This is a genomic window from Baekduia sp. Peel2402 (genome assembly GCF_052567285.1).
On sequence record NZ_CP199582.1, the window covers coordinates 3,411,475 to 3,864,041 of the forward strand.

Sequence of the window (452,567 nt, forward strand, 5' to 3'; positions counted from 1 at the left end):
GAGTGGTACGACATCGGCCTGACCGGCTGGGAGGTCTTCGAGACCCTCGACCTCGTGCTCGCCGCGTTGGCCATCGGCGGCATGGTCGCCTCCGTCCGGCCCGACTTGCTTCCGCCCTGGTCCGGCTTCGCCCTTCCGGGCGCCGCGGTCTTCATCGTCGCCGTCCAGCTCATCGACGGTCCGCCCGCGGCCGGCGGCGCCAGCCCGTCCGGCGGTGCCTGGGTCGCTCTCGCCGGTGCGTTTCTGATGGGCGCGGGTTCCGCGCTGTCGCTCTCTGCGATCTCGGTCACCGTCCAGTTCCGCGAGCGCGATATCCGCCGCCGCATCCCGGCCGTCGACCGCCGCAACGAGGACCTGGACCTCGCCGCCGACGACGACGGGCGCACCGAGGCTGACGGCGACGATGCTCCGCCCGAGTCGCTCTTCGCCTCCGGCCTCCCCGGCGGCGAACCCCGTCGCACCGGTCGTTTCAGCCCGCGCTCCACCGACCCCGAGCCGGCCACCACCGCAGCTCGCACCGACCCCGCGACGGGCGACGCCGCGTCCGCGTCCAGCGCCTCGGCTCGCGGTGGCGCGTCTACGTCCAGCGGCGCGGCTCCCAGCGGCGCGGGCGACGCCGATTCGTCGCTCGGCGGTGCTTCCGCCCGCAGTGGCTCTCCCCGCGCTGGTGCCGACGCGCCGCCGGCGAGTGGCGGCGGTGCGGCGGATCTGGAGCGCACGCAGCCGTTGGCGGCTCTGCCTGACGACGCGGACGAGCCGGAGCGCCCGTGACGGCGGACGCGGACGCTTCTGCGCACAGCGCCCGGCGCGGCCGCTCGCCCTTCGAGCTGCTGCGGTTCAGCGCCACGCCGGTCCCGGGTGCGCTCGTGGTCGTGGAGATCGAGGGTCGCGTCGCGACCGCGTCCGGACGCTTCGCGCGTCGGCCGGTGCTCGTCGTCGAGCCGGCTGGGGACGGCCCGCGCCTCGAGCTCGCGCCGTCGCGCTCCACGCTGGACGGCGACCGCTGGCAGGCCGCCTACGCCATCCCGGCGGAGGCCTACGACGCGGCGGCGGCGCGCTTCGCTCTCGGCCTCCGTGGCACCCTGCTCGACCTGCCGGCGCCCGACGAGCCGTCCGCGCCCGACCGCCAGACGCTCCTCGCTCGCGAGGCCAACAGCCTTCGTCGTCAACTCGAAGCCGCCGAGGCTGCCACCGCCTCCGCCCGCGCCGAGGCGATCGCTGCCGCCGGCGAGCTCGGTGCCGCCGTCTCCGCCTCCCGTGACGAAGCCCTCGCCGAATCCGCCGAGCGCCTCTCCGAGCTCGAACGCGAAGTCGTCGAGGCGCAGCGTCTCGCTGCCTCCGACGCGGCCGAGCTCCGTGCCGCCCACGAGGCGGCGCTGGCGGCGAAGGACCGCGTGCTGGAGGAGACGACCGCCCGCCATGAGGCCGCGCTCGCCGAGGCGCTCACCGTGAAGGACCGCGCGCTGCAAGAGGCGGCCGCGCAGCACGACGCTGCGCTCGCCGAGGCCCGTGCGGCCGACGACCGAGCACTGAAAGACGCGACGGCGCGTCACCACGCCGAGCTCGCTGAAGCGCGCGCCGTGCGGGAGGCGGAGGTCGCCGAGCTGCACAGCGCTCACGAGGCCGCGCTGGCCGCCAAGGACCGGGCGCTGGAAGAGGAGGCCGCGGCCCACGACGCGGAGGTGGCGCAGCTGCGCGGCGCGAACGGCGAAGAGCCGCAGGATCAGGAGCAGCGGCGACGGGCGGCCGATGCGCAGGCGAGAGCGTTGGCCGCCGAAGAGGGGATCGGCGTTCTGCGGGCGGAGCTCGCCGAGGAGCGGGAGCGGTCGCAGGGACGGATTGGCGAGCTGGAGCTCGAGCTGGAGGCCGCGACCAACCGCTTGGAGGCGCTGCGGCGCGCGGCGGAAGGCGATGCCCCGGAGACCGCCGATGTGGCGCGGATCGTGGATCTCGAACAGCAGCTGGCTGCGGCCAACGCGCGGGCCGAGGCGTTGCGCCGCGCGGCCGAGGCGGACGCCCGAACGGAGCCGCGCTCGACGGGGCTCTGGGCCGGCACCCCATCGGCCGACGCGGAGGTCGGCGACGGGGAGGACGAGACGCGGGTGCTGCGCCGTGCGGGCGATCAGGATCCGGAGCGCACGCAGATACTGGCCGCTGTGTCGGACGAGGAGATCGACGAGACGCGGCCGTTGGACACGAGGGAGAAGCCGGTGCTGCCTCTGGCGCGCGGGGCGCTGCCGCGGCACGAGGAAACGCGAGGGCCGGGCGCGTACGTCGCGGTCGGCGCGTTGATCGTGTTCGTGGTGGTGTTGCTCGCGCTGCTGGTCTTCTTGTAGGTCAGCGCTCGGCGGCGGGGCAGGCGATGCGGAAGTCGCAGATCGAGCAGGCCCCGTAGGAGGGCGTGGGCTCAAAGCCCTGGCCGAGGATGCCGTCGGCGACCTCGCGGACGGTCTCCTCGATCCACTCGGCGTCGTTGGCGTCGTCGGGCAGCGGGACCTTCTGGTCGTCCAACACGTACAAGTACGACTGGACGCTGGACTCCAACCCCCAGGCCTGGCGGGCGGCGACGGCGTACAAGGCCAGCTGCACGTCGTCGCGGAGCTGCGCGGCGGCCTTTGGGCGGCCCGTCTTGTAGTCGATCAACTCGTAGCGACCGTCGGCCATCCGGTCGACGCGGTCCACGCGCCCGCGCAGCGTGTGCTCGCCGATCTTGAAGTTGAAGGACTTCTCGAACCACATCGGCTCGCTGTCGTCGGCCTGGAAGCGCTCGTGGTACTTGCGCAGCGCCGCCTCGGCCTTGCCGTGCAGCTGGCGCTCCTCGTCGGTCGGGCCGAAGCCGGACCGCCGCCAGCCCGCCTCCAACAACCCCAACATCTCGTCGACGCTGGTGCCGCCGCTCTGGTGGTAGCGCTCTAGCACCTGGTGGACGACGATCCCGAAGCGCTGGTTGATCGTCGGCTCCTGCGGGACCCGGAAGACGCGCGCGAACTTGTACTTCAACGGGCACGTCCGGTAGGTCTCGATGTCGGAGGCCGACAGCGCCAGCCCCTCGCCGCGACGCGGCAGGAAGGGCAGCAGCGATGGCTCGTGGCGCGCGGCGGTCGCCTTAGCCCTCACACGCGCGTCGCGCTCGCCGTCCAACAACACGTCGTCGAGGGTCGACGTCTGGAGGATCTCGCGCTGCTGCGCGGTGGCCGCGTGGAGGATCGCCGCGTTGATCCCCGGCAACGCATCGGCGACGTCCTGTCCGGCCGGGCGGGCGTGAAGCGCGGCTAGCTTCAGCAGCTCCAGGTAGCGCGTGACGCCGTGGGCGACGTCCAAGTCGGTGTCCAACCGCAGCTCGCCCAGGCGCGCCCCGATCTGCTGAACATCGCTCAGCAGCTCGTCGCGCAGCTGCCCGATTGCCGCGTGCAACGCCTCGTCGGGCCCGAAGAGCTGTTCATCAACATCTTCCCACTCCTCGCCGAGCGCCTCGCGCGCCTCTTCGGCAAACGGGGACGGATGCTGCGGTGCGCCGCGCTCGGAGGACCCCGCGAACGCCAGCACCAACCCCTCGCGGGCGCGGGTCATCGCGACGTGCAACACGCGCCGCATCTCCGCGACGTGCGACGTGCGCGTATCGGGTGGGGCGATCGACAGCTCCGCCGGGATCGGCTCGACCAGCACGCGCCGCGCACCGGGCATCCGCGAGGACTGCAAGCCGCATACGAAGACGTGGTCGAACTCCAGGCCCTTGGCCGCGTGCATCGGCAAGACCGCGACCGCGTCGCCCCGTGGCGGGGCCCCGTCGTCGTCGGCCTCCTCGCCGTCGCCGACCCCGCCGCCCGCTTCGGCCACTGCCGCCAGCCAGCGCGCGAACTCGCGCGGCGTGGCCTGCGGCGCGCGGCGCACGTAGGACGCAGCAAGTTCCCCAACATGGGCCAGCGACACAAGGCGCTCAACAACGTCGGCCTGCGCCGCGAACACCTGCGAGCGCCGCAATCCCAGCCGCTCGATCAATCGATGGACGAACAGGTCGGGCCGCGTCGTGTCCAAAGCACCCGCCGCCTGCCGGTGCAACTTCAAGAACGCCAGCACGCGCTCGCGCGCTTCCGGCGGCAGCTGCGGCGACTCGGTCGCCGCCACCAGCCCGCTCACCATGTCCAACTTGCGGCGCTTGGCAATTTGAATGCATCGCGCGAGGTCGACCGAGTGCAGCTCGATGGGCGGCCGAGCAAGAGCCCGCACAACGGCGCCTGCGTCGTTCGGGTTGACCAGCAACCGCATCCAGGCCAGGACGTCGCGCACCTCGGCCTGCCCGAAGAACGCCGCGGCGCCCGCCAGGCGGAACGGCAGCGCGCGCTCCTCAAGCGCCACCGCCAGCTCCTGGCCCTCTGACCGCACCGACCGCACCAAGATCCCGATCCGGCCCGGCGCCACGCCCTCGCGCACCAGCCGCTCGACCGCCGTCGCCACGCCCTGAGCCTGCGCGCGCTCGCCGGCGCAGCGCCAGAAGCGCACATCGCCGCCACCGCCCGAGCCGACGCGCTCCGGCGCCTCGGCCAGCCGCTCCGCGATCGGCGCGACGACCGCCTCGGCCGCCGTCACCACGCGGTCCGGACAGCGCCAGGAGCGCTCCAACCGCACCACCTCGACCGGCCGCCCGCCGATCCCGTCGGCCAGCAGCGCCTCCAGACGCGCCGCCGCGCCGCGCGGCTCCTCGACCGCCTGGTCGTCGTCGGCCGCGCACACGATCGATCCGTGCTCGGCGGAGATCAGGCCGACCACCCGCAGCTGCGCCGGGGTCAGGTCTTCAAGATCATCAACAAGCACGTGGCGCCAGCGCCCGGCGACCCGCGCCCGCACGTGCGGCCGCTGCTCCAGTAGCTCGCACACCCGCAGCACCAGCTCGCCGAAGTCCAGGAGCCCTTGCTCCAGCAGCAAGCGATCGTGCGCCTCGTACAGCCGCGCGAACTCCCGCTCGCGCTCGGCCCGGTCCGAGACGTCCTCGGCCGGCAGCGCCGCCGCCCACTCGGAGAACCGCCCGTTGCGCACGCCCGCGTCCTTCAGGCGGTCGATCCGCGCGATCAGCGCGCCGAGCACCGCCGCCGGGCGCCCACGCAGGTCGTGGTGGCGCAGCGTGAGCTCGTCGACGCGATCGAGCAGCAGCGCCAGGCGGTCGGCCGGCGTCGCGGTCACCGCGAACGGATCCACGCCGGCTTCCAAAGCCTCGTCGCGCAAGAGCCGCGCGCACATACCGTGGATCGGCATCACCGGCAGCTCCTCGAACGGCCGGTCGCCCAGGGCGTCCTCGACCCGCGTGCGCAGCGCCTCGGCCGCCGGCGCTCCGCGGGTCAGCAGCACGATCTCCTCGGGCGTGACGCCGGAGGCGACGAGCGCCGCGAACCGCGCCACCAGCGCCTGCGTCCGTCCGCTCCCGGCCCCGCCCAGCACGACCAGCGGCCCGCCGCGATGCGCGGCGACCGCGGCCTCCGGCGAGGACACCGGGCGTGTGATGGCGCCGGGGGAAGCGGGCACGACCCTAGGATATGGCCCTGATGACCGCGCACCCTGCTCTCGACCACGACTGGCTCGGCGCGTGCCGGGCGGCGGCCGAGGGGCTCCGGGCGGTGCTGCGCGAGCATCCGACCAGCACGGAGCGCGTGATCGAGACCGGTGAGACCGGCGAAGGCGGCGACAAGACGCTCGTCATCGACGCTGAAGCTGAGGAGCGCGTGTTCGACGCACTGCAGCACGTGCACGACAACGGCGCGCGCTTCACGGTCGTCTCCGAGGAGCGCGGGACCGTCGACTTCGGCTCGCCCGACCTGCTCGTCGTCGTCGACCCAATCGACGGTTCGCTGAACGCCAAGCGCGGGCTGCCGCACCACGCGCTGTCGGTCGCCGTCGCCACCGGCACGACCATGGCCGACGTCGTCTTCGGCTTCGTCTACGACCTCGGGCCCGGCGAGGAGTGGCGCGCGACGCTCGGCGGCGGCGCCTACCTCAACGACCGCCTGATCGACAACCCGCCGCCCGAGCGCCGCACGCCTGACGGTCGCCTGGAGCTGATCGCGGTCGAGTCCGCGGACCCGCGCTGGCTGGCGAAGGCCTCCGACGACCTCGTCGCCGCGACGCGCCGGATCCGCGCGATGGGGTCGATCGCGGTCTCGATGTGCCAGGTCGCGGCGACGCGTGTGGACGCGATGGCGTCGCTGGCCCGCACACGGGCGGTTGACGCGGCCGCTGCACAGCTGATCGTGCGTGAGTCCGGCGGGCACGTCGCCTTCTTGGGCGCGCCGGGCGGGCCGCTGGGCGCGCCGCTGGATCTGGAGCCGCACCACCCGGTGGTCGCCGCGCGGACAGCGGAGTCCTTGGCCGCGCTCGAGCAGCTCCCGGCGGTCTTCTAGCTCATGCAAGTCGACTGGGAGCTCGCAGCGCGGATCGCCCGCAGCGCGGCTAAGGACGATCCGGCCAGCACGGTGCCGGACGGCCTGGCGCAGATCGCCGACGCCGCCCGCGGGCAGATCGTCGCGGCGACCGGCCTGCAGCCGCGCGCCGAGCTGCCGCCGGCCGAGTGGGTCGGACGCGGCGCGTGGATCGACGCGAACCTCAAGACGATGCGCGCGACGCTCGGGCCGGTGCTCGAGGAGGCGACCGATGGCGTGCCGAAGGACGGGCCGCTCGGCGCGCTCCAGAACGCAGGCGGTTCGGTGGCCGCCGCCGAGCTGGGCGCGCTGCTCGGGTTCTTCTCCCGGCGCGTCCTGGGTCAGTACGAGCTGTCGCTGGTCGACCCCGAGGCGCCGCCGCGGCTCCTGCTGGTCGGGCCGAACCTCGATCGGGCCGCGGGCGAGCTGGGCGCCGATCGCGACGAGCTGGTCACCTGGGTGACGCTGCACGAGGTCACGCACGCGGTGCAGTTCGGCGCGGTCGACTGGCTGCAGCCGCGGCTGGGCGCCGCGCTGAAGGAGCTGCTCGGCGCGATGGACGTCAAGCTCGACCCGCGCAAGCTGCTCGACGTGCGGCTGGACGACCTCAAGGCGCTGGCCGACTCGGTCCGCGAGGGCGGGCTGGTCGGGGTGGTCATGGGCGCCGAGCGCAAGGCGGTCCTCGACCGCGTGCAGGGCACGATGGGCCTGGTCGAAGGCCACGCGGAGTGGGCGATGGACCGCGCGGGCGACGAGGTCCTCAAGGACGTCGACGCGCTGCGCGCCGCGATGGACCGTCGCCGCGAGGGCCGCGCGCCGCTGCTTCGGATCATCGACAAGCTGCTCGGCTTCGACCTCAAGCTCAAGCAGTACCAGCAGGGCCGCGTGTTCTGCGACGCCGTCGTGGCGGCGCGGGGCGACGCGGGCCTAACCGAGGTCTGGGCGGCCGAGGAGCTCGCGCCGACCTCCGGCGAGCTCGCGCTCCCGGCCGCGTACCTGGCGCGGACCACGCCCCGCGCGGCCTAACGGCGCCCGACGCGTCGTTCGCTACCGACCGTTTCGCATCTCGAACCGGCGTTCGCACTGTAACCCGTCGTACGGACGGGTTTACAAACATGTGTTCGCCGGATACGCTGGAGGCGAACAACGACTTAGAACTAACTTCCTTAGATACCGAGGAGCCCCGCATGCCGACGACCAACACCTCCGCCACGACCCGCAAGGCCAACGCCACCAAGCGTTCGACGACCGCCAAGAAGGCTGCTGCCACGCGCGCCGCCAACCAGGGCGCCGCCGCGCGCAAGACGACGGCCGCCTCCGCCAAGCGCACGGCCGCCGCCGAGGCCGAGGCCGCCAAGACGCGCGTCGACGTCGTCACCGAGTACGCCGAGCGCGCCGCGCACGTGCAGGTCGGCGCCGCCCTCGTCGCCCGTGACGCGATCACCGAGACCCTCTCCTCCGTCCGCGGCATCTCGCGCGACACGGTCGAGAAGGAGCTGCAGGTCCAGCGCAAGCGCCTCGAGGCCGAGCTCAAGCGCTTCGAGCGCCGTGGCTCGACCGAGGTCAAGCGCATCGAGCGCGACGCCAAGAAGGCCCGCACCCGCGTCGAGAAGGACGTCAAGTCCCTGCGCACCGACGCCACCAAGCAGCTGAAGCCGATCACCTCCCAGGCCGACCTCGTCACGGCGCGCGTCGAGAACCTGGTCCAGACCGGCCTCACGGGCGCCCAGAAGGCCGCCACGACGGTCCAGGAGCGCATCGCCTCCGTCGCCTAGGCGACCTGGCCTGGCCATATCTCCTCCCCTGGCGAAGGGTCATCCGGCAACGGGTGGCCCTTCGTCGTCTCAGGGCGAAGGTGCGCGTTTGACTTTGCGACAATGGAGCACATGGCCTCCCCCTCCCGCGACGAGATCCTCCAGTCGCTGACCGCCGTGATCGATCCCGAGCTGCGCGAGAACATCGTGGAGCTGGGGATGGTGCGCTCGGTCGAGATCGCCGCTGACGGCAGCGTCGCCGTCATCGTCTCGCTCACCACCGCCGGCTGCCCGATCCGCAACCACTTCCAGACCGCCGTCGCCAAGGCCATCAAGGGCCTGGGCGTCGCGCAGGTGTCCGTCGAGTTCGACGTCCTCTCCGAGCAGGAGAAGGGCGCGCTTCAGCAGAAGCTCGGCCGCGGCGGCACGCTGCCGACCGGCGCGCTCGCGCAGGTCTCCAACGTCGTCTGCGTCGGATCCGGCAAGGGCGGCGTCGGCAAGTCGACGCTGACCGCCAACCTCGCCGCGGCGCTCGCCGCTGACGGCAAGAAGGTTGGCATCCTCGACGCCGACGTCTGGGGCTACTCGATCCCGCGCATGTTCGGCCTTGGCGGCGACCGCCCGCCGGTGTCGCCGGAGCGCAAGATCATCCCGCTGGAGTCCCACGGCGTGAAGATCATGTCGATCGGCTTCTTCGTTGCCGAGGACTCGGCGGTCGTCTGGCGCGGCCCGATGCTCCACAAGGCCTTGACGCAGTTCCTGGAGGACGTCGACTGGGGCGAGCTGGACTTCCTGCTCGTCGACCTGCCGCCGGGCACCGGCGACGTCTCGATGACGTTGGCTCAGCTGCTGCCGGACGCGAAGTTCCTGCTCGTCACCACGCCGCAGCCGACCGCGCAGAAGGTCGCGCGCCGCGCCGCCGAGATGGCCCACAAGGTCTCGCTCGACATCGCGGGCGTGATCGAGAACATGTCCGGCTTCACGACGCCGGGCGGCGAGCGCTTCCAGATCTTCGGCGAGGGCGGCGGCCAGGAGCTGGCCGACGAGCTCGACGTCCCGCTGCTCGGCAAGGTCCCGCTGACGATGCCGCTGCGCGAGCAGGCCGACGCCGGCGCGCCGCTGGTCGGCACCGATCCCGACGATGCCGCCGCGCAGGCGATCCGCCAGGCCGCCCGCGGCCTGATCGCGCTGATGCCGGTCGAGCTGCCGATGATGGCGGCGGCTGTCGCGCCGGCGCCGAGCACGGCGTCGCCGCTGGAGGTCATCCCGCCGAAGCCCAGCGGGTTGTCGCTCCCGATGGCGGGCTAGCTAGCGCAGGTTCACCATCGCGCCGCCGCGATCAAGCGGCGGCGCGGGCGCTGTGGGGCGGGCCTACTTCTTGAAGTAGTCCGCGTTGATCTGCACGAACTTCGACCACTCGTCCGGGACCTGGTCTTCGGCGAAGCAGGCGTCGACCGGGCACGCCTCGACGCAGGCGTCGCAGTCGATGCACTCCTCCGGATCGATGTAGAGCTGATCGACCTTGTCGTAGTCGGGCTCGTCCGGGGTCGGGTGGATGCAGTCGACCGGGCACACCTCGACGCAGGAGTTGTCCTTGGTGTTGACGCAGGGCTCGGCGATCACATAGGCCATAAGGGGGATCCTCGTACTGGTTCAGACGGGGGTTGGACGCGGCATTCTGCCAAAGCCGGGCCGCGTGGTGGTTCACGCACTCCAACTGCGGGTTTCTGGGGGCCTTCTGCCCTGAAGTCATGCAATACGTGGCGGCCGGATCGATCGCTGGTGGATCCGGGCAAGCTGGACGGTGGCTGAGGGTGTCGTCCAGCAGGTTCCGTGCATGTCCACGCCACCCCTTACAGAACAAGTTTCCTCCGGCAGACGTGCGCGCCGGACCATCGCCCGCGTCCCGACCCGGGTCGTGTGGCTGGTCGCGGACCTGTCTGCGATCGCGGTCTGCGCGCTGGTGCTGCTCATCCGTTAGCTGCGCCCGTAGTCTGAGGGGCGCATGCTGCTGCTCACCGGCGCCACCGGCCTCGTCGGCTCCGCGGTGCTGCGCCGCCTCACGGCCGCGCGCGTCCCCGTCCGCTGCCTGGTCCGCGATCCACGGCGCCTGGGCGCCGAGCGCGTCCGCGTGCAGATCGCGCTCGGCGACCTCGCCGACCCGCCGTCGTTTCGCAATGCGCTGCGCGGGGTGACGACCGTCGTGCACCTCGCGGCGGCGATCCGCGACCAGCCGCGCGGCTCGATCGAGGAGCTCAACGGGATCGCAACATGGCGGATGGTGCAGGCCGCCGAGGCGGCAGGCGTCACGCGGTTCGTGTTCTTCAGCGCACTTGGCGCGAGCGCCCATGACCGCACGCGCTTCCTGCGCGCCAAGGCGCTGGCCGAGCAGGCCGTGACCGAGAGCGCGATCTCCGAGCCGGTCGTCGTCGCGCCGTCGATCGTCTACGCGCCCGGTGACGTCTTCATGACGCTGCTGAGCCGGATGGCGGCGTTGGCGCCCGTCGTCGCCGTCAGCGGCCGCGGACGGGCGCGCTACCAGCCGATCTGGGCCGACGACGTCGCCGACGCCGTGATCGCGCTCCTGGGGGCCGAGGGCGAGGCGCTCCAGCCCCGCTACGAGCTCGCCGGGCCCGAGGAGGTCGACTACACCGAGATCACGCGGCGCCTGCTGGTCGCCGCCGGCCATCCGCGCCGCCTTGTCCACGTCCCGACGCCGATCGTCTCCCGCGCGCTGCGCGCCACCGAGGCGATCCTGAAGTCCAAGGCGCCCGCGACCTGGGACGAGGCCGAGCTGATGGAGGTCTCGATGGTCACGCCCCGCGGAACGGCAGATGCGCAACTTCTGGGTGTGTCGCCGAGTTCGATGGCCGAAGTGCTCGACCTGCTACCGGTGTAGGGGAATGCCCTCGACGTTCGACATCACCAAGACGCGCGCTGCGGCGCTGCTGGCCGTCTGCGCGCTGGGCGCCGGGGGTGGGCTGCTGGCCGGCTGCGGCGGCGACTCCGAGAACACCTCCGACGACACGGTCCCGACCGAGGTCACGACGGCGGCCGACGGCAGCGCGGTGACCGTGCCGAGCGAGACCGACTCCGAGACGGTCACGGCCGGCGACGTCCAGACGCTGCCCGCGCCGACGACCACGGGCTCGGGATCGAGCGGCTCCTCGACCACGTCCTCCACGGTGACCGGTACCTCCAAGACGACCTCCACCGTCCCCGGCGGCTCACCGTCGACCGCGCCCGACGACCCGGGCGGCCAGGCCGCGCCGGAAGACAACGGACGCACGACGACGTCGGGCTCGGGTTCGGGCTCCTCCGGCGGCTCTAACGCCGACCAGGACCCCGACTGCAAGCCCGGCACCGGCCCAGGTCAGCCGCTCCCGCAGTGCGAGCCGGTCAGCGGCGAGGACGCGCAGGACAACGAGGGCTAGCGCCTCGCGGCGCTAGAGCGTCGGGCGCCGCTCCGACCAGGGGTGGGCCGCCTCGAGCTGCGCGGCGAGCGCCAGGAGCGCGCCCTCGCCCGCGGGCTGGCCGATCAGCTGGACGCCGAGCGGAAGGCCGTCCTCGCGCTGGTAGAGCGGCAGCGAGATCGCCGGCGCGCCGGAGATGTTCAGTGGCGGCGTGAACGGCGTGAAGGCCGCGGAGCGCGTGAAGGCGCCCATCGGGTCGTCGGCGTTGAGCGGATCGAGCGTGCCGAGCGTCACCGGCGCCTCGGCGAGCGCCGGCGTCAGCAGGACGTCGTACTGGGAGATCCAGGTCACCAGCTCGCGCCCGACGCCGTGCAGCTGAAGCTCAGCGGCGAGGGCGTCGATCGAGTTGATGGACTTGCACAGCTGGAAGAGCGCCCAGGACAGCGGCTCCATGTCGTCGGCCGTCGCCTCGCGGCCCGCGATCATCTCGGCGAGCTTGATCTGCGTGCAGACCGCGGGCCCGAAGGACGCGGTGAAGACCGCCGACAGCTCCGGTCGCGACCACGGCGGGTCAGCCTCGACGACCTCGTGCCCGAGCGACTCCAACAGCGCGCCGGCGTCCTGCATCGCCTGCACGCAGACGGGATCCACGGGCGCGTCCGGAACCGGCGAGAGCGCGCTCATCGCGATCCGGAGCTTGCCGGGCTCGCGGCCCGCGGCGGTCGCGAAGGACTCGGCCGGCGGCGGCGCCCACGTCATGTCGCCCAGCTCATAGCCGGCCAGGAGGTCCAGCAGCTCGGCCGTCTCGCGCACCGTGCGCGTCAGCACGCCGTCTTGCACGAGCAGCATGTGTCCGACCTCGGGCGCCAGCGAGATCCGCCCGCGCTGGGGCTTCAAGCCGACCAGGCCGTTGCACGCGGCCGGGATGCGCGTCGACCCGCCGCCGTCGTTGGCGTGGGCGATCGGGACCATCCCGGACGCGACCGCCGCGCCTGAACCGCCGCTCGACCCGCCCGGCGTGCGCGACTGGTCCCAGGGGTTCCTGGTCGGCCCGAAGCGCGCGGTCTCGGTCGTCGGCAGGATGCCCCACTCGGGCAGCGTCGTGGTCCCGACGATCACGAAGCCGGCGCGCTTGAGTCGCGCGACCACGTTGTGGTCGTAGGGCGCGACGAAATCCCCGACGAAGTTGGAGGCGAACGTCAGGCGCTTGCCGGCGACCGCGCGGTTGTTCTTGATGGCAATAGGAACGCCCGCGAACGGCCGCGGGTCGTCCGGCCCGATCCCGTCGGCCTCCGCGAGCGCCTCCTCGGCGAACACGTCGACGAACGCGTTGAGCGTCGGGTTCAGCTCGGCGATCCGATCCAGGGAGGCCTGGACCAGCTCGCGGGCGGACAGCTCGCCCGACCGGACGGACCCGGCGAGCTCGTGGACAGGACGGAACAGGAGATCGGCGCCGGCGGCGGTGGACATGCGCGGACCCTACTCCGACGCGTCCATCGCGCCCACCTGCGCGTAACCCCTTGATCACAAGTTATGTGGTTACATGAGCGAAGCTCACGCCGCCCGCTCATGCCCGACCGCGACCTCCCTGACGACCTCGTCCTCCCGCTGACCAGCGGCGAGCCGTGGTGGTATTGGAGCGGCGGTCGCCCCGCGGTCGACTTCGTCAACACCCACCGCGAGCGCTGGCGGCGTAACGTCGAGACGCTCGTCACCCCGCGCGACCTGGCCAACTGGCTCGTGGGCGCCGGCGTGATGGCGTCCGACGCCGACGCGCTCGTCACCGCCAAGGTCCTGGGCCAGGCGCGCGACCTGCGCGAGGCAATCGACGCGCTCGTCGTCGCCGCGATCGCCGGCGACCCCGCGCCGGCCGAAGCGATCACGCTGATCGACGACTGGCTGGTCTTCGCGGGGGCACGCCCGCAGCTGGTCGTCGGCCCCGGCGGCGTCCCGCACCTGACCGAGCGCGCCGCGGCCGACTCGCCGCGCCGCGCGCTGGGCATGGTCGCCCTGGATGCCGCGCAAATGCTCGGCACGCCCGAGCAGCGCGGCCGGATCCGGATCTGCGCGTCGGAGACCTGCTCGGGGCGGTTCTTCGACCGCTCGCCGGCCGGTGTGCGCCGCTGGTGCTCGATGCGCACGTGCGGCAACGAGGCCAAGGCCCGTAGGCACAGGGCGCGCCAACGCGAGGGCGCGACCGCAACAACTTCAACAACAACAGGAGCGACATGACCAACGTGATCGAAGGGGTCCAGTCCGGTCTGGAGGGCGTCGTCGCCTTCGCGACCGAGATCGCGGAGCCCGACAAGGAAGGCGGCGCGCTGCGCTACCGCGGCGTCGACATCGAGGACCTCGTCGGTGAAGTCCCCTACGAGAAGGTCTGGGGCCTGCTCGTCGACGGGTCCTTCGCCCCGGGCCTTGCGCCCGCCGAGCAGCACCCGCTGACCATCCGCAGCGGCGACCCGCGCGTCGACGTCCAGGCCGCGATCGCCGCGCTGGCGCCCGAGTGGGGTCTGCAACAGCTGATCGACATCACCGACGAGCAGGCGCGCAACGACCTGGCGCGCGCGTCGGTCATGGCGCTGAGCTTCGTCGCCCAGTCCGCCCGCGGCCTCGGCAAGCCGTGGGTGCCGCAGGCCACGATCGACGAGGGCGGCACGCTGGCCGAGCGCTTCTTGATCCGCTGGCGCGGCGAGGCGCACCCGGATCATGCGAAGGCGATCGACGCCTACTGGATCTCGGCGGCCGAGCACGGCATGAACGCCTCGACGTTCACCGCGCGCGTGGTCGCGTCGACCGGCGCCGACGTCGCCGCTTCGCTGTCGAGCGCGATCGGCGCGCTGAGCGGCCCGCTGCACGGCGGCGCGCCGTCGCGCGTGCTGAAGATGCTCGACGAGGTCGCGCAGCTCGGCGACGCCGACAAGTGGGTCAAGGACGCGCTGGACCGCGGCGAGCGCCTGATGGGCTTCGGCCACCGCGTCTACCGCGCCGAGGATCCGCGGGCGCGTGTCCTGCGACGGACCGCAAAGGAGATCGGGTCGGAGCGCTTCGAGGTCGCCGAGGCGCTGGAGCAGGCCGCGCTGGCCGAGCTGAAGGCACGTCGCCCGGACCGCGTCCTGGCGACGAACGTCGAGTTCTGGTCGGCCGTGGTGCTCGACACCGCGCGGGTCCCGCCGGAGCTGTTCACGTCGATGTTCACGTGCGCGCGGGTCGCCGGCTGGTCGGCGCACATCCTCGAGCAGAAGCGCGAAGCGCGCCTGATTCGGCCGACGGCGAAGTACGTCGGACCCGGGCCGCGGCCGGTTTCGGCCGTCTGAGACGAGCGGCAACGTGCCTGAACGTCCAGCGGGCGTTCAGGTGCTTAGCCATGGCTCTTTACCCGTTAAGTGGCGCCGGCGCCCTGGACGAATCCAGAACGCCGACACCTGCGGAAGAGTCGCCGTGCGACGCTGCTTTCACAACAGCCACGCGGCGAATGCGAAGGGTCGATGGTCCCAGCGCATGAAGCACACCGTAATCGAATACGGTGTCGTGTGCAAACCGGGACGTCTGTATCTGAAAAGCGTGCCGCAGCGCGTTCCGGTGCCGTAACGCCACCGATGCCCTCCGCTCCCCTAATGTCGCCGGTTCGTGGACCATCGTGCCGGGGAGCGTTTGGGGTCGCTGTTGGCGGAGATCCGCCATCCCATTCGGCTGCCCATCCTCCTGGCGCTCGCCGATGAGCACCTCAGCCCGTCGCAGCTCGCCGAACGTCTGGACGTTCCGCTCGACACCGTCGTCTACGCCGTTAGGGCGCTGCACCGCGCCGGCTTGATCGAGCTCGTGCGCGTCGAGCCCGCGGGTGTGGGGGAGAACACGGTGCGTCGCGTCTACCGCGCGCTGAGGGCTGACTGGCATCGCGTCGTTGAAGTGCTCAGCGAGTTCGTGCCGGATCCGAAACCTGGCTAGCGGCGCTCCGGCGTCGCTATTGACATCCCGGTCAGTATCCGAATACCCTCCGGTATCTCATGGAGGCCTCGACCGCACCCCTGCCGCGCGTCGCCAAGCGCGCGCCCCTGCCGCCCGGCCCGCGGATGCCGCGGGCCATGCAGACGATCGGCTGGCTGAGCCGGCCGTTCCAGTTCGTCGAGCGCGCCCGCGCGAACTACGGCGACACGTTCACGATGCACATCGCGCGCGACACGTTCGTCGTGCTCAGCGATCCCGCCGACGTCAAGCAGGTCTTCACCGGCGACCCGTCGGTCTTCCACGCCGGCGTCAGCAACATCATCTTGCTGCCGTTCCTGGGGCACAAGTCGGTGCTCCTGCTCGATGGCGCCGCGCACATGAGCCAGCGCAAACTGCTGCTGCCGCCGTTTCACGGCGAGAAGATGCGCCGCCACGTCGACCTCATGCGCGAGATCGCGGCCCAGGAGATCGCGCAGTGGCCGCGCGGCGTGCCGTTCCAGGCCCACCCGCACATGCAGAAGGTCACGCTGGAAGTGATCATGCGGATCGTTTTCGGCGTCGACGAGGGTGACCCGCGGCTGGCCGAGCTGCGCGGGCGCCTGCGGACGCTGCTGGAGTCGACGGTCTCCACCAAGCAGCTGCGCAAGCTGTTGGTTCTCGGCCCCGAGCGGGCCGACAAGCGGCGGATCTTCGGGCCGGTGCTCGACCCGGTCGACGAGACGATCGCGGCGATCATCGCCGACCGCCGCACGCACGACGACCTCGAGGATCGCGACGACGTCCTCTCGATGCTGCTGCTGGCGCGCCACGAGGACGGCTCGCCGATGGATGCCGTCGAGCTGCGCGACGAGCTGGTCACGCTGCTGGTCGCCGGCCACGAGACGACGGCGACCGCGCTGGCCTGGGCGCTGGAGCGGCTCGTGCGCCACCCGGCGATGTTGGAGCGGCTGACCGACGAGGTCCGCGCCGACGAGGGCGACGAGTACGTCGACGGCGTGATCCGCGAGACGCTGCGCCTGCGGCCGGTGATCCCGTTCGTCGGGCGCAAGCTGTCTGAGCCGCAGACGATCGGCGGCTGGGACCTCCCGGCGGGTGCGCGCGTCGCGCCGTCGATCCACCTCGTGCACCGCCGCGAGGACATCTACCCGGAGGCGGCCGCGTTCCGGCCCGAGCGCTGGCTCGGCACGCGTCCCAACCCCTACACCTTCCTGCCGTTCGGCGGTGGCGTGCGCCGCTGTCTGGGCGCGGCGTTCGCCGAGACCGAGATGCGCGCGGTGCTGGCCGAGGTCGTGCGCAACGTGCGGCTCGCGCCGGCGCGGCCGGAGAGCGAGAAGGTCGGCCGGAGGGTCATCACGCTCGTTCCGGGGCGCGGGGCTGAGATCATCGCCACGTGACCGAACGCCTGACGCGCAAGCAACGCCAGGAGCACACGCGGACCTGCCTGCTGGAAGCGGCGGCCCGCGTGTTCGCGCGGCGCGGGCTGGCGCAGGCGTCGGTGGACGAGGTCGCGGCCGACGCGGGCTTCACGAAGGGCGCGGTGTACGCGAACTTCGGCTCCAAGGAGGAGCTCTTCCTGGAGATGCTCGACCGCAAGTTCGCCCAGCGGCTGGACGACCTGGGAGCCGTGCTGAGCACCGACGCGCCGGCGGAGGAGCAGGCGCGCGCGGCGGGCCGCGACTTCCTGGCGGCCATCAGCGGCGACCCGGACTGGGGGCGGCTGTTCGTGGAGGCGGCGCTGCACGCGTCGCGCCACGAGGCGTTCCGCGAGAAGCTGCAGGCGTCCTACGCGCAGATGCGGGCGTCGATGGTCGAGCTGCTGCGCGCGCGGGTAGAGGCCGAGGGGATCGAGCCGCCGGTGCCGCTGGAGGAGCTGGCGATGATGTTCTTCGCGATGGCCAACGGGGTCGGGTTCGAGCGGCTGGTCGAGCACGAGAACGTGCCCGACGACCTCTTCGCGACCATGTTGGGGTTGTTCACCCGTGGCGTGTGGTCAGCGCAGCAGGACGGCGTCGCCGACGGCGATCCGGCCGGTCCCTGAGCTCAACCGCGCGTTGATCCCGAAGTACCCGTCGTGGTGGCGGGTGAGCCACTTGAGGATGTTGGGGTCCTTGGTCGTGGTGTCCGGGTCGCGGGTGGGGATGACGCAGCGGATGCACGGGTGCAGGAGGTCGAGCGTGACGTCGCCGACTTGAAGTTGACGGCCTTCCCACTCGTTCTCCACGTAGGCGGGCGCGTCGTCGAGCACGACGTGGATGTTGGTGCGGAACCGGCGGAGGTCGAGTGGGCCAAGGACCTGGCTCACCGCGTCGAGCGTCGCCTGGGTCGTGACCAGGACCGAGTCGTTGAGGTCCTGCATGAGGGCCTCGTCGCGGCGCAGGGTGATGGCGCGGCCGAGGTCGTCGCTCATCGCGGTCGCGAGCGCGGGATCGTCCCAGGAGTAGGTCGCGCCGTCTGGTGCGGTCACGATCGGCAGCGGCACGGCGTCCGGGTCTAGCGCGTCGCCGGGGAGGCCGTCGTAGCGCGCGTGCCAGCGGAGCATGCCGGGCGCCTGGCGGACCGTGAGCTGCCGCGGCGCGTCCTTGAAGGTGTCGTACAACGCGTGTGCGCGGTCACCCGCGATGCCGCGCGCGTCGAGCCGCAGCGCGTCGGCGTCCTCGCCCGCCAGCGACTTCACCGGCCAGCGGTGGAGGGACGCGACGGTTCCGCGGGGCACAGACGTATCGTAGGGCGCGCGTGAGCGGCCTCCTGATCACCGGCGCCTCGGGGTTCCTCGGGAGCGCGCTCATGGCCGCCGCCGGGCCAGGGGCGGTCGGTCTGACCTCAGCGACCGACGTGCGCGACCTCGCCGCGTTGAGCGTCGCCTTCGCCGACGCCGCGCCCGCCGTCGTCATCCACACCGCCTACCGCCAGCACGGGCCGGAGGCGGCGGCGATCAACGCTGACGGCGCGGGCAACGTGGCGCGCGCCGCGCAGGCGGTGGGGGCGCGGCTCGTGCACCTCTCCAGCGACGTCGTCTTCCCGGGCGACGGCGACCGCGCGCTGCGCGAGGACGATCCCGTTCGCCCCGTGACCGAGTACGGCGCGACGAAGGCGGCCGCCGAGCGTCTCGTGCTGGCCGCCGACCCCGGCGCGCTGCTCGTGCGCACCTCGCTGATCGTCGGCGGCCCGGGCCACGCGCCCTCGCCGCACGAGCGCCTCGCGTTGGCCGCGGCCCGCGGCGAGCAGGACGTGCAGTTCTTTACCGACGAGATCCGGTCGGCGATCCAGGTCGACGACCTCGCGCGCGCCCTGCTCGCGCTCGCGGAGACCGATGCGCGCGGGGTCGTGCATCTCGGCGGCCCTGACGCGGTCAGCCGCCTTCAGCTCGCCGAGCTGGTCGTCGTCGCCGCCGGCCTCGACCCTGCGGCGCTTCGCAGCCGTCCGGCGCCGCCGGACCGTCCCCGCCACTGCCCGCTGGACAGCCGCCGCGCGCTCGCGCTGCTGGCGCCGGATCGCCATCCGCGCGGCGTCCGCGCGGTCTTTGCGAGCTGACGACGTCCGCGCTCGGTCACCACAGCTGCTGAGCAGATCTCCGTGGCCGACCACCGGGCTGTGTGCTTCCGGGGGGAAGCCGAAAGAGGCCCGGGCCGCCGCGAGGCGCCCGGGCCTTCTTCATGTCCATCTGCGACCATGGTTGCCATGTCCGCCCAAGACGGCCCCGCCTCCATCGACGCCGACGCGCTGCTCGGCACCCGCGCCGTCGAGGCCGGGGTGTCCGCCCTCGCGGGTCGCAATCAGCACCACCTCGCCGCGATGGCGCCCGAGGAGCAGGTCGAGGCGGCCAACCACTGGCGCGAGCTCGCCGTCGAGGTCCTCTCCGCCGCCCGCGGCGCCCTCACCGGCGCCGAGCAGGTCCAGGGCGCCGGCCGCGCGGTCATCGTCCTGGAGGACTCCGGCGGCGAAGAGGTCAACGTCCACGTCACCTTCTCGCCCCAGCTCGAGGAGATGCAGGACGGCTCCATCGCCGGCACCCCGGCCCAGCTCGCCGCCATGTCGCTGCTCGAGTCCATCACCGGCGAGCCCGACGACCACGGCCACGGCCACTCGCACGACGACGAGCACGGCGGCCACGGCCACTCGCACGACTAGCGACGGTCGGCAGAGACCGGCCCGTCGAGCGTGATCTCCGTGATCCAGCCGACGTAGCTCGACATGCCGAAGCCCTCGTCGACGTCGAGCCGGTACTCGAAGCACACGAGGCCGTCCTGGTACACCGTCATGGACGTCTGGTCCCCGCCAACCCCGGCGTCCGCGCCGCTTGGTCCATGGACCGTCAGCGTGACCTCGTCCTGCGGTGTCAGGCTGCGAATCGGCCGCGCGGACTCGTCCAGCACAGAAAGCGCCCGCGCCCGCGTCTCGTCGATGACCTCCAGCCGGTCGGCGTCCGCCAGGTACAGGGATCGCGGGACCGACGCGTCGGCTCCTGCGAGGTAGTCCATGCAGATCCGTCCGTCGGCGTCCACGCTCAACCCGTCGTAGCGCCCTCCCGCGTCCTGTCCTGCGATCGTGAAGACGATCCAGTCGCCGGAGGTCAGGTCGTGCGGTACGACGCCACCTTCGGGGCTCACGGCAGCACGCCTTCGCCGATCGCCTTGCCGTATGACGTCCAGACCCCTGTCTGACTGGGCAGGACGCCATCGACGGGCTGGGGGACCGAGCCCCAGGAGTTGGAGACGAGGCGATCGGGCTTCACGACGACACGACGCGCGCAGGTGATGATGCGGGTCGGGGTGCGGTGGTAGTACCAAGCTCCTGACGCGACGTCCGCATAGTACGTGTCCAGGAAGCCCTGGTTCGTGGACACGCGATCGATCGCGTGGTGCTGGGAGGCGAGGGTCAGCCGGGTCAGGACCTCGTCCTTGGCCGTCCATCCGTGTCTGGCGACGACGTGCCGCCACCCGAAGCCTGAGCTGTTGGCGCGGACGGCCCCGACGCGCAGCACGGTCTCGTCGGCACGGGCTTCGGTCGAGCCGGGCAGGAGGAGGGCGCTCGACGTGTCGACCGGATAGGTGACGGGAGCGCCCAACAGACTCGGGTACGAATCGAAGGTCGTCGCATCGGAGACCGGGCCGGTGGCCGGCAGGGCGCTCGACAGGTCGCACACTCCCGAGTCCTCGGTGGTGATCTCGGCTTCCGTCTCGACCAGGGTGTCGACATCGGGGATCGGGTGGGTGCGGGGCGACATCAGCGTCTCGGGCATGACCGTGACGCCGAGGACGTCGTCGGGATCGCGGCCGGTCTTCTCGCCTTCGACCAGTGCTACCCGTCCGGCGCTCACGTCAGGGGCCAGCGCCGTCGCTTCGTCGGCGATCTCGATCCGGACCGGGGTGGCGAAGCCGAACCCCGTCATCTGGTCACGGCACTGGACCCAGGTCAGGCCGTCGCAGTTCGGCACGATGACCTTGCCGGTGATCGGGTCCTCGGCCCCTGGCACTCCGAGCTCGTAGTTGATCCACGCGGCGAGTGTGGGATTTCCGTTCAACGCGTCAGCGGCAGCGTCGGCCATCGTCGAGCGCGAGGGCGTCGGCGGCGGGTTCACCGACGTCGAGCCCGGCGGGGGCGAGTCGACGTGCTTGGGAGGATGGCGCGCGGTGGTCATCATCTCGTCGGTGCGCACGTAGGCCTGGATCGGCAGGTCCGCGACGCAGATGTTCCCGAGCCCGTCGCGGACGATCACGGACCGCGGGGCGGGTGGCCCAAAGTTGCAGTTGTCCGGGCTGCCGTGATGCATCCAGGACCAGTTCCCGCCGCCCGTCGAGTACACCATGTACCACTCGCCGGCGCCGACGAACGGGCCGCGCGTCCAATCGAAGATGTGCTGATCGTTGGTGTTGTACTGCCACCACGCGTCCGAGATCGCGAGGCCGTCGCTGTCGCCGCCGTCGACGGTGACGCTCATCGGCTTCGGTCCGAAGATGTAGAACACGGCCGCCGTCCCGACGATGAGCACGCCGCACGCGACCGGCGACTCGAAGCAGAGCGCGCCGGCGGTCGGAACCGCCCCGGACGCCACGAGGCCGTGCATCAGTCCTTGTGCGACACCGTCCGCGGCGGCACGGTCTCCGGTCGCGAGGAGCTCGTCCAAGGACTCGGCGTCCTCCGTCATCCGCTCGGCCGCGTGCGCATAGCCCTCGGCCGGCGGCGGCGCGCCGTCCGCTGCGGTGACGGACGCGTCCTGCGGCGCGAGGGTCGCGTACAGGTTGACGACCTCTGCGCCGCCGGTCGGCGTCGCGCGCGCCGGGCAGGCGCTGGCCGCGGCGGGGGAGAGGTCGAGCGTCTCGCCGCGCGCGCCGCCGGCTGTCGCGAAGGGCAGCAGAACGGCAAGCACGGAAAAATGGTGAGGCGTCGCACGCGCCTTACCATACACCGGTCTCACGGATTGCTCAGCTTCGCTCGCACCAAAATCTGGGCAGCCATGCTGGCGATAGGTGATCCAAGGGCGCGGCGCGCTAGTCCCAGAACTCCGGGTCCTTGATCAGCTCGCCGTCGCCCTCGTGGCTCGGGCCGAAGGCGAGGTACTCGAGGCCGTCGGGGCCGCCCTGCATGGCGCGGGCGACGCCGGGGGCGATGCGGATGGCGTCGTAGGGCTTGACCTCGAAGGTCTCGTCGTCGAGCTTGATGGCGCCGCTGCCGGAGACGATGAAGTAGACCTCCTCGGCGTTGTCGTGCTTGTGGGCGAAGCCCTGACGCTGGTTGGGCTTGACCCGCATCAGCGCGAAGCCGGTGCTCTCGGCGTCGAGGTCCTTGCCGCAGAAGCGCGCCTCCTGGCGCTCGCCGAAGCCGAACTTCGGGGCGGAGTCCTCGACGTCGCGCAGGTTCTTGATCGTGTGGCTCATGATCCGGACGCTACCCGGGACGCTTCATGTGGAACAGCTCGCGGACGACCGCGTACTCGTCGGTGTAGCCGCAGCGCGCGATCGGCTCCAACTTGGCGGTGTCGACCTGGCCGCGGAGGTCGATGTAGGACTCGTCGATCCATACGCCGACGACCTGGCCCACCACGACGTGGCGGTCGACCCCGGCGCCGTCGACGTCGACCAGCTCGAAGGACTGCGTCACCCGGCACTCCAGCGCCACCGGTGAGTCCGCCACCCGCGGCGGCGCGACCAGCCGCGACGCCGCCGTCTCGCACCCCGCGTGGGCGAACTCGCTCTCGCCGCGCGGCAACACCTCCGAGGTGGCGTTCATCGCCTCGCGCAGCTCGAACGTCGGCAGGTTCCACACGAACTCGCCGGTCTCTAGCGCGAAGGACGGCGAGTCCTTCATGCCGCTCGAGGAGAACATCAACATCGGCGGCCGGTCGCAGACCGCGTTGAAGAACGAGTACGGCGCGAGGTTCACGCTCCCGTCGCGGCCCATCGTCGATACCCACCCGATCGGCCGCGGCGCGATCAGCGCCTTGAACGGGTCGTGCGGCAGCAGCTCGGTGTCGCGCGCGTGGGGCTCGTAGAAGATCATCGCCCACGTTCTACCCGAGCGAAACGACGAAGGGCCCGGCGCAACGCGCCGGGCCCTCCAGTCAGGTCCTACAACAAGCTCGAAGGAGCTTGTGCTACATCATGCCGCCCATGCCGCCCATGTCGGGCATGCCGCCACCGGAGCCCGCGGGCTCCGGGATCTCGGCGACGATGGCCTCGGTCGTGAGGATGTTCTTCGCGATCGACGCGGCGTTCTGCAGCGCGGAGCGCGTGACCATGGCCGGGTCGATGACGCCCTCGGCGACGAGGTCGACGATCTCGCCCGTGGCCGCGTTCAGGCCGAAGCCCTTCTTGGCCTTGCGGACGTCGGCGACGACGACGGAGCCCTCGAGGCCCGCGTTCTCGGCGATCTGACGCAGCGGCTCCTCGAGCGAGCGCAGGATGATGCGAGCGCCGGTGCGCTCGTCCTCGTCCTCGATCGCGTCGGCGTTGACGCCGGCGGAAGCCTGCAGCAGCGCGACGCCGCCGCCGGGCACGATGCCCTCTTCGAGGGCGGCGCGCGTGGCCTGCAGCGCGTCCTCGACGCGGTGCTTCTTCTCCTTCATCTCCGTCTCGGTGGCCGCGCCGACCTTCACGACGGCGACGCCGCCGGAGAGCTTGGCGAGGCGCTCCTGGAGCTTCTCCCGATCGAAGTCCGAGTCGGTGTTCTCGACCTCGGCCTTGATCTGGTTGATGCGGCCCTTGATGGCCTCCAGGTCACCGGAGCCGTCGACGATCGTCGTGTTGTCCTTGGCGACGACGACGCGGCGGGCGCGACCGAGCTGGGACAGCTGGGTGTTCTCCAGCTTGAGGCCCATCTCCTCGGTGATGACCTCGCCGCCCGTCAGGATGGCGATGTCCTCAAGCATGCGCTTGCGGCGGTCGCCGAAGCCCGGGGCCTTGACGGCCACGCCCGTGAACGTGCCACGGAGCTTGTTGACGACCAGCGTCGCGAGGGCCTCGCCCTCGACGTCCTCGGCGATGATGAGGATCGGACGGCCGGACTGGATGACCTGCTCGAGGACCGGCAGCACGTCGCGGACGGAGCCGATCTTCTGGTTGGCGATGAGGATGTACGGATCCTCGAGGACCGCTTCCATCCGCTCCTGGTCGGTGACCATGTACGGGGAGACGTAGCCCTTGTCGAACTGCATGCCCTCGGTGAACTCGAGGTCCATGCCGAACGTCTGGCCCTCCTCGACGTTCACGACGCCGTCCTTGCCGACCTTCTCGATCGCGTCGGCGATGACGTCGCCGATCTCCTCGTCGCCGGCCGAAATGGTGGCGACGCGGGCGATCTGGTCCTTGCCCTGGACGGGCTTGGAGAGCTTCTGGATGTTCGTGACGATCTGGTTGACCGCGATCTCGATGCCCTTCTTCAGGCCGAGCGGGTTGGCACCAGCCGTGACGTTCTTCAGGCCGTTGCGGACGATCGCCTGAGCGAGCACCGTCGCGGTCGTCGTGCCGTCGCCGGCGACGTCGTTGGTCGCCGTGGCGACCTCGCGGACGAGCTGCGCGCCCTGGTTCTGGAAGACGTCCTCGACCTCGATCTCACGGGCGATGGTGACGCCGTCGTTCGTGATCGTGGGGGCGCCGAACTTCTTGTCGAGGACGACGTAGCGACCCTTCGGGCCGAGCGTGACCTTGACCGCGTTGGCGACGGCGTCGACGCCGGCCTCGAGGGCCTTGCGGGCCTCGGCGTTGTACTTCAGTTCCTTGTGAGCCATGTAGGTCTCCTAGTTCTCGATCTTGGCGAGCACGTCGGACTCGCGAAGGACCAGCAGGTCCTCGCCGTCGACCTTGATCTCGGTACCGCCGTACTTGCTGTAGAGGACCGTGTCGCCCTTGGCGACATCGAGGGGGATGCGCTTGTCCCCGTCCTCGTCAAAGCGGCCATCGCCAACGGCGAGGACCTCACCCTTCTGCGGCTTCTCCTTGGCCGTGTCGGGGAGGACGAGACCAGAAGCGGTCTTCTCCTCCTCCTCGATGGCGCGGACGATCAGCCGATCGCCGAGGGGCTTAAGATTCATATTGACCTCCGTTGAGGTGGCGGACTGCAACGATTTGCTGTGCTGAGACAGTGGTTGGCACTCGTACTGCCTGAGTGCCAACGTCTACGTCGATAGTAGCGAGTCGATGGAGCGGGTCAAGGCGAGATTGGCACTCTTCACATCTGAGTGCCAATTCGACCGACGTCCGTCCAGGGTGAACGCTGTCAGGCCGCAGTTCGGCGCCGAACGGCCGATGTTGGTGGTCATGGAGCAGAAAGGGCTGCGTAATGGCCACTTCCTGGCGCTCGCGGGAGCGCTGCTAGCCGTCGTCTCGCTGTTTCGGCCGTGGTACACGGTCGAGATCCCGCAGGAGGTCCGCGATCTCTTCAGCGCGCAGGGCATGGGCAGCGACCCGGGCCTGTTCGGCGAGATGGTCCGCGGCCTAGCGTCCCAGATGCCGTCCTCGATCTCGGCCTCCGGCTGGAAGGAGCTGGAAGGCGCGGACATCGCGATCGCCGTCGCGGGCGCGGGCGTCGTCGCGCTCGTCCTCGCCGCGGCAGGTGCGATCAACGGGCTGCGCGCGGATCCCGGCCCTGCCGGCGGCCTTGTCGGCGCGCTCGGCGGCGTGATCGTCGTGATCGCGCTCGCCCACCTCGTCAACAAGCCGGGCGCCCAGCAGGCCGCCGACTGGGTGCACGTCTCCGACGGGCTCTGGATCGCGCTGGCGGGCGGCGCGCTGACCGCGTTCGGCGGTCTCTGGGCGGCAAGCGAGGCCGGCGCGAGCACGAGCGCACGTGCTCGCCCGTCCGCGCCCTACCGCGACAGCGCCCCAAGCTCGTCGGCGTCGCTGAACGCCGACTTCCCGCCGCTGACGCCCGAGCTGCCGCCGGTCTTCGCCGAGTCCTCGGCGAGCGTCGCGCCGCCGGCCTAAGCCGCCGGCGCCAGGTCCCTAGACCGCGCGGTCGGCCTCGTCGTCGCCCGCGCGCACCGCGGCCACCCGCAGCACGGCCTGGGCCAGCGCGTCAGCGTTGGCCGCCTTGCTGACGTGCCCGTCGGCGCCCGCCGCCGCGGCCTCGCCCGCGAGGTCCTCGTCGGGCATCCCGGACACGAGCAGCACCGCCGCCTCCGGGAGCTCGGCGCGCACGAAGGCCAGCACCTGCTCGGAGTGCTCCGGCTGGGGCAGCAGCCGGTCGAGGATCACGACGTCCGGCCGTTCGGTGCCCAACGCGGCGATCGCGTCAGCGGCCGATCGCGCGGCGCCCGCGACCTCGATGTCCGGATGCGCCTCCAGCCATGCAGAGGCCAGCGTCCCGAAGCCGAGCGAATCGTCGGCGATGAACACACGCAGCACGCAAGCCCCCTTGCCGTGTCGCGATGCCAGACGCGCTTAGTTCTGCGCGCCTCCGATGCCCAAGCGAGCATCGGTGAACGAGGGTGGGTGGACGATGATCTGCGAGAAGCGCACGACCGTGACGATGTCCTCCATCGTCACCTTCTTGCCGTAGATCTGCTCGAGGAAGTGGATCATCTCCTCGTGGCGGCGGAACTCGGGGTTGTCGTGCTCGATGTCCCGCGGCGTCAGATCCCGGACGCGCTTGACCTCGACCTGGTCGATGACCGCGTCGAAGATCTTCTCGCGTGGCGAGTGCTGGTAACCGATGGTCACCATCACCGCCTGGTTCTTCTTGTACTTGTGCGACTTGTCGCCGAGCCGAATCGTGGCGGTCTTGCGGCCGCGCTTGAGCTGATCGGCAAAGATCGTGGAGTAGAAGTTCAGGACCTGCATCCGGCGTCGGAGACTACTCGTCGGAGCTGATCTGCGACAGGGCACGGGCCGCCATGTCGCGCTCACCGTCATAGGTCAGTCGCTGGCGGGCCTCGCTGAGCTCCATCCAGCGGGCCTGTTCGACCTCGTGATCATGGTCGGCGACGTCGCCGCTGGTGTAGGTGAAGAGGAAGAAGTCCACCTGCTTGGCGATCCGCTTGCCGTTGCGCATGTACCAGTAGCGGACGGCGCCCAGGTCGCCGACGTACTCGGCGTCCACGCCGGCCTCTTCGCGGACCTCGCGCGTGGCGGCCTGGACCGGCGTCTCGCCCGGGTCGACGTGGCCCTTGGGCAGCGCCAGGACCTTCTCGCCGCCGGCCGCGCGCCGTGTCGGCACGATGACCACGCACTCAGTCCCGCGGACGACCACGCCGCCGGCCGACCACTCGCTCGGGGTGCCCTTTCCGCCGGCCATCAGTAGACGTAGCGCTCCAGCGCGGAGGGCTCGTGGACGGTGACGCGACCGCGGCCCTGGGTGACGACGCCCGCGCGCTCCAACACGGCCAGGAAGCGCGACGCGGACTCGCGGGAGGATCCGGCGAGCTGCGCGATGTCGGCTTGGGTGATCGTGACGAGCACGTCGCGCTCGCCGGCGCCCTCGGTCTGCGCCTGGCGTACAAGCTGGCCCAGCACGCCCGCGACGCGCGACTGCACGGTCTGAAACGACTGGCGCGCCAGGCGCTCGTTGGCCTCGCGCAGCCGCCGACCGAGCCCGATCACGAGCTTGACGGCGATGTCTGAATGCTCGCGCAGCAGGCGGCGGAAGTCCTGGCCGAGGATCGCGATCGCCTCGACGTCGTCGAGCGTCTCGATCGTGGCCGAGCGGCGCTCGTCGTCGAACATGGCTAGCTCGCCGAAGATGTCGCCCGGCCCGAAGTGGGCGAGCGTGATCGTGCGGCCGTCGACGTTCTCGCGGACCGCGCGGGCGTGGCCGCGACCGACGATGTAGCACGTGTCGGAGGCGTCGCCCTCGCGGAAGATCACCGTGCCGCCGGAGAAGTGGCGAGGGACCGCGACGTCGGCCACCCGCGCGAGGTCCGGCGCAGCGAGCGCCTCGAACACCGGCACCTGGGCGAGGAGCTCGATGCTCTGGGCACTCGACGGCGGCACGGCCGTGAGTCTATGGAGTTGTGTGACGAGGCGCGCACATTGGGCGCGATCGGTCACACGCCGTCCAGCGCGCCCTCGCGGCGGCGGCGCCGCACGGCGTGGGAGCCGAGCAGCGCCAGCACGGCCAGGACGCCGAGCGGCGCCAGGACGGCGAGCGCGATCAGCGCCACGCCGCCCGCGACCTCCAGCACGCGGCCGGCGTCGTGCAGCGCGTCGCCGGGCGTCCAGGCGCTGTCGTCCTTGGGCGCGGCCGTCCCGATGCCTTCGATCGACACCGCGACCGTCGCGAGGTCCGCGCGCCGGCGCTGGGCGTCCAGCTCGCCCTGGCGCGCGGCGATCTCGGAGCGGTTGTCGCGCAGCCGCGCCTTCAGCGAGTTGATCTGGCGATCGGTCGTTGCACGGCCGAGCGCCTGGAGGAGCGCTCGGCGCTCGGCGCGGGCGTCAGAGAGTCGGTCAGCCGCTGACGCGGTCTGCGCGGTGATGTCGTTGGAGGACTGGTTCAGCGCGCCGACGTGCGCGAGCTTGGAGAGGTTGGCCAGCGTCGCGTCAAGCTTGGCGGACGGGATCCGCAGCGTGAACGACGCGCTGCCGCCGTCGTCGCGCGTGCGGATCGAGGACTCCTGCACGTAGCCGCCGTTGGCCTGTGTCTCGCGGATGACGCCGTCAGCGGTCTTCTGGACCTCGTCGGGCGCGGGCGTGAGCGTCAGCTCGGCGGCGCGCTCGACCTTGCGCGCGGAGGAGGACGACCCGGCCGACAGGGTCTGGCCGGCGGCGGGCGTCGAAGCGGTCTGGGACGGGGCCGACTCAGCCGCTTGGGGCTCCAGCGGGGGCGTCCCCTTGGTGACCGCTGCGGAGTCGTTGATGATCTCGCCGCCACCGCCGCTCATCGTCGACGCCAGGTCGTCCGAGCGCTCCGGGACCCCGATCGCGATCACGGCCACCGCCGCGCAGGCGGCGATGACGGCGGGCGCGACCACGAGCGGCTGGCGCAGCCGCGCGTGCCACGACGCCCGCTTCTCCCGCTCCGGCGTGGTGCGCTGCTTCGGGAAGCCCGCGTGGACCCGCGCGTCCAGCGACGCCAGGAACTGCGGATCCGGCTCGGGCCGCGCGGCGCGCACGTCGGCGACCAGCAGCGCGGTGTCGGGATCGGCGGTCGGCTCGCCGGCCAGCGCGGCCTCCAGCTCGCGCAGGCTGTGGTCGACCTCGGGATCGGGCTTGGCGTCACGACGGCGCATGGCAGGCCTTCCGGAGTCGGGTCACCGCGCGATGCACGCGCGTGCCGGCGTTGGCGGCTGAGATGCCCAGGACCTTGGCGATCTCGCCGTTGCTCAAGCCGGCGTGGAACTTCAGGGCGATCAGCTCGCGCTCGCGCGGATCCAGCTGCGCGAGGGCGGCGCGGACGGTGGCGCGGCGTACGGCCGCGTCGTCGTCCTCGTTGTCGGCGGCGGAGCCGGCCGCGTTCGGGTCCTCCGGGTCGGCGAGCAGCGCCGTCGTGCGCTTGCGCGAGCGCAGCTCGTCCAGCGCCGCGTTGCGTGCGATGCCGAACAGCCACGCCCGCTGCGAGCCGCGGCGCGCGTCGAAGGACGACTGGCGCCGGTAGGCCCGCTCGAAGGTCAGCGCGGTGACGTCTTCAGCCGACGTGCGGTCCCGCACCAGCGTCATGACGTAGGCGAACACGTCCGACGCCGTCTCGCGGTACAGCGCATCGAACCGTGCCGTCGTCGGTTCGGAGGTCGAGAGCTCCATGACAGATCCCACGCCGACACTACGGTCCTGCAGCCGATCCATCACACGTGGGTACGCTGCGCGCGTGCCGATGCTCCGCGTCGTCCTCGCCACGACCCTCGCGCTCGCCGCCGCCGCGCCCCTCGCGCAGGCCGCTAACGCCCCGACCGTCGACGACTCGCCCTTCCTGTGGGCGACCGTCAACATCTGCGACACGACCAAGCATCCCGACACGATCGGGATCCGCGCTTCGATGCCGGGGTCGGGGAATGCGAAGGAGCGCATGTACATGCGCTTCCAGGTCCAGTACTGGCGTGACTCGGTCAAGAAGTGGGCGCCGACCGACGCGACCGTCGACTCCGGCTACCAGGCCGTGGGCTCGGCCAAGTACAAGCGCCGCGAGTCGGGCTGGAACTTCTCGCTGACACCGCCGCCGGAGGGCCAGACCTACCGCTTGCGCGGGATCGTCAGCTACCAGTGGCGGATCGGCAAGAAGGTCGTGCGCAGCGCCAGCAAGCGCACGCACTCGGGCCACAAGAACACCCAAGGCGCGGACCCGAAGACGTTCAGCGCCGCCGAGTGCACGATCACGCGCTAAGGCGCGGGCTGCGCGCTCGCGCCTAGCTCGTGAGCGGGTCGAACAGGCGCGGGTCGTTCGTGATCACGCCGGTTACGCCCATCGCCTCGAACTTCCGGATCCGCGCGGCGTCGTCCACGGTCCAGACGTAGAGCTCGCCGCCCGCGGCCTCCACGGCGCGGACGAAGTGCGGCGTGACGAGGCTGAAGTGCGACATCACGGCGTCGACCTCGCCCGCCCGGATCGCCCGGGCGACCATCCGCGGGACCGTGCGCCGCAGCCGCGCGACCACCGCGATCGCCAGCGGCTTGGTGATCGGGTTGGCCAGGTAGTTGCGCTTGACCTTGGGGACCGACCAGCCGATTCGCACCGCGTCGCTGGCCTCGCGGAGGACCGGCAGCGAGACGGTCTCCATGGTCGAGATCAGCGTGCGGGACTCCATCCCGCGCTCGCGCAGCGCCTCGATCACGCGCTGCTCGTAGCCGTGGGTCTTGAGGTCGACGTCCAGCTCGATGCCCGCGAACGCCTCGCCGGCGAGGTGGTCGAGCCCCTCCTCCAGCGTCAGGACGCCGGGGCGCTTGGCGTCCTTGAGGTCGTGGGCGAGGACCAGCCGGCCGGTGCGCGTGACACCGTCCGCCTCGCGCTCGTCGAGGACGTCGAACTCCACCATGTCGCAGCCGTGGGCAAGCGCGGCGTCGAAGCTCGCGGCGGTGTTGCCGGGCGCGATGTGGTCGGCGCCCTTGTGGCCGATGCGACGGGAGCGGCGAGGTTCGATCAGGTCTGACATCCGGGACACCAGTATGTCGTCCGGTTGTCGTCGCCCTGCCCGCGGGCGAGGATCCGCGTCCCGCAGCGCGAGCACTTGCGGCCGTCGTACTTGTAGACCTTGCGGTCGCGGGTCTGGTTGCCGTCGCGGGCGCTGAGGCGCATCGGCGGCTGGAGCTCGCGGATGATCTTGATGGCCTCGTCGTCGGTGACGTCGCCGGTCTTGCGCCACGGATCGATCTGGGCCAGCCAGCAGCCTTCGGCCTTCCAGAGGTTGCCGATGCCGGCGACCGTGCGCTGGTCCAGCAGCGCGTCGCCGATGCCGCGCGTGGGGTCGTCGGCGCGCAGCCGCTTGAGGAACTCGCGCTCGTCGAAGTCGTCCTTGATCAGGTCGGGGCCTAGGAGCGCGAGGCGGCGGTCGAAGCGCACGCGCGTCTCGGTCAGCAGCTCCAGGACGGGGCCGTCGAACTGGACGACGCTCTTGTCGTCCTTGGTGAGGACCAGCCAGGCCCTTCTTGGGGAGCGCGCCCAGCGCGCGCCTTCGGGATGGACGCGCCAGGCGCCGGTCATGCGCAGGTGCGAGTGGATCGTCAGGTCGCCCTCGAAGCGCAGGAACAGGTGCTTGCCGTGCGCGGTGACGCCTTCTATGGCGCGCCCCTGAAGGCGCTCAGGCCAGCGGTCCTTGCCGAAGCGCGGGTGCGGCGTGGCGACGGCATCCGGGATCGCGCCCGCCAGCACGGGGCGGATGCGGTTGGCGGCGTAGTGGATGGTGTCGCCCTCGGGCATGGGTCCTCATCGAGGGTACGGTGAGGACGTGCAGTCCGATCTCGCCGCGATCGTGGGCTCCGGGCACGTCGAGCGCGACGTCGCGCTGGCCGATGCGTCGGGGCTGAGCGGGCGCGTGGGCTGTCTGGTCTTCCCTGCTTCCGCCGCGGAGGTGGCCGCGGTGGTCGCGTGGTGCTACGAGCGCGACGTGGCGATGATCCCGGTCGGCGGGCGCTCCGGGTACAGCGGCGGGATCGTGCCGCGGGAGGTCGACTCCGGCGCGGTCGCGATCGCGCTGGACCGCCTCGACGCGATCCGCTCGTTCGACCCGTTGTTGTGGCGGATGGAGGCCGAGGCGGGCGTGACGACCGCGACCGTCGCGCGCCGCGCCCGCGAGAACGGCCTGCTGTTCCCGCCCGACCCGGGCGCGGCCGAGCAGTCGCAGCTGGGCGGGAACCTCGCGACCAACGCGGGCGGTCCGCACGCCTTCAAGTACGGCGTGACCGGTCGCTGGGTGACGGGCGTCGAGGCGGTGCTCGCGCCGGGCGAGGTGGTGTCCTTCGGGGGCCCGGTGCGCAAGGACGTAGCGGGCCTGGACCTGCGGTCGTTGCTGATCGGCGCGGAGGGCACGCTCGGGATCATCACCGCGGCGTGGCTGCGGTTGGTGCCGGCGCCAGGCGAGGCGTTCCCGGTCGTCAATGCCTATGCCTCGGTACGCGAGGGCTGCGAGGCGATCGACGCGGTGCTGGGCAGCGGCGTCGTTCCGGCGGCGCTGGAGTACCTCGACGGGCGGTGTGTGGAGGCCGCGCCGCCGCCGTTCCTGCCGGACGCTCTCGGCTCGGCGTTGTTGGTGGTCTGCGAGGCGGAGTCGTCGGGCGACCGGGACGAGCTGCTAGAGGCGCTGGGCGACGGCGCCGTGGCGCCGCCCGCCAGCGAGGTCTGGCGCTGGCGCGACGGCGTCTCGATCGCGGTCCGCGCGGCGCGCGGCGAGAAGCTGTCGGAGGACATCGCGGTGCCGGTGGAGCGCTTGGCGGAGGCGATCGAGGCGACGATCGCGATCGGCGAGCGCCACGGGCTGGAGGGCTGCTCGTGGGGGCACGCGGGCGACGGCAACCTGCACTCGTCCTTTCTCCTGGATCCAGGCGATGAGGCGATGCGGGCGCGCGCGGACGCCGCGGCGCTCGAGTTGTTCGACATGGCTCGCGCGCTCGGCGGCACGGCCAGCGGCGAGCATGGCGTAGGACTTCTGAAGGCGGGCCAGCTCTCGCGGCAGTGGTCGCCGGCCGCGGTGGAGGCGGCGCGGGCGGTCAAGCGCGCGCTCGATCCGAAGGGCCTGTTCAACCCGGGGAAGAAGGAGCCGTAGGTCTTGGACGTCGTGGTGGTCGGCGGGGGAGTTGTAGGGGTTGCGTGTGCGCTGGCATTCGCGCGGCGCGAGGGCGTTGATGTGGAGTTGCGCGAAGGGCGCGACGCGTTGGGGCTGGCGGCGTCCGGGACCAACTCGGGGATTTTGCATACGGGCTTTGACTCCAAGCCGGGCGAGCTGGAGACCGAGCTGATCCTGCGCGCGGCTCACCTCCGGCCGCAGATCCTCTCCACCTTGGGCGTCCCCTTCGAGGCGCGCGGCGCCGTCCTCACGCCGCGCGCGTCTTCGGACCACGACACCATTGCCGCGCTCGCCGCCAACGCTCGTGGCAACGGCGTGGACATCTCGCTCTCCGCCGACGGCGCGCTCCACATCCCGGGCGAGGGGATGACCGACCCGGTGGCCTTCACGCTTGCGCTCGCTGGTGCCGCCGTCGAGCACGGCGCGCGCCTGGCGTTGGGCGCGCCGGTCGAGTCGGCACCCGACGCCGAGGCGGTGGTCAACGCCGCCGGCCTCGGCGCCGGGCGCGTCGCGCGGCTCTTCGGCGACGACTCGTTCGACGTCCATCCGCGCAAGGGTGAGTTCCTGGTCTTCGACGTCGCGCCGCCCGAGCGCATCCTGCTGCCGGTCCCGACCGCGCGGACCAAGGGCGTACTGGTCTTCCCGACGCTCGACGGCCGCACGGTTGCGGGCCCGACGGCGGTCGACCTCGACGACGAGGACTGGACGGTGCGACCGGAGGCGCGCGGCGAGATCCTCGACAAGGCGGTGGCGATGTACCCCGCCTTGGAGGGCGCCGAGCCGTCGTTCGCCTACGCCGGGCTGCGGCCCGCGGGCCGCGACGGCGCAAACTACGTGGTGCGCCGCAGCGAGACCGACGAGCGGTTGATCCACGCCGCGGCGATCCGCTCGACCGGCCTGACGGCGGCGGTGGCGATCGCGGAGCGCGTCGTGGCGCTCGCGGGCCTGGAGGATCGGCCGCAGGAGCCCCTGCGGCGCGGGGTGCCGTGGGTGCGCTCGGAGGTCCTGTGGTGGCGGCGCACCGCCGACAAACTGGCCGCGGCGTGAGCGCCGACGCCAACGCCGCCGCCGGGTCGCCGCTCGTCCTCGGGATCGACGACGGCACCACCGCGGTCAAGGTCGCGCTCTTCGACGCGCAGCTGCGCGAGATCGCCAGCGCGCGCCGTCCGGTCGCGACGTCCAACCCCGCGCCGGGGCGCGTCGAGCAGGATCCGGAGGAGGTGCTCGAAGCCGTCGTCGACGCGGTCGCCGAGGTCCTGCCCGCCGCGCGCGGCCGGGAGATCGTGGCGGCCGGGCTCGACCACCAGGGCGAGTCGGTGCTCGCCTGGGACGCCCAGACCGGCGCGCCGCGGTCGCCGATCGTCGTCTGGCAGGACAAGCGCGGCAGCGAGGCCTATGACAACGTCGCGCTGGAGCTGCTCGGGCGCACGGGCCTGCCCGCCGACCCCTACTTCTCGGCGCCGAAGTTGTCGTGGTTGACCAAGTCCATCGATATGACCGGTGCGCGCCTCGGCACCGTCGACGCCTTCCTCTCCGACCGCCTTGGCGCCGGCCACGCCACCGACGCCTCCACCGCCTCGCGCACCGCGTTGCAGTCGCTCTCCGCGCCCGGCGCCTGGGACCCCGAGCTGTGCGACGCCTTCGCCATCCCTATCGCCCTGCTTCCGCGCATTGCGCCGACCACCGGCGACCTCGGCACTCTGCGCCACCCACGCTGGGGCGACATCGCGATCCCGCTGCGCGCCCGCGTCTGCGACCAGCAGGCCGCCCTCGCCGGCTCCGGCTGCGTCCGCCCCGGTCTGATCAAGGCGACCTACGGCACCGGCGTCTTCGTCCTCGCCCACACCGGCACGACGGCCCGCACCGACACGCCGCTGATCCCGACCGTCGCCTGGCAGAGCGGCGGCCGGACCGAGTTCGCCCTGGACGGCGGCGTCTTCACGGCAGGCGCGTTGTTGGAGTGGTTGAGCGGGACGCTCGGCCTCGCCGCCGACCCCGTCGCTTTGACCACCCTCGCCGCCACGGTCGAGAACAGCGGTGGCGTCCGCGTCCTCCCAGCCCTCGCCGGCGCCGGCGCGCCCTACTGGCGCTCCGACGCGCAAGCGGTCATCGCTGGCCTCACCGCCGCAACCACCCCTGCCCACATCGCCCGCGCCGCACTGGACGCCATCGCCCACCGCGTCGCCGACGTCATCGAGTCCACCGGCGACCCCATCGACCTCCTCCGCATCGACGGCGGCCTCACCAACGACCCACTGCTCTGTCGCCTCCAGGCCGACCTCCTCGGCCACCCGATCGAACGCGGCTCCACCGACGCCACCGTCACCGGCGCCGCCGGCCTCGCCCTCGTCGGCGCCGGCCTCCTCCCCGACCCCACCGCCCTCGAACCACTCCTACCGGCCACCGAGCGCATCTTCCCAACCCGGTCGGCCACCGACCGCCACGCCGAACGCACGGCCTGGCGTGCCTTCGCCACCCGCGCGCTCGACGTTCTCGCCGAGTGACCCTTGCCCCGGAGGCACCATCTGCCCACCGGCTCTGGCACCCGCGCGGCAAGAGGAGTTCCATAGTCAGGGACGCTCAGCGAACTAGTTGGGTGGACGGGCTTTCCACGGTGGTGGCACCCGTGTTGCGGCGTCGGACTTTGCGAGCGGAGGAGAACACTATGAGCAGAATTTCGCGCCTTGTCGTGCTCGTCACGGCGTTGGCGTCCTTGATGGGTCTCGTGTCGGCGACCGCTGGTGCGGTGACGTGGCACAACACGGGCAACTCGGCCTTCACGGCGACGGGCGGCCCGGCCACACTCTCTGTTGGTAGCAACAACCTGGCCTGCTCGGCCTCGTCGGCCACGGGCACAGCGCCTCTCGGTTCGTTCGGCCTCACCGTCTACAGCGCGACCGGCACTATCACCTTCAGCCCCTGCACGGTGTCGGGTCAGAGCACGTACGTCGATTGCGGCTACAGAACCACTGGATTTTCGTTCGCGGCCCCCGTCACGTCAGGCAACGCTGATGTGAATTGCGTCGCGCGTCTGACGGCCTCCAACACGGCGCTGTGCAACATCACGGGCACGACGCCCGGCCAGTACACCAACCCCAGCGGAACGTCCAAGGGCAAGGCGACTGGGCTCACTAGCGGCACGGGCCTGACGGTCTCCCACTCCTCGGGCACGTCCTGCCTGCTGGGTACGGGCCCGGCTCACCTCTCCGAGCAGACGATCACGATCACGAGCGCCTCCGGTGGCACGGGCACGGGAGGCCCGGTCCTCGACCGCACTGCGTGAGCCTGGCGCAGTGCGTGAGTCGCTGAACATCAGAAGAGGCTTCAGTAAGAGTCCCATAAATCGGGGACCAGGAAAGGTCGGTGATGCTCAGCTCATGGCTGCTGAGACGGCGGCCCAGGAGGTGCCCGCGACGCGCTTTCAAGGCGGCGCCGTATGCGCGGCGCCGCGCCTCGCAAGCAGTAGGAGAACGCTATGAGCAGGATTTCGATTTCGCGTCTTGTCATGCTTGTCACGGCGTTGACGTCGTTGATGGGTGTCGTGTCGGCGACCGCTGGTGCGGTGACGTGGCACAACACGGGCAACACGGCCTTCACGGCGACGGGTGGCCCGGCCACGGTGTCCGTTGGTGCTAACAACCTGGTCTGTACGGCCTCGTCGGCGACGGGCACGGCGCCCGTTGGCTCGATCGTCAGCGTCACGTACAACGGGACCGGAACTATCACGTTCAGTCCCTGCACGCTGGCAGGTCAGGGTGCGTACGTCCACTGTGGCTTCACAACCACTGGAGCCTCGTTCTCCGGCGGCGTCACGTCGGGCGTGGCTGACGTCAACTGCGTCGCCTGGCTCGTCTTGGGCCCCACGGCGCTGTGCACTATCAAGGGCACGACGCCCGGCGCGTACGCCAACCCCAGCGGCGCGATCAAGGGCAAAGCCACTCTGAACACTAGCGCCGGCGGCCTGACGGTCACGCACTCCTCGGGCACGTCGTGCCTGCTGGGTACGGGCACGGCCCACCTCTCCGAGCAGACGATCACGATCACGAACGCCTCCGGTGGCGCGGGTACGGGTGGCCCGGTCATCAACCGCACTGCGTGAGCGTGGCGCAGCGCCGTAAGTCACCGATCGTCCGAAGAGGTCTCCGGTCTGACCCGGATCGCGTGCGCGGGCATTGCCGGTTGCCGGCGGACGGACGTGCCAAGCGGCTCTGGCGCCGGTGGCTCCGCAGGAGTCCCATAGATCGTGACCCGTGAAGGTCAGTGACGCTTAGCGTGGCGACCAGGCGTGCGGGCGACCGAGACGGCAGACCAGGTGGACGGTCGGCCAGGCAGGCTCTCGTGGGGATGGTCCTACGCACGGCGCGCTTCCCATGGGGCGTCGTATGCGACGTCACACCCTTTATGAGCAATAGGAGAACACCATGAGCAGGATTGCGCGCTTTGCCGTGCTCGTCACGGCGTTGGCGTCGTTGATGGGCGTCGTGTCGGCGACCGCTGGTGCGGTGACGTGGCACAACACGGGCAACACGGCCTTCACGGCCGCGGGTGGCGGGGGCACGCTGTCGGTCGGCAGCAACAACCTGCCCTGCACGGGTTCAGAGGCCACGGGCACGGCGACGGGCGGCTCGGTCATCGGCACGACGTACAGCATGCCCGGCACTATCACGTTCGCTCCCTGCTTGATGGCAGGCCAGCCCACCTACGTCCACTGCGGATTCACGCTGACTGGAGCCTCGTTCGCCTCCGGCGTGACGTCCGGCGTTGCCGACGTGAAATGCATCGCCTACCTCACGGCGAATAACTTGCAGCTGTGCAACATCACCGGCACGACGCCGGCTTCATACACGAATCCCAGCGGCGCCGCCAAGGGGAAGTTCACTCTGTCTACTAGCGGCACGGGCCTGACGGTCTCGCACTACTTCGGTACCTCCTGCTTGATGGGCACGGGCACGGGCCACCTGTCCGAGCAGACGATCACGATCCAGCACGCCACTGGCGGTACGGGCACGGGTGGCCCCGTACTCAACCGCACTGCGTGAGCCGGGCAAGCCGGCGTGGCGGGCCTAGTTCGATACAACATAACGGATGACAGATTCCGAAATCTGTCATCCGTTGTGTCAACCTGTGATGCATGCAGACACGAGCTCTCGGAACCACCGGCCCCACCGTCTCCGCGCTCGGCCTCGGCGCGATGGGCATGTCGGACCTCTACGGTCCCGCCGATCGCGCCGAGTCGATCGCGACGATCCACGCCGCGCTGGATGCCGGCGTTACGCTGATCGACACGGGCGACTTCTACGGGATGGGCCACAACGAGCTGCTGATCCGCGAGGCGCTGGAGTCCCGCGACCGTGATGCGGTCACTATCTCCGTCAAGTTCGGCGCGCTGCGCGATCCCGCTGGCCAGTGGATTGGCGGCTACGCGACCGATCCCGCGCACGTCAAGGCGGGGTTGGCCTACACCTTGCAGCGGCTCGGGACCGATCACGTCGACGTCTATCGCCCCGCGCGCGTCAACCCGGACATCCCGATCGAGGAGACCGTCGGCGCGATCGCCGAGATGGTGCAGGCCGGCTACGTCCGTCACATCGGGCTCTCCGAGGCCGGCGCCGACACGTTGCGCCGCGCCGCGGCCGTGCACCCGATCTCCGACCTGCAGATCGAGTACTCGTTGATCTCCCGCGGGATCGAGGACGACATCTTGCCGACCGCGCGGGAGCTGGGCATCGGCGTCACCGCCTACGGCGTGCTCTCGCGCGGGCTGCTCTCCGGCCACTGGAAGCCCGACCGCGAGCTGGCCGCCGGCGACTTCCGCGGCTTCAGCCCGCGCTTCCAGGGCGAGAACCTCCAGCACAACCTGTCGCTGGTCGACGCGCTCGCCGAGGTCGCCGCTGCCAAGGACGTCACGACCGCGCAGATCGCCATCGCCTGGGTCCTGGCCCGCGGCGAGGACGTCGTCCCGCTGATCGGCGCGCGCCGTCGTGAGCGCCTGGACGAGGCGCTCGGCGCGCTGGAGGTCACGCTCACCGACGACGACCAGCAGACGATCGAGGCCGCCATCCCGTCCGGAGCCGCCCAGGGCGACCGGTACGCTCCGGCGCAGATGGCGTCTCTCGACTCCGAGCGGTGAGCACCACCGACGGCCCGCTGACCGCCGAGCAGATCCTCGGCGCGGCGGAGGACGCGCTGCGCCGCTACGGGCCGGCCAAGGCCACGGTCGTGGACGTCGCTCGCGCGCTGAAGGTCAGCCACGGCTCGGTCTACCGGCACTTCGGCTCCAAGAAGGCGCTGCGCGACGCGGTCACCGCGCGGTGGCTGGCGCGCATCTCCGGCTCGCTGGAGATCGTCGCCGACACCGCCACGCCCGCGCCCGAGCGCCTCCACGCGTGGCTGCGCAAGCTGATCGACGCCAAGCGCGCCCGCGCCGCCGAGGACCCCGAGCTCTTCGAGACCTACATGATCCTCGTGACCGAGGCTGCCGAGGTCACCGCCGCGCACGTCGACGAGCTCGTCGCGCAGCTCACCCGCATCGTCGCCGACGGCGTCACCCGCGGCGAGCTCGTCTCCGAGGGCCCCGCCGCCACCGCCCGCGCGATCTTCGACGCGACCGGCCGCTTCCACAACCCCGCCCACCGCGCCGAGTGGTCCTCAGCCACCATCGACGCGGAGTTCGACGCCGTCTGGTCGCTGCTCCTGCGCGGGTTGACCAAGGGGTTGAAGAAGGCCGCCAAGGCCCGCGCTGCCGAGACCCCGGCGCCGGCGTCCTCGTCCCGCTAGTCCGGCCAGCCGAAGAACCAGGCCTCGCGCCCGGTCGTATCGTCGCCCGGCGCGTCTCGCCGCAACGCCGGCGCGAGGTCGGCGGCCTCGCCGAGGTCGCCCTCCGGCGAGAACGCGATCTGCTCGGCCGCCAGCAGTAGCGCCTGCCCGTCGTCGGTCGGCGGCGCCGCGATTGAGAACGCCACCTCGCTCGGCCCTGCCTTCGTGACGATCGCGCCGAAGCGCTCCTCCCACGACCGCGCGACCGCGGTCAGGTCCTCGTTCGGCGCGACCTCGGTCTGGACGGCCCCGAGCGCCGCGATCGTGTCCGCCGGCCGGTGGACGGGGACCAGCAGGATCGCCGCGCCGTTCTCCGCCTTCAGGTCGCCGGCATCAGCCAGCTGCGCGAAGGGATCCGGCAGGCGCTCGGGCCGCGGGCTGGCGGCGGCCAGCGCGCCGATCTCGCCGCCGCCGTAGGCCTGCAGGACCCGCGTGAGCGCCGACCGGACGTCCACGCGGTCGGCCGCGCTCGGCTTGGTGGTCTGATCGGTGTAGCCGTCAGGCGTGTCCTCCCAGTCCCACAGGACCGGCCACAGCCCGGTCTGCGGGAACGCCTTCGCCAGCCGTGCCGCGAGCGCGGCCGCGTTGGGCGTCGGGGCGTCGGTCGCCCAGTACGAGCCGCGCCGACTGCCCTGCGGCAGCGCGACGCCGCCGACCGTCGCGGCGCCGTCGCGCGGCAGCCGCCCGATCCGGACGGCGAAATAGGGCAGGTCCGTCCTGGCGCGAGCGACGGAGCCGGCGCGCTCGGCGGGCGCGGTCGGCCGGACGTCACCGGCCGGGAACGTCCTCGGCGCGGACTCCGCGACCCGCCGGGCCGGAGGCACCGTGTGGAACCCGTTCTCGCAGGCCTCGTCGGCGGTCTGTCGCGCGCGGTCGCGCGTCTCGGCCGGCATCCGCTCGGCGTCGGCGCGCAGCTGTGCGCACATCCGCGACTGCGCGGCCCCGTTGCCGTCGACGCCTCCGACGTTGGCCTGCACGCCCCACGCGAACAGGCCGAAGCTCGCCACGATTCCAGCGGCCTTCGCCGCGGTGCCCCCGTCAACCCTGATCCGCACGACGCACCATGATCCGGTACGCAGAAGCTGGCGCAATCGGCCATCTGTCTACAGCGGTGAAGGCGGCTAGGCGCTCAGCGTGAGCTTCCGCGGCCCCGCGCGTGAAGCTGGGCTTCCGCGGCTAGGCGCTCAGCGTGAGCTTCCGAGGCCCCGCGCGGAAGCCGACCTCGATCAGCAGCGTCTCGAGGTCGGAGCCGACGACCGCCTCGCCGTCGACGCGTTCGAGCGAGAGCTTCAACTTGCGGTCGGCGGTGACGAAGGCGGCGAGGGTCTCCAGGGCCGGGCGTAGGCGGGGGTCTTCTCGTTCCACCAGCACTTGGATGCCGCGGCCGCCGCGTTCGACGTAGACCACCGGCTCGGCGCCGGCCAGGACGACGTAGGCGCCGGCGGCGCGTGCGGGCTTGGCCTTCGAGTCGGTGTCGTCTCGGCGCTTCGGCCACGGCAGCGCCGCCCCGTAGGGCTGCGCCGGGTCGGTCGCCGCCAACACCACGGGCGGCGTCTCGTCGGCGTGGTCGGCCTGCGTACGCAGGCGCTCGACCGCTCCCGGCAGCGCGAACTGCGCGCCGCCCAGCCCCTCGACGAAGTAGCCGCGGCGGCAGACGCCGAGCGTCTCCAGCGTGCTCAGCGAGTCATACAACGACGAGAACCCGCCGGGCACACCCTCAGCCAGGACGTGCTCGCGGGTCACGATCCCGTAGCGCTCCAACAACAGCTCCGCGATCGTGCGGCGCCGCGCGCCTGGCTCGACCTCGTGCCGGAAGATCGACGTCGTCAGCGCCCAGCGCCCTTGGACCTGCTGCGCCGCCGCGCCCGCACCGCGCCGCGAGCCGAACCGCGTGCCCGCGCGCATCCCGCGCCCGCCGCCGCGCGCCGCGCCCAGCGCCGCCTTCTGCGCCCGCGCCAGCGTCAGCCGCGGCGCGCGCAGCGGCGCGAACGCGTCGTTGGTCACCTCGCCCGCCCACACGAGATCCCACAAGGCCTCCTGAATCTGCTCAGGCGCCAGATCCACTTCCGCCAGGAAGTCGGTGAAGAAGCACGGGCCGATCTCCAGCCGTGCGCGCAGCGCGTCGTGCTCGGGCAGCGACGGCCGTTCGACCCCGCCGCGGACCCACGGGCGCCCGAGCATCTCGGCGTCCTCGCGGAAGTACAGCGCCACGCGCCCGGAGTTCCGACCCAGCGCGCCCGCGCCAACCCATACAACTTCCCCCGCCGAGCAGAGCTGGTCCAGCCACGTCGGCGAGTACGCGCCCACGCGCCGCGGCAGCACGTCCCGCTCCCAGACGTCGGCGGGCAGCGCCAGCCCCTGCAAGGGCACCAACATCTCGCGCAGGCGGTCGATCCCCGCGCCCGCCGGCGGATGGCGGTCGACGCCCATCCACGACGGCTGGAACGCCGCCAGCGCGCGCTGGTCGGTCGCCTCGATCTCCTTGCGCAGCACCGCCAGCGACGCGCGCCGGATCCGCCGCAGGACGTCGGGGTCGCACCACTCGCGCTCGGTGCCGCCCGGGCGCAGCTCGCCGCGCACCAGATCGCCAGAAGACTCCAGCGCCGCCAATGCCGACGACACGTCCACGCCCCAGCGCTCGCGCAGATCCGCCGTCGTGAACGGCCCGTGCGTCCGCGCGTAGCGCGCGATCAGCTTCTCGATCGGCCGCTCGACGGTCTCCAGGAACACCGCGGGCAGCCCGCCCGGCGGGACCGCCCCGAACGCGTCGCGGTACAGCCCCGCGTCGTCGGCGGCGATGAAGCGCTCCTCGCCGCCGACGCGCAGCTTCACCGCGCGACGCTCGTCGATTAAGGACGACAACATGCCTTCGAAGTCCAGATCCGCGAGCACGCGCGCCCGGACTTCCGAAGCCGACAGGTCGCCCACCCGTCGCAGCACGTCCGCCAATCCATCGCGATCGGTCGCCTGCGTGCGCGTCGAGCGGTGCTGGAGATCGGCCTCCACGGCATCCAGCGCGTCGGCGTCGATCAGGTCGCGCAGCTCCTCCTGGCCGAGCAGCTCGCGCAGGAGGTCGCGGTCCAGCGACAGCGCCGCCGCGCGCCGCTCCGCGTTGGGCGTGTCGCCCTCGTACATGTAGGTCGCGACGTAGTCGAACAACAACGACGACGCGAACGGCGACGCGTTGCGCGTCTCGACCTCGACCACGCCCAGCTCGCGCGAGTGCAACCCACTCAACAGGTCGATCAGGCCCGGAACGTCCAGGACGTCCCGCAGGCACTCGCGGTACGTCTCCAAGATGATGGGGAAGTCGCTGTACTGCTTGGCGACCTCCAACAAGGACTGGGACTTCAGCCGCTGCTGCCACAGCGGCGTCCGCTTGCCCGGGTAGGCCCGCGGGATCAGCAATGCGCGCCCCGCGTTCTCGCGGAACCGCGCGCCGAACAACGCAGAAGCGCCGAGCTCGCCGACGACCATGTCCTCGACCTCGTCGGGATCCAAGAGCACCAAGTCGGCGCCCGGCGGCTCGTCCGCATCGGGCAGGTGCACGATGATCCCGTCGTCAGACCAGATCGCGTCGGACTCCAGGCCGGCCTCGTCGCGGATCCGCGCGCTCAGCGCCAGCGCCCACGCCGCGTGCACGCGTCCGCCGTACGGCGACAGCACGCACAGCCGCCAGTCGCCGATCTCGTCGCGGAAGCGCTCGACCACGATCGTCTGGTCGGACGGCACCACCCGCGTGGCCTCCTGCTGCTCGCGCAGGAACTCCAGCAGGTTCTTGGCGGCGCGCTCGTCGAGGTCGTAGTCGGCGACGAGCGTCTCGGCCTTCTGGTCGACCGCCCAGCGCGAGAACTCGCCGATCGCGCGCCCCAGCTCCTTCGGGCGCCCCACGCTGTCGCCCTTCCAGAACGGCACCGCGCCCGGCACGCCCGGCGCGGGCGTCACGACGACGCGGTCGCGCTGGATCTCCTCGATCCGCCACGACGACGCGCCGAGCAGGAACGTCTGCCCCGGCCGCGCCTCGTAGACCATCTCCTCATCCAACTCGCCGACGCGGCGGCCGTCCGGGAGCACCACCGCGTACAGCCCGCGGTCCGGGATCGTCCCCGCGTTGGTGATGGCCAACTGCCGTGCGCCCTTGCGCGGACGGATCGTGCCCGCGACGCGATCCCAGACGATGCGCGGCCGCAGCTCGCCGAACTCCTGCGACGGGTAGCGCCCGTCGAGCATGTCCAGGACGTTCTCCAGCAGCTCACGCGACAGCTCGGCGTACGTGTAGGTCTTGGTGACCAAGGCGTACAGGTCGTCGACCAGGATCGGCGCGCCGTCCTCGTCGGCCTCGGTGGCGGCGGCGATCGCGACGATCTGCTGGCACAGCACGTCGAGCGGATTGCGCGGGACGACCGTCGGCTCGATCTTGCCCTCGCGCATCATCTTCACGACGACCGCGCACTCCAGCAGGTCGGCGCGGAACTTCGGGAAGATCCGGCCCTTGGACACGTCGCCGACCGAGTGACCGGCGCGGCCGATCCGCTGCAGGCCGCGCGAGACCGACTTGGGCGACTCGACCTGCAACACCAGGTCGACCGCGCCCATGTCGATGCCTAACTCCAAGGACGAGGTCGCCACCAGGCACGGCAGCTGGCCCGCCTTCAGCTGCTCCTCGACGACCAGGCGCTCCTCGCGCGCCAGCGACCCGTGGTGGGCGCGCGCGATCTCGGCCTCGGCCAGCTCGTTCAACCGCAGCGCCAGCCGCTCGGCGCCGCGGCGGTTGTTCACGAAGATGATCGTGGAGCGGTGAGCCTGGACCAGCTCGAGCAACTGCGGGTACATGGCCGGCCAGATCGACTTGCGCGTCGCCTCGGAACCGCCCGGCGTCGGCTCCAGCGGGTCGAGCGGTGCGCTCTGCTCGGGCTCGACCGTCGACTCGACCGGCACCTGGATCTTGATGTCCATGGGCTTGCGCACGCCGGCGTCGACGATCGTGCACGACCGCTGCGGGCCGACCATGAAGCGGCCGACCTCCTCCAGCGGGTTCTGCGTGGCGCTCAACCCGATCCGCTGCGGGTCGCGCCCGTTGTGCTCCTCGGCCACCAACGCGGACAACCGCTCCAGCGTCAGCGCCAGGTGCGCGCCGCGCTTGGTCGACGCGACCGCGTGGATCTCGTCGACGATGATCGCCTCGACGTCGCGCAGCACGTCGCGCGCCTGCGAGGTGACCATCAGGTACAGCGACTCGGGCGTCGTGATCAGGACGTCCGGCGGGTTGCGGCGCATCGCCGCGCGGTCCTTCTGCGGCGTGTCGCCGGTGCGGATCCCGACGTCCAGGTCGGCGCCGATCCCGATCAGCGGCGCCTGGAGGTTGCGCTCGACGTCGTAGCTCAGCGCCTTCAGCGGCGAGATGTAGACGACGCGGATCCCGGTGCCGGCGTGGGTGGGTGGGTCCGGCTTCCTCGGGGTGCGCGCCAGGCGGTCCAGCGACCACAGGAACGCCGCCAGCGTCTTGCCCGACCCCGTCGGCGCGGTGATGAGCACGTGCTCGCCGGTCGCGATCGCCGGCCACGCCTGCTCCTGCACAGCCGTCGGCCCCGCGAACGCGCGGCCGAACCACTCCTGCGTCTGGGGGCTGAAGGCGTCGAGCGCGGCCACGATCCCTTCAGGGTACGAAGGTCGGCGCGGCCCGGATCGTCAGTCGATCACGAAGCCGAGCGTCACGCGGACCACGCGGCCGTCGCGCAGCGCAAACGCCGTCACGCGCTTGCCGGCGCGCTCGGTCCCGACCACGCAGACCCGCGCCGTGCAGCGCGCGCTGCGCACCTTGCGCGCGACCGCGGCGCGCGACGAGCCCACGCCGATCCCCGCCGCCGTCTTCTGGCGCCGATCGGTCGTCGTGACCGAGAAGACCGTGCCGTCGGCGGTCGCCGACAAGTACACCTTGGTCTTGCCGTAGTCCATGCGGCGCACTGTGCCCTGGATCTCGTCCTTGATCGTCTTGGACGACTTCGGCTTGCCGAGCACGCGACGCACGCCCGGCTCGCTCATCAGCAGGTGCACGCCGGCGAGCTCGACCTGCGGGACGATCACGACAGCCCCGCCACTTCGCGCGCGGTCGTGAAGACGTCGTCCATCATCGGCTCGGTCAGCACGCCGGTGAACGTGTTCTGCTGGGAGGGGTGGTAGGTCCCGAGCAGGGCCGGGGCGGGCGGGTCCGATTCCAGGTCGTCGTACCAGAGCGCGCCGTGGCCGAACTTCGGCTTGGGTCGCGGCGGCGCGTGGCCCAGGGCGGCGCGCAGGCGCAGCGCCGCGTCCCACGCGAACGAGCCGAGGCAGACGACCACGCGCACGTTGGCGATGTGGTCGAGCTCGGCGACCGTCCACGGCAGGCACGTGTCGCGCTCTTCCGGCGTCGGCTTGTTGGCGGGCGGCGCGCAGCGGACCGCGGCGGTGATCCAGGCGTCCTTCAACGCCAGGCCGTCGTCGCGTGAGACCGACGTCGGCTGGTTAGCAAAGCCGGTTCGGTGCAGTGAGGCGAACAGGAAGTCGCCGCTGCGATCGCCCGTAAACACGCGGCCGGTGCGGTTCGCGCCGTGCGCTGCCGGCGCCAGCCCGAGGATCAAAACTCGCGCGTCCGGATCTCCGAAGCCCGGGATCGGTCGGCCCCAGTAGATGTCGTCCTTGAACGACGCGCGCTTCTCGCGGGCGACCTGCTCCCGCCACTCCACCAACCGCGGACAGCGGCGGCAGGTCGTGACCTCTGCCTCCAGCACCGCGAGGTCGGAGAACGCGGACGCCATCGCGTTAGCGGCGCTGCTCCAGAATCCCGATCATCAGCCGGTCGATGACCGGCTCCAGCTCGCGGATGTCGCGCGGCTTCTTGGTGCGCAGCTGGCGCGAGGCGAGCTCGACGATCGCGCCGACGCACGCGAACGCGTCGTCGCGCGAGGCAAAGCGCGGCGCCTTGTAGGTGGGCGCGATGCGCTCGTTGTCGCGGTAGATCGCGTCGGCGAAGGCGTCGAGGATCGCGTCGCGCCGCTCGGTGGCACGCGGGCCCGCGCCGATGATCTCGACCAGCAGCGTCTGCGCCGCGTCCGGCCACTCGGCCAGCGTGCGCAGGAACGCGCGCGTCCCGTTGGCGAGGTGCTCGGGGTAGGTCTCGGTCGGCGTCTCGGACGCGAGCGCCATCTGGCGCATGACCTCGGTGGCGGCCTCGTCGAACAGCGCGAGGATCGCCTCCTCCTTGTTGGCGAAGTGCTCGTAGAACGTTGCCTTCGACATGCCGGCCTCGCGCGAGATCGCCTCGGCGGTGGCGTCGGCGAAGCCGCGCTGGGCGAAGACCGTGGCCGCGGCCTCGAACAGGCGGCGGCGCTGGACGGTCAGCCGGACCTCCAGTGGCGGCGCGTGACGGCCGCGAGGGACGACGGTGGGGGCGGTGGAGCGTGGGGACTGGGCCATTGCGTGAGCCCCATCCTAGATAGGGTTCTGGTCGATGGCCGCCGCTCCCCTCCGCCTCCTGCCCGTCCTGGTCACCGTCGCGCTGACGCTGTCGGCCTGCGGGCAGACCTCCAAGGACTCCTCGGGCGACTTCAAGGGCGACGAGAAGGCGGTCGCCCAGACCGTCGAGGACCTGCAGTCGGCGGCGTCAAAGGCCGACGGCGACAAGATCTGCGACGAGCTGCTGGCGGCGGACCTCGTCGCCAAGATCAAGACGGTGGCGCAGAAGACCGATCCGAAGGGCACGTGCGCCGACGGCCTCAAGGACGCGCTGCGCGACGCCGACAGCTTCGAGCTCCAGGTCAAGAAGGTCGCGATCAACGGCACGACGGCGATCGCGACCGTCGAGTCCGACGACACCGGCGACAAGAAGTCGACCGACAGCCTCACGCTGACCAAGGCCGGCGCCGGCTGGAAGATCAGCTCGCTCGGCAGCGTCTCTTAGCCGCCTGGCTCTGGCGGTGGCGCCTCGCCGCCGGTAGACCGCAGGCATGGTCACCTTCGTCACGCTCGGCCCGTCCGGAACCTGCCACCACCGCGCGGTCTCGAACTACGCGCGCTTCCAGGGCCTGGCCGACGACGAGGTCACGTTCGAGTTCATCACGGACTTCTTCGACGGCCTCGACGCGATCCGCGGCCGCGACGACGCCTTCCTCGTCCAGTGCTCGGCACACCCCGAGGTCCACAAGGTGACCGAGCGCAACTACGACGAGGTCTTCGTCGTCGACACCTTCATCTACCCCACCAAGGCGCTGGCGATCCTCTCGCGCGCCGACCTCGACGGCCCGGCACGCTCGCTGGGCATCGTCGAGGCGACCGAGGGCTACGTCGACCTCTCCGAGTGGGAGGTCAAGGTCCCGCAGATCTCCAAGCCCTACGCCGCCGAGGCGCTGCTGCGCGGCGAGTTCGACGCCGCGCTGACCCACCTCGAGTGGCTGGACCGCTACCCGGACCAGCTCAAGCTCGACCGCCTCATCGGCGAGGTCGACACGACCTGGGTCGTCTACGGCACGACCAAGCGCTTCGCCGGCGAGGTGATCGGGATCCCCTCGCCGGAGCTCTACCGCGAGGCGGCCTCGCGCCAGGTCAGCGGCCGCTTGTAGTGGCGCTCGTAGTACTCGCGGAAGTCCGCTGAGTCGACGATCGGATGCCACCAGGACGGGTTGTCGCGGTACCAAGAGAGCGTCCGCTCCAGGCCCTCTTCGAAGCCGACCTGGGCCGACCAGCCCAGCGCCTTGACCTTCTCGCTGCCCAGCGAGTAGCGCCGGTCGTGACCCTTGCGGTCCTCGATGAACTTGATCAAGGACTCGTCCTTGCCCGTGTGCTCCAGGATGCCGTTGACGACGTCCAAGTTGGTGGACTCGGTCGGACCGCCGACGTTGTAGACCTCACCCGGGGCGCCGTGGGCCAGGATGTGGGAGATCCCGCGGCCGAAGTCCTCGACGAAGAGCCAGTTGCGGACGTTGAGCCCGTCGCCATAGACGAGCAAGTTGTCGTCGTGCAGAGCGCTGAGCATCATCAACGGGATGAGCTTCTCGGGGTACTGGTAGGGCCCGTAGTTGTTGGACCCGCGCGCGATCACGGTCTCCAACCCGTAGGTGTGGAAGTAGGACTGCACCAGCAGGTCGCCGCCGGCCTTGGAGGCCGAGTAAGGCGACGAAGGGACGATCGGCGACTCCTCGGTGAACGAGCCCTCCTCGATCGACCCGTACACCTCGTCGGTCGAGATCTGGACGTAGCGCGGGACCTCGCGCTCGCGCGCGGCCTCCAGCAGCACCAGCGATCCGCGGACGTTGGTCTCCACGAACGCGTCAGGGCCGCTGATCGAGCGGTCGACGTGCGTCTCGGCGGCGAAGTTGACGATCGCGTCGACTCCGTCGCCGATCGCCTCACGGGCCTTGACCGGATCCTCGATCGCGCCGCGGACCAGCGTGACGGCGTCGCCGAGGTCCTCCAGGTTCTCACGGCGCCCGGCGTAGGTCAGCTTGTCGAGGACGACCACGTCGTCCCCGTTCTCCTGCACGCGCTGGCGCACGAAGTTCGAGCCGATGAACCCGGCCCCGCCGCAGACAAGCAGCTTCACGATCCGTCTCCGTTCCTGTCGTTCAAGTAGCCCGCGACGCCCTCTTCCCACGGCGGCAACCGCGGGGTCTCGTCGCGCTCGGAGGCCATGACGCTCCACGCCGGCCGCGGGGCCGGCCGGGCGAACTCGGCCGCGGTGGTCTCGTCGACGCGCGCCGTGACGCCGGCCAACTCATACAACTTCACGGTCAGGCCGTGCCACGAGACCTGTCCACCGCCGGCGGTGTGGAAGACGCCGACGGCGTCGAGCGCGGCGAGGTCCAGCAGCGCGGGCGAGAGGTGGCCGGTCCACGTCGGCGAGCCGATTTGGTCGGTGACCACGCGCACCGCATCGCGGCCTTCGGCCACCTTGAGCATGGTGTCGCAGAAGTTCTTGCCGCCGACCCCGAACAGCCACGCCGTGCGGGCGATCGCGTAGTTGGGGTTGTGGCCGGCGATCGCGACCTCGCCCGCCAGCTTCGTGCGGCCGTAGGCGCCGATCGGCCCGGTCGGGTCGGACTCGACGTACGGGCGGCCGGTGAGCGCACCGTCGAAGACGTAGTCGGTCGACACGGCGACGATCCGCGCGTTCAGCATCGCCGCGGCGGCCGCGATGTTGGCGGAGGCGTCGGCGTTGATCGTCAGCGCGGTCGCCTCGCGCTCCTCGGCGCCGTCGACGTCCGTGAACGCGGCGCAGTGGATGACCGCGTCGGGCGCGTGCTCCTCGACGAGGTCCTGGGCGGCCGCCGGGTCGGTGAGGTCGCCGTCGGGCAGGTCGACGCCGACGGCGTCCCAGCCGCGCGCCTGCGCGTCGGCCACGATCCGATGGCCCAGCATGCCGGCCGCGCCGGTCACGAGGATCCTCACAGGATCTCGATCTCCGAGTTGTCGCCCACCATGAACCGGAACGCGCGAGGCTGCCCGGAGGTGCGCTTGATGTGCACGTTGCGTCCCAGCAGCGAGGACTCCATGCGGCCGTCGAGGTCGCGCACGGACGACCCGGCGAGCAGGATCGAGTGCTCGACCTCCGCGCTCTGGACCGCGCAGCCCTCGCCGATCGCGGTGTAGGGGCCGATGTAGCAGTCGGTCAGTGTCGCGCCCGCGCCGATGATCGCCGGCCCGCGGACGGTCGCGCGCGTCAGCGTCGCGCCCTCCTCGATCACCACGCGGCCCTCGACCTGGGAGTCGATCAGCTCGCCGTCCACGCGCCGCTCGAAGCGGTCGAGGATCAGGCGGTTGGCCTCCAACATGTCGTCGAGGCGGCCGGTGTCCTTCCACCAGCCCTGGACGATGTGCGGCTCGACCCGCTTGTCGGTGTCGACCAGGTGCTGGATCGCGTCGGTGATCTCCAGCTCGCCGCGGGGTGACGGCTCGATCGCGCGTGCCGCGTCGTGGATCAACGGCGTGAACATGTACACGCCGACCAGCGCGAGGTTCGTCTTGGGCTCCGGCGGCTTCTCGGCCAGCGCGACGACGCGATCGCCGTCCAGCTCGGCGACGCCGAAGTGCTCGGGGTCGGGCACCGGCGTCAGCAGGATGAGCGCGTCGGGCTGGTTGGCCTGGAACGCGGCGACGAGGTCGTCGATCCCGCCTTGCAGCAGGTTGTCGCCCAAGTACATGACGAACGGCGAGTCGCCCAGGAACGGCTCGGCGGTCAACACGGCGTGCGCCAGTCCCGCGGGCTCGTCCTGCAAGATGTAGGTGATCTTGACGCCGAAGGCCGAGCCGTCGCCGACGACCTCCTTGATCTCCCCGCCGGTCTCCGGCGCGATGATGATGCCGATCTCCTCGATGCCGGCCTTTGCCATCGCGTCGATGCCGTAGAACAGCACCGGGCGGTTGGCGACCGGCACGAGCTGCTTGGCCGACGTGTGGGTGATGGGGCGCAGGCGCGTGCCCTTGCCCCCGGACAGGATGAGTCCCTTGAGCGGTGCCATGGTTAGTACACGCCTCCGAGCTTGCGGTGGTCCCAGGTCGCGCGCGACTGCTCGACGAACTCCAGCCCGACGCGCTTGGCGGCCTGCTGCTCGACCATCGCGCGGACGCCGGGGTCGAGGTCGGCGACGGGCGCGCCGCCGTAGCGGGCGAAGATCTCCAGGCCGAGGTCGGTGACCAGGGCCGTGTCGTGGTGGATCGCGACCTCGGTCTCGAACATCACGCCGCGCAGCTCGGGGTACTGGTCGCGCCCCGCCTCGACCTGCAACGTCGCGCGCGGGTCGCGCTCCAAGTTCTTGGTCTTCTGCGCCTTGGCGAACGTCCAGGCCCAGATCCGGCCGTCGCGGACGACGTACCAGAGCGGCATCAGGTGCGGCCATCCGCGTGGCCCGAAGGTGGCGCAGGTGACCACGCGTTCCTCGTCGAGGAACGCAAGGACCTCTGCGTCGGTCATCTTGATCTGATCGCGTCGACTCACCGGCGCAGGAGGCTAACGTGCTCCTGCCTGGGAGGCCTGGCCGACGGGCCAGGCGTTTCTGCGATTCTGGTCCTTCGGCGCCCCTCGGGGCGCTCAGCGAACGGCGGGCTGAAGGCGCGCCACGGCGGCGCGGACGGCTTCGCGGGCCTCGGCCGGAGCGAGGACGGCAGCGTCGCCGGCCTCGGCGAGGACTTCGCGGACGAGCCAGTCGGTGCCCTTGTAGGGCAGCTCGACGATGACGGAGCCGTCGGCCAGCTCCTGGGCGACGCGGCGCTGCTCGCGCGACCAGCGGGCGCGGTCGGGCGAGATCCAGACACGGGCCACGCGGGAGGCCTCGACCTCGCCGGTGCGGGGCCAGCCGTCGACGTCGGCGGCGGGGTCGACCTCTGGGCGTGGCGTGAAGGTCTCGTCGAGGACCTTGGCAGTCTTCACGCGATCCAGGCGGAAGTGGCGGACGGCGTCGCGAGCCGGGTCGAACGAAGCGACGTACCAGCCCTCGCGACCGTTCATCAAGGCATAGGGCTCGACCACACGCTCGGTGAACTGGTCCTCGTTGGCCTTGTAGTACTGGAGGCTCAACATGTGCGTCGAGGAGATCGCCTTCGAGACGACGCGGGCGATCTCGGAGTCGTCGCCGGAGGTGGATGCCACCTGTAGGCCTTGCTCCATGGGGTCGGCGCCCAGCGCGGCGACGATCTTGTCGCGTGCGCCGCTCAGCGCGCCCTCGGGCAGGTGGTCGCCGATCAGGTCGATCGCCGCGACCAAGGCCTTGGCCTCGACCGGCAGCAGCCGCGCGGGGCGGTCGAAGTTGTCGCTGTAGGGCTCGGGGTCGACCTCGATCATCCCGTCGTCGCGCACGTCGGCGTACAGGACGTAGGACCCGCCGCCGAAGTTGACGACGTTGAGCACGTTGATGTCCTCGCGCAGCTCCGCGTCTGAGACCTGCAGTCGCGAGCAGACGTCCACGAACGACAGCGGCTGCTTCTTGCGCCCGCCCTCGATCAGGATCGACGCCAGCGTCACCAGGCGCGCGAAGCGCTCCGGGCGGATCGCGGTCTCGCGCTTGGACGACGACGGCGCCTCCACGGCCTCCGGGTCGCCGATCGGCGCCGCGACCGGCGCGGCGAGCTCCAGCTCGTCGCCGGCGTGCAGCTCGTTCAGGCGCTCGACGCGCTCGGCGACCTCGCGCACGAGCTCCTCCGGCCCGAGGATCCGCGCGTGCTCGCCGAGCCGCAGCGCCCAGGCCGCGAGCTGCCGCACCGACGCGTACTCCGTGGTGAAGATGCGGTCCTCGGAGCCGTCCTCGGCGGGGCGCACGGCGCCGAAGCGCCCGAAGTGGCGCTCGACCTGCCAGGCGATCCGGCCGGCGATCTCGATCTCGGCCGTCCCGATCGGATCGCCGAACTGCCAGTCGGCGCGGACCGCGTAGGAGCGCGGGTCGAAGTCCGTCGGACGCTTGAAGTCGTGCTCGGCCTTGGTCGCGTAGGCGACCTTGGCCTGGATCCGCGACAGGCGGAAGACGCGGATCGCGTCGCGCTCGTGCGCACGGCCCAGCAGGTAGAACTGGCCGCCCTGGAAGAGCAGGTGGTACGGGTCGACCTTGCGGGCCTCGACCACGTCCCGCTCCATCGTGTAGTAGTCGAAGGTGATCGTCTTGTTGCGGAAGATCGCGGTCTCGATCTTCGCCAGGCGCTGCGAGAGGTCGTGGCCGCCGGCGCTTGCGGTGACGCCCAGCGCGATCGATCCCTGGTCGGGCGCGTTCAGCGGCGACGGCCGCCCCCAGGAGATCTGCTGGAGCGCCAGGCGCAGCGGCTCGGCGTAGGCGAACTCGCCGTCCAGCAGCGTCAGTGCGAACTGCAGCGACGCCAGCTCCTCGTCGGTGAACGCGATCGCCGGGAGGTGGAAGTTCTCCGGCCGCAGCGAGTAGTTCTCCTGCTCGGCGACGCCGTCGGCGGGCTTTTCGACCGTCAGCTGGATCCCGAGCGACTCCAGCTCGGCACGGTCGGCGTAGAAGCGACGGGCGAAGGCGTCCTCGTTCATCCCGGAGTAGCCCTCGACATCTCGCCGGATCTCGAGCGCCGTGACCGGGCGACGCTCGGCCATGAGGTACGAGATGAGCGAGAGCTGCCGGATGAGCTTCTCGGTGTCCTTCGCCATATGCAGACGACGATACGGCCCCGGCACCCGGCATGGGCCGTTCGTTGCAGAACTCGCCGCGCTCTTTCCGCATATTCGTCGTGGAGACCGACGAAGCATCCAGAGATGCGTTCACGGGTACGCGCCTCCCTGTACGGTTCGGAACCTCAATGACGAAGCTCGTGATCGTCGACGACCATGAAGCCCTGCGGGAGGGGCTGGTTGCCCTGCTTCAGCACGGCGGCCTCGAGGTCGTGGGCGCGGCGGGCAATGTCGCCGCCGGCGTCGACCTCGTCGAACACGCCGAGCCGGACGTCGCGATCGTCGACATCCAGCTCCCCGATGGTTCCGGGATCGACCTGACGCGCGAGCTGCTCGCGCGCCGGCCCGACCTCGGGGTGATCCTCTACACCGGCGACAGCGACGCCGAACTGCTCTACGACGGCCTCGACAGCGGCGCCCGTGGGTACGCGCTGAAGGCCGGCTCGATGGACGAGCTGATGGCCGCGATCGAGCGCGTCGCCGGCGGTGGGTCCTACGTGGATCCGCGCCTGGACCGCATCCTGCTGTCGCCGCGCGCCACCGCGCACGTGCCGCAGCTGTCGCCGCGCGAGCGGGAGATCATGCACCTGATGGCCGAGGGCATGACCGCCGAGGCGATCGGCGACAAGATCAGCGTCTCGGTCGAAACCGTCCGCACCCACGTGCGCAACGTCATCCGGAAGCTGCAGGCGCGCAACCGCGTGCACGCGATCGCCATCGCCTTGGAGCGCGGCGAGATCGCGCTCGACTCTTCGCGCGACGACCGATGAGCGGCGATGGGGGTCGCATCCCCTGGCCGCAGGACCCGGACGAGCGGCTGGCCAAGCTCGTCCACGACCTCCGTACGCCGCTGACGATCGTGCAGGGCTTCGCCGAGCTGTTGGACCGCGGCCACACGACCCTTGATGAGGCCCGGCGCTCCGAGTACCTCGGCCGCATTGCCCAGGCCGGCCGCGAGATGAAGGACATCCTCGACGACGAGCGAGAAGACCGCCTGTCGTCGCCGCTGGACTGAAGCGGCGCCCACGCGCCAGCTTGATCAAGGCCCGGAATGCGCCGCCGCGCGGGCGGGGAGCGCAAGGGCATGATCAAGAGCATCTCCGCAGTGTGGCTGCCCGTCGAGGACATGCCGCGCGCCCTGAAGTTCTACGGCGACACGCTCGGCCTGAAGGTGACCGAGCACGACGACGACTGGAGCGAGATCGAGCTCGACGGCCAGCTCATCGGGCTCAACGCCAAGCCGAGCGAATCCCCGAGCGGCGACGGCGGCGCGCTGATCGCCTTCCGTCCCGACGGCGAGCTGGAGGACGAGGTCACGCGCCTGAAGGACGCCGGCGTCGAGTTCACGGGTGACATCTCCGAGCACGCATGGGGCCGGATCGCGCCGTTCAAGGATCCCGACGGCAACGACCTGCAGCTGTACACGCCGCCGAAGGCGGCGTAGAAGGCCTCGGCCTAGGCCGCCTGCGACGGGCGGCGGTCCTCGGCGGTGATTGGCGCCGCCGAGGTGCCGGCCGAGCCAAAGTAGGCGCCGCCGCCGAGGGCGCGGTCAAAGCCGGACCAGACGGCGCCCGGGGGCAGCTCCTTCTCCAGCCGGTCGAAGGAGCCGAGGCGGCCGCCGAGGTTGTCCATCATGTGGACGAGCGTGGCCTCGCGCGTCGAGGGCAGGACCGGCGAGCCGTACTCCAGCGCGCCGTGGTGGCTCAAGATGATGTGGAGCAACGACTGCGCCAGCGCGGGCGGGAAGCCGTCGAGATCCTCGATGACGCGGCGCACGCGGTAGTAGCCGAGCGGGATCTCGCCCTGAAGGCGGCCGACGTCGGTCATGTCGATCGGCGGCTCGCAGGTGTAGGCCTCCAACTTGCCGATGTCGTGCAACAGCGCGCCGGTGACCGCGAGGTCGTGGTCGACCCCGGGAAAGACCTGGGCGGTTGAGTGCACAGCCTGCGCGACCGTGAGCGAGTGCTCCAACAACCCGTGCAGGTAGGCCTGGTGGACGCGCTTGGCGGCAGGGGCGACGCGGTACAGCGCCCACGTCTCCGAGCCTTCGCCGAGGAACATGTCCAGCAGCCGCGACAAGTGCGGGTCCTGCACGGTCGCGAGCAGGTCGCGGAAGTCGCGCTCCATGTCGTCGACGTCGTGCGGCGGCCCATCGTGCAGGTCGGTGGGCTCGAACGTCCCGTCCAGCGCCGGCTTCAGCGCCAGGATCGCGATCTGCGCGCCCCAGCGCTGATGGACCTCGTAGCGCCCGACGACGTGCACAGGCGACCCCGCGCGGCACAGCTCCATGGCCTGCGCGACGTCCTCCCAGACCATCGCCGGGACCCCGCCCGTCCGGTCGCCAAGCACCAACTTCAGGAACTCGGCACCGTCACGCCGACGTCGCCGATCGGCCTCGCGAACCAGCAGCACCTGGTCGAGGTCAAAGCCGTGTCGGAGGTCGCGGACGAGCACGGCGGCAAGGTGACACGCACGGCGGACGGACACTTGACGCCTCCGCAGTTTCGTTACAGGATCCGCACAAATTGTGGAACAATCGTGTCGTGTCTCGTCTCCAAGTCCTGCTCGCCGCCTTCTGCTTCGGCACCACCGGCACCGCTCAGGCGCTGGGCCTCGACGCCTCCTCGGTGACCGTCGGCGCGGTGCGCATCGCCGTCGGGGCATTGCTCCTGCTGGCGGCGGAGTGGGCGGTCAAACGACGCCGCGCGGGCCGCGGTGGGGAGGGCAGCGAGGTGCGCCGCTTGGCGTGGCCACTCCGTCCCCTCGCCGTCGGCGCGCTCGGCGTCGCGACCTACCAGTTGTGCTTCTTCGCGGCGGTCAAGGACACGGGCGTCGCGGTGGGCACGGTCGTCGCGCTCGGCTCGGCGCCTGCGCTCGCCGGGCTCGGTGGCTGGCTGCTGGATCGCCGCGTCCCCGATCGTGCCTGGGCGATCGCCACCGCCCTGGCCTGCGCCGGCGTCGCGACCCTCGCGCTCGGCGGAGGCGGCGCCAGCGACGTCTCCGTGGTGGGCGTCGCGCTCGCCGTCGGCGCAGGTGCCTCCTACGCCGCCTTCACGCTCGCCTCCAAGCGCCTGCTCGACCAAGGTCATCAGGTCGAACCCGTCATGGCGCGCCTCTTCGGCTTCGGCGCGCTCCTGCTCAGCCCGATCCTGGTCCTCGGAGACGTCACGTGGCTCACGAGCGCCGGCGGCGCGGCGATGGCCCTCTGGCTCGGCGCCGTTCCGACCGCCATCGCCTACATCCTGTTCGCTTCCGGTCTTCGTCACTTGCCCGCCAACGAGGTCGCGACGCTCACGCTCGCCGAGCCGGTCACGGCGGCGCTGCTCGGCGCGGTCGTCCTCGGCGAGCGCCCCGGCCCCACGGCGCTGGTCGGCATCGTCATGATCTTGGCCGGGCTCGCCGTCCTGGCCGCGCCCCGCCAGCGGCGTCCCCGCGCCGTCCCGACCTCCACCGCCGAAGCTCCCGTCGCCCCCGCATGACCGCGCCCACCTCCACGACCACCGCCGTCGACCGCGTCGCCTCGACGCTCCGCGAGCAGATCCTCGACGCCCAGCTCGCCGCGGGCGCGCGCCTCGTCGAGGCCGACCTGACCACCGCTCACGGCGCCGCCCGCCACACGATCCGCGCGGCCTTGCGGACGCTCGCCGACGAAGGCCTCGTGACGATCGAGCGCAACCGCGGCGCTCGCGTCGCCGGCCTGGATGCCGACGCGATCCTCGCGCTGTACGAGCTCAGAGCCGCCCTCGAAGTCGAGGCCGCCCATCTCGCGCTGGCCAAGCACGGCGACCGCTTGCCGCCGTCGGTCCACGAGGCCGCCGAGGTGCTCGCACGCGCGTGCAAGCGCGCCCGGCCCACCTGGCCCACCGTCAGCCGGGCCCACTCCGACCTCCACACCGCGATCGTCCGCGCCGCCCGCTCGCCGCGGATCGAGCAGGTCCACGACCGCCTCACCGCCCAGACCCGCCTCTTCCTGCTCTACGTGCGCCCGTACTACAGCTTCGAGCGCTTAGGGGACGAGCACACCGCGCTGATCGCCGACATCGAGCGTGACGGCCCCGACGTCCTGCGGGCCCATCTGCGCGCGGCGGCCGGAGCCGTCTTCGACGGTGCGGTTGCTCGCGAGCGGTCCGGGTAGTTCACTGCGCGACATGACCCCCGATCCCCGCCGCTGGTGGACGCTGGGCGCCGTCTGCGTCGCGACGTTCATGCTCCTGCTCGACGTCACGATCGTCAACGTCGCGCTCCCCGACATCCAGCTCGACCTCGGCTCGTCGTTCGAAGACCTGCAGTGGGTGGTCGACGCCTACGCCTTGACGCTCGCCGCGTTCCTGCTGACCGCCGGCTCGCTCGCCGACCGCCTCGGCCGTCGCCGCGTCTTCGTCGCCGGCCTCGCGCTCTTCAGCGTCGCCAGCCTGCTCTGCGGTCTCAGCACGAGCCCGACCGCGCTGAACCTCTCGCGCGCGCTGCAGGGCGTCGGCGGCGCCGCGATGTTCGCAACCTCGCTCGCGCTTCTGGCCGCCGCCTTCACCGGTCGCGAGCGCGGCACCGCGCTGGGCATCTGGGGCGCGACGACCGGCGCGTCGGTGGCGGTCGGCCCGCTCGTCGGCGGCGTGCTGGTCGAGCACGTCAGCTGGCAGTCGATCTTCTACGTGAACCTGCCGATCGGGATCGCGGCGATCGCGGTCACGCTGCGGATGGTCAAGGAGTCCAAGGACCCCAACCCGGCGCCGATCGACTGGGCCGGCCTGGTCACCTTCTCCGCCGCGCTCTTCCTGTTGGTCTTCGCGCTCGTGCGCGGCAACGGCGAGGGCTGGGGCAGCGCCACGATCGTCGGCCTGCTCGTGGCCGCCGTGGTCCTGCTCGTCGCGTTTGTCGCCATCGAGCAACGCCTCCAACATCCGATGCTCGACCTGACGCTCTTCCGCAAGCCCACGTTCGTGGGCGCGTCGATCGCCGCGTTCGCGCTGTCGGGGTCGATGTTCGCGATGTTCCTGTACTTGACGTTGTTCATGCAGAACATCCTCGAGTACGGCCCGTTGGAGGCCGGTCTGCGCTTCCTGCCGGTCACCGTCGTGTCGTTCTTCGCCGCGGCGGTCTCGGGCAACCTCACCGAGCGCATCCCGGTCCGGTACCTGTTGGGCGCCGGCCTAGGCTGCGTCGGCGTTGGGCTGCTGCTGATGTCGGGGTTGGACGCGAACTCCGACTGGACCGCGCTGCTGCCGGGCTTCCTACTCGGCGGCCTCGGCGTCGGCCTGACCAACCCGGCGATCGCGTCGACCGCGGTCGGCGTGGTCGAGCCGCGGCGGGCGGGGATGGCCAGCGGCGTGAACTCCACGTTCCGCCAGGTCGGGATCGCGACCGGGATCGCCGGGCTGGGCGCGATCTTCCAGGCGACGATCAGCCACCGGATCGTCGACGCGCTCCCTGCCACCGCCGCGTCCACCCAGCTGCCGCCTTCCGCGGTCCTCGCGCAGGGCAAGGCGAGCCTGGTGCCGCCGCAGTTCCACGACGCCTTCGTGACCGGCTGGACCGGGGCGCTGAACGAGATCCTCATCATCGCCGCGGTGCTGGCGCTCGTCGGCGCGGTGGCATCGCTGGTGCTCGTGCGCGCGCAGGACCTCGCGGCGCATCCGCAGGCGACGGGGGCCTAGCGCGGTGCGGGAGCCGCTGGTCGAGCACCGGCTGACGCTCGCCGGCGTCTCGACGCGGGCGCTGGAGCTGGAGGGCGACGGCCCGCCGCTCGTGCTGCTGCACGGCTTCGCGGACTCGGCCGACACCTGGCGCCGCTCGCTCGACCTGCTCGCGCGCCGCGGCCGCCGCGCGCTGGCCGTCGACCTGCCGGGCTACGGACGCGCCGACGCGCTGAAGCCCGACGAGTCGGTCCTGGACCAGTACCGCGCGTTCACCGCCGCGGCGGTCCAGCACGCGTCGAGCGAGGCCGGCGACGTTCCCGTGATCCTGACCGGCAACTCGCTCGGCGGCGCGGTCGCGCTGCGCGCCGGGGAGGACGCCGACTTGCCGCTGGCCGGGATCGTCCCGGTCGCGCCCGCGGGCCTGGACATGCCGCGCTGGTTTCGGATCATCGAGCGCGACCCGTTCGTCCGCGCGCTGCTTGCCGCGCCAGTCCCGCTGCCGGAGGCGCTGGTGCGCACGGTCGTCGGCGAGGCCTACCGCGCGCTGGCGTTCGCCGCGCCGCGCGCCGCCGCGGCCGAGGTCATCAACTCGTTCACCCAGCACTTGCGCGAGCGCGACGCGGTCGCCACCGTCCTGGCCAACGGCCGCCGCCTGCTGCCGGAGCTGACGCTGGAGGGCTTCGCGCTGGCGTCGATCAAGATCCCCGTGTTGCTGATCTGGGGCGATCGCGACCGCATGGTCACCCACGAGGGCTCGCGCCACATCATGGAGGCTTTGCCCGACACGACCTACGTGTTGCTCGACGGCGTCGGCCACTGCCCACAGGTCGAGGCACCCGAGCGCTTCGTCACGGCGCTGGAAGACTTCGCCATGCGTCACACTTCACAGCGGTCCTGATGGTGCCCCAACTTCTCCCCACCCCCGACGGCGTCATGCACGCCGCCGCCAACGCCTTCGACATGCTTGTCCGTGGCGGGGTTGCTGACCTGCGTCGCACGCCGGCGCGCGTCGTCGACGAGGCGCCGCAGGGGACCGTGTTCCAGTACTTGTCCGGTGAGGAGCGCACGCGTCACCTGCCGGTGTTGCTCGTGCCGCCGCTGGCGGCGCCGACGTCGTGCTTTGACTTACGCCGCGGCTGCTCGATGGCCGAGCACCTGCTCGGGCTCGGGCACCCAACCTACCTGGTGGAGTACGGGTCGATCGGGTTCAGCGACCGCGAGCTGGGTTTGGAGCACTGGGTCGCCGAGGTGCTGCCGCGCGCGATCGAGCAGGTCTCGCAGGATGCTGGCGGGCAGCCCGTGCAGGTCGTCGGCTGGTGCCTGGGCGGGATCATGTCGCTGCTGGCGCTGGCCGCGCGGCCGGACCTGCCGGTCAACTCGATCGCGGTCGTCGCCAGCCCGTTCGACTTCGCCGAGCTGAAGCTCTTCGCTCCGATCCGGCAGATGGCCAACGTGACCAACGGGCTCTTCGCGACGCTCGCCTACCGCGCGATGGGCGGCGCGCCGGCGCCGCTGGTCAAGCGCGCGTTTCAGCTGTCGTCCTTGGACAAGTACCTCACCAAGCCGCTGGCCGTCGGCATGAACCTGCACGACCGTGACTTCCTCGCCCAGATCGAGGCGGTCGACGCCTTCACCGGCAACATGACCGCCTACCCGGGGCGGACGATGGGCCAGCTCTACCACCAGTTCTTCCGCGTCAACGACCTGGCTGACGGCCGGCTGGAGCTAGGCGAGGACGACATCGACCTCGCCGACGTCAAGGTGCCGGTGCTCGCCGTGGCCGGCAAGGACGACGTGCTCGCGCCGCGCGCGGCGGTCCACCACGTCGGCTCGCTGCTGACCGGCGCGTCCGAGGTCCAGCTGAAGTCCGGGCCGGGTGGGCACCTCGGCGTGCTGACCGGCCGCGCCGCTGCGCGCACGACGTGGCACTGGATCGACGAGTTCTTCGCGCGCCATGAAGCGGAGGCGACGCCGAAGCCACGCCGCCGGCGGCGTCCCAAGGCTGCCTGACGGCGAAAGGGACCTTGCGGTTCGCGCGCGAACCCTCGCTACCCTCGACCGCCATGTCACGCGCTCGTGCCCTTCCCGTGCTCGTCGTCGTCGCGCTTGCGGCGGCGATTCCGGCGGTTGCCCCCGCCGCCAAGACCAAGGCCGACCCGACCAACGTCCCCGCCGGCGTGACCGCGGGCGGCGTCGACCTGTCGGGCCTGACCCTCGCCGACGCGCAGGCCAGGCTGGACGCGACGATCGGCACGAAGGTCAACGCGGACCTGATCCTCGGCGCGGCCGGCAAGCCGTGGACGCTGAAGGCCGCCGACGCGAAGCTGACGTTCGACTCGCTGACGACCGCCAAGCGCGCGATCCGCGCCAAGAAGGCCGGCGACGTCGGCCTCAAGCTCAGCCACTCCAAGCTGGCCGTGAAGGCGTGGGTCTCCGGCGTCGCCGCGAAGGTCGCTAAGGCGCCCAAGGACGCGCGCGTGAAGATCACGCTGACCCACATCTACCGGACCCGCTCGACGCACGGCCGCGCGCTGGACGAGGCGGCGGTCAACAAGGACGTCAACGCCGCGCTGGACGACGCCGTCAACGCGCCGCGCACGCTGCACACCAAGTTGAAGAAGACCACGGCCGCGGTCACGACCAACGACCTCAAGAAGAAGTACAACACGATCATCACGGTCGACAAGTCGCACTTCAAGCTGCGCCTCTTCAAGAGCCTGAAGTTCAAGAAGTCCTACGGCGTCGCCGTCGGCCAGCCCGCCTACCCGACGCCCTCCGGCCTGTTCGCCATCCAGAACAAGCAGGTCGACCCGACCTGGTCGGTCCCCAACTCGCCGTGGGCCGGCGAGCTCCAGGGTACGACCGTCGAGGGCGGCTCCGCGGCCAACCCGCTGAAGGCCCGCTGGATGGGCATCGTCAACGGCGTCGGCATCCACGGCACCGGTGAGGACTACTCGATCGGCTCCCGCGCGTCGCACGGCTGCATCCGCATGCACGTCGCCGACGTCAAGGACCTCTTCGACCGCGTCCCGGTCGGCACGCCGGTCCTGCTCAAGTAAACACGCCCGCCCGCCAACCCCCGGCGGCCTATGCCTTGCTCGGCTCCGCGCTGCCCGCGCGGTGCCGGGCGACGGCATCGCGCGCGGCGCGGAGCGCCCCGCGCGGCGACCAGGTCTCCAGCTCGGCGCCCAGCGCGACCAGTCCGACGATCAGGCCTGTGAGCATCGTGAGCGCGCCGACGCCGAAGGTGAACGTCGTGATCGCCGCGATGTCGACGGCGTGGCCGGTCACTTCGACGAAGCCGTAAGACAGCATCGCCAGGCGCAGGCCGGCTGAGGCGGGCGCGAGCGGGATGATGCGCCCGCCGCCCTGGGCGGCCATGACGAGGACCACGGTCGAGGCCGTCACCGGCAGGTGGAAGGCCTGCATGAACACGGCGAGCGAGCCGAGCCGGATCACACGGCCGAGCGCCTGCCAGCTCGCCACGCCGGTGACGAACAGGCGCGGCTGGCGGAGGATCACGACGCCCTGGCGCAGGCGCGACGCGAGGTCAGAGACCCGGCGGCGCAGCAGCTTGTACAAGAACCACCCAGCGATGGCGATCGTCAGGACGACGGCCGTCGCGATGAACGGGTGCTCGATCACCAGCGTGACATCGATGTGCGGCAGCTCGCCGGAGGACGTCGGCACCGGCAGGAAGCCGCGGCTCAGCGCCCACACCACCAGGCCGAAGCCGAAGAGCGTCTCGAACAGGGTCTCGGGGACGAACGTCGCCGCCAGCGTCGGGTAGCGCGCGCCCGGGATCCGGCGGTGCAGCAGCCAGAGCTTGACGATGTCGCCGCCGCGCGCCGGGATGATCCCGTTCAGCCCCGCGCCGGCGAGGTAGGCGGCCATCGTGTGGCGTGGGCGCAGCGCCTTGGCGTCCGGGTAGGCGGCGCGCAGGATCGTGTGCCACCCGCGCGGTCGGACCGCTTGGGCCAGGACGTACAAGACGCACCCGAGCGCCGCCAGCCACGGGTTCACGCTCGCCGCACGGTGGAGCAAGAGCTCCAGCGCGTGGTCGGCGGTGCGGATGACGTCGCTCAGCATGGTTCGGTCGGGGTCCTGTCCGTGTTAACGACACGGGACACGTCGAAGTAGAGCGCGTCGGTCCAGGTGTGGCGCGTCAGGATCCCTGCCGTGGCGGCACGTCGTCGGGCCAGTGGCCGTGCTGGGCGAAGTAGGCGCGCGCCTCGTCCTCTTGCACACGGCTGCGATCGCCGCTGACGCCCATCCGGTGAAGCCAGTTCAGCAGCGCCACGCTCAGCCCCGCGCCCCACAGCGCCGCGCAGCCTTCCAGCGAGGTCTCGTCCCCGCCGCGCACGACGACGAGCACGATCCCCGCGACGAGGATCGCGGCGGGCATCCAGAAGCGGATCAGCTTCATCACCATCAGGCGCTCTCCACGGTAGTGGTGCCCGTTCGGCGCCTGGAGGCCAACACGAGGCCCGCGAGGATCGCCGCCACGCCGACCAGCTGCAGCGACGACGGCGACTCGCTGAAGATGATCACGCCGAGGATGACGCTGCCGACGGGCTGGATCGTCAGCAGGATCGAGGTCAGCGCCGCGGGCAGACGCGGAAGCGAGGCCGAGATCAGCAGCCAGCCGACGACCTGCGAGGTCAGCGCCAGCGTCAGCAGCCAGCCGTGGGCCGGCCAGCTCGGGACGAGGTCGACGTCGCCCCACGCCAGGCCGATCGCCAGCGCGACGACCGCCGAGACCCACGTTGCGTCGAACAACGGGCCCGCGGGCCGGCGCAGGTCCTGGCCGCCCGCGCGCAACACCAATATGAACCCGGCGTAGCTGAGGCCCGTGATCACGCCGGCCACGACGCCCGCGGCGGGGTGGTCGCCATAGGCGCCGGACTCCAACGCTCCCGAGATCAGCACGATCCCGCCGAGCATCAGCGGCAACGTCGCCAGCACCCGTCCGCCCGGCCGCTCCTTCAGGACCGCCCACGCGATCAGCGGCACGAACGCGACCTGCAGGTTGCCCAGGACCGTCGCCAGCCCCGCGCCGACATCGTCGATCGCGTGGTGCCAGGCGACGAGGTCGATGGCGAAGAAGACGCCGGCGACCGCGGCCAGCTTGCGGTCCCGCGCCGGCCGCGGGCCATAGCGGCGGTCCTCCGCGCGGGCGAGCAGGTAGAGCACCGGCACGGCGTACGCGCAGCGGAAGACCGCGGCGGTCGACGGCGAGACCTCGGCCAGCCGGACGAGCACCGCGGAGAACGCGATCGTCAGCGCGCCGAGCAGCGCCGTGGCGCGCGGGTGGGACAGGAGCTGCTCGAAGAGGGTGGGGTCGGCGGGCGCGACCGCGGTCTCCGCCGTCGTCGCCGTGGTCGTCCGGGACAAGACGACGCACGGTACGCGGTCAGGGGCCGGCGGGGCGGTTCTGGTCGGAGCCGACGAGGACGGCCACGCGCGCCGAGCGGCCCGCGATGACCTTGACGCCCTCCGGCATCTGGCGCAGCGCGAACTCGCCCTGCACGTCGCCGAGGCGCAGGGCGGACGCGATCTGCGTCGCCAGCGGGATGTCGCGCTGGGCGCGCAGGAAGACCGTGGTCATCGTGTGGCCCTGCGAGGCGGCGTTGGTGACGTTGCCGATCTTGTAGCCCTGGTTCTGCAGCTGGTTCGCGACGCCGCGGGCGAGGCCTGGGGTGGTGGTGCCGTTGAGGATGGCGATTGGCGAGGTGCGCGGGTCGGACGGACCCGAGATCGCCGAAGTCGTCGTCGGCGCGGTCGCCGTCGCTTCGCCGGTCGGCGCGAGCGGCGTGCTCGCGCGGTCCTCCCCGCTGCCGCCCACGGCCGTCGCGATCCCCGCGCCTCCCGCTAGCAGCACGACGAGGGCGCCCGCCACCGCGGCGGCACGCTGCCGGCGCGCCCGTCGGATCAGCGCGGGTCGCTGCGGCGTGGCCGCGACGAGCTGGCGCTCGAGATCGTCGAAGAAGTCGGTCATCGGGTGGTCCTCCCGCTCGCGGCCAGACGGGCGCGCAGCGCGGACAGCCCGCGGGAGACGCGCTTGCGCGCGACGACCTCCGAGCTGCCGGTCGCGCCCGCGACCTCGGCGTAGTCGTGGTCCAGCAGGACGCGCAGCGCGATCGCCTCGCGTTGGTCGGCCGGCAGCGCGTCGAAGCCCTCGCGCAGCTCGACCCGCACGAGCTCGGCGGTCGCGGCCGCCTCGACGCGCTCCAGCCCGGCGTCGTCGAGGACGAGCCGCTCCAGGCCCATCCGCCTCCGCGCCCGGTCCTCGACCGCGCCGCGCCGCGCCTGGGTCGCGAGCCGGTGGCGCGCGATCCCGAACAGCCACGCGATCGGCTCGCCGCGCTGCGGATCGAACCGATCCAACGCCTCCAGCGCCGCGGCGAACGTCTCCGCGGTCAGATCCGCGGCATCCTGCGCATCCCGCGTCCGCGCCAGATGAAACGCCGCGATCCGCCGCGCGTGGCGCCGGTAAAACGCGCCGAACGCATCGCCGTCGCCGGACAGCGCGGCGGCGAGCAGCTCGGTGTCGTTGCGTCGTTCCATGACCCTTCTTCGCGCATCCTCGCGTTTGCGTGACCACGGCGTCATCTGGTACAACCAGTCCATGGCACTGGTTGGACCAGTTGGTGCGAGCGCGGCGACCCGCTCTGCGACCATCCACCGCGATCTTCGCGCGGCGATCCTTGACGGCACGTATGCGCCGGGCGCGGCGCTGCCGTCCGAGCGCCAGCTGTCCGAGGAGCTTGGTGCGTCGCGGCACGCGGTGCGCGAGGCGCTGAAGCGGTTGCAGCAGGCCGGGCTCGTCTCGATCTCCCAGGGCGGCGCGACGAAGGTCCGCGACTGGCGCCGGCACGGAGGGCTGGATCTGATGCTCGCGCTCGGCGCCGAGGGTGAGCTGCCGCCGGAGGCCGTGGCGGTCGACCTTGTGCGGTCTCTGTTCGAGATGCGCGCGTCGGTCGGTGCGGATGCCGCGCGGCTGGCTGCCCGCCGCGCTGATGCCGCCACGCGGGCTGACCTGGTGGCCCGCGCCGCCGCGCTCGCCGCCACCGATGATCCGGCTGCGCGCACGGCGATCTACGACGTGCTGTGGGACCGGATCATCGACGGGGCCGGAAACCTCGCTTACCGGTTAGCGCTCAACACGCTCGTCGCCGGCCAGCGCGTGCTGTCGTTCGACGCCGCGACGGTCGGCGCCGAGATCGCCGACGCGCCCGCGGTGGGCGCGCTCGCCCAGGCGGTCGCCGACGGCGAGGAGGATGCCGCCCACGCCGCCGCCCGCGCCCTGCTGATCCGCTCGATCCCCGAGGAGGCTTGAGCTGCCATGGCTGAAGTCCTGTACTACGCCTTCCCGTACTTCGTGTTGTTGCTCGTCGTCGAGTTCTTGTCGTTCAAGCACCTCGAGTCCGACGGGATGGTCGGCTACGACATCAAGGACTCGCGCACGTCGATCACGATGGGGATCGGCAACGTCATCATCAACGTGGGCTGGAAGTTCGCGGTGCTGGCGCTGTACGCGGCGCTCTACGAGCTGGCGCCGTGGCACCTGCCGACCGACGCCTGGTGGGTCTGGGTCGCGCTGTTCTTCGCCGACGACTTCTCCTACTACTGGTTTCACCGCGTCTCGCACGAGAACCGGACGTTCTGGGCCTCGCACGTCGTCCACCACTCTTCGCAGCACTACAACTTGAGCACGGCGCTGCGCCAGACCTGGGTGCCGATGACCTACGCGCCGTTCTGGCTGTGGATGCCGCTGGTCGGCTTCCCGCCGTGGATGATCCTGCTCGCCCAGGCGTGGTCGCTGATCTTCCAGTTCGGGATCCACACCGAGCGCATCGGGCGCCTGCCGCGACCGATCGAGGCCGTCGTCAACACGCCCTCGCACCACCGCGTGCACCACGGGTCCAACGAGCAGTACCTGGACAAGAACTACGGTGGCATCCTGATCATCTGGGACCGCCTGTTCGGGACCTACGAGCCCGAGCGCGAGCGCGTCCGCTACGGGCTGACGACCAACATCGAGACCTACAACCCGGTCCAGGTCGCCTTCCACGAGTACATCGCGCTGTGGCGCGACGTGCGCGCGGCGCCGACGTGGCGGGCGAAGTGGGGCCACGCGTGGCACGGGCCCGGCTGGGCGCCGTCGGTGGCCGAGGGGCTACCGTCGAGGGATGATCGAGCTCTACCAGGCCGAATGGTGCCCGTTCTCCCATCAGGTGCGCCAGCGCCTGACCGAGTTGATGGTGCCGTTCGTGGCCCATCAGGTGGAGCCAGCGCCGCACGAGCGGGACGACATGGAGAGAGCGACGGGTGAGCGGGTGATCCCGGTCGTCGTCCTGGAGGACGGCACGGTCTTGGGCGGCGACGCCGACGAGATCCTCGACCAGATCGACCGCCTCTACTCCGAGAACGACTTCACGGTCGCCCACCACGAGCGACGCGTCGAGGCGCGCCAGTTCGAGTAGCGGCGCCCGCGGCGCCTACGCGGCCTCTAGGACCAGGCCGCCCCAGTCCTCGGTCGCATCGAGCCGGGACAGGACGGCGGCGAGCTGGCCGACCGAGCGCGCGACCGCCAGGTCGGCCGGCGCGGGCGTGACGGTGGCGGCGAGCGACAGGCCGGCGGTGAGGTGGCCGAGCGCGCGGGTCGCCACGCCGGCCAGCGCCGGGCCATCGAGGCGCGCTTCGCCGCTGACGATCCCGTCGAGGATGACCGCGCCCAACCCGTAGGCCTTGATCGCGTCCTTGCGCGGCAGCAGCTTCAAGCGCTTGGCGACGACGTCCGCGAACCCGTCCTGGTCCTCGGAGCGGAACGCGACCAGGGCGTCGAGTGCCGCGGCGACGCGCGCCTTGTCGGCCGGCCGGGCGACGCCCGCGCCGAGCAGGCCGACGCCGCCGTCGTCGAGCAGGATGACGTGGCCGGGGCGCGGGTCGGTGAGGGTGAGCCCGGCGCGCGCGGCCGCGACGTGCGCGGCGATCAGCGTCCGCGCCACCGCGGCCGGGTCGCCCGGCGCCGCCTGCGCGAGCGTCGGGCCGTCCAGCCACTCGCTGACCAGGACGCCGCTCGCGCTCAGCTCGAGGTCCGGCGTGGGGATGACGAGCTCTGGCACGCCCCGCAGCGCCCGGCGCACCGCGCGCTGCGTCGACGCCTCGTGCTCGAGGTCCAGCTCGTCGAGCGCGGTCTCACGCACCTCGCGCAGGATCGCGCCGGCGTCCATCGCGCCGAACACCGCGCCCAGCGGACCCGCCAGGACGTCGAGCAAGGCAAGGTCATTGCGAACCGCGCTGGCCAGCCCCGGGCGTAGGACCTTGATCGCCACCGCGCTGCCGTCTTCGCGCACGCCTCGGTGCACCTGGGCGCCCGGCGTGATCGCGACCGGCTCGCGGTCAAGCTCGTCCAGGACCTTCGCCGGCGGCCGGCCCCACGCGCCCTTCAGCGCCTTCTCGACGTCCTTGAACGCGAGCGGCGTTGCCACCTCCGCCCGCATCTTCTCCAGCCGCCCCGGCCACGCCGCGAGCGCCGGCGGCACCGCGTCCTCGGGCACGAGATCCGCGGTTCGCCCCAACATGAAGCGCCCGCTGGAAGAGCGTCGCACCAAAGCGCCGCCCGCCTCTACGAGCGAACGGAGAGCGGGCGGCAGGGTCACACGTTCGGCGGCCATAAGGGCCGCGAACCCTATTGGTTGTCTACGCGACGACCAGCACGTTGACCGGTGCCTCGCGCGTCACGAGGTCCGTCAGCGACATGTGCTCGGCGGGGCGGCCGAGGACGATCACGCCCGCGCCGGTGTCGGTGGCGCGGTGGGCGATGAGGGTGGCGACGTCCTGGTGGCGGCCGGCGACCGAGAGGATCTCGCCGTCGGCGGCGACGCCCGCGCGGTGGAGCTGGTCCAGACGCGCGCGGAGGGTGGCGCGGGCGGTCTCGCCGGTCTCGCGGGCGATCGCGGCGTCGCCGACGACGTCGGTCTCCAGCACGTGCATCACGTGGACCGGTCGACCGCGCAGCAGCGCGACGCGTGCGGCCTCGGCGGTGACGCGCTCCGCGGCGGGCGAGGCGTCGACGGCCAACAGCAGCGGGGCGGGATCGTCGACGCGGCGGGCGATCGGTGGGGCAGGCATCTTGGCCCCGGCGTGAGCCGCCGCCTCATCGGCGTCCACGTGGGCCACCAGGCGGCGGCCGGCCAGCAGCGGGACGACCGCCACCGCGACGACCGCGGCAGCCACGTAGAACGGCAGCGCCTCGTTGCCGTTCTCCGACAGCTTGCCCGCCAGCCACGGCGCGATCGCGCCGCCGCCGAAGCGGACGAACGAGTACGCGGCGCTCGCGACTGGACGGTCGATGTCCGGCGCGACGCGCATCAGCGCCTCGGTCAGGACCGTGTTGACCAGGCCGATCAGCGCGCCGCCGATCAGGACCGCGGCGATCAGCAGCGGCTGCGAGCCGACGCCGATGCCCATCACCAACAACAAGGCGGCGAACACGAGCAGCGTGCCGGTCAGCAGCGGCACGGTCCCGGTCCGCGCGCGCAGCCGCGGCGCGATCACCACGCTGAAGAGCGCGAGCATCGCGCCCCAGCCGAAGAACACGTAACCGAGCTCGTGGACGCCGAGCGCCAACGGGAACGGCGCGAAGGCCAACAGCGTGAAGAACCCGAAGTTGTAGAACAGCGCGGTGAAGGCGATCGTCCGCAGGCCGCCGTGGCCCAGCGCGCGGATCGGCTCGCCGAGCGACGTCTTGCGCGCGGGCTTGGGCGAGTCCTTCAACAACACGACAATCGCGATGAAGCCGATCGCCATCAGCGCGGCGGTCCCGAAGAACGGTGCGCGCCACGAAAGCGCGCCGAGCTCACCGCCGAGCAGCGGGCCGGACGCCAGCCCGAGGCCGAGCGCGGCCTCGTAGAGGATGATCGCGCTCGCCACGCCGCCTGAAGCGGCGCCGACGATCGCGCTCAGCGCGGTCGCCGCGAACAGCGAGTTCCCCAGGCCCCAGCCACCGCGGAAGCCGATGAGCTGCGCGACCGTGTCCGAGGTGCCAGCTAGCGAGGCGAAGACGACGACGAGCGCGAGGCCGGTCAGCAGCGTGCGGCGTGCGCCGATGCGGCTGGAGACCCAGCCGGTGCTGAGCATGGCAATGGCCATAACGGCGAAGTAGGAGGTGAACAGCAGCTCGACCTGCGAGTGGCTGGCGTCGAGGTTCTCGGCGATCGACGGGAGGATCGGATCGACCAGCCCGATGCCCATGAACGCCACGACGCACGCGAAGGCGACGGCGTAGACCGAGCGGGGCTGGTGGAAGATCGAAGGGTCGGACTCCTTGTTGGTGTTCATGAGCGGTCAGGCCTCCGGGTGGGCGAGGGCGGACAGGGCGGGGAGCGCGGCTTGGAGGGCGGCGCGCTGGTCGTCGTCGAGCGCGGCGATGCGGGCATCGAGCGCGGCGGCGCGGGCGGCATGGCGCCCGGCGAGCTTTGCGCGGCCCTCGTCGGTGATGACGACGTTGGTGGCGCGGCGGTCGTCGGCGGCGCGTTCGCGCGTGACGAGGCCGCGGGTCTCCAAGCGCTGGACCGCGACGGTCATCGTCGGCTGCGCGACGTTCTGGGATGCGGCCAGCTCGGTGACCCGGCGCGGGCCGCCGATGAGGGTGTTCAGGACGGATGCGCCGGTGCGCGAGAGGTCGCCGTCGGTGCGGGCCAGCAGATCGGCCCAGAGGACGACGAACGCGGCCTCCAGCTCCTGAGCGAGCGAGGTCGTGGAGAGGGCCGCGGCGGGGTTCGGGGAGGGGGTGTTCGGCATTGCATAGTCCACTCTAGATAGGTGGACTATGCAACTATACGAACACCGTTAGGACTCTGACGCGAGCCGCGCGATCGCGTCGACGATTGGCGCGTCGCCGCTCACGACCTCGAACGTGTGGCCGCTGGTGCCGGGCGTGTCGAGGACTTCCGCGAGCACCGCGGCGACGTCGGCGCGCGGGATCTCGCCCTTGCCGCTCGACGTGTCCACCGCGCCCGTCGGCGCCGCGTCGGTCAGCCGCCCCGGTCGCACGATGGTGTAGGACAACCCCGATTGCGCGAGCTTGAGGTCGGCCTGCCCCTTCGCACGCAGGTAGGTGCCGAACCCGCCGTCGTCCTCGGCCTCCGGATCGGCGCCTGTCGACGAGACGATCACGTAGCGGTCGATCCCGTTGCGCCGCGCGACCTCCATCAGCTTGACCGCGCCCGCGTAGTCCAGCGTCCACTTGCGCTGCGCCCCGCTGCCCGGTCCAGCGCCCGCCGCGAACACGATCGCGTCCGCGCTGCCGATCGTCTCGGCCAACGCGTCCACGTCGGCCTCCTCCAGGTCGGCGAGGACCGCGGTCGCGCCCGCCTCCTCCAGGTCCGCGACATGGTCCGGGTTGCGGATCAGCCCCCGGACCGCGTGCCCTTCGTCTGCGAGCAGGCGCTCCAAGATCAGCGCGATCTGCCCGTGTCCACCGGCGATGACGACGTCCATGCGACGACGGTAGTGCGTCGGGCAGGCAGGAGTGGGACAACCACAGGGCGATGGCCGGCCCGCGCATGTTCGACCGCCGGGCCATGTGCGAACGGTCCATGCCGTCCTAGCGTTCGCGGTCCTGATGCTCGTCACCGAAGAGGTCGCGCTCGGACGCGACACGCTCCACAAGGTGATCGGGGTCGCCGCGCAGGGTCCAGAGCCCGAGCGCGTGCTGGCCGCGATCGTCGACCTCCTGACCGAGGCGACCGCCTGCCGTGCCTGCTTGATCTACCTCCGCGAGGGCGACGTGCTGCGGCTGCGCGCTGCGTCCCCGGCACACGCGCATCACGTCGGCCGGATCGCGATGGGGCTCGACGACGACCCGGGGATGCGACACGTCCCCGGGTTGGACGAGGACGGCGCCGGGTCGACGGTCACGGCGCCGCTGCCGGGCCGCGACGGCGCGGAGGCGATCGGCGTCGTCGTCCTGCGCGGCGAGGCGCCGCGCGAGCTCGGCCAAGAGGCCGGCGACCTGCTCGCGCACGTGGCGCGGCTCGTCGCGGGCGCCGTCGACAACGCGCTGCGGTACGAGGCCGCGCGCGATCAGGCCGCGCGGCTGTCGGCCCTGACCGAGCTGACCCAGGAGATCGCGACCGCCACGCGGCGCGAAGAGCTCTACCGCGTCGTCTGCGCGGGCGTGCGGCGGCTGCTGGGCGCCGACGCCTGCCGCCTGCACCTGGCCGACGCTGACGGCGGCCTCCTGGAGCCGGCGTACGCGAGCCCGCGCGACCCGTTCGCGGGCACGCGGCCGTCGCGGATCGTGCCCAGCGAGCGCGCGCTCGTCGCGGCGCTGACCGCCGGGGCCGTCGACGTCGGGATGCTCGTGGCCGAGCGCGCGGCGCCGTTCGACGACGAGGAGCAGCGGCTGCTGAGCGCGGTCGGCAAGCACCTGGCCGTCGTGCTGCAGAAGGCCGAGCTGATCGAGCGGCTGACCGAGGAGCACCTCGTCCGCGATCTCTTCGACGCGCTCGTGGAGGGCCGTCCGCAGGCGGCCGAGTCCCGCGCGCGCGCCGCGGGCCACGACCTCGACCGACCCCATGTGGTCGCCGTACTGGAGCCGCTCGGCGGCGACCCCGACCCGCGCTGGCCGGAGGTCGCCGCGCGCGCGGAGGCGCGGCTGCGGCGTGTCGTCCCGGGCACGCTCTGCGACCCGGGCGACGAGCGCCTGCGCGCGCTGCTGCCGGTCGGCGCGCCCGACGAGTTGGCGAGGATCGACGCCGAGCTGGATCGCCTGGCCCGCGAGGAGCGCCTCGCGGGCGGGCGGTCCGAGCCCCGTCGAGGGCTGGCCGGCGACGAGCGTGGCCTGTCGGAGGCGACGTCCGCCGCGCAGGTCGCGCGCGCGGTGGCGCCGGACGGCGGGTCGCGCGGCTACGGCGACCTCGGTGTCTACCGCTACCTCGCGCAGCTCCCGTCCGGCCACGCGCCCGACGAGCGCCATGCGCGGGCGATCGCGACGCTCGCGGCCTACGACGCCAAGCGCCGCACCGAGCTGCTGCGGACGCTGGAGCGCCACCTCGGCGACCGCGGCGCCCTGGCCGCGACGGCGCGCGCCCTGTACATCCACACCAACACGCTGCGTCAGCGCCTGGATCGGATCGAAGCGCTCACCGACCTGGTCCTGGCCGACGAGGACCTGCTCTCGCTGGAGCTGGCGCTCAAGCTCGCCCGCCTGCACGGGACGTCCTGACCGGCCGCGCTTGCCGACAGGCTCTCGTCGTGGTGTGATCGAAGGCGTGCCGTCCGCCGCTCCCACCGCGCGTCACCTGCTGCGCGCCCGCGACCACGCCGACCTCGCCTACGCCGATCCGGAGACCGACGTCGGCGCGATGGCGCGCCGCGCGCACGTGTCGACCGCGCACTTCTCGCGGTCGTTCAAGGAGGTCTTCGGCGAGACGCCGCACCAGTACCTGCAGACGCGACGGATCGAGCGGGCCCAAGAGCTGCTGCGGCTAACCGAGCTGACCGTCGGGGAGATCTGCGCGGCGGTGGGCTACACCTCGCTGGGCTCGTTCAGCGCGACGTTCAAGCGGACCGTCGGCACGTCGCCGACGGCGTTTCGCGAGCAGGCGCGCGAGGCCGAGCTACTGGCGCGGATTCCCGGCTGTTTCCGGCGCGAGTGGATGCGTCCGCGCGCGGTCCCGGACAGCAGGATTCGATAAGCGCGGCGGGGCGCGGCGGCGTACCGTCGTGCCCATGAACAAGCTCCATGTCGGAATCCTCTGCGCGATGGTCGGCGACCAGGACGAGGCGCTCGAGTGGTACACGAACAAGCTCGGCTTTGAGCTGCGCGGCGATGTCACCTACGGCGATTGGCGCTGGGTGACGGTCGGCGCGCCCGGCCAGGACGACTTCGAGATCTCACTGATCAACCCGGACGTCCGACCCGACCTGGCGCCGAAGATCCGCGAGATGATGGCCTTGGGCGGGCTGAACGGCATCATCGTCCAGACCGACGACTGCCGCGCGTCCTATGAGGAGTTGAAGGCGCGCGGCGTGGAGTTCACGTCCGAGCCCGAGGACGTGTTCTACGGCGTCGACTGCGGCTTCCGCGACCCGTTCGGCAACGGCTTCAGGCTGACGCAGGTGGCGCCGGTGACGGTCCCGCCGACCCCGGAGACGATGCCGAGCGCGTAAAGGCGTCGTGCTGGGCGCGCGCGTTGTTCCACAGGCGGGCGACGCGCGCCGCGTCGAGGTTGATGTTGAACGTCTCGGTCAACGCCTGGGCGAACGCCTCTTCGTCCAGCACGCGCTTGACGTCGACGTCCGGTCCTTTCTCGCTCAGCGTCCGTGCGCGCAGCGTGACGATCCGGTCGTCGAGCGGCTTCTGCACCACCAGCGTCTGGACGAAGGACGAGTCGGGCGTCGTCGCCAGCCGCACGTGGTGTGGCTCGTAGACGCTCGTCGCGACGACCTCATCCCCGAACCGAAAGCCTGGCGTCGATCCCCACATGTGCTGCTGGACCCACCACCCACCGTCCTGCGTCCGCTCGACCACCCACTCGAGCGATCCGCGCGAGGACGTCCCGGGCGCCAGCGCCAGCGGCTCCAGGAACCCCTCTCCCCATCCGGCGTCGCAGATGAAGGCCTCGCCCGCGGCGCGTACGACCAACGCCTGGTGGTTGGTTGGCGCGCCGCCGGCGAACGCCTCTCGCGCGTCGACTACGCCCTCGCGCCGCTCGACCTCAAAGCCCAACCCCTCCAACAACGCGGCCAACACCGTGTTGATCTCAAAGCAGTAGCCACCGCGGCCGGTGGCGAGCAGCCGCTCGACGAGCCGGTCGGCCTCCAGCGGCGTGTGCTCGCCGAGCTGCGCCGTCAGCCCGTCGTAGGAGACTCGCTCCAGGAACCGCCGGTGCACGACCGCCAGCCCCGCGGCGTCCGCCGCCGGCCGCTCGTCCAGCTCCAGGTGCCTCAATAGCGCGTCGATCATGCAGGGCCGGAGCTTGCCAGAAGCTCCGGCCCCGCGACCGTCTTATGCAGTCCGCGTCAGCCGCGGACCGCCGGTGCCGGACGTGACGCCGTAGATCTGCGGCGCGAACTCGATCACGTCGTTGTCGCCGAGGAGGCACGTCCCGGAGGACCCGTTGCTGATGATCAGGTTGGAAGTGCTCAGCGTCAGCACCCCGATCCCGCTCCCCGAGGGACTCACGTACGTCGACGGCCGCGCACCGGCGACGTGGCAGAGCTTTGAGTTGAAGCTGTAGAACCCGCAAGTCACGTCGGTCGACCCAGTTGTGGTGTTCCCGTGCTGGGCCGTGCCAGTGAACTTGTAGCTGCACTCGACGCTCATGCTGGTGCCCGCGATCGAGCATCCGTTGTAGGAGCCAGTCGCCGACATGGTGTAGAGAAGGCCGACAGTCGTCGCCGGCGCGGTGCCCGACAGCGTCGCCGACGTGCAGCTGAGCGAGGTGCCAGTCGACGAGAAGCTGGGCGCGCCCGCCGTGGCCGTGAACGCCGTGTCGCCGCTGTTGTGCCACGTTACCGCGCTGGCGGCGGTGGAGGCGACGGCGAACAGCGAGAGCAGCCCCACCGTCAGGACGGCGAGGCGCATCGAACTGCGCATGGGACTCTCCTGGTTTTCGAGAAAGGGTCAGGGAACGCATTGCATCTCACTGGTCGGTGATCTCAACCGCCAGAGCCAGGGGCGCAGGTCGTGCCGTTCCGGCAACGCGCACTCAGCGCCCTTCACCGAATGCTTGACGGCTCGCGCGCGCGGGAAGCACTGCTCGGACGATGCCCGGCGCCCGACGGACCCTGCTGCTCGGCGGCTACGTGTTCGCCGTCCTCGCCCCGATGGCGTTCCTGCTGGTCAGCCGGCCGGGCGAGGGGTTGACCGCGGCGATCGCGTTCGCCGCCGCGCTGGGGTTTGCGGCGCTGGTGGTGCTGGCGCTCCAGCTCGTGCTCCCGGCGCGGGCACGGATCTTCACCGAGCCCTTTGGGATCGACGTCCTCCTGCGGTTCCACAAGGAGATGGGGATCGCCGCGGCGGGGTTGATTGTGGTCCACGTCGTCGTGTTGATGGTCGACGACCCGAGCAAGTTGTCGCTCTTGAACCCGCTGAGCGCGCCGTGGCGCGCCGTTGCGGGGGTCGGCGCGCTGGTCGCCCTGCTCCTACTGCTCGCGTCGTCCACGATCCGGCAGCGGTTGGCGCTGAGCTACGAGGGCTGGCGGTTCGTGCACCTGACGCTCGGGCTGGCGGTCGTCGGCGCGTCGGTCGCGCACGTGCTCGGCGTCGGGCGCTACCTGTCGCTGGGCTCATTACGCGGCGTCGCGCTGCTGGTCGTCCTGGCCGCCGCGCTGGGCGCGTTCATCCTGCGCGTGGGGCGGCCGTTCGCGGCGGCCGGGCGGCCGTACGTGCTCGAGGACGTGCGGGCCGAAAACGGCGACGCGGTCACGCTCGCGTTGCGCGCCGACGGCCACGACGGCCTGCGCTTCGCGCCCGGCCAGTTCGCGTGGCTAAAGCTCGCGCATGCGCCCTACGCGCTCAGCGAGCACCCGTTCTCCCTCAGCTCCAGCGCTGAGGACCCAAGCCGCCCGCAGGTGACGGTAAAGGCGCTGGGCGACTTCACCGCGCACGCCCGCGAGCTGGCGCCCGGGACCCGCGTCCTGCTCGACGGCCCGCACGGCTCCTTCCGCCCGGCCCTGCCTGACGCCGGGTACCTCTGCGTCTGCGCGGGGATCGGGATCACGCCCGCGATGGCGCTCCTGCGCACGCTGGCCGACCGCGGCGACCGGCGGGCGATCACGCTGCTCGTCGGCAACCGCACGCCGCAGGACATCACCTTTCGCGAGGAGGTCGACGCGCTGCGCGAGCGCCTGGACCTCGACGTCGTCCACGTCCTCAGCCGCGCCGGCGACGATTGGCCCGGCGAGCGCGGGCGGATCGACGCGTCGCTCCTGGCCCGCCTGCTGCCCGACGATGCGGCGGCGCGCAACGTCCTGGTCTGCGGCGGTGCGGCGTTCGCCGACGACGTCTCGCGGGCGCTTGCCAGCCTCGGCGTCCCCGCGTCGCACCTCCATGTTGAGCGATTCGCCTGAGGGGTACTCCGGCAACAGGATGCGCAAGCGCAAAGGCATCGGCGGGCTCGCCATCGGCTTGGTGGCCCTGATCATCGCGGTCGCCCTCGGCGTCGCGCTCACCGTCGGCACCGGCGACGAGGACGCCTCCGACACCGCCACGGCCCCGACGACCACGCCGGCCGCCACGACCGACGACCGCCGCACAACCTCCATCGAGCAGGACGAGGTTCTCACGACCGCGCCGGAACCCGCGGCGACCACGCCGACCGTCGAGGACGACCACGGCGGTGGCGACGACTCGTCCGGCAAGGGCTCGGGCGACGACGACTCGTCAGGCTCGGGCTCCGGGTCTTCCGGCTCCGGCGAGGATCGCTCCGGCTCGAACTCCGGCCCGGGCTGACCTGCGCGCTACGCGGCCGTCGGCACCGCGGCCGGGACGCCGATCGCCACGAACACCGCGTCGCCGCGCACCTCGACGTGGTGCGCGCTGACGCCGGGGCCGTCATGGCCGATCGGCGCGCCGGTGTCCAGCGCGAAGCGGCGCTCGTGCAGCGGGCAGATCACCGAGCAGTCGGCGGCGATGCCATCGGCCAGCGGCCCGCCCGCATGCGGGCAGGCGTGGTCGATCGCGTACCAGCCGGTGGCCGTGCGGAAGACCGCGACGCGGTGGCCGTCGACGCGCACGGTCCGGCCCTCGCCGGGCGGGATGTCGTCGACGTGGCAGGCGTAGGTCAGCGGGGTCATCGCGCTCCTCCGGAGGGCGGGCCGACGAGCAGCGGCTCACCGGCGTCGTCGTCCTCGTCGTCGGGGTTCTTGAACTGGTTGGGGTGGTAGGGCTCGCGGCGCTCCAGCCACGGGTCGGTCGCGGCAGCCTTAGCCAGCCGGAAGCGCTCGCGCAGCGCGGCGCCGGTCTCGGGATCCATCACGGCCGCGCGGATCGCGTCCAGCCCGATCCGCGGCACGAAGTCATAGGTGCGCTCCTTGAAGTCCGCGTTCTCGCGGTAGTACTGGAGGAACGTCGTGGACACGCGCAGCGCCTCGGCGCGCGAGTCGACCGTGCACAGCACGTCGGCCTCGCGCACGTTGCCGCCTGCCGCGCCGCCGACCCGCACCTGCCACTGGTCGTCGCCAACCGCGACCAAGCCAATGTCCTTGATCGTCGCCTCGGCGCAGTTGCGCGCGCAGCCGCTCACGCCGCCCTTGACCTTGGCCGGCGTGTGCAGCCCTTCCCAAGCCTGCTCCATCTCGATCCCGGTGCCCATCGAGTCCGTCAGCCCGAAGCGGCAGAAGTCCGACCCCACGCAGGTCTTCACCGTGCGAACGGCCTTCGCATACGCGTGGCCTGACGGCATTCCCAGCTCGTCCCAGATCTTCGGGAGGTCTTGCTTGCGCACGCCGAGTAGGTCGATTCGCTGCCCGCCGGTGACCTTCACCAGCGGGATCTCGTACTTCTCGGCAACGTCGGCGATCCGCCGGAGCTCCGCGGGCGTCGTCACGCCGCCGCGCATCCGCGGCACCACGCTGAACGTCCCGTCTTTCTGGATGTTGCCGTGGACACGGTCGTTGATGAAGCGCGCGTCGCGCTCCTCGCGGTGGCGGTTGGCGTTGATCTCGCTCACCAGGTACGCCAGCCCCGGCTTGCACGCGCCGCACTCGCGCCCGGTTCCGCACGCCTGTGAGACCTCCGACACCGACTCGAGACCTTGCTCGCGGATGACCGCCGCCAGATCCTCTCGCGTCTGGCGCTGGCACGGGCAGAGGTAGGCGGGCTCGTCGGCGACCTCGCCGCCGCAGGCCAGCGCGACGATGTCCACCACCAACGGCTTGCACGACCCGCAGCCGGTCCCGGCGCGCGTCATCGCCATCACCTCGCGCGGCGTCGACGCGCCGTCCTGGGTGACCGACCGCATGATGTCGCCCTTGCAGACGCCGTTGCAGTTGCAGACCTGGACGTCGTCGGCCATCTCGGCCGGGCCGGCTTCGAGCGACGCGGCCAGCGTCGCCAGGGCATCATCGACCGGCTCGCGTTTGCGCACCAGCGAGGAGAGCGCCTCGGCGCCGCGCAGGTCGCCGAGGAGGATCGCGCCGCACGCGACGCCGTCGCGCAGCGCCAGCTTGCGGTAGATCCCCTCGGCGACGTCGGTCACGACGGCCTGCCCGTCGCCCTCGGCATCGCCGACCGTGAACAGGTCGACGCCCGCGACCTTCAACTTGGTCGAGGGGATCGAGCCCTCGTAGATGGCGCCGCTATCGCCGAGCAGCGCCGCAGCGGCGACGCGCGTCTGCTCCAGGATCGGCGCGACCAGCCCGTGGACGAGCCCGCGGTGCTCGGCGCACTCGCCGACCGCCCACACGTTCGCCAGCGACGTCCGCAGCGCGTCATCGACCACGATCCCGCGGTTGACCTCAGCGCCCGCGGCACGCCCCAGCGTCGTCTCGGGCGAGATCCCGATCGAGACCACCACCAGGTCGGCCTCCAGCTCGTCGCCGTCGGCGAAGCGCAGCCGGTCGGCCGCGATCTCCTGCGTCTGGCGGCGCAGCTCCACGTCCATCTCGAGCGCGTCCTGAAGCAACCCCGCGGATCCGGCGTCGAGCTGGCGCTCCATCAGCCGGTCCATGAGGTGGACGACCGTGACGTCGCAGCCCTGCGCCGCGATCCCGCGCGCGGCCTCCAGGCCGAGCAGGCCGCCGCCGATCACCGCGGCACGCTTCGCGGTCCCGGCGGCGGCCCGAATCGCCTCGCAGTCCTCCGGACCGCGAAAGGCATGGACATGGTCTTGGTCGATGCCCGGGATCGGCGGCATCAGCGCGTTGGAGCCGGTCGCCAGGACGAGCGACCCGTAGGCGATCTCCTCGCCGCCGGCCAGCACGATCGTGCGCGCGCCGGCGTCGACGTGGGCGACCCACGCGCCCAGCCGCACGTCGACATGGTGGTCTTCGAACCACTCCTCCGGACGCAGCCGCAGGCTCTCGGCCGACGCGCCCGACACCAGGATCTCCGACAGCCGCACGCGGTCGTAGGGGAGCTGCGGCTCGGCGCAGATCAGCGTCAGCGGCACCAGCGCGTCGCGCTCGCGCACCGCCTCGCAGACGCCCAGGCCCGCGATGCCCCCGCCGATGACCACGATCGAGTCGCTCATGCCGCCATGGTGGGTGACGGGGATTTCGGGTCCTGGTCGCTTCTGTTTCGGGCCGATGAACGGTGGCGCTCGAGGATCGCGCGGACCTCGCCGGCGCAGCCGCCGCACCCGGTCGACGCGCGGGTGGTCTTCGCGACGCCGGCCAGCGTCGTCAGCCCGCGCGCGGCGATCGCGGTGTCGATCTCGCCTGCGGTGACGGCGTTGCAGGAACAGACCGTGGTCTCCGGCGACGGCGGCGGCGGCTCGCCTTGCGCGAAGCCGCCGTCGACCAGCGTGGGATCTGTCGCGTCCGCAGACTTCAGCGCCGCGGTGCAGCGGCGCGCGTCGGCGACGTCGCCGATCAGGATCGCGCCGACGAGCCGGTCCCCGTCGAGCACGAGCTTGCGGTAGCGGCCCGAGCGCGTGTCGCGCAGCGTGACCTCGTCGTGGCCTTCGCCCGGGTCGGCGACGCCGCCCGCGTAGACGTCCATGCCGCCGACCTTCAGCACCGTCGCCGTCGTCTGGGGCAGGAACGCGGCCGGGTCGCCAGCGATCGTCGCGCCGGCCACGCGCGCCTGCTCGGCCAGCGGCGCCCACAACCCGTACACCATGCCTTGGTGCTCGGCGCACTCGCCGACGGCGAAGACGCCGGGCGCGGTCGCCCGCAGCGTGTCGTCCACGACGATGCCGCGCTCGACCGCCAGGCCGGCGTCACGCGCGAGCGCGGTCTCCGGGCGCACGCCGGCGGCGACGATCACGAGGTCGGCAGGGAGTGTCTCGCCGCCGTCGAGCATCACGCGGCCGGCCTCGATCCGCTCGGGCAGGACGCCGACGCGCTGGGCGATCCCGCGGGCGCGCAGCGCGGCACCGAGCATCCCCGCCGCCGCGTCGTCCAGCTGGCGCCCCATCAGCCGCGGGGCGGGCTCGACGACCGTGACCCGCGCGCCGCGCGCGTGCAGTCCGGCTGCGGCCTCCAGGCCGAGCAGCCCGCCGCCGAGGACGACCGCGTCACGACCGGCGACCGGCGTCCCGGTCAGCGACGCGACGTCGCCCCAGGTGCGAAAGACGCCGACGTGCGGCAGCTCGGCGCCCGGGATCGGCGGGACGAACGCGCGCGAGCCGGTGGCGACCACCAGCGCGTCGTAGGGATGCTCGCCGCCCGCGACGTCGCGCACGAGCTTGTTGGTGGTGTCGATCGCCGCCGCTGGCAGCCGCCGCGCAGGTCGATCCCGCGCTGGGCGTACCAGGCCAGCGGCTTGACCTCCAGGTCGCCCGGCCCGCACTCGCCTGCCAGCAGCTTGGACAACATGATGCGGTTGTAGACCGGGCCGGGCTCCTCGCCGAGCATCGTGATCCGCCAGCCGGTGGGATCGCGCTCGAGCAGCTCCTCGACCGTTGCCAGCGCGGCCATGCCGGTGCCGATGACGACCAGGCGTCGCGCGCCTGCGTCACCCCGCTCGCCCTGCCGCCGCGCCGCCGCCCGTCCGCGCGCCGGCTCCAGCGCCACCGCGATGGCCTTCAACTCAGGTTGCTTGGAGGTCGGGTCGACCGTCGCGTGAGCGACCGCGTTGAGCTGCCCGGCGCCCGGCGGGGCGTGCAGCGTGCCCCAGTGAAACGGCGCGAACGCGACGCCGCGCGGTAGGCCGGCATCGAACGACGCCGCCAGCACGACCTCGCCGCGTCGCGATCGCACGCGAACGTCCTCGCCTTCGCGCAGCCCGCACGCTGCCGCGTCCTCCGGGTGCACGCTCACGGTCGGCCGGCCTGCCGCCGCGCGCAAGGTGGAGGACTTGCCCGTGCGCGACATCGTGTGCCACTGGTCGGCGACACGCCCCGTGGTCAACATGAAGGGGAACTCGCCTTCAGGACCCGTCGTCGCGTCCGCGGGCGCGGTGTGCGGTGCCGGGCCGAACCGCGCGCGCCCGTCCGGCGTCGGCACGCGGCGGTCGGCGTACAGGCGGACGGTGCCGTCATGCGGCTCGCCCACGCTCGCCGGCGCCGGCCACTGCACCGACCCCTCGCGCCGCAGCCGTTCGTGCGACAGCCCGGACACGTCACACACGCGCCCCGCCGTGCACGCCGCCCACTCGTCGTAGACCGCGGCGGCATCTGGCCACGCGAACGCGTCGCCGAAACCCATCGCGCGCGCCAGCCCGGCGTAGATCTCCCAGTCGGGCCGTGCCTCGCCGGGCGCGTCGAGCAGCTTGCGCACGAGGCCGACGCGCCGCTCCGACGACGTCATCGACCCCTCCTTCTCGGGCCACGCCGCGGCGGGCAGGACGACATGCGCCAGCGCGCTGGTCTCGGTCGGGTGGTGGCAGTCCTGGACGACGACCAGCTCCGCGCGCTCGAACGCCTCACGCACGCGGCCGCCGTCGGGGAGCGACACCACCGGGTTGGTCGCCGCGACGAGCACGGCGCGGACACGGCCGTCGAGCAGCGCGTCGACGAGCTCGGTGGCGGTGTAGCCGGGCGCCGCGCTCAGCGTGCCGTCCGGCAGGCCCCAGTGCGCCTCCATCGCGGCGCGGTCCTCCGCGACGTCGACGCGGCGGTAGCCGGGTAGCAGGTGCGCAAGGCCACCAACTTCGCGACCGCCCATGGCATTGGGCTGCCCGGTCAGCGACAGCGGCCCGCAGCCCGGCCGCCCGAGGTTTCCGGTCGCCAGGCAGAGGTTGATCAGCGCGCGGTTCTTCAGCGTGCCGACCGCCGACTGGTTGGCGCCCATCGACCACAAGGTCATCGCCGCGCCCGCGGTCCCGAACAGCTCGGCGGCGCGCTCGATGTCCTCGCCGCGGACGCCGCATACCTCCGCCGCGCGCTCCACCGGCCACTCACGCGCCACCGCCATCGTCTCCTCGAAGCCGCTGGTGTGCCGCGCGACAAACGCCTCGTCGATCAGCCCGTCGCGCTCTAGCACGCAGAGCATGGCGTTCAACAACGGCAGGTCGGTCCCGGGTCGGACCGGCAGGTGCAGGTCGGAGGCCGCGGCGGTCGGCGTGGTGCGCGGGTCGACCACGATCACCCGCGCGCCCTCGGCCTGGCGGTCCCGGATTCGCGACCACACGATCGGATGGCAAGCCGCGGTGTTGGAGCCAAGCAACATGATGCAGTCGGCCTGGGCGAGGTCCGCGTAGGCCGGCGGCGGACCGTCCGATCCGAACGCGCCCGTGTAGCCCGCGACCGCGCTGGACATGCACAGCCGCGAGTTGGAGTCGACGTTGTTGGTGGCGATGAAGCCCTTGGCGAGCTTGTTGACCGCGTAGTAGTCCTCGGTCAGGAGCTGACCCGAGATGTAGAACGCGACCGCGTCGGGGCCGTCCTCGTCGATGATCGCGCGCAGCTTGGCCGCCACCCCGCCCAGCGCGTCGTCCCAGGACGCTGCGGCGAACGGCAGGTCGCGCGCCGCGCGCACGAGCGGCACCGTCGGCCGGTCCGCGGCGTGGACTGCGGAGCCGAGCTCCAGCGGCTTGCGGCACGTCCGGCCGCGGTTGACCGGATGGCGCGGGTCGCCCTTCACCGCTCGCACGCGGCCGCCGTCGACCTCGACCGCGAGGCCGCAGCCGGTCCCGCAGTACGGGCAGAGGGTGGGGGTCGCGGCGGTCGTCACGCCCATGGGATGGTCAGGGCTGCGCGTTTCCCGCCATGGACCGCTCTGTTTCGGCTCGATTACGGCCACTCGACCGTGGGGCGAACGAGTTCCGACCCGCCGGAGGATGTGCATGCGCCACATCGCTGACACCGTCAAGGACCTCGCATGGGTCCCCGAGACACATATGTCCTGCGCACGGCCGAGGAGCGCGGCGTCCGATTCGTCCGGCTGTGGTTCGTGGACGTGCTCGGGATCCTGAAATCGCTCGCGGTGCCCTCGTCGGAGTTGGAGGCCGCGCTCGAGGACGGGGTGGGGCTGGACGGGTCGTCGCTTGAGGGCGCGGCGCGCCGCCGCGAGCGCGACGTCATCGCCTACCCCGACCCGTCGACGTTCGCGCTGTTGCCGTGGCGCGACGGTGCGGTTGGTCGGATGTTCTGCACGGTGCGCGAGCCCGACGGGTCGTCGTTTGCGGCCGACTCGCGGGATGCGCTGGCGCGCGTGCTCGCCCAAGTCGCCGACCTCGGCTGGACCGTGCAGGTCGGCGCCGAGATCGAGTTCTTCCTGTTTGCCGACGGGCCGGACGGCGCGGCCGTGCCGCAGCCGCTGGATGACGGCGCCTACTTCGACCTCACGCCTCTGGACGAGGGGTCGGACTTCCGTCGCCGCACGATCGGGCACCTCGAGCAGCTCGGGATCCCGGTGAAGGCGTCGCATCACGAGGTGGCGCCGTCGCAGCACGAGATCCAGCTCACGCACACCGACGCGCTGTCGATGGCCGACGCGATCACGACGTTCCGCCTGACGGTGAAGGAGGTCGCGAGCGAGTTGGGGTTGTTTGCGACGTTCATGCCCAAGCCGCTGCAGGAGCACGCCGGCAGCGGCATGCACCTGCACCTGTCGCTCTTCGATGGCGACCGCAACGCCTTCCACGATCCGGATCCGTCGACGCCGCTGGCACCGATCGGCCGGCAGTTCCTGGCCGGGATCCTTGCGCACGCGGGCGAGCTGACGCTGCTGACCAACCAGTGGGTCAACTCCTACAAGCGCTTGATGAACGGCTTCGAGGCGCCACGGCGGGTGCAGTGGACGCGGACCGGCGGTGCGGGGCTGGTGCGGGTGCCCTCGTCGCGGCCGTCGCGGGAGACCGCGTCGCGGATCGAGCTGCGCTCGCCGGACCCGGGGGCGAACCCATACTTGTCGTTGGCGTTGATCCTGGCGGCTGGGCTGCGCGGGATCGAGCGTGGCTACCAGCTGCCGCCGGAGGCCGAAGGCGATGGAGATGGTGGTGAGGCGCCGCTGCTGCCGGCCGATCTGCGCGAAGCGACCGCGCTGTTCGAGGCCTCCGATCTGGCGCGTGAGACGCTCGGCGACCGTCTGGTCGACCTGGTGGTGGCTAACAAGCGTGCCGAGTGGGACGCCTACCAGGCCACCGTCTCGACCTGGGAGCTGGAGCGCTTCCTGCGGTTGTTGTAGGGGCTGACACGCGCGTGGCGGAAGCCTGGATCTACACGGACGAGTCGGTGGACGAGATCGCCTCGGACGTCGCGCGACTGCTGGCGGAGCTGGGCTTCGCGCCGCGCAAGGTCTCGGCCAACGGGTCGCTGCGACCCGAAGGCGACGGCGGCTCGCCGCCGCGGCCGCCCGACTTGGCGCTAGTGTTGAGCGACCCGGGGCTGTGTGCGCGGCTCGAAGGCGACGAGGACCTCGGCGACGTGCCGGTCGTCGTGGCGATCGATGGCGCGGAGCTCGACGCCGGGGCGGCCGCCGTTCATGAAGGCCATGAGTTGATCATCCTGCCGCTGCGTGCGGCCGAGCTGCGGGCGCGGATCGCGCGGGCGCGGCGGCGGGTCAACGGCGTGCCGGACGACAACGTCGTCCGGGTCGGGTCGCTCGAGGTCAACCTCGCGACCTACCAGGTGGCGGTGGGCGCGTCACCGGTCGACTTCACCTACATGGAGTACGAGTTGTTGAAGTTCTTGGTGACGCATCCGGGGCGCGTGTTCAGCCGCGAGGCGCTGCTAAGCCGTGTCTGGGGGTTTGACTACTACGGCGGCGCGCGGACGGTCGACGTCCACGTACGACGGGTTCGGGCCAAGTTGGGGGCTGAGCACGCCGGGCGGATCAAGACCGTGCGGTCGGTCGGGTACCGGTTCGAAGGGGAGGCGCGATGAGCGACATCTCGGCACCGACGCGGGGCCGCGCGGGGTACGCGGGGTTCCGGACGGTGATCAAGGCGGTGGCGACGGGCCCGCGCGGCTCGCGGGACCTGACGTTCGACGAGGCGCGCGAGGCGGGGCTGGCGCTGCTGAGCGGCGAGGTCTCACCGGCGCAGGCGGGCGCGTTCTTGATTGGGTTGCGCGTCAAGGGCGAGGCGGCGGAGGAGCTGGCAGGGATCACGCAGGCGCTGCGCGATCGCGCCAGCGCGTTGCGCCCGCCATCCGGGGCGGATCGTCCGCTCGTCTGCTCGTCCGGCGCCTTCGACGGGATCGCCGACGCGCCGCCGTTGTCCCTCGCCGCCGCGTTGTGTGCCGCAGGCGCGGGCGTCTCCGTCATCACCGCGTGCGGCGGCCGCTTGGGCCCGAAGCACGGGATCACGGTCGCCGACGTGCTGGCAGCGTTGGGCGGTCCGGCGCGCCCGACCACCGAGGACTCCGAGGCGATGCTCACCCGCGCGGGTATGACCGTCGTCCACGTCGGCGAGGCGATCGCCGGCTGGGACGACCTGGCCGCGATCCGCGATGAGGTCGGCCTGCGCGGTCCGATCCACTCCGCCGAGAAGCTGGTGGACTGGTTCGGCGCGCGGCGCTTCGTCGTCGGCCACACGCACGGGTCCTATGCCGGCCGCCTGCTCGGCGCGCTGGAGCGGCTCGGCGCGGATCGCGCGATCGCGTTGCGGGGGATCGAAGGCTCCGATGTCCTGCGCCCAGGTCGCCCGGTCGCCGTCCTATCGCACGCGGGCGGCCCGGTCGACCTGCCCGAGCGCCTGGGCCTGGTCCTGCGCGGCGACTGCGACCCGCGCGTCACCGCCGACCTGACCAGGGCGATCGTCACCGGCGAGATCGACGGCCCAGCGCGCGTCGCGGTCGTCCTCTCCGCCGCGGTGAAGGTGATCGCCGCCGGAACGACGAACGACCCGGCCGACGCCCTGCGCCGCTGCGAGGCGGCGCTGGACGACGGCCGGGCCGCCGCAGCACTCGACGCGCTGGTGGGCTAGATCTAGACGCCGCGAAGGGCGCTCGAGCGGCGCAGGTAGAAGATGTAGGTCATCGCGGCGAAGACGAGGTAGGCGCCGACGAAGACCCACAGAGCCGCGATCGACCAGTCCTGGTGGGCGGTCGCGATCTGCGCCTTCTCAGCCGGCGTCGTCGCGGCCTTGACGAGCGCTGACACGTCGAGCGACGCCTGCCGGAAGACGACCTGGATCAGGAAGCCGCCGAACGCGCCGACCGCGCCGGCGATCCCGATCACCGCCGCCGTCTGCCGCTTGAACGACAACACGGTCTCGCGGTCTCCACCGTGGCGCTGGCCGAGCGTCGCAAAGATCGCCGGGATCATTCGGTAGGTCGAGCCGTTGCCCGTCCCGGCCAGGAGGAAGATCACCATGTAGGAGGCGAAGAACAGGGTGAACGAGTGGGCGCTGACGCCGGCGATGGCCACCAGCGTGGCCAGCGCCATTCCGGCAAAGCACGCCAGCGTGACACGCGCGCCGCCGATGCGGTCAGACAGCAGGCCGCCCAGCGGTCGCGCGAGCGAGCCGACGAGCGCGCCGGCAAAGCCCAGCCCGGCCAAGTAGGTGGCGATGAACGGATGCGCGGCCAGGAACTCGGGAAACGTGTTCTTGATGACCAACGGCAGCGCGAACGAGTACCCGATGAACGATCCGAACGTGCCGATGTAGAGCAAGGACATGATCCACGTCTGCGGCTGGCGAACTGCGTTCTTGTAGGCCGTGGTGTCGGTCTTGGCCTGCGTGAGCGAGTCCATGCGCTTTAGCGCGCCGATCGCGGCGACGACGATGAACGGGACGAACAGCAGCCCCGCATATGCGAGATGGACCTCGTGCTGGGGCAGCTTCACGGCCGCGCCGGAGACGCCGATGATGATCACCAACGGCACCACGAGCTGCGTGACCGCGACGCCCAGGTTGCCGCCCGCGGCGTTGACCCCGAGCGCCAGCCCCTTCTTGCCGTCCGGATAGAAGAACGAGATGTTGGCCATCGAGGAGGAGAAGTTTCCGCCGCCGACCCCGGCCGTCGCCGCGCACAGCACCAGCACCAGCATCTGCGTGTCGTGTGCCTGATCGGCCAGCCAGCCCGACGGCACCACGATCGCCAGCAGCAGCGCCGGGACCAGCAGCAGCACCGCGCTCGTGAACGTCCAGTTCCGGCCGCCGAACCGCGGCAGCGCGAACGTGTACGGGATCCGCAGGGCCGAGCCGATCAGGTTCGGCGTCGCGGTCAGCCAGAACATCTCCGAGATCGACAACGTGATCCCGATGTTGGACAGGTTGATGACAACGATCGCCCAGATCGACCAGATGCAGAACCCCAGATGCTCGGCGAAGACCGACCACACCAAGTTCCGTTTGGCGACCTGCTTCCCGGTCGCCTCCCAGAACGCCTCGTCCTCGGGCTCCCACTCATCGATCCAATGCCCTCGGCGGCCCTTGGCACCACTCGCGGCAGGTGCCGCACCCATCTCGATCGTCGCGCTCATGGCCGGCCACGATGCTGGACGACCGTTTCCCTTCCGCGACCCCTTTGTTGCCGTCGCGTTTCAGCAACGCGACGGGCGGGCGTCATCGCCCGCCCGTCGTCGCTGCCGAAGTGTCCTCAGGCGCTCAGCGCGTGTGGATCGTCACCGTCGCGCCCGTGTTGGGCACGTACATCCCGTTGACCACGCCCGCGTAGACGCGGTACTTGCCGCCGGAGCGGATCTTGACCTTCTTGGAGTAGGTGGAGGTCTTGGAGCTGCTGTGTCGCGCCGCGGTCCCCGCGACCGTCACCCAGTGCTTCTTGGAGTTCAACTTCTGGATGGCGATGGGCGTGCCGTCGACCGCGGGCTGGATGGTGCCCTTGAAGGTCAGCGAGTGACCGCGGGTGACGGTGTGCGAGCCGAGCTTCGTCGAGACCCGCACGGCGACGGAGACGACGACGATCGGCGAGACCACCGACGGCTTGGATGGCAGCGCCACCCGGTACTGGGTGTTGAACGCGACGCCCTTGAGGCCGAAGTTGAACGTCCCGTCGGCAGCGGTCACGAGCTTGTTGCCGTCCTGCTTGAACCCCTGGGTGTAGGGGAACGGGTTGGACTGCAACACGACCTCCTTGCCGCCGTTGCCGGTGCCGGTGAGCTGGCCGGCGAGCGTCGTCGTCCCGCCCGGCAGGAGCGGGTTGGGCGTCGCGGCGAAGGTCACGCCCAGGGGCTGGACCTTGGTCTTGAACGTCTTGTCGGCGCCCTTGGTCAGCCCCTTGCTGTTGCGCGCGATCAACCGGAAGTGGTAGGTCGTCGCAGGTGCGAGGCCGCCGACGTCGGCGGTGATGGTCTTCTTGCCGTCCCCGGCGATCGTCTGCTCGGGCGTGACCGACCCGTAGGCGCTGGTCGTCCCATACTGGAACTGGAACGTTGTCGCCGCGGCGTTGGGGTCGACCGACCCCGTGAGGCGCGCGGTCTGCTGGGCGACGTTGGCGGCGCCGCCGGTCGCCACCCCCGGTGCGGTGGCGGCTTGTGCCGCCGCCGGCAGCAGCGCTGCGATGGCAAGCGCCATCGCTCCCGCTGCGCGGATGTTCTTAAGGTGCATTGTCCCTCCCGATGGGATCTTGATTGCGTCTGTGGGTGACAACACGCCGAGACCGCGGGTGTCGCGGTGCTCCCGGTACCCAGATTCGCTTAGTTACTCGCGCGTGCGCGTGATCCTGCATCCGCCAGCGTCGCGTGCAGCACCGGGCGGACGGTGGCCAGGAGCGTCGGCAGCCGCGCCGTACGCTCGTCGGCGACCGCATGCAGGACGAGCTCATGTACCGCGCCGAGTGCGGCGATCGCGTTGGCGCGCGGCAACGAGCCACCGTCCTCGCGGACGATCCGCTGCAGCAAGGCCACGTACTCGAGGTCGACCGCGAGATGGCGTCGCAGCGCCTCGGCGCCGGCGGCCTGGATCTCGACGTGGAACACGCGCGTCATCTCGGGGCGCGCCGCCAAGGCCTTCAGGTAGGTCGATATCACCGCTTCGACGCGGGTGACGGCGTCCTCGTCCGCCGCGGCGTCCGCCGCGCGCTGCGCCGCCGACAGCACCTGGCCGGCCGCTGCGTCGTAGGCCGCCAGGAGGCAGTCCTGCTTGTCGACGTAGTGGTCGTAGAACGTGCGCTTGGAGATCCGTGCGGCGCGGGCGATGTCGTCGATCGTGACCATCGCGTAGCCCTTCTCGGCTACAAGCGTCGCCATCGCGGTCTGCACGCGGTGGCGGACCTCGGTGGCGGGGATGGGCGCGGGCACTGTGAAGTGACGGTAGCAGTGGCCCGAACCCGTCGGTACTGTCCAGTACCAATGTCTGTCACGAATCGTCAGGTCCGTCTTGCTGCACGCCCGCAAGGGGAGATCAAGCCGACCGACTGGGAGCACGTCGACGAGCCGGTGGGCGCACCCGGCGACGGCGAGTTCGCGGGGGTCACGAAGTTCATCTCGCTGGATCCGGCGATGCGCGGCTGGCTCAACGACGCGCGCTCCTACATCCCGCCGGTCGGGATCGGGGAGGTCATGCGCGCCGGCTCGGTGATCGAGGTGACCGAGTCCAACCACCCGGACTACGCGGTCGGCGATCACGTGGTCGGCACCTTCGGCGTTCAGTCGCACGTGGTCACCGACGGGCGGGGCGCGCTCAAGGTCGATGCGAGCGCTGCTCCGCTGCCGACCTACCTGGGCGCACTCGGCATGCCGGGCATGACCGCGTACTTCGGGCTGTTGGACGTTGGTGCCCTGAAGGAGGGCGAGACGGTGCTGGTCAGCGGCGCGGCCGGCGCGGTCGGGTCGCTCGTGGGTCAGATCGCCAAGGTCAAGGGCGCGCGCGTGGTCGGCATTGCCGGCGGGCCAGAGAAGTGCGCGCTGCTGACGGACGAGCTCGGCTTCGACGCGGCCGTCGACTACCGCGCCGAGGACTTCAAGCAGCAGCTGCGCGCCGCGACGCCGGATCGCGTCGACGTGTACTTCGACAACGTCGGTGGCGAGATCCTCGATCTGGCGTTGACCAGGTTGAACATGAAGGCGCGTATCCCGATCTGCGGGGCGATCAGCCAGTACAACAACGAGACCGCCGTCCGCGGCCCGGCGAACTACCTGGCGCTGCTGGTGAGCCGCGCGCGCATGGAGGGCTTCGTGGTCTTCGACTACGCCAAGCGCTACCGCGAGGCGGCGGCGGAGATCGCGGGCTGGATCGCCGAGGGCAAGCTGGTCACCAAGGAGCACGTCGTGACCGGCGGAGTCGACGACTTCCCCGAGACGCTGCAGATGCTGTTCCGCGGCGACAACGTCGGCAAGTTGGTGTTGGAGGTCGCGTGATGGAACTCCGTGACAAGGTCGCGCTCGTGACCGGCGGCGCGTCCGGCCTGGGGCGCGCGACGGCGCTGGCGCTGGCGGCGGAAGGCGCTGAGGTCATCGTGGCTGACCTCGACGAGGACGGCGCGCGCGAGGTCGCCGAGCAGGTCGGCGGGCACTTCTGGGTCGGCGACGTGTCGACCTTCGAGTCCAACTCGCGGCTGATCGACTTCGTCGTAGATCAGGCCGACGGCCTGGACATCGCCTTCCTCAACGCGGGGATCGCCAGCGGCTTCGGCCTCGGCGAGGACTTCAACCTGAGCCGTTACCGCCAGGCGATGGGCGTCAACCTCGACGGCGTCGTCTTCGGCACCCACCACGCGTTGACGGCGCTGAAGGCCCGCGGCGGCGGGGCGATCGTCGCGACGGCCTCGCTCGCCGGCCTTACCGCCGTGCCCTTCGACCCGGTCTACGCCGCCAACAAGGCGGCGGTCGTCGGGCTGGCGCGCGCGATGGGTCCGGCGTTGGCCGACGAGAACATCACCTTCAACGCGATCTGCCCGGGCTTCGCGGAGTCCAAGATCGTCGACCCGATCCGCAACATCCTCGACGCGCAGGGCGTGCAGCTCATCCCGGCCGAAACGGTCGCAGCGACGGTGCTGCAGATCATCCGCGGCGGCGGGACGGGCGAGGCGTGGTTCGTTCAGCCGGGCCGCGAGGCGGCGCCCTTCAAGTTCCGCAACGTGCCGGGGCCGGGGACCGGCGAAGCGGCGCGGCCAAACGCGATCTGAGGCAGAACGGCAGAGAGACTCGCTCGCGCGGAAGTCCGGAGCGAGCCTCCCCTGCCGGTACAGCAACTAGGACCATCTCTAGACGAGACGGACTCTGAATCTACCCGCGAGGGGGCGAACCTACCAGTGTTCGCCCTGCCCGTTGGCCTATAACGACGACGGCTCTAGGTCGTAGGAGTCGACGTACTGCTCCGGGTAGCCGTACATGCCGTGCTCGACGATGTCGAGGCCGGCCTCTTCCTCCTCGGGCGTCACGCGCAGGCCGAACAGGGCCTTGATCGTCGCGAACGTCATGTAGGACAACGTGAAGACCACGACGAAGGCGATCGTGATGCCGAAGGCCTGGACGCCGAGCTGGGTAAAGGAGCCGGTGTAGAACAGACCCGGGTCGCCGACGACGTCGTCGCCGCCGACCAGGCGCGGTGACGAGAAGAGCCCGCAGGACAGCGTGCCCCAGACGCCGGCGACGCCGTGGGCGCTCAGCGCTCCCACCGGGTCGTCCAGGTGCCGGTCGATCAGCAGCACCGAGACCACGACGATGAGCCCGGCGACGAGGCCGATGATCGGCGCCGCCCAGAACTCGACGAACCCTGACGGCGCCGTGATCGCCACCAGCGCCGCGATCGCGCCGTTACCGATCATGCCGATGTCGAGCGACTTGGTCAGCGTCTGCGCCGCGATCGCCGCGCCGACGACCCCCGCCGCCGCCGCGAGGTTCGTCACCACGACCACCTCGGCAAAGCGGTTGCCGCCGGTGCCCAGCGTCGACCCCGGGTTGAACCCGAACCACCCCAACCACAGGATCAGCACGCCGATCCCGAACAGCGGCATCGAGTGCCCCGGGATCGCGCGCGGGCGACCGGCCGCGTCGTACTTGCCCTCGCGCGGGCCGAGCAACAGCAACGCGGCGAGTCCGCCCGTCGCACCCGTCAAGTGCACGACCGTCGAGCCGGCGAAGTCCTGCATCCCCGCGCCGACCTTGTCCAGCAGCCCGCCGCCGAAGATCCAGTGCGCGACGAGCGGATAGATCACGCCCGCGAACACCACGCCATAGATCGGGTAGGCGATGAACCGGATCCGCTCCAGCGTCGTGCCCCACACGATCGCCAGCGACACCGCGCAGAAGACGAGCTGGAAGAAGAAGAAGCCGGCGCCCGCGCCGTCGAGTCGCCCCGCGATCGGAGACCCGCTGGCCAACACCGAGCCGTGGTCCAGGAAGAACCCTGACGTCCCGATCAACGACGCGCCGCCGCCGAACGCCAGGGCGAACCCGCACGCCCACCACGCCAGCGACGCGATCGAGAAGTTCATCAGGATCTTCGCGACGACCGCACCCGCGTTCTTGCCGCGCGAGAAGCCCATCTCGACGCAGGCGAAGCCGGCCTGCATGAACATCACCAACACGCCGGTGACGATCACCCATGTCGTGTCGAGCTCCGATGCGATCTGCTGCAACGACCCGTTCACGGGCGCACCACCAAGTCCTTCGAGGAGAGATCGGACGCCGGCACCGGCCGGCCCAGCAAGAACCCCTGGCCGAACGGACACCCGTGCGCGCGCAGGAACACGAGCTGCTCCTCCGTCTCGATCCCTTCGACGATCGTGGTCATGTCCAGCGCCTCGGCCAGGGCCAGGATCGCGGCGACGATCGCCGCGCTGCCACGGTCGTCTGGCACCTTCTGCAGGAACGCGCGGTCGACCTTGAGCACCTGCACCGGCAGGTCGCGCAATCGCGCCAAGGAGGAGTGCCCCGCGCCGAAGTCGTCGATCGCGATCGTCAGCCCCGCCTCGTGCAGCTCGTCCAGCAGCGAGCGGTGCCGGTGGGCGTCGCTCATGACCGTCGTCTCGGTCAGCTCCGCGCAGAACTGCTCGGGACGCAACCCGTAGGAGTCGATCGTGGATGCGATCGAGGACACCAGGTCGGTCCGCCGCAGCTGGCGCGGCGACAGGTTGAAGGACAGCCGCGGCCGATAGTCGACGGCGGCCCACTCGCGCGCCTGGCGGCAGAGCTCGTCGATCACCCAGTCGCCGATCGCGTCGATCAGCCCGGTCTCTTCGGCGATCGGGATGAACGACCCCGGCGGGACGAGCCCTTCGACGGGGTCCTCCCAGCGCACCAAGGCCTCATAGCCCGTCAGGCCTTCGTCGCCGAGGGCGACGATCGGCTGGTAGTGCAGGCGCAGCTCGCCCTCGGTGATCGCCCGCCGCAAGCGCGCGGTGAGCGAGAGCCGGGCGCGCGCGTCGCCCTGCTGCTTCTGGTAGATCGCGATCGTCCCGCTGCCGGAGCGCTTGGCCTGGTACATCGCCGCGTCGGCGTAGCGCAGCAGCTTCTCGGCGTCGTCGGCGTGCTCGGGGCAGAGCGCGACGCCGATCGACGCGCCGATGTGGAACTCCGCGTCGGAGATCTCGAACGGGCGCTCCAGCGCGGCGGCGATCCGCTCGGCGGCCAGCTGCGCCGCCTCCGCCGCGGTGTCGGCGCCGGGGCAGTGCATCAACAGCAGGAACTCGTCGCCGCCCTGGCGGCACAGCACGTCGCCGCCGCGAACCAGCTCGCTCACGCGCCGCGCGGTCTCGCGTAGCACGTCGTCGCCGGCGGCGTGGCCGAGCGAGTCGTTGACGAGCTTGAAGTTGTCGAGGTCGAAGTAGAGGAGCGCGACCGCTTCGCCACTGCGACGAGCGCGCGCCAGATCGGTGCGCAGCTGCTCCTCGAGCTGGGTGCGGTTCGGCAGGCCGGTCAGCGCGTCGTGGTAGGCGAGGTAGGCGACCTGCGCCTCCGCGCGGCGGCGCTCGGTGACGTCCTCGCCGGACCGCAGGACGCCGACGATCTCACCTTCTTCATTACGGAGTGCTGAGTTGCGCCACGCGATCTTGCGGTCGTCGCCGCCGTTGGTGCGGACGAACGTCTCGAGCGAATCGCGGGGCGGTTCGACCCCACTTACGACACGTGCGAAAGCGCGTCGGGCGTCGAGCCGGTCGGCGGCCGGGACGACCGCGTCGAACCAGTCGCGCCCGAGCAGCTCCTGCTCCTCGAAGCCGAGCAGCTCACAGCCCTGACGGTTGATCAGCTCGACGTGGCCGCGCGCGTCGAGCACCACCACGAGGGTCGATGCGACCTCGAGGTAGCGCTGCGCGCGATCGCGCTCCTCCTGCAGCGTGCGTTGCGTGGCGATCGTCGGCGTGATGTCGGCGAACGTGAGGACGATGCCGGCGGTCTCGCTCGCCGCGCGGTTGAGCGGGCGCGCGTGAACGCGGAGGTACTGCTGCTGGCCTTGACGGTCGATCCGCGTCGAGGTGCCGGTGACGGTCTGGCCGGCTCGCTGGGCCAGCAGGGAGAGCGACTCGTCGGGCCCGAGCCCGCGGCCCTCGCTGTCCAAGACGATCTCGAGGTCGTCCTTGAAGGGGGCGACGCGGCCCTTCAGCTCCTCGGCGGTGAGCTCGAGGATCCGCAGGGCGCTGGGGTTCCAGGACACCGCGCGCCGCTCGGCGTCCGTGACGACGACCCCTTCCTCGAGGCCCTCGACGACTACTCGGGACAGCTGCTCCGCCGCACGTGCCGCCTGTCGGGCCCGTTGCTGGGGTCCGAGATCGACGACGAGGCCGCGGCTTTTCAGCTGCCCGGCCTGCCTGCCCTTGCGGCGCCGCTCCCCGAACGGAGCATTCAATCCCCTGCCTGAAGGCATATCCGTCCAGGTACATCGACGGACCTGTTCTGGGATTGAGGAGCTTGCAGTGATCCTGCAAGCAACCGTGCTCCAGCGGACACCGCCGCAAGGGCGGCAAGGCTATGGGCTCACGCCACGGGCTCAGGCTCCGGGGCGTTCTCCGGCGGGGCGATCAGGTCCTGGACCGGGACCTTCAGCGCGGCCGCCACCTGCATGACGGTCCGCAGGCGCGGCTCGCGCAGACCTCGTTCCAACCGGCTGACCTCCGTGGGGTGCAGGCCGGCGAAATGCGCGAGCATTTCCTGGGACCAACACCGCTCCTTGCGCAAACGGCGCAAGTTCGCGGCGAGCTGCATCTTCGCTTCCATTCGGATCTCCTGTCTTCCGCTTGGCCCCGAACCTATGGGTGTGTCAGAGCCTCCGGGACTAGTTTGCCCGATCTTGAGCGGTCAGATACGAAAACGTGTGCAAAGGTTTCAGCGCACCGGACGGTGGAGTGGCTCGGGATGTGACATCTGCCGTCGCGCGTGTCCCGCGGCAGAGCCCGGAAATCCGGCCAATGCCCGCGACTGCCCCGCCGCGACCCGCGCGGACCGCGACCGTTCGACATTTCCTTGCCATTTGGCCCATAGGTGTCTTGACGGCGTCCGGTTCGAAGCGTCTTTAGCGGTCTGGAGATGCGGGCGGTCCCGCGGAGAGCGCCGACCGGCGGTGAAAATCGATTCCAGCGTTGGTCGCGACGGCCAGCGCCGCAGCGGTGAGACACCCGAGCGCGCCGACCGCGAGCGCCGCTCGCGCGCCCGCGGCCTCCCCGACGGCGCCGACCAGTGGACCGCCCAACGGGGTCGATCCCATGAAGGCCACGATGTACAGCGCGACCACGCGCCCGCGCATGCGAGGCGCGGCGCGCAGCTGGACGGTGGCGTTGGTGGTTGAGGAGAAGACGACGCTGGCCGCGCCGGTCGCCGCGAGGAACAGCGCCGCGATCTCCGGCGTCGGGCTGATGGCGGCCAGCGCGAGGCTGGCGCCAAAGACCAGCGCCGCCACGGTGATGGTGCGGATGCGCGGCGCGACGCGGCCGGCGACCGTGAGCCCCGCGACGACCGAGCCGAGGCCCATCGCGGCGTAGAGGAGGCCGAAGCCGGTGGCGCCGAGGTCGAAGGTCTCGTGCGCGAGGAGCGGGATCGTGACCTGGAACTCGTAGGCGAAGGTGCCGACGAGGGCCATCATGAGGAGGGGGACGAGCAGGTCCTTGCGGTCCTTCACGTAGCTGAGCCCCTCTTGGACGGCGTGCGGCTGGCGTTTTGGTGGCATCGACGGCCGGTGGAGCTTGGCGGTGTCCATGGCCGCGAGCCCGAGCAGCGGTCCGAGGAACGACGCGCCGTTGATCAGGAAGCACGTCCCGACGCCGAGCGCGGCGATCAGGGCGCCGGCGGCAGCGGGGCCGACCATGCGCGCGGCGGCGGCGACGGTCGAGTTGATGGAGATCGCGCGCGGCAGCGCTTCGGGGGTGACGAGCTCGGAGACGAAGGCTTGCCGCGTTGGCACGTCGAGCGCTCGGGCAACGCCGAGTCCGAGCGCAAGCACCCACACCATCCACAACTCGACGACGCCCGCGACCGTTAGCGCTCCGAGCGCCAGCGCGAGCGCCGCCTGTAGCGCTTGGGTGCCCAGCAGCATCTTGCGCTTGTCGGTCGCGTCGGCGACCGCGCCGGCCCACGGGCCGAGGAGCAGGACCGGTAGCGCCTGCAGCGCGACCGTGATCCCTAGAGCTGAACCTGAGGGTGTGAGCTGGAGGACCAGCCACGCCTGAGCGACCGTCTGCAGCCAGGTGCCGGGGACCGATACGAGCTGGCCGGAGAAGTAGAGGCGGTAGTTACGGGTCCGCAGCGGCGAGGTCGTGGGGCGAGAGTGGTGGGGCACCTCTCTACGGTGTAGCGGGTTGTTGTGCAGCGCTGCTGCGGATCGGCGATGTCCTTGACGTCCTGGCACGTCCTGCGCATTTGGCTCTGGCGGGCGCACCGCCGAGGCGATGTCATGGCTCCCGGCTCGCAAAGCTGCGAGCGGTCGCACTCCCCTCTGTGGTGGACGGTTGGCAGAGCGACCTCGTGATGGTGGTCCTAGCGCACGACGCGTTTTGTCCTGGCGGCGCCCTTCCTAGATGGCGTTGCCTATCTCACGAGGTACAGGAGTAGAACTATGAGCAAGATCGCACGTATCGTCGTGCTCGTCACGGCGTTGACGTCGCTGTTTGCCGTGATGTCCTCGACCGCCGGCGCGGTGACGTGGACTAACACGGGCAGCACGGTCATCCATGCCACGGGCGTCGGGGGCCGGCTCTCGGTTGGTGCCAACAACCTGGACTGCACGGGTACGACTGCGTCGGCTACGGCAGCGGCGAGCTTCGTTGGCGCCGTCTACAGCGTGCCGGGCACTGTGACGTTTAGCCCGTGCACGTTGGCCGGACAGAACACGTACGTCCACTGCGGGTTCACGCTGACTGGGTCCGCGTTCGCGGAGCCGGGGTTCACGACGGGTGTGGCGGACGTGACTTGCGTCGCGCGCCTGACGGCCAACAACGCGGCGCTCTGCCACATCGAAGGCTCCACGGTCGGCCACTACATCAACCCCACGGCCGCCACGAGCACGCCCGGCAAGGTCACTCTGACTACTAGCACGAGCCTGACCACGACTAACGCGACGGGCAGCTCCTGCTTGCTGGGCACGGGCCCGAGCCACCTCTCCGAGCAGACGATCACGGTCACTACGGTGGCCGGCAGCCCCATCATCACTCGCCACCCGTAATCAACCGGGAGCACACAAGACGGTCACCGCGCCTCGCCCCCGGGCGAGGCGCGCCCGCCATTGACACCGCAGTACTCCTACTCCGCTTGGGATGGCGGAGGCCCGAGGCCGCGGCCCGTGCGAACGGGTCGCGGCCTCACGTGTAACTACAGCTGCGGCCGGTGGCGGCAGTCCCTGACGCCTGGCACATCCTGAGCACCTGGCTCTGGTGGCCGCCCCGGTGTAGCGCTGAAGATGGTCCCTGTCGCGGGTCGCCGGAGCTAACGCAGTCCGGTGGACACGCGAGCGGTCCTAGATCTCAGGAGGCGCCTTGGTGGGGGCCTCCGGTAGACGGCCCGTGGCCATGGCGGCAATGTCGCCGTGGACGCTCGCACGCCGTTGCGGCGCATCCGCGTCGCACCATCCCAAGTAGGAGTAGGAGAACACTATGAGCAGGATTGCGCGCTTTGCCGTGCTCGTCACGGCGCTGGCGTCGTTGATGGGCGTCGTGTCGGCGACCGCTGGTGCGGTGACGTGGCACAACACGGGCAACACGGCCTTCACGGCCACGGGTGGCCCGGGCACGTTGTCGGTCGGTGCCAACAACCTGGCCTGCACGGGTTCGTCGGCCACGGGCACGGCGGCGGGCGGCTCGGTCGTCGGCGCCACGTACAACGTCCCCGGCACTATTACGTTCAGCCCGTGCACGTTGGCGGGTCAGTCCACGTACGTCCACTGTGGGTTCACGCTGACTGGAGCCTCGTTCTCCGGCGGCGTCACGTCGGGCGTTGCCGATGTGAACTGCGTTGCGCGTCTCGTGGCGGGCAACACGGCGCTGTGCAACATCACGGGCACGACGCCCGGCTCGTACAGCAACCCGGTTAGCCCGGCCAAGGGCAAGGTCACTCTGTCTACTAGTGGCACGGGCCTGACGGTCACGCACTCCTCGGGCACGTCCTGCCTGCTGGGTACGGGCACGGGTCACCTGTCCGAGCAGACGATCACGATCACGAACGCCACGGGTGGCACGGGCACGCTTGGCCCGGTCCTCAACCGCACTGCGTAATCGCTCTCGTCTCACCGCAGTTCCGTTGCGTCCCGCCTCTGTGCGGGACGCAGCGCTTTAACTACTGGAAGGTTCCAAACCAAGGACTGGGCGGCGACTCGCCATTTAGGTCCTAGGCAGCCATGTTTGGAAACACGGGCTTGACTCTAGAAAACACCCATGACTATAGTCGTCGCGGTCCGGTGGGAGAACCGGCTTTTGGGTCGTCGAGTGGGAGGAGAGCCGGATGGCTCGCAAGAGTTGGGTGAACGCTGAGCGCGTTCTCTTCGGAGCGCTGTCGTTCTTGGCCTTCGTGGTTCTGGGCGTGTTCGCCTCGTCGGCTACCGCGGCTACGCCGGGGCAGTCCTACGGCTACACGAGCGACATCGGCACGCCCGACACCGGGAGTTGGGGCATCGGAGCCAACTTCAGCCCGGTTTCGATCAGCCTCGACGACGGCAACGTCTTCATCATCCGTCAGACGGAGTTCTCGATCGACGTCCTCAATCCGGCCGGGACGTCGATCTCTCGGCCCAGCTTGGGCGTCTCGCCGTCGGGTGTCGCCGCCAGCCCCGACGGCAGCACCGTGTTCGTGCTCGACGCGTTCGGCCCGACGATCGTGAAGCTGACGAGCGACGGAGCGCCGACGCCGACCTACACCCAGGACCCGCTCTGGACCCCGGGCGTCGCGCTCAACCAGATCGGCGGCCTGGTGGTCGATCCCGTCACCGGTGACCTGGTGGTCGGCGCTGCCGGTGGGATCCACCGGTTCGACGCCGCGTCAGGTGCTGAGCTGTCGTCGTTCGATGGTTCGACCTCCGACGGGGGCGCGTTCACCCCCACCGGCATCGCCATCGCGCCCAACCAGGACATCTACGCCGTCGCCGCCCCGGGACGTGTGGAGCACATGGGCGCCAACGGCAGCTGGAAGGGTTCGTTGCAGGTCCCGATCCCCGAGAGCCTCGCCCGGCCGATCGGCATCGCGGTGAACCCGCAGAACGGCGAGGTCGCCGTGGAGCTCCGGGAGCGGGCTGACACCATCATCAGGCTCTACACCGCGGCGAACGCCCTCAAGGACTCCATCGTGATCCCGAGCGCGGTGGCTGCGGACAGCTCCGGGCTGGCCTACTCGCCGGATGGCAGCAAGCTCTACGTCGGCTTGACGAACGGCAGCGCCCACATCTTCACGTTCGGGACGCGCCCCGGCGTTGACGCACCGGTCGTTTCGCAGATCGCCGCTACCGGGGCGCACCTGTCCGGCGTCGTCGCGACCGACGGCCAGCCGAGCACGGCGTGGATCGAGTACTGCCTGGCTTCCGATCCGTGCGAGCGCTACCAGACCTCCGACGGTTCGAGCCCTTGGCATCGGCTGCCGCCTCACACGAACCTGTCGGATCCCACACAGGACAGCATCGTCGAGGACCTCACGGGATTGGACCCCAACACCCGCTACCTCGTCCGGACGTACGCGATCAACGACACCAGCAAGGTCGAAGCCCTCTCGGCCGCGGAGCCGTTCCGCACCGCCCTCGATCCGCCGGTCGTGACGACCGGCGGGGCGAGCCCCGATGACGCGTCTGCGGAGCTGACCGGCACGATCGGCACGTTCGGCGATCAGACCACCTACCACTTCGAGTACGGCCTCACGACGAACTACGGCAGTCGCGTTCCGGCTAACCGGGAGGCGGTCGCCGGCAACTCGCGGACGCCGCGCACGTTCTCCCAGACCGCCAAGGGCCTGCAGCCGGGGACGGAGTACCACTACCGGTTGGCCGCCACGAACGCGGCCGGCACGACGTACGGCGCGGACAGGACGTTCACCACGCTCGGCGTCGACCAGGTGGCGCCTCACCGCGCGTACGAGCAGGCCACCTCCCCGAACAAGAACGGGCTGGCGCTGTTCAACAACTGGGGCTTCCAGGCCAAGTCGGACGGCTCCGGGATCGTGTACAGCGCGGCTGCGCCGGCGGCTGACGCCTCCAGTGCATCGCAGGCTTCGCGATACGTCACGAGCCGGGATCCGGGCAGCAACTGGACCGGGCAGAAGGCGCTCGATCCGCCACTCGCTCCAACGCGGGCCATCATGTTCGCGGTCACCCAGGCGGTGTCCGGCGACCTCAAGCACACGTTCGTGGTCAGCCAGAAGGCGCTCACGCCCGATGCCGTCGAGTCCGCCGGCAACTACTACATCAACGACGTTGACACCGGCCAGTACCACCTCATCGGCACCACGACCCAGCCGGGCGCGTTCGCGCAGCTGGCCGGCCCATTGAGTGGGAACTCGTTCATCGCCGGCGCTGACGACTTCAGTTGGGTCGTCCTCATCTCCCGGTACCCGTTGATTGCCGGCGCACCGCAGGTGGCCATGTACAAGTGGACCAAGACGGGCGGGCTCTCGCTGATCTCGCGACTGCCGAACGGCAACATCCCCACCGGGGACACCTGGGTCCAGTCGAGCGATCGGGTCGCCAACCGGCTCGTGTCCGACGACGGTAAGACGTGGGCGTTCTCCCTCACGAGCGGGGAAGAGGGCGTCTACCTGCGGCGCTCGAACGGCGATGTGATCGCGGTCTCGAGGTCTCAGGTCGGCGGCTCGCCGACCGGCTCGCCGCAGCCTGGCATCGGCTACGACGTCAGCAGCGATGGCAACTACGTCATCTTCCAATCGAGCGTCCAGCTGACCGCCGACGCGACCGCTGGCGGACCCATGATGTACCGGTACGACGCCTCGTCTGGAGGCCTCGAGTACCTCGGTCCGCTGGATACGACCAACGACGGATCCTCTGACGTGCTTGGCGTCGGCAACGACGGCAGGACCGTCTACTTCAACTCCAACAACCAACTCGTCGCGTGGCACGATGGGCAGTTGGACGTCGTGTTCCCCGCGAAGCTCTCGGGCGGGGACTTCGGGTACGCGAGCCCCAACGGCCGCTACTTCAACTACCTCACGAGCGCCAACCTCACGACGCGCGACGGGACGTTGCGGCTCTATGACGCCGTGGCAGGTGACGACGTGTGCCTGGCCTGCACCGTCGACGGAACCTCTCGCCCTGGCGGCTTGCCCGTGCCGAGTCGAACCCTCAGCAACCGATTCCCCCAGGTCGTCACCGACGATGGGCATGCCTACTTCGACACGACGGCAGCGCTGCTCAGCGCCGATCACAACGGCTCTCGTGACGTCTACGAGTACTACAAGGGTCGGCTGACGCTGATCAGCCCCGGCGACCGGGACTTCACCGCGACGTTGGCCGACAGCTCGGCCGACGGTAGCTCGGTGTTCTTCACCACCTCGGAAGGTCTGGTCGGGCAAGACACCGATCAGACCTATGACCTCTATGCCGCCCGTGTCGGTGGCGGCCTCGCCGCGCAGAACCCGGCGCCGCCGAACGCCCAGTGCGCGAAGGCTGAGTGTGGGGAGCCAGGGCCCGGGCCGATCGTCAGTCCGCCGGTCGGATCCCCGCCGCAGCCGGGCACGAAGTCCAAGCGCACCAACCAGGAGAAGGTGCAGCTGTCCGTGACGCGGGTCTCCGTCGGTGCCAAGACGGTGAAGATCACCCTTCACGCTTCACAGCGTGGGCGCATCACGATCTCGGGCGATCGGGTGGTCAGGACGTATCGGAACGTCACCAAGGAGGGCACCTACAGCGTCAGCGTCCGGCTGAGCAAGAAGGCGCAGTCGATGCAGCGCGCCAAGAAGAAGTTCAAGCTCGCGGTCAAAGTGAGCCTCGCTGGAGGCTGGGGCACCGCCTCGGCCAAGTACTCCCGGACCCTCAACAAGTAGGGGGAGTCATGAGCGATCTGACCTTCGAGGGAACGACCATGGAGAACAAGATGTTCAGCGATCGGCGTCGGACTGGTGCCCATATGTGGTGGCTCGTGCTCGCCGCTCTCACGGCGATGCTGCTGGCGGCGGGGACGGCGAAGGCCAACCTGACCTTCGACAGGAGCACGTTCGACCTCACGGAGAACGGCCAGTTCTCGCGTCAGGCGGGTGGCCACCCGGACTTCACGGTCAACCTGTCGTTCCCGGTGAACCCGAACGCGGTGGTCGACGGACGGGTCCAGCCCGGGCCGGACGAGTCGGTCCACTCCGTGGACGTCGACCTGCCGGCCGGCATGATCGGTAATCCGAACGCCGTCACCGAATGCGATCCCCGAGACTTCGCCAAGCCCGGAGAGGGCCGGGCCGACTGCCCGCTGTCGAGCCAGGTCGGCTACGCAGAGGTGCGCGTCGACGGTGACTCGGGTCCAGGCACCGCCGTCGTCGGCGTCTTCAACCTTGCCCACGGCCCGGACGTCCCGGCCCGGTTTGGGTTCAACTACATCGGCACGGTCGCCCTGATCGACGGCCGCGTGCGTCCCGGGGACTACGGCATCTCGGCCGGCAGCATCTCGATCTCGCAGGCGCTGGCGGTCGAGTCCGTCAAGCTGACGCTGTGGGGCGTTCCGGCCGATCCTTCCCACGACGCGTTCCGTGGCGGCATCGTCGACCCGACCCAACCTGTGCAGTCGATTCCGGACATCGTCCGCGTCCCGTTCTTCTCCTCTCCCACGTCGTGCACCGATACCCCGGTCTCGTTCACGATGCGTGGCGACTCGTGGCAGAACCGCGGCGTCTTCGACACCCGCACGACGACCGTCGACTCGGACGGCACGCCGTTCATCTTCGAGGGCTGCGATCGCCTCCCGTTCAACCCGACCGCTGACGTCAAGGCGCTCTCCCGCGTCGCCGACTCGCCGACGGCCCTGAGCGTCGACCTGAAGGTTCCGCAGTCAAAGGAGCCCGACGGACTGTCCACCGCGCACGTGCGCACGGTCAAGATGACGATGCCGCAGGGCATGTCGGTCTCGCCGTCGTCAGCGGCTGGGCTGGGCGCCTGTTCTCCGGCACAGATCGGCCTCGGCAGCAACGCCGCGCCGACCTGCCCCGATTCGGCCAAGCTCGGCACGGTGACGGTCGACACGCCCGTCCTGCCGGACCCCCTGTCGGGCGACATCATCCTGGCGACGCAGAACGACAACCCGTTCCACTCCCTGGTCGCGCTGTACATCGCGATCAAGGGCCCCGGCTTCTACCTCAAGCTGCCGGGCAAGATCGATCTCGACCCGTCGACGGGCCAGCTGACGGCGACGTTCGAGAACACGCCGCAGCTGCCCTTCTCCGAGATGAAGGTGGAGTTCCAGGGCGGCTCGCAGGCCGCGCTGGCGACGCCGACGGTCTGCGGCACGTACAACACGCACGTGGAGATCACGTCGTGGGCGTCCGACACCCCGGTGGTGAGCGACTCGCCGACGCGGATCGATCAGAACTGCGCGGCGAAGGCGTTCGCGCCGTCCTTCACGGCTGGGTCGACGAACCCGCAGGCCGGCCAGTTCTCGCCGTTCCAGTTCACGCTGACGCGATCGGACGGGATGCCGTTCCTGTCGCAGATCAGCACGGCGCTGCCGGCGGGCCTGCTCGCCGACATCGGCTCGGTCCCGCAGTGTGATGCCGCCTCCGCGGCCAGCGGGACCTGCCCGGCGGCGAGCCGCATCGGCTCGACGACCACGTTGTCCGGCCCGGGCGCACAGCCGCTGTCCCTCACGGGCGGCGTCTACCTGACGGGTCCCTACAAGGATGCGCCGTTCGGTCTGTCGATCGCGGTGCCGACGGCCGGTCAGGCCGGGCCGTTCGACCTCGGGATCGTGGTGGTGCGGGCCGGGATCTACGTGGACCGCACCGACGCGCACGTGACGGTGAAGTCCGATCCGCTGCCGACGATCATCCAGGGCATCCCGCTCCGACTCCGCCAGGTGGGTCTCACGATCGATCGCGCGAAGTTCATGAAGAACCCGACGAACTGCGACAAGAAGTCGATCTTCGGGAGCTTCGGGGCCCTAGGCGGCGGGAGTAGCGACCAGGTGGTCGCCTTCCAGGTCGGCGGTTGCGGCGACCTCGATCTCAAGCCGAAGCTCGCGGTCAAGCTGAACGGCAGCAAGTCGACCAAGGACGGGACGTCTCCGGGCGTCGAGGCCACCCTGACGGATCCGGGCGGCGGCTCTAACTACGACAAGGTGGAGGCGAAGCTGCCGCTCGCCCTGGTGCTCGAGCCCAAGAACGCGCAGGCGCTCTGCAAGCCCGAGCAGGCCAAGGCCTACAACTGCCCGAAGGCCTCGATCGTGGGCAGCGCCACCGCACGCTCCGTGCTCCCGCACGAGCTGAGCGGCCCGGTGTACTTCGTCGAGGGTCGTCGCAAGACGGCCAGCGGTCGCATCGTCTCGTCGCTGCCGGATCTCTGGATCCCGCTGTCGGCCGACGGCGTCACGATCGACATTCGGGCGAGCTCGCAGGTGGATTCCAGCGATCGCCTGGTGGCGACGTTCCACGACCTGCCGGATGCGCCGATCAAGACCTTCAAGTTGAAGATCAACGGCGGCAAGCACGGCATCCTCGTGGTCACCGGGAAGTCGACCTGCAGCCGCGACATGACGTTCGACCTGCGTTACACCGGGCAGAACGGCGAGACGAAGGTCGGCACGAGCAAGCCGCGCGTGGCGGGCTGCAAGCCGTCGGTGAAGAGCACGAAGACGACGAAGAAGGCCGTCACGGTCAAGGTCGGCAACCTCGGCGCCGGCAAGGTGACGGTCACGGGTGGCGGTCTGCTCTCGCGCGCGTCCAGGACGCTGAAGGAAGGGCCGGAGGCCACGGTCACCGCTGCGCTGACGAGCAAGGCGCGGGCCGCGCTCAAGCGTCACGGGAAGGTCTCCGTGATGGTGAGCGTCGCCTACAAGCCCACGGTCGGCAAGACGGTGAAGCTGACCAAGAGGGTCACCGTCAAGTCATAAGAGTCCTAGATCATCGAGTGGTTCGTGCAGAGGGCGCCTCCGGGCGCCCTTTGTCGTTCCAAATCGAGGAGCAAAACACGATTGTGTCTATTGACTCTCGGAAATGCTTCTGGGTATGATCGGCACGCCCCGAGCGCGTAGCCGTTCCGCGCGCCCGGGCACATGGGGGATGGGGCTTTCGTAGGTCGTACGAGTGGGTTTGGCTCTGCGCGCCCGGTCCTTATCAATCCGATGTCCTAAATACAGGAGGATCCCTTATGCGGATCAGGATGTCTCTTAGACCGATGGTGGCTTCTGCCGTCGCGGTTGGTGCGCTTGCCCTCTCGTCGTCCGCCATGGCTGCGGCCCCGACGGGCGACTTCGCGCCGTTCAAGTACTGCCCGTACCAGAACGTTGCTGTCCAGACGTGCCTCAAGTCGACGATCACGTCCGGCTCGTTCACGCTGGGCAACGCGACGGTGCCGATCACGGCGTCCACGCCGATCGTCCTTCAGGGCGGTTTCTCGTTCGACGGCGCGACGACCTGGTACAACGCGGCCAACGGTGGCAAGACGTTGGACGCCACGCCGATCAAGGTCCCGGGCGGCCTGATTGGGCTCGTCAACACGGGTGGTTGGTCGGGGATCCTGATCGACCTGTTCAACGCGGCTGTCTCGTCGGTCAACGACGTGTACGCCACCGCTGAGCTGGCCGGCAACGTGCAGTTCGACTTCCTCAACTACCTCTTCGGGTCGGGCACGGCAATCACGCTGCCGATCAAGGTCCACCTGACGAACCCGTTCCTGGGCTCGGGCTGCTACATCGGCTCGAACTCGAACCCGGTCACGCTGCGCCTCACGCTCGGCACGACCGCTCCGCCGGCGCCCAACACGCCGATCTCCGGCACCTCGGGCACGGCCACGACGAACTCCGATGGCTCGGTGCTGACGCAGACCGGCCAGAAGCTCGTTGACAACGCGTTCTCCGTGCCGGCTGCGTCGAACTGCGGCTTCCTGCTGCTCGACAAGCTCATCATCACGGCTGGCGTGAACCTCAAGGAGGGCCTGCCCTCCGCCGCTGGTAAGAACACGGCGATCCAGCAGGGCACGTCGCAGTCTGGCGACCGCGCTCGGACCGCGGCGAGCGTCTCCTAAGCACGCTCCACTGTCAGCCGGAGGCGTTTGAGCGACACCCCGGCTGATGAAGGACGAGAAAGGAATGGGGTCCCCGAAAGGGGGCCCCATTCTCGTTGTGGGTGCGGTGAGCCGATGGCGCCGAGCGGCAGGCGCCCGTGGTCCTACGCGGCGTTCGAGTGCCGCGCGCGGTTGGCCGCAGCCTGCAGGAACCCTTCGAACTGGTCGGCATGGCGATCGATCGTCTGCGTCTTGGCCCAGGACTTGCCGGCCTTGGCGAGCTGCTTGCGAGCGCGCTTGTCGCGGATGAGGTCGTCGAGCGCGGCGCCCCAGGCGTCGTCTGCGACTAGCCGGCCGCCATGCTGCTCGCCCAGGTCCATGTAGGGGCCGCGTGGCGACGCCAGCCACGGGACCTCTGACGCCGCGTACTCCTTGACCTTGATGTTGGAGCGCGCCGCGTTGAACGGGATGTCCACGAGCGGGGCGATCCCGATGTCGTAGTGGGCCAGGTGCTCCGCCGGGAGCGAGTCGAAGTGCGCGGAGGGCCAGCGGACGTAGCGCTCAGAGAGCCCCAGGTCCACGCCCACGCTCTCCACCCGCGCATCCGGGTGACGCGCCAGCACGCCTTCCAGCATGTCCCGCAGTCCGAGCTCGACCGCGTCCTCGGTGTGCTCGATGCCGGCGATCCAGCCGATGATCAGCCCGTCGTGCTTCGCGCGCTTGCGCTTGAGCTTCGGTGCCAGGTAGTTCTCGAAGATCTCGATCTCGCCGACGCCGCCAGCGTTCGCGTACTTGGTGGCGATCGTCTCCGTCGAGGCCAGCATCACGTCCGCCATACGCGCCATGCGCAGCGTCTCCATGAACCGCTTCTGGCCGCGCAGCGCGCCAGCCTGCTTGTAATTGGGACTCCGGCGCGGGATGGCGGAGAGGTCGTCGTCGGTGTCCCAGACGATCCCCACCCCGCGCTCGGCCAAGCGAGCGAGCCCACGGCGCAGCGACTCCTCGCTGCGGCGGAAGACGTAGATCACATCGCAGTCGCCGAACTCGGCGAGTTTTGCCTCGCCGGTGTCGAGCTCGGGCCACACGATCTCGTGGCCGCGCTTCATCATTTGCTCGAGCGGATAGAGGCCGCGGTAGTACGCCGCGGCGGTGGGCTCGAACGCTGCTCCAATGCGCATCCGCCGAGCCTGCCGGACGGGCACGGTCGCGGCCAGCGCCGCGTGGCAGGGACCTGTGCCAACAGGCAGTAGCAGGGCTGGTGAACGACACACAGGCATGGCTACGATCGTCCGGCATGCGCCTCGGGGTCCTCTACACGACCGACGTGTACAACTCGATCTACCGGGCGGTGCTCCCGGGGGAGGCGCTGCGGCGCAAGGGCCACGACGTGCGGCTCATACGGCATGACGAGTACACGCGCGTGCCGATGGAGCACTTCGTCGATCGCGAGGTCGTCCACATCTTCCGCCGTCACGACAAAGTCGTCGCGAAGTTCGTCGACCAGCTGCGCGCGCGGGGCATCGGCATCACCTATGACAACGACGACGACCTGCGGCTGGCACCCCAGGAGAGCGAGTTCTTCAAGAAGCATCGCGCGACCGGGATCAACAAGTACTTCCGCGAGCAAGTGGCGATGATGCGCCGTGCGCACCTGATCACGACGACGACGCAGACGCTCGCGGACCGGTGGGCGCAGGAGGTGGACCGACCGATCGAGGTCGTCCCCAACTTCGTCGGCGACCAGCACTTCGTCAAGACGCCGCGTAACACGGAGGGGGTCGTCGTGGGCTGGGTCGCGGGCATCGAGCACATCGCCGACGCGCGGCGGCTGCAGATCACGCAGGTCCTGCAACGGGTGATGGAGAAGCGGCCGGAGGTCAAGGTCGTGACGATGGGCGTCCGCCTCGATCTAGACGCGACGCGCTACACCCACCACGAGCACATCCCGATGCACCGCCTCGGCGAGTACGTGCGGAAGTTCGACGTCGGGATCGCGCCGCTGGCCGACATCCCGATGAGCTACGCGCGCAGCGATATCAAGGTGAAGGAGTACTCGGCCGTCGGCGTACCGTGGCTGGCGTCCAACCGCGGCCCGTACACCTACCTCCAGCCGAAGAACGGCGGCCTGCTGGTGGAGGACGACGCGTGGGAGGCCGCGCTGCTGGAGATGGTGTCCTCGAAGTGGAAGCGCGCGCAGCTGCGCCGCTGCGCCGAGCGGTGGGCGCGATCCCAGCGCATCGACAAGCACATCGACCGCTGGGCCGCCGTGTGGCAGCAGACGGCCGACATGGCCAAGCAGGCCGCGGCGGCCTGAGACGCAACGTCGTCGCGCCCCGGGGCCGCGGCGCGAATGGGGTGGGCCGGGGCGCGCCGCGCGACAGGAGGCAGCGCTGCCCCGGCTCACCCGGTGGCCTCGGCGGTACGCTGAGTCCATGGAGGCCACGCCGGAGTCGAGCAGCGCCGCGGTGCCCGCGCCGCACGAGCGCGAGATCATGAGCTGGGAGCACCTCGGTGCGGCGGCGAGGGAGCTGGCGGAGGCGATCGTCGCGTCCGGATACGAGCCGGACATCGTGCTGGCGATCGCGCGAGGTGGGCTGCTGCCAGGTGGCGCGGTCTCTTACGCGCTTGGCGTCAAGAACTCGTGCGCGATGAACGTCGAGTTCTACACCGACGTCGACCAGCGCCTGGAGGTGCCGTTGATCCTGCCGCCGGCGCCGGAGTTGATCGACCTCGGCGACTCCAAGATGCTGATCGTCGACGACGTCGCCGACACCGGGCGGACCTTGGAGGTCGTGCAGGAGTTCTGCGAGGGCAAGGTCGCCGAGGTGCGGACGGCAGTCCTGTATGAGAAGTCGCAGTCGGTCGTCAAGTGCGACTACGTGTGGCGCCGGACGGACCGCTGGATCGACTTCCCGTGGAGCGCCGCGGGCCCGGTCGCGGGCGGCGGCAGCGCGGTCGCTTAGCGCACGTACGTCCGCACCGCGAACGTCCCGCAAATTTGCCGGATTGGCAGGGATGGATTTCCCCCTAGAGCGGCCTGACTGCGTTAGCTTCTTCCCTGAGAGCTCGGGGAGTCGATCCGGCCGGACGACGCTCTGAGATTCCCCGGGACGCGCACCCTCACAGCGCGCGCCGCGTCCCGGACACCATGGGCAGCGGGTCTCCCGATGGTCGGACCCAGCGCCAACGTCGGCGTCCCGGCGGCCGATGCGGACGGTCGTCGGGACCGCGACGTTCCCGAGGAAGCGACGGGAGCGTCGCGTCGGCGTGCCCGCGAACGGTGCCGTTCGGGTGCGAACCGGCGCGCACACACGGGTATGTGTGCGAACTTCTCGTTTCTTGGGTAACAGGGCTTGGACGGGGAGGTCGGAGCCCGGCAGGAGGAGACGATGAGGTTGCTGCTCTCGATGAGGAGCCGTCGCGCGCTGGGCGCCGTGGCGGTCATGACGACGTGCGCATTTAGCGCGGTGACGACGAGCGCGCAGGCGGAGTTCGGCGTCTCGAAGTTCGACGCGGGCGTCTGCGCGACGAACACCGAGCCCGCGCCGCAGTGTGCGCGCGACTCCAATCCGTCCTTCTGGTACACCCAGGCCGCGGGCCACCCGCAGTGGGGCATCACCGACTTCGCGTTCAACACCACCGGTCTGCTCCAGACGCCGGACGGCAACGTCCTTAACGTGCACGTCGACCTGCCGGTCGGCCTGAGCGTCAACCCCGAGGCGACCCCGAAGTGCACCACCGCGCAGCTGGAGGCCACCGCGTGCCCGGCCAACAGCGCGGTGGGGACCAACTACATCACCACGGTCTCCGCCGCGGTCAAGGCGCCGATCGCGACCACCGTCTACAACATGGTCCAGCCCCCGGGCATGCCCGCGCGCTTCGGCATGACGGTCCCGGTCGTCGGCGGGGAGATCTACCTCGACGGCGGCGTCGCCTGGGACTCCGACTACCACGAGTCCTTCACGATCTCGAACATCACCAACGCGATCCCGGTCTACGAGACGCGCCTGGTGTTCAACGGACGCGCTGGCGACGGGACGTTCATCACGATGCCCTCGGGTTGCACCGGCCCCGCGGTCACGGGCTTGCAGGTCGACTCCCATCAGAACCCGGGCAACTACCTGTCCTACTCGACGACGACGCCGGTCGGCGCCACAGGTTGCGACAAGGTGCCCTTCCAGCCGACGGCGTCGGCCACGCCCGACAACCGCACCGTGGGCGCGCCCGCGGGCGTGACGATCGCGGTCGACAACCCGCAGAACCCCAACGGCAAGGACAAGCCCAACAGCGCGACCATCAAGGACGCGCACGTCACGCTGCCCGAGGGCATGACCTTGAACCCGTCGGCGGCCAACGGCCTCGAGGCCTGCACCGATGCGCAGCTCGGCAAGGGCACCAGGAACCCGGTCTCCTGCCCGGCAGCCGCGGCGATCGGCACCGTCGACATCGACACCCCGGTCCTGCCGTCCGGCACACTCAAGGGCACGGCTTACCTCGGTCAGCCGCTCAGGCAGCACGCCCCGGCCTCCGGTGAGGAGTTCCGGACCTTTCTCGTCGTCGACAACCCGCAGTACGGCATCTCGGTCCGCCTCGTCGGCAACATCGCCGCCGACCCTGAGACCGGCCGCCTGACCGCATCGTTCCTCGACAACCCGCAGATCCCGTTCAGCCAGGTCCGCGTGACGCTGCGCGGGGGCGACCGCGCGCCGCTCGTCAACCCGCCGACCTGCGGCACCAAGCACACGCTCGGTCGCTACTCCGGCTACCACGGCGGCACGGCCACCTCGTCGACCGACATGGTCATCGACCAGGGCTGCGATCGCGCCAACGCCTTCGGCCCTGGCCTGACCGCCGCGGTCTCAGACACGGAGGCCGGCGGCAGCCCGACGTTCACGCTCGGCCTCACCCGCAAGGACGGCGAGCAGCAGCTGCAGCGCATCGACGTCAACCTGCCGCCCGGCCTGCTGGCCAAGCCGAAGGGGATCCCGCTCTGCGACGACGGTCACGCCGCGGCCGGGACGTGCCCGGCCAACAGCCGGATCGGCTCGGTCAAGGTCGCCGCCGGCGCCGGCAACACGCCGTTCGCGCTCACGGGCCAGGTCTACCTCACGAGCGCCTACGGCGGTGGTCCCTACGGCCTCTCGATCGTCGTGCCCGCGAAGGCCGGCCCGTTCGACCTCGGCCTCGTCGTCGTCCGCGCCGCGATCACCCTGGACCGCAACGACGCCCACGTCCGCGTGCTCAGCGACCCGCTGCCGGCGATCCTCGACGGCATCCCGCTGCTGCTGCGCTCGGTCAACGTCACGATCGACCGCCCGGACACGATGCGCACACCAACGTCCTGCGGCCCGCTGACGATCGGCGCCACGCTGACCTCGATCCCCGGCACGACCGCCACGCCGACCGCGCCGTTCCAGGCCACCGGCTGCGACGCGCTGAAGTTCACGCCGAAGACGACGATCGCGCTCACGGGTGCCAAGGAGACCGTCGACGGCAAGCACCCCGGCGTTGACGCGACCGTGACGCAGCCCTCGGGCCAGGCGAACATCCGCCAGGTCCAGGTGACGATGCCGCTGTCGATCGCGCTTGACCCCGAGAACGCCAACGGCCTCTGCGAGTTCGCCGACGGCCTCAAGGGCGTCTGCCCGGAGAAGTCCGTGATCGGCACCGCGACGGCCAGCACGCCGCTGCTTCCACACGAGCTCAAGGGCAAAGTCTACTTCGTCAAGGGCCTGCGCCAGGGCAAGAACGGGTCCTTGATCCCGACGCTGCCGACGCTGCTGGTCAAGCTGAAGGGCGACGTCGAGCTCGACATCCGCGCGACGACCTCGGTCGACCCCAAGAGCAGCCGCCTGATCAGCACCTTCACGCCGATCCCCGACGCCCAGGTGTCGTCCTTCCGCCTCAAGCTGGACGGCGGCAAGCACGGCATCCTCGTCGTCACCGACAACAAGGACATCTGCGCCGGCGCCCAGAAGGCGAACCTCGTCGCCGCCGGCCACAACGGCAAGCAGCTCAAGGAGACCATCAAGCTCTCCACGCCGTGCTCGGCCGCGCCGAAGGTCAGCCGCGTCGCGGCGCTGCCCGGCGGCCGCGTCCGCGTCACGGTCAAGGCGATGGCCAACGGCCGCCTCACGCTGCGCGGTGCGGCCAAGCGCCTCGGCACCTGGTCGCACACGCTGCGCAAGGGTCAGAGCAAGACCATCATCCTGCGGCCGTCGAAGGGCGCGCGCTCGTCGCTGGCCAAGGGCAAGCGGATGACCGAGCGCGTGGTCGCGACCTTCACCGTCAAGGGCAAGGGCCGTTCGACGGTCCGCAGCGGGGCGGTGCGGCTGCGGCGCTGAGCCGCCGCTAGGCCCGCCGCCCTCGCCGCACCAGCGTCACGAATCCGAAGGCCAGGAAGGCCAGCGCGCCGAGCGTCAACACGGTCCCGAGCTTCACCGTCCACGGCGACTTCGCCGCGACGGTGATGTGGGTCTGGCCGTTGGCGTCCGCGTTCTCTACCTCGAGGACCGCGTTACCTCTGTTGTCCATGGCGACGATCTTCGCGCCGTCGACCTTGATCAGCCAGGTTGCGGCCTTCAGGTTGGAGGAGATGTACTGACCGGGTGACGCGGCGACCGTCGTCGACACCTTGTGCTTGTCCTGCGCGACCTTGGCGTCGAACACCGCCGTCGGCATCGTCGGGTCGACCTGCACGGCGTCGAGCCGGCCGTCGACGTAGTCGGCGGCGCCGAACGGCGGCTCGTCCTTGGCCCAGTACGCGCGCGGCTCGTTCCACGGCGGCACGTACACGTTGCCTTCGGGCTGGTCGACGAGCGCCTTGCCCGCCAGCACCACCACCAGAACGGCCGGCGCGAGCGCCACCATCCACCAGCGTCGCCAATCGGTGATCCGTGACATCACCGCCAGCGCGCAGACGACGAGGCCGCCCATTCCGAGCGTGATGTAGGACTGCAGCCGGTACGGCGCTTGGATGCGGTCATAAGGCGAGGGCAGGCCGATGATCCACTCGATGTGCGTGTGGATCTGCCAGACCAGGACCATCACGCCGAACGCGATCAGCCCGAGCCGCAGCCACATCGACCGCCATCCGGGCCAGCCGAGCGCGAAGGCGATCGCGGCCCAGGCGGTGCCGAGCAGCGGCAGCGCCGCCGACTGGTGCGTGAAGCCCGGGATCCCGTTGCCGTACTTCAGCGAGAACAAGTACTTGGACTCGACGAAGTTCATCGACGTGCGCACCAGGCCCTCCGCCATCACGGAGTTCATGGCGATCAGCGACTGACCCTGGTACTTGATGTTGGTCACCAGGAACCACGCGTTCACGAGCACGGCGGGAACCATCACGATCGCCAGCCGCTTCAGGCCCGGCTTCTGGAAGACGAGCTTCCGAGCGGCGGGCACGACCGCGAACATGATCGCGAGCACGAGCACCGACAGCGTCGTGGCCCACAGCATCGAGAGGTTGTGGCTGCCCGTGAACATCGTGGTGCTGAACGCCAGCGCCGCGGCCGGGCCCAGCCGCAGCCGGTCGGCGCGCAGGACCGCGATGGCCGCCGCGGCCAGCAGCGGCAGCGAGGAGATCGCGACCGCCTGGCCGTAGGAGCCCCAGGCGTAGATGCCGGCCAGCCACCACGCCGAGGAGATGAACAGCACGCCCGGCGCGTGAGAGACGACGACGCCCGCGCCCGCCTGGCGCGCGAGCCAGTAGAACCCGCCCTCGGCCATGGCGAAGGCCATGACCCACGTGATCACGAACGCCGCGACGTGACCGGTTACCAGCGAGATCAACCCCGCCAACACGTACAACGTGCCGCCGTAGAAGGCGAAGTGCGGGTCGAAGATGCCCGTCTGGTTGAAGTTGTACAGCGACGGGACCAAGTTCTCGCGGATCGATCCCTCCTGGTGCCAGATGTACCAGAGGTGCGTGTACCAATCGAACCCGTCGAAGTTGTGCTTCCAGAGCATCGGCCGGATCAGCAGGAACACCACCAGCGCGACCCCGAGCACCGAGCCGATCTCTAGTGGGACCCGCCACCGGTCGCCCCGTCCAACGGACGGGGCGACCGGGGTCATCTTGGGGGCATCGCTGACGGCCGACATGGGTCAGCTCACTTCCCGTCGAGGCTGTAGGCGGCGATCGACGGCGTCTGGCCTTGGCCCGCGGCCAGACCGGCCGCCGCGATCACGACGTTGTCGTGGACCGTGACGCCCGAGTTGGAGGAGGCGGGCAGCTGCTGGTCCCACAGCGGCTTGCCGGTCTTGGCGTCGCTGGCGTGGATCTGGCCGTCGAACGTCGTCGAGAAGACCACGTCGTTGCTGACCGTCGTCGAGCCGAAGACCGACGTGTTGTAGTTCACGGCCCACTTGATCTTGCCCGTGTCGAGGTCGACTGCGACCAGCTCGCCGGTGCTCGTCTGACTGTCCTGTGCCGCGTCCTTCTCGTTGGCCGTGTAGGTCACCGAGTTGTTGACGACGCCGACGAAGATCAGCTTGCCGTCCGTAGACGCCGGGGCGATCACCCCGCCGAGGCGGCCGGGGTAGATCTCCTGGTTGAGCGCCAGCTTGGAGTACTGGCCCTTGGAGGCGTAGACCGGGTCCTTGTCGTGGCCGTTGTGCTTGCCGACCGCGCGCTTCCACAGCACCTTGCCGTTGGCGCGGTCCAGCGCGATCACGTACCCGTTCTTGCCCGACCCGATCACCGCCGGCTTGCCCTTGACCGTGGCCAGGATCGGCGGGTTCTGGAAGTCCCAGTCGTACAGGTCGTGCGGCGTGGCCTGGTAGTACCACTTCAACTTGCCGGTCTTGGCGTTCAGCTTGACGACCGAGTTGGTGTACAGGTTCTTGCCCGGCCGGCTGGAGCCCCAGGGGTGCTCCGTCGTGCCCGGGAACGGGCCGGCGTTGCCGACGCCGAAGTACATGTTGCCCTGCTGGTCGAACGAGGGCGCGTACCAAAGGCCACCGCCGAGGTTGACCTCCTCGTTGTTCTTAGACCACGTCTTCGTCGGCGCCGTGTCGAACTTCCAGACCTTCTTGCCGGTCTCGGCGTCCAGCGCCCAGAGGATGCCCTTCGTCCCGCCGCCGTAGAACTTGCCGTTGTTGCCCGGCACCGTCGAGGCGTACACCAAGCCCTTGTAGTAGCCCGGCGCCATGTCGAGGCCCTCGCCGGCGTTGCGAATGAGCTCCTTCTTCCAGAGCTCCTTGCCGGTCTTCTGGTCCAGGGCAAAGGCGGAGTCGGCCGTGACCCCGAAGACCTTGCCGCCGCCGACGTTGACCCCGTTAGGGCCCTGGTCGGGCGAGGCGTAGGACTTGGTCCACAGCACGTCGCCGGACTTAAGGTCGATCGCGCTGACGTTGGAGGCGAGGTCCTGCGAGTAGACGACGCCGTTGACGACGACCGGGGTGGAGGCGTAGGACCCGAACTGGGACTGGCTCTCTTGGCCGAGGGCGATCGTCCACTTGGACTTCAGCGACTTGACGTTGCTGGCGTTGATCTTGCTGCCCTTGGCGTTGCGCGTGCTGGAAAGGTCGTAGTTGGGCAGCGCGTCGCCCTCGAACGTGGCCTTGGCGGCGTTGCCGCCCGGCTGCTCCTGCGTCTGGTCGGGCGTCGAGGACGCCGGCGGCGCGGCCGCCTGGTCTGAGCCGTCGTCGCCTCCGCCGCCCGTGACGAGCAGCACGATCACGACGATCAGGATGAGGGCCAGAGCACCGGCACCGAGCAGCGCCGCCTTGGGGGCGCGCTGCATGCTCTTGGGGTTCATGCGGATTCTGCTTCCTGTTGTGAGGCCGCGCCCGCGAGCGCGGCGATGATCTCGTCCTCGAGGCGGCAGGTCGCCGCGATGAGCACCTCGAAAAGCTCAGCGCTGAAGTCCGTCGGCAGGCCGACCGCGGCGCCGCGCGCGAGATAGCGCTCGCGCACCTCCACGACCCGGTCGGGCTGCATCATCGGGATGTCGTTCGCGCTCTTGTACTCCGCGACCGCGCGGCAGATGTCGAAACGCTCGCCCAGAAGCTGGGCGATCGCGTCGTCGATCTCGTCCAGCCTGGCGCGAAACGGCGCCAGGCCCCCGCCGTTGCCGCTCACGCGACCACGACCTCGGCGCCCAGCAGCCCTGCGGAGAACGCGCTGCTGCACTCGGCCAGGCGCTCCAGCGCATAGCCGCCCTCTTGCACGACGCAGACCGGCAGGCCGGACTCGGCCAGCAGCGATCCGATCGCCGCAAAGATCCCCGGCTCGAACTCCCACCCGCCGTGCGGGTCCCCGGCGATCGTGTCGTAGCCGAGCGACAGCACCAGCGACCGGCAGCGCGTCGAGATCTGGTCCAGCGACTCGTCGACCGCGTCGAGGTAGGCCTCGGGGTCGGGCGTGCCGCGGAACTCGATCAGCCGCTCGCGGCCCGTGCGCGGCAGGACGGGGTCGGTGGGCGCGTTGCTCACCGGCCAGGCGTGCAGCGAGTGCAGCAGCACGTCGCCCATGCCGGCGGCGATCGCCGACGTCCCGTTGGGGTAATGCAGGTCGAGGTCGAGGATCCCGACCGGTCCCATGCCTGCCTCGCGCAGCGTGACCGCGGCGGCTGCCGCGGAGTTCAAGTAGCAGTAGCCGCCGCAGAACGCGGGGCCGGCGTGATGGCCGGGCGGACGGCACAAGGCGTAGGAGAACCGCGAGCCGTCGGCGACGTGGCGCGCCGCGGTGATCGTCGTGCGGATCGCCTCGTCGGCGGCCGCGATCAACGCGGGCCCGGCCGGGATGTCGGGTCGCATGCCGGGTGCGACGTAGCGGGTCAAGACCATCAACTCGCTCAGGTCGTGCAGCGTCGCGAGGTAGTCGAGGTCGTGGATGGCGTACAACGTGCGCTCCACGTCGACGTCGGTCGCACCCGACCCGACGCGCTTGACCGCCCAGTGGGTCCGCAAGCCGGCCTCGATCGCGTCCAACCTCCGCACGCCGTCCTGGCCGGCGACCCGCTCGCCACCGTCGACGATCCACGGCGCGTCGGCGTCACCCACCGCGCCCGCGCGGCGCTGCCGCACCATCACCATGCCGCGTCCCGCGATCATTCCCCCACCCTTCTCCGTGCGCGGACGCCGACGACATCGAACCCGTTGCGCTCGTAGAACCGCCGGGTGGCGGCAAGAGCCGGGAACGTGTCGCGCGGCAGCCCGACTTCGATGCGCGTCGCGCCGCGTGCCTCCGCAAGCGCGCAGAATGACGCCACCAGCTCGGCGCCCACTCCCGCGGACCTCCGAGCCCCATCGACCCATAGGTCTTGGATCAACCCGTACATGCCGCCCGCGTGGACGGTGGTGATCCAGCTCGCGGCCAGGACGCCGACGACGGCATCACCCTCCTCCGCGATCAGGGCCACGTCCACGGCGATCACCGCGCGTGCCGCGTCGACCATCGCGTCGCGGTCCGGCGGCGTGGCACCCAGCTCGACCAGCAGCGCGGCGACCGCGTCGGCCACGGCGTCCTCGTCGCCGGGCTGCGCCGGACGCACGACGACCGCCGTAAGACTCGGCCCCCATCCGCCCGCCGCGCTCACGAGGCCGCCACCCCGCTGAGGACGGGTCGCACGCCCTCGACCTCGACGGTCCACGCCGAGGGGGCGTCGCTGCCGGTGGCCGCCTGGGCGATGGCGGCCATCGGCGCGCGCGCCTTCAGCAGGATCTCGTCGAACTCTTCGACGGGATCGCTCTGCATGACGATTGCTCCGCCCGCGCCGATCGTCGTCGCGCCCGGGCGCAGGACGATCGTGCGGATCACGATGTTGAGGTCGACGACGCCGTCGGCGCCGAAGTAGCCGATCGCGCCGCTGTAGACGCCGCGCGCGCAGCGCTCGATGTCGTCGATGATCGACATCGTCCGCAGCTTCGGCGCACCGGTCATCGACCCGCCCGGGAAGCACGCGCGCACGCACTCGACCGGCGTGCGGTCGCCCTCGAGGTAGCCCTCGATCGTCGACACGAGCTGGTGCACGGTCGGGTAAGGCTCGACGACCATCAGCTCGGGGACGCGGACGCTGTCGACGTCGCACACGCGGCCGAGGTCGTTGCGCAGCAGGTCCACGATCATCAGGTGCTCGGCGAACGTCTTTTCATCGCCGCGCAGCTCGTCCGGGATCGCGGCGTCGCGCTCGGGGTCAGGGTCCCGCGCTGCCGTGCCCTTGATCGGGCGCGCCTCGACGCGACCGTCGCGGTCGACCGACAGGAAGCGCTCGGGCGAGGAGGAGACGATCGTCAGGTCCGGGCCGAGCTTCAGGAAGGCGGCGAACGGCGCCGGGTTGCGACGCCGCAGCAACCGGTACAACTCAAACGGCTCGGGCGACGCGGTCGTCGTGATCTGGTCGGTCAGGCAGACCTCGTAGGACTCGCCCGCCATCAGCGCCGCCTGTGAGCGGGCGATGTCGGCGAGGTACTGGGTCCGGCCGCGGCCGACGCGGAAGACGACGGGCTCCGCGGGCGGTTCAGAGGGGATCGCCCCGACTGGCACGTCGTCGGCTGGTGGCGCGCTGAGCGCCTCGCGCACGACGGTCTCGGCGAGGTCCAGCCAGCGTGACGGTGCCGGGTCGTCGGGCTGACCGAGCGCGAGCAAGTACGTGGTGTTGCTCACGTGGTCGACGGCGATCACGCGGTTGGCGAACATGAAGACCGCGTCGGGCGTGTCGGCGCGGTGCGCGTTGGGCGAGCCGCAGTCGGCCTTGCACTCGTAGCCGAGGTAGCCGACGAAGCCGCCGACGAGCCCGCGCGGCACCGCCGCCGGCGGGTCGATCGCGTTGGCCGCCGACTCACGGTCCAGCACGTCGAAGATCGACGCGTGCTCCACGGTGACCTCGGAGCCGCGCCGCAGCCCGACCTGCCCGGCGTCGGCGTCGTACTCGATGATGCAGTGCTCGGCGCCCGCCGTCGTGCCCAGGAACGAGCACTGCGCGAGCTTGGACGGCGCGGTCACGCTGTCGAGCCAGAACGCGTGGTCGGCCTGGCCGAAGAGCCGCTGGTAGACCAGCTCGGCGTGCGGCTGGCCTTCGAAGGTGCGGACGCGCAGCTCCAGGCTGCTCGGATCACGGCGGCGGACGCCGCCCTCCGGCACGACCGCCCGCGTCGGCACCGGCGGGCGCCCGGCGCCCTTCCGTCGCGGCCGCTTGTGCTCGCGCGCCAGCCGGTAGAAGTTGTCCACGATCGCGTGACCGTGCTCGGAGGCGATCGACTCAGGGTGAAACTGCACGCCCCACAGCGGACGCCGAGTGTGCTCGATGCCCATCACGATGCCGTCCTCGGTCCACGCGTTGACGTGGCCGTCGGGTCCGAGCGGACCGGTCACCGCGAGCGAGTGATAGCGCACCACGGAGAAGTCCTGAGGAACATCCTGGAACAGCCCGCTGCCTTGGTGGCGCACGTTGCTGAGGCGCCCGTGCATCGGCACGGGCGCGCTCCCGACGACGCCGTTCAGCACGCGGCCCAACCCCTGGTGGCCGAGGCAGATCCCCAACACGGGGATGTCGCTTGACCGCAGGATGTCCGAGCAGACGCCGAAGTCGTGCCACCGCGCCGGATGCCCCGGCCCGGGCGACAAGACGATCGCATCGAAGTCCCACCGCGACAGCGCGCGCCACGACACCATGTCGTTGTGCACGACGATCGGCTCCTCCCCGGAGACCGCCGCCAGCAGATGGAAGACGTTGTAGGTGTAGCTGTCGTAGTTATCGATCAACAGCGTGCTCATCGCGCTGCCTCCAGTCCGAGACCACGGGCGCTGCGATCCAGCAGCGTCTGCACGACGCGGTCGACGTGCTCACCGCGGTCGCGCTCCATCGACCAGCGCGCCAAGTGCTTCAGGTAGAGCGCCAGCGGGCCGACGTCGTAGCGCTCGACGGCCAGCCGCAAGTGCTGGCGGTAGAGCTCAGACTGCACGACCGCGAAGCGGTACTCGGGGTCGTCGGCCGGGCGGCCGCCCTCGGCGCCGCCGCGCATGCTGATGTGCGCCCGGGCCCGGACCAGGTCCCAGCCGACCGACTGCTTGTCGCGCAGCAGCTTCTGCTGGTCGAAGTCCATCGGCCGAGCGACCGGGTAGGGCAGGAAGTAGCCCAGCGCGATCTGCGGCGCCATCCGCTCCGGCGTCGGGTGGTGCTGGCGCAGCTCCCGCGTCGCGGGGTCGGCGTCGATCTGCTCGTCGACCCAGTCGATCAACTCGTCGATCAGCAACGCGCCGTCCGACGAGGACAGCGCCCGCTTCTGGCGGGCGACCATCGCGTTGAAGATGTCGAGCGTCGGATGCAGCGACCCATTGCCATTGGGAAGCAGCTCGTCCATCAACTTGCGCCGGGCGGTGACGTGGCCGACCCACTCGGTGCCGCAGATCTGCATCGACGTCATGTCTTCGAGGTCGGGCGCGGCCATCCAGTAGGCCAGGGCGCGCATGTGCTGCGTCGTCACGCCGTCGGGGCGCACGAGCGGGAACTCCTCGTAGCCGTCGATGCTCGTCGGGTAGACGACGACGCCGTCCTCGCGACGCTTGAAGCGCCCGTCGCGCAGGCCCTCATTCATGAGGTCATTTGCATCGCTGAGGAAGTCCGACTCGAAGAACACGCGGTCAAACGCGACGCCCAGCCGTGCCAGCGTCTTGCGCTGGCCGGCGATGACCCAGGCCCGCGTCCGGTACCAGAGCTCGAGCGTCTCCCGGTCGCCTTCCAGCACCCGGCGCAGCAGGTCGTCGGCGTCGTCGTAGCGGACGGTCAGCTCGCGCGTCTGCGAGTCCTCCGGGAGCTCGTTCTCGCCGGCGACGATCGCCGTCGCCGAGGCGACGTAGTCGGCGTAGCAGACGCCGACGAAGTGATCGCTCTTCTCATCGCCGTCGCCCCACGCGCTGGCGTGACGGCCGGACGCCATCACGCCGGCCATCGCCTCGCCCATCGAGCGGCCGGCGTCGGAGATCAGCGAGCGGCGCTCGACTTGGCCGCCTGCCTGCGTCAGCGCGCTGGCGATGGCGTTGCCGATCGCGAGGTTGCGCAGGTGCCCGACGTGGAGCGCCTTGGTCGCGTTGGCGTCCCAGAACTGGACCGAGTAGCGCTGGCTGGTAGCCAGGTCGCCGAGGCCGGCCTCCGCGCTGCCGCCGGCCTCTAGGCCGGAGCCCACCGATTCGATCCAGCTGTCAGCGATACGGACCTCCACGCCGTCACGCTCGCGCTTGACCGAGTCCACCCAGGGCTCGGCTTCGATCTGGTCTAGGACGCGGAGCGAGTCCGGATCGTCCTGCCAGTACGTCGTTCTTGGAATTAGCTTGATGTCGAACCGCCGGGGCCGTCGCGGCGCTCTCGCCGCCCACGGTGCGCTCGTGCCGTCACGAGCCGTAGTGGATTTCAGCTGGTCAAAGATGTTCAACGTCATAAGTGGACCTGAGCGGGACATGTACCAGCGATCTCCGTTCCGCTTCAACGTGCACGTGTAGCCAGTCAGGCAAGAAGGTGAAGGCCTCTGACGATTGGCTCGTCGCAAGGCCAATTGGCTGTTGTGGGGGTCGTCTCAAGAGGAATAGAAATGCCCTACCTCGCGGCGCTGTCCTCTCGGATCACGGCAAGGACGACAGGGATGGAGCTGCGAGTCGTGCACCTGTGCCCTAATCGGTGAAGGGATCGGATTAGTAATCCGAGCATCCGGGTTCGAGCCCCGGCAGGTGTGTTGAAAGGGATCGCTATGCGCAACCGCACCACGTCTCTGCCTCCCGGCCCCTCGATGCCGGCGGCCATGCAAGCGTGGAAGTGGACGCAGGAGCCACTGGCGTTCCTCGGGCGCTGCCGGGATCAGTACGGCGACGCCTTCACGCTGCGCATCAGCCACGCCGGCACCTGGGTCGTCCTCAGCGACCCCGCCGACGTCAAGCGCGTCTTCACCGCTCCGCCCGACACGATGGGCGCGACGCCGGCCAGTGCGGTCATCGAGCCGCTGCTGGGCAGCCGCTCGGTGATGCTCCTCGACGAGCCCGAGCACCTCACCCGCCGCAAGATCATCCTGCCGCCCTTCCACGGGCAGCGGATGGCGGGCTACGCGGGGATCACCGCGGACGTCGCTCGGCGCGAGGTCGCCCGTTGGCCGGTCGGCGAGCCGTTTGAGCTATGGCCGCGGATGCAGGCGATCACGCTGGACGTGATCATGAACGTGGTCTTCGGCGAGGACGCGCACTCCAACCCGCGCCTTGCGCGCATTCAACTCGCGCTGGAGGCGATGACCGCGTGGCTGAACGATCCGCGGCGCCTCGCGATCTTGGCCGTGCTCGGCCCGCGGTGGATCCGCAACAACCGCGGCTTCGCGCGCACGCGTGAAGCGGTGGCCGGAGCGGTCATGGACGAGGTCGCCCTGCGACGCGGCGCGGCCTCCCATGGGGTGCCAGGTGGCAGCGACATGATCTCGCTTTTGCTCGAGGGCACCTACGAGGACGGGAGCCCGCTGAGCGACCGCGACCTGGCCGACGAGCTGATCACGCTGCTCTCCGACGGGCCGACCTCGACGACGCTCGCGTGGTCGTTCGAGCGCCTGCTGCGCCACCCCGAGAAGCTCGAGGTACTGCGCGAGGAGGTGCTCGCCGGCGAGGACGACGTCTACATGGAGGCCGTGATCCGCGAGACCTTGCGGCTATGCCCGCCGGTCCCGGTCGTCACGCGGCGCCTGCTCGCGCCGCTGGAGCTGGAGGGCGGCCACCTGCTCCCGGTCGGGACAACGGTCGCCCCGTGCGTGTCGCTCATCCACCACCGCGAGGACCTCTACCCCGAGCCCGACGCGTTCCGGCCCGAGCGCTTCCTCGGCGTGACGCCCGGCACGTACTCGTGGATCCCGTTCGGCGGCGGCGTCCGGCGCTGTCTGGCCGCGAGCTTCGCCAACCAGGAGATGAAGCAGGTGCTGTCCACCGTCTTGAAGACCGTCGACCTCCGCGCCGTCGGGGTGGCCTCCGAGCGCGTCGCGCGCTCGTCGATCGCCTTCGTGCCCGACCGTCGCGCGCTCGCGCTCGTCGCATGAGGGCCGATCTGCTGGTGCTCGGCGCGGGGGCGAAGGCCGCCGCGATCGCCGCCAAGGTCCACGCGATCAACGAATTGGGCTACGGGCCGGTCTCGGTGACGATCGTCGAGGGCAACGAGCCAGCAGCCAGCTGGCTGGGGCTTAATGGCATGACGTCGGGCGAGGAGACGCTCGCGATCCCGCCGATCAAGGACGTCGGCTTCCCCTATGAGTCGGGTCGCGCGTTCGGCGAGCTGGGCGACGAGATCGACGAGGCGATGCTGTCGTTCTCGTGGGCGGCCTTCCTGATCGGCGGGCGGCGGTACGCGCGCTGGGTCAACGCGGAGCTGCCGAGCGTCCGCCACCGCGACTACGGCATGTACCTCGCGTGGGTGCACTCGCGCGCGACGACCGGCGTGCGTCACGTGCGCGGTCGGGTCAAGGCCATTGCCATCGACGGTGGTGGCTGGGCGGTCGACGTCGTCACGCCCGAGGGTGAGCGCTTGCGCGAGGCTGGCGCGGCGCTGCTGCTGACCGGCTCCGGCGTGCACCGCGAGCTGCCGCACGACCCCGCGGTCGGCGGGCGGCTGATGCACTGCGACGACCATCGCGGTGACTTGGCGGCGGCGATCCCGGCCGATCGGCGCTCGGAGGTCGCGATCGTCGGCGGCGGCGAGGGCGCGCTGAGCTGCGTGCTGTTCCTGCGCCAGGCGCGCCCGGCGGCGCGGATGACCGTGCACACGCCGGAGCTGCCGATGAGCCGCGGCGAGGGCTTCCTGGAGAACCGCGTCTTCGCGGACCCGGACTCGGTCGGTTGGGCCGGTCTGGACCTCGCGACGCGCCGCGACTTCATCGCGCGCTGCGACCGCGGGGTGTTCGGACCGGACGGATTGCTGCAGATCGCCTACGACGACCACCTGCGCTTTGTCACGGGTCGGGTCACCCGGGTTGGTCCGGATCCGGACCACCGCGGGGTGCGCTTGGAGTCCGCCACGAGCGACGGGCAGCGCGCCGATCGCTACGACTTCGTGGTCAACTGCACCGGCTTCGACGTGCTGGCGCAGGTGCGCGAGCTGTTCGGCGAGGACGTGCGAGCGGCGATGGAGGCTCAGGCCGGGCCGGTGTTCGGCGCCCGCGGACGCGACGAGGAGCTGCGGTTCGGCCGCGGGCTGGAGATCGCGGGCCTGGAGCCGCGGCTGCACATCCCGGGGCTGGCGAACCTCAGCCAGGGACCGGGCTTCGCGAACCTCGGCTGCCTCGGGCTGATGGCCGACCGCGTGCTCGCGCCCGTGTTGCACGGCGCCGAGCGCGGTGCTCAGGACGCGACGATCTCGGCGACGTCTACGACCGCCGCGACGTGACGGCGCACCGCCGCCGCTGACAGCGCGCCGGCGGGCAGTTCGACCACGAACGCGGTGCTCGATGGGAGGACGTGCTCCTGCCAGCGCGAGGCGGTGCCGGGCAGGCGGTCGAGCGTCCGGATCCGCATGCGCGCGGTGCGGGCGTAGCGGGAGATGATGGTGGGGTCGCTGCCGCGCGTGCGATCGACCAGGTCCATGTGCTGGTGAAACCAGATCGTCACGCGCGGTCGCGCGCGGCGGATCAGCGACATGATGGCCTTGGTCTCGGGCTCGGAGGCGGCCTTCTGACCGGAGGCGTAGACGCCGCTCAGCGGTCGCCAGCCCCAGGGGAAGTTGCGGTTGAGGTCGACGCCGCGCGCGTTGGGGCGCGTGCCGGCCGCGCAGCCGTCGGGGTTGGCGGCGTCGAGGAGCAGGAGCTCCGCGCCGTCCGGTGGCGTCTGCTGGCGCAAGGCCTTCAGGATGGGCAGGCCCGCGCGCTCGGTGCCGTGGACGCAGCCGACGACGAGCACGCGCGCGGGGCCTTCCCCGATGTGGACGACGCGGAGCGGGCGGCGCTGTACGGAGCGGCCGATGACCTCGGCGTGGATGGGCGGGACGTCGGCGAGCACGGGCGGGCGAGGGGCAGCGTAAGGCGGGGCGAAGAAACACGCCATCCTCGGCGTTCGCTCGGGTTCTCTTCGCCGGCGCACGCAGACGCCGCCGATGGTCTGCACCATGTTCAGACGGCTGCGGGCCAACCCGCTTGCACTCCTGCTCGGCGCGGTCGCCGCGGTCGCGATCGGCCTGGCGGTCTCCGCGCTGGGCACCGGCACACCCGCGGCGCGCGCGACGGAGCGGACGGTCACGGTGAAGAAGGGCGTCGTGCAGTCGACGGTGTCCGGCAGCGGCAACCTCGAGCCCAGCTCGACGCGCGACCTGTCGTTCGGCGGCAGCGGCACGGTGACCGCGGTGTACGTCGAGGCGGGCGACACGGTCAAGAAGGGGCAGTTGCTCGCCAAGGTCGACGCGGCGCAGCTTACGGTCGACGACGCGCAGGACGCGGTCGACGGGACCAAGTTGTACGCCCCGGTTAGCGGGACGATCGCCGATGTCGGCGTGAGCGTCGGTGACGCGGTGACCAATGACTCGTCTGCCGCTTCCTCATCTTCGTCGTCGGAGACGGAGTCGAGTGATTCCTCGGCGGCGATGACGCTCGTGCAGATCAACCGCTACAAGATGACGGTCTCGCTCAGCGAGTCGGACATCGGCAAAGTCAAGGCCGGGCAGATGGCGACGGTCACGGTCAATGCGGCCGATGACGAGCAGTTCGCCGCGCGCGTCACCGACGTCGATCTGCTGTCGTCGTCCTCCTCCTCGACCACCGACTCCTCGTCCTCGTCGAGCGCCGTGAGCTACTCGGTGACGCTGAAGCTGACGCAGTCGGCCAAGGCCCTGAAGTCGGGGATGAGCGCGACCGCGGAGATCGTCACCTCGCAGGTGACCGGCCTGACGGTCCCGACCGCGGCGATCAGCGGCAACACGGTGATGGTGGTCAAGAACGGCGTGAAGGCGACGCGGCAGGTGCAGGCCGGCGTCGCGGGCGACACGACCGCGGTGGTCACCTCCGGGCTGGCCGCCGGCGAGACGGTCGTGGTCACCAGCGCCAGCGCGGCGGCCGGCGCGGCCGCGTCGTCGAGCGGGTCGTCTTCGTCGAGCTCGCAGCAGAGCGGCTCGGGCTCCGGGCTGTCTGGCGCGTTGGGCGGCGGCACGACCGGCGGCGGCACCGGCGGCCCGCCGAGCGGCGGCGGGTTCCCGGGCGGTGGCGCGCGATGAGCCGACGCCGCCCCGTCATTCGAGGAAGTCAACCACCATCACAAGACCGAGATCATCATGTCATCAACCCCTAAGACTGCCGCAGGCCTCGCGGCGCTGGCGCTGGCCGCCGCCGGCTTCTACGGCGGCGTCGAGGTCCAGAAGGGCCAGTCCTCCACGAGCGCGTCGGCCGCGGCCGGTCCGAGGGGTAACGCAGGCGGTCCGCCGTCAGGTGCAAGCGGCGGCGCCTCCGGGACGCCGTCCTCCTCCACCGACGCCACCACCGGCACCGTCAAGTCCGCCAAGGACGGCACCCTCTACGTGACGACCTCCGACGGCACCACCGTCAAGGTCAAGACCACGTCCAACTCGACCATCACCCGCAACGCCGAGACCTCCGCGACGCAGGTCCACCCCGGCGACACCGTCGTCGTCCAGGGCAAGACCGCGTCCAACGGGACGATGACCGCGACGCAGGTCAGCGCGTCTTCAGGGAGCTGAGGCCGTCGCCCTCGCCCAGCCAGGGCGCCAGCGTGGCCGCCGGGGCAGCGCCCGAGAGGACCTCCGCGATCTGCTCTAGCAGCGCGACGTTCGGGTGCTGGCTCTCGGTGGCACGCCGCAACAGCCGCGAGAGGTCCCACCCGGGCGAGACGACGCCGTCCTCGACCAGGAGTCGCAGCAGCGCGCGCCTGGCCTCGGCGTGCCGGTCGGATCCGGTGGCGACCAAGACGTAGAACCACAGCTCGGCCTGCATGGGCTTCGGCGCGTCCTCGATGTCCTGGGCGCGTTCGACGAGCTCCAGCGCCCGTGCCTCGTCACCCAGCTCTAGGATGAGGCACGCGGCGTTGGCCAAGGCGTTCGCGCGGTCGTTCGCGGGCACTTCGGCTACCGCCGCCACCGTGCGCTCGGCCAGCGAGCGCACGAGCTCGGGGTCCTGCCCGCGCCGCTGGAGGAAGAAGGCATAGGCCTCGAGCGAGAAGGCCTCCTGCGGGCTCGTCCGCACCGCTTGCGCGTGGAGCGCGCGGACCCGTGCGTCGTCCTCTCCGATCTCGTCCAAGACGTTGGCGTACATGGTGAGCACCGTCGCGCTCGATTCGATGGAGACGGCCCGCTCGAGGTGCCCGGCCGCGCCCTGGACGTCGCCACGCGCCCGCAGGAGCTCGGCGTAGCCCCACAGGTTGGCGACCAGGTCCGGGGCGATCTCCAGCGCTTGGAGGTAGAGTGCCTGAGCGCGGTCGAAATCGTCGAGCTCACGCCAGCTCAGGTGTGCGAAGGAGCCCAGGTGGCCCGGGTCCTTGTCGTCGTTGCGGATCGACCGGGCGAACAGCTCGGCCGCCTTCCGCGGATCGGCGCGGACCAGCCACTGGAAGCGTGCGTAGTGGCCGAGATTGTTGGCATGGTCCGGCCGGGCGGCGAGGGCCTGCTCGAACAGCTCGCCCGCGCGCTCGAGCTCGCGCCCCTCCCGAAAGAGGAGGTGGGCGTAGTCGCCGAGGAGGTTCGCGTTCGATGGGTCGGCGGTGACCGCGATCTCGTAGACGTGGCACGCCCCGTCCACGTCGTTGCGTCGCTGGAGGGCGGCGGCCTTGCGGTACAGGAAGCGAGCGCGCTCGACGCTGGGGACGACCGACCCTTCGACGGCCAGGTACTCGAGCAGCTCCCGGTGGCGGAACTCGTAGGTGCCGCCGACCCGCAGCCACCCGCGCTCGGGCAGCGTGCACCAGCTCAGGAACTGCTCCCACCGCTTCGGGACCAGCCCCTGCCGCCGGAGACGGCGGAGGGCCCAGTGGTAATACAGCCAGGCGTCGAGGCCGTTCCAGAGCCCGCACACGACCCCCCAGACAATCCACGTCCCAGCCAGCTCGGCGGACACTCCGAGGTCGGACCACCCGAGCACGGCGAAGGCGAGGCCGCCGACGGCGAAGTAGCCCAGCGACGTCACCAGCCCGCCATCGCGGCTGGCGTCGAGCACCGCGCCGGGCTCCGGCTCGACGAGCGCCTCGGGCGGCTCGTCGACGATGACCTGCCGCGGCCGCGAGGCGAGGTCGAACAGGCAGAGCGTGAGGAACGCCACGGTGAAGACAATCGGAACCTCCGCCGCCACGAGCGTGCTCGAGAACTCTTCGTCTGTCTTCCAGAGCAGGATCCCGTAGGCCGCCATCAACACGCTGACCACGCCGAGGCCCAGCACCGCGTTGACCCGGAGCTCGGACCGGGCATGCGCGACCCTGGTCCGCCAGGTCATGGGCGTGCGCACCTGCGGCCGCGGGTCGCTGCTCGCAAACGAGAGGAACGCTCCGACGACCGACAGGAGCAGCGTTGTCACCGCGGCCCATGGTGGCGCCGCGAGCACTACCACCGGCAGGAGCGCCAGTGCCGCGCCCATGAACAGCGTCGCGCTGGCGATCAGGATCGAGAAGCGGCGCACGCGCGGCGCCGGGTCCAGCAGGTACAGATCGTGCAGCATGAACCGCTGGAGCCCAGCCGATCGCATGCCGGTCGCGACGAACGTCAGCCAGGTCCGGATCTCGGTCGGTCCGGCACCGTCGAAGGGCTCTTGATTGACGAGCAGCAGCTGGTCCCAGATCGTCCGCTCGATCTCCTCGCCGTCGAGCGAGATCAGCTCGCGCGGGTCCTCGTAGCGATAGGCCTGAAGCGCGATCGACAGCAGCAGCGGGCTCTCGAAGACCTGGGCAAGCGCCTCGTCACCATCGGCGAGCCGCCTGCGGATGGCGTCCCAGCCGGGGATGCCCTCGGTGCGGCTGCGGATGATCGTCTCGAGCTGGTCGCCTTGAAAGCCGGCGAGGACGATTTGGCGGTCCGTCTCCACCCACTCGGGTGCGAGGTCGACGTACTCGCGCGAACGGCAGGTCACGACGAACGGGCGGTGCGGGTCTGTTCTTAACGCATACGCGTTGATCGCCTGGACGCACGCGCGGCGTGCGTCGGTCGACGGGACCTCGTCCAACCCGTCGAGGACCGGGACGATGCGCCCGGCGCTCAGTAGCTGATGGGCGACCGCCGCCGGGAGCGGCGCGTAGGTCCGCGACAGCGTCCAGGCCATCCAGTCGGTGAGCGTCTCGTCGCGGTGGTCGACGCGCCAGCGGTGCCACTCGGCGAGCGAGAAGAGCTCCGCGACGCGGACGTCCGGCGCCGGGTCCGCGCCGACGTGGCCCACCAGCGCCAGCGCGGCCACCGTCTTGCCATAGCCCGGCTCGCCCAGCACGACGAGCCGGCCCGGTGAGCGATCCCACTCGGCGGTAATGCGTGCCCAAGGCAGGAGCCGCCCGTTGACTTTGAGCAACGGGCGCTCTCGCTCGAACTCCACCTTGCCGTCCCGGGCTTCGGCATCGAGCGCCGCCGTCCGGCCGAGCATGTGGTCGAGCTGGGAGCCCTCTCCGACACGGGCGGCGCGGATGGTCGCGCGCAGCCAGCCGACCCAGTGGTCGAGCCGCTCGGCCTCCAGCCACGGCGCGTGCTCCTCGTCGTCGCCCTTGCCCTGTCGGTCGACCCACCGCTCCAGGAACGTAACGACGGTGGCGGTCAGCGCTCCGGCCGCGCCGAGCGCGGCAATCTTCTCGCTGGTCTTCCACCCGTAGTCGTGGACCACGAGCCAGGCGACGACCGGCGCGGCGATGAGCGCGGCGAGCATCGCCGGACGGAAGAGTCGGTCGCGGAGCCACTTCAGCATGGGTGAGGAGCGCGAAGGTAGTGGGCAACAGCGAGTGCTGGCAACCTTCCTGACCGAACGGCGAGGTCTACGCCGGACGTTCGGCCGCGGCGCGCGTCGCGAGCAGCGAGTGGGCGGCGACCGCCGCCCACGTCGCCTCCAACAGGAGGAAGCCGTACTGACGCTCGTGCGCGGCCAAGACGGCGAGCGTCGCGCCGCCGATCAGGTTGAGCGCGAGGTAGGGACGGGAGCTGGTCGACAGCCGCCCGCGCTGGGCCGCGATGAACGCGGTCAGGACGAGCAGCGAGCCGAGCACCTGGATGACCTGGTCCATGGTGATGGACCTCCTTGCGGGGCGCGCCGTCGTCAGACCGGGTACGGCGCGGGCTCTCGTCCGGGCGGCCGCGCCGATGCGGCCGCCCCTTCAGGATAGCGCCGTTAGCGCTTGACGGCCGCGTTTTTCGTCGTGGCCTTGGACGTGTTGCCGGCCTTGTCCTTGACCGTGACCAGGACGCGGACGGCACCGGTGCGGCCGGTGGTCGCGATCGTGACCTTGCCTGGCTTGGTGATGGTCTTGGTCACCGTCTTGTAGGCCTTGTAGAGCGTGCAGCGCGTGCCCGTCTTGCGTCCGGCGACACAGCGCTTCTTGGCGGTCCGGCGGCCGCTGACCTTGCGCTGGAGCTGGATGGTGGCCTTGCCGGCCTCGCTGGTCGTGAACGCGATCGTCAGGCGCTTCTTGGTGCGTGCGGTGACTGCGAGCTTGGTGACGCGCGGGGCGGTGAGGTCTGGCCTGACCACGGGCGGCGGCGGTGTCCCGGGCGGGTCCTTGGGCTTCGGCGGATCGGGCGGGGCCGGGCAGCTCGGGATCGGCCTGATGCTCGGCGACGAGCGGTCGCCGTTGCCGACGGCCAGCCCTGCGAGCGCCGCGGGCGGCCTGCCGAGCATGAAGGCGAGGCCGCTCTGCAGGTTGACGGCGTAGACGCCGGGCGTCCCGTCGATGGTCAGCGCGGCGATCGCCTCGCCGGTGGCCGCTGGGCCGGCTGTCGGCACCGGCGCGCCGGCCGCCGTCACGACCACGTCGGCCGGGAGGTCCAGGTCGCCGACGGGTCCGAAGTCCAGCGGCGGTACGCAGTAGGCCAGCAGCGGCCGGCCCGCGGTCAAGGTCCCCGTGTTGGGCGGGTTCTGGATCAGCAGCTGGTTGGTGGTCGCGTCGAGCGCGTACTGCGTGGTGACGCCACCGGTCAGCGGCTGGGCGTAGGCGTTGGTGTAGGCCGTCGCCATGACGCTCGTCGCGGCCCCGTTGTGCGGGCCGTCGGGGTTGGTCCCGCCCGGCGGTGGGGCCTGGCCGAGGTTGCCGTCGATGGGCGTGCCATCGTTGGGGTTGATGCGCGCGTTGAGCCCGCCGCTCGCTACGACGCGGACGCGGTCGACGGTCGGGTTGACGTCGATCGACCACCCGGCCGTCTCGGACGGCAGGTCCACCGGGGTTGCGCCGTTGGCACCGGTCCACTGCACCGAGCCGGGCGCGCCGATCGCGGCGGCGCTGCCCGACGCCGGGTCGAGCAGGTAGAGCGTGCCGGTGTTGGCGGTGGTGTCGGCGCCGAGGCCGAGCAGTTGGCCGGTCGCCGGGCGCCAGGCGATCCCCACCAGGATCTCGCCGGCCTGCAGGCCGGTCACGGTGAGGTCGGTGCCGACCGCGGGCGTGCGGGCCATAAAGCGGCGCAGCGCGGTGCCGCCGGCGACCAGTCCCATCGTGGGGTAGTCGCCGTCGAGCGCTTCGCGCTGCAGCGCCAGCCCGCGGAACGTGCCCGAGCCATCACCGACCGCGCCGCGGTCGGTGGCCGCACCGGTGGCCAAGTCGATCGTGTAGAGGTGGTTGGCGCCGCCAACGGTGAGGATCGCGTAGCCGTCGCCGGTCGCCGCCACGTTGTTGGTGGTCACGATCACGGCGGGGTCGAGGTCGAAGCCCGGGACGGCCGTGGCATTCAGCGGGACGCCGCTGAGCGTCAGCGTCAGCGGGGAGGTCTGGGTCCCGTTGTTGGACGGGTTCTGGATCATGAGTTCGTCGGTGGCGGCGTCGAGCGTGTAGAGCGTCGTCGCGGTCGCGAGGTTGGATCCAGAGTTGGTGAACGCGGCGCCGCTGACGCCGGTCGTCGCGCCGTTGATGGGGCCGTCCGGGTTGACGCCGGTCGCCCCGCTGCCATCGAGCGCTGCGCCGTTGTTGGGGTTGATGCGGAAGTTGAGGCTGCTGCTGGCGGTGACGCGGATGCGGTCTGCGACCGGGTTGACGTCGAAGCCGTAGTCGCCGGCGGGTAGGTCGACGGTCGTGATGCCGTTGGTGGTGAGGGCGATAGCGCCGTACGTGCCGACCGGGCTGGCGAAGCCTGCGGGGCCGATCACGTACAACGTGGCCGTGTCGGTCGCAGCGTTGACGCCCAGCCCGTAGAGCATGCCGTTGGCGGGGCGGATGTCGATGCCGACGAGCGTCTCACCCGCGGCGACCCCGACGATCGGAGTCGACGTCGCGTCGCTCGGCTTCGAGGGGTCGAAGGACACCAGGTTGGTGCCGTTGAGCGCGAAGGCCTTCGGGGCGGGCTTGGCCTGGGCGGCGGGCGCGGCGAGGGCCGTGGCCACGCAGGCGGCGAGCGCGGTGAGCAGCGAGAGCGTGCGAGCCATCAGGGCCGCAAGCCTAATGGGAATCGCGGCCTATTCCGGACGATTGGTCAGCATGCGGGTGAGGAGCGCTTCGAGGCGCCGCTGGACTGGCCATGAAGGTCTCGAAGCGCGGCCTGGCCGAGGCCTACGTTCCCATCGCGTTCGTCGCCGCGACCGTCGGGGCCTTCGTCTACGACGGCCGGGGCCAGAGGAACATGATCTTCATAGCGCTCCTCCTCGGCTGCGTGCGCGATGGGCGCCAGCCTCACGCGCGCGCAGGTACGTGTTCTTGTGTCCCGCCCTCCTACTCCGTCCGCGAGAACCGCGCGATCGCCAGCGCCATCATCCCCAGGCCCAGCATGGCGAGCATCGCGACCTCCAGCGCCGTCGGCACGCGCCAGCCGAACCACGTCACGCCCGGGTCGAGTGTCGCGCGGGCGGCGGCGGAGATGTCGAGGTGGTCGAAGACCAGACGGCGCATCGGATCCACCGCGTAGGTGATGGGGTCGATCCGGTTCAGCACGCCGAGCCAGGCCGGCAGCCCCGAGACCGGGTACAGCGCACCCGACACGAAGTACATGGGGATGACGAGCAGCTGCATGGTCGAGGTGAACGTCTGCGCCTGCTTGATCGAGACGGCGATCAAGAGGCCGAACGACGTGATCGTCAAGGCCAACAACATGACCAGCCCGAGCGCGCCGAGGATCAGCACGGGGTCGTAGGGGACGTCGACCAGCGGGGCGAGCGCCAGGATGACGACGGCCTGCGAGACCGCGATCAGCGAGCCGCCCAGGCACTTGCCGAGCAGGATCGACGTCCGGCTGACCGGGGCGACCAGGAACTCATTCAGGAACCCGAGCTCGCGGTCCCAGACCAGCGACGCCGCGCTCAACATCCCCGTGAACACCACCGTGATGCAGAGCACGCCGGGAAACATGAAGGTCTTGAGGTCGACGCCGTGCGTGGAGGCCGCCGAGAGCGACTGCAGGCCGGACCCCAACACGAACAAGAACAGCAGCGGCTGGATCAACCACATCGCCATCTGCGCGCGGTTGCCGATGAACCGCAGCAGCTCACGCTGGGCGACGACCTTGACCGCGCGGGCCTCCGAGCGCCACGACCGCTCCGGGATCCGGGCGGCGATCACGTCCGCGACGGCCGCGCTCATCGCCGGCCTCCTGCCATCGCGCGCATCATCGCGCGGTTCATGTTCGCGACGCCGCCGGTCTCCGCGTCGCGGATCGTCGTGCCCGTGTACTTCATGAAGACGTCGTCGAGCGTCGGCCGCGAGACGGCGACCGAGGTGATCGGCACGCTGAGCTCGGCGAACAGCCGCGGCACGAACGCCTCGCCGGACTCCACGTGGAACGTCACCGCACCTTCGGCCATCGCCGCCTCGATCTCGAAGCGCTCGCGCAGCGCCGCGATCGCGGCCTCGTCGTCGGCGGTGCCGAGCGTGATCCGGTCGGCGCCGACGCTGGCCTTGAGCGCCTCGGGCGTGTCGAGCACGACGATCTCGCCGCGGTCCATGATCGCGATGCGATCGCAGAACTCGGCTTCGTCCATGTAGTGCGTGGTCATGAAAATCGTCGTTCCTTCGGCCTCTTGTAACGCCCGGATGTAGCGCCAGATCGAGCTGCGCGTCTGCGGATCGAGGCCAATCGTCGGCTCGTCGAGGAACAGCACGCGCGGCGAGTGCATCAGCCCGCGCGCGATCTCCAGGCGGCGGCGCATCCCGCCCGAGAACGTCATCACCGGCTGGTCGCGGCGGTCGTTCAAGTCCACCATGTCGAGCATCTGGTCCATCCGCGTGCTCACGGCGGCAGGGTCGACGCCGTAGAGCTCGGCGTGCAGGCGGAGGTTCTGGTCGGCGGTCAGGTAGCCGTCGAGCGTCGGGTCCTGGAAGACGAGGCCGAGGTGGCGACGGACGTCGTCGCGCTGGGTGACGACGTCGAAGCCGCAGACGCGGGCGGTGCCGGAGGTCGGCCGCGCGAGCGTGGTGAGCATCTTGATGGTGGTGCTCTTGCCGGCCCCGTTGGGGCCGAGGAAGCCGAAGACCTCGCCGCGCGGGACGTTGAAGGAGACGCCGCGGACGGCCTCAACGTCGCCGTAGGACTTGGTGAGGTCTGAGGCCTCGATTGCGGGTGGGGAGGAACCGGGGGAACTGCTGGGGAGCGCAGACATGGCGCGGCAGAATAACACTACAGTGACTGTAAATCTACTGTCCCTGTTATGTTATAATGACAATGGCAGGGACGAGAGAGGGACTCCGCGAGCGCAAGAAGCGCCTCACCCGCGAGGCGATCACCGCCACCGCCCGTCGCCTCTTCGCGCAGCGAGGCTTCGCTGCTGTCACGGTCGCCGAGATCGCCGCGGCGGCCGACGTCTCCGAGAAGACGGTCTTCAACCACTTCGCTACCAAAGAAGCGGTGCTGCTCGGCACCGGCGACCCGCGGCTGGCGCGCGCGGCGACGGAGATCGCGGAGCGCGCGCCGGGTGTCGCGGTGCTTGATGTACTCCGCGCGACGACCGCCGCGCTGCTGGACGACGTCGCCGCGGGCGCGGACGCGGTGGAGGAGGATCTCGTAGTCCCGCGGATCGTGCGCGCCACGCCAGGGCTGGCGGAGCGCCTGGGCGCGGGGGCGGAGCGGGAGGCGGCCGCGCTGGCGGCAGCGATCGGCGGCGACGCGCTCGTCGCCGAGGTGGTCGCGCGCACGCTGGCGTGGACCCATCGTGCGATCGCGCGCGAGGCGCTCGACGGGCTGCTGGACGGCGAAGAGCCGCGGGCGCTGACCAAGCGCCTGGGCCCGCGGGCGGCGCTGGCGTACGACCAGCTCGCGGACGGGCTGGCGGCATACGGTCGGAAAAATGATCGTGCGGTACAGTAAAATGACCGCCGATGAACGAGGCCACGCTGGAGATCGTCGCTCGCAACGTCCGCTCGGCCCGGACCGGCGCCGGGCTGTCTCTGGACGCGCTCGCGGTTCGCGCGGACGTGAGCAAGGGGGCGTTGGTCGCGCTGGAGAACGCGCGCGGCAACCCGAACCTCACGACGCTCGTCCGGCTAGCCGACGCGCTCGGCCGGCCGGTGTCCGCCTTGATGGAGGACGCGACCCTCGAGGAGCCGGTGACCGTCGTGGACGCTGCGGCGGTCGCGCCGCTGTGGTCGGGCCCGGACGGTGGGAGCGCGCGGCTGCTGTTGACGACCGCGAGCCCGTCGCCGGTTGAGCTGTGGCGTTGGGTCCTGCGTCCCGGCGAGCGGCACGCAAGCGCTGCGCATCCGGCGGGGACGACCGAGACGCTCACGGTCCTGCGCGGGCAGCTGCGCTTGATTCTTGGGGCGGCCGCGGAGCCGACCACGCTGAGCACCGGGGCGACCGCTGCGTTCGCCGCCGACCTCGCGCACGCCTACGAGGGCGCCGGCCGCGGGCCGTGCGAGCTGATCATGACCGTCCACCTACCGCAGGAGCCTCGTGTCGCCGTCCGTTGATCTCGAAGTTGTCGTCGATCCCGCGATCCACGCCAAGCACCCCGACTACGTCGCGCTGGTGCTGGTCGCATCGGGCGTGGGGAACGGGGCGACCGATGCCGAGAGCGACGCGCGGCTGGTGGAGGCGGAGGCAGCGGTGCGCGCCGCAGGCCTGGAGCGTGCGGCCGACCACCCGCACATCGCGTCGTGGCGCGCGGCGTTCAGCGCCTTTGGGTCCAAGCCGAGCAAGTACCCCAGCTCGGCCGAGGCGCTGATCGGACGGGTGTTGAAGGGCGGCGAGCTGCCGCGCGTCAACGTGCTGGTCGACCTGTACAACTCGGTCAGCGTCCATCGCGTCGTGCCGCTCGGCGGGGAGGATGCCGACCGCCTGGAGGGCGCCCTGCGGTTGACGGTGGCAGAGGGCGGCGAGCCGTTCGACCCGCGCGGCGATGGCAGCGACGTCGAGGCGGTCCCGGCCGGCGAGGTGGTCTGGCGCGACGACCGCGGCGTGACCTGCCGGCGCTGGAACTGGCGCCAGGGCCGGCGCACCCAGCTCACGGAGGCGACCAGCCGCGCGTTCTTCGTCTTCGATCGCCTTGACGGCCTGGCGGTCGAGGACTTGCGTGCCGCGGCCGACGACTTGTCGCAGTTGCTGGTCGAACGTTGGCCGGACTGCCACCTGCATCTCGTGGAACGCTGCGCGCCATGAGCTGGCACACCGAGGACTACCCCGAGCTGCGCGAGGGCCCGCCGTGGGTCATGGAGGAGATGATCGCCGCGCAGCCGGCGCTGGCCGAGGCGATCCTCGACGCGCCGTCGCCGGTGGCTGCGGTGATCGGCCGCGAGATCGACGCCGCGCTGGCCGCCGGGCAGCCCGTGACGGTCGTCGGCTGCGGGACCTCCGAGCACGGCGCGCACGCGATCGCGGCGCTGATCGCGGGCGCGGCGGCGCCGGAGCAGCGCTCGCTCGTCCGCGCGCGCCAGGCGCTGACCGCGGCGGTCGAGCCGGCGGGCGGCGTCTGCGTCGCGGTCTCCCACGACGGCGGCACGCGCGCGACCGAGCTGGCGGCGCTCGCCGCGCGCAAGGCGGGGGCGAAGGTCGCGGTCGTCACGCACGACCCGGCCGGGAGCGTCGCGGCGACCGCCGACCACGTGCTGGTCACGCCGGTCCACGACGTGTCCTGGTGTCACACGATCGGTTACACGTCGGCGCTGCTGGGCGGCGCGGCAATCGCGGGGCCGGTGGACGCGGGTGGCGGCAGCGCGGCGCGCGACGTCCTGGCCGCTGCCATCGCGCTGGACGCCGCGGCGGTCGCCGGGCAGCTTGCCGACCGGCGCGTCGTCCTCTGCGCGGGCGCCGGGATCGACCACGTCACCGCGCGCGAGCTGGCGCTGAAGATCGCCGAAGGCGCGCGCCAGCCGACGATCGCGTTGGAGCTGGAGACCGTGGTTCACGGGCAGCTCGCGGGCCACGAGGCTGCCGATGGGCTGATTCTCATCGCGATCGACGACGGCACGCCCGAGGCCCAGCGCGTCGCGCGCCGGGCCGGACACGTCGCGGCTGCCGCGGTCGCGATCGGGATCCCGGTTGCCGCGCTGTTGTCATCGTCCTACGACACCGCGCTCGCGCCGGACCTCACGCCCGCCGGGCGCCTCGTCGTCGACGCGCCCGCCGACCGCCTCGCCGCCCTGCTCGCCGGCGCCGGCGCACTACAGGCCCTGACGCTCGCGCTCGCCCACGCGCGCGGCACCAACCCGGACCTCATCCGGCGCGAGGAGGCGGCCTACAGGGCCGCGGCGGCGGCCGCGGAGGACCCGTCGGGCTGGTGAGACGGCCAGTCGGCAGCGGGTGGTCCTTGCCGGCCCCCGTCCTCTCACCGATGCTGAGCGGATGCGGATTGGGAACATCTTCGAACCGACCGGGGCGGGGAGCAACTACCGGTCGCTGATCCCGCTGCGAGCGCTGGAGGAGCGAGGCCACGAGATCCTCATGCCGGACTTCGACTCCGGCATGCTCAGCGCCCAGGACGCGCTCTCCTGCGACGCGGTGCTCGTCTATCGCGCGATGGGCGAGCCGCTGCTGCGGCTGCTCGATTCGCTGCGCGCGCGGGGGATCGGCGTGGTGTACGACAACGACGATGACTTCTTGCACGGCCCGGCTGGCGCGAGCGCGCAGCTGTGGCGCAAGCACTACCGCGCCTCGGTCAAGGTCGCGGCCAAAGCGCACGTTGTGACCGTGTCGACCCCGCCGGTGCGCGACATCTACCTCGATGCGGGCATGGCGGACGTCCGCATCGTCGAGAACCGACTGCACGCGCAGATGCATCGTCCGCGCCCGCGCCGGCACGAGGGGATCGTCGTCGGATGGGTCGCGGGCTGGGAGCACGGCAACGACGCGGAGGTCCTCGGCATCGCCGATGCCCTGCGACGGGTCCAAGCCGAGCGCCCGGACGTCCTGGTGGAGTGCATCGGGATCGACATCGGGCTCACGCAGCGCTACCGACACGACCGGTTGGTCAACTTCGACCAGCTCCCGGTGCGCATGGCTGCCTGGGACATCGGCCTCGCCCCGATCGCCGACAACCCATTCAACTTGGCTCGCTCCGAGATCAAGATCAAGGAGTACGCCGGCAGTCGGCTGCCGTGGCTGGCGTCCAACCGCGGGCCGTACGCGCGGTTCGGCGAAAGCGAAGGCGGCCGGCTCGTAGACGACGACGGCTGGTTCGAGGCCATCGACGCGTTGGTCGCCGACCGGCGTGCGCGCAAGCGCCTGAGCAAGGCGGGGAAGGCATGGGCCAAGTCCCTGTACGCCAAGGACGCCGTCGGGGACTACGAGACGATCCTGGCTGACGCGATCGCGTACGCCAACGGGGACGGAAGCCGCGTCGCCGTACTAGCCCGGTAGCGACAGCCCCGGGACAGGGTCCGGGCCCTGAAGCTATCCCGACGCGATGCGTGGTTGCATGTCGAGAACGTCCGGCCGGCTCCGCTCACCAGGTGAAGGGCCACGGTAGGCGCGGCCCACGACACCAGGAGACGACGATGCCCAAGTACCTGTTGCTCAAGCACTACAGCGGTGGCCCGGAGCCGCACATCCCGTTCCCGACGATGGACCAGTGGGCGCCGGAGGACGTGGAGGCGCACTTCGCCTTCCTGCGGCACGTCCGTGAGGTGCTGGAGGAGAGCGGTGAGCTCATGGGTGTGGAGGCACTGACGCCGGCACAGACCTGGGTGCGTTACGGCGGTCCGGACGCCGCGCCGGTCACGACCGACGGCCCGCTGCCGGAGACCAACGATCTCGTGGCCGGGTGGTACATGGTCGACGTCGACTCGCACGAGCGCGCGCTCGAGATCGCGGCCTACATCTCGTCCGAGCCGGGTCCGGGCGGTGGGCCGTTGCACGAGTGGATCGATGTGCGGGAGATCATGTCCGGGGCGCATTCGGCGGACTGACGGGCGTGATCGACGAGCCGATGCGAGGGCTGGACGAGGGCGCGCTGCGCGCTCTCGTCCCCCGGGTCCTCGCGGGTCTGGTCCGGCGGGGCGAGGACTTCGACGCCGCTGAGGACGCGTTGCAGGAGGCGTTGTTGGAGGCCTTGCGCGTGTGGCCCGAGCATCCGCCGCGCGAGCCGGGGGCGTGGCTGGCGACGGTCGCGTCGCGGCGGCTGGTCGACGCGCGCCGCAGCGAGGTGGCGCGGGCGCGTCGTGAGGAGGCGGTGCACGCTGAGCCGTTCCCGCCGCAGTCGGCGGTTGGCGAGGTGGGCGACGACACGTTGTTCTTGCTCTTCTGTTGCTGTCACCCCGACCTTGCGCCGATCTCGCAGGTGGCGCTGACGCTACGTGCGGTTGGCGGCCTTACGACCCGGGAGATCGCCGACGCGTTTTACGTGCCAGAGGCGACGATGGCCCAACGGATCAGCCGCGCCAAGCGCACGCTGCACGGGCGCCGGCTGGACCAGCCGGGCGACCTCGCGGTCGTGCTGCGGGTCTTGTACCTCATCTACACGGTGGGCCACGGCGGCCGCGTCGACCTGGCGCGCGAGGCGATCCGGCTCGCCCGCCAACTCACGCTCGCCACCGAGGAGCCCGAGGCGCGCGGGCTGCTTGCGCTAATGCTCCTCAACCACGCGCGCCGCGCCGCGCGCCTCGACGCCGAAGGCCGGATCGTCACGCTCGACCGCCAGGACCGCAGCCTGTGGGACGCGCGCGAGATCGCCGAGGGCGTGCGCGTCCTGCAGTCGGCGCTCGCCCTCGAGCGCTCGGGCCGCTACCAGGTCGAGGCCGCCATCGCCGCCCTGCACGACGACGCGGCCAGCGCCGCGGAGACCGACTGGCTGCAGATCCTCGCCTGGTACGACGACCTCGTCGCCCTCACCGACGACCCGGTCCGCCAAGACCCCGCCGCCGTGCTCGCCCGCGCGGTCGCGGTCGGCCACGTCCTCGGCCCAGCCGCCGGCCTGCGCGAGACCGATCGGCTGCAGGAAGCGATCGGCGACCGCTACCGATGGCACGCCGTCCGCGGCCACCTGCACGAGCTCGCCGGCGACCTGCCCGCCGCCGGCGCCGCGTACGCAGAGGCCGCGCACCGGGCCACGAACGTCGCCGAGCGCGATCACCTGGTCCGCCAGGCGGCGCGGGCGCGGGCGTAGCCGCCGAGCGCGGAACGCCCGCGTTCCTATTGCATAAAGCTACTCAAGTATTCGTTTTTATTGTGTCTGAAAGCGGACATCAATGCAAAGGCGCTGTTGAGTGATCTTGACAGCCCATCTCCAAACCAGTTGGGTGCCGGACGCGTCCGAGGTCGGACGCTGGGGCGGAGGGGTGCCGCTCGGTCCAAGGTTGATGAACAGGGGATGGGATGTCCGCTCTGCGGTCGCGGTTCGTGCTGCTCGTGGCGCTGTTGGGAAGCGTCGCGGCGTTGTTGGTGGCGTTGGTCGTCGGGACGAGCTCGGAGGCTGACAGCGGCCAGGCGGCGACGACCGCCGCCGCGCCCCAGCTCGATTTCGAAGGTCCCGCCTCCGGGACCGAGATCCCGGAGCTGCGGACCGAGAGCTCGCGCACGTACCGCAAGGCCGACGGTCGGTACCAGGCCCAGATCTGGGCCTCGCCGGTCAACTACCGCGACGCCGAAGGCAAGTGGAAGCCGATCGACACCGACCTCGAGCCGGACGGCAGCGGCGGGTTGAAGACCACCGAGGCGACGGCGAAGGTCGCGCTGCCGGAGAGCCTGGCGGACCCGGCCACGGTCACCGCGGGCGGCCGCTGGGTCTCGTTCGCCCTCGACGGCGCCGACGCGGACGCGGCGCCGACCGCCGACGGGGCGATCGCAACCTACCCCGACGTCCTGGATGGCGTCGACGCCGAGTACGAGGCCCAGCCGCTTGGCCTCAAGGAGACGCTGACGCTCGCCGACGTCTCAGCGCCGTCGAGCTACACCTACACCCTGGACGCCAGCCAAGGCCTCACGCCCGAGCTGCGCGACGACGGCGCGGTCGCCTTCCGCGACGGTGACGGCAAGGTCCGGTTCTGGCTGCCGACCCCGACCGTGCAGGCCCACGGCGACACGGCGCCGAGCTCCGAGCACGTCGCCTACCGCCTCTCGGAGGACCGGCAGACGCTCACCGTCGCCGTCGACCCCGAGTGGCTGGAGCAGGCCGAGTTCCCCGTCGAAGTCGACCCGTCGATCTGGTTCGGCGACGACATCTCGTGCACGCTGTCGAGCGCCACGCCGACCACGCAGGCGTGTGGCGGCACGACCCTGAAGGTCGGCCGCACCGCTTCGCCGGCGGCCACCTACCGTGCTGCGCTGCGCTTCCCGGACTTCGCGTCCGCGATCCCGCGGACGGCGTCGGTCATGGGCGCGGAGCTGGGCCTGTGGTTCCAGTCCCAGAGCGGCACCGACTCCAGCACGCCCGTGACGGTCACGGGCTCGGGCAAGCTGCTGGGCAGCGTCGCGACCTGGAACACCTACAACGGCTCGACGGCGTGGACGACGGCGGGCGGCGACTTCGCGACCGACCCGCAGCCCGCGCTGACGACGCTCTACTCGAGCTGGACCGGCGGCTGGGTGAACTTCAACCTCGGCCGCCTCGCGGAGCGCTGGCTGCGCAGCCCGTCGACCAACAACGGGATCCTGGTCAAGGCGCAGAACGAGACCGGGCTGAACAACGTCCTGACCTTCGACGGGCACCAGGCCGCGCACGGCGGCCCGACGATCCGCGTCGACTTCGAGTGGCATCCGGGCTTCGAGAGCGACCAGACCTACGAGTCGCTCGGCTTCGACGGCAACAGCAAGCTCGCGGTCAACGTCGCCACCGGCAACGTCGCGGTCGACAGCACCGACATCAACCTGCCCGGCGCCGGCGGCTTCAACCTCAAGCTCCGGCGGACGTTCAACGGCCAGAACCTGGGCAACGGCGCGGGCGTGTTCGGCTCGGGCTGGAGCGAGGGCATCAACAACGCCGCGTTCCTCGGCGAACGCGTCTGGTACGACGACTCGCGCACGATCTACGGCAACGGCAACGCGATCTACCGCTTCGACCGCGACTGGGCCAACGACACCTCGACGACGCGCGCGTACCTCAGCCCGCCCAACATCAACGCCGACCTGGTCACCAACAAGAGCACCGGCGTCGCGACGCTCACGTTCCGCGACACCGGCGTCAAGTGGACCTACGCGGCCTCCTACGACGGCTACACCGTCCAGCTCGCGCAGGTCTCCGACGCGGCGGGCCACCACATCGACATCACGCCCAAGTCGGGGCGGCCGGAGAGGGTCGGCTCGATCACCGACAGCAACGGCGACGTCCTGAACTTCACCTACGGCACCAACGGCCAGCTGCTGAAGATCGCCAAGGGCACGACGGAGTGGAACTACGGCACGACGATCGTCAACGGCCACAACCTGCTCACCAGCTACACGAGCCCGTCGAGTCAGACCACGTCCTACCACTACGACGCGACCGCGCTGCCGGGCACCTGGGACAAGCTCGACAAGGTCACCTCGCGCGACAACATCATCTTCAACCTGGTCTACGGGCCGCAGGGCGACTGGAGCCAGGTCACCCAGATCACCCAGGACTTCCCGGACTCGCGCCCCGACAGCGTCTCGAACTTCAACTACAAGCCGTCGAGCGGCACCGGCCACGCGTGCGCCTCGCCGGTCTCCAACTCGCCGTGGCCCAACAACGTGGTCTTCGACCGCACCGTTGCGACCGACCCCGCCGGACACGTCACGACCTACTGCTACAACACGAGCGCCCAGGTCATCCAGACCTGGCGCCCGTGGGACACGACCGTCCGCAACACCCGCATCGGCCTGGAGAAGTTCTGGGACTACGACAGCGTCGACACCGGCGCGGGCTCCCAGCTGCTGGTCAACGCCGAGACCGGCAACCTGCTCTGGCACCACGTGCCGGTCGTCAACCCGGGTCGGGGTCTGTCGACGTTCGTCAACGTGGACTACAACTCGCTCGAGGGTCCGCCGCGGCTGGGTGAGCAACAGGACCTCGATCCGTTGGGGCCGGTCGGGCTCAACGACCCGGTCGCCTACAACACGGCCGGGCGCGGGATCTCGCTGGGCGTCTCGGGGCCGACGCGTCTCAACGAGCCGTTGTCGGGCGTGGGGTTGGCCGACGTCCGCGACGGCAAGCTGACCGGCGGGGTCCCGTCGGGGCTGCCGGCCGCGATCGGCGCCGACATCACGCTGACCGACGCCGACGGCACGCGCCATCACTTCACGCGCGACGCGACCAACACGCAGAAGTGGAACGCGCCGCCCGGCGTGCATCTGACGCTGCGTCGCTTCGCCTACACCGGCGACGGGCTGACCCAGCCCTACTGGGTGATGACGCGGCCTGACGGCGTCGCGCACTTCTTCAACCAGCTCGGCTACCTGATCCGCACCGAGGACCGCAACGGCAACACGCTGACCTACACCTATGAGAAGTACGACCTGCTGACCGGGCAGTCGGGCACCAGCGCCGCGAGCTGCACGCTGGCGCAGATGCTCGGCGCGGTCAGCGGCACGCCGTCGTCGTCCAACGCCTGGGGTCTGCGGACGACGCTGGGCCAGTCGGTCAGCGGCAGCGCCGCCGGCCGCGTCTGCACGCTGCGCGCGACGAAGGTCACCGACGCCGGCGGGCGCGACCTGCTGCTGGCCTACACGCCGCGCGTCGCAGCCGACCAGACGCGCTTGAGCAACCGCCTCTCGACGGTGCTGGGCGGCGGCAGCGTGACGCTGCAGTCGCTGCTGACCTCGGCGGCCTCCACGCTGACCGACCTCGGCAAGCTGATGGGCCCGACGCCGCTGGCCAAGGTCACCGACCACGCCGGGCGCGAGTACACGTTCGGCTATGACGCCAACCGCCAGCTGACGGACTTCGTCGAGGTCGCAAACGCCGACGCGCTGGCGCCGACCGGCGACCACTCGCGCCGCTGGGGCTTCGAGTACCTGCCCGGCGAGGACCCGACCGCGCCGATGCGCCTGCAGAACGTCGTCGAGCACCGCGACAACGGCGAGGCGGATCGCCGGACGACCGTCGGCTACCAGACCCACCCCGGCACGCCGGCCGGCGGCGAGGTCCCGGCGCTGGTGCCCGACACGATCACCGACCGCCGCGGCAAGGACACCACCTACGCCTTCACCGACTACGGCGCGCCGGACCGGACGATGACCGTCACCGACGCCCGCGGCAAGGCGTGGAAGCACCGCACCGACGCCTACGGCCGCCCCGTCGAGATCATCGACCCCAACACCGTCTCCACGACGCTGGACTGGGACACCGACCCCGCCGTCACCGTCCGCCAGAACGACCTCACGCGCGTCGCCGAGGGCGTCGTCAAGAACGGCTCCGGCACGATCACCGACCAGGGCGCGCCGGTCCGCATGACCTACGACGCGATGTCCGGGCTGCTGAAGACCCAGACGACCTACCCCGACGGCGACGACACCACCGCGCACGCCGGTACCGGCCGCACGACCACGCTGACCTACACGCTCAGCAACGGCAAGACCTCGCTGCGCCCGTCGAGCGACCCGAACACGAACTTCGTGGCCGACCTGACCGGCATCGAGAACCCGCGCACCGCGCCGGGCAGCAGCGCGAAGGTCGGCTGGACGTTCGACGTCAGCACCGACAGCGGCAACGTCAACTGGCGCCAGGACCGGGTCGGTGGGCCCAAGTCCTACACCGACTACTGCACGTCAGCCGACGGCGCGACGTGCCCGGTGGGCCAGGTCAAGGCCGAGACCGACGAGGTCGGCAACGTCACGACCTACAACGACTACGACGCCAGCGGCATGCCGCAGACGGTCATCGACCCGAAGGGCAACCCGCAGTCCACGCGCGACACCGGCTACCCGACGCCGCCCAACCCGAACACGGCGACGGCGTCCGCCCACCGCTGGCGCTACCGCTACGACACCGTCGGCAACGTCCTGGCCCAGGTCGACCCGCGCAACACGCAGACGACCCCGGACAACACCTACACCACGCGCCTGACCTACGACGCCTTCGACCGGGTGATCCAGAAGATCAGCCCCAAGAAGTCGGCCAGCAGCCAGTACGTCACCGAGACCTACACCTACGACCGCAACGACAACCTCGTCGGTGAGAGCAACCCGGGCACCGGGCGGATCCTGGCCGCCGCGTTCTCGGCCACCGACCAGCCGCTCACGGTCACCGAGACCGGGTGGTCGCGCAACAGCAGCGATCCGCGCGGCAACACCTACACCACGCGGCCGGAGGTGACGACGTTCTCCTACGACGAGACCGACCTCCTGGTCTCCCGCACCGACCCGCGCGGCGCGAGCGGCGTCCCCGCGAGCGGCGGTTCGCCCAACCTGCCCTACACGACCGAGTGGACCCGCGACCCGGCGGGCCGCGTCGTGGCCGAGACCCGTCATGCGACGTCGGCCATCCACGTGCAGGCGCTCGCCCTGGACCCGCGCGGCAACGTCGTCGGCCAGGTCGACGCCGCGCGCAACGCCAACCCGGACGGCAACGTCAACACCAACGACGCCTACACGCCGCAGGCGGCGGCCGACGCCGCCGCGGCGGCGATCGCCACCAACCAGCTGAGCAAGCTGCGCGTGTCGATGGCCTACGACCGCGTCGACGAGCTGACCTCGCAGACCGAGCGGCCCTCGCCGTCGGAGACGACCACCGCGACGCCGCGGACCAACAAGTACACCTACGACGCCGACGGCAACGTGGTCAAGCACGTGCTGCCGCGCGACGACCACGACGTTCCGGCGGGCTTCACGTCGGGCGCCGAGAACGTCGCCACGACCTACACCTACGACCACCGCGACCAGCTGCTGACGACGGTCGACCCGACCGGCGCCACCACCGCGGTCAAGCGCCGCGCCGACGGCAAGGTCATCGCCCAGACGACCCCACGTGGCGTGGTCAACGGCACGACCGAGTCCGACGGCAGCTACAAGTACTTCACCAGCCGCTACTCCTACGACCAGGCCGGCGACCTGCTGACGCGGACCGTGCCCTACGCGCCCAACCAGTACGGCCGGGCCGGGACCGCCAACAACGACTACCTCAGCTGGAAGGTCAGCTACATGCGCGACGCGGTCGGCAACCCGACGACGATCGTCGACGGGCGCAACAAGTCCATCACCAACACCTTCCTGGACACCGGCGCGCTGGAGTCCACGAGCCGGCCGTCGTGGTGGCAGCTCTCGTGGGGCGGCGCGAGCACGGGCGCTCCCGACCCGGGCCGGCGGTTCACGGATCAGGCGTCGTCGGAGCCGGTGCCGGTCAACGGCCCGCAGCTGGCCGAGCGCGACACGCCGCTCACGGGCGCCGACACGTCCTCCGAGCAGCCGAGCAGCACCGCGCAGGGCAAGTTCGGCGCGGTGACGCCTGCCGAGCAGCCGTCGTGGATGCCGCGCAGCGGCGCGGCGCTCTTCGCCTACGACGACGACGGACGCCTGACGAGCGTCACCGACGCCGCGCTGTCGATCAGCCGCATCGACTACGACCCGACCGGCCGCATCGTCGGCACGACCCAGCCGCTGGGCGCCAACCCCGGGGCGACGCTGACATCCGGCGACCCGACGCCGTGTGCGAAGACGAGCTCCAGTTGCGCCGGCGTCATCGCCCACCGCTACGACTACGACCTCAACGGCAACGTCACCAAGACCGAGCTGCTGGGCGACACCAGCTGGCACTCGGACCTCACCTACGACAGCTTCGACCGCGTCGTCAACCGGACCGACCCGGGCGCGTCGGACGTGCCGGCGGACTGGGCGACGCCCAACGAGCAGCGCCAGGAGACGCAGTACACCTACGACACCAACGACAACCTCATCAAGCGCGTCACGCCCAACGGCACCAGGGGCTCGACCGCGGAGGATTACGAGTACAAGTACGACTACGACACGCTCGATCGCCTCATCCTGGAGCGCGACCCGGAGAACGACTACTGGGGCTACGCGTGGGACGTCGACGACAACCTGGTGCGCGAGCTGACGCCCAACGGCCGGGGCAAGTCCAACGAGGACGACTTCAAGACCTACCGGACCTACGACGCGAACGACCGGCTCGTCAACGAGCAGGGCCCGGTCGTCGCGGGCGGCGGGCGCAACACGACCACGCTCTCCTACTTCCCCGACGGCGCGCTGGCGTTCCGCACCGACCCGGGGTCCAAGGCCGAGGCCACCGGCCCGGACAACGTCGCGCGGCTGACGGGCTACGACTACGACGGCCGGGGCCTGCGCTCGCGCGTGACCGAGGGCCATCTCGCCTCCGGTGCGGGCTTCGACACCGCCGGTGACGGGCCGCGCACGACGCTGACCGAGTACGACGCCAACAGCAACCTGCGGCGCGTGGTCGACCCGTCCGGCGTGACGATGACCGGCACCGGCGTGTCGCAGGCCTGGGCGCCGACCAACCCGGACGTCATCGGGGACAACCTGACCTCGACGGCGTCGGCGGACGCGGTCCACGCGACGGTCTACGACTACAGCGAGCGGACCGACGCCGACGACGGGTCCAACGTCACGAACGGCGCGGGCGAGTCCGGCGAGCCGACCGCGATCTACCAGCCGCGCTCGGGCGCCGGCTCCACCAACAAGGTCCTGGCCCAGCGGATGGACTACGACCCGCTCGGGCGGGTGCGGTCGATCTGGACGGTCGACGACGTCAACGGGACCTCCCCGTGGTCGGTCCACACGTCCTACGAGCGGCTGTCCAACGGCTGGATCGGCACCGCGAAGGACTATGCGACGAAGTCGTCGCAGAGCAGCATCAGCAACTACAACTACGACCAGTCCGGGAACCAGCTGAGCTGGAAGCTCGACCCCGTCCCGTCGGACCCCAACAACAACATCTCGACGATCGAGCGCGAGTACTGGTCCAACGGGCAGATGAAGCGGCGCACGGGCTACGCCGCCCCGGCGTCCACCACGCCCGCGACGCCCCGGCAGTACTCCTACTGGTACGACGGGGACGAGGCGCTCACCGGCGTCCGCGACCCGCTCCACCAGCGCATGGTCTACGTCGACCACGACACGGCCGACCGGACGACCTCCGTGGTCCAGCGCTACGGCACCGGCACCACCCAGGACGACGGCCAGTCCGACCCCAACGAGGCCTGGCGGCGCGGTCGCGACAGCACGTTCAGCTACGACAACAACGGGAACGTCACGGCGCGGCGCGTCAACGGCACGTTCAACCGCGTGACCAAGGTGATGTCCGACCCGGTCAGCGGCAGCCCTCACAGCACCACGCGCTTCACCTACGACAACGAGGACAAGGAGACGATCGCGGCGTTCTACGAGCCCACCAAGCTCTCCGGCTCGCCGACAATCACCGACAGCACCTGCGCGCAGGGCGCGCCGACGCCGCCCGCGGGGGTGCGCTGCGTGCGCACGACCTACCACCCGTCCGGCGAGCGCCGCAGCCGCCGCCAGCAGAACGACACGCTGGTCACGACCTACTTCGACGACCACGGGCAGCCGACCAAGCGGGTCCGCACGCCCTCCGGCGGGCTGGACGTCGTCACGAGCTACACCTACGACCTGCGCGGCAACCGGCTGTCGGACACGCCGGGCGTCGGCACCTACACCTACAACGCCCGCAACCAGCTGACGTCCTGGAAGCGCGGCAGCGACTTCAACACCACCGGCAACAACCGCCAGGACTGGACGGTCGACTACACCCGCAACCCCGACGGCACGATCAACCAGACGACCGAGCGCCAGTCCGCGGCGTCGGGCGGCGCGCTCGTCCGGACCAAGGACTACACCTACACCGGCCAGCGCCTGGACTACACCAGGTCGACGCCCGCCGCGGGCGGGAACCCGGCCTGGGACCTCTACGACTACAACCAGTACGGCTCGCTCGTCGGGCTTCGGTCGGACGTGACCGCGGCCACCAAGCCGGCCTTCACGGCCCCGGTCGAGACCAAGGACAACGGCTGCAGCTCGGGGCTGCCCACCGCCGCCTCCGACACCACCCTGTACTGCCTCGACGAGTTCGACCGCGTGATGCGGCAGCGGTCGGGCGCCAGCGACCAGCAGAGGTTCGACTACGACGGCATGGACCGTCGCGACAGCCGCACCGACCACGCCGGCGGCACGAACGAGCGCAGCGGCTTCAAGTACGTCGGGACGACCTCGACGATCTCGGGTCAGCAGGTGCCGACGGGAGCGACGACCTCCAGCCTGGTGTCCTTCGACCGCGACTCCGCGAACCGGCCACTGGCGGTGACGCTGCAGGCCTCCGGCTCCACGACGCAGGTCACCAAGACGTACGCCACGGACGCCAACGGCAACCCGACCGGCCTGGAGGAGGCCAACGGCAGCGTTCCGGCGCCGACCAACCGCTACGTCTTCGACCCCTACGGCGACCTCGACTCGATCGCCAACTCCGGCGTCTCGGGCGACGCGGCGACCAACCCGCTGCGCTTCAACGGCTTCGACTACGACGCCGGGGTCAAGACCTATGACATGCAGGTCCGCGACTACCGGCCCTCCGCCGGCCGCTTCCTGCAGACCGACCGCTATGAGTCGGCGCAGTCGGACCTGTCACTCATCGCCGACCCGCTGACCCAGAACCGCTACGACTTCGCCGGCTCGGACCCGGTCAACAACGTCGAGTTCGACGGGCACATCCCGGGTGCCGGATCGGGATGCCAGCCGCGCTGCGGAGACAACTTCGGCAACAACATCAGCACCGACAAGAAGGGCAACTCGACCAACGCCAACACGTCGGCGGCTTCCGGGACCAGCAAGCCGACGAAGCTGAACAACCCGGCGGCCAAGCAGGTTGTCGCCAGCAACACGCCGTCGGCGAAGGCCGCGCAGAAGCAGCTCTACCGGGAGGCGAAGACCGCTGCTGTCGGCGCTCTTTCGCTCCCGTGCGCCGAGCGGTGCAGCGACGAGCAGCGCGAGAAGAACGTCAACTTGCTCGCTGGCGCCTATGCGCTCGGGCTCGATCCCCGATCGCTGCAGTTCGACATGCGCGACCACAAGGGCATCGACGCGGTCGATGACGTGTGGGACGCCGCGAGCGTCATCGACGGCGCGTTCCTCGTACGCGGAGCGGTGAAGTTCGCGGCATCGCGGCTGGCTCTCCGCACGGCCGAGCGGGAAGCGGCCGTGCCCTTGTTCACCCAGGGCAATGCCTCTCTCCGGTTCCAGCGCGGCGGACCCTTCGGGGGGCGCACCATCGGCGATGTGGCGTCCGGCCTGCGGTCCGGCGCGATCAAGCCGAGCGAGCTCCCGGTCGACGTGATCAAGCGCAGGGGTGAGCTTCTGGCGGTGAACACGCGCTCGACGCTCGCGCTCCGTCGAGCCGGCATCGAGCCGAGCCGCTGGACGATCCGCGATATGACGGGCAACGAAGCCGTTGAGAACCAGATCACGAGGCGGCTGGCCCGGAACGAGATGTCCAAGGGGTCTGACGTCATCCGCATCAGCGGCGATGATGTGACCCCCGGCAGCAAGGATTGGAGCGTCACAAAGTGAGCGAGAAGACGCGCCAGGTGTGGTCTCTTCCAGCCATGTCCCAGAACTTCGTGGACGGCCCCGTCGTCTCGTTCGCGCCCCGTGACCTGCGGATCAGGTATGAGCTCGAGACGGACTCCGGTTCCGTCGAGTGGGAGGAGATGGGCTTTCCCGCGGTGGATGCGTTCGTGTTCACGGCGATAGAGGCGGTCACGTCTGACCAGGTCGACGCCTATGACACGGTCGTGGAGGTCCTCGACTCGCCATGGCTCGCACGGGTCCTGGCGGACCGCCGCCATCCGCGGGCCGGATTGCGCCACTTCCGGATCTTCTTCGACGAGTACGGCGCCTTCGACGTCCTCGCCGAGGCGTTCGATCCGCCACCGCGCGCCTGAGAGGGGTGAGGGCGACCCTCGCTCACGGCAGCGGCGGCTCCTAATCGACGACAACGATTGGCGCGACCGGCGTTGGCTCACCTGCAACGCAGCGTTTGCGCCAGACGCGAGGGCACGAGTGCGCCGGCAGCGCGCAGCCTGCTGCTGGCCTGCGAGCTCGGGATCGCCTCGACGCGCCAGCGCCGCCGCGCGCAGCGCATGCTTGACCGCGATTCGGCGTTCCGCGGGCTGCTGCGCGCGATACGCCGCGGCCTGGACGACGTCGCCGCCGTCCTGCCGGTCCCAATCGTCGCCGACCAGCACGAGCGCTTCCGCCGACTGGTCGGCGCCACCGGCCGGCTGGACGAGCTGTGGGCCGGTGGACGTCATGCCTTTGAGCGCGTGGCGGGCCGCATGGTCCCCGGCAGCAATTTTGGTCGAGGCCGGTCTTGGTCGTGCCGGTGTGACGGCGCTGGGGGCAAGGCGGTGGCGGTCTGCGTGGTCGTCGGCGGCGCGGCGGTTGGTTGAGCGCCTGATCTACCGTCGGCTAACACGCTCGCCGTCCTCTGGGATTTGGCTAGTATCGTAATGGCAATGCGGGCATCGATCGACAGCGTGGGACGAGTGGTCGTCCCCAAGGCATTGCGTGACGCGCTGGGGCTGACGCCGGGCTCGACGGTCGACATCTCGCGCTACGGCTCGGGGCTTCAACTGGTCCCGGCCGGGCGCACGGCGCGACTGGTCGACGAGGGCGGCGTGACGGTCGCCACCGGAGCGACGGCGATCGGCGACGAGGACGTCTTCGGCCTGATCGACGCGGGGCGGCGGTAGCGGTTCTCGCGCTGGACACCAGCGTCGCGATCCCGCTGCTGGTTGCCACCCATCACGAGCACGATCGCGTTGTCGCCTGGTGGGCGGGCCGTGAGATCGCGCTGTCCGGTCACGCTGCTGTCGAGACCTACTCCGTGCTGACCCGCCTGCCCGGCGACTTGCGCCTCGAGCCCGCCGACGCCGCGCGGCTGCTGGCCGAGCGCTTTGCGCCGTCGCTGTTGCTGGCCCAGAAGACAACCCGCCGGCTGGCCGACACGCTCGCTCGCTTGGACATCTCCGGCGGCGCGGTCTACGACGCGCTGGTAGCCCTGGCGGCGGTCGAGCACGACGCCGAGCTCGCCACCCGCGACGCGCGTGCCCGCGCGACGTACGAGGCGGCCGGCGCCCGAGTCGTCATCGCGGCGTGACTCGCGCCACGCGCTGACCCGACGCCCTGAGCAGGCAGTGGGGCGATCACGCAGGGTGCGATGGCGGGCCGCCGATCCGAACGGCGAAGACCACTCCGAGGAATCGTGGCGTGCCCGGTTCGGGGGCTCGCCGACCGTCGCGCTGCGAGGAGCCCCGAGCGCGTCAGGGGCAAGGGATTCGTCACCGGTCGCCTGCCGTCTCGGGCTCGCTAGAGAACGATAGCTCGCCCGTTGCAGAGGCCGTGAAACGGCTCGATTAGGCCATGAATAGGCCACGGAATCCGAAAGTGGCGCTTAGGCGCTCAATTACGGCGCTCTGCAGGCAAAGGGAAAGGCGCCGCTTTGCGGCGCCTTTGGCTCATGGCGAGTCCCGGACTCGAACCGGGGACACCACGATTTTCAGCAGCGCTGAAGTGCTTAGTAGTGACTCGGCTCAGTGGGTGATTGGCCTGCATCTGCGGTGATTCTGCTCACGCACCCAACTGGCCGGTTTCGGCTCGTTTCGGTCGGGCTTGTTTGCGCGATGTTTGCAGCTCAGACGCGGCCAGCGCTAGTTCGTGTCGATGTCGGCGTCGCCGACGAGTTCAACTGACGGCACAATGCCCAGTTCTCCCATGAAGACACGCTCGCGCTTTGCCATCGCCTCTGCGCGAAGCTCGACGAAATCGTTGTCTCTACCCATGCGGAGAGCTTCGAGAGCGGCAGCGGGGATGCATTGGCTCTCAAGGATGGACGCTTCGGCAAACGGATTGAGATCGATCAATGCGCGCTTGACGGAAACGCCACGCGGCGTCGGGAACATGAGGCGGTTGGCAGGGCTTGAGCCTGCCGGGTTCGACGACGCGACCACGTGTCGAAACGCTCCCGTGTCGGCTTCGCTCAAGATCTCGAACGGGTCTAGTGGGTTGCCTTCAAGGTCGTGGGGCTCGGGAAACTCTTGAAACAGCCAGATCAAGAGTGTCCGCACGCGAGCACTGCGCATGTCAAAGCGGTCCGGGAAAGGCCTGGCCCGCTCGTCGATGGGAATCGCCGAGATTTCGGCCTTGGCGAAATCGCGCATCTCCATGAGGGAAGCCTTGACCTGCGTGGTGTTTGCTCCCGCGAAAAAGCCGGACCAGGAGGTGACCCAGAACCACCGGCGAAGCTCAGAACGCCGGGCGTCCTCTGGATCTGGATCGAGTGAGAAGAAGGCGGCAAGCAGCACGAGCTGGATGGCATAGGGAAGCAAGCGATACTGCCTGACGCCGACGTCGTTCTTCAGAAACTCAACGGCCAGGTAGAGCGCCCGTCCAGACTCTTCGATCGCCGGCTGAAGCTGCCCCTGCACTCGGCGTGCAAGCTGTTCCCAACTCGTGCGCAGAATGTCATCCTCGCCCATCACGGCAAGAAGCGCGCGAAAGATGTTGATGGAGTCGACGCCGGTAAAACCCTGGAGAGCTAGGTCGTCCTGAATCGCCTCAAGTTGATCAGCAAGGCTCTCGCCTTGCGTGTAGGTGAGGGCGGAGACCATCAGGTCCGGTGTCATCGACGTGCCGCTGCTGTTAAGCCGAGAGAAGACGTCGACGGCCTGGTCCAGTGTGCCGCCGACGAGGCGGACAACGGCGACCTTATATGACTTGAGATGCTGAGCGATCTGCTCCGCGTCGTCGATGTACTGGGTCAAAAGGGCGGGGTCTGCGTCGTCCTGCAGACGCCGTGCATACGTCAGGAAGTCCATTGTGCGCAACACGTGACGCATCGGGAGCCAGGTCGCTGGCGCAGGGGCGGCCGAGCGCACGTGGCGATAGTTATTGCCGCCCTCTGCTTCTCCGCGGGTTAGGTCCCGGTAGACCCACCACATCCAGTCACGTTGTTTGTCTGTCGGCGGCGACTCCCTTCGCCAGAGGCTTCCAAATAGCGTCGAAAGGCGCTGGTGACCGTCCAGGATGTAGGACACGTTGCGGCCGTCTGGGATGGGCGGAAGGCGAATGTCAGCAACGCTGTCGAGGCTCTCAAGTTCAGCGTCTGTGTCCCAGACGAGCAGACTGCCGATCGGGTATCCGCGCTCGATGCTGTCGAACAGTTCCAACATTTGTTCCGGTCGCCAAACAAACGGTCGCTGAAAGCGCGGGACCCGGAGTCGGCCAGAAGCGATCTCGTTCAGCACATCTTCAAGTAGCAGCACTTCGGGGCGTACTGAAATCTCAGGCTGGGTAGCGGCCATGACTCAGAGTGCTCTCTCGATCTTGTTCAGCAGGTCTTCAAGCTCTGCTCGGGCGTTAGGTGCCACCGTCGCGAAGTCGCTCGGCTTAAGGGACGCCTCGGCCGTCGACACACACTCAAGTGCGCTACTTCCGAACCCGCCGACCAGACGGACGCGATCGCTTTCTGAGACCGAGGCGTACAACGACGCTTGGGAGGCAGGGACTTCTGGCCCGTTTGCGCCCATCCGAAACCCGTTCTTGAAATCCAGGTGTCCACGTTGATCGACGGTAAGGCCCTTCAGCGCTTCAAGCTTCTCGCTCAGGACACGACGCTGGCCGCGCACCACGCGGATCGTCGTCAGCGCTTTGGTCGGTATGTAGTTCTCTGCCTCGCGCAGCTCGAGGATGTGGACGTGAACCCCGTCCGGGGCCAGGCGGGAGGCGATGTGAGCATTGGGCGATTGCACTCCCGGGGTCATTCGATCGCTGTCGACCACCGCGACCACGCGCTCCAGGTGGTGGAAGTGCTGCTTGGCGCCACGTGCGACCGAAACGACGCGGCCGGTACCACCTGCATGCACGAACTCAAGCCATCCTCTCTCCAGAGCCTGTGAGAGACGGCTTCGCCCGAAGATCCTGAAGAGCGAGCCGAGGAAGGCGCCATCGGCCTCGCGATCCTCGACGACTAGGCAAGCTGACCTGGAGAGGTCGGCGACGAATGCGCTGAGGGTTGCGGCCGTGACAGATGGCGCCCGCCGTCCGACACTGGGCGCTGAATACGCTGCGGCGACTTGAAAGCTGCTCTCGGCGAGAAGGGTCAGCGTCTGCGACTCGTCGGGAAGCTTGTTCTCGAAGTAGCGCGTCGCCGCGTCGGCTGTGTCTGGTGTCGCGAGCCATTCATGTTGCCCATTGGCGATCAGCCGCACGAGAGCTAGGACCTCCATCGCCGGCACCACGAGCGCGAACACGTCGACGTCAGTCTTGATCCGCATCCGGCGCCGCGTTGATCTGGGCGTCGACTAGAGCGCGTGTTTCCTCGTAGTCCTCCGAAAAGACGCCCGGCGGCCAGTGATCGACGTTGCCCAGTTCATCGAGCCCGATCTCTGTGAGATGGGCAGAGGTCCCGTCGTGCTCAACGAAGTACAGGCCGACGTTGGCCGGATCGAGCCCTTCTGCGATCCGGCGCCGAACTCGAAGAATGAACGTTTCGCTATGCGTCTCGATTACATACCGGCAGCGGCTCGTCTCGACTCCTGCGAGGTATAGGTCGGCAAGTGAGGCGTGAGCAGCAGGGTGTAGATGCAGCTCTGGTTGTTCAACGATCTCGAGCGTGGGACGCGAGGGCGGCGTCTGTGTATCGCGCGCTCGCTGAACGAGAATCGGTAGTGCCTGTGCAATGCCGGTGCCCGTGTCCGCCAAGTTGATTCGAACTTCAGGTTCGGCCTGCGCCGCAAGTACGATCGAGTACAGATTCTCTAGCCCGGTGCTGCTGTCGATATCGATAGCCCAGGTCGGCGCGGCGGCATCCGCGAGGTGTTGATTTACGAGACCGAGCAGGCTGCTGTCGCCCAGGATGCGATCGGCGGCTAGGAGGGCTGGGGCATGCTCGCCTACGACCCCAACGGCATCGGGTGTCCGCGAAGGGAGCTGGTAGAAGCGCTTAGGCTTGTCGCGGAACGGTCCGACGTAGCGGAGGTCATCAAAGTCGTTCCGGATGGTCGCGATGAGCCTTGTGACTTCGTCCGTGGCGTCGCCAGCCAGTTTTTGCGGGGCGACAACTGGGAGCAGGCCTGCGAAGTCGATCGGACCCTCAAAGGTCTGACCGTGGGTGCTCACGTAGGTTCGCGCTTCGGGCTGAGGAGCCTTTTGGTCCCACTTGAAGCCAAGATGCACCCCGCTCGCTCTCAGCTCGAACGAGCTGACGAGCTGCGAGCGGGTCTCAGAGATGTTCTGGACCGTGACGTCCAACGAGACATCTCCACGGTCAGACTCGAACTCGAAACTGAGCGAGACACTGCCGTGAGGGCGATGTCCGCGAATCAGCTCTGTGAATACCGTGCCGTTCTCCCAGTTGAGCGATTCCAGGTCGAGCGGTGCGGCGGAACTTGTGCGGAACCCTGTAGCGGCGATGAACGGCAGCCGAGCAAGAGCGCTCTTGCCGGCGTTGTTGCGTCCCAGCAGGATCGTCAGCGGTCGGAGGCCAAGGGTCTGACGATCGGCGAAGCATCGATAGTTCTCCACCGAGATCGAGCGCAGAGGCACGGCTCGATCCTACGCGACTGTCTGGGCCTGCAGAGCGTCCCTCCGCTGGCTGCGCCAATACGCGGCTCCGGTCCGCGCTCCTATCAGGCAGCGAAGGCAAGTTGTAGGTCTGGACTATCAAGAGGACTAGACAGGGTGGGGTAGCTCCGGCGGTGGTGGTCCGTCAAGGTCACCCTTCGGGCGCGCTTCGCGCGGTCCTGACGGACTTCCCTTGACCGACCAGTACCGCCTCCGCTGTGAGGGCGGCTAAGAGGGGCTGCGCCCCTGACCCCGCCGGTCGGGGCATCACCGGTGGGCGGCGGGACAGGGGAGGTCTGGGGGTTTTGTGGGCCGATCTCTATCCGATCGTGACCCCGATCTGCCGTGGATCGGGGAGCGCTGCCGCTCGCCCTGCAAATCGAGGGTCTGGGCGGCGGTCCGGTCGGCGTCGATGGCGGCGCGGATCGAAGCGGCTTGCTCTTCGGTGGTGGCGGCGTCGAGGAGGTCGAGGCGGTTGATGTTGGTGACGCCGAGGTCGAAGCGGCAGCGGCGGAGCTGGTCGATGTGGCCGTCGGTGAGCGGGACGTCGACCGGGCCGGCTGAGGCGTCCGGGGACCAGCCGATGGCGTCGAGAACGGCGAAGGCGTCGCGGTAGATCACCGAGAGCGCGTGCTGGGCTTCGGGGCTGAACTGCGGCAGCTCCTCGAAGAAGTAGTGGTTGGCCTCCAGGACGACGAGGGTCTGGTGGCGGAGGACGTCGGCCGTGGACGGGTCGACGGCAACGAGGCAGGCGTGGTTACGCTGCTGGGTGCTCATGGAGTTACTGCTCCTTGGGCCGTGCCCCCGGTCGTTGGTAGCGACGCGGGGGCGATTTGTTAAGGATGTTGAGTTGTGATGCTAGCTGATGGGTCGGTTGGGTTGTCAAGGTGCTAGCGCGATAGCTAGCTGCCTAGCACCGCGTCGAAGAAGCTCGCATCGCCGACGCCTGCGTCAATGAGGTGGACGTACTCCTTCAACGTGTACGCGGGCGAGTGGTGGCCGAGCCACACCTGCACCTGCTTGGCGTTCTTGCCTCCGCCGCCGTGCTCGACGGGTGCGAAGAGGAGCGAGGCGCAGGTGTGGCGGAAGGTGTGCAGCGTGACCCACGGGAGCCTGCGCGGCGCGCGGCGGGGCCTGGCACCTTCGACTGCAAGTTGTTGCGGTTGAGGCGTGTTCCGCGTGTGGAGGGGAAGACGAGTTGGCCGTCGGAGTCGGGCGGCTGGATGGTGGTGAGCCTGCGGACGAGGCCTGGTGAGAGTGGGATGTCGCGCTTGCCGTATCGGGTCTTCAGCTCGCAGACGCGGTTGTCGGCGAACTGCCAGCGCAGCTTCACGTACGGACGGCCGGTGAGGATGACGTCGCGGCCCCAGCGCAGTTCGCTGACTTCGACCGATGCGTAGGCCGGTGTATGCCATGAACTCGAACAACAACTGCCAGCGGGGTGGGATCTCGACGACGACGCGGCGGAGCTCGTCGATGGTCATCGTGCGCTTCTCGATTGCCCGCGGGCGCGCCGTCGTCGTCCTCGGGCACGGTGACGCGGACGCCGGCGGCGGGGTTGTGGCGGATGACGCCTTCCTCCATCGCGTCGCCGAGGAGCGCTCGGAGCACGGCGATGTGCTGGCGGATCCACGACTTGCCCAGCAGTCGGCCGGGACGGCGTGGGTCCTCCTGCTCGTTCATCCAGCGGACGAAGGCCTTGACGTCGCGGGGTTCGATCTCGGCGAGGCGGAGACGGACGCGGCCGTCGAAGTAGGGGATGATCCGCGCTTCGAGCATCTGCGTGTAGGCGCGGCGCGTCGAGCCACGGAAGCCGTTGGATGTGCGGCCCTGGTAGTTGACGATCCACTCGCGGGCGTAGTCGCCGAACGAGACGCGGGAGAGGTCGCGCAGCTCGCCGCGGTCGACGTCGACCTCGGCGGCGAGCTTGCCACGGTGCGCCTCGTCGTAGGCGTCGACGGTCTTCCAGCGCTGCACGCCCGGATCCTGTAGGCGTACACGTACTTCTTGCCCCGACGATAGACGCCGGGCGTCTTGGTCTTCTCCAGCGATGACTTCTTCGCTGCCATCTCGGCTCCCTGGGTCGGGACCGAGACGAGCCGAAGGGCGGGAGCGCTCACGTTGCGCTGCCGCCTTCGATCCAGGCGTCGAGGTGCGAGAGCTTGAACAGCGGCCGAGATCCCTCCTTGCGGTGCGGGATGGTCCGGCGGCTCACCAGGTCGTAGATGCGCTGGCGCTTGCAGGCGAGATGGGCAGCGACCCGATCGACTCCGACCCACGGCTCGGCGACGGGCGCGGAGGCCCGGAGGCGAGCGGCCGTCTGCTCGACCACACGTCGAGAAGCTCGGCCGGGAAGGGAATCGAGACGTCGTCCATCGCCCGATCAGGGCGCGGCTGCGTGCCGTCTCCGACGACCTGCTGTTTGCAGATCTGTTTACACCCGGCGCCGAAGGACGTTCCGGCGCACTCCGCCAGAACGACGAAAGCCCTGCAAACGCAGGGCTTCTCGGCGATGGCGAGTCCCGGGCTCGAACCGGGGACACCACGATTTTCAGTCGTGTGCTCTACCAACTGAGCTAACTCGCCGTGGCGCGGAAGGGTACCGCGAAGGGTAGGGTCGCGGCGGTGAGGCGGTGGGTGGTCGGCGGGGTGGTCGTGGCGGTGGTGGCCGTCGGCGTTGGCGTGTGGCTGCTTGCGCGTGGGGGTGGCGGTGGTGACGCTGAGGTTGGGGATCGGCGGGCGGCGGCGTTGGCGTTCGCGCCGGCGAGTGCGGAGGTGGTGTTCGAGCTCGACGCGCAGAAGGGGTCGGCGCAGGGGGCGCGGCTGAGGGATCTTTCGAGGACGTTCCTGGCGGCGCGGTTCGCGGCGGATGGGGTGCGGTCGGCGATGCGCGGGATCGGGCTGGATGCGGATGCGGATCTGCCGTCGCTCTTGGGCGGGCCGGTGGTCGCGTGGGGGCCGGCGGCAGCGGTGAAGGGGCTGAGCGCCAGCGTGGCCGGGTTGGCGCTGGACCTGCCGGCGCTGGCGAAGGCGGGGGTGACGGCGGCGGTCGTCGGGCAGTCGGCCGATGATGTCGGCGCGGTGTTTCGCCGGGGCGTGGATGAGGAGCGGTTGAAGCGGACCATGGCACCGGCGCAGGGCGTAGAGGGGTACGCGCTCGCGAGCGGCGGCGGCGGCGACGGCGCGGTGTACGGCCGGCGCGGTGCGGAGGTCGTGCTTGGCGGCGATGCCGCGGCGGTCGCGAAGGCGTTCGCGACGCGCGACGCGGCCGCCGGGCTGGCGCCGCGCACCTTCGACGAGCGGCTCGGGCCGCTCGCGCGCGTACCTGCGCTGGTCAAGGCCGCCGGCCCGGCGCGGCCGCTGCTGGCGCCGCGCGCCAACAACGTGCCGTGGGTCAACGCGCTGCGCGAAGGCTCGCTCGCGGTCACGCTCGAACGGCCGGGCGTCCGGGTGCGCGTGCACCTCGCGACGGACCCGGCGGTCACCCCGGAGCAACTGCCGCTGGCCACCGGCGCACAACCGCCGCGCCCGGCGCCCGGAATAAAACCGATCCACCTGGCTCTACGGGACCCCGCGCAGGCCGTGAAGTTCTTCGACGACAACAAGGACGCGCTCGACCTGCCGTTCGCGAAGTCGCTCGCCGACGCGCTGAACCAGCTCGACTCCGTCAAGGGACCGCTGAAGACCTTCGGCCGGATCGACGTGGACGACATCCTCGACGGCCTCACCGGCACGGCGACCGTCACGCCCGAGGCCATCGGCAAGGTGGCGGTGCGGGCGGAGCTGACGACAGGCGGCGAGCTGACCACGGCGCTGAACCGCCTGACGGCCGTGCCTGATGTCGCGCTGGACATCGCGGGCGTCAAGCTCAACGTCAAGCGCGACGGCGAGGCCTACATCATCACCGACGACGGCAAGCCGGTGGTCAAGCTGGCCGTGCTCGACGGCGTGCTGGTGGTGACCAACGACCAGGCCGTGAGCCTCCAGGCGATTGCCGCGCGGAGGCCACAAGCAGCCAAGACGCCAGGCGCCTTGTCCTTCCACCTCGGCGCCAAGGCCCTTCAGGACGAGCTCATCCGTCGGCTCAAGCTCCCGGCCTTATCCAGGCTGGTGCTGGGCGGCTTCGGCGACGTCGACGGCGGACTGCGGGTCGAACGGGGTGGCGCCGATCTCGACGCCACCCTTGCGCTCGACTAGCTACTGACCGAAGGCCATCACCTGATGGATGCCCGTCGGCTTGTTGGTGTACTGGAACGTCGTCAGCGGCAACGGCGAGAACGAGATTGTCGCCGCCTTCTCCGTCCACTTCGACGGGTCCGCGCCCTGCTTGGCCGCGATCGACTTGCCGGCCTTCGCCAGCGCCGACCACAGCTCCGAGGAGCACTTGGAGACCGAGCCGTCACCGCAGTACGTCAGGTGGTACTTACCGGCCACCTTCTTCTTCAACAAGGTCCGCAGGTCCTTGTCCATGTACTGGTGCCAGCCGCTGTACTGGCCGCCGGGCGGCAGGTCGAACCGGGAGATCCGGCCCTCAAGCGACTTGCACAGCCCGCTGCCCAGCCGGTCGCACAACCCGGCGTCGGTCAGGCCCTTCCAGGCCGTGTCGAGGATGACAGCGCCCGGATCGTCGACGTTGCCGTCCAGGTTGCGGTCGACGCGCGAGCCGCCGGCGGCGTACCAGGCGTCCAGCCGCGCCACCAAAGCGGTGGACTGCGCGTCCGGCGCCTTGCCCTTGGCCAGCATCGCCTTCAGCGTCGGCCAGAGCTGCGTGATCCGGACGTCCTCCGTGGCCCCCGCGTTGGCGGCCGCCAGCACGTTGGCCAGCGTCGCCTTCGGGTAGCGCGCCAGCTCCGAGTTCAGCATGTCGACGCGCTGGATCCCGCCCTCGTTGCCGAAGCGGTCGTCACCGGCCGGGAAGTCCTTGGCCGGCTTGTTGTTCCAGTTGACGATCATGCCCGATGACGGGTTGGTCACCTGCGGGTGCTTGGCCTTGGCCAGCTCGCCCGTCCATTCGTACTTGCCCGAGCCGTCGACCGGCAGATCGCCGTTGACGCCCTTGGGACGCGTCGGGATCGCGCCGGACGTGTAGAACGCCGACTCGGTCGCGCTCGCGTAGAACGAGTTGAACGTCTGCGGCGACTTGGCTGCCGCGTTGATGAAGTCCTTCGCCGAGTGCACGCGCGAGTACGTCATCTGCTGGTTGAAGAGCTGGTCGACGGTCTCACGGCCGTACGACGAGCGCTTCTGGGATAGCGCCACCTGCTTGCCCGTCGACCGGTCGGTCGCGTAGCCGATCACCGGTCCGTGGATGGTCCGGTAGAACGTGGCCTTGCTGGTCTTGCTCCCGCCGACCTTGCCGATCGTGCCGGCCTCGACCTTCTCCATCTTCAGGCACTTGCCCTTGTAGGAGTACTTGGTCTTCGACCCGCCGCAGAGCTTCTCGGCGTAGGTGTCGATGATGTCGGCGCCCGCCGAGGTCAGCGACCACGCGTAGCCGACCCCGTGGCCGATCAGCATGTAGCCCGGGAACGGCGCGCTCGTCACGCCTTCGACGTTGATCGACGGCGACGTCAGCTGCATCTCCATCGTCAACCCGGGGTAGTTGAAGCCGATCTGCGGTCCGCCGACGAACAGCGGCTTGCCGGTCGCTGACTTCGACCCGCTGACGATCAGGATGTTCGACGCGAGCTGACGCTTGCCGGTGTTGGCGGCGTGCGCTGCCGCGGCCGAGGCCTTCGCGTCGGGCAGCTTGATGTAGGAGTTCTTGAACGACCCGCTCTTCAAGCGCACCATGCCGGACGGCTTGGAGACCGACACGGACGGCAGCTTGGCCGACTTCGACGTGGTGTACGTCGCCTCCGGGTCGTTGCGCGCCCGCAGGTCCTCGAACGCGCCATCGCCCTTCTTCGTACCGAGCTTCGAGCGAAGCTGGTCGAGGAACAGCGCGTTGTCGACCTCCTGGCCGCCGCCCTCGCCCAAGAACTGTGACTTGATCGCGTTCAAGGCGTAGAGGTCGATCCGGGTGAACTTCGGCGACGTCGGCTGCGCCACCTGCATGCGCGCGTTGATGCCCGCCAGGTAGGTGTCGATGTCGTTGAGCAACTGCTTGCCCTGCGCGCCCTGCTTCTCGATGGCGGCGGTCTGCAGCTTCTCCGCGGCCGCGGAGACCTTGGCGCTCGGCTTGTAGTCATACAACCCGAGGACCAGGTTGATGGCCGGGACGCCCGGCATGTCGATCAGGCCCGCGACGCCGTTGTAGCGCGCCTGGTTGAGCAGCAGCGACTGATCGGTCGCCACCGCGTAGCCGGCGCCGAAGATCGCGCCCGCATCGGTGTCTGAGTAGATGTGCGGGACGCCGTAGGTGTCGCGCTTGATCCGGGCGCTCACCGCGCCGGCGCTCGGCGACGTGCCGCCGACGTTCTCGCTCGTCACGAACGACGCAGAGCTCTCCGGCAGCAACGCGGCCGACTTGTAGTACCCGGTCCCGTCGGTGCTCGGCTTGAGCACGTCGTCGGTGATGTCGCGGAACAGCGGGGTGATCCGGTCATACATCTTGGCCTGCGTGTCCGCCGGCAGGATGCCGGGTGCACTGGCCCACGGGACGCCGGGCGCCTCGTTGCCGTGCGGGACGATGTTCAGCTCGGTGTCGGCGAAAGCCGTGCCGGCCGGAATGGAGGCCGCGAGCGCAAGCGTCGCGGCCAGGATGACGCGCTTGGACAGCAGCACGTGTTGGACCCTCCTCCGTCAAAAATGGGACTGGCGGAGACGTTACTTCACAAGGGCTGCAATGGGTTCCGGCGCTGCGGAATCAGGCGCGGGCGTGACAGAGCGCTGACGACGACGGCGACCACGCAGGGCGGTGGCGGCGAGCGCGACAACTACCAGGAGACTGAGCGCGCTGATGATCCGCCCGACGGCCAGCGGGCCCGGCGTGGTCGGTGAGACCTTCGCCGCCCAGCGTCCATCCGGGCCGGTGGCCTCGACGCGCACGATCGCCATCCCCACAGCGTCGCGGCCCGCGAGCGACGCGCCGCCGGTGACCTTCGCGTAAGGCGACCACGCGACCTGCACCTGCACCAGCGTGCCCGCGGGCTGGTCGCCGCCGATCGTGGCGACGTCGGAGGTCAGCGGGTCATCGATGCCGATGCTGGCGGCCGCGGAGCTCGCATCCGCGGTCGGCCGATAGTGCACGCGGAACTGCGCCGGGGTCAGCAGCGCCGCCGACGCGAACGCGGGCGGCACGTCCTCGGCGCGCGCGTCGGCCTTGCGCGGGGGCTTGACGTCGCCCAATGGCGACGCGGCCTGGCCGTCGAGCGCCACGTAAGCCCCGAACGCCAGCTGCACCGCGACGGCGGCGCCAAGCACGGCGACCGCTCTCCGGCCAACAGCACCGCCGCCCAGCGCCCGCATCGTCACCGCCGCGCCCAGCGCCACGATCAGGGCGGCGTAGGTCAGCAGCCGGAACGGGAACTGGACGATGCGCGCCTGCGGCGGGAAGTGCAGCCACCACGAAGGGTTGGCGACGAGCACGATGATCGCCACCCCCAGCACCGCCAGCCCAGCGACCGCGGCCAGGACGCGGCCCGGCACCGGCCGCCGCCGTGCCACCAACACCGCGAACACGCCGATCGCCCACAGCAGCACCAGCACCGGTAGTTGCGGGTGGATGTGGCGGTCGCCGTCGGCGATCGCCGCGGGCACGTGCGGCCAGGGCGTGAGTTGCGAGGTCGCGCCCGTCCCGCCGGAGAAGTCCGCGAGCGTCGTGTCGTTGAGCTCCGGCTGGGCGATCAGCGTGTCGCGGCCGTACCAGAGGTTGGGCAGCAGCCAGGCGGCGGTCAGCCCGATCCCGAGCGCGGCGGCGGCGACCGCCCGCGCCAGCGCACCGCCCAGGGGCACCGCGTCGGCCGGGCGCAGCGGCAGCAGCGCGAGCAGCAGGAGCGGCAGCAGGATCGCCGACACCATCAAGGTGATGTTGTGGGTCCCGGCGACCACCGCCGAAGCGCCGAGGATCGCGATCAGCCCGCCGGTGTCCCGCGCGCCTGGGCGCCGGAAGACGACCGCCAGCACCCCGGCGAACAGAACCGCCGCGGCGTTAGCGGCGACGAGCTCCGCCCACGCGCCGCGGTCATAGAGCGTGCTGATCAGGAACGGGGTGGACGCGAACGCGAGGCCGGGCAGAACGGCCGTCGTGCGCGAGAGCCCAAGGGTGCACGCCGCCCACCAGACGCCGAAGTAGCCGCCGACCATCGCGCCGACGGTCGCCCCGATAAACACCGGCCACGCGCCGAAGAGCGCCGCCGGATAGGCGAGGACGCTGAGTAGCGGCCCCGCGTAGTACACGAAGTACGGGTTGAACGTCCCGGTCTCCAACTGCAAGAACAAGGTCGGGAACCCCGTCGCCGAGACGTGCGCGGCCTGCCGGCCCAGGAACCAATAGGGGTTGGCCCATTCCCACCACGCGTTCTGCCCCACGACGAACGGCAGCGCGAGCAAGGCCACCAACAAGGGCGGAACGACGGCGATAAGGCGGCGAGAGGACCGGGCGCCGAGGGCCATCGCGGGAGTGTCATGGCGCAGATGGCGCGCGCGCCAGAGCCAGGCGGCTCAATCCAGCTGACTCTTGTGGCGCGCTCAGCGGTCCCAGGCCTGTAGCTGCGCCAGCGGGTCGATCGCGTGCGAGGCCTTGTCGCGGCGCCAGCCGCCGAGCCAGATCTCGAAGTGCAGGTGCGGGCCGGTCGCGTCGCCGGTGTGGCCGACGCGGCAGAGCTGCTGGCCGGCCGGGATCGTCTGGCCGACGGTCACGGCGAAGGTGTCCTTCTGGCAGTGGGCGAAGAAGAACGAGCGGCCGTCGGCGGCGTCGACGGTCAGGTAGTAGCCGGCGGCGCTCGCCTGGTAGTCGCGGGCGACGACGATGCCGGCCAGCGGCGAGACGACCGGTGTGCCCTCGGCGGCCAGCACGTCCTGGCCCTCGTGGGTGTGGCCGGTGCGGCCGGTGCCGAAGCGGGCGTCCGCGCCGCCGAAGCTGTGGGCGCCGGCGACCGGGAAGACGCCGTCGTTGGTGATCCCCGGGTCGGGCACGGGCGTCGTCGGCGCGACGACCGGCGGCGTGGTCGGCGGCTTGGGCGCGGGCGGAGCGGGCTTGGCCTTCACCGTCAGCGGCGCCTTGCCGGACGCCTTCGCGCGGCGCAACAGCTGGCCGCCCGCCGGGCCGGAGGCGTGCAGGGAGACGATGTAGCGCCCGGGCTTCAGCGCCGCGGAAGACGGCCACGCCGGGTGCAGCAGGCGACCGGTGCGGATGCGGCCGAGGGGCACGGTCAGCACGCTGCCGCCCGAGCCCTTCAACGGCCGGAACACCACGCGCGCCGTGACGCGCGATACGCCGCGTTGGTCGACGCGCACCGCCAGCTTCGGTGCCGTTCCCGCGGTCAGCGTGTGGCGGCCGATCCGGAACGTCGTCGCGATGGGGTGCGCCGCGCTCGGCCGCCCGTTGGGCTGGCCGAACTCCGCGCCACCGGACCGCGGGCCGGCGGACGCCTCGGCGGCGCCGACCGACGGCGCCGAGGCAGCGGCCGCTGACGCCGGCAGCGCGCCGGCGAAAGACAGCAAGAAAAGAGCGATGGGGCGCTGAGAGGGGAAGCGCACGCTCCAAAAGGTCGGCCACGAACGATCGAATCACCGGCGTGCACCGGTTCTTGCGCAGCTTTGAGCGGCTCCGCTGCAGCTTCGTTAGCGATCCAGCATGCGCCGCAACATCTCGCCCGCGCCGTCCTTGGCCAGCGGATCGTTCAGATTGCCGCACTTCGGCGACTGCACGCACGACGGGCAGCCACGCTCGCAGCGGCACTCGGTGATTAGCCGGTAGGCGTCGGCGACCAGGCGCTCGAAGCCGATGAAGCCCTGCTGGGTGATCCCCACGCCGCCCGGGTGGCCGTCGTAGATGAAGATCGTGGGCCCGCCGGTCTGCGGGTGGATGTTGGTGGACAACCCGCCGATGTCCCAGCGGTCGCACATCGCCAGCAGCGGGAGGACCGCGATCTGCGAGTGCTCGACCGCGTGCAACGTCCCCAACAACAGCTCCAGCGGAAAGTCCTCCGCCAACAGCGAGGCGTCGGGCTCGTACCAGAGCGCCTGCGTGGTGAACGTCGTCTCCGGCAGATCAAGGCCATTGAGATCGATCGGCTCGTGATCGGGCAGGCGCTTGCGCTGGTAGGCCACGACCGTCTCGCTCACCGAGACCATCCCGAAGGACAGCGTCACCCCCATCGTCGACCGGCGATCGAGAAGGCGCTCGATGTAGGTGTCGGTCTCCTTCTTGGGCTGCGTGTAGTAGTTGCCGCCGAACGGCTCGACCAGCGCGCGCCGCCCGTGGACGTCCAGCTCACGCACCGAGTAGGAGCGACCCATGTGCAGGTAGATCGCGCCGTCGTGGACGGTGGTGAACGCGCGCGCGGCGTCGACCGATCCCAGCAACTCGCCGCTCGACAGGTCCACGACCCCGAACGCGTCCGGCGAGCCCGAGCGCAGCGACACCCGCGCGGCGGGGTAGTCCTCGGGCTTGCGCAGCGCGAAGGACCCGCCGCGCTGCACGAAGTGACCTTGGGCTTCGAGGTGCTCGCAATGAAGGCGCACCCGCGGTCCGAGCGTCTCCGCGTCGCGCTCCGGGACGATCGGGAACTCGTGCGCCGCGCAGAGCAGGTGCGGATCGTGGATCTGCTCGTTCTCGTAGTTGATGATCGCCGCTTCGACCGGCCGCCCGAGGAACTCGTCGGGGTGGCGGCAGAAGAACTGGTCCAACGCGTCCTCACCGGCGATGTAGACCGCGAAGCCGCGTCCGCGGCGCCCGGCGCGTCCCCACATCTGCTTCAAGGAGGCAACGGTCCCCGGGAAGGTGACGACGACCGCAGCGTCCAACGCCCCGATGTCGATGCCCAGCTCCAGGGCGTCGGTCGTGACGACGGCCAAAAGGTCGCCCGAGACCAGCCGCGCCTCCAGCTCCCGCCGCTGCTGGGGCGTGTAGCCCGCGCGGTAGGGCGCCACGCGATCGCGCAGCGCTGGATGCGCGTCGGCCAGCTGGTCGGCCACCAGCTTGGCCACCAACTCGACGCCCTTGCGCGACTTCACGAAGCAGATCGTCCGCGCGCCGCTGACGACCAGGTCGCGGACCATGTCGGCCGCCTCGCCCAGCGCGGACCGTCGCGTCTGCAGCGCCTCGTCGGTCAGCGGCGGGTTCCACATCGCGATCTCGCGCGCGGCGCCCGGCGAGCCGTCCTCGTCGATGTGGGCGACGCCCTCGAGCCCGGTCAACCCCTCCGCCAGCTCGACCGGGTTGGCGATCGTGGCGCTCGCCATCATGAACCGCGGCTCCACGCCATACGCAGCGCACACCCGCCGCAGCCGCCGCAGCACGTTGCCGACGTGCGACCCGAAGACGCCCCGGTAGACGTGCGCCTCGTCGACCACGACCACGGCCAGGTTGGCGAAGAAGTCGCCCCATGCCGCGTGGTTGGGGAGGATCCCCATGTGCAACATGTCCGGGTTGGTCAGGATCAGGTTGGAGCGCTTGCGGATCGCCGTGCGCTCCTCCCGCTTGGTGTCGCCGTCGTAGATCGCCGGTCGCACATGGCGTCCTAGCCGGAACGACGCGATCGCGCGCGCCTGGTCCTGCGCCAGCGCCTTGGTCGGGTACAGGTACAGCGCGCGTGCCTTGGCGTCGGTGCAGAGCACGTCGAGCGCCGGCAGGTTGAAGCACATGGACTTGCCCGACGCGGTCCCGGTCGTCACCACGAACGGTGACTCCGGGAACGTCTCCCACGCGACCGCCTGGTGGCGGTAGAGCTCCGAGACGCCGGCGTCCCGCAACCCCTTCAACAACGTCGGATGGACGTCGTCGGGCAGCGGTGCGAGCACCGCGCGGCGCGCGCCCTCGAAGGCCTGCCGGACCAGCCGCTCGTCTTCGCGCCCCTCGTCCAGGAGCGCGCGCCAGGGCTCGGCCGCCGCGGTGGCCACTTAACCGGACGACGCGGGCAGCGTCGCGACCCGCAGCCAGAACTCGCGGAAGGCGCGCACCACGTCGAGGTAGCTCTCGAACGCGGTCGGCTTGGTGACGAACGACGACGCGTGCAGGTCGTAGGCGCGCTCGACGTCGGTCGACGTCTGGGAGGTCGTGAACACGACCACCGGCAGCCGGCGCAGGCGCGGGTCGACGTCCTCGCGCAGCGCGGTCAGGACCTCGAAGCCGCCCATGCGCGGGAGGTTGAGGTCCAACACCACCAGGTCGGGCCGTTCGGCGCTGCTGAACGTCCCTTCGCGGCGCAGGAACGCGAGCGCGTCCTCGCCGTGGCGCACGACGTCCAGCGCGACCGCGGGCGCGCTGTCAGACAGCGCCTCGCGCAGCAGCTCGACGTCGGCCTCGGAGTCCTCGACCACCAGCAGCCGATGGAGCTCGGCGGTGCGCGTCATCCCTCTTCCCCTTGCAGCGTGACGTAGAACGTGGAGCCCGCGCCGGGTTCGGATTGCACCCGGACGCTGCCGCCGTTGCTCTCGACGATCTTCTTGACGATGGCCAGGCCCATCCCCGTTCCAGGGTACTCCTCGGAGGTGTGGAGTCGCTGGAAGAGCCCGAACACCCGCTCATAGAACCGCGGCTCGATCCCGATGCCGTTGTCGGAGATCGCGATCTCCCAGCGGCCGTCGCCGGCGCGCTCGGCGTGCGCCCTCACGACCGGCGCCACGCCCTCGCGCTGGTACTTCAGGCCGTTGCCGATCAGGTTCTGCAACATGGAGGTCATCTCGCGCTGGCGTGCGCGGACGGTCGGCAGCGCATCGCGCTCGACGGTCGCGCCGTTCTCGGAGATCGCGTGCTGGAGGTTGGCGACCGCCAGGTCCCAGACCGCGGCCAGATCGACGGATTCGGCCTCGTCGCGCGTCGAGCGGCCGGTGCGCGAGTACTCCAACAGGTCGGTGATCAGCTGCGACATCCGGCCCGCGCCCTCGGAGACGAACCCCAGCCACGAGTGCGCGCGCTCGTCGAGCTGGTCGCCGACGCGGCTCTCCAGCAGCCCGACGTAGGACGTGATCGTCCGCAGCGGCTCCTGAAGGTCGTGCGAGGCGAGGTAGGCGAAGTGCTCGAGCTCCTCGTTGGAGGCGCGCAGCTCCGCCTCGCGCTCGCGCAGCTCGACGGTCATCTCGTCGGCGAGCCGGACCGCGCGGCGCCGGGCGGTCGCCATCGCGTGCAGCAGCGCCGCGGCGAGCAGCGAGACGAGGATGCCGGCGACGCCGATGACCCACGGCACGGCGCGCTCGCCGGTGCTCAGCGACGTGCCGTTGCGCGTGTAGACGACCGCCCAGCGGCGCCCGGCGACCTCGAGCGTGCGGATCCGCGTGTGGTCGGCGTCGCCGTCGCGGGCGGCGGTCGCACGGCCGGGGCGCAGGTCGAAGGCGACCGCGCCCTTGGCGAGGTGCGCGCGGTTTGGAGCCGTGGCCGACGGGCCGTTGTCGTAGATCTCGACGTCGGAGTGCCCGAGCGCGCCGCGCAGCAGGTTGTCCATGCGGAACGCCGCGTAGACGATGCCGCGCCACTGCCGGGGCGCGCCGGTTTCTGACGGCGGGGCGGCGTAGACCGGGACCATCAAGTCGATGCCCAGCGACGAGCCGGGCGAGCGGACGAGCTGGATCGGCGCGGTTGCCGCGGGCTCGCCGGTGCGGCGGGCCAGTAGCGCGGCGCGGCGGCGGTTGGCCTCCGAGAGGAAGTTGAAGCCGAACGTGGCGCGGTTGGGCGGCGGCTCGATGTGGTCGCTGAGCAGCGCCTCCTGGTCGTCGGGCTTCAGCGCGGGATAGGGCTCAAAGCGCGGGTACTTGATCCCGGACGCCGCGATGTCGCGCCGCACCTCGCGCACGTGTGCGGCCAGCCCGGCGCGCGGGACGTAGGACGCAAAGCCGATGGACTGCACGCCCGGGAAGCGGCGCGCGACGTCCTGGTCGGCGAAGTAGTTGTGGAAGTCGCGGTAGCTGACGTCGTCGGAGGCGTTGTAGAGGCCGGCCGCGCCGCGCAGGATCTGCTCGTAGTCGTTCATGCGGCGGTCGATCGCCGCGGCCGCCGTGTCGGCGTCCTCGCTGAGCTGGTCCTGCTCGCTGTCGTGCAGCCGCGCCGCGGTTGCGTAGGTCGCAATCGCGGTCAGCGCGAGCAGCGTGATCAGCAGCAAGGCCGGAGCCCAGCGCGCCAGACCGCCACCGCTGTCGGATGTCTCAGGCGCCATTGGCCTCTGGGCGCTGCCAGCGCGCGCGCAGCCGCTGCCAGAAGCCGCGCTCGACGCGGGGCGGGCGCCAACGTGCGGGCGGCGGAACCGTCGTACGCACGAGCGCGACCCAGTCGTCCAGCGGCAGCTCGCCGCGGATCAGGCGCGACAGCCCGCCCGTCACGGGGGCCTCGACGCCGGCGTGCGTGAGCGCGCTGGCCAGCAGCGGCACGCCCTCCATCGCCTCGACCGCCTGGCCGATCCGCTCCGGGATCTCGCTCGCCGGGACGCCGTCGGCCAACAGCTCGCCCGCGCGCCGGTTGCGCGACTGCGGCGCCAGCGCGGTGGCGACGAGGTCGCCGGTCCCGGCCAGGCCGATCAGCGACTCAGGCCGCGCGCCGAGGCCCTCGGCAAAGCGCCAGACCTCGGCGAAGATGTGGCCGGCGGCGGCGCCCGCGGCATTCAGGCCTTGGCGCTCGGTCGCGCCCGCGGCCAGCGCGGCCGCGTTCTTGGCGGCGCCCGCCAGCTCGACGCCGACCGGGTCGTTTGAGGCCTCGCAGACGACGCCGGCCTTCTGGAAGAACGAGGACAGCGCCAACGCCAGCTCCTCGTCGGCCGACGCGGCGACCAGCCCGGCGCCCTCATGGACCATCTCAGCCGCGTGCGCGGGGCCGCCGACACAGGCCACGCGATGCGCACCGAACTCGGCGGTCAGCAGCAGCGTCGGCGGCGTGCCCAGCGGCGGGACCAGGCCCTTGGCCAGCGAGACGACCGCGGCGCGTCGCGGCAGCCCGGCGGCGGGGAGGCTGGCGATGACCTCGTCCAGCCCGCGTGACGGGACCGCGAGCAGGACGTAGTCGGCGCGCGCGAGGCCGGCGCCGACCGCCTCGACCTTCAGCGGCTGGGGCAGTTTCACGCCCGGCAGGTAGGCCTGGTTCTCGCGGTCGGCGTTGAGCCGCTCGGCCTGCGTGGCGGTGCGCGCCTGGAGCGTCGTGCGCACGCCGCCGCGCGCCAGCAGCACCGCGATCGCGGTGCCGAACGAGCCCGCGCCGACCACCACGGCGCGCCGGGCGCCGGGGGTGGGCAGCGAGAGGGACGGCCGCGGGCGTTCGGGCACAGACGCGGAGCGTATGCGTTCGCGGCGCGTGGCCGCCCTCAAAGGGCGCTGGGTCCGGCCGATGACCTTGGCTATGGAGCGCGCCGAGGCAGGGCTTGAGCGCGCCCGCCGCTGCCGCTCGGCAGTCGTCGGTCGCTCTGCTCATACGGATGCAGCATCTGCGGGGCGTGAAGCCGCGAGCGCCGCGCTGGCCGCGCACGACGACGTCGGCCTCTTGCTCGTCTTCGCCTCCTCCGACTTCTCGCTGGACGCCGTCGCGGCCGGGATCGCCTCGGTGATCGACGGCGCCAACATCCCCGTGATCGGCTGCACCACCGCCGGCGAGCTCGATGCCGACGGACCGGCGCAAGGCACCGTGCAGGTCCTGGCGCTCGGCGGCGAGGGCTTCTCGTTCTCGGCGACCGCCGTCAGCTCCGAGGCCGACCCGCGTGACGCGGGCGCCCGCGCGGCGGCCTGCGTCGGCGACGTCGCCGACGCGCCCCACCGCGTCCTGCTGCTGCTCTCCGACGGCCCGAACGAGATCCAGCCCGAGATCGTCCGCGGCGCCTACTCGGTCGCCGGCGCCGGCGTCCCGCTCGTCGGCGGCCTGGGCGGCCATCGCGCGTCCCGCGGCCGCGCCGCCTTGTTGTACGGGAACGCCGTCCTCGACGCGTCGGTGATCGGCGTGGCCATCGGCAGCGACGCGCCGATCGGCGTCGGCGTCCGCCACGGCTGGCGCCCGAGCGGCGAGCCGATGCTCGTCACCCGCGTCGCGCCCGGGCGGATCGTGGAGCTCGACGGCCGCCCCGCGGCGGAGGTCTACCGCGAGCGGATCGGCGCCGACCCCGCGCTGCCCGTGCCGACCGAGACCACGCTCACCCACCCGCTCGGCATGCAGCGCCGCGTCGGCGAGGCGCACGCGCGCTGGGTCGATGACGATGGCGCCGCGGACGGGTCCTTGGCCGGCGTCGTGCCCGCGGGCGCGCTCGTCTGGCTGATGGAGTCCGACGCCGACGGCGTGACCGCCGCGACCGACGCGGCCTGTCGCGAGGCGCTCGACGCGCTCGGCGACGACGCGCCCCTGGCGCTGGTCGCCTTTGACTGCAACGCCCGGCTGCTGTTCCTCGGTGAGGACGGCGCGCGCGGCGAGGTCGCCCGCCTGGCGCAGCACGCGGGCTCTGCGGCGCTGACCGGCTTGTACACCTTCGGCGAGATCGCGCGCACGCGCGGGACCGCCGGCTTCCACCAGCAGACGCTCGTCGTGCTCGCGCTCGCATGATCGACGCCGCCGCCAGCTGGGGCCCGCAGCAGCTCGCCGAGTTCCTCGGCGCGGTGTCGGACTGCGCCGACGAGCGTGACGCCGCCCGCGAGGGCGTCGAGCGCGCCGCCGAGGCGCTCGAGGCCGAGTGCGCCGCGCTGCTGGACGTGCGCGGCACGATCGTCGCGTCGGTCGGCTGGCCGCGCTTCGACGTGCCCGAGCGGCAGTTGGTGGCGGTCGCCGCGGGCGATGTTGATGTCCTTGTGGTGCCCGGGTCGGGCTCCTGTCCTGCGGTGAGCGTCCCGCTCGGCGACGATCGCAGCGCGCCGCGACTGATCCTGGCGCGCGCCGGGGCGCCGTTCACCGGCGAGGAGCGCACGCTGCTGCGCGCGATGGCGCGCGGGCTGGGGCTGACGATCCGGCTGCTGGAGACGATCGCGGGCGAGCGGGCGCTGCGCACGCGCGCCGACCTGGCTGCTGCTGAGAACGTCCGGCTGCTGGAGACGCTGCGCAAGCGCCAGCGCGTGTTGGAGGCGATGGCGCGGATCCAGCGCGCGATCTCCCGGCGCGAGCCGTTGCAGGGCGTGCTGGAGACGATCGTCGGCGCGGCGGGCGAGCTGCTGGGCGACGACGCCCCGGCGCTGCTGCTGCGCGACGAGGAGGACCCGGACTGGCTGATCGTCGCCGCCTCGCGCGGGTACCCGGACGGGCTGGTCGACCGCGGCATGCGGCGGCGTCCTGTTGGTGTAGGGGTTGCTGGGCGCGCAGTGTCCGAGGGGCGATTGATCGTCGCTGAGGACTACGGCTCGGCCCCGGATGCTTTGGATGCCTTCGTGGCGTCCGGGATGTCGGCCGCGATGGCCGCGCCGGTCCACGAGGACGGGCGCGCGATCGGCTCCTTGATCTTGTCGTCCTACCGGCCGGGGCGCGTCTTCTCGCGGGCCGAGCAGGACATGTTGTCGTCCTTTGCCGAGCACGCGTCGCTGGCGCTTACCGACGCGCGGCGCGTGGACACCATGTTGCACCAGGCGCTGCATGATGCGTTGACCGGGCTGCCGAACCGGGCGCTGTTCACCGACCGCATCCAGCACGCGCTGTCGCAGGGGCGGCGGCGCGGCACCGAGTGCGGCGTGATCTTCCTGGACCTGGATCGCTTCAAGACCGTCAACGACTCGCTCGGCCACGCGGCGGGCGACGAGCTGCTGGTCGCGGTGGCGCGGCGCATCGACGACTCGCTGCGGTCGAGCGACACCGCGGCGCGGTTGGGCGGCGACGAGTTCGCGGTCTTGTTGGAGGACTTGAGCGGGCCTGAAGAGGCGGTGCTGGTCGCCGACCGGATCGGGGCGGCGTTGTCGGCCCCGGTGGTCGTCCAGGGGCGCGAGGTGTTCGTGAAGGCGTCGGTCGGCATCTCGGTCGGTCGCGCGGGTGCTTCCGAGCTGCTGCGCCAGGCCGACGTCGCGATGTACCGCGCCAAGGCCGAGGGCAAGGGCCGCGCGCGGGTGTTCGAGGAGTCGATGCAGGCCGAGGTCGTCGAGCGGCTGGAGCTCGAAGGCGAGCTGCTGCGGGCGATCGAGCGCGACGAGATCGACGTGCACTACCAGCCGGTGATTGCGCTCGACGGCCAGACGCTGGCCGGCTTCGAGGCGCTGGCGCGCTGGAACCACCCCACGCGCGGGCTGGTGCCGCCGCCGATGTTCATCCCCTTGGCCGAGGAGAACGGCTCGATCGTCACGCTGGGGCGTCAGATCCTGCGCACCGCGTGCCGTCAGGCGGCGCGGTGGCTCGATGAGTTCCCCATGGCCATCGGCGAGGCGCCCCGGATCATGTCGGTGAACTTGAGCGGGCGCCAGCTCGAGGACCCCAACATCGTGGCTGACGTGGCGGCGGCGCTGGTCGACACCGGGCTGCCGGCGTCCTCGTTGGTGTTGGAGATCACCGAGACCGTGCTGATGCACGACACCGAGGCGACGATCGCGCGGCTGACCGCGCTGAAGGCGCTGGGCGTGCGTCTGGCGGTCGACGACTTCGGGACGGGTTACTCGTCGCTGCGCTACCTGCGGCGGTTCCCGATCGACATCCTCAAGATGGCCAAGCCGTTTGTTGATGGCCTCGATACGGGCGACGACGAGGGCCGTGCGCTGGCGCGGGCGATCGTCGAGTTGGCCACGTCTTTGAAGCTCGCGTGCATCGCCGAGGGCATCGAGGCGGGCGCGCAGGCCGACGTCCTGCACGAGCTGGGCTGCGGCCTGGGGCAGGGCTATCACTTCGCGCGGCCGATGGACTCGGTGTCGATGACCGCGCTGATCGCCGAGCCGGCGGGGCGCGGGTTCGCGATGCCGTCCCGGTCGATCGACTAGTTCTCGGGCGCAATACGGAGAAACGCGTAGGGCCACTCAGCCTTGCGCCGGTAAGGTCGCGCCATGGCACGGATGCTCCGGACGGCGATGGCGCTCGGCGCCCTGATGGCGCTGCCGACGAGCGCGGGCGCGTTGACACTGGGGACGACCCAGCGGCCGACCGCGTTCCCGTCGCTGCGCTGCGACCAGCCGAAGTGGGGCGTGCCGCACGTCTACTACCAGCCGGTCTCGCTCCCGTCGCTGCCCTCGTCACGCGCGCCGTCGGGTGGGTCGATCACGTCGTGGTCGACCCAGCAGTTCGGCGCGGGCGACCCGGGCGGGACGATCGCGCTGGCGATCGTGCACCCGACCGAGGCGGGCATCACGGTCACGGCCTACGACACGCAGCTGCTGCCCGCCACGATCGGGCGCGACGACCTGGTGTTCACGCCCACGCGGCCGGTGCCGATCGCGGGCGGCGACTTCATTGGGATCTGGGGGCCCGACGACCACTCGGGGTGCATGTACAGCGGCGGCGAGCAGACCGAGGCGGTGGCCTTTGGGCCGATGCCGACGCTGGCCTCCGGCGCGAGCACGACCGTCAAGCAAATGAGCTGGAACCGGGCCGACGTGGCGGCGGAGATGGGCGGGCCGCTGCCGGAGGACCCCAAGCCGCCGGCGCCGGATCCGACGCCGACGCCGACGACGCCCACCGCGCCGGGTGCGCCGATCGCCGGCGCGGCGCCGCCCGCGGTCCCGCCGATCCCGACGTTCAGGCCCGACGGGCGGCCGCTGGTGAGCGTCGGCAAGGGCGGCGACGTGACCGTCGACACCGGGCAGAACGTCGGCTGCTCCACGCCGGGGCCGTGCATCGTGATCTCGACCGCGGTGACCTACTACGGGACGGGTGGCGTGGAGGCGGCGCGCGTGGCGGCGAAGGCGAAGCCCAAGCGCAAGAAGGTGACGGTCGGGACGCGGCGCTTCACGGTCCCGGCGGGCGGCAACGCGGACGTGACGTTGAAGCTCAACGCGACCGGGCGCAAGGCCTTCAAGAAGGCGGGCAAGTTGAAGCTGTCGATCACGACGACGATCAAGCAGGCGGGCGCCAAGGACGTGGTCAAGGCGCGCTCGATCACGATCAAGGCGCCGAAGAAGAAGAAGTAGGTCTACACGGCGCGGGCGGCGATCCGCTCGCCGAGCTCCTGCGCCGCTTGCTCGATCTCCGCGCGCGTGGAGGCTTGTGCGATGACTTGGAGGTCGAGGATCCGCACGCCGAACGGGTCGAGCGCGTCCTGGCCGACGATCGCGTGGCACGGGACGCCGGCCTGGCGTGCGCGCGTGGCGATCTCCCCGGCGATCTTGCCCTGGAGCGTCGTCGCGTCGAGGCGGCCCTCGCCGACGATCACCGCGTGGGCGGCGCGCATGCGGCGGTCGAAGTCGAGCGCGGAGAGGACGAAGGCGGCGCCGGGCTCGAGCTTGGCGCCGAAGCGCGCCCACAGCCCGCCGGCCAACCCGCCGGCGGCGCCGGTCAGCGGCTGGCCGCGGGGGTCCTTGGGCAGCGTCTGCGCGAGCTTCTCCAGCCGCGTGGCGAGGCGCTTGACGGTCTTGGCGTCGGCGCCCTTCTGCGGGGCGAACACGGCGGGCGTACGCTCGAACGGCGTGCGGACGTCGCAGAGCACGACGAGCGTCGTGCCTGGCAGGCCGCCGGCCTCCTCGATCGCCTCGATCGCGCCCGCGCCGCCGTCGGTGGTGGCGCTGCCGCCCGCGGCGACGAGCACGACCTCGGCGCCGCCGGCGGCCGCGGCGACGATCAGCTCGCCGGTGCCGCGCGAGGTGGCGGCGTAGGCGTCGCGTTCGTCCTCGGGGATCCGGGCGAGGCCCGAGGCCTCCGCGACCTCGACGATCGCCGTCCCGCCGCCCTCGATCAGCGCGAAGCCCGCGGCCCTGATCGGCCGGCCGAGCGCGTCTGTGGCGGGCGCGGCCGCCGTCTCGCCACCGAGCGCGGTCAGCAAGACCTCCAACGTGCCCTCGCCGCCGTCGGCGACCGGGCAGACGTCGGGCGGCACGAGACCCCCGCGCTCCAGCCCGGCCGCGATCGCCGCCGCCACCTGCGCGGCCCGCAACGTCCCTTTGAACGAGTCGGGCGCGACGAGGAGCGGCGGCGGGTTGAACGGGGCGGCGGCGGGCGGCAAGGCCGCGCGGACTCTACGCCGCGGCGCCCGCCAGGCTCGCCTTCGCGAAGCGGCTGACGTCGTCGGCGAGGACCTCCTCGGCGCCGGCGTCGAGACCTTCGACGACCTGGCGCGCGACGTCCTCGGGCCGGATCTTCGGCGCGTCGATCGAGGCCACCATGTCGGTGTCGATGTAGCCGGCGTGGACCGCGACGACGAGCGTGCCCTGATCGGCCAGCGACTGGCGCAGCCCGTTGGTGTAGGCCCATCCCGCGGCCTTGGTCGCCGAGTAGTTGGCGGTCTGCTCGAACGTCGCCCAGGAGAGGGCCGACAGCATGTTGACGATCGCCCCGCCGCCGTTGCGGGCGACGACCGGCGCGAACGCGCGGGAGACGGCGACCAACCCGAAGTAGTTGACCTCGAACTCCGCGCGGTAGGCGTCGAGGCCCTCGCCGCTGGTCGCGGTCTGGCCACTCGAGACGCCCGCGTTGTTGATGACGATCTGTACGTCACCGAGCTCCTCGGCCAGCTTGGCGACCTGGGCGTGGTCGGTCACGTCGAGCGCCACCGGCACGACGTCGGGGTCGTCGATCGTCGACACGTCGCGCGCGGCCGCGTAGACCTTCGCGGCGCCGGCGTCGAGCAGAGCGCGCGCGAACGCCTTCCCGAGCCCGCGGTTTGCTCCGGTCACCAGCGCGACCGAGCCTTCGACAGTAAGTTGCGTCATGCAACGCACTTTAGCGCGCGCTCGATCAATGCATGCGAGCGACGAGCCAGCTCGCGTTGCGCACCCACTGCTCGGGGACGTGGGAGTGCAGGAACGGCACGATCGTCCAGATGGCGAGCACGGCCGTCCCGGTCAGCGCCGTGAAGCGATTGCGGGCGCCGGCGAACACGATCGCGACGAACGCGAGCATCGCGAAGTACGGGACGTCGACGAAGCGCGTCAGGATCCACGCCGTGTCGAAGTCGGCGCCGGTGAAGTCGACGATCGCCAGCGCGATCCCGAACGCGGCGACCGTCAGCAGCCACGCCGCCCGACGGCGGTTGACGTCCTCGTCCTCGCTGATTGCGCCAAGGCCGACCCATCCGGCGAAGGCCAGCACCAGCGTGAAGCCGTAGACCGCCAGGAAGTACCCGAAGCTGAGGCAGTAGCCCGAGGTGACGCACGCCTCGCCTGCGTATTGGGGGAACCGCGGATGGCCTTCCAGGATCCGCGCCTGGAGCGGCCCGCCGTAGCCCGGCAGCACGTGGGACAGGGCGTCGCGAACGGCGCCGTTGGCGACGCCGCTGACCATGTTGTTGGACAAGGCCAGCCCGGCCGCGAAGGCCGCGACGACGGCGGCGGCCAGCGCTGAGGACCGCTTGGTGGGACGGAGCTCAGCGGCGTGGTCCGGCCGCGTCGCCTGGGTTGCCGCTAGCAGCACCACGCCGAGCACGGCCAGCACGGCGCCGCCGACCAGCACCCAGCCGTAGCGGTCGGGGTGACGGGTGTGGAGGACGCCGTAGTACGTGATGGCCGGGGCGGCCAGCGCGACGGCCGCCAGGACGTGCACGCCGACGGCGGCCGCGGTGCGGGTCGAGGGCGTCCGCACCAGGCCACGACCGCGCCCGCTGAGCAGGCGCCACGCACCGGTGGCGACGAGCGCGACCGCGGCGAAGCCGGCGCCTTCGAGGGTCGTGAACGCCAGGCCCGCGACCACCAGGAGGATCGCGAGGACCGCTCTGCGCGAAGGATGTCCCAGGAGCAGCAACGCGATCCAGGGCGCGAGCACACTGACCTGGCGCCCGGGGTGGGCGAAGAAGAGGCCCGGGTTCTGGCCCCCGATGATCACGATGTTGTCCCACGGGTAGATCGACGGCGTCGTGGCGAGGATCAGGCCCGCTGCCAGGGCGCCGGCCAGCACGCGGCGGCGCCGGGCGAAGCTCCACACGACCCCGTAGATCAGCGCGGTGAACGACGCGAGCGCCACGAACTGCGTGCACCAGAACACGAACTGCTGGTCATGGGCGAGCCGCGCGCTGAACAGCAGCGGCGCGTTGAAGACCCACTCGTCGGACTGCTGGGCCCACTGCACGAGATAGGCGCCGAACTCGCCGCCCATCTGCTGGTCGCCCGCGCCCAGGAGGAAGCTGATCGAGTCGGGGACCATGAAGTAGCGGCCGCCCTGCAAGCGGTGCACGGCGCACAGCGCGACGATTGCGACGAGCGCGCCGACGACCAGCAGCGCCTGGCGCCGTGCGCCGTCCTCGTCTCGCCGCAGGCGGCCGGCCATCGCGACGATTGCTCGCCGCTGGACGAGCACGGCGACCAGCGGCAGCCCGACGAGCGCGATCCACGCCGCCGTCAAGAGGGGCACGGCGGCGAACAGGACCTGCAGCGGAACCAAGACCATCAAGAAGCCCGGCAAGAACCCGGCCAACGCGCGGACGACGACCGGCCACCGGTCGGAGCCGCGGATCGCGGAGACGAACGTCGCGCCCAGCGCGGCGACGGACGTGAGGTAGGCCAACGCCAGCAGCGGCGTGAGCAGCCGCAAGCGGTCGGCCATGAAGGGGTTGTACTGGGGCTGCAGCCGGGTGCCGGGGTACTCGACCTCGATCCCGTGCACCATCGTTCCGTCGCCGTGGATCAGGTGCAGCTTGTGGACGTCCACGCCGGGCGCGAGCGTGACCGCGAGCGCGACCAGCGCCATCCCCGAGAGCAGGACCACGCCGGCTTCCCGTCCGCGCAGGGCGGGGCGCAGGCGCGTCGGCAGCGCGCGTCGCGGGCGGGCGGAGGTGCTCATGGCGGACGTCTACCGCGCGCGCGGCGCGCCCACCAGAGCAACGCGGCAGGGTCAGGTGTCGAGCTGGTCGATCGTGCACTCCTTCGGCGCCTTGTCGTCGCGCCAGCGTTGGACCTTGGCGCCGTGGCGGATGCGGCCGTCGGAGACGTGGTCGAAGGTGATCTCGACGACGAGCTCGGGGCGCAGGCCGACCCATTCGAGGTCCTTGGCGGAGGCCCAGCGCGACGGTTCTCCCGCGCCGCGCTCGCCGGACTCGTAGGGTGCGAGGCGGTCGGGGAGCTCGCGCTTCTCCTTGGCGCTGAAGCCGCTCGAATGCCCGACGACGCGGAGCTCGCCGTCGCCGTCGTAGACGCCGAGGATGATCGCGCCGAGCGTGCCTTCCTTCTTGCCCGGGCGCCAGCCGACGACGACGGCGTCGATGGTTCGGACGCGCTTGATCTTGACCATGCCGGTGCGCTCGCCGGGCGCGTAGGGGGCGTCGGCCTCCTTGGCGATCACGCCCTCCTCGGTCTCCAGCCAGTCGCGGGCGTCGTCGGCGGTCCAGACCACTGGCGCCAGCTCGACGCCGGCCAGCGCGGCCTTCTCGAGCGCGGCGCGGCGTTCGCGGTAGGGCAGCGACACGAGCGCGTCATCCCCCAACGCCAGAAGGTCGAAGGCGATGAGCCTGGCGGGGGTCTCGACGCTCAGCCGCTCGATCCGCGACTTCGCCGGGTGGATCCGCTGGCCGAGCGTGTCGAATGACGACGCGACGATCTCGCCGTCGAGCACGTAGCGCCCATCCGGCAGCGCCGCGACGACCTCCGGGAAGTAGCGGTCGAGGTCCTTGCCGTTGCGCGACTTGATGATCTTCTCGTCGCCGTCGACGAACACGACGGCGCGGAAGCCGTCGAACTTCGGCTCGTAGGCCCAGCCGTCGCCCTCAGGCAGGCTCGTGCGCGAGCGCGCGAGCTGGGGCAACAGCGGGGGCGTGATCGGCAGCGGCATCGCGGCCAACGCTACCCGCCGGGCGGAGCTGGAGGACGACAACTGCGCCGAGCACGAGCACGCCGCCGGCGATCTGGGTCGAGCCCAGCGCCTCGCCGTACAGCGCCATGCCGAGGCCGACGGTCACGACCGGCTCGACCGTCGAGACGATCGACGCGGTCCCCGGCCCGAGGGCGCGGATGCCGGCCAGGAGCGCGACGATCCCGGCGACGGTGGAGCCCAGCGATAGGGCGAGGATCCAGATCCAGCCGCTGGCCTCGAAGCCGAGCGACAGCGAGCTGCTGCCGGCGCCGACCGCGGTCATCGAGACCGCGGCGCCGGTGACGATCAGGCCGGACAGGACGAACGGGTCGACGTTGCCGACCATGCGGTCGCTGACGAGGATGTAGCCGGCGTAGGTGACGGCGCACGCCAGCGCCAGGCCGACGCCGAGGCCATCCAGCGCGCCGACGCTGCCGCCCGCGAGGACGAGGACCGTGCCCGCGGTCGCTAGGCCGAGCGCGCCGATGCGGCGGCTCGTGGCGCGCTCGCGGCGCAGCGCGAGCGCCGTCCCGAACACGAGGATCGGGTAGATGTAGGTCAACAGCGAGGTCAGGCCGGCGTCGAGGCGGGTGAGCGCGCCGAAGTAGAAGCCGCCCTGGGCGGCGTAGCCGATCGCGCCGAGCAGGAGGCCGCTGATCACGGTGCGGCGGTCCGGAAGACGTGCGCCGCGCACGGCCGCGATCGCGATGAACGCGGCCGCGGCAAGCCAGAAGCGCAGCGTCAGGAGCGTGATCACGTTCACGCCCGCGGCGTACGCCTCCTTGGCGAAGGTCGCCATGGCGCCGAACGCGACCGCCGACAGGGCGCACAAGAGCATCCCGCGGTGATGCGAAGAGAGCGACATGGTGGCCTACAGGGGAGAGGGGTCGGCTGGGGTTACCAGTTGGAGCGGGAGTCGCTCGGACGACGGGAGTCGCGGCCGTACTTGGCCGACAGACCCGCGTTGACGCCGAACACGCCCAAGACTGCGAGAAGGGAGAACATGCTCTGAGTATCGGACGCTTGTGCTCTTAGCTCTATCCTTTGTTGCCTCTGGCATCCATAGGCTTCGCCTTGAGGTCACAAGCTCATGACGCTGCAGCAGCTCGAGTACTTCCTCACCGCCCTCGACGCCGGCTCGTTCAGCGCGGCCGCCGAGCGCCTGCACCTCGCCCAGCCGTCGCTCTCCGAGCAGATCCGGCGCCTGGAGGCGGAGCTCGGCGTCGCGCTCTTCGCGCGCGTGGGCCGCGGGATCAAGCCGACCGACGCCGCCCAGGCCCTGCGCCCCCACGCCGAGGCCGCGCTGGCGGCGGTCGCCGACGCGCGCGAGGCCGTCGCCGTCGGCCGCGAGCTGCAGGGCGGCATCGCGACCTTCGGGACCTTCGGCACCGCACGCTGGTACCCGGGTACGCAGATCATCGCGGCGTTCCGGCGCCGCCACCCGAAGGTCCGCGTCCGGATGGTCGGCCAGAACTCCTCCGAGGTGGCCCAGGCCGTGCGCGACGGCGACCTAGAGGCCGGGCTGATCGTCCTGCCGATCGACGACGCGGGCCTGGAGGTCCGGCCGATCATGCGCGACGAGGTCGTCTACGTCTCCGCGATCGCCGCGCGCGTCCGCAAGCCCGTGACGATCGTGGACGTCGCCCGCGCGCCGTTGATCCTCACCGACACCTCCTACGGGCTAGAGGACCCGACGCGCCGCCAGCTGTTCGAGCTCGCCCAGCGCGAGGGCGTGGCGATCGAGCCGCAGATCGACGTCGAGGACGTCGAGACCGCGATCGACCTCGCCGCCCGCGGCCTCGGCGACACGCTGATCGCCCGCGGCATCCTCGTCTCGCTCGGCCGGCGACTGCCCAAGCGCCTAGGCTGGGTGCCGTTCGCAGAGCCGCTGTATGAGACGTTCGCCTTCATCAACCGTCGCGGCGCGCGGCTCTCCCCGGCCGCCCGCGAGTTCATGACGCTCGCCGAGGAGCGCATGGCAGTGGTGGCCGAAGACCTCAAGACGACGCTCCCGCGGCGCCACAAGCCGGGGGCTTAGCGGGCGCGCGGGGTAACCTGATCTGCAGCATGTCTACGGATAAGGCCACCGTCGCCGAGCAGGAGTACCTCGAGACCATCTTCTGGCTCTACGAGGCCGGGTTGCCGATGACCGGCGCGAACATCGCGCGGGCGATGCACCTGTCGCCGCCCACGGTCCACGAGATGGTCGGGCGCTTGGAGCGCGACGGCTACATCACGCGTGGCACGGACAAGGTGATCTCGTTCACCGACTCCGGGCGCGAGCACGCCGAGGCGATCGTGCGCCGTCACCGGCTGATCGAGCGCTTCCTGACCGACGTCCTCGGGATCCCGTGGGACGAGGTCCACGAGGAGGCCGAGCGCCTGGAGCACGCGATGTCGCCGGTGCTCGAGGAGCGCATGCTCGCCGCGATCGGCGACGCGAAGACCTGCCCGCACGGGCACCCGATCGACGTCGGGTCGCGGATCACGTCGGTGCCGCTGGCCGACGTCGCGCAGGGCGCGACGGTCACGATCGTCCGCTTCGAGAACGAGGCCGAGGACCTGCTGCACTACCTCAAGGCCGCGGGCTTTGACCCGGGTCTGGACGGCACGCTCGTCACGGGCGCCGACAGCGACGAGGTCGCGATCGAGACGGCCGACGGCGCGCGCCTGAGCCTCACCCGCTCCGTGGCCGAGACGGTCAGCGTCGTCGCCGACCCGTCGCCGCCGCCGCGGGTCGCGCTGCCCGCCCAGCTGGTGCTGGGCGAACAGCGCTACGGGCGCTAAGCCTTAGGCGGTGACGCCCGAGGCGGCCTTGACCGCCTCGGCCAGACGCGAGACGCCCTCGTCGATCTGGTCCTCGGTGACGCCCGAGTAGGCGAGGCGCAGCGTGTTCTCGCCGCCCTCCAGGAGGAAGTCGGTGCCCTTGACGATCTGCACGCCGCGGGCGTTGGCCTCTTCGAAGACGCGGTCGATCTCGGTGCCCTCGGGCAGCTCGACCCACATGAAGTAGCCGCCCTCAGGCGCCTGGAACTTCGCCTCGGGCAGGTCGCGGGCCAGGGCCTCGGTCAAGCGCTTGACGCGGCCGGCGAGCGCGGCCTTGACGGTCGCGATCGACTTGTCGATGTCTCCGCTGGCGCAGAACTGGTAGACGAGCGACTGCGCCACCATGTTCGGCGAGATGTAGGTGTTGGTTGCCAGGCGCTGGATCTCGGAGATCTTCTCGGCTGGGCCGACCAGGTAGCCGACGCGGATGCCCGGACAGACCGTCTTGGAGAACGACGAGGCGTAGACGACGCTGCCGGTCGTGTCCTGCGACAGCATCGTCGGCAGCGACTCGCCGCTGAAGCGGATGTCGACGTAGGGGTCGTCCTCGAAGATGACGAACCCGAACTCGCCGGCCAGGCGCAGCAGGGCCTCGCGCTTGGGCTGCGAGATCGTGTAGCCGGCCGGGTTCTGGAAGTTGGGGATGATGTGCGCGAGCGTCGGGCGGACGCCTTCGTCGCGCAGCAGCGCCTCGAGCTGGTCGGTGGAGATGCCGTCGGTCTCCAGCTCGACCATGCGCAGGTCGGCGCCGCGGCCGCGCAGGTTCAGCAGCGTGCGGTCATAGGTCGGCTTCTCGACGACGACCGCGTCGCCGGGCTTGACGAGCGTCTCGAACAGGAACGCGTCGGCCTGCATCGAGCCGTTGGTGACGATCACCTGGGAGGTGTCGACGCCGTGCTTGTTGGCGATCCACTCGCGCAGCGGCGCGTAGCCGACGGCGGTGCCGTAGGCGGTCGTACCGGCGGGGTCGCGCTCGAAGGCGCGCGTGGCGGCAGCCTTCAGGCCCTCGACGTCGACGATGTCTAGCGACGGAGCGCCGCGGGCAAAGGAGATCACGTCAGGCATCGCGTCCGATGCTAGCGATACGTCTCATGGCCGTGCCCGCCGCATCCGTCGTTCTCGTCGAGGACGCCATCCCCTACGCCCGGCTCGTCGAGCTGATCCTGGCCGACGCCGTTCCCGGCGGTGTCGAAGTCCGCCACCACGAACGCGTGGGGTCGGCCGTCGTCGACCTGCGCGAGCGGGAGGCCGACTGCGTGCTGTTGGACCTCGGATTGCCTGATGCCAACGGATTGGAGGCGGTCGCGCAGGTGATCGCGGTGGCCGGCGGCGTGCCCGTGATCGTGCTCTCGGGCCACGACGACGACGAGCTGGCGGTGGCCGCGATCCGGGCCGGCGCGCAGGACTACCTGGTCAAGGGACAGGAGGTTCCGCCGCGGCGGTTCATCCGCGCGATCCGGTTCGCGATCGAGCGCCGACGCGCCCAGGAGCGCAACGAGGACCTCCTACGCGCCAAGGAGGACCGCTGGCGGACGCTGACGCACCTGGCGCCGGTCGGGATCCTCGAGATCGACGAGGGCGGGCGGTGCGTGTTCGCCAACGACTGGGTGTCGGAGATCACCGGGCGCGAGCCGGGAGAGCTGCTGGGCGTGGGCTGGCAGGAGGCGTTCGGGCAGGACGCGGCGGCGCTGTTTGACCCGGAGGTCGACGACGTCGGCGGCGAGGTGCGCTTCGAGCGCGATGGCGGGGCGGGCGGCGGCGTGCGCTGGGCGCAGCTGACAGGTGTGCTGCTGCGGGATCCCTGGGGCGGGCCGGCCGGGTGGCTGGCGACGCTCGTGGACGTGACGCCGGCGCGCGAGGCGCGGGCGGCGCTGCGGCGCCAGCAAGACGATGTCCTTGCCTTGGCGGCGCTCGCACGGGACGCGTCGGTGGCCGAGGAGCCGGTGGACGTGCTGCTGCATGGTGCGCGCGGCGTGCTGGGTGCGGCGGACGTCGCGTACGTGCAGGACGGTGGCTTGGACGACGGCGAGCGCGTGGTCGAGCGGCGCGTGCTGCGGGGCGAGATCGAGTTGGGGGTCTTGCGCGTCACCTGGCCGGACGACGACGTGCTCGGGCGGCCGCTGCTGGCCGTGGAGTTGTTGGCCGCCGAGCTGGGAGCGGCGCTGGAGCGGCGGCGGTTGTTGGAGCAGTTGCGCGCGCTGGCTCGCACCGATCCGCTGACGGGGCTGGCGAACCGGCGGCTGTGGGATGAGCGGTTGAGCGTGGAGCTGGCGCGCGCCGAGCGCTACGGCGGTCCGCTGTGCGTGGCGGCGATCGACCTCGATCGCTTCAAGCCCTACAACGACCGCTTCGGGCATGCCGCGGGCGACACGCTGCTGCGGGACGCGACGCACGCGTGGCGCGGCGTGTTGCGCGGGTCGGACTTGTTGTCGCGGTTGGGTGGCGACGAGTTCGCGGTGCTGCTGCCTGACTGCGACCTGGACTGCGCGCAGGCGATCGTCTCGCGCCTTCAGGGCGTGACCCCGGGCGGCGAGGAAGGCGTCGGGTCCTCCGCGGGGCTGGTCGAGTGGCGGGCCGGGGAGGACGCCGCGGCGGTGGTCGCGCGGGCCGACGCGGCGCTGTACACGGCCAAGGGCGCGGGGCGCGGCGGGATCAGCGTGGGCTAGGGCGCTTGCGCCCTACGCGACGTCGTCGGGCGGCTCGGGCGGGGGGACCGCCGTCGGCTTGGGCTGCGTGCCGGGGCGGCGCGGGAGCGAGTCGGCGATCGCCTGGACGGTCGCGCGGGTCGTGTCGTCCGGGTCCGGCGGATCGGGGACGGCGGCGACGGGCGAGGGCGGTGGGGCCGGCGGCTCTGGCTCGGGATCGGGTTCCGGCTCGGGCGGCGGGTCCGGGACCGCGTGCGGGCGGGTCGTGATGCGGGTGACCTCGGCGGTCGGCTCCTGCGGGCCGGGGAGGCGGATGGGGTCGCGCGCGGCTTCGGCGGCGATCGCCTCGGCGGCAGCGGCGAGGGCGTCCAGGACGTCTTCGACGCCGCGGTCCAGACGGCTGGCGCGGCCGGCGCGATCCGCGAGCGCCTCGGCGTGGGCGAGCAGGCGGTCGGCGACGGCGGAGATGCGGCGGGCACGGCCGGCGGCGAAGGCGTCGACGCGGCGGCGGGCGTCCTCGAGGTAGTCGTTGGCCTCGCGCTCGGCGCGGCGCAGGAGGCGCTCGGCGTCCTGCTCGGCGGCGTAGCGGATCTGCGTCGCGCGCTCCTCCGCGTCGGTGTCGGCGACCGCGCGGATCTCCGCCGCGTCGGCCTCGGCGGCGGCCAAGACCTGCCGCACGCGGTGGGCCAGCGACGCGGCGAGGTCCTCGGCGGACGGAATGCGGGAGGGGTCCTCGTCGTCGGGCACGGTGCTGGGCTCCGGTCGGACGCTACCAGCGACTCAGGACCGCTCCGCGGCGGCGACCGCGTCGTCGAGCGTGACGACCCGCAGCTGCGCCTCGTGGAGCTTGGCCGCGAGGTCGCGCCAGCCGCCGACGGCGTCCAGGACGTCGCGGCGGACGACGACGCCGGTGGCCGGCAACGGCGCGGGCGGTGGTGTGGCCGCGCGACGGAGGCCGCGGCGCTTGGGTGTGGGCGTGTCCTCGGCGGCGTTCGGTGGCGCGTGAACCCGCGCTGCCGCGACGCCCTCGGCGGCGAGCGCGGCGTCGGCGTGGTGGAAGAGCCGCGGCGCCGGGATGTCGCCGGGATCGAGCACGGCGACGTGGTCGCCGCGGGCGAGCAGCAGCCCGAGGTCGAGCAGCGCGAGCCGGCCGTCGGGCAGCGACGCGGGCGCGATGACGACGCGATGGCCGGTCGTGCGCGCTGCTCGCGCGCCTTGGGCGTCGTGCGCACGGACGAGCAGGACGACCTCGAGTTGTTGTAGCGGATGGTCGAGCGCGGCCAGCGTCGTCGCGGCCTGGACCGCGGGCCCGACGCCGCCGGGGAGCGGTAGGAGCAGCGTCGTGTGTGGCTCCGTGGCGGCGCTCGCGGGCGCCGTGGCCTTGGCCGCGCGGGGAAGCCCACGCCGGATCGCCGCGACCCAGCGCAGCCCGTGGATGGCGACGAGGCGCTCGTCGAGCGCGGCGGGGTTGACGGCGAGGAGCCGCGGCGTGCGGGGCGCGATGGCGTGCCGCAGTTGGTCGATGGCCGCGGGCGCGAGCGGATCGGCGCAGGCGATCTCGATGGTCTCGCCGGTGAGGGCGAGCGGCAGGCATCGCAGCCGGCGCTGGAGGTGCTCGGGGACGGCGGCCAGCGCGTCGCGCTCGGGCTCGGCGGGCATGGGCGCGAGGACGGGCGCGGGCGGTGTCGGAGCGGGCGCCGCTTCGCGCGGCGGGGCGGATCGCGGTAGAGGCGTGACGGCGGGCGGTTCCTCCACGCGCGTCGCTTCGCGCGGTGGCGGTGGCGGTGGCGTTGGCGTCGGAGGCGCATCGGCGGCGGCGAGCAGCCTGGCGATCTCGGCGGCGGGCGAGATCACCAACTTGATCCTCAGCGCGGCGTCGAGGCCGGAGAGATCGGGGTCCGGCGCTGCGCTGGCGAGGGTGAGGGTCCCGTCGACGAAGGAGAGCGGGAGCAGGCGGCGCGTGGCCAGCCAGCCGGGCGGGAAGCCGGCGAGGAGGGCAGGGTCCGGCGCAAAGCTGCGCAGGCCGGCAAAGGGCAGGCCCGCGGTGAACGCGATGCCTACGGCGTCGTCCATCGGCCGGCGGGCGTCAGAGGACGATCGACAGGTGGCCGTCAGCGGCGGCGGTCACCTGGAAGGGCACGGGCCAGACGGCGCGCAGCGCGGCGCCGAGGGCGACGGCGCCGGAGAGGCGGACGTCGATCGTCGCTCGGCCCTGGTCCAGGGCGCGGACGTAGACGTCGGCGACGCCGGCCGTCGCGTGCAGCGCCTGCTCCAGGCCAGCGAGCGTCGCGAGGTCGGCGAACGTCGCGGCCTCGAGGACCACGTCGCCGGAGAGCGGCGTGTTGGCGGGATCCGGTGGCGGCGGGGGCGGCGCGGGCGCGGCGACGCCCAGCTCGTTGAGCACGCGCGACAGCTCGGAGACGAGGTCGTCGGTCGTGCGGACGAGGCGGTCGCGGAAGGCGATCAGCTCGTCGAGCTGCTGATGCAGCGCGGGCTGCGGAGGAGGCGGCGGCGCGGGCGCCGCGTGCTGGACGAAGGCGTGCGGCGCCGGCGGCGGTGCCACCCGCACGGGCTCACCCTCAACCGGCGGCGGACCCGGCGTCGCGCCGCCGTGCCAGACGGCGGTCAGCGGCGTCGCCCCGGGCGGCGGCGGAGGCGGCGGAGACGCGAAGGCCGGCGTGAACGGCGGCGGCGCCGGGCCCCGCAGCGGCGGCGCCTCGACGGGCTCCGGCGCGCCGTTCCACCCGGCCTGCGCCGGCTCGGAGTCCAGCTCCCCGCCGCGGCCGACCGACTCCAGCTCCCGCTCGAGCTCCTTGAGCTTGCGCTCGAGCTCGCTCAGGGTTGTGTTGACGTCGCTCTCCACTGGTCGCGAGCGTACTTCCGATGGGAGAGCGACGCCAACAGGCGACGGACTACTTGCCGAGGATCTCGATGGCCAGCTCGGCGACCTGCGTGGGCGTGCGGCCGACCCGGACGCCCTTGGCCTCGAGGGCCTCGGCCTTCGCGGCGGCGGTGCCCTTGGAGCCGGACACGATCGCGCCCGCGTGGCCCATCGTCTTGCCCGGAGGCGCCGTGAACCCGGCGATGTAGGCCACGACCGGCTTGGTCACGTGCTCGGCGATGTAGTCGGCGGCCTGCTCCTCGGCGTCGCCGCCGATCTCGCCGGAGAGCACGATCAGCTCGGTCTCGTCGTCCTTCTCGAACAGCTCGATGACGTCGATGAACGACGTGCCCGGGACCGGGTCGCCGCCGATGCCGACGATCGACGAGTTGCCGAAGCCGGCCTGGGCCAGCGTGTTGCCGATCTGGTAGGTCAGCGTGCCCGAGCGGGACACGACGCCGACGTTGCCCGGCTTGAAGAACGACGCCGGGATGATGCCGACGTTCGCCTTGCCCGGCGAGAGGATGCCCGGGCAGTTCGGCCCGACCAGCCGCGTGCCCGTGCGCTGGAGGTGCGTGTAGACGCGCAGCTCGTCGTGCGCCGGGATGCCCTCGGTGATGCAGATCACCAGCGGGATGCCGGCGTCGGCGGCCTCGAGGATCGAGTCGGCGGCGAAGCGCGGCGGCACGAAGACCATCGCGACGTTCGCGCCGGTCTCCTCGACCGAGTCGCGGAACGTGTTGAACACCGGGATGCCCTCGACGTCCTGCCCGGCCTTGCCGGGGGTGACGCCGGCCACCACGTTGGTGCCGTAGTTCTTGTTGTTGGTCGCGTGGAACGTGCCCTCGCGGCCGGTGATGCCCGACACCACCAACTTGGTGTCGTTGTCGATCAGGACGGCCATCAGGCAGCCTCCCCCTTGGCCAGAGCCACGACCTTCTGGGCGGCCTCGTCCATCGTGGCCGCGGTGTGCACGTTCGGAAGGCTCGCGTCGGCGAGGATCTTCCGTCCTTCGACGTCGTTCGTGCCGTCCAGGCGGACGACGAACGGGACCTGCGGGTTCAGCGACTTGAACGCCTCGATGAGGCCGTTGGCGACCTCGTCGCAGCGCGTGATGCCGCCGAAGATGTTGAACAGCACGGCCTTGACCTTGTCGTCGGACAGGATCACTTCGACGGCGCTGGTGATCGCCTCCGCCTTGGATCCGCCGCCGGCGTCCAGGAAGTTGGCGGGCGCGCCGCCGTAGTGGGCGACGACGTCGAGCGTCGACATGACCAGCCCGGCGCCGTTGCCGAGGATGCCGATGTCGCCGTCGAGCTTGACGTAGGTCAAGCCGCGCTCGTGGGCCATCTGCTCCTGCGGGTCCTCGTCGCTCGGATCGCGGAGGTTCGCGTTGTCCGGGTGGCGGAAGAGCGAGTTGTCGTCCAGCGTGACCTTGGCGTCCAGCGCGGCGACCTTGCGCTCGGGCGTGACGATCAGCGGGTTGACCTCGACCAGCAGCGCCTCCTCGGAGACGAACGTGCCGTAGAGCTGGTGCAGGAACGCGCCGACCGGGCGGACGAGGTCGGCGTCGACGCCCGCGTCGAACGCGAGGCGGCGGCCGTGGAAGTCCTGGAAGCCGAGTAGCGGGTCGACGTGCAGCGTGGCGATCGCGTCCGGGTTGGTGTCGGCGACCTCCTCGATGTCCATGCCGCCCTGCGTGGAGAGCATGATCAGCGGGGCCTTCGCGCTGCGGTCGAAGACGATCGAGGCGTAGTACTCGCTCTCGATCTGCGGGGCCGCGGTCTCGATCCACACTTCGTGGACGGTGAAGCCCTTGATGTCCATGCCGAGGATGGCGTCGGAGGCGGCGCGCGCCTCGTCCTCGTCGTTGGCGATCTTGATGCCGCCGGCCTTGCCGCGGCCGCCGACCTTCACCTGTGCCTTGACGGCGCAGGGGAAGCCGATCTCCTTTGCGGCGGAGACGGCCTCGTCGACCGTTCGCGCCGGGCGTCCGTCAGGGACGGGGATTCCATGTCGGGCGAAAAGCTGCTTGCCCTGGTATTCGAGCAGGTCCATAGGAGGCCTCGACGTTATTGCAGGAGTCCGCGCTGATGCTTCCTGCCCGAACGACCGCACGTCGCAAGTTCGTGCAGAAATGGCACAATGCCTCGCCGCATGGCACTCCCGAAGAACATCCAGTGGGTCACCTTCGACGTCTACGGCACGTTGATCGATTGGGAATCGGGGGTTGCCGACGCTTTTGAGCGCGAGGCCAAGAAGGACGGCTTCCCGATCGACCGCCAGCAGGTGATCGATCAGTTCCTCCAGGTCACGCAGGAGATCCAGAGCGGCTCGTACGAGCTGTACGCCGAGGTCTTGCGCCAGGCGGCGGTCAAGATCGCCAAGGAGATCGGCTGGCCGCTGGAGCCGTCGCGGTCCGGGTTCCTGCCGGACTCGGTCATCCGCTGGGGCGCCTTCAAGGAGGCCAACCCGCAGATGAAGAAGTTCCTCAGCAAGTACCAGACGGGCCTGATCTCGAACATCGACGACAAGCTCCTCGGGCTGACGCGGCGCCACATCCCGGCTGACGTCGACCTCGTCGTCACCGCCCAGCAGGTCCGTTCCTATAAGCCCGATCCCGCGCACTTCAACGAGTTCGCGCGGCGGATCGGCGGCAAGAAGGGCTGGGTGCACGTCGCGTCCGGCCTGCACGCGGACATCGAGCCGGCGATGAAGCTGAAGGTCCCGACGATCTGGGTCAACCGGCACAAGGACGAGGTCCCGACCGGCGGCAAGAAGCCGACGGTCGAGGTCAAGACGCTGCTTGAAGCAGCGAAGCTGCTGGGCCTGTAGGGCTCGGCGGCGCCGCGCGGGTCGCTCGCTAGGGTCGACGGTCTATGCAGGCCGTCGCCCTTCATCCTGAGGTCATCGTCGCGCGCAGCGTGAAGTGGCAGACGTCGGCCACGTTCCTGCACCACGGCGACGAGACGTTCCTGGTGGATTCGGTCGTCTACCCGAGCGAGCTCGAGCTGCTGCCGGGGCTGCTGGCCCAAGCGGGCTGGGGGCTGAGCGGGCTTTTGGCGACGCACGGCGACTGGGATCACCTGCTGGGGCGGTTCGCGTTCCCGGAGGCGGCCCTGGGCGTGGCGGAGACGACGGCAGCGCGGCTGCGGGCCGAGCCGGGCGACGCGCAGCGCAAGTTGCGCGAGCTCGACGAGGACGACTACGTCTCGCGGGGGCGTCCGTTGTCGCTGGGGCAGGTCCAGGCGCTGCCGGTGCCGGGCAAGCTCGATCTGGGCGATTCTGAGCTGGAGCTGATCCCGGCCGACGGGCACGTGCAGGACGGGATGGCGATCTGGTCGCCCGCGCACCGCTTGCTGGTCTGCGGCGACTACCTCTCGCCCGTCGAGATCCCGATGCTGTCGGCGCCGGGCGGCTCGCGCGACGCCTACCTGGCGACGCTGCGCCGGCTGCAGCCCTACGTGGAGCAGGCGGACTGGATCGTCCCGGGGCACGGCGAGCACCTGGACGCGCAGCGGGCGCTGGCGATCCTGCGCGAGGACGTGGCCTACCTGGAGGCGCTGGACTCGGGCAAAGGCGCTGGCACCGCCGCGCTGCCCCTAGCGCGGCGCGATCGCGTGCAGAAGCAGATCCACGCGGACAACCTGGCGCGCATCGCCGGCGCTTGATGCCCGGCGCCGGCCTGCAGCACGTCTCGCTGGAGACGCGCCGCACCGACGCCGAGGCCGAGGCGCGGTTCTGGACGCTGCTCGGCTTCACGCGCGTGGCGCCGCCGGCGTCGCTAGGCGAGTCCCGCGCCTGGTGGTTTCAGGCACCCGACGGCGCGACCCAGATCCACCTGCTGTTCGAAGACGATCCGGTCGCACCGCCGGCCGGCCACGTCGCGGTCGTCGTCGACGGCTGGATCGCGACCCTCACCGCCCTGACCGCCGCGGGCTTCACGATCGAGGAGCGCACACCGCACTGGAACGCCCCACGCGCGCCTATGTCCGCACACCGGGCGGGCACCGCGTCGAGCTGATGGCGGCGCCGCCGGCGTAGGGGGCGAGTTCGGGGCGGTGGTCGCCTAAGACGGCACATGAGCCGTCAACTCGACCACGATCGCGTGATCGCTGCCCTCGCGGCGGAACGTCACGGGGTGGTTTCCCGCCGGGTGCTCCGCGAGCACGGGATCTCTCAGGCCACGATCGACGGGCGGGTGCGCCAGCGGCGGCTCGTCCTCCTGCACCGCGGGGTGTATGCGCTGGGTCACGCGGAGCTGCGGACCGAAGGCCGGTGGCTGGCCGCTGTGGAGGCCTATGGCGCAGGCGCGGCGCTCAGCCACATGAGCGCGGCGCGGCACTGGGAGATCCACGACGGCGCGATCCTGCCGGTCCACGTCGCGATCGGCCGGCGCAGCGGTCTCCAGCGGCGTCCCGGGACGGTGATCCACCGGGTCGACCTGCTTGCCGAAGAGATCACCGAGCATGAGGCCATCCCGACGACGACCGTGGCGCGCACGCTGCTCGATGTCGCGGGAGCCGTGCGCGGCCGTCGTCTCGAGCTGGTCATCCGGCGCGCGGCGCGGAGTCGTCGCTTCGACCTCACCGCCCAGCAGGCGATGCTCGACCGGCATCCACACGCGCCGGGTGCGGTCGAGCTCGGTCGGCTGCTGACGCGCCTCGCGGGGCGCGGGACCGACGAGTACCGAAGCGCGCTGGAGGTCGCTTTCGCCCAGCTGTGCGATGACCACGGGCTTCCGCGCCCGCGAGTCAATGCCATTGTGCTGGGCGAGCGGGTCGACTTCTCCTGGCCCGGAACGACGCTCGTCGTGGAGACCGACGGGTTCGCGTTCCACTCGACGCCGACGAGCTTCGCGGTCGATCGCCTCCGCGATCAGAAGCTCACGCTTGCCGGCTACACCGTCGTCCGCTTCACCTACGACCAGGTCGTGAGGGACGCCGGCGCGACCGCGCGGGCGGTCTCCACGCTTCTGTCGCAGTGTCGGTCGAGTTGACCGGCGCAAAAGCCGTCAACTCGACCAGAGGGTCGGGCCGTCAGGCGTCAGGCCCCGCGTCGAGGTGGCGGCGCATGTAGAGGTCGCGGGGTTCGCCGGTCTTGAAGCCGAAGGAGGCGTAGAGGGCGAGGGCAGGTGAGTTGGCCTCGTTGACGTCGAGCTCCATGCGGCGGCAGCCGCGTTCGAGCGCGCGGGTGGTCGCGAAGTCCAGGAGGGCGCGGGCGATGCCGTGGCCGCGGGCGGATTCTGAGACGAAGACGTCCTCGACGAGGCAGTCGCGGCCGGCGCGCCAGATGCCCATGCGGTAGCGCAGCTGGGTGACGCCGGAGGGCGGCGAGTCCTCGTCGGCGGAGGCGAGGACGAAGTCGGTGTCGCGGTCGTCGAGGAGCCGTTCGACGCCGGCGAGGAAGGCGTTGTCGGACGGCCAGTCGTAGCCGAGGTGGTCACGAAACTCGATCAGCAGGCGTGCGACGATCTCGGCCTCGTGCGGGCCGGCGAGCCAGGCGTGTGCGGGCATTTAGTTCTCCTGGGACTGGCGAACGAGCCAGCGGACGGTGAGCGTGGCGACCGTGTCCTTGGCGCCGTCGGTCAGCGAGACGTCGACGGTGAACTCGACGCAGCCTTCGCGCCCGAGCTCGTCGAGGAGCGCCTGCGGGTCGGAGCCCAGGACGCCGGTCGCGAGGATCGGCCCGCGCGCCACCTTGTTGTAGGTGATCTTCGAGTCCTGGGGCAGCAGCTCCAGCGAGGGCAGCTCGTCCACGAACGCCACGGCGATCGCGGCGCCGGACGCGGCCTGGCCGGCGGCGAAGAGCGCGCTGGCGTGATGCGTGCCGGTGTGGTTGCGCAGCTGACCGTCGTCGGGCAGCCGGACGACGCCGCGCCCGACCGCGACCTCCTCGATCTCCAGCCCCAAGTGCTGGTTGAACGGGACCGCCTGCTCGAGGCCGGCGCGGAGGGGCTCGAAGTCCGCCATGAGGGCCAGCCTAGCGGCGGCAGCGCGGCGCGCGCTCAGAGCGCGAGCAGGTCCAGCTCGTCGGTGGCGACGGTGACGCGGGGGTGCGTGGTGCTCGCGCGGGCGCGGAGGTCGTCCTCGTCGGCGCGCGGCGGGACGTGGATGCAGACGAGCTGCTCGACGCCGGCGTCGCGGGCCAGCGCGCCGGCCTCCTCGGGCGCGGTGTGCCCGGGCGCGACCGGCGGGGCCCATGCGTCGTGGCCCAGGACACGGGCGCCGCGGGCGAAGTCGACGGTGCCGGGATCGGCCTCGGTGTCGGTGCACCAGACCAGCTCGTCGCCGATGCGGAAGCCGAGCGTCGGGTTGGGGTGCTTGTCCTGGCGGCGCGCGCGCACGGCCAGGCCGCCGACCGAGAGCTCGCCGGGCGCCAGCTCCGCGACGCGCACGCCGAGCTGGTCGAGCGTCACCGGCATCAGCGGCGGCGAGAAGAACATCCGCGAGAGGATCTCAGCGGTCGGCGTGTCGTAGAGCGCGGCGCCCGGACCGTGGATCACGACCTCCAGGCCGTCGCCGGTCAGCTCGGTCAGGTACGCCAGGCCGCAGACGTGGTCGATGTGGAAGTGCGACAGCAGGACGTCCAGCCGTCGCGCGTCGCCGAGCCAGCGGTCGCGATCGGTGACCAGGCGCCGCAGGCCGGTGCCGGCGTCGATGACGACCGGCGAGACGTCGGAGCCCGACCCGTCGCCCCGGAGCAGCAGCGACGACGTCTCGCGCCGCCCCGTGGGCACGAAGCCGCCGCTGCCCAAGATGGTCGCGGCGGCCAACATGGTGGCCTACTCGGCGGGCGCGGCGTCGGCGGCCGGCGACTTGATCGTGGCGATCGGGGCGCCCGCCTGGATCGGCTCGCCCTCCTTGATGGGGAGGTCTTCGATCACGCCCGCCTTGTGGGCGGTGATCTCGTTCTCCATCTTCATCGCCTCGATGATGCAGAGCAGCTGGCCTTCCTCGACCGTGTCGCCCTGCTTGACCAGCACCTTCCACATGTTGCCCTGCAGCGGGGAGACGAGCTCGTCCGCGCCGCCGCCGCCCGAGGACTTACGCTCGCCGCGCTTCTTCGGCCCGGCCGCGCCGCCCGCGGGCGCCGCGCCGTTGCCGACCACGACCCCGCCGACCGGCGGCGGCCCGATGACCTTGACGTCGAACTTCCGGCCCGACACCTCGACGGTGTAGGTCTGCTCGACCTTCGGGTCCTCCTCGTCGTCGAGCAGGACCGGCGGCGGGAACGCGAGATCCTTCAGCCAGTCCTTGTCCTCGACCAGGTCGCGGCAGGTCTCCGCGTTGCCCCACTGGTCGGACGCCAGCAAGGCCTTGTGGAACGGGATCAGCGTCTTGAGGTGCTCGATCTCGTACTCGCCCAGCGCGCGCAGCATGCGCTTGGTCGCCGACTCGCGGTCCTTGTCCCAGACGATCAGCTTGGCGACCATCGGGTCGTACATCGGCGTGACCTCGCCGCCCGGGCCGACGCCCGAGTCGACGCGGACGCCCGGCCCGCTCGGCTCCTTGTAGTCACCGATCTTGCCCGGGGCGGGCGCGAAGTTCCGGGAGGCGTCCTCGGCGTTGATGCGGCACTCGATCGCGTGCCCGCGCAGCTCGACGTCCTCCTGCTTGACCGTCAACGGCTCGCCCGCCGCGGCGAGGATGCCCTCGCGCACGATGTCGACGCCCGTCGTCATCTCGGTCACGCAGTGCTCGACCTGCACGCGCGTGTTCATCTCCAGGAAGAAGTACTCCCCGTCCTGGAGCATGCCCTCGATCGTGCCGGCGCCGACGTAGTCGACCGCCTTGGCCGCGTCGGTGCCGATCTTGCCGATCTTCTCGCGCAGCGCCTCGTCGACCGCGGGGGCCGGCGACTCCTCGATCAGCTTCTGGTGGCGGCGCTGGACCGAGCAGTCGCGCTCGCCGAGGTGGATGACGTTGCCGTGCTTGTCGGCGAGGATCTGGACCTCGACGTGGCGCGGGTCCGGCAGGTAGCGCTCGAGGTAGACCGTGCCGTCGGAGAAGAACTTTTCGCCCTCGCGGGAGGCGCCCTCGAAGGCGTCCTTGAGCTTGTCCTCGGTCAGCGCGACGCGGAAGCCCTTGCCGCCGCCGCCGGACGCCGCCTTGACGGCGACCGGGAAGCCGATCTCGTCCTTGGCGATGCGCATCGCGTCCTCGACTGTGTCGACCGGCTCGGTCGTGCCGGGGACGATCGGGACGCCGGCGGCCTGCATCAGCTCGCGGGCCTTGGTCTTGGAGCCCATCGCGTCGATCGCCGACGCGGGCGGGCCGATGAAGACGATCCCGGCCTCGTCGCAGGCGCGCGCGAACGCGGCGTTCTCGGCGAGGAACCCGTAGCCCGGATGGACGGCTTCAGCGCCCGACTCCTTGCAGACCTCGATGATCTTCTCGATCTTGAGGTAGCTCTCGGCGGCCGTTGGCCCTCCGAGCAGGTAAGCCTCGTCGGCGCGCTGTACGTGCAGCGCGTCGCGATCCAGCTCCGAGTAAACAGCGACGGACGCGATCCCCATCTCTTCCAGCGTGCGCATCACGCGGATGGCGATCTCGCCTCGGTTAGCGACCAAAACCTTGGAGAACATGCGGCGCGGAAGGCTATTTCAAAAGCCGTCGCGACGGTCCCCCGGTGTGTTGGGCCACCGCAACGATTCGCGCACGGAGCTGTTGGGAAGGCTGCGTGGCATCGAAGGCTTCCGGGTCACGACTTGCGCCTTCGGGCGCGAGATGGCCTGAGGGACACCACCTGGGCCAGGCGGCGGGGGCAGGTCAGAGCGCCCTCGCCGCCACTCCTAGGCTGGCTCGAACTCCCGGGGTCGCGCCGCTAGTCCCGAGGCCGCCGCTGGCCCGTCGCGCGCTGGAGCGCCGCCGCGGTCGAGCGCGCCTCTTGCGCCAGCTCGGCCCGGGTCGCGGCGTCGTGGACGCCGTCGAAGGCGGTCGCGGCAGCCGCCGCCTCGCGGGTGGCAGCGGCGTCCTGAGCCAGGACGAGCTGCTCGGCCGCGCGGGCCGCGTCGTGGACGTCGAAGCGCGCCTCGGTGACGACCTCGGCGGCGTAGCGCGGGCGGCCGGGCACCTCGACCTCGTCGTCGTCAGGCTGCTCGCGGAGGCGCAGGGGGCGGAAGCGCCAGGTGTAAAGCCAGCCGTCGTCCTCGGCGGAGACCGCGAACAGCTCGTGGGCGAAGTCCGCGTCCTGCTCGCCGGCGTGCGGCCGCGCCTCCAGGACCGACCGCAGCTCTGACTTCTGCCGTGCGCGCCGGATCAGCGCGAGGCCGTCGCGCAACGACCACCAGCCCAGGACGAGCAGGACGAACAGCCCCAGCATCGCGCCGGCGGCCACGGTAAGGAACAGGATCGAGCTGAGGGCCAAAGCGCCGATCCAGCCGCCGACGATCAGGACGCCGGAAAGCGCGGCCTGGTGGCGCAGCGTGGGCTGCGCGTGCCAGATGGCTCCCGCGCTCTCGCGGAACGGGTGCTGATAGGGCCCTTCCAGCGCGCCGCGGCGCGGCGGGCGGTCAGGGAGGAGGTCGTCGTCCGGCACTCAGCCGGTGATCATCCCACCGGCGACGGTGTCGTTCGTGGATTCGTCGATCAGGATGAACGCGCCCGTCGAGCGGTTCTGGGCGTAAGGGTCGGCCAGCAGCGGGCGGCGGGTGCGCAGGCGGACGCGGCCGATGTCGTTCAGCGCCAGCTCGGCTGGGGCTGGACCGCGCTCCAGCGTGTCGACGTTCAGGACGTCGTCGATCCCGTCGATGATCGCCTCGGCGGTATGCGTTAGGTGCTTGACGAGGTACCGCGCGCCCGGGCGCAGCGGCCGCTCGGCGAACCAGCAGACGTCGGCGACCAGCTCGCGGCGCACGGAGGCCTCGTCGGTCGCGTGGATGATCACGTCGCCGCGCGAGACGTCGACGTCGTCGGCCAGGCGCACGGTCACCGACTGCGGCGGGTACGCCTCTGCCAGCGGGCCGTCGAGCGTCTCGACCGCCTCCACCGTCGACTCGACCCCGGACGGCAGCACGCGCACCGCGTCGCCCGGCCGGATCACGCCGGAGGCGACCTGGCCCGCGTAACCGCGGTAGTCGTTGCCCTCGGAGCGGATCACGAGCTGCACCGGGAAGCGCAGGTCGGTGAGGTTGCGGTCGTCGGCCGGGTCGATCGCCTCCAGGTGCTTCAACAACGGCTGGCCCGCGTACCACGGCATGTGCTCGGACGGATCGACCACGTTGTCGCCGACCAGAGCGCTGATCGGGATGTAGGTCACGTCGCGCGAAGTGAGCTTCTCGCGGAACCCGCAGAAGTCGCGGACGATCTCGTCGAAGCGCTCCTCCGAGTACCCGACCAAGTCCATCTTGTTGACCGCGACGAGCAGGTGGGGGATGCCGAGCAGCGAGGCGATGAACGCATGGCGCTTGGTCTGTTCAACCACACCATGTCGTGCGTCGACGAGCACGATCGCGACGTCGGCCGTCGACGCGCCCGTGACCATGTTGCGCGTGTACTGCACGTGGCCGGGCGTGTCGGCCAGGATGAAGTCGCGCGCCGGCGTGGCGAAGTAGCGGTAGGCGACGTCGATCGTGATGCCCTGCTCGCGCTCAGCCCGCAGGCCGTCGGTCAGGCGCGACAGGTCGAGCTCGCCGTCGCGGCCGTTGAGGTCGGCGTACTGGTCGGCGAGGATCGCCTTGGAGTCATGCAGTAGGCGGCCGATGAGCGTGGACTTGCCGTCATCGACGGAGCCCGCGGTGGCGAGGCGGAGAAGCGTGGTCATGATGAAGCAGAAGTCCTAGGACTAGAAGTAGCCGGCGACCTTGCGGTCCTCCATCGCCGACTCCGACACCCGGTCGTCGGCGCGGGTCTCGCCGCGCTCGGTGATGTCGGTGGCCGCGATCTCGGCGACGACGGCGTCCAGCGACACCGCGTGCGAGGCGACCGCGCCGGTGCAGGACATGTCGCCGACCGTGCGGTAGCGGACGAACTCGCGGAACGGCTCGGAGTCGCGCTCGTCGCGCGTGATGAACTCCGACTCGGCGTACAACATGCCGTCGCGCTTGAAGACCTCGCGCTCGTGGGCGAGGTAGATCGACGGCACCTCGATCTCCTCCTGCATGATGTACTGCCAGACGTCGAGCTCGGTCCAGTTGGACAAGGGGAACGCGCGCACGTTCTCGCCGCGGCGGACGCGCGCGTTGTAGATGTTCCACAACTCGGGCCGCTGGGCCTTGGGGTCCCAGCCGCCGAAGTCGTCGCGGAAGCTCAGGATGCGCTCCTTGGCGCGGGCGCGCTCCTCGTCGCGGCGCGCGCCGCCGAAGGCCGCGTCGAAGCCGTGCTCGGCAAGGGCATCAAGAAGGGTCACGGTCTGCAGGCGGTTGCGCGAGGCGCGCGGGCCCGTCTCCTCGACCGCGCGCCCGCTGTCGATCGACTCCTGCACCGAGGCCACCACCAACCGCTCGTCGAGCTGCTCGACCAACTTGTCGCGGAACTCGATGACCTCGGGGAAGTTGTGTCCCGTGTCGATGTGCATCAGCGGGAACGGGAACTTCCCGGGACGGAACGCCTTCTCGGCCAGGCGCACCAGGACGATCGAGTCCTTGCCGCCGCTGAACAGCAGCACGGGCTTCTCGCGCTCGGCGGCGACTTCACGCATCACGTGGATCGCCTCGGCCTCGAGGGCCTGGAGGTGGGACAAGGTGCGGGCGGTGGGAGTCATGCGGGAGCGACCTCGGTCTTGGAGACGTCGGGAGAAGGCGACACGACAGGACGTGCGCGGTGGATCAGCGCCGCCGCGGCGCCGACGATGCAGGGAACGCCGACGATCGTCCACGTCGGCAGGTCGACGCCGGCCTTGGTCAGCACGCCGAGCGACGAGCCGAGCAGGACGCACCCGAGCGCCGGGCGCAGGACCACGGCGGGGATCTTGTCGATCAGCGCGGTGCCGATCAGCACGCCCGGGAGCGAGCCGAGCAAGATGGTGCCCATCAGGGCGAAGTCGACGTTGCCGGCGACGAGCTGCGCGAGGCCGGCGGCCCACAGCACGATCGCGGCATGGAAGACGTCGGTGCCGACGACGCGGTGCGGGGTGAGGCGGAAGACGAGGATCAGCGCGAGGCCGATCAGGGCCCCGGAGCCGACGGACGTCAACCCCAACAGGAACCCGAGGACCGCGCCGAGGCCGACCGCCTGGACGCGCGTGGCGCGGTCCAGGAAGACCGAGTGGCGCTCGCGCTCGATCGCCGCGCGCAGGAACAGCGCGCGGAAGAGCATCGAGACCGAGACGACCAGCAGCGCGATCGCGACGCCGGTCAGCAGGACGGATGGCGAGTGCTTCAGCCACAGCTCCAGGACGACCACGCCGAGGATCGACCCCGGCACGCTGCCGAACGCCAGCCACTTGGAGACGCCGAGGTCGACGGTGCCCTTGCGCAGGTGCCGCCAGCCACCGAGCGTCTTGGTGATCGCGCCGTAGGCGAGGTCGGTGCCGATCGCCACCGTCGGGTGGATCCCGGCGAACAGGATCAGCAGCGGGGTCATCAGCGAGCCGCCGCCGATCCCCGTCATGCCGATGAGGATCCCGACGCCGAGGCCGAAGACGATGACGACGGGGTCCATGACGTCGTTACACCACGTGCAATCCGCACTCGGTCTTGGCGGTGCCCGCCCAGCGGCCCTCGCGGCCGGAGCCGGCCTGGGTGCAGGTCGCGCAGCCGATCGACGCAAAGCCCTGGTCGTGGAGCGGGTGGTACGGGAGCTTGCGCTCGACGATCCGGTTCCAGACGTCCTTCTCGGTCCAGAACGCGAGCGGGTTGTACTTCATGACGCCCGGGCGCTTGGCGTCGGGCTCGACCAGCTCGGTGTGCGCGCGGGTCTCGGCCTGCTCGCGGCGGATGCCGGTGACCCAGGCGTCCGCGCCGGAGAGCGAGTGCTCCAGCGCCGCGACCTTCAGCGGCGTGCAGCAGTGCTCGGGGCCGGTCCACGGGTTGGTGGGGTTCGAGGCGTCCTCGACGTCGATGTGGACGCCGTAGTGGTCCTCGAACCGCTTCCAGGTCGCCAGCGTCTCGGGGAACAGGACGCCGGTGTCGATCGTGACCACGCGGGTGTGCGGGGCCAGCGTGAGCAGCTCGTCGAGGATCACCGACTCCTCCTTCTGGAAGGAGCACAGGAAGACGAGCCGCTCGTGCTGGGCGGCCTGCTTAAGGGTCTCGGTGAGCTGGTCGCCTAGACCGCGCACTCGCCCTCGCCCCGCGCCACGACGTAGGGCTGGGTGCGATCCCAGTCCATGAACATGTTCATGGTGTCCAGGCCGAACTCGACCGGCATCGCGAGGTCGGACTTGACGGCCTCCTCGAAGCGGATGGTCCCGACGCGCTCGGCGTAGGCCTTGAACGTCTCGTCGGCGGACTCGCGCTCGTCCTCGTACATCCGGATCCAGCGCTCGACGGCCGCGGGGACGCGCTTGGCGGGCAGGCGCACCTTCAGGCGCGTGCCGTACTGCACCTCGCCGCCCTCGTAGACGCCGCCGATGTGCGCGACGTAGGCCGGGATCGTGTGCTCGCCGACCTTGATCGACGCGCCGTAGAACCCGATGTCGGCGATGTGGTGCTGCGAGCAGCCGTTGGGGCAGCCGGAGTTCTTGATGTGGATGCGACGGGACTGCGGGTCCGTGATCTCCATCTCGAGCAGCTTCTTGTTGATGGCCGCGTTGAGGCCCATCGACGAGGTGATGCCGAGCTTGCAGGAGTCGGTGCCGGGGCAGGAGACGTTGTCGGTGATCTCCTGCGCGCCGGCGTCGCCCAGGCCGATGGCCTTCAGGCGGTTCCACAGGTCGTAGACCTGCTCGTCGCGGACCCAGCGCAGGACCATGTTCTGGCCGACCGTCATGCGGGCGGCGCCGCCCGAGAACTCGCGCATGATCTGCCCGATGTCGCGGAACTGCGACGGCGTGAGGTCGCCGCGGTAGACCTTGATCTCGACCGCGCTGAACCCTTGCTGGCGCTGCGCGACGACGTTGGACTCCTTGAAGCGCTCGAAGGCGGCGCGGTCCTCGTCGTCCGTCGGCTCGCCGAAGGCGTCCGGGACGGCCGGTGCGGTCGCCTGCTCGTCAATGTCCAGGCGGCGCGAGGCGACGTCGAAGTTGCGCTCGTTGACCCAGTCGCCCTTGAGCTGCTCGTCGACCTGGTTGCGCAGCTCCTCGATGCCGAACTTGTCGACGAAGACCTTGAGGCGGGCGCGGGCGCGGTTGACGCGCAGCCAGTCCTGGGCGTCGAAGATCCGGAAGACGGCCTCGGAGACCTTGAGGTAGTCGCCGTTGTCGGCCTCGACGAAGTCGTACAACGTGGGCGCGATGCGCGGCATGATCGACGTGCCGCCGCCGACGCGGACCTCGAAGCCCTTCACGCCGTCCTTGATCTTCGCGATGAAGGCGATGTCGTGGATGCCCGTGATCGAGCGGTCCTCGCCCGGCGTGCCCTCGAAGGCCGTCTTGACCTTGCGCGGCATCAGCTGCGTCGTGGGGTGGCGCACGAAGTAGCGGACGTAGGCGCCGACGTAGGGCGTCGGGTCGAAGACCTCGCCCTCGAGGATGCCGGCCCACGGGTCGCCGGTGACGTTGCGGACCGTGTTGCCACAGCCCTCGCGCGAGGAGAGGTTGGCTTCTGCCATCTCGCGGATCGCCTTGGCGGCGTCGCGCAGCGGGATGTGGTGGATCTGGATGTTCTGCCGCGTCGTGATGTGGCCCTTGTTGAGGGGCGCGTACTTCTCGACGACGGAGGCGAAGGAGTCCATCTGGTCCGGGGTGACGCCGCCGAACGGCAGCTTCACGCGGATCATCTGGACGTCGGGCTGGCGCTGCCCGTACACACCCTGCTTCAGGCGGAAGCCGATGAACTCGTTCTCGGGCGTCTGCCCGTCGAGGAACTTCTCCGCTTCGTTGTCGAAGTCATCGAACTCCCGGGTGATCGCCGGGATGATGTGGCCGGGGACGTTCTCGTAGACCTCGGGGTTCGAGATGGTCCCCTTGCGGCCGACGGTGGTGGGCTCCATGAGGTGCGTCAGATCTCCGGTCGGGTGGTGACGGACGAGTCAAGGTACCAAATCCCGATTGCAAATCCACCTTTTGGTTCCTGCCCGCCGGCACAGGGGTTTTTGCGCACTTTTCCGCTCGACAAGCGGCCTTCACATCGCCGCGCGTCGTCGCTCCAGCTCTGCGCGCTCCACGGCGTTGCCGGTGGCTGCGATCGCGCGGTCGTAGGCGGTGAGTGCGTCCGGTGAGCCGGTGCGGCGCAGCAGCTCGGCGTGCGCGGCGTGAAGCGGTGCGTAGGCGGCGAGGCGCGCGTCGTCGAGCAGCGGCCGGATGAGCTCGAGGCCGGCTTCGGGGGAGCCGGCGAAGGCGAGGGCGGCGGCGCGGTTGATGCGGATGACCGGCGAAGGGGTGGTGCGGTCGAGCTCGGCGTAGAGGGCGGCGATCTCAATCCAGTCGGTTGAGGCGGCGTCGGCGGCGGTGGTGTGGAGGGCGGCGATGGCGGCTTGGAGTTGGTAGGGCCCGGGGCGACCCAAGGTGATTGCCTGGTCGAGCGCGGTGGTGCCTTCGGCGATGCGACCGCGGTCGTAGAGGGTGCGGTCCTGGTGGTCGAGCGCGACGAAGGCGCCGTGGGCGTCGACGCGGGCGTCGCGGCGGGCGTCCTGGAGCACCATCAACGACAACAACCCAAGGACCTCGGGGTCGTCAGGCATCAGGTTGACCAACAAGCGGCCGAGGCGGATCGCCTCGCCGCAGAGCTCGCCGCGGACGAGGCGGTCGCCGGAAGACGCGGCGTAGCCCTCGTTGAACACCAAGTAGATCACGCTCAACACGCCGGAGAGGCGCTCGGCGAGGAGCTCGGGTGGCGGGACCCGGTAGGGGATCCCCGCGGCGGCGATCTTCTTCTTGGCGCGGGTCAACCGCTGGTACATGGTCGCTTCGCTGACCAGGAACGCGCGGGCGACTTCGCTCACGGTCAACCCGCCGAGCGACTTGACGGTCAGCGCCACGCGGGCCTCGATTGGCAGCGCCGGGTGGCAGCAGGTGAAGATCAGCCGCAGGCGGTCGTCAGCGATGGTGGAGGGCTCGTCCATGGCGTCGGCGTCGGGCGCGGAGGTCTGGCGGGACTCGAGCGCCGCGAGGCGCTCCACGCGGTCGGCCAGCGAGCGCTCGCGCCTCAACCGGTCGATCGCCCGCCGCCGCGCCGTCGTCGTGATCCACGCGCCCGGCGCGTCCGGCACGCCGTCGCGCCCCCACGTCGCCACCGCCGCCGCGAACGCGTCCTGAAGCGCGTCCTCGGCCAGGCCGAAGTCGCCGACCTGCCGGATCAGCGTCGCGAGGATCGCCGGGCCCTCCTCGCGGAAGGCCCGGCTGACGGCGGCGGGGGCGTCGTCCTCGCGCGCGGTCACGGAGCGTCCGGGATCTCCATGATCGGGCGGATCTCGACCGTGGCGTACGCCGCGTTGGGCACGCGCTGCGCCCACTCGATCGCGGCCTCCTGGCTGGGGAGGTCCAGGAGGTAGTAGCCGCCGAGCATCTCCTTGGTCTCGGCGAACGGGCCGTCGGAGATCAGCGTCTCGCCGTCGCGCACGCGGACGGTGGTCGCGGTCTCCAGGCCCTGGAGCGGGTTCTCGCCCAGGTGCACGCCGGCCTCGCGCAGCGACTGCGAGTAGGCGACCCACGAGTCAAACGACGGCCGTGCCTCCAGGTCGGCGCGGACCTCCGGCGGCGAGTAGAGCAACATCATGAACTTCACGACATCGTCTCCACGGTCTCGCGGTCGAAGACCATCACCGGCCGGACCTCGATCGACCCGTAGCCGACGTTGGGGACCTGGGCGGCCCAGCGCAGCGCCTCGTCCAGGTCGGGGACGTCGATCAAGTAGTAGCCCCCGAGCATCTCCTTGGTCTCGGCGAACGGGCCGTCGGTGACGAGCGTCTCGCCCTCGCGGACCCGGACGGTCTGCGCGGTGTCGAGGCCCTGGAGGGCATCGCCGGCGACCATCGCGCCGGACTCGCCCAGGCGGCGGGTGAAGTCCATCCACTGCTCGTGGGTGGCGGGCTCCGGGACGTCGGCGACGTCGGTCGGGATGTAGATGAGCAGCAGGTACTGCATGGCGCGCGGCCTCCTGTCGTGAAGGGTCGTTTCGCATAGTCGACGGAGCGGATCCGCCGATTCGACAGGAGGCGCCTGAGTTGGCGCGCCGGCGCTCGCGTGCGGTTAGTTGCCCCAGGGCACCGGATCGCCCCAGGGCGACGGCGCATCGGGCTCGCGGCCCGTTCCTTCGAGCAGCGCCGCGCGCAGCCACGGGGACTGCTTGGGCGCTTCGGCCACGATCACCGGCGCGAAGTCGCGCATGAACTGCTCCAAGGCGGCGACGACGGCCGCGGCCTCCTCCGGGGAGGCGGCCGGGGCGACGATCTCCAGCTGGGGGCGGCGGTTGGGCACGGGCGAAACCCTAGATGGTCGCCCTCTAGCGTGCGTGCGAGCTGCGCTCCACGATCGCCGCGAGCATCTCGCCGGCATCGGTGAACGACGCCTCGACCAGCTCCGCCGCCCGCTCGCCGTCGCCCGCGCACAGCGCCGCCAGGATCCCGGGGTGGGAGTTCTGTGACGGGTCGAACGCCTTGCGCGTGAACAGCCACAGGTCCATGCGGCTCAGGCGCGGCATGATCAGCTCGGCGGAGACGAGCAGGTCCGGGTCGTCGGCCAGCTCGAAGAAGCGGTGGTGGAAGGCGGTGTCGTGGGCGATCGCATCGCCGACGCGGCCGTCGGCCAGCGCGGTCTCGTACTCGGCGTTAAGCGCCTCCAGCACGGCGATGTCGTCGGGCGTCACGTGCTCGGCGGCGCGGCGCGTCGCAGCGGCCTGCAGCGCGCCGGCGGTGGCGAAGGCCTCGCGCGCGAGCGGGAGGTCGAAGGGGACGGGCTCGGAAGCGGTGAACGTGGGCATCTACTTGACGCAACGCTAACCCGGGCAAAAGGTGCCGGAACTGGTGCTAGCCCGTGCTGGAGGTGGTGCTGGCTCTACGATCCGCCCCATGCCGGAAGTCGCCGTCCTGAACCACGACGCGGTGCTCGCCGCGGTCTCGCCGCGTGCTGCGATCGACGCGACGCGGGAGGCGTTCCTGCGCCATCGCCGCGGCGAATGGGTGATGCCCTCGAAGGTGTACCTGGAGGCGCCGCCGCACGGGGACTTCCGGGCGATGCCCGCGCTGGGCGATGGCTTGGCGATCCTGAAGTGGATCTCGTCGTTCCCGCACAACCCGGCGGCCGGGCTGCCGACGGTGCTGGGGACGCTGCTGGTCAGCGATGCGACCACCTCCGAGCCGATCGCGATCCTCGACGCGCGCAGCGTGACCGCGCTGCGCACGGGCGCGGTCGCGCCGGTCGCCGCGCGGGCGCTGGCAAAGGATGGCGCGGCGACGGTTGGCATCGTCGGCTGCGGCCTGCACGGCGCGTGGGCCGCGCGCTGCCTGGCGGCCGACGGCTACGGGCCCGGCGTCTGCTTCGACCCGCGCCCGGAGGCGGCGCAGGCGCTGGCGAGCGAGTTGGGGTGGTCGGTCGGCACGCGCGATCAGGCGCTCGATGCCGACGTCGTCTGCTGCGTCACGCCCGGCGCCGAGGTCGTCCTCGACGCCGGCGACCTTCATCCCGGCCAGCACTTCAACATGCTCGGCGCCGACGGCCCCGGCAAGGCGGAGGCGACGATCGGCGCGGTCGCGTCGTGCGCGCTGTTCTGCGACGAGTGGGCCCAGGCCTCGCACGGCGGCGAGCTGACCGGCGCGGTCGAGGAGGGCCTTGTGACCCGCGACCGCGTCACGGATCTCGGCGCGGTGCTGGCCGGCGAGGCCCCCGGACGACCGGGTCCGGAGGCCGTGACGCTCTTCGACTCCACCGGCCTGGCGATCCAGGACCTCGCGATCGCCGCCGCGGCCGTCGCCGCCTGGCGCGACGGCCGCGTGGAGGCGCAGACGATCAGCCTCTAGAAGCCCACCACCGCGCGAAGGAGCCCCTGGCGAGTTCGCGCCCGCAATGCGAGCGCCCTGCGCGAGCCATTGCGCGAGGCCTAGGCCTTCGGGCCGTGCTGGCCCTTGATCGACGGCGAGCCCGGCGCGATGTTGTAGGTCCAGTCCGCGCTGGGCAGCTTGGCCGTCGTGCGCTTCTTGATGGTCTGCATGCGCACCATCTCGCACTTGAACCCGGCCGTTGAGGCGGTCACCGAGCCGAAGCCGTGGTGGTCGAAGTCGGCGTTGTCGACGTGCGGGTTGATGTTGCGCAGCGCGTCGATCAGCGCGGGCGGCGTCGCCGGGTTGGCGTCGTTGCCCTTGATCTTGGTCCCGCCGCCCGCGTCGAGGTCGGTCTCGCCCAGCGACTGGGAGGTGACCGAGCCGCCGACCAGCTCGGTGGCGACCGTGTCGCCCGTGGCGCCGTCGCCGGTGCGCACGTCGCCCGCGATGAACGTGTGGATGTCGCCCGTGAGGAAGACCACGTCCTTGATGCCGCCGTCGCGGATGTGGGTCAGCAGCTCCTCGCGCTCCTGCGGGTAGCCGATCCACGTGTCGTAGGTGTAGTTGGCCGGCGGGGTGCCGAGCACGCGCGTCGGCATGATCGTCACCTCGTTGGCCATCAGCTTCCACTTGGCCTTGGACGCCGTCAGCGTCGACTTCAGCCAGTTCATCTGCGCGCGGCCGAGGAAGTCACGCGGCTGGTTGTAGTCCGCGCACGGCGCGACGACCGCGTCGTCGCAGGGCTGGTTGTCGCGGTAGGTGCGCTGGTCGGTGACGATCAAGTCGACCGTCGAGCCGAACGACAGCTTGCGGTACAGGCGCTCGCCGTTGGTGAACGCCGGCATGTTCTCGAAGAAGGCCTTGCGCGCCGCCTTCTTGCGCGCCTGGCTGAAGTGCTTGCCGGCCGGGAGGCCGCCGTCGGCGGGCTTGCCGACGTAGTTGTCCTGGACCTCGTGGTCGTCCCAGAGCATCACGATGGGGAACTTCGAGTGCACCGCGCGCAGCAGCGGGTCGCTGCGGTAGAGCTGGTACTTGGCGCGGTAGTCGGCCAGCGTGACGGCCTCGCGGACGATGTCCGGGTTGGTCGGGTTCTCGCGGCCGATGGTGTCGTCGCGGACCGCCGTCTTGGTGCCCTTGACCGAGTGATAGGACTCGGAGTAGATGTAGTCCCCGAGGCAGACCACGAAGTCGTAGTCGCCGTCGGCCATGACGTCCAAGGCGTTGTAGTAGCCGTGGGTGTAGTCCTGGCAGGAGAAGAACGCGAACTTGACCTCGGCGCCCGAGTCCGCGGGCGGTGCGGTGCGGAAGCGGCCGACGGTCGAGTCCTCCGTCTTGGAGGAGAAGCGGTAGTAGTACTCCTCGTGGGCCTTCAAGCCCGTGACGCGCGCCTTGACGGTGTGGTTGGACGTCGACCCCGTCTTGATGTTCTTGCGCGTGACGACCTTCCTGAAGGCCTTGTCGGTGGCGACCTCCAGCTCGATCGTGCCGGACCCGCCGCTGCCGGACGGGTCAAAGCGCGTCCACAGGCTGATGCCCTTCGGCGTGGGGTCCCCGGCGACGACGCCATCCGGGAAGCGGCCGCCGCGGAACGGCTTGGCCGCGGCGATCGAGGTGGCCAAGCCGGTGGGGACGAGGACGGTGGCGGCGGCGCCTCCGGCGCGCGCGACGAACTGACGACGGGTCTGCATGGCGCGAACCTACATCCGCGCGGTGTCCTCCGTGTGAAGGATCGTCAGAGACGCCGACGTTTGGGCGCGCAGGAACGGCAGCACCGCGGCGATCACCGCGTCTGGCGCGTCGGCCAGCGGCCAGTGCCCGCTGTCCGGGAGGATCGTCACGGTCGCGTCGCGGAAGACCTCGCGCTGGCGCTCGGCCAGTCGCACCTTCAGGTAGGGGTCTTTCGCGCCCCAGACGACGAGCGCCGGCCGCGGGTTCTCGCGCAGCTTGGGCGCGATCGCCGCGACGTGCGGCGCGATCGGCGTGCGGCGGTAGAGCTGCAGGACCGCGCGGCGCGTGCCCTTGTCCTGGTAGAGGTCGTAGAGGTGGTCGCCGTAGGCCTGCGGGAACGTCGGCGGGTTCGTGCGCTTCATGAACTGCCGCATGCCGCCGCGCGACGAGGTCGCGAAGAACAGCTCGCCCAAACCGGGCGTGCGCCAGACCTTGGCCAGCGCGTGCCAGCCTTCGCGCAGGATCACGCCCGTGTTGATCAGCGTCGTCGACGCGTGCTGCTGAGGGTGGTCGGCCGCCCACTGCAGGCCCCACGGGCCGCCGAAGTCGTGCAGGACGAGGTGGACGCGCAGGATCCCGAGCGCGTCGAGGACGCCCGCGAGGTGGCGCGCGTAGCCGGGCACGGTGTAGGGCAGGTCGTGCGGCTTGTCGGCGTCGCCGTAGCCGGGCATCGTGATCGCCACGGCGCGGGCGAACGCGCCGGTCGGCTCCAGCAGCGGGAGCCAGTCCTCGGCGACGCCCGGATTGCCGTGGACGAAGACGACGGCCTCGACGGCGTCGGCCTGGCCGGCCTCGATCACCGGCGAGCGGACGCCGTCGACGGTGACCGAGGTGGTGCGCAGGTGCGGCGGTGAGATCGTCATCGGGCCGCCCCCGTCGCGAGCGCGCGGGCCATCCGCCGCGGGGTCATCGTCAGCTCGATCGGCTTGGCGCGCGCGGCGATGTCGCCCACGAGCGCGGCGCTCCGCGGGTCGCGTGTGGCGCCGCGGAACATCATCCGCTCCGTCACCCGGAGGTCGCGGCCGGAGGAGAAGTCGGCCATCTGCAGGTGGTGGCCGAGCAGCATTCGGCGGTGGTGGCGGCGGTAGCGCTCCAGCGCCGCGTCGGGGTCGGTCCCGGCGGTCAGCGGGCCGGCGAGCTCGTCGGCCAGCCACTGCGCGCTCAACAGCGCAAAGCCGCAGCCGACGCCCCACAGCGGGTCGCTGGCCTGCGCGGCGTCGCCGACGAACGCGATCCCCGGACGGCCTGCGGGGCGCACGACGTTGGGCATGTCGAGCTTGCCGATCACCGGCGAGACGCGGGTCGCGCGCGTGAAGTCGGGCGCGTCCGGGAGGCGGGCGAAGCCGGCGTGCATCGCCGCCTCGGGATCGGCCTTGAAGGTCGCGGTCTGGTCCTTGCGGACGAACGCGGCGGCGATCGTCAACCCATCGTCGTTGGGGAAGACGTAGTAGGTGTCGGGGCCGAGCCACATCTGGGAGTGGTTGACGCCGCGCGCCGAGAGCTCCAGGCCTTCGTAATAGGCCATGTAGCCGATGCGGCCGTGGGGCTGGACGCGGCCAGGGACGCCGGCCAGACGCGCGACGCTGGAGCCGCGGCCGTCGGCGCCGACGACGACCTGCGCGTCGATCGCGACCTCCGCGCCGTCCGTGGTCCGCCCGCGCAGCCCGGACGGGCGGCCGGCCGCGTCGCGCGCGACATCGGTGACCGTCACGCCCTGGCGGACCGTGACGTTCGGCGTGCGCGCGGCCATCTCGCGCAGCATCGGGTCGAGCTTCTCGCGGCGGATCGAGTACCCGTAGGAGTCGTCGGGCACCACGGCCCAGCCGGCGCCCTCGGTCCACAGCTCCAGGCCGTTGCGGATGCCGCCGGCGCGCTCCAGGGTCTCGGTCAGCCCGAGCCGCTCGAAGACCGGGGTCGCGCCCGCCTGGATGAAGTGCGTGCACATGACCTTGTAGTGCTCGGGCTTCGGGCTCTTCTCGAGCACCGTGACGCTGACGCCCTGGCGGCCGAGCAGCGTGGCCAGCGCGGTGCCGGCGATCGAGCCACCGGCGATGACGACCTCTGAGCGATCGGGCATGGGCGCGACGGTATCGAGGTGAGTAGCGTCGCGCAACCGAGGGGCGTAAGGGTGGCGGGTGGCGCGAGTGGCGCTGCGGGCGTCGGTTGGTGAGGAGCGCGACCGCGTGCGGTGGTGCGCGGCGGGGTGGCTGCTCACCGAGGGCGAAGGAGCCGGGTTGGCGTGGCGACCGCCGGTGGTGTGGGCGAGCGCCGGGCCGGGCTCGGGAGGGCGGTTCGGCCACCAACGGCATGTTCGTGTTCCTATGCGACCTCAATGTGCCGTTGGTCTCCGAGAAGCGAGGATTCGGGCCCGAACCACGCCCTGCGAGGCGCCACTAACGCCCGAGCCCCGGCTCCTTCTCCTCGATGATCGGCCAACGAGAAGGAGCGCCACCGCAAGCGGTCGCGCTCCTCACCAACGACGCTTGACGCCAGGTCGAGCTACAGCGGGATGTTGCCGTGCTTGCGCTTCGGGCCCGGCTCGCGCTTGGTCTGGAGCGTGTGCAGCGCGTTGATGAGCTTGGGGCGCGTCTCGTGCGGGAGGATCACGTCGTCGATGTACCCGCGCTCGGCGGCGGAGTACGGGTTCGCGAAGCGTGCCTTGTAGTCATCCATCAGCTTCTTGCGCCGCTCGTCGGGCGTCGGGGAGGACGCGAGGTCGCGGCGGTAGATGATGTTGACCGCGCCCTCGGGACCCATGACGGCGACCTCGGCCTGCGGCCAAGCGAAGTTGAAGTCGGCCAGCAGGTGCTTGGAGGCCATGACGTCGTAGGCGCCGCCGTAGGCCTTGCGGGTGATCACGGTGATCTTCGGGACCGTCGCCTCGGTGTAGGCGTACAACAGCTTCGCGCCGTGGCGGATGATGCCGCCCCACTCCTGCGAGGTGCCCGGCAGGAAGCCGGGGACGTCGGTGAGCGTGATGATCGGGATGTTGTAGGCGTCGCAGGTCCGGACGAAGCGCGCGGCCTTGGCGGAGGCGTCGATGTCGAGCACGCCGGCCATGTGGGCGGGCTGGTTGCCGACGACGCCGACGCTGAACCCGTCCAGACGGGCGAAGCCGCAGACGATGTTCTTGGCGAAGTGCTCGTGGATCTCGAAGAACTCCCCGTCGTCGACGACCAGGCGGATGACGTTCCGCATGTCGTACGGCTTGTTGGGGTTGTCGGGGACGACCGTGTCGAGCTCTTCGTCCTGGCGGTCCGGGTCGTCGGTCGGGTGGAGCCGCGGCGGCGTCTCGAGGTTGTTCTGCGGCAGGAAGGACACCAGGTAGCGGGTGTCCTCGATCAGCTGGTCCTCGTCGTCGGCGGCGAGGTGCGCGACGCCCGACTTCGAGTTGTGGGTCATCGCGCCGCCGAGCGACTCGAAGTCCACCTCCTCGCCCGTGACCGTCTTGATGACGTCAGGGCCGGTGATGAACATGTGCGAGGACTCCTTCACCATGAAGATGAAGTCGGTGATCGCCGGCGAGTAGACCGCGCCGCCCGCGCACGGGCCCATGATCAGCGAGATCTGCGGGATCACGCCCGAGCACTTGACGTTGCGGGTGAAGACGTCGCCGTAGGCGCCGAGCGAGACGACGCCCTCCTGGATCCGCGCGCCGCCCGAGTCGTTGATGCCGATCACGGGGCAGCCGATCTTGGCTGCCAAGTCCATGATCTTGCACATCTTCTCGGCCATGACCTCGCCCAGCGAGCCGCCGAAGACCGTGAAGTCCTGGGAGAAGACGCAGACGCGGCGGCCGTCGATCGTGCCGTGGCCGGTCACGACCGCGTCGCCCCACGGACGCGTCTTCTGCATGTCGAAGTCGATCGTGCGGTGGCGCACGAACGTGTCGAGCTCCTGGAAGGAGCCGGGATCGAGCAGCTTCTCGATCCGCTCACGCGCCGTCATCTTGCCGCGGGCGTGCTGCTTCTCCTCGGCCTCGGGCGAGGAGTGCATCGCGGCCTCGCGCAGCTCGTTGAGCTGGGCCAGCTTCTCTTCGAAGGTCTCGGGGTTCTTCTCGCGCTGGGTCATGCGGCGGCGAACTCTAGTTCGCGGCCCGATCGGGTGCGCTCAGGCCGCCGCTTGCACCGGCTGCAGCGTCGCGACGCGGTCAGCGCCAGCGAAGCCTGCGAGCAGCTCCTGCTCGCGCAGGTCGAGGCGATCGAGCAGCGCAATCGCGGGGCGGCGGTCGCGCGGACGAGCCACCGCCGGCACGCTGCGGGCGATCGCCAGGCGGACGCCGAGCGGCGGGTGGGTGCGGGCGGGATCCAGCGTCAGCAGGCAGCGACCGGCGTCGACCGCGGCCTCGGTGCGTCGCCGGACCTCCGGGCGCTCCAGATAGGCCGCGAAGCCCGCGGCCAGCGGCGGGCGGTGGCCGGACTCCAGGGCCGGGAGGAGGACGTCGGCGGTCCAGCCGTCGAAGGCCTCGCTCAGCGCGTAGTAGCGCTCCAGCTCGGCGATGGCGACGGCGGGGCCGACCGCGGCGGAGGCGACGTGGTCGGCCTCGATCTCGTGATGGCGTCTGAGCGCGATGACGATCGGCGCGGCGAACGCGGCGTAGCGGCCGGTCATGGCGCGCGCGCCGGCGGCCGGGTAGGCCAGGAGGCGTCCGCCGTGTTCCAGGTCGAGGAGGTGGCGGTGCAGGCGGTCCAGCGCGGTGAAGGTCCAGCCGGTGATCACGCCGACCCCGGTGTGGCGACGGCCGTGGTGGGCCAGCTCGTGAGCGATGAGCGCGCGCAGGGCGTCGCGGTCGTAGACGGCGAGCGCCGGGAGGCCGAGGTACAGCGTGGCGCCGTCGTGGCTGGCGCTGATCGCGTCCTGGGGCGCGAGCGTCAGGCGGACCGCGGTCGGGACGGGTGCCTCGATCTGGGCGGCGACGTCGGCGATGAACGCGTGCAGCTCGGGCGCGGCGGCGGCGTCGAGCGGGACTCCGGGCTCATCGCCGGGCTCGCGGTACAGGACCGCGTAGAGCATGCCGATGGCCAGGCCGGCCGGGAGCCAGAACCACATGTGGCGGCCGCTGGAGAGCATCCAGAAGCTGAGCCCGAACAGGCCCGCGTTGAGCAGCGCGAAGGGGATCGCGAAGCCGAGGGCGAGCAGCAGCGCGACGCGGCGGGTGGCGGCGACCGAGCGGGGCTGCGGGAGGTCGAGGGCGTCGACGGTGGGCTCGGGCGCGGGCGTGCTGGGCGGTGGCGCGACGGAGGCGAGGGGCGTTGGCGGCGGCGGTGCCTGTGCCGGCGGGGCGGGCGTCTCCGAGGTGGCGGCGGCCGCGGGCTGGGCGGCGTCCTCTGGCTCAGGGCGGAAGTGGCTGGTCGTGATCGCCTCGACGCGCTCGGGCCAGTCGGCGAGCGCTGCGGTCAGCGCGGCCGGGTCGGCGACCGCGAGCATCAGGCCGATCACGTGGCGCTCACGGTCAAGCGTCGTGCGGCCGTTGCGGGCGTCGGCGCCGCGGGCGCGCGCGGCGCGGGCCGCCTCGAACGTGGCGGGGTGGCGCAGGACGATCGCGACCGTCGGCTTGTCCTTCGGGCCGCCGAGGACCGGCAGGAGCGTGTCGCCGTCGCTTGATGTCCAGAGGAAGCCCTCCAGGCCGTCGGGCGCGGCGGTTGGCGCCGACCACGAGAACTCGCGGACGACCGGCAGGCGCACGTGCGGGTCGCCGGACTCGTCGATGGCGATCGCGCGGATCAACTCGCGCGGGAGGTGCAGCGGGGCGCGCAGCGGATCGGGGTGCTCGATCGTGATGCGGTCGGCGCTGATCGTGAGGCGCCGAACCCCGCGGCTGCGGTTGAGCTCGCGGCGCACCAGCGTGCCGAAGCCCAGCAGCGCGAGGACGGCAACGCCGATGGCGCCGGCGGTCGACGCGATGGCGTCCCCGGCCCCTGCGAGGAACGGGGTGAAGACCAGGCCGATCGCCACCAGCAGGATGGCGGTGACCGGCGAGCCCTTGCCGGTCAACCCGAACGTCTTGTCCCCCATGGACTGCCGGATCGGCAGACCGGGAAGGGAGGTTGATCGGTCTGGACGGTCGTCCGAGTTGGCGCGCGGACGCTACCCGCGCGAGAACGGCCGGTGGTGCGCGGACCCGAGATCGTCGAGCACGCCCACCAGCACCGCTTCGATGTGCTCCGGGTCGATCGCGGCGGCGGTCGCGACGATCTCGCCGTCGAGCTCGGGCTCGACGACCGCCGGCGAAGCGTCGGCGATCGGGGTCGCTTCGGCGGCCGGCGTCTCGGCGACCACGGGTGGTGCCGGGGCGGGCGGGGCGACGGAGGCCGTGGGCGCCTTCGGGGCGGGCGGAGGGACGGAGGCCGGCTTGTCCTCGGACGCGGGCGGCTCGGCGATCGCGGCCGGCTCGGCCTTGCGGCCGAAGAGACGCGCGAAGAAGCCGCGCTTGCGAGGTGCGGGAGCGGGCGTGGCAGCGACCGGCTCCGGCGTGGGCTCTTCGGCGAGGGGCTCGGGCTCCGCGTCCGCGACGGGCTCGGCGGGCTCCTCGATCGGCTCCGCCTCCGCGACGGGCGCCTCCGCGGCGGGCTCGGCCTCCGCGATCGGCTCAGAGGCGGGCTGCTCGGGCTCCGCCTCCGCCTCGACCGGCTTGGCCTCTGCCGTGATCGTCACCCGCGTGCCCCAGCCGGAAGGTTCGAGACTCACCGTGCCGCGTGCGGTGTCGCCCTCCCAGACGACGGTGGTCTCGGCCTTCACTTCCGTGATGCGGATCTCGCCGAATTCGCCGAGGTGGCGGGCGAGCGTGCCGGCGTCGCTGATCTCGGCCCAGATCTCGGGCGGGGACTTCACGAGGGTGCGCTGGGCGCGTGGCTCGGGCATCGGGCCGGGTTTCGCCTCGGAGGCCCCGCTTCCCTCCCGTCACGGCGATCCTGCAAGCGTTCTCCCGCGACAGGTGCGGTTACCCGTACCCCGGTGGTTCCGTTAGGGCATTCCCCGATGTGGTGGTCCCCACCTTCACCGAGTCTTCACTTTCGCTTATGTTCGGCCCGCGGTGCCCAGCGCGGGAGCTGGTTCCTGTCCAGCCGTATCCATGACCATCCGCAACTGGGGAGTTGTGTTCATCGTGCACCACCACCGAAGTCTCACCGCCATCGCCGCGCTCGCGGCCTGCGCGCTCGCTCTGCCGGGTGCGGCGCTCGCCGCGACCAAGACCGTCGCGCTCGGCCCACCGGTCAAGAAGGCGCCCAAAGGCACGCCGAAGAACGGCGACCTCAACCAGTTTTTCCCGACGTCCGTGAAGGTCCACGTGGGCGACTCGGTCAAGTTCGCGCCGTTCGGGTTCCACCTCGTGAACTTCCCGAAGCAGGGCGAGGCTCCGCCGCCGTTGGCGTCCCTGGACGCCACGCACCCGATCGCCGACGCCAAGGACGCCGCCGGGCAGCCGTTCTGGTTCAACGGCCAGGGCACGCCGGTGATCCCGGCGATCGTCGGCATCGGCTCCGGGTCGGGCAAGGCCTACGACGGGACGCAGGAGCTCGGCTCCGGCTTCCCGACCGGCGAAGCGCCCAAGCCGTTCGTCGTGAAGTTCCCCAAGGCCGGGAGCTACACCTACTACTGCGTCTTGCATCCGGGCATGAAGGGCACGGTCGCCGTCGTCGCCAAGAGCAAGGCGGTCCCGTCGGCCAAGGCGGACGCCGCCCGCGCCAAGGCCCAGATGGACCGGGGCATCGCGGCGCTCAAGCAGGTCGACAAGGAGAAGGCGCCCGCCGACACGGTGATCGCCGGTCCCGACAAGAAGTCCGCGGTCCTGTACCGCTACACGCCGTCGACGCTGACCACGAAGGTCGGCACGCCGATCACGCTGACGATGTCCGCCGGGACGAGCGAAGACCACACGTTCACGTTCGCCAAGGACGTCAAGAAGGCGATCAAGGCCGCGGACGCGACGTTCATCGGCCCGCTGCCCGGCACCGGCACCAACGGCCCGCCGACGCTCGCGTTCGGGCCCCAGTGGGCGTTCGCGACCGAGGCGCCCGGGCAGCCGATCGTCCTCGACGGGTCCAACCACGGCGACGGGGTCGTCAACTCTGGCGTCCTCGACGGCGACGCCAAGTCGCCGTTCCCGCAGAAGGTCCAGGTCTCGTTCTCCAAGCCGGGGACGTACTCCTACTTCTGCGCGATCCACACGTTCATGACCGGGAAGATCACGGTCACCGAATGATCGGTCGCACCGCGATCGTGGCCGCGGCCTTTATGGCCGCGGCCGCGCCGGTCGCGTTCGCCGGGGCGTCGCACCACGGCAAGACGCGGACCGTCGGCGTCAACGACGACTACTACGACCCCGGCAAGCTGACGGTGCACGTCGGCGACAAGGTCAAGTGGGTCTGGCACGCCAACGGCTTCAGCCTCCACGACGTCTACGTCGACAGCGGCCCGACCGACTTCCACTCCCCGACCCAGGGCGCCGGCTCGTACTCCTACACCTTCAAGAAGGCCGGGACCTACAAGCTGTACTGCACCCAGCACGAGGACGACATGACCATGACCGTCACGGTCAAGAAGGCCTCCAAGAAGAAGTGACGCCTAGGCCCCGGGCTTGGCGGCCATGAAGAAGATGGCGATCAGCACGAGCGCCATCGTGATGTACCCGAAGAACCGCACGCGCGCGAACAGCGCGTCGTACTCGGCCGACAGCTCGCCGCCGGTGGCGAGGTCGCGCTGGGCCAGCTCGGCCAGCTTGCGCTCTGACGGCGCGAAGACCATGCCGCCCAGCGCGCCGATGACGATCAGGATCAGCAGCGGGACCGACACCCACGCCTGGTCCCAGACGTCGGCGTCAGAGGCTAAGTAGATGCCGCAGAGCAGCACGAGCACCATCGCGGGCGACATCACGAACCGGCCCAGGCGCCCGCTGATGTCGTGGATCAACGGCATCGCCTCCGGGTGCGTCCGGCGCGCCCACGGGATGAACGCCGGGTAGGCGAACGAGACCCCGAACGCGACGACGACGGCCATGATGTGCACCGACAGCACGACGCTGTAGAAGGTGATCGCCAGCATGGTCATCAGAACTTCGGCTGGTACTTGCCGAAGACGTCCTGCATCGCGCCGCAGACCTCGCCGAGCGACGCCTTGTCGCGCAGCGCGTCCTTGATGTAGGGCAAGACGTTGTCTGTGCCGCGGGCGGCGTTGCGCAGGCGCTCGAGCTGGGCGTCGACCTGCGCTTGGTCGCGGTTCTCCTTGAACGCCTTCAGGCGCGCGACCTGCTGGTTCTCGGACTCGGGGTCGACGCGCAGGAGGTCCGGGACCTCGATCTCGTCCTCTTCGTACTTGTTGACGCCGACGACGATGTCCTGGCCGAGGCGGTAGCGCTCCTGGTAGCCCCAGGCCGACTCGTCGATCTCGCCGGTGATGAACTCGATCGCGTTGACGCTGCCGCCCAGCTCGTCGACCTTGGCGATCAGCTCGGACGCCCGCGACTCGATCTCCTCGGTCAGCGACTCGATGAAGTAGGACCCCGCGAACGGGTCGACCGTGTCGGTCGCGCCCGACTCGTGGGCGATGACCTGCTGGGTGCGGACCGCGATCTTGGCGGCACGCTCGGTCGGGAGCGCGAGCGCCTCGTCGTAGCCGTTGGTGTGCAGCGACTGGGTGCCGCCGCAGACCGCGGCGAAGCCCTGTAGCGCCACGCGCGCGATGTTGTTCTCCGGCTGCTGGGCGGTGAGCGTCACGCCGCCGGTCTGCGTGTGGAAGCGCAACATCATCGACTTGGGGTTCTGCGCCTTGAAGCGGTCGCGCATGATGTGCGCCCACATCCGCCGGGCGGCGCGGAACTTCGCGACCTCTTGGAAGACGTTGTTGTGGCCGTTGAAGAAGAACGCCAGGCGCGGGGCGAAGTCGTCGACCGCCAGGCCCGCGTCGACCGCGGCCTGCACGTAGGCGATGCCCGAGGACAGCGTGAACGCGACCTCCTGGACGGCGGAGCAGCCCTTCTCGCGGAAGTGGTAGCCGGAGATCGACACCGTGTTCCACTTCGGGATGTTCTCCTTGCAGTAGGCGAACAGGTCCGTGGTGAGCCGCATCGTCGGCTCCGGCGGGTAGATGTAGTTGCCGCGCGCGATGTACTCCTTGAGCACGTCGTTCTGCGTGGTGCCGCGCAGGAGCTTTGACTCGACGCCCTGCTCCTCGCCGACCAGTTCGTACAACAACATCAGGCAGGCGGCGGGCGCGTTGATCGTCATCGACGTCGACACCTGGTCCAGCGGGATGCCGTCGAACGCGGTGCGCATGTCGTCGATCGTGTCGATCGCGACACCGGTGCGGCCGACCTCGCCCAGGCAGCGCGCGTTGTCGCTGTCGAGCCCGAGCTGGGTCGGCAGGTCGAAGGCCATCGACAACCCGGTGCCGCCCTTGGACAGCAAGTAGCGGTAGCGCTCGTTGGACTCCTTGGCCGAGGCGTAGCCCGCGTACTGGCGCATCGTCCAGAACTGCTTGCGGTACATCTCGCGGTGCGGGCCGCGGATGTAAGGGAACTCGCCCGGCTCGCCGAGCTCCAGGTCGGCCGGCACGTCGGCCGCCGTGTAGAGCGGCTTGATCTCGATGCCGGAGTCCGTGAAGTGGCGCGGATCGTCGGGACCGACGATCGGCGCGACCGTGAGACGCTCCTCGGGGGTCGTGGCCATAGGCCAAAGATTACGGACCGATAGCCCGATTGGGCGTCATGCCCACGACCCCCTCGGAGCTTTGCCTCAGCAGACCTTGATCGTGGCCTTGATCGACTTCGTCGGCGACTTGCCCTTGGAGACCTTGATGTAGGCCCGGGCACGCACGGTGATCGTCGAGCCGGACTTGGTCCCAGCCTTCACCGTCAGCTTCTGCGTGTAGGGCGCCTTCTTGTCGATCTTCACGCGCTTGGAGCCGATGTAGAAGTCGGCGCGGCGGACCTTGACGAAGCGATTGCCCTTGCGCTTCTGCTTCTTCCAGGTGAGCGTGACCTTGAACGTCCGGCCCGGCGAGACGCACGTGTTCGGCGTGCCGAGCTTGATCGTGGCGCCGGGGACTGCGGCGGTGGTGGTCTTGGTCGGGCTCTTGGGCTTGGCGGGCGTCGTTGGGGTCGCGGCGCCGACGGACACGCCGTAGGTGGCCGAGCCGCTGTTGCCCGCGAGGTCCTTGAACGTCACGGTGACCGTGTAGGAGCCGGCCGACGGGAACGCCAACGTCGCTGGGTTGCCGGTCGCGTTGGGCACGCCGGTGGCCGACCAGGCGAACGACGCGGGGTCGATCCCGCTGCCGCCCGCGTTGTCGGCGACGTTGGCCGTGTAGGTCACCGGCGTCCCGACCGTCGCCTTCGACGGCCCGGAGATCGTCCCGGCCGGCGCCACGACGTCGGGGATCGCGTTGGCCGTCGTCGAGGTGACGATGCGCCCGCCGCGGCCGGCCACGACCGCGTTGCCGGCATCGAGCTTGTCCACGGCCAGCCAGGCGGTGGTGGCGTCGGCGCCGTCGGCCTTCTGGACGTAGGCCTTCGGGCCGTCGGGGTCGACGAGGATCTGGCCGCCGTTGCCGGCGATCAGCGCCGAGCCGCCCGCGACCGACACGCCGTTGAGGCCGGACAGCGCGTACTTGTCGCCGTTGGGGAGGTCGGTGATGAACTCGAAGTCCGACCCGCTGTTGGGGCTGAAGCCCATCGAGAGGTTGCTCGCGCAGGCGTCGACGACCCAGATCCGGTTCGGGGCGTCGCGGTCGACGGCGATGCGGGCGCGCTCCTGGTAGCAGTTGACCGAGCCGTCGGGCTGGCGGACGGCCGGGTTGGCGAAGCCGTCAGCGGTGAAGTAGCGCTCGCCGAAGTAGTACGTCAGGACGTAGACGACGGTCGGCGAGACCGCCTCGACGTCGCTGAGCGCGACGTTGCCGGGCACGCGGCAGGTGCCGTTGGGCTGGCGGCTGGCGTCGGAGAAGCTCGCGCCGTTGTCGATGGACCTCAGGACCATGCCGCGGTCGTCGCCGATGACGTAGACCGTGGCGTCGTCGCCCCAGCTGATCGCCGTGAGGCTGCCGGTCGGCGCCCCGGCGGCTGTCGGGTCGCCCGAGCACGGGCTCGCGCTGGTGCGCGTCGAGGTGGCGAGGGAGACGGCCGACCAGGTCTCGCCGCCGTTGGTGGTCCGCATCAGCTTGCCGCCGTTGAACGCCGCCAGGCCGACGGTGCCCGATGGGTTGAAGGCGATGTCGTTGACGGAGAGGCCGACGTTTGTGTTGTTCTTGACGGCGCCGCCCTTCAGGAGCGCGCCAGCGGCCGTCCCGTAGACGATCGAGCCGGGGGCGACGTAGTCGACGGCGGTGATGTCGGCGGTCGTCCCGGAGGCGACCGGCGACCAGATGCCGGCGGAGGCGGGCGCCGCGGCGGCGGCGAGCGATGCAAGGACAGCGGCCACAGCGATGGCGGCTCGGCGTGCGTTCAGCATGACTGCGCAACCGTAGACGAAGCGGCTGTTTGCGGCTGGACGTCCGTACTGTTCTTCGCGTGAAGGTCAGCGTGCGGTTGTTCGCGGGGCTGCGCGAGCGCGCGGGAAGGGACGAGCTGGAGCTCGACCTGCCCGAAGGCGCCCGGGTTGCGGACGCGCTGGCCGCGGTCGCGCACCTGGCGCCCGGGGTGTCGCTGGTCCTGGCGGTCAACCGCGAGTACGCCGACGAGGACATGGTGCTGCGCGCGGGTGACGAGCTGGCGGTCGTGCCGCCGGTCAGCGGGGGCGCGGTCTTCGACGGTCCGTTGTCGCTGGATGCCGTCGCGGCGCGCGTGGCCGACCCGCGCGCGGGCGCGGTCGTGACGTTCAGCGGGACCACGCGCGACGTCGAGTTCCTCGACTACGAGGCCTACGCGGAGATGGCCTCCGAGAAGATCGACGCGATCGTCGCCGAGGCGATCGAGCGCCACGGGCTGTGCCGCGCGGCGGCCGACCACCGCTTTGGCCGCGTCGCGCTGGGCGAGGCGTCGGTCGTGGTCGCGGCCAGCGCGCCGCACCGACCGGAGGCGTTTGCCGGCGCGCGGGAGATCATCGACCGGATCAAGGCGGAGGCGCCGATCTGGAAGCGCGAGGAGGGCGAGTGGGTCGAGGGCAGCGTGCCGCCGGTCGCCGCGACGGAGGACCCGGCCGCCGAGGCTCCGCCGGTCCTCGACGTCGCCATCGACGCGCGGCTGGAGCACGGCGGGCGCGTCCTGGTCGTCTTCGGGCGCGCGGAGGCGGAGGCGCGGGTCGGATGGCTCGGCGGGCGCTTCCACCAGCTCCGGTGCGCCGAGGCGCTGGATCCGGCCCCGGCGCGCGGCGACGCGGTCGAGGTCCGGCGGATCGGCGACGACGAGCTGCTCGGCGAGGCGACGGTCCTGGATGGCGGTGCCCGCCGCCATGGGCCGACCAACGACGCGCTCGTCCGGCTCGTCGCGCTGGAGCGCGGCGAGGATCCGCGCGAGGACGCGTCGATCGCGCCGCCGCCGCTGGACGCCGAGGCGCTCGCGCTGGAGGAGCGCTACGCGGCGGCGGGCACGATGCCCCCACGCGACGACGAGCTGACCGCCAACGAGCGCGCCGCCCTGTTCGCGCTGCGCGAGGCGGGCCGTGTCGTGCTGCGCGAGCGCGGCGTGCACGTGCACGTAGACCACTCCTAGACCGCCAACGTGGTCCGCGCGCGGACCGGTTCACCGGTCGGTCACGACCACTCACCGCGAGAAGGGAATCTGTGGCGGCGTGTCTCTACGCCTCTTGCTCTCCGTCCTCGCCGCGCTCGCCCTGAGCGCCGCTCCTGCCTCCGCCCACGGCGGACCGCACGGCCACCATGGTCACCACGGCCACAGCCATCACCACCCCAAGCCGCATAAGCCCGAGACCGTCCAGCTCCAGGTCCTCGGCGTCAACGACCTGCACGGCAACCTCGAACCGACGCTCGTCTCCGGTCAGGCCGCGGGCGGCGTCGCCTACCTCGGCTCCTACCTGGCCGCCGCAAAGGCCGCCGACCCGAAGGGCACGATCACCGTTCACGCCGGCGACACCGTCGGCGCCTCGCCGCTGATCTCGTCCTGGTTTCACGACGAGCCGACGATCGAGGCGACCAACCTGATGGGGTTGGACGTTGGCACGCTCGGCAACCACGAGTTCGACGAGGGCGGCACCGAGATGCTGCGCCTGATCCGCGGTGGGCATCGCTCCGACGGCAAGCAGTTCAAGGGCGGCGAGGACACGTCGGACCCGGACTTCCCCGGTGCCGACTACCCCTACGTGTCGGCGAACGTCACCTACGCCGACAACGGCAAGTACGTGCTGCCGCCGTTCACGGTGGTCAAGCGCGAGGGCGTCAAGGTCGGGATCATCGGCGTGACGACCACCGAGACGCCGTCGATCGTCGTCCCCGACGCCGTGGCGCCGTTCCAGTTCGGCGACATCAGCGACGCGGTCAACAAGCAGGTTAAGGTCCTTAACAAGCTCGGCGTCCACACGATCGTCGTGCTCGCGCACTCCGGCGGCTTCCAGGATCCGGGCACGGACCCGGCCGGCGAGATCCTCGACGAGACCGCGCAGATGAGCCCGGACGTCGACCTCGTCGTCGCCGGCCACACGCACTCGCTCCTGAACACGCGCGTCAACAACGCGCTGGTCGTTCAGGCCTACCGGTACGGCACCGCGTTCGACAAGGTCACGCTGACCGTCGACCGCCGCAAGGGCGACGTGACCGCGTCCACCGCCGACGTCGTCACGACCTACGACGACGGCGTCACGCCGCAGCCCGCGCTCGCGGACCTCGTTCAGACGTTCAAGGACCGGATCGCGCCGGTGTCCTCGCGCGTCGTCGGCACCGCGGCCGGTCCCGCCACCCGCGACGTCACCGCCGCGGGCGAGTCCTCGCTCGGCGACCTGATCGCCGACGCCCAGGCCCACGAGACCGGCGCGCAGGTCGCGCTGATGAACCCGGGCGGCATCCGCGCCGACCTCAAGGCGGGGCAGCTGACGTTCGGCGACCTCTTCGCGGTCCAGCCGTTCGACAACGGCTTGGTGAAGATGACGCTCACCGGCGCGCAGCTGAAGGCGGTGCTGGAGCAGCAGTTCCCGGCCGCCGGCGACAAGATCCTGCAGGTCAGCGGGATCAAGGAGACCTACGACAAGACCCGCGCCGAAGGTGACCGGATCACGTCGCTGACGCTCGCCGACGGCACGCCGATCGATCCCGCCGCGACTTACACCGTCGCCTGCAACTCGTTCCTGGCGACGGGCGGCGACGGCTTCACGGTGTTCAAGGACGGCACCGGCGTGACCTCCTACGGCACCGACGTCGACGCCCTCGAAAACCATGTCGAGGCGCTGAGCCAGCCGTTTGCCATCCCCGACCCGGTGTCCGCACCCCGCATCACACGGACCGCCTGATCGGCGGGACCGCCGGTGACCAGGATGGCTACGCTTTCAGGCATGGCTACCTGTCTGGTCACCGGCGGCGCCGGCTTCTTGGGCTCGCATCTCTGCGACGAGCTGCTGCGCCGCGGCAACCGCGTCATCTGCGTGGACAACCTCGAGACGGGGACGCTGGCGAACATCGCCCACATCCGCGTTCCGGAGTTCACGCTGCTGCACAAGGACGTGATCGAGCCGTACTTCGTCGACGAGCCCGTTGACTTCGTCTACCACCTCGCCTCGCCGGCCTCGCCGATCGACTACCTGCGTCTGCCGCTGGCGACGCTGAAGGTCGGCTCGCACGGCACGCACCACACGCTCGGCCTGGCCAAGGCCCATCGCGCGCGGTTCCTGCTGGCCTCGACCTCTGAGGTCTACGGCGACCCGCAGGTCCACCCGCAGCCCGAGTCCTACTGGGGCCACGTCAACCCGATCGGCCCGCGCGGCGTCTACGACGAGGCCAAGCGCTATGCCGAGGCGCTGACGATGGCCTACCACCGCCAGCAGGGCGTGGACACGGCGATCATCCGCATCTTCAACACCTACGGCACCCGCATGCGGCCGCACGACGGCCGCGCGATCCCGACGTTCCTGCGCCAGGCCCTGACCGGCAAGCCGATCACGGTCTTCGGCGACGGCTCGCAAACCCGCTCGTTCACCTACGTGGACGACCTGATCCGCGGCATGATCCTGCTCGCGGAGTCCGGCTACCACGAGCCGGTCAACATCGGCAACCCCAACGAGTTCACGCTCCTGGAGCTGGCCGAGGCGGTCATCGAACTCACCGGCTCGAAGTCGGAGATCGTCCACGAGGCGCTGCCCACGGACGACCCGCAGATCCGCCAGCCGAACATCGACCTCGCCAGGCAGGTCCTGAGCTGGGAGCCCACGGTTCAGCTGCGCGAGGGGCTTCAGCGCACGCTCGACGAGTCGGGCGTAGACCTGCTCGTCGGCGCGGCACGCTAGCGTCTAAGGGCTGCTGGAGGCGGGCTTGGGCCTGACCTCCGGCGCTTGGACGCTTTCTTGTATGCCGAATCCGCGACATCTGCCACCCTTGTCCGTTGAGGAACCGCAGATGCCCGACGTCAACCCAGCGGATTTGGCCGGCGGCGTGAAGCTCCCGCCGATCGACGTGCTCCCTGACCGGGACATGCGTTCCAAGCGGCCGCCGTTGCTGTCGTTCCTGCTGCGGTGGTCGACGCTGCGCCGCGGCGCGCGAGTGATCTCGCTGCTGGCGCTGGACCTCGCGGCGATCATCCTGGCGATCTTCACCGCGCTGTGCCTGAAGGCGCTGGCGCGCGACGCCTGGGAGCCGAGCGTCTCCTGGGAGCAGGCCAAGGAGTACGTGCCGTTCGCGTTCCTGGTCGCGTCGCTGCTGTTCGCGCGGTCGGGGTTGTACGCGGAGCGGTCGCAGCGCCCGGGGCTCACGCGGATCGTCGCGTCGCTGTTTCAGACGACGCTCGTGGCGCTGATCTTCGCGGTCGTCAACGGCGAGGAGTTCTCGTCGTACTACATCTTCTACGGCACGCTGTTCTTCGGGGTCGCCTACGTGTCGACCGCCCGCTACGCCTACGAGCAGTTGACCGGCTGGATCCTGCGCAGCGCCGGCTACAAGCGCCGCGCGGTGCTTGTCGGGACCGGCGAGCAGATCGAGGACGTCGCGCACGCGCTGCTGGCCTCGGGCGGCCACGCGCCGGTCACGGTCGTCGGCTTCGTGTCGCTGACGCCGCGGCCCGACAACGGGCTGCGGTCGCTCGGCACGCTGGAGGAGATCGGCGACATCGTCGGCGACAACAAGGTCGACGAGGTGATCATCGCCGACCCGGCGTTCCCGCAGCAGAAGGCGCTGGAGCTGGTCGACACCTGCCACCAGCGCGGCGTCGTGGTGCGGATCGCGCCGTCGACGATGGAGATCCTGATCCACCGCGCGGAGTTCGTGCCGGGCCAGTCGGTGCCGCTGTTCGAGCTCAAGCCGCCGGTCTTCGACGGGATCGACTTCGCGCTCAAGCGCACGTTCGACGTCGCGGTGTCGTCGTTGCTGTTGTTGGTGTTGTCGCCGCTGCTGCTCGTGTGCGGGGCGCTCGTGCGCTTCTCCTCGCGCGGGCCGGTCTTCTACCAGTCGTGGCGTCCGGGGATCGGCGGCGTGCCGTTCGCGTGCCTGAAGTTCCGGACGATGTACGCCGACGCCGACCGTCGCCAGGCCGAGCTGGAAGAGCGCAACGAGGCCTCGGGCGCGCTGTTCAAGATGCGCCACGACCCGCGCGTGACGAAGGCCGGCCGCCTCCTGCGCCGCTTCTCCATCGACGAGCTGCCGCAGCTGATCAACGTCCTGCGCGGCGACATGTCGTTGGTGGGTCCCCGCCCGCTGCCCCAGCGCGACTTCGACCGCCTCGAGGACTGGCACAAGAAGCGCTACCTCGTGCTTCCGGGGATCACCGGCCTCTGGCAGGTCTCCGGCCGCTCGGATCTCGACTTCGACGACCTCGTGCGGTTGGACTTCCTCTACCTCGAACGCTGGTCGGTCTTCCTCGACCTGACGATCCTGGTCAAGACGGTGCCCGCCGTCTTCACGCGCCGCGGCGCGTTCTAGGCACTGAGCCCGCCTCACCTGGGCAGGACCCTGGCTGATGGTCGAGGGTGCCGCAGAGCAACGCTCATCGATATTGCCCTCTCGTCGGTAAGGGGCGTACGGTCGAGCATCATGCGCTGGTTCTTGGTGTTTCTCGCCTTCATGGTCCCGTTGGCCGGCTCGACCGCCGTTGCGGCGGCGTCGGCGTCCGCGGACGCCGCCCATCAGCGGCTGGCCGCTCAGTTGGAGCGAGACGGGAGCCTGCGCGCGGCGTACGTGGAGCTGGGCAAGATCAAGGCCCCGACCAAGGCGCAAACCACCCACCGCGCGCACGTCGCCGCCGCGGTGCAGGCGGTCGCCGCGGCGGCCGCGCTCCAGCGGGCGAAGGACCCAGCGGGCGCCCAGGCGACGCTCGACGCGGCGCGCGGGAAGCTCGACATCGACGCGGACCGCAACGTGATCGTCGCGCTGGCGCGGCGATCGGCTGCGGTGGCTGCGGCCGCGCGCGTGCCCGCCGACCGCCAGGCGCGGGCGGCGATCCGCAAGGGCGACGCGCTCGTCGACCAGGAGCACTGGGCGCAGGCGGCCGAGATCTACGAGTCGGTCGCGACCAAGCCCGCGGGCTCGGTCAGCCCCGAGCTCGCGCAGCAGGCGACCGTCAAGCAGCTGGCCGCCGAGCAGAAGGCCGTCGAGGAGGAGCCCTCGCCGACGGCCGACTTCTTCACGTCCGTCTGGCACACGCTCCGCGACGGTCTCCAGTGGCTGCTGCTCGCCACGCTCCTCGTCGCGGTCTGGCTCGCGCTGATGGGGATCCGCGCTTACCGGCGCGCCCGTCCGGTGAGCGAGCAGACGTCGCTGCTGCTCGTCGACGCCACCGCGGACGGCAAGGACCAGGAGGCGCAGAACCTCGCCCTGCGCAACGAGTTCGCCGACGCGGTCCAGGAGGTGCGCTACAGCAGCCTCGGCGTGGAGGGGGCTGACGTGGACGAGCGCCGTGACCTCGACGGCACCGCTGCGCCGGCCATGGTCCGGCCCAGCGACGACGGCGAGCTCGACGCGCTCGTCAAGGACGTGCAGCTCAGCGTCGGAGCGGTGAAGGTCAAGCCGTTTCAGCTGATGGCCTTCTGGCGCTGGATCTGGGAGCGCCCGACCGAGCACCAGATCACGGGCACGCTGCGCGCCGACGGCAAGGGCACCGAGATCTGCCTCGACCTTGGCCGCAACCACTGGAGCGCCGGGCGGGTCGACGAGGACGCTCGGGCCGCGGTGATCCGCGACGCCGCGCAGAAGTACGTGGTCGAGTCCGGCTACTCCTACATCACGACCAGCTGGCGGAGCTTCGCGGCCTACACCGACGGGCTGGACGCGCTGGCGCGGGCGAGCAAGGCGACGCCCGAGGAGCGCGAGGCGGCGCTCGACGGCGCGCGGGCCTTACTGGAGCGCGCGGTCTGCCAGGACGGCGGGAACCTGCCGGCGCGCCTGCGCCTCGCGGCCGTGCTCGGGGCCCTCGGCCGCAACGGGGAAGCGGCGGCGCAGTTCGCCCGGCTCATGGAGGACTTGCGCCGGCCGGGCCGCGTGCCGAGCACCGCCAAGGACTTCGTCAAGCGCCATCCCGAGCTGTTCTGGGTGGCCGCGATCAACTGCGCCATCACGCTGGGCAAGGCGACCGATGGGCGCCGGTACTCGGTCCTGCGGGATCTGGCGGTCCTCGTCGCTGCGCTGGGCCCGGACGGGACCGAGCCGCCGGTCCTGGACACCGACGAGCTGGCAGACCTTAAGGAGCGGCTGGCGACGCGGGAGTACCCCGACGTCCGGCCCGACGCCCTCGACCGGCGGCGCCTGTACATCGTCGTCCTGTCGGCGTGGGCGGCGCAGCTGGCCATCACAGTCGACCGGTCCGACAAGGGGCTGAGCCCCGAGCAGCTCGAGCGCCTGAAGTCCCGTCGCATCCGGGTGGCCGCGCGGTTGCGGGAGGTCAAGAGCGAGCTGGCCGAGGTGAGCGGGTCGGACCTCAGCGCGGCCGGCGGGCAGGCCGACGCCGTGCTCGAGAACGCGCTCGCCCGCGTCGAGCTGCGTCGCGGGCGCAGCGAGAACGCGCGGGAGGCGGCGGAGCGCGCCCTGGCGCTCAACCCGGACCTGGGCGACGCGCACGTCACGCTGGCCAAGATCGCCATGGCTGACGAGGAGGGCGACGACTGGAGCGACGAGGCCGAGCGGCATCTGCGCGCGGCGCTCGCGCTCAGCCCGAACGACCGGCGCGCGCGTCGCGAGCTGGGGCGGCTGTACCGGAAGATCGGGGACCCGACCGCCGCGAAGGAGGTCCTCCAGGTCAAGGCCATGAGGACCGATTGGCGGGCGCTCGAGCTGCTCGGCGAGATCGCGCTGGACGGTGACGACTACGCGGGCGCGATCCCGTACCTGGTCCGGTCCCAGGGGCGCAACCCGTCAGGCGACTACCGCGCCGAGCGGCTCGTGCAGGCGGTGTTCGACCTGCGCAACGTCGACGGGGCGACCCTGCTGAAGGTCCAGGGCAACGCGGCCATGGACGCGGCCGATCGGCTGATCAAGGCGATCCCCAAGGATCCGGAGCACGAGGCGAAGCGCGACGCGGCCGTCGGCCGCAAGGCGTTGCTGGGCGAGGTGGTCGACGAGCTGACGGCCCGGCGCGTGGACCCGCCGCCGCACGACGAGCAGCCCGTGCCGCCGAAGGTCTCGGCCTGAGGTCCTAGGCCTCGAACAGCGCTTGGCCCACGTAGCCGCCGGGCGCGATGCCCGGCGGAATCGCCCACAGGCCGGAGCCGACGTGCTTGATGTACTCGTTGAGCGCGTCGTTGGCGCCGAGGTGGTTCTGGAGCGCGATGAAGGCGGAGGGGTCGCGCATGTAGGCCAGGAAGAAGAGGCCGGCGTCGAGTTGGCCGAGGGATTCGAGGCCGTCGGTGAAGGAGTAGCCGCGGCGCAGGATCTTGATCCCGCCGTTGGTGTCGGGGTGCGCGAGGCGGACGTGGCTGTCGGCGGGCAGGGCTTTGGGCTTCAGCGTCTGGAACTCGTCGGTGCCGCCGAGCGGCGCGCCGATGACCTTGGTCCGGCCGATGGTGGCCTCCTGGTCACGCAGCGAAGCGCGATCCCAGACCTCGATCAGCATCCGGATCCGGCGCGCGACGAGGTAGGAGCCGTCCTTCAGCCAGGCCGGCTCGTCCTTGTCGGCACCGACCCAGACGGAGCGCTTGAGCTCGGCGGCGTCCTCCAGCTTGATGTTGGCCGTGCCGTCCTTGAACCCCATCAGGTTGCGTGGCGTGGCCTGCGCGCGGGAGGTCGTGGAGGTCCTGCCGAAGCCGAGCTGGGACCAGCGGACGGTCACTAGGCCGCGGCCGATGCGCGCGAGGTTGCGGATCGCGTGGAAGGCGACCTGCGGGTCGTTGGCGCAGGCTTGGACGCAGAGGTCGCCGTCGGAGCGGTCGCGGTCCAGCGTGTCGCCAGGCAGGTCGGGGAGCTGGGTCAGCTTGGCCGGCTTCTGCTTGGCGAGGCCGAAGCGGTCGTCGAAGAGCGCCGGGCCGAAGCCGAAGGTGACGGTCAGGTTGGCGGGCGTGAGGTCGAGCGCCTCGCCGGTGTCGTCGGGCGGCGCGAGCTGCGCGCCCGCTGCGCCGCCGCCGATCGGCTGGCCGCCGGCCATCGTCTCCGCGGCCGTCGTCCAGTCCTTCATGAGCTGCTTGAGCTCGGCGGCCTTGACGCCGGCGACGACGTCGAAGGCGGCGAAGTGCAGGCGGTCCTGCGCGGGTGTGGCGATCCCGGCCTGATGGGCGCCGTGGAACGGGACGATGTGCGAGGCGCCGCCGGGCGTGCCGTCGTCGTCGCTGCCGTCCTGGCCGGCCGCGTAGCCGACACCGGCTGCTGCGGCGGCTGCGGCGGTCGCGCCGCCGGTGACGAGGAATGCGCGTCGGGTGAAGGCCATGGTTCGGGCGCCCCGAGTTAGGGCGACCGAAGATGTTAGGGCCTAACGGTCATCAGGAAGATCACGACGAGCACGAGCGCGCCCAGCGCGGACTCGGTGATCAGGTAACGACGGTAGACGCGGTCGTACTCGGAGCCGAAGCCGGCGGTGGCCAGCGTGGAGAGCCGCGCCGTGTCGCGGGTGATCAGACCGCCGGCCAGCGCGATGATCACGATCGCGGTGAGGCCCGCCTGCACGTAGGGCTGGTCCCACTGATGCTCCTTGGTGGCGAGGTAGACCCCGGCGGCGAAGAGGATCACCGTGCCCGGACCGGTCAGCCAGACGCTGAAGCGGTGCTGGGCGTCGTGGACGCCCGGCAGCGTCTCGGGATGGCGGCGGCGCAGGTAGGGGATCAGCGCGGGGTAGGCGAAGGGCAGGCCGAAGGCCGCGAAGGCGGCGATGATGTGGATGGCCTTGATGGCCAGCTCCAGCGTGACCGCGGCGATCATGCGGTGACCGCCGTCGTCGCGTCGCCGCCGCGCGCCGCCAGCGCCTGGTCGAACGCCGCCACCTTCTGGGTGTCCTCGTAGACCTCCTCGCGCACGACGCGCCCGAAGCGCGTGCGCAGGACGAGCACCGCGCGGTTCTCGTAGATCCGCTCACCGGTGTCCGGGTCGTGGGCGTGATCGTCGAACTCCAGCGCGATCCGCGTCGCCCACGGCGGGCCGCCGGTCCAGATCGCACCCAGCTCGCCGCGCAGGCCGGCGTCCAGGAACCGGCGCAGGAACGCCTCGACCTCGGCGCGCCCGCGGTAGGTCGCGCCCCACGAGTGCTCGCCGGGGAACGTCATGACGACGTCCGGGTGGTAAATGGACAGCAACGGCGCCGGATCGCCGTCCATCAGCTGCGCCACGTTGCGGCGCAGCAGCGCCCGCACCGCCGCGCCGTAGGCCGCCTGCGCCGCCAGCGCGCCGACCGCTCCCGCTGCCACCTTCGCCCGTCCCGACATGCCCTGCCCTCCGGATTAGGTAGATCGCTCTAGCGGGATCGTACGGTACGCTCGGCTTCGATGTCGACCCCCACGCGACAGCGGATCGTCGAGGCCGGCGCGGAGCTGCTCCGCGTCAAGGGCTACACCGGCACGGGCGTCAAGGAGATCGTGGCGCTCGCCCAGGCCCCGTTCGGCTCGCTCTACCACCATTTCCCGGGCGGCAAGGAGCAGCTCGGCGAGGAGGTCATCCGCTGGTCGGGTCAGATGTACGGGATGCTCGGGCCGGCGGTCTTCGACCCCGCGCCGGACGTCGTCAGCGGTGTGCGGGACTTCTTCGCGGGCGCGGCCGACCATCTGGAGGAGACCGACTGGCAGGACGCGTGCCCGATCGCGACCGTCGCCCTGGAGGTCGCTTCGACCTCCGAGCCGCTGCGGATCGCCACGGCCGACGTCTTCAGCTCCTGGATCGACGGCCTGGCGCCGCGCTTTGCCGCCGCGGGCATCCCGCAGGCGCGGGCGCGCGAGCTGGCGATCGCGATGATCGCGGGGCTTGAGGGCGCGTTCGTCCTGGCGCGCGCGTGGCGCTCGAAGGAGCCGCTGCACGTCGCCGGCGAGGTCGCGGCGCGCGCGGTTCAGGACGCGCTCGCGGCATAGCGGCCGGCAACGTCCAGCCAGGCCTCTGCAACCCTCGTCAACGACGAAGATCTCGAATACTCAGTTCTGGGTTGTCCATAGACGACCGTCGGATCGTCCTGCCCGAAGGAGGCGCATAGGTTCCTTAACGAACTGGCTCTCTCACAAATAGAGGTTCTGCAATGACCAGCAGGTGTCGTTCCGTCGGACGAGCGCTGTGCGCGCTGCTCGCCCTGTCCCTCGTGCTCGCCTCCACGAGCGCCGCCGCCGGCGAGCCGGCCGTCCAGGAGGCCCGCGGCAAGATCCACTCCAGCCTCGACCTCGCGGTTCAGCAGGCGCAGCGCGACGACGTGCCGCAGGGGCCGTTCCCCGCGCTGTCCGAGACGCAGGACGCGATCACGGCCCAGTACGCCAAGGACAAGGGCGTCAGCGAGAAGCAGGCCGCCGCCGTCCTGGAGGCGCAGCGCCGCGGGACGAACATCAACGTCGTGCTCCGCCGCGTGCTCGGCGACCGGTTCCTCGGCGCGGACTTCGACGCCGCCAAGCCGGGCTACGTCGCCTACGTCTCCGATGGCGCCGACACGAGCGAGGTCACGGAGTTCGCCAAGGCCCGCGAGATCGGGGTGACGATCGAGACGCGGCCGTTCACCGCCTCCGAGCGCGACGCCGCAGCGGATGCGCTGCGCGACCGGCTCGAGGACGCCATCAAGGCCGGCGACGTCGACGTCCAGTCCTCGAGCAGCGAGGTCGTCGTCAACACGAAGGCCGCCAAGGGCGGCGCCGAGTACTCGCGGCTGCAGGAGCTGGCCGCTTCGCAGCCGGTGCGCGTGCGCGTCACGGCGGACGCCTCGAAGCTCGTCGCCACCCAGCCGACGGGCTGCAACAACATCTGGTGCGACGCGCCGTTCCGCGCGGGCGAGCGCTGGGTGCTGCAGCAGACGAGCCAGTTCTGCACGTCGGCCTTCCCGGTGACCTCGCCGGTCGACAGCTGGCACCGCTTCGTCCTGACCGCGGGTCACTGCATCGGCGCGGGCCAGCAGGTCGGCAAGTGCACGCTGTCGCAGTGCTGGGGCGCTGGCCTCGGCACCCAGTACTCGGGGTACTTCCCAGGCGGAGACGGCGGCATCCTGCGGCTGGAGAACTTCTACTCCACGTGGGGCGCGTGGTGGTACCCCAGCGTCGCGGACAGCCTCCCGACGAGGCCCAACTACCTGCCGGCCAACGGCGAGTACATCTGCCACGTCGGCTCGGGCTACAGCGGGACGGCCACGTCGCCGGGCACGCAGTACAACCTGCTCTCCTGCGGCAACGTGGGCAACAACAACTACACGTACTACAACACGTCCGTGGGCGCGTGGTTCTACTCGATGATCTACGGGACCGGCGGGTGCATCCAGGGTGGCAACAGCGGCGGCCCGTGGCTGAACCCGAGCACCGGTCAGGCGGTCGGGATCACCTCGACCGGCAACCCAGGCCCGGACAACGCGATGAACTGCAGCACGGCAGTCTGGACCGCGGAGCCCGTCGCCAACGCGCTCGCGGTGCTCGGCGTGTCGCTGATGACGTCCTGACGGGCGGCGGGACGCAGCAGCCCCAGGACGGCGCCGCGGCCTCAGGTCGCGGCGCCGTCGTGCAGGCCGCGGCGGCGTTCCTCGGCGCGTTCGCCGGGCAGGACGTCGACCAGGAGGTCGTGGATGCGCTCGGCGTAGGTGTCGGCGCCGAAGCGGGCGGCGGCGGTGCGGGCGGCGGTGGACATCGCGGCACGGTCGTCGAGGACGCGCAGGACCGCGACCGCGAGCGCGGCGGTGTCGCCAGGCTCGACCAGCGCGCCGGTGACGCCGTCCTGGACCAACTCGGGCAGGCCGTCGACGCGGGTGGCGACGACCGGCGTCCCGGCAGCCATCGCCTCGGCGACCACGGTCCCGAACGGCTCTTGCAGCGAGGGCAGCACGAGGACGTCGAGGTGGCCGAGGATCGAGGCGGCGTTGGTCACGCGGCCGACGTGGTCGACCTCGTGGCTGGCGCGGACCGCGGCCGCGTAGTCGGACTCCTCGTCGGCGTAAGGGTCGTCGCCGACGATCACGATCCGGACGTCGGGGCGGGCGGCGCGGATCGCGGGCGCGGCCTTGACGAGGTCCAACGCGCCCTTGCGTGGGATCAGGCGACCGACGAAGCCGATCACCGGGCCGGCGGGCGACGTCGGCCAGGGCGGCTCCGGCGCCTGGATGGGATCCAGGTCGACCGGGCAGCCGATCACGTGGACGTCGAGCGGATCGAGGCGGGCGCCGACCGCCTTTGAGTCCGCCAGCACCAGGTCCGCGCCGTGCCAGTGGCGCGGCACGCGGTCGACGATGTCATGGACATGAAGAACGGTGGAGTGGCCGCGCAGCGCCGGCAGCAGGCGCCCGGCCACCGTCCCGTTCAGGTACGTGACGTCCGCGTCGCGCGACAACTTGCGCGCCCGCGGCCAGGACGCCACCGCCCGCGCGCCCGCGCCGTGCTCCAGGCCGCCGATCTCCAGGGGCTCCCACGGGTAGCCGGCCTCCGCCAGCTCGACGGTGTCCACCTTGCCCGGCGACGTCAGCGCGATCTCCCAGCCGCGCGCTCGCAACCGCCCCAACAACCGCAGCAGCCCGATCTCCGGGCCACCCGGCCGGTCGACCTGGCAGACGGCGAGCAGTCGCACTCGCCGGCTCAGCCCTTCTTCTTCTTGCGCTTCTCGGCCTTCTTGTCGGCCTTTTCCTTGGCCTCTTGCGCCGCCTTCGCCTGGGCCTGCTGCGTCGCGAGGCGCAGCGCGTCCAGGTAGTCCTGCGCGCCGGTCGGCGACTGCGGGTCCAGGTACAGCGCGGGCCCGAGCAAGCGCATCGCCAGCACCGGGTTGCGGTCCTGGTCGACCGTGAACCGCGACAGGTACTCCCACGTCGACGGGTTGGACGGCTGTAGCCGAACCGCCTCGATCAGCGCCGCGCGCGCCCGGTCGGGGTGCTGGGCGACGTTCTCCACGACCGCGCGCGTCAGCAGCGGGTCGATCGACAGCGGGTTGCGGTCTTCGGCCTGCTTGGTGTAGGCCAACGCCTTGTTGTAGTCTTTATCGGCGACGGCGAGCGCCGCGTTGTCGGCGTGCACCGACCGCAGCGGCTGCCACGCCACCCACGCCGCCAGAAGGCCGAGCGCCAGGCCGCCGACCGCCCACGCCACGCGCTCCGGCCGGCGGATGCCGGCGCCCAGGCGGGTGCCGAGGTCGCGCGGCTCCGGTGCCGGCTCGTGCAGCGGCCCGCGTCCGACGACCCAGCCGGCCGCCAGCAGCGCGAGCACCGCGGTGCCCGGGATGTACCACGTCCAGTCGACGAACGAGTGCACACCGAAGACCAGGACGAGCGTCGCCAGCGTCGCCATCGCGACGTGCTCGGGGCCGTAGGCGACGCGTGGTCCGGAAGGCGATCGCCACGGCGCGCGCCAGCCGAGCGTCCGGCCGGTCGCCAGGATCCACGCCAGCAGCAGCAGGCCGGAGACGCCGAGGCCGAGCACGCCGAGGTCGGCGGCGGTCTGCACCGCGTAGCCGTGTGCGTGGCGCACCGCGAGGTTGTCGTTGCGGTAGCGCAGGCGCGCGGTCGCGTAGCCGCCGGCGCCCACGCCCTTGGCCGGGTAGGCCTTGAAGATCTTGATCGACTCGTCCCAGTACTTCGCACGCACCGAGCCCACCGACGTCAGGCGGCTCGGGTCGTTGAGGACGGTCGTCTGGTCGTTGGGATCGGTCAGCGACTTCCAGCCGTCGGAGATCGAGCCGCCCAGGCCCTTGGTCGACATCGCCAGCCCGACGACGACCACGACCGGCATCAGCGCGACGCCGACGAGGATGACCGCGCCCGCCCGGCGTCGCGTGCCCCGCGACGGTGCGCGCATCGCCGCGCCGAAGCCCAGCGCGAGACCGGCCGCGAGCAAGACCACCAACATCGTCAGGACCGCGAGACCGAGCTCGTGCCCTGAGGTGGCACGCTCGTCGATCGGCACCTTGTCCTTGGTCAAGGTGTCCTGCGCGAAGACCCAGAGCGTGACCGCCGCGGCGCCGACCGCGCCGACCGCCAGCACCGCCACGCCGCGCAGCCGCAGCGGGACGACCGCGAACCAGAACACGAGGCCGACGGCGAGCGCCAACAGCGACCCGCGCGAGTAGGCGAGCATCACGGTCAGCAGCTGCACGCCAACGATCGGGTAGGCGAGCGCGCTGACCGCCCCGTGTCCCGAACGCCGCGCGCCGAGCCACAGCGCCGCCGGCACGCCGAGCGCCGCGGTCAGCCCGACCGCGTTCCAGTAGCCGAACGGCTCGCGCAGTCGCGCGTAGTCCTCCTCGGCGGCCAGCGCGCCCGGGAAGACCTTCGTGAGCACCGCCCACAGGCAGATCGCCGTCGTCGTCGCGACGATCGCGCCGAGCAGGCCCGACCACCACGCGCCGACCGTGCGCGCCAGGATCGCGCCGCCCGCGAAGACCATCAAGTATGCGAACGTCCGGTTGGCCTCCAACAACGCGTCGGAGGGCTGGATCGCCCAGGTGATCGAGACCGCGGTCAGGATCGCCAGCGCGGCGAACAGCGCGATCGTCACGCCGCCCCACGCGCGGCGCGTGGACACGGCCAGCGCGGCCAGCGCCGCCAGGACGCCGCCGACGAGGTCGAGCACGATCTCGACCTTGGTCGTCGAGCTCAACGACAGACCACCGCCGCCGCGGAGCGCGACGGCGGTGAGCGCGGCGGCCATCGCCGCGCCGAACAGCAGCTCGGGTCCGGGCAATCGCGGCAGGCGCCGCCGAGCCCGGACGGAGCTCAGGAGGTGCGCGTCAGGCGGTGCGGCGACCGTTGACAAGGCGTCGGGTTCCGAGGGCGGTCGCGCCGAACGCGCCGAGGGCGAGCAGCGCGAGGATCGCGAGCAGGGGAGCCGGGAGGTCGGCCAGGCCGTTGGACTTGGCGCCGCCGAGGGCCCCGGGGGAGATCGGGCGGCCGTCGAGCTTGACGGGCGCGTCGCCGTTGGCGATGGCCTTCTGGAACGCGGCGCGCTCCGCGTCGGTGGCGCTGGCCAGCGGGTCGGGCGCGGGGCCGGACGAGGCGGTGCCGGTGTCGCCGTTGCTGCCGCCGCCGGTCGTGCCGCCGCCGGTGCTGCCGCCGCCCGTCGTGCCGCCGCCCGTGGACGAGCCGCCCGACGAGCTGCCCGAGGACGAGCCGCCGCTGAGCCGCGCACGCTGGATCACGTCGCGGCAATCGGAGTACTCGTCGACGTCGGCCGGCAGGTTGGCGAGCGCGTCGGCGTAGTCAGACTGCGAGTAGCGCTTGTCGAGCTTGCCGTCGTTGGCGCAGTCCTTGACGACGGCGTTGCCGCTGGCCAACGCGGCGCCAGGCACGGCGAGCAGCGCGGTCAGGAGGGCGAGGGCGATGGCGATCCGGTGGCGGAGGCGCATGGTCCGGCGGTGCGGGCCTCCGTGCTGGCGGTCGTGACGGTGGAGTCCCTGCGAGGTGGACACGTTAGCGATCCCCTTCCCGGCCCGCGCCGACGCTCACCAGGGCGGCAGATACGCCGTCGGCCCACGCGGCGAACGTGTGGGCGGCGACGTCGTCTGCGGCCGCCGCGCCGAGGCGCTGCCGCAGGGCGGGGTCCTCGTCCAGCTTGCGCAGCGCGTAGGACAGCGCGGGCGCGTCCCCGGCGGGGACGACGAGGCCGTTACGGCCGTCGCGGACGAGGCCCCCGGCGGCGGCGCCGGTGGCGGTGGTGGCGATGACGGGCAGTCGTTGGTGCATGGCTTCATTGGCCACCAGGCCCCACGGCTCGAGGAAGTCGCGGGTCTTGATGGCGGACATGACCAGGACGTCCGCGCCGGCGTAGAAGTTGCGCAAGGCGGTGGGATCGAGGCGTCCGGCGCGCGCGACGCCGGGCGGGAGGACGTCCTGCTCGTCGTCCGGTTCCCCAACCAGCGTGAGCGCCGCGCCGGGTGGTCCGAGTCCGGACAGGCGCCAGGCGTCGAGCAGCTCCGGCATCCCCTTGTAGCGGGCGGGGCGGCCGACGTTGAGCGCGACGAACGTGGCGCCGGCCGGACGGTGGGGCTCCGGCGCGGGCGCGGTCCAGAACGCGGCGTCGACCGCCTGGGGCGCGACGTGGACGTTGCGCGCGCCACGCGCCGCCACGAACGCGCTCACGTGCGACCCGTAGGTGATGACCGCGTCGGCGTTCTTGTACAAGATGCGCAGCAGCGGCGCGCCCGCCAGCGTGAACGCGGGCGTGCGCGGATGCGCCCACAGCGCGGTCCACAGCAGGAACGGGACCTTCGCACGGCGCGCGCCCGCGGCCGCCGCGGGCAGCGCGGTGCGCCCGGCGGTGCCGGCGATCACGGCGCGGAAGCGGCCGGAAGAAGCCAAGTTGTAGGCCTCGCGCTGCGAGATGGTGGTGAACGGCACGCCCGGGTCGGCGACGGCGCCGGTCGCGTGGTGCGAGCGCCCGCCGAACAAGGCCAACATGATGTCCTCGCGCTCGTGCAGTGCGGCGAAGGCGCCCGCGCGGTCGGGCGCGACGAGGTTGGTGACGAGCAGGACCGGCCGGCGGTCGGAGGCGGCCGCCGTGCTCACCCGTGCAGCGCCTCTTCGTATGCGGCGACGGTCGCCGCGCCGCACGCGTCCCACGTGAAGTGCGCCGCGACGGTCGCCTGGGCGGCGGCGCCGATTCGCGCGCCCCAGTCGTGGTCGAGCAGGTGGTCGATCTCGTGCGCGAGCGCCTCGGGGTCGCCGGGCGGGACGAGCCGCATGCCGTGGCCGACGCGCGCGATGTCCTCCGGGCCGGGCTCGCCGCGCGCGCCGATCGCCGGCAGTCCGGCGGCCATCGCCTCGACGTAGGCCACGCCGAACGCCTCATCGGTCGACGGCATCACGAAGACCGTGGCGTCGCGGCCGCGGCGCAGCGCCTCCTCGTGGGGCAGCGGGCCGGTGAACTCGACGCGCTCGGCGAGGCCGAGCTCGCGCGCCAGGTGGGCGAGGCGGTCGCGCTCGGGGCCGTCGCCGATCAGCCGGTAGCGCAGGTCCGGATGGCGGTCGCGCAGCACCCACATCGCGCGCAGGACGTCGGCCTGGCGCTTGCGGGCGATCAGCTGGCCGACGGTGACCAGCGTCGGGTGCGCGGGCGGGCGGCGCTCCATCGGCGTGAGGTCGGTGCCGAGGTGGACCACGTGTGTTCGGCGCGCGCCGAGGTGGCGGCAGGCGTCCTCGATGCCCAGCGAGTTGGCGAGTACCAGGTGCGCGGCGGAGAACGCGCGGCGGACGCGCTCGCGGCCGGCGGGCAGGCGCGCGGTGTGGAAGACGTCGCCGCCGTGCTCGGAGATCACCAGCGGCGTCTTCTCGCGCGTGCGCAAGACGGCGTCGGCGGACGGGATCGCGTAGTGCGCGTGGACCAGGTCGTAGGGGAACTCGCGGCGGATGCGGCGCAGTTCGACCGCCAGGCCGGGCGCGGCGAACGCGCCCCAGTAGGCGTACGAGCGCCCGCGCGGCGGTGAAACGAAGCGCAGGTAGCGGACGTCGAGGCCGTCGAGCTGGGTCCGGCGCGGCTGGTCCATCAGCTCGCGCCACGCCGCCGGGTCTTTGAAGCGCGCCGCGGGCGCGATCGGGCGGTGCAGGACGACGACGCGCACGTCGGCGCCGTGGTCGCGCGCGGCGAGCGCCTGGCGGTGCGCCCAGATCCCGAGCGCCGGGTCGGCCTGGCGCGGGTAGAACTCGGCGACGACCAAGACCTTCATGTCGCCTCGCCGATCCGGTGGGACGCGACCGTGCGGACCGCATCGCGGGTGACATACGGGCGACCGTCGAGGAAGCGCCGCGCCTCGGCGGCGGCGGTCTCGCGCGGGTAGTCGGCGGCGGCGGGGCGCAGCGTGTGGCCGATCGGGGTCGCGTCGACGACGCCGATCGTCCAGCCGCGCTCCTGGGCGACCGCCGACCAGTGCGCGTCCAGGCCCCAGCCCATCTTGAGGTCCTTGGGGAACGGCAGCAGCGCCGCGGCGGCGTCGCGGCCGAAGGCGGTGACCGGGCCGATCTCCACGAACGTGGTCTCGCGCCAGTCGCTGTCGCGTGCGCGGTAGGTCACGGGCCAGCCGGCGTGCGAGTGGCGGCGGTGGGCGGGCTGGGCGAGCTGAAGGCCGCCGGCCTCGGCGAGCGCGAGGAACGTGTCGAGGAAGTTGGTGGGGAACGCGACATCGTCGTCGACCACGAGGATCCAGTCGAACTCCGCCAGCGGCGCGTGGCGGGCGAGGAGCGCGTCGAGGTTCTCGAACTTGCCCAGGCCCGGCGCGGCGGGCGCGACGTCGATCGTGACGTCGTGGCGGGAGCGCGACAGCTCGGCGCGCGCGTCGGCCATCAGGTTGGGGACGTCGGTGCGCTCGACGCCGACGACCAGGACGCGACGGCGGGGCGGGCGGCCGGCGGCGGCGCGCAGGGTGCGCCGGCGGGGCGCGGCGGCGAGGTCGAGCAGCGCGTCATGGGCGCGCAGGAGCGTCCCGCGCTTGCCGGCGACCAGGCCGCTGCGGCCGGAGAGGAAGTCGTCCACGCCGGGCGTCGCGGCGGGCGGCGGCGGGATCGTCAGGCGCTCGTCGAGCAGCGACCGCAATCGCCCGAGCTGGTGCGCCGTCAGGATCGGTCCGTTGGCGCAGCGGAAGCGCGGGCCGTGGGCGATGCAGCCGGCGAGCGTGCGCAGCTCCTCCTGCGGCGTCGGCGCGGTGTCCTTGAAGACGTCGAAGCGGCGCGACGCGCGGCCGCGCTTGTAGGCGGCGCGCGCGAGCGACGCGACGCGGGCGTCGTCGCCGGCGCGGCGGTGGTCCAGCGCGGCGCCGGCGATGTAGCGGATGCGCCCGCCGCCGGCCTTCAGGCGTTGCTGCCACTCCTGCTCGTCGCCGTAGAGCTCGCGGGACTCGTCGAACGGGCCGACGCGTGTAAGCGCCGCGCGGCGGACGGCCATGTTCGCGCCCCACGCGTGCTCGGCGTCGGTGTCGCGATCGCCGAGGTCCAGGTGCGTGATCGGCGGCAGCTCGCGGCCGCAGAAGCGCGGGTGGTGGTCGTCGAAGCGCGCGAGGATCGGGCCGGTGAGGACGCCGACGTCGGCGGGCAGGGCGGCGTCGGCGACGATCAGCGCGGCCAGCCAGCCGGCGTGGACCTCGACGTCGTCGTCGACGTAGGCCAGCAGCGGCGCGTCGGTGTGGCGGGCGCCGGTGTTGCGCGCGGCGTTGAGGCCCATGCCGCGCGCGTGGGCGACGTAGCGCGCGCCGTGCCTGGCCGCGGCGGCCTTGGTCGCCTCGCTCGGCCCGTCGTCCACGACCAGGACGTCGGCGCCCAGCGCACGCGCCTGCGGCACGATCGACGCCAGCGCGACGTCGAGGTAGCCGGGGCGTCCAGCGGTGGGGAGGATGACGGCGGCGGGCGCGGGCACGGACACGACGGACAGTACGCAATAGGTTCCAGGCTCCGTGATCCTCTTCCTGCACAACCGGTACCGCACGCCGGGCGGCGAGGAGCGCGTCGTGGAGGACCTCGCGTGGCTCGTGCGTGAGCACCTGGACGAGGACGCGGAGGTGCTGGAGCGCGACAGCGCGGCGCTCGGGCGCGCCCGCGCGGCGATCGGCCTGCTGCGCGGCGGCCTGGATCCCGACGACGTCGCCGCGGCGGTCAAGCTGACCGGCGCGCGGATCGTCCACGCCCACAACCTGCACCCGTCGCTGGGCTGGCGCGCGCTGGCCGCGGCCCGGAGCGCCGGCGCGCGGACCGTCCTGCACCTGCACAACTACCGCCTGGTGTGCGCGGTCGGCACGTGCGTGAACCCGGCGGGTGAGGACTGCACGCGCTGCCACGGGCGCGACACGAAGCCAGGCGTGCGCCTGGGGTGCCGCGGCGCGCGCGGGGAGGCGCTGACCTACGCGCTCGGGCTGGCGGCCCAGCAGCGGCGGCTTGTCGCGGAGGCGGACGCGATCGTCGTCCCGAGCGGGGCGGCCCGCGTGCGGTTGATCGAGCTGGGCGCGCCGGGCGCCGAGCGGGCGCACGTGCTCGGCCACGTGGTGCGGGACTTCGTCGATGCGCCGCCGCCGCTCACGGCCGGGCGCCGCGGGGCGCTGGTCGTCTCGCGGCTGGCGCCCGAGAAGGCCGTCGACGTGGCGATCGAGGCGGCGGCGCTCGCCGGCCTGCCGCTCACCGTCTGCGGCGATGGCCCGCTGCGCGACGACCTGCGCGCGCTCGCGCGCGCCTCCGGCGCCGACGTCACCTTCACCGGCCGCGTCTCGACCGCCAAGCTGGCCGACCTGCGCGCCCGCCACGCCGTCGGGCTCGTCCCGAGCCGCGCCCACGAGACCTTCGGCCTTGCCGCCCTCGAGGCCCTCGCCGCGGCGCTCCCGGTCGCCGCGACCGGCGTCGGCGCGCTGGCCGAGCTCGACGGCGACGTCGCGCTGGCGCCTCGCGACGACCCCGCCGCGCTCGCCGCTGCCGCGCAGCGCCTGCTCGCCGACCCCGGCGCGCCCGCCGCCGCCTTGGCCGCCGCCCGGCGCCGTGCCGCGCCTGCGGTCATCGCCCCGCGGCTGGCTGAGCTCTATACGAACGTCGCCTGAGAAGACGTCGCGAACGGCGGGGCGACTTGTAGCCTCCGGCCTCCATGCGTGCCATCGTCACCGGCGGAGCCGGCTTCATCGGGTCAAACCTCGTCGACGCCTTGCTGGACCAGGGCGCCGAGGTCGACGTCATCGACACGCTCGTCACCGGGCGGCTGAGCAACCTCGAGGCGGGTGCGCTGGACCGCGGCGCGCGCCTGCACCAGGTCGACATCACCGACGCGCGCGAGCTGACCGCGCTGGTCGGTGACGTCGCGCCGGACGTGATCTTCCACCTCGCCGCCCAGATCGACGTCCGCAAGTCGATCGAGGACCCGGCGTTTGACGCGGGCGTCAACGTCGTCGGCACGGTCAACGTGCTCGAGGCGGCCCGCGTGGCCGGCGTCGGCCGCGTCGTTAACACCTCGACCGGCGGTGCGATCTACGGCGACGCCGACGTGATCCCGTCGCCCGAGGACACCGAGCCGCTGCCGATGGCCGCCTACGGCCAGTCGAAGTTCTGCGCCGAGCGCTACCTGGGCTGGTACCGCCGCCTCTACCGCCAGAGCAACGTGACGCTGCGCCTGGGCAACGTCTACGGCCCGCGCCAGGACCCGCTCGGCGAGGCCGGCGTGATCGCGATCTTCTGCGGCAAGCTGCGCTCCGGCGAGCGCCCGGTCATCTACGGCGACGGCACGCAGACGCGCGACTACGTCTACGTCGGCGACGTCGTCCGCGCCCAGCTCGCCGCCGGCCAGTCCGGCGTCACGGGCGAGGTCAACGTCGGCACCGGCCGCGAGACGTCGGTCCTGGAGATCGTCGACGCGCTCAAGGAGCTCGCGCCCGACCAGGCCGCCGACTTCGAGCCGCGCTTCGAGGACGCTCGCCTCGGCGAGATCGAGCGCTCCTGCCTCGACGTCTCCCGCGCCCGCGAGGAGCTCGCCTTCGAGGCCCAGGTCTCGATCCTCGACGGCCTGCGCTCGACGCTCGACGCCACGCCGTAGCAGCGCCGCCGCGCTCGCCCCACCCGTCCGGGTGGGGCGGGACGTACTTGCCCGAGCGCGTCTGATTAGTGTCGCGCGGTGTCCGCCGCGCGCGCCCGTCCTGTCTCGGAGCCTCCCGCTCCGCCGCCCTCTGCCGCGCTCGCGCCCGCTCTTGCGGCGCTGACGGTCTTCCTCGCCTCCGGCGCCGTCCTGATGCTGGAGATCCTCGCGGTGCGGCTGCTCGCGCCCTACGTGGGGCTCACGCTGGAGACCACGACGTCGATCATCGGCGCGGTGCTGGCGGGGATCGCGCTCGGCGCGTGGGTTGGCGGGACGGTCGCGGACCGCACCGACCCGCAGCGGCTGACCGTCGGGCTGTTCGTCGTCGGCGGCACGCTCGCGCTGCTGACCGTTCCGATCGTGCGCTGGCTCGGGCCGTCGGCGCGCGGGCACGGCAACCTCGCGGCGCTCGGCGTGACGCTCGCGTCGCTGGTCCCGTCGGCGGCGGTGCTCAGCGCGGTCTCGCCGACCGTCGCCCGGATCCAGCTGCGCGACCTCGGCTCCTCCGGCGCGACGGTCGGCCACCTGTCGGCCTACGCGACCGCCGGCGCGCTGGTCGGCACCTTCGGCACGGGCTTCGTGCTCGTGCCGCTGATCCCGGTGTCGACCGCGGTCCTCGTGATCGGCCTGGCGCTGGCGGTCTACGGCCTGGCGCTCGGCGGGTACCTGCGGGCGCTGGCGCCGCCTTTGGCCGCCGCGGCGTTGTTGATGGTCGTCGCCACCGGCGTCCTGGCGGCCACGCGGGACTCGCCCTGCGACGCCGACACCACCTACCACTGCGCGCACGTCGAGCAGGACGTCAACTACGCGAGCGGGCGCGTCCTCGTGCTCGACAACGTCTACAACTCGTTCGTCGACCTGGACAACCGCGCCAACCTCGCGTTCCCCTACACCTTGTGGTTGGCGCGCGCGATCGACGAGCGCGTGCCGGCGCCGCGGCCGCAAGACGTCGTCTTCGTCGGCGGTGGCGGGTTCACGCTGCCGCAGTGGCTGGTCAAGACGCGGCCGGGGTCGCACGCGACGGTGCTGGAGGTCGACGGCAAGCTCGTCGACCTCGACCGCGAGAAGCTCGGTCTCAAGACGGATGACAACTTGCGCGCGGTCGTCGGGGACGCGCGCGCCGAGATGCGGCATCTGCCGACCGCGTCGGCCGACGTCGTGGTCGGCGATGCCTTCTCGGGCTTCACGGTCCCGTGGCAGCTGCTGACGCGCGAGTGGCTGGCCGAGGTCAAGCGCGTCCTCAAGCCCGGCGGGCTCTACGCGATCAACATCATCGACTACGAGAAGATGGACCTGGCCCGCGCGGAGGTCGCGACGCTGCGGCGCGCGTTCCGCGACGTCCAGCTCGTCGCCGCGCCGGACGCGGGCGGCGCGATCTCGCCGCAGAGCGGGAACCTGGTGGTGCTCGCCTCCGACACGCCGAGCACCTGGAACGGCTACGACCCCGATCAGATCGGGGCCGCGGCCTTCGACCGGGCGGTCACCGCGCGCTTTGCCTCAGGCGGCAAGCTGCTGCGCGACGACTACGCCCCGGTCGACCAGTTGTTGACGCCGCCGGACGCTTAGACGGTCTAGGCGACGCCGGCGGGCGCCGTCGGCACGGAGTCGGCGCCGGTCGTCGACGGTGCGGGCGGGGCGGAGGCGTCGTCGCGGCTGAAGCGCTTCTTGGCGACGACGGCGGCGGTCCCGGCCGCGGCGGCGGGCACGGCGACCTTGGCGGCCTTCTTGCCCGCGACCCAGGCGATCCGGGCCTTCAGGAACGTGATGGCGGCGGAGCCAGCCGTGGAGGCGGCACTCGCCGCGCGCTGCTTCTTGCTCTTGTTGCGGCGGATGGAGAGGTTGGCCATGTACAACGGCTACCCGGCGTGCGGTCAGGCAAACACGCCGCGCAGCCAGTCCGCGGTCTGGCGGATGCCGTCGCGGACGCCGATCTGCGCCTTCCAACCCAACAAGTCCTCGGCCTTCTGAACCGACGGCCAGCGGCGCACGACGTCGACCGGGTAGGTCGGCAGGTGCTCCAGCTCGAAGGCCTCCGGGTCGCGCCCGGTCTCCTCCCAGATGACGCGCGCGATCTCCGCGACCGTCATCTCCTCGGCGGCCGAGATGTTGAAGTCCTCGTGAAGTCCGGCCTCGGAGGCCATCGAGACGACGATGCCGTCGGCGATGTCGTCGATGTGGGTGATCGTCCGCGTCTGGGTGCCGTCGCCGAAGATCGGCAGCGGCGCGCCCTCGGGCAGCGCCAGGCACTTCTTGATGACGTCGGGGACCATGTGCGCGATGCCCGGCTCGTCCTCGGGCATCTCGCCCGGGCCGTAGGCGTTGAACGGGCGGCAGATGGTGTAGGGGAAGCCGTGCTCCTCGTGGGCGGCCTTCACGTACACCTCGCCCGTGAGCTTGGAGAACCCGTAGGCGCTGGCCGGGATCGGCGTGTCGTGGATGTGGGCTTCGGTCGTCGGGTACTCCGTCGCCCGCTCGAAGACCATCGAGGACGACACGTACACGAACCGCTCCACGTCGTGGTCCAGCGCCGCGCGCACGACGCCGTTGTAGAGCGCGTTGTTGACCTCGGTCAGCGTGTGGGGCAGCTTGTGAAAGTTGCCGATGCCGCCGACGATCGCGGCCAGGTGGATGACGTGCGAGCAGCCCTGGGTGGCCTTGCGCGCTTCGTCCAGGACGCGCAGGTCGCCCTGGTGGACCTCGCAGCCCTCGCGCATCCACTGCGGCGCCTCGCGCTGGTCGGAGACCCGCACCTCAAAGCGCGGGTCGCGGAGGAGGCGGCGGACAACCGCCGCGCCGATGGTGCCGGCACCGCCGGTGACGAGGACGCGATTCATGCGGCGAAGGACGTTACCGAGCGGCCAGCGCGAGGACTTCGTCGGCGTGCGCGAAGACCTGCGCGGCGCCCCAGCAGTTCCACGGGTCGACGACCAGCGCGTCGCGCTTGGCGCCCTCGACGATCGCGCGCAGCGTGTCGCGCGTCCCGAACTCCTGGTGGTTGGTCGCCACCACCACCGCGTCGGCGTCCAGCACCGCGTCGCCGAGCGACTGCGTCGGCGTTGGCACGTGCGGATCGTGGATCGCGACGTCGGCCAGCTCACGCTCCAGCAGCCGGATCAGCTTGTAGGACAACGAGTCGCGCTCGTCGTCGGTGTCGGACTTGAAGGCCAGCCCGAGCACCGCGATCTTCTTGTCCTTCAGCGAGCCGTCCAGGCGTCGCTTCAGGCCCTGGACCAGGAACAGCGGCACGGATTCGTTGACGCGCGAGACCGCCAACAGCATCCCCGGGGCGTTGGAGCGCTCCTCGGAGAAGGCGAAGTCCTTGCGCAGGCACGTCCCCGCGGTAAAGCCCGGCAGCTTCATGCCGCCGCGCGGGTAGTCCTTGTTGATGAGGTCGACGACCTCGAAGACGTTGGCGTCGTACTGCTCGCAGTCCATCATCAACAGGTTGGGCAGCGCGAAGTTCGCGTAGCGCAGGATGTTGGTCCAGATCTTGGCCAGCTCGGCCTGAACGGGCGTGGTCTGCACGATCGGCGCGCCGAGCACCTCGAACAGCTCCGCGGCGACCTCGCCCGAGCGCTCGCCGACGCCGCCGACGATGCACGGCAGCGTCGAGATCTCCTCGAAGAACTTCGCCGAGGCGATCCGCTCAGGGACGTGGGCGACGAACACCTCGGTCCCGATCTCAAAGCCACGGTGCTTCTCGATGTAGCCGGCGACGTAGTCGGTGGTGTTGGGCGCGATCGTGGAGCGCAGGTGCAGCGCGTGACCTTCGCGCAGGTGCGGCAGCAGGTCGTCGAGCACCGCGCGGATCTGGCGCAGGTCGATCTCGATGTGCGACATCGCCGGCGTGCCGAGCGTCAGCACGATGTGCCGCGCGGGGGACGCGTCGGTGGCGCGCTCGGCCAGCGTCAGCCGCTCGCGGACGCGGTCCAGGACCTCTTGGGCGCCTGGCTCCTCGAACGGCATCCGCCCGTCGCGCAGCGCGCCGATCCGGGCCGCGTCGTTGTCGACCCCGATGACCGACAGGCCGGCGTCGGCGAACGCGAGCGCCAGCGGGAGGCCGACCCTGCCCAGGCCGATGACTGCTACGTCACTCATGTCCGCCCGCAGGCTATCGGGCGTTGGAGCGTGCCAGGCCGCGGCGGTGGCGGGCGTACTGGCGGGCGAACCCGAGCACGAAGCGCGGGTTGTAGGTCAGGTAGCGCTTCCAGAGGCGGCGCGGCTCCTTGGAGAGGCGGTAGAGCCACTCCAGGCCGGCCGACTGCATCCAGGACGGCGCCTGCGGGATGAGGCCCGCGTGGAAGTCGAACGCGGCGCCGACGCCGACGAGCACGGGCGCGTCGATGCGGTCGCGCAGCGCCGCCATCCACTTCTCCTGCTTGGGCACGCCGATGCCGACCCAGACGACGTCCGGCTTGGCGTGGTTGATCTCCGCGACGACCGCGTCGATCTCCTCGTCGGTCAGCGGTCGGAACGGGGGCGAGTAGCCGCCAACGATCTGCAGGCCAGCGAAGCGGCGGCGCAGGTTGAGCGCGAGCTGCACGAGCGCGCCCTGGTTGCGGCCGCCGTAGAGGAACATGCGCGCGCCGGTCAGCGCCGAGCGCTCGCAGAACTTCGCCATCAGGTCCGGACCGTAGACGCGCGACGGGAGGTTGTGGCCGAGCGCGTTCATCGCCCAGACGACCGGCTGGCCGTCGGGGACGACGAGCGAGGCGCCGCGGACCGCGTCGCGCAGCTCGGGGTCGTCCTGCGTGGCGACCACGGTGTGGGTCGCGGCGACGCAGATGTAGCCCTTGCCGCGCTGGGCGATCGTGCCGTCCATCCAGTCCATCGTGCGCTCGTAGTCGGTGAGCGCGAGCGGGACGCCCAGGACGGAGACCGTCGGCGGTGGCACGGCGGGGTCGTCGTCCTTCCCGGCAGCGATGCGGGCGTCGTCGAGGGGAGCTGGGGTGGAAGCGGGCATTTCGTTGCCTACAACGGTTCTGCGCGCCAGAGGTTTCGTGCTTGGTGCACGGGGGAGGGCGGTCGCAGGGCCGGTGGCATAGGCTGCCCCGCGGTGGCGCGCTCCATTCCAGTTTGGCACACGGCGTGACGGTACGGCGGGCGCTGATCACCGGTGCGACGGGCCAGGACGGCTCGTACTTGGCGGAACTGCTGCTCGCCAAGGGCTACGAGGTCGTCGGTGTCGGCCGTGATCCTGGACGGATGCCCGAGGGCGTGCGCGGCGTCCAGGGCGACCTGCTGGACCCGTCGTCGCTGGTCCGCGCGGTCGAGGCGGTGCGCCCCGACGAGCTCTACCACCTGGCCGCGCCGACGTTCGTGCCCGCGTCCTGGGAGAACCCGGCGGAGACGATGGCGGCGATCGCGGGCGCGACCGGCACGCTGCTGGTCCAGACGGCGCGCGTCGCGCCGGACGCACGCGTCTTCGTCGCGACCTCCAGCGAGATCTTCGGCGACGCCGGCGAGGCGCCGCAGACCGAGGGCTCGCCGATGCGGCCGCACTCGCCCTACGGGATCGCCAAGCTCGCGGCGCACCAGCTCGTCGGCGTGCTGCGCGAGCGCCTCGGGCTCTACGTCGTCAGCGGTATCACCTACAACCACGAGTCGCCGCGCCGGCCGGAGCGCTTCCTGCCGCGCAAGGTCACGCGCGGCGCCGCGTCGATCGCCCTCGGCCTGCAAGACGAGCTCGTCCTCGGCGACCAGTCCGCGGTCCGTGACTGGTCCCACGCCGCCGACGTCGTCCGCGGCGCCTGGATGTCGCTGCAGGCCGACGCGCCCGACGACTACATCTTCGCCTCGGGCGTCGGGCGCACGGTCGGCGACCTCGTGGCCGCCGCGTTCGACGCCGCGCAGGTCCCGGACGAGCGCCGCGTCGTGCGCGTCAACCCGGAGTTCGTCCGCCCGCCCGAGGCGACGGCGCCGGTCGGCGACCCGTCGCACGCCCGCGCGGTGCTCGGCTGGGAGCCGGAGATCGCCTTCGAAACGATGATCGCGGAGATGGTCTCCGCAGATCTCGCCGACCTGCGCCGCTAGGGCTTCAGCAGCCCGAGGTCGGCGCGGGTCATCAGGCGGATCAGCTCCTCGAAGGTCGTCTGCGGCTCCCAGCCCAGGTCGGCTTTGGCCTTGGCCGGCGAGCCGATCAGCTGGTCGACCTCGGCCGGGCGCAGGAACTGCGGGTCGATCTCGACGTGCTTCTCCCAGTCGGGGATGCCGGCCTCGTCGAAGGCGATCTCGACGCACTCGCGGACCGTGTTGGTCTTGCCGGTGGCGATGACGTAGTCGTCGGCCTTGTCCTGCTGGAGCATCAAGTACATGGCCTCGACGTAGTCCTTGGCGTAGCCCCAGTCGCGCTCGGCGTCGAGGTTGCCGAGCGACAGCTTGTCGAGCTTGCCGTGCTTGATCGCTGCGGCGTGCCAGGTGATCTTGCGCGTCACGAACTCCAGGCCGCGGCGGGGAGACTCGTGGTTGAAGAGGATCCCGGACGTCGCGTGCAAGTCGTAGGACTCGCGGTAGTTGACCGTGATGAAGTGGCCGTAGGCCTTGGCTACGCCGTAGGGCGAGCGCGGGTAGAACGGCGTCGCCTCGGTCTGCGGGACCTCCAGGACCTTGCCGAACATCTCGCTCGACGAGGCCTGGTAAAAGCGCGCCTCGGGGCAGACCTCGCGCATCGCTTCCAGGACGCGCGTGACGCCCACGCCGGTGAACTCCGCGGTCAGCGTCGGCTGGATCCACGACACCGCGACGAAGCTCATCGCGGCCAGGTTGTAGATCTCGTCCGGCTTGCTCGCGCGCAGGGTGTCGACCAGCGAGCGGTGGTCGAGCAGGTCGCCCTGGTGCAGGGTGATCCGGTCGCGGAGGTGCTCGATGCGGTCGAACTTCTCGGTCGAGGCGCGGCGCACCATGCCGTGGACCTCATACCCCTTCTCGAGCAGGAGCTCCGCAAGGTAAGAGCCGTCCTGGCCGGTGATTCCGGTGATCAGCGCAGACTTGGGCATTGCGGCGGGAGCCTAGCGAGGCTGCCCCCGACAGCGCCTGCCCGTAGGCTGGCGGCGATGGCGGCACCCGCCGAGAACGTGGACGTGCTCGACACGCCCGAGGCCGGGGCGCTGGTCGTCCGCGGCGGCGCGCTGCGCGTGGTCGGGTTCGCGCTCGGCACGCTGCTGTCGCTGGTCGGCGTCGTCGCCTTGACCCGTCACCTGGGGGTCGTGGACTACGGCCGCTACCAGGCGGTGACGGCGTTGGTGGCCATCATCACCGCGCTCGGCGACCTCGGCCTCGGGACGCTCGCGCTGCGCGAATACGCGCAGGCACCTGGCGGGCCGGAGGCGCGGCGCCGCGGGCTGGAGGCGCTGCTCGGGCTGCGCGTCGCGCTCGCCGTGGCGGGTGTCGGCCTGTCGGCGGCGGTCGCCGTGCTGCTGGGCTACGACGCGCCGATGGTCGCGGGCGCCGCGCTGGCGGCGGGCGCCGGCGTGCTGCTCGCCGGCCAGCAGACCGCGACCGTGCCCCTGCAGAGCGCGCTGCGGATCGGGACGGTCACCGCGCTGGACGTCGGCCGCCAGGCCGCGACCACGGCGCTGATGCTCGCGCTGGTCGCCGCGGGCGCCGGGCTGCTGTGGTTCCTGGCGATCCCGGTCCCGGTCGCGCTGGCGCTCGTCGTCGCGACGGTCGCGGTGCTCGGGCGCGGCGTCCCGCGGCCCGTGCTCGACCGCGCGGCCTGGCCGCGGCTGCTGCGCGACGCGGTCCCCGTCGGGCTGGCGACCGCCAGCGGCGTCCTGTACCTGTACGCCTCGCTGATCGTCTGTGAGCTGGTCGCCACGCCGCAGGAGACCGGCGCGTTCAGCGCTTCGTTTCGGGTGATCGTGATCGTCGCCGTGGTGCCGGCGCTGCTGGGGACCAGCGCCTTCCCGCTGCTGGCCCGGGCCGCCGCGTCGGCGCCCGAGCGCTTCAGCCGGGCGACCGCGGGGCTGATCGAGGGCTCGGTCCTGCTCGGGGGCGTCGCCGCGCTCGGGGCGATCCTCGGCGCCCCGGCGATCATCGCCGTGATCGCCGGCGACGGCTTCGACGCCGCGATCGGGTCGCTGCGCATCCAGGGCGCGGCGCTGGCGCTGACGTTTGCGATCTCCGGGCTGGGCTTCGCGCTGCTCGCGCGCCACCGCCAGGGCGTGCTGCTGCGCTGCAACCTGCTCGCCTTCGCGGTGACCGGCACCGCCGTCGCCTTGCTGGCCGCCGCTCACGGCGAGCGCGGCGCCGCGCTGGGCGCCGTGCTGGGCGAGGCGACGCTGTGCACCGCCTACGCGATCGCGCTGTCACGGGACGTCGCGATCCGCCCAGCGCGGGTGCCGCGGATCCTTCTCGCGCTGGGCGGCGCGCTGGCGCTGGGCGCGCTCATCCCGGTCCCGGCCGTGCCGGCGACCGCGATCGGGCTGGTCGCCTACGCGGCGCTGGCCTGGGCTCTGCGGGCGGTCCCGCCGGAGCTGCGGGCGCTGGCGCGCTGAGGCTCGACCGTCGCGGTGGGTATCGTGACGGGGCGGCACATGCGCGGAACCTCCGGCTGCGCGGGCCGTTCGTACCTCTGATGAGCAAGCTCCTCGCCATCGTCCCCGCCTACAACGAGGCCGACGCGATCGCGTCGACCGTCGCCGACCTGCGCAAGAACGCGCCCGGGTGGGACGTCGTCGTGGTCGACGACGGCTCGACCGACGCAACCGCTCGCGTCGCCGGAGCCGCCGGCGCCGACGTGCTTCGGATGCCGTTCAACCTCGGCATCGGCGGCGCCGTGCAGGCCGGGTACCTGTACGCCAGGGAGAACGACTACGACTACGCCGTCCAGGTCGACGGCGACGGCCAGCACGACGCCGCGCAGATCGACGGCCTGCTGCGCCACCTGCGCGCGCACCGCGGCGAGCTCAACATGGTCACCGGCTCGCGCTTCCTGCAGGGCGATGAGGAGCACGGCTACCGATCCTCGGGCGTCCGGCGCTTGGGCATCAAGATCTTCGGCTTCATCCTCTCGCGCGTCACCAAGCGCCCGGTGACCGACCCGACGTCGGGCTTCCGGATGTGCGACCACCGCGCGATCGAGCTGTTCGCCAACGACTACCCGCACGACTACCCCGAGGTCGAGGCGGTGCTCATGGTCCATGCGCATCGGCTCGCGTCGGCCGAGATCCCGGTCACGATGCGTGAGCGCCAGGGCGGCGTCTCGTCCATCAACGCCTCGCGCTCGATCTTCTACATGATCAAGGTGCTGCTGGCGATCTTCGTCGGCCTCCTGCGGGCGCGGCCGGTCGTCGAGGTCGGGGATCCGGCGGCGGTGGCTGCCCAGCGCGGCGTCTGAACCCACCGTGCAGACGCGCCTCCAGATCATCTCGATCCTCGTCTCCGGCGGGCTCTTCCTCTTCGTCTTCGAGCTGGTCCGCCGCAAGCGGCTGCTGGAGCGCTACGCGCTGCTGTGGTTGTTCGCCGCCGCCGTGCTCCTCGCGCTGTCGGTGTGGGGCGACCTGCTCAACCGCATCTCGACGACGGTCGGCGTGCAGTACGGCCCGGCGGCCCTGTTCGCGGTCGCGCTCGGCTTCGTCGTCATGTTGATGCTGCACTTCTCGCTGGCGATCTCGCGACTGACCGACCAGAACAAGATCCTGGCCCAGCGCGTCGCGTTGCTGGAGCGGCGGCTGACCGCCGCGCTCGGCGCGGTCGACGACGAGGACGATCAGTCGTCGTCGCTGGGCGTCGACTCGGCGAACGCCGAACCGACCGCCGCCGTGAGCGCCGCCGCGGCACCCGCGGCCAGCAGCACCAGGCCCGCGAGGTAGAGCCAACCCGGGATCCGCGGCGTGCGGAACAGCGGCGCGCGCGAGAAGACGTCGCCGATCGCCGACGCCCACGAGCGGTGGCCGGCGGTGAAGGCCAACGTGACGTCGGTGCCCAGGCTCTGGCCCTTGCGCGTCGCGCTGCTGGGCTGCGTCGCGCCGTCGCCGGAGCCGTAGAACGCGGTCGAGTGCTCGCCGGTGTTGCGGAAGCAGACCGCGAGCGTCTTCGGGTTGATCGCGTGATCCAGCGTGATGCGCTGGACCGGCTCCTGGGTGATGTCGGAGAAGCCGCCGGCCAGGGCGCCGCGCGCCAGCACGCGCCGGCTCTGCGGGTCGAGGACCGTCACGGCCAGCGGCGAGCCCGGGCGGTGGTAGGTGCCGAGCGTCACCTCGACGTGGTCGAACTTGCGGCTGCTCTGGGCGGTGATCGGCTCCTGGCAGAACTCCTTGCCCGGCTCGAGCTTGACCGCCACGGCGTTGGCGCCCACGCCCAAGGTGTAGGACAACGATGTGCCGCGCGCGAGCGACACCACCAAGAACAGCACGGCGCCGACCGCCAGCGTGACGAGAAGCGCGGTGCGCGGCTTAGGCATAGAACCGCACCAGCACGAGAGAGAGCGAGAAGACGTCGAGGACGAGCAGCGCGGCGAGGCTGATCGCGATCGCCGGCGCCTGGCGCCCAGACGGCAGCCACCGCAGGGTGCGCGTCAGCGCCAGCCCGGCGAGCGGCGCGAGCGGCAGCAGGTAACGGCCCTGGAAGAAGTTCGAGGCACCGCCCTTGAGCTGGCGGTACTCCGTGTAGTGCAGGCCGGCGAGCAGGCCGATCACCACCAGCGCCAGGAACGCGACCACGGCCCAGTCGACGCCGCGCCGGTCGCGCCACAGGCCCAGGAACGACAGGACGCCGCAGGCCAGCGTGATCGCCCCCATCACCAGGTACACAGGCCCGCTGAACAGGATCTCGGTCCAGCCGAACGTGCCCCAGACGCCCTTCAGCGCGTAGTCCCACACCGGGATCGTCGGCGCGATCGACGGGTAGTCGGTCTGCCACGGCGTGCGCGGCAGGTAGAATTGCCAGACGTAGGACAGCAGGTCGCGCAGGCTGGAGTCGCTGGCCTGGCCGCCGACCGTAGCGACCTGCGTCGAGACCGCGCGGCCGGTCGCCCGGGTCCAGACGACGTAGACGCCGAGCGTCAGCGCCAGCGCGGCGACGGCGGCAGCGATCGGGCGCCAGTGCGCCAGCGGGCGCCGCAGGGCGCCGGCGCGCAGGCCGGCGATCAGCAGGCACAGCGCGACCGCGGGCAGTGCCGCGTAGCTGGTGGCCTTGACGACGCACGCGGCGCCCGCGACGGTGCACAGGGCCGCAGCGCCAGCAGGCGTGAGCCCGCGTTTGAGCAGCCGCACGCCGAGCCACAGCATCAGCGACCACGTCGCGAACAGCATCGTGTCGGGCGACGCGGTGGAGGAGACGAACTGCACCATCGGTGCCAGCGCGACGGCGCCGGCCGTGCACAGCTGGGCGCCGCGGTCGCGGGCGAACACCTCGCCGGCCAGTAGCCACGCGCCCGCGACCGTGACCAGCAGCCACAGCACCGAGGCCAGCCGCACGAGCTCCAGGCGGCCGAACAGGTCGGTGCCCTTGCCCAGCAGGTAGGCCGGCGCGGCGTAGATGTAGTACAAGGGCGGGTTGCTAGAGGCCGGGTTCGGGCCGCCCGCGTCGGAAGGGGCGGTGTCCGGCAGCCGGCGGTCGGCCGCCTTCCAGCGCTCGTAGTCGGCCTTGGTCCAGAACATCCGCGCGGTGATCTGCGACGCGGCCTGGTCGGAGTTCGAGCCGGCCGACGCGGTGGTCTGCTCGCTGGAGAACACCGGGCGCGTCGGGTCGCCGGGCAGGTGGCCGGTTTCGGCGAAGTACTGGACGAAGCCGAAGTGCGAGTTCTCGTCGGGCGCCTGCAGCGCTGGCGTCACGAACGTCCAGGCCGCGCCGAGCGCGAGCGCGACGACGAGCAGCCCGGCGAGCGGGCGGGGCAGCGGCCAGGGGCGGCCGAAGCGCGCGTCGAGGGCGGGTGGGCTGTTGGGGTGGGCGGAGACGGCGGACGTGAGGAAGCGCTCGGGCAGGACGGCGTCGAGCAACCAGGCCAGGCGCGAACGCGCCAGGACGACCACCACGACCGCCAGGCCGAGCGCTGCGATCGGCGCCGAGAGCACGCCGGCCGCCGTGAGCTCGGCGGCGGCGACCGTAACAGACACCAGCGCCACCATCAGCGCCGCGGTGCGGCGCCCTGCGACGTCGGCGCGCAGGATCGGCAGCATCGCCAGCGTCATGACGAGCGCCTCGGTGCCCCAGCTGATGCGCGCCGACGCGTTGGCGCCGAGCGTCAGCGTGAGCGCCGCGTTGGCGATCAGGTTGACGGCCAACGCCACGATGTTGAAGTGCAGGTAGCTGCGCGCGCGGCCCTGGGCGACGTACACATAGGCGAGCACGAGCGCCGGCAGGATGACGGCGCCCATGGGTGCCAGCAGCACGAGGTAGTGGTCGGCGCCGGCCAGGCTCGGGCCGCCGATCACCTTCACCAGCGGTGCGGAGAGGGCGATCAGCAGGACGCTGACCAGCGCGCCCGCGGCGGTGATCGCGGCCAGCAGGTTGCGGGTGACCTCGTCGGTGAGCAGGTCGGCGGAGCGGCGGCGGTGGGCCAGGAGCGGCAGGACGGCGCCCGCCACGATCCCGGCGCCGACGATCAGCTGCTCGATGAACTGAAAGGCGAAGAGGAACTTCGCGACCGTGTCGGAGTCCTCGCTCGCGTTGAGGAAGACGACGAACGTGCGCGTGTAGACGGCGACGAGGACGAGCGCGAGCGCGAGCGGGACGACCTCGCGCAGCATCGAGGCGACCCGCGGCCGCTGTGGGCCGGGCACCGCCCGCGCGAGCGACGGCGTGCGGCGCAGCTCGCGCCGGACCAACAGCGCCAGCAGCGTCGTCGGCACGGTGAAGCCCAGCAGCCCGAGCACGGGCGTCGACGCGCCGGCGGCCGCCGCGATCGCCAGCAGGATCAGGCCGGTGCTCGCGGTCACGGCCTCCAGCGACGTCTGGCGGTGCAGGCGGTGGTCGAGCTGCAACCACGGCGTCGCGTTGAGCACTAGCGCGCGCGGGATGACCTGCGCGCCGAGCGCGAGTGCCAGCAGCGCGCTGTTCGTCCCGCGCAGGGCGGTCGTCACGCCGACGACGACGGCCAGGGCCAGCAGGCCGAGGACGAGGCGGACGCGCACGAGCGCCTCGGCGGTCGGCGCCTCCTCCGGGCTCTGGGTCAGGCGCCGCACGACGACGGGCGAGATGCCCGGGTCCAACGCGAAGGCCATGAGCGCGACGATCGACAGCACCGTCGCCCAGTCGGCGTAAGAGGTGACGCCGATCTGGCGCACGACGATCGCGGTCGAGCCGACGACGGCCAGCAGCGACACCGCGCGGCCGAGTACCTGCGCGACGACCGTGCGCGTCGCGGTCTGAACGGTCAGCCCCGCAGGCTCGGCGACGCCGGCCTCCAGCAGCTCGACCTGATCCTGGTCGGTCACGCCCCGCGCCTCATCGGGCGGTCCCGACGACCTCGCGGTAGGACCGCTCTAGCGTGGCGGCGACATCGTCCCAGGTCGGGATCGCCGGGACGGCCGGCCGCGCGCCGCCGCGCTCCAGTTCGGCCAGCGCCGCGGCGACGCCTTCTGGACCGTCGACGACCCGCACGTGGCCGGGGTGGCGCGCGGCGAGCTCGCGGTTGGCGGGCAGCGGGGAGACGATGACCGGCGTGCCCTCGTGCAGCGACTCCAGCAGCGCGAGCGCCTGGCCCTCTGCGCTGGAGAGGTGGACGAGCGCCCGGGCGCCGCGCAGCAGCGCGCGCACCGCGCCGGGATCGCGGACCTCGCCGAGCCACGTCGCGCCGGAGGCTTCGACGGCCCGCTCGAAGGCGGCGCGCTCGGCCGCGGTGCCGTCAAAGCCGCCGGCCACCACGACGCCTAGGCCGGCGGGCAGGGCGGCGACGGTCTCGGCCTGGCGCTTGCGCGCGCTGACCGAGCCGAGCATCAGGACGTACGGCGTCTCCGGCGTCCCGGCGGGTGGCGCGGTCGGCGTGATCGGCGTCACCCCGTTGGGCACGACGGTCGTCCGGCGCGCGCCCAGGCGGCGCAGCAGGCCCTCCTCGTGCGCGGTCTGGGCGACCGACAGGTCGGCGCGGCGCAGGAGGCCGGCGCGCAGCCGCGGCCCGTAGGAGCGCAGAGGGACGCGCGCGGCGACGAGCTCGATCCGCTCGCGGCCTGGCGCGACGACGAGCACGGGGGAGACGACCAGCGGTGCCGGGTTGCGGCGCCAATGGGCCAGCCAGGCGCAGACGTCGAGCTCGGCGCTGATCGCGTGCAGGACGTCGAACGGCCGCGGCGCGTCCTGGCGCGCGACGAGGAACGCCTCGTGGCCGCGGCGCTCGAGCGCCGCGCGGGTCTCGGTCACCTGGGTCTCGAGGCCGCCGCCGCCGAGCGTCGGCGGGACCCCGCCGACGAGGGCAACGCGGATCGGACCATCCATCGCGCGCACGCTAGCGGAGCGCGCGGCGCGGCCTCAGGTCCCTCGGGCCCCCGCTCCCGGCATCCTGTGGCCATGCCCACCGACGCCCTCGACGCGTTCATCGCCCGCTCCCCGATTCAGCGCCGGCCGATCGCCGACGCGGTCGCGGCGTTCGCCGCGAGCCTCCCGGCGGGCACGCGCGTCCTGGACGCGGGCGCGGGCGACGCGCCTTACCGGCCGCTGTTCGTGCACTGCGAGCACGTGACGCAGGACTGGCCGGGCAGCGAGCATGCGGGCGGGCGGGCATCGGCGATCGTCGCCGACCTCCACCACCTGCCCGTCGCGGACGCCAGCTTCGACGCCGTCCTGTGCACCGAGGTGCTCGAGCACGTGGCCGAGCCCGAGCGCGTCGTGGCCGAGCTGCGTCGCGTGTTGAGGCCCGGCGCGCCGCTGCTGGTCACCGTCCCGTTCGTCGGCGAGCTGCACGAGGAGCCCCACGACCACTGGCGCTACACGAGTCACGGCTTGCGCGGGACGCTGGAGCGCGGCGGCTTCGCCGACGTCGTCGTGACGCCGCTAACGGGCTACTGGTCGACGCTGGCCCACGTCCTGCGCCACGCCGCTCTGGCCACCACGCCGCCCGGGGCGCCCGCACGGCCGCTGACGCGGGTCGCGGGCTCGGTCGCCCTGCTGGTCAGCGAGCTGCTGCGCCGCCTGGCCGGCCCGCTGGACCGCCGCGCCGACCAGCGCCGCGCGCTCCCGATCGGCTGGGTCGCGACCGCGAACGCCGGGACGGCCCCGTAGCCTGTCCGCGGTGCCGCTTTTGAAGAAGCTCGCCCTCCGGTGGCTCCCCACGCCGGAATGGGTGCTCAACACCATCGTCAACCGGATCCCGTTCGCCGGTGCGCGCATGGCGCTTTACCGCGCCTTCGGCGTCCGGCAGGCCGACCCTCGGACCGGGATCGTCATGGCCACGGCCGAGGTCTTCCTCCCGCAGCGGCTGACGCTCGGCCGTGGGTCGATCATCGGCCCGCACGCGCTCGTCGACGCGCGCGGCGGCATCGAGATCGGCGACCACGTCAACATCAGCGGCTTCGTCCGGCTGATGACGGCCAAGCACGACGTGCAGGACCCCGACTTCACCGCCGTCTTCGCGCCGATCGTCATCGGCGATCGCGTGTGGATCGCGCTCGGCGCGACGGTCCTCGGCGGGGTGACGATCGGCGAGGGCGCGATCGTCGCAGCGAACGCGACCGTCACGCGCGACGTCGCGCCGTATGCCATCGTCGCCGGCACGCCCGCGCAGCCCGTGGGCGAACGCACCCGCGACCTCCGCTACGAGCTCACCTACCGACCGAACTGGGCATGACCTCCATCCGCTCCCGTCTGACGACCGGTCTGGCGCGCGCCGGCTACGAGCTGCGCCGCACGCCCGACCCCTCCCGCCTGGAGGCCACCCACCCCGACCTCGAGCGCGCGTTCGCGGCCGACCTCGCCGCCTGCGTGGAGTTCACGATGACCTCGACCGAGCGCATGTACGCGCTCTGGCAGGCCGTTGCCCACGTCGTCCGCCATGAGGTGCCCGGCGACGTCGTCGAGTGCGGCGTCTGGCGCGGCGGCTCGTCGATGCTCGCTGCCCGCGCGCTGCTCGGCCACGGCGTCCGCGACCGCACGCTGTGGCTGTTCGACACCTTCGAGGGCATGAGCGAGCCGTCAGAGCGCGACGTCGACGCGCTGACCGGCGCGCGCATGGACGCCGAGTGGGAGAGCCACCGGGGCCAGGCCGACGATCCGGTCTTCGCCTTCGGGTCGCTTGCGGAGGTCCGCCGTAACATGGCGTCCGTCGGCTATCCCGCCGACCACGTCGAGTTCGTGCAGGGCAAGGTGGAGGACACCATCCCGGCCAACGGCCCCGAGCGGATCGCGCTCCTGCGCCTGGACACCGACTGGTATGAGTCCACGCGCCACGAGCTCGAGCACTTCTGGGACCGCCTGCAGCCCAATGGCGTCCTCGTCATCGACGACTACGGCCATTGGGCCGGCGCCCGCGAGGCCGTCGACGAGTTCTTTGCCGGCCGCGCCGACGCGCCGCTGCTGAGCCGGATCGACTACACCGGTCGCATCGGCGTCAAGCGCTGACCCCGGCGAGCCCTTCCAACAGCGCCGCGTAGCGCGCGCCGATCGCTCGCCAGTCGTACACGTCCCGCGCCAGCGCCCGGCCCGCGGCGCCCAGGCGCGCGGTCAGCGGGTCGTCGGTGAGCGCGCGCACGGTCGCCGCCGCGAAGGCCTCGGCGCCGTCGGCCATGATCACGTGCTCACCGTCGGCGACGTCGACGCCCTCGGCGCCCATGGTCGTCGTGACCAGCGGGCGCCCGGACGCGAGGCCGTCGAGCACCTTCAGTCGCGTTCCGGCGCCCGAGCGCATCGGGACCAGGACCGCGCGCGCCTGGGCGAACCACGGCGGCATCTCAGGAACCCAGCCGGCGAGCGTCACGGTCTCGGGGTCGGCGAGCGCAGCGACGGCGGGCGGGACGTCGCGGCCGACGACGCTGAGCCGCGCCGCGGGCAGTTGGGCGACGACGCGCGGCCAGATGTCGCGCAGCAGCCACTCCAGCGCCTCGGCGTTGGGCGGGTAGCCGAACGTGCCGGTGAACAGCGCGATCGGCGCGGCCGACGGCGCGCCGACGTCCAGCGCCGCGGTGTCGACGCCGTTGGGGATGACCGTGCTGTCGAAGCCGAGGTCCTCGCGCAGGAAGCGTGCGTCGTCGGGCGACATCGTGGCCCGCCCGGCGTAGCGGCCGAGGTGGCGACGGTCGAAGTTCAGGAAGCGCCGTGCCTCGGCCTCCAGCAGGGAGCGCTGCACGCCCGTCGCCGCGGCGGCGCGGTTCTCGTAATAGCGCCAGGAGAGGTTCTCCAGCGTCAGGACAGCCGGGATGGTTGCCGGCAGCTCCAGGCCCCAGCGCGCGGCCCAGTCGTGCTCGACGTTGATGACGTCGGGCTCGCGCGCCAGCGCCGCGTCCACCTGCTCGCGCAGCCGCGTCCAGAAGACGTCGACCTGCCACGCCATCACCGGCAACAGGGCGGCGTCGGGGACCAGCCGCGGCCGGCGGCTGAGCGCACGGGCCGTCTCGGCGACGCGCGACGGGCCGCGGGCGGCGAGGAAAAGGCCGGCGCCGGTGTCGGCCAGCGACGCGACGCCGTCGCGTTGGGCGCCGTGGACCGGGGCGACGACGTCGACCTCGTGGCCCTGGCCGCGCAGCGCGCGGATCAGGTGGAACTGCCGCGTCGAGCCGCCGCTGCCGCCCGGCCAGTAGGGCAGCTCGGGGGTCATCCAGAGGATCCTCATCGGATCACCGCCAGGACCCCGCGCCAGAAGCCCGATTGCGCCGTGCGCAGGACGCGCGAGCGCGACGCCGCCGCGATCACCGGCGAGTCCAGCGACGCCGTCAGGCCGTCGGCGAACGCGCGCGTCGTGATCGTCCGCGTGGCCTGCACGCGGCGCCGACGCGCCAGCGTCGCCGGCAGCGTGCGCAGGACCGCGGCCTGGGCGCGGAGCTTGGGGCGCAGCCAGCCGTCGCGCGCGGCGACGAGCATCAGCGCCACCTCCAGCGCGAGCAGGCCGGGCAGGGCGAGCGCGAGCAGGGCGGCCGGGTAGGTGGCGAGGATCGTCCACCAGCGGTTGCGCTCCAGGAAGAACCACTTGTAGTCGCCCTTGGTGAAGCTGTAGTCGTGGTCGGCGCGCGCGGAGGGCACGACGCCGATCCCCCAGCCGGACAGGCGCAGGCGCAGGCTGAGGTCGAGGTCCTCGCAGTACATGAAGTACTCGGGGTTAAAGCCGCCGGCCGCCTCCCACGCCTCTCGACGCACGACGAGCGCCGCGCCGGAGCCGAAGCCGACCTCGCGTTCGGCGGGGTCGACCGCGGCGACGGGCTCGCCCAGCGCGCCGGCCCAGCCGAAGCCCAGCCAGTGCACGAGGTTGCCCGACGTGTTGACCTCGGCGCCGTCGGCCATCGTCACGAGCGCCTGCCACGCGCCCCAGCCGGGATGGCGCTCGGCGGCCCCGCGCAGCGCGTCGAGGCAGCCCGCGGCCGGAACGGCGTCGGGGTTTAGGAGCAGGATCAGCTCGGTCGTCGTGTGCGCGGCGCCGAGGTCGCAGCCGGCGGCGAAGCCGACGTTGCCGCCGGCGTCGACGCGCCGCGCGGCGGGCAGGAGGCCGGCGACGGCCTCCGGGCCGCCGTCGCTCGAACCGCTGTCGACGAGCACGACCTCGTCGCCGTCGCGCAGCTGGCCGGCGAGGGCCGGGAGCGTCGCGGCGAGCGCGTCGGCGCTGTCGTGGCAGACGATGACGACCGTGATGGCGGAAACAGCGGCGGGCAAGGTCGGCGTGAGGCTAGCCCAACGTCGCGGCCGCTAGCGTTCGCCCTCGCATGGCGCACATCGGCCTCAACGTGCTCTACCTCGTCCCCGGCGCGGTCGGCGGCAGCGAGATCTACGCGCGCCGGCTCGTGCACGCGCTCGCGGCGGCGGCGCCCCGGGACCGGTTCACGGTCTTCTGCGGTCGCGAGGCGGCCCCGTCCTTGCGCGCCGAAGGCTGGCCCGGCAACGTCCGCGTCCACACGCTGCCGGTCGACTGCGCCAACAAGCCCGCCCGGATCGTTGCCGAGATCGCGCTGCTGCCCGCCGCCGCGGCCCGCGCCGGCGTCGACCTCCTGCACTCGTTGGGCACGACCTGCCCGCCCTTCACCCGCGGGCCGAGCGTCGTCACGATCCTCGACCTCATCTACGAGGCCTACCCCGAGACGTTCCCGAAGGCCTCGCTGCTGGGGTTGCGCGCGCTCGTGGGTCCCAGCGCGCGGCGCGCCGACCGCGTCATCACGATCTCCAAGGCGGTCAAGGACGACGTCGTCGCCCGCCTGCACGTGCCCGCCGACCGCATCGACGTCGGCTACTTGGGCTTCGGCATGCGCTCCGTCCCGGACGCCACGCCCGCGGCTGAGTTGCGCGAGCGCCTTGGCCTGGGCGACGGGCGCGTCGTCCTCTGCGTCTCCGCCGCGCTCGTGCACAAAAACCTGCTGCTGCTGCTGGAGGGCTTCGCCGCGCTCGGCGCGGGCTTTGAGGACTGCCGCCTGGTCATCGCCGGGCACGCCGGCCGCGAGCGCGAGCGCTTGGAGGCGCGGATCGCCGAGCTCGGCCTCACCGGGCGCGCGGTCCTCACCGGCTGGATCTCCGATGAGGACCTGGAGGGCCTGTACGGCTTGGCCACCTGCGCCGTGTACCCGTCGCTCTACGAGGGCTTCGGCCTGCCCGTGCTGGAGGCGATGGTCCGCGGCGTGCCGCTGGCGTCCTCCGACGCCACCTCGCTGCCCGAGGTCGCCGGCGACGCGGCGCTGCTCTTCGACGCCCACGACGGCGACGCGCTGGCCGACGCCGTGCGCCGTCTGCTCACCGACGCCGAGCTGGCCGACGACCTTGTCGCTCGCGGCCGCGCGCGCGCCGCGCACTTCACCTGGGAGCGCGCGGCGGGCGACGTGCTCGCGGTCTACGACCGCGTGCTCGGCGCCTAAGGCACCGCGACGAAGTTCCAGATCGGCTGGGTGAAGACCGCGTCGAACGTCATCGCGTCGTAGGGCCCGGTGCCGTCCATGTCGAAGATCCGGTAGCCCAGCTCCCCGACGAGCAGATCGTGGACGTCGCGTGGCGTCGTGCCGAACGCGTCGGCGCCGCCGATGCCGTGCTCGAAGGCGACCAGCGGGCGGTGGCGGTGCAGCGTGTCCACCGCGCCCTGGAAGACGCCGAGCTCGGCGCCCTCGACGTCCACCTTGATCAGCGCCGGCGCGAAGTCCTCGGGCAGCGCCTCGTCGAGCGCCTCGAGCTTGACGGTGATGTGCTCTAGCTCGGCGTCGCTGTGGCCGCGGTCGCTGATGCTCGACAGCATCGGGTCGGCGACGACGTGGGCGAACGTCACCTCGCCGCTCTCGGCACCGACGGCCGCGTTGTGGACGTCGACCGCCGGGAAGCTCGAGGCAAGCTCCGCCGCCAGGGTGGGCAGCGGCTCGAAGGCGATGTGGCGCCCGGCGGGCGCGAGCCGGACGATGTCGCGCAGGACCCCGCCGCGGTGTGCACCGACGTCGACGCAGCACGAGTCCGGGCGCAGCGTGAACGTCAGCAGCAGCCGCAGCGCCTCGTTGTCGCGGTGGTCGCGCCGCGCGACGGTGTTGACGAGGCGATGAGCCGCCTTGAGGCGGTCCGTCGTGTTCAACTGGTCACTGATTCCCAGCATGCGGGCACGGGCGCGTGGAGACAGCCTCATGCCGGCGAACCTAACCAGATCGCAAGGTCATGGCCTCGCGCAACCCGGCCTCGACCTGGGTGGCGGCGACGTCCCATGTCCGACCGCGGACAAATTCTCGTCCGGTAGCCGAACGCCGTTCCCACTCGTCGCGGTCGCCCATCAGATGGTCGATCGTCTCGGCCATGGCGATCGGGTCAAACGCGCTCAGCGCGACCGGACCGTCGGCGCCGAAGATCGTCTCGGCGCTGATGCCGGCCAGGTCGACGCACGGCATCCCGCAGGCCAGCATCTCCTGCGGGATCAGCGAGTAGTTGGTCATCGACAGCACCAGGCCGACCGTGCCCTCGTTGTAGAGCCGAGCCAGCTCGGTCGGCGCCATGATGCCGAGGTGCTCGTAGTCGACGGGGACGTCGATCTCGCGCGCGTCGCCGAAGCTCAAGACGCGCAGGTCGGGGCGGCGGTCCTTCAGCTCCTTGAGCGCCATCAAGGCCAGCGGCACCGCGCGGCGCGGCGTGACGTCGCGCCCGTACAACACCACCGTGTCGGTGCGCCGCGGGACGTCGATCGGCCGGTAGACGTCATGGTCGACGCCGAAGTCGAAGACCGACGCGCTGCCGCCGTAGCGCTCGCGCACGATGTCGGCCAGCCACGGCGAGCCGCAGATTGCGTGCATCCCGAAGCCGTAGGTCTCCTCGGCCCACCTCGCCTCGACCGAGGTGGGGTAGAACTCGCTCTCGTGGTCGTGGACCAGGTAGGCCCGCGCTCGCACGTCGCGCAGCATCATCACCGGGTGCGCGGTCTGCCAGCCCGTCGCGACCGCGACGTCGGCGCCGTACCAGTCGCCGAAGCCCTTGAAGACCGGGCCTTGAATCGGGGCGAACCACTCCTGGATGTCGCGCCGGATCCGCGCGGGACGGTTGGCGGACATCAACCCGAAGGTGTCGTCGATCCAGTAGCTGACCGTGTGGCCCTGCCGCTCCAGCCGGCTCATGATCTGAAAGATCGACGTGTGTCCGCCCGAGCCGCGCGAGAACGCCGGGATCACGCAGGCGATGTGTAGCGGGCGGTCGGCGTCGGAGCCGGGCAGCGGCTCCAGTAGCGGGGCCGGCCCGTCGCGGTGGAAGCGGCGGACGGCGTCGTAGACGATCGAGTGGGCCTTGATCGGCTTGCCCGTGATCGGGCCGCCGGAGGTCTCGTGGGTGTCGGCCGGCGTGGTGACCGCGGTGCCCTCCAGGGAGATCGCGCGCTGCACGGGGGCCGGCAGGCGGTGCGCCCGCGAGCCGAGCGGCGCGAACAGCTTGCGCGAGCCGTGGTGGACGAGCGACCGGGCGGTCCAGCCGCGCACGGCGCGCTCGTCGTAGCCGGCATCGCGCATCCATGCGCGATCGTGGGCGACCAGCGCGCGCACGTCGCGGTAGGCCGAGCGGACGCCGACGGCCTCGACGTGGCCCATCGTCTGACGCAGCCCGCGGTACTCGTCGAAGTACCGACGAGCGAACTGCACCGGTGGGTAATCGTGTGCGTGTAGCACCGCTGCGGACGGCACGTAGGCCTTGGCCCAGCCCGCCGCGAGCAGCGCCTGCGCAAAGCCCTGGTCCTCGGAGTACGGGACGTCGGGGAAACGGATCGCGTCCCAGCAGTCGCGCCGGTAGGCCGCGTTGACGTTGGACAGGAACGTGTTGTCGCCGGCGCGCTGCACCGATGGCCCGCCGCCCGGACCAGCGTGCGTGGCGAAGAACGCGTCGAGCTCGCGGGCGATCATCGGCGACGTGTCCGCCCGCGCGCGATGCGGGCCGTAGACGGCGCCCACGTCGTCGGCGAGGTTGAAGCCGCTCAGCAGCCCGGCCAGCCAGCCGGGGACGGGCGTGGCGTCTTGGGTCAGGAAGGCGATCACGTCGCCGCGCGTGGCCTCGGCGCCGAGGTTGCGCGTCCGGCCGTGGCCGAACGTCGCCGGGTCGATCTCCAGGACCGCGGCGCCTGCGGCGCGGGCGATCTCGGCGCTGCCATCCTGCGAGCCCGAGTCGATGACCAGGACGTCGAGCCCGCCGGGCGCGTCGCCGGCCTGGGCGAAGACCGCGGCCAGCAGCTCGCCGAGATAGCGCGCGCCGTCCTTGACCGGGATGACGACCGAGACCGACCGGTCGCTCACCGGGGCCCCAACACGCGCCGCTTGAGCTTGCGGGCCTTCCACGAGAGCGCTCGCGCGCTGCGCAGCGCGTCCAGCAGCGGGATCGCCCCGGGCTTGCGCATCAGCTTGTCGAGGTCGATGTGCCAGCGCTCCAGCCAGTACAGCTTCTCCTGGGCGGTCGCGACGAGCTGCGCGGTCTCGGCGTCCTTGCGCGCGAGCTGGTCCTCCAGCTCCGCGACCCGGGCGCGCAGGGCGGCGATCTCCGTCTCGCGGGGGTCTGTCGTCGGCTCGGTGGTCACGTCGTCGAGTCTCCCTCGCTTCACGATCCGGCCCTGCGCTGCAGGACGATCACGTCCTGGTTGGCGTCGAGGTAGCCCGGCCACAGCAGGCGCGCCGACCAGGCGCCCTGGGTCTTGGCCATCAGCCACTCGAGCGTCATGTAGGCGTTGCCCCAACCCGGGTCGACGACGCCCCAGTCGCCGGCCGCGCCGAAGACGTCGATGAAGTGATGGCCCTCGGCCATCAGCGCCTGCGCGGCGTCGCCGATCGTCTCGTGGCTGAGCGCCTCGCGGCGCAGGCCCATGGCCAGGGTGTCCCAGCTGTGGGTGGTGATGACCAGCGCGCCGCCCGGGCGGATCACGCGGCGCATCTCCTCCAGCCACGCCAGCGCCGGCGCGGCGGCGAAGTGCGACCAGATCGAGATCGCATAGGCGACGTCGACGGATGCGGCGTCAAGCGCCAGCGGCGGGGCGATCGGGCTGACGAAGTACTCGCCGGGCAGGTGCTCGGTGGCCCAGGCGATCGCGCCCTCGTTGGGGTCGCAGCCCACGCAGCGCAGGTCCGGGCGGGCGGCCGAGAACGCGCGCAGCACGCGTCCCGACGAGGCGCCGAAGTCCAAGAGCGTGCCACCGGCCGGGATCTCCAGCCCGGCGGCGCGCACGGCGCCGTCGACCATGTCGGCCAGGAAGAAGTCGCCACCGGCGGCGACCGGACCGCGCGCCATGGCGTGGACCTCGTCGGGCGGCGTCGCGGTCAGCAGCCCGGCGCGCTCGCGCACCTCGGGCGGCCCGATCGCGGTCGCGAAGTTCAGGGTGAGCCGCCGCCGCGACTCCTCGGTGGAGATCTCCCACAGCGCCGCTGGATGCTCGATCAGCAGCGAGACCACCGCGTCCTGGTCGCCAGGCGCCAGGCGCTCGAACAGCAGGTCGGTGACGCTCGTCCCGGGATCCGGGACCGGCGGCGGTAGGCGGCGGGCGATGATCTCCAGCAGCGCCGTGCGCCGCACCTCATCGGGTGACGGCGGGGGCGGCGGGGTGAGCTCGCGCTCCAGCCGGGCGGTCGTGGCCGCCACGGCGGCGGCGGTGCGGGCGCGGCCACGGGTCTCCCCGGCGACCAGGCCGGTGGCCAGGCCCGTGAAGGCGGCGAGCGAGGGCAACAGGCGCGACATCGGCCCGCCAAGTTAGAGGTTCTCGGCGATGCGCGGGCTCGCGCGCCGGAACACGGTGAAGCCGAGCGCGAACGTCCCGAGCGCGATCGCGATCGGCAGCAGGATGCGCCAGTCGCCGCCCATCTCGGTGCTGAGGCTCGGCGCCGACGGGTCGACGACCGCCGTGCGCAGCTGCGTCAGCGCCGCGGCGAGCGGGTTGAGCAGCAGAAAGTGCCGCGCCGTCTCCGGGATCTTCGACGACACGTAGAGCACCGGCGTGGCGTAGAAGATCAGCTGGGCGGTGACCTCCCAGATCGGCTGCACGTCGCGGTAGCGGACGTAGGTCGCGCTGAGCAGCATCCCGACGCCGGCGGCGAAGATCGTCACCAGCAGGTAGATCGGGATCGTCTCCAGCCAGGACCAGTCCGGGAAGATCCCGTTGGCCAGGACGAAGATCAGCACCGCGATCATCGTCATGCCGAGGTTGAGCAGCGCGGTGATCGTGACCGCCAGCGGGACGACCGCGGGCGGGAAGTACATCTTGCGCAGCAGGTTCTCGCGGATGGTCAGCGCCTGCACCGAGTTGCCGGTGACCTCGGCGAAGAAGTTGTAGGTGACGAGTCCGAGCAGGATGTAGACGCCGTAGTGGTCGACGCTCTTGTCGAGGCCAACGATCTCGGTGAAGACGAGGTAGATGACGCCGAAGAACGCGAACGGGCGGGCGAGCGTCCAGACGATGCCCAGCGCCGAGCCGTAGAAGCGCAGGCGCCAGTCGGTCAGCGCCAGCGTCCACGCCAGCGCCAGGACGCGGCGGTGGTCGGCGCCGTGGCCGGTGTGGCGGCCGGGCTCGATGATCGTGACGCGGTCGCGGCCGGCGGGCTGCGGTGCGGTCAGCGTGGCGTCGGCGGAGCTCATGCCTCCTCCACCTCGATCGTGTGCGGCATGTCGACCAGGCCGCCCGTGTGCTGGGTGGCGTGGATGTGCACGGAGGTGAGGTCCTCGCGGATGTCGATGGCGTCGGCGCCCGAGCCGGCGCGCGCGATCGACGGGGTCAGCAGGTAGCGGCTCTGCGCGAACGGCGTGTCGAGCGTGAAGCGCAGCGTCATCCGGTCGCCGGCCTGTCGCGTGCCGAGGTCCAGGCCTTGCCACTCGGTGGTGGACACGAAGAACGTGTGGCCCATCTCGTTGCGCAGCGTGACGCCGATGATCGGGTGCGCGACCTCGGCGTGGAAGCGCACGGTGACGGCGATCGTCAGCTGCTGGCCCTGGGCGATCTGCTTGACGCGCTCGCCGTCGTGCTCGAACCACGCCTCGACGATCTCCGCCAGGCCCTGGTCGCCGAGGCGGTGGTGCTCGTCGTCCTCGCCGGAGGCCTCGTGGACGAGGCGGCCGAAGTTCAGCTCGTTGTAGGCGCGGGCGATCTCGCGCGGCTCGCCGATCTCCAGCACCGCGCCGCGCTCGATCAGCATGGCGCGGTCGCAGAAGCGCTCGACGGCGTGCATGTCATGGGTGACGAAGACGATCGTCTTGCCCTCCTCGCGCAGGCGGGCGAACTCCTCGAAGCACTTCTGCTGGAAGGCGGCGTCGCCGACGGCGAGCACCTCGTCGACGAGCAGGATGTCGGCGTCGACCTGGATCGCGGTGGCGAAGCCGAGCCGGACGGCCATGCCCGAGGAGTAGTTCTTGAGCTTGAGGTCGACGAACTCCTCCAGCTCGGCGAAGGCGATGATGTGCTCGAAGCGCTCGCGGGCCTCGCGGCGAGAGAGGCCCATCATCACCGCGTTGATGACGATGTTGTCGCGTGCGGTCAGGTCGGGGTTGAAGCCGACGCCGAGCTCGATGAACGGCGACAGGCGCCCGTGCAGCGTGACGCGGCCCGCGTCGGGCCGGTAGATCCCGGCCAGGCACTTCAGCAGCGTCGACTTGCCCGAGCCGTTGCGCCCGACGATCCCGAAGAACTCGCCCTCGCGGATCTCGACGTGCACGTCGCGCAGTGCCCGCAGCTCGTCGAAGGTCGTCGAGCGGAACGGGTGCAGGGCACGCTCTTTGAGCGTGCTGTAGCGCTGATGGGGCAGGCGGAACGTCTTAGCGAGGTGCTCGATGCTGACTGCCGTCCGGGCAGCTGCGATCCGCTGCTCGCGCTCCGCCTGCGTGACGTCGAGGATGGCGCCGGTCACAGGAGGCGTAAACGGTAGCGGTGCGGCGAGAGTTTCGCGGTTCCTGCTTAGCTAGCGAGCATGGCAACAGCGATCGTTACCGGATCGGGCGGGCTCATCGGGTCGGAGTCGGCCGCGTACTTCGCCCAGCAGGGCTACGACGTGATCGGGCTCGACAACGACATGCGCGCCTACTTCTTCGGCCCGGAGGCCTCGACCCGGCCTAACGCCGAGCGCCTTGCCGCCGCCGAGAACAACTTCACCCCGCTGGACCTCGACATCCGCGACCGCGAGGCCGTCGAGCGCGTCTTCGCCAAGCACCGGCCGCAGCTGGTCGTGCATTGCGCCGCGCAGCCGTCGCACGACTGGGCGGCGCGCGAGCCGCACACGGACTTCGGCGTCAACGCGGTCGGCACGCTGAACCTCCTGGAGGCCGCGCGCCAGCACAGCCCGGACGCGCCGTTCGTCTTCACCTCCACCAACAAGGTCTACGGCGACCGGCCGAACCTGCTGCCGCTGGAGGAGCAGGACACGCGCTACGAGCTGCCGACCGACCACGAGTGGTTCGGCGGGATCCCGACGACGATGTCGATCGACCAGTCGACGCACTCGATCTTCGGCGCGTCGAAGGTCGCCGCCGACGTGCTCGTCCAGGAGTACGGCCGCTACTTCGACATGCCGACCGTCTGCTTCCGCGGCGGCTGCCTGACCGGGCCTCAGCATGCGGGCGCGCAGCTGCACGGGTTCCTGGCCTACCTCATGAAGTGCACGGCCACCGGCGATCCCTACACGATCTTCGGCTACAAGGGCAAGCAGGTCCGCGACAACATCCACGCCCACGACGTCGTCCGGGCGTTCCACGCGTTCGCCAAGGCGCCGCGCGCGGGCGCCGTCTACAACCTCGGCGGCGGGCGGGCGTCGAACGTCTCGATGCTCGAGGCGATCGCCAAGTGCCAGGAGATCGCCGGCCGCGAGTTGTCCTACACCTTGTCTGATCAGGCCCGGATCGGCGATCACCAGTGGTACGTCAGCGACTTTGGCGACTTCGAGCGCGACTACCCGGAGTGGCAGCTGACGTTCGGGATCGACGAGGTCCTGCGCGACATCTATGAGTTCAACGCCGAGCGCTGGACAGCCGGCGCGTCGGTCGGGCGGTAGCGTCCACGACGATGCGGCGTCTGCCTCCCGAAGTCCACGCGAAGGCCTCCATGGCCGCCGACCGCCTGCTGCGTCGATCCGCGCGCAGCTACTCCCAGGCCGGCGAAGACCTGATCGCCCGGTTCGCGCTCCGCGAGCTGGGGATCATGCGGCCCTACTACCTCGACATCGGCGCGCACCATCCGACGTGGCTGAGCAACACGTACTTCTTCTATCGCCGCGGCAGCAACGGTGTCTGCGTCGAGGCCGATCCGAAGCTCAATCGGAAGATCCAGCGGCGCCGGCGCCGCGACCTCTGCCTCAACGTGGCGATCGGCACGGAGGACGGCACCGCGACCCTGCACGTCATGCGCACCAGCACGCTGTCGACGATCTCGGCCGCCTCGATGAGCGAGTACACCGAGTTGGGACGGCGCGAGCGGCGCGAGGTCCAGGTGCCGATGCTGACGCCGGCCACGCTGCTGCGCGAGCACTGCGTGCGCAAGCCGAACCTCGTCTCGCTCGACATCGAGGGCATCGACCTCGAGGTCCTCAACGCGTGGGACTTCGACGTGGCCCGGCCCGAGCTGTTCATCGTCGAGACGCTCACCTTCACCAAGCAGCGTCAGCTCGCGCGCAAGCGCCAGGAGATCGCCGCGCTGATGGCCGATCGCGGGTACTTCGTCTACGGCGACACGCGGGTCAACACGGTCTTCGTCGACGAGCGGGCCTGGGCGGCGACGTAGGACTCAGGCGATCGCGGCGTCGTAGATGGCGCTCAGCAGGTCGCGCCGGCGCTCGATCGACAGGTGGCCCGAAATGACGCTGGCCAGCGCGCCGGTGGCGAGCCGGGCGTGGAGGGCGCGGTCCTCGGCCAGCCGCGTGATCGCGTCGGCGATTCCCGCGACGTAGCTCGCGCCCGGATGGCGCAGCGCCTCGAAGTAGGACCGTGGCGGCGGCAGGGTGTGGCGGAACACGCAGCGGGTGTCGTCGCCGTAGAGCATGTTCTCGGCCGGGAAGAGCAGTCCGGTCTCGCCGTCGTGGATCGTCTCGGTCAGCGCGAGATGGCGCGGGGCCAGGACCGGAAGCCCGTAGGACATCGCCTCGCCGACGACGACGCCGTAGGTGTCCATGTGCGACGGGAACAGCAGCGCGTCGCAGGTGGCGTAGAGCCGGCGCACGACGTCGCCGCCACCGGGCTGGTGCACGCGCAGTCCCGGCTCCTCGGCCAGTTGGCGCTCCCACTCCGGCGGGACGTAGCTGACGAGGTCGAGCTCGACGTCATGGGTGGCGCGCGCCGCTTGGAGCGCCTGCACCGCCTCCACGCCGCCCTTCTCATAGAACTTGGTTCCGATGAACAGGACGCGCAAGGGGCCGGTCGCTGCGCGCTCCCGCGGCCGGTCGGTCGCCGCGCGCACCGCCGGCAGGACGACGCGGAGCTTGGGCTCCAGCCTCGCCGCGGCGGCCGGCGAGACGACCTCGAGCACGCTGCGCTTGGCCGCCTCGCTCCATGGCAGCAGGAACCGGAGCCGCTCGTCCAGCAGCGCGGCCTCCAGGACCGGCCGCGTCCACGGCCGCTCGAAGGCGGCGCGCTGGTAGAGGACGAACAGCTCGACGTGCTCGAGGTCGAGCACGTACGGCACGGGGGAACGCCAGAGCAGGCGCTCGGCGGCGTGGATGAGCGCGGTGCCCGGCGGGGCCTGGGGCCGGATGCGGTGGACGTAGCCCAGCGCCGGGAGCACGCGTAGCGCGGCGCTCTCGGCCCGTTCGCGCGCGGGGCCCAGGAGCGAGCTTGCCTCGACGACCTTCTTGGTGGCGACCGACGCGTCGTCCAGCGCCGGATGGGTCCACGTGTACTCCCACCCGGGCGGGACGGCGTGGAGCTGCTCGCGGTAGACCGGGTGGACGTGGCGGCCGAAGCGCAGCGCGACGCGACGGGTGGGCGGGCCCGCGCTCACCTGCGGCGCCAGTTCTCCCAGAGGAAGTCGTACTGGTAGGTCGCCTCGTGCGTCCGCTCCAGCGCGGCGCGCAGCGCGAGCATCCGGCGCTCCGCGTCGGGGACGAAGCGGTGGAACTGGACCTGCAGGTCGCGCACCTGGGTGATCAGGCCGGTCTCCACGAGGCTCTCCAGCAGCTCGTACTCGGCGCCCTCGATGTTGACCTTCATCAGGTCGACGCGGCCGTCGGGCAGCTCGGCGAAGACCTCCGCGGCCGAGCGCAGCTCGATCGCGATGCCGTCCTCGACCGGCGCGTCGGCGCGCGCGTGCGACGACGCGTCGCCCGAGACGTCGAGCGCGGCGCTGCGCGTCTCGGCCGCGAGGCCGACGGCGTGGACGGTGACCAGCGGGTTGCGCGCGAAGCGCTCCTCGATGCGGCGCGCGTACTCCGGCACGGGCTCGAACACCTCGACGCGGCAGTTGTACATGGCGACGATGTCGCTGGCCCACTGGCCTTCGAAGCCGCCGACGTCCAGGACCGTCGAGCCCGCGTCGAGGTCGTAGGTGAGCTGGAGCTTGCGGTAGAGGTCGTCGCGCTTCCAGGCACGGAGCTCGGGGGTCGGCGTCGTGACGTAGGTGATGACGTCACGGGCCTTCTGGGCGGTGCGCAGCACGCGCCGGTTCGCGAGGATCCTGCTGCGCAGGGAGGTCTCTGCCATGCGCGGCGAATCTAGCAGCGGGCTTCCTGCCGACGTCCGCGCCGTGCCTCGGCGACCAGCCCGACGGCGGCGGCGTACCCGACCGCCGCGGCGATGACCACGAGCCCGATCCCGGCGAACGCGGCCAGGCGCGGCAGGACCTCGAGCAGCGCCTGCCCCGCGAGGTAGGTGAAGGCGGCGGTGCCCAGGACGGCGCCCGCCACGTGCCATCCGGGCGTCTCGCCCGGCGAGCTGCTCGGGACCTCGCCCCGCACCCGCCGCATGATCCAGACGGTCGTGGCGAGGTAGGCGACGGTCGTGGCGGCGATGACGCCGGCGGCGCCGACCGTGAGCCCCATGACGAGGGTCGCGGCGAGGTTGACGGCGACCGTGACCACGCCGAACAGGCCTTCGAGCCCGGGGCGCCCGATCGCGCGCAGGTAGGCGAACGCCGGGCTCGGAAGCAGCCCGACGCCGTAGCCGACGAGCAGCAGCGCGGCGTAGACGCTGGCCTCGTCGTGCCCGCCGCCGACCCAGGCGGTGATCGCCGGACGCGCCGCCCCGACGCCCACCGCCAGGACGCCGAGGACGCCGAGCGTCCACAGCCGGCGGTAGCGGTGCAGCAGCGCGTCGAGCGCGGGCAGGCCGCCGGTGCCGTAGGCGGTGGCCAGGCGGGCGGCCAGCGGCGTGAACGTCGCGTAGGCCAGGAAGCGGCCGGCCTCGGCGACCTGCGTTGCGATGCCGACCTGGCCGAGCGTCTTCGCGCTCGACACGATCCCGATCACCACACGGTCGGTCTGGGTGTTGAGCAGCGTCGCCATGACCGCCACCTGCAGGCGCATGGAGAACCCGAAGATCTCCCGCACGAGCGTCCGGCTCGGGATGAGCGAGCCGCGGGCCAGGATCACGTCGCGCAACGCGACGAGGCGCAGGAGGCCGACGAGGCTCCATTGGATCAGCGCCGCGATCGCCACGTCGGACAGTTGCAGCCCTCGATCGGAGGCCAACAGCCAGATCAGGAAGGCGGCGGACCCCAGCGCGTTGGTGATGGTGTAGGCCGTGAAGCGCTCCAGCCCGTCCATCACGTGGCCCAGGCCCGCGGCCAGCAGCGCGACGAGCGCGACCCAGCCCAGCAGGTGCACGGTGTGCACCGCGTCGGCGTGGTAGGCGCGCGGCACGTCGAAGGCGTCGACGAGCGGCACGGCGAGCACGTGGCAGGCGAGCAGCACGACCGCGCCCACCGCCGCGTAGAGGACGAGCGCCAGCGCCAGCATCGGGCGCACGTGGCGCGGGTGGTGGCCGTGGACGCTGGTGAAGCGGGCCAGCGCCGGGCCGAAGCCGTTCTCGGCCGCCGTGACGTAGATGACGACCGACTGCGCGAGCACCCAGAGCCCGTAGCCCTGCAGCCCGAGGCGGTCGATGAGCAGCGGGACGACGGCGAGCGACACGCCGACGACCGCAACAACGTTCGCGACGCTGACGCCGAGGTTGACCCCGAAGCTGCGGCGCTTCACCGGCGATCTAGCCCGGCAGCCCGGTGCCGAGCCGCATCATCGTGCGCTGCAGGAACGCTTCGACGGAGATCGGCACCACCTTGCGGGCGCCGAAGAGGATCGGGTATGCGAGGCGCTTCCAGCCCGCCGGGCGCTCCTGTCCGCGCAACTCGTCGCGGCGTGCGAAGACCGCGGCGTTGCGCCGGACGATCTCCGCGTACAGCTCCTGGTGGCGCTTGCGCGCGTCGGTCAGCAGGCGCGGGTCGTCGTGCAGGCGGCGGTGGTAGACGACCTGCGGCACGCGGATGCCGCCGCGGCCCATCCCGACCAGCCGCAGCCACAGGTCCCAGTCCTCGTAGGCCCAGCCCTGCCAGCCCCCGGCGTCGACCAGCGTCGAGCGCCGGAACATCGAGCAGACGGGGTACGGGTTGACGTAGGTCAACGTCCACGGCAGCCAGCGGTCCGGCGAGCGGTAGTGGCCCTTGCCGGCGCCGAAGAGGACGTAATCGCCCCAGGCGAAGGCCGCGTCGTGGTCGGCCTCCAGCGCGTCGGCGAGCGCGGCCAGCGCGCCGGGCTCCAGGCGGTCGTCGGCGTCCAGCGGATAGACGAGCTCGGCGTGCGAGTGCTCCAGGCCGGTGGTGCGCGCCGCGCCGAGGCCGCCGTTGGGGCGGCGCACGACCGTCGTGCCGTCGCGCTCCAGTTGGGCCAGCGTCGCGAGCGTTGCCGCGTCGGTGGAGCCGTCGTCGACGACGACGATCTCGATCGGCTCGTCCTCCTGCACCGACGCGATCGCCTCGGGCACGAGCGCGCCGTCGTCGTAGCAGGGGATGATCACCGCGATCCGCGCGCGCGCCGGCCCGGAGCCGCCGGCCAGCGGCTTGGGCGGCGCCTTGACCTGCGTCAGCGCCGACTCCTGTACCAGCGCGGTGAGCCGGCGCTCCAGCGAGCTGATCCGCACCGAGTAGTGCAGGAGCACGAAGAACACGAACAACAGCGCGAAGAAGAACAGCGTGGTCGACAGCGCCACGCCGCCGATCGCCGTGGTGATCCAGCCGAGCAGCTGGTACCAGGCCGCGAGGATCAGCAGGCCCAGCGCGGCGCCGACCCACAGGACCGAGTACTCCTCCTTGAGCTTGCGGCGCCGGACGAGGTCGACGACGACCAGCAGGAGGACGAGCGCGCCGCAGATCGCCAGGATGCGGGACTTCGTGTCGATCACGACGCCTCCGGGGCCTTGCGCGGGCGCAGCATCGTCACGAAGATCGAGAGGAACATCTTGTACACGTAGTAGAGGCTCTTGTGCCCTGAGTGCATCGAGACGTTCGTGCTCGGCCGCATCTGCACCGGGATCTCCCGGACGCGGAAGCCGGAGCGGTGCAGGAGGATCAGGATGTCGGCGTCGGGGTAGTCGGACGGGTAGACGTCCGAGCAGAAGAACCGCGCGACGCGCACGGTCATCACCTGGAAGCCGCTGGTCGGGTCGGTGATGTGCTCGCGGGTCACGATCGACGCGATCCGGCTGAACAGCGCGATGCCCACCGCCCGCGCCCGCGACGGCTTGTAGTGGCCGTCGCCGCCCATGAAGCGCGAGCCGATGACGACGTCCGCCCCGTCGTCGCGCAGATGGTCGAACATCGTCACCAGGTACTCCGCCTGGTGCTGGCCGTCGGCGTCGATCTGGCCCACCAGCCGGTAGCCGCCGCGGACCGCGTACTTGTAGCCGGTCTGCAGCGCCGCCCCGTAGCCGGAGTTCAGCGGCAGCCGCGCGACGAGCGCGCCGGCCGCGCGCGCCTCGCGCGACGTGTCGTCCGCGGAGCCGTCGTCGATCACCAGCACGTCGACGCCGGGCAGGGTGGTGAGGACGTCCTGAACCACCGGGCCGACGCGGCCGGCCTCGTTGTACGCGGGGATGACGATGAGGACATCACTGCTCACGCGTCGCACAGTAACGAGCGGACCCGTCGCCGGGTTGCGTGCATATGCTGCTCGGAATGCTCGCGACGCTCATCAGCGCGGCTATCACCTGCGCTGTGGCGCTCGTCCTCGGCCAGGGCGCGCTGTGGGTGTGTGGCCGGCGGACGTGGTCCTGGCTGTCCGGCCCGGTCGGCCTCTCGGTGGCGATGGTGCTGGCGGTCCCGGCCCTCCACGTCCCCGGGCGCACGACGACCTGCGGCGTGGCGATCCTGATCGCGACGGCCGCCTCCGCGGTCCTGATGGTCCGCGATCCCGCGCTGCGCCCGCCGGTCGCCGGCGTCCTCGCAGGGCTCTGGCCGTTCCTGCTGGCGCTCGTCCCGTTCGCGGTCGCCGGGCGCTCCGGGACGCTCGGCGTGTCGGTCTCCAACGACATGAGCGCCCACCTGCTGCTGGCCGACGCGCACATCCACGCGTGGCTGGAGTCGGCGGTCGGCCCGGCGTACCCGCTCGGGCCGCACGCCTTCGTGGCGGCCATCGCCGGCCCGCTGCCGATCGCGTCTGACCACGCGTTCGCGGGCTACACGATCGCGCTGCCGACCGTGCTGGGCTGGACCGCGCTGGCGGGCGTGCGCCGCGTCGGATGGCTCGGGCAGTGGGTCATCGCGACCGTCGTCGGGATGCCGTTCCTGATCGCCGCCTACTTCGGCCAGGGGGCGTTCAAGGAGATCTTCCTGGCCGCAACGGCGTTGGCGATCGCGCTCGCCCTGGCCGAGCTGCCGCGCACCGCCGGCCGCCTGCGCTGGGTGCCTCTCGGGCTGCTGGTCGCGGGCGCGGTCTGCGTGTACTCCTACACCGCGCTGCTGTGGCCGGCGCTCTTCTTCCTGGCGTGGCTGGCGGTGCTGGCGGTGACCGAGCTCGTCCGTGGCGGAGGAGCGGTCGCGCGGTGCGTCGCCGCGGTCCGCCGCGAGGTCGTGCCGGTCGCGATCGGGCTGGGCGTGATGGTCGTGGCGCTGATCAGCCAGGTCCCGCGGATCCACGAGTACCTCCAGGAGTCAGGCGGCGGCACCGGCCTGTCGGAGACCGCGCTGGGCAACCTGGCCGGCCCGCTGCCGTTCTGGGAGGGCTTCGGCGTCTGGGGCAACCCGGACTTCCGCTTCCCGACGCCGGACGGGCTGGAGACCGGGGTGCTCGTCGGGCTCGTGCTCGTCCTCGTCGTCGGCGGGGCGCTGTGGTGGCTACGCCGCGGCGACTGGATGATCCCGGTGGCGCTCGGGCTGTGCGGGCTGATCTGGCTCTACGCGGACCGGACGCAGTCGCCGTACGTCGCCGCTAAGGCGCTGGTCATCTTCACGCCGTTCGCGCTGCTCGTCGCGGTCCGGCCGCTGGTCGAGCGCCGCAGCTGGCCGGCGGTGGCTCCTGGATGGATCGCACCCGCGGCGACGGTCGTCACGATCGCGCTGGTGTGGGTCGTCGGGCACTCCAGCTGGGACGCGCTGCGCCACAGCATCGTGGGTCCGCGCGACCACACCGAGCAGCTGCAGTCGCTGCGCCCGCTGCTGCACGGCGAGGCGACGCTGTTCCTGGGCAACGACGACTTCATCCGCTGGGAGCTCCAAGGCGTGCCGGTGACCGCGCCGTTCATCGGCGCTCCGGCGCTCCCGATACGGCCCGAGAAGGGCTGGCAGTACGGGCAGGCCTTCGACGTCGACAGCGTCAACCCCGAGGCCTATCAGGCGGTTAACTGGGTGATCATGACCCGCGACGCCGTGGGCAGCGCCCCGCCGCCCCAGCTCAAGCTGGTCAGGACGACGCGCGACTACGCGCTCTACCGGCGCGAGGGCCAGGTCCAGCAGCGCGGGCTGCTGCCCGAGGGCGAGGCGCCGGGCGCGGTCCTGGACTGCAAGACCGACAAGGCGATGCGTCGCCTGTCGCGCCTGAAGGGCACGGCGGCGGTCCGGCCCGGCGGCGTGGCCGTCGGCGTCGGCGGCCTGCTGCCGGGCGCCGATCGTCCGGCGGACCTCAAGCTGCCGCCCGGCCGCTGGAACGTCGTCATGGCCTATACCTCGGGCCTGCCGGTCCGCGTCGACGGCGGCGGGATCTCCACCACGATGCCGCCCAACCTCGACCGCCCGGGCCCGCGCTACCCGGTCGGCAGCGTCACGGTCACGGGGACGACGAAGACCGTCCGCCTGCGGCTGCGCGTGCCGGGTCACCCGCTGTCCTCGACGGCGACGCCCGCGATCATCACGTCGCTGATCGCGGTGCCCGCGCAGGCCGACCGCGAGCTTCCGCTCAAGCGCGCCTGCGGCCAGTACGTGGACTACTTCACGCTCAGCGGCGACGACGGCCGATGAGCGAGGACGCGCCGCCCTCGCCGCCCGGGCCCGAGGTCGTCGTCGGCGAGCACACCTACGGCCACGAGCAGATCAGCGTCCGCCACTGGGGCGAGCCGGCTGGGCTGCGGATCGGGCGCTACTGCTCGATCGCCGACCGCGGCACGGTCTTCCTCGGCGGCAACCACCGCACCGACTGGGTCTCGACCTACCCGTTCTCCGCGTTCCCCGAGGCGTGGCCCGACGCCGCCGGGATCGAAGGCCACCCGGCGACCAACGGCGACGTCGTGATCGGCAGCGACGTGTGGATGGGCTCCCGCGTGACGATCATGTCCGGCGTGACCGTGGGGGACGGCGCCGTCCTGGCCGCCGACGCCACGGTCGTCAAGGACGTCCCGCCCTACGCGATCGTCGGCGGCAACCCCGCCCGGGTCCTGCGCCTGCGCTTCGCGCCGCACCAGATCCGCGGCCTGCTCGCGGTGCGCTGGTGGGACTGGCCGGACGAGAAGGTCCACGCCGAGGTCGGGCTCCTGGCCAGCGGCCGCGTCGACGCGTTCCTCGCGCGCCACGCGCCGCCGGAGGCCCTCCAGCGCACCTGGCGGGACCGCCTTGCGGCCCGAAAGCGCTGGTAGGCTCGTCCTCTGTGAGCAGGCCTGCCGAAGACACGTCGTCCTCCGACGCGCCGCGGTACGACTTCGCCGTCACCGACCTCGAGGCCGAGAGCGTCCACGGCGACGTCGCCCGTCTCGTGGGCGAGAACCGGCGCGTCCTGGAGCTCGGGCCGGCGACCGGGTACATGTCCGCGGCGTTCAAGGCGCGCGGGTGCTCCGTGGTCGGGATCGAGCTCGACCCCGAGATGGCCGAGCGCGCCGCCGAGCACTTGGAGCGCGTGATCGTCGGCGACCTCGACGAGATCGACCTGGACGCCGAGCTGGGCGACGACCGCTTCGACGTGATCGTCGCCGCCGACGTGCTCGAGCACCTCGTCGACCCGCTGGCGGTCCTGCGCCGGCTGACGCCGTTCCTGGCCGAGGGCGGCACGCTCGTGGCGTCCGTCCCCAACGTCGCGCACGGTAGCATCCGGCTCGCGCTGCTGCAGGGCCGCTTCGACTACCGCGACATCGGGCTGCTCGACCGCACGCACAAGACCTTCTTCACCCGCGAGAGCCTCGAGCGGATGCTCGACGAGGCCGACCTCGGCCTCGTCGTGCTGCACCGCCACGACCTCGTCTTCGACGCCTCCGAGGTGCCGTTCGACGCCGCCGGCGTGCCCGGCGAGGTCCGCCGCCGCCTCGACGAGGACCCCGACGCGCGCACCTACCAGTTCGTGGTCCAGGCGCTGCCGATGGCCCAGCCCGGCATGCGCGCGCTGCAGGAGCGGATGCGCGAGCAGGCCGGCGCGCGCGCCGACGTGGAGCTCCAGCGCGACGACCTCGCGCTCGCGCTCGAGCACGCGCGCGCCGAGGCCGACGAGCTCGGCGCCGCGATCGCGAAGCTGACCGGCCGCGAGGGCGAGCTGCGCCGCGCGCTGATCGAGGCCAACGACGCGCTGCTGGAGCGCGAGGCCGAGATCGACCTCCTGCGCCGCGAGGTCGGACGCGTCAGCGAGCTGCGCTCCGGCGACCAGGCCTGGAGCGGCGAGCAGGCCAAGGCCATCGAGCAGCAGGTCGGCCAGATCCGCGACCTCAACGTCCAGCTGCGCCGGTACCGCCGGACGTCGGTGCTTGGCGTCGCCGGCCGGGCGCGGTCCTGGCTGGCCCGGGCGCGTGGCTGACGCCAACGGCCGCTCCGCGCTCCCGCACGTCGGCGTCGTCATCCCGACGTACAACGGGGCGCACGTCCTGCGCCCGTGCTTGGACGCGCTTCTGCAGTCGCCGCCGCGGCGCTGCACGATGACGATCGTCGTCGTCGACGACGCGGGCGCCGACCGCACGCCCGAGCTGCTGGCCGAGTACGCCGACGCCGGCGTCGTGGCGCTCACCCACGAGGACAACCGCGGCTTCGCGCACGCCTGCAACACCGGCGCCGCGGCGGTCCCCACCGCCGACCACGTCGTGTTCCTCAACAACGACACGATCCCGCTGGACGGTTGGCTCGACGCGCTCGTCGACGAAGCCGCCGAGCACCCCGAGGCGGGCGCGATCGGCGCGCGGCTGCTCTACCCGGACGGGACCGTGCAACACGCCGGGATCGCGATCGGCCAGGACCGCTGGCCGCGGCACCTGTACCCGGGCTTCCCCGGCGAGCATCCGGCGGTCCTGCGCAGCCGCGAGCTGGCTGCGGTCACCGCCGCCTGCGTGCTGGTCCCCCGCACCGACCTGGACACGATGGGCGGCTTCGACACCGACTACCTCAACGGCTACGAGGACGTCGACCTCTGCCTGCGCTTGCGCGAGGCGGGACGCACGGTGCGCTACTGCGCGCGCAGCGTCCTGTACCACTTGGAGTCCGTGACCCGCTGGCCGACCGGCAAGCCGGAGTCCACCGAGCACAACGACCGCCTCTACCACGAGCGCTGGGCGGGCAAGGTCGTCCCGGACGACCTCGGCCACTACGTCGCCGACGGCCTCCTGCGGGTGGAGTACGGGGCGTTCCCGCCGCTGCGCGTCGTCGCGTCGCCGCTGCTGGCCGCCGTCGACCTGGAGGGCGCCGAGGAGGATCCGCTCGCGACGCTGCTGCGCCGGCGCACCGCGCAGGTGATGGAGCTAGAGGGCGTGCGCATCCGCGCGGGCTTGGACGAGCAGCGCGTGACCGAGGACGCGCGCCTCGCCGGCCGGGCACCGGAGCCCGCGCGCGGCGCCGAGGTGCTGCGCCGGGGCGGCCGCCACCGGCTGCCGGGGGCGACGGGCGCGTCGCCGCGGCTGGTGTCTGTGCTGCTGCCGGTCAAGGACGGCGCCGCCGACCTGCGCGAGCAGCTCCCGGTGCTGCTCGGTCAAGAGCTGGACGCCGAGCTGGAGATCGTCGCCGTCGACAGCGCCTCGACCGATGAGAGCCGCGACGTGCTCGCCGAGTTCGACGCGACGATCATCGGGATCGACCCGGCCGACTTCGACCACGGGCTGACGCGCAACCTCGCCGCCCAGCACGCATCCGGCGACGTTCTCGTCCTGCTGACGCACAACACGCGCCCGCTCGGCAACCGCTGGCTCGCGCCGCTCGTCGCCGCGCTCGACGACGATCCCACCGTCGCCGGCGCGTGCAGCCGCGTCACGCCGCACCCGGACGCCGACCTGCTCGCGCGCCGCGACGGCGAGCTTGACCCCAGCGGCTCGTCGGTTCGCTCGGTCAAGCGGATCGACGATTACGGCAGGTGGGCCGGCGCCTCGCCGGAGGAGCGCCGGCTGCTCGCGAACTTCCACACGGTCGCCGCCGCGCTGCGCGCCGAGCACGTCCGCCGCCTGCCGTTCCGCGCCGTGCGCGCGATCGGCGAGGACCTGCTGTGGGCCCAGGAGGTCCTCGAGTCGGGGCTCGCGCTGGTCCACGAGCCGGCGTCGCACGCGCTGCACTCCCACGCCTACTCGCTGCGCGAGCGCTTCACGCGCAACGTCGACGACGGCATCGCCAACCACGACATCGTCGGCCGCTCGCTGGCCGCGGCCGACGTCGAGCCGCTGGTGCGCGGCATGGTCGCCGGCGACTGGGCGTTCCTGGCCCAAAGCGGGCTGACGGGCGACGAGCTGGCGTGGTGGCAGGTCGAGTCCGTGCTGCGGCGCGTCGCGCAGGCCAGCGGGCAATGGCTCGGGACCAACCACGAGGCGTTCCCGCGCGAGGCCGTCGACGCGTTCTCGCGCGTGGTCGCCATGCGCCGGCGGGCCGCGAGGGACGAGGCTTCATGACCAACACCAACAGCACCATGATCCAGGCGCGCCGCGCCACCGGGCGCGTCGTCCGCGCGCTGGCGGGCGCGGCCGGCTTCGACGTCGTGCGGCGGGGGACGGCACCCGCGCCCGCGCCGGCTCCAATCGCCCCAGCGGTCCCCGACGACCAGCTGCTGATTCCGCGTGGCCGGCACGAGCAGTTCGAGGCCGGCGACTACCTCGTCCTGCCCAAGGGGCGCTACGACGTCGTCGAGAGCAACTTCTACAGCCCGATCCCGAACCTCGACGAGCTGCCCGCCGACATCTTCTCCCGGCGCTCGGAGCTGGGCGGGATCACGATGGACGCCGAGAGCGCGATGGCGGGCGTCGAGCGCGACCTGGCGCCCTACGTCGCCGAGCTGGCCGACATGCCGCTGGACGGGCCCCGCCCGCCCGGGGAGTTCTTCCTCAACAACGACAATTACGGGCCGGTCGACGCCGAGCTGCTGTACGCCATGGTCCGGGCGAGCAAGCCGGCGCGCGTCGTGGAGCTGGGCTCCGGCTACACCACGCTGTTGATCAACCAGGCGGTGCGGCGCAACGTCGCCGACGGCACGGTCACCGACCACGTCGCCTACGACCCGTACCCACGCGACTTCATCTTCGGCGATACGCCGCCCGAGGGCAGCCGCTTCGCGCCGATCATGGCGACCGACGTCCCGATGTCGGCGTTCGAGGAGCTGGAGTCCGGCGACGTCCTGTTCGTCGACACCACGCACACGGTCAAGCTCGGCAGTGACGTCAACCACATCATCTTGGACGTGCTGCCGCGGCTGGCGCCCGGCGTGATCGTCCACTTCCACGACATCTTCCTGCCGTTCGAGTACCCGGAGAACTGGTTCACGCAGTTCCGCTACCTCTGGGCCGAGCAGTACCTGCTGCAAGCGTTCCTGGCCTACAACTCGGCGTTCGAGGTCGTGCTGCCGACGTCGCTGCTGGCGGCGGAGTTCCCGGAGCGGGTGGGGCAGGTCGTCCCGACGTTCGCCCCTGGGTGCCGCCCTGGCGCGTTCTGGCTGCGGCGGAGCTGACGCGACGGAGCGCGGCATGCGGGTTCTGATCGTCAGCCACGGCTTCCCGCCCTACGGGATCGCGGGCGTCGAGCGGGTCGCCCATCAGACGGCGACGTCGCTGGCCGCGCGCGGTCACGACGTGACCGTGCTCACGCGCCGCCCGACGCAGGCGCCGCCGACGCTCGCGCTGGAGCGCGACCGCGTCGACGGCGTCCCGGTCATCCGGATCGCGGGCGGCGACTCGACGTTCGGGCTCTTCCCGGGCCGCGAGGACCTGCTGGAGCGCATCTTCGAGCGGGTGCTGGCCGAGGCCACGCCCGACGTGGTGGTCTTCGCGCACCTGCTGCACCAGTCGGCGGGCGACGTCGCGGTCGCGCAGCGCTGGGGGATCCCGACGGTCTTGGAGCTGCACGACTTCTACACCGCCTGCCCGCTGGCGCACCTTCAGCGCGTCGACGGCTCGCGCTGCGGCGGGCCGGAGGGCGGGCGCGCTTGCGCGGCGCACTGCTTCGGCCACCAGGAGCAGGCCGAGGCGCGCTGGTCGCTGCGCGCGCTGGAGTTCGGCCAGGCGCTGCGCGACGCGGACGCGGTGCTCGCCCCGTCGCGCTTCGTCGCCGAGTACTTCGCCGAGGCGCGCGACGCCGGCGCGGCACGGACGCCGATCTACGTGCTCGGCAACGGTGTCGGGCTGCCCGGCGTGGGCGGGCCGCGGCCGGTCCGGCGGGCGCCGCAGGAGCCGCTGCGGCTGGCGAGCGTCGGGGTCGTCACCGGGCACAAGGGCATCCACACGGTCATACAGGCCCTGCGCCTGGCCGAGATCGGGGAGATCCACTACACGCTGTTTGGCAAGGTCGTCGAGGACTACGCGGACGCGCTGCGGGCGTTGGCCGCCCGGGTGCCCGGGTTGACGCTGCAGTTCGCGGGCGCCTTCCAGCCGGCGGAGCTCCCGAGGCTGCTGACCGGCATCGACCTGGCCCTGGTGCCGTCGATCGTGTGGGAGACCTATTCGATCGCGGCGCGCGAGGCGTTCGCGTGCGGGATCCCGGTGGTCGCGTCGCGGCTGGGCGCGCTGCCAGAGGCGGTGCGCGACGGCGAGAACGGCCGGCTCTTTGAGGCGGGCGACGCGCGCGACCTGGCGGGAATCTTGCACGGACTGGACGCCGACCGCGACGCGCTGGCCGCGCTGGCCAACGGGATCGCCGACGGCGACTGGATGACGGTCGACGACCGGACCGACGCCGTGGAGGCGCTGCTCAGCGAGGTCGTCGCCGCGGGCGCGCGGCGGTCGGGCCCGGCGCGTGAGCTCGCGGCGCTGCGGGCTGCGTTCTAGATCGCCTCGTTGCCGATCGCGCCGCGGAACTCGAAGTCGAACGGCAACTCGGCCGCGCCTGCGGCGGCCATCGCCTGGCGCGTGTCGTCAGGGTGGCGGGCGTAGACCAACAAGAACCCGCCGCCGCCCGCGCCGACGAGCTTGCCGCCGATGCAGCCCGAGCGGCGGGCCAGCGTGTAGAGCGTGTCGATGCGCTCGTCGGTCATCCCGGGAGAGCGCTTGCGCTTGTTCTCCCAGTGCTCGTGCATCAGCTCGGCGTAAGCCTCCAGGTCGCCGGCCTCCAGCAGCTCGCGGCTGAGGTGGCCCATCTCCTTGGTGCGGTGCAGGTTCTCGAGCATGACCTGGTCGTTGGCCGCCGACTGCTTGACCTGGTGGGAGAGGACCTTGGAGGCCGACCGCGCCTCGCCGGTGTAGAACAAGAGCATGTTGTTGCGCAGTTGGCGCATCGTGCGGTCGTCGATCTCCAGCGGGTCGACGGTCACCGAGCCGTCGGTGCCGAACTCATACGCGCAGATCCCGCCGTGCGCGGAGACGTACTGGTCCTGCTTGCCGACCGGCTCCTTGAGCACGTCGATCTCGATCTCGCAGGCGCGCTCGGCCAGCGCGCCGGGCGTGATCGAGCGGCGGCGAGCCAAGTACAAGGACTTGAGCAGGCAGACCGTGAACGCGCCCGAGGAGCCCATGCCGGTGCCGGCCGGGACGTCGGCGATGACCGCGATCTCCAGCGGGCTGCCCTCCCAGTGGCGGCTGAGCGCCTCGCGGAAGATGGGGTGGACGACGTCGCCGGGCGCGTCGACCTCCTCCATCTGGTTGTACTTCAACCGATAGCGCTTCTGGAAGACCGTGTGCGTGAGCATGTACACGTACTTGTCGATCGACCCGCTGATCAGGTAGCCGCCGTGCTCGCTGTAGTAGGACGGCAGGTCGGTGCCGCCGCCGCCGAGCGAGATGCGCAGCGGGGCACGGGAGTAGATGACGCTCATGACGCGACGGTCTCCGACGGCAGGGCGATCGCGGGTTCGGAGTCCAGCCAGTCCAGCGTCCGGCCGATCGCCTCGGGGATGGACAAGGTCGGCGCCCAGCCGAGCGCGCGGATCTTCGAGATGTCCAACTTGATCAGCGGGGAGTCGCCGGCCCAGCCGCGCCGGCCGCCGGCCTTCTCGATCGTCGGGTTGACGCCGAGGTGCGCGGTGATCAGCGCGACCGACTCGTCGACGACCACGGTCGCGTCGGTGCCGAGGTTGTAGACGCCCAGGCCCGGGGCCTCGCCCTGGTGCTCGGTGGCCATCACCATCGCCTCGACGCAGTCCTTGACGTACAGGTAGCTCTTCTCCTGGCGGCCGTCGCCGAGCACGCGCAGGCGCGTCGGGTCGCGGCGCAGCGCGCGGTAGAAGTCGATGACGTGGCCGTGCGTGTAGCGCTCGCCGAGCAGCGACACCAGGCGAAACACGGTCGCCGAGAAGCCGAACCCGTGCACGTAGGCGCTGATCAGGCCCTCGGCCGCGACCTTCGACGCGCCGTAAAGCGAGGTCTGGACCGGGAACGGCGCGTCCTCGGGCGTCGGGCTGACGTCCGGCTCGCCGTACACCGAGCCGGTCGAGGAGAACGCGATCCGGTGCACGCCGGCGGCGCGCATCGCCTCCAAGACGTTCGAGGTCGCGATCGCGTTCTCGCGCAGGTCCTTGCGCGGGTGCTCCAGGCCGCGGCGCACGTCGGCGTTGGCTTGGAGGTGAAAGACGATGTCGGCGCCGGCGATCGCGGACTCGAGCAGGTCCTCGTCGAGGACGTCGCCCTCGAAGAGGTCGGCGCCGCGCTCCAGCGCGTCGGCGACGAACTCCTGCCGGCCGGTCCGGAAGTCGTCGAGGATCGCGACCTCGACGCCGTCGTCGAGGAGGCGGTCGGCCAGCGTGCTGCCGAGGAAGCCGGCACCGCCGGTGATCAGGGCCCGTCGCATCAGTCTGGTGTGGTCCGCGCCGCTAGAGGGAGAAGCCGGCGGCGACGGCGTCGCGACGGAACATCTGGACGGTCTCGAGCGAGAACAGGTTGAGGTCCTTGCCCAGGCTCTTGACCTTGGGCAGCAGATCGTGCGTCATCGTGATGATGTCGCAGCCGATCGCGTTGGCCTGGACGAGGTTGAGCACCTCGCGGGGGCTGGCCCAGATCAGCTCGGCGCGCGGCGCCGCCTCCATGATCCGCAGCGACTGCTGCATGATCGGCAGCGGATCGATGCCGGCGTCGGCGACGCGCCCGGCGAAGACCGAGATGCATGAGGGCGCGCCGTCGGCGACCGCGGCCGTGATCAGCTCGACCTGCGCGGTCGTGAACAGCGCCGTGACGTTGACCTGGACGCCGTCTTCGGACAGCTCGCGCACGAGCGGCGCCATCGACTCGCCGGAGGTCGTCGTGACCGGGATCTTCACGTACACGTTGGGACCAGTGCTGGCCAGCAACCGCGCCTGGCGGCGAATCTCAGACTCGGTGTCCGCGAAGACCTCGAACGAGATCGGCTTGTCGCGAATGCGCTCCAGCAGCCGCAGCGCGAAGTCGCCGTAATCGGTCAGACCCGCCTTCCACATCAGCGTCGGGTTCGTCGTGAACCCGCTGATGAGCGGATCAGCGGCGAGCCGCAGGATGCTGTCGAGATCGGCGCCGTCGGCGAAGATCTTGGTCTGGATCGTCTCGATCATCGTGGCTGCATCATGGATGGCTTCGATGCGGTTGTGGGACTACGGGTTGACAGGCGGCAGGCTGATCGCTCAGCCATGCCAACCGGCATAGGAGATCGCGGCCCAGGCCGGATTGGCTATGGCCACGGCCGCCGGCTCGGGAGAAGGTTGGCGGCGTGTCGAACACGCCGACCATCGCCGGTGACGCGCCACCTCGGTCGCGACGCACCCGGCACGCGGCGCGCCCCACCGCCCGAGCGCTCTCTCGCACCTCTTGGGTGCGGGTCGGCCTCCTCGCGTTCTTCCTGGCCTTCTACGTCTGGACGGCCGCGTCGTCGGTGCCGATCAAGTTCACGTCCGGGGCGGACGGGGTGCCCGGGCAGATGGCGGACGCGTTCCTGCACGGGCGTCTGGACCTCGGCGACGCGCCCTTGGACGTCGTGGGCGCCCTCAACCCCTACAACCCCCAGGAGAACGGGGTCAACGGGAAGAACCTCGCGATCCACGACCTCAGCTACTACGACGGCAAGCTGTACTCCTACTGGGGGCCGGCGCCGGCGTTGCTGGTGTTCGCGCCCGCGCGGCTGCTCGGATTTGCGTTCTCCCAAACGCTGGCCATCGCGGGCTTCGCGTTCCTGGGGTTGTTGTTCTCGGTGCTGCTCCTGCTGACGCTCCAGCGCCGTTTTGCGCCGCAAGCGGCCGTGTGGAAGGTAAACGCGGGCATCGTGCTGCTGGGCTTTGCCAACGTCTTGCCGTACACGATCCGCCGTCCCGACAAGTACGAGGTGGCGATCACCGCGGGGCTCTGCTTCGCGATGCTCGGGACGTGGCTGCTGCTGAGCGCGCTCCTGCGCGAGGACGATCGGGCGCCGAGCCTGCGTCGCATCGCGCTGGGCAGCCTCGCGCTCGGGCTCGCGGTGGCCTCGCGCCCGTCGCACGCCATCACCGCGGCCGGGCTCGTCGCGCTGAGCGTCTGGCTCTTGCGCAAGACCCCGCGGGAGCGGCGTGCGCGCACCGCGGCAGCGCTGCTGGGCCCGGTCGTCACGATCGGGCTGCTGCTCGGGTTGTACAACTCCTTGCGCTTCGGCGCGTTGACGGAGTTCGGCCTGACCTACCAGCTGGCGGGCGTCGACGTGACCGCGCGCGACTCGTTCAGCTTGTCCTATCTGCTGCCCGGGCTCTGGTACTACCTGGTGGCCCCACCGCGGCTGGCGCCGTTGTTCCCGTTCGTCCAGCTGCCCCCGCCGCCGCTGTACCCCGGCAAGGTGCCGGCCGTCTACGACGGCGTCGAGCAGACCGGCGGCCTGCTCGTGCTGGCACCGCTGGTGCTGCTGCTCGTGGCCGCCCCGTTCCGGGCGCGGAGGATGGAGCCGGCCCTGCGCGCGGTGCTGCTCGCGTTCACGGCCATCGCCGCTGGCCTGGCCGTGTTCGCCGCGGTGGCCTTCTGGGGCGCGACGATGCGTTACGAGGTCGACTTCGCGTCGTTCCTCCTGCTCGGAGCGCTCCTGCTCTGGCTGCGCACGCGCCGCCGCTGGCTGACCGTCCTGGGCGCCGCGGCGATCGTGTGGGCATCGTTCTTCGGCCTGGCCCTGTCGTTCACCGGCCAGTACTACAAGCTGCGCACGGCGAACCCGGGCCTGTGGGCTGCGCTGACCCGCGACTTCTCGCCGGTCTCGCGGATCGCGACGAAGGTCGTCCACGGCGGCCCGGCGATCGCCGAGGTCAACGCGATTGGCGCCCAGCGCAAGGATCGCGGCTACCTGAAGTTCGGCGATCAGGACATGGACGTGCTGATGACGCCACAGCCGATCCTCGTGACGGTCGTCATGCCTTCCGCGGGCATGGTGCATCTGCGCGCGACCGCGGTTCGCGGGCCTGGGGTCGCCGACGGCTCGCAGTTGCAGCTGGCCCTGCGGCTGCCCAGCGGCCGCATCGGGACGATGCCGCTGCCTGGCGCCAGTCAGCCGATCGACATTCCCCTTCGCCTGAAGCGAGGCGTCCAGCGGATCGAGATGGCCGCCGTGCCCCAGCAGCAGCCGACCGGGCCCGTGGTCCTATCTCTCGAACATCTCAGGGTCGAGTGACCCACCATGAACGACTACGGAAGCAGAGCAATGACCTTGCCAACGCGCACCTTTGTCGCGGGCGGCGCCGGGTTCATCGGAAGCCACGTGACGCGCCGTCTCCTGGAGCGCGACGGCCACGAGGTGGTGGTCTTCGACAACCTTTCCTCGGGGTCGGAGTCCTACCTGGCGGAGGTTCGCGATCACGAGCGGCTGACGTTCGTGCAGGCCGATCTCAAGGAGCTAGACGCGGTCGTCGAGGCGATGCGGGGCTGTGAGCAGATGTTCCTGTTCGCCGCCAACCCGGACATCGCCAAGGCCGTTGAGGAGCCGTCGATCGACTTCTGGCAGGGAACGTTCCTGACCAACAACGCGATCGAGGCGGCGCGGATCTGCGGCGTGTCGCGGATCGTCTATTCCTCGGGCTCCGGCGTCTACGGCGACCGCGGGACGATCCCGGTAACCGAGGAGTTCGGGCCGTTGCACCCGGTCTCGACCTACGGCGCGAGCAAGCTCGGGTGCGAGGCCATGATGTCGGCCTACGCCCACATGTTCGGGCTGCACACGACCGTCTTCCGCTTTGCCAACGTCGTCGGCCCGCGCCAGACGCACGGCGTCACCTACGACTTCGTGCGCCGCCTGCTGAGCGACCCGCGCCACCTGCGGATCATGGGCGACGGCCTCCAGAGCAAGTCCTACATCCACGTTGACGACGTGACCGACGCGATGCTGACTGCGCTGGACCTCGGGTTTGAGGGCTTCGACGTCTGGAACGCCGGGACCGAGGACTACGTGACGGTCCGCGAGATCGCCGACCTCTGCTGCGCGCGGCTGGGCCTGGACCCGGCCGACGTCTCCTACGACTACACCGGTGGCGCGCGCGGATGGAAGGGCGACGTCCCCGTCGTTCGGTTCGACACCGCCAAGCTACGCGAGCTCGGCTGGGCCAACCGCTACACCTCGGTCGAGGCGCTGATCGACTCGATCGACCACAACATCCTCGAGGCCGGCGCGGAGGTGACGTCGTGACCGCGACGCAGCCGCCGAGCGAGCTCGCGCCCCACGCCGCCAACACCGACCGTGATGTGGCGGCGACCTGGGACAACGCGCATCGCTACACGCCGGCGCCGCGCCACCGCCGCCGGCTGATCCGCGACCTCGTGCGGGGCTTGCCGAACGTCGCCACGTTCCTGGACGCGGGCTGCGCGCAGCCGTTCCTGGTCGAGCTGCTGGTGCGCGACCTGGGGTGGAAGGGCGCGGGCTGTGATCTGTCGCCCGCGGTCATGGCCCAGGCGGCCGCCGAGCTGCCGGACTGCGAGTTCGCCGCGTTTGACCTCGCCTACGAGCGCTTCCCGGGGGACCGCCGCTTCGACCTGGTGGTCTGCAGCGAGACGCTGGAGCACATCAGCGACTGGCAGGCCGCGCTGAGCAACGTGGTGGCGATGGCCGACCGGTACGTGCTGATCACGGTCCCGACCGGGCCGGTGCGCCCGGTCGACAAGCTGATGGGGCACTACCGCCACTACACCTCGTCGATCGTCGTCGAGGCGCTCGAGCGGCACGGGTGCTCGATCGTGCAGGTAAAGGAGTGGGGCTTCCCGTTGCACTCCGCCTACCGCTGGGGCGTTCATCGCCTCGGGTCAGGCAAGGTGTATGACTCGTTCGCCGAAGGCCAGGAGTACTCGCGAGCGCAGATCACCGCGTCCGACCTGCTGTACCGCATGTTCTTCGCCAACGACCTGTTCCGGTCGGGCACCCAGTTGATGGTGCTCGCGCGGGCGCCCCGTCCCGGCCACGCATCATGAGCGAGATCGTCCTCACCGCGCCGATCGGGACCCCGGCCGACGAGACGGTCGAGGTGTCGATCGTCGTCCCCTGCCTCAACGAGGAGCTGACCGTCGGCACGTTCGTCGACTGGTGCTTCGAAGGGCTGACCGAAGCCGGCGTCACCGGCGAGGTCATCATCATCGACTCCTCCACCGACCGCTCGCCGGAGATCGCCCATGAGCACGGCGCGCGCGTCCTGACGGTGCCGTTGCGCGGGCTGGGACGCGCGTACATCGATGCGATCCCGCACATCCGCGGCGAGATCGTGATCATGGGCGACTGCGACCTGACCTACGACTTCCGGCTGCTGTCGGGTTTCGTCCAGTCGGTCCGCCAACACAATGACTTCGTGATGGGCACGCGCACCAAGGGCTACATCGAGCCCGCGGCGATGCCCAAGCTGCACCGCTACTTCGGCTCGCCGGCGACGACGTGGATCTTCAACCGGATCTACGGCACGCGCTTTAGCGACATCCACTGCGGGATGCGCGCGATGACGCGCGACGCGCTGGTGCGGATGGAGCTCGAGTCCCAGGGCTGGGAGTACGCCTCGGAGATGATCCTCAAGGCGCGCAAGCGCCGGTTCGCGACCTCCGAGGTCCCCGTCCGGTTCTACAAGGACCCACCGGGCCGCGAGAGCCACCTGGTGCGCCAGGGCTGGACGGAGCCGTGGAAGGCGGGCTGGAACAGCCTGCGGATCATGTTCCTGTACGCGCCCGACTTCTTCTTGCTGTGGCCCGGGTTGGTGATGTTGGTGCTCGGCCTGCTGCTGACCGGTGCGCTGGCGCCCGGTGAGATCGACACGCTCGGCATCGGCTTCGACCTGCACTGGATGCTGCTCGGGCTCGTGTCGGCCGTGCTCGGCTACAGCGCGCTGCAGCTGGCGGTGCTCGGACGCATCTACTACAACTTCGACGCGCGCTTCACGGAGCGGACCTTCCGGCGGTTGACCTACAACCGCGGGATGGCGATCGCCGCCGCGCTGATCGGCGTCGGCCTGATCCCGAACGTCGCGCTGTTGATCAGCTGGCTGGGCGACAACCTCGCGTTGGGCTCGATCAGCCACTCGGCCGTCTTCGGCCTGACGCTGATCGTGCTCGGCTTCCAGACCTTCGCCTTCACGTTGATGTTGCACATCGTGGGGCGCCACCACGTCGAACCGCCACGATGACCATCACCGAATCCGTCTTGATCACCTCGCCGCGCGGCGACATCCGCTACGAGGACACCGAGGACCACTTCCGCAACGGCCTGCTGCGATTGCTGAACCTGAGCGAGGATCAGTTCCGCGAGTGGTTGCGCCTGGCCGAGGAGGCCGACGGCGACGACCTGCTCGTGCGCCTGGCGGCCGGCTGGGCGGCGCTGAAGCCGCTGGCGCGGCCGGATGGCGTCCCCGCTGACGGCGAGGTGGAGGACGGCCGCCTCTTGCACGCGGCGATCGCCGAGTCGCCGGAGTGGGGCGTGGCCTTCAGCGATGCCACCGCGCACGGCTGGCTGGTGCGCTGGGACGGCGAGCGCTTTGCCCGCGAGAGCGAGCCGCCAACCTACGAGGAGGAGTACTTCGAGGGCGACAAGCTGTCGGCCGGCGGCTACGGCGACTACACCGCTCAGGCCGGCTGGCGCTTGGAGAAGGCCCACCGGCAGGTGCGCGAGATGCGCGAGCTCACCGGGATCGCGTCCGGTCGCGTGCTCGACATCGGCTGCGGCTACGGCTACTTCCGCGTCGCGTTGGCCGAGGCCGGCTACGAGCACGACGGGCTTGAAGTGAGCGCGTTCGCTCGTGCCGTCGCCCAGCAGACCTACGGCTACGAGACCTACGGCGGTTTCTTGGACGACCACTGGCAGGACTGGGGCGAGCGCTACGACGCGATCGTCCTCTTTGACCTGATCGAGCACCTCACCGACCCCGAGGCGTTCATGAAGCAGGTCCACCACTGCCTGCGTCCCGGTGGCGTCGTCGGCATCAAGACCCCCAACATCACCTGCCCCGAGGCTCAAGTCTTCGGCCCTTGGTACCACTCGCTCAAGCGCGAGCACCTGCAGTTCTTCTCCAACGACTCGCTCACCGCCACCGCCGCCCGCGCAGACCTGGAACCCGCCGCCCTCGGCTCCATCTCCCACCTCCTCTCCGGCTTCGTCGGCCGCTCCCAGTGCGACACCTGGGAGAACTCCGGCCTCGGCGCCGACCTCGCCTCCTGGTACCGCCGGCCGGCTTAGGCCGGCGCCGTCGCGCGGCCGATGCGGTCATAGACCCCGTCGACGAGCGCGGTCACGTTGTAGGCCTCGGTGAAGGTGGCGGGATGTGGTCCGGTGGTGGGCGCGGGAGCGCCGCGCCATTGGGCCAGGACGGCGGCGAGCTCGTCGGTGAGGGAGACGTTGTGCGGGCCGAAGTCGGCGGTGGTCTCGGTCTCGCGCTGGGAGGGTGCGGACGGCTCTGACCAGGCCCAGCGGCGGCCGAGGCGTAGGTGTTGGGAGCCGTAGTTGCCGCCGCGGCCGGTGGCGATCGCGTAGCCGTCCTCGCCGATGGCCTCGATGTGGAAGTCGTTGACCCAGCGCATGTGGCTGACCCGCACCGTCGCCAAGAGGCGGTCGTGGCCGAAGGTCAGCACGACGTCCTCCTCGATGCCGGTGCCCCAGAAGCCGCGGGTGCCGACAGCGTGCAGCAGTTCGATCTCCGGGTCCAGCAACAACAATAGGTCGAGGAGGTGGACGCCGGGATCGAGCACGACGCCGCCGCCGGCGAGCTTGGGGTCGAGCTTCCAACCCTCGGCGCTGCGCGGATGGCCGCCGTGGCCGAGGAGCATGTCGATGGTTCGCAGCGTGCCGAGCGTCCCATCCGCTGCGGCCTCCAGGACACGGCGGATGTGGGGCAGGAAGCGGTAGTTGTAGCCCACGAACGAGGGCGCTTCAACGGCCGCCGCGGCGTCGAGGAGCGTCTGCGCAGACGCGCGCTCCAGGCCGAGGGGCTTCTCGATCAGGAGCGGCTTGCCCGCGGCGAGAACCCGCTGGGCGGCCTCGACCGCGAGGTCGTGCGGCAGCGCGATGACGGCGGCGTCGTAGGCGTCGGCCGCGACGTCGTCCAGCGCGGCGAAGTGCGGCGCGTCGTCGCGCCCCGCCGCGACCGGGTCGACCGTTCCGGCCAACGTACCGCCCAGCTCGAGCACCGCGGCCGCCCGCTGGCGCCCGATCAGCCCGTGCCCGATGACCAGCACCCGCGGCTCGCTCATGCGGGCTCCTTCTTGCGCAGGCGGTGCGGCTTGCGGTGCGCCAGCTCCGCCGTCCCGGCGTAGGCGAGCTCGATCAGGGTCTGGATCAGGCGAACGCCGATCGCCGCCGCGATCGCGACCTTGCTCGGCATCACCGCCGCCAGCGCGGTCGCCGTCGCGCCGTCGCGAGCACCCAGCCCACCGGGGATGAAGAACGCCAACACGGCCGCGCTGTAGCCGATCGCGTAGGACGTGAGCACGCGCAGATCCAGCGGAGCGTCGGCGTAGATCGATCGCGCGAAGGCGTACACGCCGAGCCCCGCGACCGCGAACGACAGCACGTAGCCGACGACGAACGGCGCCAGCCGTGTCAGCGGCAGCGTCAGGTGCTCGGACTCGACGCCCAGCCGCGCCGACAGTCGGCTCTCGATCGCATCGACGATCTTCGGGTGCAACAACGACAACAAGACCACCGGCGCCAGCAGCACGAGCCAGCGCGCGTCGTGGCCCTTCAGCTCGGGCAAGTCGATCAAGAACGCCACCGACAGCGCGAAGGACGATCCGACCGCCAGCGGGAACTCATAGGCCAGCGATGCCGCCGCCACCGATCGCGGCACGCCGCGCCCGGCCAACATGGACAACCTGGTCACCGCCATCAGGATCTGCGTCGGCACGTACCGGGTCAGCAGGGAGATCGAGAAGATCCGGATTCCCGCGCCGAACGGCAGATCGCCGCCGGTCGCGCGCACCAGCAGCGTCCACAGCGCGCCGTGCATCGCCTGGAACGCGATGAACAAGAGGATGCTCGCCGCCAGCCACCCCGGTGAGAAGTGCCAGTCGAAGTCCTTGATGTCGCCAACCTGCGAGACGACCGACAGAGCCAGGAAGCACGCCACCAAGATGGCGACGACGGCCCAGATCGCGGTCCGGCGCTGGCGACTGGTCACGACCTCACCACGCCGCCCGCCAGGAACGCGTCGGCCTCGGCGAGCGTCTCCGGCGTCCCGATCTCATAGAAGCGTTCGGTCGCCTCGTAGCCCGCCAGCTCGCCGCGGCGCGACAGCTCCGCGTAGACGTCGGCCAGGTCATCGGCCTGCGGGGCGGCCGCCAGCGCCTGCGGCGTCAGCACGCCCAGGCCGTAATCGATCCAGGACATGTCGGGCGTCGGTGCGCGCTTGTCGTAGGACAACGCACCGCTCGCCGGGTCAAACGACGCGTTCGACGCATCCCAGCGCCCCCCGTTGCGCAGCACGGTCATCAGCGCCATCTGACCGCTCGCCGCATGCGCCCGATCGACCGCGCCGTAGTCGATCCGCAGGTACGTGTCGCCATACAACACCAAGAACCGTTCGTCGAGCAGGTCCAGCACCGGCCGGATCGCCCCCGCGGTCCCCGCCAGCCCCGGCGGATCGTAGGCGTACAACAGCTCGACGCCGAACCGCTCACGGCCCAGCGTCGCCTCCACCTTCTCGCCCAGGTATCCCACGCAGATCACGGCGCGCCGCAGGCCGAAGGAGGCCATCAGCCGCAGCGGGTGCACCAGGAACGGCTCGCCGGCCACCGGCAGGATCGGCTTGGGCGTGTCGGCCACCGCCGCCCCCAGGCGCGTGCCCAGCCCGCCGGCCAGGATGCAGACGGGCGGCAGGACCGAAAAACGAGCCCCCTGGGCGAGGCTTTTCGCGCTCATCGGTCGAGCCCGTAGCGCTCGCGCACGGCCGCGGCGCCCTCGCGGGCTCCGTCGGTCTCGACCCCGTAGGCCTGGTCCACGATGAACTTCGGCCGCCGCTTGACCTCGTCGTAGATGCGGCCCACGTACTCGCCCATGATCCCCAGCGAGAACAGCTGGATCCCGCTGAACAGCGCGACGATGATCACGATCGTCGGGTTGCCGAGCGGGAACGGCGCACCTGCCAGCTTGGCGATCAGGTACCCGAGCGCGAGCAGGAACGCGAGCAGCGCGGAGACGAATCCCGCAATCGAGATCAGCTGCAGCGGGTAGCGCGAGAACGACACGATCCCGTTGAGCCCGATGTAGATCGACCCGAAGAACTTGTTGTACTTCGATGCTCCCGCGGCACGCGCGTCGCGGTCGTAGGGGATCGACGTCTGTCGGAAGCCGACCAGCGCCACCAGCCCGCGCAGGAACCCGTGGGCCTCGTTCAAGGCCACCACGTGGTCGACCACGCGCCGGCTCATCAGCCGGAAGTCACCCGTGTTGGGCGGGATCTCGACCTCGGCGATCCGCTTGATCACGCGGTAGCCCGCGGCGGCGACCATGCGCTTGGGCAGCGTCTCGCCCTCGCGCGTGCGCCGCTGCGCGTAGACGACGTCAAAGCCCTCGCGCCAGCGGTCGATCATCTTCAAGATCAGCTCGGGCGGGTCCTGCAGGTCGACGTCGATGACGACGACCGCGTCGCCCGACGATGCCGCCAACCCTGCCAGCGTCGCGGCCGGTTGGCCGAAGCGCCGGGAGAACTCCAACAACTTGACGCGCTGGTCGCCGTCACGCAGGTCGAGGATGACCTCCTTGGTGCGGTCGGTCGACGGGTCGAGCGCGAAGATGATCTCCCAGTCACACCCGCTGCGGTCGAGGATCGCCGCCGCACGCTCGTAGAACACCGGGACGGTGTCCTGTTCGTTGTAAACCGGGACGACGATGGAGACGAGGCTCATGGCGTGGGCACTGGGGTGGTCGTGGTGAAGAACTGGTCGTCGATGCGCCGTAGCGCCGCGAGGTCCGGTTCCGTGCGCAGGCGCTCTTGGAACGCCGCGTCGCCCCATGGGTCCCAGCGGGCGCTGAGCAGCTTGCCGGCGATGCCGCGCGAGGCGTCCGAGACCAGGAACGCGACGAGGTCGGCCGCCAGCGCGGGCGACTCCCCGCCGCCCTGCGCCACGGCCTGCTCGACCTTCTCGAAGTACGCGTCGCCGACGTGTTCGCGCCCGGCAGAAAGAACATCATCTTGAAGGTCGGTGACGACGAAGCCGGGCGCGACCGCGTTGGCGCGTAGACCGTCGGCGGCGAGGTTCTCGGTAACGCGCACGACCGCGGCCTTCGAGGCGGCGTAGGCGTCAAAGCGCGCCAGTGGCCCGGTCGCGCCGCCGCCGGAGAACGCGACGAACGCGCCACCGGAGGCCTCCAGCGCCGGACGCGTGGCGCGCGCCGCCAGCCAGGTGCCGAGGACGTTGACCTTCAAGGTGTTCATGAACGCGTCGGGGTCGACGATGGGTGCCGGCCCGATCGGCCCGATCGTCCCCGCGACGCAGACCACGCCCGCGAGGTCGCGTGTGAGCGCGAGCTCCGCCGCGTCCCACGCGTCGGCGTCGGCGACATCGAGCACCAAGCCCTCGTGGCCGTCGCCGGGCAGCGCCGAGACGGTCGCGTCGATCGCGCCCTGCTCCCGGGCCGCGACGATCACACGCCACCCTTCGCCCGCCAGCCGCGCCGACACGGCCGCGCCGATGCCCTTCGAACCGCCGGTCACCAGGATCCGCCCGCTCACGCCGCGCCCACCCCCTCGCGTACCGGCCCGTAGCCGGTCATGTTGTAGGCCTCGTCGATCGTCGCCCATCCGTAGCGCGCGTCCGCCAGGTCGCCGAGGACCGGCGACCCATCGGCGATCGCTGACCGCAAGTGCCGCCACTCCGCAAGCCACGAGACGTCCTCGCCCGGGTAGTCGATGACCTCGACATCCGGCGGCCCGAGCTCGGGCCTCATCTTGTAGATCGTCAGCCGCTGTGACCCATAGGACTTGACCAGGCCCTCGACGTGCAGCTTGGCCGTGCGGCAGTAGACCTCCAACGAGAACAGGTTCTTCCACTCGGTCCAGGTGACGTGCAGCGTCGCCCACGGAGCGAGCCGGTCGTCCGGGACGCCGAGCAGCAGCGCCGCGTTGTCGTCGACGGCCGTGTCCCAGAACTGCGTGCGCAGCAGCGCGCTGTGCAGCGGCAGCGGGCCGAGCAGCCAGTGCGACAGGTCGAGCAGGTGCATGCCCTGGTCGACGATCTCCCCGCCGCCGCCGCGTGCCGGATCGCTGCGCCATTCGGTCTCCATGCCCAGCCGCCCGCCGTGGCCGTAGCGGCCGCGGACGAACATGACGTCGCCGTGCGCGCCCGACAATGCCTCGTCTGCGGCGCGCCAGATCGCCGGGTGGAAGCGGTGGTTGAAGCCCACCTTGACCCGGCGCCCGGCGGCCTCCGCCGCGGCCTCGATCGCGTCGACCTGCGCGACCGACACGGCCGCCGGCTTCTCGACCAGGACGTGCGCGCCGTGCTCCAGCGCGGCGATCGCCAAGCCCGCGAGCTGGTCGTGGGTGACCGCGACGACCACGACGTCCGGCGTGCGCGCCCACAGCTCGTCGAGCGTGGCGCAGGCCGTCGTCCCGAAGTCTCGTGCGAGCGCGTCGGCGAGCGGCGCGGCGAGGTCGTAGGTGCCGACCAGCGCGTCGCCGTCCAGCGCCTCGGCGCGCTTGCGGCCGATCAGCCCGCAGCCGATCACGCCGACCCGGAGGCTCATCGCGCGGCCGCGCCGACGACCCAGGCCGCGGCGGCGGCGAGGTCGCCGACGACCACGTCGGCGACGAGGTCCGGTGATCGCCGGTGCGCGGTCTTGGGGTGTTCCACCAGGATCGTCGCAGCGCCCACCGCGCGCCCGGCGCCGACGTCCGCGTCGGTGTCGCCGATGATCCAGCTGGCCGTCAGGTCGAGCCCGTGGTCGGACGCGGCCGCCTCGAGCATGCCGGGGCGGGGCTTGCGGCACGCGCAGTCGCGGCGCGCCTCATCAAGTGCATCAGGATGATCGAAGCAGTAGCGCCAGTCCTCGATCGCCACGCCCTCGGCGGCCAGCAGCTCGACGACGCGCGCGTGGACGGCGGCCAGGTCGGACTCGGCGACCTTGCCCTTGGCGGCCGCCGGTTGGTTGGAGACCACGATCAGCGGCAGCCCGGTGCGCGCGAGCTCCGCCAGCCCTTCGACCGCGCCCGGCGCCAGCGCGACGTCCTGGGCGCGCAGCGGCGCCTCGGGCCGCCCGTCCTGCGGGTCGTGCACGGGCTCGTTGATGACCCCGTCGCGATCGAGGAAGACCGCAGGTTGTGAGGCGATGGTCACGACGTGGCGGTGGCGCCGTCGACCTCTTCCCACTTGCCAGGCTGCGCCTCGACCGCGGGGTGGGACACGACGAGGTGCCACAGGATCGCCTGGAAGGACTCGACGTGCGGCGTGCGCCGCGCGGCCGGAGCTTCGACGACGATCGCGATGTCGGCGACCTGCGCGGCGTGGCCGTCGGCCTTCCCGACGATCGCGTAGACCGGCGCGCCGGCCTCGACGGCGAGGTCCATCGCGCGGACCAGGTTCATGGAGATCTCGTGCTCCTTGGACCCGCCGCCCACGGAGAACACGAGCAGCGCGTCGTCGGAGTTGACGCGCGAGGTCTTCAGCCACTCGCTGTAGGTGGTCTCCCAGCCCTCGTCGTTGACCCGCGCCGTCAGCTCCGAGACGTTGTCGGACGGGGTGTAGGACTCGATGTGGCCGATCTTGCGGAAGTCGTTTACGGCGTGTGACGCATGCCCCGCGCCGCCGCCGACTCCCAGGATGAAGAGCCGCCCGCCGCGCTCGCGTACCGCCGCGATCCCGGCGGCCATGCGCTCCATCTCCTCGGGGGAGATCGATCCGGCGATGTCGGCGACTTCGCCCAGGTAGGTGGTCGCGTAGCTCATCGGGCTCAACGTAATCGAACGCAAAGCGCGCGGCGACACCCTGGTGGTGCCAGGCGGCAGGGTGTCGCCGGATCGTCAAGGGCCCGTGTTCCCATGCCGCGCGAACAGGTCTACCCTGCCGCGCCGATGGGGACGGCACTGGGAGCATCTGAGCGAACCTCCGCCGCCGCACAGCGCGAGTCCCGGCTGACGTGGCCGGGCGTCGTCGTCGCCGTAGCGGTTCTCCTGCTGCTGGCGTTCTACGCCTGGACGGCTTCCTCGGCCGGCGACCCCTTCAACAAGGTCAACCAGTACAACTTCAGCTCTGGGGGATCCGACTACTACAACCTCCAGGCCGACGCGTTCCTGCACGGGCGGTTGTGGTTGGACGTGCCGATCGACCCGAAGCTGAAGTCGGCGGCCAATCCGTATCTCGTCGACGTCCCGAGGACCGTGAAGGGGCTGCCTGACGGCTCGTTCTACAACGGGCGCTACTACATGTCGTGGGGCCCCGCCCCGGCCGTGACGACCTTCCTGCCGCCGCGCCTGCTCGGGCTGGAGCTGCGCGAGAACCTCGCGGTCGTCCTGTACCTCTTCTTCGGCGTCCTGATGGCCGGCGCGACGCTGCGGCTGCTGCTGAGGCGGGTGGTGCCATCCGCGCCGCGGGCGGTCCTATGGGCGGGGACCGTCGCGCTGGCCCTGGCCTCGTCCGCACCGTGGATCCTGCGGCGCGCGATCGTCTACGAGGTCGCCATCAGCGCCGCGTTCTTCTTCATGATGGCCGGTCTGCTGCTGCTCGTCCGCGAGCTGCTGCGCGAGCAGGAGGAGCCCCGCCGCGGGCGGCTGGCGTGGGTCGGCGTGCTGTTCGGGTTGGCGGTGCTGTCCCGGCCGTCGATGGGCTTCGTCGTGCTCGGCCTTACAGGCCTCGGCTGGGTCCTGCGACCGCGGGCGCTGCGCACGCTCGCGCCGCTGGTCGTGGGCATCCCAATAGCTGCGGGGCTCTTGTTCATGGTCTACAACATGGCGCGCTTCTCCGGGCCGTTGGACTTCGGCAACAAGTGGCAGACGACGGGACGCGACGTCCGTGAGATCCCCTTCAACAGCTTGGCGAACCTGCCGCCCGCGTTGTGGGGGTACTTGGTCGGCCCCGTGCGGCTGATGCTCGACTTCCCCTACGTGCACCTGCCTGTGGAGCCTCGCGCGCCGTTCTCGGTGTCGTCCGACTACGGCCAGGAAGAGACCGGGAGCGTTCTGTGGGCGGTGCCGTTTGCGCTGCTGAGCGTGGCGTTCCTGGCGCGCGTGTGGTGGCGGCGCCGCCGGGCTAACGCGAGCGGCGGCGAACGCGACGAGCGCGACGTCGCGGAGCGCCCGGTCTTGCGGGTCGTGGTGGCGCTGATGGCGACCGCGGTGCTGGCGTTCGTCCCGGTGTCGATCGGCGTGCCGGGCTACACCGAGCGTTACGAGCTGGACTTCCTGCCGTACTTGATCATCGCGGCGACGCTGGGGTGGGCGGCGCTGGTGGTCGATGCGTCGACGCGACGGCGCGCGGCCTGGTGGCGACGCGGTGGGCTGGTGCTCGCCGCCTGGAGCGTGCTCGTGGGTGTGGCCATCAGCTTCACGGGCTACTACGACGGCCTGCGGACCTTCAAGCCGAACACCTTCGAGAAGCTGGAGAAAGCGTTCTCGCCGCTGCCGACGCTGGCGACGGTGGTCACCGGGCGCCCGATGATCGCCACGCTCGGTGGGCCGGAGGGGTACACGAACGGGGGGACCAAGGTCACCAAGATCGATCTCGACGGGGCGACCTACCCGCTGCAGGCGACCGGCGCCCTCACCGGGACGGTGACGGTCGTGTCGCCGAGCGAGCGGGAGGCGGAGTTGGCGTTCCGCGCGTCGACCCGGACGCAAGGGACGTTCTCGCTCTCCGCGGAGACCGAGGCCGGGACGACGGCGGTCCTGGTGGGCGACGAGAGCACCGATCCGCTGCCGCTGCGCCTCAAGCGCGGGATCAACTACGTCAACCTGGTCCTGACGGCGGGCCCTGACGTCCAGGCGACCGCCGATGGTTCGCCGCCACGCGTCGTGCTCGCCGACCTGCGCCTCCGCTAGGACTTGGCGTAGGTGAACGGCAGGCCGTCGGCGACGTCGGCCAGAAGCGGCGCGTCGAGGTCGCGCTGGGAGACCTGCAGCTCGTCCGCCGGGACCGGCCAGGTGATGCCGAGCGCCGGGTCGTTGTAGGAGATCTCGCGCTCGGTCGCCGGGTCGTAGTAGGCGTCGAGCTTGTAGACGACGTCGGCGAGGTCGCTGACCACGCAGAAGCCGTGCGCGAAGCCGGGCGGGCAGTAGAGGATCCGGAAGTTGTCGTCGTCGAGGTCGTAGCCCTCGGCCTGGCCGTAGGTCGGCGAGCCGCGGCGGATGTCCACCAGGACGTCGTGGATCGCGCCGCGCGCGCAGCGCACGAGCTTGCCCGCGCCGCGGCCGACCGTGAAGTGCAGGCCGCGGACCACGCCGCGCGAACTGCGCGAGTGGTTGTCTTGGACCATCTCCTCCTGGATGCCCAACGCCATCATGTCGCTGCGGCGGTAGGACTCCACGAAGAAGCCACGGTCGTCGCCGAAGGCCTTGGGCTGCAGCAGCTTGGGGCCGTCGAGCTTGGTCGGCAGAACCTCGAAGGGCATCGGCGGGGAAGCCTAAAGGGGCTGGGGCGTGAGCGCATCGCCGACGCGGACGACGCCGGGCGCGACGACGTCCGCGCGCAAGCCGCCGCGGTGCACGAGCGGGCGCAGGATGCCGCCGCCGTTGAGGCGGTCGAGGTGCGCGCAGGGCTCGCAGAGGCGGCGGCCGCGACAGGTCGCGCCGCCGAGCGTGAACGTCACGCCGACGAGCGCGTTGAGGTCCGTTCCGCGCACGACGACGTTGCGGCGGTGGTCGATCGGGCGGGGGAGGGCCTCCAGGACGGCGGCGTCGACGAGCGTCAGCGCCGAGCCGGGGCGGCCGGAGGCAAACGTCCCGCGGCCCACCTCGTAGCGGTCCCCGCGCAGCCCGACGGTCGTCGCTTCTGCCTCGGGCACGCTGCGCACGGGCGCGGTGGTGTCCGGCGCGATCAGGATCTCCTGGACCGTCCCCACGTCCACTGCCTCGGCGCGCGGCGGTGGTGACCACGTGGCGATCTCGCTCGGCGCGACGACGAACCCGGCGAGGATCGCGTCGGTCGTTTCGGCCGGGTCCCAGATCGGGCCCGACGGAACGCCGAACATCACGACCGCGCGCGGCTCGCCGCTGACGCGTTCGGGCCGCAGCGCGATCCAGCTCCCCGGCCAGGCAAAGCTCTCCGGGCTGCCGACGGGCACGAGCCCGACGCCGCGCTCCGCGAGGTAGGCGCGCTGCTCCTCCTCGTCCAGCGGGACGTCGACGGCCATGACGCCGAGGACCTGCGCGATGCAGGCGGCGCGGGTCGAGCGGAGCGTGTGCGCGCCGAAGGACATCGCAAGTCATACGTTACGCTGCGCTGCGATCCATGGGCCTCGGGATCAAGACCAAGATCAAGCGTCGGCTCGCCGGGCCGTCCATCAACGACGAGTACATCGAGGCGGGTGCGCTTGCCGCGCTGTGGCGCACGCCGGCTGGGGCTTTGCGGCCGGCGCCGGCCGCGTCGGCCAAGCTGTCGCTGGCGTTCGTCGTCCCGTTCTTCCCGCGCGGCAGCGGCGGGCACATGACGATCTCCAACCTCGTGCGGGCGCTGGAGGCGCGCGGCCACACGTGCTCGATCTGGATCGAGGACCCGAGCGCGCGCGTGGCGGGCGGCGCGGAGGCGGCCGAGCGCAACTTCCGCGAGTGGTTCGGGCCGTTCGACGCGAGCGTCCGCTACGGCTTTGAGGGCTTCACCGGTGCCGACGTCGTGTTCGCGACCGGTTGGCAGACCGTCGCGCGCGCCCGGACGCTCCCGGCGGCGGGCCGGGCGTACCTGGTGCAGGACCACGAGCCGGAGTTCTTCGGCACGAGCGCCCAGCGCGCGTGGGCTGAGGATTCTTATAGGCATGGTCTTTACCCCATCACCGCGGGCCAGTGGCTGGCGGACACGATGGGCGAGGTGTACGGGTTGCCGGCGACCTCCTTCGACCTCGGGATCGACGGCGCGCGCTACCGCCCGGATCCGTCGGTCACGCGCCGCGATGACGTCGTGGTGGCCTACGCGCGCTCCTCGACGCCGCGCCGCGGCGTGCCGGTCGCCTTGGCGGCGCTGGCCGAGCTGCACCGCCGTCGCCCGTCCGTCGAGGCGTGGCTGTTCGGCCACGGCGGTCCGCCCGGCGTCGACTTCCCGCATCGCAACCTCGGCGTCGTGCCGGAGGCCGGGCTGCCCGCGATCTACGCCGAGGCGACGGTCGGGCTGGTGCTGTCGATGACCAACTACTCGCTCGTGGCTCAAGAGATGCTCGCCTGCGGGCTGCCGTGCGTGGAGCTGGACGCGCCGAGCGTGGTGAAGGCCTTCGGGCGCGACGGCCCCGTCGACTTCGCGCCGCTGGACCCGATCGCGATCGCCGACGCGCTGGAGCACCTGCTCGGCGACCCCGCGCTGCGCGCTGTCCGCGCCCGCGGAGGGGACGCCCTTCGCGCGCAGCGCACCTGGGACCACGCCGCCGCCCAGGTCGAGGTCGGCTTACGCGCCGCGATCAACCACACCCAGAACGCCGCCGCCGCGCCCGCCGGCTCCTGATGGCGCCCGTCCCCTTCGCCCTCGGCGCCATCCTGCGCGACGGACCCGCGCCGCTCGCGCCCCGGCCGCCGGCTGCCGACGGCCGCCGTACCGCGACCCTCGTCCTCGGCCCCGGCCACGCGTCTCCCCGCGACGCCGGCCTCCCGCCCGAGCTGCTCGCCGCGCTCGCCGACCACGACGTCGCGCTGACGATCCTCACCGAGGACGACCTCGACGAGCTCCTGGACCGCCCGCCGACGCCGCAGGCCGAGCTGACCGACGGCGGCGCGCTGCGCATCGCCCGCGCGTCCGAGGGGGAAGCGACGGCCGCCGGCGATGTGCCGCCGCCCGCCGCTCTTCCGTCCGGCCCCCTCGCCGCCGACGTCGTCCTCGCCGCCGGGTGGACCGCCGCGCCCGCGGTGCTCGCCGCGCCCGGCGTCCGGGCGCGCGCGGTGCTCGTCACCGCCGATCCGCCGCCGCTCGCGCAGCTCGGCTGGACGACCGACGTTCCCACCTTCGCGCCGGTCTGGCTCGGAGGCGCGCTGCCCGGCGGCGCGGACGCGGCCTACGTCCCCAAGCCCGTGCACCGGCGCGAGGACCTGGTGCTCGTCCACGGCGAGGAGCCGTTCGGGCTGCTCGCGGCCGCGGAGCTGGCGCGGCGGCGCGAGGACCTGAGCTTCGCGGTCAGCGGCGTTCGCGCCGACCTCGAGCTGCCGTTCCCGTTCCTGGGCATCGAGCCTGGGCCGGAGGCGCTCACGCACGCGTTCGCCTCAGCGGCCGTCGCGCTCGCGCCGCCCGTGCGCGGCTGGCGGCCCGCGGCGCTGGCGATGCTTGCCTGCGGCCAGCCGGTGATCGTGCCCGACGACCCCGCCGCCCGCGCCGCGCTCGGCGAGGACACCGCGATCCTCGCCGCCAGCCCGCTCGCCGCCGCCGACGCTGCCGAGCACCTGATCGACGATTGGCACGAGCGCGGCGACCGCGTGCGCGCCGGGATGGAGCACGTCGCCGACGCCTGGGACGAGACCGCGGCGGCACTGGCCGTTGCGCTGCGTGCGCTCTGACACGCCTCGGCCTGGCCGGAGTTGGCATCATCAGCGGCGGATGTCCCGGCTGGATCGCCTACGCGAGCGGTGGCCCGTCTCCCCGCGTGTCCACGCTTACGCCGCGTGGGCGGCGCTGGTGCTGTTCACGCTCATCATCATCAGCGGCGCCGCGGTGCGGCTGACCGGCAGCGGCCTGGGCTGCCCGGAGTGGCCGCGCTGCAACGGCACGTCGGTGACGCCGTCCGACGGCCACGCCTACATCGAGTTCGGCAACCGCATGGTCACGACGCCGGTCTCGATCGCCGCGGTCCTCTGCCTCGTCTTCGCGCTCCTGCGCCGCCCGTACCGCAAGGACTTCACGGTCCTCGGCGCGCTGCTGGTCGCGGGCGTCGCGATCCAGGCGGTGCTCGGCGGGATCACGGTCATGACCGGCCTGAACCCGTTCACGGTGATGTCGCACTTCCTGCTGTCGATGGTCACGTTGGTGATCGCGTCGCTGCTGGTCTGGCGCGTGGTCCGCGAGCGCCGCGCGCAGTCCGAGACGCCGTCGCATGACCCGCTGCTCGTCGGGCTGGTTCGCGCGCTCACGGTTTTCGGCGGCGCGGTCGTGTTCATCGGGACCGCGGTCACCGCCTCCGGCCCTTACGCCGGCGGCGAAGGCACCGACGACACCGTCTCGCGCCTCACGCTCTTCGGCGACGACACGTTCAACGACATCATCACCTGGCACGCGCGGGTCGCGATGGTCTTCGGCATCGCCGCCGTCGCCCTCTGGCTCTTCGCCCGCCTGCGCGGCGCCCGCGCCCTGCTCTGGCCGCTTACCGCGGTCTGCGTCCTGGTCGCGATCACCGGCGCGATCGGCACGTTGCAGTACCACATCCTCGACTACCCGGCCTGGACCGTCTGGCTCCACGTCTCCTCGGTCGCGCTGACGTGGAACGCGCTGCTCTGGTCCTGGCTGGCCGCCGGACGCCCCGAGCGCGCGGCCGAGCCCGTCGCGCCGGCACCGCCCCCGCGCGAGCCCGCGACGGTCTAGCCGCGCCCGAGTCACCTTGACGTTGTCGAGGTTTTGCTCGTTAGTATGATACGCGTGCAAAAAGCACAGCTATCATTTCTCGATCATACGTACGGCAGTGTGATTGCCTTCGCGGAGGTCGTGCTCCGCGAGATCGGGGACGATTGGGAAGCTTCAAAGAGAGAGTTGCAGCGGCTCGACTTCAAGGAGACCCCTGACACCGCGCTGCCGCCTGAAGTTCGAGCGAAGCGCAATCTCGGCAAGGCACGCAAGGAGTTCTTGGCCATGGTCGCCGAGACCGCCAGCTGTCTCGCCAATGCGCAAGGCGGTGTGATCATTCTCGGGGTCAAGGACAAGGCTCCGACACGGGAGGCTGCAATTCAGGGTGTCCCATCTGCGTACACCCCAGAAGGTGTTCGGCTTGCGGTCTATGACGGGACGTCGCCGCCGCTGACGGTCGTCGTTCAGGAGCGGGCAGTCGACGGTAAGAGGCTGTTGCTCGTGGACGTGCCAGTTGGTGCCGTCGTGCACGCCACGACAGGCGGGGCATACAAATGGCGTGTGGAAGATCGGTGTGAGCCGATCGGTCCTGACACGATGCGTTCGATCTCTGCGGCCCGGGGGGTGTACGACTGGAGCGGGGAGCGATCGGAGTTCGGACCTGATGCGCTTTCCGCTGCTGCGTTGGCAGCAGCTGCTGACCGTCTCCGCGATGCTGGGCACGATGAGCTGGCTCGCCAGGCCGAAGAGGATCGAGAGCAGTTTCTTCGCTCTTGCGAGCTTCTCGATCAGGGTCGAGTGACGCGAGCCGGAGTTCTGCTCTATGGCAGCGAACGTGCGTTGACCGGACTCGTGCTGGACTGGGGCGCGCTCGTGACCACCGCCCTAAGCCCAGGCAGCGAAGGTACGGTGCTCCTGCGTCGAGACGATGCTCGTCGTCGCTCGCTGGTTCTTTTGATCGACGACATACTCGCTCGTCTCGCGGGCGTCGCCCAGGCCGATGCCTTTCGAGTCGGAGCCGCAGAAGTACGGCTCGTCGACTTTGAGCCTGACGTCGTGCGAGAGCTCGTGGCGAACGCGTTTGCGCATCGTGATTGGGAGCAGCCGGGCATGATCGAAGTGGCCCACTCTCCTGATGCCCTCCTCGTCGCGAGTCCAGGGGACCTGCTGCCGACACTTCACGCGGATCGTCTCCTCAGGGAGAGCGCTCAGCGGAATAGGGTCCTGTCCAGGGAGATCACCCGCTTGCGCATAGCTGAGGGTGCGGGCATGGGTTTTGACCGCGTGTATCGAGCGCTTGCCGCGGCCGGGAAGGAGCCGCCCAGAATCGAGGTCGGCCCTCGCTTCACGGTCGTCGTACCAGGCGGGCGAGGCGATAGGGCTTTTGCACGGTTCCTGCGCAGTGATGATTTCCCCGAGCCGAGACTCTCCGGCGATCTCGATGTGCTGCTCACGTTGTCGATCTTGAGAACTAGGTCCTCGGTGACCGCAGCGATCGTGGCTCCGGTCATTCAGCGGGACGTGGATTTTGCGGATGACGTCCTTCGGCGGATGCACACCGCTGGACTGATCGATCCGACGAGATCGACGGCCAGTCGTCGTCGTCCCTCATATCGACTCAGCGTCGCGACCGCTGCGGCCTTGCGGCCAGCACTGCAATACCGGACCGGAACGATCGACATCGACGACGCGAAACTGCTGCGGCATCTGAAGCGGCACCGCAGGATCGCCAACGAGGACGTTCGCAACTACCTCGAGTGCGATGTTGCGACCGCGCGCAACCGCCTGACCCGTCTGAGGAAGAAGGGGTACATCACCATCGATCCGGATGGCCCGAAGCGAGGCCCGCTTGTCGAGTACGTCGCGACCAACACGGTTGACGATTCGGACGATTGAGGACCGGTCTTCGGTCTAGCCCAGCGCCCGCTCGGCCGTCGCGGCCAGCAGTGCCACGATCGCCAGCACGAGCGCCACCGCGCCCGGTCGCAGCACGCGCATCCAGCGGCGGCGCCGGCGCGATGACCACCCACGACCGCGTCCGCGGCGGCTGGCGGTGCTGGCGTAGATGGGGAGCGAGCGGTCCATGACCCTCCTGCAGCGGTCATGCCACGCCGGAACGCCCGGCGGGTCAAGGGCTGCGGGCGCGAATATGCCGCACCCTCCGGACGACTTCGTATCGATCGCCATCAAGTCGGGGCCGAACTACGCCGCGCGCGGTTCAGGCGCGGACCCGACGACCACCGTCTGCGGGTCGTCGGACGCCGTCCCGTTGAGGACCAGCACCGCCACGTCGTCGCGCTGCTCGCCGAAAGCCCGCAGCGCCGCGTCGATCCCGCCGGCGATGTCCTCCGCCGGCCCCGGGCCGATTGCGCGCAGCGTCTCCTCGAGGCGGTCAGAGCCGAACCGCTGTCCGTCCGCTCCGCGCGTGTCGGTCACGCCGTCGGTGTAGAGGACCAGCGAGTCGCCGGGCGCCAGTTCGACGTCGGTCACGATCCAGCGACCCTCGGGGAAGGCCCCCAACAACGTCCCGGGCCGCCCGACCGCCGTCACGCCGCTGCCGTCGCCGTGGACCAGCAGCGGCGACGGATGGCCGGCGCAGACGATCCGCAGCCGCGCGCCGTCGCCGCCGTCCTCGCCGCGCGGTCGCACCTCCACGCACACCGCCGTGCAGATCTGCCGCCGCTCCGGGTCGCTGCCGAGCGTTGCGTTCAACCGCTCCAACATGATCGTCGGGTCGTCCTCGTACTGGGCGACCGTCCGCATCGTGTACCGCGCCAGCGACGTGATCGCCGCCGCGCCCGGCCCCTTGCCGGTCACGTCGCCCATCAGCACCATCCAGCGGTCGCGGCCTTCGAACAGGTCGTAGAAGTCGCCGCCGACCTCGCTCGCGGTGCCCGCCGCGCGGAAGCGCGCGGCGATCGCTAGCCCTGGGATCACGGGCAGCCGCGGCGGCAGCAGCGACCGCTGCAGCGTCGTCGCCACGTGCGTGCGCGCCGCGTGCAGCCGTGCGTGCTCGACCGCGATCGCCGCGCGCTCGGCGAGCTCCTCGGCCACCTCCAGGTCGCTCGCGCTGAGCATCCGTCCCGACTCGCCGGTCGTCGCCAGCTGCATCGTCCCGATCAGCTCATCGCCGACGATCATCGGGACGATCACCAGCGAGCGCGTGTCGATCAACCGCATCAGCTCGGCGTGGCGCGGCGCCTGCGCGTAGCGCGTGACGTCGTCCTCGCTCACGCTCGCCCACACGATCGGCCGTCCCGAGCGCAGGACCTCGGCAGGGCCGCGGTCGTCAGACGGCGACGGCGGGAAATCCCGCCGCCACTCGCGCAGTAGCTCGGCCTTCTCGAAGTCGCGGTGCGCGACCGCCATCTGCACCAGCGCGCCGCGCTCGTCTAGGAGATCCACGCGCGCGTAGTCGGCCAGCTCCGGCACGACCGCCCACGCGGCCTTGTCGATCGTCGCGTCCACGTCCAGCGAGGACCCCAACAACTTGCTCGCGTTGGACAGCAGGCGCTCGCGCATCTCCTGGCGCTTGACCAAGGTCATGTCCTCGCCGACCCAGACCACGAAGTCAACGGCGCCGTCCTCGTCGAAGACCGGCGCGGCGCGGGTCATCAGCCAGCGGTCGCGCCCGGTGTCGCGTTCGACGACATGTTGGATCCGGGGCTCAGGGCGCTCGCCGGCCAGCGCTCGCACGACCAGGTAGTCCTCGGGCCTGACCGGTGCGCCGGCCTCGTCGAACGCGCGCCACCGCGCCAGCAGCGCGGCACCGCCGCCGTCGGCGACCAGCGCGTCGGCGCTCGCGTAGCCCGCGAACTCCGCAGCGGCCGCGTTGGCGAAGCGCAGCGTCCCGTCGGGCGCGATCGCCGCGACCGCCTCGCCGAGGTTCTCGACGATCGCCTCCAGCCGTCCCTCGGTCCCGCGCAGCTCGGAGATCAGCCGCACGTTGTCGAGCGCCAGCGACGCGCGGGCGCCGATGATCCGGCCGAGCGTGATCTCGTCGGGCGTGAACGGGTCGCGGCCGGCGCGGCGGACGAACGAGATCGCCCCAAACGACGCGCGCCGCCCGATCAAGGGCACCGACAACACGGCCTGATAGTCGAAGCCGACGACGTGGTCGACGTGCTCGGCGGAGTCGGCGTAGGTGTGGACCTCGGTCGGGAGGTCCTGGAGCACGTGCGGCTCGCCGGTGCGCAGTGCGATCGCCACCGGGTGGTTGGAGTCGGCCGAGATCGGGTGCTCTTCGCGCAGCCGGCGGAGGTCGTCGGCGATCTCGCCGTCGACCGCGGCGGTGACCGCTTCGCGCAGCGTGCCACCGTCCTGAAGCAGGTCGACGACCACGACATCGCCCAGCTCGGGGACGAACAGGCCGCTGAGGCGCTGGAGCATCTCGTCGGAGTCCAGCGGCGCCTCCAGCAGGTCGGCAACGCGCGCGAGCAGCTCGAAGCGGTGGCGGGCGACGCGCTCGGCGTCGCGCTCGGCATTCGCGGCGCGGGCGGCGCCGGCCAGCACCCGCTGCGCGCGGGCCAGGACGAGGGCGACCCCCGCGAGGATCGTGACGGCGAGGACCGTGAGCGCCGTGCCGCCGGTGACGAGGTCCGCGACGACGACCGCCAGCAGGCCGGCGATCGCCAACGGGAGCGCGCGAGAGCCAGCGGCGTGGTCGCGGGGTCGGTCCACGCCGCCGACTCTATGCGCTATCCGGCGTATCAGGCCAGCGAACCGGCCTTCTTGGGGGCCGGCTCCAGGGCCAGCTCCAGCACCTCGGTGACGGTCATCACCGGGTGGAACGTCATCGCGTCGCGGACGTCCTGCGGCACGTCGTCGAGGTCGCCGCGGTTGCGCTCGGGCAGGATGACGTCGGTCAGGCCCGCCGCGTGCGCGGCCAACACCTTCTGCTTGAGCCCGCCGATCGGGAGCACGCGGCCCTGCAGCGTGACCTCGCCGGTCATGCCGACCGTGTGCTTGACGGGACGGTCGGTCAGCAGCGACGCCAGCGCCGTCGTCATCGTGATGCCCGCGGACGGCCCGTCCTTCGGGATCGCGCCGGCCGGGACGTGCATGTGGAACTCGCGACGCTCGAAGATGTCCGGGTCGATCCCGAGCTCCTCGGCGTGCGCGCGGACGAACGTGAGCGCGATCCGCGCCGACTCCTTCATGACGTCGCCGAGCTGGCCGGTCAGCTGCAGGCCGGGCTTGGACGACTTGGTGGCGTTGGCCTCGATAAAGAGGACGTCGCCGCCGGTGCCGGTCACGGAGAGCCCGGTTGCCACGCCCGGTACCGCCGTGCGCTGCGCCGCCTCGTGGAACACCTTCTGGCGACCGAGCGCGTCGCGGACGGCGTCGAGGTCGATCTCGACCGGCGCGATCGACGGGTCGGTCGCGATCTTGGTGGCCGTCTTGCGCAGCACCTTGCCGAGCTCGCGCTCGAGCTGGCGGACGCCGGCCTCGCGGGTGTACTCGGCGATCACCGTGCGCAGGATGCCGTCGGGGGCGACGACCTCCTCGGCGTGCAGGCCGTTGCGCTCCCGCTGGCGGGCGAAGAGGTAGTCGCGCGCGATGGCGACCTTCTCCTCGACCGTGTAGCCGTCGAAGCGGATGACCTCCATGCGGTCCAGCAGCGGGCCCGGGATCGTCTCGGCCTGGTTGGCCGTGGCGATGAAGACGACCTCCGACAGGTCCAGCTCCACGTCCAGGTAGTGGTCGCGGAAGGTGGAGTTCTGGGCGGGGTCCAAGACCTCCAACAACGCCGCCGACGGGTCGCCGCGCCAGTCGGCGCCGACCTTGTCGACCTCGTCGAGGAGGATCACCGGGTTCATCGTGCCGGCGTCCTTCAGCGCCCGGACCAGACGGCCGGGGAGCGCGCCGATGTAGGTCCGGCGGTGGCCGCGGATCTCGGCCTCGTCGCGGACGCCGCCGAGCGACATGCGCACGAACTCGCGGCCCATGGCGCGGGCGATCGACTCGCCAATCGAGGTCTTGCCGGTGCCGGGCGGGCCGATCAGGGTCAGGATCGCGCCGCTGCGCTTGTCGGCGGAGATGCCGCGCTCCTCGCGCAGCTTCTTGACGGCGACGTACTCGACGATGCGGTCCTTGACGTCGTTGAGGCCGGCGTGGTCGGCGTCGAGCGTCTCGCGGGTCGCGGTCGGGTCGAGCTTGTCCTCAGAGCGCTTGCCCCACGGGACGTCGATCAGGACGTCGAGGTAGGTGCGGATCGTCTGGGCCTCGCCGGACTGCTCGCCGGAGCGCTCCAGGCGGGCGAGCTCGCGCTCGGCCTGCTCGCGGACCTCGTCGGGCATGTTGGCGGCTTCGATCTTGGTGCGGTACTCGTCCACGACCGAGCCGTCATCCTCGCCGAGCTCGCGGCGGATCGACTCCATCTGCTTGCGCAGGACGTACTCGCGCTGCTGCTTGGCCGCGCCGGACTCGACGTCCTCGCGGATCTTGGCGCGGACCTGCAGCTCGGCGAGCCGCTCGCGCTGGTAGCCGAGCGCCAGCTCCAGCCGCTCGGTGACGTCGACCTTCTCCAGCAGCTGGACCTTCTGCTCGAAGGTCAGGTCGGGGGCGTAGCCGGACGTGTCGGCCAGGGCGCCGGGCTCGGTGATCGCGCGGACCCAGGACGCGATGCGCCCGTCGTCGCCGCGCAGCTCGAGGATCTCCTCGACCGTCGCGCGGTACTCGCGCTCCAGCTCGCGGGTGCGACCGTCGACCGGCACGTTGTCGACGCGCTCCTCGACCTCGACCCGCAGACGGCCGGCGTGATCGGTGTGCGCCGCGCCCGCGACGCCGCGGCTGATGCCCTCAAGCATCGCGCCGCGCCCGCCACCGGGCAGGCGCACGTTCTGAGCGACCGTGGCGATCGTGCCGACGGACGCGTACTCGCCCTCGTGCCGCGGGACGAGCAGGACGCGATCCTCGCCGGCGGCATCCACCGGCAGCGTCACGTCCATGGTCGGGAAGACGACGGTGTCGTCGAGTGGGATGAGAAGGAGGGAAGTCACGACAAGATCCTTTGTCCACAAAACCATTGCGTTTGCAACGGTCTCCAGGATCTTAGCGCGTCCGGCTCACATCTTTTCCGACCGCTCGCTCAGCGTTGCGCGACGAGCACGAACTGCATCCCGCGGCCGAGGTAACCGTGGTACTGGCTCCACGCCGCCACGACGCCCGCGCGCGAGAAGCCGGCGCTGCGCATACGGTCGACGAGGTCCCAGCCGTGGTCGTAGAAGGTCAGCGAGCCCTTCTCCTGATCGAGCGGGTTGCCGTGGTAGACGGGCTCCAGAAGGTGCACCGGCTCGCCATCGCGCAGCTCGACCCGCTGGACCGTCTGGCTGTCGGGGTCGAACGGCACCGAGAGGATGAGCGTGCCGCCGGGGCGCAGGACGCGGGCGCACTCCTGGAGCGCGCGGTCGATGTCGGCGACGTGCTCGAAGACGTCGCAGGAGACGATCGTCCCGAAGCTGTCGTCCGCGAAGGACAGCTCGAGCGCGTCCTCGTGGCGCAGGCCGTTGATCACGCTGCCGCCCGGGACGTCGTGGCCGAGGTACTCGCTGCCGGTGACCTGGGGCAAGGTCGTGGCGGCCCACTGGTAGAACGTCGTCACCAGCTCGTAGACGTAGTAGGGCGGCTGTCCCATGGCCTTGACCAGCTGCGTGACCAGGCGCTGGCGGCTGTTGAGGTGGCAGCGCGGGCAGTGCAGGCGCTCACGGAAGTTCGGCGTTCCGCCCCAGGTGGAGACCCAGTCGCAGCGAAACAGCTGGTGGGTGGAGCAGGTCGCGCAGTAGCCGGGCACGAGCCACTGCTCGTCGTCGCGGTGGACCACGCTCAGCTGCCGCTCGAACTCCAGCCGCTGCATCCAGCCCGGGCGCAGTGGGTCGAGCTCGGCGTGGTCCTCGATCAGCGCGGCGACGGCGCCGTCGGCGGCGATCCGGTCCAGCCGCGGCGGCCAGGGCGCCGGGATCTCGCGGAGGCTCTCGAGGTTCTCGCGCGCGGCGGTGTGATCGGGCGCCAGGTGCGTCAGCGCCTCCAGCAGCGCGACCGCCTCGGTGGCGTCCCCGCAACGGTGCGCGAGTACGGCGAGGTCGTTGATGGCCTCCGGGTCGAGCTGACGTCGGACCGCGTCGGCCAGGAGCGCGCGAGCGGCGTCGTCCTGGCCCGCGGCGGCCAGCTCCAAGGCCTCGGCGTGAGCCGAGGCGTCGTCGGCGGGGGAGGGCATGGTCGCGGATCGGCGCGCCCACGCGCGGGCTTGAGCCCTGGTGGCGATCGCCTACCCCGGGCGGTCAGGCGACCGGCTGGGGATCGCGCGCCGCCAGCTTCTCCGCCTGCCGCTCCGGCGTGATCCGGACCACGTTCCACACCAACCCGGCCTTCTCCATCACCCGGATCAGCGCGGCCGACGGGTCCATCAGGCGCTCCCAGCGCGCCAGGCCGTGCTCGGCCGAGCGCGGGAAGGTGTGGTGGTTGTGGTGCCAGGCCTCGCCGAAGGAGGGCAGGGCGAGCCAGAAGACGTTGGTGGAGTGGTCGTCGACGGCGAAGCGACGCGTGCCGACGAAGTGGCAGATCGAGTTGATCGACCACGTGACGTGGTGCAGCAGGAAGATCCGCACGAAGCCGCCCCAGAGCAGGCCCGTCACCGCGCCCTTCCAGGAGCCGCCGGAGATCAAGAACCCCAACAACGTGGGGAGGCCGAGCGACAGCAGCACCAGCCAGTGGAAGTTGTCGCTGATCCGCCTCATGCCGCGGTCCTCGACCAAGTCCTTGGCGTACTTCGCGCGGTTCGCGCCGCCCTCCTCGGTCAGGATCCAGCCGACGTGCGCGTGGAAGAGCCCGCGCAGCGTGCCGCGGACGCCGCCGCCCGCGAAGCCGGCGTGCGGCGAATGCGGATCGCCCTCCTCGTCGGTGTGCGCGTGGTGCTTGCGGTGGTCGCTGACCCACTGGATCACCGAGCCCTGCACGGCCATCGACCCCAGCACGGCGAACGTCCGCTCCACGAGCGGCGAGGTCTGAAACGACCGGTGGGTGAGCATCCGGTGGAAGCCGATCGTGATCCCGAAGCCGGTCAACACGTACAACACGGCCAACAGCACCAGGTCAGTCCACCGCACCCACGAGTTCCACAGCAACGCGATCGCGACGACGAAGGCGATGAGCGGCAGGATCACCGCCGCGAGGTTGGTGTAGCGCTGGGCTCGGCTCATGGCGATCTCAAGGCTATCCCTCAACTCGGCCCCGCCATACATGCATGTGCCACAGGATGTCGGCGCAAGATCTGTAGCCTCGTGACAAATGGAGGAGCCCCTCCCCTCAGAGCTCGCCGACGCGCTGCGGCCCGGGCTGCCGGCGCTGGCCGAGGAGATCATCGCCGCGATCGGCCGCGAGGTCTCCGAGTACGCGCGACCGCTCGAAGGCCCGTTCGGCCAGGGGCTGCGGTTTGGCGTCGAGCGCGCGCTGGGCCGCTTCGTCGACGCGCTCGTCGATCCGCAGGCCGCCGCGGAGAGCGACCCGCGCCGCGAGGTCTACGTCGAGCTCGGCCGCGGCGAGATGCGCGCCGGCCGCTCGCTGGACGCGCTGCTCTCCGCCTATCGCCTCGGCGCGCGGATCGCCTGGGAGCGCTGCGTCGAGGCCGGCCAGCGCGCCGGTTTTGACCCCGCGACGCTCTACCGCCTGGCCTCCGCGATCTTCTCCTACATCGACCGCCTCTCCGCCGAGTCGGTCGACGGCTACGCGCAGGAGCAGTCGGTCACGCTCGCCGACCGACAGCGCAAGCGGCGCGCGCTCGTCCGCCTGCTCGCCCGCGACGACGCCGGCGCTGAGGAAGTCCGCGACCTCGCCCAGCTCGCCGTCTGGCCGCGCCCGCAGACCGTCGCCGCGCTCGTCACCCGCGCCGAGGACGCCGATCGCTTCGCGTCGCGCCTGGGCGGCGAGGCGATCGCGGTCGCCGAGCAGGGCCTCGCGCTCGCCTTCCTCCCGGACCCCGACGCGCCCGGTCGCGCCGCCGAGCTGCGCAACGCGCTCGACGCCGCGGCGCCTGCCGCGCTCGGTCCGACCGTCCCGCTCGAGCGCGCCGCCACGTCGCTGCACCGCGCCCAGGCCGCCTTCGGTCTACAGGAGCGCGGGATCCTGCCCGCCCAGCCAGCGCCGCTGCTCACCGACGAGCATCTCCCGGACCTGTTGCTCCACGGCGACGGCGCGCTGGCCGCCGACCTCGCGGCCCGCGCCCTGCAGCCGCTCGACGACCTCGGCGACGGCGCCCGCGAGCGTCTCCTGGAGACGCTGCGCGCCTGGCTCGACGAGCCCGGTCAGGTGACGCGCGTCGCCGAGCGCCTGCACGTGCACCCGCAGACCGTCCGCTACCGGATGGCCCAGCTGCGCGAGCTCTTCGAGGAGCGCCTGGATGATCCGGACGCGCGCTTTGAGCTGGCGCTCGCGCTGCGGGCTACCGCGACGAGCGCGACGAGCCCGAGCCCGCCGACACCGGGCTAGCCACCTCGACCACGAAGGTCGCGGTGTCGCCCGTCGTCACGACGCCGACCCCGACGTCGCGGTACTTCGCGCTGAGCAGCAGCTTGCGCGTCGCCGCGGCGGCCAGCCACTTGCGCACGCGCGTGCTCGGGGTCGCCAGCGAGCCCTTCGACCGTCCCAGCGTCTCCGCCGCGCTGAACCCCGCCCCGCCGCGCGCGTAGCCGGCGTCCTGGATCCGCGAGAGCGGGGTGGACCCGTCCGGGCCGGCGTGTGTCAGCGGCTTGGCCGGGTCGAGCGACCGCGCGAACCGCTGCGCGGCGGTCTGCAAGCGCGCGTTGCTCTTCAGCGCAGGCAGCTTGCGCTCGACGCGCGCGGCGTCGACCAGGCAGGCGATCGCGCTGCGCGTGGCGGCCACGCTCTGGGCGGTCGCGGGAACGTCTGCGCCCTTGCAGGACGGGCCGGAAGCCGTCGCGGCGTACGTCGACGGCGCTGCCAAAGCAGCGGTTACGGCGAGCACCCCGAAGGACAGCGTCGACCCACGCACACACCAGATTCTGGCAACAACCACGTACAAGGCACCAAGACCTTCGCCCAGGTCGGGCAGTCCGGTCCCTGACGGACCGGCGACCTAGCCGACGAGCGGACCGTCGATGCGCGCGCGCAGCATCGCGATCTCGGTGACGACCGCGCCCATGTAGGCCGACCGGTACGTGGCGATCTCGTCGTCGAGGTCGGCCATGTACGCCCGGTCGTGATCCAGCCCGGCCTCGTGCGCGAGGACCCGCTCCTCACCGAGGAGCATCAGGTGCTGGCGAACTTCGGAGGCGTACATGGTCGGAATTTCGGTGGGCATATCGCTGCGGTGGGGGTTGTACCCGTGGAACGGGTGATCTCACGTCGGGTTACGCAGATCAAACCGCATCGGATGCTCCCTTTCGGGGGTGTGGGCTCGTGTCCTGCCTTGGGGCTATCCGTACACCCGGACAGGGGGCCCGACGTACGTGGCCCCGTCCGAAGCTGTCCAACGCACCCGGAACGTGCGTCCCGCTCGGTATCCGAGGCGCGCCGTCCAGGCGCCGACGGCGTCCGTCGGGCGGGTCGTGACGACGCTCGAACGCGCCGCCGTCCGGTCCCGGACGAGCACTTCGACGCGCGTCGCGGTGGTCGCCAGACGGACCAAACCCCACAACAAGACCGACGATCCGGAGCGACGCGCGGACAACGGCAGGCGGAACTCGTCGAGCGCCGGCTTGGCGCGTCCGGAGCTGGTGAGCAGTCCGGACTGAAACCCCGACAGCGCGACGTCGTCGACGAGCAGGTACTGCGACAACGCCGCGACGCGCGGGTCGGCGCGCAGCAGGCGCTCGGACAGCGACCGGTACTCGGCCTGCTGGGCGAGCGGCACGCCGAGCGTGGTGTCCGGCGAGGACTGCACGCCGTACTCGGTGATCCAGACCGGCGTCGAGCGGCGGCCGGCGGCGTCGAGCGCGCGCTCCAGTCGCGAGAGGACGCCGATCGTCACGTTGTCGCGGTCGGGCGGCACGTAGTAGGGGCCCTTGCGATTGGCGTAGGGGTGGTGCGCCCAGCCGTCGATCCGCAGACGCGCGCAGCCTTTGCAGAAGACGCCGCGCAGGAACTGCAATGGCGGGACGGACGTGCGGCGGTCGCCGCCGGGCGCGGTCTCGCCGCCGAGGAAGACGTCGGTCGCCTGGCCCGCAGCTTCCAGCCCGCGCACGCCCGCCAGGTGCAGCGCGCGGTAGAGCACCGGCGCGGTGAGCTTGCCCTTGACGTACTGCGGCCGCAGGAACCGCGGGTGGTTGGGCTCGTTCCACAGCCCCCACGCCGAGACCGCGTCGCCGAAGCGGCGTCCCGCAGCGGTCGTGAACATCCTGAACTCCAGAGCGCTCGGGCGCGTCACCTGGTCGGCGTGCACGGCGGTCGCCCAGCGCGGGACGGGTGCGGTGAAGGTGACCAGCACCCGCCACCCACGCGCGTGGGCCGCGTCGATCAGCCGCCCGTACCCACCCCAGTCATAGGCATTGGGATCGCTCGCGTCGAACGCCGGCCGCGCGGGACTGGAGGACGACGGCGCGACCGCCGCCCACACCAGCGACACGCGCAGCGCGCGAACGCCGAGCCCATCGAGCCGCGCCAGCGTCGCCGCGCGCGTGTCGTCGCGCACCGCGGCACTGCCGGCGTCGAAGTACAGCGGCGCACGCGCCGAAGCCTGCGCCTTGGAGGCAGGGGCGATCAGGGCGACGACGAGCGCCGCCCCCACGAGGACGTTCTTGAAGCACATGGCGAGAGAGAGGACGGCCCCGGGGCGACTTCATCGGGAGGACCTGCTTTGCGCCCCGCGGGCCGTCACCAAGGAGAACGGGCAACGGCCCGCGGAAGTTGCGGCTCTTCCGGCGAAGGGCCCTTCGGGGGCCTTCGCCGTCCTCGCTACTCGCTGCTGGACGCGGGCCGCTCGGGCGCCGCGAGCTGGTCCAGCTGCGGCGTCACGGACGGCTCTTTGAGCATCCCGTGGGGCGGGCGGTCGCCGGGGGCGGAGCCGCGCTCGAAGCCGGCGGCCCGGTAGGCCGCGCCTTCGTCGAGCGTCTCGCGCACCAGCAGCTCTCGGGCAAGGCCGTCGAGGCGCTCGCGGTTCTCGCGCAGCTGCGTGACCGCGCGGCTGTAGCACTCCTCGACGATGCGGCGGACCTCTTGGTCGATCAGCTCGCGGGTCGCCTCGGAGGCGGGGCCGGCGCCGGGGTACTGCGGCTCGTCGGTGATGACCGTGACCAGCCCGATCTGGTCAGACATGCCCCAGCGGCCGACCATCGAGCGCGCGATCGAGGTCACCTGCTGTAGATCGGATTCGGCGCCGGTCGTGACCGACCCATACACGATCTCCTCGGCGGCGCGGCCGCCCAGGGCGCCGACGATGCGGCCCAGCAGGTACGCGGTGTCGTAGCCGTAGCGGTCGCTCTCCGGGGACTGGAAGGTCACGCCCAGCGCGCGGCCGCGCGGGACGATCGAGACCTTGCGCACCGGGTCGGCCCCAGGCTCCAACATCCCCAACAACGCATGGCCGCCCTCGTGGTAGGCGGTGCGCTCGCGCTCCTCGTGCGACAGCGTGATGCGCCGCTCGGTGCCGAGCACGATCTTCTCGAAGGCGTTGTAGAAGTCGGCCGACTCAACCTGCTTGTGTCCGCTCTTGGCGGCCAGCAGCGCGGCCTCGTTGACGAGGTTGCGCAGGTCGGCGCCGACCATGCCCGGCGCCGTCGCCGCGATGCCCTTCAGGTCGACGTCGTCGGCCAGCGGCACCGATCGCGTGTGGACCTGCAGGATCTTCTCGCGGCCTTCGACGTCGGGCGGGTTGACCGTCACGCGACGGTCGAAGCGGCCCGGGCGCAGCAGCGCCGAGTCAAGGACATCAGGTCGGTTGGTGGACGCCAGCACGATGACGCCCTCGGACCCGTCGAAGCCGTCCATCTCGGTGAGGATCTGGTTGAGCGTCTGCTCGCGCTCGTCGTGCCCGCCGAGCGACGCGCCGCCACCGCGTTGGCGGCCGATCGCGTCGAGCTCGTCGATGAAGATGATCGACGGCGCCGCGGTCTTGGCCTGCGTGAACAGATCGCGGACGCGGGACGCGCCCACGCCGACGACCATCTCGATGAACTCGCTCGCGCTGATCGAGAAGAACGGGACGTTGGCCTCGCCCGCGACCGCGCGCGCCAGCAGCGTCTTGCCCGTGCCGGGCTGGCCGCTCAACAACACGCCCTTGGGGATCATCGCGCCGAGCGACCGGTACTTGTCCGGGTTCTTGAGGAAGTCCACGACCTCCTCGAGCTCGTCTTCGGCCTCATCGATGCCGGCGACGTCGGCGAACGTCGTCCGCGTTCCGGTGGCCGCGTCGTAGCGCTTGGCGCGCGAGCGGCCCAGACCGCCGAGGCCGGCCGCGCCCCCGCCAGCCGCGCGGCGCGCCAGGAAGACGAACAACCCCACCAACAACAGCGTCGGCCCGAAGAACAGCAACAGGTCGGCCCAGATCGAGCGCCCGCTGTCCAGTGCCTTGGCCGAGACGATGACGCCCTTCTCGCGCAGCTGGTTGAGCAGCGTGTCGTCGGCCGGGGCGAACGCCGGGCGGAAGGTGGTGAACTTGACCTCCGCGTCGTCCTTGGAGTCCTGCGGCTTGACCTTGTTCTTGAACTCGCCCTGGAGGCTGTCTCCCTTGGCGAAGACCTCCTTGACGTTGTTCTTGTCGACCTCGCTGAGGAACTGCGAGTACGGGACCTCGGCGCGGTCGGTCGACTGCGGCACCAGCGACGCAAACAGGAAGTTCAGCGCCAGCAGCGCGACGACGAAGTAGATGAAGCGCCGGCCTCCGGGCGGACGCGGCATGCCCATCGGTCCCTGCTTCTTCTCCTCGGGCGCGCCCTCGACGCGCCACGGCGTCGGTTGGCGATCGTCCCTGCGACGGGGGGCTTCTGACTCCGGAGGCATGCGGTGGCGACGCAGTGTACGAGCCCAGACGGCGACCTTTGCCCTGCACGTCGCTGAGGCCGATCCAAAGGTCGGTCCCGAACGGTTATGTCAAGCCGCACGCGTCGTTCAGATGTGCTTGGCTTTGCCGTCGTACACCAGCCGAGTCCCGGTCGCCACGGCGCCCGGGAGCGGGGGACCCAATGGAGCCATCACGCATGGCTCCCGGGGCGAATCGGCGCCTTCACGGCGCAGTAGCGCAGCTCTTCAGCGCGAGCCCGACAGCTAACCCCGTAGGCCTGAAAGAGCAAAGGAAGCACCTCGTCGTGATCTCAGACCTCGAACGCGCCTGCCAGGCTTCGCTGGAGCGCTCGCGTGCCCGCCGCACCGCGGTGGCCGCGCGCCTGGCCATGGTGCGCCGACGGCGCCGTCGGCGCTCCGGCAGCAGCGTCGCCGCCACGCTCGTCGCCGTCTTCGCGCTCGGCGCGCCGCTGGCGCTCGGCCAGACGGCCGCCCAGGCGCCCGCGCCGCAGACGCTCAAGGCCGGTTCCTCCGGCGCCGCCGTCAAGGCGCTGCAGGCCGCGCTCGGCATCAAGCAGACCGGGAAGTTCACCGCGACCACCGCCCGCGCCGTCAAGAGCTTTCAGCGCAAGAACGGGCTGACGGTCGACGGCATCGTCGGGCCGCAGACCGCCGGCGCGCTCGGCCTGTCCAGCGGGCTGGCTGAAGACGCCGAGACCGCCTCGGCGGCCGCGGTCTCCGGCGACGCCTCCGCGACGCTGGCGAAGATCGCCCAGTGCGAGTCCGGCGGCGATCCGACCGCGATCTCCGCCGACGGCGTCTACCGCGGCAAGTACCAGTTCACGCGCTCGACCTGGAAGGCGATGGGCGGCAGCGGCGATCCCGCCGCGGCGCCCGAGGCCGAGCAGGACCAGCGCGCCGCCGCGCTCCTGGCCGCGCAGGGCACCGCGCCCTGGCCGGTCTGCGGCGCGCAGGCCTAGACAAACCACCACCGGTCACGTCGTCCCGCACCGCGCGGCGCAATCGCGCGCGGTGCGGTCGTGGCGGAAGCCCCGCGCGCGGTTTGTGCGAGGCTTCCGCCACCGTGTCCGGTGCCTCCGACCAGCTTTCCCTGACGCTCGGCCCGTCGTTCAGCGTGCGGGTCGAGGATCACTTCAGCCCCGGCTTGACCGGCCGGCGCGACCGCGAGTACGTCTCGCCGCCGCAACCGCGCGACGAGGCGCTGACGCTCGCCGCGCTGCTGCTGGACTTCGGCGGTGAGCTCGACGGCGACGGCCCCTGGCACCGCGCGGTGGCCGGTGGGCGCCGCACCGTGCGCCTTTTGGCTGCCGACTGACGCTCAAGATCGGACGGCCTCGTGCCGATCACCGGGGAGCAACGCAACGCACCGCAGCACCTCCTCCTGCATCATCGTTTGACCTCCTCGCCCGGAGCCCCTGTGCCAGCAGGGGCTCTGGTCGTTAACGGGTGCCTAACGGGTGCCCGTCAGCAGCGCCGCCGCCATCGCGACGAGCGCCAGCGGCGCGCCGATCAGGCTGAAGCGCAGCGCGCTCGGCTCCGCGCCCGCAGACCGCGCGGCCTTGAACCACAGGTAGGCCGACAGCGAGCCGGTGACCGCGAGGTTCGGCCCGAGGTTGAGGCCGAACAGCAGCGCGCGCGGATGCGGCGGCGGAGCGGCGCTGAGCAGGACCGCGGCCGGGAGGTTGTTGACCAAGATCGCGGCGCACGCGCCGATCGCGGTCGTCTCTAGCGGTGACGCGGACGCGAGCAGCTCGGCCGGTCCCGACCAGGTGCGGGCGAGCGCCCCGAGCAAAACCGAGACGCTGAAGAGGCCCAGCAGCGCGAGCGGGCCGACGGCCTCGGCGACGGCGTCGCCCTCAACGCGCCGCACGAGCACCGCGATGACGCCGACCGCGAGCACGGGCAGGCTGGGGTCGGGCAGCACCAGGACCAGCACGGCGGCGATCGCGCAGGCGACGACGCTGAGGGGGCGCGGACGCTCGGCCTTGGCTGGCGCACGGTCGCGAGCGTCGTTGCCGCCGTCGCAGCGCGGGTGTCGTCCTTGCCAGGCCATCAACCCGAGCGCCGTCACGACCGCTGCCGCCAGCGCTCCGGGCAGCACGCGCGCCACGAACGTCGCGCCCGACACCGGCTCGCTGGCCAACACCAACAGGTTGGTCAGGTTCGCGCCGGGCAGCAGCAGCGACGAGGCGTTGGCCATCAGGACCGACCCGTACAAGAAGGGTCCTTCCTCGACGCCTGCCCCACGCGCCGCGCCGATCAGCACCGGCGTCAGGAACACGACCGCGGTGTCGAGGTTCAGCAGTGCGGTGACGACCGCCACCAGCGCTAGCGCGACCGCCAACAGTCGCCGCGGGTGATCGGTCACGCCCAGCAGCCGCGCGCTGGCCCAGGCGAACAGCCCGTCACGGTCGGCGACCAACCCCAACATCAACAGCCCGGCGACCAACAGGAACGGCCCGCGCGCCTGGTCGGCGGCGTCCCGCGCGCGCTCGTCGGTGCAGAACGCGACGACGGCGCCGGCCAGCACCGGCGCTACGAGGAACCGCTCGACGCGACCGCCATCCATGACGCGCCCAAGCGTGCCCGCTCGCGCTGTCGCATACTCAGGGGAACGCGATGAAGCGGATCGGACTCCTCGCCGGCGCAGCCTGCGCCCTCATCATCACCGGCTGCGGCGGCGAGAAGCCCGCCACGGCCACCGCGCCCGTGCGCTTGGTGGTGACCTCGCCGTCCGATCAGGGCACGGTCCGCGACGAGCGCGTCGAGTTCCGCGGCACGGTCTCCCCGGCGGGCGCGACCGTGCTCGTCCGCGGCGAGAAGGCCTTGGTGTCAGGCGGCACGTGGTCGGCGCAGATTGGCCTGGAGGAGGGCGTCAACGTCGTCGACGTCTTGGCCTCCTCCGGCACCGCGCGCCCGGCGCTGACCGCGGTGCGCGTCCGGCGCGTGGTCGAGGTCACGGTCCCCGACGTCGTCGGCCTGTCCGCCAACGACGCCCAGCAGGAGCTCGAGGACGCGAACCTGAAGGCCGACTTGCAGACCGAGAACGGCGGTTTCTTCGACGAGCTGCTCGGCGGCTCGCCGAAGGTCTGCGACACGTCCCCGGCGGGCGGCACGTCGGTCGCGCCGGAGACGACGGTCGACGTGCACCTCGCCCGCGATTGCTGAGCGGGCGCGGACGCCGCGCTACGTGGCGCGCGGCTCGGTGGCGATCAGGTCGATCCGCGCCGCGCCGTCGCGCCGCACGACGCCGAAGACGATCCGGCCGGTGATCGGCGCCGCGCCCTGGCGCGTCACGGTGTACTTGCCCTCGGCGCGGCCGGCGGTTCCGCCGGTGGTCTTCAGGTCGCTCAGCTCGTACTTCTGCACGTTGTCGGCGGCGAACTGCGACTTGTAGGTGTTGACGACCGCCAGCCGCCCGCGCTGCACGTCCGCCGTCGTCCCGTAGCGGCGCACGTTCGGCGTCAGGACCCGGCGCAGCGCGTCGGGGTTCTCGTCGGTGTAGGCGGAGGCGAACTTCTGCGCCGCCGATCGGACCTCGCCGGCCGAAAGCGGCCCGGTCTTGGTGCCGTCGCCAGCGCCGCCCACCCAGCGGATGAACAGCACGGCCGGGATCAGCAGGACGACGATCGTCGCCGCCAGCGCCTGCTTGCGGCCTCGGCCGCGCTGGACCTTGACGTCCCCGGGACGACGCGGCGGGGGCGCGCCGTTGTCGCCCGCGGCGCCGCCGCCGGCGCCAGCGCCCGCCACGCGTGTCGCGTCGTCGTTGCCCGGTCGTTCCAACACCGCGGTCGCGCCGGGCAGCGGCGCCATCCGCGTCGGCTCGGCCTTCTCCGGCGTCGCCGCGCCGGTCGCGACGGAGCCGCGCGCCGTCGAGACGCGCTCCCCAGCGACGGCGGCTCGCGCCGCGCGCCCGAGGTCGCCCGCGCTCGGGTAGCGCTCGGACGGCTCCTTGGCCAGCGCCCGCGCGATCACGGAGTCAAACGCCTCCGGGATCCCGGGCACGTCGAGCGACGGCCGCGGCGGCGGCTCGTGCAGGTGCGCGGTGATCGTCGCGGGGACGGTCTCGCGGCGAAACGGCGGCTTGCCGGTCAGCGCGGTGTAGAGCACGCAGCCGAGCGCGTAGACGTCGGCACGCGCGTCGGTCGGCTCGCCGCGCAGGTGCTCGGGCGCCATGAAGTCGACGGTCCCGATCCAGTTGCCGCTGTCGGTGATGCGCGTGTCGGAGGTCTGCACGCGCGTGATCCCGAAGTCGCTCAGGTAGGCGTGGTTGCGCATCCCCTCAGGGACATTGGTGGGGGATGCGGCCCCGATCAGGATGTTCGCGGGCTTGACGTCGCGGTGGACGAGGCCGGCCGCGTGCGCCGCGTCCAGCGCGTCGGCGACCTGGGCGACGATCGATGCCGCCCGCGCCGGGGCCAGCCGGCCTTCGGAGCGCAGCAGGTGGTGCAGGTCGGTCCCCGGCACGAAGCGCATGACGAGGTAGAGGTGGCCGTCCTCCTCGCCCGCGCCGTAGACCGGCACGACGTTGGGGTGCTCGATCGACGCCGTCAGCCGCGCCTCGCGCTCGAAGCGCTCGCGCACGTCAGGGTCTGAGGCCTGCTCGGTGGCGATCAGCTTCAGCGCGACCGGCCGCCCGAGCCGCAGCTCGGTCGCCCGGTAGATCACGCCCATCCCGCCGCGGCCGAGAACCCCCTCGATGCGGCAGCCGGCGAACTCGCTGCCTGTCTGGAGCTCGGCCATCGACCTCTCATTGTGACGCGGCGCGCTTAAGGAGCGATGACCTGCGCTACTTGACGCGATCAAGCATCAGCTTCGACGCCGCGCGTTGCGCACCGCAGACTCAAACGCATGACCACCACCGCCTCCTCCTTCACCCAGGCCACCGACGCCTCGTTCACCGCCGACGTCCTGGAGTCCGACGTCCCCGTCCTCGTCGACTTCTGGGCCGCCTGGTGCCCGCCGTGCCGCGCCATGCACCCGATCCTCGAGGAGCTCGCTGCTGAGCGCGACGACCTGCGCGTCGTCGGCCTGGACTGCGACAGCAACCCGCGCGTCGCCGCCGAGTACCAGGTCCTCTCGATGCCGACGTTCATGGTGTTCAAGCACGGCCAGCCCGTGCTGAAGCTGATCGGCTCGCGCCCCAAGCGCAAGCTCGTCGCCGAGCTGGCCGAGGTCCTCGGGAGCTAACTCGCCCGGACCTGCTCGGCCAACAGTCGCGCGATCGGGGTCAGCCCGTCGCGCCGGACGAGCAGTAAGGGCGCGTGCGTCGCGGCGGTCCCGGCGACCGTCGCGACGCCGACCTCCGGCCCGGCCTGCTGGGCCCAGGACGCCGGCACGAGCGCGACGCCGAGGCTCGCGCCGACCAGTAGCCGGACCGCCGTCGGCTCGCCGACCTCGAAGAGCGGGATCGGCCCGAAGCCCTCGGCCGTGCAGGCGCGCAGGGCCGACGCGCGCAGGCCCGTCCCCGGCTCGGCCAGGACGAACGGGCGGTCGCGGACGTCCCACAGCTTCACGCCGCCGGCGCCGGCCAGCTCGTCGTCAGGCGCGACGAGCAACACCAACCGCTCCGCACGCAGCTCGGTCGCCTCGACGCCGTCGGGCACCGCGGCGCCCTCGGGCAGCGACGCGACCGCGACGTCGACCGCGCCGGTTGCGACCGACTCCAGGACGTCGGCGGCGCTGCCGAGCCGCAGCGCGATCCGCACGCCCGGGTGCTCGCGGCCGAAGCGCGCCAGCGCGGGCGCCAGGCGCAGCGCGTCGCCGGTCGTCGCCGCGGCCCGCACGCCGCCGCGCAGCGTCCCCGCGTGCTCATCCATCGCGGCGCGGGCGCGCGCCACGTCGGCCAGGATCGTCTCCGCGCGCGCCAGCAGCTCCTCGCCCGCCGGCGTGACCTCGACCGGCGGCTGCGCACCAGGAACCCGCCGCAGCAGCTCGATCCCCAGATCGGCCTCCAGCCGTCGCACGGCTTGGGAGACCGCCGACTGCGTGACGTAGAGCGACTCGGCCGCCCGCCGGAAGTGGCGATGGCGTGCGACGGCCGCGAAGTACTCGAGCTGTCGCAGGTCCATTGGGTGCATTCTGACCGGCGGGCCATATGGAGGGCGCTCCGCGGGCACTAGCGTGGCGGAGCGACATGGACGCCTCTGACGTCGACCTCCTGGAAGGCCTCGTCCACGAGGTCCTCACCGAGCAGTGCGGCCGCGACTTCGCGGACACCGTCTCGTGGCTGCACGCCACCGCCGCGCGTGTGCGTCAAGGGGAGGACGATGCCGCCGACGCGCTCTTCGCCCGCCTGCACGAGCTGTCCGAAGGCGACCTGGAGCCGATCATCCGCGCCTGCTCGCTCCAGCTCCAGCTCGCGAACATCGCCGAGGAGCGCGAGCGCCTGCGCCGCCGCCGTGCCTACGACGCCGAGGGCGCCGTCCAGCGCGAGTCGCTGGCCGAGACCGCGGCGCTGCTGGCCGAGCACGACGTCGACACCGCCGCCGCGCTGCGCGACCTGCACGTCGAGCTGGTCCTGACCGCGCACCCGACCGAGGCGTCGCGGCGTTCGGTGCTGGACCACCAGGACGACCTCGCCGCGCTGCTGGATCGTGTCGAGGACCCGCGCACGGGCCGGTCGCAGCGCGAGCGGCTGCTGGCTGAGGCGCGCGAGATCCTCACGATCTGGTGGCAGACCGACGAGGTCCGCCGCGCCCGCCCGCACGTCGAGGACGAGGTGCGGCGCATGTTGTACGTCTTTGAGTCGGTGATCTACGACGCGGTCCCGGGTGTGTTGGAGGAGCTGGAGCGCGATCTCGGCCCGCTGCCCGAGGATGCCAATGTCCTCGAGTACTGCTCGTGGCCGGGCGGTGACATGGACGGGCATCCGGAGGTCGGCGCCGACACCGTCACGCGCACGATCGAGCTGCACCGCCGCGCGGCGCTGCGGATGCTGCGCACGCGGGTCGCGCGGCTGGCGCAGCGCTTCTCGCACTCCGAGCGCCACGTGGCGGTGACAGAGGCGTTGGCCGTGTCGTTGGCGCGCGACGCCGAGGAGCTGCCGACCGCGCGCGTGCTGCGCCGGCCGCATCACGACTGGGAGCCGCTGCGGACCAAGTTGGGGTTTATCGAGCGCCGGCTCATCAACATGCTCGACGGCGCCGGGCAGGCGGGCTACGACGGACCGGGCGCGCTGCGCGCCGACCTGGAGCTGGTGCGCGACTCGCTGGGCTCCGAGCACGTCGCGCACGGCTCGCTGCGGCGGCTGCTGCGCCAGGTCGACATCTTCGGCTTCCACCTCGCCGGGCTGGACCTGCGCCAGAACGCGAACGTCATCGACGCCGCGGTCGGCGCGCTGCTGCCGGGCTTCGCGGATGCGGGGGAGGGCGAGCGCCAGCGGCTATTGGCCGAGGCGATCGCTGCTGGTCGCCGCGGCCTGGAGCGCCGCCCGGACGGGGTGGCCGGCGAGCTCGTCGCGGCCTTGGACGCGGCGGCGCTGGCGAGCGCCGCCTACGGCCCGGAGGTCGTGCGCTGCCTGATCGTGTCGATGACCGAGCAGCCGTCGCACGTCTTGGGCGCGCGCTGGCTGGCGCAGCGCGCGGGCGGCGCGCTGGAGCTGCGCTTCGTCCCGCTGTTCGAGACGCTCGACGACCTCGACCGTGCGCCCGCGACGATGGCCACGTTGTATGAGAACGTGGCGTACCGGGAGCTGCTTCGCGAGCAGGGCGACCGGCAGATCGTCATGTTGGGGTACTCGGACTCCGGCAAGGACGGCTCCTTCATCGCCTCGCAGTGGGCGCTGCGCGGCGCGCAGCTCGCGCTGGCCCGCCAGGCCGCCGACGAGGGCCTGGAGCTGGAGCTCTTCCACGGCCGCGGCGGCTCGACCTCGCGCGGAGGCGGCCCGATGTACCGCGCGATCGTCGCCCAGCCGACCGGCTCGCTGCACGGGCGCATCCGGATCACCGAGCAGGGCGAGACGATCAACGCGCGCTACGGGCATCCGGAGCTGGCGGAGCGCTCGCTGGAGCAGACGCTGTCGGCGGTGTTGCTGGCGTCCAACGTGGCGCGTCCGCCTGCGCCCGAGGACTGGCGCGCGGACCTCGACCGGCTTGCCGCGCGCTCGCGTGAGACCTACCGGGCGCTGGTCTACGACGATCCGCAGTTCGCGCGCTTCTTCTTCCAGATGACGCCGATCGAGGCGCTGGCCGAGTTGAACATCGGCTCGCGGCCGCCGTCGCGCGGCGGGGACGGGACGATCGAGTCGCTGCGCGCGATCCCGTGGGTCTTCGCATGGACGCAGAACCGCGTGCTGTTGCCGTCCTGGTACGGCGCGGGCACCGCGCTGGCCGAAGGCGACCACGAGCGCTACACGCTGATGCACGCGCGCTGGCCGTTCTTCGCGACGCTGATCAGCACGCTGGAGATGGCGCTCTTCAAGACCGACCTCGGCGTCGCCGAGCGCTACCTGCGCCTGGTCGACCCCGAGCTGCGCGACCACTTCTGGCCGCAGATCGTCGCCGAGCACGCCCGCGTCAAGCGCGCGGTCCTGGAGATCACCGGGCAGGACCGTCTGCTCGCCGGCGCCACGGCGCTCCAGGCGCGGCTCCTGCACCGCGACCCGTGGGTCGATCCGCTGTCGCATCTCCAGGTCGAGCTGCTGGAGCGCACGCGCGCGGACGCGGACGCCGACCGGGCGCCGCTGCTGGCGACGGTGACCGGCATCGCGTTCGGGTTGCGCAACACGGGCTGAAGTTCGCGGCGCGCCGCCGCTCGGGCGGGCCGATGCCTAGGCGTCGTGCTCGTGCGTGTGGGCGGAGTCGCCCAGGACGGCGTGCAGCGCGTCTTCGCGCAGCGAGGCCATCGGGTCCAGCAGCGCGGCGACGAAGGGCTGGATCGCCGCGTCGTCCTCGCGCATCCAGCCGCGGTCGGCGTGGAGGTGGACCCATTCGGTCAGCGCGTCGTGGAGGGCCGCGAAGCGCGCCAGCGGCAGGACGACCGTCGCGTTGGCCTGGCCCTCGGCGAGGCGATGCAGCTCGTCGGAGACGCCGGTCAGCTCGCGCAGGGCGAGCACGTCGTCGGTCGACAGCTCCGCGTTCTGGTGGCGATGCAGCCGGGTCGCGTCAACAGCCTGAACGGCCGCGGCGACCTGCTGGGCCGAGAGGTCGAACGACACGTTGCAGACGGGGGTGCCGTCTGCGGCGTGGAGCGTGCGGATCTCGGCGTTGACCATGGCTATGACGCTAGCGGGAAAAAGGGACGACTCGGTATCGCCCCGCGGTATTGCCCTGTGTATCGACAAACGACACCAGGTCCTGGAGGGTTGCGTTTCCGTGCAGAAACGCGCATACTCGCGCACCGTAATGCACGAAAGCATCGAAAGCGGCATGGGAACGAACCCTCGAGTCCGGCCGGTCGGCGTCCGCGTCCTGTCGGATGACTGGTACGTCCTGCGTAAGGCGACGTTCGACTTCCGCGGCCGCGACGGACAGTGGACGCGGCAGGAGCGCGAGGCCTACGACCGCGGCAACGGTGCGGTCATCCTGCTCGGCGACGCGCAGGCGGGCACGATTCTGCTGACGCGCCAATTCCGCTGGCCGGCCTACGAGAACGGCCACCCGGACGGGATGCTGATCGAGGCGCCGGCCGGGCTCTTGGACGGCGACGACCCGGCGGCGGCGATCCGGCGCGAGGCCGAGGAGGAGACCGGCGTCCGGGTGGGCGCGGTAGAGGCGCTCTTCGAGGTGTACATGTCGCCTGGATCGGTGACCGAGCGCTTGCACTTCTTCGCGGCGCCGTACTCGTCTTCGCAGCGCGACACGAGCGCCGGTGGCGGCCGCGCCGATGAGGGCGAGGAGATCGAGGTGTTGGAGTTGGCCTTGACCGACGCGCTGGCGATGGTCGCGCGCGGCGAGATCGCCGACGCCAAGACCATCATGTTGCTGCAATGGGCGGAGCGCCATGGCCTCCCGCGCTGACGACGGCCTGCTGAAGGGCGAGCGCCAGCAACGGATCCTGGGGCGCTTGGCGAGCGAAGGTCGCGTGGTGGCGACCGAGCTGCAAGCCGAGCTGGGCGTGTCGGCCTACACGATCCGGCGTGATCTGGACGAGCTCGCCGACGGCGGACGGCTGCAGCGCGTGCACGGCGGCGCGCTGGCGATGGCGCGCTCGCCGGTCGCGACGACCTACGCGGGCCGCGGCGCGCAGTCGGTCGCCGGCAAGCGCGAGGTCGCGCGGACGGCGGCGTCGCTGCTGGTGCCGGGCGGCGTCGCGATCTTGGATGGCGGCTCGACCGCGCTCGCCTTGGCGGAAGCGATCCCGCCGGGCTTCACGGGGACGTTCGTGACGCACTCGCCGCCGGCCGCCGCGGCGCTGGCCGCGCACGAGGGCGTCGAGGTGGTGGTGATCGGCGGGACGCTCGAGCGCCGCGCGATGGTCACGGTAGGTGCGCAGACGATCGAGGCCTACAAGTCGATCTCGGCCGATGTGCTGTTCCTCGGCGTCTGGTCGCTGCACGCCGAGCACGGGCTCAGCGAGGGCTACCACGAGGAGGCCGAGGTTCGGCGCGTGCTGCTGGGGCGCGCGGACCGGGTCGTCGGGCTCGTGACGGCCGACAAGCTCGGGACGGTCGCGCCGTTTCGCTACGGCGCGGCGGCGGCCCTCACCCACATCGCCACCGAGCGTGCGGTGCCTGCCGCGACGCTCGCCCCGCTCGAAGAGCTCGGGATCCACGTCATCCGCTAGCCGAGCGCGCCTTCCAGCGTGAAGATCCGGCGCAGGATCGCGATCGACGTCGCGTAGGTGGAGTCCATGCCGTAGTAGGACATGCCGCGGGCGCCGAGCGTGCGGGCCTGCGTGAACGGCGTGTCCGAGGCGTAGTGGACGATCCCGAAGTCGACCGGCAGCTTGGCGAAGTTGACCTGCTCGCCGTGCGGGTAGCGGTCGGGCTCGGTCAGCTCGTACACCGCGTCGCAGTAGGGCCCGGCCTCCATCTCGACCACCGTGAACGCCTCGCGGTAGTAGCGATCGAGGTAGGAGCGGTTCTGCAGGAACGTCGAGCGGACGGTGACCGCGCGCTGGTTGTCCAGGCCCGAGCCGAAGCGCAGGTAGGGCGCGATGTCGTCGAAGCCGAACGCGTTGTCGAGCCAGTAGGTCGTGTTGGAGTGCTCGTCGTAGATGGTCGAGGAGATCATCACGTCGCCGACGTCGGCGTTGAGCGTCGCGGCCTTGCCCAGCACGTAGACGCCGCGCAGCGCCTCACGGTCCTCGGCGATCTCGCGCAGGATGTTGTAGGCCGCAAGGCCGAGCGGGTAGTCGATGTTGACGATCACCGCGTCGGAAGCGCGCAGCGCTTCGGCGTCCACGTCGCCGAGGCGGTCGTCGAGCGCGGAGGTCTGGAGCTTGTTGATGGGCATGACCTGCGCGGCGACGCGCAGGCCGGACTCCGAGTTGAGATGGACGATGCCTTGGCCGGCCTCGGCCTGGCGGCGCGACGGGGAGCCGGGCTCGGCTTGCGCGTGCTCGCGGGCGAGGAAGTACAGGAAGTTGTTCCACGACCCGGCGGTGCGCTCCTCGCGGAAGGCGGCGAGCTCCTCCTTGAGGTCGCGCGGGCCGGCGCGCTCGACCCAGTCGACGAGCTGCGCCTCGCGGGCGCGGGCGTCGCCGGAGAGGAGGTTGACCAAGGAGTGGGTGTTGGACGAGACGAAGTAGATCGGCGCGTTGTGGAGTTGCGCGTCGTCCAGCGTGCGGGCCACAGGTGCCCACCAGCGTCGGGTCAGCCGCGCATAGGAGACCTGCGACCCGCCGAGCATCCGCACGCGGAGGCTGAGGTTGGTCGCGGCGACCTCACCGAGCCGCCGAGCAAACGCGGTGCCCCACGCCTCTTGCAGGCGCTCCCAGTCGTCGACCGAGCCGCCGAGGACGCGCGCGCACTCCGCGGCGCCGGGCAGGCCTTGTGGCCGCGGCCAGCCGATCGCGTTGAGCTTGCGGCGTAGCTTGTTCCACTCGATCTGGTAGGCGACCAGGGTGGGGATCAGGTCGTCGACGTCCGAGGTCGAGGAGAGCAGCACGCCGTACTGGCCATCCGGCCCTTCGTGCCATTGGCGCCGCCGCGCGGGCGCCTCGGTCGTCGGCCAGTCGTTGAGTGGGAGGCCGACCGCCGTGAACTGCTCCTCCTCCTGACCGAGGACGACGACACGACCCTTGTAGATGCTGGCCGGCAGCCGCTGCGTGGCGTAGAGGAACGCGCCGAGGTCGAGGTCCTCGCTGCCCGCGAACGGGTGCAACGACGACTCGATCGCGATGTGCGAGGACTCGAGCACCCGCAGCTTCGTCTCGCCACGTGAACGAAGCAGCGTGGAGTAGGTCCGCTGGTAGAGCTCGACGTCCTGGGGCATTGGCGTGCGGGTATACCGCACACCGGTCCATCAGGGTGCGATCAGACCGTCACGCCGGTCCGCGCAGCACGCCCACTCCATCCACCTTCCGGCCGCGCCGCCCGCCGCCGCACCACACCCTCCCTCGCCGTCTCCGGCACCGCGCCCATCAAGATCGCTGCTTCACGGCCCACCCGATGCAGGTCGTAATGATCCCGATCCGGCCGCCCTTCACGCCGCTGCACCCACTCCGGCCGCAGCCCCAACCGCCGGGCGAACGCCTCCAGCTCCTCGAAGCTATCCGCCTGCAGGTGGCCGCCGCCGGTCCACCGACCCCAGTCGGCATGGACGAAGGCGTCATCGACGTACACGGCCATCAGCGCTGGGACTCCATCTCACCCAGGCTAGGAGGGCGCCGCCGTGTGACGCGCCCAAGCTCCTCTCGAGGTACCGGTCACCGCCGGGCGGCTTTGACCTTCGCGGTCGGTCCGAGCTTTACCTTCAGCGGCTTGTAGCCGGCCTTGGTCGCGGTGAGGGTGACGCTGATCCGCTTGCCCTTCAGCGCCCTGGTGAGCTTGATCGAGGCCCTGACCTGCTTCTTGATGGTCTTGCCGTCGGCAGACCAGCGGAACGTGACCTTGACGCCGGTCAGCCTGAACGTCGGCACCTTGACCTTGAGCGTCTTGCCGACGCGTGCGGTCCCGGTCACCTTGCCCTTCGTCTTAACGCTCAGCGTCCGTAGCGCGGGCGACGTCGGGGTCCCGCCCGGCTTCGGCGTGCCGCCGCCGGAGCCCGGGGGCGAGGTGGCGGCGCTGCCCGTGACCGGCGGGCTGTCGGCGCTCACGCTGTTCGGCGGGCCGACGCCGACCGCCGTGACGCGGAACGTGATCTGGGCGCCGACATCCGCCGTGCTGACGCTGTAGGTGGTGCCGTTGGCATTGGGCACGGGCGCCCCGTTGCGCAGCCACTGGTAGGTGAACCGGTTCTCGAGCGTCCAGGCGCCCTTGTCCCCGGTCAGCGTCTTGCCGACGACCGGCGAGCCGGAGATCGACGGCGGCGCGGTGGCCTCTCGGACGACGTCGCCCTCCGCGGTGTCGACGACGTAGAGCTTCACCTGGCCGGTGTTGTTCGTGCTGGGGTCGCGGCCGAAGAAGATGAGCTTGCTGCCCAGCACGGCGAGCGATTGGGTGGACGGGTTGCCGCCGGTCGCGCCCGTCCCGTCGAAGCCGCCAGCGCTCAGCGCGACGGTGCCCGCGGCGCTGCCGTCCGTGCGCCAGAGCGCCTGTCCGAACGGCGTGAAGCCGCCGACGAAGTACCCGCGGTCCCCGAGGACGATGGGGCTGTTCGGCCCGTAACCGTCGCCGGCGACCTCGCCGAGCAGCGAGGTGCCGGCGGCCGTCCCGTCGGACGACGCGTAGATCTCACCGCCGCGGAGGATGCCCACGCCGCCGCGCAGCGCGAAGGGCGCGGGCACCGAGACGCCGCCGACGCCGGGCGTGATGTCCTTCACCACGTGCGTCCCGGCGTCCGTGCCGTCCGTGCGCCAGACCTCGGGGCCTGTGACGGGGTCGTTGGCGGGGACGTAGTACAGGATGTTGCCGTTGGCGACCTGGCCCGGGTCGTTGATACTCGTGCCCGCGCTGCCGGGGACGTGCTCGTGCACGAGATGGGTGTCGGCCTTGTTGCTCGGGTTGGTGACCCACAGCTCTCTGCCGTGCGTGCCGTCGTCGGCCGTGAAGTAGACCCGGTCGTTCGTCGCGACGAAGGCGGACGGCCCGCTGCCGGCGTCCCCCGGGCGGATGTCGGCGACGGTCTCGGTCGTCGAGCCGTCGGTGCGCCACAGCTCGCTGCCCTGGCCTGGGCTGACGTTGGAGTTCGAGCGCGAGTAGTACGTCCACCCGCCCGCCGTGGCCGCGGGTGAGAAGACGTTGTTGGCGTTGATGTCCTCGGCTCCAGCCGAGATCTTCACGAACTCGGTGCTCCCGAGAGGAAGGGCGTAGACCGCGTAGCAGCAGTTCGACGACTCGCCCAGGAGCCGGCTGATGACCACCCGGCCGTTCGGCGCGCCGACGATCGGCCCGACGGCGGGGACGACGACGTTGTTGTCCGCGCGCCGTGCGCCGGCCCGCTGCACGCTCGTCGGCGTGGCCGCGTCCAGGTAGAAGACGGTCTCCGGGCTCTGCGTCGTCGAGTCGTAGGCGTTGAAGAAGAGACGGTCGCCGATCACCGTCAACCGGTGTGGGTTGGAGCTCGCGCTGGGCAGACCGGGGTAGACGTCGCTGACGAGCGCGGTGCCCGCGTTCGTGCCGTCCGTCCGCCACAGCTCGTTGCCGTGCACGCCGTCATCGGCGGCGAAGTACACGAAGCCGCCGAAGGTCGCGATCTCGTTGCCGAACTGGGTCGGGAGATCACGTCCAACCGACGCGAAGACCTGCGTGCCCCGCACGGTCAGACGATCGGCAGCGGCAAAGGCCGGCACGAGCAGCACGACGAACAGGGCGACGGCGAGGGACCGGCTCAGCGACATGTCAGATCTTCCGTGGCAGGGAAAATAGTGACCCTAATGCCGTCGACTTCCAGGGTCGAACGGGCCTCTACGATCGGCGAGGTTGGACGGCGCGAACGCCGTCCCGGAACGACAAAGGGGCGCCCCGGAGGGCGCCCCTTCGAAGAGCTACGGTGCGGGCCGGCACCGGAGCTGATGACCCTTCGAGCGAGGGATCAGCCGCAGCCGGTGTTGTTGCCGCAGGAGGAGCACGTGTAGCACGAGCCCGTCCGCTGCATCATTCCGCCGCAGTTCTGGCAGGCCGGCCCGAGCTCGAGGCCGACGAGGCGCGCCGGGCGGACCGGCGGCGTGTCGGTGAGCGCCGAGGTCGGCGGCTGGGGCCCGGAGGCGGCCTTGATCGGGGGCGCGGGCGCGACCGGGGCGGATGCCGAGGCCGAGCCGTTGCCGTTCGACGGGGCGGCAGCCGGCGGGCCGGCCGTGTCGGCCGAGAAGCCGGCGTCCTCCGCCATCTTCTTGGCGCGGACCGCCTGGGTCATGATCCCGAGCTCCTCCTGGATCTCCGCGTCCAGGAAGCGCGAGGCCAGCCAGCGCATGATGTAGTCGGGCATCGACTTGGCGAACGGGATCTCCGGGTTCTGGGTGATCCCTTCCGGCTCGAAGCGCATGTAGGCGAACTTCGAGACCAGCGTCTCGAGCGGCACGCCGTACTGCAACGCGATCGAGATCGCCGTCGCGAACGAGTTCATCATGCCGCGGAGGGTCGAGCCCTCCTTGCCGACGTCGGTGATGAAGATCTCGCCGACCTGGCCGTCCTCGTACATGCCGGCCGTGATGTAGCCCTCGTGGCCGCCGATGTTGAACTTGTGCGTGATCGACTGGCGCTCACGCGGCATCTTGTTGCGGCGCGGGCCGATCGCCGCCAGCTGCTTAGCGACCTCGTCCTTGACGGCGGCGGCGAACTCCTCGGAGTCGAGCGACGGCACGGCGGCCTCTTCCTTCTGGGCGTCGGTGCGCAGGGCCTGCGCGGTCTTCGACCCGTCACGGTAGATCGCCAGCGCCTTGACGCCAAGGTGCCACGCCTCGGTGTAGGCCTCGGCGATGTCCTCGACCGTCGCCGTGTTGGGCATGTTGACCGTCTTGGAGATCGCGCCCGAGATGAACGGCTGAATCGCGCCCATCATCTTGATGTGGCCCATGTGCGAGATCGCGCGGGAGCCGACGGCCACGTCGAAGACCTCGAGGTGCTCGTCCTTGATGCCCGGCGCCTCGACGATCGTGCCGTACTGGTCGATGTGCGCGACGATCTGGTCGATCTCCGGCTGCGTGTAGCCGAGCGTCTGCAGGGCCAGCGGCACCGTGCCGTTGACGATCGTCATCGAGCCGCCGCCGACCAGCTCCTTGTACTTGACCAGCGAGAAGTCCGGCTCGACGCCGGTCGTGTCGCAGTCCATCAGAAACGAGATCGTGCCGGTGGGCGCGAGCACCGTCGCCTGCGCGTTGCGGTAGCCGTGCGCCTCGCCGACCTCGACCGCCTCGTCCCAGACCTCGCGGGCCGCGGCCAGCAGCGCGTCGTCGCGGCCGACGCCGACCGGCACGTGCGCCGTCGCGTCGCGGTGCATCCGCATGACCTTGTTGTGGGCCTCGCGGTTCTCCGCGTAGCGCTCGTACGGACCGATCGCCGCGGCGACCTTCGCCGACTGCAGGTACGCGCGGCCGGTCATCAGCGCCGTGATCGCAGCGGCGGTCGCGCGACCGGGCTCCGAGTCGTACGGCATGCCGTTGGCCATCAGGTAGGCGCCGAGGTTGGCGTAGCCCATGCCGAGCTGGCGGAACGCGCGAGCGTTGACGCCGATCTCCTCGGTCGGGTACGACGACGGCCCGACGACGATCTCCTGCGCGAGGAAGACGACGTCCACCGCGCGCTCGAACTTCTCGACCTCGAAGGTGCCGTCGGGACGACGGAACTTCATCAGGTTCAGCGACGCCAGGTTGCACGCCGAGTCGTCGACGTGCATGTACTCCGAGCACGGGTTCGACGCGTTGATGCGGCCGGACACCGGGCAGGTGTGCCAGTCGTTGATGATCGTGTCGTACTGCACGCCCGGATCGGCGCAGCGCCAGGCGGCGTCCGCGATCTTCTTCATCACGTCACGCGCGCGAAGCGTCTCGACCGGCTTGCCCGTCGAGCGCGCGATCGTCTGCCAATCGCCGTCGTCCTCGACGGCCTGCATGAACGAGTCCGTGACCCGAACCGAGTTGTTGGCGTTCTGGTACTGGATGGACTTGAAGCCGTCGCCGTCGATGGACATGTCGAAGCCCGCGTTGCGCAGGGCCTCGGCCTTGTCCTCCTCCTTGGCCTTGCACTCGATGAACTCGACGATGTCCGGGTGGTCGACGTCCAAGACCACCATCTTGGCCGCGCGGCGCGTCTTGCCGCCGGACTTGATCGTGCCGGCCCAGGAGTCGGCGCCGCGCATGAAGGAGACCGGACCAGAAGCGGTGCCGCCCTTGCTCAGCGGCTCCATCGACCCACGGATGTTGGACAGGTTGATGCCCGACCCGGAACCGCCGCGGAAGATCCGGCCCTCGCGCGTGTTCCAGTCGAGGATCGAGTCCATCGTGTCCTCGACGGACAGGATGAAGCAGGCCGAGCACTGCGGCTGCTCTTCGAAGCCCACGTTGAACCAGACCGGCGAGTTGAACGCCGCGAGCTGGTGCAGCAAGATGTAGGTCAACTCGTCCTGGAAGGCGTCGCCGTCCTCGGCGGTGGCGAAGTACCCGCGCTGGCGGCCCCAGTCAGCGATCGTGCCGGAGACGCGGCCGATCATCTGCTTGACGGAGCGCTCGCGCGCGGGCGAGTTCATCTGTCCGCGGAAGTACTTCTGCGTGACGATGTTGGTGGAGTTCTGCGACCACGTCTTGGGGAACTCGACGTTCTCCTGGACGAAGGAGCCGACCGCGGCGGTGCGGAGCTCCCACTCGACGGTGTCGAACGGAGCGACGCCTGCGGTCGTGAAGTACCGCTCGATCGTGAGTGCACGACCAGGCGTGATCTCCGGTGCCAGGGTGGTCTGCGGTGCTGTGTCCATGGACCTGTGATTCCTTCCTCGCGGCCGGCCCGCCGCTGCTCGAAAACCTGTGAAGGTGGGTCGAGCAGGGTGGCGCATGGGCCAGACGGAAAAGCGGTCTCGACGAGGGTCGTCCCCGCTATCTGCGCGTTAATTCAGTGTAGGCCGCGGGAAGTGCTTCAACAACTGCTCAACGGCCGAGCCGGAGCCAGTCCTTGAACTCAGCCCATGCGGCCGAGGTGCGCCAGCCTGCTTCCGCGGTGGCGTGGCGCCAGCTCAGCCGCCAGGGCGGCTCGTAGGCCCACCAGCGGGCGGCGGCCCAGGCGAGGGCGGCGGCCAGCAGGACGGCGCCGAGGAGGGCAACCAGGAGGATCGCGGTCTTGTTGGAGCCGTCGTCCGACGGCGGACCGGAATTGGCGCTGGCCGGGGTCGCGGAGGTGGCGGCGGGCGCGGTGGAGGTTGTCGCGGGTGGCGCGGTCGTGGACGGCGCGGCGGTCGACGGCTGCGGTTGGCCGGGCAGCGTGCCGGCCGGGACCGCGGTGGAACCGGACGGCGTGGTGTTGGAGCCGGAGGTGCCGGACGGCTTGGTGACGGAGCCGGTGGTGCCGGACGGCTTGGTGGTGGAGCCGGTGGCGCCAGAGGACGCGGTGCTGGAGCCGGTGGTGCTGGGCGCGGTCGCCGACGCGGGCAGGGAGGACGTGGGGATGCCGGGGATGGAGGGCGTGGCGGCCTGCGTGAGCGTCGCCGACGGCAGCGCGAAGACCGCCGCGGCGAAGGCGGCGGACGCGAGGGCCTGGGTCCGGCGGCGAGTGCGCATCCGGGGCTACAGGCTAGAGAAGCCGCTAACGCAGCACGTCGGTGAGGCCGCCGGTGACGATCGCCACGCCGCAGACGACGGCGATGAAGAGCAAGGTCATCACGATGATCCGCTCGCGCCGGACCTCGGGCGCGAGCAGCGTGCGGTCGTCCTCGTCGTCGAAGTGTTCGAGGGCGGCGAGCGCGGCGGAGGGGTCGGCGGTGGGCGCGTCGTCGAGAGCGCGGGCGGCGGCGCTGGCGTCGGCCTCGGCGCGGCGGGCGGCCTCGGCGTGTTGGTCGACCTCGGCCTGGAGCGCGGCCTCCCGCTCGGCGGCCACCTGGTGGGCGTTCTGCAAGGAATCTTGCAGCGCGGCCTCGCGCTCTTGGGCGTCGGCGAGCGCGGATTGGAGCGCGTCGTGCTGGGCGGTGAGGCGGGTGACGTCGTCACGGGCGGTGACGTCGCCGGCGTCGAGGCGGGCGGCGAGGTCCTGCTCGCGCTCGCGGCCCTCGGCAAGGGCGCCCTGGATCGTGTCGAGCTGTTGTTGAAGATCTTGCTCGCGGTGGGTGGCGGCGAGCAGGTCGGCCTCAAGGGCGGCGAGGCGGACGGCGTCGGCCTCGAGCTCGGCGATGCGGGCGCGGAGGGTGGTGCGTTCGTCGTCGGCGTCGCCGGTGGCGGCGGTGGCGGCAGCGAGGCCCGTCTGCGCGGCGGCCAGCTCGGCTTCGAGCTGCGTGACGCGGTCGGCGTCGGCGCGGGTGGCGACGAGGTCGGCTTCGAGGTCCGTGATGCGGGCGCGGAGGGTGGTGCGTTCGTCGTCGGCGTCGCCGGTGGCGGCAGCGAGGCCGGTCTGCGCGGCGGCGAGCTCGGCTTCGAGCTGCGCGAGGCGGGACTGGAGCGCGGCGCGGTCGTCGTCGTCCGTGGCGCGGGCGGCGGTGAGCTCGGCTTCCAGCTCGGTGACACGGGACTGGAGGGCCGTCTGGTCGAGGAGCTCGGCGTGGGCGGCGTGAAGGCGGCCTTCGGCGGTGCGGGCGCGGTCCTCGGCGGTGGTCTGGGCGGCGAGGATGCGCGCCTCGGTCTCAGCCTCGACCGATGAGAGCTGCTCAGCGTGGGCGGCCTGGGTGGTGGCGAGGTCGCGCTCGGCGGCGGTGAGGCGATCGGCGAGGGAGAGGCGCTCGCGTTCGAGCTCGACCTCGGCGGCGGCGATGCGGCGGTCGGCCTCGCCTTGAGCGGCGGTGAGCTGGTCGGCGAGCTCCGCACGCTCGCGATCGTGGTCGGCCTGGAGGGCGGCGAGCCGGTCCTTCGCGTCGGCCAACGCCGCGGCGACGCGGTCCTCGACCTCCTGCTCGGCGGCGGCGAGGCGCTCGCGGAGCGTGACGAGTTCGGCGTCGTGCTCGGCCTGGAGCGCGGCGAAGCGCGCGGTGGTGTCGTCCCCGGCTGCGGTGAGGCGCTCGCGGAGGGTGGCCTGCGCGGCGTCGTGCTCGGCCTGGAGCGCGGCGAGACGCGCGACGGTGTCGTCTTCGCCGGCGGCGAGGCGGTCGCGAAGCGCGGCGCGCTCGCGATCGTGGTCGGCTTGAAGGGCGCTGAGGCGTGCGGTGGTGTCATCCCCGGCCGCGGTGAGTCGCTCGCGGAGGGTGGCCTGCTCGGCGTCGTGCTCGGCTTGGAGGGCGGCGATGCGGCGGTCGGCCTCGCCTTCGGCGGCGGTGAGCTGGTCGGCGAGCTCGGCGCGCTCGCGATCGTGCTCGGCCTGGAGGGCGGTAAGGCGTGAAGCGGCCTCCGCCTCAACGGCGGCGAGGCGCGTGGTCGTGTCCTCCTCGGCGGCGGTGAGGCGCTCGCGAAGGGTGGCCTGTTCAGCGTCGTGCTCGGCCTGAAGGGCGTCCAGGCGCGCGGCGGCCTCCGATGTGGCGGCGGCGAGGGCGGCTGCGTGGGTCTCGTCGGCGGCGGCGAGGCGCGAAGCGGTTTCCGCCTCCGCGGCGGTGAGGCGCTCGCGGAGCGTGGACAGCTCGTCTTCGTGCTCGGCCTGGGCGGCGGCGAGGCGCTCGGTCGTCCCCGCTTCGGCTGCTGCGAGGTGCGCTGCGGCCTCGGCGAGCGCCGCCTCGTGCTGCGCGCGCTCGCGGGTGATCGCGTCCTGCGTCGCGGCGAGACGGGACTCGGCGTCGGCGCGGGCCTCGGCGCGGGCGGTGTCGAGCTCGGTGGCGTGGCGGGCACGCTCGGACTCGATGGCGTCGTGGGTCGCGGCCAGGCGGGACTCGGCATCGGCGAGCCGGCGCGAGAGCTCGTCGGCGGTCTGGGCGTGGTCGGCCTCTAGCGCCGCGAGGCGCGACTCGGCCTCGTCGTGGACGCGGTCCAGCGCGGCGGCGGCCTCGGTGCGGGCGGTGGCGAGGCGATCCTCGAGCTCGACGCGCGCCTCCTCCCGCGCACGCGCGATCTCGCGGCCGGCGGCCTCGGCCTCGGCGGTCGCCTCGTCGCGGGCGATGCGCGCCGCCGTCTCGGCTTCCTCGATGCGCTCGCGGGCCTGGGCGCGCACCGCCTCCAGCTCGTCGCGGACCTCGGACGCCGCGTCGGCGCGGGCACGCTCCAGCGCCGAGCGGGCCGCGGTGACCTGCTCGTCAGCGTGGCGACGCGCCGCGGCCGAGGCGCGCTCGGCCTCGGTCGCACGCTCGTCGGCCGCGGCCTCGACTGCCGCCACGCGCTCGTCGACCGCTGCCCGCGCGGCCTCCACCTCGGCGGCCGCGCGCGCCTGCGCCTCCGCGACACCCTCCGAGGCGCGCGCCTCCGCCGCCGCCACGCGCTCCGCGGCATCCGAGGACGCCGCCGCCATCCGCTCTGCCGCCTCGGCCTCCAGCGCGCTGATCCGGCCTGCGACGCTCGCCTCTGCTGCGTCCGCTCGCTCGCGCGCGTCCGCGACCGCCGCGCGCAGCGCCCGGCGCTCCTGCTCGGCCTCCTCGTGCGCCGCAGCCAAAGCGCGCGCGCTCTCTGCGCGCACCTCCTCAACGGCGGCCTCCAGCTCCTCGATCCGCTCCCGCGCGCCGGCGCGCAGGTCGGCCTCCACGACCGCGGCGGCGGCCGCAGCCGCTTCCAGCGCCTCGCGCCCGGAGCGCTCCGCCGCCGCCACGCGGGCATCGGCCTCGTCCTGCGCCGACGCCACCCGCGCGTCCACCTCGGCGCGCGCCGACTCCAGCTCGGCTCGCGCTGCGTTGACGTCCTCGCGCGCCTCGCCCAGCTCGGCCTGTAGTTCCTCGACGACCTCGGTCGCCGTCGCCTCCGCGTCCTCCAGGCGCTTGCGCAACGCGGTGGCCTCGGCGACCGCCGCCGCATCGGCCTGCTCCAGCTGCGCCCGCAGCGCCGCCAGCTCCGCCGACCCCGCGGCGCGCGCCTCGTCGAGCTGCGCGCGTAGGCCTTCAACTTCCGAAGCGGCCGCCGCCCGCGCCTCGTCGGCCTCCGCACGAAGAACATCAACTTCAGAAGCGGCGGCCGCGCGAGCGTCGGCCAACGCGCGCTCGACCTCCGCGACCCGCGCCGACGCCGCCCGCTCGGCCTCGACCAGCCGCTCCCGCAGCCCGGCCGCCTCGCTCTCACCTTCGGCCTCGACGACCGCCAGCCGCTCGCGCAGGACCTCGACCTCGGAGGCCGCCGCCCGCTCCGCCGCGGTCACCCGCGCGCGCCACGACTCGGCCTCGTCGCTGGCCGCCCGCTCGGCCTCCTGGAGCCGCTCGCGCAGCGCCGCCGCTTCAGCCGCCGTGCGGCCCGCGCGCTGCTCGGCGTCGGCCAGCCAACGGCGCAGGTCGTCCGCGTCGGCGCGCAGCGCCTGCTCGGCGCCCTCGGCGTCCGCGCGCGCCTCATCCAGCGATGCCCGCGCCGCGTCACGCGCCGCGCCGAGCTCGTCCAGGCGCGCGCGCAGCTCCTCGTTCTCGGCCTCTCGCGTCGCGCGCTCGGTCGCAAGACCATCAACCTGCTCGCGCAGCGCGTCCGCCTCGTCGGCGTGCGCCCGCGCCTCGGCGAGCTCCGCCTCCAGCCGCGCGAGTCCCGCGGTCGCCTGCTCAGCCAGCGCCGCGCGCTCGCTGGCGGCGGCCGCCTGCGCCCGGACCTCCTCCAGCTCCTGCGCGGCTGCCTCCGCCCGCGCCTCGGCCTCGCGCCGCGCGGCGCCATCGGCCTCGACCCGCCGTCGCGTCTCGCGCAGCTCGGAGGACAGCAGCGCCGCTCGCGTCGCCGCCTCGTCCGCGGTCTCCCGCGCGGCCCGCTGCGCCTCGGCCTCCGCCTCCCGCCGCGCGGCACGCTCCTCGCGGACGCGATCGGTCAGCTCGTCGGCACGCCGCGCCGCGGCCTCGGCCCGGCGCGCCAGCGCCTCCGTCTCGGCGAGCTTCTGCTCCAGCCCCTGGATCCGCTGCTCGGCCTGCTCGGCGCGCCGCTGCGCCGCGCCCGCCGCCAGCGCCGCGTTTGACCGCTCGTCGTCGAGCGTCTCGACCCGCTCGCGCAAGGACGACAACTCGGACGCGCGCGCCTCGGCGACGCGCCGCGCCTCGTCGACCGCCACCAGCCGCGCTTCCGCGGCCCGCGCCGCGCGCGATGCCCGCTCGCTCTCCTCGCGCGCGACCGCGATGTCGCGCTCGCGCTCCTCCAGCGCCCGTCGCGCCTCGTGGGCGACCTCGACGGCTTGGCGCGCCTGGTCGGCCGCGCGTGTCGCGCGTTCGCGGTCCTCCCGCGCGCGGTCCTCCTCGGCCGACGCGCGCTCAGAGGCGCGCACCCGCTCCCCGGTCAGCGCGTCGACCGCGCCGGCGCGCGCCGCTTCGGCCCGCAACGCGATATCGGTCGCCCGCTGTGCCTCGGCCGCCGCCTGTTGGGCGAGCGCATGCGCCTCGGCGGCGCGGCGCTCGGCGGACTCGCGGGCGGCGCGCTCGTCGGCCAGTCGCGCGTGCAGCGCCGAGACGTCGGAGGCCGATTCCAGCGCGCCGACGTCGAGCTCCGACGGCGGGGGCTCGGGACGACGGCGCCCGACGGTCCGGCGCCGCGGCTCGGGAGCGGGCGGAGCGGGCGCGACCGCGGGCTCCGGAGGCGCCACCACCGGCACGACGCGCCCGCCGCGACCCGTCGGCCGCGGCAGGTCCGTGATCGCCCCGCCGCGCCCGGCCTGCAGAGCGAACGCGACCCGCGCGCTGTTGATGACGTCGGCCGGGGCGCTGAACGCCGCGCGCCACGTCGGGCCGTCGGGCGCCGCCAGCGGCGCGCTCTCCTCCGGCCCCGGCAATGGCGTCAGGCGGTGGGTGCGGCGCCCGTCGTCCAGCAGCAGCAGCGGTGCCGCGAGCCGCTCGCGCGTCTCCCCGTACCAGCGCCCGGCGATCCGCAGCAGGACCGTGCCGGCACCGGCAGGGACCTGCTCGAAGGACTGAACCTCGAAGCGCGGAGTCATAAAGGGCGCGAAGCCCACCCGGCGTCGCGCTGCCGATCGTAGCCGGAAGCCCGGCTATTGCAGGTGCTTCAGCGCCTCGGCCAAGACATCCGCGGGCGCTTGCGTCCCATCAAGCACCACATATCGGTCTGTCGCCGCCTCCGCGAGCTGATCATAGGCCTCGACAACGCGCGCGAAGAACGCCTCACCCGCGGACTCCAGGCGGTCGCGCTCGCCGGCCAGCCGCGCCGCACCGACCGCGGGCGGGACGCGCAGGTAGAAGGTCAGGTCAGCGGTCAGGCCGCCGGTCGCAAAGGCGTTGAGCGCCGCGATCTCGCCGACCCCCAGCCCGCGCCCCGCGCCCTGGTAGGCCAGCGAGGAGTCGACGTAGCGATCCAGGATCACGGTGGCGCCGGCGTCGAGCAGCGGCGTCAGCTTCTCGCGCACCAGCTGCGCCCGCGCGGCCGCGAACAACAGCGCCTCGGCGCGCGGGTCCACGCTCAACGACGGATCGGCCACCAGCGCCCGGATCTTCTCCGACAGCACCGCGCCGCCGGGCTCGCGCAACACCACCAACTCGGGCAGTGCCGCCGCCAGGCCGGCCGCGAGCGTCGTCTTGCCCGCGCCGTCGATCCCCTCGACCGCGATCAGCGTCATCAGCGCGTGACAGTACCCTGACGGCGCCGCCATGCTCGACGTCGTCGACCGCCACCCGCACGCCCGTGCCGTCCTCGCTGCGGCGATCCCGCCCGAGGGCCACCCGTCGCACGCCTACCTCTTCCACGGCCCGGCCGGGGCGGGCAAGCGCGAGGCCGCTCGCGCGTTCGCCGCCGAGCTGCTCGCCGAGGGGGCGACCGATCCGGCCAACGCGCGCCGTCGCACGCTCGAAGGCGTCCATCCGGATCTCACCTGGGTCACGCCGTCAGGCGCCGCCGAGATGCTCGTCGGCGACATCGAGGAGCCGGTGATCGGCGCCGCGTCGCGGACGCCGTTCGAAGCCCGCCGCCGCGTCTTCGTCATCGAGGGCGCCGACACGATGAACGACCAGGCGGCCAACAAGATGCTCAAGACGCTCGAGGAGCCGCCGCCGTTCGCGCACCTCGTGCTGCTCACCGACAAGCCCGGCAACATCCTCCCGACGATCGCCTCACGCTGCCAAGGCGTGCGCTTCGAGGCCGCCACACCGGACGAGCTGTCCCAGCGCCTACAGACCAAGCACGGCGTCCCGCCGCTGACCGCCGATGCCTGCGCGCGCCTCGCGCTCGGCGACGCCACCCGTGCGCTGGCGCTGGCGCTGGCCGAGGGCCCGGCGATGCGCGACGCCGCCGAGCGGTTCGCCCGCGCGGCGCTGCACGGCACCGTCGGCGCCGACCGCCCGCACACGCGGATCCTCGACCTCGCGCGCGCCCGCGGAGACGTCGCGGCGACCGTGGTGGCCGAGCAGGTGGCGCAAGACGCCGAGGTGCTCCCCGACCGCGAGGCCAAGCGCGCCAAGCGCGAGGGCGAGACGCTCGGCAAGCGCGCCCACCGCCGCGCGCACGCCGCGACGATCGACCACGCGTTGCAGCTGATCGGCCTCTACTTGCGCGACGTCGCGGTCGTCAAGGACGGCGCGCCCGAGCTGATCCACCACACCGATCGCGCCCAGCAGGTCGAGAAGGACGCCGAGACGTCGACCGCGTCCTCGCACCGTCTGCGCGACGCGATCGAGCTGGCCGAGGAGGCGCGCACGATGCAGATTCTCAACCCGTCCGAAGAGCTGGCCCTGGAGGCGCTGGCCTCCAAGACGCAGCGCGCGCTGTCCTAGTCCTACAGGACTAGGACTACAGGACGCCCGCGCCGACCAGCGAGAGCACCACGACGCCGAGCACGACGCGGTAGACGACGAAGATCGTCACCGGGTGCTTGGTCAGGTACTTCAACAACCACGCGATCGACGCGTAGCCGACGATGAACGCGAAGATGGTGGCGATGATCGTCGGGACCGCGCCCGCGCCGCCGCCGGAGCCGACGTCCTTGAGCTCGAAGAGCCCGGACAGCACGACCGCCGGGACGCTCAGCAGGAACGAGTAACGCGCGGCCGCCTCGCGGGTGAGCCCGAGCAGCAGGCCGGCGGTGATCGTCGAGCCCGAGCGCGACACGCCCGGCACCAGCGCGCAGGCCTGCGCGACGCCGATCAAGATCCCGTCCTTCAGCGTCAGCGACTCGACCTCGCGCTCCTTGCGCCCGACCTTCTCGGCGAGCTCCAGCAGCAGGCCGAGCACGATCAGCGCGATGCCAATCAGCACGAGCTGGCGCGCGTCGGTCTCGATCTTGTCCTTGAACGCCAGGCCGAGGATCGAGATCGGGACCGTGCCGACGATCAGGTACCAGCCGAGGCGGGCGTCGAGCGTGCCGCGGACCGACGGGTCACGCAGCGACTTCAGCCACGCTCGCGCGATGTTCCACAGATCCTTGCGGAAGTACAGGAGGACCGCCGCCATCGTGCCGAGCTGGACGACCGCGGTGAACGCGGTGCCCGGGTCCTCCCAGCCGAAGAACGCCGGAACGAGGCGCAGGTGCGCGGTGGAGGAGATCGGCAGGAACTCGGTGAGCCCCTGAACGATGCCCAGGATGATGGCCTGGAGTGCGTCCATGTGGTCGGCCGGGCAGGCTAGTGGACCGGTAGGCCCGATCGCAGTGCGCCGCGACGATCGTTCAGGTTGCGGTCAGCCGGCCGAGGTCGGGCGTGAGGCCGTGGAGGCCGAAGGCGCGGAAGCGGTCGAAGCGCGGATGGTCGGGCCCGTGGAAGTCGGCGCTGCCGGTGGTGAGGAGGCCGTGGTGGTGCGCCGTGGCGTAGGCGGTGTGGGTTTGCTCGCGCGTGTGGGTGACGTAAAAGGCCTCGACGCCGTCGAGCCCGTATTGGGTCGCGAAGCGGTCGATCGTGGCGACGACCTCGGCCGGGTCCTCGACGTCCCAGAACGGGTGGGCCCAGACGGCGAGGCCGCCGGCGGCGTGGATCGTGGCGATGGCCTCGGCGACGGTCGGCGTGGTGCGCCGGCGGTAGGCGGGGGCGCCGGGGATCAGGTAGGCCTCGAGCAGCTTGCCGAAGTCGGCGAGGCCTTCAGCTTGGACGCGCGCGGCGTTGTCGGGGTGGTTGAACGCGGCCTGCGCGAGGTGCGGGCGGCCGATCGGCTTGCCCTGTGCGCGGCGGGCGTCCAGCTCGGTGCGGTCGAGCGTCCAGCCGAGCTCCTCCAGCGCTGTGGCCATGCGGTCCGCGCGGACGGCGCGGTCGCCGCGGAACGCTTCGAGCTTGGCGAGCAGGCGCGGGTCGGTGTGGTCGATCCCATAGCCGAGGATGTGCAGGTCCTCGTGGTCGCCGTCGATCGACGACAGCTCGGCGGCGGGGATGACTTCGATGCCGCCGATCTCGCGCGCGGCGTCCAGGGCCTCGGCGACGCCGTCGACCGTGTCGTGGTCGGTCAGCGCGAGCAGCTCGACGCCGGCCGCGGCGGCGCGGGCGACGACCTCGCGCGGCGGGAGGGTGCCGTCGGAGTAGGTCGAGTGCGACTGGAGGTCGAAGGTCGGCATCGCCGTGTTTGTTAGCATGCTAATGAAATGTCCAGCGTTGCTGTAGAAACTGATCCGGAGCTGGAGGCCTTCGCCGCCGCGTTCGACGCGTTCGCGCGCGCCGCTAAGCGAGCCCGTGTGCGCGTCGATCCGGAAGCCATCTTGACGCCATCCCAGCACGACCTCATCGGCCCGCTGGTCGATGGGCCGCTCGGGCTGCGCGAGCTGGCGCGGACCGCCGGCGTCAGCGCGCCGACCGCGACCCGGATGGTCGATGGCCTGAGCGAACGCGGCCTGGTCACGCGCGAGCCCGACGCGGGCGACCGGCGCGCGGTGCAGATCGCGCTGACGACGTCCGGGCGCGCGGCGGTCCGGGTCTATGGCGAGCGCCGGCTGGCGCGCCGTCGCGCGCTCTACGAGCAGCTCTCGGCGTCCGAGCGTCGCGCCGCGGCCGCGGTTCTGGCGCGCCTGGCCGAGGCCTACGAATCACTGGAGGGATCCGCATGAGCGACGCCGCCCCGAAGGAGAAGGGCCTGCCCAAGGACGTCCGGCCGATCGCGATCGTCGTCGTGATCGGCGCGATCATGTCGATCCTCGACGCGACGATCGTCAACGTCGCGCTCCAGACGCTGCGCAGCGACCTCGACGTCTCGCTGGCGACGATCCAGTGGGTCTCGACGGGCTACCTGTTGGCTTTGGCCGCGGTGATCCCGCTGACCGGCTGGATGGCCGAGCGCTTCGGGCCGCGCCGCGTCTGGATGGGCGCGGTCACCGCGTTCGTGGCGACGAGCGCGCTGTGCGGCGCGGCGTGGTCGGCCGACGCGCTGATCGCGTTCCGCGTCCTGCAAGGGCTGGCCGGCGGGATGATCATGCCGATCGGGATGATCACGCTCGCGCAGGCCGCGGGGCCCAAGCGGATGGGGCGCGTGATGAGCGTCGTCGGCGTCCCGATGCTGATGGGACCGGTGATCGGCCCGGTGATCGGCGGCCTGTTGATCGACAACTTGTCGTGGCGGTGGATCTTCTTCGTCAACGTGCCGATTGGCGCGGTTGGTCTGGCGTTGGCCTACAGGTTGCTGCCCGCGGGGCGTGCGGCCGGGCGGGCGAGCGAGGCCGGCCACGCGACGCCGCCGCTGGACAAGGTCGGGCTGGCGTTGCTTCCTGTAGGAGTTGCCTCGGTGGTCTTCGGGCTCAGCGAGGTGGGGACGCATCGGACGCTCTTCACGCCGTCGGCGTGGCTGCCTGTTGTCGTAGGCATGGTCTTGGTCACCGCGTTCGTCGTGCGCGCGTTGCGGATCGAGCATCCGCTGGTGCAGGTCCGGCTGTTCGGCGGGCGCGGCTTCAGCGCTGCGGCGGCGACGACGTTCCTGATCGGCGGCGCGTTGTTCGGGTCGATGATCCTGCTGCCGTTGTACTACCAGGTGGTCCGCGGGCAGTCGCCGCTGCACGCGGGGCTGTTGATGGCGCCCCAGGGCGTTGGCACGGCGATCGGGATGTTCGTGTCCGGGCGGTTGGCGGACCGCATCGGGCCGGGGCGGATCGTGCCGGTCGGGCTGCTGATCCTGGCGGCAGGGACCATCCCCTATGCCTTCATCGGCGGCGACACGTCCTACGGGATCTTGATGGGGGCCTTGGTCGTGCGCGGCCTTGGCCTGGGCGCGACGATGATGCCCGCGATGGCCGCGGCCTACGCGACGCTCGACAGCGCTGCCGAGGTTCCGCGGGCGACGCCGATGTTGAACGTGTTGCAGCGCGTGGGCGGGTCGCTGGGCGTGGCGGTCCTGACGGTCGTGCTGGAGAACGCGTTGCAGTCGAAGGTTGGCGCGGTGACGGGCGGGGCGGCCGGCGGCGGGGCGGATGGCGCCGTCGGCGGGACGCTGCCCAGCGCGGTGCGCGAGCGGCTCGCCGAGCCGCTGGGCGCGGCGTTCGCCAACGCCTACACGTGGTCGCTGGTGGGGATCGTCCTGGCGCTGGTGCCGGCGCTGCTGCTGATGCGCGAGGAGCGCCGGGCGCGGCTGGAGGCGGCCGCCGCGGCCGCCGCCGCTGAGCCCTCAGCGCCGCGGGCCGAGACGCCTGTGGCTGCCTGAGCGACCGCGTCGACGACCCACGGGTCGAACTGCGTGCCGGCGCAGCGGCGCAGCTCAGCGAGCGCGACGTCGCGCGGGCGTGCGCGGCGGTACGGACGGTCGGACGTCATCGCGTGCAGGGCGTCGCAGACCGCGACGATCCGGGAGGGCAGGGGAATGGCATTGCCTTGCAGGCCGTCGGGGTAGCCGGCGCCGTCGTAGCGCTCGTGGACCGCGCGCACGAGCGGGGCGACGTCGCTGAGCAGCGGGATGCGCCGCAGCAGCGCGTCGCCGATCGCGGAGTGCTCCTTGATCTCCTCGAACTCCGACGGCGTGAGTCGGCCGGGCTTGGTGAGGATCTCGGAGCGAACGCCGATCTTGCCGATGTCGTGCAGCATCGCGCAGTAGCGCAGGGGGCGCAGCTGCGCTTCGGTCAGGCCGAGGCGGCGGCCCGCGACGAGGGCGAGGTCGGCGACCTCGTCGGCGTGGTCGGCGGTGTAGGCGTCCTTGGTCTCCAGGACGTCGGCGAGGATTCCGAGCGTCGTGGCGAAGGAGGTCTCGAGCTCGCTGGTCAGCCGCGCGCGGTGCAGGGCGGCGCCGACCTGCGCGGCGACCGCGTCGGCCAGCAGCAGGTCGTCGTCGCCGAAGGCGTGGGTGGCGAGCTGCTCGAGGTTGAGGACGCCCCAGATCGCGTTGTCCACGATGATCGGCAGCGACAGCTCGGAGCCGGGATCGCTGCGCGGGTCGCGTCGCAGGTAGTCGGGATCGAGGGTGGTGTCCGGGATGACCGCGGGCTGGCCGGTGCGCGCGACGCGCCCGTTGACCCCTTCTTGTACGGGTTGCTCATGGGCGAGGAAGTCGTCGGACTGCGCCAGCGGCCCCGCGGCGGCGACGACGCGCAGGATGCGGTCGGCGTCCAGGCGCTGGATGACCGCGAGGAAGAAGCCGAAAGCGGAGTGCAGCTCGTCGACGGCGGTCTGGGCGATGGCGTGAGGGTCGTCGAGGGGCGCGAGCTTGGTCGCCAGGCGGGCGGCCACGGCCAGGCGCGAGCGCTCGTGTGAGCCGCCGGCGCTCGTCGCGGTCTTCTCGCGATCCTTGTTGAGGTACATGCCTTGGTCGGCGCGGCTCAGCAGCGCGTCGCGCGTCGTCCCGTCGTGCGGGGCGGTGGCGACGCCGAAGGAGACTCCCGGCCGGTGGGCAACGCGCTCGATCGCGTCGGCGGCGCGGCGAGCAATGCGCGACGCCGCGTCCCGGTCGGCGTCGGGGAGGACCAGCGCGAACTCGTCGCCGCCGATCCGAAACGCCGCGTCGGTGGCCCGGCAGGCGGCGGCCACGGCGCCGGCCGCGGCGCGCAGCGTGCGATCCCCGGCCGCGTGTCCGCCCTCGTCGTTGACGGCCTTGAAGCGATCGAGGTCGAAGATGACGACCGAGAGCACGTCGCCTTCGTCGCCGTCTCGCAGTCGTGCCTCCACCGCCTCGTGGAACTCACGGTGGTTGAGCAGGCCCGTGAGCGGGTCGCGGCGGGCGCGCGCGTCGTGCTCGGCGAGCGTGAAGAGGTTGTCCAGTGCGAGCGCGGCGTGTTCTGCCAGCGTTCGCAGATGTGCTCGTTGACGGCGTCGCTGCGGCGGGACCGGCCGCGCGGTCTGCAAGTGCCCGATCGTCCGCCCTCGTGCGACCAGCGGGAAGACCGATCCGGCGCCATCCGGCCCCGTGCCGAGCTTCAGCTTCGGCGCCAGCCCCGGGAACAGCGCCTGCGCGGCCCTCTGGGTGACCGACGCGCACTCCTCCACGCTGCGGGCAGCCGCAATCTCCGCGAGTGCGGCAACCAGACGCGGCGAAGCACCCCTGAACGGCATACGACCCAGAGGTCGGCTAGCCGACCGCCTTCCTGTTGGTCCCCCCGGTCCAAACCGCCCTCGCCCTCTGGTCCAGCCCCTCCGCGTCCTCCTCCGAACGCCATTTGGCACCCCCTCCTCCACCAAAACCCCCACCGACCCCCTTCCCTCGCTAGCATCCACCCCGCCCTTGCCGACGTAGCTCAGCTGGTAGAGCACTTCACTCGTAATGAAGGGGTCCCGGGTTCGAGTCCCGGCGTCGGCTCTGGTATCGGAAGGCCCGCAACTGCGGGCCTTCCGCGCGTCCGGGGACGGTGCGGTATGTGGACCCTCCGGTCGAAGTGCGGGCGTTTCCTGGGCATGAAGACCGCTCGCGCCCGCGATTCGGCAAGGAGACCGCGATCGGCGCCGTTCGCCGCAACCAGGCGAAATATCGAGCGGGATTTGACTGGGATTGCGGGTGTGATTGACATGTCGTAGCCTGTGGCGTAACACGCTCATGACCGTCACCGACCACGCTCGTCCCGATCTCGAAGCCCACGCGCACGCGATGCGCGCGGGGTTTGCGCAGGTCGCTGCCGAGTTGCGTGAGCTGCTCGGCGCGAAGCTCGTGGCGTATCTCGGCGGCGTTGGCGAGACGCGGGCAGTCCATCAGTGGGTCGACGGTGATCGCACGCCCAGCGACGAGGTCCAGCAGCGACTGCGGTTCGCGCTGCGCATCGCGCTTCCGATCGTGAACGCGGACTCGCCGGCGATCGCGCAGGCGTGGTTCCAAGGGCTGAACCCGCAGCTCGATGACCGGGCGCCCGCTCGCCTTCTCCGCGATGGCGACCTCGATGAGGTCGGCCCCGCGATCGTGGCGGCTGAGCGCGCCTTCCTTATCGGAGGGTGAGTCCCGTTCTGCACGCGGTCGCGCCTGACAGCGCGCTGTTCCGCGTTGGCCGGAGTCCTGATGCCTGGGCGCTCGCGCCTTGGGTGTACGCGGGGCCGGACGGCACGTTCGGCAATCGCTACGACGACCCCGACGGCGAGTACCGCGTGCTCTATGCCGCAGGTCAGCGACGGGGAGCGTTCCTGGAGACGCTGTCCCGATTCCGCGTTGACGTACAACTCCTCGCCGAGCTGGATGCGATCGAGGGCGACGAGCAGGACGATGCGTTTCCGACGGTGCGTGGGGGCGTCGTGCCGTCCGAATGGCTCGCGACGCGACGGATCGGCGCTGCGACGGCAGCGAGCTTGTGGTTCGTAGACGTCGCGCACTCCGAGTCGCTGGCACACCTTCGTGAGCGACTGGCCTCGCGGCTAGTCCATTACGGCCTTGACGATCTAGACGCCGGCGACCTTCGTCGCCGCGCACCCCGCGCGCTCACCCAGGAAATCTCGCGCTACGTGTTCGAGCACGGATCCGCTCCCAGCGGCGAGCCAGCCGCCGGCATCGCCTATCGCTCGCGTCTCGGCGACGAGCTGGGCCGTCTTCGAAGGTCACCAACTTGACGAGGTCCTAGAGGCTGACGCGATCATCGCCGTAGGCGACCTGGACCTCGTCGCTGCGCTTGAGACGTTGGGCCTGAGGCTCGGCTCCACCATCTGACCCGCTTCCAGCGGGCGTTTTTGTTTCGGGTGGGGGCGAGAAGCGAAGCGTCAGGACCTACGGGAGGCGATGCCCCGCCCGATGTCGCTTCTGTGCACGATCGAGATCGTCGTGATCGACCAGCCGACACGGCTGCATCGCGTGACGCCAAGCCGCAACAGCGACCTGTTCCTCGACGCCTTCCGGTCGCACTACGAGCGTGGAATGGCGCCACGCGGTCCCGAGAACCGCGCCGCGGCGATCCACATGGCGCTGTCGATGTTCGACTCGCTCGACGTGGCCGCTCGGCTCGCTACCCGCGTGCCGAAGCTCGGCGGCCACGTCACCACGCTTGAGCTGCAACCCGACCTCGGCATCTGCATCGCCAAGACCGGCGGCCCCGCGCACTGGTCGGTCTGGGCCCGTCCGCTACAGCTCGACCAGTGCACGATCGACGTTGTCAAAGCGATAACCGACCCCTACTCTGCCCCGTAGGTAGAAGAGCCATGACGTACTCGATCTTCGACAGCACCGGGAACCTCGTCGACGCCTTCGTCGACCGCGCCGCTGCTCTTGACTGCCTTGCCGGCATCGCTCAGGCGGAGCCGGATTGTGCGGGTGATGTCTTTCTCATCGCCCAGGACGACGACGGCAACGCGGTCGGCGAGACCGTCCTCGCGTCGTCGGTTTCCGTTCCGGCGTAGACGAACACTGGTCGGTTCCCGCTAACCGCCCCGTCATGCCGGCCGGCAGGGGCCGAGATGCCGGGTGGCTCTGGCCGCAGGGGGGCGCGGGGGTTTAGACAGGCCCCATGAGCACGATCGAGCGGATGTCCGCTGCGGTGCTCGCCCAGCGGCGGTTGGCGCGGGGCGGCGTCGGGGTGGGGCGGAGGTTGGATGGACGAGTGTCGGTGATCGTGCCGTGCTTTAACACGGTCACGACGATCGAGTCGGTCCTGGAGACTCTGCTGCACCACAGCGAGGGGATCGTTGCTGAGGTGCTGGTCATCGACAACCACAGCTCGGACGGGACGCCGGAGCTGGTCCAGCAGCTGGTCGACCGATACACCCTCGAAGGGCATCACGTCACGCTGCTGCGCAACCCGGAGAACCTCGGGTACGGCGGGTCGATCAAGCGCGGGTTCGCGTCACTCACCGTTTCCGCTCCCTTCGTGGCGATCATGCACGCCGATGAGCAGTGCGACACCGCGCGCACGCTGCTCGACCTCGCAGACGCATACGAGCAGGATCCGGAGCCCGACCTCGTCCTGGTCTCGCGGTTCATGGACGGCGCGCGGCTCTCCGGCTACTCGCCGCTGCGTCAGATCGCCAACCGGTTCTTCAACCGCTTCACCGCGATCGTCTGCGGCGTGTCGATGTCGGACGCCGGCGCGGCGATCATGATCGCGCGCTCCGAGGCGATCGCATCGCTCCCGTACGAGCGGATGACGTCGGGCTACCAGTTCCACCCGCAGCTCAACCTGGTGCTCTACTCAGAGCCGGACCTGCGGATCACCGAGGTCCCCTTGGAATGGCGGGACGCCGAGACGCAGGTCAAGTTCAACCTCGTCGCCTACGGCCTCACGCTCTCGCGCATCCTGCTGCGCTTCGGGTGGCGGCGGCGGATCCTGCGTCGTTCTTCGATCGAGGCTGTCGCATGATCACCGAGCCTCAGCAGGTTGACAAGCCTTGGGGGCACGAGCTGATCCTGGAGCGCAACGAGCGCTTCGTCATCAAGCAGATCTTCATCGCCGCCGGCCATCGCTCCTCGCTGCAGTCCCACGAGCACAAGCGCGAGTGGGTGCGCGTCGAGTCCGGGTCGCTCGAGCTCACGACGGGCGAGGACGTCGCGTCGCTGGAGTCGCACGTCCTCACCGCCGGCGACGTCTACCGCGTCCCGCCGCGGCTCATCCACCGCGTCCTCGCGCTCGAGGACGTCACGGTCCTCGAGGTCGCCTCGCCTCCGTCGGACGACGACATCGTCCGCTACTCAGACGACTACGGACGAGGACGATGACGTGACCGACACCGCCACGACGACGCCGGCACCGCCGGCGGTGGCGTCGCGGCGGCGGAGCGTCACCCTCCCCGATTGGGCGCCGGGCGTCCTGCTGCTTGCTGGTCTCGCGCTCGTCTGGTTGCTGGTGCGTGGCGCCGACGAGGTTGATCTCCACCAGCTGCACCTCATCCACGCCGACGGCGCCTCCACGCATGAGGTCGCCCAGTTCTACGTCCCGGACTGGCTGAGCCCGAACTTCAACCCGTTCGTCGAGGACCGCCTGCGCGCGATCACGCCGCTGCTGACGATCCTCCAGTTCGTCTCGGTCGCGGCGATCGGGGCGACGCTGATCGCCGCGATCCCCGGCGCCGCGGCGTGGCCGCGGACCGTCCGCGTGCTCGGCGGGTTCCTGCCGGGCTTCTTGATGGTCTTGGCCCCGCTTCAGATTCTGTTCGCGGCGGTCAGCCCGGTCACGGGCTCGCACATCGCGCTGGTCGCGCTGCCGCTGACCGCGCTCGCGATCCAGCACAAGGCGGTCGTGGAGGGAGCGCAACGCATAAGACGCGGCGAGCGCCCCGCGCTGCTCGGCGCCGTCGCGATCGCCGCGGGCGTCCTGGTGGTCTGCGCGCTGGACCGCCTCCAGGCCGGGCGCTTCTTCATGGTCCCCGACTCGATCACGGCGTTCCTTCAGGCCTCGCAGGCCCAGGTCGCCGGCCAGCTCGGCGACCACCTCGCCCAGTGGGACCAGCAGTCCGACGAGTGGATCTTCAACGCGCCGCTGCTGTTCTCCGCGCGCGGCGCGCAAGACCAGCTCTTCGCCTTCTGGCTCACCCAGGCGATGGCCATGGCCTCGTTCGGCGCGCTCGTCTTCGGCCTGGCGCGCCACTTCGCCTGGCGGCGCAGGACGCTTGCCGCGACGATCGCCACCGGCGCCGTGCTGGCCTCCACGCCGGCGATCGTGCCGTGGGACAACGTCTCGCTGATCGGTGGCCAGAACCCGGCGCTGTGGCTCGGGCATCCCGGGCGCATGGTGTCCATCGTCGCCCCGTTCGTCGCGCTGCTCCTGCTCGGCCCGTGGACGCGCCGCCAGGCCGTCGCGGTCCTCTTCGCCGCTACGGGGCTGGCGTTCGTGACCGTCAACGGGGTGGCCTACACCTTCGTCGCGGTCGCCTGCGCGATCGCGTGGCGGGTGCTGCGCGGGCGCGTCCGCGGCGGGCCGGTCGCGGTGAAGGCGGTGCTCGTCAACGTCTGCGTGGTCGCGGCGCTCGCGTCGCCGTTGTACGTCTACTGGGCGATCCACCGCACCGACTACCCCGACGACCTCGGCTGGTGGTTGGTGATCGGCAGCGCGCTGGCGATGGCGGCGGCGATCGTGCTGGCACTGACGACGCGGCCGGACGGCGACGCGCGCGCTCCGATCACCTGGCATGACGGCGCGCTGCGGGCCGCGGCGGTCGGCGTCGTCATCCTCGCCGGGTTCTTCTTGTCCAACAACCAGGTCAGCGACTTCGCCGACGGCGGCGTGCGCCGGGCGATCGGTCACGTCCTGCCCGGCTTCTCGCAGCCCGTGACCTCGCGCGGCCTGTTGGGCGATAAGCACCTCGAGTTCCCGCTCTTCGCCGGTCAGGAGTGCTCGATCTCCGGCCACTGCCTCACGTTCGGTTGGTTCCTCGGTGTCTACGGCTTCACGCTCGTGCTCGCGCTGGCGGCGTGGTTGGCGCTGGGACGGGTCGGGGGCGGCGAGCGCGCCGATCGGCGACACGCGGTGTGGCTCGTCGTGATCGCTGTGTTCGTCGCGTCGTTGGCGCTGCTGGACTTCACGGGCGTCGACCTCATCACCGCCTGGGTCCTCACGCGCTTCGTCGAGGTCCCCTACTACGCCATCATCGCCTTCGCCGCGCTTGCCTTCGCCGGGTCACGCAGTCGGGTCACGATGGGCGTCGGGACCGCGGTGCTAGCGGTGTGGACGGTCGTTCCGCTCGTCCACTCGCACATCCCGGAGCAGATCTACAAGAACGCCGACTGGCTGATCGCGAGGGCGGGCGGATGAGCATCGACTTGGTGGCCTTCGACGTCGATGGCGTCATGACCGACGGGCGGTTCGACTACACCGCCAACGGCAAGCAGATGAAGTCCTTCGGGCCCGACGACGCGGACGCCTTGAAGATCCTGAAGTCGACTGTGCCGATCGTCTTCGTCTCGGCTGACCGGCGCGGCTTCCCGATCACCGAGCGGCGGATCGCGCACGACATGGGCCACGAGGTCACCCTCGTCGGCAGCGGCGAGCGGCTCGACTGGCTGGCGGCGCGAGCGCCGCTGGACCGCATCGCCTACATGGGCGACAGCTTCACCGACATCCCGGTGCTCGAAGAGGTCGCCACCGGGATCACCACCGCCGACGCGCTTCCGGGCGTGCAGGCCGCAGCGCAGTACGTGACGCGCCGCCGCGGCGGCGACCGCGCGGTCGCCGAGGCCTGCTTTCACCTGCTCGTCGAGCGCTTCGACCAGAGTCAATGGGAAGGAATCGCATGATCGCTCTGCCAGAAGGCGCTGAGCGCAACTCACGCCTGACCGCGCTTGCCGCGCAGGCCAACGCCTGGCCGTCGACCCAGATCGGCGTCGGCGTCGTGTCGATGAACGTCGTCGACGCGGCCGTCGAGGTCGCCCAGGAGCACGACGTGTCGATCATGTTGATCGCCTCGCGCCGCCAGATCGACGCGGCGGAGTACGGCGGCGGCTACGTCGAGAACCTGACGCCGCACGGCCTCGCCGAGCGGGTGCGCAGCCGCGACCAGCGCAATCGCGTGGTGTTGTGCCGCGACCACGGCGGTCCGTGGCAGGGCACGCGCAACAGCGCCGACATCCCGCCCGAGACCGCGATGCAGGAGGCGCGCACGTCGTTCTTCGCCGACCTCGACGCCGGCTGGGACCTCCTGCACATCGACACCTGCGTCTGCCCCTCGCCGACCGATCCTGACGTTCCCAAGGAGCGACTCCTACAACTGTATGAGGAGTGCTGGGAGCAAGCGGTCGCGACCGACCGGTCGATCGCCTTCGAGGTCGGCGACGAGGAGCAGTCGTCGGTCACCGAAGGCCTGGAGCAGCCGCGCAAGCTGCTCACCGCGCTGGCCGAGCGTCGCGAGCACCTCGGCACGCCCGCGCCGCTGTTCGTCGTCGTCCAGACCGGCACCAAGGTGATGGAGCGCCGCAACGTCGGCTCGCTCTCGGCGCCTTATCGGATCGACGAGCAGATGCCGCCGACAATCCACCTGCCGCAGTTGATGGCCATGATCGACGCGTTCGGCACGCACCTGCGCCAGCACAACACCGACTACCTCCCGGACGAGATCCTGCGCTGGCACCCGCTGCTCGGGATCCACGCCGCGAACATCGCGCCCGAGTACGGCGTCGAGGAGTCGCTGGGCTTGTTGTCCATCATGGAAGGTCGAGGTGCCGGCGACCTCGCCGAGCGCTTCCTCGCGCTGGCCTACGACACGCGCAAGTGGGAGAAGTGGGAGCTGGACGGCTCCGACGCCACCGACCGCGATCGTGCGATCTGGGCCGGCCACTACGTCTTCTCCGATCCGGAGTTCCTGCGCTTGCGCGCGGACCTCCTCCAGCGCGTCCAGATGACCTCACGGGAGCTGGACGTCGCCCTGCGCCGCCGCATCAAGGCGTGCCTGCTCCGTCACCTCCGAGCCTTCCGGGTGGTCCCCGCATGAGACGCCGCGTCGCCGTCATCATCCTGTCGCGCAACCTGCCCGAGGCGGTCGACCGCCTCGTCCGCGGCCTGCGCCGCTACGACCTCGACGACACCGACATCTACGTCGTCGAGGCCGGCACGGACCGCGACAAGCTGTCCGAGCACCACACGACCTGGGCCAACTCGCCCGAGGTCATGCAGGAGGGCCTGCGCCTGGCGCGCGGCTTCAACCTCGGCGTGCGCGAGCTGGTTCGCGCCGGGCGCCTGCACGAGTACGAGTACCTGTTCTTGCTGCGCGCGACCGTCCACTTCGACGGGCCCGTCGTCAGCCGCCTGCTCGATCAGCTCGAGCAACATCCCCGTGTCGGGATTATCTCGCCGTGCGGCGAGCACTGGCCCGAGCGCGAGCTGATCGGCCCGGACTCCCTGCGCTACGTGTGGCACATCAACCACCACGCGTGGATGGTGCGCCGCGAGCTGGTCGAGCGGATCATCGACCACCAGGGCGCCGACGGCGACGGCCTGCTGTTCGACGGCTCGAACTTCCGCAGCTACGGCACGGACACCGAGCTGATCGTCAAGGGCTACATCAACGACTACGCCACCGCCTTGAGCACCGCGTGCTTCCTCAGCGAGGACCCCGAGCTGCTCAAGACGCGCGCGGACCTGATCCGGACCGACCCCTATGACGTCAACGCGCGCAAGGTCTTCGACGAGGGCTTTCAGTGGATGCGGCGCAAGTACGGGTTCACGACGCGCCTACAGTTCCAGGAGTACGCGCGCCTCTGGTACGACCGCTTCTTCGTCCTGCACCCGTGGCTGGCGCCCCAGCGGCTGCTGCCCGTCGACCACGTCGCCGGCCCGCGTGCCGCTCCGGCGCCCGCTCCGGAGTCCGCGCCGCTGATGGCGCCGCAGCCATGAGCAGCGTCGCGGAGACCGTGCGCGGCGAGGACGCCCTGATTCAGCGCCGCGCGTGCGCGGCCTGTGGGGCGAGCGAGTTGTCGTCCTTGCTGGCGATCGACGACGTCCCGGTGCACATGGGCGTGACCGCGCAGGCGCCGTCCGAGGACGTGGTCCTGCCCCAGCTGTGGGTCACCTGCGGGCGCTGCGGCTGCGTCCAGCTGGCCGCCCTGGCGCCGCTGGAGCTCGTCTACCAGTCCCAGCACAACGGCGCGGTCGGCGGCGTGTGGGCGCGCCACCACTCCGCGCTGGCGACCTTCGTGGCGCGGCGCGCCCCGCACCGGGTCGTGGAGATCGGCGGCGGGACGGGCGGGTTGGCCAAGCGCTACGTCGAGGACCACGCGGTCGACCGCTGGACGGTCATCGAGCCCAACCCGGCGTTCGAGGCGGTTCCGCCGATCGTGGTGGTCAAGGCCTATGTCGAGGACGCGGGCGACGTCGTCGCCGACGCCGACGCGATCGTCCACGGCCACGTCCTGGAGCACATCTACGAGCCGCGCGCGTTCCTGGCCACGATCCGCGCGCAGGCGCCGCCCGGCGCCACGATGCTCGTCAGCGTGCCGCACCTCGCCGGCCTGCTCGCGCAGTCCGGGAGCAACGCCCTCAACTTCGAGCACACCTACTTCTTCGACCGCGACCTGATGGTGTGGATGCTGGAGGACGCCGGGTTCTCGATCGTCGCGGAGGCGCCGTTCGAGCAGCACTCGCTGTTCTTCGAGGCGCGGCCGGACGTCGCGCCGGGGCAGGCGGGCGCGCCCCCGGACGCGCGTGGCGGAGCGCAGGCGTTCGCGTCGTTCGTGGACGCCGCGCGCGTAGACGCCGCGCGGCTGACCGCGCGCGCCTCGACCTTCGACGGCGACGTCTACCTCTTCGGCGCACACGTCTTCTCGCAGTTCCTGATCGGGTGCGGGTTCCCGGCCCAGCGCGCGAGGGCGGTGCTCGACAACGACCCCAACAAGCAGGGGCAACGGCTGTACGGGACGCCGCTGACGGTGGCGGCGCCGGAGGCGATGGCGCAGCGCAGTCGGGACGGACGCGCGACCGCGGTCATCGTCCGCGCCACGCACTACAGCGCCGAGATCACCGCGCAGTTGCGCGCCCTCGCGCCGGAAGTGGAGATCTGGTGAGCGTCCCGGTCTGCATCATCGCCGCCGGGCGCGGCACGCGCATGGGCTTCGCCGACGGAGCGCTGCACAAGGCGCTCGCGCCGCTGTCCAACCGCGCGGTGCTCAGCCACGTCATCGAGAGCTTCCCCGACGACGCGCGGTTCATCATCGCGGTCGGCCACCACGCCGACCAGGTTAAGGCCTATGTGTCGCTCGCGCACTGCGACCGCGACGTCACGTTCGTCGAGGTGGACAACTACGACGGGCCGGGGTCCGGCCCGGGCCTGAGCGCACTGGCCTGCGCGCCGCAGCTGAGCGGCGGCACCGAGCCCTTCGCGCTGGCCGCTGCGGACGGCGTCCTGCACGACGTCCCGGCGCTCGACGGCGACACGTGGATGGGCGCCTCGCTGGTCGACGACCCGACCTCCTACCTGACGCTGGAGGTCGACGCCGACGGTCACGTGGCCGCGCTGCAGGAGCGCACCGGCCCGTCGCGGCTGGCCTACAACGGCGTCGCCTGGATCGCCGACCCCGTCACGTTCTTCGACGGGATCGCGCGCGGCGTCGAGCACGGCGAGCTGCAGGTGACCCAGGGCTTCCAGGCGCTGCTGGACGCGGACGTCCCCGTGCGCGCGCTGGGCTGCGAGTGGACCGACGCCGGCACGACGAGCGCCTACGCCACTGCGCGCCGGCGCTTTGCCGAGTACGACACGGCGGGACGCGCGCCGATCGACGTCACCTACCTGTTGCCGGACCGCGTCGTGAAGTGGTTCCGCGACCCCCGTGGCGCCGACCGCCGCGCCGAGCGCGCCCGGCAGCTCGGCGACGCGGTCCCGCGGACGATCCCGGCGCCGTCGGGGTGGTTGGCCTATGAGAAGGCGCCGGGCGCGGTGCTCTGCGATCGCATGAGCGCGGGCGAGGTCGCCGCGGTGCTCGCGTTCGTCAACCGCGCCCTCTGGCGCCGGCGGCCAGGCGACGACATCGAGTTCCGGGACGCCGTGCGGCGCTTCTACGGCGTCAAGACGCTGACGCGCCTGGGCGACTGGCTGGCCGCGCGCGGGCTCGACGCCGAGCCGCCGTCCGGCTGGGAGGTCAACGGGCTGCCGACGCGCACGATCGCCGAGGTGCTGGAGGACGAGCTGCCCGGGCTCGTGGACGCCGCGATCCCGGTGGTCTTCCACGGCGACCTGCACGAGGGCAACATCGTCGCCCGGCCTGACGGCTACAGCCTGATCGACTGGCGCGACGAGTTCGGCGGCCTGGCTGACCGCGGCGACCAGCTATACGACCTGGCCAAGCTGCTGCACACCTTCGAGCTCTCGGAGTCCGTCATGCACGCGCGGACGTTCCGGATCGAGGAGCGCGAGGACGGCGGCGGCGTGACGATCGAGCATCCCGACACCGACCTGCGCGCCGAGGCGCGCGGCGCCCTTTGGGCGTGGTGCGCCGACCATCGCCTCGACACGCGCGCGGTCGGGCTGGTCGACGGCCTGATCTGGATCAACATGGCGCCGCTCTACGACCGCGAGCTGGGCGATTACCAGTACGCCTTCGGCCGCTGGCTGCTGGAGGTCCGGCGCTCCGGCCTGGTGCCGGAGGCCGAGCTCATGCGTCGGCTGGGTGGAACACCACGGCCCGGAGCGTGAGGAACGCGGCGACCGCGAGGCACAGGACCGTGCCGACGTAGACGTCGGTCTCGGAGACGTGCAGCAGACCAGGGAGCTTGGCGGTCGTCGTCGCCGTGATCGCGTACTGGACCAGGACGGCGCCGAGGTAGCGGACCAGCTGCGAGCGCGGGGCGAGCGCGAAGCCCTCCGAGCGCGGGAAGACGAACATCCGCTGCATGGTGAAGTTGAACACCAGCGCGAGCGCGTAGGCGACCGGGATCGCCACTTGGATCGCGATGCCGCCTGGCCCTTCGAGCAGCAGCGTCAACACGATGTACAACAGCGTGGACGCGGTGCCGCTGACGCCGTAGCGCAGGGTCTCCCACGAGATCAGCGAACGAATCCAGGCAACGACCCCGAGCGTCGCGGCCTGCTCTTGCTGGTCGCTGATGACGCTCATCGACCCACCGTAGTGGGCGTCCGTGCGCAAGGCGAGGGCGTCTGCCGGGTGGTCAAGGGTTGCGGCCGGTGCGAGGATGCTCGCCATGCGCGCGAGGCTGACAGCTGTGGTCGTGATGGCGGTGCTCGGGATCGCTCCCGGCAGCGCGTCGGCGGCGGGATCCGGAACGGCGGATGAGCTCGAGGCGTCGCTCGGCGCGCTCGTCTCCCAGCTGGGCAGCGGGCCGTCGCCGAGCGCGGTGCACGCAAGCAAGGCCAAGCTGATCGCGGCGGCGTTCACGGATGAGGTCAAGGGCGTGCCGGCGGCGCGGGTGATCACCGACCTGGACTGCGTGTCGCGGTCGGTGCAGCAGGCGCGGGGCGCGAAGTCCAAGGCGGCGGCCAAGCGGCGGATCGCGGCGGCGAAGGCGTGTCGGGCGGATCTGGCCAAGCTGGCGGCGGGCACGGCGCTGGCAGGCGACGTGAAGGGGATCGCGACGCGCTTGAGCCCGATCGCCGCGCGGGTGAGCGCCGGCCGCGTGTTCGGCGCGATGGCGACCGCGCTGCGCAAGTACCAGTCCTCGGCGGTGGCCAAGCGCTTCGGTGGCGAGACGCTGCACGGCGTGCCGTTCGCGCAGGTCTACGACGACATCGAGTGCGTCGACGTCAAGGTCGAAGCGGGCCGCGCGAGTGGCGCGGCCTCATGCGCGAAGAGGCTGCTGCGGCGGGCCAAGACGCTGGCGCCGGCCAAGGAGCCGATCACGTTCGGCAGCGACCTGAGCGGCACGGCGGTGGCGCTGCCGGCGGCGTTCGATCCCGAGGACACGGAGTTCTGGACGTCTGCGCTGACGGTCCCGGTCGACGGGACGATCACGACGTTCCGGCTGAAGACCGGCGACTCGCCCGTCGACCTGCCGCTGCGCTTCTCGGTCGTCCGGCCCAACGGCGACGGGACCGTCACGGTGATCACCACCACCAACCCGGTCTATCCGCTGCAAGCCCACGACGCGGGCGTCCACACCTATTCGACCAGCGCGCTGTCGTTCGCGTGCTGCAAGGCCAAGAAGGGCGACATCGTCACCATCGACAACTCGGGGACAACGACGCGCGACGCCTACGTCTGGTTCGCGGCGGCGCCCGCGTTCACGACGTTCTCGCACACGTCGAACGGGCTGTCGCAGAACGCGGGCGTCGTCTGGACGCCGATCGAGCACCCCGGCTACGAGACGCTCGTGCAGGTCGTGGTCCAGCCCGATTAGTCCGCGCAGGGGATGAAGCCCGCGGGCTGGCGCATGGAGCGGCGCAGCGAGACGAAGGCGACGGCGCCCATCAGCAGCGGGATCCAGAACAGGATCAGGCGGTAGGCCAGGACGGCGGCGGTGACGGTGGAGGCGTCGCCGCCGAAGACGATCAGCGTGCCGATCAGGCCGCCGTCGATGCCGCCGATGCCGCCCGGGATCGGCAGCAGGCCGCCGAGCTGGCCGATGAGGTAGCCGAGCAGGATCACCGACGCGCCGGGCGCGTCGCCGACGGCGTGGAAGGCCGCCCACAGCGCGAGGTTGTCCCAGGCCCAGTAGCCGAGGATGCCGACGATCAAGTAGGGGTTCTTGCGCTTGAGCAGGACACCGGCCTCCGCGGTGCCGGTGACCAGCGCGGCGCGGGAGGCGAGCCAGAGGCGGCGGGCCTTGTTGTCGTCCTCGGTCACCGGGCGGCCTGCGGGGATCCGCGGGATCGCGCAGACGGCGACGATCGCGATCACCGCGAGGACGGCGGGGAAGAGCGTCAGCCAGACCGACTGCGACGGGCCTAGGACGCCCGCGAAGACCAGGAGGCCGACGACGATGACCGCCGCGAAGTTGATGGAGGACTTGAGCAGCAGGAAGGCGACCGAGCGGCGCGCGATCGTCTCGGCCTTCATGCCGGCGCGCGAGAGCACCCACGCGCCGAGCGCGACGCCGCCCGCGCCAGAAGCCGGCACGAGGCTGCCGGTGCCGACTTCGGAGAGGCCCAGCTCGGCGGCCGAGCGCCAGCTCATCAGCGAGCAGAACGCGGGGCGGAACATCAACACGTAGGACAACGAGGAGAGGACCTCGAAGACGATCGCGATGGCGATCCATCCGGGCGCGGCCTCACCGAGCCGGTCGCGGACCTCGCCGAGCCCCGGCGCGAGCAGCGCGACGGCGACCAGGACGCCGAGCGCGATCGCGATCTGCACGGCGCGGCGGGCGAGCTGTCGCAGGTCGAGCCCGCCGGGCAGCGTGTCGCTGGATGGTGCGGACGGCGAGGTGAGCGGGGCGTCGGCCACGTTCTCAGCCTAGGGCCCGGGCGACCGCGCTCCGACCGCGTGCGTTTTGCGGCGGGTGCGGGCGGCTAGGGGAGGCGGCGTGCCCGAGCTTCTTCCCGCGCGCCTCGCCCGGCTGCCGTCGCACGCGCTCGATGGGGAGTTGGTGGTCTTCGAGGCGGCCACCGCGCTCGCGCGGCTGCGGGGCCTTGCGGGGCTGCGGGCGCTCCCCGTCGACGTCGGGCTGCTGCTGCCGCGCACGCGGTCGGTGCACACGATCGGGATGCGGTTCGCGCTCGACCTCGTCTGGCTGGGACGCGACGGTGTGGTGCGGGTGGATCGGGAGGTGGCGCCGTGGCGGCAGCGCACGGCGTGGCGCGCCAGGCAGGTCGTGGAGCTCCCGGCGGGCCGCGCTGACGCGTTCCTGCTGGCGGGGCTGTCAAGCTGGCGGGCGTGATCGGAGCGTCGGCGCGACGGTGGGTGAGGGCAGGCCTTGCGGGGGCCATCCTGGTGGTCGTCGCGTTCGTCGTGCTGATCGTCGCCCGCGGCGGTGGGGACGACGCGAGCGTCGACTGCGGGACGTTCCGCGTCACGCCGGAGCTGTGGGCGAAGGCGAGCTACGACCGACGCATCCAACTCCAGCGCGGCCTGCTGGACTGCAAGGTGCTGCAAGGTCAGCCGGACACCGAGGTCGTCGCGACGCTCGGGCCGCCGGACCGCAACGGCGCCAATGAGATCGACTACTACCTGCCCTACGGCCAGGGGTCGAGCGACCGGCAGATCTGGCGGATCGCCCTCGACGCCGACCACCGCGTGAAGTCCTCGACGACCGAGACGCCCTAGCCGGCACGCCGCGCCGCCCAGCAGGCGGCGGTCGCCGGCTCCACCGACGGGTCCCGGATCCGCTGCAGGTTGCGGCCGCCGCGCGCGAACGTGGCCAGGACCGCGGCCGGCGTCTCGTCCTCGGTGAACGGGTCGTCGAGCCAGTCGGCGGGACGCGTGTGGGTGAGACCGGCGGCAGGCGTGAGGTGGGCGGGCGGCGGTCCGAGCCGGCCGAGGAAGTAGGTGCCCTCGGCCGAGCGGGTCCAGAGGAACGATCCCTCGGGCAGCTCAGCGAGGCGGGCGATGCGGCGCTCGTCCGTGTCCCCGATGCCGACCACGCCCGCGCCCACGGCGGCGTCGGCCGCGAGGACCTCGGAGTCGCGGGGACGCATCGGCGCGCGGTACACCCCGGCGCCGGTCATCCCTTCTTGCGGATCTCCGCCATCGACGCGCGCAGGGCTTCGAGCAGGTCGGGCGCGGGCTCCGGCTCGTCGTCGGGCTCGGGCGCGTCGATCGTGCCGCCCTTCTCCTTGTCCTTGATGACCTTCTTGAGGCGCTTGGTGTAGTCGTCCTTGTACTTCGAGGGGTCGAAGTCGGCGCCCAGCGCCTCGATCAGCTTGACCGCCTGGGACAGTGACTCCTTCGACGGCTTGCGCGCGCCCGTGTCGATGCCCTTGGTCGCGCGGATCTCGTCGGGGAAGACCATGGTGGTCAACGACAGCAGGCCGTCGCGGACGCGGACGGCGACGAGGTACTCCTTGGTTCGCAGGACGAAGCGGCCCAGCGCGACGCGGTCGGTCGACCCCATCGCCTCGACGAGCAGCCGGTAGGCGCGCTTGGTGCCGGCCGACTCGCCGGTCGGTAGCAGCCAGTAGGGATGGTCGTAGAGGATGGGGTCGATCGACGCGGTCTCCACGAACGAGGAGATCTCGATCGTCCGCGTCCGCTCCGGCGCGATCGCCGCCAGCTCGGCGTCGGTCAACACCACCGTCTTGCCGCTGTCCATCTCATAGGCGTGGCCGATGTCCTCGAAGGCGACCTCCTCGTCCTCCTTGGAGCAGAAGCGCCGGATCTCGATTCGCGCGCCGTCCTTCTCGTGCAGCTGGTGGAAGTGCACGTCGGTGTCGCGCGCCGCGCTGTACAGCGCGACCGGGACGTTGACCAACCCGAAGCTCAGCGACCCGGACCACAGTGGGCGGGGCATCAGGCGAGGCTCGCTTCCAGGGTGGCCGAGAGGTCGTCGGACTCGTCCTCGTCGCGCTCGTCCTCCTCGGGCAGCTCGATGTCCTTGCCGCTGCGCGCCTTCTTCTTGATCGCCCCGAGCACCACCTCGCGGTACTCGTCGTGCAGCCGGCCCGGCTTGAAGTCCTCGCTGAGCGACGCCACCAACTTCTCGGCCAGCGACAGCTCCTTGGGCTTTGGCTTGGCGCCCGCGCGCGGCGCGTCGAGGTCCTTGCGGCCCACCAGCTCGTCGGCGAAGCGCATCGTGTGCAGCGCCAGCACCTTGTCATAGGCCCTGATCGCCACGACGTACTCGCGCTTGTGGAACGTGAACCGCCCGATCGCCACGCGCTCGGTCTCCTCCAGCGCGTCGTGCAGCAGCCGGAACGCGTCGGCGCCCTCGTCGCGCGCGCCCAAGAAGTAGGACTTGGCGTAGAACACCGGGTCGATCTGGTCCAGCGGGACGAACGCCTCGACGTCGATGATCCGCGACCGCGTGCCGCCGGCCGCGTCGATCTCCTCCTTGTCGAGCACGACGTACTTGCCCGAGCGCACCTCGAAGCCGCGCACGACGTCGTCCTTGTCGACCTCCTTGCCCTCCTTGGAGCAGAACGGCCGGTGCTCGATCCGCGCGCCGTCCTTCAGATGTACCTCGTGGAAGTGCACCGTCTTGGACTCAACGGCCGAGTACAGCTTCACCGGCACTGCGACCGCGCCGAACGCGATCGTGCCGTTCCACAATGAGCGGGGAGCCATCCCCACCCCGTGTACCCAGTTAGAGGTCCTGCTCGTACACGAACATCAGCGGATCCTCCGGAAGCGTCCCCTCGTGGCGGGTGAAGCCCATCTTGGTGTAGAGCTTGCGCGCCGCGACGTCGTCCTCGGAGGTCCCCAGCTCGATGCGGTCGGCGCCCAGCGAGCGGGCCAGCTCCAGCGTGTGCGCCAGCAGCGCGCGCCCCAGGCCCTGGCCGCGGCGCGGCGGGACGATGTACAGCTCGGCCAGGTAGGCCTCCAACGCGTCGGACCACAGGTTCGGCCGCAGCCGCAGCACCGCCACGCCGAGGTCGTCGTCAGCCAGCGCCACCGCGGTCTCGCCGGACGCCATCAGCTCGCCCAAGCGCGCGGTCAGCGTTTCCAGCGGCGGCGCCGGGTCGCCGTACTCCTCGTTGAAGTCCCACAGCAGCCGCGCGGCCGTGGCCACGTCGGCGTCGTCCAAGGTCGCGGTGCGCGGCATCGCGCAGGACGCTACGCGCTGTGGTGCAGGTTTGCCAGCGGCGACGACAGGACCTGCTGAGCTGACCGGCTAGCCGTCGTCGCGGTGGTGGTCGACGACCTCGATGTTGTGGCCGTCGGGATCCAAGATGTAGGCCCCGTAGTAGCCGGGGTGGTACTGCGGGCGCTCGCCGGGCGCGCCGTTGCTGCGATAGCCGGCGGCGACCGCGGCGGCGTGGAAGCGGCGGACCTGGTCTTCGGTCCCCGGGAAGGCGAGGTGGACGTGCTCGGTCACCACGTCGCCGGGAACGAACGAGATCGAGCCGCCGTGGGCGGGCGCGCGGAACGTTGCGCGCTCGGGCGTGTCGGAGCGCACGTCGTAGCCGAGGATCGGCTGCAGCAGCTTGTAGAACTTGGCCGCGGCGGCGACGTCGCGCGTGCGCAGCCACAGGTGGTCGATCACGCCGTCGGTTCGCAGCGCGCCGTCGTGGACGGCCTCGACGCTGTTGCCGTCGGGGTCGCGCAGGAACGCGCCGTAGTAGTCCTTCATGTACTGCGGGCGCTCGCCGGGCGCGCCGTCCTCGGTCAGCCCGCAGGCCAGGCCCTCCTCGTAGAACGCGTCGACCTGCGCGCGCGACGGCGCCACGAACCCGATGTGCAGGTTGCGCGTGACCGGGTGGGCGTCGTCGGCCTCGGTCAGCGAGAAGTCGCGCCACTCGGCGTAGGCGTGGTTGGAGTAGGAGACCTCGATCCCGAGCGTCTCGAGGATCCTCGCGTAGGCCGCCTCGGACGCTGTGCGGTCCGAGACGCGGATCGTGACGTGGTCGAACACGGGGCGGACGGTACCCGCTCAGGCCGGCGGGATCGCCTCAAGCGCGCGGGCGAGCGCGCGCCGCAGCCGTGTCCGCTCGACCTCCGGCAGCGCTCCGAGCACGTCGTCCTCCATCGCCCGGATCGCGCGCTGCGCCTCGGCGTGGCGGGCGGCGCCCGCGGCGGTCAGCTCCACGACCTTCGCGCGCCGGTCCGTCGGGTCGGGCGTGCGCGTGATCAGGCCGCCAGCCTCCAGACCGTCGAGGAGCGTGATCAGCCGCGTCTTGTCATAGCGGATGGCCTGGGCCAGCTCCAGCTGCGTCCCGGCCGGCGCGCGGGCCAGGTGTGAGAGCGCGACGTAGTCCCACATCGACAGTCCGTGCGCGTCGAGGATCGGTCGCTCGACGGCGGCCAGGCGCTGGGCGAGGCGTGCGGCGAGGGCGGCGAGGTCGTGGTCCTGATCGTCGTCGGGGCCGGGCGGCATGGCGGTCCAGGCAGCATACGCCTGGACAGATGATAAGCAGACGCGTACGGTAGGAGCATGCACACGATCTCCACGATTCGCGCAGAGACCCGCACCGCCTCCATCGCCGCCTCGCCCGAAGCGGTCTTCGCCGTCCTCGCCGATGGCGCCCGCCTGCCCGAATGGGCGCCGGCGTTCGCGCCGGCGGCCGAGCACGACGCGGGCGAGCGCTGGTGGATCGGCACCGGCGACGGGCGCTTCGCGATCCTCCTGCGCGCGGACGCCGGCGCGCGGACCGTCGACCTGCTCAGCCCGGACGACCCGACCCGCGGCGCGTTCCTGCGCGTCTTGCCCAACGCCCGCGGCGCCGAGCTGCTGTTCACGCTGTTCTTAGGGGAGAGCGTCGAGGCGGCCGCGGTCGACGCGCAGATGGCGACGGTCGAGGAGGAGCTGGCCGCGGTTGGCAGGTTGGCCGTCGCTGGTTGAGGCACCATGTCGTGGTGCTCTTCGCCGATCTCGCCACGACATCCCTCGCGGTCGGGGCCACGCGCTCGCGCAAGGAGAAGGCGGCGCTGCTGGGTGAGGCGCTGCGCGGGCTGGACGCCGGTGAGGTCGAGCCGGGCGTTGCGTACCTGAGCGGCGAGCTGCGCCAGCGGCGGACCGGAGTGGGGTGGGCGGCGCTGCGGGACCTGCCGGAACCGGCGACCGAGGCGTCGTTGACCGTCGGCGAGGTCGACCTCGTCCTGGAGCGGATCAGCGGGCTGAGCGGCGCCGGCTCGCAGGCCGCCCGGCGCGACGCGCTGAGCGACCTCTTCGCGCGCGCGACCGAGCCCGAACAGGCGCTGCTGCGCGGGTTGTTGTCGGGCGAGATCCGCCAGGGCGCACTGGCGGGCGTGATGGCCGACGCGGTGGCGGTGGCGACCGGGCTGCCGCGCGCGGCGGTCGACCGGGCGACGATGCTGCGCGGCGACGCGCGCGTGGTCGCCGAGGCCGCGCTGCGCGAGGGCCTCGAAGGGCTGGAGCGCTTCGCGCTGGAGATCGGGCGGCCGTTGAAGCCGATGCTCGCCTCGCCATCGGCGTCGCTGGAGGAGGCGATGGAGAAGGCCGTCGCGGGCGGCGGCCTGGCGGTCGTCGACCACAAGCTCGACGGCGCGCGGATCCAAGTTCACCGTGATGGCGACGCGGTGGTCATCGCATCGCGCTCTCTGGATGACCTCACCGACCGGCTGCCGGAAGTTGTCGCGGCGGTGCGCGCGCTGCCGGTGCAGCGCGTCGTGCTCGACGGCGAGGCGATCGCGCTGCGCGCCGACGGGCGCCCGGAGCCGTTTCAGGTGACGTCGTCGCGGATCGCCTCGGGTGCGCCCGGCGTCGTGCCGGTGTTCTTCGACATCTTGCACCTGGACGGCGACGACCTGCTCGACGCGCCGCTGCGTGAGCGCGACCCGGCGCTGCTGCGCGCGGTGCCTGATGCGGCGCTGCGCGTGCCGCGCGTGGTCACCGACGACGTGGCGGTCGCCCAGGGGCACTTCGACGCCGCGCTGGCCGCTGGGCAGGAGGGCGTCGTGGTCAAGGCCATCGATTCGGTCTACGCGGCCGGGCGACGCGGCGCGAGCTGGCTGAAGGTCAAGCCGCGCCACACGCTCGACCTGGTGGTCTTGGCCGCCGAGTGGGGCCACGGCCGCCGTCGCGGTTGGCTGTCGAACCTGCACCTCGGCGCGCGCGATCCCGAAGGCAAGGGCTATGTGATGCTCGGAAAGACCTTCAAGGGGCTGACCGACGAGCTGCTGGCCTGGCAGACCGAGCAGCTCCAGGCGCTGGCGACCGGGACCGAGAAGGACTACATCGTGCACGTCAAGCCCGAGCTGGTGGTCGAGATCGCCTTCGACGGCGTGCAGACCTCGCCGCGCTATCCCGGCGGCGTCGCACTGCGCTTCGCGCGCGTGCTGCGTTACCGGCCCGACAAGACCGCGGCCGAGGCCGACGACCTCGCGGCGGTGCTCGCGCTGCGCCCGCCCGACTAACAAGCGCCGCGGTACTGCGGCGGCAGCTCCTGGCTCCAGGTGACGGTTTGCCAGCGGGCGATCCGCTCACCGCCGGCGGGATCGATCCCGAACGCCGCCGCCACGCTGGCGACGCGCCCGCGCGCATGGCACTCGGTGATCGCCTCGTCGCGCACGCCGCGCAAGTGGACGATCTCGTGAGCGAGCACTGCGAGCGCCTGCGCGACCCGCTCCTCGGCGCCCGGGCAGGCGCCGCCGGTCAGGCAGGCGAGCTGGAGCGCGGGCGCGTGGTCGAGCGCCTCGCGCAGCCCGTCGCAGGTGTCGGCGCTGAGCTTGGTCTCGCTCACGGGGACGCCGTCGGCGTCGAACCACACCGACCCCTCGTGGATCTCGTACATGAAGCGCTTGCGGATCGGCCCGGGGCACTTGACGTGGATCGACCGGTTGGTCATCGCGCTCGCCACGGTGGCCGCGCGGTGCTCGACCTCGAGCCGCTGGCTGCGGGCGTAGGCGTACGGCACGCCGGGGACGGCGAGCGCGAGTGCGCCGATTAGCAGCGCGCGCGCAGACGGCAGTCGGAGTGCCACGTTCAGTGGGTTCGGCCGCATCGTTCGCCGCTTGACCCTGAACTTCATCAAACCTCTACAAAACGCACCACGTTCCGGTCCACCCCGACCGCTAAGGTTCGCATCGAATGCCGGAGAGATTCGAGCAATCGTCCCGTGAGCTGCGCGAGCGCCTCGCGCCCGTCGTCGAGCAGACGGTCGCGCGCCACCGCGACGAGACCATCAACTTGCGTGAGCCCAACGCTCCCATGGGCGTCTGGTTCACGCTGGCCGACGACACGGGTGCGCCGCTCATCCTCGTCTCGGCCCACGCCCGCGGCATCACGTTCCTGCTCGGCAAGCGCGGGTTCTTGCTCTCGCGTGACACCGCGTCGCTGCCCGAGGACATCATGCTGATCTGGTTCGAGGACGTGCTGGACGCGGCGCTGGCCGGCGGCCTGGAGGTCGACGGCGACCAGGCGACGCTGAGCACCCGCGCCGGCGTGCTGCCGCTGCGCTAGCGGCGCTGCTGGCGCGGTTAGCGGATCTCGGTCGGCGGCTCGGCGGGCAGCCGCGGCGGCGCCAGCTCGCGCAGCTCGTCGGGCAGCAGCGGCAGGTCCAAGAGCGACAACTTGAGCCGCTGGCGCTCTTGGTGGGCGGCGGCGTCGAGGCGCACGACGAGGCCGGCCTCCGGGCGCCAGCGGACGTCCAGCGCGTCGCCAGGGCCGAGGCGGTCGCGGACGGCGCCGTCGACCTCCAGCGCCGGCTGCCCGGCGTCGGCCAGCAGCTCGACGCGCAGCTCCTCCTGCGGGCAGAGGAACAGTGGGCGGCTGATGCCGGCGGTCGGCGAGGCGGGTGTGACGAGCATGCCCTGCGCGTTGGGCGAGATCACCGGGCCGCCGGCGGAGTAGGAGTAGGCCGTCGAGCCGGTCGGCGTGGCGACGATCAGCGCGTCGCAGCGGTAGTAGCCGTAGCGGTGGTGGTCGACGGCCATCGACGCCTGGACCGATCCAGCACCCGGCACGCGCGTGATCGCGACGTCGTTGAAGGCGATGGCCTTGGTCGCGTCGTTGCCGTAGCGGATCTCCAGGCAGCTGTGCGGCTCGATCGTGAAGTTGTCGTCGTACAGCCGCCGCAGCGCCTGGGTCAACTCGTCGGGGCCGACCTCGGCCAGGAAGCCCAAGTTCCCCATGTTGACTCCGAGCACCGGCACCGGCGCGTGGGCGACGAGCCGCAGCGCGCCGAGCATCGTGCCGTCGCCGCCGAGGCTGATCAGGCCGTTGACCTGCGCGGCGAACGCGTCGTCGTCCTCCACGACCCGGATGCCATCGACCGCGCGGGAGGCGTCGGTGGCGCGCAGGAGGACCTCGCAGGCGTGGGTGTTCGCCCAGGTCTGGATCTCGCGGACCTGGGCCGACGTGTCGCGCTCGGGGTGCAGGACCAGGCCGATGCGGGGGATCGCCATCGCCCGTAGGACGGTAGCGAGCGCGTCAAAGGCGTATGGGTTGACAGCACTGTAAGGCGATCTCTAGTCTGCATTGACATGAGTGTCAATGCAGAGATTTCCCGCCGACCCTGGAACGTCCTCGCGCTGCTCGTGGTCGCGCAGTTCATGGTCGTCTTGGACATCACGATCGTGAACGTCGCGCTGCCGTCGATCGGCCGCGCGCTGACGTTCTCCGCGGGCGGCCTGCCGTGGGTCGTAACCGCCTACGTGCTCAGCGCGGGCGGCCTGTACCTCGTCGGCGGACGGCTGGCCGACCTGGTCGGGCGGCGCACGACGTTCCTGATGGGGTTGGCGACGTTCACCGGCGGGTCTTTGGTCTGCGGGCTGGCCGGCTCGCCGGGGCTGCTGATCGGCGCGCGCGCCGTGCAGGGCGCGGGCGCGGCGCTGCTGACGCCCAGCGCACTGTCGATCCTCGCGGTGACCTACGGCGGCGCGCAGCGCGCGCAGGCGCTGGCGATCTGGGGCGCGGTCGGCTCGGCGGGTGCCGGGGCCGGCGTGGTCGCGGGCGGGATGCTGACCACGTGGCTGAGCTGGGAGTGGGTCTTCTGGGTCAACGTCCCGGTCGGCGCGGCGGTCGCGGTGATGGCGCTGCGCGTGGTCGAGGCGGGGTCGTCGTCGGCGGCGCGATCCGCCGGGCGCTCCGCGTGGCGCGCACTCGACCTCCCGGGCACGGCGACGTCGGTCACGGGCCTCGTGGCCTTGGTGTACGGGATCTCGGAGAAGGAGCTGCTCGTCGCCGCGGTCGGCGCGCTGTTGTTGGTGGCTTTCTTTGCGATCGAGCGCCGGGTCGCCCGGCCGCTGGTGGCGCCCTCGGTCTGGCGGATCCCGGCGCTGGCGCCGGGCGCGTTGGCGATGCTCGCCGCGACCGGACTGATCGCCGGCACGTTCTTCCTGGGGTCGGTCCAGCTCCAGCAGCAGCTCGGGTTCTCGGCGCTTCAGACCGGCCTGGCGTTCCTGCCGCTCGTGGTCGCGATCGCGGCCGGCGTGCACGTCGCGTCGCACGCGATCGGGCAGGTCGGCTCCCGCGCGCTGATGGGCGCCGGGTTCGCGCTGGTCGCCGTCGGCGCGGTCATCGGCAGCGGTGGCTCCTACGCGAGCGCGATCCTGCCCGGCATGGTGCTGCTCGGCCTCGGCTTCGGGCTGACGTTCCCCTCGATCTCGATCGCGGCGATGAGCGCGGTCGGCCACGGCGAGGCGGGCTCGGCGTCCGGGCTGATGTCGACGGCCCACGAGGTCGGCGCGGCCCTGGGCGTCGCGGTCCTCTCGTCGGTGGCGGGCGCGTCCTTCGCGTTCGGTGACGCGATGCTCGCGATGGCGGTGACCGCGGGCGTGCTGGCGGCGGTGGCGCTGATGGCGGCGCCGGTCGTCCGGCCCGCGGAGGGCACGCGCGTGGCGGCGCACTGAGTACGGTGCTCTGCGTGCCGCCGACCGACCACCGCCGCGCGACCGCCGAGCGCAACGCCGAGGCGATCCTCGGCGCCGCCGAGGCCCAGATGGCCCGCGGTACGGCGGTGTCGATCTCCTCGGTGGCGGCCGACGCGGGCGTCTCGCGCGTCACGCTGTACGCGCACTTCCCCACGCGCGAGGCGCTGATCGAGGGCGTCGTCACGCGCGTGGTCGGGCAGGTGCGCGACGCGCTCGCCGACGCGCGCCTCGACGACGGCCCGGCGCTGGAGACGCTGGACCGCGTGATCGCGATCGGCTGGGACCACCTTGACCGCGGCGGGGCGATCGCGCGCGTCGGCGCCGACGCGCTCACGCCCGCCGCCATGGACCGCGCGCACGCCGCGCTGCACGAGCCGCTCGGCGCGCTGATCCGCCGCGGGCAGGCGTCTGGTGAGTTCCGCGATGACTTGAGCGTCGCCTGGCTGCTGACGACGTTCTTCGCGGTCATGCACGCGGCCGGCGAGCAGCTCCGCGCGGGCGCGTTGGCGCCCGAGGACGCGGTCGGCGTGCTTCAGCCGACGCTGCGCTCGGTGTTCGCCAAGCCCGCGGGCTAGGACGCCAGGCGGAAGTCGGCGCCGGTCATGAAGAACGGCTGCTCGATCATCTGCATCAACCGCGAGTAGGTGCGCTCGCCGATGTGGTCGGCGAGCGTGTCCGGGTTGATGCCCTCGCCGTAGGGCGTGTCGGACGTGAAGACGATCGCCTTGTTGTGCTCGTAGCGGCGGTTGACGATCGTGTAGAGCTGCTCCAGCACCCAGTCGTTCGGTCGCGGGACCGAGACGTCCTCCAGGTGCAGCAGGTCGACGTGCGTCACCGCGTCGATGATCTGGCGCGTGGTCGGCTGGGCGTCGGGCTTGTAGGAGTCGCGCAGCTCGTTGAGCAAGTCGGTGGTGTTGCGCGTCAGGACGGAGAGCCCGGCCGCGCGCGCCTCCTGGGCGACGTAATAGGCGAGCGTCGTCTTGCCCGTGCCCTTGTTGCCCAGCAGCCACAGCCCGCGGCCCTCGCTGGCGTTCTGCACGACCCGGCCCGCGTAGCGACGGACCGCGCCGGCGGTCGCGGTGTGGCGCTCGGCGATCCCGGACAGCGGCAGCCGCGACCAGTCGAGGTCCTGGAAGCGCGGCGGCGCGTAGCGGCCGACCGAGGCCTCCATGTCGCTGTGGGAGCGGCGGCGCAGGCGCTCCTCGCGGCAGGTGCACGGGTAGGCGCTGCGCGTCACCTCGTCGAAGAGGAAGCCGTTGGCGTCGCAGCCGTGGGGGCAGTCGAAGTCGTCGTCGAACATCAGGCGGGGGTCGGGATGCGGCTGCCGAGCAGCGGTTCGCCGGCGGCGCAGCACAGTCGATGGTAGGTCTCCTGGGAGAGCGCCGCGGCCAGCGCCTCCAGCGGCCAGCCGGTCGAGACGATCACGGTGGACTTCTGGTGCTCGTAGCGGCCGATCGCGATCAGCTCCAGCTGCTCGGAGAGCCAGTCGCGCTGCCACTGGGCGGCGCGCTCCAGGACGCGCTGGTCGAGGCCGACGAGCACGAGCAGGTCGGCGGTGCGCAGCGCCTCTAGGCGGTCGCGGTAGCCGCCGCGGCGCGAGAGGTGCACAAGGCTGCGGTAGAGGCTGGAGAGCGAGTACAGCGCGACGCCGCGGCCGGCGTGGTGGGCGGCGCGGGCGATCGCGGCGGCGCTCGACCCGGCGGCGGTCTCGGCGACCTTGCGGACCTCCATCAGGCTCAGCTCGCCGCCCGCACGCGAGGCGGTCTCGCGCTGGCGCTGGTCGGTGAGCGCATCGGCGTCCAGCGCGGCGCCGGCGCGCGCGGCGGCGGCCTCGAACTCCGCCTGGGTGCGCGGCGGGGCCTCGACGTCGTCGAGCGCGTCGACACCGCCGGAACGCACGCGGCGGTCCCAGTCGGCGACGGTCATCCAGAGGCCGGCGCCCGCGTCGAGCTGGGCGTCGACGTCGTCGGTCCAGCGGCGCACGATCGGCGTCAGCGCCGGGTGCAGCTCGGGATGCAGCGAGGAGGCCAGGCCGAAGTTGAGGATCTCGGTCGTGATCCGCCCGCCGAGGCGGCGGTCGCGGTGGCGCTGGATGCGCAGCGGCCGGCAGCGGCAGGGGCGCGACTCGCGCGTGACCGCGTCGACGATCCAGCCGGAGCCGTCGCAGTGCTCGCCCGGGTCCATCGTGCCCTTGCGGCGGCGGCGCGGGTGGAAGTCGCAGACCTGCTCGTCGGGGTCGGCGGACGTAGAGCTGAGTGGCGCGCCGGGGCGCAGGAAGACGAAGCGGGCGCCGTCGGGGGTGGGGGCCTCGCTCGGGGCGGGCTGGGCGGCCGCCTCGCGCCGGCCAGGCGCCGTGAGCGTGACGCGTGCAGGGTCGGCGTGGGCGACCAGCCGGACGAGGCCGCGCGTCGCCAGCCGGTCGGTCACGACCGCGACGACGCGCTCGTCCAGCGCCGCCTGTTCGGCGACGCCCGGGAGCGGCAGCTCGCGCGCGCCGAGGCCCAGCACGAGCCCTTCGCGGTCCAGGCGCGCGATCGCGGCCAGGACCCAGGCGTCCAGCTCGCGGTCGTGGCGGTCGGCGTCGGGCACGGCCCCCGATCGTAGAAGGGGCTGTGGTCGGGTCGGGCGCGGGAAGGGCCGGAGTTTGCGGGATCAGGTGGGATCGACGGGCTGTGACGTACGGCCGCTGGACCCGTCTGCGATCAGGAGCTGGTGGAAGAACGCCTGCCGTCCGTCGCGGGCGACGATGAACGTGCCGTCGTCGGCGATGTCGACCTCCCAGGTGCGCCCGGTCGCGCTGCGCAGGAGGTGCAGACGGCGCACGCTGCGGTCGACGGCACCGTAGAGCACGTTGATGCCGCCGGCGGTCTCCTGGCGGGCGAAGATGAAGTGGAAGTCCCCCATACGCCCGCAGGTCTGCGCCAGGTTCGCCGGGAGCTCCTTGAACTGCCCGGACCGGACAAGCCCGAGCCGCCCGCGCACGACGTGCCCGACTGCCAGGCAGGTCCGGCCGGTCGTGCCGCGATAGGCCCGCATGCCCCACGGCGCTCCGCCGCTGGGGTCGCGGACCACGGCCAGCGCGAGCGGCCGGGCGCTTGGCGTCAGGCGGCTTTCGCCCTTCGGGTCCGGCGTCCCGCGGCGGTCGGACGGCACTGCGTCGCCATCGCCGGTGAAGACCTTCGTCCCGGTCGCGACGGCGGCGACCGCGAGGACCGGCGCCAAGGTCGCGATCGCGATCCGCCACACGCGGCCGCTGCGGCCGCGGCGTCGCTCCTGCGCCCTTTCCGCTCCGAGCGATCGGAACGCGTGCTCCAAGGACTTCGCGGCGGGGTGCTCCGGCGGGATCCGGTCGCTCACGCGAGCAGCTCCTGGGGCTCGGTGGGCTCGTCCTCGGCTAGCGACTTCGCCAGCTGCCGCAGCCCGCGCGAGACCCGGGCGCGGACGACCTCCTCGCTGGCACCGCAGGCGCGCGCGATCTCGTCGTAGCCGCGATGCTCGACGACCCGCAGCGTCAGCGCGGTGCGCTGCTCGGCGCCGAGCCGGTCGAGCGCGTCGGCCAGCTGCGGGCGCACGCGCTGCAGGTCGGCCAGGTCCTCGATGCGCTCGTACTCGGCCGGCCCGAGCGTCGCGATCGGGATCCCCAGCCGCTCCAGGCTGCGCTTCTCGACCACCCCGCGCTCGCGCCAGCGGTAGAGCTGGTGGCGCGCGACGGTCCACATCCACGCGCGGCCGGAGTCCTCGGTAGTCCCGCGGAACTCGTCGATGTGGGCGAACAGCTCGGCGAAGGTCTCGGCCATCAGGTCGAAGGCGGTCTCGGGATCCAGGGTGCGGCGGGCGAAGTAGCGCAGGACCTGCTCGTGGTACTCGACATAGACGTCTGCGAACCGCGCGGGGTTCTCGCGCGCGCCGACGAAGCCTGAACGCCGCCGTACATGCCCTAAGTCTCGCAGCCGACCCCGCATCCCGGCGTGATCCTCCCATACCAGTAAAGGGTTTAGAAAGTGCTGAGTTCCTGAACCGGCGTAGGCGCGCTCTGACAGCGCCGGTCACAGAACTCATCGCCGAGCGTTTGTCACAAGTTCCGCGCTCGCCTCCCTAGTGCTTCAAATGAGCAGGAACGGAAGCACTTGGGCGGCATCGGGTAGCAATCGACTCTCTTTCGGAGTGATCATGCTCGCCCTGCTCTGCGCGTTCTCCTTCGGCGCGATCGTCCGCGTGGCGACCGCGGACCCGAGCTACCACACCAACTGCGTCGGGCACGGGTTCCTCGAGGGCGCGGACTACACCGACGGCAGCTTCTTCGCCCGCGTCGACGACGGCTGCAACTCGGGCTACCACGAGTGCGCGATCTACAGCTACGGGGTCTGGCGTGGCGGCACGGCGACGGGCCCCGCCGGGATCTGCAATGCCTGGTCGCGCAACTACGGCAACTACACCGAGTGCGCCGGATCGGCCTACACCTATGCCTCGGGCCTGTTCAGCGGCCACTTCCACTACGCGCCCAACCGGTGCATCTGATGCGACGTCGCCTGATCGTCCTCCTCGCCTTGGTCGCCGCCGTCGTCGCGGGCGTCGCGTCTGCGTCGGCGATCACCGCGCAGGTCGACCCGGACACCGCCGTCAGCCCGCCGAACATCCAGCCCGACGGCACCGGCGCGCGCGTGCCGGTCACGGCCACGGACCCGGACGGACGGCCCGCGTTCGCGATCCGCGTCTACCGGTCGAAGTCCGGGCTCATCTGCCCCGAGGCCGGCCGGACCGCGGGCGGGCGCTTCGGCCAGCTCGACCCCGCGGGCGAGGTCGAGGCGACCGAAGTTGCGGCCACGGGCGTCTGCCAGGACCTCAGCAAGGAGCCGGCCGGCTACGTCGTCAACCACTATCCCGCGCGCGGCAAGCTCCCGGCGCGGGCGGTGGTCTTCGGCGTGACGACCGACGCCGTCACCGGCGTGACGCTCACGACCGCCGGCGTTCAGCGTCCCGTGCGGTTCGCGGGCAACACCTACATCTCGGTCGTGCGCGAGGACGCCCTCGCGGGCGCCTCGCTGGACGTCACGCTGGCCGACGGAACGACCAAGTCCTATGCCTTGCAGCCGTCGGTCGCGCCGCTGATTGCGCCGGCCCCGGAAGAGACGACGACCGGGTGAGCTGGCTCGCGCTAACCGGTCGCGGCGCGCTTGGCGGTCTCGCGCACGATGCGCTGGACCTTCGGGCGCATCGCGTCCAGGATCTTCTGCATCTGCGCGCGCGCCTCGGGGTCCAGCGGCACCGGCTGCGGGTAGCCGTTCTCGCCAGTCGGCAGCGTCAGCACGCCGCACAGCTTCTGGAGTCCGACGAGCGGGTCGTTGATCTCCGACTCGTTCTCGGGCACGAGCGCGTAGAAGTGCTCGACCGCGCCGCGGACGCGGCCCTCCTCGGCCAGCTCGACGACGCCGGCCGCCAAGAGCGTCCGCACGTGGTAGGCCACCGAGCCGAGGGTGTTGCTGGTCACCTCCGCCAGCCGCGTCGGGCTGATGGGCTGCCCGTAGCTGCGCATCGCGTCCACGATCTGGTCGCGCGCGGGATGAGGGCGAAGGGTCTTGCGTCGCTTTTGCTGCTCGCGGGCCGAGGCCATGTTGGGTTTCACGCTCCTGTCGTCGGGAGATGCTGAGCGAGCGCGTGGACGCCGTGTCCGACCATGCCGCTCGCATGCTGGCGGAGCTCCGCCATCCCGTGCGGCTGCCGATCTTGCTGGCGCTCGAGGCGCGCCCGCGCAGTGCATCTGAGTTGGCCGAGGAGCTCGACGAGCCCTTCGACCGGGTCAACCACGCGATGCGGGCACTCTCCGCCGCGGGGATGATCGAGCTGGTGCGCCAGGAGCCGGCTGAGGCGTCCCCCAACCTGCTGCGGCGCGTGTACGCGTCGCGGTATCGCGGATGGCCGACGCTGGTGCAGACGCTCGAGGCGATCGTCGCAACGGCCGGCGAGCCGGCCTCCGACTAGCGCGCCGCCGCCTTGAGGCACGCGCGCAGTCCTCCAAGGGTGACCCGGCGGCCGCGCGAGATGCCGGCCATCATCGTCGTGTAGATCTCCGGCGAGACGGCCTTCATGCTGGCCAGCGCCATCGCGACCTTGTCGTGATGGCTGATCGCGACGCCGTCCGGCGCGGCAAATCGGACTTCGCTGGTCGAGTACTCCGTCGACGGGTTGCCGCGCGTGGCGGTGATCATCAGCCGGACCTCGGCAAGCGTGGCGCCGGAGCCGTCGAGCTTGTCGGTGAACGCGCGGATCGCTGCCTCGCGCGCTGCGATGACCGCGTCCTCCAAGCGAGCGTCCGGATCCTCCTCGGTAGGTGCCGGGGAAGGCGTCGTGCGGTCGGATGGGTGAGGCGGCGTGAGCGACATGGCGTCCCCGGCCGGTGGACCGCAGTCCGCCGACGGTTCGGATGTGACGAGTGGCGCGGCACTGTAACGACACTCACTGCTGTGTGCAATAACCGCGCTGAAACAAATTCCAGTTCACGTCCGCGTAAAAGCCAGGCCGCGCCGCCCAAGGGCTGAGGTTCGGCGGCGCGGCTAGGCGTCTACGGGCCGAGATGGGCCGTTTCCTCGGCATGGACACCGCTGCGCCCGGAAGATCACAAAACGGCGCGACGAACCTGGCGCACACGCGCTTGGCGGCGCATGCGCAGGTTCGCCGCGCTTTGCGGTGGTGCGGCTAGCGCTTGAGCGTGATCGTGAGCTTGTCGGCGCCCGCGACGACCGTGAGCTTGACGGTCTTGGCGCTGCGCAGCTTGCGCTTGCCGGCCTTGGTGACCTTGACCTTCACCTTGGCCGTGCCGTTCTTGGAGGCCTTGGCCGAGCCCTTGGCGACGACGGTGGCGCCGCGCTTGGCCGAGACGGCGACCTTGGTGTTGGCCTTGCGGCCGCTGACCGTGACGGTGAGGCCGTTCTTGAGGAAGGCCTTCAGCGAGGGCGTTGCGCCGATCGTCAGCCGCTTGGTCGCGGTCCCACTCTTGGTGCCGTTGCCGTTGGCGTTCGGGCCGGTCTGGTTGTTGTTGGTGGCCGCGCCGGCGCGGGTGACGGTCTCGCAGTCGGCGGCGACGACGTCCTGCGGGTCGGCCTTGACGGTGTCGGGGCCGGGGCCGCAGGAGATCGTGTCGAGCTCGCCGTCGACGGCGTCGATCGTGTCGGCGGCGCTGCCGGGGCTGAGGTCGCAGTGCAGCTCGTTGCAGCGGCCGTCGCGGTCGGCGACGATCTTGTCCTGGCCGGGGCCACCGGTGATCGTGTCGTTGCCGTAGCCGCCGGTCAGGTCGTCGCTGCCGGAGCCGCCGTCGATCGTGTCGTCGTCGTCGGTGCCCTTGAGCTTGTCGTTGCCGCCCTTGCCGGAGAGCTCGGCGCGGTTGCCGACCTCGGAAGCGGTCGCGACGTCGTCGCCCTCGGTGCCGCCGAAGCGCAGCGAGCCATAGGACTCGACGAGCTCCATGTTGGTGACGTTGTCGCCCTCGCCCGGGAAGCCGTCATCGGCGACGCCGTCGAGCGTGACGGTGACGAGCTGCTCGGTCGCGGGGTCGCCGCGCATCCAGTCGGTGATCGAGTCGCGGCCCGGGCCGCCGTCGATGACGTCGGCGCTGCGGTCCTCCATGGGGTCGGAGGTCAGGACGTCGTCGCCGTTGCCGCCGCGGACGACGTCGGCACCCGCGCCGCCGTTGACCTTGTCATTGCCATCGCCGCCGTCGAGCTCGTCGTCGCCGCTGAGGCCGTCGATCTCGTCGTTGCCCGGGCCGCCGTTGACGACCTCCGAGCCGTAGCCCTCGGCGAAGTCGTTGCCGGCACCGAGGTCGTAGCGGCCGTACCGGGGCGACGGCGCGTCCTGCAGGTAGGAGTGGATCTTGTCGTCGCCGCCGCCGAGGTTGGCGACGATGCCGCCGGAGCCGCCGGGGCAGGTCACGCCGCCGCCGAACTCCTCGGCGGTGCAGCCCGGGCCGGCGGTGACCGTCCCGGAGACCTGGAGGTTGCCTTCGTAGAAGTGGACGTCGACGAGGTCGACGCTCTCGGTGCCGGTCAGCGTCGCGGTCGTGCCGTCGGAGCTGACCGTCGCCGCGGACGCCACGCCGGGGAGCGCGAGGAGGCCGGCGGCGGCGAGGGCGATGAGCGTCGTGCGAGGGGAGGCGCTGGAGAAGGGGAGCATGCGTAGCAGGCTGCCGCGACGGCGCCCAGGGCGCATCAGGGGGTCGCCCAGTGCTGTGCTCCGGCTGGGAAGGGCGACCCCTTGTAACAAGACGCCGCGAAGGCGGCGCCCGGCGCTTAGTGCGTGCGCCAGACCGTGCGCTCGTCGCCGACCTCGGCGGAAGCGGCCTGGGCGACGGCGGTGCGAGCCTCTGCGCCGATGGCGTGGATGGTCGTAAAGCCCTCGGCCGCGAGGCGGGTCGCCTGCGCCTGGGCGTCGAGCGATCCGCGGGAGTGGCGGACGGTCACGCCCGGCCCGGCGGCTGCGGCGATCGCGGAGGGCACGGCGTCGGTGCCGGCCAGAACAGCGGTCCGGGTGAGGGCGGTCGTCGACGTGTCCTGCTGCGACGCGGCGCTGGTCGCGCACCCCGCGAGGACGAGCGCGACGAGTGCGGAGCGGGCCAGGAGGCCGGAAGAACGATGGAGGTGGGGAGGGGTCATACGTATTACGGTACTACGTATGACGGAGCGGGTGCAAGATTCGGTTCGTGACGGGCCGGCGGGCGTCGGTCGGCCGGGCGTGGTGTGATCCGGTGATCGCCTCCAACGCCCGCCAGCCCCGGCCGGTCTCCGGCGCCGCCTCCGCGCGGTCACGGAAGGTCACCAGCGTCGACGTCGCCAAGCGGGCCGGGGTCTCGCAGACGACGGTGTCGCTGGTGCTGTCGGGCAAGGCGCCGGGGCGGGTGTCGGAGTCGACGGCGGATGCCGTGCGGACGGCGGCCAAGGAGCTGGGGTACCGGCCCAACGCGGCGGCGCGGGCGCTGAGGAGCGGGACGGCGTCGGCGGTGGGGCTCGTCGTGCGCGACGTCACGCATCCGTTCTTCGGCCGGACGCTCCGCGGTGCGCAGCAGGCCGCGCGGGAGGCCGGCCACGTCGTCGTCCTCATCGACGACAACTACGGGACCGAGGGTCGCGAGTCCTCGGCGGTCGCGCTCGCCGAGGGCACGATCGATGGCTTCCTGTTCTTCGCCGCGAAGGTCCCGCGACCGTTGCGCGAGCCCGGCAGTCGCCCGGTCGTCATCGTCGAGTACGAGCAGCCGCGGATCCCGTTCGTCCGGCTGGACAGCGAGACCGGTGCGGACGCGGCGCTGGCGCACCTGGCGCAGCGTGGCCACCGCGAGATCGGCTACCTGCGCTCCAAGGCCGGCGGCCAGACGTTCGAGCGCCGTCACGGCCGCTGGGCGGCCCACCTCGACCGGCTCGGGATCAACCCGGATGACATGGTCATTGGCGAGGCGGACTTCGCGGCGGAGGCGGCGATCGCGGAAGGGCGCCGGCTGCTGCAGGACCCGCGCCGTCCGAGCGCGTTCCTCGCGGACGACGACCTGCTGGCGTCGGGGTTGATCGCCGCCGCCCGTCAGCTCGGGCTGCGTGTGCCGGAGGACGTTGCGGTGGTCGGCTTCGACGACCTCGACGTCGCCCGGCTGCTCGACCTCACCACCGTGCGCTTCGATCCGGAGGCGCTCGGCGCCGCCGCCTTCGGCCTCCTGCACGACCGTCTTCAGGGCAAACGCCCCAAGAACGTCGTCCTGCCGTCGGAGCTCGTCATCCGGGGGTCCACGGGCGGATAGCGTTGTCGGCATGTCCCTCGAGATGCCGAGCACGGTCGCCGACCTCGTCCGCCGCAGCGCCCGACGCTGGCCGACCCGCACCGCGCTGGTGTTCGGCGAGCGCCGCTGGACCTACGAGGAGCTGGACGACGCCGTCAGCCGCATCGCCGGCCGGCTACTGGAGGCGGGCTTCGCTCACGGCGACCGGGTCGCGGCGCTGGGCACGAACTCCGACGCCTACCTCTTGCTCTACCTCGGCTGCGCGCGCGCCGGGCTCGTCCACGTCCCGATCAACTACAACCTGGTCGGGTCGGAGCTGGCCTACATCGTCAAGCAGTCCCGGTCGAGTGGGCTGTTCGCCGATCCGGGTCTCGTGCCGGCCGTCGAGGCGATCGGCGACGACCTCGGCGACGTCCGCAAGATCGGCACGCTGCGAGACGGGGCGGACCCGCTGGACGACGTGCTGGCCTGGGCGCTGACGGGCGAGGTGCCGTCGTTGGAAGGAGTCACGGTCAAGGACGACGACCTGGTCCAGTTGTTGTACACCTCGGGAACGACCGCCGCGCCGAAGGGCGCGATGATGACCCACCGCGCGTTCGTCCACGAGTACATCTCCTGCGTCGTGGCGCTGGACATGCGCGCCGACGACGTCCCGTTGCACCCGCTGCCGCTCTACCACTCGGCGCAGATGCACGCGTTCCTGATGCCCTACCTGATGCTCGGCGCGGTCAACCACGTCGTCGAGAAGCCGGACCCGGCCGACATCCTGGAGCGCGTCGAGCGCGACAAGATCACCTCGCTCTTCGCGCCACCGACGGTCTGGATCGCGATCAGCGAGCACCCGGACTTCGCCACGCGCGACCTGTCGGCCTTGAAGAAGGCCTACTACGGCGCGTCGATCATGCCCGTGCCGGTGCTTCAGCGACTGCGCGACGCGCTGGAGGGCGTCGGCTTCTACAACGCCTTCGGCCAATCTGAGATCGCGCCGCTGGCGACCGCCCTGCGCCCAGAGGAGCACGACGACCGCCCCGACTCCGCCGGGCGGCCGGTGCTGTTCGTGGAGATCAAGGTGGTGGACGACGACGGCAACGACGTGACGGCCGGCGGCCAGGGCGAGGTCCTCTACCGCTCGCCGCAGCTGTGCGCCGGCTACTGGGACAAGCCGGAGGAGACCGAAGAGGCCTTCGCCGGCGGTTGGTTTCACTCCGGCGATCTTGTACGGGTTGACGAGGAGGGCTTCATCTTCGTCGTCGACCGCGTCAAGGACGTCATCAACACCGGCGGCGTGCTCGTCGCCAGCCGCGAGGTCGAAGAGGCGCTCTACACGCACCCGGCGGTGGCCGAGGTCGCGGTGATCGGCACGCCGCACGAGAAGTGGATCGAGGCGATCGCCGCGGTCGTCGTCACGCGTGAGCCCGTCGCCGAGGCCGACCTCCTGGCTCACGCCCGCGAGCACCTCGCGCCGTTCAAGCTGCCCAAGGCCATCCACTTCGTCGACGAGCTGCCCAAGAACCCGTCCGGCAAGCTGCTCAAGCGCGAGCTGCGCGAGCAGTTCGGCGACGGCAGCGGCTCGGCGGTCGGGCGCTAGCCGAGGCCGAACTTCGCGCGCCAGTCAGCGGGCACCAGGTCCGCGTACTCGTCCGGGTGGCGCTGGATGTAGGCGTTGACGAACGGGCAGAACGGCAGCACGGTGAGGCCGCGGGCGCGGGCGTCGTCGAGGGCGAAGCGGATCAACGTGCTGCCGATGCCTTGGCCTTCGAAGCGCTGGTCGACCTCGGTGTGGACGAAGGCGATCAGGCCGGGGCGCTCGCGGTACTGGGTGAAGCCGGCGGGTGCGCCGTCGGCGGTGATCGCGTAGCGCTCGGCCTCGGGCTCGTTGACGACGGAGGTCTCCATGGGGCCGACACGCTAGATGGTCGGGATTTCCGGAGGGCGAGGACGCCAGCGCGCCGCATGGTGGGCGGGGCGCCGGACGACGAGCATGGAGGACATGGCCACCACGACCCTCTCCTCCTCCCCACTGCCGCGGCCGGCCGGCGTCGCGGCGACCGCCGGGCGCGACGCGCTCTACCTCCTCGCCGGTCTCCCCGCCGGCGTGGTCACGTTCACGGTGCTCGTCACCGGCTTCTCCCTGGCGGCCGGCCTGGCGATCACGCTGCTCGGCATCCCCGTCCTGCTCGCGACGCTCTACGCCGCGCGCTGGATGGGCGATGCCGAGCGGGCGCGGGCGAACCTCGCGGGCGGCGGCGCGGCGCGCATCCAGCGCACGCCGCGCCCGTGGACCGGCGGCCCGCTGGCCCGGACGAAGGCCGCCGGGACCGACGTCGGTGCCTGGCGCGACGCGCTCTGGGGTCTGCTGCTGCTCCCGATCGGCATCGCCGGCTTCACGATCGCGACCACGGCCTGGTCGCTCGCCCTCGGCTTCCTGACCTCGCCCTTGTGGTGGTGGTCGCTCCCGGACGACGACGACCAGCCGACCGAGGTCCTGCGCTTCCTCCACGACCACGGTGCGGCACCGACGGTTACCCGCGCGATGCTCGGCCTACTGCTCGTGCCGGTGGCGTTCTTCGCGTGCCGCGCGACGGCGGCGGCGACGCTCAAGGGCGCCCGCGCGATCTTGTCGCACTAGCTGCTGGAGGTTGTCACCAACAACGTGTACCTTGTACAAGGTATGCATTGTACGTTCGCCGCATGGTCTGGACGGTCAGGTCCTCGCGCCACCACAACATGAAGGAGTTGCGCGCGGTGGGCAGTCATCTTCGCGCGCTGTACGCCTTCGATCCTCATCGGCGGGCGATCATCCTGCTTGGCGGAGACAAGTCGGGCGATTGGACGGGCTGGTACGAGCGCAACGTCCCGCGGGCGGACGCTCTGTACGACGAATACTTGCGCACGATCGACGAGGAGGGCAAGAGCCGATGAAGCTGCACAGGTGGGAGGACGTCTACGCTGAGTCCCTTCGCAGGGACCCCGATATGGCGGGGCGGATGGCGAAGCTGGAGAAGGAGGAGGACTTCGTCATGGGTCTCGGGGAGCTGCGTCAGGGGCGCAAGGTCACGCAGAAGGACCTGGCCGAGAAGCTCGGGATGACGCAGGCCAACGTCTCGCGGATCGAGCGTGAGGACGACATCCTGCTGTCCACCCTGGAGAAGTACGCTGCGGCGCTCGGCGGCCGGCTGGAGCTCCACGTGAAGTTCGACGGCAACGACACCGAGTACGTGATCGGTCCCGAAGGGGTCGACATGGGTGAACCGCCGCTCGGCAGCGTCTAGCGCAGCGGAACGGTCACGACCGTGCGGTCAGACCGAGCTGCGACGCGGCGAGAGGCGAAGGCGATCAGGCGTAGGTGGCCGCCGTTTCCGACGGCCACCACGCCATCCTCGGATCCTCTCCCGATCCGTTCTTCGGTCCGCTCCTAGTGGGCCAGCACGGGCTCGCCGACGGTCGACGGCTCGTGGACGCCGGGGCGGATCAAGGCGGTGCAGATGACCGCGGCCACCGCGAAGATCGCGGCCGACCAGTAGAACGCGGTCGTGTAGCCGTGGACGGCGGCCTGGGCGACGACCTCGGCGGTGGCGCGGGGGCCAGCGTCGGTGATCGCGCTCGTCGTGGCGCTCGCGGCCAGCGTGGACAGCAACGCCGTGCCGATCGAGCCGCCGACCTGCTGCATGACGTTCACGGTGGCGCTGGCGACGCCCGCGTCGTTGGCGTCGACGCCCAGCGTGGCGCTCGAGATCGCCGGGGCGAACACGTTGCCCAAGCCGATGCCCATGATCAGCAGGCCAGGCAGCACGTGGGTCCAGTAGGACGAGTCCACGCCGATGCCGGTCAGGAAGACCATGCCCACGGCGCCGAGCGTCAGGCCGATGCCTAGGAGCGGCCGTGCGCCGAAGCGCGGCAGCAGCTGGGTCTGGGCGAGCGTCGCCGAGACCATGATCACGAACGACATCGGCAGGAACGCCAGGCCGGTCTGGATCGGCGTGAAGCCGAGCGTCTGCTGCAGGTAGAACGTCAAGAACAGGAAGACGCCGAACATCGCGATCGCCGACAGGCCCATCGCGAGGTACGCGCCGCCGCGGTCACGGTCCAGGACCACGCGCAGCGGCAGCAGCGGGTGCTTGACGCGCTGCTGGATCGCGATGAACCCGGTGAGCAGCACCACGCCGCCGATCAGGAAGCCGAGCGTCGTCGCGTCGCCCCAGCTGGACTGCTCGGCGTGCGAGAAGCCGTACACGAGGGCGAAGAGGCCGGCGGACGCGGTCAGCGTGCCCGGGATGTCGAGCTTGGCCTTGTCCGGATGGGTCTGGTTGACCATGTACAAGAACGCGCCGACCGCGGCGACGACCGCGAAGACGAGGTTGACGTACAGGCACCAGCGCCAGTCGAGCGTCTCGGTGAGGACGCCGCCGAGCAGCATGCCGACGGCCGCGCCGGAGCCGGCGATCGCGCCGAAGACGCCGAAGGCCTTGTTGCGCTCAGACGGGTCGGTGAACGTCGTGGCCAGCAGCGACAGCGCGGCGGGCGCGAGCAGCGCGCCAAAGACGCCCTGCGCGGCGCGGGCGGTGACGAGCATCCCGAAGGACTGGGCGGCGCCACCGATCGCTGAAGCGACGGCGAAGCCGATCAGGCCCGCGATGAACACCCACTTGCGGCCGAAGAGGTCGCCGATGCGGCCGCCGAGCAGCAGCAGGGAGCCGAACGCGAGCGCGTAGGCGGTGACGATCCACTGGCGGTCGCCGTCGCCGAAGCCGAGGTCCTTCTGGGCGCTGGGGAGCGCGATGTTCACGATCGTCGCGTCGAGGACGACCATGAGCTGGGCGATGCCGAGGATCGCGAGGATCAGCCAGCGGCGATCGTGGTGTTGGTCTGAAGAGGTCATGAAAGGGGAGGTGGGGAGAGGAGTGGCAGTTCGGAAGCGGAGGTGTCTCCTCCGCTCTTGTCGACAGGCTAGCACAGAACTGGAGATAACTCCTCCGCTTTTGGTACGCTCGTCCGCAGATCATGGGCACGACCGCTGACCACAAGCCGCTGCGCGCGGACGCCGAGCGCAACCGCCGCCGCATCCTGGAAGCCGCCGCCGAGGTCTTCGGCGAGCGCGGCCTGGGCGCGACCCTGGACGCGGTCGCCGAGCGCGCGGGCGTCGGGGTCGGCACGGTCTACCGGCGCTTCCCCGACAAGGAGTCGCTGGTCGACGCGCTGTTCGAGGAGCGGATCGAGGAGATCCGCGCGATCGCCCACGAGGCGGCCGAGATCCCGGACGGCTGGGACGCGCTGACGACGTTCATGGAGCGCGCGCTGGAGATGCACTGCCACGACCGTGCGCTGAAGGAGCTCGTGTTCTCCACCGCGCACGGGCAGGACCGCGTCGCCCGGGCGCGCGAGCGCATCAAGCCGGCCGTCGACGCGCTGTTCGAGCGGGCGCGTGCGTCGGGCAAGCTGCGCGACGACGTCGTCACCACCGACCTGCCGATCGTGCAGCTGATGATCACCGCGGTCATGGACTACGCCCAGGACGCCTCGCCGGAGATCTGGCGGCGCTACCTCACGCTCATGCTCGACGGCCTCCGCGCCGACGGCCAGCGCACGCCGCTGGCGCCTGCGCCGCTCACCGACGACCAGCTCGACGGCGTGATGGCGCGCGGGTTCCACACCGCGCGGCGGTAGCTGAGCGCGGCTTCGGGGCATACCGGGCGCCATGAGCCCGGAGTTCGCGTTGAGCCGCGTCGAGGCGGTCGGCGACGACCGGCTGGAGGTCGAGGGCACCTGGTCGGACGTCCGCGGGGTGCGCTTCGTGCGTCCCGCGCTGGTCCTCGGAGGCGGTCAGCGGACGCTGCTGGCCACGCTCGACCACAAGCCGTGGCCCGCGGAGGACGGTCGCCTGTGGACCGCCGCGTTCCCCTGGAAGGGCGGCGAGGCGCCGGACGTCGCGGGGCTGGAGCTGGCGGTGGCGCCGTCGATCGTGGTGCCGTTGGGTGGCGAGGCGGAAGCGGACGCGGTGGCGCAGCAGGACGTGGCCGTCGTGGAGTCTGCGCCGGTCGAGCCGCGGGCGCGTCGCCTGGCTGACGATGAGCGCGAGGCTGCGCGGGCGGCGCGCGCCGAGCAGCGTCTCGCGCACACGCGCGAGGAGCGCGACGAGGTCCGGTCGGAGCGGGACGCGGCGGTCGCCGAGCGCGACCGGCTGGCGGCGGCGCTGGAAGAGGCCCGGCGCGAGGTGTCCGCGCGGCCGTCGCGGGAGGTCGTGCGCAGCGAGCTGCGCCAGCGCGACGAGGCGCTCGCCGAACGGGAGGCGGCGGTCGCGGAGCGCGATGCCGCGCTGGCCGAGCGCGACGCGGTCGTCCGCGAGCGCGATGCGCTGCGGCGCGAGCTGCGCGAGCGCGAGCAGGCTGCCGAGGGTGCGGCACAACGCCGCGAGCAGGCGTTGGCGGAGCGGGACGCCGTGCGGCGTGACGCTGACGCCGAGGTCGAGCGGGCGCGCCGCGAGGGCGAGCGCGTCGCCGCCGAGGCCCGCGACCAGCTCGCCGCCGCCGAGGCCCGCGCCGCCGAGCGCGAGCGCGATCGCGCTGATGCCCGCGTCGCCGAGGTCCGTCAGCGGCTGGCCGATGCCGAGGACGAGCGCGACCGCGCGCTGTCTGAGCCCGCCGGCGTCGCGGCGCCCGTCCCCGTCCAGCGCGTGCCCCGCGAGCACGAGGCCGAGTCCACCCGCGCCGACTGGGCCGCGCGGATCGCCGCGATCCTCGCGCTGTTGGTGCTCTTGGTGTTGTTCATCACCTTCATCCACGCGCTCGGCTGAGCGGCGTCGGGGGCGCGGCGGCTAGGTCGCCAGCACGCAGTCCACGATCCGGCCCAGCTCGGCGCGCAGCGCGGCCTCGGGCACGTCCTCGGCGATGCCGGCGGAAAGGACGAAGGACTGCGCGATGAGCAGCAGGGACTGCGACAAGACGCGGGTGTCTCCTGCGCGGATCGAGCCGTCGATCTGGCCGTCGGCGATCTCCACTCCCAGCAGGCCGATCGCCGCGCGCTGGGTCTCGCCCATGCGCCCCAAGATGTAGGGGAGCAGTAGCTCGGGTTCGGCGTCGATGATCTTGGCCATCAGCGGGCTGGAGCGGAACGCCTCGACCGTGGCCAAGATGTGGTTCTTGACGCGCTCACGGCCGTCGGCGCCCTGGAGGTCGGCGGCGACCTCCTCCATGCCCGCGCGGAACTCGCGGGTCATCAACTCGCGCAGGACCGCGTCGACGTCCGGATAGCGGCGGTAGACGGTCATGCGGCTCACCCCGGCGCGGCGAGCGACGTCGGTCAGCGTGGTGCGCCGGATCCCGAAGTCGAGGATCGAGGCGCGGGTGGCGTCGAGGATGGCGTCGGTCGTGGCGTCGCTCACGCCGCGGAAGCTTGACGACCTTCGTCAAGCAGCGCCTGGACGGCTGGACGCGCCCGCTGCCGATTGGCAGGGACGAGCCCGATCCGGGTGCGGCGGTCCAGGACGTCGTCGGCGTCCAGCGCCAGCTCGGCGGCGGCCGCGTGCAAGATCTCGCACTTGAGGATGTCGGAGCCCGGCAGGATCGGCTCCAGCAGCGCGGGGTCGCCGCCGGCCAGGGCCAGGACGTCCGGCGCCTCGGTGCCGTGGCGGTCGACCAGGCGCGCCGGGGCGGCCACCGCGGCGAGCGCGTCGCGCGGCGCAGCGCCCAGCAGCGGCAGGTTGCGCGTGCGGCACGGGCGGTCCGGCGCGATCGCGTCGACCGCGTCCTGGGCCATCTTGCGGTAGGTGGTGAGCTTGCCGCCGACGACGCTCAGCAGCCCGTCGGAGGCACGAACGACCGCGTGGCTGCGCGAGAGGTCCGCGGTCTTCGTCGCGTCGCCCTCGATGAGCGGGCGCAGCCCGGCGTAGGTGCCCAGGACGTCGTCCCGCGTCAATGGTCGCGCCAGTGACGCGTTCAAGGTGTTCAACAAGAACGTGATGTCGTGCGGTGGCGCCTCCGGCACGTCCGGGATCGGACCGGGCGCCGCCTCGTCGGTCAGCCCGACGTAGGCCACGCCGGAGCGCTGGGCGATCGCGAAGACCCAGCGGTTGCCCTCGCCGGGCACCGGGACGCTGAGCTGTCCGCCGAGGCCGCCGAGCGCGTCCAGCGCGACGACGAGGTGGGTTCCGCGCGACGGGCGCAGCTTCAACGCGTCGGTCAGCTCGCCGGCCCACACGCCGGTCGCGTTGATCACGTGCCGGGCGTCGACGTCGAACGTCGCGCCGGTGAGCTCGTCGCGCAGGCGCGCGCCGCTGCCGGTCGCCTGCACCGCCGCGCAACGGGTGACGATCCGCGCGCCGTGGGCGTGCGCGGTGCGGGCCAAGGCCACTACCAACCGCGCGTCGTCTTCCAGCTGCGCGTCGTAGGAGACCAGCCCGCCGCGCAGGCCGTTGCGCTCCACGCCCGGCGCGTGGCGCAGCAGCGCGGCGGTGTCGGCGCGGTGGGCGCGATGCAGCGTGCGCGCCGACGTGCCGGCCGCGCGGCGTAGCCCGTCGGCGAGCGCCAGCCCGATCCGGGTCTCGCGCTCGGCCTTCTGGCTGATGGCCGCCGTCAGCGGGATCGCCTGGCGGATCGGCCGGACGAGGTGCGGCGCGGTGCGCGTCAACAGGATGTGCCGCTCGCGCGCGCTCTCCAGCGCGATCCCGACCGCGCCCTGGGCGAGGTATCGCACCCCGCCGTGCACGAGCTTGGACGACCAGCGGCTCGTGCCGTGCGCGAGGTCGGCGCGCTCGACCAGCGCGACGCGCAGCCCGCGCGTGGCCGCGTCCAGCGCGACGCCGGCGCCGGTGACGCCGCCGCCGATCACGAGGACGTCGAGCGGAGCGCGGGCGTCGCGCAGCGCGGTGAGGTCCGCGGCACGCTGCGCGGCGTTGAGCAGGCCGTGTGACATTTCGAGCCACAATGTAACATCGTCGGCTGTGACGAGCGAGAACGTGTTCGATCCTGCGTCCGCGTGGCTGCCGCCGGGCGACGCGCCCCTGGTGGGCGATGAGCTGCGCGCGCTGTTGAAGCAGGCCTTTGCGATCGAGGAGGGCGGACCGTCTCCGGCGGCCGTGGCGCTGGAGGTGGGGCCGAGCGCGCTGAGCGAGGCGGCGAAGGCCGCCCTCGCCGCCGCGGTCGGCGGAGCGTCGGAGCAGGTCGTGGAGGACGGGGCCGCGCGCGCCGCGCACGCCAACGGCATGTCCTACCTCGACCTCGTGCGGCGCTCCGCGCAGCCGCCGCGCGTGCCGGACGCGATCGTCCTGCCGGCCAGCCACGACGAGGTCGGCGCGGTGCTGCGCGCGTGCGCCGAGCACGGCGTTGCGGTCGTCCCGTTCGGCGGCGGCACGAGCGTCGTCGGTGGCGTGGCGCCCGAGCCCGGCGGCTTCGCGGCCGTGATCGCGCTGGACCTCGCGCGGCTCGACCAGCTTGTTGAGGTGGATGAGATCTCGTGGACGGCGACGCTGGAGGCGGGCGTGACCGGGCCGCGTGCGGAGGAGCTGCTGGCCGCGCGCGGGTTCACGCTCGGGCACGTGCCGCAGTCCTTCGAGCGGGCGACGATCGGCGGCTACGCGGCGACGCGCTCGTCCGGCCAGCTGTCCACCGGCTGGGGGCGCTTCGACGCGCTGGTCGAGCGCGTGCGCGTGGCGACGCCCGTCGGCGACCTGGACCTCGGCCGCGCGCCCGGCAGCGCCGCCGGCCCCGACCTGAAGCAGTTGGTCCTGGGCTCGGAGGGCGCGTTCGGCGTCGTGACGTCGGTGACCGTGCGCGTGCGGCCGACCCCCGAGGTCCGCCGCCACGAGGGCTGGCGCGTCGCGGACCTGGCGGCGGGCGTCGAGGTGCTGCGGACGCTCGCCCAGCGCGGGCCGCGGCCCGACCTCGCGCGGCTGAGCGACGAGGTCGAGACCGCGATGGGTGTGGCCACCGGCGGCGGTGGCGAAGACCACGCCGGCGGCTGCCTGGTGCTGGTCGGCTGGGAGGGCTTCGCGGACGACGTGGAGCGCCGGGCGACCGCTGCGACGGCGATCCTCGAAGCCGCGGGCGCGGTGCCCCTCGGCGAGCAAGCCGCCGAGTCCTGGCGCCACGGGCGCTTCCGCGCGCCGCGTCTGCGCGACGAGCTGCTCGGTGCCGGCCTACTGATCGAGACGCTGGAGACCGCGACCTCGTGGCGCGAGTTGCATAACTTGCACGCCCGCGTCGGCGACGTCCTGCGTGAGGCCCTCGACGGCTCCTCGCCGCTGGTCGCCTGCCACGTCTCGCACCTTTACGCCGCGGGCGCGTCGCTGTACTTCACGGTCCTCGCTCGCCGCGACGCCGACGATCCCGTCGGCCAGTGGACGCGCGCGAAGGCCGCGGTGATGGACGCGCTCGCCGCCGCGGGCGCGACGCTCACCCACCACCACGCCGTCGGCGCCGACCACGCGCCGTGGCTGGCGGCCGAGGACGGCGAGCTCGGCGTCGAGCTGCTCCGGGCGGTCAAGGACCGCGTCGATCCCGCCGGCATCCTGAACCCCGGCAAGTTGTTGCCCTTGAAGTAGAAACACGACGGCCCGCCGGGGAAGCGGGCCGTCGCGTATGGGTGCTGCGGAGGGGAGAGGGGTCCTGAGCGGCTACTCGGTGTCGGCGTCGTCGGCCGGGGCGTCGCCCTCGGCAGACGTGTCGCCGGCGAGCACGCGGTAGAGCGCGCGCCGGGCCTCTTCGAGGATGGCCTTGGCCTCCCCGAGCTGGGCCTTCGTGCCGGTCTGGCCGACCTGCACCGCGGCCGCCGCCAACGCCCCAACGGCGTGGCGGAGCTCGTGGAGCTCGTTGGTCGCGCCCTCGCCGACCGTCTCCCAGGGGGTCCCGAAGCGCTCGCGGTTGGCCTCGACGTGGGCGGTGCCCTCGTCGGTCAACTCGAACGACTTGCGACCCTCGGTCTCGGTGGCGCGGACGAGATCCTCGTCCTCGAGCTGCGACAGCGCGGGGTAGACCGAGCCGGGGCTCGGACGCCACACGCCACCGCTGCGCTCCTCGATCTCCTGCATCAAGCCGTAGCCGTTGCGCGGCTCCTCGGCCAGCAGCAGGAGGATGGCGGCGCGGATGTCCCCGCGGCGCGCGCGGCGCCCACGGCCCCGCGGGCCGCCCGGCCCGAACGGACCGCCTGGGCCGCCGAACCCGAAGTCACCGCGACCGCCGAACGGACCGCCGCGACCTTCGGACCCGCGACCGGGTCCCATCATCGCCATCAACTCGGGGATCGCCATGCGGCCCATCCCCCGTCCCTTGTGGTGGCAGCGCCCGTGCGGCGCTGCATGCGAGGCACCAGTCATGTGGTGCTCCTTTCGTCTTGACCTATCGAACGACTATCACGATATATCGCGAACGTTCGACTGTCAAGACTATCGGCGATATATCGTCGAGACCTACGCGCCGACGTCCCGATAGGTCACGACGACCCGCCCGAGCACGATCACGTCGCCGTCGCTCAGCTCGGCCTCAGTGACGCGCCGGCCGTTGACGAACGTCCCGTTGGCGGAGCGGTCGTCGAGGATCCGGACGCTCGTGGCGCGCTGGTAGACGATTGCGTGCCGGCGCGAGACCGACTGGTCGTCGAGCACCACGTCGGCCGCGAACGAGCGGCCCACGTGCGTGGTGCCCGGCCGCAGCGGGAGCAGCAGCCGCTCGTCGCCGTCGTCGACCTCCAGGTACCGGCCGGGATCAGGGCGCTTGGCGTCGACGCCGTGGCGCCGATCGCGGTAGGAGACCCGCGGAAGCGCGTCGAGCACCGCGGTGCGGGGATCCGCGGCGACGTCGGGGAGGGAGGTCATGGGGGTCATGACCGCAGTTCAGCGCGCGAACCTGAAAGTCACCTCAACGTCGTACGAGAGGTTCCGCAGCCGCGCCGGCACGGACTGGGCGCATCGAAACCCGATGCGCCGGGAATGGCGTTAGCCTGCCTCCTCGCATGTCATCCGCTCGCCCGCTCACGACCCCCGACGGCCGCCTCGCGCTGAGGCTCCTCGAGGAGGCGGGAGACGCGGGCCTCTCGGTCGCGGAGATGCGTCGCGAAGGCCTCCAGATGCCGGCCCAAGCGCTCTACGAGGTCGAGCTCGCGGGCCATCCGCTGGTGCGCAGCAAGGGGCGCACCCGCCTGCGCCCGGCCGACGCGCCGCCGCCCGTGCCGTTCGAGATGCCCCCGAAGGTGCGTCTCGTGCCGCGCGACTAGAGCGCGGACGCGCCAAGACCCCCGGGTTTTCGGGACGTCGGCATCCCACTTGAGCGTCTGTCCCCCAATGGGGGGATGAACAACGTTCGGGTCGGACCGACCGAGCGGACATGACCTTCTCCGTTCGCGGCAAGCTCCTGGCCGCCTTCGCTGCGATGTTCCTCCTGACCGCCGCCATCGGCGGCCTCGCGCTCAACCGCCTGAGCAAGGTGAGCGATGACGTCAAGACGCTCGGTCAGAAGACCGTGCCGTCCACCGAGCGCATGGGCGAGGTGACGACGATCACCAACAAGATCCGCAAGGACCAGATGCACTACCTGCTGGTGGGGCCGAAGGACCGCGCGGATGTCCTGGGCGACCTCAAGGGCGACGATGAGGACCTCACCGCGCTCTACAAGAAGATCACCACGGACGACCCGACCTACGCGCAGGCCCAGAAGCTGCGCCGCGTGATCGCCAAGTACAACGCGACGGCCGCGCCGTTCGTCAAGCTGCAGAACTCCGGCGACCTTGACGGCGCCGCCGCCGCGATCGACAACCCGGTCTGGGACGAGGTCAAGGCCGCGATGGCCGCCTGGCAGACCGCGCAGATCAAGTCCGCCGCCTCCTTCGCCACGAAGTCCGAGGACAACGCCAGCGCCGCCAAGCGCAACATCGTGATCGGCCTCGGCCTCGCCCTGCTGCTCGGCTTCGCGCTGGCCTGGGTCATCTCCGGTCGCATCGCCTCCCGCATCGGCGCGGTCGTGCGCCGCCTGGGCACGCTGCGCGACGGCGACACCACCGATCTGCGTGACGGTCTGGACCGCTTCGCCGCCGGCGACCTGACGGTCACGGTCGCGACGACCACCGAGCCGCTGGTTGACTCCTCCGGCGACGAGCTCGGCCAGCTGGCCCGCGCCGTCGACGCCGTCCGTGAGACCACGGGCGCCTCGATCGCCTCTTACAACGCCTCCCGCGAGGCGCTGGCCGGCCTCATCGGCCAGGTCGCGGGCACGGCCTCCACGGTCTCGGCGGCCTCGCAGCAGATGGCCTCCACCTCCGAGGAGACCGGCCGCGCGGTGAACGAGATCGCGCACGCGGTCGGCGAGGTCGCCAACGGCACCGAGCGCCAGGTGCGCGCGGTCGGCTCGACCAAGGAGATCACCGAGCAGATGACCGCGGCGACCGCCGAGGGCACGCGCCGCGCCGAGGAGACCGCTGAGACCGCCAACCGCGCTCGCGAGCTGGCCGCTGCCGGCGCCGAGGCCGTGCGCCAGGCGACCGACGCGATGTCGGCCGTCCGCGCCGCCTCCTCCGAGGCGACCGGCGCGATCCGCGCGCTGGGCGACAAGTCCGGCGAGATCGGCGGGATCGTCGACACGATCACGCAGATCTCCGAGCAGACGAACCTCCTGGCGCTCAACGCGGCCATCGAGGCCGCCCGCGCCGGCGAGCAGGGCCGTGGCTTCGCGGTCGTCGCCGACGAGGTCCGCAAGCTCGCCGAGGAGTCCCAGCAGGCCGCGGCGTCGATCGCCAGCCTGATCGGCGAGATCCAGTCTGAGACCGGCCGCGCGGTCGAGGTCGTCGAGTCGGGTCAGGCCCGCACCGACGACGGGGCCCACACGGTCGAGCAGGCGCGCGAGTCGTTCGTCGCGATCGGCGGCTCGATCGAGGAGATGAGCGACCGCGTCGGCCAGATCGACGAGGCCATCGCCCGCATCAGCGAGGCGGCGGTCCGCGTCCAGAACGACATGAACGAGGTCGCCGCGGTGGCCGAGCAGTCTTCGGCCTCCGCCGAGCAGGTTTCGGCCTCGACGGAGCAGACCTCCGCGTCGGCGACCGAGATCGCGACCTCGGCCGAGCAGTTGGCGCGGTCGGCGACCGAGCTCGAGCAGCTGGTGGGTCGTTTCACGCTGGCCTAAGGGCCACTGCCAGGTGGCCTAGACCACCAACCGCCGTTTTTACGTCGAAAGGGCCGCTTGGCAGGCTTTGCTAAGCGGCCCTTACCGATGTAGCGACGCCCCCGGTGACGCCGGCTGTCCAGCCGGGACCTCTCTCCGGGGGCGCCCTGAAGAACTTCAGAAGTGTGGCGCGTTGCCGCTCTTCTTTATGACGCGCGACGCGTTCGCTTCATCGGGGTCCGCTTCTTCGTGGACTCCGGGATCTGCGTCGAGAGCGGCACGGACTCGAAGCCGAGCAGCACGACGCCAGCGTCGAGGCCCTCCTCCGCGCCGGCCTTCGCCAGGCGCTTGGCAGCGTCGGCCTCGATCTTGTCGACGCGCTCGAGGAACTTCGCGGCCTCGGCGGTCAGGGCCGTCCAGCCCTTCTCGTCCAGACGCGCGGTCTTGCGCTCGATGACGGCGTCGGTGCGGTCAAAGCCACCGGCGGCCGCGGAGGCGTTGGTGTAGTCCTCCAGCATCTTCAGCTGGGAACCAACCGCAGCCTGCTTAGCAACGGGCGAGGCCTTGGACCAGTTCTCCTGCGTGACCTTCGGGCGTGCCTTGGCCTTGTAGTGGTGCTCGACGGCGCCGCGGACGCGGGTCTCGTCGACGAGCTCGATCAGGCCGAGCTTGTGCAGCGTGCGCACGTGGTAGGCGGTGGCCCCGAGGGTCGTGCCGAGCCACTGAGAGAGCTCGTTCGGGGAGGCCTTGCGCTCTTGCAGCATGGCCATGATGCGGACCCTCACGGGATGGCTCATGGCCTTCACGTAGCGGGGGTCGTCAATCGCGGTGATGGGCTTCACTGTCCGTCCAGATTCGTTCAGGTAATTGGCGGTACGAGCGAACCTTAGCCGAGCGCTGCGACGGTCATCGCAGATTCTGTTCAGGTTCGCTGGCCCGAATTGTGCAAAGTCGCTCAACCCGGGTCAATCCTCTAAGTGGGGGAGCTGCATGATTTCGTAGACAGGTAGTTTTTGCTCAGTGCTAAGTCGGACGACCGGAAAGGACGACCGCATCCTGGTCGTCGACGACGATCCCACCAGCACCGCGCTCCTGTCGCGGATGCTGGAGCAGTGGGGCTACGAGGACGTGTTCGTGACGAATGAGTCGTCCGCCGCGGTCGGTCTGTGTCGCCGAACGCAGCCAGATCTCGTGCTTCTGGACCTCCACATGCCCGAGCTCGACGGCATGGAGGTCCTCCGTCGCCTACCGGAGGAGACGCGCGGCATTCCGCTGCCCGTGCTGATGCTCACGGCCGATGAGTCGCGCGAAGCACGTCGTGACGCGCTCAGCGCCGGTGCGCGGGACTACGTCGTCAAGCCCTTCGACCCCGACGAGGTCCGGCTGCGCGTGCGCAACCTCCTTCAGACGCGCGGGCTGGCGGCGTCGCTGCGCCGGCACCGCGATGAGCTGGAGCACCGCGTCGCACGGCGCACCGAAGAGCTGGACCGAGCGCGCCTGGAGACCCTGGCGCGCCTCGCGGTCGCCGCCGAGTTCCGCGACGACGAGACCGGCGAGCACACGCGCCGCGTCGCCCGCACCGCCGCGCTGCTCGCGCGGGCGCTGCGGATGCCGGACGAGGACGTCGAACGCCTCGTGCTCGCCGCACCGCTGCACGACGTCGGCAAGATCGCCGTCCCCGACGCGGTCCTGCTCAAGCCCGGGCGCCTCACACGTGCCGAATACCAGGAGGTTCAGCGCCACGTGCTGGTCGGAGAGGAGATCCTCGGCGGGTCGACGTCGCCTGTTTTGCAGACCGCAGCGGAGATCGCGTTGCACCACCACGAGCGCTGGGACGGCCGCGGCTATCCCGCCGGGCTGGCGGGCAACGAGGTCCCGCTGCCCGCGCGACTGGTCGCGGTCGCTGACGTCTTCGATGCGCTCACCCACCGCCGTCCCTACAAGGAGGCGTGGCCGGTGCGGGACGCGGTGCGCGAGGTCCTCGACCAGGCGGCCGGCCACTTCGACCCGGAGGTCGTGGCGGCCTTCGAGGGCCTCGACCACGAGGCGCTGGTCGCGCCGGTGACGGCTGCGGCCTACTGAGCGTCGGCCACGCGCCGCAGCACCGGTGCGATCTCGGCCAGATACGGCGTCGGGACGACCTCGCCGGGGGCGATCTCGACGTCGGTCACGTCGGTCCCGTCCCACGCGCGCCCGGGCACGTGCACGTCGTCCTCGCCCTCCCGGAGGGCGTTCGCCAGTGCGGCAAATCCGTCATGGGTGACGAGCACCAACCCGTCCAACTCGACGCGGTCAAACCCCGTCCAGCGGGACAGCGGCCGGTCGTCGCGGATCACGAAGACGTGTTGCAACTCACGGTTGACGAGGCCAGATTGCTCCACTTCGTCTACACGGTGAACGCCTAGGGACTCCAGATCGTCGAACGCGTACGCGGCGCCCAGCTCCTCGTCCGCTTCGCGCAGACCGTCGCGGATCGCCTCGCCGGCGATCAGGTGTCCGGCCGCCGAGGCGTCGAGAAAGCCGGGCCACGATGCCTTGTCGGCCGCGCGGCGCTGGAGCAGCACGCCGTCCGCGCTCACGACCCACAGGTGGAAGGCCAGATGCCAGTCGCCGTCCCGGTGCACGGCGGCGCGCGGCTTGACACCCCGGTGCCAGCCGCGATCGTCGAAGACGTCGAGCAGCTCGTCCTGCATGGCGGCGCACCCTACTGCGTGAGCGGCGACGCGCCAGCGCGCTCGTCAGCGCGGCGCGGCGGTCAGTCCGACGGTCGCTCGGTCCAGAAGCGCCGCCGCACCCGGCGCGTGTGGGCGCTGACGCGCTGGTCGCGCACGTCAAGCGCCCGCCACGCGGGGCAGTTGGCGTTCAGGAGGGCCAACACGACGTCCGTGGCCGCCTGCTCGGGGTGGCCGACATCCGATTCGATGCCGTAAAGGTCCTCGAGCGGCTCGAGCAGGGTCGCGTGCACGACGAGTACGCCGTCCTCGACCTCGGCATGCAGCGAGCGGAACGCCCACCGGTGTGGATCGCGCGAGAGTTCGACGAAGTCGGCTTCAAGTCGGAGTGCCGCCTGCGGCGCGGCGGGCACGGAAGGGACGCGCAGGGTCACGTCAAGGCAGGGCGTGAAAGGCAAGCTGGACTGTTCCAAAGGCAGATCGGTCCGCCCGCACCATATTCCAGACACCTGGGATCGTAAAGCGATCAGAGACTCTGCGCACCCTCTGCGCGGAAACCTCCCATAAGTGATGCAAGCTCGTCACGTGCGTCTCGGTTGCGTGTCGTGGGTAACTGGCCGTCATGCTGCGCGTGATGCCGTCCTCGCCCCGCCGCGCCTTCGTCGCCTTGTCTCTCCTGCTTGCGGCGGCGGCCGTCGCTCCCGGCCCTGCGTCCGCCGCGCCGCAGGCTCCCGGCGCGCCCGGAGCCGCGCCCAACTTCGCGCCCGCCGACAAGCACGGCTTCGGCACCGCCCGCGCCGCGCGCTCGCGCGTCTGGTTCACGCTGCGCGCGTCCACGATGACCGAGGCCTACTTCCCGGACCTCGGCACGCCGGCCACGCGCGACCTCGAGCTGGTCGTGGACGACGGCAGCCACGTCGAGCGGGAGTCCACGGACGCCAACGGACGCGTCGAGGTCCTCGACGGCGGCCGCAGCCTCACGTTCCGCCAGACGACGACGTCGAAGTCCGGCACCTGGCGTGCGGTCAAGACCTATGTGACCGACCCGGCGCGGCGCACCGTGATGGTCGACGTCACGCTGACGGCGCTGGAAGGGCGGCGGCTGAAGGCGTGGGTGCTGCTCGACCCGCAGCTCTCCAACAACGGCGCCGACGACCGCGCCGACACGCGTCACAACACGCTCACCGCCTACGACGCCCGCGCCGCCAGCGCGCTGGCCGCCAGCCCGCGCTTCACGAAGCTGTCCAGCGGTTACCGCGGGCGCTCAGACGGCTGGCAGGACCTCAAGTCCGACGGCGACCTCGACCACCAGTACTACGCCAGCGCCCGCAAGGGCAACGTCGCGCAGGTCGGCCAGACCACGCTCACCGGGCGCGGCGCGCATCGGCACATGACGCTCGCGCTGGGCTTCGGCGAGACCACGTCCGTGGCGGTCGGCGCGGCGAAGGCGTCGCTTCAGCGCGGCTTCGCCTCCGCCGCCAAGGCCTACGCCGACGGCTGGCACCGCTACCTCGACGCGCTCCCGGATCCGCCGCCGCCCGTCGCCGCCGACCCGCGGCTGTACACCACGTCGCTGCTGGTCCTCGCCGCGTCGGAGGACAAGGCGCATCCGGGCGCGTCGGTGGCCTCGCCGTCGATGCCGTGGGCGTGGGGCGACCTCTCGATCGAGAAGCCGAAGACCGGCGCCTACCACCTGGTCTGGGCGCGCGACCTCTACCAGGTCGCCACCGCCCAGCTCGCGGCCGGGGACGCCAAGGCGGCCAATCGCCTGCTCGACTTCGTCCTTCAGACCCAGCAGAAGCCTGACGGGACCGTGCCGCAGAACTCCGAGGTCGACGGCACCGAGCACTGGACGAAGCTCCAGATGGACGAGGTCGCGCTGCCGATCGTGCTCGCCTGGCAGCTCAAGCGCACCGACGACAAGACCTGGACGCGCGTGCGTCGCGCCGCCGAGGCGATCCTCAAGCGCGGGCCCAAGACCCAGCAGGAGCGCTGGGAGAACCAGTCCGGCTGGTCGCCCGCGACGATCGCCGCTCAGATCGCGGGCCTGATCTGCGCCGCCGACCTCGCGCGCCAACGCGGCCAGATCGGGGACGCGACCCGCTACGAGGCGACCGCCGACGCGTGGCAGCGCGCCGTGGAGTCCTGGACCGCGACGACGAACGGGCCCTATGTCCCCAGGGTGGGCGGGCCGTATTACTTGCGAATCACCAAGGACCGCTCGCCCGACAAGGCCACGACCTACAAGATCGGCGACGGCGGCCCGTCGAAGGCCGACCAGCGGGCGGTCGTCGACCCGAGCTTCCTGGAGCTGGTGCGCCTCGGTGTCAAGCGCGCCGACGACCCCGTGATCCTCAACACGATCGCGGTCGTCGACGGGAGCCTGAGCACGCTGACGCCGGCCGGCATGCTCTGGCATCGCTTCACCTACGACGGCTACGGCGAAGCCGCCAACGGCGCGCCGTGGGGCATTGGCAAAGACGACACCTTCGTCACCCGCGGCCGGGCGTGGCCGATCTTCGCCGGCGAGCGCGGCGAGTGGGAGCTGGCCGACCACGACGCGCCGCGCGCGACCACCGCGCTGCGCACGCTCGCGGCGACCGCCAACGACGGGCTGATGCTCCCCGAGCAGGTCTGGGACGGGCGCAAGCCGACCGGCACGCAGGGCCGCAAGCTCGGCGAGGGGACGCAGAGCGCGACGCCGCTGGCCTGGACGCACGCCCAATACGTGCGCCTGGCGTGGTCGATCGCGGCGGGCGCGCCGGTCGAACGCCCGAGCGTCGTGGCCTGCCGCTACGCCGGCTGCGGCTGAGCGGCGAGGCGCTCGACGCGCGTGGCGACCGCGGCGTCGGCCTGCTCGCGCGGCAGCCACAGCGAGCCGTGCTTGCGCTTGACCACGGCCACCCAGACGAGGCCGATCACCAGCAGCGACAGCGACTCCAGCTGCGCGGCGGTCAGCCCGAGCGCGACGTCCTCGTTGCGGCGCAGGAACTCCACCAGGAACCGCTCGAGCCCGCCGCCGATCAAGTACCCCGCGAACAGCAGCCCGGGGCGGACGCGGTCGCGCAGCTGCCAGAGCGCGAACGCCAGCAGCCCCATCGTCAGCGTTTCGTAGATCGGCGTCGGGTGGACGGTCACGCCCGGCTCGGTCGGCACCGTGCCGTTCGGGTAGCCCATCGCCCACGGGCCGTCCCACGGCTTGCCGTAGTCGCCGTCGCCGGAGATCTGGCAGCCGATCCGGCCGATCGCGTAGCCGAGCGCCAGGCCCGGCCCGGCGATGTCCACCAGGTCGAGCGACAGGAAGTCCTTGCGGTAGGCCCAGAACAGCATGGCGATCGTGCCGCCGGCCAGGCCGCCGTACCAGATCAGGCCCGAGCCGCCGAAGATGTCGCCGAGGCTCATCGCGTCGTGGTTCTGGATCAGGTAGTAGCCGCGCGCGCCGACCAGGCCGCCGATCAGCGCGACGGTGACCATCTCGTAGGCCCAGTCCGCGGGGCGGCCGAGCTCCTTGAGCCGCCGTGCGGCCAGCAGGCCCCAGGCGGCGAAGTTGAGGGCGAAGAAGAGGCCGAACGTCTTGACGGACAGGCCGAGGACCGTGATCTCGGGCTTCACCGGGTGAAGCGTACGACTCCGCGTATCGTGGCGGGCCGCCGTGCTGTCTCGCATCGCCGTCGACACCTCCTCGCTGCGCGAGTCGCGCGACCTGCGCCTGCTGCTCGCCGGGGAGCTGGTCACGGGCCTCGGGACCCAGGCGACGCTCGTCGCGCTGCCCTACCAGCTCTACGTCGAGACCCACTCGGCGTTCCTGACGGGCCTGCTCGGCGCGGTCGAGCTGCTGCCGTTGATGTCGATGGCCTTGCTGGGCGGCGCGTTGGCCGATCGCCACGATCGCCGTCGCATGCTGCTGATCATCCAGGCGGCGTTGATCCTCGGCGCGACCGCGCTGGCGGCGCTGGCCTACGCGGGCTCGCCGCCGATCGGGTTGTTGTACGTCTTAGGTGGCGTGATGGCGGGCTTCGGCGCCGTCCAGAACGTCACCGCGGGATCGATCATCCCCAACTTGGTCAGCGTCGAGCGGCTGCGCAGCGCGCTGGCGTTGAACTACGGGTTGAACACGCTGACGATGGTCATCGGGCCCGCGCTGGGCGGCGTGCTGATCGGCGTGCTCGGCCTCGGCGCCGCGTACACGATCGACGCCGTGAGCTGCGCGGCGATCCTCGCCGCGGTCTGGCTGATGTCGCCGCAGCCGCCGCGCGTCAGCGCCGAGGTCGCGGCCGCCGAGCCGCAGCGCGTGCTGGAGTCGATCCGCGACGGCCTGCGGTTCGTGCGCGGCAACCAGGCGTTGATGGGGTCCTTCGCGATCGACCTGGTGGCCATGACCTTCGGGATGCCGCGCGCGCTGTTCGCCGTGCTGAGCGTGAGCGTCTACCACACGGGCGCGGGCGGAACCGGGTTGTTGTACGCCTCGGTCGCGGCCGGCGCGACGGTCGCGGCGCTGACGACCGGCTGGCTGTCGCACGCGCGGCGCCTGGGGCGGATCGTGATCTGGGCGGTGGTCGCGTGGGGCGTGGCGATCGCGCTGGCCGGCGTGGCGTCGTCGCTGTGGATCGCGGCCGCGATGCTCGCGCTGGCGGGCGCGGCCGACAGCGTCAGCGCGGTCTGCCGCTCGGCGATCAACCAGTCGGTGACGCCCGATCACCTGCGCGGGCGGATGTCGTCGGTGTTCACGATGGTCGTGACCTCCGGGCCGCGGCTGGGCGACGTGGAGTCGGGCTCGGTGGCGGCGCTGGCCGGCGTGCGCGCGTCGGTGATCTCCGGCGGGCTGGCGTGCGTGGCGGGCGTCGCGATCATCTTGGTGGCCTTCCCGGCGCTGCTGCGCTTTGACGCCGAGCGCGACGTCGTGATCGCGCCCATCGGCAGCTGAGCCGAGACACGGATGTTCCGTCGCTAAGGTCAAGTCCATGGCGAAGACGCTCTACACGGCCGAAGCGACGATCACCGGCGGTCGCGCCGAAGGACACGGCAAGACCAGCGACGACGCGCTGGAGGTCGACCTGCGGCTGCCGACCGAGATGGGCGGCCAGGGTGGCGGCACGAATCCCGAGCAGCTGTTCGCAGTCGGCTACGCGGCCTGCTTCGAGGGCGCGCTGGGCGCGGTCGCGCGGCGTACGAAGGCCGAGACCGGTGACGTCTCGATCGACTCCAAGGTCTCGCTGCACCCCAACGAGGCTCGTGGCTTCGACCTGTCGGTCGAGCTGCACGTCTCGCTGCCGAGCGTCCCCGACGCCGACGCGGTCGAGCTGGTCAAGGCCGCCCACCAGGTCTGCCCCTACTCCAACGCGACGCGCGGCAACATCCCCGTGACGCTCACCGCCAATGGGCAGCCGGTCGAGTAGCGACCCTCAGCAGGACCCGGGCTGCGTCTCGGGCGTCTGCGGCGCTGATGTCCCGCCGCTGGTGGGCTCCGTGCTCACCGGCACGGGGCTGACGCTTACGGCGGCCGCGGCGAAGCTCGAGCGCGGCGAGGAGCTGCCGCCCGGCCTGACCGACGTGCAGCGCCGGCTGGTCGAGGCGCACGCGCTCGAAGGGCGCTAGTCGACCGCGTCGCCCGGCGGCGAGACCGTCGCTTCGTGCAGCGGCGGGCGTCCGGTGTACCAGTAGGTGAAGTGGTCGACGCGCGATCCGTCCGGCAGACCGGACAGCGCCAGGTCGACGCGGCGGGCGAGGGACTGCTCGTCGCCGTCGATGATCCGCAGGACGTGGGGCTCTTCACTGTCCATGGCCTCTTCGACCGTAAAGGCCGAGCAAGGGCGCGTCTTCCGACCGCCGGTCCACATCGTCTGCCACCCTGCACGGCAGTGTTGGCCGACGCCGTCCCCTACAGCGGGCAGACCGCCGAGCACCGGCGGGTCGTCGTCGACGTCTCGGGACGGTTCGTGGTCGGCGTCCGCGTGGGCGTCGCGCGCTACCGCTGCGACACCTTCGGTGACGTCGGGCCGCTGGTCGTGCGCGAGTCCGGCCGCGCCCGGATCGGCGCCGACGGGCGCTTTGCGTTCCGCGCCGGCGAGGAGGCGCAGCGCGTGACGGTGCGCGGGGTGGTGCGGCGCAACGCTCGGCGCGTGACCGGCACCGTGCGGTTGGCGGGGACGATCGCCACCGGCCAGAAGTGCGCCTCGGGAACCCTGCGGTTCACCGCCACTCGCTGAGCGCCGCGCGGCGCGGCGCGGCTCAAGGCCGCTCAGGACCGGTCGACACCATCGAAGGTGGACCGCCTGCTGCGCAGCCGCCTGGGCTCCAACCTGACGCTCATCGCCGCGAGCGCCGCGGTCCCGGCTGCCGTGATGCACTTCTTCGTCAGCGAGGACAAGGCGCCGATCACCGCGCGCGAGCACCTCGGCGTCATGGCCGTCGGCTCGCTGGTCGCGGCGGCCTGCTCGGTCTCGCTGATGCTCGCCGGCTTCCGGCGGCGCGAGACGCGCGCGGTCATCGCCGGCGGCGCGTTCGCGGCGATGACGCTGATCCTGCTGATCCACGGCCTGGCGACGCCCACCGTGCTGATCGGCCCCAACGGGATCGTCCAGGTCGCCGGCGGCCTCGCGCTCCCGGTCGGCGGCGCGATCCTCACCGTCGCCGCGCTGCCGTCGCTGCGCGGCCCGGAGCACCTGGGTCGGGTCACCGTCGCGCTGGCCGCCGTCCTTGCCGGCATCGCCGCGATCGGCGGCCTGGCGTTCGCGATGCCCGACCGGATCCCGTCGGTCCCGGGCTACGACTCGCCCGAGGCGATCGCGCTGCTCGTCATCGGCGAGCTGCTGTTCGCGGTCGTCGCCGCGCGCACCGTCCGAACCTACGTCCTGACCCGCCGCGTCAGCGACCTGATCGTGGTCGTCGGCACCGTGTGGCTCGGCTTCGCGCTGATCCCGGTGTTGATGCTCCAGCAGGGCACGTGGATCTGGTGGACCGGCCACGCGCTCGAGTTCCTCGGCGTCACGCTGGTCGGCGTCCCGGTCGCGCTGGACGTGCATCGCGGGCGTCCGTCGCACCCGCTGGTCGGCGACCTCCCCGCGGCCGCGCTGGTCGCCGCGGAGGAGGCGTTCCTCGGCGCGCGGGTACGCGTGCTGATGGCGCGGCTGGAGGCCAAGGACGTCTCGACCGAGGAGCACACGCGCCGCGTCGCCGAGTTCGCCGTGCAGATCGGCGAGCACCTCGGCCTGGCGCCCGGCCGTCTGCGCGACCTCGCGCTCGCCGGGCTGCTGCACGACATCGGCAAGCTCTCGACGCCCGACGCGATCCTCACCAAGCCCGGCCGCCTGACCGACGCCGAGATGGACGTCATCAAGCGCCACCCCGGCCACGGCGAGCAGCTCGCCCGCGAGCTCGGCTACCCGGAGCGCATCCGCCGTCCTGTCCGAGGCCATCATGAACGCCTCGACGGCTCCGGCTACCCGGACGGCCTGCGCGGCGACGAGATCGACCTCGAGACGCGCATCCTCGCCGTCGCCGACGTCTGGGACGCGCTCGTCTCACCCCGCGTCTACCGCGGCGCCTGGACCCCGGGCCGCGCGATGGCGTTGTTGGTGGACGAGTCGGACAGCGGCTTTGATTCCCGGTGCGTCGCGGCGCTGCGGGCGATCACGGGCGTCGAGCCCGAAGCGGCGCCCGTCGCCGGGCTGCGCGCTGCCTAACGGGGTTTGCGTACAGACGATCCGTGGGACCCGAACAGGGTGTCCAGTCAACGATCGACGGGCCCCACGGCCCGGTGGCGGTCCTCGCTTGGCGGCGAGCTGGCTGCCGAATTCCTCGGCACGTTCATCCTCATCATGTTCGGTACGGGCTCGGTGGCGATGGCGGTGTCGGCGCTCAACCAGTCGGGTCGCGGCACGGAGATCTTCCAGGCCAGCGGCGATTGGCTGCTCATCTGCTGGGGTTGGGGCCTGGCGGTCACGCTCGGCGTGTACGTCGCCGGTGGGGTCACCGGCGCGCATCTGAACCCGGCGGTCACGTTCGCCAACGCGCTGCGGCGAGACTTCCCGTGGCGCAAGGTGCTGCCCTACAGCGCGGCGCAGGTCGTCGGCGCGTTCTGCGGCGCCGCGATCGTCTACCTCAACTACCACGGCGCGATCGACTCCTATGAGTCGGCCAACCACATCGCACGCTCGTCGTCTGACGGCGCCGCGACGTTCGGGATCTTCGGAACGACGCCCGCGCCCTACTTCCACAACTGGTTCGGGCCGTTCCTCGACGAGGTGATCGGCACCGCGTTGCTGATCTGCGTGCTGTTCGCGCTCACCGACGAGCGCAACCAGCCGCCGAAGGCCAACATCGCGCCGTTCATCGTGGGCCTGGTCGTCGTGGCGATCGGCATCTCGTTCGGCGCCAACTCCGGCTACGCGATCAACCCCGCGCGCGACCTCGGTCCGCGCCTGCTGGCCGGCCTCGCCGGCTGGGGCGAGAGCGCGATCCCGGGCAACTACGGCGACATCTCGTTCTACATGTGGATCCCGATCGTGGGGCCGTTGATCGGTGCCGGGATCGGCGCAGTGGTCTATGACAAGCTCATCCGCGACGTGCTGCTGGCGCGGGGCGAGCCGGCGGACGCCGAGGTCGAGGGCGAGGGCGAGACGGTCGAGGAGACGCGCTTCGCCAAGCAGGAGACGACAAGGAGCACCACCGCATGATCTTGGGGATCGACCAGGGCACGACCGGGTCTCGTGCCTTCATCTTCGACGAGAAGGGCAAGGTGGTCACCTCGTCCTACTCGGAGTTCGAGCAGTTCTTCCCGAAGCCCGGCTGGGTCGAGCACGACGCGGCCGAGATCTGGGAGGTGACCAAGAAGGTCTGCCACCAGGCGCTCGACGAGGCCGGGATCGACGGCAGCAAGTTGAAGGCCATCGGGATCACCAACCAGCGCGAGACCGCGGTGGCGTGGGATCGCGACTCCGGCGAGCCGCTGCACCGCGCGATCGTCTGGCAGGACCGCCGCACCGCGGGCCGCTGCGACCGGCTGAAGGCCGAGGGCTATGAGTCGATGTTCCGCGAGCGCACGGGCCTGGTGCTCGACGCGTACTTCACCGGGACCAAGTACGAGTGGATGATCAAGGAGGGCGGCGTCCCCAAGGACGCGGCCTTCGGGACGATCGACTCCTGGCTGCTGTTCAAGCTCACCGGCCGCCACGCCACCGACTACTCCAACGCGTCGCGGACGTTGTTGTTCAACATTCGCGAGCTCGCGTGGGACGCGGAGCTGTGCGACACGCTCGGCGTGCCGATCGAGTCGCTGCCCGAGCCGGTCCGCAACGCCGAGGTGCTCGGCGAGACGACGGAGTTCGGCGGCAAGGTCCCGGTCGCCGCGATGGTCGGCGACCAGCAGGGCGCGCTCTACGGCCAGGCCTGCCTGGAGCCCGGCCTGGGCAAGAACACCTACGGCACCGGCAACTTCCTATTGGCCAACGCGGGCGACGGGCCGCCGGTGCTGGAACAGGGGCTGATCACGACGATCGCGTGGGGGATCGGCGACCGCGTCGACTACGCGATGGAGTCCTCCATGTTCGTCACCGGCGCGGGCATCCAGTGGCTGCGCGACGGGCTGCAGATCATCGAGCAGGCCTCCGACACCGAAGAGCTGGCCGGGTCGCTGGACTCCAACGAGGGCGTGTACTTCGTGCCGGCGCTGACCGGCCTGGGCTCGCCGCACTGGGACCCGTACGCGCGCGGCACGATCGTCGGCCTGACGCGCGGGACCAACCGGGCGCACATCGCGCGCGCCGCGCTGGAGGCGATCGCCTACCAGTCGGTCGACGCGGTCCGCGCGCAGAACACGGCGCTCGGCGTCCGCCTGAAGGAGCTGCGCTGCGACGGCGGCGCGACCGCCAACGCCTGGCTGATGCAGTTCCAGGCCGACATGCTCGGCGTGCCGGTCGTGGTGCCCGAGATCGCCGACACGACCGTGCTCGGCGCGGCCTACCTGGCGGGCGTGGCGACCGACGTCTGGACGGAAGAGGACATCGTCTCGCTCTGGACGGAGTCGGAGCGCTACGAGCCGCAGATGAACGACGACCAGCGGCAGTCGCTGCTGAGCGATTGGCGCCGCGCGCTGCAACGCGCGGGCCGTTGGGTCATCCCGGACTAGCCTGATGTCGATGCCGGTCTCAGACAGCGGAGCGATCAACCCCGAGACGCGCGCGGAGGCGCTACGGCGCTTCCGCGAGGAGGAGTTCGACGTCGCGATCGTCGGCGGTGGGGTGGTCGGCACGGGCGCGGCGCTGGACGCGGCCACGCGTGGGCTGAGCGTCGCGTTGGTCGAGGCGCGCGACCTCGCGTCCGGGACCTCGTCGCGCTCGTCGAAGCTGATCCACGGCGGGCTGCGCTACCTGGAGCAGCTCGACTTCGCGCTGGTCAAGGAGGCGCTGCACGAGCGCTCGCTGCTGCTGGACCGGATCGCGCCGCACCTCGTCCACCCGCTGCCGTTCCTGGCGCTGCTCAGCCACCGCGGCTGGGAGCGCCCGTACATCGGCGCGGGCCTGGTGTTGTACGACACGATGGGCACGGCCTTCGGGCGCGCGCGCGGCGTTCCGGCTCAGCGGCACTACACGCGCAGGCAGACCCTGAAGAAGTTCCCCGCCTTGAAGAAGGACGCCTTCACCGGCGCGATCCAATACTACGACGCGCAGGTCGACGACGCCCGCCACACGATGTTCGTGGCGCGCACCGCGGCGGCCTACGGAGCGCAGGTCGCCACGCGCACCCAGGCGGTCGGGTTCCTGCGCGAGGGCGAGCACGTCACCGGCGTCAAGCTCCGCGACCTGGAGACCCCGGACGGCGCGCCGATCGAGCTGCGCGCCCGCCAGACGATCAACGCCACCGGCGTGTGGACCGACGACACGCAGGACATGGTCGGCGCGCGCGGGCAGTTCCACGTGCGGGCGTCCAAGGGCATCCACCTGCTGGTGCCCAAGGACCGCATCCACGGCGACACCGCGCTGACGATCCGGACCCAGACCTCCGTGCTCTTCGTGATCCCGTGGGGTCGCCATTGGATCGTCGGGACGACCGACACCGACTGGACGCTCGACAAGGCGCACCCGGCGGCGTCCAAGAAGGACATTGACTACCTGCTGGACGAGGTCAACCAGTACCTGGTCACGCCGCTGGGTCATGATGATGTGGAAGGGGTCTACGCCGGGCTGCGGCCGCTGCTGGCCGGCGAGTCGGAGTCGACGAGCGCGCTGACGCGCGAGCACATCGTCGCCCATCCGGTGCCGGGCCTGGTCGCGGTCGCCGGCGGCAAGTACACCACCTACCGGGTGATGGCCGAAGACGCGGTCGACGCGGCGGTGCATGGGTTGGAAGAGGACGTGCCGGGGTCGATCACCGAGCGCGTCGGGCTGCTTGGCGCCGACGGCTATCTCGCGCGCTGGAACGCGCGGCACCGGATCGCCGAGCAGTCGGGCGTGCACGTCGCGCGGATCGAGCACCTGCTGCACCGCTACGGGGCGCTGGTCGACGACCTGCTCGCGCTGATCGCCGAGGACCCGTCGCTGGGCGACGCGCTGGAGGGCTCCGACGACTACCTGCGCGTGGAGATCCTTTACGCCGCCACCCACGAGGGCGCGACGCACCTCGAGGACGTCTTGACGCGACGGACGCGCACCTCGATCGAGACCTGGGACCGCGGCCTCAGCGCCGCCGAGCCCGCCGCGCGCCTGATGGCCGGGCCGCTGGGCTGGGACGAGGCGCAGATCGCACGCGAGGTCGAGCAGTACGGGGCCCGCGTGGCGGCCGAGCGCGAGTCCCAGGAGCAGGACGACGACCTCGCCGCGGACTCGGCGCGTCTGGGCGCGCCGGACATCGCGCCGGTGCTGCCGGTCGAGCGGCTGACCGATCGCAACACCCGCTCGGGGGCGCTCGGCGAGACGCAGGAGGCGCGGCAGCCGGCCTAGGCCGCGCGTGGTCGGGCCGCCGTCCGGTCCGCGCGCAGACAACGCATTTTGGTGCGTAGCGACCCTTCGCGGAGCGTCTTTGTCGAACGCTCAAGCGCGTGCGATCAATCGCCGAAGCGAAGGCTCATGTCCCTCCGCATCCCATTGCGCACCACCCTCGCCGTCGCCTCCGTGGCGACCGCGATGATTTCCGCTCCGGCGGCCCTCGCCGACCCCACGCCCGACCAGCCGTCCTACCCGAGCAACCCGGTCGTCGCCGGGTCCGGCTCCTACTTCTTCATCGCCGACGACGGCGTCCACGGCCGTGAGGTCTTCCACGGCTCCGGCACATCGACGCCCACGCTCGTCAAGGACATCAACACGACCGGTGAGACCTGGCCGGGTGATCTGGTCGCGATGGACGGCGAGGCCTACTTCACCGCCGACGACGGTGTCCACGGCATCGAGCTGTGGAAGTCCGACGGCACCGAGGCCGGCACCACGCTGGTCAAGGACATCAACCCGGGTCCGGACTCCAGCTGGGCGGGCTCGCTGACCGTGATCGACGGGAAGCTCGTCTTCAGCGCTCGCGACGACAGCAGTGAGGGCTCCGAGCTGTGGACCTCCGACGGCACGGCCGCGGGCACCCATGAGCTGGCCGATCTCAACCCGGGCTCCGACGGCTCGTACCCGAGCTCGTTCACGGCGTTCGGCGATGGCTTCGCGTTCACGGCCGACGGCGGCACGGGCGCCGAGGTCTGGGTCTCCGACGGCACCGCCGCGGGCACGCACCAGGTTGCCGACACGATCCCGGACGGGATGGGCGGCGTGGGCTCCGTCGTGCGCGTGGGCGACCACCTGTACTTCACGTCGTGGGACACCGACCACGGCGCCGAGCCGTGGGTGACCGACGGGACCGAGGCCGGCACGCACGTGCTCAAGGACATCGTGCCGGGCACGGACAGCAGCAGCCCGGGCACCTACACCGCGGTCGGCGACCGCGTCTTCTTCGTCTCTTACGACCCCAGCGATCCCGGCTACGAGGTCTGGGTCTCCGACGGGACCGCCGCGGGCACGCACCTGACCAGGGACATCACCCCGGGCTGGGGTGACCCGTCGGAGCTGACCGCGTTTGACGGCAAGCTGTTCTTCGGCACGGTCGACGACGGCACGACCGGCGCCGAGCTGTGGTCCAGCGACGGCACCGAGGCCGGGACCAACGTGGTCAAGGACATCAACCCGGGTTCGGGCTACGGCGCGCCCCGCTCGCTCTCGGTGATCGGCAGCGAGCTGTACTTCGCCGCCGACGACGGGACCAACGGGGTCGGGCTCTGGAAGACCGATGGCACGGAGGCCGGGACGGTCCCGTTCCTGCAGCTGCCCGGCGTCGAGATCGGCGGCCCGCTGACCGCGATCGGCGGTGGGCTGTACGTGTTCGGCGGCGCCACCGAGGCCCACGGCTACGAGCCGTACGTGACCGATGGCACGGTGGCCGGGACGGTCGCGTTCAACCTCAACGAGCAGCCGGTGAGCTGAGCCGCGCGGCCGCGCAGGAGCTCGACGAGCGCGGCGGTCGGCCGGAAGGGATCCGCGATGACGCGGGTCGTCTCCAGGGCGATCGCCGCCCACGGCTCGCCGTCGATCTCGGCGAGCAGCAGCGGTCCGTGCGGCAGGCGCTGGGAGTCCAGCGCGGCCAGGCGCGCCAGCGCGGGCACATCGTCGGGGAAGGCGGGGCGGATGGTAACGCCGGGGGAGGAGAGGGTCATGTCCTATAGGACGATCCACGCCCCGCAGACCGGACGCTCAGGCGGCCGCGGCGGCCACCAGAGCGTTGGCCATCTGGCGGCCGACGTCGCCGGTGCAGCGCTCCGGATGCCACTGCACGCCGAGGGCGAAGGGATGGCCCGGGACCTCCAGCGCCTCGATCAGCCCGTCGGGCGCGAGCGAGGTCACGTGCAGGCCGCGGCCGAGCGTCTTGACCGCCTGGTGGTGCTCGCTGACCACGCCCGGACGGTTGCCGAGCACGCGGCGCGCGAGCGTGTCGTCGGCGGTCGCGACGTCATGTGCATCACGATGGTCCAGCGCGTCGAAGCCGTCGGCGGGCAGGTCCTGGTGCAGCGTGCCGCCGTGCAAGACGTTCAACAACTGCGTGCCGCTGCAAACGCCGACGATCGGCAACCCGGACCGCAGCGCCTGGCGCAGCGCGCTCAGGTCGCGCAGGTGGCGCGTGATGTCGGTGTCCTTGACGTGCGGGCCGAGCGGCTCGCCGTAGAGGCTCGGGTGGATGTCGGTCTCGCTGCCGCCGAGGACGAGCCCGTCGGCGCCCGCGAGATCCAGCCCGGCCTGGGTGCCGGCCAGCGTCCGGACGCGCGCGCCGCTGTCGCGCAGCCAGCGCTCGTAGGGCGCCGGATCCTCGCGGCCCAACAGCAGGACGATCGTCGGGCGCGTGTCGTCGGCGCTGGCCGTGCGGTAGGCCTCCAAGAACGCGGAGCGCGCCCGCGCGACGCGCTTGCGGGCGGCGTCCTCGCCGAGGTCCAGCAGCTCGCCGACCTCGCGCAGCGACAGCCCCGCCTCGAAGCGCAGCAGCAGGACCAGCCGCTGGTGGGCGGTCAGCGACGCGAGCGCGTCGCGCAGCAGCGGATCGCGCGGGCCGGCGCCGCCGCGGCCGTCCGTGTCGGCCATCGCCGCGTGCAGCGGCACGTGCTCGCGCCGCTTGCGCCGGCGCAGCTCGTCCAGCGCGAGGTTCGTCCCCGTCCGGTGCAGCCACGCCCGCACGACCGGCGGCTGCGCGCCCCGCGGCCCGCTGCGCCACGCGCGCGCCAGCGTCTCCTGCCGCAGATCCTCCGCGGTCTCGCGGTCGCCGACGATGCGGATCAGCCGCCGCGTCAGCAGCTCGCTCTGCTCGGTGAGGATCGCGTCGAACGTGGTCATCTCCAAGGGATGACGCTCGAGGGACGGGAAACCGGACATGGCCTCCATAGGGTGTCATGACGATGCCTTCCGGCCAATGCGTCTTCTGCCAGATCATCGCGCGGGAGCTGCCCGCGTCGATCGTCTTCGAGGACGACGACCACGTCGCGTTCCTCGACGTCCGTCCGCTCTTCGAGGGCCACACGCTCGTGGTCCCGCGCGCCCACGTCGAGACCCTCGCCGACCTCCCGGCCGACCGGATCGCGCCGTTCTTCGCACTCGTGCAGCGCCTCAGCGTCGCGATCCCGCAGGCCATGGAGGCCAAGGGCACGTTCGTGGCCATGAACAACATCGTCAGCCAGTCCGTGCCGCACCTGCACTGCCACGTCGTGCCGCGCAACCCCAAGGACGGCCTGCGCGGCTTCTTCTGGCCGCGCACGAAGTACGCCGACGACGCGGCGCGCGACGCGGTCGCCGCGCGCATCGCCGCCGCGTTGTAGCGCGGACGGCGCGCTCGACGGACGGGGGGTTTCGCTTGTCGGCGCGGTGCCGTCCTGCGAGCCTGGCGCGATGCTACGGCGACTGGTGACGACGATGGCGATGGTCATGCTCGCGGCGTGGACGGCGGCCGCGTCCGCACCGGCGATCGCGGGCGCCGCCAAGGTCCGGCCGCGCGCCGACCTCGTGGTCGCGCGCGGGACGCTCACCGTCGCCTCCGGGCGCATCGCCGGGACGGTCGTGGTCCGCAACGACGGGCGCCGCTCGGCGGGCGAGACGTCGCTGTCGGTCCTCGTGCGGCCCAAGGGCGCGCGGCGCGAGCGCACGGCAGGGCGAGTCTCAGTGACCGCGCTACGAGCAGGCACGTCGCGGACCGTGCGCGTTGCGCTGAAGCTGCCCTCTGGCGTCACGCTGCCCGCCACCGCGCGGGTTTGCGCGGACGCGGGCCATCGCGTAACCGAGCGGCGCGAGGGCAACAATTGCAAGGGGCTGGGCACGTTGAGCGCTGGCGCGCCGACGACGCCGCCGGGGCCTGGGGCCACGCCCGCGCCGGTGCCCGCGCCCGCCCCGACCACGCCCACGCCGCCCGCGCCGGTCTCCAGCGTCCCGACCGCGCCCATCGCCTACACCGCCGATCAGCCCTTCGCGCTCGACGGCTCCTGGGTCGTCGTGCCGTCGGCCTACGACCGCACGCACAAGACCCCGACCCAGCTGCTGCTGTGGATGCACGGCTGCGGCGGCCGGTCGGACGGCGACATCTACACGGTCATGCCGCCGGCCGACGGGCGCTACATCGCGTTGGCGCTGGGCGGGCGCGATGACGGCGACGGCTGCTGGGACGTCAACACCGACTCGACCGCCGTCCTGACCGCGGTCGCCGCGATCAAGACCCACTTCAACATCGACCCGCGGCGAATCGTCCTCGGCGGCTACTCGTCCGGCGGCGACCTCGCCTACCGCGTCGCGTTCTACAACTCGGGGAAGTTCGCGGGCGTGCTGGCCGAGAACACCTCGCCGTTCCGCGACACCGGCTCCACGCAGGCCGCGTCGCTGGCGGCCGCGACCTACAAGTTCCCGGTCGTCCACCTCGCGCACACCGAGGACGACACCTACGACATCGACGGCGTCCGCGGCGAGGTCAACGCCATGAAGAACGCGGGCTTCTCGGTCGATCTGATCGAGCGGCCCGGGACCCACTCCGACGCCAACACCGACAGCGACCTGCAGACGCTGCTACTCCCGCGCCTCGCCGAGCCCTGGCTCGCCGCGACGGGCTGAGCGCGCGCGGCGTCGGCCCGCGCGATCGGCGTTAGGCTGTAGCGCGTGGGACGGGCATGGGCGACGGCGGGGGCCGTGTTCGCCGCGCTGGCCGCTGGTGCGGTGCCGGGCGCGGCGGCCAAGACGATGACCAAGGCGCAGCGGGCGGACCTCACGGTCACGCACGGGACGCTGGGCGCGGTGATCAGCGGCGGGACGACCAAGGTGAAGGGGTCGGTTGTCGTGCGCAACGCGGGGCGGCGCACCGCGGGAGCGACGTCGATCTCGGTGACCGTCGGCGCGCGACTGGTCGGCCGCGTGCACGTGGCGGCGCTGCGCGCGGGGGTCACGCGGACGGTCGCGGTGTCGCTGAGGCTGCCGGCGGGCGTGAAGCTGCCGGTGAGCGTCAAGGCGTGCGCGGACTCGCGCCACCGCGTGACCGAGCGGCGCGAGACCAACAACTGCAAGACGCTCGGACGGCTGGTCGCGCCAGGGGCCACGCCGCCGTCGACGACGACCCCCACGTCCGGGGCGTCCACCACCGTGCTGCCGGTCACCGCGCCGGTCGGGCCCGTCGCGCCGGTCGCGCCCGCCGAGCCGGTCTCCTCGGTCCCGACCGTGCCGATCGCCTACAGCCCCAACACGACCTTCGCCCTCGGCGGCTCGTGGGTCTCGGTGCCGTCGTCCTATGACAAGACCCACCAGACGCCGACCGAGCTGTTCGTGTGGTTGCACGGCTGCGACGGGATCTCCGAGGGCGAGATCGGCGACGTCATGTCGCCCCCGACGGGGCCGTACATCGCGCTGGCCGTCGGCGGGCGCGAACGCGATTGCTGGTACGTCGGCACCGACGATCAGGCCGTGCTCAACGCCATCGCGATGGTCAAGTCCCACTTCAACATCGACCCCAAGCGTGTGGTCATCGGCGGCTACTCGTCGGGCGGCGACGAGAGCTACCGGTTGGCGTTCCAGCGCAACGGGTCGTTCGCGGGCGTGCTCGCGCTCAACACGACGCCGCTGCGCGACACGGGCGCCGACCGCGCCGCGTCGCTGGCCGCGTCCTTCAAGTTCCCGGTCGTCCACCTCGCCCACACCAGCGACACCGCTTACGACATCGCCACCGTGCGGTCAGAGACCGACGCCATGGCCAACGCCGGCTTCCCGATCACGCGGGTCGAGCGCTCCGGCGCGCACTACGACGCCAACACGTTCCCCGACATGAAGGCCGTGCTGCTGCCCCACCTCTGGGACGGCTGGCGCGCGCCCTAGCGGTCGGCGGCGTCGCCCTTGGGCATCCCGCGCACGACGACGCGGGCGAGGTAGGCGGCCAGCGCGTCAGGCTGCCACTGACCCGGCTCCTCGAGCTGGACGCGGAAGCCCAGCTCGGCCAAGGCCACCAACATGCGCCCCAGCAGCGCGGTCTCGCGGTCGGGCAGCTGGGTCCAGGCGGCGAGGACCTGCGCCATGCGCTGCTCCCACTGCTCGCGGCCGCGCTCGATGCGGTTCTCGCCGTGGCGTTGGAGGTAGATGACGCGAAACGCGTCCGGCGCCTCGACGACCGCGCGCAGCAGCGCGGCGAGGCCGTGGCACAGCAGCGCCTCCTTCTCGCCGAGCGCGCCGGGGACCGGGACGGAGTCCTCGACCATGTGCCACAACTTGCGCTCCTCGCGACGCATCAGCTCGTCGAAGAGCTCCTCCTTGGAGGCGTAGCACGAGTAGAGCACGGGCTTGGAGACGCCGGCGGCGTCGGCGATCGCCTGCATCGAGACGGCCTCGTAGCCGTCGTTAGCAAACAGCGGCAGGGCGGCGTCCAGGACGAGCGGCCTGCGCAGCTCCGGTCCCAGATGCGCCGCCCGTGCGCGTGACATCAGTGAGTGCTGCTACGCGATCCGCAGGCCGGAGATCGCGCGGGCGATGACCAGCTGCTGCATCTCGCTCGTGCCCTCGAAGATCGTGTAGATCTTGGAGTCGCGGTGCCAGCGCTCGACCGGGTACTCGCGGGTGTAGCCGTTGCCGCCCAGGATCTGGATCGCGCGCTCGGTCGCCCAGACCGCGACCTCACCGGCCTTCAGCTTGGACATCGAGCCCTCGGCGTTCTCGAACGGGATGCCGTTGCGGGCCATCCACGACGCGCGCCAGACGAGCAGGCGGGCGGCGTCGATCTCCATCTTCATGTTGGCCAGCGCGAAGGCGATCGACTGGTTTTCGATGATCTTCTTGCCGAACTGCTCGCGCTCCTTGGCGTAGTCGAGCGCGTACTCGTAGGCGGCGCGGGCGATGCCCAGCGCCTGGGAGCCGACGATCGGGCGCGTCGCCTCGAAGGTCTGCATCGCGGCCTGCGTCTTGCCCTTCTTGCCCTCGCGGACGCGGGCGAGGCGCTCGTCGAGCTTGTCCTTGCCGCCGAGCAGGTTGGCGCCCGGGATCTTGCAGTCGTCGAGGTGGACGTCGGAGGTGTGCGACGCGCGCAGGCCGTGCTTCTTGACCTTGGCGCCCATCTCGATGCCGGGCGTGTCGATCGGGACGATGAACGCCGCGTGGCCGCGGGAGCCCAGGTCGCGGTCGGTCTGGGCGATGACGACGTGGATGTCGGCGATGCCGCCGTTGGTCGCCCACGCCTTCTGGCCGTTGAGCGTCCAGGTGTCGGAGGCCTCGTCGTACTTGGCCGTCGTGCGGATGTTGGAGACGTCGGAGCCGGCGTTGGGCTCCGAGGCGCAGAACGCGGCGACCTTGATGTCGTCGGCCGTGCCGTAGCAGCGCGGGACCCACTCCATGACCTGCTCCCACGTGCCCTGGCCGGCGATCGCAGCAGCCGCCAGGCCCGTGCCCATGATCGCCATGCCGATGCCAGCGTCGCCCCAGAAGAGCTCCTCTTGGACGATCGGCAGCGTCAAGCCCGTGGGGTCAGACGCGAACTGCTGCATCGACTCCCAGCCGTACAGGCCGATCTTCGCGGCCTCCTGGATGACCGGCCACGGCGTGGCCTCCTTCTCATCCCACTCTTCGGCGACGGGGCGAATGACGCCCTCAGAAAAGCCGTGGACCCAGTCCCTCAGGTCCTTCTGATCCTGGTTGAGCGCGAGCGAGAACTGCGGCTCTGCGGGCGTCTCGGTGGCGTTGGGCGTCTCGGCGGTGCTGGCCATGAGGCCAAAGCTACCACGAAGTAGGAACGGTGACGTTCAGTTGGTCCGGACGGCGCTCGCCGGACGGGTCGCCCGTCGCCGGACGGCAGGGTCGACCCACGGCAGCCGCTCGAGGACGTCCTCAGGCCGCACGCCGATCGCGCGCAGGCCGGCGAGGACGAGCTGCACCCCTTCCTCGTCGCGGGGGTCGGCGATGAGGAAGGTGGTGTCCTCGCTGTGGTCGACGACCCTGAACGGCACACGTCCACAGTCGACGCTGCCCGTGGCCTCGTATGCGACCTCGCCCAGCTCATGGTCGAAGGGCGCGAACCGCGCGCCGATCCGCGTCCAGGCCGGGCGATCGAAGGCGATGGTCGCCACCGGATGGCCCGGGAAATCCACGGGCTCGGCATCCCAGGCGACAGAGCTAAGTGGTGAGGAATTCATGGATGAGATCCTGGGTGATCCGCGTGAAGGCTACCCGCATCATGGCGACTTCGCGACCGTCGATCGTGTCGATCCAGAGGTGCGCGCCGGGTCGGTGCCAATGGGGACGGGGCCCGAAGTGGCCGTCCGGTGGCTGGAACGACCAGAACTCGATTCCGCTCTCGCCGGGCCGCAACGGGCGCCCGTACGCCTGCACGGTCGGCCAGAGCCTGTTGCGCGGCGCGCGCCCCCAGACCTCGCCGCTCAGGACCTGCCGGACCGCGGTCGCGGCGTCCTGCCCCGGGGTCGCCTCGAGGCGGCAGAAGGGTCCGTAGACCGGGACGCTGATCGTGTGGTCGGTCGCCACACGGCGATCTCACCACGAGCGATGTCGAGGAACAGCACGCGACTGCGTCAGAACACCCAGCCCGCCAGCGCCGTGAATTGGGCGGCGGCGGCGAGGATGACGAGGGCGTGGAAGACCTCGTGGAAGCCGAAGACGGTGGGCCAGGGGTCGGGCTTCTGGGTGGCGTAGACGATGGCGCCGAGGGAGTAGAGGACGCCGCCGAGTCCGAGCAGGACGAGGGGGGCGACGTCGAGGGCGTCGATGAGCTGCGGCATCGCGATGACCGCGACCCAGCCGAGCAAGAGGTAGCACAACGCCTGGAGCGCGCGGGGCGCGTCGATCCAGGCGACGGAGAGGATGACGCCGCCGAGCGCGCCGGCCCAGACCGCGGCCAGGACGGCCCACCGCAGCGTGCCGTGCATGGCCAGCAGCGCGACGGGCGTGTAGGACGCGGCGATGAAGACGAAGATCGTGGAGTGGTCGATCCGGCGCAGCAGCGGGCGCCAGCGCTCGTCCCAACGCCAGCGGTGATAGGTGCTGCTGGCGGCGAACAACCCGCACAACCCGATCCCGTAGACGACCGCGCCGATCCGGGCCGTGCCGCTGGGCACCAGAGCCGTCAGCGTCACCGCGGCGACCAAGGCCACCCAGAACGCGTAGGCGTGTGACATGCCCCGCAGCAGGGGCCGCAGCTCTGGCTCGGCGGTCTCGGCGATCGCGCTCACGGTGCGGACGGTACCCCCACTGAGACGTTCGCACCACGAATACGGGGGCTGGCCCCCGCTCGCCTGCCTAGGTCGTCGTGTCCGGCAGGTGGCGCCCGACGACCGCGACGTAGATGCCGCGTGGGACGTCGGTGTCGGAGCCGTCGGCGACGTGGAGGTAAATCCGGGCGATGAACTGGGCGCCGCTGCCCGATCCTAGGCCGATGTGGGGGCCGACCCAGAGCTTGGGTGAGCCGGGGCCGTCGAGGAAGAACGAGTAGTCGTCCTCGTAGCGCTTGCGCGTGGTCTCGGCGATGTCGTGCTTGTACTGGGTGATGCCGTGGTCGGCGGCGGCCTGCACGAGCGACTTGCCCATGTCGCCGGCGGCGAAGCGGCCGGCGAGGTCGTCCAGGGAGCGCAGCGTGCGCAGCACCAAGCCGGGACGGCGGAAGGGCGACTCCGACGCGGTCTCGAAGGCTTTGGGCGCGAACTTGAGGTGCTTGCTCTCGGCGGCGGCGCGCTCGACGGCCTCCAGGACCGTGGTCGGCGGCGCCTCCTCGGCGGCCGGCACGCCGCCGTCCGGCGCCTCAGCGCCCTCGGCGTCGACGCGCGACAGGAGCTGGGTCAGCTCGGCAATCGCCCGCCGGTCCTGCTCGCGCTCGGCGCGCAGGCGCTCCATCCGCTCGTGCAGCTCGTCGCGCGCCTGCTCGGTCGCGGCGACGCTGCTCAGCGCGCGCTCCATCTCCTCCAACAACTCGCCCTCGGCGGGCGGCGCGTCGGACGCCGCCGCGGCCGCGGCGCGCAGCTCGGCGACCTCGGCCTCCAACGCGCTTACCCGCGCCTGCGCCGCGTCGCGCTCGCGCACGATCCCGTCGCGCTCGGCCTCGGCCGACGCGCGCGCCGAATCGGCCTCGTCGCGCTTGGCCCGCGCGACCTCCTCGCGGCGCTTGAGCTCGGGGATCTTCTTCTCCTCCGCCTCGAGCTTGGTGGCCTTCAGCTCCAGCTCCTTCTCACGCGCGCCGAGCTTCTCGTGCGCTGCCAGCGCCTTCTCGACGATCAGCCCGAAGACCGCGTCGTCGATCCCGCTCTCGTCGAGCATCTTGTCCCACGACCCGAAGACCGCCTCGACCTCCTCGGCCGTCGGCCAGCCGCCGTCGGGATCGAAGTCCTCGGGCTCGGGCGCGAAGCCGTTGAGGCCCGCGAAGCGCCACGTGGCGTGGATGATCTCCAGCCGGTCGAGCGCGTCCCGTGCACCGCCCCACCAGTGGGCGTCGCCCTTGGCGGGTTCTCGCTCATCCAGTTGCAGACCCAACTCGGCCAGCGCCTGCTCGGCCGCCCGGCGGGCGTAGTACTCCTGGCGCAGCTGGGCGGTTGTCGGCTCCGCGCTTTTCTGCGGGCGCGACGGGCGAGCGCGTGCGGGCTTCTTCTTGGCCACGTCGCCGGACGCTACTGGGTACAACCCCCGGTATGGCTGACGATGACGACGACTGGGTCGGGACCCCGCCCGAGGGCCACCACACGCGCGATCAGGCCGATCCCGCGCACTGGACACGCAACTTCCCGGCGCAGACCGTCGTCTACGGGCTGATCGGCGTCGGGATCATCGCCGTGGTCGTGATCGCGCTGCTGGCGAGCTAACCCCGGGGCTAGTTCACGGTCGGGTCGATCGGCATCCGCGCGATCAGCCGGAACTGGCCGCCCTTGCGCTCCAGCACCCGCGTCCAGAGGTCGAGCGGGTCGTCGTCGAAGACGTCCTCGGGCAGCGCGGGCTCCACGATCCAGTCCTCGCGCTCCAGCTCAGACTCGAGCTGGCCGGGGCCCCAGCCGGTGTAGCCGGCGTAGATCCGCCGGCGGGCGGTCGCGGTGTCGAGGCGGTCCAGGCCGGTGCGGTCGGAGACCAGGCCGATGCCCTCGACGACCAGGAAGGCGGCCTCGTCCGGATTCTCGAACTCCGCCAGCACGACGATCGACGCCGGCTGGACCGGGCCGCCGACGAACACGACCTCGTCGGTGCCGACCACGCTCTCGAGCTCCGGGACGGCTTCGGCGACCTCGGTGTCGGAGGGGCGGTTGAGCACGATCCCGAGCGCGCCGTCGTCGTCGTGGTTGGCGATCGCGACCACGGTCCGGGCGAAGTTGGGGTCCGACATCGTCGGCGAGGCGATCAGCAGCTGGCCGTGGAGCGAGTCCATCGCCCTCCATGGTGCCACGCCGCCGCGCGCACTCGTACTGACCAAAGCTCACCATCGTTCTGGGACCGCGCGTGCCGCTGGCCCCGCCCTTGTTCTACATGTCCGTATACGGACGGCAGCTGGTGAGCGGTTGAAACCGGCTGCCAGCAAACGGTTTTCCGGTCGATCTACGCCAATCAGCAGGTCAACACACCCCAACGGTGTTTGTCTCGGATCAGACGGGGAAGACCGGAAGCCTGGTGTCCAGTCAGACAATGACCTCACGTCCACTGATCTCGATCCTCGACGCCGACCCCGAACTCGGGGCGGGGCTGAGCGGGGACGCTCGGGACCTAGCTCGCCGCCACGCCGTGGCCGCGGTGCACGCGCTCCCGACCGGGCCGTTCGACTTCCCCGTTCCGAACGGGGAGAGTGCGGCGCCGGCGGTTGGCCTCCTGGTGCTCGACGGGCTCATCACCCGCGATGTCGAGCTTGCCAAGCGGTCGACGACCGAGCTTCTCGGCCAGGGCGACATCATTCGCCCGTGGGACGACGAGGCCTCTCTGGAGCCGCTGCCCGGCAGCGTCTCCTGGGCGGTGCTCGAGCCCGCCCGCGTCGCCGTCCTGGATCGACGCTTCGCCGCCGTCGCGGGCCGCTGGCCCTCGATGCTCGACACGGTCGTCGGCCGTACGGTGCGAAGGTCCCGGCAGCTTTCGGTGCAGCGCGCGATCGCGCAGGTGCCGCGGGTCGATGCCCGCGTCCTCGTCCTGCTGTGGCTGCTCGCCGACCGCTGGGGCCGCGTCTCGCCGCAGGGCGTGCGCGTGCCGCTGTCGCTGACGCACGAGACGATCGGCAAGCTCGTCGGCGCGCGTCGGCCGTCGGTCACGACCGCGCTCGGCGTGCTCTCGCGCCGCGGGCTGGTCGAGCGGACCGACAGCGGCTGGCTCCTGCACGGCGACCCGCAGGAAGCGCTGCCCGAGCTGCTGTAGCGGGCGGGTGGCGCCGCCCTCGCGGCGGCGCTACAGCGTCAACGACATGAACACGTTCGCGCGGTCGTAGGGCATCGGTCCGATGTCCTCCCGCGGGACGTGGGTGAAGCCGAGCGCCTCGTAGAGGTGGACGGCCGGCGCCAGCTTGGTGTTGGAGCCGAGGAAGAGCGACGTTGCGCCCAGTACGCGGGCGCGATCGATCGCCGCCTCCAAGAGGCGGCGGCCGAGGCCCTGGCCCTGGGCGGCGGGGTCGACGGCCATCTTGGACAGCTCGAAGACGCCCTCGGGCGCGGGCTCCAGGGCGACGCAGCCGAGGATCGTGCCGTCGTCGTCGCGGGCGACCAGGACGTCGCCGCCGGGCTCGACGTAGACCCCGAACGGGTCGGCGAGCGTCTCGCGGTCCTTGGCTTCCATCGTGAAGTGGGTACTGATCCACGCCTCGTTGAGGCGGGCAAAGGCCTTCGCGTCGGCGTCGGTGGCGATGGAGTCGATGGTGATCACGGCGTTCACGGTGCGAGTGATGGTGCGGCGTCGCGCGCGAGATGTCCAATATCTCAATCTGCTGTGATCGATACCGTGGCGGTATGGATGGCCTAGAGCTGCGCCACCTGCGTTACTTCGTCGCGGTCGCCGAGGAGCTGCACTTCGGCCGCGCGGCGCGGCGCTTGCACATGGCCCAGCCGCCGCTGTCACAGCAGATCCGGCGCCTGGAGGAGATCGTCGGCGCGCCGCTGCTGGCGCGGACGTCGCGGTCGGTCGCGCTGACGCCGGCGGGCGCGGCGTTCCTGGAGCGCGCGCGGCGGCTGCTGGCCGCGGCGGCCGAGGGCGTCGACGAGGCCGCGCGGATCGGGCGCGGTGAGGCCGGGACGCTCGACGTCGGGTTCGTGTCCTCAGCGATCACGCTCGGCGTGCCGGAGCGCTTGCAGTGGTTTCGCGCCCGCTTCCCGGAGGTCCACACGCGCCTGCACGAGGGGCAGACCTCGCAGATCACGGCGCGCCTGGAGCGCGGTGAGGTCGACCTCGGGATCGTGCGCGACGCGGAGGACCGCGCGGGCGTCTTCGACACGACGGTGATCGCGACCGAGGGGTTCGTCGCGGTCCTTCCTGTAGGACATCGCCTGGCGACGCGACGGCGGCTGGACGTCCGCGCGCTGCGCGACGAGCCGTTCGTCTTCTACCCGGTCAGCGCGGGCCCGCTGGCCTACCGACGCAACCTGCTGGAGCCGTGTCACGCGGCTGGCTTCGAGCCGCGGATCGTCCAGGAGGGCTCGTCGTGGGTGACGATCTTCCATCTTGTAGGGGTTGGCGTGGGCGTGACGATCGCGCCGGCCAGCGCGGCGGAGATCCGGCCGGCGACGGTCGTGGCGGTGCCGCTGAGCACGCGTGCGCGGTCGGAGGTCCAGGTGGTCGTGCGCACCGGCGACGACCGGCCGGTCGTGGCGCGCTTCTTGGCTAGCCGAGGAGCGTCTTAGCGATGGCGCTCAGCGGGCCGAGATCGACATGGTGTTGTCCCTCGTAGCGCTCGCGCGCTGCGTCGTCGGCCAGCGCGAGGACCAGCTCCTCGCGCGATGACCCGGCTTTGCAGGCGGTGGTGTCCAGCAGCTCCAGCGCGCGGTCCTGGGCGAAGCCGAGCAGGCCGCCGCTCTCCGGGAGCGAGCGCGGTTCGCAGGGGTCTTGCAGCGTGACGGGGTCCGGCGCGAAGAGCGCGTGCAGCTCGGCGTAGGCGAGCGGGAGGACGAACGCGGCGGCCGCGGCAGCGGCGAGCGCCTGGCTGCGCTGGCGCGGCAGGACGGACAGCGCGGCGAGCAGCGCGAGCGCGCCGGTGACCAGGAACGCGGTCCGGAACGCCTCGCCGACCGCGAGCACGAGCGTGTCGTCGACGCGCTCGCTGAGCTTGTCGTAGGCGTCGGAGTACTTGTCGTCGATGGTCGCCGCGCCGGCAGCGAGCGCGGCGCGCAGGCCGTGGCGGGGCTGGTCGTCGTCGACGCCGTTGAGCAGGTCGGGCGCGAGGCGCAGCTTGTCGGTCGGCGAGAGCTTGGCGTCGAGCACGACGGCGACGCCGCGCTCCTTGGCGCGATCGGTCGAGGCCTGAAGGTCGTGGCTGACGATCGGCGCCAGGACGACGAGCGCGAGCGCGATCCCGGCGTGGCGCAGGACGAGCAGCTGGGCGGCGTCGCGGGCGTCGCGCTCGGGCAGCAGATCGCCGCCGAGTGCGGGCAGCGCGAGGCCCATGCCCAGGCCGGCGGCGGCCTGGGGCGCGACGGTCCACAGCAGGTGGGCGTCGGGGAGGAAGGCGAGCGCCAGGACGCCGGCGCCGACCAGCGCACATCCGGCGCAGGCGCGGGTCTTGGCGTCGCCGGTGAGGCGCGAGCCGAGCAGCGCCGCGATCGGGATCACCGTGACCGTGGCGGCGGCCCGGATCGGGGCGACATCCCAGCCGGCGACGAGCAGCAACACCAACAAGAACAGGACCGCGGTGAGCGCGGCCGAGACGAGCGCCAGGGCGATCGCGGGGCCGGCGGGGAGGCGCTGCGCACGCTCGTGCGGGGTCGTGTCGCGGCGCGGTTCGGCCAGCGCCGCGACGGCGGCCAGCGCGGCGACCGGCGCCTGGAAGTAGAAGATCGCGCGCCACGAGAAGAGCTCGGTCAGCGCGCCGCCGAGCGCCGGGCCGATCGCGGCGGCCAGGACCGCGGCGCCGAGCCACAGCCGCCGGCCGCGCTCGCCCGCCGCGCCGCTGGGCTCCAGCAGCGCGAACGCGGCGACCAGCGCGGCGGCGCCGCCGACGGCCTGGATCGCGCGGGCGACGAGCAGCAGCGGGAGCGTCGAGCTGGCGCCCGCGACCAGCGACGCGAGTGCGAACACGAGCAGGCCGACGGCCGCGGTGCGCGGCGCGCCGACGCGGCGCTGCACCCGCTCGACCGGGATCAGCGCCAGCGCCAGCACGACGGTGTACACGCCGAGGATCGACGCGACGCCCTCGACCGTCGTGTCCAGCTCGCGCAGCAGCTCGGGCAGCGCGAGCGTGACGATTGACGCGTCGGCGAGCGCGAGGCCCGCGGCGACGGCGAGCAAGACATGGCGAGACCGCATGCGGTCCCGCCAGTCTCTCAGGACGCCTCGGGTGTCGCGGCGGGTGCGGGTGCGACGGCGGCCGGGCGCTGGCGCTGCCACGCGTAGGCCGCGCCGAGGAGCAGGACGCCGAGCGCGAGGAACGAGCCGGCGCGGGCGGCGGAGTCCAGCGTCGCGAGGTCGATCAGGAAGACCTTGACGATCGTGGCCACCAGGAGGCAGAGGCCGCCGAGGCGCAGCGTGCGGCGGTCCAGCATGAGGCCGGCGACGAGCGTCGCGACGCCGGCGACGCCCCACAGCACCGACAGCGCGACCTGGCCGGCGTGCGGCGAGAGCGGCGTGACGACCTCCACCGACGCGAGGTAGAGCGCCGTCAGCCCGGCCGCGGGGTAGAGGATCGCGCGCTGGTCCAGCGGTGCCGCGGCGGCGGCGCGGGCCAGCGCGATCGCCAGCGCGCCGAGGCCCAGCGCCGCGGCGAGCGGGTCGGTCAGCCCGTCGACGATCGCCTGCGCGGGGGCGAAGGTCGCCAGCGCGACCACCGCCGAGGCGATCAGGTGGGCGGCTGCGGCGACGGCGACGAACTGCTCGTCGTCGTCGTGACCGTCGGTGTGGTGCGCCCGGCGGGCGACCTGCGCGAGCGCGGCGCCCTGAGCGGCCCAGGCGACGGCGAGGCCGACGGGCGGCAGGACGATCACGGCCAGCCACGCGAGGACGAGCAACGCGGTCGTGTCGAGCGCCATCCGCGCGAGCGCCGGGATCTGGGTGGCGATGCGCGCCGCGGCGAACGACGTGGCGGCGACCGTCGCGAGCGCCACGCTGGCGGCGAGCAGGTCGCCCCCGGCCAGCGCCGTGGTGGGCGCGTCGACGACCAGCGCGTGCGCGGCGGCGAGCAGCACGTGGCCGCCGAGGCCGCTGAGCACGAAGGCGTGGTCGGCCTGCGTGCGCGGCAGCGCGCGGGCGAGTCCGGCGAAGGCCAGCGCGCCGACCGCGTAGGCGATCGGGACCGCGACGCCGTTCAGCGCCGAGCCGATCGCGACGTCGGCGAGCACGACGCCGAGGCTCAAGCTGAGCAGGCCCAGTTCGCGTGAGACGCGGCGCAGGCGGTCGGTCGCCAGGCCGACCGCGAGGTGGACGATCGCCAGGCCGAAGAGCCAGGCGTCGGCGACCGCGGCGTCGCCGTTGGCGTGCAGGACGAGCGCGCCGGTCGCAGCCAGCACGAGCGCCTGCGCGGTCAGCAGGAACGCGGACGCCGGACGCAGCGTGGGGGCTGCGGTGCGCAGCTCGAAGCCGACGGCCTGGGCGATCCAGATCGCGCCGAAGCCGGAGAGCGCGAGCAGCGTGGCGGGCGTTGAGGGCGTGTCGACGAGGTAGAGCAGCAGCTGGGGCAGGGTCACGGCGAACGCGCCGAGCGCGAGCACGTCCCAGCGCTGGGCGACGAGCATCGCGGCGGCGGGGACGGAGATCGCGAGCAGCAGCGCGATCGACGCGCCGTCGGTCGCCAGGCCTGCGAGCACCGGGCTCAGCAGTCCGCCGAGGATGCCGAACGCGGCGATCGTCGGTGACGGCTTGCCGGTCCGCAGCGCGAGCACCACCGCGCCCGCGCCGACGACCAGCGCCAGCGCGACGCCGGTCCACGCCGGGATCACGTTGTAGGTCTGGCTGGCGACCGCGATCGTCACGTCCAGCACCGCGATGCCGGCACCGATCGCGGCCACCGCCGCCTCGGGCGTCGCGTCGCGGTGGCGCAGCTTGGCGCCGAAGCTGACGAGCGCCAGCCCGCCGGCCGCCGCGAGCAGGCACCGCAGCTCCTCGCCGACCCAGCCGCGCGAGACCGCGATCGCCAGGAAGAACGCGACGCCGAGCAGCACCGCGATCCCGCCGACCCAGGCGAGCACGCGTCCGCCGACGAGGTCTTCGAAGGAGGTCGACACGAGCGGCGCGGTCGCCGGACGCGCGTCGGGTCGCTCGGGGGCGTCGGCGTCGGCGTCCGCGTCCTCCGGGGCGAACTCGCGGGGCGGGGGCATGACGACCGGCGGGCCGGCGGCGATCGACGGGAAGCCCGCCGGGAGCGGGGTGGGCTCGGGCGGCCAGGCGGTTCCGAGCGTCGTCGTCGCGCTCGGGGTCTCGGGCGCGGGCTCGTCCATCAGCAGCGTGCGCTCCAGGCGGTCGAGGCGCGTCTCGAGGTCGGTGGTGCGGCGCTCGACGTCGAGGAGGTGGCGGGCGTTGGCGGTGGGCATCTCTCCGTAGCTCCTTGTTGACCGGTGGTCAGTGACGCCACCGTAACGACTTGTCGACCGGCGGTCAAGAGGCGCTGTAGGATGGAGGGCGTGAGCGATGGACCGGCGTACCGGCGGCTGGGCGTGGACGAGCGGCGAGCGCAGCTGGTCGCGCTCGGGGAGCGGCTGTTCACGAGCTCTGCGTACTCGGAGCTGTCGATGGCGAAGATCGCCAAAGAGGCCGGGATCTCCAAGGCGTTGTTGTACCACTACTTCCCGAGCAAGCAGGCGTTCTTCGAGGCGACGCTGCAGGCGGCCGCTGAGGACCTGATCGCCAAGACGCAGCCGGACGAGTCGCTGGCGCCGGCGGCGCAGCTGGAGGCGTCGCTCGATGCCTACCTCGCCTGGATCGGCGAGCACCGCGAGGCCTACGCCAAGTTGATGGTCACGGCCGGCGAGGTGCCGGAGATCCGCGCGATGGTCGAGGAGGTCCGCCACGGCACGGCCGACCGAATCCTCGTAGGCGTCGTCGGCGACGGGCCGGTGCCGCCGGGCGCGCGCACCGCGGTCCGCGGCTGGCTGTGGTTCATGGACGGCGCGTGCCTGGACTGGATCGCCAACGGCGACCTGTCGCGCGACGAGCTGCGCGGGCTGCTGATCGGCACGCTCGTGGGCGCGCTGATGGCGTCGGGCTCAGCCGAGCTGGTCCAGGCGCTGATGGCCGCCGCGGCGGAGTCCTAGCTCACCGCGACCAGGCGCCACGGGTTCGCGGCGTCGTCGGTCAGCGCGAAGGTCCAGCCCTGGCGCGTGGTGCTGTCAGACGTCTTGGAGCCGCCCAGCACCGCGGCGGTGTCGCGGTCCTCGACGTACCGGCGCCCCTGCACGACCACCGCGGCGGTCATCGTCGCGGGCGTCGCGTGAGGGTCCAGCGCGACGATCCGCAGCTCGCTCACGCGGGCGCCGCGCACGACGACGCGCGTGCGGCCGTCGGCGCTGTCGCCGCCGTAGAGCAGCGCGCGCACCGCGTCGGGATCGGCGAGCGCGGCGAGCGCGTCGTCGGCGCCGTCGACCGCCTCAGCCCAAGCGGAGACCGCGCGGCGGGCGGCGATCTCCAGGACGTCGGGCGCGAAGCGGCCGTCGGCCAGCGCGAGGTCCAGCGCGGCGGCGCGGGCGTCGGCGTCCAGCACCGCGGGCGCGATGTCGCCCACCGACGCGCCGTCGGGCACCGCGTCGGCGACCGCCAACTCCACGAGCGCCTCGTCGGCCACGCGGGCGTCGGAGGACGGCGACGCGATCAGCTCGCCGTCGAGGTGGTGGCGCCCCTCGGCTTCGGACTCGATCGAGAGCAGGCGCCAGCGCTCGCCCGGCGGGTGCAGCGTCCACCACTCCGTCAGCGTGGTGGTCGTGCTCGCCTCGCCGTCCTTCTTGATGGTGTTGCCATGGGCGTCCACGACGTAGTCGTCGAGCGTCGCGGTGATCCGGACGACCACGCGGTCCTCGTGCTCGCCGTCGCGGTTGATCAACCCCATGTACTCGATCGCCGGCTCGCCGTGAGGCTCGCACTTGTTCTTCCAGCCCTTGCGAGCGAAGTCGTTCAGACGCCGCTGCCACTCGACCATCAGCTCGTCGGAGACCAATGGGCGCAAGCCCTCGACGTCGTTGGTCGACCACCGCCGCTGGATCTCCAGGAACAGCGCGGTCGCCGCGTCGCGCACGGTCGCGGGCTCGAAGTCCGCGTCGTCCTGCGCGGCCTCGGCGGCCGCCAGCTCGGTCGCCCTTGCGCGCGCCGTGCGCCGTGCGCGGTACTGCGCCGCCTTGAACCACGAGAACGCGAAGAAGATGAGCGCGCCGATGACGATCAAGACGATGAAGCCGGCCGAGATGCCGCCGCCTCCGCCACCGCCATAGGAGCCGCCGCCCCCGCCGAAGCCTCCGCCCCCGCCTCCGCCGCCACCCCCGCCGCCGAAGCCAGAGGAGCCGCCGCCGGCCGCGGCCAGGATCGTCCCGAGCAATCCGTTCATCGGACGCTCAGCCTACGGGTACTACCTCTTGCACCACTGTCCCACAGGGAGGGAAGATCAATGTCCACCGGTGCCATCGTCGCGATCGTCGTGATCGCGGTCATCGTCCTCGCGCTGCTCGCGTTCGTGCTGCCGCGCATGCGCGGTCAGAAGCGGGAACGCGAGATCTCACGTCGCCGCGAGCAGGTTGCCGGCGCTCATCGCGAGGTCGCCCAGGAGCGCCTCGCCGACGCCGAGCGCGCCGAGCGCGAGGCTCGCGCCCAGCGTGCCGAGGCCGAGCTGCACGAGTCGCGCGCTGCGCTGCACGAGGACGGGCTCGCCGACGACGACCTCGCCGACGAGCATCGCCGCTTCGTGCGCGAGCGCGAGACCGAGGAGACGCGCGAGCGGTCCTAGGCGGAGCGCGAGCGCAGCTCGGACAGCGCCCGGCGCTGGCGCGCGAAGACGAACTTGACCAGCCGCTCGCGCTCGCGGTCGGTCAGCCGTTCCAGCCGCAGGCCGCGCAGGCCCCAGGCGTCGTCGGCGCGCACGACGCGGGCGAGGAGGTCGATCAGGTCGTCCTCGCTGTCGAGCTCGAAGCGCAGGCGCAGACGGTCGCCGGGGCCGAGCGCGTCGGCGCCCGCGACCAGCACACCGCCGGCGGACACGTTGCGCGTGAAGCCGTTCAGCCAACCGACCTTGAAGCCGTCCGGGATCATCGCGACCGGCCGGACGAGGTCGATGCGCGTAGCATCGCGGCGCTGCGGGTCCGAGCGCGGCGGCGCCAGCGGGACGACCGCCTGCAAGAAGTGCAGCAGGTCGTCGCGGACGCGCCCCTGCGGACCTGGGACGGCGAGCAGCCGCCCGTCGACGCGGTCGTCGCCGGCCAGCGGGACGATCGTCGCGCGGCGGCGGTGCAGGAAGCGCAGCGGGACGTCGGACGTGTCGGTCAGCGCGAGCTCGGCGGCGCCCTGGACGGCGCGTACGACGACGGCTTCGACCGATGTCACCCGCGGGACCACGATGCGCACGCGCTCTTCGTCGTCGGGGCGGGTGGGTCGTGTCCACCAGCTCATCTCCTCCGAGTGATCGGCCACGACGCTCTGAACTTGAGCCAAGATGTAGCCTCGACGCAGGTTAGCGACCATTGGCACTAACCCGGCTTTCGGCCGGGTACCATGTAGGTATGGCGAAGACGCAGCGAGAGCGAGATGCGGCCGCGCGTGAGGCGAAGCTGGACCGCATCAAGGACCAGGTCTCTACCGGGGATCTGACGATCCGCAAGATGAGCGACGAAGAGCGCGACAAGTGGGCGAAGCGTCGCGAGGAGACCGAAGCGACGGCCAGCCCGGCCGACCGCCGCCGCGCCGCAGCGGCCCAGCGCCGCCGCGCACGCCGCGCGGCACGCACCTCCTAGCTCCACCGCGAGCGAGGTGCCCGGGGACGCGCGTGGCGCGTCCCCGACGCGACGCCTCGCGCGCGTCCCCCGGTCGAGGGGTGTGTGATGTGACCGGTTCGGTCGATGACCGTGGCGAGAGGAGAGATCCTGATGCCGCCACGCGATGCGATCGACGTTCCCCTGGCCGATGGCCGCCACCTGCGGGTGCGGCGTACGCCCGGACGCGGCCGCCCGGTGGTGCTCCTCCACGGCCTGCTCGACGACGCGACCGGCTGGGCCGGTGTGATGGCGCGGGCGACGAGCCCATGCGTGGCCGTCGACCTCCCTGGCTTCGGCGGCTCGTCGGCGCCGCGGGACGCGACGCTGGCCGCCTACGCCCAGGACGTCGCCGAGGCGCTGGGGCGCATGGAGATCGCGCACGCGACGGTCGTCGGGCACTCGCTTGGCGGCGGCGTCGCGGCCGCGTTGGCCCAGCGCTCCTCCGCGGTCGACGCGCTCGCCCTGCTCGCGCCCGTGGGCTTCGGTCCGATCCGCCTCGCCGAGCTGGCGTCGCTGCCCGGTGTGCGCCACGGCTTGCAGGCGGCGCTCCCGCTCGGCCTCGTCAACCCGCTGGTCGTCACCGCGGCCTACTCGACGCTCGTCGCCCACCGGCGGCTGCCGTCGGCCGATCTGGTCGCGCGGCTGTCGCGCGGCGCCTTGCGCTCTGGACGCGGCGCACGGATGGCCGTCGAGGCGGTCGCCGCCGCGGGCCGCGACGCGCAGGACCCGGCGCCGCCGTTCGCCTTCGAAGGCCCGGTCGCCGCAGTCTGGGGCGCGCGCGACGCGCTCGTCCCGCCTGCCCACGCCGCCACGCTCCAACGCGTCTACCCACAGGCGCGCGTCGAGGTCTGGGACGGCATGGGCCACCACCCGCAGCGCGAGCGCGCGGCGGAGCTCGACCGCTTCCTCACCAAGGCCGCGTGGTCGGCGCGCACGCGCGCCGCGGCACGGTGGGGCGCCCCTGGTCCGGCCATCGCCCCGATCGCCCGCAGAGCGGCGTGAGCAACCCCGGATAAGTAGGGTCCGGCGGGCCCATGAAGCTCGCCACGTTCGTCGCTGCCGGATCCGACACGCCGCAGGCCGGGGAGGTGCGGGACGACGTCGTCGTCGCTTTCGCCGACGGCTCCACGGTGCTCGATCGCCTCGCCTCGGGCGACCGCGCGCCCGCCGACGGTGAGTCCTACAACTTGGCCGATGTGCGCCTGCTGGCGCCCGTCCCGCAGCCGCGCGCGATCTTCGGCATCGGCCTCAACTACGCCGCGCACGCCGCCGAGACCGGCCAGCAGGTGCCCGAGGCGCCGATCGTCTTCATGAAGCTGCCGACCTCGTCGGTCCCGCCCAATGACGACGTCGCAATCCCGGCGGTTGTGCGGCGCCTGGACTACGAGGGCGAGCTGGCGGTGGTCATCGGCGCGGGCGGCGCGGTCGCCGGCTACGCGGTCGCCGACGACCTCAGCGCCCGCGACCTCCAGAAGCGCGAGCGCCAGTGGACGCGCGCCAAGGGCTTTGACAACTCATGCCCGTGGGGTCCGTGGATCACGACCGCCGATGAGGTCGCCGATTCGGGGGCGCTGGCGCTGAAGACCTGGGTCAACGGCGAGTTGCGCCAGGACTCCTCGACGGCGGATCTGATCTTCGGCGTGCAAGCGGTCGTGGACTTCTTGGGCGAGGCGATCACGCTGGCGCCCGGCGACCTGATCCTCACCGGCACGCCGCCCGGCGTCGGCCAGGCGATGGACCCGCCGCGATTCCTCGGCGGTGGCGATCGCGTCCGGATCGAGATCGCCGGCCTGGGCGCGATCGAGCACTCGATCGCCTGACATCAGACAGCAGACCTCAGCGCTCAAGGGGAGCGCTGACGCGCCGATGAACCGAGCGTGTCCGTGCCACCTCCAGGATGGGTCGAGCAGGCCCCGTCGGCGTTCGTCAGGACCGACGTCGCCCCCACGAGCAACATGCGCACCGAGAACCGGCGGCTGCTCGACAGCCGCCGCGTCGTCGCGCGCCTCGTCGACTGGGTCATGGTCTTCCTCACCGCGAAGATCATCAGCCGCGGCTGGGGCGACGAGCTCGGCGAATTCGCGCTCTTTCAGTGCCTGCTGCTGATCTACAACCACCTGTTCGAGGTGACGACGGGCGCGACGCTCGGCAAGCGCCTGGTGGGGCTGCGCGTCGCGAACCTCGCTGACGGCGGCCTGCCGACGCCGCGCCAGGCGGCCACCCGCGGCGTCATCGGGATCTTCGAGATCGGCCTGATCGCGGCAATCTCGATCATGATCAACAAGCAGCGCCGCCGGCTGGGCGACTACGCCGCGGGCACCGCGGTGGTCGACTCGCGCAAGCACCCGATCCCGGCGCGACCGCTGTTCGCGGGCGCGATCGTCTATCCGGTCGTCTGGCTGGTTCCGACGCTGATCGTCTGCTCGATGGCCGCCAAGGGCACGCTGCCCGGCTCTTACCGCTCGCAGGTCAACGACATCTGCACGCAGGCGCACGCCGCGCTGGCGCCGATGGCGTCCACCTACGGCGCCGAGGGCATGTACGAGCTGCTGAGCCGGCGCGACGGGATGATCGCGACGCTCCACGTGCCTGGCGCGTGGCTGGATCGCCACAGCCAGCTGCTGCTGGCGCTGCGACGGCAGACCCAGGTGGTCGCCGACGAGGCGTCCAAGCCGCCGCGGTCCCAGGACCGCAAGGCGATCGCCGCGGTCGTCTCTGCGCCGCCGGTCGGCCTGCCCGGCTACGAGTCCTGCTGATCCCGATCCTGTGACAGACTGCGACGAGATGTCCCATCGCGTCGCTGTCCCGATCGCCGTGATGTTGTCGCTCTTGGTGCCCGCGGGCGCCGCGTGGGCGGCAACCAACCCCTGGATCGAGTCCAAGCCCTTGAACATCGCCCACCAGGGCGGTGAGGACGAGTTCCCCTCCAACACGATGTACGCCTTCAAGAAGTCGCTGGAGGCGGGCGCCGACATGCTGGAGCTCGACGTAGGAGTCACGGAGGACGACCAGGTCGTCGTCATGCACGACACGACGCTGAACCGGGTCTCCAACGGCACGGGCACGATCGCGTCGCACTCGCTCAAGCAGATCCAGAAGCTCGACGGCGCCTACTGGTTCCACGCGGCCGACGACGCCTACAAGCACGGGCTGAAGGCCAAGGCCTACAGCTTCCGCGGCGTGGCGACGGGCAAGAAGAAGGCGCCTAAGGGCTACAAGGCCAGCGACTTCCGGGTGACCACGCTGAAGGCCGTGCTCAAGGCGTTCCCGAAGACCCCGATCAACATCGAGATCAAGGGCCGCACGAAGGCCGAGGCGGTCGCGGAGTACATCAAGAACGCCGAGGTGCTCGCCGCGTTGTTGAAGTCCTCGCCTCGTCGCGACCTGATCGTCGTGTCGTTCAAGCAGGAGGCGGTCAACCGCTTCCACGAGCTGGCGCCCGCGATCCCGGTCGCGCCCGGCATCGGCGGCACCGCCGACTGGCTGCTGGGCGGCAAGACGCCGGGCGAGGGCGTCGTCGCCTTCCAGCTCCCGATCACCTACGAGCTCAACGGCCAGACGCTCAACATCACGACCGCCGACAACGTCGCTCACGCGCACCGCGACGGCTACGCCTGGCACACCTGGCTAAGCGACGACGGCGAGTCACCCGCGACCTGGACTAAGCTCGTCGACTGGTGCGTGGACGGCGTGATGACCGCCCGCCCGGTGGCGTTCGAGAAGACGCTGAAGGCCCACGCGCGGCCGGCAGCGTGCGCGGCGCAGGCGGGCTGACGCTTCGGCCCTGACCGAAGCGTCGCGGGCGTAGCCTGCGGTGCATGGACGTCGACCTCGCCGGGACCGCCGCGCTGATCGCCGACCCGTCGCGCGCCGCGATGCTCGGCGCGCTGCTGTCGGGTGGCCGGCACAGCGCGCGCGAGCTGGCGGTCGCGGCCGGGGTCGCGCCGTCGACGGCGACCGAGCACCTCGATCGCCTCGAGCGCGGCGGCCTGGTCGTCTGCGAGCGCGTCGGGCGTCGGCGCGAGGTCCGGCTGGCCGGCCCGGACGTGGGCCGGGCGCTTGAGGCGCTGGCTGCGATCGCGCCCGACCGCAAGCCCACGACGCTGCGCGCGTGGCACCACGGCGAGGCCCTGCGCGCGGCGCGCTCCTGTTACGACCACCTCGCCGGGCAGGCCGGCGTCGCGCTGGCCGACGCCCTCGTGGCGGCCAACGTCCTGATGCTGGGCGATGGCGGCTTCGCGATCACGCCGGACGGGACGCAGCGGCTGCGCGCGTTCGGCCTCGACGTCGAGGCGATCCTCGGCGCCAAACGCTCCACGGCGCGCGCCTGCGTCGACTGGTCCGAGCGCCGCCCGCACATCGGCGGTGCGCTCGGCGCGGCGCTGCTCGATCACCTGACCGAGCGTCGCTGGGTCACCCGCCCGGACCCGAAGGGCCGCGTGCTGCGGGTGACCGACGAGGGCCGCGCCGGACTGCGCGAGGCCCTCGGCGCCGACCTCTAGTGGTGCTCGATGACGCGGTCGATCAGGCCGTACTCGACGGCCTCATCGGGCTTGAAGAAGCGGTCACGCTCCATGTCGGTGTGGACCTTCTCGATCGGCTGCCCGGTGTGGTGGGCGTAGATCTCGTCGATCCGGGCGCGCGTCTTGATGATCTCGCGGGCGTGGATCTCGATGTCCGTCGACTGGCCTTCGAAGCCTGACGACGGCTGGTGGATCAGGATCCGCGAGTTCGGCAGCGAGAAGCGCTTGCCCTTCGCGCCGCCCATCAGCAGCAGCGAGCCCATCGACATCGCGATCCCGACGCACATCGTCGACACGTCCGGCTTGATGAAGTTCATCGTGTCGTAGATCGCCAGGCCCGCGTAGATCGACCCGCCGGGCGAGTTGATGTAGATCGAGATGTCCTTGTCGGGATCGGCGGACTCCAAGTGCAGGAGCTGGGCGACGACCAGGTTGGCGACCTGGTCGTCCACCGCCGTGCCGAGGAAGATGATGCGCTCGTTGAGCAGACGCGAGTAGATGTCGTATTCGCGCTCGCCGCGGGCGGTGCGCTCGATCACCATCGGGACCATGGGCATAGGTCACAACCTAGCGGTTGCGGGTCGGCGGCCTGTTACTGGCCCGCCCTCCCGGTTCGTTCACCCGGCTGTCTCAACCGTTCGTCCTAGCTGAACGGCGTTCCACGCGACGTCACGCCTGAGGGGCGTAGGACGACAGAAAGCGGCACCGGAGCGCGCCGGGGATGACGCGCTCCGACGGTTCAAGGACGGACCCCGGGATGGACGCCTCCTCCGGACATTCCGCGCCGTATCACTCTCATGCCCCTCGGCTTCGTCATGATGCGGGCGTCGGACGGCCTGTCACGGAGCCGGGGGCATGGGAGACCCAGCAGACCACCCAGAGCTGCACAACACGATCCAGCTGAGCGCCGCCCTCGCGGGCGGGGCTGAGGCTCGGGCGCGCCAAATGGCGCTGTTGCAGGCCGTCGTCGCCACCTTCGACGCGGTCTCCGACGTGCGCCAGGACGGCGACGCGCTGCGTGTCGTGTTCACTGAGGCGCACGCGGCGGCGCTGTGCGCGATCGAGCTGCAACAGCGGATCGAGGCCGACAACCGCACGGCGACGGTCTCGGGCGTGCTGCGGATCGCCGCCGCGCTGGAGCCCGGGCGCGACGATCGCCTGTGCGCGCTGGCTGGCGCCGGGCAGATCCTCGTCGACGCGCCGCTGTGGGAGCGGTTGCGCGCGCACGCCGACCTGGACCTGGAGAAGCCGCGCCGCCTCGGCGGGCCTGACGCCGCGGCCGAGATCCGCTGGGAGCCGCTGCCCGAGCCGGTCGTGCCGCTGCCGACGCGCCTGGAGGTCGCGCGGCCCGAGCACTACGTCGGCCGCACCGAGGAGCGTCGTCGCCTAGAGCCGCTGGTCGCGCGCGCCGCGCACGGCGGCCGGCAGGTGATCCTGCTCGGCGGCGAGCCCGGCATCGGCAAGTCCCGCCTGGCCCGCGAGTTGGCGGTCGCCGCGCACTCGCGCGGGTCCACGGTCTTGCAGGGCCGCTGCGACGAGGACCTGCGGATGCCCTACCAGCCGTTTGTGGAGGCGCTGTCGCACCTGGTCGACCACGCGGCCGACGCGGTCCTGGCCCGCCACGTCGCCGAGCACGGCGGCGAGCTGTGCCGCATGGTGCCCGCACTGGGCAAGCGCGTGGCCGACGCGCCCGCGCCGCGCGGCGTCGACAACGACACCGAGCGCTACCTGCTGTTCAGCGCGGTGGCAGGGCTGCTGGAGGCCGAGCAGTCCCAGCGGCCGGTCGTCCTGTTCCTCGACGACGTCCAGTGGGCCGACACGCCGACGCTCCTGCTCTTGCGCCACCTGGTGGCGTCCGACCTGCGGCTGCGGCTGACGATCATCGCGACGTTCCGCTCGACCGAGCTCGACGACGACCACCCGCTGGCCAAGCTGCTGGCCGACCTGCACCGCGAGCCCGACGTCACGCGCACCGACCTCACCGGCCTGGACGCGGCGGAGGTCGCCGAGCTGGCGCGCGAGGCGACCGGACACGCGCTGGACTCGGCGAGCATGGACGCCGCGCGCACGCTGCAGCGCCGCACGTCCGGCAACGCGTTCTTCGTCACCGAGATGCTGCGCCACCACGGCGACGACCTCGCCACGGCGCAGATGCCCGGCAGCGTCCGCGACGTCTTGGAGCGGCGGTTGCAGCGCCTGGGCGACGCGGTCCGCGATCCGCTGGCGGCCGCGGCGATCGTCGGTCAGGAGTTCGACCTGGAGCTGGTCGGCGCGATGGTCGACGGCGGACCGGACGCGGTCGCCGATGCGGTCGACGCCGCGTCGGACGCGGCGCTGGTGATCGCCCCGCGCCATCCGGGCGACCGCTACGCCTTCGCGCACGCGCTGATCGTCACGACGCTCTACGAGGCGCTCGGGCCGGCGCGGCGCGCGCGGCTGCATCGCCGCGCGGCCGAAGCGCTGGAGCAGATCTGCGGGACGGAGCCGACGACGAGAGTGGGCGAGCTGGCGCGTCACTGGCTCAACGCCGAGCCGGCGGACCTCCAGCGCGCGCTGCGCTACACGCAGCTGGCCGGCGAGCACGCGGTCGCCCAGCTCGCGCCGGACGACGCGGTGCGCTGGTACCGCCAGGGCCTGGACCTCTTCGACCAGCTCGCGGCCGCCGACGACGTGGTCCGCTTCTCGTTGTTGGTGGGGTTGGGCGACGCGCAGCGCCAGTCGGGCGATCCGGAGTTCCGCACCACCTTGCTGGAGGCCGCGGCGCTGGCGCGGCGGCGCAAGGACGGCCCGGGCCTGATCCGCGCGGTGCTCGCGAACTCCCGCGGGTTCGTATCGGCGTCCGGCGTTGTTGATGACGAACGCCTCCATGCGCTGGAGGACGCCCTGGAGGCGGTCGGAACCGACGACAGCGCCGATCGCGCGCTGCTGCTCGCGACGCTGGCGGCCGAGTTGTCGTTCTCGCCCTCGGATCGTGCCCGGCGGGTAGCGCTGAGCGATGACGCGCTCGCGTTAGCGCGGCGGCTGGACGATCCGGAGGCGCTTTCGCGCGTCCTGTCGTTGCGCTTCGTGACGCTGTGGCTGCCCGAGACGCTGACTGAGCGCCTGGCCAACAGCGATGAGAACGTGGCGGCGGCGCGGCGCACGGGCGATCCGGTCGCGGAGTTCCACGCCGTGCACTGGCGCGCGGCGGCGCTGGTCGAGGCGGGCCGGTTGGCCGACGCGTGGCGCGACGTCGAGCACGAGGCCGCGCTGGCCGAGCGGCTCGGCCAGCCGACGATGCGCTGGCTGGCGACCTACGACCACGCCAACCTGGAGATCATCGGCGGGTCGCTGACCGAGGCCGAGCAGCACGCGCACGAGGCGCTGCAGATCGCGACGCTCTCCGCCCAGCCTGACGCGCTGTCGTTCTTCACCTCGCAGCTGACGAACATCCGCTACGAGCAGGGCCGGCTGGCAGAGCTCCAGCCGCTGATCGCGCAGGTCGTGGCCGACAACCCGGGCATCCCGGCGTTCCGCTCGGTGCTGGCGCTGGCCTGCTGCGAGGGCGATCTGGACGACGAGGCGCGCCGGATCCTCGCCCACGAGGCGTCGACCGGGTTCTCCGAGCTGCCGCCGGACGTCACGTGGCTGCCGGGCCTGGCGATCTACGCGGAGGTCGCCGCGCACCTGCAGGAGCGCGAGGCCGCCGAGCTGTTGTACGGGTTGCTTGAGCCGTGCAGCGGCCAGGTCGTCTACTCCGGGATCTCGGCGTGGGGCTGCGTCGACCACCACCTCGGCGCGACCGCGGCGGTCATCGGGCGCTACGCGGAGGCCGAGGAGCACCTGCGGCGCGCGGCGGACCTCAACACCGAGCTGCGCGCGCCGATCTGGGTGGCGCGGACCGAGCTGGCGACGGCGCGGCTGCTGCTGCTTCGCGACGGCCCGGGCGACCGCGAGCGCGGCCGGGCGCTGCTCGAGCGCTCGGCGTCCGCGGCGCAGCGCTTGGGGAGCGCCACGCTGGCACGGCGCGCCGCCGGACTGCTCGGCTACGAGAAGGCGCTGAGCGCGCTGCCGATTCCGGTGATGCCGAACCCCGGCGCGCGTGCGGCGCGGACGCCGCCGGCCGGCAACGGCGCGCGGGTCGCGGAGGCGCCGCCCGAGCCGTCGGGCGCCCCGAGCGCGACGTTCCGGCTGGAGGGCGAGATCTGGACGGTCACCGGCGCTGAGACCGTGCGCCTGAAGGACCGCAAGGGCTTGCAGTACCTCGCGACGCTGTTGGAGCAGCCCGACGTCGAGATCCACTCGATCGACCTCGTGAGCGGTCCGGTCGACGCGGCTGCGCGCGGGCGCTCCGGTGGTGGCGGTGGCGAGGACGTGTCGGTGGACGTCGGCGGCGGTGACGCGGGCGAGATGCTCGACGCCTCCGCCAAGGCCGCATACCGCGAGCGCGTGACCGAGCTGCGCGAGGAGCTCGATGAGGCCGAGCGCTTCCACGACGTCGAGCGCGCCGCGGGCCTGCGCGAGGAGCTCGAGTTCATCGGCCAGGAGCTGGCCCGCGCGGTCGGGCTGGGCGGCCGCGACCGCAAGGCGGGCAGCGCGGCGGAGCGGGCGCGGGTCAACGTGACGCGCGCCATCCGCGGCGCGGTCCGGGCGATCGCCGAGCACGACGCGCGTCTCGGCCACCACCTGGAGACCAGCGTGCGCACCGGCGTCTTCTGCGCCTACCAGCCGGGTCCGGCCGGGCCGGACACCTGGCGCGTGACCGTCGAGCGCTAGCTCGGCGCGCTCAGCCGAAGTAGCGCTGCAGCGACGGCGCGACGGTCGCGACGACCTCGGCCGGTGGTGCCGACGCCAGCGGCTCGATGCGTAGGACGTATCGCGCCATAACAAGGCCCATGACGAGGCTGGCGGCGGCGGCGGCGCGCAGGTCGACGTCCTCGCCGTCCATCGCCGTTCGCAGCAGCGGCAGGATCTCCGAGGTCACGAAGCCGTGCAGGAGCTGGTCCTGGCTGGTGGCCGAGCGCAGCAGCGCGGCCAGAGGCCCGCCACCGACGACGTCCCAGACGCCGACGAGCGTGGTCAGGAGCTTGGTCGCGATCTCGTCGTGCTCGGCCTCGGCGAGGACGCCGGCGAGCGCCTCGCGGGGGGAGACCGGGAGCTCGAGCGTCGCGGCGAAGAGGTCGCCCTTGGAACCGAAGTGGTAGCTCGGCAGCGCGCCGTCGACACCAGCGCGCTTGGCGACCGCGCGCAGCGTCGTGCCTTCGAAGCCGTGCTCGGCGAACAGCTCGCGGGCCGCAGCCAGGATCTGCTCGCGCGCGCCGCTGTCCCCGGCGCGACGGCCGCGCTTGGAGGGGCGGGGATCGGCCTCATTCATCACCTGTTGAATTTTAGCGCGCGGCGTGTCATCCTCGATTTCAACAGCCATTGAAATCCTCTCGCGGAAGGCCTCTCCCCATGTCTCGCCCGCAGCGCCTGATCCTCCTCTCGATGTGCCTCTCGCTCGCCGCCGTGGTGAGCGCCGTCTCCTCGCTGAACGTCGCGCTCCCCGGCGTCGCTCGTGCGACGGGCGCGACGACGACCCAGCTGCAGTGGATCGTCGACGCCTATGCCTTGGTCTTCGCCGGGCTGCTGATGCCCGCGGGCGCA

Annotated in this window: 416 protein-coding genes, 3 tRNA genes, 2 pseudogenes and 1 riboswitch (2 of these 422 only partly in view); of the genes and pseudogenes, 196 read left to right on the forward strand and 225 right to left on the reverse strand. The window is 71.6% G+C overall.

The genetic code is table 11. The annotated features are described in order from the left end of the window. Both ACT01A_RS16765 and ACT01A_RS16770 read left to right on the forward strand, forming a co-directional pair. Positions 1–771: the 3' portion of a hypothetical protein gene (locus ACT01A_RS16765; protein ID WP_445148231.1), read on the forward strand. 75 nt of this gene lie to the left of the window's left edge; the window shows 771 of its 846 coding nt (coding positions 76–846); its start codon lies beyond the left edge, outside the window; its stop codon occupies positions 769–771. Continuing rightward, positions 768–2,336 (forward strand): hypothetical protein, encoded by a 1,569-nt coding sequence (locus tag ACT01A_RS16770; RefSeq protein ID WP_445148232.1) that lies wholly within the window; start codon positions 768–770, stop codon positions 2,334–2,336. The genes ACT01A_RS16765 and ACT01A_RS16770 overlap by 4 nt, the downstream gene beginning before the upstream one ends. Position 2,337: 1 nt before the next feature. Here ACT01A_RS16770 and ACT01A_RS16775 read toward each other — a convergent pair whose 3' ends face one another. Further along, positions 2,338–5,517, reverse strand: coding sequence for an ATP-dependent helicase (locus ACT01A_RS16775; protein WP_445148233.1), 3,180 nt, complete (start codon positions 5,515–5,517; stop codon positions 2,338–2,340). 20 nt (positions 5,518–5,537) lie between these two features. Between ACT01A_RS16775 and ACT01A_RS16780 the strand changes: the two genes are divergently transcribed. The 4 genes from ACT01A_RS16780 (at position 5,538) to ACT01A_RS16795 (ending at position 9,469) form a co-directional block, all read left to right on the forward strand. Further along, on the forward strand, positions 5,538–6,389 hold the full coding sequence (locus ACT01A_RS16780) for an inositol monophosphatase family protein (RefSeq protein ID WP_445148234.1): 852 nt from the start codon (positions 5,538–5,540) through the stop codon (positions 6,387–6,389). A gap of 3 nt (positions 6,390–6,392) precedes the next feature. Further along, a complete protein-coding gene (locus tag ACT01A_RS16785) occupies positions 6,393–7,433 on the forward strand; it encodes a zinc-dependent metalloprotease (RefSeq protein WP_445148235.1) in 1,041 nt (346 codons plus the stop codon). Positions 7,434–7,594: 161 nt separating this feature from the next. After that, entirely contained in the window at positions 7,595–8,182 is a 588-nt protein-coding gene (locus ACT01A_RS16790; RefSeq protein ID WP_445148236.1) for a hypothetical protein, read from the forward strand. Between the two features lie 111 nt (positions 8,183–8,293). After that, entirely contained in the window at positions 8,294–9,469 is a 1,176-nt protein-coding gene (locus tag ACT01A_RS16795; protein WP_445148237.1) for an Mrp/NBP35 family ATP-binding protein, read from the forward strand. Positions 9,470–9,532: 63 nt separating this feature from the next. Here the strand turns inward: ACT01A_RS16795 and ACT01A_RS16800 are convergent, their stop codons facing one another. Continuing rightward, a complete protein-coding gene (locus ACT01A_RS16800; RefSeq protein WP_445148238.1) occupies positions 9,533–9,793 on the reverse strand; it encodes a 4Fe-4S dicluster domain-containing protein in 261 nt (86 codons plus the stop codon). 373 nt (positions 9,794–10,166) lie between these two features. Here ACT01A_RS16800 and ACT01A_RS16805 point away from each other — a divergent pair, with 373 nt between their 5' ends. Further along, positions 10,167–11,060, forward strand: coding sequence for an NAD-dependent epimerase/dehydratase family protein (locus ACT01A_RS16805; protein WP_445148239.1), 894 nt, complete (start codon positions 10,167–10,169; stop codon positions 11,058–11,060). A 4-nt stretch (positions 11,061–11,064) separates the two neighbouring features. Continuing rightward, complete coding sequence (locus ACT01A_RS16810) at positions 11,065–11,595, forward strand: hypothetical protein (RefSeq protein WP_445148240.1); 531 nt, start codon at positions 11,065–11,067, stop codon at positions 11,593–11,595. A 12-nt stretch (positions 11,596–11,607) separates the two neighbouring features. On the opposite strand, the gene ACT01A_RS16815 is transcribed toward ACT01A_RS16810, so the two are convergent. Further along, positions 11,608–13,044: an amidase gene (locus ACT01A_RS16815; RefSeq protein WP_445148241.1), complete on the reverse strand. Its 1,437-nt coding sequence runs from the start codon at positions 13,042–13,044 to the stop codon at positions 11,608–11,610. A 99-nt stretch (positions 13,045–13,143) separates the two neighbouring features. Here ACT01A_RS16815 and ACT01A_RS16820 point away from each other — a divergent pair, with 99 nt between their 5' ends. The 5 genes from ACT01A_RS16820 (at position 13,144) to ACT01A_RS16840 (ending at position 17,560) form a co-directional block, all read left to right on the forward strand. Then, positions 13,144–13,806 carry a CGNR zinc finger domain-containing protein gene (locus ACT01A_RS16820; protein ID WP_445148242.1) on the forward strand — a complete coding sequence of 221 codons (663 nt, stop codon included), beginning with the start codon at positions 13,144–13,146 and terminating at the stop codon, positions 13,804–13,806. Continuing rightward, on the forward strand, positions 13,803–14,891 hold the full coding sequence (locus ACT01A_RS16825; protein ID WP_445148243.1) for a citrate synthase 2: 1,089 nt from the start codon (positions 13,803–13,805) through the stop codon (positions 14,889–14,891). The genes ACT01A_RS16820 and ACT01A_RS16825 overlap by 4 nt, the downstream gene beginning before the upstream one ends. A gap of 313 nt (positions 14,892–15,204) precedes the next feature. Next, entirely contained in the window at positions 15,205–15,522 is a 318-nt protein-coding gene (locus ACT01A_RS16830; RefSeq protein ID WP_445148244.1) for a helix-turn-helix domain-containing protein, read from the forward strand. Positions 15,523–15,581: 59 nt separating this feature from the next. After that, positions 15,582–16,916 (forward strand): cytochrome P450, encoded by a 1,335-nt coding sequence (locus ACT01A_RS16835; protein WP_445148245.1) that lies wholly within the window; start codon positions 15,582–15,584, stop codon positions 16,914–16,916. After that, a complete protein-coding gene (locus tag ACT01A_RS16840) occupies positions 16,913–17,560 on the forward strand; it encodes a TetR/AcrR family transcriptional regulator (protein WP_445148246.1) in 648 nt (215 codons plus the stop codon). The genes ACT01A_RS16835 and ACT01A_RS16840 overlap by 4 nt, the downstream gene beginning before the upstream one ends. Here the strand turns inward: ACT01A_RS16840 and ACT01A_RS16845 are convergent. Next, positions 17,513–18,235, reverse strand: a complete 723-nt coding sequence (locus ACT01A_RS16845) for an MOSC domain-containing protein (protein ID WP_445148247.1) — start codon at positions 18,233–18,235, stop codon at positions 17,513–17,515. The genes ACT01A_RS16840 and ACT01A_RS16845 overlap by 48 nt on opposite strands. Before the next feature lie 20 nt (positions 18,236–18,255). On the opposite strand from ACT01A_RS16845, the gene ACT01A_RS16850 reads away from it, so the two are divergent. Both ACT01A_RS16850 and ACT01A_RS16855 read left to right on the forward strand, forming a co-directional pair. Beyond that, on the forward strand, positions 18,256–19,053 hold the full coding sequence (locus ACT01A_RS16850; RefSeq protein ID WP_445148248.1) for an SDR family oxidoreductase: 798 nt from the start codon (positions 18,256–18,258) through the stop codon (positions 19,051–19,053). Positions 19,054–19,200: 147 nt separating this feature from the next. Further along, positions 19,201–19,650 (forward strand): hypothetical protein, encoded by a 450-nt coding sequence (locus tag ACT01A_RS16855; RefSeq protein WP_445148249.1) that lies wholly within the window; start codon positions 19,201–19,203, stop codon positions 19,648–19,650. Here ACT01A_RS16855 and ACT01A_RS16860 read toward each other — a convergent pair. The 6 genes from ACT01A_RS16860 to groES all read right to left on the reverse strand — a co-directional run bounded on the left by ACT01A_RS16860 (position 19,647) and on the right by groES (position 25,048). Beyond that, the gene (locus ACT01A_RS16860) at positions 19,647–20,129 is read right to left on the reverse strand and encodes a hypothetical protein (RefSeq protein ID WP_445148250.1); all 483 of its coding nucleotides are present in this window, start codon (positions 20,127–20,129) and stop codon (positions 19,647–19,649) included. The genes ACT01A_RS16855 and ACT01A_RS16860 overlap by 4 nt on opposite strands. Then, entirely contained in the window at positions 20,126–21,889 is a 1,764-nt protein-coding gene (locus ACT01A_RS16865) for a hypothetical protein (protein WP_445148251.1), read from the reverse strand. Before ACT01A_RS16865 ends, ACT01A_RS16860 begins: the two co-directional genes overlap by 4 nt. A gap of 121 nt (positions 21,890–22,010) precedes the next feature. Further along, complete coding sequence (locus ACT01A_RS16870) at positions 22,011–22,397, reverse strand: cupin domain-containing protein (RefSeq protein ID WP_445148252.1); 387 nt, start codon at positions 22,395–22,397, stop codon at positions 22,011–22,013. A 10-nt stretch (positions 22,398–22,407) separates the two neighbouring features. Next, positions 22,408–23,019, reverse strand: a complete 612-nt coding sequence (locus tag ACT01A_RS16875) for a flavin reductase family protein (RefSeq protein WP_445148253.1) — start codon at positions 23,017–23,019, stop codon at positions 22,408–22,410. A gap of 94 nt (positions 23,020–23,113) precedes the next feature. Next, positions 23,114–24,745: a chaperonin GroEL gene (gene groL, locus ACT01A_RS16880; protein WP_445148254.1), complete on the reverse strand. Its 1,632-nt coding sequence runs from the start codon at positions 24,743–24,745 to the stop codon at positions 23,114–23,116. A gap of 9 nt (positions 24,746–24,754) precedes the next feature. Further along, positions 24,755–25,048 carry a co-chaperone GroES gene (gene groES, locus ACT01A_RS16885; RefSeq protein WP_445148255.1) on the reverse strand — a complete coding sequence of 98 codons (294 nt, stop codon included), beginning with the start codon at positions 25,046–25,048 and terminating at the stop codon, positions 24,755–24,757. A 175-nt stretch (positions 25,049–25,223) separates the two neighbouring features. Between groES and ACT01A_RS16890 the strand changes: the two genes are divergently transcribed. Further along, entirely contained in the window at positions 25,224–25,940 is a 717-nt protein-coding gene (locus tag ACT01A_RS16890) for a hypothetical protein (RefSeq protein ID WP_445148256.1), read from the forward strand. An 18-nt stretch (positions 25,941–25,958) separates the two neighbouring features. On the opposite strand, the gene ACT01A_RS16895 is transcribed toward ACT01A_RS16890, so the two are convergent. Genes ACT01A_RS16895 through ACT01A_RS16920 form a run of 6 tightly spaced genes read right to left on the reverse strand, consistent with a single transcriptional unit; the run spans position 25,959 to position 29,690 of the window. After that, on the reverse strand, positions 25,959–26,360 hold the full coding sequence (locus ACT01A_RS16895; protein ID WP_445148257.1) for a response regulator: 402 nt from the start codon (positions 26,358–26,360) through the stop codon (positions 25,959–25,961). A gap of 36 nt (positions 26,361–26,396) precedes the next feature. Further along, the gene (locus tag ACT01A_RS16900; protein ID WP_027005183.1) at positions 26,397–26,795 is read right to left on the reverse strand and encodes an ASCH domain-containing protein; all 399 of its coding nucleotides are present in this window, start codon (positions 26,793–26,795) and stop codon (positions 26,397–26,399) included. A gap of 13 nt (positions 26,796–26,808) precedes the next feature. Next, complete coding sequence (locus ACT01A_RS16905) at positions 26,809–27,249, reverse strand: NUDIX hydrolase (RefSeq protein WP_445148258.1); 441 nt, start codon at positions 27,247–27,249, stop codon at positions 26,809–26,811. Beyond that, positions 27,249–27,944, reverse strand: coding sequence for a Crp/Fnr family transcriptional regulator (locus tag ACT01A_RS16910; protein ID WP_445148259.1), 696 nt, complete (start codon positions 27,942–27,944; stop codon positions 27,249–27,251). The genes ACT01A_RS16905 and ACT01A_RS16910 overlap by 1 nt, the downstream gene beginning before the upstream one ends. Before the next feature lie 53 nt (positions 27,945–27,997). Then, on the reverse strand, positions 27,998–29,179 hold the full coding sequence (locus ACT01A_RS16915) for a DUF4349 domain-containing protein (RefSeq protein ID WP_445148260.1): 1,182 nt from the start codon (positions 29,177–29,179) through the stop codon (positions 27,998–28,000). Then, positions 29,166–29,690, reverse strand: a complete 525-nt coding sequence (locus ACT01A_RS16920) for an RNA polymerase sigma factor (RefSeq protein ID WP_445148261.1) — start codon at positions 29,688–29,690, stop codon at positions 29,166–29,168. The genes ACT01A_RS16915 and ACT01A_RS16920 overlap by 14 nt, the downstream gene beginning before the upstream one ends. Before the next feature lie 64 nt (positions 29,691–29,754). On the opposite strand from ACT01A_RS16920, the gene ACT01A_RS16925 reads away from it, so the two are divergent. After that, the gene (locus ACT01A_RS16925) at positions 29,755–30,267 is read left to right on the forward strand and encodes a hypothetical protein (RefSeq protein ID WP_445148262.1); all 513 of its coding nucleotides are present in this window, start codon (positions 29,755–29,757) and stop codon (positions 30,265–30,267) included. Between the two features lie 22 nt (positions 30,268–30,289). Here ACT01A_RS16925 and ACT01A_RS16930 read toward each other — a convergent pair whose 3' ends face one another. Continuing rightward, positions 30,290–31,033, reverse strand: a complete 744-nt coding sequence (locus ACT01A_RS16930) for a glycerophosphodiester phosphodiesterase (RefSeq protein WP_445148263.1) — start codon at positions 31,031–31,033, stop codon at positions 30,290–30,292. After that, on the reverse strand, positions 31,021–31,797 hold the full coding sequence (locus ACT01A_RS16935; protein WP_445148264.1) for an Fpg/Nei family DNA glycosylase: 777 nt from the start codon (positions 31,795–31,797) through the stop codon (positions 31,021–31,023). Before ACT01A_RS16935 ends, ACT01A_RS16930 begins: the two co-directional genes overlap by 13 nt. Positions 31,798–31,825: 28 nt before the next feature. Between ACT01A_RS16935 and ACT01A_RS16940 the strand changes: the two genes are divergently transcribed. The 8 genes from ACT01A_RS16940 to ACT01A_RS16975 all read left to right on the forward strand — a co-directional run bounded on the left by ACT01A_RS16940 (position 31,826) and on the right by ACT01A_RS16975 (position 39,937). Beyond that, positions 31,826–33,139 carry an FAD-binding oxidoreductase gene (locus ACT01A_RS16940; RefSeq protein WP_445148265.1) on the forward strand — a complete coding sequence of 438 codons (1,314 nt, stop codon included), beginning with the start codon at positions 31,826–31,828 and terminating at the stop codon, positions 33,137–33,139. A 12-nt stretch (positions 33,140–33,151) separates the two neighbouring features. Beyond that, positions 33,152–34,207, forward strand: a complete 1,056-nt coding sequence (locus ACT01A_RS16945; protein ID WP_445152842.1) for an NAD(P)/FAD-dependent oxidoreductase — start codon at positions 33,152–33,154, stop codon at positions 34,205–34,207. After that, complete coding sequence (locus ACT01A_RS16950) at positions 34,204–35,664, forward strand: FGGY family carbohydrate kinase (protein WP_445148266.1); 1,461 nt, start codon at positions 34,204–34,206, stop codon at positions 35,662–35,664. Before ACT01A_RS16945 ends, ACT01A_RS16950 begins: the two co-directional genes overlap by 4 nt. A gap of 161 nt (positions 35,665–35,825) precedes the next feature. Further along, positions 35,826–36,443: a hypothetical protein gene (locus ACT01A_RS16955; protein WP_445148267.1), complete on the forward strand. Its 618-nt coding sequence runs from the start codon at positions 35,826–35,828 to the stop codon at positions 36,441–36,443. A gap of 222 nt (positions 36,444–36,665) precedes the next feature. Further along, complete coding sequence (locus ACT01A_RS16960; RefSeq protein ID WP_445148268.1) at positions 36,666–37,259, forward strand: hypothetical protein; 594 nt, start codon at positions 36,666–36,668, stop codon at positions 37,257–37,259. Positions 37,260–37,581: 322 nt separating this feature from the next. Next, positions 37,582–38,199 carry a hypothetical protein gene (locus ACT01A_RS16965; protein ID WP_445148269.1) on the forward strand — a complete coding sequence of 206 codons (618 nt, stop codon included), beginning with the start codon at positions 37,582–37,584 and terminating at the stop codon, positions 38,197–38,199. Positions 38,200–38,291: 92 nt separating this feature from the next. After that, positions 38,292–39,290 carry an aldo/keto reductase gene (locus ACT01A_RS16970; protein WP_445148270.1) on the forward strand — a complete coding sequence of 333 codons (999 nt, stop codon included), beginning with the start codon at positions 38,292–38,294 and terminating at the stop codon, positions 39,288–39,290. Next, the gene (locus tag ACT01A_RS16975; protein WP_445148271.1) at positions 39,287–39,937 is read left to right on the forward strand and encodes a TetR family transcriptional regulator; all 651 of its coding nucleotides are present in this window, start codon (positions 39,287–39,289) and stop codon (positions 39,935–39,937) included. The genes ACT01A_RS16970 and ACT01A_RS16975 overlap by 4 nt, the downstream gene beginning before the upstream one ends. Here ACT01A_RS16975 and ACT01A_RS16980 read toward each other — a convergent pair. The 5 genes from ACT01A_RS16980 to ACT01A_RS17000 form a co-directional block, all read right to left on the reverse strand. Then, entirely contained in the window at positions 39,934–41,031 is a 1,098-nt protein-coding gene (locus ACT01A_RS16980) for a DUF4253 domain-containing protein (protein ID WP_445148272.1), read from the reverse strand. The genes ACT01A_RS16975 and ACT01A_RS16980 overlap by 4 nt on opposite strands. Positions 41,032–41,152: 121 nt before the next feature. After that, entirely contained in the window at positions 41,153–45,628 is a 4,476-nt protein-coding gene (locus ACT01A_RS16985; protein ID WP_445152843.1) for a DEAD/DEAH box helicase, read from the reverse strand. Positions 45,629–45,664: 36 nt separating this feature from the next. After that, a complete protein-coding gene (locus tag ACT01A_RS16990) occupies positions 45,665–46,060 on the reverse strand; it encodes a hypothetical protein (protein WP_445148273.1) in 396 nt (131 codons plus the stop codon). Further along, positions 46,057–46,770, reverse strand: coding sequence for a uracil-DNA glycosylase (locus ACT01A_RS16995; RefSeq protein WP_445148274.1), 714 nt, complete (start codon positions 46,768–46,770; stop codon positions 46,057–46,059). Before ACT01A_RS16995 ends, ACT01A_RS16990 begins: the two co-directional genes overlap by 4 nt. 4 nt (positions 46,771–46,774) lie before the next feature. Next, the gene (locus ACT01A_RS17000) at positions 46,775–47,428 is read right to left on the reverse strand and encodes a TetR/AcrR family transcriptional regulator (protein ID WP_445148275.1); all 654 of its coding nucleotides are present in this window, start codon (positions 47,426–47,428) and stop codon (positions 46,775–46,777) included. Positions 47,429–47,462: 34 nt separating this feature from the next. Here ACT01A_RS17000 and ACT01A_RS17005 point away from each other — a divergent pair, with 34 nt between their 5' ends. Both ACT01A_RS17005 and ACT01A_RS17010 read left to right on the forward strand, forming a co-directional pair. Then, positions 47,463–47,912 carry a nuclear transport factor 2 family protein gene (locus ACT01A_RS17005; RefSeq protein ID WP_445148276.1) on the forward strand — a complete coding sequence of 150 codons (450 nt, stop codon included), beginning with the start codon at positions 47,463–47,465 and terminating at the stop codon, positions 47,910–47,912. A 46-nt stretch (positions 47,913–47,958) separates the two neighbouring features. Then, a complete protein-coding gene (locus ACT01A_RS17010) occupies positions 47,959–48,570 on the forward strand; it encodes a hypothetical protein (protein WP_445148277.1) in 612 nt (203 codons plus the stop codon). On the opposite strand, the gene rfbB is transcribed toward ACT01A_RS17010, so the two are convergent. The 5 genes from rfbB to ACT01A_RS17035 form a co-directional block, all read right to left on the reverse strand. Then, a complete protein-coding gene (gene rfbB / locus ACT01A_RS17015; protein WP_445148278.1) occupies positions 48,528–49,550 on the reverse strand; it encodes a dTDP-glucose 4,6-dehydratase in 1,023 nt (340 codons plus the stop codon). The genes ACT01A_RS17010 and rfbB overlap by 43 nt on opposite strands. Then, complete coding sequence (gene rfbD / locus ACT01A_RS17020) at positions 49,547–50,395, reverse strand: dTDP-4-dehydrorhamnose reductase (protein WP_445148279.1); 849 nt, start codon at positions 50,393–50,395, stop codon at positions 49,547–49,549. Before rfbD ends, rfbB begins: the two co-directional genes overlap by 4 nt. Next, complete coding sequence (locus ACT01A_RS17025; RefSeq protein ID WP_445148280.1) at positions 50,392–51,465, reverse strand: glucose-1-phosphate thymidylyltransferase; 1,074 nt, start codon at positions 51,463–51,465, stop codon at positions 50,392–50,394. The genes rfbD and ACT01A_RS17025 overlap by 4 nt, the downstream gene beginning before the upstream one ends. A 2-nt stretch (positions 51,466–51,467) precedes the next feature. Further along, complete coding sequence (locus tag ACT01A_RS17030; protein WP_445148281.1) at positions 51,468–51,941, reverse strand: pyridoxamine 5'-phosphate oxidase family protein; 474 nt, start codon at positions 51,939–51,941, stop codon at positions 51,468–51,470. A gap of 93 nt (positions 51,942–52,034) precedes the next feature. Next, positions 52,035–54,098, reverse strand: a complete 2,064-nt coding sequence (locus tag ACT01A_RS17035; RefSeq protein WP_445148282.1) for a helix-turn-helix transcriptional regulator — start codon at positions 54,096–54,098, stop codon at positions 52,035–52,037. A 149-nt stretch (positions 54,099–54,247) separates the two neighbouring features. Here ACT01A_RS17035 and ACT01A_RS17040 point away from each other — a divergent pair, with 149 nt between their 5' ends. The 3 genes from ACT01A_RS17040 (at position 54,248) to ACT01A_RS17050 (ending at position 55,563) form a co-directional block, all read left to right on the forward strand. Then, a complete protein-coding gene (locus tag ACT01A_RS17040; protein ID WP_445148283.1) occupies positions 54,248–54,889 on the forward strand; it encodes a response regulator in 642 nt (213 codons plus the stop codon). Continuing rightward, positions 54,886–55,134: a histidine kinase dimerization/phospho-acceptor domain-containing protein gene (locus tag ACT01A_RS17045; RefSeq protein ID WP_445148284.1), complete on the forward strand. Its 249-nt coding sequence runs from the start codon at positions 54,886–54,888 to the stop codon at positions 55,132–55,134. Before ACT01A_RS17040 ends, ACT01A_RS17045 begins: the two co-directional genes overlap by 4 nt. Positions 55,135–55,203: 69 nt before the next feature. Further along, entirely contained in the window at positions 55,204–55,563 is a 360-nt protein-coding gene (locus ACT01A_RS17050) for a VOC family protein (protein WP_445148285.1), read from the forward strand. 11 nt (positions 55,564–55,574) lie between these two features. Here ACT01A_RS17050 and ACT01A_RS17055 read toward each other — a convergent pair whose 3' ends face one another. Further along, positions 55,575–56,573, reverse strand: a complete 999-nt coding sequence (locus tag ACT01A_RS17055) for a 3'-5' exoribonuclease YhaM family protein (protein WP_445148286.1) — start codon at positions 56,571–56,573, stop codon at positions 55,575–55,577. Positions 56,574–56,662: 89 nt separating this feature from the next. Between ACT01A_RS17055 and ACT01A_RS17060 the strand changes: the two genes are divergently transcribed. From ACT01A_RS17060 to ACT01A_RS17085, 6 genes are read left to right on the forward strand one after another with little or no spacing between them, the layout of a single operon-like run. Then, positions 56,663–57,598: a DMT family transporter gene (locus ACT01A_RS17060; protein ID WP_445148287.1), complete on the forward strand. Its 936-nt coding sequence runs from the start codon at positions 56,663–56,665 to the stop codon at positions 57,596–57,598. Beyond that, on the forward strand, positions 57,595–58,254 hold the full coding sequence (locus ACT01A_RS17065) for a GntR family transcriptional regulator (RefSeq protein WP_445148288.1): 660 nt from the start codon (positions 57,595–57,597) through the stop codon (positions 58,252–58,254). The genes ACT01A_RS17060 and ACT01A_RS17065 overlap by 4 nt, the downstream gene beginning before the upstream one ends. 13 nt (positions 58,255–58,267) lie before the next feature. Further along, positions 58,268–59,770 (forward strand): MFS transporter, encoded by a 1,503-nt coding sequence (locus ACT01A_RS17070; protein WP_445148289.1) that lies wholly within the window; start codon positions 58,268–58,270, stop codon positions 59,768–59,770. 4 nt (positions 59,771–59,774) lie between these two features. Further along, positions 59,775–60,650, forward strand: a complete 876-nt coding sequence (locus tag ACT01A_RS17075) for an alpha/beta fold hydrolase (RefSeq protein WP_445148290.1) — start codon at positions 59,775–59,777, stop codon at positions 60,648–60,650. Next, the gene (locus ACT01A_RS17080) at positions 60,650–61,762 is read left to right on the forward strand and encodes an alpha/beta fold hydrolase (RefSeq protein WP_445148291.1); all 1,113 of its coding nucleotides are present in this window, start codon (positions 60,650–60,652) and stop codon (positions 61,760–61,762) included. The genes ACT01A_RS17075 and ACT01A_RS17080 overlap by 1 nt, the downstream gene beginning before the upstream one ends. A gap of 53 nt (positions 61,763–61,815) precedes the next feature. Beyond that, the gene (locus ACT01A_RS17085; RefSeq protein ID WP_445148292.1) at positions 61,816–62,811 is read left to right on the forward strand and encodes a L,D-transpeptidase family protein; all 996 of its coding nucleotides are present in this window, start codon (positions 61,816–61,818) and stop codon (positions 62,809–62,811) included. Between the two features lie 28 nt (positions 62,812–62,839). Here ACT01A_RS17085 and ACT01A_RS17090 read toward each other — a convergent pair whose 3' ends face one another. The 5 genes from ACT01A_RS17090 to ACT01A_RS17110 all read right to left on the reverse strand — a co-directional run bounded on the left by ACT01A_RS17090 (position 62,840) and on the right by ACT01A_RS17110 (position 66,319). Further along, positions 62,840–63,841 (reverse strand): lysylphosphatidylglycerol synthase transmembrane domain-containing protein, encoded by a 1,002-nt coding sequence (locus ACT01A_RS17090; RefSeq protein ID WP_445148293.1) that lies wholly within the window; start codon positions 63,839–63,841, stop codon positions 62,840–62,842. Positions 63,842–63,917: 76 nt separating this feature from the next. Then, positions 63,918–64,184: a hypothetical protein gene (locus tag ACT01A_RS17095; protein WP_445148294.1), complete on the reverse strand. Its 267-nt coding sequence runs from the start codon at positions 64,182–64,184 to the stop codon at positions 63,918–63,920. Next, a complete protein-coding gene (locus ACT01A_RS17100; RefSeq protein ID WP_445148295.1) occupies positions 64,184–65,146 on the reverse strand; it encodes a DMT family transporter in 963 nt (320 codons plus the stop codon). Before ACT01A_RS17100 ends, ACT01A_RS17095 begins: the two co-directional genes overlap by 1 nt. Positions 65,147–65,165: 19 nt before the next feature. Next, positions 65,166–65,750 carry a LytR C-terminal domain-containing protein gene (locus ACT01A_RS17105; RefSeq protein ID WP_445148296.1) on the reverse strand — a complete coding sequence of 195 codons (585 nt, stop codon included), beginning with the start codon at positions 65,748–65,750 and terminating at the stop codon, positions 65,166–65,168. Then, complete coding sequence (locus tag ACT01A_RS17110; protein ID WP_445148297.1) at positions 65,747–66,319, reverse strand: RNA polymerase sigma factor; 573 nt, start codon at positions 66,317–66,319, stop codon at positions 65,747–65,749. Before ACT01A_RS17110 ends, ACT01A_RS17105 begins: the two co-directional genes overlap by 4 nt. A gap of 61 nt (positions 66,320–66,380) precedes the next feature. On the opposite strand from ACT01A_RS17110, the gene ACT01A_RS17115 reads away from it, so the two are divergent. Genes ACT01A_RS17115 through ACT01A_RS17125 form a run of 3 tightly spaced genes read left to right on the forward strand, consistent with a single transcriptional unit; the run spans position 66,381 to position 68,238 of the window. Further along, positions 66,381–67,091 carry a winged helix-turn-helix domain-containing protein gene (locus ACT01A_RS17115; protein WP_445148298.1) on the forward strand — a complete coding sequence of 237 codons (711 nt, stop codon included), beginning with the start codon at positions 66,381–66,383 and terminating at the stop codon, positions 67,089–67,091. Between the two features lie 6 nt (positions 67,092–67,097). After that, entirely contained in the window at positions 67,098–68,087 is a 990-nt protein-coding gene (locus ACT01A_RS17120) for a sterol desaturase family protein (RefSeq protein WP_445148299.1), read from the forward strand. After that, on the forward strand, positions 67,990–68,238 hold the full coding sequence (locus ACT01A_RS17125) for a glutathione S-transferase N-terminal domain-containing protein (protein ID WP_445148300.1): 249 nt from the start codon (positions 67,990–67,992) through the stop codon (positions 68,236–68,238). Before ACT01A_RS17120 ends, ACT01A_RS17125 begins: the two co-directional genes overlap by 98 nt. A 15-nt stretch (positions 68,239–68,253) precedes the next feature. On the opposite strand, the gene ACT01A_RS17130 is transcribed toward ACT01A_RS17125, so the two are convergent. The 4 genes from ACT01A_RS17130 to ACT01A_RS17145 are packed head-to-tail and all read right to left on the reverse strand — an operon-like array spanning position 68,254 to position 72,259. Beyond that, positions 68,254–69,432: an AarF/UbiB family protein gene (locus ACT01A_RS17130; RefSeq protein WP_445148301.1), complete on the reverse strand. Its 1,179-nt coding sequence runs from the start codon at positions 69,430–69,432 to the stop codon at positions 68,254–68,256. Between the two features lie 25 nt (positions 69,433–69,457). Continuing rightward, positions 69,458–71,098 (reverse strand): MFS transporter, encoded by a 1,641-nt coding sequence (locus ACT01A_RS17135; RefSeq protein WP_445148302.1) that lies wholly within the window; start codon positions 71,096–71,098, stop codon positions 69,458–69,460. Positions 71,099–71,104: 6 nt separating this feature from the next. Then, the gene (locus tag ACT01A_RS17140) at positions 71,105–71,560 is read right to left on the reverse strand and encodes a MarR family winged helix-turn-helix transcriptional regulator (protein WP_445148303.1); all 456 of its coding nucleotides are present in this window, start codon (positions 71,558–71,560) and stop codon (positions 71,105–71,107) included. Between the two features lie 48 nt (positions 71,561–71,608). Next, complete coding sequence (locus ACT01A_RS17145; RefSeq protein ID WP_445148304.1) at positions 71,609–72,259, reverse strand: SDR family oxidoreductase; 651 nt, start codon at positions 72,257–72,259, stop codon at positions 71,609–71,611. Between the two features lie 124 nt (positions 72,260–72,383). On the opposite strand from ACT01A_RS17145, the gene ACT01A_RS17150 reads away from it, so the two are divergent. Genes ACT01A_RS17150 through ACT01A_RS17160 form a run of 3 tightly spaced genes read left to right on the forward strand, consistent with a single transcriptional unit; the run spans position 72,384 to position 74,935 of the window. Beyond that, the gene (locus tag ACT01A_RS17150) at positions 72,384–73,988 is read left to right on the forward strand and encodes a helix-turn-helix domain-containing protein (protein WP_445148305.1); all 1,605 of its coding nucleotides are present in this window, start codon (positions 72,384–72,386) and stop codon (positions 73,986–73,988) included. Positions 73,989–74,034: 46 nt separating this feature from the next. Next, a complete protein-coding gene (locus ACT01A_RS17155) occupies positions 74,035–74,460 on the forward strand; it encodes a helix-turn-helix transcriptional regulator (protein WP_445148306.1) in 426 nt (141 codons plus the stop codon). 34 nt (positions 74,461–74,494) lie between these two features. Continuing rightward, positions 74,495–74,935 carry a VOC family protein gene (locus ACT01A_RS17160; protein ID WP_445148307.1) on the forward strand — a complete coding sequence of 147 codons (441 nt, stop codon included), beginning with the start codon at positions 74,495–74,497 and terminating at the stop codon, positions 74,933–74,935. Here the strand turns inward: ACT01A_RS17160 and ACT01A_RS17165 are convergent. After that, positions 74,871–75,731 (reverse strand): arylamine N-acetyltransferase family protein, encoded by an 861-nt coding sequence (locus tag ACT01A_RS17165; RefSeq protein ID WP_445148308.1) that lies wholly within the window; start codon positions 75,729–75,731, stop codon positions 74,871–74,873. The two genes, ACT01A_RS17160 and ACT01A_RS17165, sit on opposite strands and share 65 nt — an antisense overlap. A 42-nt stretch (positions 75,732–75,773) precedes the next feature. After that, entirely contained in the window at positions 75,774–76,364 is a 591-nt protein-coding gene (locus ACT01A_RS17170; protein ID WP_445148309.1) for a hypothetical protein, read from the reverse strand. Between the two features lie 170 nt (positions 76,365–76,534). Between ACT01A_RS17170 and ACT01A_RS17175 the strand changes: the two genes are divergently transcribed. Continuing rightward, positions 76,535–77,839: a ferredoxin reductase family protein gene (locus ACT01A_RS17175; protein WP_445148310.1), complete on the forward strand. Its 1,305-nt coding sequence runs from the start codon at positions 76,535–76,537 to the stop codon at positions 77,837–77,839. 19 nt (positions 77,840–77,858) lie between these two features. Further along, positions 77,859–78,221: a hypothetical protein gene (locus ACT01A_RS17180; RefSeq protein ID WP_445148311.1), complete on the forward strand. Its 363-nt coding sequence runs from the start codon at positions 77,859–77,861 to the stop codon at positions 78,219–78,221. An 8-nt stretch (positions 78,222–78,229) separates the two neighbouring features. On the opposite strand, the gene nirD is transcribed toward ACT01A_RS17180, so the two are convergent. From nirD to ACT01A_RS17200, 4 genes and pseudogenes are all read right to left on the reverse strand, one after another. Continuing rightward, positions 78,230–78,565: a nitrite reductase small subunit NirD gene (gene nirD / locus ACT01A_RS17185; RefSeq protein ID WP_445148312.1), complete on the reverse strand. Its 336-nt coding sequence runs from the start codon at positions 78,563–78,565 to the stop codon at positions 78,230–78,232. Then, entirely contained in the window at positions 78,562–80,961 is a 2,400-nt protein-coding gene (gene nirB / locus ACT01A_RS17190) for a nitrite reductase large subunit NirB (protein ID WP_445148313.1), read from the reverse strand. Before nirB ends, nirD begins: the two co-directional genes overlap by 4 nt. Beyond that, positions 80,958–82,115: an FAD-dependent oxidoreductase gene (locus ACT01A_RS17195; protein ID WP_445148314.1), complete on the reverse strand. Its 1,158-nt coding sequence runs from the start codon at positions 82,113–82,115 to the stop codon at positions 80,958–80,960. Before ACT01A_RS17195 ends, nirB begins: the two co-directional genes overlap by 4 nt. Positions 82,116–82,510: 395 nt before the next feature. Next, positions 82,511–84,670: pseudogene (locus tag ACT01A_RS17200) on the reverse strand (molybdopterin oxidoreductase family protein); the annotation flags it as partial. Between the two features lie 24 nt (positions 84,671–84,694). On the opposite strand from ACT01A_RS17200, the gene ACT01A_RS17205 reads away from it, so the two are divergent. The 3 genes from ACT01A_RS17205 to ACT01A_RS17215 are packed head-to-tail and all read left to right on the forward strand — an operon-like array spanning position 84,695 to position 87,743. Further along, positions 84,695–86,002, forward strand: coding sequence for a glutamine synthetase family protein (locus ACT01A_RS17205; RefSeq protein WP_445148315.1), 1,308 nt, complete (start codon positions 84,695–84,697; stop codon positions 86,000–86,002). A gap of 14 nt (positions 86,003–86,016) precedes the next feature. Next, positions 86,017–86,700 (forward strand): winged helix-turn-helix domain-containing protein, encoded by a 684-nt coding sequence (locus ACT01A_RS17210; protein ID WP_445148316.1) that lies wholly within the window; start codon positions 86,017–86,019, stop codon positions 86,698–86,700. Next, positions 86,697–87,743: an anthranilate phosphoribosyltransferase gene (locus ACT01A_RS17215; protein ID WP_445148317.1), complete on the forward strand. Its 1,047-nt coding sequence runs from the start codon at positions 86,697–86,699 to the stop codon at positions 87,741–87,743. The genes ACT01A_RS17210 and ACT01A_RS17215 overlap by 4 nt, the downstream gene beginning before the upstream one ends. Positions 87,744–87,745: 2 nt before the next feature. On the opposite strand, the gene ACT01A_RS17220 is transcribed toward ACT01A_RS17215, so the two are convergent. The 3 genes from ACT01A_RS17220 to ACT01A_RS17230 form a co-directional block, all read right to left on the reverse strand. Beyond that, positions 87,746–89,245 carry an MFS transporter gene (locus ACT01A_RS17220; RefSeq protein ID WP_445148318.1) on the reverse strand — a complete coding sequence of 500 codons (1,500 nt, stop codon included), beginning with the start codon at positions 89,243–89,245 and terminating at the stop codon, positions 87,746–87,748. A 124-nt stretch (positions 89,246–89,369) separates the two neighbouring features. Further along, positions 89,370–90,296, reverse strand: coding sequence for a hypothetical protein (locus tag ACT01A_RS17225; RefSeq protein ID WP_445148319.1), 927 nt, complete (start codon positions 90,294–90,296; stop codon positions 89,370–89,372). 122 nt (positions 90,297–90,418) lie between these two features. After that, complete coding sequence (locus tag ACT01A_RS17230; RefSeq protein ID WP_445148320.1) at positions 90,419–91,021, reverse strand: TetR/AcrR family transcriptional regulator; 603 nt, start codon at positions 91,019–91,021, stop codon at positions 90,419–90,421. A 51-nt stretch (positions 91,022–91,072) separates the two neighbouring features. On the opposite strand from ACT01A_RS17230, the gene ACT01A_RS17235 reads away from it, so the two are divergent. Further along, positions 91,073–92,080, forward strand: a complete 1,008-nt coding sequence (locus ACT01A_RS17235) for an NADP-dependent oxidoreductase (protein ID WP_445148321.1) — start codon at positions 91,073–91,075, stop codon at positions 92,078–92,080. Then, the gene (locus ACT01A_RS17240; RefSeq protein ID WP_445148322.1) at positions 92,080–92,847 is read left to right on the forward strand and encodes an SDR family oxidoreductase; all 768 of its coding nucleotides are present in this window, start codon (positions 92,080–92,082) and stop codon (positions 92,845–92,847) included. Before ACT01A_RS17235 ends, ACT01A_RS17240 begins: the two co-directional genes overlap by 1 nt. A gap of 147 nt (positions 92,848–92,994) precedes the next feature. On the opposite strand, the gene ACT01A_RS17245 is transcribed toward ACT01A_RS17240, so the two are convergent. From ACT01A_RS17245 to ACT01A_RS17260, 4 genes are all read right to left on the reverse strand, one after another. Then, complete coding sequence (locus ACT01A_RS17245) at positions 92,995–94,314, reverse strand: ammonium transporter (protein WP_445148323.1); 1,320 nt, start codon at positions 94,312–94,314, stop codon at positions 92,995–92,997. Further along, positions 94,311–96,527 carry a putative bifunctional diguanylate cyclase/phosphodiesterase gene (locus ACT01A_RS17250; protein ID WP_445148324.1) on the reverse strand — a complete coding sequence of 739 codons (2,217 nt, stop codon included), beginning with the start codon at positions 96,525–96,527 and terminating at the stop codon, positions 94,311–94,313. The genes ACT01A_RS17245 and ACT01A_RS17250 overlap by 4 nt, the downstream gene beginning before the upstream one ends. Positions 96,528–96,637: 110 nt before the next feature. Then, positions 96,638–96,877, reverse strand: coding sequence for a helix-turn-helix domain-containing protein (locus ACT01A_RS17255; RefSeq protein WP_445148325.1), 240 nt, complete (start codon positions 96,875–96,877; stop codon positions 96,638–96,640). 295 nt (positions 96,878–97,172) lie between these two features. Next, positions 97,173–98,432, reverse strand: a complete 1,260-nt coding sequence (locus ACT01A_RS17260; RefSeq protein ID WP_445148326.1) for an MFS transporter — start codon at positions 98,430–98,432, stop codon at positions 97,173–97,175. Positions 98,433–98,708: 276 nt separating this feature from the next. On the opposite strand from ACT01A_RS17260, the gene ACT01A_RS17265 reads away from it, so the two are divergent. The 5 genes from ACT01A_RS17265 to ACT01A_RS17285 all read left to right on the forward strand — a co-directional run bounded on the left by ACT01A_RS17265 (position 98,709) and on the right by ACT01A_RS17285 (position 108,296). Beyond that, the gene (locus ACT01A_RS17265; protein ID WP_445148327.1) at positions 98,709–99,314 is read left to right on the forward strand and encodes a hypothetical protein; all 606 of its coding nucleotides are present in this window, start codon (positions 98,709–98,711) and stop codon (positions 99,312–99,314) included. Between the two features lie 427 nt (positions 99,315–99,741). After that, positions 99,742–100,359, forward strand: coding sequence for a hypothetical protein (locus ACT01A_RS17270; protein WP_445148328.1), 618 nt, complete (start codon positions 99,742–99,744; stop codon positions 100,357–100,359). Between the two features lie 226 nt (positions 100,360–100,585). After that, positions 100,586–104,119 carry a hypothetical protein gene (locus ACT01A_RS17275; RefSeq protein ID WP_445148329.1) on the forward strand — a complete coding sequence of 1,178 codons (3,534 nt, stop codon included), beginning with the start codon at positions 100,586–100,588 and terminating at the stop codon, positions 104,117–104,119. Positions 104,120–104,127: 8 nt separating this feature from the next. Continuing rightward, a complete protein-coding gene (locus tag ACT01A_RS17280) occupies positions 104,128–107,163 on the forward strand; it encodes a hypothetical protein (protein ID WP_445148330.1) in 3,036 nt (1,011 codons plus the stop codon). Positions 107,164–107,498: 335 nt separating this feature from the next. Beyond that, entirely contained in the window at positions 107,499–108,296 is a 798-nt protein-coding gene (locus tag ACT01A_RS17285) for a hypothetical protein (RefSeq protein WP_445148331.1), read from the forward strand. 143 nt (positions 108,297–108,439) lie between these two features. Here the strand turns inward: ACT01A_RS17285 and ACT01A_RS17290 are convergent, their stop codons facing one another. Further along, positions 108,440–109,453 (reverse strand): hypothetical protein, encoded by a 1,014-nt coding sequence (locus ACT01A_RS17290; protein ID WP_445148332.1) that lies wholly within the window; start codon positions 109,451–109,453, stop codon positions 108,440–108,442. A 116-nt stretch (positions 109,454–109,569) separates the two neighbouring features. Between ACT01A_RS17290 and ACT01A_RS17295 the strand changes: the two genes are divergently transcribed. From ACT01A_RS17295 to ACT01A_RS17305, 3 genes are all read left to right on the forward strand, one after another. Continuing rightward, positions 109,570–110,589 carry a hypothetical protein gene (locus ACT01A_RS17295; RefSeq protein WP_445148333.1) on the forward strand — a complete coding sequence of 340 codons (1,020 nt, stop codon included), beginning with the start codon at positions 109,570–109,572 and terminating at the stop codon, positions 110,587–110,589. A 118-nt stretch (positions 110,590–110,707) separates the two neighbouring features. Further along, positions 110,708–111,238: a phosphoribosyltransferase gene (locus ACT01A_RS17300; RefSeq protein WP_445148334.1), complete on the forward strand. Its 531-nt coding sequence runs from the start codon at positions 110,708–110,710 to the stop codon at positions 111,236–111,238. 444 nt (positions 111,239–111,682) lie between these two features. Further along, on the forward strand, positions 111,683–114,619 hold the full coding sequence (locus ACT01A_RS17305; RefSeq protein ID WP_445148335.1) for a hypothetical protein: 2,937 nt from the start codon (positions 111,683–111,685) through the stop codon (positions 114,617–114,619). Positions 114,620–114,626: 7 nt separating this feature from the next. On the opposite strand, the gene ACT01A_RS17310 is transcribed toward ACT01A_RS17305, so the two are convergent. From ACT01A_RS17310 to argS, 7 genes are read right to left on the reverse strand one after another with little or no spacing between them, the layout of a single operon-like run. Beyond that, the gene (locus tag ACT01A_RS17310; protein ID WP_445148336.1) at positions 114,627–116,351 is read right to left on the reverse strand and encodes a hypothetical protein; all 1,725 of its coding nucleotides are present in this window, start codon (positions 116,349–116,351) and stop codon (positions 114,627–114,629) included. A 35-nt stretch (positions 116,352–116,386) separates the two neighbouring features. After that, positions 116,387–118,036, reverse strand: coding sequence for an outer membrane protein assembly factor BamB family protein (locus ACT01A_RS17315; protein ID WP_445148337.1), 1,650 nt, complete (start codon positions 118,034–118,036; stop codon positions 116,387–116,389). Continuing rightward, positions 118,033–118,359, reverse strand: coding sequence for a chorismate mutase (locus ACT01A_RS17320; protein ID WP_445148338.1), 327 nt, complete (start codon positions 118,357–118,359; stop codon positions 118,033–118,035). The genes ACT01A_RS17315 and ACT01A_RS17320 overlap by 4 nt, the downstream gene beginning before the upstream one ends. Continuing rightward, entirely contained in the window at positions 118,356–119,333 is a 978-nt protein-coding gene (locus tag ACT01A_RS17325; protein WP_445148339.1) for a hypothetical protein, read from the reverse strand. The genes ACT01A_RS17320 and ACT01A_RS17325 overlap by 4 nt, the downstream gene beginning before the upstream one ends. Next, positions 119,330–119,773 (reverse strand): GNAT family N-acetyltransferase, encoded by a 444-nt coding sequence (locus ACT01A_RS17330; protein WP_445148340.1) that lies wholly within the window; start codon positions 119,771–119,773, stop codon positions 119,330–119,332. Before ACT01A_RS17330 ends, ACT01A_RS17325 begins: the two co-directional genes overlap by 4 nt. Before the next feature lie 41 nt (positions 119,774–119,814). Further along, positions 119,815–121,995 (reverse strand): aminodeoxychorismate synthase component I, encoded by a 2,181-nt coding sequence (pabB, locus tag ACT01A_RS17335; RefSeq protein WP_445148341.1) that lies wholly within the window; start codon positions 121,993–121,995, stop codon positions 119,815–119,817. Beyond that, entirely contained in the window at positions 121,992–123,440 is a 1,449-nt protein-coding gene (argS, locus tag ACT01A_RS17340; protein ID WP_445148342.1) for an arginine--tRNA ligase domain-containing protein, read from the reverse strand. The genes pabB and argS overlap by 4 nt, the downstream gene beginning before the upstream one ends. Positions 123,441–123,874: 434 nt before the next feature. Between argS and ACT01A_RS17345 the strand changes: the two genes are divergently transcribed. From ACT01A_RS17345 to ACT01A_RS17355, 3 genes are all read left to right on the forward strand, one after another. After that, positions 123,875–123,947 (forward strand) — tRNA-Thr (locus ACT01A_RS17345). A gap of 66 nt (positions 123,948–124,013) precedes the next feature. Beyond that, positions 124,014–125,279, forward strand: a complete 1,266-nt coding sequence (locus ACT01A_RS17350) for a cytochrome P450 (RefSeq protein ID WP_445148343.1) — start codon at positions 124,014–124,016, stop codon at positions 125,277–125,279. Next, the gene (locus ACT01A_RS17355) at positions 125,276–126,619 is read left to right on the forward strand and encodes a SidA/IucD/PvdA family monooxygenase (RefSeq protein ID WP_445148344.1); all 1,344 of its coding nucleotides are present in this window, start codon (positions 125,276–125,278) and stop codon (positions 126,617–126,619) included. The genes ACT01A_RS17350 and ACT01A_RS17355 overlap by 4 nt, the downstream gene beginning before the upstream one ends. Here the strand turns inward: ACT01A_RS17355 and ACT01A_RS17360 are convergent. Next, positions 126,574–127,227, reverse strand: a complete 654-nt coding sequence (locus tag ACT01A_RS17360; protein WP_445148345.1) for a DUF2817 domain-containing protein — start codon at positions 127,225–127,227, stop codon at positions 126,574–126,576. The genes ACT01A_RS17355 and ACT01A_RS17360 overlap by 46 nt on opposite strands. Positions 127,228–127,333: 106 nt before the next feature. On the opposite strand from ACT01A_RS17360, the gene ACT01A_RS17365 reads away from it, so the two are divergent. Beyond that, entirely contained in the window at positions 127,334–128,431 is a 1,098-nt protein-coding gene (locus tag ACT01A_RS17365; protein WP_445148346.1) for an efflux RND transporter periplasmic adaptor subunit, read from the forward strand. Positions 128,432–128,488: 57 nt separating this feature from the next. Continuing rightward, positions 128,489–128,911 (forward strand): hypothetical protein, encoded by a 423-nt coding sequence (locus tag ACT01A_RS17370; RefSeq protein ID WP_445148347.1) that lies wholly within the window; start codon positions 128,489–128,491, stop codon positions 128,909–128,911. Here the strand turns inward: ACT01A_RS17370 and ACT01A_RS17375 are convergent. From ACT01A_RS17375 to ACT01A_RS17395, 5 genes are all read right to left on the reverse strand, one after another. Next, the gene (locus tag ACT01A_RS17375) at positions 128,889–132,098 is read right to left on the reverse strand and encodes an NACHT domain-containing protein (protein ID WP_445148348.1); all 3,210 of its coding nucleotides are present in this window, start codon (positions 132,096–132,098) and stop codon (positions 128,889–128,891) included. The two genes, ACT01A_RS17370 and ACT01A_RS17375, sit on opposite strands and share 23 nt — an antisense overlap. A gap of 67 nt (positions 132,099–132,165) precedes the next feature. After that, entirely contained in the window at positions 132,166–132,411 is a 246-nt protein-coding gene (locus ACT01A_RS17380; protein ID WP_445148349.1) for a CBU_0592 family membrane protein, read from the reverse strand. Between the two features lie 104 nt (positions 132,412–132,515). Beyond that, complete coding sequence (locus ACT01A_RS17385) at positions 132,516–134,753, reverse strand: DUF4394 domain-containing protein (RefSeq protein WP_445148350.1); 2,238 nt, start codon at positions 134,751–134,753, stop codon at positions 132,516–132,518. Positions 134,754–135,036: 283 nt separating this feature from the next. Beyond that, a complete protein-coding gene (locus tag ACT01A_RS17390; protein ID WP_445148351.1) occupies positions 135,037–135,900 on the reverse strand; it encodes an ABC transporter permease in 864 nt (287 codons plus the stop codon). Continuing rightward, positions 135,897–136,916 (reverse strand): ATP-binding cassette domain-containing protein, encoded by a 1,020-nt coding sequence (locus ACT01A_RS17395; RefSeq protein ID WP_445148352.1) that lies wholly within the window; start codon positions 136,914–136,916, stop codon positions 135,897–135,899. Before ACT01A_RS17395 ends, ACT01A_RS17390 begins: the two co-directional genes overlap by 4 nt. 62 nt (positions 136,917–136,978) lie before the next feature. On the opposite strand from ACT01A_RS17395, the gene ACT01A_RS17400 reads away from it, so the two are divergent. From ACT01A_RS17400 to ACT01A_RS17455, 12 genes are all read left to right on the forward strand, one after another. Next, positions 136,979–137,620 carry a TetR/AcrR family transcriptional regulator gene (locus ACT01A_RS17400; RefSeq protein ID WP_445148353.1) on the forward strand — a complete coding sequence of 214 codons (642 nt, stop codon included), beginning with the start codon at positions 136,979–136,981 and terminating at the stop codon, positions 137,618–137,620. 11 nt (positions 137,621–137,631) lie between these two features. After that, on the forward strand, positions 137,632–138,222 hold the full coding sequence (locus tag ACT01A_RS17405; RefSeq protein WP_445148354.1) for a helix-turn-helix domain-containing protein: 591 nt from the start codon (positions 137,632–137,634) through the stop codon (positions 138,220–138,222). Beyond that, positions 138,206–138,910, forward strand: coding sequence for a B3/B4 domain-containing protein (locus tag ACT01A_RS17410; protein ID WP_445148355.1), 705 nt, complete (start codon positions 138,206–138,208; stop codon positions 138,908–138,910). Before ACT01A_RS17405 ends, ACT01A_RS17410 begins: the two co-directional genes overlap by 17 nt. Beyond that, positions 138,907–140,031 (forward strand): SIS domain-containing protein, encoded by a 1,125-nt coding sequence (locus ACT01A_RS17415; protein ID WP_445148356.1) that lies wholly within the window; start codon positions 138,907–138,909, stop codon positions 140,029–140,031. Before ACT01A_RS17410 ends, ACT01A_RS17415 begins: the two co-directional genes overlap by 4 nt. A 61-nt stretch (positions 140,032–140,092) precedes the next feature. Continuing rightward, positions 140,093–141,106 carry a hypothetical protein gene (locus tag ACT01A_RS17420; RefSeq protein WP_445148357.1) on the forward strand — a complete coding sequence of 338 codons (1,014 nt, stop codon included), beginning with the start codon at positions 140,093–140,095 and terminating at the stop codon, positions 141,104–141,106. A gap of 137 nt (positions 141,107–141,243) precedes the next feature. Continuing rightward, a complete protein-coding gene (locus tag ACT01A_RS17425; protein WP_445148358.1) occupies positions 141,244–141,654 on the forward strand; it encodes a YciI family protein in 411 nt (136 codons plus the stop codon). Positions 141,655–141,674: 20 nt separating this feature from the next. After that, positions 141,675–142,850, forward strand: a complete 1,176-nt coding sequence (locus ACT01A_RS17430; RefSeq protein ID WP_445152844.1) for an RNA polymerase sigma factor — start codon at positions 141,675–141,677, stop codon at positions 142,848–142,850. A gap of 209 nt (positions 142,851–143,059) precedes the next feature. After that, a complete protein-coding gene (locus tag ACT01A_RS17435) occupies positions 143,060–153,190 on the forward strand; it encodes an RHS repeat-associated core domain-containing protein (RefSeq protein ID WP_445148359.1) in 10,131 nt (3,376 codons plus the stop codon). Positions 153,191–153,225: 35 nt separating this feature from the next. Further along, on the forward strand, positions 153,226–153,564 hold the full coding sequence (locus ACT01A_RS17440; RefSeq protein ID WP_445148360.1) for a hypothetical protein: 339 nt from the start codon (positions 153,226–153,228) through the stop codon (positions 153,562–153,564). Between the two features lie 198 nt (positions 153,565–153,762). Then, positions 153,763–154,071, forward strand: a complete 309-nt coding sequence (locus tag ACT01A_RS17445; RefSeq protein ID WP_445148361.1) for a hypothetical protein — start codon at positions 153,763–153,765, stop codon at positions 154,069–154,071. A gap of 66 nt (positions 154,072–154,137) precedes the next feature. After that, complete coding sequence (locus ACT01A_RS17450) at positions 154,138–154,374, forward strand: AbrB/MazE/SpoVT family DNA-binding domain-containing protein (RefSeq protein ID WP_445148362.1); 237 nt, start codon at positions 154,138–154,140, stop codon at positions 154,372–154,374. A gap of 11 nt (positions 154,375–154,385) precedes the next feature. Next, entirely contained in the window at positions 154,386–154,781 is a 396-nt protein-coding gene (locus tag ACT01A_RS17455) for a PIN domain-containing protein (RefSeq protein WP_445152845.1), read from the forward strand. Between the two features lie 550 nt (positions 154,782–155,331). Here the strand turns inward: ACT01A_RS17455 and ACT01A_RS17460 are convergent. The 7 genes from ACT01A_RS17460 to ACT01A_RS17490 form a co-directional block, all read right to left on the reverse strand. Then, positions 155,332–156,984 (reverse strand): DUF262 domain-containing protein, encoded by a 1,653-nt coding sequence (locus ACT01A_RS17460; protein ID WP_445148363.1) that lies wholly within the window; start codon positions 156,982–156,984, stop codon positions 155,332–155,334. 3 nt (positions 156,985–156,987) lie between these two features. Continuing rightward, on the reverse strand, positions 156,988–157,956 hold the full coding sequence (locus ACT01A_RS17465; RefSeq protein WP_445148364.1) for a hypothetical protein: 969 nt from the start codon (positions 157,954–157,956) through the stop codon (positions 156,988–156,990). After that, a complete protein-coding gene (locus ACT01A_RS17470) occupies positions 157,940–159,226 on the reverse strand; it encodes a DUF3696 domain-containing protein (RefSeq protein ID WP_445148365.1) in 1,287 nt (428 codons plus the stop codon). Before ACT01A_RS17470 ends, ACT01A_RS17465 begins: the two co-directional genes overlap by 17 nt. Before the next feature lie 285 nt (positions 159,227–159,511). Next, positions 159,512–160,021, reverse strand: a complete 510-nt coding sequence (locus ACT01A_RS17475; protein WP_445148366.1) for a hypothetical protein — start codon at positions 160,019–160,021, stop codon at positions 159,512–159,514. 552 nt (positions 160,022–160,573) lie between these two features. Continuing rightward, the gene (locus tag ACT01A_RS17480) at positions 160,574–161,221 is read right to left on the reverse strand and encodes a phage integrase SAM-like domain-containing protein (RefSeq protein WP_445148367.1); all 648 of its coding nucleotides are present in this window, start codon (positions 161,219–161,221) and stop codon (positions 160,574–160,576) included. Between the two features lie 139 nt (positions 161,222–161,360). Continuing rightward, positions 161,361–161,576: a helix-turn-helix domain-containing protein gene (locus ACT01A_RS17485; RefSeq protein ID WP_445148368.1), complete on the reverse strand. Its 216-nt coding sequence runs from the start codon at positions 161,574–161,576 to the stop codon at positions 161,361–161,363. Positions 161,577–161,757: 181 nt separating this feature from the next. Beyond that, positions 161,758–161,830: transfer RNA gene (locus ACT01A_RS17490), tRNA-Phe, on the reverse strand. 39 nt (positions 161,831–161,869) lie between these two features. Here ACT01A_RS17490 and ACT01A_RS17495 point away from each other — a divergent pair. Continuing rightward, a complete protein-coding gene (locus ACT01A_RS17495; RefSeq protein ID WP_445148369.1) occupies positions 161,870–163,441 on the forward strand; it encodes a hypothetical protein in 1,572 nt (523 codons plus the stop codon). On the opposite strand, the gene ACT01A_RS17500 is transcribed toward ACT01A_RS17495, so the two are convergent. The 7 genes from ACT01A_RS17500 to ACT01A_RS17530 all read right to left on the reverse strand — a co-directional run bounded on the left by ACT01A_RS17500 (position 163,442) and on the right by ACT01A_RS17530 (position 174,595). Further along, complete coding sequence (locus tag ACT01A_RS17500) at positions 163,442–165,970, reverse strand: penicillin acylase family protein (protein ID WP_445148370.1); 2,529 nt, start codon at positions 165,968–165,970, stop codon at positions 163,442–163,444. A gap of 42 nt (positions 165,971–166,012) precedes the next feature. Next, positions 166,013–167,800: a hypothetical protein gene (locus ACT01A_RS17505; protein WP_445148371.1), complete on the reverse strand. Its 1,788-nt coding sequence runs from the start codon at positions 167,798–167,800 to the stop codon at positions 166,013–166,015. Positions 167,801–167,875: 75 nt separating this feature from the next. Then, positions 167,876–168,850: a M23 family metallopeptidase gene (locus ACT01A_RS17510; RefSeq protein WP_445148372.1), complete on the reverse strand. Its 975-nt coding sequence runs from the start codon at positions 168,848–168,850 to the stop codon at positions 167,876–167,878. A 120-nt stretch (positions 168,851–168,970) separates the two neighbouring features. Then, positions 168,971–171,250 carry a DEAD/DEAH box helicase gene (locus ACT01A_RS17515; RefSeq protein WP_445148373.1) on the reverse strand — a complete coding sequence of 760 codons (2,280 nt, stop codon included), beginning with the start codon at positions 171,248–171,250 and terminating at the stop codon, positions 168,971–168,973. Then, positions 171,251–171,703, reverse strand: a complete 453-nt coding sequence (locus tag ACT01A_RS17520; RefSeq protein WP_445148374.1) for a response regulator — start codon at positions 171,701–171,703, stop codon at positions 171,251–171,253. Then, on the reverse strand, positions 171,700–173,499 hold the full coding sequence (locus ACT01A_RS17525; RefSeq protein ID WP_445148375.1) for a CHASE domain-containing protein: 1,800 nt from the start codon (positions 173,497–173,499) through the stop codon (positions 171,700–171,702). The genes ACT01A_RS17520 and ACT01A_RS17525 overlap by 4 nt, the downstream gene beginning before the upstream one ends. After that, positions 173,489–174,595, reverse strand: a complete 1,107-nt coding sequence (locus ACT01A_RS17530; protein WP_445148376.1) for an NAD(P)H-dependent glycerol-3-phosphate dehydrogenase — start codon at positions 174,593–174,595, stop codon at positions 173,489–173,491. The genes ACT01A_RS17525 and ACT01A_RS17530 overlap by 11 nt, the downstream gene beginning before the upstream one ends. 61 nt (positions 174,596–174,656) lie before the next feature. On the opposite strand from ACT01A_RS17530, the gene ACT01A_RS17535 reads away from it, so the two are divergent. From ACT01A_RS17535 to ACT01A_RS17545, 3 genes are all read left to right on the forward strand, one after another. Beyond that, complete coding sequence (locus ACT01A_RS17535; RefSeq protein WP_445148377.1) at positions 174,657–175,853, forward strand: FIST signal transduction protein; 1,197 nt, start codon at positions 174,657–174,659, stop codon at positions 175,851–175,853. Then, positions 175,850–178,189, forward strand: coding sequence for a putative bifunctional diguanylate cyclase/phosphodiesterase (locus ACT01A_RS17540; protein WP_445148378.1), 2,340 nt, complete (start codon positions 175,850–175,852; stop codon positions 178,187–178,189). The genes ACT01A_RS17535 and ACT01A_RS17540 overlap by 4 nt, the downstream gene beginning before the upstream one ends. A 63-nt stretch (positions 178,190–178,252) precedes the next feature. Next, positions 178,253–179,332: a hypothetical protein gene (locus ACT01A_RS17545; RefSeq protein WP_445148379.1), complete on the forward strand. Its 1,080-nt coding sequence runs from the start codon at positions 178,253–178,255 to the stop codon at positions 179,330–179,332. A 2-nt stretch (positions 179,333–179,334) separates the two neighbouring features. Here ACT01A_RS17545 and ACT01A_RS17550 read toward each other — a convergent pair whose 3' ends face one another. The 5 genes from ACT01A_RS17550 to ACT01A_RS17570 are packed head-to-tail and all read right to left on the reverse strand — an operon-like array spanning position 179,335 to position 184,971. Next, a complete protein-coding gene (locus ACT01A_RS17550; RefSeq protein WP_445148380.1) occupies positions 179,335–180,360 on the reverse strand; it encodes a glycerate kinase family protein in 1,026 nt (341 codons plus the stop codon). A gap of 13 nt (positions 180,361–180,373) precedes the next feature. Further along, a complete protein-coding gene (locus ACT01A_RS17555; protein ID WP_445148381.1) occupies positions 180,374–181,066 on the reverse strand; it encodes an SDR family oxidoreductase in 693 nt (230 codons plus the stop codon). Between the two features lie 25 nt (positions 181,067–181,091). Continuing rightward, positions 181,092–183,128, reverse strand: coding sequence for a hypothetical protein (locus ACT01A_RS17560; RefSeq protein WP_445148382.1), 2,037 nt, complete (start codon positions 183,126–183,128; stop codon positions 181,092–181,094). A 51-nt stretch (positions 183,129–183,179) separates the two neighbouring features. After that, positions 183,180–184,112 carry an ATP-dependent DNA ligase gene (locus tag ACT01A_RS17565; protein ID WP_445148383.1) on the reverse strand — a complete coding sequence of 311 codons (933 nt, stop codon included), beginning with the start codon at positions 184,110–184,112 and terminating at the stop codon, positions 183,180–183,182. Then, positions 184,048–184,971 carry a DMT family transporter gene (locus ACT01A_RS17570; protein ID WP_445148384.1) on the reverse strand — a complete coding sequence of 308 codons (924 nt, stop codon included), beginning with the start codon at positions 184,969–184,971 and terminating at the stop codon, positions 184,048–184,050. Before ACT01A_RS17570 ends, ACT01A_RS17565 begins: the two co-directional genes overlap by 65 nt. A 252-nt stretch (positions 184,972–185,223) precedes the next feature. On the opposite strand from ACT01A_RS17570, the gene ACT01A_RS17575 reads away from it, so the two are divergent. Continuing rightward, the gene (locus ACT01A_RS17575; RefSeq protein WP_445148385.1) at positions 185,224–186,171 is read left to right on the forward strand and encodes a LysR family transcriptional regulator; all 948 of its coding nucleotides are present in this window, start codon (positions 185,224–185,226) and stop codon (positions 186,169–186,171) included. 29 nt (positions 186,172–186,200) lie between these two features. Then, positions 186,201–186,920, forward strand: coding sequence for a metal-dependent transcriptional regulator (locus tag ACT01A_RS17580; protein ID WP_445148386.1), 720 nt, complete (start codon positions 186,201–186,203; stop codon positions 186,918–186,920). Positions 186,921–186,923: 3 nt separating this feature from the next. On the opposite strand, the gene ACT01A_RS17585 is transcribed toward ACT01A_RS17580, so the two are convergent. Further along, positions 186,924–188,024: an aminotransferase-like domain-containing protein gene (locus tag ACT01A_RS17585; RefSeq protein ID WP_445148387.1), complete on the reverse strand. Its 1,101-nt coding sequence runs from the start codon at positions 188,022–188,024 to the stop codon at positions 186,924–186,926. Between the two features lie 32 nt (positions 188,025–188,056). Here ACT01A_RS17585 and ACT01A_RS17590 point away from each other — a divergent pair, with 32 nt between their 5' ends. Continuing rightward, on the forward strand, positions 188,057–189,625 hold the full coding sequence (locus tag ACT01A_RS17590; protein WP_445148388.1) for a diguanylate cyclase domain-containing protein: 1,569 nt from the start codon (positions 188,057–188,059) through the stop codon (positions 189,623–189,625). A 12-nt stretch (positions 189,626–189,637) separates the two neighbouring features. On the opposite strand, the gene ACT01A_RS17595 is transcribed toward ACT01A_RS17590, so the two are convergent. The 5 genes from ACT01A_RS17595 to sucC are packed head-to-tail and all read right to left on the reverse strand — an operon-like array spanning position 189,638 to position 194,543. Further along, positions 189,638–190,351: a hypothetical protein gene (locus ACT01A_RS17595; RefSeq protein ID WP_445148389.1), complete on the reverse strand. Its 714-nt coding sequence runs from the start codon at positions 190,349–190,351 to the stop codon at positions 189,638–189,640. A 33-nt stretch (positions 190,352–190,384) separates the two neighbouring features. Further along, positions 190,385–191,677, reverse strand: a complete 1,293-nt coding sequence (locus ACT01A_RS17600; RefSeq protein WP_445148390.1) for a hypothetical protein — start codon at positions 191,675–191,677, stop codon at positions 190,385–190,387. A 13-nt stretch (positions 191,678–191,690) separates the two neighbouring features. Next, the gene (locus ACT01A_RS17605) at positions 191,691–192,467 is read right to left on the reverse strand and encodes a hypothetical protein (protein WP_445148391.1); all 777 of its coding nucleotides are present in this window, start codon (positions 192,465–192,467) and stop codon (positions 191,691–191,693) included. A gap of 49 nt (positions 192,468–192,516) precedes the next feature. Next, the gene (sucD, locus tag ACT01A_RS17610) at positions 192,517–193,389 is read right to left on the reverse strand and encodes a succinate--CoA ligase subunit alpha (RefSeq protein WP_445148392.1); all 873 of its coding nucleotides are present in this window, start codon (positions 193,387–193,389) and stop codon (positions 192,517–192,519) included. Further along, a complete protein-coding gene (sucC, locus tag ACT01A_RS17615) occupies positions 193,389–194,543 on the reverse strand; it encodes an ADP-forming succinate--CoA ligase subunit beta (protein ID WP_445148393.1) in 1,155 nt (384 codons plus the stop codon). The genes sucD and sucC overlap by 1 nt, the downstream gene beginning before the upstream one ends. Positions 194,544–194,642: 99 nt before the next feature. Between sucC and ACT01A_RS17620 the strand changes: the two genes are divergently transcribed. The 4 genes from ACT01A_RS17620 to ACT01A_RS17635 are packed head-to-tail and all read left to right on the forward strand — an operon-like array spanning position 194,643 to position 197,484. Then, positions 194,643–195,320: an HAD family hydrolase gene (locus ACT01A_RS17620; RefSeq protein WP_445148394.1), complete on the forward strand. Its 678-nt coding sequence runs from the start codon at positions 194,643–194,645 to the stop codon at positions 195,318–195,320. A 44-nt stretch (positions 195,321–195,364) separates the two neighbouring features. After that, positions 195,365–196,156, forward strand: a complete 792-nt coding sequence (locus tag ACT01A_RS17625) for an MBL fold metallo-hydrolase (protein ID WP_445148395.1) — start codon at positions 195,365–195,367, stop codon at positions 196,154–196,156. Further along, the gene (locus ACT01A_RS17630) at positions 196,156–196,509 is read left to right on the forward strand and encodes a hypothetical protein (protein ID WP_445148396.1); all 354 of its coding nucleotides are present in this window, start codon (positions 196,156–196,158) and stop codon (positions 196,507–196,509) included. Before ACT01A_RS17625 ends, ACT01A_RS17630 begins: the two co-directional genes overlap by 1 nt. Before the next feature lie 57 nt (positions 196,510–196,566). After that, complete coding sequence (locus ACT01A_RS17635) at positions 196,567–197,484, forward strand: DUF559 domain-containing protein (RefSeq protein ID WP_445148397.1); 918 nt, start codon at positions 196,567–196,569, stop codon at positions 197,482–197,484. Between the two features lie 40 nt (positions 197,485–197,524). Here the strand turns inward: ACT01A_RS17635 and ACT01A_RS17640 are convergent, their stop codons facing one another. The 15 genes from ACT01A_RS17640 to ACT01A_RS17710 form a co-directional block, all read right to left on the reverse strand. Beyond that, positions 197,525–198,001 (reverse strand): GNAT family N-acetyltransferase, encoded by a 477-nt coding sequence (locus ACT01A_RS17640; protein WP_445148398.1) that lies wholly within the window; start codon positions 197,999–198,001, stop codon positions 197,525–197,527. Continuing rightward, positions 198,002–198,457 (reverse strand): DUF4442 domain-containing protein, encoded by a 456-nt coding sequence (locus ACT01A_RS17645; RefSeq protein WP_445148399.1) that lies wholly within the window; start codon positions 198,455–198,457, stop codon positions 198,002–198,004. It abuts the gene before it with no gap. A 35-nt stretch (positions 198,458–198,492) separates the two neighbouring features. Beyond that, positions 198,493–199,263: an MBL fold metallo-hydrolase gene (locus tag ACT01A_RS17650; protein WP_445148400.1), complete on the reverse strand. Its 771-nt coding sequence runs from the start codon at positions 199,261–199,263 to the stop codon at positions 198,493–198,495. Positions 199,264–199,269: 6 nt separating this feature from the next. Beyond that, on the reverse strand, positions 199,270–201,072 hold the full coding sequence (locus tag ACT01A_RS17655; RefSeq protein WP_445148401.1) for an acetyl/propionyl/methylcrotonyl-CoA carboxylase subunit alpha: 1,803 nt from the start codon (positions 201,070–201,072) through the stop codon (positions 199,270–199,272). Between the two features lie 239 nt (positions 201,073–201,311). After that, the gene (locus ACT01A_RS17660) at positions 201,312–202,025 is read right to left on the reverse strand and encodes a hypothetical protein (protein WP_445148402.1); all 714 of its coding nucleotides are present in this window, start codon (positions 202,023–202,025) and stop codon (positions 201,312–201,314) included. Then, a complete protein-coding gene (locus tag ACT01A_RS17665) occupies positions 202,026–203,249 on the reverse strand; it encodes a sulfate adenylyltransferase subunit 1 (RefSeq protein ID WP_445148403.1) in 1,224 nt (407 codons plus the stop codon). Between the two features lie 21 nt (positions 203,250–203,270). Beyond that, complete coding sequence (gene cysD, locus ACT01A_RS17670; protein ID WP_445148404.1) at positions 203,271–204,188, reverse strand: sulfate adenylyltransferase subunit CysD; 918 nt, start codon at positions 204,186–204,188, stop codon at positions 203,271–203,273. After that, positions 204,185–205,087, reverse strand: coding sequence for a sulfite exporter TauE/SafE family protein (locus tag ACT01A_RS17675; RefSeq protein ID WP_445148405.1), 903 nt, complete (start codon positions 205,085–205,087; stop codon positions 204,185–204,187). The genes cysD and ACT01A_RS17675 overlap by 4 nt, the downstream gene beginning before the upstream one ends. A gap of 7 nt (positions 205,088–205,094) precedes the next feature. Beyond that, complete coding sequence (locus tag ACT01A_RS17680) at positions 205,095–205,706, reverse strand: phosphoadenylyl-sulfate reductase (RefSeq protein ID WP_445148406.1); 612 nt, start codon at positions 205,704–205,706, stop codon at positions 205,095–205,097. Beyond that, on the reverse strand, positions 205,694–207,517 hold the full coding sequence (locus ACT01A_RS17685) for a nitrite/sulfite reductase (RefSeq protein ID WP_445148407.1): 1,824 nt from the start codon (positions 207,515–207,517) through the stop codon (positions 205,694–205,696). Before ACT01A_RS17685 ends, ACT01A_RS17680 begins: the two co-directional genes overlap by 13 nt. Positions 207,518–207,649: 132 nt before the next feature. Then, on the reverse strand, positions 207,650–208,903 hold the full coding sequence (locus tag ACT01A_RS17690; RefSeq protein ID WP_445148408.1) for an RNA polymerase sigma factor: 1,254 nt from the start codon (positions 208,901–208,903) through the stop codon (positions 207,650–207,652). Further along, entirely contained in the window at positions 208,900–209,241 is a 342-nt protein-coding gene (locus ACT01A_RS17695) for a YciI family protein (protein ID WP_445152846.1), read from the reverse strand. Before ACT01A_RS17695 ends, ACT01A_RS17690 begins: the two co-directional genes overlap by 4 nt. A 5-nt stretch (positions 209,242–209,246) precedes the next feature. Further along, a complete protein-coding gene (locus ACT01A_RS17700; protein ID WP_445148409.1) occupies positions 209,247–209,609 on the reverse strand; it encodes a YciI family protein in 363 nt (120 codons plus the stop codon). A gap of 105 nt (positions 209,610–209,714) precedes the next feature. After that, positions 209,715–209,942, reverse strand: coding sequence for a hypothetical protein (locus ACT01A_RS17705; protein WP_445148410.1), 228 nt, complete (start codon positions 209,940–209,942; stop codon positions 209,715–209,717). A 25-nt stretch (positions 209,943–209,967) separates the two neighbouring features. After that, on the reverse strand, positions 209,968–210,444 hold the full coding sequence (locus ACT01A_RS17710) for an FCD domain-containing protein (protein ID WP_445148411.1): 477 nt from the start codon (positions 210,442–210,444) through the stop codon (positions 209,968–209,970). An 88-nt stretch (positions 210,445–210,532) separates the two neighbouring features. Here ACT01A_RS17710 and ACT01A_RS17715 point away from each other — a divergent pair, with 88 nt between their 5' ends. Continuing rightward, on the forward strand, positions 210,533–211,480 hold the full coding sequence (locus ACT01A_RS17715; protein WP_445148412.1) for an ornithine cyclodeaminase family protein: 948 nt from the start codon (positions 210,533–210,535) through the stop codon (positions 211,478–211,480). A gap of 80 nt (positions 211,481–211,560) precedes the next feature. On the opposite strand, the gene ACT01A_RS17720 is transcribed toward ACT01A_RS17715, so the two are convergent. The 6 genes from ACT01A_RS17720 to ACT01A_RS17745 all read right to left on the reverse strand — a co-directional run bounded on the left by ACT01A_RS17720 (position 211,561) and on the right by ACT01A_RS17745 (position 220,090). Further along, positions 211,561–213,189 carry an alkaline phosphatase D family protein gene (locus ACT01A_RS17720; RefSeq protein WP_445148413.1) on the reverse strand — a complete coding sequence of 543 codons (1,629 nt, stop codon included), beginning with the start codon at positions 213,187–213,189 and terminating at the stop codon, positions 211,561–211,563. Between the two features lie 9 nt (positions 213,190–213,198). Next, a complete protein-coding gene (locus ACT01A_RS17725; RefSeq protein ID WP_445148414.1) occupies positions 213,199–214,092 on the reverse strand; it encodes an alpha/beta fold hydrolase in 894 nt (297 codons plus the stop codon). Continuing rightward, positions 214,089–215,306: an NAD(P)/FAD-dependent oxidoreductase gene (locus tag ACT01A_RS17730; RefSeq protein ID WP_445148415.1), complete on the reverse strand. Its 1,218-nt coding sequence runs from the start codon at positions 215,304–215,306 to the stop codon at positions 214,089–214,091. Before ACT01A_RS17730 ends, ACT01A_RS17725 begins: the two co-directional genes overlap by 4 nt. A 422-nt stretch (positions 215,307–215,728) precedes the next feature. Beyond that, positions 215,729–217,300: an acyl-CoA carboxylase subunit beta gene (locus ACT01A_RS17735; protein WP_445148416.1), complete on the reverse strand. Its 1,572-nt coding sequence runs from the start codon at positions 217,298–217,300 to the stop codon at positions 215,729–215,731. A 39-nt stretch (positions 217,301–217,339) separates the two neighbouring features. Next, positions 217,340–219,244, reverse strand: a complete 1,905-nt coding sequence (locus tag ACT01A_RS17740) for a M48 family metalloprotease (protein ID WP_445148417.1) — start codon at positions 219,242–219,244, stop codon at positions 217,340–217,342. A 72-nt stretch (positions 219,245–219,316) separates the two neighbouring features. Beyond that, positions 219,317–220,090, reverse strand: a complete 774-nt coding sequence (locus tag ACT01A_RS17745) for a hypothetical protein (protein ID WP_445148418.1) — start codon at positions 220,088–220,090, stop codon at positions 219,317–219,319. 211 nt (positions 220,091–220,301) lie between these two features. Between ACT01A_RS17745 and ACT01A_RS17750 the strand changes: the two genes are divergently transcribed. Next, positions 220,302–221,432, forward strand: a complete 1,131-nt coding sequence (locus ACT01A_RS17750) for a hypothetical protein (protein WP_445148419.1) — start codon at positions 220,302–220,304, stop codon at positions 221,430–221,432. After that, positions 221,429–221,791: a cupredoxin domain-containing protein gene (locus tag ACT01A_RS17755; RefSeq protein WP_445148420.1), complete on the forward strand. Its 363-nt coding sequence runs from the start codon at positions 221,429–221,431 to the stop codon at positions 221,789–221,791. The genes ACT01A_RS17750 and ACT01A_RS17755 overlap by 4 nt, the downstream gene beginning before the upstream one ends. A gap of 3 nt (positions 221,792–221,794) precedes the next feature. Here the strand turns inward: ACT01A_RS17755 and ACT01A_RS17760 are convergent, their stop codons facing one another. The 3 genes from ACT01A_RS17760 to ACT01A_RS17770 form a co-directional block, all read right to left on the reverse strand. Next, complete coding sequence (locus ACT01A_RS17760) at positions 221,795–222,271, reverse strand: DUF2269 family protein (RefSeq protein ID WP_445148421.1); 477 nt, start codon at positions 222,269–222,271, stop codon at positions 221,795–221,797. 5 nt (positions 222,272–222,276) lie between these two features. Then, positions 222,277–223,893 carry an acyl-CoA mutase large subunit family protein gene (locus ACT01A_RS17765; protein ID WP_445148422.1) on the reverse strand — a complete coding sequence of 539 codons (1,617 nt, stop codon included), beginning with the start codon at positions 223,891–223,893 and terminating at the stop codon, positions 222,277–222,279. A 66-nt stretch (positions 223,894–223,959) separates the two neighbouring features. Then, positions 223,960–225,672 (reverse strand): hypothetical protein, encoded by a 1,713-nt coding sequence (locus ACT01A_RS17770; protein ID WP_445148423.1) that lies wholly within the window; start codon positions 225,670–225,672, stop codon positions 223,960–223,962. A 59-nt stretch (positions 225,673–225,731) separates the two neighbouring features. Here ACT01A_RS17770 and ACT01A_RS17775 point away from each other — a divergent pair, with 59 nt between their 5' ends. From ACT01A_RS17775 to ACT01A_RS17795, 5 genes are all read left to right on the forward strand, one after another. Beyond that, on the forward strand, positions 225,732–226,871 hold the full coding sequence (locus ACT01A_RS17775; RefSeq protein WP_445148424.1) for a molybdenum cofactor biosynthesis protein: 1,140 nt from the start codon (positions 225,732–225,734) through the stop codon (positions 226,869–226,871). A 79-nt stretch (positions 226,872–226,950) separates the two neighbouring features. After that, positions 226,951–228,618: a bifunctional metallophosphatase/5'-nucleotidase gene (locus tag ACT01A_RS17780; RefSeq protein WP_445148425.1), complete on the forward strand. Its 1,668-nt coding sequence runs from the start codon at positions 226,951–226,953 to the stop codon at positions 228,616–228,618. A 42-nt stretch (positions 228,619–228,660) separates the two neighbouring features. Then, positions 228,661–229,608, forward strand: a complete 948-nt coding sequence (locus ACT01A_RS17785; protein ID WP_445148426.1) for a UDP-glucuronic acid decarboxylase family protein — start codon at positions 228,661–228,663, stop codon at positions 229,606–229,608. A 109-nt stretch (positions 229,609–229,717) separates the two neighbouring features. Next, positions 229,718–231,232 carry a sugar transferase gene (locus ACT01A_RS17790; protein WP_445148427.1) on the forward strand — a complete coding sequence of 505 codons (1,515 nt, stop codon included), beginning with the start codon at positions 229,718–229,720 and terminating at the stop codon, positions 231,230–231,232. A 111-nt stretch (positions 231,233–231,343) separates the two neighbouring features. Continuing rightward, positions 231,344–233,932 carry a tetratricopeptide repeat protein gene (locus tag ACT01A_RS17795; RefSeq protein ID WP_445148428.1) on the forward strand — a complete coding sequence of 863 codons (2,589 nt, stop codon included), beginning with the start codon at positions 231,344–231,346 and terminating at the stop codon, positions 233,930–233,932. A 4-nt stretch (positions 233,933–233,936) separates the two neighbouring features. On the opposite strand, the gene efeB is transcribed toward ACT01A_RS17795, so the two are convergent. Genes efeB through ACT01A_RS17810 form a run of 3 tightly spaced genes read right to left on the reverse strand, consistent with a single transcriptional unit; the run spans position 233,937 to position 236,148 of the window. Next, positions 233,937–235,160 carry an iron uptake transporter deferrochelatase/peroxidase subunit gene (efeB, locus tag ACT01A_RS17800; RefSeq protein ID WP_445148429.1) on the reverse strand — a complete coding sequence of 408 codons (1,224 nt, stop codon included), beginning with the start codon at positions 235,158–235,160 and terminating at the stop codon, positions 233,937–233,939. 35 nt (positions 235,161–235,195) lie between these two features. Next, positions 235,196–235,648 (reverse strand): DUF2269 family protein, encoded by a 453-nt coding sequence (locus ACT01A_RS17805; protein WP_445148430.1) that lies wholly within the window; start codon positions 235,646–235,648, stop codon positions 235,196–235,198. Continuing rightward, a complete protein-coding gene (locus ACT01A_RS17810; protein ID WP_445148431.1) occupies positions 235,645–236,148 on the reverse strand; it encodes a nuclear transport factor 2 family protein in 504 nt (167 codons plus the stop codon). The genes ACT01A_RS17805 and ACT01A_RS17810 overlap by 4 nt, the downstream gene beginning before the upstream one ends. 60 nt (positions 236,149–236,208) lie before the next feature. Between ACT01A_RS17810 and ACT01A_RS17815 the strand changes: the two genes are divergently transcribed. Further along, positions 236,209–236,784 carry a TetR/AcrR family transcriptional regulator gene (locus tag ACT01A_RS17815; RefSeq protein ID WP_445148432.1) on the forward strand — a complete coding sequence of 192 codons (576 nt, stop codon included), beginning with the start codon at positions 236,209–236,211 and terminating at the stop codon, positions 236,782–236,784. Between the two features lie 161 nt (positions 236,785–236,945). Then, complete coding sequence (locus ACT01A_RS17820; RefSeq protein ID WP_445148433.1) at positions 236,946–238,334, forward strand: hypothetical protein; 1,389 nt, start codon at positions 236,946–236,948, stop codon at positions 238,332–238,334. A 41-nt stretch (positions 238,335–238,375) separates the two neighbouring features. On the opposite strand, the gene ACT01A_RS17825 is transcribed toward ACT01A_RS17820, so the two are convergent. The 6 genes from ACT01A_RS17825 to ACT01A_RS17850 form a co-directional block, all read right to left on the reverse strand. Then, positions 238,376–239,449 carry a glycosyltransferase family 4 protein gene (locus tag ACT01A_RS17825; RefSeq protein ID WP_445148434.1) on the reverse strand — a complete coding sequence of 358 codons (1,074 nt, stop codon included), beginning with the start codon at positions 239,447–239,449 and terminating at the stop codon, positions 238,376–238,378. A gap of 8 nt (positions 239,450–239,457) precedes the next feature. Continuing rightward, positions 239,458–241,551: an O-antigen ligase family protein gene (locus tag ACT01A_RS17830; RefSeq protein WP_445148435.1), complete on the reverse strand. Its 2,094-nt coding sequence runs from the start codon at positions 241,549–241,551 to the stop codon at positions 239,458–239,460. A gap of 46 nt (positions 241,552–241,597) precedes the next feature. After that, the gene (locus ACT01A_RS17835) at positions 241,598–242,212 is read right to left on the reverse strand and encodes a hypothetical protein (RefSeq protein WP_445148436.1); all 615 of its coding nucleotides are present in this window, start codon (positions 242,210–242,212) and stop codon (positions 241,598–241,600) included. A 64-nt stretch (positions 242,213–242,276) separates the two neighbouring features. Beyond that, on the reverse strand, positions 242,277–243,371 hold the full coding sequence (locus ACT01A_RS17840) for a glycosyltransferase family 4 protein (protein WP_445148437.1): 1,095 nt from the start codon (positions 243,369–243,371) through the stop codon (positions 242,277–242,279). Further along, positions 243,368–244,528, reverse strand: a complete 1,161-nt coding sequence (locus ACT01A_RS17845; RefSeq protein ID WP_445148438.1) for a glycosyltransferase — start codon at positions 244,526–244,528, stop codon at positions 243,368–243,370. The genes ACT01A_RS17840 and ACT01A_RS17845 overlap by 4 nt, the downstream gene beginning before the upstream one ends. Then, on the reverse strand, positions 244,525–246,207 hold the full coding sequence (locus ACT01A_RS17850; protein ID WP_445148439.1) for a glycosyltransferase: 1,683 nt from the start codon (positions 246,205–246,207) through the stop codon (positions 244,525–244,527). Before ACT01A_RS17850 ends, ACT01A_RS17845 begins: the two co-directional genes overlap by 4 nt. Before the next feature lie 37 nt (positions 246,208–246,244). Here ACT01A_RS17850 and ACT01A_RS17855 point away from each other — a divergent pair, with 37 nt between their 5' ends. From ACT01A_RS17855 to ACT01A_RS17865, 3 genes are all read left to right on the forward strand, one after another. Next, positions 246,245–247,372, forward strand: coding sequence for a glycosyltransferase (locus ACT01A_RS17855; RefSeq protein ID WP_445148440.1), 1,128 nt, complete (start codon positions 246,245–246,247; stop codon positions 247,370–247,372). Between the two features lie 44 nt (positions 247,373–247,416). After that, positions 247,417–248,355 (forward strand): NAD-dependent epimerase/dehydratase family protein, encoded by a 939-nt coding sequence (locus ACT01A_RS17860; RefSeq protein ID WP_445148441.1) that lies wholly within the window; start codon positions 247,417–247,419, stop codon positions 248,353–248,355. A gap of 78 nt (positions 248,356–248,433) precedes the next feature. Beyond that, positions 248,434–249,960 (forward strand): fused MFS/spermidine synthase, encoded by a 1,527-nt coding sequence (locus ACT01A_RS17865; RefSeq protein WP_445148442.1) that lies wholly within the window; start codon positions 248,434–248,436, stop codon positions 249,958–249,960. A 5-nt stretch (positions 249,961–249,965) separates the two neighbouring features. Here the strand turns inward: ACT01A_RS17865 and ACT01A_RS17870 are convergent, their stop codons facing one another. Genes ACT01A_RS17870 through ACT01A_RS17885 form a run of 4 tightly spaced genes read right to left on the reverse strand, consistent with a single transcriptional unit; the run spans position 249,966 to position 253,357 of the window. Then, positions 249,966–250,241, reverse strand: a complete 276-nt coding sequence (locus ACT01A_RS17870; protein WP_445148443.1) for a hypothetical protein — start codon at positions 250,239–250,241, stop codon at positions 249,966–249,968. Positions 250,242–250,265: 24 nt separating this feature from the next. Next, positions 250,266–251,228 (reverse strand): NAD-dependent epimerase/dehydratase family protein, encoded by a 963-nt coding sequence (locus tag ACT01A_RS17875; protein ID WP_445148444.1) that lies wholly within the window; start codon positions 251,226–251,228, stop codon positions 250,266–250,268. 13 nt (positions 251,229–251,241) lie between these two features. Beyond that, complete coding sequence (locus ACT01A_RS17880) at positions 251,242–252,492, reverse strand: nucleotide sugar dehydrogenase (RefSeq protein WP_445148445.1); 1,251 nt, start codon at positions 252,490–252,492, stop codon at positions 251,242–251,244. A 13-nt stretch (positions 252,493–252,505) separates the two neighbouring features. Further along, positions 252,506–253,357 (reverse strand): WecB/TagA/CpsF family glycosyltransferase, encoded by an 852-nt coding sequence (locus ACT01A_RS17885; protein ID WP_445148446.1) that lies wholly within the window; start codon positions 253,355–253,357, stop codon positions 252,506–252,508. Positions 253,358–253,482: 125 nt separating this feature from the next. Between ACT01A_RS17885 and ACT01A_RS17890 the strand changes: the two genes are divergently transcribed. After that, on the forward strand, positions 253,483–254,427 hold the full coding sequence (locus tag ACT01A_RS17890) for a GDP-mannose 4,6-dehydratase (protein ID WP_445148447.1): 945 nt from the start codon (positions 253,483–253,485) through the stop codon (positions 254,425–254,427). Here the strand turns inward: ACT01A_RS17890 and gmd are convergent. Continuing rightward, entirely contained in the window at positions 254,424–255,389 is a 966-nt protein-coding gene (gmd, locus tag ACT01A_RS17895) for a GDP-mannose 4,6-dehydratase (RefSeq protein ID WP_445148448.1), read from the reverse strand. The genes ACT01A_RS17890 and gmd overlap by 4 nt on opposite strands. A 57-nt stretch (positions 255,390–255,446) precedes the next feature. Here gmd and ACT01A_RS17900 point away from each other — a divergent pair, with 57 nt between their 5' ends. The 3 genes from ACT01A_RS17900 to ACT01A_RS17910 all read left to right on the forward strand — a co-directional run bounded on the left by ACT01A_RS17900 (position 255,447) and on the right by ACT01A_RS17910 (position 258,206). Next, positions 255,447–256,889: an oligosaccharide flippase family protein gene (locus ACT01A_RS17900; protein WP_445148449.1), complete on the forward strand. Its 1,443-nt coding sequence runs from the start codon at positions 255,447–255,449 to the stop codon at positions 256,887–256,889. 80 nt (positions 256,890–256,969) lie between these two features. Next, on the forward strand, positions 256,970–257,731 hold the full coding sequence (locus tag ACT01A_RS17905) for a glycosyltransferase family 2 protein (RefSeq protein ID WP_445148450.1): 762 nt from the start codon (positions 256,970–256,972) through the stop codon (positions 257,729–257,731). A 7-nt stretch (positions 257,732–257,738) separates the two neighbouring features. After that, positions 257,739–258,206, forward strand: a complete 468-nt coding sequence (locus tag ACT01A_RS17910; protein ID WP_445148451.1) for a DUF2304 domain-containing protein — start codon at positions 257,739–257,741, stop codon at positions 258,204–258,206. On the opposite strand, the gene ACT01A_RS17915 is transcribed toward ACT01A_RS17910, so the two are convergent. The 3 genes from ACT01A_RS17915 to ACT01A_RS17925 are packed head-to-tail and all read right to left on the reverse strand — an operon-like array spanning position 258,104 to position 262,767. Then, complete coding sequence (locus ACT01A_RS17915) at positions 258,104–258,796, reverse strand: hypothetical protein (RefSeq protein WP_445148452.1); 693 nt, start codon at positions 258,794–258,796, stop codon at positions 258,104–258,106. The two genes, ACT01A_RS17910 and ACT01A_RS17915, sit on opposite strands and share 103 nt — an antisense overlap. Beyond that, positions 258,789–261,770 (reverse strand): DUF2142 domain-containing protein, encoded by a 2,982-nt coding sequence (locus ACT01A_RS17920; RefSeq protein WP_445148453.1) that lies wholly within the window; start codon positions 261,768–261,770, stop codon positions 258,789–258,791. Before ACT01A_RS17920 ends, ACT01A_RS17915 begins: the two co-directional genes overlap by 8 nt. Before the next feature lie 10 nt (positions 261,771–261,780). Beyond that, positions 261,781–262,767: a glycosyltransferase family 4 protein gene (locus ACT01A_RS17925; RefSeq protein WP_445148454.1), complete on the reverse strand. Its 987-nt coding sequence runs from the start codon at positions 262,765–262,767 to the stop codon at positions 261,781–261,783. Positions 262,768–262,839: 72 nt separating this feature from the next. On the opposite strand from ACT01A_RS17925, the gene ACT01A_RS17930 reads away from it, so the two are divergent. Genes ACT01A_RS17930 through ACT01A_RS17940 form a run of 3 tightly spaced genes read left to right on the forward strand, consistent with a single transcriptional unit; the run spans position 262,840 to position 264,885 of the window. After that, positions 262,840–263,550: a class I SAM-dependent methyltransferase gene (locus tag ACT01A_RS17930; protein WP_445148455.1), complete on the forward strand. Its 711-nt coding sequence runs from the start codon at positions 262,840–262,842 to the stop codon at positions 263,548–263,550. 10 nt (positions 263,551–263,560) lie between these two features. Continuing rightward, positions 263,561–264,115 (forward strand): acyltransferase, encoded by a 555-nt coding sequence (locus ACT01A_RS17935; RefSeq protein ID WP_445148456.1) that lies wholly within the window; start codon positions 263,561–263,563, stop codon positions 264,113–264,115. Next, the gene (locus tag ACT01A_RS17940) at positions 264,112–264,885 is read left to right on the forward strand and encodes a TylF/MycF/NovP-related O-methyltransferase (RefSeq protein WP_445148457.1); all 774 of its coding nucleotides are present in this window, start codon (positions 264,112–264,114) and stop codon (positions 264,883–264,885) included. The genes ACT01A_RS17935 and ACT01A_RS17940 overlap by 4 nt, the downstream gene beginning before the upstream one ends. Here ACT01A_RS17940 and ACT01A_RS17945 read toward each other — a convergent pair. After that, the gene (locus tag ACT01A_RS17945; protein ID WP_445148458.1) at positions 264,875–266,077 is read right to left on the reverse strand and encodes a glycosyltransferase family 4 protein; all 1,203 of its coding nucleotides are present in this window, start codon (positions 266,075–266,077) and stop codon (positions 264,875–264,877) included. The two genes, ACT01A_RS17940 and ACT01A_RS17945, sit on opposite strands and share 11 nt — an antisense overlap. 11 nt (positions 266,078–266,088) lie before the next feature. Next, positions 266,089–267,123 carry a glycosyltransferase gene (locus tag ACT01A_RS17950; protein ID WP_445148459.1) on the reverse strand — a complete coding sequence of 345 codons (1,035 nt, stop codon included), beginning with the start codon at positions 267,121–267,123 and terminating at the stop codon, positions 266,089–266,091. A gap of 50 nt (positions 267,124–267,173) precedes the next feature. Here ACT01A_RS17950 and ACT01A_RS17955 point away from each other — a divergent pair, with 50 nt between their 5' ends. Then, entirely contained in the window at positions 267,174–268,310 is a 1,137-nt protein-coding gene (locus ACT01A_RS17955) for a glycosyltransferase family 4 protein (RefSeq protein WP_445148460.1), read from the forward strand. On the opposite strand, the gene ACT01A_RS17960 is transcribed toward ACT01A_RS17955, so the two are convergent. The 6 genes from ACT01A_RS17960 to ACT01A_RS17985 are packed head-to-tail and all read right to left on the reverse strand — an operon-like array spanning position 268,307 to position 274,769. Beyond that, on the reverse strand, positions 268,307–269,056 hold the full coding sequence (locus tag ACT01A_RS17960) for an FkbM family methyltransferase (protein ID WP_445148461.1): 750 nt from the start codon (positions 269,054–269,056) through the stop codon (positions 268,307–268,309). The genes ACT01A_RS17955 and ACT01A_RS17960 overlap by 4 nt on opposite strands. A gap of 10 nt (positions 269,057–269,066) precedes the next feature. Further along, positions 269,067–271,187 carry a rhamnosyltransferase WsaF family glycosyltransferase gene (locus ACT01A_RS17965; RefSeq protein WP_445148462.1) on the reverse strand — a complete coding sequence of 707 codons (2,121 nt, stop codon included), beginning with the start codon at positions 271,185–271,187 and terminating at the stop codon, positions 269,067–269,069. Continuing rightward, complete coding sequence (locus ACT01A_RS17970; RefSeq protein ID WP_445148463.1) at positions 271,184–271,465, reverse strand: hypothetical protein; 282 nt, start codon at positions 271,463–271,465, stop codon at positions 271,184–271,186. Before ACT01A_RS17970 ends, ACT01A_RS17965 begins: the two co-directional genes overlap by 4 nt. A gap of 20 nt (positions 271,466–271,485) precedes the next feature. Then, on the reverse strand, positions 271,486–272,613 hold the full coding sequence (locus ACT01A_RS17975; protein ID WP_445148464.1) for a class I SAM-dependent methyltransferase: 1,128 nt from the start codon (positions 272,611–272,613) through the stop codon (positions 271,486–271,488). Between the two features lie 12 nt (positions 272,614–272,625). Next, positions 272,626–273,507 carry an ABC transporter permease gene (locus ACT01A_RS17980; RefSeq protein WP_445148465.1) on the reverse strand — a complete coding sequence of 294 codons (882 nt, stop codon included), beginning with the start codon at positions 273,505–273,507 and terminating at the stop codon, positions 272,626–272,628. Then, on the reverse strand, positions 273,504–274,769 hold the full coding sequence (locus ACT01A_RS17985; RefSeq protein WP_445148466.1) for an ABC transporter ATP-binding protein: 1,266 nt from the start codon (positions 274,767–274,769) through the stop codon (positions 273,504–273,506). Before ACT01A_RS17985 ends, ACT01A_RS17980 begins: the two co-directional genes overlap by 4 nt. A gap of 60 nt (positions 274,770–274,829) precedes the next feature. On the opposite strand from ACT01A_RS17985, the gene ACT01A_RS17990 reads away from it, so the two are divergent. Together ACT01A_RS17990 and ACT01A_RS17995 are read left to right on the forward strand one after the other, a co-directional pair. Further along, the gene (locus ACT01A_RS17990) at positions 274,830–275,906 is read left to right on the forward strand and encodes an NAD-dependent epimerase/dehydratase family protein (protein ID WP_445148467.1); all 1,077 of its coding nucleotides are present in this window, start codon (positions 274,830–274,832) and stop codon (positions 275,904–275,906) included. Between the two features lie 11 nt (positions 275,907–275,917). Beyond that, positions 275,918–276,631 (forward strand): FkbM family methyltransferase, encoded by a 714-nt coding sequence (locus ACT01A_RS17995; RefSeq protein ID WP_445148468.1) that lies wholly within the window; start codon positions 275,918–275,920, stop codon positions 276,629–276,631. A gap of 3 nt (positions 276,632–276,634) precedes the next feature. On the opposite strand, the gene ACT01A_RS18000 is transcribed toward ACT01A_RS17995, so the two are convergent. The 5 genes from ACT01A_RS18000 to ACT01A_RS18020 are packed head-to-tail and all read right to left on the reverse strand — an operon-like array spanning position 276,635 to position 281,948. Next, positions 276,635–277,843 carry a glycosyltransferase family 4 protein gene (locus tag ACT01A_RS18000; RefSeq protein ID WP_445148469.1) on the reverse strand — a complete coding sequence of 403 codons (1,209 nt, stop codon included), beginning with the start codon at positions 277,841–277,843 and terminating at the stop codon, positions 276,635–276,637. Beyond that, positions 277,840–278,541, reverse strand: coding sequence for an FkbM family methyltransferase (locus ACT01A_RS18005; protein WP_445148470.1), 702 nt, complete (start codon positions 278,539–278,541; stop codon positions 277,840–277,842). The genes ACT01A_RS18000 and ACT01A_RS18005 overlap by 4 nt, the downstream gene beginning before the upstream one ends. An 11-nt stretch (positions 278,542–278,552) precedes the next feature. After that, positions 278,553–280,034, reverse strand: a complete 1,482-nt coding sequence (locus tag ACT01A_RS18010) for a lipopolysaccharide biosynthesis protein (protein ID WP_445148471.1) — start codon at positions 280,032–280,034, stop codon at positions 278,553–278,555. Positions 280,035–280,041: 7 nt separating this feature from the next. Further along, positions 280,042–281,232 (reverse strand): DUF2304 family protein, encoded by a 1,191-nt coding sequence (locus ACT01A_RS18015; protein ID WP_445148472.1) that lies wholly within the window; start codon positions 281,230–281,232, stop codon positions 280,042–280,044. After that, a complete protein-coding gene (locus ACT01A_RS18020; protein WP_445148473.1) occupies positions 281,229–281,948 on the reverse strand; it encodes a glycosyltransferase family 2 protein in 720 nt (239 codons plus the stop codon). The genes ACT01A_RS18015 and ACT01A_RS18020 overlap by 4 nt, the downstream gene beginning before the upstream one ends. 56 nt (positions 281,949–282,004) lie before the next feature. On the opposite strand from ACT01A_RS18020, the gene ACT01A_RS18025 reads away from it, so the two are divergent. From ACT01A_RS18025 to ACT01A_RS18050, 6 genes are read left to right on the forward strand one after another with little or no spacing between them, the layout of a single operon-like run. Continuing rightward, on the forward strand, positions 282,005–284,281 hold the full coding sequence (locus ACT01A_RS18025; protein ID WP_445148474.1) for a hypothetical protein: 2,277 nt from the start codon (positions 282,005–282,007) through the stop codon (positions 284,279–284,281). Next, a complete protein-coding gene (locus ACT01A_RS18030; RefSeq protein WP_445148475.1) occupies positions 284,278–284,892 on the forward strand; it encodes a CatB-related O-acetyltransferase in 615 nt (204 codons plus the stop codon). Before ACT01A_RS18025 ends, ACT01A_RS18030 begins: the two co-directional genes overlap by 4 nt. An 11-nt stretch (positions 284,893–284,903) precedes the next feature. After that, complete coding sequence (locus tag ACT01A_RS18035) at positions 284,904–286,034, forward strand: methyltransferase domain-containing protein (RefSeq protein ID WP_445148476.1); 1,131 nt, start codon at positions 284,904–284,906, stop codon at positions 286,032–286,034. Next, positions 286,027–288,096: a glycosyltransferase family 2 protein gene (locus tag ACT01A_RS18040; protein ID WP_445148477.1), complete on the forward strand. Its 2,070-nt coding sequence runs from the start codon at positions 286,027–286,029 to the stop codon at positions 288,094–288,096. The genes ACT01A_RS18035 and ACT01A_RS18040 overlap by 8 nt, the downstream gene beginning before the upstream one ends. Continuing rightward, entirely contained in the window at positions 288,093–289,145 is a 1,053-nt protein-coding gene (locus ACT01A_RS18045; protein WP_445148478.1) for a class I SAM-dependent methyltransferase, read from the forward strand. The genes ACT01A_RS18040 and ACT01A_RS18045 overlap by 4 nt, the downstream gene beginning before the upstream one ends. Positions 289,146–289,161: 16 nt before the next feature. After that, a complete protein-coding gene (locus ACT01A_RS18050) occupies positions 289,162–290,457 on the forward strand; it encodes a glycosyltransferase (RefSeq protein ID WP_445148479.1) in 1,296 nt (431 codons plus the stop codon). On the opposite strand, the gene ACT01A_RS18055 is transcribed toward ACT01A_RS18050, so the two are convergent. From ACT01A_RS18055 to ACT01A_RS18065, 3 genes are read right to left on the reverse strand one after another with little or no spacing between them, the layout of a single operon-like run. Then, positions 290,454–291,440, reverse strand: a complete 987-nt coding sequence (locus tag ACT01A_RS18055) for a GHMP family kinase ATP-binding protein (protein WP_445148480.1) — start codon at positions 291,438–291,440, stop codon at positions 290,454–290,456. The genes ACT01A_RS18050 and ACT01A_RS18055 overlap by 4 nt on opposite strands. Next, positions 291,437–292,411 (reverse strand): NAD-dependent epimerase/dehydratase family protein, encoded by a 975-nt coding sequence (locus ACT01A_RS18060; protein WP_445148481.1) that lies wholly within the window; start codon positions 292,409–292,411, stop codon positions 291,437–291,439. Before ACT01A_RS18060 ends, ACT01A_RS18055 begins: the two co-directional genes overlap by 4 nt. Before the next feature lie 22 nt (positions 292,412–292,433). After that, the gene (locus tag ACT01A_RS18065; RefSeq protein WP_445148482.1) at positions 292,434–293,144 is read right to left on the reverse strand and encodes a transaldolase; all 711 of its coding nucleotides are present in this window, start codon (positions 293,142–293,144) and stop codon (positions 292,434–292,436) included. Positions 293,145–293,401: 257 nt separating this feature from the next. Here ACT01A_RS18065 and ACT01A_RS18070 point away from each other — a divergent pair, with 257 nt between their 5' ends. The 5 genes from ACT01A_RS18070 to ACT01A_RS18090 all read left to right on the forward strand — a co-directional run bounded on the left by ACT01A_RS18070 (position 293,402) and on the right by ACT01A_RS18090 (position 299,230). Beyond that, a complete protein-coding gene (locus ACT01A_RS18070; protein ID WP_445148483.1) occupies positions 293,402–295,207 on the forward strand; it encodes a hypothetical protein in 1,806 nt (601 codons plus the stop codon). An 87-nt stretch (positions 295,208–295,294) separates the two neighbouring features. Continuing rightward, positions 295,295–296,215, forward strand: a complete 921-nt coding sequence (locus tag ACT01A_RS18075) for an NAD-dependent epimerase/dehydratase family protein (protein WP_445148484.1) — start codon at positions 295,295–295,297, stop codon at positions 296,213–296,215. Further along, positions 296,212–296,991: a class I SAM-dependent methyltransferase gene (locus ACT01A_RS18080; protein WP_445148485.1), complete on the forward strand. Its 780-nt coding sequence runs from the start codon at positions 296,212–296,214 to the stop codon at positions 296,989–296,991. The genes ACT01A_RS18075 and ACT01A_RS18080 overlap by 4 nt, the downstream gene beginning before the upstream one ends. After that, the gene (locus ACT01A_RS18085; protein WP_445148486.1) at positions 296,988–298,184 is read left to right on the forward strand and encodes a glycosyltransferase family 2 protein; all 1,197 of its coding nucleotides are present in this window, start codon (positions 296,988–296,990) and stop codon (positions 298,182–298,184) included. Before ACT01A_RS18080 ends, ACT01A_RS18085 begins: the two co-directional genes overlap by 4 nt. Further along, complete coding sequence (locus ACT01A_RS18090) at positions 298,181–299,230, forward strand: class I SAM-dependent methyltransferase (protein ID WP_445148487.1); 1,050 nt, start codon at positions 298,181–298,183, stop codon at positions 299,228–299,230. Before ACT01A_RS18085 ends, ACT01A_RS18090 begins: the two co-directional genes overlap by 4 nt. Here the strand turns inward: ACT01A_RS18090 and ACT01A_RS18095 are convergent. The 8 genes from ACT01A_RS18095 to ACT01A_RS18130 are packed head-to-tail and all read right to left on the reverse strand — an operon-like array spanning position 299,227 to position 305,930. Then, positions 299,227–300,240, reverse strand: a complete 1,014-nt coding sequence (locus ACT01A_RS18095) for a Gfo/Idh/MocA family protein (RefSeq protein ID WP_445148488.1) — start codon at positions 300,238–300,240, stop codon at positions 299,227–299,229. The two genes, ACT01A_RS18090 and ACT01A_RS18095, sit on opposite strands and share 4 nt — an antisense overlap. Next, positions 300,237–301,166, reverse strand: coding sequence for a lysylphosphatidylglycerol synthase domain-containing protein (locus tag ACT01A_RS18100; protein ID WP_445148489.1), 930 nt, complete (start codon positions 301,164–301,166; stop codon positions 300,237–300,239). The genes ACT01A_RS18095 and ACT01A_RS18100 overlap by 4 nt, the downstream gene beginning before the upstream one ends. Beyond that, positions 301,163–301,906, reverse strand: coding sequence for a sugar phosphate nucleotidyltransferase (locus ACT01A_RS18105; RefSeq protein WP_445148490.1), 744 nt, complete (start codon positions 301,904–301,906; stop codon positions 301,163–301,165). The genes ACT01A_RS18100 and ACT01A_RS18105 overlap by 4 nt, the downstream gene beginning before the upstream one ends. Continuing rightward, complete coding sequence (locus ACT01A_RS18110; protein ID WP_445148491.1) at positions 301,903–302,892, reverse strand: glycosyltransferase family 2 protein; 990 nt, start codon at positions 302,890–302,892, stop codon at positions 301,903–301,905. The genes ACT01A_RS18105 and ACT01A_RS18110 overlap by 4 nt, the downstream gene beginning before the upstream one ends. Then, positions 302,889–303,719 carry an SDR family NAD(P)-dependent oxidoreductase gene (locus ACT01A_RS18115; protein WP_445148492.1) on the reverse strand — a complete coding sequence of 277 codons (831 nt, stop codon included), beginning with the start codon at positions 303,717–303,719 and terminating at the stop codon, positions 302,889–302,891. Before ACT01A_RS18115 ends, ACT01A_RS18110 begins: the two co-directional genes overlap by 4 nt. Then, a complete protein-coding gene (locus ACT01A_RS18120; RefSeq protein WP_445148493.1) occupies positions 303,716–304,732 on the reverse strand; it encodes a Gfo/Idh/MocA family protein in 1,017 nt (338 codons plus the stop codon). The genes ACT01A_RS18115 and ACT01A_RS18120 overlap by 4 nt, the downstream gene beginning before the upstream one ends. Continuing rightward, positions 304,729–305,322, reverse strand: coding sequence for a D-glycero-alpha-D-manno-heptose-1,7-bisphosphate 7-phosphatase (locus tag ACT01A_RS18125; protein WP_445148494.1), 594 nt, complete (start codon positions 305,320–305,322; stop codon positions 304,729–304,731). Before ACT01A_RS18125 ends, ACT01A_RS18120 begins: the two co-directional genes overlap by 4 nt. Next, positions 305,319–305,930, reverse strand: a complete 612-nt coding sequence (locus tag ACT01A_RS18130) for an SIS domain-containing protein (protein WP_445148495.1) — start codon at positions 305,928–305,930, stop codon at positions 305,319–305,321. The genes ACT01A_RS18125 and ACT01A_RS18130 overlap by 4 nt, the downstream gene beginning before the upstream one ends. Before the next feature lie 126 nt (positions 305,931–306,056). Here ACT01A_RS18130 and ACT01A_RS18135 point away from each other — a divergent pair, with 126 nt between their 5' ends. Further along, entirely contained in the window at positions 306,057–308,018 is a 1,962-nt protein-coding gene (locus ACT01A_RS18135; RefSeq protein WP_445148496.1) for a hypothetical protein, read from the forward strand. Here ACT01A_RS18135 and rfbC read toward each other — a convergent pair. After that, positions 308,015–308,587: a dTDP-4-dehydrorhamnose 3,5-epimerase gene (gene rfbC, locus ACT01A_RS18140; protein WP_445148497.1), complete on the reverse strand. Its 573-nt coding sequence runs from the start codon at positions 308,585–308,587 to the stop codon at positions 308,015–308,017. The genes ACT01A_RS18135 and rfbC overlap by 4 nt on opposite strands. 12 nt (positions 308,588–308,599) lie before the next feature. Continuing rightward, on the reverse strand, positions 308,600–309,394 hold the full coding sequence (locus ACT01A_RS18145) for an MOSC domain-containing protein (protein ID WP_445148498.1): 795 nt from the start codon (positions 309,392–309,394) through the stop codon (positions 308,600–308,602). Positions 309,395–309,426: 32 nt separating this feature from the next. Between ACT01A_RS18145 and ACT01A_RS18150 the strand changes: the two genes are divergently transcribed. The 4 genes from ACT01A_RS18150 to ACT01A_RS18165 are packed head-to-tail and all read left to right on the forward strand — an operon-like array spanning position 309,427 to position 314,556. Then, complete coding sequence (locus ACT01A_RS18150; RefSeq protein ID WP_445148499.1) at positions 309,427–310,623, forward strand: glycosyltransferase family 4 protein; 1,197 nt, start codon at positions 309,427–309,429, stop codon at positions 310,621–310,623. Then, positions 310,623–311,663: a hypothetical protein gene (locus ACT01A_RS18155; protein WP_445148500.1), complete on the forward strand. Its 1,041-nt coding sequence runs from the start codon at positions 310,623–310,625 to the stop codon at positions 311,661–311,663. Before ACT01A_RS18150 ends, ACT01A_RS18155 begins: the two co-directional genes overlap by 1 nt. A gap of 40 nt (positions 311,664–311,703) precedes the next feature. Further along, positions 311,704–312,681: a COX15/CtaA family protein gene (locus ACT01A_RS18160; RefSeq protein WP_445148501.1), complete on the forward strand. Its 978-nt coding sequence runs from the start codon at positions 311,704–311,706 to the stop codon at positions 312,679–312,681. Positions 312,682–312,726: 45 nt separating this feature from the next. Beyond that, positions 312,727–314,556 (forward strand): RNA-binding domain-containing protein, encoded by a 1,830-nt coding sequence (locus tag ACT01A_RS18165; protein ID WP_445148502.1) that lies wholly within the window; start codon positions 312,727–312,729, stop codon positions 314,554–314,556. Between the two features lie 15 nt (positions 314,557–314,571). Here the strand turns inward: ACT01A_RS18165 and ACT01A_RS18170 are convergent, their stop codons facing one another. The 5 genes from ACT01A_RS18170 to ACT01A_RS18190 all read right to left on the reverse strand — a co-directional run bounded on the left by ACT01A_RS18170 (position 314,572) and on the right by ACT01A_RS18190 (position 321,857). Then, positions 314,572–314,745 (reverse strand): hypothetical protein, encoded by a 174-nt coding sequence (locus tag ACT01A_RS18170; protein WP_445148503.1) that lies wholly within the window; start codon positions 314,743–314,745, stop codon positions 314,572–314,574. A 117-nt stretch (positions 314,746–314,862) separates the two neighbouring features. Then, positions 314,863–317,340, reverse strand: coding sequence for a SpoIIE family protein phosphatase (locus ACT01A_RS18175; RefSeq protein ID WP_445148504.1), 2,478 nt, complete (start codon positions 317,338–317,340; stop codon positions 314,863–314,865). A gap of 29 nt (positions 317,341–317,369) precedes the next feature. Beyond that, positions 317,370–319,661 (reverse strand): endopeptidase La, encoded by a 2,292-nt coding sequence (gene lon, locus ACT01A_RS18180; RefSeq protein ID WP_445148505.1) that lies wholly within the window; start codon positions 319,659–319,661, stop codon positions 317,370–317,372. Between the two features lie 89 nt (positions 319,662–319,750). Further along, complete coding sequence (locus tag ACT01A_RS18185) at positions 319,751–320,875, reverse strand: methyltransferase domain-containing protein (protein WP_445148506.1); 1,125 nt, start codon at positions 320,873–320,875, stop codon at positions 319,751–319,753. Between the two features lie 64 nt (positions 320,876–320,939). After that, a complete protein-coding gene (locus tag ACT01A_RS18190; protein WP_445148507.1) occupies positions 320,940–321,857 on the reverse strand; it encodes an acyl-CoA desaturase in 918 nt (305 codons plus the stop codon). A gap of 88 nt (positions 321,858–321,945) precedes the next feature. Between ACT01A_RS18190 and ACT01A_RS18195 the strand changes: the two genes are divergently transcribed. Continuing rightward, positions 321,946–323,142: a PucR family transcriptional regulator gene (locus ACT01A_RS18195; protein WP_445148508.1), complete on the forward strand. Its 1,197-nt coding sequence runs from the start codon at positions 321,946–321,948 to the stop codon at positions 323,140–323,142. Here ACT01A_RS18195 and ACT01A_RS18200 read toward each other — a convergent pair. From ACT01A_RS18200 to ftsH, 4 genes are all read right to left on the reverse strand, one after another. Continuing rightward, positions 323,096–323,665, reverse strand: a complete 570-nt coding sequence (locus tag ACT01A_RS18200) for a CAP domain-containing protein (protein WP_445148509.1) — start codon at positions 323,663–323,665, stop codon at positions 323,096–323,098. The genes ACT01A_RS18195 and ACT01A_RS18200 overlap by 47 nt on opposite strands. An 84-nt stretch (positions 323,666–323,749) precedes the next feature. Beyond that, positions 323,750–323,953 (reverse strand): hypothetical protein, encoded by a 204-nt coding sequence (locus ACT01A_RS18205; protein ID WP_445148510.1) that lies wholly within the window; start codon positions 323,951–323,953, stop codon positions 323,750–323,752. A gap of 135 nt (positions 323,954–324,088) precedes the next feature. Then, positions 324,089–325,420, reverse strand: a complete 1,332-nt coding sequence (locus tag ACT01A_RS18210) for a hypothetical protein (RefSeq protein WP_445148511.1) — start codon at positions 325,418–325,420, stop codon at positions 324,089–324,091. A 146-nt stretch (positions 325,421–325,566) separates the two neighbouring features. Beyond that, a complete protein-coding gene (gene ftsH, locus ACT01A_RS18215) occupies positions 325,567–327,513 on the reverse strand; it encodes an ATP-dependent zinc metalloprotease FtsH (RefSeq protein ID WP_445148512.1) in 1,947 nt (648 codons plus the stop codon). A gap of 225 nt (positions 327,514–327,738) precedes the next feature. Beyond that, a riboswitch (cyclic di-AMP (ydaO/yuaA leader) is annotated at positions 327,739–327,903 on the forward strand. An 11-nt stretch (positions 327,904–327,914) separates the two neighbouring features. Here ftsH and ACT01A_RS18220 point away from each other — a divergent pair. Continuing rightward, a complete protein-coding gene (locus tag ACT01A_RS18220) occupies positions 327,915–328,589 on the forward strand; it encodes a transglycosylase family protein (protein WP_445148513.1) in 675 nt (224 codons plus the stop codon). A gap of 104 nt (positions 328,590–328,693) precedes the next feature. Then, the gene (locus tag ACT01A_RS18225; RefSeq protein ID WP_445148514.1) at positions 328,694–328,945 is read left to right on the forward strand and encodes a hypothetical protein; all 252 of its coding nucleotides are present in this window, start codon (positions 328,694–328,696) and stop codon (positions 328,943–328,945) included. A gap of 135 nt (positions 328,946–329,080) precedes the next feature. Here ACT01A_RS18225 and ACT01A_RS18230 read toward each other — a convergent pair whose 3' ends face one another. Next, on the reverse strand, positions 329,081–330,199 hold the full coding sequence (locus ACT01A_RS18230) for an SLC13 family permease (protein WP_445148515.1): 1,119 nt from the start codon (positions 330,197–330,199) through the stop codon (positions 329,081–329,083). A 50-nt stretch (positions 330,200–330,249) separates the two neighbouring features. Here ACT01A_RS18230 and ACT01A_RS18235 point away from each other — a divergent pair, with 50 nt between their 5' ends. After that, positions 330,250–330,798 carry a PASTA domain-containing protein gene (locus tag ACT01A_RS18235; protein ID WP_445148516.1) on the forward strand — a complete coding sequence of 183 codons (549 nt, stop codon included), beginning with the start codon at positions 330,250–330,252 and terminating at the stop codon, positions 330,796–330,798. A gap of 18 nt (positions 330,799–330,816) precedes the next feature. Here the strand turns inward: ACT01A_RS18235 and ACT01A_RS18240 are convergent, their stop codons facing one another. Continuing rightward, on the reverse strand, positions 330,817–332,373 hold the full coding sequence (locus ACT01A_RS18240; RefSeq protein WP_445148517.1) for a protein kinase domain-containing protein: 1,557 nt from the start codon (positions 332,371–332,373) through the stop codon (positions 330,817–330,819). Between the two features lie 108 nt (positions 332,374–332,481). On the opposite strand from ACT01A_RS18240, the gene trxA reads away from it, so the two are divergent. Continuing rightward, positions 332,482–332,820 carry a thioredoxin gene (gene trxA, locus ACT01A_RS18245; RefSeq protein WP_445148518.1) on the forward strand — a complete coding sequence of 113 codons (339 nt, stop codon included), beginning with the start codon at positions 332,482–332,484 and terminating at the stop codon, positions 332,818–332,820. Here the strand turns inward: trxA and ACT01A_RS18250 are convergent. Next, a complete protein-coding gene (locus ACT01A_RS18250) occupies positions 332,817–333,701 on the reverse strand; it encodes a LysR family transcriptional regulator (RefSeq protein ID WP_445148519.1) in 885 nt (294 codons plus the stop codon). The two genes, trxA and ACT01A_RS18250, sit on opposite strands and share 4 nt — an antisense overlap. A gap of 65 nt (positions 333,702–333,766) precedes the next feature. On the opposite strand from ACT01A_RS18250, the gene ACT01A_RS18255 reads away from it, so the two are divergent. After that, positions 333,767–336,364: a phosphoenolpyruvate carboxylase gene (locus ACT01A_RS18255; protein WP_445148520.1), complete on the forward strand. Its 2,598-nt coding sequence runs from the start codon at positions 333,767–333,769 to the stop codon at positions 336,362–336,364. Positions 336,365–336,400: 36 nt separating this feature from the next. Here the strand turns inward: ACT01A_RS18255 and ACT01A_RS18260 are convergent, their stop codons facing one another. Next, positions 336,401–336,844 (reverse strand): hypothetical protein, encoded by a 444-nt coding sequence (locus ACT01A_RS18260; RefSeq protein WP_445148521.1) that lies wholly within the window; start codon positions 336,842–336,844, stop codon positions 336,401–336,403. 154 nt (positions 336,845–336,998) lie between these two features. On the opposite strand from ACT01A_RS18260, the gene ACT01A_RS18265 reads away from it, so the two are divergent. Both ACT01A_RS18265 and ACT01A_RS18270 read left to right on the forward strand, forming a co-directional pair. After that, positions 336,999–337,589: an NUDIX domain-containing protein gene (locus tag ACT01A_RS18265; RefSeq protein ID WP_445148522.1), complete on the forward strand. Its 591-nt coding sequence runs from the start codon at positions 336,999–337,001 to the stop codon at positions 337,587–337,589. Then, complete coding sequence (locus tag ACT01A_RS18270) at positions 337,573–338,355, forward strand: DeoR/GlpR family DNA-binding transcription regulator (RefSeq protein WP_445148523.1); 783 nt, start codon at positions 337,573–337,575, stop codon at positions 338,353–338,355. The genes ACT01A_RS18265 and ACT01A_RS18270 overlap by 17 nt, the downstream gene beginning before the upstream one ends. Here the strand turns inward: ACT01A_RS18270 and ACT01A_RS18275 are convergent. From ACT01A_RS18275 to tmk, 7 genes are all read right to left on the reverse strand, one after another. Continuing rightward, a complete protein-coding gene (locus ACT01A_RS18275) occupies positions 338,352–340,007 on the reverse strand; it encodes a DUF6909 family protein (RefSeq protein WP_445148524.1) in 1,656 nt (551 codons plus the stop codon). The genes ACT01A_RS18270 and ACT01A_RS18275 overlap by 4 nt on opposite strands. A gap of 41 nt (positions 340,008–340,048) precedes the next feature. Further along, a complete protein-coding gene (locus tag ACT01A_RS18280) occupies positions 340,049–340,363 on the reverse strand; it encodes a DUF4031 domain-containing protein (RefSeq protein WP_445148525.1) in 315 nt (104 codons plus the stop codon). A 77-nt stretch (positions 340,364–340,440) separates the two neighbouring features. Beyond that, on the reverse strand, positions 340,441–342,513 hold the full coding sequence (locus tag ACT01A_RS18285) for an ELWxxDGT repeat protein (protein ID WP_445148526.1): 2,073 nt from the start codon (positions 342,511–342,513) through the stop codon (positions 340,441–340,443). A 194-nt stretch (positions 342,514–342,707) separates the two neighbouring features. Beyond that, positions 342,708–345,581, reverse strand: a complete 2,874-nt coding sequence (locus ACT01A_RS18290; RefSeq protein WP_445148527.1) for a vitamin B12-dependent ribonucleotide reductase — start codon at positions 345,579–345,581, stop codon at positions 342,708–342,710. A gap of 169 nt (positions 345,582–345,750) precedes the next feature. Beyond that, on the reverse strand, positions 345,751–346,377 hold the full coding sequence (locus tag ACT01A_RS18295) for a hypothetical protein (RefSeq protein WP_445148528.1): 627 nt from the start codon (positions 346,375–346,377) through the stop codon (positions 345,751–345,753). Between the two features lie 25 nt (positions 346,378–346,402). Beyond that, positions 346,403–351,757 (reverse strand): hypothetical protein, encoded by a 5,355-nt coding sequence (locus ACT01A_RS18300; RefSeq protein WP_445148529.1) that lies wholly within the window; start codon positions 351,755–351,757, stop codon positions 346,403–346,405. Positions 351,758–351,811: 54 nt separating this feature from the next. Continuing rightward, a complete protein-coding gene (tmk, locus tag ACT01A_RS18305; protein WP_445148530.1) occupies positions 351,812–352,393 on the reverse strand; it encodes a dTMP kinase in 582 nt (193 codons plus the stop codon). 31 nt (positions 352,394–352,424) lie between these two features. Here tmk and ACT01A_RS18310 point away from each other — a divergent pair, with 31 nt between their 5' ends. Continuing rightward, a complete protein-coding gene (locus ACT01A_RS18310) occupies positions 352,425–353,543 on the forward strand; it encodes a DNA polymerase III subunit (protein WP_445148531.1) in 1,119 nt (372 codons plus the stop codon). A gap of 16 nt (positions 353,544–353,559) precedes the next feature. Here the strand turns inward: ACT01A_RS18310 and ACT01A_RS18315 are convergent, their stop codons facing one another. After that, complete coding sequence (locus ACT01A_RS18315) at positions 353,560–354,372, reverse strand: undecaprenyl-diphosphate phosphatase (RefSeq protein ID WP_445148532.1); 813 nt, start codon at positions 354,370–354,372, stop codon at positions 353,560–353,562. Positions 354,373–354,433: 61 nt separating this feature from the next. After that, positions 354,434–355,306 carry a PHP domain-containing protein gene (locus tag ACT01A_RS18320; protein ID WP_445148533.1) on the reverse strand — a complete coding sequence of 291 codons (873 nt, stop codon included), beginning with the start codon at positions 355,304–355,306 and terminating at the stop codon, positions 354,434–354,436. A 27-nt stretch (positions 355,307–355,333) separates the two neighbouring features. On the opposite strand from ACT01A_RS18320, the gene ACT01A_RS18325 reads away from it, so the two are divergent. Continuing rightward, positions 355,334–355,792 carry a MarR family winged helix-turn-helix transcriptional regulator gene (locus ACT01A_RS18325; protein WP_445148534.1) on the forward strand — a complete coding sequence of 153 codons (459 nt, stop codon included), beginning with the start codon at positions 355,334–355,336 and terminating at the stop codon, positions 355,790–355,792. Continuing rightward, on the forward strand, positions 355,789–357,372 hold the full coding sequence (locus ACT01A_RS18330; protein ID WP_445148535.1) for a DHA2 family efflux MFS transporter permease subunit: 1,584 nt from the start codon (positions 355,789–355,791) through the stop codon (positions 357,370–357,372). Before ACT01A_RS18325 ends, ACT01A_RS18330 begins: the two co-directional genes overlap by 4 nt. Positions 357,373–357,449: 77 nt before the next feature. Here ACT01A_RS18330 and ACT01A_RS18335 read toward each other — a convergent pair. Beyond that, positions 357,450–359,207 (reverse strand): annotated as a pseudogene (locus ACT01A_RS18335) (bifunctional diguanylate cyclase/phosphohydrolase); the annotation flags it as partial. Between the two features lie 171 nt (positions 359,208–359,378). Here ACT01A_RS18335 and ACT01A_RS18340 point away from each other — a divergent pair. The 13 genes from ACT01A_RS18340 to ACT01A_RS18400 all read left to right on the forward strand — a co-directional run bounded on the left by ACT01A_RS18340 (position 359,379) and on the right by ACT01A_RS18400 (position 370,169). Further along, a tRNA-Thr gene (locus ACT01A_RS18340) sits at positions 359,379–359,451 on the forward strand. Positions 359,452–359,685: 234 nt separating this feature from the next. Next, a complete protein-coding gene (locus ACT01A_RS18345) occupies positions 359,686–360,078 on the forward strand; it encodes a hypothetical protein (RefSeq protein WP_445148536.1) in 393 nt (130 codons plus the stop codon). Further along, the gene (locus tag ACT01A_RS18350; RefSeq protein WP_445148537.1) at positions 360,075–360,680 is read left to right on the forward strand and encodes an RES domain-containing protein; all 606 of its coding nucleotides are present in this window, start codon (positions 360,075–360,077) and stop codon (positions 360,678–360,680) included. The genes ACT01A_RS18345 and ACT01A_RS18350 overlap by 4 nt, the downstream gene beginning before the upstream one ends. A 166-nt stretch (positions 360,681–360,846) precedes the next feature. Continuing rightward, on the forward strand, positions 360,847–361,251 hold the full coding sequence (locus tag ACT01A_RS18355) for a hypothetical protein (protein ID WP_445148538.1): 405 nt from the start codon (positions 360,847–360,849) through the stop codon (positions 361,249–361,251). 11 nt (positions 361,252–361,262) lie between these two features. Continuing rightward, on the forward strand, positions 361,263–361,460 hold the full coding sequence (locus tag ACT01A_RS18360; RefSeq protein WP_445148539.1) for a hypothetical protein: 198 nt from the start codon (positions 361,263–361,265) through the stop codon (positions 361,458–361,460). Positions 361,461–361,567: 107 nt separating this feature from the next. Further along, a complete protein-coding gene (locus tag ACT01A_RS18365) occupies positions 361,568–362,416 on the forward strand; it encodes a glycosyltransferase family 2 protein (RefSeq protein ID WP_445148540.1) in 849 nt (282 codons plus the stop codon). Beyond that, positions 362,413–362,772: a cupin domain-containing protein gene (locus tag ACT01A_RS18370; protein ID WP_445148541.1), complete on the forward strand. Its 360-nt coding sequence runs from the start codon at positions 362,413–362,415 to the stop codon at positions 362,770–362,772. Before ACT01A_RS18365 ends, ACT01A_RS18370 begins: the two co-directional genes overlap by 4 nt. A gap of 1 nt (position 362,773) precedes the next feature. Beyond that, positions 362,774–364,804, forward strand: coding sequence for a hypothetical protein (locus ACT01A_RS18375; protein ID WP_445148542.1), 2,031 nt, complete (start codon positions 362,774–362,776; stop codon positions 364,802–364,804). Further along, on the forward strand, positions 364,801–365,286 hold the full coding sequence (locus tag ACT01A_RS18380) for an HAD hydrolase family protein (protein ID WP_445148543.1): 486 nt from the start codon (positions 364,801–364,803) through the stop codon (positions 365,284–365,286). Before ACT01A_RS18375 ends, ACT01A_RS18380 begins: the two co-directional genes overlap by 4 nt. Beyond that, positions 365,283–366,476 (forward strand): class II D-tagatose-bisphosphate aldolase non-catalytic subunit, encoded by a 1,194-nt coding sequence (locus ACT01A_RS18385; protein ID WP_445148544.1) that lies wholly within the window; start codon positions 365,283–365,285, stop codon positions 366,474–366,476. The genes ACT01A_RS18380 and ACT01A_RS18385 overlap by 4 nt, the downstream gene beginning before the upstream one ends. Further along, complete coding sequence (locus tag ACT01A_RS18390) at positions 366,473–367,378, forward strand: hypothetical protein (RefSeq protein WP_445148545.1); 906 nt, start codon at positions 366,473–366,475, stop codon at positions 367,376–367,378. The genes ACT01A_RS18385 and ACT01A_RS18390 overlap by 4 nt, the downstream gene beginning before the upstream one ends. Continuing rightward, positions 367,375–368,544, forward strand: a complete 1,170-nt coding sequence (locus ACT01A_RS18395; protein WP_445148546.1) for a class I SAM-dependent methyltransferase — start codon at positions 367,375–367,377, stop codon at positions 368,542–368,544. Before ACT01A_RS18390 ends, ACT01A_RS18395 begins: the two co-directional genes overlap by 4 nt. Beyond that, the gene (locus ACT01A_RS18400; RefSeq protein ID WP_445148547.1) at positions 368,541–370,169 is read left to right on the forward strand and encodes an NTP transferase domain-containing protein; all 1,629 of its coding nucleotides are present in this window, start codon (positions 368,541–368,543) and stop codon (positions 370,167–370,169) included. Before ACT01A_RS18395 ends, ACT01A_RS18400 begins: the two co-directional genes overlap by 4 nt. Here the strand turns inward: ACT01A_RS18400 and ACT01A_RS18405 are convergent. Then, positions 370,129–370,590: a GtrA family protein gene (locus tag ACT01A_RS18405; protein ID WP_445148548.1), complete on the reverse strand. Its 462-nt coding sequence runs from the start codon at positions 370,588–370,590 to the stop codon at positions 370,129–370,131. The genes ACT01A_RS18400 and ACT01A_RS18405 overlap by 41 nt on opposite strands. 85 nt (positions 370,591–370,675) lie before the next feature. Here ACT01A_RS18405 and ACT01A_RS18410 point away from each other — a divergent pair, with 85 nt between their 5' ends. Next, positions 370,676–371,827, forward strand: coding sequence for a hypothetical protein (locus ACT01A_RS18410; RefSeq protein WP_445148549.1), 1,152 nt, complete (start codon positions 370,676–370,678; stop codon positions 371,825–371,827). Here ACT01A_RS18410 and ACT01A_RS18415 read toward each other — a convergent pair. After that, complete coding sequence (locus ACT01A_RS18415; protein ID WP_445148550.1) at positions 371,824–372,873, reverse strand: flippase-like domain-containing protein; 1,050 nt, start codon at positions 372,871–372,873, stop codon at positions 371,824–371,826. The genes ACT01A_RS18410 and ACT01A_RS18415 overlap by 4 nt on opposite strands. 79 nt (positions 372,874–372,952) lie before the next feature. On the opposite strand from ACT01A_RS18415, the gene ACT01A_RS18420 reads away from it, so the two are divergent. Together ACT01A_RS18420 and ACT01A_RS18425 are read left to right on the forward strand one after the other, a co-directional pair. Next, positions 372,953–373,306, forward strand: coding sequence for a DUF192 domain-containing protein (locus ACT01A_RS18420; protein WP_445148551.1), 354 nt, complete (start codon positions 372,953–372,955; stop codon positions 373,304–373,306). Positions 373,307–373,329: 23 nt separating this feature from the next. Further along, positions 373,330–373,692 (forward strand): hypothetical protein, encoded by a 363-nt coding sequence (locus ACT01A_RS18425; RefSeq protein WP_445148552.1) that lies wholly within the window; start codon positions 373,330–373,332, stop codon positions 373,690–373,692. Here the strand turns inward: ACT01A_RS18425 and ACT01A_RS18430 are convergent. From ACT01A_RS18430 to ACT01A_RS18455, 6 genes are all read right to left on the reverse strand, one after another. Then, positions 373,689–374,063, reverse strand: a complete 375-nt coding sequence (locus ACT01A_RS18430) for a GAF domain-containing protein (RefSeq protein ID WP_445148553.1) — start codon at positions 374,061–374,063, stop codon at positions 373,689–373,691. The two genes, ACT01A_RS18425 and ACT01A_RS18430, sit on opposite strands and share 4 nt — an antisense overlap. Before the next feature lie 26 nt (positions 374,064–374,089). Next, positions 374,090–374,875, reverse strand: coding sequence for a non-homologous end joining protein Ku (gene ku, locus ACT01A_RS18435; RefSeq protein WP_445148554.1), 786 nt, complete (start codon positions 374,873–374,875; stop codon positions 374,090–374,092). After that, positions 374,875–375,648, reverse strand: a complete 774-nt coding sequence (gene ku, locus ACT01A_RS18440) for a non-homologous end joining protein Ku (protein ID WP_445148555.1) — start codon at positions 375,646–375,648, stop codon at positions 374,875–374,877. The genes ku (ACT01A_RS18435) and ku (ACT01A_RS18440) overlap by 1 nt, the downstream gene beginning before the upstream one ends. A gap of 19 nt (positions 375,649–375,667) precedes the next feature. Continuing rightward, the gene (locus tag ACT01A_RS18445; protein ID WP_445148556.1) at positions 375,668–376,126 is read right to left on the reverse strand and encodes a GNAT family N-acetyltransferase; all 459 of its coding nucleotides are present in this window, start codon (positions 376,124–376,126) and stop codon (positions 375,668–375,670) included. A gap of 69 nt (positions 376,127–376,195) precedes the next feature. Beyond that, positions 376,196–376,936 (reverse strand): VOC family protein, encoded by a 741-nt coding sequence (locus ACT01A_RS18450; protein ID WP_445148557.1) that lies wholly within the window; start codon positions 376,934–376,936, stop codon positions 376,196–376,198. A gap of 18 nt (positions 376,937–376,954) precedes the next feature. Then, positions 376,955–377,398, reverse strand: a complete 444-nt coding sequence (locus ACT01A_RS18455; protein ID WP_445148558.1) for a MarR family winged helix-turn-helix transcriptional regulator — start codon at positions 377,396–377,398, stop codon at positions 376,955–376,957. A gap of 57 nt (positions 377,399–377,455) precedes the next feature. Here ACT01A_RS18455 and ACT01A_RS18460 point away from each other — a divergent pair, with 57 nt between their 5' ends. Together ACT01A_RS18460 and ACT01A_RS18465 are read left to right on the forward strand one after the other, a co-directional pair. Continuing rightward, entirely contained in the window at positions 377,456–377,863 is a 408-nt protein-coding gene (locus ACT01A_RS18460) for an SRPBCC family protein (RefSeq protein WP_445148559.1), read from the forward strand. Between the two features lie 14 nt (positions 377,864–377,877). Further along, on the forward strand, positions 377,878–379,398 hold the full coding sequence (locus tag ACT01A_RS18465) for an ATP-dependent DNA ligase (RefSeq protein WP_445152847.1): 1,521 nt from the start codon (positions 377,878–377,880) through the stop codon (positions 379,396–379,398). Here ACT01A_RS18465 and ACT01A_RS18470 read toward each other — a convergent pair. Further along, positions 379,395–379,964: a hypothetical protein gene (locus tag ACT01A_RS18470; protein ID WP_445148560.1), complete on the reverse strand. Its 570-nt coding sequence runs from the start codon at positions 379,962–379,964 to the stop codon at positions 379,395–379,397. The two genes, ACT01A_RS18465 and ACT01A_RS18470, sit on opposite strands and share 4 nt — an antisense overlap. 107 nt (positions 379,965–380,071) lie before the next feature. Here ACT01A_RS18470 and ACT01A_RS18475 point away from each other — a divergent pair, with 107 nt between their 5' ends. Beyond that, positions 380,072–380,443 carry a hypothetical protein gene (locus tag ACT01A_RS18475; protein WP_445148561.1) on the forward strand — a complete coding sequence of 124 codons (372 nt, stop codon included), beginning with the start codon at positions 380,072–380,074 and terminating at the stop codon, positions 380,441–380,443. Positions 380,444–380,460: 17 nt separating this feature from the next. On the opposite strand, the gene ACT01A_RS18480 is transcribed toward ACT01A_RS18475, so the two are convergent. Further along, a complete protein-coding gene (locus ACT01A_RS18480; RefSeq protein WP_445148562.1) occupies positions 380,461–381,387 on the reverse strand; it encodes an NAD(+)/NADH kinase in 927 nt (308 codons plus the stop codon). A gap of 78 nt (positions 381,388–381,465) precedes the next feature. Between ACT01A_RS18480 and ACT01A_RS18485 the strand changes: the two genes are divergently transcribed. Both ACT01A_RS18485 and ACT01A_RS18490 read left to right on the forward strand, forming a co-directional pair. Next, entirely contained in the window at positions 381,466–382,833 is a 1,368-nt protein-coding gene (locus tag ACT01A_RS18485) for an MFS transporter (RefSeq protein ID WP_445148563.1), read from the forward strand. 14 nt (positions 382,834–382,847) lie between these two features. Continuing rightward, positions 382,848–383,429, forward strand: coding sequence for a TetR/AcrR family transcriptional regulator (locus ACT01A_RS18490; RefSeq protein ID WP_445148564.1), 582 nt, complete (start codon positions 382,848–382,850; stop codon positions 383,427–383,429). Here ACT01A_RS18490 and ACT01A_RS18495 read toward each other — a convergent pair. The 4 genes from ACT01A_RS18495 to ACT01A_RS18510 form a co-directional block, all read right to left on the reverse strand. Continuing rightward, positions 383,426–384,154, reverse strand: coding sequence for an ATP-binding protein (locus ACT01A_RS18495; protein WP_445148565.1), 729 nt, complete (start codon positions 384,152–384,154; stop codon positions 383,426–383,428). The two genes, ACT01A_RS18490 and ACT01A_RS18495, sit on opposite strands and share 4 nt — an antisense overlap. Beyond that, positions 384,154–385,443 (reverse strand): hypothetical protein, encoded by a 1,290-nt coding sequence (locus tag ACT01A_RS18500; protein ID WP_445148566.1) that lies wholly within the window; start codon positions 385,441–385,443, stop codon positions 384,154–384,156. The genes ACT01A_RS18495 and ACT01A_RS18500 overlap by 1 nt, the downstream gene beginning before the upstream one ends. A gap of 63 nt (positions 385,444–385,506) precedes the next feature. Further along, complete coding sequence (locus ACT01A_RS18505; RefSeq protein WP_445148567.1) at positions 385,507–386,211, reverse strand: hypothetical protein; 705 nt, start codon at positions 386,209–386,211, stop codon at positions 385,507–385,509. After that, entirely contained in the window at positions 386,208–386,816 is a 609-nt protein-coding gene (locus ACT01A_RS18510) for an RNA polymerase sigma factor (protein ID WP_445148568.1), read from the reverse strand. The genes ACT01A_RS18505 and ACT01A_RS18510 overlap by 4 nt, the downstream gene beginning before the upstream one ends. A 202-nt stretch (positions 386,817–387,018) precedes the next feature. Between ACT01A_RS18510 and ACT01A_RS18515 the strand changes: the two genes are divergently transcribed. Both ACT01A_RS18515 and ACT01A_RS18520 read left to right on the forward strand, forming a co-directional pair. Continuing rightward, entirely contained in the window at positions 387,019–387,372 is a 354-nt protein-coding gene (locus ACT01A_RS18515; protein WP_445148569.1) for a hypothetical protein, read from the forward strand. Continuing rightward, positions 387,372–387,998 carry a hypothetical protein gene (locus tag ACT01A_RS18520; protein WP_445148570.1) on the forward strand — a complete coding sequence of 209 codons (627 nt, stop codon included), beginning with the start codon at positions 387,372–387,374 and terminating at the stop codon, positions 387,996–387,998. The genes ACT01A_RS18515 and ACT01A_RS18520 overlap by 1 nt, the downstream gene beginning before the upstream one ends. Positions 387,999–388,009: 11 nt before the next feature. On the opposite strand, the gene ACT01A_RS18525 is transcribed toward ACT01A_RS18520, so the two are convergent. Then, positions 388,010–388,465 carry a hypothetical protein gene (locus ACT01A_RS18525; protein ID WP_445148571.1) on the reverse strand — a complete coding sequence of 152 codons (456 nt, stop codon included), beginning with the start codon at positions 388,463–388,465 and terminating at the stop codon, positions 388,010–388,012. Positions 388,466–388,539: 74 nt separating this feature from the next. Here ACT01A_RS18525 and ACT01A_RS18530 point away from each other — a divergent pair, with 74 nt between their 5' ends. After that, positions 388,540–388,833, forward strand: coding sequence for a helix-turn-helix domain-containing protein (locus ACT01A_RS18530; RefSeq protein ID WP_445148572.1), 294 nt, complete (start codon positions 388,540–388,542; stop codon positions 388,831–388,833). On the opposite strand, the gene ACT01A_RS18535 is transcribed toward ACT01A_RS18530, so the two are convergent. The 3 genes from ACT01A_RS18535 to ACT01A_RS18545 form a co-directional block, all read right to left on the reverse strand. Beyond that, on the reverse strand, positions 388,830–389,156 hold the full coding sequence (locus tag ACT01A_RS18535) for a hypothetical protein (protein WP_445148573.1): 327 nt from the start codon (positions 389,154–389,156) through the stop codon (positions 388,830–388,832). The genes ACT01A_RS18530 and ACT01A_RS18535 overlap by 4 nt on opposite strands. A gap of 391 nt (positions 389,157–389,547) precedes the next feature. Further along, positions 389,548–391,020: a hypothetical protein gene (locus ACT01A_RS18540; RefSeq protein ID WP_445148574.1), complete on the reverse strand. Its 1,473-nt coding sequence runs from the start codon at positions 391,018–391,020 to the stop codon at positions 389,548–389,550. Positions 391,021–391,136: 116 nt separating this feature from the next. Further along, positions 391,137–391,499 carry a hypothetical protein gene (locus ACT01A_RS18545; protein WP_445148575.1) on the reverse strand — a complete coding sequence of 121 codons (363 nt, stop codon included), beginning with the start codon at positions 391,497–391,499 and terminating at the stop codon, positions 391,137–391,139. Between the two features lie 47 nt (positions 391,500–391,546). On the opposite strand from ACT01A_RS18545, the gene ACT01A_RS18550 reads away from it, so the two are divergent. Both ACT01A_RS18550 and ACT01A_RS18555 read left to right on the forward strand, forming a co-directional pair. Then, positions 391,547–392,629, forward strand: coding sequence for a LacI family DNA-binding transcriptional regulator (locus ACT01A_RS18550; RefSeq protein WP_445148576.1), 1,083 nt, complete (start codon positions 391,547–391,549; stop codon positions 392,627–392,629). A gap of 10 nt (positions 392,630–392,639) precedes the next feature. Next, the gene (locus ACT01A_RS18555) at positions 392,640–394,196 is read left to right on the forward strand and encodes an acyl-CoA synthetase (protein WP_445148577.1); all 1,557 of its coding nucleotides are present in this window, start codon (positions 392,640–392,642) and stop codon (positions 394,194–394,196) included. On the opposite strand, the gene ACT01A_RS18560 is transcribed toward ACT01A_RS18555, so the two are convergent. Continuing rightward, on the reverse strand, positions 394,193–394,504 hold the full coding sequence (locus tag ACT01A_RS18560; protein WP_445148578.1) for a GNAT family N-acetyltransferase: 312 nt from the start codon (positions 394,502–394,504) through the stop codon (positions 394,193–394,195). The two genes, ACT01A_RS18555 and ACT01A_RS18560, sit on opposite strands and share 4 nt — an antisense overlap. A 94-nt stretch (positions 394,505–394,598) precedes the next feature. Here ACT01A_RS18560 and ACT01A_RS18565 point away from each other — a divergent pair, with 94 nt between their 5' ends. The 3 genes from ACT01A_RS18565 (at position 394,599) to ACT01A_RS18575 (ending at position 395,880) form a co-directional block, all read left to right on the forward strand. Continuing rightward, positions 394,599–395,237, forward strand: coding sequence for a sensor domain-containing protein (locus ACT01A_RS18565; protein WP_445148579.1), 639 nt, complete (start codon positions 394,599–394,601; stop codon positions 395,235–395,237). 62 nt (positions 395,238–395,299) lie between these two features. After that, positions 395,300–395,530, forward strand: a complete 231-nt coding sequence (locus ACT01A_RS18570) for a type II toxin-antitoxin system RelE/ParE family toxin (protein WP_445148580.1) — start codon at positions 395,300–395,302, stop codon at positions 395,528–395,530. 65 nt (positions 395,531–395,595) lie between these two features. Beyond that, the gene (locus ACT01A_RS18575) at positions 395,596–395,880 is read left to right on the forward strand and encodes a helix-turn-helix domain-containing protein (RefSeq protein ID WP_445148581.1); all 285 of its coding nucleotides are present in this window, start codon (positions 395,596–395,598) and stop codon (positions 395,878–395,880) included. Positions 395,881–396,023: 143 nt separating this feature from the next. Here the strand turns inward: ACT01A_RS18575 and ACT01A_RS18580 are convergent, their stop codons facing one another. Further along, the gene (locus tag ACT01A_RS18580) at positions 396,024–397,487 is read right to left on the reverse strand and encodes an MFS transporter (RefSeq protein ID WP_445148582.1); all 1,464 of its coding nucleotides are present in this window, start codon (positions 397,485–397,487) and stop codon (positions 396,024–396,026) included. Between the two features lie 122 nt (positions 397,488–397,609). On the opposite strand from ACT01A_RS18580, the gene ACT01A_RS18585 reads away from it, so the two are divergent. Both ACT01A_RS18585 and ACT01A_RS18590 read left to right on the forward strand, forming a co-directional pair. Further along, complete coding sequence (locus ACT01A_RS18585; protein WP_445148583.1) at positions 397,610–398,272, forward strand: TetR/AcrR family transcriptional regulator; 663 nt, start codon at positions 397,610–397,612, stop codon at positions 398,270–398,272. 31 nt (positions 398,273–398,303) lie between these two features. Further along, positions 398,304–399,398, forward strand: coding sequence for a hypothetical protein (locus tag ACT01A_RS18590; protein WP_445148584.1), 1,095 nt, complete (start codon positions 398,304–398,306; stop codon positions 399,396–399,398). A 21-nt stretch (positions 399,399–399,419) separates the two neighbouring features. On the opposite strand, the gene ACT01A_RS18595 is transcribed toward ACT01A_RS18590, so the two are convergent. Both ACT01A_RS18595 and ACT01A_RS18600 read right to left on the reverse strand, forming a co-directional pair. Then, positions 399,420–399,986 carry a TetR/AcrR family transcriptional regulator gene (locus ACT01A_RS18595; protein WP_445148585.1) on the reverse strand — a complete coding sequence of 189 codons (567 nt, stop codon included), beginning with the start codon at positions 399,984–399,986 and terminating at the stop codon, positions 399,420–399,422. Continuing rightward, a complete protein-coding gene (locus ACT01A_RS18600; RefSeq protein ID WP_445148586.1) occupies positions 399,983–401,515 on the reverse strand; it encodes a glycerol-3-phosphate dehydrogenase/oxidase in 1,533 nt (510 codons plus the stop codon). Before ACT01A_RS18600 ends, ACT01A_RS18595 begins: the two co-directional genes overlap by 4 nt. A gap of 28 nt (positions 401,516–401,543) precedes the next feature. Here ACT01A_RS18600 and ACT01A_RS18605 point away from each other — a divergent pair, with 28 nt between their 5' ends. After that, positions 401,544–403,142, forward strand: coding sequence for an FAD-binding oxidoreductase (locus tag ACT01A_RS18605; protein ID WP_445148587.1), 1,599 nt, complete (start codon positions 401,544–401,546; stop codon positions 403,140–403,142). Positions 403,143–403,214: 72 nt separating this feature from the next. Here the strand turns inward: ACT01A_RS18605 and ACT01A_RS18610 are convergent, their stop codons facing one another. Further along, positions 403,215–403,847, reverse strand: a complete 633-nt coding sequence (locus tag ACT01A_RS18610) for a PadR family transcriptional regulator (RefSeq protein WP_445148588.1) — start codon at positions 403,845–403,847, stop codon at positions 403,215–403,217. Positions 403,848–404,006: 159 nt separating this feature from the next. Beyond that, a complete protein-coding gene (locus ACT01A_RS18615; RefSeq protein WP_445148589.1) occupies positions 404,007–404,411 on the reverse strand; it encodes an FHA domain-containing protein in 405 nt (134 codons plus the stop codon). Positions 404,412–404,548: 137 nt separating this feature from the next. Here ACT01A_RS18615 and ACT01A_RS18620 point away from each other — a divergent pair, with 137 nt between their 5' ends. Further along, entirely contained in the window at positions 404,549–404,809 is a 261-nt protein-coding gene (locus ACT01A_RS18620; RefSeq protein ID WP_445148590.1) for a hypothetical protein, read from the forward strand. A 110-nt stretch (positions 404,810–404,919) separates the two neighbouring features. After that, positions 404,920–406,710 carry a methyl-accepting chemotaxis protein gene (locus tag ACT01A_RS18625; RefSeq protein WP_445148591.1) on the forward strand — a complete coding sequence of 597 codons (1,791 nt, stop codon included), beginning with the start codon at positions 404,920–404,922 and terminating at the stop codon, positions 406,708–406,710. Positions 406,711–406,895: 185 nt separating this feature from the next. Here ACT01A_RS18625 and ACT01A_RS18630 read toward each other — a convergent pair whose 3' ends face one another. Continuing rightward, positions 406,896–407,459, reverse strand: coding sequence for a hypothetical protein (locus tag ACT01A_RS18630; RefSeq protein ID WP_445148592.1), 564 nt, complete (start codon positions 407,457–407,459; stop codon positions 406,896–406,898). 250 nt (positions 407,460–407,709) lie between these two features. Here ACT01A_RS18630 and ACT01A_RS18635 point away from each other — a divergent pair, with 250 nt between their 5' ends. After that, the gene (locus ACT01A_RS18635) at positions 407,710–408,771 is read left to right on the forward strand and encodes an HD domain-containing phosphohydrolase (RefSeq protein WP_445148593.1); all 1,062 of its coding nucleotides are present in this window, start codon (positions 407,710–407,712) and stop codon (positions 408,769–408,771) included. Here ACT01A_RS18635 and ACT01A_RS18640 read toward each other — a convergent pair. Together ACT01A_RS18640 and ACT01A_RS18645 are read right to left on the reverse strand one after the other, a co-directional pair. After that, the gene (locus tag ACT01A_RS18640; RefSeq protein WP_445148594.1) at positions 408,765–409,382 is read right to left on the reverse strand and encodes an NUDIX hydrolase; all 618 of its coding nucleotides are present in this window, start codon (positions 409,380–409,382) and stop codon (positions 408,765–408,767) included. The genes ACT01A_RS18635 and ACT01A_RS18640 overlap by 7 nt on opposite strands. A gap of 62 nt (positions 409,383–409,444) precedes the next feature. Further along, on the reverse strand, positions 409,445–409,795 hold the full coding sequence (locus ACT01A_RS18645; RefSeq protein WP_445148595.1) for a hypothetical protein: 351 nt from the start codon (positions 409,793–409,795) through the stop codon (positions 409,445–409,447). Positions 409,796–409,983: 188 nt separating this feature from the next. Here ACT01A_RS18645 and ACT01A_RS18650 point away from each other — a divergent pair, with 188 nt between their 5' ends. Further along, positions 409,984–412,173, forward strand: a complete 2,190-nt coding sequence (locus ACT01A_RS18650; RefSeq protein WP_445148596.1) for a glycoside hydrolase family 15 protein — start codon at positions 409,984–409,986, stop codon at positions 412,171–412,173. On the opposite strand, the gene ACT01A_RS18655 is transcribed toward ACT01A_RS18650, so the two are convergent. Continuing rightward, on the reverse strand, positions 412,155–412,973 hold the full coding sequence (locus tag ACT01A_RS18655) for a prolipoprotein diacylglyceryl transferase (RefSeq protein ID WP_445148597.1): 819 nt from the start codon (positions 412,971–412,973) through the stop codon (positions 412,155–412,157). The two genes, ACT01A_RS18650 and ACT01A_RS18655, sit on opposite strands and share 19 nt — an antisense overlap. A gap of 40 nt (positions 412,974–413,013) precedes the next feature. Between ACT01A_RS18655 and ACT01A_RS18660 the strand changes: the two genes are divergently transcribed. From ACT01A_RS18660 to ACT01A_RS18670, 3 genes are read left to right on the forward strand one after another with little or no spacing between them, the layout of a single operon-like run. Continuing rightward, positions 413,014–414,285, forward strand: coding sequence for an MFS transporter (locus ACT01A_RS18660; protein ID WP_445148598.1), 1,272 nt, complete (start codon positions 413,014–413,016; stop codon positions 414,283–414,285). A gap of 37 nt (positions 414,286–414,322) precedes the next feature. Continuing rightward, positions 414,323–414,757, forward strand: a complete 435-nt coding sequence (locus ACT01A_RS18665; RefSeq protein ID WP_445148599.1) for an organic hydroperoxide resistance protein — start codon at positions 414,323–414,325, stop codon at positions 414,755–414,757. Then, on the forward strand, positions 414,738–414,956 hold the full coding sequence (locus ACT01A_RS18670; RefSeq protein WP_445148600.1) for a hypothetical protein: 219 nt from the start codon (positions 414,738–414,740) through the stop codon (positions 414,954–414,956). The genes ACT01A_RS18665 and ACT01A_RS18670 overlap by 20 nt, the downstream gene beginning before the upstream one ends. Here ACT01A_RS18670 and ACT01A_RS18675 read toward each other — a convergent pair. Continuing rightward, positions 414,953–415,141 carry a hypothetical protein gene (locus ACT01A_RS18675; protein ID WP_445148601.1) on the reverse strand — a complete coding sequence of 63 codons (189 nt, stop codon included), beginning with the start codon at positions 415,139–415,141 and terminating at the stop codon, positions 414,953–414,955. The genes ACT01A_RS18670 and ACT01A_RS18675 overlap by 4 nt on opposite strands. 78 nt (positions 415,142–415,219) lie before the next feature. Between ACT01A_RS18675 and ACT01A_RS18680 the strand changes: the two genes are divergently transcribed. The 6 genes from ACT01A_RS18680 (at position 415,220) to ACT01A_RS18705 (ending at position 422,812) form a co-directional block, all read left to right on the forward strand. Continuing rightward, positions 415,220–415,567 (forward strand): hypothetical protein, encoded by a 348-nt coding sequence (locus tag ACT01A_RS18680; RefSeq protein ID WP_445148602.1) that lies wholly within the window; start codon positions 415,220–415,222, stop codon positions 415,565–415,567. Positions 415,568–415,624: 57 nt separating this feature from the next. Further along, a complete protein-coding gene (locus tag ACT01A_RS18685; protein ID WP_445148603.1) occupies positions 415,625–417,043 on the forward strand; it encodes an HD-GYP domain-containing protein in 1,419 nt (472 codons plus the stop codon). 39 nt (positions 417,044–417,082) lie between these two features. After that, positions 417,083–418,036, forward strand: coding sequence for an MIP/aquaporin family protein (locus ACT01A_RS18690; RefSeq protein ID WP_445148604.1), 954 nt, complete (start codon positions 417,083–417,085; stop codon positions 418,034–418,036). Continuing rightward, the gene (glpK, locus tag ACT01A_RS18695) at positions 418,033–419,487 is read left to right on the forward strand and encodes a glycerol kinase GlpK (protein WP_445148605.1); all 1,455 of its coding nucleotides are present in this window, start codon (positions 418,033–418,035) and stop codon (positions 419,485–419,487) included. The genes ACT01A_RS18690 and glpK overlap by 4 nt, the downstream gene beginning before the upstream one ends. Positions 419,488–419,497: 10 nt before the next feature. Beyond that, complete coding sequence (locus ACT01A_RS18700) at positions 419,498–421,297, forward strand: glycerol-3-phosphate dehydrogenase/oxidase (RefSeq protein ID WP_445148606.1); 1,800 nt, start codon at positions 419,498–419,500, stop codon at positions 421,295–421,297. Positions 421,298–421,423: 126 nt separating this feature from the next. Continuing rightward, a complete protein-coding gene (locus tag ACT01A_RS18705; protein ID WP_445148607.1) occupies positions 421,424–422,812 on the forward strand; it encodes an ELWxxDGT repeat protein in 1,389 nt (462 codons plus the stop codon). Here ACT01A_RS18705 and ACT01A_RS18710 read toward each other — a convergent pair. Then, complete coding sequence (locus ACT01A_RS18710; RefSeq protein WP_445148608.1) at positions 422,737–423,042, reverse strand: hypothetical protein; 306 nt, start codon at positions 423,040–423,042, stop codon at positions 422,737–422,739. The genes ACT01A_RS18705 and ACT01A_RS18710 overlap by 76 nt on opposite strands. Positions 423,043–423,079: 37 nt before the next feature. After that, on the reverse strand, positions 423,080–424,207 hold the full coding sequence (locus ACT01A_RS18715) for a sigma-70 family RNA polymerase sigma factor (RefSeq protein ID WP_445148609.1): 1,128 nt from the start codon (positions 424,205–424,207) through the stop codon (positions 423,080–423,082). A 62-nt stretch (positions 424,208–424,269) separates the two neighbouring features. Here ACT01A_RS18715 and ACT01A_RS18720 point away from each other — a divergent pair, with 62 nt between their 5' ends. The 3 genes from ACT01A_RS18720 to ACT01A_RS18730 all read left to right on the forward strand — a co-directional run bounded on the left by ACT01A_RS18720 (position 424,270) and on the right by ACT01A_RS18730 (position 427,210). After that, complete coding sequence (locus tag ACT01A_RS18720) at positions 424,270–424,686, forward strand: HIT family protein (protein WP_445148610.1); 417 nt, start codon at positions 424,270–424,272, stop codon at positions 424,684–424,686. A 70-nt stretch (positions 424,687–424,756) separates the two neighbouring features. Then, positions 424,757–425,962, forward strand: a complete 1,206-nt coding sequence (locus tag ACT01A_RS18725) for a CARDB domain-containing protein (RefSeq protein WP_445148611.1) — start codon at positions 424,757–424,759, stop codon at positions 425,960–425,962. A gap of 45 nt (positions 425,963–426,007) precedes the next feature. Beyond that, positions 426,008–427,210, forward strand: coding sequence for a CARDB domain-containing protein (locus ACT01A_RS18730; protein ID WP_445148612.1), 1,203 nt, complete (start codon positions 426,008–426,010; stop codon positions 427,208–427,210). Here ACT01A_RS18730 and ACT01A_RS18735 read toward each other — a convergent pair. The 6 genes from ACT01A_RS18735 to ACT01A_RS18760 form a co-directional block, all read right to left on the reverse strand. Beyond that, a complete protein-coding gene (locus ACT01A_RS18735) occupies positions 427,207–427,809 on the reverse strand; it encodes a TetR/AcrR family transcriptional regulator (protein ID WP_445148613.1) in 603 nt (200 codons plus the stop codon). The two genes, ACT01A_RS18730 and ACT01A_RS18735, sit on opposite strands and share 4 nt — an antisense overlap. A 12-nt stretch (positions 427,810–427,821) precedes the next feature. Further along, complete coding sequence (locus ACT01A_RS18740; RefSeq protein WP_445148614.1) at positions 427,822–429,081, reverse strand: acyl-CoA dehydrogenase family protein; 1,260 nt, start codon at positions 429,079–429,081, stop codon at positions 427,822–427,824. A gap of 36 nt (positions 429,082–429,117) precedes the next feature. Continuing rightward, the gene (locus ACT01A_RS18745) at positions 429,118–429,441 is read right to left on the reverse strand and encodes a hypothetical protein (RefSeq protein WP_445148615.1); all 324 of its coding nucleotides are present in this window, start codon (positions 429,439–429,441) and stop codon (positions 429,118–429,120) included. Positions 429,442–429,487: 46 nt separating this feature from the next. Next, complete coding sequence (locus ACT01A_RS18750) at positions 429,488–429,853, reverse strand: hypothetical protein (RefSeq protein ID WP_445148616.1); 366 nt, start codon at positions 429,851–429,853, stop codon at positions 429,488–429,490. Positions 429,854–429,900: 47 nt separating this feature from the next. Then, positions 429,901–430,557, reverse strand: a complete 657-nt coding sequence (gene trhA / locus ACT01A_RS18755; RefSeq protein ID WP_445148617.1) for a PAQR family membrane homeostasis protein TrhA — start codon at positions 430,555–430,557, stop codon at positions 429,901–429,903. A gap of 67 nt (positions 430,558–430,624) precedes the next feature. Beyond that, positions 430,625–431,971, reverse strand: a complete 1,347-nt coding sequence (locus ACT01A_RS18760) for a hypothetical protein (protein WP_445148618.1) — start codon at positions 431,969–431,971, stop codon at positions 430,625–430,627. 32 nt (positions 431,972–432,003) lie between these two features. Between ACT01A_RS18760 and ACT01A_RS18765 the strand changes: the two genes are divergently transcribed. Beyond that, positions 432,004–432,174: a hypothetical protein gene (locus ACT01A_RS18765; RefSeq protein ID WP_445148619.1), complete on the forward strand. Its 171-nt coding sequence runs from the start codon at positions 432,004–432,006 to the stop codon at positions 432,172–432,174. Between the two features lie 8 nt (positions 432,175–432,182). On the opposite strand, the gene ACT01A_RS18770 is transcribed toward ACT01A_RS18765, so the two are convergent. Then, positions 432,183–432,728, reverse strand: coding sequence for a YqgE/AlgH family protein (locus tag ACT01A_RS18770; protein WP_445148620.1), 546 nt, complete (start codon positions 432,726–432,728; stop codon positions 432,183–432,185). Between the two features lie 254 nt (positions 432,729–432,982). Between ACT01A_RS18770 and ACT01A_RS18775 the strand changes: the two genes are divergently transcribed. After that, positions 432,983–433,696 carry a Crp/Fnr family transcriptional regulator gene (locus ACT01A_RS18775; RefSeq protein WP_445148621.1) on the forward strand — a complete coding sequence of 238 codons (714 nt, stop codon included), beginning with the start codon at positions 432,983–432,985 and terminating at the stop codon, positions 433,694–433,696. A gap of 30 nt (positions 433,697–433,726) precedes the next feature. On the opposite strand, the gene ACT01A_RS18780 is transcribed toward ACT01A_RS18775, so the two are convergent. Then, positions 433,727–434,206, reverse strand: a complete 480-nt coding sequence (locus ACT01A_RS18780; protein WP_445148622.1) for a GNAT family N-acetyltransferase — start codon at positions 434,204–434,206, stop codon at positions 433,727–433,729. Between the two features lie 74 nt (positions 434,207–434,280). On the opposite strand from ACT01A_RS18780, the gene ACT01A_RS18785 reads away from it, so the two are divergent. Continuing rightward, positions 434,281–435,168, forward strand: a complete 888-nt coding sequence (locus ACT01A_RS18785) for a LysR substrate-binding domain-containing protein (protein ID WP_445148623.1) — start codon at positions 434,281–434,283, stop codon at positions 435,166–435,168. Here ACT01A_RS18785 and ACT01A_RS18790 read toward each other — a convergent pair. Then, the gene (locus ACT01A_RS18790; protein WP_445148624.1) at positions 435,149–436,786 is read right to left on the reverse strand and encodes an MFS transporter; all 1,638 of its coding nucleotides are present in this window, start codon (positions 436,784–436,786) and stop codon (positions 435,149–435,151) included. The two genes, ACT01A_RS18785 and ACT01A_RS18790, sit on opposite strands and share 20 nt — an antisense overlap. A gap of 17 nt (positions 436,787–436,803) precedes the next feature. Further along, on the reverse strand, positions 436,804–439,002 hold the full coding sequence (locus ACT01A_RS18795; protein WP_445148625.1) for a DUF2339 domain-containing protein: 2,199 nt from the start codon (positions 439,000–439,002) through the stop codon (positions 436,804–436,806). Between the two features lie 90 nt (positions 439,003–439,092). Here ACT01A_RS18795 and ACT01A_RS18800 point away from each other — a divergent pair, with 90 nt between their 5' ends. Then, positions 439,093–439,722 (forward strand): TetR/AcrR family transcriptional regulator, encoded by a 630-nt coding sequence (locus ACT01A_RS18800; protein WP_445148626.1) that lies wholly within the window; start codon positions 439,093–439,095, stop codon positions 439,720–439,722. On the opposite strand, the gene ACT01A_RS18805 is transcribed toward ACT01A_RS18800, so the two are convergent. Next, positions 439,719–441,002, reverse strand: a complete 1,284-nt coding sequence (locus ACT01A_RS18805) for a TIM44-like domain-containing protein (protein ID WP_445148627.1) — start codon at positions 441,000–441,002, stop codon at positions 439,719–439,721. The two genes, ACT01A_RS18800 and ACT01A_RS18805, sit on opposite strands and share 4 nt — an antisense overlap. A gap of 60 nt (positions 441,003–441,062) precedes the next feature. Here ACT01A_RS18805 and ACT01A_RS18810 point away from each other — a divergent pair, with 60 nt between their 5' ends. Next, complete coding sequence (locus ACT01A_RS18810) at positions 441,063–441,398, forward strand: hypothetical protein (RefSeq protein WP_445148628.1); 336 nt, start codon at positions 441,063–441,065, stop codon at positions 441,396–441,398. Here ACT01A_RS18810 and ACT01A_RS18815 read toward each other — a convergent pair. Continuing rightward, on the reverse strand, positions 441,395–442,078 hold the full coding sequence (locus tag ACT01A_RS18815; protein ID WP_445148629.1) for a PilZ domain-containing protein: 684 nt from the start codon (positions 442,076–442,078) through the stop codon (positions 441,395–441,397). The genes ACT01A_RS18810 and ACT01A_RS18815 overlap by 4 nt on opposite strands. 89 nt (positions 442,079–442,167) lie before the next feature. Here ACT01A_RS18815 and ACT01A_RS18820 point away from each other — a divergent pair, with 89 nt between their 5' ends. The 6 genes from ACT01A_RS18820 (at position 442,168) to ACT01A_RS18845 (ending at position 446,921) form a co-directional block, all read left to right on the forward strand. Then, the gene (locus tag ACT01A_RS18820; RefSeq protein WP_445148630.1) at positions 442,168–442,398 is read left to right on the forward strand and encodes a hypothetical protein; all 231 of its coding nucleotides are present in this window, start codon (positions 442,168–442,170) and stop codon (positions 442,396–442,398) included. 132 nt (positions 442,399–442,530) lie between these two features. Next, entirely contained in the window at positions 442,531–443,421 is an 891-nt protein-coding gene (locus ACT01A_RS18825) for an alpha/beta fold hydrolase (protein WP_445148631.1), read from the forward strand. Between the two features lie 32 nt (positions 443,422–443,453). Further along, positions 443,454–444,239, forward strand: coding sequence for a fumarylacetoacetate hydrolase family protein (locus ACT01A_RS18830; RefSeq protein ID WP_445148632.1), 786 nt, complete (start codon positions 443,454–443,456; stop codon positions 444,237–444,239). Positions 444,240–444,296: 57 nt separating this feature from the next. Continuing rightward, the gene (locus ACT01A_RS18835; RefSeq protein WP_445148633.1) at positions 444,297–445,175 is read left to right on the forward strand and encodes an RDD family protein; all 879 of its coding nucleotides are present in this window, start codon (positions 444,297–444,299) and stop codon (positions 445,173–445,175) included. Between the two features lie 28 nt (positions 445,176–445,203). Then, on the forward strand, positions 445,204–446,193 hold the full coding sequence (locus ACT01A_RS18840; RefSeq protein ID WP_445148634.1) for a glycerophosphodiester phosphodiesterase family protein: 990 nt from the start codon (positions 445,204–445,206) through the stop codon (positions 446,191–446,193). Between the two features lie 44 nt (positions 446,194–446,237). Next, positions 446,238–446,921, forward strand: coding sequence for an ArsR/SmtB family transcription factor (locus ACT01A_RS18845; protein ID WP_445148635.1), 684 nt, complete (start codon positions 446,238–446,240; stop codon positions 446,919–446,921). Here ACT01A_RS18845 and clpP read toward each other — a convergent pair. Continuing rightward, positions 446,918–447,499 (reverse strand): ATP-dependent Clp endopeptidase proteolytic subunit ClpP, encoded by a 582-nt coding sequence (clpP, locus tag ACT01A_RS18850; protein ID WP_445148636.1) that lies wholly within the window; start codon positions 447,497–447,499, stop codon positions 446,918–446,920. The genes ACT01A_RS18845 and clpP overlap by 4 nt on opposite strands. Before the next feature lie 298 nt (positions 447,500–447,797). Here clpP and ACT01A_RS18855 point away from each other — a divergent pair, with 298 nt between their 5' ends. Then, positions 447,798–451,697: an ATP-binding protein gene (locus tag ACT01A_RS18855; RefSeq protein ID WP_445148637.1), complete on the forward strand. Its 3,900-nt coding sequence runs from the start codon at positions 447,798–447,800 to the stop codon at positions 451,695–451,697. 10 nt (positions 451,698–451,707) lie between these two features. On the opposite strand, the gene ACT01A_RS18860 is transcribed toward ACT01A_RS18855, so the two are convergent. After that, positions 451,708–452,295: a TetR/AcrR family transcriptional regulator gene (locus ACT01A_RS18860; protein WP_445148638.1), complete on the reverse strand. Its 588-nt coding sequence runs from the start codon at positions 452,293–452,295 to the stop codon at positions 451,708–451,710. 80 nt (positions 452,296–452,375) lie between these two features. On the opposite strand from ACT01A_RS18860, the gene ACT01A_RS18865 reads away from it, so the two are divergent. Further along, positions 452,376–452,567 carry the 5' end (the start) of an MFS transporter gene (locus ACT01A_RS18865; RefSeq protein ID WP_445148639.1) on the forward strand. It continues 1,215 nt past the right edge of the window, so 192 of the gene's 1,407 nt are visible here — the first part of the coding sequence; it begins with the start codon at positions 452,376–452,378; its stop codon lies beyond the right edge, outside the window.

Excerpts from the sequence above, each read along its gene's own strand:
- ACT01A_RS16780 (WP_445148234.1), top strand. The coding sequence starts at position 5,538 with ATGACCGCGCACCCTGCTCTCGACCACGACTGGCTCGGCGCGTGCCGG.
- ACT01A_RS16785 (WP_445148235.1), top strand. The coding sequence starts at position 6,393 with ATGCAAGTCGACTGGGAGCTCGCAGCGCGGATCGCCCGCAGCGCGGCT.
- ACT01A_RS16790 (WP_445148236.1), top strand. The coding sequence starts at position 7,595 with ATGCCGACGACCAACACCTCCGCCACGACCCGCAAGGCCAACGCCACC.
- ACT01A_RS16795 (WP_445148237.1), top strand. The coding sequence starts at position 8,294 with ATGGCCTCCCCCTCCCGCGACGAGATCCTCCAGTCGCTGACCGCCGTG.
- ACT01A_RS16800 (WP_445148238.1), bottom strand. The coding sequence starts at position 9,793 with ATGGCCTATGTGATCGCCGAGCCCTGCGTCAACACCAAGGACAACTCC.
- ACT01A_RS16805 (WP_445148239.1), top strand. The coding sequence starts at position 10,167 with ATGCTGCTGCTCACCGGCGCCACCGGCCTCGTCGGCTCCGCGGTGCTG.
- ACT01A_RS16810 (WP_445148240.1), top strand. The coding sequence starts at position 11,065 with ATGCCCTCGACGTTCGACATCACCAAGACGCGCGCTGCGGCGCTGCTG.
- ACT01A_RS16815 (WP_445148241.1), bottom strand. The coding sequence starts at position 13,044 with ATGTCCACCGCCGCCGGCGCCGATCTCCTGTTCCGTCCTGTCCACGAG.
- ACT01A_RS16820 (WP_445148242.1), top strand. The coding sequence starts at position 13,144 with ATGCCCGACCGCGACCTCCCTGACGACCTCGTCCTCCCGCTGACCAGC.
- ACT01A_RS16825 (WP_445148243.1), top strand. The coding sequence starts at position 13,803 with ATGACCAACGTGATCGAAGGGGTCCAGTCCGGTCTGGAGGGCGTCGTC.
- ACT01A_RS16835 (WP_445148245.1), top strand. The coding sequence starts at position 15,582 with ATGGAGGCCTCGACCGCACCCCTGCCGCGCGTCGCCAAGCGCGCGCCC.
- ACT01A_RS16855 (WP_445148249.1), top strand. The coding sequence starts at position 19,201 with ATGTCCGCCCAAGACGGCCCCGCCTCCATCGACGCCGACGCGCTGCTC.
- ACT01A_RS16870 (WP_445148252.1), bottom strand. The coding sequence starts at position 22,397 with ATGAGCCACACGATCAAGAACCTGCGCGACGTCGAGGACTCCGCCCCG.
- ACT01A_RS16875 (WP_445148253.1), bottom strand. The coding sequence starts at position 23,019 with ATGATCTTCTACGAGCCCCACGCGCGCGACACCGAGCTGCTGCCGCAC.
- groL (WP_445148254.1), bottom strand. The coding sequence starts at position 24,745 with ATGGCTCACAAGGAACTGAAGTACAACGCCGAGGCCCGCAAGGCCCTC.
- groES (WP_445148255.1), bottom strand. The coding sequence starts at position 25,048 with ATGAATCTTAAGCCCCTCGGCGATCGGCTGATCGTCCGCGCCATCGAG.
- ACT01A_RS16900 (WP_027005183.1), bottom strand. The coding sequence starts at position 26,795 with ATGCAGGTCCTGAACTTCTACTCCACGATCTTTGCCGATCAGCTCAAG.
- ACT01A_RS16905 (WP_445148258.1), bottom strand. The coding sequence starts at position 27,249 with ATGGCCGGCGGAAAGGGCACCCCGAGCGAGTGGTCGGCCGGCGGCGTG.
- ACT01A_RS16915 (WP_445148260.1), bottom strand. The coding sequence starts at position 29,179 with ATGCGCCGTCGTGACGCCAAGCCCGATCCCGAGGTCGACCACAGCCTG.
- ACT01A_RS16920 (WP_445148261.1), bottom strand. The coding sequence starts at position 29,690 with ATGGAGCTCTCGACCTCCGAACCGACGACGGCACGGTTCGATGCGCTG.
- ACT01A_RS16930 (WP_445148263.1), bottom strand. The coding sequence starts at position 31,033 with ATGTCAGACCTGATCGAACCTCGCCGCTCCCGTCGCATCGGCCACAAG.
- ACT01A_RS16935 (WP_445148264.1), bottom strand. The coding sequence starts at position 31,797 with ATGCCCGAGGGCGACACCATCCACTACGCCGCCAACCGCATCCGCCCC.
- ACT01A_RS16955 (WP_445148267.1), top strand. The coding sequence starts at position 35,826 with ATGAGCAGAATTTCGCGCCTTGTCGTGCTCGTCACGGCGTTGGCGTCC.
- ACT01A_RS16960 (WP_445148268.1), top strand. The coding sequence starts at position 36,666 with ATGCTTGTCACGGCGTTGACGTCGTTGATGGGTGTCGTGTCGGCGACC.
- ACT01A_RS16965 (WP_445148269.1), top strand. The coding sequence starts at position 37,582 with ATGAGCAGGATTGCGCGCTTTGCCGTGCTCGTCACGGCGTTGGCGTCG.
- ACT01A_RS16970 (WP_445148270.1), top strand. The coding sequence starts at position 38,292 with ATGCAGACACGAGCTCTCGGAACCACCGGCCCCACCGTCTCCGCGCTC.
- ACT01A_RS16995 (WP_445148274.1), bottom strand. The coding sequence starts at position 46,770 with ATGGCGTCCGCGTTCTCCGACCTCGCGGTGCTGGAGGCAGAGGTCACG.
- ACT01A_RS17000 (WP_445148275.1), bottom strand. The coding sequence starts at position 47,428 with ATGGCCCAGTCCCCACGCTCCACCGCCCCCACCGTCGTCCCTCGCGGC.
- ACT01A_RS17005 (WP_445148276.1), top strand. The coding sequence starts at position 47,463 with ATGGCCGCCGCTCCCCTCCGCCTCCTGCCCGTCCTGGTCACCGTCGCG.
- ACT01A_RS17010 (WP_445148277.1), top strand. The coding sequence starts at position 47,959 with ATGGTCACCTTCGTCACGCTCGGCCCGTCCGGAACCTGCCACCACCGC.
- ACT01A_RS17025 (WP_445148280.1), bottom strand. The coding sequence starts at position 51,465 with ATGGCACCGCTCAAGGGACTCATCCTGTCCGGGGGCAAGGGCACGCGC.
- ACT01A_RS17035 (WP_445148282.1), bottom strand. The coding sequence starts at position 54,098 with ATGGCGAAGGACACCGAGAAGCTCATCCGGCAGCTCTCGCTCATCTCG.
- ACT01A_RS17040 (WP_445148283.1), top strand. The coding sequence starts at position 54,248 with ATGACGAAGCTCGTGATCGTCGACGACCATGAAGCCCTGCGGGAGGGG.
- ACT01A_RS17045 (WP_445148284.1), top strand. The coding sequence starts at position 54,886 with ATGAGCGGCGATGGGGGTCGCATCCCCTGGCCGCAGGACCCGGACGAG.
- ACT01A_RS17050 (WP_445148285.1), top strand. The coding sequence starts at position 55,204 with ATGATCAAGAGCATCTCCGCAGTGTGGCTGCCCGTCGAGGACATGCCG.
- ACT01A_RS17065 (WP_445148288.1), top strand. The coding sequence starts at position 57,595 with ATGACCGCGCCCACCTCCACGACCACCGCCGTCGACCGCGTCGCCTCG.
- ACT01A_RS17070 (WP_445148289.1), top strand. The coding sequence starts at position 58,268 with ATGACCCCCGATCCCCGCCGCTGGTGGACGCTGGGCGCCGTCTGCGTC.
- ACT01A_RS17080 (WP_445148291.1), top strand. The coding sequence starts at position 60,650 with ATGGTGCCCCAACTTCTCCCCACCCCCGACGGCGTCATGCACGCCGCC.
- ACT01A_RS17085 (WP_445148292.1), top strand. The coding sequence starts at position 61,816 with ATGTCACGCGCTCGTGCCCTTCCCGTGCTCGTCGTCGTCGCGCTTGCG.
- ACT01A_RS17090 (WP_445148293.1), bottom strand. The coding sequence starts at position 63,841 with ATGCTGAGCGACGTCATCCGCACCGCCGACCACGCGCTGGAGCTCTTG.
- ACT01A_RS17095 (WP_445148294.1), bottom strand. The coding sequence starts at position 64,184 with ATGGTGATGAAGCTGATCCGCTTCTGGATGCCCGCCGCGATCCTCGTC.
- ACT01A_RS17105 (WP_445148296.1), bottom strand. The coding sequence starts at position 65,750 with ATGACCGACTTCTTCGACGATCTCGAGCGCCAGCTCGTCGCGGCCACG.
- ACT01A_RS17110 (WP_445148297.1), bottom strand. The coding sequence starts at position 66,319 with ATGGAACGACGCAACGACACCGAGCTGCTCGCCGCCGCGCTGTCCGGC.
- ACT01A_RS17115 (WP_445148298.1), top strand. The coding sequence starts at position 66,381 with ATGGCACTGGTTGGACCAGTTGGTGCGAGCGCGGCGACCCGCTCTGCG.
- ACT01A_RS17120 (WP_445148299.1), top strand. The coding sequence starts at position 67,098 with ATGGCTGAAGTCCTGTACTACGCCTTCCCGTACTTCGTGTTGTTGCTC.
- ACT01A_RS17130 (WP_445148301.1), bottom strand. The coding sequence starts at position 69,432 with ATGGCCGCCGAACGTGTGACCCTGCCGCCCGCTCTCCGTTCGCTCGTA.
- ACT01A_RS17135 (WP_445148302.1), bottom strand. The coding sequence starts at position 71,098 with ATGAACACCAACAAGGAGTCCGACCCTTCGATCTTCCACCAGCCCCGC.
- ACT01A_RS17140 (WP_445148303.1), bottom strand. The coding sequence starts at position 71,560 with ATGCCGAACACCCCCTCCCCGAACCCCGCCGCGGCCCTCTCCACGACC.
- ACT01A_RS17145 (WP_445148304.1), bottom strand. The coding sequence starts at position 72,259 with ATGGACGTCGTCATCGCCGGTGGACACGGGCAGATCGCGCTGATCTTG.
- ACT01A_RS17150 (WP_445148305.1), top strand. The coding sequence starts at position 72,384 with ATGCTCGTCACCGAAGAGGTCGCGCTCGGACGCGACACGCTCCACAAG.
- ACT01A_RS17160 (WP_445148307.1), top strand. The coding sequence starts at position 74,495 with ATGAACAAGCTCCATGTCGGAATCCTCTGCGCGATGGTCGGCGACCAG.
- ACT01A_RS17165 (WP_445148308.1), bottom strand. The coding sequence starts at position 75,731 with ATGATCGACGCGCTATTGAGGCACCTGGAGCTGGACGAGCGGCCGGCG.
- ACT01A_RS17170 (WP_445148309.1), bottom strand. The coding sequence starts at position 76,364 with ATGCGCAGTTCGATGCGCCTCGCCGTCCTGACGGTGGGGCTGCTCTCG.
- ACT01A_RS17175 (WP_445148310.1), top strand. The coding sequence starts at position 76,535 with ATGCCCGGCGCCCGACGGACCCTGCTGCTCGGCGGCTACGTGTTCGCC.
- ACT01A_RS17180 (WP_445148311.1), top strand. The coding sequence starts at position 77,859 with ATGCGCAAGCGCAAAGGCATCGGCGGGCTCGCCATCGGCTTGGTGGCC.
- nirD (WP_445148312.1), bottom strand. The coding sequence starts at position 78,565 with ATGACCCCGCTGACCTACGCCTGCCACGTCGACGACATCCCGCCCGGC.
- nirB (WP_445148313.1), bottom strand. The coding sequence starts at position 80,961 with ATGAGCGACTCGATCGTGGTCATCGGCGGGGGCATCGCGGGCCTGGGC.
- ACT01A_RS17205 (WP_445148315.1), top strand. The coding sequence starts at position 84,695 with ATGGGTCCCCGAGACACATATGTCCTGCGCACGGCCGAGGAGCGCGGC.
- ACT01A_RS17215 (WP_445148317.1), top strand. The coding sequence starts at position 86,697 with ATGAGCGACATCTCGGCACCGACGCGGGGCCGCGCGGGGTACGCGGGG.
- ACT01A_RS17220 (WP_445148318.1), bottom strand. The coding sequence starts at position 89,245 with ATGAGCGCGACGATCGAGATGGGTGCGGCACCTGCCGCGAGTGGTGCC.
- ACT01A_RS17225 (WP_445148319.1), bottom strand. The coding sequence starts at position 90,296 with ATGGCGCTTGCCATCGCAGCGCTGCTGCCGGCGGCGGCACAAGCCGCC.
- ACT01A_RS17235 (WP_445148321.1), top strand. The coding sequence starts at position 91,073 with ATGTCTGTCACGAATCGTCAGGTCCGTCTTGCTGCACGCCCGCAAGGG.
- ACT01A_RS17240 (WP_445148322.1), top strand. The coding sequence starts at position 92,080 with ATGGAACTCCGTGACAAGGTCGCGCTCGTGACCGGCGGCGCGTCCGGC.
- ACT01A_RS17250 (WP_445148324.1), bottom strand. The coding sequence starts at position 96,527 with ATGCCTTCAGGCAGGGGATTGAATGCTCCGTTCGGGGAGCGGCGCCGC.
- ACT01A_RS17255 (WP_445148325.1), bottom strand. The coding sequence starts at position 96,877 with ATGGAAGCGAAGATGCAGCTCGCCGCGAACTTGCGCCGTTTGCGCAAG.
- ACT01A_RS17265 (WP_445148327.1), top strand. The coding sequence starts at position 98,709 with ATGAGCAAGATCGCACGTATCGTCGTGCTCGTCACGGCGTTGACGTCG.
- ACT01A_RS17270 (WP_445148328.1), top strand. The coding sequence starts at position 99,742 with ATGAGCAGGATTGCGCGCTTTGCCGTGCTCGTCACGGCGCTGGCGTCG.
- ACT01A_RS17275 (WP_445148329.1), top strand. The coding sequence starts at position 100,586 with ATGGCTCGCAAGAGTTGGGTGAACGCTGAGCGCGTTCTCTTCGGAGCG.
- ACT01A_RS17280 (WP_445148330.1), top strand. The coding sequence starts at position 104,128 with ATGAGCGATCTGACCTTCGAGGGAACGACCATGGAGAACAAGATGTTC.
- ACT01A_RS17285 (WP_445148331.1), top strand. The coding sequence starts at position 107,499 with ATGGCTGCGGCCCCGACGGGCGACTTCGCGCCGTTCAAGTACTGCCCG.
- ACT01A_RS17290 (WP_445148332.1), bottom strand. The coding sequence starts at position 109,453 with ATGCGCATTGGAGCAGCGTTCGAGCCCACCGCCGCGGCGTACTACCGC.
- ACT01A_RS17295 (WP_445148333.1), top strand. The coding sequence starts at position 109,570 with ATGCGCCTCGGGGTCCTCTACACGACCGACGTGTACAACTCGATCTAC.
- ACT01A_RS17300 (WP_445148334.1), top strand. The coding sequence starts at position 110,708 with ATGGAGGCCACGCCGGAGTCGAGCAGCGCCGCGGTGCCCGCGCCGCAC.
- ACT01A_RS17305 (WP_445148335.1), top strand. The coding sequence starts at position 111,683 with ATGAGGAGCCGTCGCGCGCTGGGCGCCGTGGCGGTCATGACGACGTGC.
- ACT01A_RS17310 (WP_445148336.1), bottom strand. The coding sequence starts at position 116,351 with ATGACCCCGGTCGCCCCGTCCGTTGGACGGGGCGACCGGTGGCGGGTC.
- ACT01A_RS17315 (WP_445148337.1), bottom strand. The coding sequence starts at position 118,036 with ATGAACCCCAAGAGCATGCAGCGCGCCCCCAAGGCGGCGCTGCTCGGT.
- ACT01A_RS17325 (WP_445148339.1), bottom strand. The coding sequence starts at position 119,333 with ATGATCGCGGGACGCGGCATGGTGATGGTGCGGCAGCGCCGCGCGGGC.
- pabB (WP_445148341.1), bottom strand. The coding sequence starts at position 121,995 with ATGAGCACGCTGTTGATCGATAACTACGACAGCTACACCTACAACGTC.
- ACT01A_RS17350 (WP_445148343.1), top strand. The coding sequence starts at position 124,014 with ATGCAAGCGTGGAAGTGGACGCAGGAGCCACTGGCGTTCCTCGGGCGC.
- ACT01A_RS17355 (WP_445148344.1), top strand. The coding sequence starts at position 125,276 with ATGAGGGCCGATCTGCTGGTGCTCGGCGCGGGGGCGAAGGCCGCCGCG.
- ACT01A_RS17365 (WP_445148346.1), top strand. The coding sequence starts at position 127,334 with ATGTTCAGACGGCTGCGGGCCAACCCGCTTGCACTCCTGCTCGGCGCG.
- ACT01A_RS17370 (WP_445148347.1), top strand. The coding sequence starts at position 128,489 with ATGTCATCAACCCCTAAGACTGCCGCAGGCCTCGCGGCGCTGGCGCTG.
- ACT01A_RS17375 (WP_445148348.1), bottom strand. The coding sequence starts at position 132,098 with ATGCTGAAGTGGCTCCGCGACCGACTCTTCCGTCCGGCGATGCTCGCC.
- ACT01A_RS17380 (WP_445148349.1), bottom strand. The coding sequence starts at position 132,411 with ATGGACCAGGTCATCCAGGTGCTCGGCTCGCTGCTCGTCCTGACCGCG.
- ACT01A_RS17385 (WP_445148350.1), bottom strand. The coding sequence starts at position 134,753 with ATGGCTCGCACGCTCTCGCTGCTCACCGCGCTCGCCGCCTGCGTGGCC.
- ACT01A_RS17390 (WP_445148351.1), bottom strand. The coding sequence starts at position 135,900 with ATGAGCGCGGCCGTCGCGGACGTGATCGCCGCCCGGATCCCGGAGCGG.
- ACT01A_RS17395 (WP_445148352.1), bottom strand. The coding sequence starts at position 136,916 with ATGTCTGCGCTCCCCAGCAGTTCCCCCGGTTCCTCCCCACCCGCAATC.
- ACT01A_RS17400 (WP_445148353.1), top strand. The coding sequence starts at position 136,979 with ATGGCAGGGACGAGAGAGGGACTCCGCGAGCGCAAGAAGCGCCTCACC.
- ACT01A_RS17405 (WP_445148354.1), top strand. The coding sequence starts at position 137,632 with ATGAACGAGGCCACGCTGGAGATCGTCGCTCGCAACGTCCGCTCGGCC.
- ACT01A_RS17415 (WP_445148356.1), top strand. The coding sequence starts at position 138,907 with ATGAGCTGGCACACCGAGGACTACCCCGAGCTGCGCGAGGGCCCGCCG.
- ACT01A_RS17420 (WP_445148357.1), top strand. The coding sequence starts at position 140,093 with ATGCGGATTGGGAACATCTTCGAACCGACCGGGGCGGGGAGCAACTAC.
- ACT01A_RS17425 (WP_445148358.1), top strand. The coding sequence starts at position 141,244 with ATGCCCAAGTACCTGTTGCTCAAGCACTACAGCGGTGGCCCGGAGCCG.
- ACT01A_RS17430 (WP_445152844.1), top strand. The coding sequence starts at position 141,675 with ATGCGAGGGCTGGACGAGGGCGCGCTGCGCGCTCTCGTCCCCCGGGTC.
- ACT01A_RS17435 (WP_445148359.1), top strand. The coding sequence starts at position 143,060 with ATGTCCGCTCTGCGGTCGCGGTTCGTGCTGCTCGTGGCGCTGTTGGGA.
- ACT01A_RS17440 (WP_445148360.1), top strand. The coding sequence starts at position 153,226 with ATGTCCCAGAACTTCGTGGACGGCCCCGTCGTCTCGTTCGCGCCCCGT.
- ACT01A_RS17445 (WP_445148361.1), top strand. The coding sequence starts at position 153,763 with ATGCTTGACCGCGATTCGGCGTTCCGCGGGCTGCTGCGCGCGATACGC.
- ACT01A_RS17450 (WP_445148362.1), top strand. The coding sequence starts at position 154,138 with ATGCGGGCATCGATCGACAGCGTGGGACGAGTGGTCGTCCCCAAGGCA.
- ACT01A_RS17460 (WP_445148363.1), bottom strand. The coding sequence starts at position 156,984 with ATGGCCGCTACCCAGCCTGAGATTTCAGTACGCCCCGAAGTGCTGCTA.
- ACT01A_RS17465 (WP_445148364.1), bottom strand. The coding sequence starts at position 157,956 with ATGCGGATCAAGACTGACGTCGACGTGTTCGCGCTCGTGGTGCCGGCG.
- ACT01A_RS17475 (WP_445148366.1), bottom strand. The coding sequence starts at position 160,021 with ATGAGCACCCAGCAGCGTAACCACGCCTGCCTCGTTGCCGTCGACCCG.
- ACT01A_RS17505 (WP_445148371.1), bottom strand. The coding sequence starts at position 167,800 with ATGGCCCTCGGCGCCCGGTCCTCTCGCCGCCTTATCGCCGTCGTTCCG.
- ACT01A_RS17520 (WP_445148374.1), bottom strand. The coding sequence starts at position 171,703 with ATGACGCGCACCGCCGAGCTCCATCGGCTGCTGGTGGTCGAGGACTCC.
- ACT01A_RS17525 (WP_445148375.1), bottom strand. The coding sequence starts at position 173,499 with ATGGCGCCTGAGACATCCGACAGCGGTGGCGGTCTGGCGCGCTGGGCT.
- ACT01A_RS17535 (WP_445148377.1), top strand. The coding sequence starts at position 174,657 with ATGACCTTGGCTATGGAGCGCGCCGAGGCAGGGCTTGAGCGCGCCCGC.
- ACT01A_RS17540 (WP_445148378.1), top strand. The coding sequence starts at position 175,850 with ATGATCGACGCCGCCGCCAGCTGGGGCCCGCAGCAGCTCGCCGAGTTC.
- ACT01A_RS17545 (WP_445148379.1), top strand. The coding sequence starts at position 178,253 with ATGGCACGGATGCTCCGGACGGCGATGGCGCTCGGCGCCCTGATGGCG.
- ACT01A_RS17555 (WP_445148381.1), bottom strand. The coding sequence starts at position 181,066 with ATGACGCAACTTACTGTCGAAGGCTCGGTCGCGCTGGTGACCGGAGCA.
- ACT01A_RS17560 (WP_445148382.1), bottom strand. The coding sequence starts at position 183,128 with ATGAGCACCTCCGCCCGCCCGCGACGCGCGCTGCCGACGCGCCTGCGC.
- ACT01A_RS17565 (WP_445148383.1), bottom strand. The coding sequence starts at position 184,112 with ATGCCGCTGCCGATCACGCCCCCGCTGTTGCCCCAGCTCGCGCGCTCG.
- ACT01A_RS17570 (WP_445148384.1), bottom strand. The coding sequence starts at position 184,971 with ATGCTCTTGTGCGCCCTGTCGGCGGTCGCGTTCGGCGCCATGGCGACC.
- ACT01A_RS17575 (WP_445148385.1), top strand. The coding sequence starts at position 185,224 with ATGACGCTGCAGCAGCTCGAGTACTTCCTCACCGCCCTCGACGCCGGC.
- ACT01A_RS17580 (WP_445148386.1), top strand. The coding sequence starts at position 186,201 with ATGTCTACGGATAAGGCCACCGTCGCCGAGCAGGAGTACCTCGAGACC.
- ACT01A_RS17585 (WP_445148387.1), bottom strand. The coding sequence starts at position 188,024 with ATGCCTGACGTGATCTCCTTTGCCCGCGGCGCTCCGTCGCTAGACATC.
- ACT01A_RS17600 (WP_445148390.1), bottom strand. The coding sequence starts at position 191,677 with ATGGACGACGCCGTAGGCATCGCGTTCACCGCGGGCCTGCCCTTTGCC.
- sucD (WP_445148392.1), bottom strand. The coding sequence starts at position 193,389 with ATGGCCGTCCTGATCGACAACGACACCAAGTTGGTGGTGTCGGGCATC.
- sucC (WP_445148393.1), bottom strand. The coding sequence starts at position 194,543 with ATGGACCTGCTCGAATACCAGGGCAAGCAGCTTTTCGCCCGACATGGA.
- ACT01A_RS17620 (WP_445148394.1), top strand. The coding sequence starts at position 194,643 with ATGGCACTCCCGAAGAACATCCAGTGGGTCACCTTCGACGTCTACGGC.
- ACT01A_RS17625 (WP_445148395.1), top strand. The coding sequence starts at position 195,365 with ATGCAGGCCGTCGCCCTTCATCCTGAGGTCATCGTCGCGCGCAGCGTG.
- ACT01A_RS17630 (WP_445148396.1), top strand. The coding sequence starts at position 196,156 with ATGCCCGGCGCCGGCCTGCAGCACGTCTCGCTGGAGACGCGCCGCACC.
- ACT01A_RS17635 (WP_445148397.1), top strand. The coding sequence starts at position 196,567 with ATGAGCCGTCAACTCGACCACGATCGCGTGATCGCTGCCCTCGCGGCG.
- ACT01A_RS17640 (WP_445148398.1), bottom strand. The coding sequence starts at position 198,001 with ATGCCCGCACACGCCTGGCTCGCCGGCCCGCACGAGGCCGAGATCGTC.
- ACT01A_RS17645 (WP_445148399.1), bottom strand. The coding sequence starts at position 198,457 with ATGGCGGACTTCGAGCCCCTCCGCGCCGGCCTCGAGCAGGCGGTCCCG.
- ACT01A_RS17650 (WP_445148400.1), bottom strand. The coding sequence starts at position 199,263 with ATGTTGGCCGCCGCGACCATCTTGGGCAGCGGCGGCTTCGTGCCCACG.
- ACT01A_RS17655 (WP_445148401.1), bottom strand. The coding sequence starts at position 201,072 with ATGTTCTCCAAGGTTTTGGTCGCTAACCGAGGCGAGATCGCCATCCGC.
- ACT01A_RS17665 (WP_445148403.1), bottom strand. The coding sequence starts at position 203,249 with ATGACCACGCTTCTCCGCCTCGCCACCGCGGGCTCCGTCGATGACGGC.
- cysD (WP_445148404.1), bottom strand. The coding sequence starts at position 204,188 with ATGACTCCCACCGCCCGCACCTTGTCCCACCTCCAGGCCCTCGAGGCC.
- ACT01A_RS17675 (WP_445148405.1), bottom strand. The coding sequence starts at position 205,087 with ATGGACCCCGTCGTCATCGTCTTCGGCCTCGGCGTCGGGATCCTCATC.
- ACT01A_RS17685 (WP_445148407.1), bottom strand. The coding sequence starts at position 207,517 with ATGGAGCCCACCACCGTCGGCCGCAAGGGGACCATCTCGAACCCCGAG.
- ACT01A_RS17695 (WP_445152846.1), bottom strand. The coding sequence starts at position 209,241 with ATGATGTTGCTCTACTCGCCGCCGGAGGTCCGCGCCGACCTGGAGGCA.
- ACT01A_RS17700 (WP_445148409.1), bottom strand. The coding sequence starts at position 209,609 with ATGCAGTACCTGCTGCTCATCTACATCCCGACCGACGTCGCCGACGTC.
- ACT01A_RS17710 (WP_445148411.1), bottom strand. The coding sequence starts at position 210,444 with ATGCCCACGTTCACCGCTTCCGAGCCCGTCCCCTTCGACCTCCCGCTC.
- ACT01A_RS17715 (WP_445148412.1), top strand. The coding sequence starts at position 210,533 with ATGCCGGAAGTCGCCGTCCTGAACCACGACGCGGTGCTCGCCGCGGTC.
- ACT01A_RS17720 (WP_445148413.1), bottom strand. The coding sequence starts at position 213,189 with ATGCAGACCCGTCGTCAGTTCGTCGCGCGCGCCGGAGGCGCCGCCGCC.
- ACT01A_RS17725 (WP_445148414.1), bottom strand. The coding sequence starts at position 214,092 with ATGACGATCTCACCGCCGCACCTGCGCACCACCTCGGTCACCGTCGAC.
- ACT01A_RS17730 (WP_445148415.1), bottom strand. The coding sequence starts at position 215,306 with ATGCCCGATCGCTCAGAGGTCGTCATCGCCGGTGGCTCGATCGCCGGC.
- ACT01A_RS17735 (WP_445148416.1), bottom strand. The coding sequence starts at position 217,300 with ATGACCCAGCGCGAGAAGAACCCCGAGACCTTCGAAGAGAAGCTGGCC.
- ACT01A_RS17740 (WP_445148417.1), bottom strand. The coding sequence starts at position 219,244 with ATGGGGGACAAGACGTTCGGGTTGACCGGCAAGGGCTCGCCGGTCACC.
- ACT01A_RS17745 (WP_445148418.1), bottom strand. The coding sequence starts at position 220,090 with ATGCCCGAGCCACGCGCCCAGCGCACCCTCGTGAAGTCCCCGCCCGAG.
- ACT01A_RS17750 (WP_445148419.1), top strand. The coding sequence starts at position 220,302 with ATGACCATCCGCAACTGGGGAGTTGTGTTCATCGTGCACCACCACCGA.
- ACT01A_RS17755 (WP_445148420.1), top strand. The coding sequence starts at position 221,429 with ATGATCGGTCGCACCGCGATCGTGGCCGCGGCCTTTATGGCCGCGGCC.
- ACT01A_RS17760 (WP_445148421.1), bottom strand. The coding sequence starts at position 222,271 with ATGCTGGCGATCACCTTCTACAGCGTCGTGCTGTCGGTGCACATCATG.
- ACT01A_RS17765 (WP_445148422.1), bottom strand. The coding sequence starts at position 223,893 with ATGGCCACGACCCCCGAGGAGCGTCTCACGGTCGCGCCGATCGTCGGT.
- ACT01A_RS17770 (WP_445148423.1), bottom strand. The coding sequence starts at position 225,672 with ATGCTGAACGCACGCCGAGCCGCCATCGCTGTGGCCGCTGTCCTTGCA.
- ACT01A_RS17785 (WP_445148426.1), top strand. The coding sequence starts at position 228,661 with ATGGCTACCTGTCTGGTCACCGGCGGCGCCGGCTTCTTGGGCTCGCAT.
- ACT01A_RS17790 (WP_445148427.1), top strand. The coding sequence starts at position 229,718 with ATGCCCGACGTCAACCCAGCGGATTTGGCCGGCGGCGTGAAGCTCCCG.
- ACT01A_RS17795 (WP_445148428.1), top strand. The coding sequence starts at position 231,344 with ATGCGCTGGTTCTTGGTGTTTCTCGCCTTCATGGTCCCGTTGGCCGGC.
- efeB (WP_445148429.1), bottom strand. The coding sequence starts at position 235,160 with ATGGCCTTCACCCGACGCGCATTCCTCGTCACCGGCGGCGCGACCGCC.
- ACT01A_RS17805 (WP_445148430.1), bottom strand. The coding sequence starts at position 235,648 with ATGATCGCCGCGGTCACGCTGGAGCTGGCCATCAAGGCCATCCACATC.
- ACT01A_RS17810 (WP_445148431.1), bottom strand. The coding sequence starts at position 236,148 with ATGTCGGGACGGGCGAAGGTGGCAGCGGGAGCGGTCGGCGCGCTGGCG.
- ACT01A_RS17815 (WP_445148432.1), top strand. The coding sequence starts at position 236,209 with ATGTCGACCCCCACGCGACAGCGGATCGTCGAGGCCGGCGCGGAGCTG.
- ACT01A_RS17820 (WP_445148433.1), top strand. The coding sequence starts at position 236,946 with ATGACCAGCAGGTGTCGTTCCGTCGGACGAGCGCTGTGCGCGCTGCTC.
- ACT01A_RS17835 (WP_445148436.1), bottom strand. The coding sequence starts at position 242,212 with ATGCGCCTCCGCCACCGGATCGCCATCGCCCTCGCCCTCCTGACCGCG.
- ACT01A_RS17845 (WP_445148438.1), bottom strand. The coding sequence starts at position 244,528 with ATGAAGGTCTTGGTCGTCGCCGAGTTCTACCCGCGCCAGGCCGACCCG.
- ACT01A_RS17860 (WP_445148441.1), top strand. The coding sequence starts at position 247,417 with ATGCGTGCCATCGTCACCGGCGGAGCCGGCTTCATCGGGTCAAACCTC.
- ACT01A_RS17870 (WP_445148443.1), bottom strand. The coding sequence starts at position 250,241 with ATGGCCAACCTCTCCATCCGCCGCAACAAGAGCAAGAAGCAGCGCGCG.
- ACT01A_RS17875 (WP_445148444.1), bottom strand. The coding sequence starts at position 251,228 with ATGAATCGCGTCCTCGTCACCGGCGGTGCCGGCACCATCGGCGCGGCG.
- ACT01A_RS17880 (WP_445148445.1), bottom strand. The coding sequence starts at position 252,492 with ATGAGTGACGTAGCAGTCATCGGCCTGGGCAGGGTCGGCCTCCCGCTG.
- ACT01A_RS17885 (WP_445148446.1), bottom strand. The coding sequence starts at position 253,357 with ATGCCCGCTTCCACCCCAGCTCCCCTCGACGACGCCCGCATCGCTGCC.
- gmd (WP_445148448.1), bottom strand. The coding sequence starts at position 255,389 with ATGCCCAAGTCTGCGCTGATCACCGGAATCACCGGCCAGGACGGCTCT.
- ACT01A_RS17900 (WP_445148449.1), top strand. The coding sequence starts at position 255,447 with ATGGCGGCACCCGCCGAGAACGTGGACGTGCTCGACACGCCCGAGGCC.
- ACT01A_RS17905 (WP_445148450.1), top strand. The coding sequence starts at position 256,970 with ATGAGCAAGCTCCTCGCCATCGTCCCCGCCTACAACGAGGCCGACGCG.
- ACT01A_RS17915 (WP_445148452.1), bottom strand. The coding sequence starts at position 258,796 with ATGCCTAAGCCGCGCACCGCGCTTCTCGTCACGCTGGCGGTCGGCGCC.
- ACT01A_RS17925 (WP_445148454.1), bottom strand. The coding sequence starts at position 262,767 with ATGGATGGTCCGATCCGCGTTGCCCTCGTCGGCGGGGTCCCGCCGACG.
- ACT01A_RS17930 (WP_445148455.1), top strand. The coding sequence starts at position 262,840 with ATGCCCACCGACGCCCTCGACGCGTTCATCGCCCGCTCCCCGATTCAG.
- ACT01A_RS17940 (WP_445148457.1), top strand. The coding sequence starts at position 264,112 with ATGACCTCCATCCGCTCCCGTCTGACGACCGGTCTGGCGCGCGCCGGC.
- ACT01A_RS17945 (WP_445148458.1), bottom strand. The coding sequence starts at position 266,077 with ATGACCCCCGAGCTGCCCTACTGGCCGGGCGGCAGCGGCGGCTCGACG.
- ACT01A_RS17955 (WP_445148460.1), top strand. The coding sequence starts at position 267,174 with ATGGCGCACATCGGCCTCAACGTGCTCTACCTCGTCCCCGGCGCGGTC.
- ACT01A_RS17960 (WP_445148461.1), bottom strand. The coding sequence starts at position 269,056 with ATGAGGCTGTCTCCACGCGCCCGTGCCCGCATGCTGGGAATCAGTGAC.
- ACT01A_RS17975 (WP_445148464.1), bottom strand. The coding sequence starts at position 272,613 with ATGTCGCGCCTGTTGCCCTCGCTCGCCGCCTTCACGGGCCTGGCCACC.
- ACT01A_RS17980 (WP_445148465.1), bottom strand. The coding sequence starts at position 273,507 with ATGAGCTCCGCCGACGCCACGCTGACCGCACCGCAGCCCGCCGGCCGC.
- ACT01A_RS17990 (WP_445148467.1), top strand. The coding sequence starts at position 274,830 with ATGGCAACAGCGATCGTTACCGGATCGGGCGGGCTCATCGGGTCGGAG.
- ACT01A_RS17995 (WP_445148468.1), top strand. The coding sequence starts at position 275,918 with ATGCGGCGTCTGCCTCCCGAAGTCCACGCGAAGGCCTCCATGGCCGCC.
- ACT01A_RS18005 (WP_445148470.1), bottom strand. The coding sequence starts at position 278,541 with ATGGCAGAGACCTCCCTGCGCAGCAGGATCCTCGCGAACCGGCGCGTG.
- ACT01A_RS18025 (WP_445148474.1), top strand. The coding sequence starts at position 282,005 with ATGCTCGCGACGCTCATCAGCGCGGCTATCACCTGCGCTGTGGCGCTC.
- ACT01A_RS18030 (WP_445148475.1), top strand. The coding sequence starts at position 284,278 with ATGAGCGAGGACGCGCCGCCCTCGCCGCCCGGGCCCGAGGTCGTCGTC.
- ACT01A_RS18045 (WP_445148478.1), top strand. The coding sequence starts at position 288,093 with ATGACCAACACCAACAGCACCATGATCCAGGCGCGCCGCGCCACCGGG.
- ACT01A_RS18050 (WP_445148479.1), top strand. The coding sequence starts at position 289,162 with ATGCGGGTTCTGATCGTCAGCCACGGCTTCCCGCCCTACGGGATCGCG.
- ACT01A_RS18055 (WP_445148480.1), bottom strand. The coding sequence starts at position 291,440 with ATGAGCGTCATCTACTCCCGTGCCCCGCTGCGCATCTCGCTCGGCGGC.
- ACT01A_RS18060 (WP_445148481.1), bottom strand. The coding sequence starts at position 292,411 with ATGCGACGGGCCCTGATCACCGGCGGTGCCGGCTTCCTCGGCAGCACG.
- ACT01A_RS18065 (WP_445148482.1), bottom strand. The coding sequence starts at position 293,144 with ATGATCGAGACGATCCAGACCAAGATCTTCGCCGACGGCGCCGATCTC.
- ACT01A_RS18085 (WP_445148486.1), top strand. The coding sequence starts at position 296,988 with ATGAGCGAGATCGTCCTCACCGCGCCGATCGGGACCCCGGCCGACGAG.
- ACT01A_RS18090 (WP_445148487.1), top strand. The coding sequence starts at position 298,181 with ATGACCATCACCGAATCCGTCTTGATCACCTCGCCGCGCGGCGACATC.
- ACT01A_RS18095 (WP_445148488.1), bottom strand. The coding sequence starts at position 300,240 with ATGAGCGAGCCGCGGGTGCTGGTCATCGGGCACGGGCTGATCGGGCGC.
- ACT01A_RS18105 (WP_445148490.1), bottom strand. The coding sequence starts at position 301,906 with ATGAGCGCGAAAAGCCTCGCCCAGGGGGCTCGTTTTTCGGTCCTGCCG.
- ACT01A_RS18110 (WP_445148491.1), bottom strand. The coding sequence starts at position 302,892 with ATGAGCCTCGTCTCCATCGTCGTCCCGGTTTACAACGAACAGGACACC.
- ACT01A_RS18120 (WP_445148493.1), bottom strand. The coding sequence starts at position 304,732 with ATGAGCCTCCGGGTCGGCGTGATCGGCTGCGGGCTGATCGGCCGCAAG.
- ACT01A_RS18130 (WP_445148495.1), bottom strand. The coding sequence starts at position 305,930 with ATGAGCTACGCGACCACCTACCTGGGCGAAGTCGCCGACATCGCCGGA.
- ACT01A_RS18135 (WP_445148496.1), top strand. The coding sequence starts at position 306,057 with ATGGGGACGGCACTGGGAGCATCTGAGCGAACCTCCGCCGCCGCACAG.
- rfbC (WP_445148497.1), bottom strand. The coding sequence starts at position 308,587 with ATGCCCTTCGAGGTTCTGCCGACCAAGCTCGACGGCCCCAAGCTGCTG.
- ACT01A_RS18145 (WP_445148498.1), bottom strand. The coding sequence starts at position 309,394 with ATGTCCTTCGGCGCGCACACGCTCCGCTCGACCCGCGCCGCCTGCATC.
- ACT01A_RS18150 (WP_445148499.1), top strand. The coding sequence starts at position 309,427 with ATGGGCCTCGGGATCAAGACCAAGATCAAGCGTCGGCTCGCCGGGCCG.
- ACT01A_RS18155 (WP_445148500.1), top strand. The coding sequence starts at position 310,623 with ATGGCGCCCGTCCCCTTCGCCCTCGGCGCCATCCTGCGCGACGGACCC.
- ACT01A_RS18160 (WP_445148501.1), top strand. The coding sequence starts at position 311,704 with ATGTCCCGGCTGGATCGCCTACGCGAGCGGTGGCCCGTCTCCCCGCGT.
- ACT01A_RS18165 (WP_445148502.1), top strand. The coding sequence starts at position 312,727 with ATGATACGCGTGCAAAAAGCACAGCTATCATTTCTCGATCATACGTAC.
- ACT01A_RS18170 (WP_445148503.1), bottom strand. The coding sequence starts at position 314,745 with ATGGACCGCTCGCTCCCCATCTACGCCAGCACCGCCAGCCGCCGCGGA.
- ACT01A_RS18185 (WP_445148506.1), bottom strand. The coding sequence starts at position 320,875 with ATGCCCTCCCCCGCCGACGACGCCTCGGCTCACGCCGAGGCCTTGGAG.
- ACT01A_RS18190 (WP_445148507.1), bottom strand. The coding sequence starts at position 321,857 with ATGAGCCGAGCCCAGCGCTACACCAACCTCGCGGCGGTGATCCTGCCG.
- ACT01A_RS18195 (WP_445148508.1), top strand. The coding sequence starts at position 321,946 with ATGGAGGAGCCCCTCCCCTCAGAGCTCGCCGACGCGCTGCGGCCCGGG.
- ACT01A_RS18205 (WP_445148510.1), bottom strand. The coding sequence starts at position 323,953 with ATGTACGCCTCCGAAGTTCGCCAGCACCTGATGCTCCTCGGTGAGGAG.
- ACT01A_RS18210 (WP_445148511.1), bottom strand. The coding sequence starts at position 325,420 with ATGTGCTTCAAGAACGTCCTCGTGGGGGCGGCGCTCGTCGTCGCCCTG.
- ftsH (WP_445148512.1), bottom strand. The coding sequence starts at position 327,513 with ATGGGCATGCCGCGTCCGCCCGGAGGCCGGCGCTTCATCTACTTCGTC.
- ACT01A_RS18230 (WP_445148515.1), bottom strand. The coding sequence starts at position 330,199 with ATGGATGGCGGTCGCGTCGAGCGGTTCCTCGTAGCGCCGGTGCTGGCC.
- ACT01A_RS18235 (WP_445148516.1), top strand. The coding sequence starts at position 330,250 with ATGAAGCGGATCGGACTCCTCGCCGGCGCAGCCTGCGCCCTCATCATC.
- ACT01A_RS18240 (WP_445148517.1), bottom strand. The coding sequence starts at position 332,373 with ATGGCCGAGCTCCAGACAGGCAGCGAGTTCGCCGGCTGCCGCATCGAG.
- trxA (WP_445148518.1), top strand. The coding sequence starts at position 332,482 with ATGACCACCACCGCCTCCTCCTTCACCCAGGCCACCGACGCCTCGTTC.
- ACT01A_RS18250 (WP_445148519.1), bottom strand. The coding sequence starts at position 333,701 with ATGGACCTGCGACAGCTCGAGTACTTCGCGGCCGTCGCACGCCATCGC.
- ACT01A_RS18255 (WP_445148520.1), top strand. The coding sequence starts at position 333,767 with ATGGACGCCTCTGACGTCGACCTCCTGGAAGGCCTCGTCCACGAGGTC.
- ACT01A_RS18260 (WP_445148521.1), bottom strand. The coding sequence starts at position 336,844 with ATGGTCAACGCCGAGATCCGCACGCTCCACGCCGCAGACGGCACCCCC.
- ACT01A_RS18265 (WP_445148522.1), top strand. The coding sequence starts at position 336,999 with ATGGGAACGAACCCTCGAGTCCGGCCGGTCGGCGTCCGCGTCCTGTCG.
- ACT01A_RS18270 (WP_445148523.1), top strand. The coding sequence starts at position 337,573 with ATGGCCTCCCGCGCTGACGACGGCCTGCTGAAGGGCGAGCGCCAGCAA.
- ACT01A_RS18275 (WP_445148524.1), bottom strand. The coding sequence starts at position 340,007 with ATGCCCCAGGACGTCGAGCTCTACCAGCGGACCTACTCCACGCTGCTT.
- ACT01A_RS18280 (WP_445148525.1), bottom strand. The coding sequence starts at position 340,363 with ATGGCCGTGTACGTCGATGACGCCTTCGTCCATGCCGACTGGGGTCGG.
- ACT01A_RS18285 (WP_445148526.1), bottom strand. The coding sequence starts at position 342,513 with ATGTCGCTGAGCCGGTCCCTCGCCGTCGCCCTGTTCGTCGTGCTGCTC.
- ACT01A_RS18290 (WP_445148527.1), bottom strand. The coding sequence starts at position 345,581 with ATGGACACAGCACCGCAGACCACCCTGGCACCGGAGATCACGCCTGGT.
- ACT01A_RS18295 (WP_445148528.1), bottom strand. The coding sequence starts at position 346,377 with ATGCGCACTCGCCGCCGGACCCAGGCCCTCGCGTCCGCCGCCTTCGCC.
- ACT01A_RS18300 (WP_445148529.1), bottom strand. The coding sequence starts at position 351,757 with ATGACTCCGCGCTTCGAGGTTCAGTCCTTCGAGCAGGTCCCTGCCGGT.
- tmk (WP_445148530.1), bottom strand. The coding sequence starts at position 352,393 with ATGACGCTGATCGCGGTCGAGGGGATCGACGGCGCGGGCAAGACGACG.
- ACT01A_RS18310 (WP_445148531.1), top strand. The coding sequence starts at position 352,425 with ATGCTCGACGTCGTCGACCGCCACCCGCACGCCCGTGCCGTCCTCGCT.
- ACT01A_RS18315 (WP_445148532.1), bottom strand. The coding sequence starts at position 354,372 with ATGGACGCACTCCAGGCCATCATCCTGGGCATCGTTCAGGGGCTCACC.
- ACT01A_RS18320 (WP_445148533.1), bottom strand. The coding sequence starts at position 355,306 with ATGCCGACCTTCGACCTCCAGTCGCACTCGACCTACTCCGACGGCACC.
- ACT01A_RS18325 (WP_445148534.1), top strand. The coding sequence starts at position 355,334 with ATGTCCAGCGTTGCTGTAGAAACTGATCCGGAGCTGGAGGCCTTCGCC.
- ACT01A_RS18330 (WP_445148535.1), top strand. The coding sequence starts at position 355,789 with ATGAGCGACGCCGCCCCGAAGGAGAAGGGCCTGCCCAAGGACGTCCGG.
- ACT01A_RS18345 (WP_445148536.1), top strand. The coding sequence starts at position 359,686 with ATGACCGTCACCGACCACGCTCGTCCCGATCTCGAAGCCCACGCGCAC.
- ACT01A_RS18355 (WP_445148538.1), top strand. The coding sequence starts at position 360,847 with ATGCCCCGCCCGATGTCGCTTCTGTGCACGATCGAGATCGTCGTGATC.
- ACT01A_RS18360 (WP_445148539.1), top strand. The coding sequence starts at position 361,263 with ATGACGTACTCGATCTTCGACAGCACCGGGAACCTCGTCGACGCCTTC.
- ACT01A_RS18365 (WP_445148540.1), top strand. The coding sequence starts at position 361,568 with ATGAGCACGATCGAGCGGATGTCCGCTGCGGTGCTCGCCCAGCGGCGG.
- ACT01A_RS18370 (WP_445148541.1), top strand. The coding sequence starts at position 362,413 with ATGATCACCGAGCCTCAGCAGGTTGACAAGCCTTGGGGGCACGAGCTG.
- ACT01A_RS18380 (WP_445148543.1), top strand. The coding sequence starts at position 364,801 with ATGAGCATCGACTTGGTGGCCTTCGACGTCGATGGCGTCATGACCGAC.
- ACT01A_RS18385 (WP_445148544.1), top strand. The coding sequence starts at position 365,283 with ATGATCGCTCTGCCAGAAGGCGCTGAGCGCAACTCACGCCTGACCGCG.
- ACT01A_RS18390 (WP_445148545.1), top strand. The coding sequence starts at position 366,473 with ATGAGACGCCGCGTCGCCGTCATCATCCTGTCGCGCAACCTGCCCGAG.
- ACT01A_RS18395 (WP_445148546.1), top strand. The coding sequence starts at position 367,375 with ATGAGCAGCGTCGCGGAGACCGTGCGCGGCGAGGACGCCCTGATTCAG.
- ACT01A_RS18405 (WP_445148548.1), bottom strand. The coding sequence starts at position 370,590 with ATGAGCGTCATCAGCGACCAGCAAGAGCAGGCCGCGACGCTCGGGGTC.
- ACT01A_RS18410 (WP_445148549.1), top strand. The coding sequence starts at position 370,676 with ATGCGCGCGAGGCTGACAGCTGTGGTCGTGATGGCGGTGCTCGGGATC.
- ACT01A_RS18430 (WP_445148553.1), bottom strand. The coding sequence starts at position 374,063 with ATGCGTCCCCGCGACTCCGAGGTCCTCGCGGCCGACGCCGCCGTGGGC.
- ku (WP_445148554.1), bottom strand. The coding sequence starts at position 374,875 with ATGCCCCGCCCACTGTGGTCCGGGTCGCTGAGCTTCGGGTTGGTCAAC.
- ku (WP_445148555.1), bottom strand. The coding sequence starts at position 375,648 with ATGGCTCCCCGCTCATTGTGGAACGGCACGATCGCGTTCGGCGCGGTC.
- ACT01A_RS18445 (WP_445148556.1), bottom strand. The coding sequence starts at position 376,126 with ATGCCGCGCACCGCGACCTTGGACGACGCCGACGTGGCCACGGCCGCG.
- ACT01A_RS18455 (WP_445148558.1), bottom strand. The coding sequence starts at position 377,398 with ATGCCGCCCGGCCCCGACGACGATCAGGACCACGACCTCGCCGCCCTC.
- ACT01A_RS18460 (WP_445148559.1), top strand. The coding sequence starts at position 377,456 with ATGCACACGATCTCCACGATTCGCGCAGAGACCCGCACCGCCTCCATC.
- ACT01A_RS18475 (WP_445148561.1), top strand. The coding sequence starts at position 380,072 with ATGCCGGAGAGATTCGAGCAATCGTCCCGTGAGCTGCGCGAGCGCCTC.
- ACT01A_RS18480 (WP_445148562.1), bottom strand. The coding sequence starts at position 381,387 with ATGGCGATCCCCCGCATCGGCCTGGTCCTGCACCCCGAGCGCGACACG.
- ACT01A_RS18485 (WP_445148563.1), top strand. The coding sequence starts at position 381,466 with ATGAGTGTCAATGCAGAGATTTCCCGCCGACCCTGGAACGTCCTCGCG.
- ACT01A_RS18495 (WP_445148565.1), bottom strand. The coding sequence starts at position 384,154 with ATGTTCGACGACGACTTCGACTGCCCCCACGGCTGCGACGCCAACGGC.
- ACT01A_RS18510 (WP_445148568.1), bottom strand. The coding sequence starts at position 386,816 with ATGCGGGGTCGGCTGCGAGACTTAGGGCATGTACGGCGGCGTTCAGGC.
- ACT01A_RS18520 (WP_445148570.1), top strand. The coding sequence starts at position 387,372 with ATGCGACGTCGCCTGATCGTCCTCCTCGCCTTGGTCGCCGCCGTCGTC.
- ACT01A_RS18525 (WP_445148571.1), bottom strand. The coding sequence starts at position 388,465 with ATGGCCTCGGCCCGCGAGCAGCAAAAGCGACGCAAGACCCTTCGCCCT.
- ACT01A_RS18530 (WP_445148572.1), top strand. The coding sequence starts at position 388,540 with ATGCTGGCGGAGCTCCGCCATCCCGTGCGGCTGCCGATCTTGCTGGCG.
- ACT01A_RS18540 (WP_445148574.1), bottom strand. The coding sequence starts at position 391,020 with ATGCTCCCCTTCTCCAGCGCCTCCCCTCGCACGACGCTCATCGCCCTC.
- ACT01A_RS18545 (WP_445148575.1), bottom strand. The coding sequence starts at position 391,499 with ATGACCCCTCCCCACCTCCATCGTTCTTCCGGCCTCCTGGCCCGCTCC.
- ACT01A_RS18555 (WP_445148577.1), top strand. The coding sequence starts at position 392,640 with ATGTCCCTCGAGATGCCGAGCACGGTCGCCGACCTCGTCCGCCGCAGC.
- ACT01A_RS18560 (WP_445148578.1), bottom strand. The coding sequence starts at position 394,504 with ATGGAGACCTCCGTCGTCAACGAGCCCGAGGCCGAGCGCTACGCGATC.
- ACT01A_RS18565 (WP_445148579.1), top strand. The coding sequence starts at position 394,599 with ATGGCCACCACGACCCTCTCCTCCTCCCCACTGCCGCGGCCGGCCGGC.
- ACT01A_RS18570 (WP_445148580.1), top strand. The coding sequence starts at position 395,300 with ATGGTCTGGACGGTCAGGTCCTCGCGCCACCACAACATGAAGGAGTTG.
- ACT01A_RS18575 (WP_445148581.1), top strand. The coding sequence starts at position 395,596 with ATGGCGAAGCTGGAGAAGGAGGAGGACTTCGTCATGGGTCTCGGGGAG.
- ACT01A_RS18580 (WP_445148582.1), bottom strand. The coding sequence starts at position 397,487 with ATGACCTCTTCAGACCAACACCACGATCGCCGCTGGCTGATCCTCGCG.
- ACT01A_RS18585 (WP_445148583.1), top strand. The coding sequence starts at position 397,610 with ATGGGCACGACCGCTGACCACAAGCCGCTGCGCGCGGACGCCGAGCGC.
- ACT01A_RS18590 (WP_445148584.1), top strand. The coding sequence starts at position 398,304 with ATGAGCCCGGAGTTCGCGTTGAGCCGCGTCGAGGCGGTCGGCGACGAC.
- ACT01A_RS18600 (WP_445148586.1), bottom strand. The coding sequence starts at position 401,515 with ATGTCACACGGCCTGCTCAACGCCGCGCAGCGTGCCGCGGACCTCACC.
- ACT01A_RS18610 (WP_445148588.1), bottom strand. The coding sequence starts at position 403,847 with ATGGCGATCCCCGAGTTGATGGCGATGATGGGACCCGGTCGCGGGTCC.
- ACT01A_RS18615 (WP_445148589.1), bottom strand. The coding sequence starts at position 404,411 with ATGACCTCCCTCCCCGACGTCGCCGCGGATCCCCGCACCGCGGTGCTC.
- ACT01A_RS18620 (WP_445148590.1), top strand. The coding sequence starts at position 404,549 with ATGTCATCCGCTCGCCCGCTCACGACCCCCGACGGCCGCCTCGCGCTG.
- ACT01A_RS18625 (WP_445148591.1), top strand. The coding sequence starts at position 404,920 with ATGACCTTCTCCGTTCGCGGCAAGCTCCTGGCCGCCTTCGCTGCGATG.
- ACT01A_RS18630 (WP_445148592.1), bottom strand. The coding sequence starts at position 407,459 with ATGGCCATGCTGCAAGAGCGCAAGGCCTCCCCGAACGAGCTCTCTCAG.
- ACT01A_RS18640 (WP_445148594.1), bottom strand. The coding sequence starts at position 409,382 with ATGCAGGACGAGCTGCTCGACGTCTTCGACGATCGCGGCTGGCACCGG.
- ACT01A_RS18650 (WP_445148596.1), top strand. The coding sequence starts at position 409,984 with ATGCTGCGCGTGATGCCGTCCTCGCCCCGCCGCGCCTTCGTCGCCTTG.
- ACT01A_RS18665 (WP_445148599.1), top strand. The coding sequence starts at position 414,323 with ATGGCGAAGACGCTCTACACGGCCGAAGCGACGATCACCGGCGGTCGC.
- ACT01A_RS18670 (WP_445148600.1), top strand. The coding sequence starts at position 414,738 with ATGGGCAGCCGGTCGAGTAGCGACCCTCAGCAGGACCCGGGCTGCGTC.
- ACT01A_RS18675 (WP_445148601.1), bottom strand. The coding sequence starts at position 415,141 with ATGGACAGTGAAGAGCCCCACGTCCTGCGGATCATCGACGGCGACGAG.
- glpK (WP_445148605.1), top strand. The coding sequence starts at position 418,033 with ATGATCTTGGGGATCGACCAGGGCACGACCGGGTCTCGTGCCTTCATC.
- ACT01A_RS18700 (WP_445148606.1), top strand. The coding sequence starts at position 419,498 with ATGCCGGTCTCAGACAGCGGAGCGATCAACCCCGAGACGCGCGCGGAG.
- ACT01A_RS18705 (WP_445148607.1), top strand. The coding sequence starts at position 421,424 with ATGTCCCTCCGCATCCCATTGCGCACCACCCTCGCCGTCGCCTCCGTG.
- ACT01A_RS18710 (WP_445148608.1), bottom strand. The coding sequence starts at position 423,042 with ATGACCCTCTCCTCCCCCGGCGTTACCATCCGCCCCGCCTTCCCCGAC.
- ACT01A_RS18715 (WP_445148609.1), bottom strand. The coding sequence starts at position 424,207 with ATGACCACGTTCGACGCGATCCTCACCGAGCAGAGCGAGCTGCTGACG.
- ACT01A_RS18720 (WP_445148610.1), top strand. The coding sequence starts at position 424,270 with ATGCCTTCCGGCCAATGCGTCTTCTGCCAGATCATCGCGCGGGAGCTG.
- ACT01A_RS18725 (WP_445148611.1), top strand. The coding sequence starts at position 424,757 with ATGCTACGGCGACTGGTGACGACGATGGCGATGGTCATGCTCGCGGCG.
- ACT01A_RS18735 (WP_445148613.1), bottom strand. The coding sequence starts at position 427,809 with ATGTCACGCGCACGGGCGGCGCATCTGGGACCGGAGCTGCGCAGGCCG.
- ACT01A_RS18740 (WP_445148614.1), bottom strand. The coding sequence starts at position 429,081 with ATGGCCAGCACCGCCGAGACGCCCAACGCCACCGAGACGCCCGCAGAG.
- ACT01A_RS18765 (WP_445148619.1), top strand. The coding sequence starts at position 432,004 with ATGGCTGACGATGACGACGACTGGGTCGGGACCCCGCCCGAGGGCCAC.
- ACT01A_RS18770 (WP_445148620.1), bottom strand. The coding sequence starts at position 432,728 with ATGGACTCGCTCCACGGCCAGCTGCTGATCGCCTCGCCGACGATGTCG.
- ACT01A_RS18775 (WP_445148621.1), top strand. The coding sequence starts at position 432,983 with ATGACCTCACGTCCACTGATCTCGATCCTCGACGCCGACCCCGAACTC.
- ACT01A_RS18785 (WP_445148623.1), top strand. The coding sequence starts at position 434,281 with ATGGATGGCCTAGAGCTGCGCCACCTGCGTTACTTCGTCGCGGTCGCC.
- ACT01A_RS18790 (WP_445148624.1), bottom strand. The coding sequence starts at position 436,786 with ATGCGGTCTCGCCATGTCTTGCTCGCCGTCGCCGCGGGCCTCGCGCTC.
- ACT01A_RS18795 (WP_445148625.1), bottom strand. The coding sequence starts at position 439,002 with ATGCCCACCGCCAACGCCCGCCACCTCCTCGACGTCGAGCGCCGCACC.
- ACT01A_RS18805 (WP_445148627.1), bottom strand. The coding sequence starts at position 441,002 with ATGAACGGATTGCTCGGGACGATCCTGGCCGCGGCCGGCGGCGGCTCC.
- ACT01A_RS18810 (WP_445148628.1), top strand. The coding sequence starts at position 441,063 with ATGTCCACCGGTGCCATCGTCGCGATCGTCGTGATCGCGGTCATCGTC.
- ACT01A_RS18820 (WP_445148630.1), top strand. The coding sequence starts at position 442,168 with ATGGCGAAGACGCAGCGAGAGCGAGATGCGGCCGCGCGTGAGGCGAAG.
- ACT01A_RS18825 (WP_445148631.1), top strand. The coding sequence starts at position 442,531 with ATGCCGCCACGCGATGCGATCGACGTTCCCCTGGCCGATGGCCGCCAC.
- ACT01A_RS18830 (WP_445148632.1), top strand. The coding sequence starts at position 443,454 with ATGAAGCTCGCCACGTTCGTCGCTGCCGGATCCGACACGCCGCAGGCC.
- ACT01A_RS18840 (WP_445148634.1), top strand. The coding sequence starts at position 445,204 with ATGTCCCATCGCGTCGCTGTCCCGATCGCCGTGATGTTGTCGCTCTTG.
- ACT01A_RS18845 (WP_445148635.1), top strand. The coding sequence starts at position 446,238 with ATGGACGTCGACCTCGCCGGGACCGCCGCGCTGATCGCCGACCCGTCG.
- clpP (WP_445148636.1), bottom strand. The coding sequence starts at position 447,499 with ATGCCCATGGTCCCGATGGTGATCGAGCGCACCGCCCGCGGCGAGCGC.
- ACT01A_RS18855 (WP_445148637.1), top strand. The coding sequence starts at position 447,798 with ATGGGAGACCCAGCAGACCACCCAGAGCTGCACAACACGATCCAGCTG.
- ACT01A_RS18860 (WP_445148638.1), bottom strand. The coding sequence starts at position 452,295 with ATGAATGAGGCCGATCCCCGCCCCTCCAAGCGCGGCCGTCGCGCCGGG.